Origin of the sequence: Nonomuraea helvata (genome assembly GCF_039535785.1) — a bacterium.
GTDB classification, from domain to species: Bacteria; Actinomycetota; Actinomycetes; order Streptosporangiales; family Streptosporangiaceae; genus Nonomuraea; species Nonomuraea helvata.
This window is the reverse complement of sequence record NZ_BAAAXV010000009.1, coordinates 1,180,088-1,628,463: the sequence shown is the minus strand read 5'-3', so window position 1 is coordinate 1,628,463 and position 448,376 is coordinate 1,180,088. Positions and strand designations below refer to the sequence as shown.

The window sequence follows — 448,376 nt, the reverse complement described above, 5'->3', positions numbered from 1 at the left end:
TTGGAAACTGCCGCCGTAAGTGCGGTCGTAGTACGCCTGGTTGCCGGGGTCGAGCCAGACGTCGAACCGGTCACCCACGTGGCTGAAGATCTGCCCGGCCAGGTACGCGCCGCCCACGAACAGCAGGATGCCGATCAGCACCCACGAGGTGCGCTGCGTGGCGACGTAAAGCATGACCACGAAGGCGCCGAACAGCAGCAGCGAAGAGCCCAGGTCTTTCTGCAGGACGAGCACGCCGATGGCGACGGCCCAGGTGATGAGCACCGGGCCGAGGTCGCGGGCCCTGGGCAGGTCGATGAAGAGCAGCCGCCGCCCGGCCAGCGCCAGCACGTCTCGCTTGGCCACCAGGTAACCGGCGAAGAAGATGACCAGCGCGATCTTGGCGAACTCGGCCGGCTGGATGGAGGCGGCGCCGAACCCGATCCAGATGCGCGCGCCGTTGATCTCCTTGCCCAGCCCGGGCACCATCGGAGAGATGAGCAGGACCACGCCGACCAGCCCCGCCGTGTAGGTCAGCCGCTGCAGCGCGCGATGGTCACGCAGCACCAGCAATGTCACGGCGAAAAGCACGACGCCCGCGGCAGTCATGATGATCTGGGTGTTGGTGGAGGCGCCTGCCTGCATTTTCGAGCCGGAGTTCTCCAGCCGGTAGATCATCACCAAGCCGAGCCCGTTGACCAACGTCACCAGCGGCAGGATCAGGGGATCCGCCCAAGGGGCGAACTTGGCCAGCACGAGGTAGGCGGCCAGCATCAGCCCGCCCAGGCCCAGCCCGTACGTCAGCATGCCCGTGGGAACCTTGCCGGTCATCGCCAGGCCCACGTTGGCGTAGGCGCCCATGATGATCAGCACCGCGATGGCCAGCATGACGAGCTGGGCCAGGCGGCGCTTGGCCGGCATCGGGACGGAGGAGGCTGCGACTTCGCTCATTTACCGTTGCTTCGTCTTGGTCGCGCTCGCGGATGGCGTGGGCGACGAGCTGGCGGTCGTGGAGGGGGTGTCGCTGCTCTTCTGGTCCGCGCTCTTCTGGTCTGCGGAGAACTTCAAAGCATTGATCCTCGTCATGCCTTCGTCGACGTCGGTGACCGGAATGCCGCTCCTGATCAGTGCCTGGTCGGCCTCGGACAGCTGGGAGAGCTGCCGTCCCGTGGCCTTGGAGACCTGGAAGAGCTGGAACGGCCCCAGCTCCCTCTTGACCCCTTGAAAAACGACCACCTCGTCGCCCCTAGCGCCGACGAAGAACTGGTCCTGGGTCCACTGGTATCCGAAGTAGCCGCCGACACTGACGGCGACCACGCCTACGCCGAGCACGGTGACCAGCACGGGCCACAGACGACGACGCTTGCGCCGGGGCGCCTCGGCGACCGGCTCGTCGAAGTCGTCGTCGGTGAACACCGGCTGGGGTGCGGTCACCGCGCCGGCTCGCCCCGGCTGGGTCTCCTGCGGACTGCCGTGCAGCCGGGTCATGCCCGCGGCCCCGACCATGGCGGCCTCCGTGGGCACCTGCTGCCCGTCGGTGAGCTCCAGCACGTCGGCCAGCACGCAGGTGATGTTGTCGGGCCCGCCACCCCGGTTGGCCAGGTCGATGAGCTGGCGCACGACCTCTTCGGGGTCGTCGATGTTGGTGAGCGTGGCGTGCAGCGTCTCCGCGCTCACCACGCCCGACAGGCCGTCGGAACAGAGCAGGTAGCGGTCGCCCACCTGCGCCTCGCGGAGTGTGAGGTCGGGATCGACCTCACCGCTGCCGTCGAGCGCGCGCAGCAGGATCGAGCGCTGCGGATGGGTGGCCGCCTCTTCCGGCGTGATGCGCCCGTCGTCGACGAGCTGCTGCACCAGCGTGTGGTCATGGGTGATCTGGTACAGCTCCCCGCGCCGGAGCAGGTAGGCGCGCGAGTCGCCCACATGCACCAGGGCGACCTGGGTGCCGTGCCAGAGCATGGCTGTGAGAGTCGTGCCCATGCCTTTGAGGCTGGGATCCCGCCCCACCATCTCGTGCAGCCTGCGGTTGGCGTCGCGTACCGCTGCCTCGATGGTGTTGAGCAGGTCACCCCCCTGTTGGGCCTCTTCCAGAGAGGCCATGGCGGCGATGGCGACTGAGCTCGCCACCTCGCCGTGTGCGTGCCCGCCCATGCCGTCTGCGACGGCGAGCAGGCGGCCGCTAGCGTACGCCGAGTCCTCGTTCCCTTCGCGGAGGAGGCCGACGTCCGAGCGGGCGGCGTAGCGGAGTGCGATGGTCATTTGCGCAATTCAATGACTGTCTTGCCGACGCGGATCGGAACACCGAGCGGCACCGGGGTCGGACGGGTGACTTTCGAGCGGTCGAGATACGTGCCGTTGGTCGAACCGAGATCTTCCACGATCCACTGACCGTCCTGGGGGAAGAGCCGGGCGTGCCGGCTGGAAGCGTAGTCGTCCGTGACTACCAGCGTGGCGTCATTGGCCCGGCCAATGGTGATGGGCGTCTCCGTGAGGTTAATGGTGGTGCCTTGCAGCGGGCCACCCGTAACGATGAGCTGGCGTGGCTCGCCCTTTTTGCTCTTGGGCTTCGCCACGGGTTTGGCGGGTTTCACGTTACGTGGGCCCGCGGGAGCCGTGCGTGAACCGAACAAGTCAGTCCGGATCACGCCGACTGCGGCAATGACGAAGAACCACAGCACCGCCAGGAAAGCGAGCCGGATCAGCAGCAGCGTGAGCTCGGACATGGACCGTTTGTCTACCCCTAATCGCGCCGGAACACCAGGGTCGTGCGCCCCAACGTCACTCGCGTGCCGTTCTGGAGCTCGATCCTGCGTACCGGCTGGCCGTTGACGAAAGTGCCGTTGGTGGACCCGAGGTCGACGAGGGCCACCGTCTGGCCCTCTACCCGCAACTCCGCATGGTGTCGCGAGACGCCCGGATCGACCAGACGAAGATCGCAGTCGGTGCCCCTGCCGAGCAAGGTCACCGGAGTGGTGAGCTCGTAGGAACGGTCGCCCTGCGGGTCGTCCTGGGTGGAGACGAGCAGCCTCGGCCGCCCGTTGAACGCGTTCGGCCTCGACGGAGGCAGGTCGCTCGCCGGCTGGCGAATCTCGTCCTGCTCGACCGTCGCGCCGCGGATGACGCCCGACCTGATGCGGAACAGCCCCACAGCCAGGTCGCCGGCGGTCTCGAAGCGGACCCGGACCGGTCCCACAAAGGAGTAGCCCTGCTCCTTGGCGTACTCCCTGGCGAGGTTGGCCAGCTCGTGGCTGATGCTGTCGGCGTAGACCTCAAGCCGCTCGCTGTCGGTCGTGGACAGCTCAACCACGAAGTCGTTGGGTACGAGCGTGCGACCTTGAGCGACGATCGCCGCACGCTCATCCATCTCCCGCTGAACCGCGCTGGCGACCTCGACCGGCTGAAGGTCAGATTTGAACGCCCGCGCAAAGGCCCCCTCAACCAAGCCTTCGAGCCTTCGCTCGAAGCGCTGAAGGACTCCCACCGGGTACCTCCCTTCCTCCGTGCATATGATCGCGGCCCCCAGACGCGTCGGCGCCCGGTTTCCGCTCGTTCCCACGTCACGGCGTCCCTGGCGCTCGTCGGCTGTCGCGCCCAGCTCCTCCGCTCCCGTGTCTTATGCGATCGTATCCGGGTTCAGTACCACTGGCTGTTCCGTGCTAGTGTTCTTTCCGCACCCACAAGGGCGGGTGGCGGAACGGCAGACGCGCACGGTTCAGGTCCGTGTGTCCGAAAGGACGTGAGGGTTCAAATCCCTCCTCGCCCACTCAGGGTCACCGATGAAATCGGCAGACCCACACTGACGAAACTAGCCCCGGTTGGCAAGAGCCGGGGCTACTTCTTTGTTACGGATTGGTCGGTGCGGCTGCGCTCCGCATGGAGGACGGTAAATGCGTCCGCATGCAGGTCACCTTCGGCTGCCCTGCATGATTTAGCTCACATTTTAGGTTGATGTGCCTGCTGGATCAGGGTGCCCAAGTGGCCAGCGGTTTGGTGGGGCGTCGTCGTGCCTTGCTGGGCACGTATGCGCCGAGGATCACGTTGCAGGCGGGCGGCGGCCTTGTCGGGCGAGCACCCGACGACGCCGGTCAGCTCGATCGGCGCAGGGATTCGACGTACTGGCGGTGAACTTCGACGATCTTCCACATGGGAGCCAGGTGAGGGAGCCACCGGACTCAGACCTGCAACGACGGCTCGCGATGGATTAAGACGCTTGCGCAGGTAGAAAGCTCCCCGCCCGACTTCCCCAGCCCTCCCCGGTCTCTCCTTCCTTGCCGTCGCGTCAAGGTCAACGCAGCCGCGCCCAGGCGCGCGCCAGCGCCGCCACGGCCTGGTCGGCCACCGCAGGTGGTGGGGCGAAGCTGAGGCGCAGGTGGTCGCGGTGCCGGCAGTCCGGTGAGAACAGCGAGCCGGGCGCGACCGCCACGCCCTCCTCGCGGGCCAGCGCCGCGAACCGGTCGCCGTCGGCTCCGGGCAGCCGCACCCACACCGACAGCCCCCCGCACGGGCGGGCCCAGGACCACTCGGGCAGCCGGTCGGCCAGGGCGGCGACGAAGCGGTCGCGGCGGCGCGCCAGCTCGGTCACCCACGGCCCGGCAGGATTGTGCTCCAGCAGTTCGGCGGCCAGCCGTTGCGCCACGGCGCTGGTGGCCAGATCGGAGTCGAGCTTGACCTCGGTGATCCGGGCCAGTAGCGCCTCGGGTGCCGTCAGCCAGCCGACCCGCAGCCCGCCCCACAGCACCTTGGACAGCGAACCGACCGTCACCGTGCCGCGCGGATGCAGCCGGGACAGCGGCTCGGGCGGCGAGGCTCCGTCGTAGACGAGGGGCGCCAGGGTGCGGTCCTCGACCAGCGGCACTCCGGCGGCCGCGGCCAGCTCGGCGACGTGCCGCAGCACCGATAGAGCGCCGGTGGGGTTGTCGACGCCGACCACGTAGACGGCGGCCGGGCGGTGGCGGGCGAAGGCGGCCTCGACGGCGCCGGGATCGGCGAGGTCCACGGGCACGGCGTGGGCTCCGGCCCGGCGGAACGCGGCGAGCGCTCCGACATACGTGGGATCGCCGACGAGCACTTGCTCCCCCGCTCGCAGCAGCGTGCGCGCGGCCAGGTCGATGCTCTGCTGCGCTCCGCCGGTGATCAGCACGGACCCGGCGGCGGCCGCGGCGTCGCCGGAGCCCAGCAGGGCGCGCAGCCGCGGGTCGCCCATGGCGTCGTAGCCGTGGCCGCTCGGGCTGCGCAGCAGCGTGGCCGGGTCGAGCGGCGGCATCGCCAGGTGGGAGGGGTCGGGCACCACGGAGGTCGACAGGTCGGCGGGCAGGACGGCGCCGGTGATCAGGCCGGCCATGGACCGGGTGGGCGTGACGTAGGTGCCGCTGCCGTGGCGGCGCTCGCAGAGCCCTTCCTCGCACAGCGCGTTGAACGCGGCCGCCACGGTGCCCCGGCTCATGCCGAGGGCCTGGGCCAGCTCCCGCTCCGACGGCAGCCGGTCGCCCGGGGTGAGGGCGCCGGTCTGGGCGAGGTCGGCCACGGCTCCCGCGAGGCGGCGGCTGGGCGAACCCTGGTGCAACCGGAGCCGGTCGCGGAGCAGCGGGACGAGCAGTTCCATGCGGCCCATACTAGCTTGCCACTAGACCATTCAATGGCATAGCGTGCTGAGCCACTTGAGGAGGGTGATGTCCTTTGCAGACAGGCCACATTTGGATGGACGGGACGCTGGTCCCGTGGGGCGAGGCCAGGGTGCACGTGCTCTCGCACGCCCTGCACTACGGCACCGGCGTGCTGGAGGGGACACGGGCGTTCGACACCGGTGAGGGCCCGGCCGTGTTCCGGCTGCGCGAGCACCTCGAACGCCTCCATCGCAGCGCCCGGATTCTCGGGATGCGGGTGCCGTACGGCGTGGACGAGCTGGCCGAGGCTACCCTGGAGACCGTCGCCGCCAACGGTCACCGCGCCTGCTACATCCGCCACCTGGTGCACCGCGGCTACGGCGAACTGGGGCTGGCGGCGCGTGCCAACCCGGTCGTGGTGTCGATCGCGACGTGGGAGTGGGAGACGCCGGCCTCCAGCGTACGGCTGATGACCAGCTCGTGGCGGCGCAACGACCAGGCGGCCGTGCCCACGGCCGCCAAGGCGACGGGCCCCTACCTCAACTCGGTGCTGGCCAAGGCTGAGGCGGTCGAGGCCGGCTACGACGAGGCGGTGCTGCTCAACGCGGCCGGGCAGGTCAGCGAGTGCACCGCCGCCAACCTGTTCGTGGTGCGCGCGGGCCGGATCGGCACGCCGCAGGCGAGCGCCGGGGCGCTGGAGGGCATTACGCAGGACACCGTCGAGCACCTGGCCGCCGACCTGGGAATGCCGGTGACCAGGCGCGACGTGATGCGCTCCGACCTCTACGGCGCCGACGAGGTGTTCCTGTGCGGCACCGCCGCAGGAGTGGTGCCGGTGCGATCGGTCGACGGGCGCGACCTGGCCCCGCCGGGCCCGGTGACGAGCGCGCTGGCCGCCGCCTACACCGAGGCCGTGCACGGCCGCGACGCGCGCTACCGGCACTGGCTGACCCCGCTGCGACCACGCCTGGCGGCCGGCCTGCACCCGTGAGCGATCAGGGGACCGCGCAGCGGCTCACCGGTTATCGCCCCGGTGGACGGTGAGGACGCCGTAGCCCGACAGACGGGTGGCGAGGTCCGCCCGCCTGCCGCGCAGGGTGATGTCCAGGAAGATGGCGGTTGCCTCGGCCGTGAGACGCGGTCCACCGTCGCGGCCCAGGGAGCCGACGAGCGAGGGCAGAGGCGGCAGGAAGAGCGGCGCCGCGCCAGACGCTGGCCACGGACGGGTGCCAGCCCTTGTTCTTGCCGGTGGGGATGACCAGCTTGCGGGCGAAGGCGAACAGCGCTGCCCCGTGCCCCGACGGGTTGTAGACGCCCTGCAACGGCCCGGTCAGCAACTCCAGTTCAATGTCGTGACGGCGCAGCTCCTCGACGATCGCCAGGAGGTCCGCGGCGACTGTCCAGTTCCTGCTGGGCCGTGCTGCAACGGGCGTAACCGACCCGGGTCGGCAGGGCCGCGCTCGCCGGAGCCATCGCGTCTACGGCCGGGCCCGCCTGCCAGAGGCGACCGGGCCGCGCTCGGCGGGAGTGCGTACCTCCAATTCCGCGCGCCGCTCCGCGCCGAGCGCGGCGGCGGCGGTCAAAACCGCGGCGGCGAGGACCACGAGCCAGGCCCGGTCGAAGGCCGTCGGATCCGCACTCGGGCCGGTACCCAGCGCGGCCACCAGGATCGCCACCCCCAGAGCCGAGCCGAGCTGGCGGGCCATCGACAACAACGCGGACCCCGACGCCAGCTCGGCGGGCGGCGCGGTGTCGGCCGCGGCGAACAACGACGGCTGAATGAGTCCGTTTGCCAGGCCCCAGAGCACCATGGCCGGCAGCACCACGGACAGGTAGGCGGGCACCGGGCCCACGCCGGCCAGGAGCCAGAGGGCCGCCGCGGCGAAGAGCGCCGCACCGGCCAGGATAGTGCCGCGCCGCCCGAAGCGGGCGGCCACCCGGCCCGAGAAGGGGGCGAGCAGGCCGGCGGCCACAGGCCCCGGCGCGATGCCGGCCGCGGCCGCGACGGCCGGGACGCGCCATGGCCCGGTCAGCAGCAGCGTGGTACCGAGAAGGAGTGCGGCGAAGCCGACGTAGTACGCGACCAGCCCGGCCACCCCGGCTCGGAACGCGCGGGAGGTGAACAACTGGGGCGAAACCACGGGATTCGCCGAGCGCGCGACGTGCACCGCGAACCCGGCCGCCAGGATCAGCCCGGCCGCCAGCACCCCCTCCGTACGCACCGGTGGCCAGGCGGGCAGCTCGGTCAGCGCCGTGCACACCAGCCCGACGGCCCCGAACACCAGAAGCGCTCCTACGGCCCCGACACGCCGCCCGGATCGCCTGGCGCCGTCCCGTGGCAGGATCGACGGCCCCGCCGCCACGGTGACGGCGACCAGGGGCACGTTGATGAGGAAGATCCAGCGCCAGTTCCACTCAACGAGCAGCCCGCCGAGTACGGGCCCGGCACCGGCCGCCGCCGCCCCGACGGCCGCCCACACCCCGACCGCGGTGCCCCGCTCCCGTTCGGGGAAGGCCGACAGCGCCAGTCCGAGCGAGGTCGGCATCAGCACGGCGGCGCCCACGGCCTGCGCCATCCGTCCGGCGATCAGCACGGGCAGCGTGGGCGCCAGTGCGCAGCCGAGTGACGCCGCACCGAATACGACGAGACCGGCCAGGAAGCAGGTGCGCCGTCCGGCGGAGTCGGCCACTCGCCCGGCGGGGATGAGCAGGGCCGCGACGACGATGGCGTAGACGTCCAGGATCCACGAGACGTCCGCCAGCGTCGCGGGGGCGAAGTCGCGTCGCAACGTCGGGAGGGCGATGTTGGCCACCCACAGGTCCAGCACGGTGAGGAACTGGGCGGCCGACACTACCGCTAGGACCAGCCAGCGCCGCCCGTTGAAGTTTTCCGGCATGCCGTCAACCCTGCCGGGGCTGACGGGTCGCCACCAGCGGCAAGAATGACGCCATTAGCTAAGATATTGACATGACTGTGCGAAGCGTCGCCCTGGCTCTCACCGACGACGTGCCGATCTTTGAGGTTGCCATTCCGTGCGAGGTCTTCGGCCGGGCCCGTCTCGACCTGGCCGACCCGTGGCCCTACGACTTCACGGTGTGCGCGGCCGAACCTGGCCGCACCACGATCGGGGCGGGCTTCGTAGCCGGCACCGTGCACGGCCTGGAGGAGCTGGCCACGGCGCACACCGTGATCGTTCCCGCGTGCGCTGACGTTCACGATGCCCAGCCGCCCGGCCTAGTGGCGGCCGTGCGGGCGGCCCACGAGGCCGGGGCGCGGGTCGTTTCGCTCTGCTCGGGCGCGTTCGTGCTGGCCGCCGCGGGCCTGCTCAACGGGCGCCGTGCGACCGTCCACTGGTTGTACGCCGACCTGCTCGCGCGGCGCTTCCCCGAGGTGGACGTCGATCCCGGCGTCCTGTACGTGGACGACGGCGACGTGTTGACCAGCGCGGGCACCGCCGCCGGTTTGGACCTGTGTCTGCACCTGGTGCGCCGCGACTTGGGCGCCGGGTTTGCCAATCTGCTCGCCCGGCGGCTGGTCGTTCCCCCGCACCGGTCCGGCGGGCAGGCCCAGTATGTAGAGACACCGCTGGCCGAGCGGGTGGACGAAAGCCTGGCGCCGCTGCTCCAGTGGGCGGTGGAGCACCTCGACCAACCCCTCACCATCGCCGACTTGGCCCGCCGCCAGCACGTCACGCCGCGCACGCTGATTCGCCGCTTCCACGCGGCGACGGGCACCTCCCCGCTGCGGTGGCTGCTGGCCCAGCGGGTGCGGCGGGCGCGCGAGCTGCTGGAGTCGACGGGGGAGCCGCTCAGCCGCATCGCCGGTCTCACCGGCCTGGGCACCGAGGCCAACCTACGCCACCACTTCACCCGCGCTGTGGGCGTGGCGCCGGCACACTACCGCCGCACGTTCAGCGACCGGTCCCCAACCTCGACACGCGCCTGACGGCCCGGTTCCCACCTCGGCACCGCCGCAGATCCCCCGCCGCAGATCCCACGATTGCTGTATCCATACTGGCTGGGCCTTGATCCAATACAGGGTGCCGGGTTGGGGCGGACCGGGGCGCCCTGCCGCTGGAAGAGCTTCGCCCACGGCCGCGTCAGGCCCGCTCGGCGACGAGCTCCGTGAAACGGGAGTCGTCTTCCACCTGTCGTCTCCGCCCTCTCCCTGGTCTGTCATCGCACAGACGGGGATGGGGTGCTTTTTGTTGAAGAACATCCGCACCTCCAAGAGAAACCGCGACTCCGGCCCGGATCCTGACGGCCTTGCAGGCGTTGGCAGATACGGCCGGGCGCATCACCTGGGACGTCAGCGTGGACTCCACCATCGCCCGAGCGCATCAGCACGCCGCAGGTGCGCGGAAAGGGGGATCTCCAGGCCGAGCGGCCGGGTGGCCGGTGTAGCGAGGAGCCGGCCGATCACGGGCAGGGGTGTTCACACGGCGGCCTGACCACCAAACCGCATCTGGCCTTGCGAGGAACGACCAGCCGGGCTTCGGCCTCGGATGCTGGATGGCCTGTGAAGTGACACAGATCACGCCTCATAACGTGAACTCGTATCGGTCGTCCGGGCGAAAGCTGGCGAATCGATACGTAGGGACGGGAGCAGCATGTGATCGCCGACGAATCCGGCAGGGCCGATGACGCCGAGCTGATACGGCGCTCGGAGAGCGATCCGGAGGCCTTCGCTGACCTGTTCAACAGGCACGCACCCGCGTTGCGGCGCTATGTTGCCCGGCGGCTGGGTCCTTCCCTGGCCGACGACATCGTCTCCGACGCGTTTTTGGCCGCCTTCCGGCGTCGCGGCCGCTACGACCTGAGCCATTCTGACGCGCGGCCTTGGCTGTACGGCATCGCCGCCCGGCTCGTCAGCCGGCATCGGCGGGTGGAGGTCCGGTTCTACCGGGCGCTGGTCCGCAGCGGCATCGACGAGATCGTCGAGCCGTACGTCGAACGCGTCGACGACCGGGTGGCCGCGCAGCAGGCCGGACTGGCGGCGGCTCTGATGGAGCTGTCACCCCGGGACCGGGAGGTGTTGTTACTCGTAGCCTGGGCCGACATGTCGTATGAAGACGTGGCCCGCGCGCTGGACATTCCGGTCGGCACCGTCAGATCCCGCCTGAACCGGGCCCGGGCCAGGACACGCCAGGCGCTCGGCGAATCCGACCCCGCGATGATGCGAAAGGAGCCTTCGGATGGATGAGCTGCGATGGGTGCGCGAGTGGCGCACCGAGGTGCCCGAGCCCGGCGAGAAGTGGATCATCCCGGAGCGGCGGCGGCTGCTGATGCGGATGCGGGGGCGCAGGCGGACATTGGGGCGTCGTCTGCTCGTGGTCGGGGCGTTGGGGGCCGCCGCCGCGATCGCCGTGGCGACTTTTCGGCCGCAATCTCCCACTCAAGGGCTGGCGGCTACCCCCTCGGTCGTCCAACTTGACTCCGGTGTGGTGCTGGCCCGCGCCGCCGAGGTGGCGAGCAGGCGCGAGAGCGCCCCGGTGCCGCTGCCGACGCAGTGGCGTTACACCAAGACCCTGGACAAGCAGCCGAACTCGGACACGATCGAGACCAGTGAGCACTGGATGCGCTATGACGGCATGCAGGCCGCCGACTTCGGTGAGGACGGAAGACTGCACGTCGGCTCCGAGGGTAATCCCCTGGATCCGGGCGACGACGACCTGTCGCCGCAGCAGTACGACGCCAAGCTCCGCACACTGCCGACCGACCCGAGGAAGCTGCTGGCCGAGGTCACGGGTGACCGCCACTGGATCGAGGGAGCCCGTGAGGAGGGGGTGCCCAAGGCCGTCGTGTCCGACGACGTTCGGGCGTATAACGTGATCATGCTCTACCTGAGCGAGTACGGCTCGATGCCACCGCGACTGGAGGCTGCCATGTTCCGTGCTCTCGCGCTCATCCCAGGCGTCCAGATCGAGCAGGGTGTAAGCGACGCCGCCGGCCGCAGCGGGCTGGGCGTCTGGCGGGAGCAACCCGGCGATGCACGGCCCTACCGCAAATACGAGATTCTGGATCCTGCCACCTACCGCTACCTGGGCAGCCGGAAAGTCTGGCTACAGGATGAGATGCAGCCTGGCGTGACGGAACCCATCGCCCGCAAGGGAGCGGTGTTGAGCACGGCCCTACTGGCATCGATGATCGTGGACCGTCCCGGCCAGCGGGGCTGAGCCGCTCATCGCATGGGCGCAAAGTCCGACGACGCCGCGTCCTTGAACAAGTCGACAAACCCCGCGGGCGATTGCCTGGAATCAGTCCGGGACCTCACCAGACCACGCTGATCCAGCCCCAGCACGCGAGCGGATCCCCGCTCCGTCCGTTCAGGTGAAGGCCTGCATATTCCGCGCACAGAGTGGTCGCTGCCCGCTCGCGTCCTAGCTGCTCCACTCGGGATCTGCGCGAGGAACTGCGCGCGCCGCCAGGGGAACCGTCGCTTGACCAGCCCCTACTCACGCGGTGCGCCAGGCTCACGGGTGAGGCTGTAGCGACCTTCTCCGCACTGGTCAGCAGACTCGAGCCGGTGGTGTTATCCGAGGAAGAGCGGCGGACACTGACGGGCTGGGCCAGACGTCGCTCGACCGCTCAAGGGCTGGCGGATGAGGGCCCGGATCGTGCTGGCCTGTGCCGAGGGTGGCGGGAACGTGGCGGCGGCGGCTCGGCTGCGGTTGGACCGTAAGACAGTGGCCCGCGTCGGCCGTTGCCAAACCCGCCGATTCATAGCGAACGGGGATAGATCGCTAAGATTTACCGTGCATCGACGTAAGTTCCTCACAGTCGCAGCCCTGTCCAGCCTGGCAGCGGCCTGTAGCTCCGATTCCGACGCCAGTTCGCCGTCTCAGGCGGCCGCACTCGATTTCGGCAATCCCCTGCGGGTGCCCCCGCTGCTTCACCCCAAGCCGGGCAAGGACGGCGTACGGCGCTTCGAACTGTCCATGCAGGCGGGCCAGACGCAGATCCTGGCCGGCAAACAGACACCCACCTGGGGCTTCAACGGAACCTTCCTCGGTCCGACACTGCGCGCCAGCCGCGGCGACAAGGTCCAGATGGCCGTACGCAATCAGCTACCCGAGGTCAGCACCGTGCACTGGCACGGTATGCGCCTGCCGGCCCGAATGGACGGCGGCCCGCACCAGCCCATCGAGCCAGGCACTGTCTGGACGCCGCACTGGACGATCGACCAGCCTGCTGCCACCTCGTGGTATCACCCACATCCCCACGGCACCACTGCTCAGCACGTCTACCGCGGCCTGGCCGGAATGTTCATCCTCGACGACGACCTCGATCTCGATCTGCCCGCCGACTACGGTGTCAACGACTTCCCGCTGATCCTGCAGGACAAGAAGTTCGCCGCCGACGGCTCCTTCGACGGCGACCCGCTCAAGGGCACCTTCGGCATCCTGGGCGACCACATCCTCGTCAACGGTACCTTCAACCCTCACCTGACCGTCACCACCGAGCGCGTACGTTTCCGCGTGCTCAACGGGTCCAACGCCCGGATGTACACCCTGGCTTTCGCCGACAAGCGCCGCTTCCACGTCGTCGCCAACGACGGCGGCCTGCTCAGTACCCCGGTCGAGGTTGAGGCGTTCTCACTCACCCCCGGCGAGCGCGCGGAGATCATCGTGGCCTTCGCGCCACGCGAGCAGGTGGTACTGCGCACCACCGACAACGGCGTCGACATCGGCAAGGGCGACTTCGACCTGCTGAAGCTCATCGCCGCCGACGAGCTCAAGCCGACCCCTGACATCCCCGCCCGCCTGGTCCCTCTGACTCCCATCACCGCACCCGCCGGCGCCAAGGTACGGCGCTTCAAGCTCAGCGGTCACGACGCCATCAACGGCAAGGAGATGAACATGGCGCGCATCGACGAGGTCGTGCCCGCCGGCGCCACCGAAATCTGGGAGATTGAGAACAATGTCTACTCCCACAACTTCCACATTCACGAGGTCGCCTTCCAGGTGCTGGAGATCGACGGCTCCGCGCCGCCCGCCTACGCCGTCGGCTACAAGGACACCGTCTACGTGCCGTCCAAGAGCGTCGTACGGCTCGCGGTCCAGTTCGGCAGCTTCACCGACGCTGCCTCACCGTACATGTACCACTGCCACATCCTCCGCCACGAGGACTCCGGCATGATGGGGCAATTCGTGATCGTCAAACCCGGTACCGAGAGTCAGGTGAACCTCACCATCCCCACCCACACAGGACATTGAGCAATCCGGATCACGGATATCCGGTCCACGCGGGCGGTGACCGCGATCAGGTGCCACAGATGTGTCCAGGAGTCAGTGGCTCTGTCGCAGATTCGGTGGTGACGGAAGGTGCCGTAACGTCACGCTAAGTTGTACTCGGTGTGGACGATCTTGTGCGTACGGTGTTTTCGGGGTTATCGCCGCTGATCGAAGAAGATGTGGCGGACGAGGGCGAGCAGATTCGGCTACGTGCGCGAACCCTGGACGGCTCGGTCGCCCTACCAACGCCGCACCCCTCGCCGTCCCGAAAGCCGGTCCATGGACGGGGGTGGCGGTCGCGGCCCAAGCCGCGCCCGCCGCCTGCGGTCCGGCCCGCCGAGCGGGTGGATCCAGCTGAGGCTGTTCGAAGCACGCCGGGACTTCATTCGGTTCGACGAGAGCGCCGATGTCGATCTCGCCAATCCGTGGCTGATCTCGGCGCTCTGTCTCTCCTATGGGCGGCCGAGGCGTGCGGGTGGCGACGTGGTGTTCGCCAGCACGCGCCGCTGCTGGGCCGTGGTCGGACCCAACGCCCGTCCGTTCAGGAGGACCTCGACTGGCCCAAGCAGCCGAAACTCAATCGAGGCCATACGGGTTGCATCCCTCCAACTTCGCCTCGCTTCCACTGAGCTTCACTTACGCTCTCCCATCGCCGAGGTTCGGGAGTTTCTCCATGTAAGAGACGGCCCGGCGAAGGAGCGGAATGGTGACCGACCCGCCTCCTATGAGGGCGATCTGCAGCGCCTCGACCACCTGATCACGAGCGACCCGCTCTTCGTCACATCGTTCGAGGTGGTAGTAGACGCATTCCTCGCAGTCCTTCATCACGGACACCACGAGGCCGAGCAGTTCCTTGACCGAGACGGGCAGGGCGCCGGGCGCGTACGCTGCTCCGTCCAATGCGAAGAAGGATTCGAACAACGAGCCGCTGCCGCGCAGGCGCTCATTTCCGTCGGCTCTGGCCCGGCGGAACGCTTCCGGAGAAGGCGTCACAGTCAGATGTTCGCGGGGATGACGTGTGGCATCGGCCTGAGGGCCTGTGGAACCAGACATGTGGGCATTCTGTTCTGTCGATGAGTTAAAGCACCAATGATGATTTCTGCACGGTCTATCAGCGATGCTTATGCTGCCCGCAGCGCCGGTGCCATCGTTATCCGGCCCTCGGATGGCAGTCCGCGCACCTGGCCGGCATCTCGCTGGGCGGGATGATCGCCCAGACCCTTGCCATCATCATGCCCAAGATCACCACCCTCAAATCGATTATGAAACTCTCCACCATGCCGGTTACCAGCCCGCACCCGACGGCAGTTCACCTACCGCCCACTCAGCCTCTATGCCGTGAAGAAGTCAACGAGTGCGCGTGCGATCTGGCCGGGCGCGTTTTCCGTGGGGATGTGTCCTGCATCCGGGATGCGTATAAGTTGGGTATGCGGGATCTCCGAGGCGAACCGCTCAGCGTACTCCACCTTCTGGAAGCCGTCGTCCTCGCCCCAGATCAGCAGCTTGGGTGTCGCGTTCTGTCGCAGGGCGGGGACGAGATCCCGGGTGTAGCGGTTGTCGGCTGCGCCCACCATGGCCATCCAGGAGCGGCGAACCCGCGCATCGGTCCACGGGTCCAGATAGTCCGTGATCCGCTGCTCCGTGGCGGCACCGGCCAGCGCTTGTGTCACGGCTTGTCGGCGGGCGGTGAGAATCTCGTCGGCGGTGGTCGCGGCGACGACCACCGGGTCTCGGAATCGGGCCACGCTGGACACCGGCCAGGAGTCGTAGGTGACCGAGTTGACCAATGCCAACCGAGACACCTCCAGCCGGTCGTGGACGAGGAGGTGCTGAGCGACGGCGCCGCCGATGTCATGACCCGCTACGGCGATCGGCCCGGAGAGCTTCAGCGCGGAGGCGAAGCGCGCCACCCAGTCCGCGAGGGCTGGGACTGTGCCCGTTTCCAGGGTGAGTTCGCCTCCCGAGCGCCCAAGTCCGGGGAGGTCAACCGCTATGGGCCGCAGCCCCGCCGTGCCCAGGTGGTCCATCACCGGGAGCCAGACCCGGCTCCAGTAGGTTCCGTGCAGCAGGAGCACGGCGGGGCCGTCCTGCTCCACGGTCAGGTAGCTGGCCGGCTCGCCGTCGATCTGGATCTCGGTCCGCAGCAACGTCGATTCGATGATTTCGCTCATGGGCCCACTGTGGCCGAGGCCGGTCTCCCCGGCCGAGAGTCTGGAATGACACTCTTAGGTACATTCTTGCCATGTCGCTTCATCGCGTGGTGGCCCTGGTCACCCCGCCGCAGTCGCCCTTCGAGCTGGCCTGTGCCTTCGAGGTCTTCGGTATCGCCCCGCCGGACGCGCCGCCCCGCTACAGCTTCCGGGTCTGCGCCGAGCATCCCGGACTCCTATCGACCGGCGCCGGCTACACGATGCTCGTCGAGGCGGGGCTGTCCGCTTTAGGGGAGGCGGACACCGTGGTCGTCCCCGGCCGGCAGCCTCCCGACGCCCCTGTGTTGCCGGACGTCATCGAGGCGCTGCGAGGCGCCCACCGGCGCGGGGCGAGGATCGTTGCGATCTGCACGGGAGCGTTCGTCCTCGCACAAGCCGGACTGCTCGACGGCCGCCGCGCCACCACCCACTGGCGCAGCGCCGACCGGTTCGCCGCCGCCTTCCCTGAGGTGCACGTGGATCCGGACGTGCTCTTCGTCGACCACGGCGACGTGGCGACCAGTGCCGGGACCGGCGCGGGCATCGACCTATGCCTGCACCTGGTGCGCTCCGACCACGGGGCGGCGTACGCCTCCCAGATCGCCCGGCGCATGGTCCTGCCGCCGCACCGGGAGGGCAGCCAGCTCCAGTACGCCGCACAGCCCGCACCGGCCAAGACGGACGAGTCGTTGGCGCCACTGCTGGAGTGGGCCACCTCCCACCTCGACAGCAGACTGACCCTCGACCACCTCGCCGAACGCGCCGGCCTGTCCAGCCGAACCCTCGCCCGGAGGTTCACCGAACAGCTCGGCACCAGCCCGGGACAGTGGCTGCTCGGCCAGCGCCTTGATGCTGCACGGATACTGCTGGAACAGACCGACCTTCCGGTGGAAGCCATCGCCACCCGGGTCGGACTCGCCTCGGCGGCCAACCTGCGCCGCCGGTTCCGGGCGCATCTCGGCACCACACCCGGCGCTTACCGGCGGACCTTCAGCCAAACCTGAAGGCGCAGTTAGGCGTTTCATGCACGCGCGGACAGTTGCGCAGGCGGGCCGCGTCCAGATCGCGGGATTCGAACAGTAGCTGCGCCGGGTTGGGGCTGCCGGGCCGCCAGCCGTACTCGGCGAGCTGCCGACGTCCCTTCATGCGCGTCTGGGTGGCCCCCGGGTCGAGCGCGTCGCCCAGCACCCCGTACAGCAGGTGCTCGGGCCCGACGCCGGCCAGCGTTGGAAGATGATCTTAGTTAGCGCGGAACACGCTTTGGTTTCGAGTGTGCTTTGCTCGAGGTCAAAGGGGTTTCGTCGGTGCCCACTCGGTGACTGGGGGCTCTTGGTCGCCTTCCCTTCGGGAAAGGGGGGGAGTCCCCAGACCCCCTGTCCGGGAGGTCTCCCTCCCGGGCCCTCCATCCTTGTGGTCGGGTTTGGTTCGTCGCAAGGATTATGCTGCGGCTTTGGTGTCCAGGAGTTCGCTCAAGAGGTCTGTGAGGCTGACCATGCCGATCACCTCGCCTGGTTGGTTGGTGACCAGGGCCAGGTGGGCTCTTGCCTCTTGGAGGGCCGTTACCGCCTCTGGGACCTGGGTCACGCAGGGCAGTTTCGGCAGGGGGCGGCAGAGGGCCTCTGCGCTGCTTGATGGCTGTAGGAGGGCGTCTCGGGCGTGTAGGGCGCCTTTTACGTCTCCTGGGGTGCCTACCAGGAGGCGGAGGTGGCCGCTGGTTGCTGCTGCTGCTCGGATCTGGGACGCGGTTGCCGATGGGTGGACCATTACCGCTTGGTCTATGGGGACCATCAGGCGTTCTATGCCCTCGTCGTCCAGTCTCAGGGCTCTGGTCAGGAGGTCGTGTTCCTCTCTGTCCAGGAGGCCCATTCTGCCGGACTCGCCTACCAGCATGGCTAGTTGGCGGGGGGTTCTGGTTGTTGCGAGCTCGTCTCTTGGTTTTACGCCGAACAGGCGGAGTATGGCGTTCGTCAGGCCGTTCAGGGCTGACAGGAGGGGGCGCATCAGCCAGGTGAAGGCTCGGAACGGGAGGGTCAGGAGGAGGACCGAGCGTTCCGGGTGGGTCAGGGCCCAGGATTTGGGGGCCATTTCGCCTACCACCATGTGGAGGAAGGTCACCAGGGCCAGGGCGATGGTGAGGGCTATGGGGAGGCGTAGGGACTCCGGGATGCCTACGGCGGCGAAGACCGGCTCCAGGGTGTGTTCTATGGCCGGCTCCGTTACCTGGCCCAGGCCCAGGGTGCACAGGGTGATGCCCAGCTGGGCGCCGGCGAGCATGAGGGACAGTTGTTTGCCGCCGCCGATCGCCGATCTTGCCGTCAGTCTGATCAGGCGGTTGTTGTTGCGGGAGGCTATCTCCTCCAGGCGGTGGCGCCTCGAGGAGACGAAGGCGAACTCCGCCGCCACGAACAGCGCGTTGAAGGCCAGCAGCGCCAGGCTGAGGATGAGCAGGGTCATCGTGCCGCCTCCGCGTGCGTGACCGGGGACAGGCGGACCCATTCGGGCACCCTGCGGTTGAGGGAGATCACTGTCAGCTCTGCCAGGTGTTCCTGTTCGTCTTCCGAGAACGGGTCGGGGTCCTGCTCGATCGGGACCGTCACTGTGTCGCCCTCGTCGGGCATTCTTCCGAGCTTCGCGAGGATCAGGCCCGCGAGTGTGTCGTAGTCGTCGCTCTCCGGGAGTGCCACGCCGGTTGCCCGCTCCACCTCGTCGAGTCTCAGGGTGCCGGGCACCTCCCAGACGCCGTCCGGCTGCTCCACCGCGCCGACCGGTTCGGGGTCGTTCTCGTCGACGAGTTCGCCGACCAGTTCCTCCGCCAGGTCCTCCACCGTGATGACGCCGGCCAGGCCGCCGTACTCGTCGATGACGCAGGCGATGTCGTCCTTGGCCGCGCGCATCTTGTCCAGGACCGCCGGGATCGGCACTGAATCGGGGACGAGCAGGGCAGGCCGTGAGATCTCCGCGATCTCGCCCTCCTCGAGGCCCGAGGAGAGGAGTTCGCGTACGCCTGTCACGCCCGCTACGTCGCCGTCCTCGTTGAGTACCGGATAGCGGGAGTGGCCGCACCTGCGCATGATCTCGATGAGGTCGCTGATCGGCTGGTCGGCGCGGAGCACGACCACGCGGGGGCGGGGGACCATGATTTCCTCCGCGGTTCTGTCGCCGAACTCCAGGGCCCTTTCCAGGAGGTCCGAGAGCCTCGCCGGCAGTTCGCCGGCCCTCGTCGACTCCTCGATGATGCGGGAGAGCTCCTCCGGCGTCGCGCCGTGCTCGACCTCCTCGACCGGCTCGATGCCCAGACGCCTGAGCAGGCCGGTCGCCGCGGAGTCGAACAGCTTGACCACCGGCCCCACCACGGCCAGATAGACCAGCGTCGAGCTCGCCAGGAACTTGGCCACCGGCTCAGGCCTGGCGATGCCCAGGTTCTTGGGGGCGAGCTCGCCCAGGACCATCTGGACGACGGTCGCCACGAAGACGCCGATGGCGACCGAGAGGCCGGTGATCACGGTGTCGGGCATGGCGGTGTCCGCCAGCCACGGCCGGACGATCGTGGCGATGGCCGGCTCGGCCAGGAAACCGACCAGCAGCGCTGTGACGGTGATGCCGAGCTGGGCGCCCGAGAGCATGAAGGAGAGGCGGGAAGTGACCTGGAGCGCCTTGTCGGCGGCTTGGTCGCCCGCCGCGGCCTGCTCGCGCAGGAGTGCGCGGTCTGCGGCTACGAAGGCGAACTCCTGGGCGACGAAGTAGCCGGTCGCCGCCGTGAGGAGGAAGAGGGCCAGTAGGCCCAGATAAGCGCTCACCATGGTGAGCCCTCAGAGGAACCCGTGCCAGAGCACGGGCGAAGACTCCACGGGTCCGGAGCGGACACGATCATCCCTTCGATAGAGGTCGTCCATAACCGTAACGATGCGGTTGGCGTCTATGTTTCCGAAGTGACTCTTCACTGGTTCCGCGTACTTTTACGTGGGAAAACCTTGGCCGAGAGTCTTCACTGCTGCGGGGTTCGACGTAGCGTTTATGACAACCGAAGGAAGAGGGCACAGTGTCTGAGGACGACCGGACGCGGGCCATGCGGTCACCAGGCGACGGCCGCCCGCTGCCACCGAAGCCCGGCGACGGGCGGCTGCGTTCAGGGGGTGCGCCTGCCCACGAGAGTCCGTTCGGAGGTCCGGGCGCGCCTACGCACAAGCTTCCGGCAGCTCCGCCCCCATCGGATGCGCCGCCCAAGGCCGGGCGCGTGTACGGCAAGGCCCGCTCCGGCGACGGTCCGGTCCGGCCGCTGCGCTCCAAGGGCGATGAGCCGTCCGGCCCCGCGGGGCCCCGCTTGCGGCTGTCCGGCAGGACGATACTGAAGATCGTGGCTGGGGTGCTGGTCGTCCTGCTTGTGGGGGCCGTGGGCCTGTTCTTCTGGATCAACTCCAGGATCACCGGCATCGAGGGTGTGCTGGATGATTATCAGGGCCGTATCGCCGATACTCCGGGCACCAACTGGCTGCTCGTCGGCTCCGACAGCCGCAAAGGCCTGTCGGCCGCGGAGCGGAAGAAGCTGGCCACCGGTAAGGCCGTCGGGCAGCGTACGGACTCGATGATGCTGCTGCACATTCCCGACACCGGCGACAAGCCGACGCTGGTGAGCCTGCCGCGCGACTCGGCGGTCACCATCCCCGGCAAGGGGCGCGACAAGCTCAACGCCGCCTACAACGGCGGGCCGCAACTGCTGGTCCGCACCGTGGAGTCGGTCACCGGCGTGCACGTCGACCATTACATGGAGATCGGGTTCGCCGGGTTCGTGAACATCGTGGACGCCATCGGCGGGGTCGAGATCAACGTACGGGCCGCCGTGGACGACCCGAAGGCGGGGCTCAAGCTGAAGAAGGGCACCCAGGTGCTCAACGGCGCCCAGGCCCTGGGATACGTACGGACCCGCAAGGGCGGCGCGCTGCCCGACTTCGAGCGGACCAAACGGCAGCGGCAGTTCCTGGGCGCGGTCGTGAAGAAGGCGGCCAGTCCCGGGGTGCTGATCAACCCGTTCACCTCGATCCCGCTGGCGATGAGCGCCACTGACGCGGTCGCCGTCGACTCGGGGACGGGCGCGTTCGACATGCTGTCGCTGGGGCTGGCGATGGGCGACAGCCCGGTGACGACGGTGGTGCCGTTCGGCGGGAACGAGACCGTCCCGAGCGGCGGCACGGCGGTCAAGTGGGACCGCGCCAAGGCCCTGGCCCTCTTCGACGCTCTCAAGACCGACAAGCCGGTCCCCCAGAGCATCATCGACAGCAACTGAGCACTAACCTGCCGGCCATGGCCATCTCGGAGAAGCTGCACACCATCGGCCGGCCGCTGCTCCAGGCGCAGCTGGAGCATCCCACCGTGGCCGGCATCGGGCGGGGCGACCTGCCCGAGCCGGTGTTCAGGTCGTGGCTGGAGCAGGACTACCTGTTCCTGCTCGACTACGTACGGGTCTTCGCCCGGCTGGCCTGGCAGGCTCCGGCCGGGCACCTGGGTGACCTGGTGGACCTGGCGCACACCACGTACCACGACGAGCTGAGCCTGCACAGGTCGCTGTCGGCGGAGTTCGGGGCCGATCTGGAGGGGGCGGTGAAGGGGCCGGCGTGCGCGGCGTACACGGCGTTCCTGCTGGAGTCCGCGGCGTCGTATGGGGAGGGGTTGGCTGCGCTTTATCCGTGCATGTGGGGTTATTCGAGCCTTGGGCGGATATTGGCGGAGAACCCGCCCGCGGAGCCGAGATATCGGGCCTGGGTGAACACGTACGCGGATTCGGGGTTCGCGGCGCTGACCGTGCGGATCGCGCAGATGATCGACGAGGCGGAGCCGGACCCGGCGCGGGCGGAGGCGCTGTTCACCGAGGGGATGGCGCACGAGCTGGCCTTCTGGAACGTCCCGTAGCCGCCGTACGCTGGTGGCATGCCGGAACTTCCTGAAGTGGAGTCTCTCACCCACTTCCTGCGCGAGCGGGCCGTGGGACGTACGGTTCTCGGGGTCGACGTCGTGGCCATCCAGGCGCTCAAGACGTTCGACCCGCCTGTGACCGCGCTCGGCGGGCTGACCGTCACCGGCGTGTCGCGGCACGGCAAGTTCCTCGACCTCGACTGCGACGGCCTCCACCTGGTCATCCACCTGGCCAGGGCGGGGTGGCTGCGCTGGCGCGACGACCTCTCGGGCGCGAAGCCGGTGCGTCCTGGCAAGGGGCCGCTGGCGGTACGGGTCCGGCTGGCGCCCGACGACGAGGGGCTGGCGCCCGGGTTCGAGCTGACGGAGGCGGGGACGCAGAAGCGCCTCGCCGTCTATGTCACGAAAAATCCGCAGGAAATCCCCGGCATCGCCTCTCTCGGCCCCGACCCCCTCCACGAGTCCTTCACCGTCGACGCGCTCAAGCGCATCGTGAGCGGCAACCGCACCCAGATCAAGGGGCTGCTGCGCGACCAGAAGGTCATCGCGGGCATCGGGAACGCGTACTCGGACGAGGTGCTGCACGCGGCCAGGATGTCCCCGTTCAAGATCGCGTCGTCGTTGACGGACGCGCAGATCGCCGACCTGCACGAGGCCATCGTCACCACGTTGGGCGAGGCGGTGGAGCGGGCGCACGGGCTGGCGGCCAAGGACCTCAAGGCGGAGAAGAAGTCCGGGCTGCGCGTCCACAACCGTGCGGGGCAGCCGTGCGACGTGTGCGGTGACACGATCCGCGAGGTCTCCTTCGCCGACTCGTCCCTGCAGTACTGCCCCACCTGCCAGACCGGAGGCAAGCCGCTCGCGGACCGGCGCCTGTCCCGCCTGCTGAAATGAGCCGCGTTCCGGTTACTGCTCAGGAGGTCGGTTCTCTCTTGTAACCGGGACATGTTTTCGGCGAGCATGGGCACCGTGGAATCACACGATCACTGCGACAGCACGATGGACGACGACTACGACGTGCGTCAGTGGGACACGCGCGAGGACTGCGAGGTCCGTCAGATACTCGACCGCATCGCGGACAAGTGGTCGCTGCTCGTGATCGCGCTGCTCGACTGCCAGAGCCTGCGCTTCACCCAGCTCCGCCGCGAGATCGACGGCGTCAGCCAGCGCATGCTCAGCGTGACGCTGCGCCAGCTCGAGCGCGACGGCCTGGTCACCCGCACGGTCCACCCCGTCGTGCCGCCGAGGGTCGACTACGCGCTGACGCCGCTCGGCCGTACGCTCCACCAGACCATCAAGACGCTGGTCACCTGGACGGAGGAGCACCAGCAGGAGATCGCCGCCGCGCGTGCCGCTTATGACTCGAGGCGCGAGATGATGGAAGCATGACCGTTCCTGAGATCGAGGCCAGTGCAGTTCCCGACGATGCCTACCTGCTCGACGTCCGAGAGCAGGACGAGTGGGTCGCGGGGCACGCGCCTGAGGCAGTCCACATCCCCATGACCCAGATCCAGGGGCGGGTGGACGAGGTGCCCGGCGACCGCACGGTCTACGTCGTCTGCCGGGTGGGTGGCCGGTCCCTGCAGGTGGCGGCCTGGCTCAACCAGCTCGGGCGCGACGCGGTCAACGTCGGCGGCGGCATGCAGTCGTGGGAGTTCGCGCGCCGCCCGATGGTGAGCGAGACCGGGCAAACGCCCTTCGTGGCGTAAAAAGCTCAAAAAGCGGGCGTAAAGCCTCCCTGTGGCATTTCCGCCGCCACTGAGGCATGATGAGGGCGCCAACTTCAGATCGTCGCGGGAGCTCGGGGTTCGCCGGGCTGAGAGGGCAGCAGAGATCCGCTGCCGACCGCCTGAACCTGTCCGGGTAATGCCGGCGTAGGGAGTGTGCGATGACGCATGTCGCCGACGAAGTTCCCCTGACCCTCGAGGGCAGGCCGCCGAAGACCCTGGGCGTGCTCGACCAGGGTGCGCTCTGGGCGAACCTCGGCGTCAGCCTTCTGGGCTTCTCCGGGGCGCTGCTCCTGCTCGACCCGCTCGGCGGCGCCCCGCTCAGCCTGACCGCCGCGCTGGTGGCCGTCGTGGTGGGCAGCCTCGTCGGCACGGCCATGGTGGGCCTGTCCGCCGTCCCGGGCACGCGGACGGGGCAGCCCGCGATGGTGCTGCTGCGGGGGCTGTTCGGGGCGCGGATCTCGTACGTGCCCACGGTGCTGAACATCGTGCAGATGATCGGCTGGGGCGCGTTCGAGCTGTGGGTGATCGCCAAGGCCGCCGGCGCGATCTTCGGCGCGGTGCCGTACCAGGTGTGGGTGATCGCGGCAGGGGCGCTGACCACCGCGCTCACCATCTGGCCGCTCGGGTCGGTGCGGATCCTGCGGCGGTACGTCACCATCGGCGTGATCGTGTCGATGGTGTGGTTCGCCTGGTTCTTCCTGACCCGGGCGCCCGTGCACACCGGCGGGTCCTGGGCGGCGTTCGCCCCGGCCGTGGACTACGTGATCGCGCTGTCGGTGTCGTGGGTGCCGATGGCGGCGGACTTCGCCCGGCACTCCCGGTCGAGCGGGGCCGCGTTCACCGGCGTGGTCGGCGGGTACACGCTGGCGCAGGTGGCCTGCCTGGGGCTCGGCGTGTACGCGGTGGCCCTGGCGGGGGCGGACGCGGTGCAGGCCGACGGGACGTCGGTGTTCGGCCCGTTCGTCGCGGTGCCGTTGGGCGCGCTGTTCTTCGCGATCCTGGTGCTGCGCGAGACCGACCAGTCGTTCGCCAACGTCTACTCCACCACGCTCTCGCTGCAGAACCTGATGCCGCGCGTGGACCGGCGCATCTTCTCCACCGCCATCGGCGTGCTGACCGTCGCGATCGCCCTGTTCGTGGACGTCAACTCGTACGGGGCGTTCCTGGGCGTGATCGGGGCGGTGTTCGTGCCGATGTTCGCGGTGCTGGCCGTGGACTACTTCGTGCTCGGCGGCTCGCACAGCTGGAACACCGAGGAGCACGCGCCGTCGCGCTGGTCGAGGCTGGTGCCGTGGGCACTCGGCTTCGTGGCGTACTGGCTGACGACCTCCACGCCCACGCTCCCGCAGTGGGACGCCTACTGGCAGTCGGTCCGCGAGGCCATCGGCTTCACCCGGCAGTCGTGGATGAACGGGGCGCTCGGCGCGGCCGTCGTGGCCGCGCTGGTCACCCTGCTCATCGGCGTGTTGACGCGCGCTGCTCGACGTTGAGCAGGTGCTGCTTGGCCGCCGGGCCGCCCGCGTAGTCGCCGATCCCGCCGTCCTCGCGCACCACCCGGTGGCACGGCACGATCACGCACACGGGGTTGGAGGCCAGCGCGTTGCCGATCGCCCGCAGCGCGCGCGGTCTGCCGATGCTCGCGCCGATCTCCTCCAAGGTCGTCGTCGTGCCGTACGGGATCGCCATCGTCTTCTGCAGCACCGTGCGGGCGAACGGCGTGGCCAGCGTCAGGTTCACCGGTGTGGCGAACGCGCGCAGGCGGCCGGAGAAGTACGCGTCGAGCTCCCTGCGCACCGGGTCGAGCCGGCGGGCGTCCTGCCCGATGAAGCTGCCCACATGCCTGGTGAGCAGCTCGAACACATTGTTCTCCGGCTCGAAGCTGCACGCCACGATGCCCTTGGCCGTCACCGCGAGCACCAGCCTGCCGACGGCGCCGTCATAGGTGCCGAACGCGATGTCAGGGGGCGTCTCACCTCGATAGGTGCTGGAGGTCACGCGCAACAGGGCCTCAAGATCGCCACTCGACATGCGCCCACCCGTCCCCACCCACCGAGAATCACCGTGACCGCAGCGTATCGGACGGATCGCCCGACGGACCCACCTTGCCACGTGCACTATGGAGGAGTGGGGGACGAATGGGCCGGGAGTGACGACGAGATAGCTCGTGCTGCCCTCGCCAGTTCGCCCAACGCCGTCGTGGTCGTCGACCGGGACCAGAGCGTGCTGGTCTGGAACGAGGCTGCCGAGCGGCTGTTCGGGTGGACGGCGGAGGAGATGCTCGGGCGCCGGGCGCCGATCGTGCCCGGCGAGCTCACCGCCGAGCACAACGCCGTCCTGGAGCGCGTACGCACCGGCGGCCAGGTCTCGGTCCGGACCAAACGCCTGCGCGGCGACGGGACCGTTCTGGACGTCCGGGTCGACATCAGCGCGCTGCGCCTGGGCAGCGCCGTGGCCGGGTACGTCTGCGTCCACCATCTCGCGCGCGCCGACGAGCTGGCCAGGAACCGCATGGCCCGCAGGGCGCGGCTGGTGCGCAGGCTGACCGACGTGGTCGGCGACATCAACTCCGAACTTGAGCTCTCCGCCGTGCTCGACCGGATCTCGGCCAGCCTCACCGAGCTCACGGGGGCGGACGCGGGCGGGTTCGTGCTGATCGAGGGCGACCGGTTACGCCTGGTCAGCACGTACCAGCTGCCGGCCGCCATCAGGGGCACCACCACGGACCTTCGTACGAGTCTCGTGGACAAGCTCTTACGCACCGGCAAGACCGTCCTGCTGCAGTCGGACGAGCTGGACGACCTGGTGTGGGCCCGGCTGAAGGGCCTGCACACGATCGCGCTCGGCCTGGCCGCCGTCGGCGGGCGCCCCTACGGGGCCCTGTACGCGTTGTTCGCCGAGAGCACGCCAGGACACCTCGAGCTGGAGCTGCTGGAGCTGCTGGCCGGACACGCCGGCATCGCCGTCGGCAACGCGGTGGCCTACCAGGAGGCGGTGCGGCAGCGGGCGCACGAGCAGGCCGTCTTCGACGCCAGCGCCGACGGCATCGCGGTGCTCGACGAGGCCGGCCGCGTGGTGCGGTGGAACCCGGCCGCCGTCGAGCTCACCGCGTTCCCCGCCGAGGCCGTCATCGGCGGGCCACCGCCGTTCCCGCTGCCCAAGCCGGGCGAGAAGGTCACGTTCCAGATGGAGACCGGGCGGTGGCTGGACGTCGTGAGCGCGCGGATCGAGGAGACCGGCGAAGTGGTCATCGACTTCCGCGACGTGACCACGGCCAAGGAGCTCGAGGAGGCCAAGGACCTGTTCCTGGCCACGACCAGCCACGAGCTGCGTACGCCCATCACGATCGTGCGCGGGTTCGCCAGCACGCTCGACAGGCGCTGGGACAAGATGAGCGACCCCGAGCGCCGCTCGGCCGTCCACACGATCGCCGAGCGCGCCAGGTCGCTGGGTGAGCTCATGGACCACCTGCTGCTCGGCGCCAGGGCGGGGGCGGACGAGCTGAAGGTGCGCATCGAGGAGTTCGACCTGGCGGAACGGATCGACGCGGCCACCCTGGGGCTGCCCGCGCTGTCGGACAAGCACCGGGTCGAGGTGGACATCCACGACGGGCTGCCGTACGTGCTGGGTGACGCGCTGGCCACGGACATCGTCCTGGGGCAGCTGCTGGAGAACGCGTTCAAGTACTCGCCCGAGGGCGGACTGATCAGCGTGGCGGCCTGGCCGGAGGACGACAACGTCGTCGTGGTCGTGGATGACGAAGGCGTGGGTATCGCGCCGACTGACCGCGAGCGGATCTTTGAGAGGTTTGTCCAGGTGGACAGCGGGGACCGGAGAAGGTTTGGTGGAGTAGGGCTCGGTCTTTACATCGTCCGCAGCCTTGCGAGAGCCCAGGGCGGAGATGTGAGCGCCCATCCGCGACCGGAAGGGGGGACGAGAATGCGGCTCTTACTACGAGCTGTTTCCCCTATCCGATCCGACACACCGATGCGGTAACGAGGTGGTCACAGTTCCGCTGATCTATCGTCCAATGTGCACAAGCTGTGATCGAGATGCGGTTTCTGGGATCGAGTAACGGGGCATTTCGGTCGTACCGGGGAGTGTTCCCGCGGGGGGCACAGGGAACGGGGAGGTGGGTGTGTCAAGCGTGGTGCTGCTGCCGTACGCGCCGTCCAGCGTCGCCGTCGCCCGCCAGCGTCTGAGCAATGAGCTGCAGGACAGCGGGGTTTTTTTCCGCGGCGATCGACGATGCCGTGCTGGTGGTGAGCGAGCTGCTGAGCAACGCGCTTAGGCATGCGCACCCCCTGCCGTCGGGCATGGTCAGAGTGGCCTGGCTGCGGAGTGACGATCACCTCGAGGTGGCGGTGAGCGACGGGGGCGCGGCGACCGAGCCGCGGGCCGGCCGCCCGACCCTCTCATCGCTCGGGGGCCGGGGGCTCGGCATCGTGGAGTACGTGGCGGAGAGCTGGGGGGTCCGGCACGACGGCGACACGACGACGGTGTGGGCCATCCTGCCCGCTCCTCGAGCGTCGCTGAACGGGCAGGTCAAGGCCCTTAAAGAGGCCGGCTAGCGAGCACTGCCCGCTCGCCCGCGGCCCACGCCGTGGAGACCAGCAGGTAGAGCGCGCCCGCGAGCGGGAGCACCAGCGTGGCGAGCACGGAGCCGTACGGCATCCACGGCAGAAGCCTCCTCAGCCACTGCGGTTGATCTTCTGCAACTTTGATGTTTCGGGCGGAAAGCCACGCCACCGCTGCGACCAGCGCGATGACCATAACAAAGACCAAAACCGGCATGCTGACCAGACCGTAATTAGCTACCACGCCCGCCACCTGCTGCCCCAGGGGAGCCCCGAACAGGTCATGGCCCACCAGTGCGGTCGGATGCGTGGCCACCCGGTACATCAGCCACATGAACGGCAGCTGCGCCAGCATGGGCAGGTATCCGGCGAAGGGCGAGGTGCCTTCCTTGGCGAAGAGCGCGGACATCTCCCCGGACAGGCGCTCAGGGTTGCGCGCGTGGCGTTTCTGCAGCTCGCGCAGCTTGGGGGCGAGCCGTTCGCGGATCTTCATCGCGCGGTCCCTGCGTACGTTGAGCGGCAGCAGCATGAGCCGTACGGCCAGGGTGAACAGCACGATCCCGAGCGCGGCGCTGCCCCCGGACATGTTGACGACGAACGTGACAAGAGAATCGATCATGAGCCCTACTTCGAGTGTTCGAAAGGATCAGGGCTCACCCGTCGCGTTCGAGGAGCCCCGCTTGACGTCGAAGCGGGGCATGCTCAAGGAGCTCGTGGACGCGAGCGGCCTGCCGCGTCCGGGTCGCGCTGGCGCTGGAAGGCCGTGCGGCGCGCGTACGTCAGCGGAAAGCTCGCCGGCTCCCCACTGAGAACGGGCAGCAACATGGCTGCCCACGTGGCCAGCAGCAGGATCGCCATCATGGTGATCCCGATCAGCCACGGGTCGAAGAGGAAAGACGTCAACTCGACCGGGAGGACTTGCCCATCACGGTCACCACGAGGAAGACCAGGAAGGCGACCACACCGATGATCAGGGCGATTTTGAGCAGGCCCATCACCATCGGCAGCAAGAAGTTGAAGAGCACGAAGAGGCCCAGCAGGGTCCCTATGACGAGCATCACGACTCTACTCATGCAGCCACCGTACGTCCTCGGACCATGATCCGCGAGGCTTACGAACCAATGACGTCCATGACACTTCCCCGGGCCCTGGCCGTACCGTGAAGGCGTGAACACGCGCATCCTGGTCGTCGATGATGATCCGACCGTCTCCGAGGTCGTCGCGCGCTATCTGGAGCGTGACGGGCACGACGTCGAATGCGTCGGCGACGGCGTGGAGGCGCTGCGCAGGGCGCTGGCCGACCCGCCCGATCTCATGGTGCTCGACCTGATGCTGCCCAAGATCGACGGGCTGCAGGTGTGCAGGAAGCTCCGGGAGCGCTGGCCCGTACCCGTGATCATGCTGACCGCGCTCGGCGAGGAGATCGACCGGGTGGTGGGGCTGGAGACGGGGGCCGACGACTACGTGGTCAAGCCGTTCAGCCCGCGCGAGCTGGCGCTGCGCGTGCAGTCCGTGCTGCGGCGGGCCCGCGGGGCCTCCGTCACCGGTGGCACCGGCGTGCTGCGGGACGGGGACCTGGTGGTGGACGTGGGGGCTCATGAGGTACGCCTGCGGGGTGACGAGGTGATGCTGACGGCCCGGGAGTTCGATCTGCTCACCTACCTCATGCGCAATCCGCGGCAGGCCTTCAGCCGCTCCGCGCTGCTGAACCAGGTGTGGGGGTGGTCGTTCGGCGACTCATCCACCGTGACCGTGCACGTCCGGCGGCTGCGGGAGAAGATCGAGCAGGATCCGACCGAGCCGCAGAGGATCGTCACGGTGTGGGGGGTCGGCTACCGGTACGAGCCGACGGAGGGCGGCACCTGATGGTGCGCTCCGGCGAGCTGCTCATGGTCGTGGCCGTCACCGCGGGGCTCGGCCTGGTGATCGCGCTGCTCGGCATCGGGGTGATGTGGCGCCTGCGCACCCGGTCCATCGGGGTGATGCTGGCCGTGGTCGTGGTGGTCGCCGTGGCGGCGACGCTGGCCGGGGTCGTGGCCATCATCATGAAGATGATCATCGGCGGGGGCGTCAAGGACTTCGTGCTGAGCGTGGTGGCCGTGGGTGGGCTGGTCGGGCTCGGAGTCGCGTTCGTGCTGGCCAGGCGGGTGGTCGGGGAGAGCAGGAGGCTGGTGTCCGCCGTGCGGGCCGTGCCGTTCGAGGCGCCGCGGGGGCTGCCGGCCGAGCTCCAGACCATCGCCAACACCCTGGAGGAGGCGTACGCGCGGGAGCGGGCGCTGGAAGGGGCGCGGCGGGAGCTCGTCGCCTGGGTGAGCCACGACCTGCGTACGCCGCTGGCCGGGATGCGGGCGATGGTCGAGGCGCTGCAGGACGGGGTGGTGTCGGACCCGCCGACGGTCGCGCGCTACCACGCGCAGATCAAGCTGGAGGTGGAGCGGCTCTCGGCGATGGTGGACGACCTGTTCGAGCTGTCGCGGATCCACGCGGGGGCGCTGCGGCTCTCCCGGTCGCGCATCGGGCTGGCCGACCTCGTGGCCGACACGCTCGCCGGGGCCGAGCCGCTCGCCAGGGCCAAGGGCGTGGTGCTCACGGCAGAGGCGTCGGAGTCCGTGCCGGTGGAGGCCGACGCGGGGGCGCTGGGCCGTGCGCTGGGGAATCTCGTGGTCAACGCCATCCGGCACACGCCGTCGGACCGGACCGTGGTGCTGCGGGCCGGGGTGGATGACGAGGGGATGGCCTGTCTGTCGGTCGCTGATTGCTGTGGGGGGATTCCTGAGGAGGACCTGACTCGGGTGTTCGAGGTGGCCTTCCGGGGGGAGGCGGCCCGTAGTCCTGCCGCCGGCGGCGGGGCGGGGCTGGGGCTGGCCATCGCGCAAGGGATCGTGGAGGCGCACGACGGGGTGATCGGGGTGGTCAACGACGGGCCGGGCTGCCGGTTCGAGATCCGGCTCCCGCCGGTCGTCGGTTGACCTCCTGGATCGCCCCGTCTCAGGCGCTTTCGGGAAGTGTCGTTCCGGGTGGTGGTGGCGCGTCCGCCGAGTCCCTGGGGACGCCGAACGACTCCAACATCGCTCGAAATGTCGGGCAAGGCCAGCGCCACATGCAGCTCCGGCACCGCAGGATCGGGTTGGCGGTGTCGCTGGTGATGCCCCCCGCGTCCCTCGGCTGATGGAGATCCAGCAGCCTCAGCCCGAGCTCCGAGAACCTGAGCAGATCACTGCGGGCGCCCGACAGGAAGTCGAGGTCCTCGACCGCGAGCCGGGTGCGGATGGGGACGTAGCCTTCGCGGTTGACCAGGCCGCGGAGGCGTTCCGCTTCTTCATGCCATGACGTGGCCTTCTCCGTGCGGATGAGGATGGCCTCCAGGCTCTCCCGGAGCCCTTGGCGCTGGGGGTCTTCAGGTTTGTCTGTTTTCATCGATGCGGGGCCCGTCTGTCCTGCCCCAGCCCCTCCCTCTCCATGAGGCTGTGCTGGTTCTGGTATCACGCTGTCAAGCTTCGCGTACTCTCCGTTTCCATGGAGCCCAAACGGAGGACAAAAACCTGTGGTTCCCCTATCGGCGTGAGAACGTGACCGGAAGCCTCCGCGCCGCTAGCCTGCCCATGTGGAGCTCAAGGTCTCGACTCGATCACATGCCGGGTCAGCACTCGTTGCCATCACCGGAGAAATCGACCTGTACACGGCGCCTCACCTGCAGACCGAGTTCACTCGGCTGTTGAAGGAGGGGCCCAGCCGGGTGGTCATCGACATGTCCGCCGTGGATTTCTGCGACTCCACGGGGATGAACGTGCTGCTGTCGGCGCTCAAACGGATGAAGGAGCAGGGAGGGACGCTCGAGGTGGCCGCCCCGCGTCCTGCCGTACGCAAGATTCTGCAGGTCACCGGGCTCGACTCGGTGTTCACCGTGCATGACGAGGTGCCGCAGGAGTTCCTCATCACCGAGGGATCGTGACGGTATCCGTGCGCGGGCGGCGCGTCGTCGCGCCTCCCGGCCGGTGGCGTGCCGCGCAGGGGCACGGATGTCGGCTACGGTGGCGATGGTGACCTGGCCAGGGCCGCCGGTGCTCATCGCCCCGCGCGCGGGGCGATGGCAGCGGTGCTCGGGCAGGGCCGTGTTCGGGGTCGGCCATGGTGCCAGGCCATGGTGCTCGGCTTCGGGAGGGTGTGGTGTGCGGAGGTGATGCTCGGTGAGCAGTGGCGGTGACACAGCGGTGATCATCCCGGCCGTCAACGAAGCCGACCGCATCGCGGCCACCGTCGCGGCCGCCGCGGATCTGCCCGGCGTGGATCTGGTCGTGGTCGTGGACGACGGCTCGACCGACCAGACCGGCAGGGTGGCGCGCGCGGCAGGAGCCCGGGTGGTGCGTCACAGCCGCAACAAGGGCAAGGCCGCCGCGATGGAGACAGGAGCGGAGGCGGTCCGCCTCCTCGACGAGGACCGCAGCCCTCGCCACCTGCTCTTCCTGGACGCCGACCTGGGCGCGACGGCCGGCGCCGCCGCGCCTCTCATCGAGCCCGTACGCGCGTCCAAGGCCGACATGACCGTCGCGGTCTTCACGACGAGGGTGAAGCTGGGCGGCCACGGCTTAGTCGTACGCCTGTCGAAGGAGGGCATCCGCCGCGCCACCGGCTTCGATCCGGCGCAGCCCCTCAACGGTCAGCGCTGCCTCACCAGAGCCGCCTTCGAGGCGGCGCGCCCGCTGGCGCACGGGTTCGGGGTGGAGACGGCCATGACGATCGACCTGCTGCGCAAGAGGTTCCGGGTGGTCGAGGTCGAGGTCGAGATGGCGCACCGCGCCACGGGGACGGACTGGCGCGCACAGCTCCATCGAGCCAGACAACTTCGGGACGTGGCGCTCGCCCTGGCCACCAGAGACCCGCTTGTCGTCCAAAATCTCGACAAACTCCGCCTCAATCGCTGACCATCTCCACACCTTTCAACCGTCGATCTGATCATCCGGGCTGTGCGGCGCGGGGCCGCGGCGTTATCCACAGCCACGCCTCGCCCGTCCAAGGCCGCCCTGCGAGTGTGCTGGAATTTGCCGGTGACTTCGGAGAAGCGGCACGACAAGGCACGAGGCCGGCTCGCGGGGGCGGCCACGGCGGCGATCGGCGCCTCGATCCTGCTGACGATCACCATAGGCCTGCTGGGCCCCTCGCCGATGGTTCCCGCGTTGACCGGCCCGGACCGGCACCCGCCGTTCTCTCTGGACGTCCACCCCGAGCCCCACCTGGTGATCGCCCTCGCCGCGAGCGCGCTCATCCTGGGCGGCCTCGGTCTTCTGACCGCCCTCGCCTTGATCCGCACCCCTGACCCAGGGCTTCTCGGCTCAAGGAGCGGCGTGTGGAGTCATCGGCTGGTGCCCAGCGCCCGCATCCTCGTGCTCACGGGCTGCGTGACCGCCGCGATCCTCGCGTTCCTGCCTCCCTCCGGCTCCGGCGACCACCTCAACTACGCCGCCTACGGGCGCATGGTGACGCTCGGCCTGAGCCCGTACACCCATGGGGCGGTCGACCTGCCGGGCGACCCCATCGCCGACGCGGTCGAGGATCCGTGGCGTGAGGAGCCGAGCGTGTACGGCCCCGTGGCAACGGCTCTGCAAGCCATGGCGAGCTGGATCGGCGGCGACTCGCTCCGCCTGACGATATTCGTGCTGGCCCTGTTCAACGCCGCCGCGTTCATCGTGACGGGCCTCCTCATAGATCGCTTCACCCGAGACGACTCGATCAGGCGGCTGCGGGGCGCTCTCCTGTGGACAGCCAACCCGCTCCTGCTCTACCAGCTGGTGGCGGGCATGCATGTCGACACCCTCGCCATCGCCTGCATGGTCGCCGCCCTCCTGGCCAGAAGCCGCCCCATGGGCTCCGGTCTCCTGCTGGGGCTAGGCGTGGCGATCAAGGTCAACGCCGGCCTGGTGGCGCTCGGCCCGGCCTGGGAGCTACGACGACGACCCGGCCGCCTGGCTCTCATGGCGGCGTGCGCGCTCGTGGTGGTGGTCGCCGGGTACGCGATCGTCGGCCCGGAGGCGATCGCCCCGGTGACCCGCACCAGCAAGTCGATCTCCCACGTCTCGTTCTGGAAGCTGGTCCAGGGCTGGTTCCAGGCCGTCGTGGGCACCGGCAGCGCTTACCGGGCGGAGATCCAGATCGGTTCCCTCCTTGTTCTCATACTCGTCGCCTGGTCCCTGCTCCGCCTGGCCTCACGACGCCCGGACGGGCTCGCGGCGAGCGCGCCGGGAATCGAGTCGGCCGGGGAGGGCAGCCACACTGCTCCAACGCTGGGACGCGCCGCCGCGGCGGGGCGCGGTCCTGGCGATGCCGTGCAGGGCGAGGTGGATCACCATGCAGCGGGCGGGGGAGGCGGCTCCCGGAGGACCGGTGGGCTTGCGGCGCCGGTTGTCGCGGTGGGGCTGGTGGTGGCCTACCTGTTCGCCACGCCGTACATCCTGCCCTGGTACGACGGCCTGGCGCTCGGCCTGCTGGCGCTGGTGGGGGCCTCCGCGCTGGACGGGTTCGTGGTCGCGCACCTGCTGGTCCTGTCGCTCGCGTACCTCCCGGCGAGGGTGGTGGGGCCGCCACAGGACCTCGACTGGCTCAGGACCGTGCTCAGGCCTCAGCTCGCGTGGGCGCTGCTTGCTCTGACGGCGGGGCTGATCCTGTGGGCCTGGCGAGCTGCAGGGCACGGACGCAGGCCGCCAGCGTCAGAGGCACGGCCACCGTCAGGGCCATAGCGGGGATGGCGATGCCGGAGTCGTTCATCAGGAAGCCGACGAAGGCACATGTGAGAGCGCCGAAAAGGCCCGCGCGGAGCGTCGGGGCCAGGTGGTACGCCTGGCTGAGGGCCGAGACGCCCCAGCGCGACGGACGGGCGAGCACCAGGAAGAGGAAGGCCAGCGCGACCAGCGAGAGGAGGGTCAGTGACCAGTTCCCGACGGTTACGCCGATCATGGCACTGAACTTGCGCCAGACGACGGTCCACGCCTGGCCGTCGATGATCTGCTGGACGAAGTTGCCCAGGTGGGTCCGCTGGTCATCGGGACGCAGCCAGTCGACGACGGAGAGCGTGCCCACGAGCCCGGCCCCCACCAGGCCGACGAGCAGCAGCCTCAGCACCGACACGCGCCTGCCGGAGAGCAGTATGAGGAAGACCGCCAGGCCGATCACGAACGCCGGGACACCGCCGAAGTCCGCCCCCCACGAAGGCCATCCATCAGCGAAGACCGCGATCCCTCCGTACACGGCGCACACCCCGACGACCACGGTCCTGGACACGCCCCGGCCGAGCAGCCACTGCGACACCCCGGCCAGCCCGAGGATGGTGCCGGTGGCGTAGACGGCGAAGGCGATGTTGCTGAAGCCGTAGAACCGTCCTCCGGTCACGGGCTCGTAGCCGGTCACGGCGTTCACCTGGAGCTTGGAGCCGGTCATGACGTCGATGAGGAGGGCCAGGGAGGTCACGGCGGCGACCACGGTGAGCGGGCCCAGCACGTGAGCCCGCCAGGGGCCGGCGAAGGCCAGGGCGGTGAACAGACCGGCGATGGCCACGATCGTCACGATCACCGACAGCATCGGCACCGGCAGCGTCCACCACGGCACCAGCTGGGCCAGGAATGTGGAGATGGCGATGGAGCCGCTGATCACCGCCACGATCTGGACGGCTTTGAGAAGCTTGGAGGTCTCCGCGAAGTCGGCGGGCAGAGTCGCTCCAGTGCTGGTGCCAGGGGAGGTGGCACGGGACGCCGAGTCGGCCGTTTCCGGGCGGTTCGGGGAGCGGCGGCGGCGGAGGGCCAGGGCGGCGAGAGCGTAGAAGAGGAGCTGGACCGTCACCAGGACGGTGAAGAACGGTCCGCGGACCTCCCGCAGCACCTGGCTGGCGAGGTCGCCGTCCGCCAGCCCCGACACCGTGTCGCCCGGTGTGGCGGAGGCGGTGCCGTCGGGTTGCCAGGGACGGCCGACCACCTGGCGCGGGACGGGAAGGCCGAGGAGCTGGATGGTGGTGGCGGTGAGGTCGGTGATCGTGACCAGAGCGTCCTGGCGGGTGGAGGTGGCGGTCAGATAGCCGTGGCCGTACGGCCGGCCGTTCGGGGACTTGGCGATCGCCACGTGGAGGTGGGCGTTCGGGGTCACGTCAGAGACGCCTGCCACCAGGACGGTGGTGTCGGAAGGCAGCTTGGCGAGCAGGGCGCCGACCTGCTGGTCCGCTCGGGCTGCGGCTGCCTGGCGGTCGGCGGTCGGCAGCGGGGTGGGGACGCCGTACTCGTCCAGGGGCTGCCTGGCCCAGGCGGTGGCCAGGTCGGCGGCCTCCATGATGATCAGGTTGTACGGGTCCAGGGCGCCGATGGAGTCGACAGCGTCGACGGCGGGGACGTATTTGGCAATATTTCCGGACTTGTCGGCGGCAGCGATCGCGGCGCCCGGGCCTACGGCGGCGACCTTGCCCCCGTTGTCCGCCACCGACTGGCCCAGGGTGCCGAGCTGGGCGTCGTAGCCGGTTTCGGCTTGGTACGCGGTCAGGGCCTGCCAGTTCGGGATCCTGGCGCCCTCTCCCGTGGGTTGTGGGACCGGGGGCTGAGGGCAGCCCTTGCCTGCGGCGCCCGCTCGCTGGCCTGCTGAGATGGTCAGCCAGCCCGCTGTGGGGCAGGTGGTGCCGCGGTCCGGGGGCGGCACGGCACGCGTCGAGAGAGAGCCTGAGGCGCCCTGGCCGACGAGGGCCCACAGGTGGGGGGTTCGTGACGCGTCCAGGTCGCTCCATTCGAGACCGGGTACGCCGATGAGGGCGACCCGAGCCGCCTGGGCGACCGGCTCTTTCCTGGCGATTCGGAGGGCCGCGGGGGCTGGTGCGCGTGTGTGGAGATCAGTGCTGGTGGCCCTGGTGAGAGGGGCGGCGGCGGCCGTCGAGGAGAGGAGGCAGGTCGCCGCGGCCATGCTGAGGATGAGCGCGGCGAAGGTCCGTCGGCTCGTCCGGGCGGCGAGGGCGCGCCTGATTGCCCGGGTCGCGAGAGCCCGTGCGCGCGTCAGAACGTCGAGGACGTGCTTCGGCGTTGGCGCATGTGGCATGGACGGAACCCCCAGTGATTGCCCCTCGATCAATAACAGCCACGGTAACGTGCCACATCGTGACAAGTGGCGAGGTACGCGTGATGCGGCGGCAGTGGTGGGCGTGGGCGGTCGCGGGGCTCGTGGTCGCCGCGGCCGCCGTGCCCCTGGTGCACATGTGGCTCACCAATCCCGACGATCAACGCCTGGTCGACCTCGACGTTTACCGTACCGGCGGGCAGATGCTGCTCGAGGGCCGGCCGGTGTACGAGTACGTCACGCCGGCCCCGCAGCTGCTGCCGTTCACCTATCCTCCCATCGCGGCGATGATGGCCGTGGCGCTGGCCGAGATGTCCTGGGGGACGGCCCAGTGGGTGTGGACGGCCGGGATCTTCGTGGCGCTGGCCGTGACCGTGGGGTTCTCGTTCAGGGAGGTCCTGCGAGGAGAGGCGCTGCGGAAGTACGTGCCGTGGGCGTTCGCGGCGCTCATGGTGGCCTGCACCTACCTGATGCCGATCAGGGACCAGGTGCGGTTCGGGCAGGTGGACATCCTGCTGGTCGCGCTCTGCGCGGCCGACTGCCTGGCGAAGAAGCCTTGGTGGCCGCGGGGGTTCCTGATCGGTCTCGCCACGGCCGTGAAGCTCACGCCGGGCGTCTTCCTGATCTACCTGCTGCTCACGCGGCAGTGGCGGACGTTCTCCATGGCGGCTTTCACGGCGGCGCTGCTGACGTTGCTGCCGTTCGCGGTCATCCCGCGGGACGCGGCCGACTTCTGGTTCTGGGCGCTGCTCGATCCCGGCCGCGTCGGCGCGAACGAGGCCACCACGAACCAGTCCATCCGCGGCATGCTGCTCCGCCTCTACCTGCCCGATCCGGCGACGTCCCTGATCTGGATCGTGGTGGTGGCCGCGGTCGCGTGGTACGGGTTCCGCGGCGCGCGGGACGCGTACAGGGCGAACGACCAGTTGACCGCGGTCGCGCTGACGGGGCTGATGGCCGTGCTGCTCTCGCCGGTCGCCTGGATCCACCATCTGGCCTGGGTGGTCGTGGTGCTCGCCGCGATCGTCGGGGACGGGCGGGACCCGGTCAGGCTGCGGGTGGCGGCGGGCGTGTGGCTCTTCTACGTCGTCCCCGTCCCTTGGTGGGGGGTCTCGTTGAAGGCGGCCGACATCCCGGGGGTCAGCCTGGTGCTGGGGAAGATCGTCCAGAACGGGTTCGGGCTGGGGGCGCTGGCTCTCGTGTGGTTGTTGGCGACCTGGTTGCCGAAACGGCGCGAGATCGCATGACCGAACCATTACCCTCTGTGCCGTGCTCGTTACCACATGGGTGATCGTGGGCGTCATCGCCGGGGTCAGCGGCGTGTTCATCGGGTATAGGGCGCTCCGGCAGGCCAGAGCGGCCGTGGAGGACTGCCAGCGGATGCTCGCCCGGCAGATCAGCGAGGGCATGGGCGACCTCAAGGCCATCAGGGACGTGGCCGTCTGCCGGTACGACGCGCTCTCCGAGATGACGGGGCGGCTGTCGTTCTCCGTGGCGATGATCAACGGCCTCGGCGACGGCATCGTGCTGACCTCGATCAACGGGCGGAGCGAGACCCGTACGTACATCCGCCCTGTGGTCGGCGGGAAAGGGCGGGAGCCGCTGTCGCCCGAGGAGGAAGAGGCGGTGCGGGCGGCCAGGCTGGGGCTCGGGCCGATGATCGCGTCACGGGCCTCAGAGGTGCTGTAGACACACCCCGAAGGGGCGCATGGGCGGTCCACCTGCGGATACTCTTGATGCATGCCCAGACTCGCCTATCTCGGACCGGAAGGCACCTTCACCGAAGAGGCCCTGCGGCTCCTCGACCCGACGGCCGAGCGTCTGCCCTGCGCGTCCGTGAGCGCCGTGCTCAACGCCGCGCGCGCCGGCGACGCCGACGGCGCCGTCGTCCCGCTGGAGAACTCCATCGAGGGCGCGATCACCTCGACGCTCGACGAGTTCGCCTGGGGCGAGCCGTTGCTGATCACGGCCGAGCTGCTGCTGCCGGTGCAGTTCTCGCTGCTGGCCCGGCCCGGCACCGGGATCCCCCACATCAAGCGGGTCTACACGCATCCCGCGGCCATCACGCAGTGCCGCGCCTACGTCGCGCGCGAGCTGCCCGAAGCCGTCGTGGTGGCCGCCCCTTCGACCGCGGCGGCGGCGCAGGAGGTGTCGCTGCCCGGCTCGCCGTACGACGCCGCCATCGCCGCCCGCATCGCGGGGGAGCACTACGGGCTGGTGCAGCTGGCCGCCGACATCGGCGACAGGTCCGACACCGTGACCAGGTTCATCAAGGTGAGCCGGCCGGGTGGTCCGCTGCCCGAGCCGACCGGCTCCGACCGCACCACGCTGGTCGTCTTCCTCGCCGACGACCACCCGGGCGCGCTGCTGGAGATGCTGACGGAGTTCTCCGTGCGCGGGGTCAACCTGACGCGCATCGAGTCGCGGCCCACCGGTGACGGCATCGGGCGCTACTTCTTCCACTTCGACTTCGAGGGCCACATCGCCGACGCCCGGGTCGGTGAGGCCATCGCCGGGCTGCACCGCATCTGCGGCGAGGTGCGCTTCCTCGGCAGTTACCCGCGGGCCGACGGGATCGCGCCGCAGATCAAGCGGGGCACGTCCGACCCCGAGTTCGCCGAGGCGGGCGACTGGCTCGCGCGTATCCGGGCAGGCCAGGTCTGAGAGCCGGGCAAGCATCCGCGTGTACGCGGTAATCCGGGGGCGAGGAGCCACCGCGCGCCGGTAGCCTTTGGCTTGTGATTGACCTGCGTACCCTTCGTGAGGATCCCGACCGGCTACGGGCGTCGCAGCGTGCCCGCGGTGAGGACGACTCCGTCGTCGACACGCTGCTCGACCTCGACGAGCGCCGCCGATCCGCGCTGACCGCGTTCGAGTCCATGCGCGCCGAGCAGAAGAGCATGGGCAAGTCGGTCTCCAAGGCGCAGGGCGAGGAGAAGGCCGCGCTGCTCCAGCGCGCCAAGGACCTCGCGAGCCAGGTCAAGGCCGCGGAGGCGGAGGCGGAGAAGCTCGGGACCGAGCTCGACGAGCTCCTGCAGACGGTGCCCAACATCGTCGAGGAGGGCGCGCCGGAGGGCGGCGAGGACGACTACGTCGTGCTCGAGACCCACGGTGAGCCGAGGACGTTCGACTTCGAGCCCAAGGACCACCTGGAGCTGGGCGAGGCGCTCGGCGCCATCGACATGGAGCGGGGCGCCAAGGTGTCCGGCTCGCGGTTCTTCTTCCTCAAGGGCGTCGGCGCCCGCCTGCAGCTCGGCCTGCTCAACATGGCCATGCAGCAGGCGATCGAGGCCGGGTTCACGCCGATGATCACGCCGGTGCTCGTCAAGCCGGAGACCATGCAGGGCACCGGCTTCCACGTGGCCCACGACAAGGAGATCTACCGCCTCCCCGAGGACGACCTCTACCTCGTCGGCACGTCGGAGGTGGCGCTGGCCGGATACCACGCCCAGGAGATCCTGGACGGCGGTGACCTGCCGCTGCGCTACGCGGGCTGGTCGTCCTGCTTCCGCCGCGAGGCCGGCTCGTACGGCAAGGACACCAGGGGCATCATCCGGGTCCACCAGTTCGACAAGGTCGAGATGTTCTCCTACGTGCGCCCCGAGGACGCCCACGAGGAGCACCTGCGCCTGCTCGCCTGGGAGAAGGAGATGCTGGCCAAGATCGAGGTCCCGTACCGGATCATCGACACGGCGGCGGGCGACCTCGGCATGTCGGCCGCCCGCAAGTTCGACTGCGAGGCGTGGATCCCCACCCAGGGCCGCTACCGCGAGCTGACCTCGACCTCCAACTGCACGGAGTTCCAGGCGCGCCGGCTCGCCGTCCGCTACCGCGACAAGGACGGCAAGCCGCAGCACCTGGCCACGCTCAATGGCACCCTGGCCACGACCCGCTGGATCGTCGCGATCCTGGAGAACCACCAGCAGGCCGACGGCTCCGTGGTGGTTCCCGAGGCGCTGCGACCCTACGTGGGCCTCGACGTGCTGGAGCCGTCCAAGTAGGCGCGGCGGGCGTCGTTCCTGATGAGGACGGCGCCCCCCGCCAGCACCAGGGCGGTCAGCACCACGGCCAGGACGACGGCCGCCCAGTACGGGCCCGGGGTGCCCTCCGACCAGCCGTAGAAGGGCGTGTAGACGGTCGCGAACACGAGCGGCGCGGCCAGCACCCCGACGGCGGCGGGCACGGGCCGGACCTGGCCGACGATCGCCAGCACGAGGCAGACCACGCTGCCCGCCAGGGTCGCCAGCCCGCCGATGAGCGTCAGGACGGGCGCCATGTTCGTGCTCATCGACCACGTCCCCGACCAGCCTGTGAGAACGGCGAGCACGCCCAGGGAGGCGGCCACCGCGAAGCCGAGATAGGCGCGGGTGAACTGCCGCAGCCCCGCTCCGGCGCCGCCGAACAGCATGCAGGCGGCCAGGAAGAGCGCGACGTTGCGCTCCGGGGACAGGTCCACCGCGTCGATCTCGAAATCGCCCGGCCAGCCGACCCGGCGCCACTCACCGGACACGTCGCGGACCAGGATGCCGTCGAGGCCGTTCGCGACGACCACGACGTGTCCGCCCGGGCGGGCCTGCACGGCCAGCGCCATCGAGGCTCGCGCGTCCTTGCGGGAGTAGCGCCTGTCGAGTCGGTCGCGGTCGTCGCCGGTCAGCGCCCACGACGGTGCCCACGTCTTGCCGCCGTCGTCGGACTGCTCGACGGCCATCCGGCCGGCCACCACCCGGTAGCACCGTGTCGCCTGCATGGGCACGCAGGCGGCGCTCTGGAGCGGATGTCGCTCCTTCTCGTTCCAGGTGTTCCCCTCCGACCAGGTGACCCCGCCGTCCTCGGAGATCCGCGCGTCGCCGTCCCGTACATGGACGACGATCCGGGCACCGTCCACCTCGACGGAGCGGGCGGTGGGCGAGGGCGCGGCCGAGGTGGCGGTCACCGCCAGCACGGCCAGCGGCATCGTGACGATCAGCCGCCACCGCGCGGAGGGCGCCCGCAGGCTGCGGTGGCGGACCCACCAGGCCAGGGCGAGCGCGGGAAGGGCGAGGAGGTCCGTAGGATCGGCCAGGACGCGCGATGGGCCCGAGACGAGGGTCCAGACATGGGAGGCGAGCTCAGCGCCCGTCTCCGTGCTTTTCACGAGCGCGAAGAGCACTCCGGTCAGTACGGTGGCCGCCAGGTCGGCCCGCCGCCCGAAGAGCAGCGCCACCAGCGCGGGTGCCACGACAAGGCCCGCGACGTCACTGAGCTTGCCCGTGAGGAACCCGGGCCAGGCCTGCTTGAGCAGGTGGTCGTTGACCAAGAGCACGAAAACCCCGGCAACGGTCACGGGGTGACATAACCAGGCGTACCTCATGTAGAGGTGGATGGCCGGGAAGCGGAGAAGGTTCGCGGCCGTGACCAACCTGGAACAAGCAAAAGACCGAGGCCCGCTGGAAGCGAACCCCGGCCTCTCTAGCTGCTACAGGTCAGATGGCTCGGACCTGAGAGGCCTGCGGCCCCTTCTGGCCCTGCGTGATCTCGAACTCGACCCGCTGGCCGTCTTCAAGGCTGCGGTAGCCGTTGCCGACGATCTCAGAGAAGTGCACGAACACGTCCGGCGCACCGCCGTCCGGGGCGATGAAGCCGAAGCCCTTCTCAGCGTTGAACCACTTGACGGTTCCCTGAGCCATAAAAGCTCTCCCTCAGGATGTGAATCTATGGGACCCACACCTCGTGGGTCCCGGTGTGTCGTACAGCAAGCACCCGGGGTGGCTCAGACAAAGTCATGCTGGTTTTCACTACGGGATCAGCTAATACAACGCCATCACATCTAACACCATTCTGGAGCGTTGGTGTTCCCGTACCTACAAAGATTTCTGTCAGACGGCATCACCGGGCAAACTGGAACCTGTTATGCAGAGCCTTCCCACACCCCGCCTAGTGGCCACCGACCTCGACGGGACCGCGTTGCGCACCGACGGAACCGTGTCTCCCCGCACGGCTGCTGCCTTCGGCAAAGTCGAGGAATCGGGAGCCATGCTCGTGTTCGTGACGGGGCGGCCGCCCCGGTGGATGGGTGAGGTCGCGGGTGCCGTACGTCACCGTGGGCTCGCAATCTGTGCGAACGGGGCGCTGATCTACGATCTTCATACCGAACGGATAGTGGAATCTCACCTGATCACGGTGGACGTGCTCCAGGAAGTCGTGGATCAGCTAAGAGCGAACGTGTCCGATCTCGCATTTTCGGTCGAGTATGAAGTGGGTTTTGCGCATGAGTCCGATTTCCTGCTCGGCGGCCTGGACAAGGAGGCCCGAGCGGTACGTGTCGACTCCGTGACCATGCGTCCATGCGTGAAGCTGCTCGCCCTGCACCCCGTCATGGGCCCGGACGAGTTGCAGGCCGCCGTGCACGAGCTGGTCGGCCATCTGGTGACCGCGACCCACTCCAGCCGCAGGGGCCTGATCGAGATGAGCGCTCAGGGCGTGACGAAGGCGTCGGCCCTGGCGGCCTTCGCCGGGCAGCACGAGATCAAGCCCTCGGAGTCGATCGCGTTCGGTGACATGCCGAACGACCTGCCCATGCTGAGCTGGGCAGGCACGTCGTACGCGGTCGCGAACGCGCATCCCGACGTGCTGGCGGCGGTCGACCATGTGACCGCGGCCAACGACGAGGACGGCGTCGCCCAGGTGATCGAGCGGCTCTATCGGTAGCTGCGTTCAGCAGCTACCGATAGCAGGCGCTTGCGCCGCTACCGGTAGCCCGGCTCCCCCTACAGGTAGGGGCCTGACCCGCCGGGCGGCCGGTGCTGGTCATCGCCCTGCGGCACGCCGGGCAGCGCTCTGCGCATCTGCTCCAACTGGGCACGGGCGGCCATCTGCTGCGCGAACAGCGTGGTCTGGATGCCGTGGAACAACCCTTCGAGCCAACCGACCAGCTGGGCATGCGCGATGCGCAGCTCCGCCTCGCTCGGTGGCGCGCCGTTCTCCTCCGTGAACGGCAGCGACAGGCGCTCCAGCTCGTCGACCAACTCCGGTGCCAGGCCGTCCTCGAGCTCCTTGATGGAGGACTCGTGGATCTCCTTCAACCGCTTGCGGCTGGCCTCGTCGAGGGGAGCCGCACGGACCTCGTCGAGGAGCTGCCTGATCATGCTGCCGATGCGCATCACCTTGGCGGGCTGCTCGACCAGGTTCGTGACCGATCGATCATCTTCACCGCTATCGCCCTGACCTTGGAAGTCAGGGCCCACCACCACGATGTGGGGGGTGTTGTTGTCCTCAGCATTCATAACACTCACCGTACTAGCAGGATCTTGCCGACGTGCTCCCCCGAATCCAACATTCGGTGCGCTTGAGCGGCATCCCGCATCGGCACTTCCGCGTGCACCACAGGGCGCACCGCTCCCGCGCCGACCAGGGGCCAGACATTCTCCACGACACTACGGACGATGGCGCCCTTCTCGTCTGCGGAACGCGAGCGGAGCGTCGTGCCGTGGACGGCGGCGCGCTTGGCGAGCAGCGTCCCCAGGTCGAGCTCGGCCTTGCGGCCGCCCTGCAGCCCGATGATCACCAGCCGGCCGCCGGTGCGCAGCGCGCGGACGTTTCCCGCCAGGTATTTCGCCCCCATGATGTCGAGGATCACGTCGGCCTGCACCTTGTCGGCGAAGTCCTCCTCGCGGTAGTTGACGACCTCGTCCGCGCCGAGCTCCCTGACCCGCTCTCCCTTGGCCGCGCTGCCGACGGTCGCGACGACGTACGAGCCGAGCGCCTTGGCCAGCTGCACCGCGAACGTGCCGATCCCGCTGGCGCCGCCGTGCACGAGGAGCGTCTCGCCCCTGCGCAGCCGCCCGACCATGAAGACGTTGGACCACACCGTGCACGCCACCTCCGGCAGCCCGGCGGCCTCCACCAGCGGCACCCCGTCAGGCACCGGCATGACCTGCTGCCAGGGCACGGCTACGCGCTCAGCGTAACCGCCGCCTCCGAGCAGGGCGCACACCTCGTCACCCGGCTTGAAGTGCTCGACGTCCGAGCCGACCTCGGCCACCACGCCGGAGACCTCCAGCCCGGGGTAGGGCGGCGCGCCGGGGGGCGGATCGTAAAATCCTTGCCTCTGTATGACATCGGCCCGGTTGACCGCCGAGGCGGCCACGTCGATGAGCACGTCGCCGGGCTCGACACGCGGCTCCGGCACCTCGCGCCACTCCAGCACCTCGGGTCCGCCCGGCTCGGCGATCTCAATGGCTCGCATGCGAACTACGGTAGCCGGGCAAAGAAGTTGTGGGTTGCCGAGCTCCGCGGTGGCCTATGGCGTTAACCTGCAAGGTATTTGCTGCCCCTTTAGACCCACCCGAGGGGGAACACGGTGGCAAGACACGATCGAGAGGAATCGCTAGAGGAACAGCTGGCCTGGCTCGACGCGATCAAGGAGACGGAGGAGTCTCCCGTTTCTGTCAGCGCCTCGACGGCTGTTCCTGACGAGCCGATCGCCTCGCCGTACCCCCAGGACCCGTGGCGGCTGGTCCCGGCACAGCAGGACACGCCGACGCCACCGCTGTTCCGCGCGGCCGTCGACTCCGTGTACGGCGCCGAGGCGGCCGAGGACCTCCCCGAGGGAGAGACCGAGGCGGCCGAGTGGCTCGGCACGGCCCGCGCGGCGACGAAGGAGCCGGCGGCGCCGAGCGTGGAGGACGACCCGTTCCACGCTCCGCTGAAGCCGTTGCCGCGCCCTGACGACACCGACACGTACACGCTGTCGTTCACCCCGCCCGAGGTCCCCAAGCAGGTCGCCGGCGAGGAGGAGGACACGTCCTGGTCGACGGTGCCCGAGTGGGCGCGCGCCCCCGAGCCCGCCCCCGAGGAGCCGGAGGCGTCCGCCGCCGAAGCCGAGGAGGAGCCCGCCGAGGAGGACGACGATGAGGAAGAGGCCGCCTGGGCCGACACCTCGCCGAAGAACGAGCGCCCGCAGTGGACGGAGCCGTCCGACACCCTCCCGACGATCCAGCCTCCTCAGTGGCGGGACAGCTCCGCGCAGGACGAGCGTCCCCAGCACGCCGAGCCCGAGGAACGGCACTCGTGGGCGGAGCCGACCAAGCCGTCGTGGACGGAGCCCCTCCAACGGGAGGAACGGGAGGAGCCGGCCCACGAGCCCGAACGTCCTCAGCAGCACGAGTGGCGACCCGCCGAGCGCGAGATCCCGCCGCCTCCCCAGCGGCACCGCCGCCCGGCCCCGATCCCGGTGTTCACCGCCTCGCCGCGGCCCCCGGTCACCGGGCGTCCCACCGCGGACAGCCTGGACCCGGAGTCCCTGATACGCGGACGGCGTAATGCCCCCTCCAAGGGCTGGCGCCGCCTCGTCTACAAGGCGTCGGGAGGCTGGATCAAGCCCGGCGAGCCCCCGGAGGTACGCCGCCGCCGCGAGCTGCTGACCAGGGCCCGCACGCCGGTCACCGCCGGCCACCACCGTGTGGCCGTGCTGAGCCTGAAGGGCGGCGTGGGCAAGACCACGACCACGGTCGGGCTCGGCGCCACCCTGGCCTCGATCCGCGGCGACCGCGTCATCGCCGTGGACGCCAACCCCGACAGGGGCACCCTGTCCGACAAGCTGGTCCTGGAGACCTCGGCCACCGTGCGCGACCTGCTCAACGAGCGCGACCAGGTCAAGCGCTACGTCGACATCAGGGCGTTCACCTCGCAGGCGCCCTCACGCCTCGAGGTGCTCGCCTCCGACCGCGACCCGTCGGTCTCCGAGGCGTTCAGCGGCGCCGACTACCAGGCCGTCTCCCAGGTGCTGGAGAACTTCTACTCGATCTGCATCACCGACTGCGGCACCGGCCTGCTCCACTCGGCGATGGGCGGTGTGCTCGGGCTGGCCGACCAGATCGTGCTGGTCAGCTCCCCGTCCGTGGACGGCGCCAGGGCCGCCTCGGCGACGCTCGACTGGCTGGAGGCGCACCACTACGCCGACCTGGTGAAGAACGCGACCGTGGTGCTGTGCAGCGTCCGGCCGCGCTCGAAGTCGGCGGTCGACGTCAAAAAGCTGGAGGCCCACTTCGCCGCCAGGTGCCGCGCGGTGATCCGGGTGCCGTACGACCCGCATCTGGAGGAGGGCGCGGAGATCGACCTCGACCGGCTAGAGGAGCCGACCAGGGAGGCCTTCCTGCAGCTCGCCGCCTATGTGGGCGACGGCTTCGCACCCAAGTGAGCGGAGGGTGTGGGATTCGAACCCACGAGGCCATCGCTGACCTGGCCGCTTTCAAGGCGGCTGCACTCGTCCACTATGCGAACCCTCCTGTGCGGAAACCACGATAGCGGCTGCGGTGACAGCGGTGTACGTTCAGGAGGTGGCGGATCTCAACGTTGAGGTGGAGCGCGGCGACGCGGCGACGCTCGTCCGCCTCGACGGTGACCTGGACAAGCTCACCGCGCCGCAGCTCAAGGACTGCCTGGTCAAGCTGCTCGCCGAGGGGCGGGTGAGGGTCGTCATCGACGCCGGGGAGCTGGAGTTCTGCGATTCGAGCGGCCTGTGGGCGCTGGTGGAGCACCAGCGCCGGGTCGCCGCGCGCGCCGGCTCCTTATGCCTGGTCGGCGTGCACGGGGTGCTGCAGCGGGTGCTCGACGTGACGGGCCTCAAGGCCGCCTTCGACGACGTGCTCCGCGCGGAGCGGTGAAGGGCCTGCGGGGGTCACCCGCCGAGCTGTGACAGCAGCCACTTCGGGCCGACGATCTCGGCGCCCAGCTCGTGCACGCGATCCCGCAGCCCGCGATCCGCGGTGACGACGAGCACGCGTTCCCACGGTTTGGCCTGCCGCACCACGTCCACGATCGCGTCGTCCCCGCTCCCCGTGGCCCCGACCACCTGGATCCCCGGCACGGCCGGCGCGCTCCTGGCCGCGCCCTCCACGACGGCGACGACGCGCGGGTACCACTGCGCCAGCACGGGATGCGTCAGGCGCAGCCTCGACACGTCCTCGAGCAGCCGCGTCGCCGCCCCGAGCCGGTCCCGCCACCAGCCGTGCTCGGCCCGCGCGCCCACGATGTTGGCCACGTCGAGCACGATGGTCTCCGGCCTGATCTCCCCTTGGATCTCGTCCCAGGTGGCGGCGAAGCCGGGATGCAGCCGCCGGTCGGAGATCTCCGGCAGCGGCAGCCAGCGCAGCTCGCTGCTCTCACTGTTGGCGGGCACCGCGGCCAGCAGTTCGGCCGACTCGGCGATCACCGTCTCGAACGCCCACCCGCCGTGATCGTCTAGATAGACGCCCTGCACGCGCAGCCCGTCGCCGGCGAGCGCGGCCTCTTCACGGGCCTCGCGCAGCGCCGTGGTGACAGCGTCCTCGTGGCTGTCGCGCGCCCCTCCCGGAAGCCCCCACGTGCCGCCGTGATGGCTCCACCAGGAGCGCTTCTGCATGAGCACGTACGGCACGCCGCGGTCGTCATGGTGGACGACGAGGAGCCCGGAGGCGCCGTGCAGGCCCCAGTGCCGGTGGCCCTGGGAGCACTCGGTCCAGCCGTCGCCGTCCTTAGCCGCCATGGAGTGATTCTCTCAGCCTCCACCCTTGCTGAAATGCTGCAGATCCTTGGCGCCCGACCAATAGCCGCCCCACTCCCAGCCGACCTGAGAGAAGGCCTTTACCACCTTGTCGCCAGGATTTATTACGCCCTTCCCCTTCATGGGGCGCTTTGTGAACTTCTTGGACGCTTTGTGCGCTGTTTCGCCACTTGCAGTGATGTATGGGTTAATGAGCGGGTTGACGTCTATCGCTTCCCCGTACGCGTGCTTCGACCAGTGACTTGACCCGGTCGCCTGGCGGCAGTTGAACGCCGATGTGTTGTTGGCCTCGATGGAGGCGAAGTCGTCGGCCTTGAACGCGTCCACCAGCTTCATCTGCTGGATCGGCCAGCGCCAGCCGTACAGCTTCCTGAAGACCGTCACGATGTCGTCGGTGACCGTCTTCCGCACCACCAGCTCGCCGGTGTGCGGCTTGTCGTCGAAGCCCCAGTACGTCATCGTGATCAGCCGCAGGTCGCGGTAGCTGACCGGGCAGCCGGGACGCCACGAGTACGGCAGGCGGTCGCGGGAGACCTGCGTGACCTTGGCCCTGAACGCCGGCGGGGCCGTCGAGCTGGGCGTGGGTGTGGGCGTGGCCGACTCGGCAGGCTGTTGCGCGGGCGCGGGCGCGGGCACCGTCGATGAGGAGCCGGTGACGGCAGGCGCCCGCGTCCCGCACGAAACGGAGGCGAGCACCACGAACGCCATGGCGGCAGCACGTTTCATCTCGCCACAATATGCGACGTTCAAGCAGCTCAAGGTACTATCAGCACGGTATGGCGAGCCCTTTTCGCCAGCCCGACCGCCACCGAGCCGTTCCACCTGGAGCGCGAGCGCCCCACCACGATGGCGTCGGCCATGTACGCGCCGGCCAGCGTCTCCAGCTCGCGCGCCGCGTCACCGCGCAGGCTGACGAACTGCCACGGCACGCCCGAGCCCTTCAGCTCGTCCCGCAGGTCCTCGCTCAGGTCGCCCGCCGGGTCGGGGATGATCGGCGACCCGGCGAAGAACCACAGGGCGGCGCTGTTGAGCGATTCCACGAAGGCGACGAGCAGGGCGGCGTGGTCCCTCCGGGCGAGCCCGGCCGCGTACGCGAGCGCGTTGCGGCTCGGGCCCGATCCGTCGAAGCCCACCACGAGCAGGCCGGCGCCGTCCTTGCCGATCTCGAACTCCCCTGCGGGGAGCCTGCCGGTCAGAGGCTCCCGCGCGGGGTCGGTGTCACCGCCGAACACGGCATGTCCCGCGTCAGGCGTCGGAGTGCCGTGCTGGACCCGCAGCGAAGCGGGGACGTCCATCACGGCTTTCCGAGCGCTGCTCGGCAACAAGCACGTCGCGGCGGGCCAGCTCGCGCAGGGCGTCGGCCGCGTAGATCACCAGGGTCACGAACGAGATCCCGGCGAGCGCGCCGCCGAGCCACAGGTCGTTGATCGTCGCGTCCACGTAGGGGGCGCCCCTGTCCTGATAACCGACCGCGAACGGCGCGGCGACCAGCCACAGGCCGGCCAGGAACAGCAGGACGAGGGCGGAGACGCCCAGCTTTGCCTTCATCGGTTCTCCTCCACTCCGACCAGGGGAGCCTTGCCGTTGCGGCGGTGCTCACCCGAGTTGTTGAGGTCCTCGCGCAGCGCCTCGACGAGCGGCGCCAGCAGGGTCGCCAGCTCGGCGGACGACGCCTGGGGCGCCGCCGGCACGGGCTCGGGCTCCGGCTCGGGCCGGCGCTGACGTACGACCACCAGGCCCCGCGCCACGAGCTCCTCGTAGATCGCCGCCACGAAGCAGATCGCGCCGATCAGCCCCACGACGGCCACGCCCAGGCCGCTGAAGAACTCGGACTGGGTGGCGTTCGTCCAGTCGGCGTCCTCCGGCTGGGTGCCGAGCACGAAGGGGGCGATCATCAGCCACAGCCCGGCCAGCACGGCCAGGGCAGCCGCGACGGTGCCCACAAACTTGCGAATCATTGTGAGATTCCTCCTGTTACGAGGTCTTTCTGCGGGGGCGCGGCCTGGGCGATCAGGGCGCGCGAGGTGGGTCGCAGCACGCTGTTCGCGACCGACCTGGCCCGCTCACGTTCGGTTCGGCCGTCCGGCGGCGCCATCTTGGCGACCGCGCTGAGCAGCGCGGAGCGTTCGCCGTTGGTGCGCTCGACGCGCTGGGCGATGAGCTCGAGCAGCAGTCCGGCGAGGACGAGGTCGTCCTTGCTGAGCGGCTTCGGCGCCGGGGGCGGCGTCGAGGAGCCGCGCAGCGGCAGTTCCTTGAGGAAGACCGTGGCCACGAACCCGATCAGGGCGATGGGCACGCCCACCAGGAACACCGTCTCCAGGCCCCGGGTGAACGCCTCCAGCACGATGTTCTTGATCGGCTCGGGCAGGTGCTGGATGGCTCCAGGGCTGCCGAGCTTGACGTTCCCGCCGCCGGGCAGCGCGATGTGCGCGGCCCTGAGCATGTCGGCCATCTCGTCCTTGAGGCGGTTCGTCAGGATCGCGCCGAACGCCGCCACACCGACGGCGCCACCCAGCGAGCGGAAGAACGACACGCCGGACGTGGTCGAGGCCATGTCACGCAGCTCCGAGCCGTTCTGGGCGGCCAGGATGAGCATCTGCATGGACAGGCCGAGCCCGATGCCCAGCACCGCCACGTCGAAGCCGATGAGCCACTCGCTGGAGTCGACGTGGAGCTTGGAGAGCAGGAACAGCCCGACGGCCACGATCAGCAGGCCCGCGACCGGGAAGATCTTCCACTTGCCCGTCTGTGTGACGATCTTCCCGGAGATCACGCCCGCCAGGAACAGCGCCACCACCATGGGCAGCGTCATCAGGCCGGACTTGGTCGGGCTGAGCCCCTTGACGATCTGCAGGTACTGCGGCAGGTAGATCATCGCGCCGAACATCGCCATGCCGACGAACAGCGAGGCGAGGCTGGTGAGCACGAACGTGCGGTTGCGGAACAGGCGCGGCGGCAGGATCGGGTTACGCGCCGTCCGCTCCGACACCACCGCCAGGGCCAGCATGAGCAGGCAGAGCGCCGCCAGGAAGTACGTCCAGAACGAGTTCCACTCGAACTCCACGCCGCCCAGCGTCAGCAGCAGCATGAGCGAGCTCGCGCTGGCCGTGATCGTGGTCGCGCCCCAGATGTCGATGGAGGTGCTCCGCTTGACCTTCGGCAGCTTCAGCACCTTCTGGATCACGATGAAGGCCACCACCGCGAAGGGCACCACGACGTAGAAGCACGAGCGCCAGCCCAGCCAGTCGGTGTCCACCAGGAACCCGCCGAGCAGCGGACCCGCGACCGTGGAGATCCCGAAGACCGCACCCATGTAGCCCGAGTAACGGCCGCGCTCGCGGGGCGAGACGATGTCCCCCAGGATCACCTGCGCGAGTGCCGACAAACCACCCACGCCAAGACCCTGCACGGCCCGCGCCGCGATGAGCTGACCGATGTCCTGGGAGAGACCGGCCACCAGCGAGGCCGCCACGAACAGCCCCAGGGCCGTCTGGAAGAGGAGCTTGCGCCCGAACAGGTCGGACAGCTTGCCCCACAACGGCGTGGAGACCGTCATCGTCAGCATGGTCGCCGAGGCGACCCATGAGTACTGATCCTGACCGCCGAGTTCCCCCACGATCGTCGGCAGCGCCGTGCCCACCACCGAAGTCGAGATCATCGACGTGAGCATCGCGAGCATGAGCCCGGACATGACCTCGAGGATTTCGCGGTGGGTGTACTGCCGCCTCGCGGGGGGTGCGGCCTGAGCCTGCGCAACCACTACACCACATCCCTTACTACAGCTTTACTCCACGTGAGTATACGCGCGTTTACTAGCCGCGCGGCAAGTGGGGGTCCGTTGAGTAGAGTGCGAGCATGGACGCCCAGGTGACGGACGCCCGGCCACGCGGCCGCGAGGCCACCCGCGAAAGGATCTTGCGTGCGGCCCGCACGCTGTTCGGGGAGCACGGATACGAGCGGGTGACCGTTCGGATGATCGCGGCGGCCGCGGACGCCAACATCGCCCTGGTGGGGCGCTACTTCGGCTCCAAGGCCGGACTCTTCGGCGCGGTTCTCGACGGCGAGCCGGCCTTCAGCGACCTGTTCGGCGGCGACCCCGAGAGCCTGCCGCGGCGGCTGGCCGAATACGCGGCCGAGCGCATGGAGCACCCGCCGGAGAGCCCGATCCTGCGCACGCTGGAGCGCTCGGCGGGCCACCCCGAGGTTCAGGCGGTGGCCCGGGAACGCCTGCTCACTGCCGTGCTCCACCCGTTGGAGGAGCGTCTGGAAGGCCCGGACGCACACGCCAGGGCCCGCATGGCCACGGCGGTCTTCCTCGGCGTCGGCGCCATGCGCCGCCGCATCGGCCCCGAGACGCCCACCCCGGCCGACGTCGACCGCCTGACCGCGGTCTTCGAGGCGTGCTTGAAAGTTTCACCTTCCTAGGCGGCCCTGGCCTGGGGGATGCCGCGCGCAGCCGTCGGATGTCTTTCGGCGGACTGGGACGGCTACCTACCATCCAAATGCGGTGGGAGCGCTCCCACAGCTTTCCGCATGACGGATGGAGTGAATTTCATGTCTCGCAGAAGGCCCGTGCTGGCGGTGCTCCTCGCGACGGCCGCCATGGCCGTGGCGGGCTCGGTTGTCCTCTCCTCGACCACCACCGCCGCGGCCGCCGACTCCGCTTTCTACGTGGATCCACAGACCAACGCGGCCAAGTGGGTCGCCGCGAACCCCAACGACAGCCGTACCCCGGTGATCAGGGACCGGATCGCCGCCGTGCCCCAGGGCAGGTGGTTCGCGTCGTACAACCCCTCCACCGTGCGCGGCGAGGTCAACGCGTACGTCGGCGCGGCCGCCGCGGCAGGCAAGATCCCCATCATGGTCGTGTACGACATGCCGAACCGCGACTGCGGCGGCGCGAGCGCGGGCGGCGCGCCGGACCACGCGTCGTACCGGGCCTGGATCGACCAGATCGCGGCCGGTCTCGGCGGCCGGCCCGCCACGATCGTGCTGGAGCCCGACGCGCTGGCCATCATGACGAACTGCATGAGCTCCGCGCAGCAGGCCGAGGTCAAGGCGTCCATGGCCTACGCCGGCAAGAAGTTTAGGGGAACGTCGTCCCAGGTCAAGGTGTACTTCGACATCGGCCACGACGCGTGGCTGTCCCCCTCGGAGGCCGCCTCCAGGCTGGGCGGGGCCGACGTGGCCAACAGCGCCGACGGCATCGCGGTCAACACCTCCAACTACCGCTCCACGCCCGGACTGGCGTCGTACGCCAAGAGCGTCATCGCGGCGACCGGCGTGTCCAGGCTGAAGGCGGTCATCGACACCAGCCGCAACGGCAACGGGCCGCAGGGCAGCGAGTGGTGCGACCCGGCGGGCCGCGCGACGGGCACCTGGAGCACCACCAACACGGGTGACCCGGCGATCGCCGCCTTCCTCTGGGTCAAGCCGCCGGGCGAGTCCGACGGGTGCATCGCGCCGGCCGGGCAGTTCGTGCCGCAGCGGGCGTACGACCTGGCCATGGCCGCGCCCCAGCCCACTGTGACCCCCACCGTGACGCCGACGGTCACCCCCACCGTGACCCCCACCCCGGGTCCCGGAGGCTGCACGGCCACCTACAAGGTGACGGGCCAGTGGCAGGGAGGCTTCCAGGGTGAGGTCACGGTGAAGGCCGGCTCGTCTGCCATCTCCGGCTGGAAGGTCGGCTGGACGTTCCCCAACGGGCAGACGATCACTCAGCTCTGGAACGGCACCCTGGCCGGCAGCAACCCCGTCACCGTCACGAACGCCGGCCACAACGGCAGCCTGGCTGCCGGCGCCACCACCACATTCGGCTTCCTGGGCAACTGGAACGGCCAGAACGGCACCCCCGCTCCGGTGACCTGCACGGCCTCCTGAGAACCCGGTGGGCCCCGGTCAAGGGGCCCACCGGCGAAATAACGGCGCCTTCGCGGCTGTTGCAGAGTGCCAGGTCGACACCCTCGGGGAAAGGCGCGTACTCATGGCACTGCCGCTGTCCATCCTTGATCTGGCGGTCATCGGTGAGGAGGAGACGGCAGCCGACAGTCTCGCCGCCAGCGTGGCCCTCGCCCAGCGAGCGGAGGAGCTGGGCTACCGGCGGGTCTGGTACGCCGAGCACCACAACATGCCGAGCATCGCCTCCTCGGCGACCAGCGTGCTCATCGCCCACATCGCCGCCCACACCCGGACGATCCGCCTCGGGTCGGGCGGCGTCATGCTCCCGAACCACTCCCCGCTCACCATCGCCGAGCAGTTCGGCACCCTCGAAACCCTGCACCCCGGACGCATCGACCTCGGCCTCGGCCGGGCGCCGGGCAGCGACCAGCAGACCCTGCGCGCCCTGCGGCGCACCCCGTCGTCCGCGGACTCGTTCCCGGAGGACGTTCTGGAGCTGCAGGGCTACCTCAGGGGCGAGTCCCGCATCCCCGGTGTGGACGCCACGCCGGGCAAGGGCACGGACGTGCCGCTGTACATCCTCGGCTCCTCGCTGTTCGGGGCCCAGCTCGCCGCCGCGCTGGGGCTCCCGTACGCGTTCGCCTCCCACTTCGCGCCCACCGCGCTGGAGGAGGCCGTGGCGCTCTACCGGCGCGACTTCAAGCCGTCCGTGCAGCTCGACCGGCCGTACGTCATCGCCGCGCTCAACGTGATCGCGGCGGAGACGTCGGAGGAGGCGCAGGAGCAGTTCCTGGCCTCGAAGCGGCTGCGGGTGAGCAGGTTCCTGGGGCGGGGGCGCACGTTCACGCCGGAGGAGGCGGACATGATCCTCGAGTCTCCGGCGGGGCGGCAGATCGTGCAGATGGCAAAATACTCGGCGGTCGGCGATCCGGCCGAGGTCAAGGACTATGTCGACCGGTTCGCCGAGCACGCCGGGGCCGACGAGCTGATCGTGGCCTTCTCCGCGCCTGACAGGAAGGCGGCGCTGCGCTCGGCCGAGCTGCTGGCGGAGGCGCACGGGCTCTGATCGGCCCGCTCGGTCCGCTCAGCCCGCTCAGTCCGCCACGAGGCGGCTCCGGTGGCCCTCGTGCTCGCGCTGCCGCCGCACGACGTACGTGCCCGGCGCGCAGCCCGTACCTCCATGCTCGGGATGCAGCAGGTAGACGGCGGACGACGCCTCGAACATGCCGATCGCCAGCCCGTCCGAGTCGGACACCTGGGTCGTCCAGACGCAGGTGCCCGGGTCGGCGACGAGCGTGTGGGGGTTGCCGCCGGCCGCGCCGCGCAGGAGTTCGACGCCCTCCGGGGGGACGGGCTGCCAGCGGGCGTCGCGCCAGGTCCCTACCGATGCGGCGACGATCGCGTGGGGGATCACGATGAGGTCGCCCTGGGCCTGGAGGCCGTCGACGACGGGGATGCGTGCCGACTGCTCGAGATGGTCGAGCACGGCGAGTCCGGTCTGCTGGGTCAGGGTGGCGAGAGTCACAGTCATGGCGTTCACCTCAGGTTCGGCGGAGAAGTCGGGAGTACTGCGCGGCGGACAGCCCGTAGGTCCAGCCGGCGGCGTCGATCGGGTCGTCGAGGAAGGCCGGCACGGTCAGCCCGTACCGCCGGCGGCGTCCGTCGCGTTCGACGGACCCGTTGACCGCGAGGAGCACTCTGGTGCCCCTGCGCATGTCGTAGAGGCGCAGCTCGGAGCCGGGATTGCCGGGGTCGGGCGCGGAGGCCACGAGCCGGAGCCCGGCCCGCTCGATGTAGGTGGTCCAGCCGAGGCGCTCGATCGCGCACCGCCTGACCTCCACGTTGGCCTCGTCCGCGATGCGCCGGACGTCCGGGTCCGTGATCACCCAGGGCGGCACCTGCGTACCGTGCCAGGAGTGCAGGTCCCAGCCGTCCGCGTAGCGCACCGCCGGTCCGTCGGTGCGGTGCAGCCGCACCTCGCCGGCGTCGCCCCACACCTCGGTGTGCACGGCGACCGGCCGCTCGGAGACGACGCAGACGCTCTCCCTGGGCCACCACCAGCCGCACGACACGGCGGCGGCCGCCCAGAGCCCGAGCCGCTCCAGCTGAGGGCCGGTGAAAGCGACACCGGCCACCTGTCGCAGGGCGTCGTAGCGGGCGATCCAGGCAATGTGCTGGTGCCAGTACAAGCTCTCATGGAACGGCCCGTTGTGCGCCGCCCGCAGCGGCGGGACGAGGGTGGCGGAGATCGAGCGGTTCAGCGGAAACTGAACCTGGTGGTGGATGAGCCGGTCGATGGGCTGTCGCGCCGGCCGGATCCGCGCGTCGAGCTCCCTGAACAGCTCACGCACCAGCGCCTCGAGCCGGCCGCGCGCCGGCCACGCGGCCATGCGCTCCACTGATTCGCGGGCTCGCGCCCCTGGCGGGACGGTCGTCAGGGCCGCGGCGGGTGACGCGACCCAGCGGAAGCGGGGTGGAGGGAGCCCGATCAGGCGGTACAGGGCCGAGATGGCGGCCTCTGCGGCCGGACGGTCGGCGGGCAGCGTCGAAAGCGCCTGGCCCAGCCATTGCTCGCGGATGGTGGCAGCTTCCCGCTGCACCGGATCGCTCACCGGATCAGGGTGGCGTCGTCCTTTCTCACGATCATGTGAAAGATGGTGACAGAACGGCGCCGCGGATGTCCACCCGTTACCTCGACGCAAGGCACTTCACGGCACCCGTGCCGACACGGAGGCCATGCTCCAGAGCAGGCCTCTCGACAAGGACTACTGGCGCACGCCGCTCGGGGAGCTCGGCGTGCTCTAGGAGAGCTCGGCCGGGAGGCCGTGCGGATCGACCTTCGCGACGATCAGGGCCGGGGCGCCGGACGCCTTCGCCGTGGCGAGGGCCTGATCGAAGGCCGCCGCGGTGTTGACCGACTGGGCGGACTGCACGCCGAGCCCGTTGGCGAATGTGACGAAGTCCCACCGATTGAGCACCACGTACGGCCTCGGCTGCGCGCTCGGATTGCCGAAGTACGCGTCGTCGATGAGGAACTGTTCGAAGGCGTAGATGCCGTTGTCGATGACCACGACGACCGGGTCGCGGGCGTACCGCGCGAGAGTGGAGAGCGCCTGCGCGGTCATGTGGAAACCGCCGTCGCCGCAGATGACCAGGGGCCGCCTGCTCGACCCGAACGACGCGCCGACCGCGGCGGCCACGGAATGCCCGATCGAGGCCCACACGGCGCCGCACATGAACGAGTCGCGCCCCTTCACCGGCAGGTTCGCGGCCGAGGCGACGCCCAGGAACGTATCGGGAACCACGAGCCAGGAGTCGTCCAGCGCGGCGCCTATGCGCTCGAAAACCTGGCGGTAGGTCAGCGGGCCTGTGGGCGGCGCGGGAGCGGGCGGATCCACCGCGGCGGGCACCGGCTTCGGTGGCGCTTTCGCCGCCTCGGTGACGAGCGCCGACACAAGAGCGCCGATCTCCGCGTTCTGCTTGGGACCGCCCTTGATCTTCACCTTGCCGTCATAGGCCGAGACGATGCGGTTGCCGCCGGTCGTCACCAGCGTCGCGTAGTTGCTGGGGAACACGCAGCCGAGCATCACGAGCAGATCCGCGTGCTCGACGGCGTTCCTGGCGGCAGGGGTGGAATGCGGCGGGGCATAGACCCCGACCCAGCCGTTGCCCTGCTCGGGCAGCACCGACTTGGCGAGCAGCGCGGTCGACCAGCGGACGCCCAGCTTGGCGATCAATTCGGCCACCTTGCCGGCGAGCCCGTAACGCTGGATCTCGGTGCCGACGAGAATGACCGGCGACATCGCGGCGCGGATCAGCCCGACGATCGTGGCCGCGAGCTGCTGCTCCGTGCCCGCCGCCGGAATGGCGAGCGGCAGCGGCCCGGCCGGCATCGGGCAGGCCTGAGTCCAGATGTCCCTGTTGATCTCGACATAGACCGGCCGCTTCTTCCTGATCGCGGTCGCGATCGCGCTGTCCACCACGGCCGGCACTTCCGAGGCCTTTCCGGCACGCGCGGCGCTCGCGGTGACGAGCCTGTACGCGGCCAGGTCCGTGTCGGGCTGCCCGGTCGAATGCGAGAACAGGACGTCGAAGTCCGTCAAGTTGTTGAGGTTGCCGGCGTTCGGGCCGCCATTGAGGACGACGACCGGGCTGCGCTCGACAAAGGCGCCGGCAATCGCGTTGATCATGCTCAACATGCCGACCCCGTTGGCGACCGCCACGGCCCCCAGGCCCTTCGTCCGCGCGTATCCGTCGGCCGCGTAACCGGCCTCCAGATCGCTCGCGGTGACGACCGATTTGATGCCATGGGGGCCGACCGCGTCGAACAGCGGCGCGCAGAAGGCGGCCGGCACGCCGAAAAGCGTGTTGACCTGCTGCTGGCTCAGTCGCGTCAGGATGTAGTCGGCGACGGTGAAGGCCATTTCCACGGACCCGGATCAGACGCGGGCCGGCATCGCCGGATCGACCATTGCCGTGTTGCGCGGGTGGTGGATGTGGATTTCCGGCATCGGCCTGGGCGCCGCCTTGCCGAAGAGCGCGGCAATGTGCTTGACCAGGTCCTTGCACACCGTTTTGCTGGCCACCTCGTTGTTCACGCCCTCTTCGAAGGTGCCGCCGATGACGACATGGTCCGCGCGGGGGAACATGTAGCCGTCCTGGCCGTACAGATATTGCAGGTCGGGCTGCGCCGGCAGCATCGCGAGCTGCCCCTTGACGGGAACCATCTTCGAGTCGTTCCACAGCACCTTCGCGCCGAGTCCTGTGCAGTTGACGATGAGCTTCTGCGTCAGCGACGTGAACACGTGCTGCTTGCTCGTGAAGTTCCGATGCACGAACATGACGCCGCGCGCCTTCAGGTCGCTTTCCAGTCGCGGGAGGAAGATCGGCGGCTCCACCAGCAACGTCTGATACTTGAACCCCGGCTTGGTGTGTCCTTCGAACGGCAGGCGCGTCAGCGGGACGCGAGCCGGCAGCAGCCCCGGCACGAGCTGCTCCACGACGTCGAGATTGGGCGACGGCTTGGGCGTGAAGTTGGGGCGCTCGGATACGCCGAACCCATGGCCGATGCTGTTCTTGAAGGTCGTGTAGGACGTTCTCAGGATGTCCTTGAGCTCGTTCTCCTTGCCCTCGTACTTGACGACGGACACGGCCCAGTGGCCGCCCGCCTTGAACGACGTGGTCTGGGCCGGGTCGCGGTCCGAATAGATCGTGACCCTGAGGCCGAGCTCGAGCAGCAAAGTGGCGGCGGTCATCCCCATGACCCCGGCGCCGAGCACCGCGACCTCCGTGTCATGCGCCACGGCGATGCGCTTCTGCACCATCTCCTTGACCTTGGCGGCACACCCCCAGCTCAACGTGATGCCGCAGCCGCCGTGGCCGTAATTGTGCACGACGAACCTGCCGGAATCCAGCTGGGCGTCGAGCCGGAACGAACCGGTACGGTACGGCCTGACCCCGGCGAGACACGCCCCGGGCGCATTCGGGTCGAAGGTGAAGTCAGGCGTCGGCAGATCGGCGGATGCCATTGTCCACCCCTCAGATCAGGTCGCGGCTCGGGAGAAGCTGTCCACCCGCATGCTTACCCATGGTCATTGATGGTGAACACATTGTAGTCGCCCGTACGGCGGGCGCCTTTGGGGCAGGCGCCCACCGTACGGGCCGACGGGATCAGACTCCGAAGGCGGCCGGATAGCGGATCGTGCCGGACGGCACAGGCCGGGTGCGGTCGAAGACGAGCGCCATCATGTACTTGTCCTCGACGTCGAACGGCGGCCGGATGGCGTGGCGCGAGGCCGGCGTGAAGCCGAAGCGCGGGTAGTACTCGGCGTGGCCGAGCACGAGGACGAGGTTCTCACCCTGCTGCCGGGCGGCGTCCAGGGCGGCGCGGATGGCCGCTGAACCGGCGCCACGGCGCTGGTGCTCGGGCCGTACGGCGCAGGGGCCCAGGGTGAGGGCGGGGAGGCCGTCGACGTGGCAGCGCGTGAGCAGCGCGAACCCGGCGACGGCGCCGTCGGGCTCCTGCGTGATCCACGACAGGCCGGGCAGCCAGGCCGCCGGGTCGGCGCGCAGCGCCTCCACCAGGTCGGCCTCGTGCGAGGTGGGGAAGGCGGCGAGGTTGACCTCCCGGATCTGGTCACGGTCGGCGTCGGTCTCGGTACGGGTGATCCAAGGGGTGGTCATGACGGTGCTGGAGTCCTTTTCTATGGTGGTGTCCGGGTCGTGGTGCGCGTTCACAGCTGCCGGTCCCGGAACCTGTAGGTGGCGCGGAGGTGGCTGGTGATGGATTTCTGCCGGTTCACGCGCTCGTCGCGCAGCCGGGCGTCGGTGCGCGAAGCCTGCCAGGCGCTCTCGCGCTGGAGCTTGCGGTAGCTGTCCAGGCGGCGTCCGGCCAGGTCACCTGCCTGGATGGCGGCCTGTACGGCGCAGCCGGGCTCGGTGTCGTGAGCGCAGTCGCCGAAGCGGCAGCCTTCGGCGAGCTGTTCGATCTCGGCGAAGACCTGCTCCAGGCTGTCTGCGGCGTCATGGAGGCTGATCGCGCGCAGACCCGGAGTGTCGATGAGCACACCGCCGCCGGGCAGGCGGACCAGTTCGCGGCGGACCGTGGTGTGCCGGCCCTTGCCGTCCTGCTCCCGCACCGTGCCGGTGCCCAGCAGTTCCGCACCGAGCAGGGCGTTGCCGAGCGTGGACTTGCCCGCGCCGGACGGTCCGAGCAGGACCGTGGTGCCATCGCCCAGCAGCGCCGTCAGGACGTCGATGTTGTGGCCGGTGGCGGCACTGGTGGCCACGATGCCGACGCCGGGCGCGAGCGCGCCGACCTCGGCGTGCGTGGCGTCTACATCGGTGTGCGCAGCGGCGGTGTGCGCGGCGGCGGTGTGCGCGGCGGCGGTGTGCGCGGCGTCGGCCGCCAGATCGGCCTTGGTCAGGACGATCAGCGGCTGCGCGCCGCTGCTCCAGGCGAGCGCGATGAAGCGCTCCAGGCGGGCGGCGTTCAGAGGGGCGGTCAGGGAGACCGCGATGACGACCGTGTCGATGTTGGCGGCCAGCACCTGCCCGTGGGAGGTACGTGACGCCGACGAGCGCACGATCGCGCTGTGCCGGGGGAGCACGGCCGCCAACTCGGGCTCTCGGCCGGGGCGCAGCGCCGCCCAGTCGCCGGTGCACGGCGCGGCCAGGGGATCGGCGGCCTGCGGCACCGGCACGGAGGCCCGGACCGGGCCGTGCTCGGTGATCGCATCACACGAGCCTCGGTGCACGCGCATGATGCGGGCGGGTACCAGGCCGGCCCTGCGGTGGTCGGCGAAGACGTCGTCGAGTGCCGGCGTCCACCCGTACGGGGACAGATTTGAGGAATCCGTAAAGGAAGGGTTCAACGTGAGACACCTTGCGGGAAGGGACCCCGGCAGGACTCAGGCGTCATCCACTCCGTGAGCCGAACAGCTCATGACAGGAGGGCAGAAGTCGGTCAGACCGGGGCCCGGGACGTGAGGATTGTCCGGGCGCTGCGCAGGGCAGCGGTCTTCACCGCGGTCATCAAACCTCACCTCCCTTCATCCCATGTCCAACATCAACATTCGGCACTTTAGCACTGTATGGCCTTGGTCGTTCACGGTTCCCGCGCAGTAACTCGGTGCCTTTGAAGTGCCGTCTTCCCTGGTCGTCCACGGTCACGCAAGATTCCTCTGTTACCAAAAAGAACTATGGGAGAGGTTTCCTGTGTCCACCACCGTTCAATCACCGCCGCCGTCCTTGCGCCTGACGCCGCGGGCCTGGGGAATGCTGCTCGTCCTGTGCGGAGCGATCTTCCTGGAAGGCATCAACGTCGCCATGCTCAACGTGGCGCTGCCCGCCATCCGGGCCGACCTCGGCCTGTCCACCGGGGAGCTGCAGTGGGTGATCAGTGCCTACGTCCTGGGCTATGGCGGGTTCATGCTGGTCGGGGGCAGAGCCGCTGACCTGTTCGGCCGCCGTCGCATGTTCCTGATCTGGCTGGCGATCTTCCTCGTCGTCTCCGCACTGGGTGGGATGGCCGACGAGGGCTGGATGCTCATCGCCGCCCGCTTCGTGGCGGGCGTCGCCGCCGCGGTCATGACGCCGGCCGGGCTGTCGATCATCACCACCAGTTTCGAGGAGGGGCCGCAGCGCAACCAGGCACTGCTGGTCTACTCCGGCACCGCGGCGGGCGGCTTCTCGCTCGGCCTGGTGCTGGGCGGCCTGCTGGCGGCCGCGAACTGGCGGCTGGTGCTGTTCGCGCCCGCCGTACTGGCCCTGATCATCCTGCTCCTGGCGCTGCCGCTGATCCCCGCCACCCCGATGGAACGTTCTGGCGATCGGCGGGTGGACGCGCTCGGAGCGGTCACCATCACCGCCGCCATCATGCTGCTGGTGCTCGGCGTCGAGCGGGCCGCCCATGCGGATGCGGGATGGACCGCCGCCATCATCGCCGCGGGGCTCGTCCTCGTCGCCCTGTTCGTCGTGATCGAGCGCAGGTCCGCCGCTCCGCTCGTACGGCTGGGCATCCTGCGCTCCGGGCCGCTGGTGCGGGCCAATCTGGCGGGCCTGCTGTTCTCCGGCGCCTTTTTCGGGTTCCAGTTCATCGCAGTGCTGTATCTGCAGGAGCTGCGCGGCTGGAGCTCGCTGCAGACCAGCCTGGCCATGCTGGCCATCGGCGCGGACGCCGTCCTCGCCCCCACCCTCACGCCCCGGCTGGTCAACCGCTACGGCAACCCGAAGGTCATCCTGGCCGGACTGCTGTTTGCCGTACTGTCCTATGTCCTGTTCCTGCCGATCGGTCTGGACACCGTCTACCTCGCCATGTTCCCCACCATGATCATTCTTGGGGTGGCGTTCGCCCTCGCGTACGGGCCGCTGACCATCGTCGCCACCGACGGCGTGGAGGAGAGCGAGCAGGGACTGGCCGGTGGGCTGCTGTACACCTCCTTCCAGTTCGGCGCCGCGCTCGGGCTCGCCGCCAGCACCGCCGTCATCGTCGCCACCACAGCGGACGGCAGCGTGGGCGACGTGCTCGACGGCTATCGCGCCGCCCTGGCCGTCCCCATCGCCGCCGCGGCCCTGGCCGCCGTGGTCAGCGCCTTCGGCCTGAGGAGGGGGCGATGACCCTGACGGTGACCTCCTTCGCGGAGATCGAGAGCGAGTTCAACGCCTTCGTCGGCGCCATCGCGTACGCCACCATGGTCACCGTCGACGCAGAGCACCGCCCCCGCACCCGCGTCCTCATCCCTGTCTGGGAAGCCGTGGACGGGCAGCCGCGCGGCTGGCTGGCCACGTACAAGACCCCGGTCAAGACGGCCCACCTCGCGGTCAACCCGCACACGTCCTTCGCCTCGACCCCTGGCGCATCCAGGCGATCCGCGGCATGGACCTGCGCGGCCGCATCTGGACAGCGCCAGAGGCGTGACGTCGGGCCCACGGGGCGAACGGCCCTGCCAGCCACCGGCAGGGTCCGCTGCCCGCTCGCGAAGGCACGCATGGGGACCAGGTCACCAAGATTTCGGACCTCGAGCGCGCAAGACCTGTCCCGCCGGAGGCTCCCCGGCAACTCTTGGTTCATGACACAGATTTCCGCGCCTTCGGGCGTACTGCCGGCTGTCGCCCAGCGCTGGCCCACCCTGCTCGGGCTGGCCTTCGCCGCCTTGAGCCTCTTCGACATGGAGAACGGCCGCAGCCTGGCGTTCGTCGTCTTCCTGGCAGCGCTCATCTACCTCGGTACGGCGGTGCTCGGCAAGCCTGGCACGGTCTGGGCCCTCTTCATCATCAGCACCGTGGCGTGGGTGGTGCTGGACAGGCTCGAGATCGACGCCTGGCCCGGTCTGGTCGGCGGCGCGATCTCGCTCATCGTCATCGGCCTGATGGGCGGGCTGCTACGCCGGCCGGTGCTGACGGCGGCACAGGTGCCGGCCATGGTGGTCTTCGGCGGGGCGGCGCTGCTGGCGCTCACCCTCTCGCCCCAGGCCGGCGGCTTCCTGGTGGCGGCGGCGCTGATCGGCCACGCCGTGCAGGACGTGCTTGTCTGGCGGGCCAAGCAGGTGGTGGCGCGATCGATGGCCGAGTTCTGCATGGTCCTCGACCTCATCCTCGGCGTGGGCATCGTGGTGCTGAGCTGATGGCCCGGTCAGGCCACGGGGTGCGGTGTGACGCGGGACCGGGCGGCCATCAGGTGGTCGATGAGCGCCAGCAGCACATCGCGGCCCGCCGCCCGGTCACGGGCGTCACAGAGCACAAGCGGCACTTGCGGATCGAGATCGAGCGCCCTGCGGATCTCCTCCTGCGTCCGGTCCCTGACACCGTGGAAGCAGTTGACGCCGACGACGAAGGGGATGCCGCGGCTCTCGAAGAAGTCGATCGACGCGAAGCTCACATCCAGCCGTCGGGTGTCGACCAGGACGACCGCGCCCATCGCTCCTTGGACGAGGTCGTTCCACATGAACCAGAAGCGTTCCTGCCCGGGGGTGCCGAACAGGTAAAGCACGAGCTCGCTGTTGATGGTGATGCGTCCGAAGTCCAGCGCGACGGTGGTGGTGGACTTGCCGCTCAGCCCTTCCAGATCATCGACGCCGACGCTGGCATGGGTCAGGTACTCCTCCGTACGCAGTGGGGCGACCTCGCTCACCGCACCCACCAGGGTGGTCTTCCCGACTCCGAAACCACCGGCGATAAGGATCTTCACTGCCAAGGGAGCAGTGTCCCCGTGGTCAGAGCTTGCGTAATCCATCCCTCACCGCCTCAAGGATTGACATATCAGGAAAGCCGCCGGCCTGAGCGAAGGCCAACGGTGGGCGGGCCCGCAGCTGACCGATCTCGATCAGATCGCCGATGAGGATCTTGGTCACTGACACCGGGAGGTCCAGTGCGGAGGCGACTTCGGCCACTGCCAGTGGCCGCTTGCACAGAGCGACGATGCTGCGGTGCTCCGGCTGCATCCTCCTCAGATCGCGTCCGGTTGCCGAAGAGACCTCGGAGATCGCCGTCACCAGGGTGATCAGGGTGAGGTCGTCCCGCTCGGAGGTGGTTCGTCCGCCGGTGATCGTATAGGGACGGACAAGAGGCTCATCGGCGTCATCGTCGTCGAAGCCCTCCGTCCAGTGTTTCATTCGTGTCTCCCCGCATCATCGGCCTGCGGCGAACGCGCATCGGTGCCCAGCTTCTGGCCGACCTGCTGGATCAGGGTGTCCATCGCGACGGCCATCAGTTCGGCGTCAACCTCCTGGGACGCGACCACGGCCAGATGGGTGCCGCGGCCCGCAGCCGTGACGAACAGCCACAGGTCGGCCATTTCGATGATGACTTGCTGGACCGGTCCGCCGCTGAAGAGCTGTCCGACGCCGCGAGCCAGACTCTGCTGGCCGGTGGCGATCGCGGCGAGGCGTTCGGCGTCCGAGCGTTCGATGGTCTGGGACCGGCTGATCACCAGGCCGTCGTCGGACAGCACGATGGCGTGCCGGGCGCCCGCGACCTGATCGACCAGACCGTCCAGGAGCCAGTCCAGGTCTCTGTTGGTGGCGGTGGTTCGCTGCGTCATCATCGATCTTCCGTCGTAGGGGAGCTGGAGTCTGAGGATCCGTTCGGCCGGGCCTGCACGGCGTCGTCACCGGTCCGGCGCCTGCGAGACTGCCTCTGGAACGCGCCGATCGTGGCACTGGATCGGCTGGGCTGATCACGTACGACCCGGGTCTCCTGGTCGGTGCGTTCATCCCTGGCCGCCGGGACCTTGAGCTCGGTGACCAGGTTGGCCTGGCGTACCCGCTGGGGCAACGGTCGGCGGCTGGACGACGGGGGTGCGTCGCCCCGATTCCGTGCCCCGCCGGGTGCTGTCATGTCTGCCGGCACGCGTCCCCTGGAGCGGGTCGGCAACTGCGCGTCCTCGTGGAGCGGGTGGCTTTCCTGCGCGTGAGGCCGTGGATCGGCGGCATCCTGGGGGACCTCATCGGGGAGTGCGGCCGGCTCCGGTACCGCTTGGGGGTGGTCGACCACCAGCGGTTCCGGGAGCAGGACGATGACACGGGTGCCACCGAAGGCCGACGACCGCAGTTCCACCTGGAGGCCCAGGCTCGCGGAGAGCCGGGCGACCACGTACAGGCCGAGCCGTACATCGTCGGCGTGTGTCATCACATCGAGCTGCGGCGGCGACTGCATCAGGGCGTTGGCGGCGGCGTACTGCTCGGGTTCCATGCCCAGGCCGCGGTCCTCGATCTCCACGGCGACGCCCCGGCTGACCTGTGCGGCCCGCACCTCGACGGGGGTCAGCGGCTTGGAGAAGGTCGTGGCGTTCTCCATGAGCTCCGCCAGAACGTGGACCAGCGGTCCCACCGCGCGCTCGGCTATCCAGGATTCGCCCTCGACGTCGATCGTGATCCGCCGGTAGTCCTGGACCTCGCCTTGCGCGGCGCGCAGTACGTCGAGCAGGTGTACCGGCTTCCGCCAGCGGCGCTGCGGCTGCCCGCCGCCGAGGATCACCAGGTTCTCCTCGTAGCGGCGCAGCCGGGCCGTGAGGTGGTCCAGGTCGAACAGGCCCTCCAGCACCTCCGGGTCCTCGTGCTTGCGTTCCAGTTCGTCCAGTTTCTTCAGCTGAAGGCCGATGAGAATCTGGGTACGGCGCGCGATGCGCTGGAGCATGCGCTGGAAGCCACGGTGCTGTTCGGCCTGCCGCACGGCGGTGAGGACAGCGCTGCGGCTGGCCAGGTTGAGGGCCTGCCCGAGCTCGCCGAGCTCGTCGGGGGTGGGCTCGACCATGTGCACTTCCGCGTCCACGTCGACGTCCTCGCCGCGCTCCAGGCGGGCGACCACCGTGGGCAGCCGCTCCTGAAGCTCCTGGGCGTCTTCGCGCAGGTGGAGGATGCGCCGGCGGAGAATGGCGGTGAGGCGCCAGCTGGTGAAGAACACCAGGCCCAAGGCGAGCAGGCCCACGGTGGTGACGCTGATGAAGATCGTGAAGAGCATGCCGGCGTGGCTGTAGCCGATCTTGCTGACGTTCTCCAGCCGGAGGCGGAGCAGCTGCAGCACTTGCCCGGAGACCGCGTCCACCGAGGAGCGCCACACGGTGCCGGCCTCGGGGAGCAGCGTCACCTGGCTGCTCTCGGAGGTGACCAGCCGCCCTTCCAGAGCGGTCATGGTCTCCCACGCCTTGCTGGTCGTCAGCGTCCTGTACTTGGTCTCGTCGTCTGTGAGGCTGGGGACCACCCGGGACCGCAGGAGGTGCTCCCTGGTGCCGATGGCGTCGGTGACGAGGCCGTACTCGTCCCTTGTCAGGCGCCCCGTCTCCCAGCCACGGGCCAGAACGGCGTCTTCGCGGCCGATCATGTCGACGACCCAGAAAAGGTCGACCAGGGTCTGTGCCTTGGTGTTCACCTCACCGTGCTCGGTGTGGCTGAGGGCGGTCAACACGCCGAGGTCTGACTCAAGGACGCCGCTGTAGTAGTCGAACGCCTTCTGCGGGTTGGACCAACCGGCGTCCACCGCTCCGCGCTGCTGATCGAGGAGGCCGAGGCCGCGTTCGGTCCGGGCGATGGCGTCGGTGAGCCCCTCCTGTCCGTTGGTGACGTCCAGGGCAACCAGGGGACGGAAGGCGCCCACGGCCTGGTCGGTCACCGCGCGCTGCTTGGCAAGCTTGTCGCGGGAGGTGCCGCGGGGGTCTGCCTGTACCTCCGCGGTGAGCCGTCGCTCCTGGTCAAGGCTGAAGAACAGGTTGGCCGCAGGTCTGCCGACAGTATTGGTGGCCAGATCCATCTGGGCCTTCTCCGACCGCCACTGGGTGGCCAGCTGGTACATGCCCGAAGCCAGCAGCGGCGTGAAGGTCACGCTCGGCACGAACACGACAATGAGCAGCACGGTACGCAAGGGCAGCCGGCGGACACCGGCCGGTCGCCGCGGCTCGCCGCTGGTTGACCCCGATAACCCGTTCCCGTCGCCCACGGTGCCCGTTCGTCGTCGCCCGAACCTGCCCAATCCAGCCACGCGCGGGACACTCTCCTCACCGATTGGTGCGTCCATGACGACAATCACCCAAGTAGGCGATTGGTGCCCGATAGTAGCCATACAGCAGATGAGTCGAAAGCCCCCACTCCGCCGGCCCGGCTGCGAGCCGCTTCGGCACGTCGCGGTCCAGCGGACGTTCCCGGCGGAGCTCTGTCTGTTCTCAGCTGCTCGATCTTGTGAGACTGGCGGGCATGACAGTCGTCCGGCCAGGCCGCAACCGGTGGAAAAAGGGCGAGACGGGTCCCGGACGTCCGTGTCAGCATGCTCGACCATGCTGGAGTACGAGACGAACGACGAGACATTGGCCGCCATCGCCGGCCTGCACGGGATCACCGCCGATCAGGTGCGGCCCCTCCCGCAGGGAGTGGCCAACCACGTCTTCCTTCTCGGAGACGACCTGGTCCTGCGCATCCCACGGACCAAGCAGTTCCTCCCCGACCTGGTCAAGGAGGCTGAAGTCATCCCCGCCGCCCTGCGCGCAGGCGTGCGGACGCCGGAAGTCGTCGCCTTCGATGACAGCTGTTCGGTGGTGGACGTGCCGTACATGCTGCTCGCCCGAGCACCCGGGGTAGATCTCACAAGCCTCGACCTGCCTTCCGCCACCGCCGGCCGCGTCTTCCGCCAGGTGGGGCGGGAACTGGCCGAACTGCACCGGCTGACCCCGGCCACCGCACCTGACCTTCGTGCCGTCCCCGTGGAGGACGGCACCGCAGACCCCTGGGCACTCACCGACCACCTTCTCGTGGCGGGCTGGATCGACACCGAGGCCGCCCGCTGGCTCACCGGCTGGTTCGACCGGCTCTCGGCGCACCTGCCTGCGGATCCGCCCTTGGTCCTGGTGCACGGCGATCTCGCTCCGCAGAACCTCCTGGTCTCCCCGGAAACAGGCCGGCTCAACGGGATCGTGGACTGGGGCGATGCCCAATGGGCCGACCCTGCTGTCGACTTCGCCAAGGTGCCCCTGACCGGCATCCCGGCCATGCTCGACGGCTACCGGCAGGAAACCGGCGAGGAAACCCCGACGAGCTGGGAAGCCCGCGTCTTGTGGTTCCACCTCACCTGGGCACTCGGACGTCTGGCGGATCCCGTCCCGCACCCGGGCGAACGCCACTGGACCGCCCCTCCAGCCAGCCGACTCCTGGGCCTGCTCCGCTTCTTCGCCTCAACCCCACCGACCCCCTGGGCCGAGCTGGCCTGAATCCGCGGTGTCGGTTCTCGCCGGGGCAACCGGTGAAACTCGGCCGAGGGCGCCGTGAAACCGGCACCGCCGAGAGTGAAGCCATGAGCATCACAGAACTCGGACGTACCGGGGGCGGCCCGGCCCCCGACGGGGGCGCAGATCTGGCCGTACGTGCGGAAGGGCTGGTGAAGACGTTCGGCGAGCACCGTGCCGTCGACGGGATCGACCTGCACGTACGCCCCGGTGAGATCTTCGGCGTCCTCGGCCCGAACGGCGCCGGCAAGACCACCACACTACGGATGCTGGCCACCCTGTTGACGATCGACGCGGGCCGTGCCGAGATCTTCGGGGTCGACGTGGCCGGCAACCCGCACGTGATCCGCCAGCTGGTCGGCGTCACCGGACAGTACGCGTCGGTCGACGAGAACCTGACTGCCCGCGAGAACCTCTGGCTCTTCGGCCGCCTGCAGGGCATCGCCGGGCCGCGTGCCCGGCGCATCGCCGGCGAGCTGCTGGGCCAGTTCGGCCTGGAGGAGGCCGCCTACAAACCGATCGCGCAGTTCTCCGGCGGCATGCGCCGGCGCCTCGACCTGGCGGCCAGCCTGATCACCAGGCCGCCGCTGATCTTCCTCGACGAGCCGACCACCGGTCTCGACCCGCGCACGCGCGGCCAGATGTGGGAAACCATCCGCGGTCTGGTCGCCGACGGCTGCACGGTGCTGCTGACCACGCAATATCTGGACGAGGCCGACCAGCTCGCCGATCGCGTCGCCGTCATCGACCACGGCCGCAAAGTCGCCGAGGGCACCCCCGACGAGCTGAAGAGCGCGGTCGGCAACTCCGCCCTCCAGTTGCTGCTCGCCGAGCCGGGCGAGGTGCCCGCCGCCGTGGAGGTCGTGCGGCGCGTCCTCGGCTCCGACCCGGTACTCAGTCCAGAGCAGGGCCGCCTCAACGTCGCCCTCGACCAGGCCGACCTGGCCGCCGACGTACTGATCGCGCTGCGCAACGCCGGGGTGTCGATCTCCTCGGTGAGCGTGGCCAAGCCCAGCCTGGACGAGGTGTTCCTCGCCCTCACCGGCCACGAGACGGACAAGAACAAGACGGACGGGGACGCCGAGACCGGCAAGGAGGAGAACCGATGAGCACCGTGATCGCACCCGCCCGCGAGGCGGTCCGGGCCGCCGACCGCGTGGCGGCCGCCAGGCGGCGCGTCTCCATGGGGGAGACGCTCGGCCAGACCCTGACGATGGCGTGGCGGGCGCTCAAGAAGATGCGTCGTAACCCGGAGCAGTTCTTCGACGTGGCGCTGCAGCCCATTCTGTTCACCGCGATGTTCGCCTTCATCTTCGGCGGCGCCATCGCCGGCGACGTGGAGAGCTACCTTCCCCTGATGATCCCCGGAATCCTCGCCCAGACCGTGTTGACGACGTGCATGGCCACGGGCACGCAACTGCGCGAGGACATGGAGAAGGGCGTTTTCGACCGGTTCAAGTCGTTGCCGATCGCCCGGATCGCGCCGCTCGCCGGCCCGATGGTGGCCGACCTGGTGCGCTACACGATCGCGGCTACTCTGACCTTCGGCATGGGCCTGGTGATGGGCTACCGCCCGGGCGGCGGAGCGGGCGGCGTGCTCGCCGCGATCCTGCTGGCGATCTTCACGGGCTGGTCGCTGGCGTGGGTCTTCACCTGGGTCGGCACGATCGCCCGGAGTGCCCAGGCCGTGCAGGGCATCTCCATGATGATCTTGTTTCCGCTGACGTTCCTGTCGAACGCGTTCGTCCCCGTCGAGACCCTGCCCGGCTGGCTGGCCGCGTTCGTACGGATCAACCCGGTCTCACACCTGGTCACGGCCGCCCGCGACCTCGCCAACAGCGCCCTCGTCAGCGGAGAGGTGGCCTGGACGCTCCTGGCATGCCTGATAGTCATCGCGATCTTCGCGCCGCTGTCGGTACGCAGCTACAAGCGGCACATGTGACCTCTGCCCGTCACGGCCGGAGACCTGCTCGATGAGACTGCGCGCCTCGTCCAGCAGGTCTGGGCCGCGTCGATCGCCGTACTCGGTCCGCAGGGCGGCGATCATGCCTGGCGCGGCCCGCTCCGCGTACGGCTCGATCCGCTCGAAGGCCATGCTGGGCATGGTCCTGTTGTACGCGAACCGCTCGGCCAGCACCAGCAGCCCGATCGCGTCGCGGGGGGCCATGGCTCTCCGTAGCAGTCCCCAGGCGCCGAGCGCGAAGAGCATCGAGCCGCACATGGGGTAGTCCAGGATGGGGTTACCCCAGGTCAGCAGGTCGTAGCCCCGGGCGGTGGAGAACAGCTCCGCGCCGTACCGGACGTCTTCCGGCGGGGCGTGGTACGCGTAGGCCGTCAGGGTGACCGACTCCGCGATGATCGTCCACGGCGTGAACTCCGTGCGCGGCACCCCGGGCAGGCGCAGGTCGCGCGCCCGCTGGACGGCCAGGCGGTACTCCGCGAGTGCGGCGGCCGTCTCGCCGCGGGCGAGGGCGAGCTCGGCCGCGCACAACGAGACGATCGCCACGCCGCCGAGCACCGCCTCATCGTCGTTGATCCGGGTGATCTCGGCGAGCTCGGTCTCCGCGGTGTCGAGGTCGCCGTCGGCGAGTGCGGCGATCAGCAGGACCGCACGGAGCTGGGTCTCGTCGTCGATGGCGCCGAGCCGGCTCAGCACCGGGATGGCGGTCCGCGCGTGTCCGACCGCCCGACGGCGGTCGCCGAGCTGCATGACCAGATGGGCCAGCACAGCGTGCATGATCGCGGCGAACCACGGTCCCTCGTCCTCGCGGAGCATCGTCAGGGTCCGCTCGGCGGCCTCGATCGCACCGGCCGCGTCTCCCTCGTTCTCCAAGACGTGGACGCTCATCCGCATCGCGGCCAAGGCCACGTCATGGTCGGCGCTGCGGCACAGCTCCGCCAGCCGGCGGCGCAGCTCGCCCTCGTCCGCGTCGCACGCGAGCGCCACCGTGGCCATCGCCGCTACGCGGGAATCCGTCGCGTCACTGGTGGGGAGCATACGGAGGAGGTCCCGCAGCGGATCGACGCTGCGGTCGTTGACGATCATGATGTTCATGAGGGTGACCAGCATGGCGGCCCTGGTCACCTCGACGAGATGCGGCGGCGGCACCCAGCCGGTGGTCGCCTGGGCGATCGCGTGCCGGTGCACGAAGACCCGGGCGTGGTCGCCGCGGATCAACCACAGCGCGCCGACGCCCGCCAGCAACTGGACCGTCGTGACGGGATCGGGCTCGCCGAGAGCCTGGCGGAGCAGATCGGCGAGGTTGCTCTCCTCGGCGTGCAACGCGTCGGCCGCCGCGAACTGCGCCGGGCTGAACAGCTGGGTGCCGTGTTCGAGGACGTATGCCGTCGCCCAGTCCCGCTGCGCCGCCCGAGCGGGCGCCTCCTCGCCGGCCTCCCTCAGCCGCATCCGCCCGAATTCCCTGACGGTCTCCAGCATCCGGTAGCGGAGGCCGTACGTCGTCTCGCGGACGCTCAGCATCGACTGCTCGGTCAGCGCGTCCACGGCGTGCAGGGCGTCCGGGCCGAGTACGTGCTCGGCCGCGGTCAGCGTGAAACCGTCGCCGAACAGCGACAACCACCGCAACGCCTGCCGTTCCGGCTCGTCCAGGAGATTCCACGACCAGTCGATGACCGCGAGCAGCGTCTGGTGCCGGTCGGGAGCCGTCCGGTTCCCGCCGCGCAGCAGGGCGAACCGGTCCGCCAGGCGCCGCGCGATCTCCTCCACTGACATCACCCGCACCTTGGCCGCGGCCAGCTCGATCGCGAGCGGCAGCCCGTCGAGGCGGGCGACGATCTCCTCGACCGCTCCCTCGTCGATCCGCACCCCCGGGCGGGCGGCCGTGGCGCGCTGGCGGAACAACTCCACCGCGTCGCCTGTGGGCAGCTCGCCGAGCAGGTAGACCCGTTCGGCGGGGATCGACAAGGGGGCGCGCGAGGTGATGAGCACCCGCAGGTCGCGGGTCGTCACGGTCAGGAACGCCACCAGGTCGGCGACGGCCTCGATCACTTGCTCGCAGTTGTCCAGGATCAGCAGCGCCGGAGCCTGGTCGAGATGCTGGGCGATCCGGGCGCGTACGTCGGAGCGCTGCTCGGCGGTCAGGGCACGACGCCCGCTGACCGAGTCCCGAACCCCGAGCGCCGAGCCCACCTCGCTCACCACGCCCTCCGGGGAGGACACTCCGACGAGCTCGATGAAGTGAGCGACAGGCTGCGCGGCGTTCCTGCCGATGACATGACCCAGCCGCGTCTTGCCCAGGCCGCCAGGGCCGATGATGGAGACCACCCGGTTGGTCTGCAACAGGGCGTGCACCGCACGGATGTCGCCGTCGCGGCCGAGCAGCGAGGAACCGTCGAACAGGATGCCCTCACGCACCGGCCGATCCGCGACGAGGAGTTCGGCGTACACGCGGGCGAGCTCAGGCCCTGGTTCGGTGCCGAGCCGCGCGGCCAGGCGGGCGCGATACCGCTCATAGCGCTCCAGAGCGGCGGCGGCACCTCGTACGGCGGCCTCGCTGCGCAGCAGGCAGGCGAGCAGCTCCTCGTCGTGCGGCCGATCGGCCGCGGCCTCCTCCAGCAGCGGCAGCGCGCTCTCGTGAGCGCCGCTCCGGCCCCGCGCGATCGCCGCCACACGTCGCGCCTCGGCCGCCCACTCCGCTGCGAGGCCCCTCAGCTCGGCGAGTGCGCCCGTGGCGCCGTCCAAGCCCCCGGCCACGAGCCCCATGGCCTCTTCGGCGCGGTGACGCGCGAGCACCATGTCGTCCTCGCCCAGTGCGGCCCGCGCCTGCTCCACCAGCGCGCCGAGCAGCAGCGCGTCCACCTGACCAGCGGGCAGCCCGAGCCGATAACCATGCGGGATCCGCACCGCGACGTCGGCGCAGGTCGCCGCCCTGGTCCGCGAGACGACCACCTGCAGCGCCTTCGTCGGATTGGCGGGCGCTTCGTCCGGCCACAACTCCTCGACCAGGCGCTCGTCACTGACCCCTGCACGCCCATGCATGGCGAGCACGGCCAGCAGGGTCTGCGCGCGATCGCCGACCACGCGCACACCCCGCCAGTGGACGCCGTCGAGCAGGACCAGTGCGGGGGACACACCCTCAGCTTACGGACGAGTCACATGGCAGGAGCATGACCGCGACGAGTATCTCGCGAGTGGATCTCGGCGCTGCCTTGTATGCGATCATGAATGGATGACAACGAGAAAGGCGCATGGTCGCTGACCGCCGGCTCGCGCTGCACGCGACCCTTCCCGACCGCTACGCCCGTCATGAGGTCCTGACCTCGACCATCGACCACCGTGGCCGACTCGTCGCCCTGGTCGCCGACCCCGGCCAAGACTTCACCCCCATCCCCGGCTTCTCCGAGCTCTGGCCGCCCCCGCGCTACGACGCGATCGCCGTCATCTGCGACGGAGCCGAGATCCGCGAGATCCCACTGACGGATCTCGGCCTGTGGTTCAACCGCATCGACACCCTCGGCGAGGGCATCGTGCTGGCCGCCGCCCGCTGTGAGCCTGTGGGCGTCGACCGTGAGCGCCACTGGGAGCCGGTGCCCGAGGGGGAACTCCACCTCACCGACAACGTCCGGGTGATCGACGGAGACGGGCAGACTCGGTCGGCTTTCTACGTCGGTGACGGCATCGAGCAGCTCATGACGGATGCTCGGGGCAGCATCTGGATCAGCTACTTCGACGAGTCGAACTACTGGTTCCCCAACCAGGACGGCACTCGCTCCTACGGGTTGATGATCGGTCTGGCGCGCTGGGACAGCGACGGAGGCCCGCCCTGGATGGCGCCGTCCTACACTCCTGACGTCGTCTGGTGCGACTGCTATGCGCTCAATGTCGGCTCTGATCTGGTCCACGCGTACCCCTACACCGACTTCCCGCTGATCGAGATCGACGCTGACGGCGTCCGGAGCGTCACACCGAACCCCGTCACGGGATGCCGCGGCCTTGCCGTCTCCGGCGCTGAACTTGCTTTCCTCGACCAGCGGCGAGCGGGCGGCGGCTTCCGCTGGGAGATCCGCAGAGCCCGCCGTCAGGGCGGAGCCGTCACCAAGGCGAACCGTGAGCGCCTGCTGCTACCGGAGGGCCGGCACCCGACCGGCTGGGCCCGGGGGAAGATCGGCAGAGACGGGACGCTGTGGCTGCACGAGGATGGGAACCCGCGGCGGTGGTACCGCTATGAGCTATGAAATGGACACCTGAACCCATCCATGCACCGACCTGCCCATCCACACCCGCGAGCGGCTCGGCGTGGACGAGAGCGGCGCTGGGCATGGTGGGTAGGGGCTCTCTCCACGAGTGACGTCGTACGACCTATGGATGGCCCTATCAGCACAGGGAGGCTGTCCCGACCCGTGTTCCTCCTGCTCGCCGCAGGGACACAGCAGCGAGCACATGATCCACTGGTTGCCCTCCAACGAGAAGGGAAACGGGAGATGGAGCAGTGTGACCGGCGGGCTGCGATCGGAACGGCGGCCGCCCTGTTGGCGAGTGGCGCGACCGTGATGGCGGGCAGCGCACCCGCCCGAGCGGAGTCCTCCGGTGAGCAGGCCCGGGAGTCGTTCCGGGTAGTCGACCGCCGAGGCCGGCAGCGTTTCCTGGCGAGCTCGAGCAAACCTCCGGTGATCATTGGGGGCAGGACGTACCCCGCCGACCAACGCCAGGGGCCCGAAGGCACCTATCTGATCTTCAATGATGGGGACGGCAACGAGAAGGGCGGAATCGTTGCCTCCTCTGTCGGGGCCAGCCTCTCGCTCGACTACACCAACGCGCAGGCGATCACGATGGCCACCCGCTGGGAGGGCGTCCACGGCGCGGCGCTGCTGGAGATGAAGCACATGCCTGATCCGGCGCTCCCGATCGACCAAGTGCCCGCCATGCCGCCTCGCGTCCAGCTCGGCTACAGCACTGCGGAAGGAGCTTTCCTGGTGCTCAGCGACTCGCGAGGACGCCCGAGGATTGTGCTGGAGATCGATGGCGACGACCAGCCGGTGATCAAGGTGCTGGACTCCGAGGGCCAGGTGGTCGGGCGGCTTCCCGAAACGCCAGCCGAGCGTCTTGCTACGCTGCCCCCAGTCATTAACTGATCACTGTGTTGCGATGCCCCTCGAATTCGCCCACGCAGATTTCCGCCGGAGGATGCACGCCTGGCGATCTACCAGGCGGGGCTCGACACCGGGCAGGCCAGCTTCGAGACCACGGCGCCTAGCTGGGAGGATTTCACCGCCGGCAAGCTGCCGCATCTGCGCTACGTGGCCGCCGACGCCGAGACCGGCGAGGTCGTCGGCTGGATCGCCGCCTCACCGGTCCCCACCAGGCCCGTCTACGCCGGAGTCGTGGAGCGCAGCGTCTACGTTCACCCCGGCTGCCAGGCGCACGGCATCGGGCGCGCTCTGCTGACCGCGTTCATTGCCGCCGCCGAGGCCTGCGGCGTCTGGACCATCCAGTCCGGCGTCTTCCCGGAGAACGCCGCCAGCCTGTCGCTGCACCAGGCGCTGGGCTTTCGGGTGGTCGGCACCCGCGAGCGTGTCGGACGCCACCACGGCGTCTGGCGCGACGTTCTGCTGATCGAACGGCGCAGCACAGCGGTGGGGCGCTGACGAGCGGTCCGTCCGGCTGGCCATCTGCCGTTCATCATGGGGTGTCCCTGCCTCAGGCGGCGGGATTGGCGCGGGCGTTCAAGGCGTTGGGCGATCCGGTACCCGCAGAGGCGGCTGCCGAGGCGGGCGGGTGAAGCGCCGGTTGCTGGCCGAGTTCATCGGCACCGCACTGCTGGTGACGGTGGTGGTCGGGTCGGGGATCATGGCCCAGACCTTGTCCCGGTGCTGGGGGCGCGCCGCGGACCAGGCCACGGGCCAGGAAGAACGGTGCGACCATGGGCCCGACCGAGCCGACCAGAGCCGAGCCGAAGCCGGAGGCGGCGCCGACGGCGGCGAACGCAGCGTAGTCGAGCCGCGCCGAGTGGGGTCGCCGGCGCCGCCACACGACTATGACCAGCAGGAAGACGCCGATGGCACGGGTGAGGGCGGGCAGCGGTGCTGTGGCGAACAGCCACGCCCCCACCGCGGCAGCGGGCACGGCGCCCAGGGCGAAGACGCCGACCAGTCGGTGCTCGACCTCGACGCGGTTGAGCCACACCCGGCTGCACCTGGCCCCCGCCGTTGCGGCCCGGCTCATCCGGCGAGCGCCCGGGCCAGGGCCATGCCGAACCAGCCCGCGCCGCAGAACCCAGTTCCGGCCGGCGTCATCACCGGCGTGCCGGCCGGCTTCGGAGGCTTACGGCCCACGGTAGCGATCGTTCGCCCGCCGCTGAGATCACGCGGAGACGGGCTCGGACAGCGGGGTGAACAGGGCGCCGAGCTTGCTCACCGCCTCGGGGAGGATCCGGTAGTAGACCCAGGTGCCGCGCCGCTCGCCGTCGATCAGGCCGGCGGTGCGCAGGCCATCGGAGGCGGCGACGGCGGCCGGCAGGAGCGGCGTGGACAGCAGTCCGCCGCTGATGCCGGTGGCCAGTCCGGCGCGCTGCTCCTGTGCCTCGGCCAGGCCGGCGGAGGCGGTTAGAGGTCCTCTGGTGCCCTAGCGTTCCAGCCGGCGCAGTCGCCGGTTGAGGTAGCGCTGCTCCGGCAGGCTCGTCGTCAGCTGGGCGGCCCGCCGGTAATGTTCGGCCGCGGCCTCCACATCGCCGCTCAGCTCCAGCAGATGGGCGCGTACGGCGTACAGCCGGTGATGCCGCTGCATCGCGGGATCGGTCAGCAGCGGATCGAGCAGGGCCAAGCCGATCGCCGGGTCGTGGGCCATGGCAACCGCGACGGCATGGTTGAGCGTCACAGTCGGGGCGGGAGCAACCCGGCTCAGCATGTCGTACAGAACGCTGATCTGCATCCAATCGGTGGCCTGGTAGGTCGATGCCTCCGCGTGGACCGCGGCGATCGCCGCCTGGATCTGGTAACGGCCGACGTGCCCCCGCGGCAGCGTCTGCTCCAGCAGTGCGACGCCCTCGGCGATCAGATCGCGCCGCCAGCGGGAGCGGTCCTGCTCGGCCAGCGGCACCAGATCACCGGCAGAGTCGGTCCGCGCCGGCAGCCGTGCGTGCGTGAGCAGCATCAGTGCCAACGCGCCGGTCACCTCGTCATGGTCGGGCAGTGCGGCGTGCACCTGACGGGTGAGCCGGATCGCCTCCTCGGCGAGCTCGACGTCGACCAGGGTCTCGCCGGAGGTGCGCGTGTAGCCCTCGGTGAACACCAGGTGGCAGACGTCGAGCACGGCTGCGACCCGGGCCGGCAGTTCCTCGTCCGACGGCATCGCGAACCGTGCGCCCGCGCCACGCAGCGTCGCGCGGGCGCGGCTGAGGCGCTGGGTCATTGTGCGGACCGGCACCAGGTACGCGGCCGCGATCTGCTCCACGCTCAACCCGGCCACCGCCCGCAGGCTGAGCGACACCTGCGACGGCCTGCTCAGCGCAGGATGACAGCACAGGAAGAGCAAGCGGAGCGTGTCGTCGACCTCGGTGCCGGGAGCCTCGTCCGCTCCAGGCGCCACGCCGACGTCATCCGGCCGTTGTGCCACGTCCAGCGCCTCGCGGCGGGCCCGGGCCGAGTCGGCCCGGGCCCGGTCGATCAGGCGCCGCGACGCGACCCGGATCAGCCACGCCCTCGGATTGTCGGGAACCCCGCCGACGGGCCACTGAGAGGTAGCGGCCTCCGCAGCTTCCTGGGCCGCGTCCTCGCAGTCGGCGAGGTCGCCGTACCTGCGCAGAAGCGCGCCGAGGACGTGTGGCGCCTCCCGACGCCACACGTCCGCGAGTATCCGTTGCACCATACGATCTGCGTGCGATCGCTATTGGTCGTCGCCGCCTGGCCACATCGTCGGCCGCAGCTCCACCGTCTCTCCTGGGCCGGCGAACTTCGCGGCGACCTCTTCCGCGCGGGCCTGGCTCTCGACATCGATGAGGAAGAACCCGGCTAGATGCTCCTTGGCCTCCGAGTATGGGCCGTCGCTCGTCAGCGGGGAGCCGTCCTGCCACCGGTACAGTCGTGCGGCCGCGGGATCGCCGAGCGCCTCTCCGCCGACCAGTTCGCCGTTGGCCTGCAGGTCGGACATCACCTGCTCGAACTCGGCGTTCAGCCGCTTGCGCACGTCGTCGGGCAGCTCCTGGTGGGCAGCAAGGTAGTCGCTGGTGGGGTGCCCCCACGGCTGCGGATTGGAGTGGATCAGGATCACGTACTTCATGGCTGTCAGCTTTCGTCTCGTGCGACGGCGGCTCCGTCGCTCGACTGGGACGTCGGTGCGGACTTGCCGATGTCGACATCATCGACGAGGAGTTCGATGACGTGCTGGGGGTCGCCCGACGCGCGTCCCCGATGTGCGCTGGTCACGGGGCGCGAACATGCTCAGGGTACGGGCGAAGTCCCCGGCGAACAGCGGAGTCACCCTGTTGGCAAAGGTGTTAGCAAGATCCTGAGATTGTCCTGGCAAACACTAAGGCCCGCTCCCAGACTCTCTCTGGTGGCGGGCCTTTCGTGCTGTGCGCGGCCGGAGGTACTCGAAACCCCAACCTTCTGATCCGTAGTCAGATGCTCTATCCATTGAGCTACGGCCGCTCGCTGCGTAAGCAAGCATAGCGGGTTCTGGGGAGTGCCTCGACCCAGATAAGCCAATCATGGGCTCATCCGCCCCTCGCCCGCGTGGCCGAAGGTCCGGGTACCAGCGGTCAGGGGCGTCCTGGGCAGGTCGGATGTGGAGTCGGCGGAGGATGTGGGTGCTGGTGTGAGGGAGAGCGCAGGGCGTGGCGGGTCCGGAGCCGGTGGCCTGTGGATACATCGAAGGGTGTATCCACAGGCCGGTCCCTCGCAGGAGGGAAGTGGCCGCGCGGGGTGGTGAGATGGGGGGCATGAAGCAGGAGGCGCTGGGAGCCGGGGCCGCCTTCGCGGTGGGCGTGGTGCTCATCGCGGGCGGGACGGCTCTGGAACGTGGGGTGCCCACCTGGGTCCTGTGTGTGCCGCTGGCGATCTCCTGTGCCGGGATCCTGGTGCGGCAGCGGGTGCCGCTGGCCTCGCTGGCGCTGGGGGTTGTCGCGGTCGCCATCGACGCCGTCGTGGGGCCGTCCTTGGCGACGGTCCTGGTTTTCACTGACAACCTTTACGCCGCCGCGCTTTACGGGCCGGCGCGGTTCGCCCGGTGGTTGCTCTTCATCGCCGCTGCGCTCGCGGTGGGGGCCGGGGCCGTGGCCGTGTTCCTGGCCGAGAACTGGTGGATGCTCGCCGTCATGGGAGTGCAGGCGGGGCTGGTGCTGGTCACTCCTGTCACCACCGCGATCGTGCTGCGGGAGCAGCGGGATCGGGCGGCGGCCGAGCGGGTACGCGCCGAGCAGGTGGCTCATCTGGCCGAGCTCGATCGGCAGGCGGCGGTCGCGGCCGAGCGCACGCGGATGGCGCGGGAGTTGCACGACATGATCGCCAACCATTTCAGCGCCATCGCCATTCAGTCCACCGCCGCGCTTTCCCGTAAGGACCTGGATTCGGCCACGGTCCGGAGAGTCATGGAGTCCGTACGGGAGAACAGCGTGAAGGGGCTGGCCGAGATGCGAGCCATGATCGGGCTGCTGCGTCAGGACGGGGACGATTTCGCGGAAGCCACTCGGCCGCGGCTGGCCGATGCGGGAACACTGGTGGAGAGGGTGGCGCGGGCCGGGTTGGTCGTCGGATTGCGGGTTCAGGGGGAGGTTCGGGAACTGCCGGCCCCTGTTGATCTGGCCGGATACCGGATCGTGCAGGAGGCTCTCACCAACGCGCTCAAGCATGGCGGCTCGCCTGTTCAGGCCCTCATCTCGTACGAGGCGGGGCGGGTCCTGGTGAGTGTCGAGAACGCGGTCGGCCGGCGTGGGGAGCGGTTGCCCGGTGCCGGGGCCGGGGTGATCGGGATGCGGGAGCGGGCCTTGCTGGTCGGCGGTTCTTTCGAGGCTGGGTTGTCGGGGGAGGGCGATGTGTGGCGGGTGGAGGCAGCCCTCCCCCTTGTCGACGATCAAGGTTCACCCGCTGTCGACGAACTGGCCGTGCTGTTCCGATTCGGTGCGGGTTCTCATGGGGAACCCGTCCCATCCGTTCTGGAAGTACGGGCGGAGGAGGCGTGAGGTGATGACCATCAAGGTGTTGGTGGCTGACGATCATGCGGCTGTCCGCGCGGGGATCGTGCTGATTCTGGACGGCGTCCGCGATGTCGAGGTGGTCGGCGAGGCCGGGGATGGAGAGCAGGCCGTGGCCATGGCCCGGGAGATGCGACCCGACGTGGTGTTGATGGATGTACGCATGCCACGGCTCGACGGCATCTCCGCCACCCGGGAGCTGGCGGGCATCAGTGATGTGCTGATCCTCACCACGTTCGACCTCGATGAATATGTTTTCGGAGCGCTCCGGGCGGGAGCCGCCGGATTCTTGTTGAAGAACACGGACGCCGACTCGCTGGTCGAGGCCGTGCGGTTGGTGGCGCGCGGCGACGGGCTGATCTCTCCCGGGGTCACCCGGAAATTGATCTCGGCCTTCGCCGGTCAGGAGCCGCGCAGGGAGCCTGCGGCCGATCCAGGGAGCTTGACGCCCCGGGAACGGGAGGTGCTGGCGTGCATCGGGAGAGGGCTGTCCAACGCTGAAATCGCCAGAGAGCTGGATATGGCGGAGGCCACCACGAAGACGCATGTCAGTCGGGTGCTGAACAAGCTGGGGTTGAAGAGCCGGGTGCAGGCGGCGATTTACTACTCGGGCGAAAGGGGCCTGGAGGCTTAGTCTGGGCGTTGTGAGCACACCGCCGCCCCCGCCGCCAGAAGAGCCCACACCGCCTCAGGAAGGCTCGTCTGAAGGGCAGGCGGGGCAGCCGGGTTGGGTGCCGCCATCTCAGATGCCGCGACCTCAGATGCCGCCATCTCAAGTGCCGCCGCCTCAGGTGCCGCTGTCTGAGATGCCGCCGCCTCAGGGCCCACCATCCCAAGGCCCACCGCCTCAGATGCCGCCCCAGCACGGCCAGCAGCCCCAGTACGGCCAGCCGCCCTACGGCCCGCCGCCTCCGTCCACGGGCACTTCCACCGGCGTGCTGATCGCGTTGATCTTCGCCGGCCTGGCCATCTACAGCGTCCTCAACGTCGTCATCGGCTTCCTCGTGTTCATCACCGCGTTCTCCGAGGGCGCCGGCTCCACCCCTTATCTGATCACCGGCACGGTCCTGCTCGCCCTCATCGGCCTCGGCGCGGGCAGCGGCCTGCTCTTCGTACGCAGGCAGCCGTGGACCAAGGGCATCGGCCTCGGCCTCATGATCGGGTGGGCACTCTGGTCCATCGTGTCCGCCGGCTACTGCACAGGGCTCAACCCGGGTCTGTATGGCTGACATGCCCTACCACGAGATCTTCGTCGGTCTCGGCGTGCTCGTGGCCTCCGTCGTCTTCGTACGGGAGGCGAGGACGAGAGGCGCGCTCAACGAGCAGTCGCTGACGGCGGTCGCCGGCGCCCTGGTCGGGGGAGCGATCGGGATGCGGCTGGCGGGCTGGCTCGAGACGCTCGACCCGCAGGACCTCTGGCTGTACGGCTCCCGCAGCATCCTCGGCGGCCTGACCGGCGCGTACGTGGGCGTGCTGATAGCCAAGAGGATCATCGGCTACAAGGAGCGGACCGGCGACCTGTTCGCCCCGGCCGTGGCGCTCGGCATGGCGGTCGGCCGGATCGGCTGCCACCTGACGGAGGCGCCGGGCAGGCCGACCGATCTGCCGTGGGGAGTGCACGCGCCCCCGACCACCCCCGAGTGCCCCGGCTGCCTCACCGGCCAGGCCATGCACCCGTCGTTCGTCTACGAGATCATCTTCCAGCTGGCGGCGTTCGCCGCGCTCCTGTGGGCGCGCAAGCGGCTGACCCAGCCGGGCGAGCTGTTCACGCTCTACCTGGCCGCGTACGCCGCCTTCCGCTTCCTCGTCGAGTTCACCAGGGCGAACGAGACGGTCTGGCTCGACCTGACCAGGCCCCAGTGGTTCCTGATCCCGAGCCTGCTGCTGCTCGCCCTCAGGCTCGGGTACGGCTGGCGGCGCGGCTACTACGATCCCCTTTTCGAGCGAAAGGTCATGACATGAGCGCAGGCATGGGTCTGCGGGGCGACCGCATCCACAGGTACGTCAACGCGTTCTGCCCGCACTGCCACGGCCAGGACCTCGACAAGGTCGAACGGCTGAGCGGCTATCTGGCCGAGCGCGACGGCAAGGTGTGGTTGGAGCGCGGCTGCCGCGAGCACGGCCTGATCAGCACGTTGTACGACGAAGACCCAGAAATTCTGAAATATCTCGAAGAGTGGACCGCCCCGACGAAGCAGCACGTACCCGATATTTCCGGGAACTTCCGTCCGATTCCCTCCGCCTACCTCCACGGCCTCCCCGAGATGCAGACCCAGCACACCTGCATCCTCCTGGAGGACATCGCCGAAGCCTGCAACCTACGCTGCCCCACCTGCTTCGCCGACAGCTCCCCTGACCTGACCGGCATCGTCCCCGTACGCGACGTCCTCGCGAACGTCGACCAGCGCCTCGAAAGGGAGAACGGCAAGCTCGACGTCCTCATGCTGAGCGGCGGCGAGCCCACGCTCCACCCCGAGCTCAAGGCCCTCCTCACCGAGCTCGAAGCACGGCCGATCACCCGCATCCTGATCAATACCAACGGCGTGCTCATAGCCAGGGACGACTCCCTCCTCGACCTCCTCACGGAGCACAGGGAGCGAGTGGAGATCTACCTCCAGTACGACGGCCCGTCGGCCGAGGCCTCGAAGCACCACCGAGGAGGCGACCTCACCCGTATCAAGGCCGAGGCGATCAGCAGGCTGTCCGAGCGTGAGATCTTCACGACGCTGGTCATGACCGTCGCGCTGGGGGTCAACGACGGTGAGATCGGCGAGGTCGTACGGCTCGCCCTCGACACCCCGTACGTCGGAGGAGTGTCGATCCAGCCCCAGTTCGCGTCGGGCAGATCGGCTGCCATCGACCCCATGGACAGGCTCACCCACACCGGCGTGCTCAAGCGCCTCGGCCCCCAGACCGAAGGCCTGGTGACCTGGCGCGACCTGACCGCCCTGCCCTGCTCCCACCCGCACTGCTGCTCGGTCGGCTACCTCCTCCGCGACGACTCCAGCAGGTGGCGCTCGCTCACGGCGCTGATCGGGCACGACCGGCTCAAGGAGAACCTCGGCCTGGTCTCCAACCGCATCGCCGACACCGAGCTCCCGCGCGAGCTGCGCCTGGCCGTACAGGAGTCCCTGCTCGGCCTGCTGTCGGAGCAGTCGTCGCTGTCGCATCCCCAGATCGGCGACGTGTGGCGGACCATCTGCGAGAACTGCGACCTCGGCATGTCCACCCTGCTCGCCCTGACGGTCAGGCGGAAGAAGCTGCGCAGGATGCTGGGGGAGCGGGTGGTGCGCATCACGGTCAAGCCGTTCATGGACATCTCGACCATGATCGAGGAGCGGCTCACGCAGTGCTGCGTGCACGTGGGGACGCGGGCCGAACAGGACCAGTGCGCGCCGTTCTGCGCCGTGCAGGCCTGGCCGCAGCTCTCCAGGCAGCGGCTGTCGGTGGTGGCGTCGTGACGGCGCCACGATCCACTCCGGCCACCGGCGGCCCGCCGTACGATCCGCTCCGGTTGTGCGTGTACGCGACCGTCGCGCTGCTGGCCTGGCTGCTCGGGCCGTGGGCGGTGCTGGGGTTCGCGGCGTTGGGGTTCGCCGGTTACTGGAAGGCGCGGCGAGCCGGGCTGACCCGGAGCAAGTGCCTGCTCAGGGACACCCGGCTCGTCCTGGCCTACCTCGGGCTCATCGCCGTCGTGGCGGTCGTGGCGATCATCGTCTGACGGCAAGGAGGTTCAGGACGGTCCACTCCTTGGCGTCCCAGGGTGACTTCCCGCTCTCGCGCGGTGGCGCGTCCTGATTCCAGAAGAGGGTCGTGGAGGGGGCAGATGTCAGGAGGCCGTCCGTCACGGGCGTGACCTGCGTGCCGGGAAGTCGCTCGCCGAGCCCTGCCATCGCCCCGGTGGACATGTCGTACAGCACGTCGAGTGGGGCCCTGTCCTCGCCCAGCCAGGCGAGCGCATACCGGTCTCCCACCAGCAGGCGCGGCGAATACGGCTTCAGCTCGGCCGGCAGGATCTTCCGCCCGGCCCCGTCCGCGCGCTGCACGAACATTCGGCCCTTCAGCTCACCGGTGCACCACTGGGACGTGCACTGCGTGAGCCGGGCCTTCTTCGGCACTCGCACGTCGAAGGACTGTCTGGTTTCCAGATTGACAATCCGGTTGTGGTTTCTGGTCGGCGCATCGCTGTCGTAGCCGGCCGCCCAGGGCCAGGCGATCAGGTGGAGCCCGTCGCTGCCGGTCAGCCGCGACGGAGCTCCGCCGGTCAGCGGAACCCGGTAGACGCCGCCACTGTCCTGGAGCGACCAGACGAGGGAGTCCTCCGTGAGGCCGACGCTGTCCACGTTCGCGGTGGTCTGCGCGACATGCACGGCCGTGCCGCCCGAGCGCGGCATGATCCAGAAGTGCGTGGGCTTGCCGAACCTGGGGCCGTACCAGGCGAAGTACCGAGAGCCCACCGCCAGGCCCGCCGGGGCGGTCATCTTCTTGATCCCGGGGACCTGGCCGAGCACGCGAGTCGTCTTGCGCGCCATGTCGTAGACCTCCAGCCGCGAGGGCTGGCCCAGGGCCTGTGCGGGCGCGAGCATCAGCACCTCGGTGGCGCTCAGCGCGGTCACCGGGTGGATCTTCCACCCCTCGGCGGTTCTCGCCGGCACTTTGGCGACGGCGTTCGGCCACAGCGCGGCGGCGGACGTGTACCGCGGCGCCGAAGGCGTCACGGCCGGTTGTGCCCTCTGGTTCTCGCCGGACAGCGCCGCCGTCGTCCCGCCCGCCACCGCCACCACCGCAGCCGCCGCGAGCAGCACCCGCATCCGCTGCCTGGTACGGCGTACGCGCCGCCGCGCGGCCACTCCCGCCACGAGATCGAGCCGCTCCACCCGGTCCGCGGCCGTCCGCAGGGTCCGGATCAGGTCCTGTTCGCCTCTCATCGTGCCTCCTGCAGCACTCGCTTGATGCGGAGCTTGTCCAGGGCACGGGCCGCCTGGCTGCGTACGGTTCCACGGGAGATGCCGAGGATGTCGGCGATCTCCTGGTCCGACAGGTCCTCGTAGTAACGCAGCACGAGTACGGCCCGCTGCTTGCGGGGCAACCCCTGGAGTTCGGACCACAGGTCGGCGTCGCCGTACCGGTCGGGCTCGCCGTGCTCCGGGACGTCGGCGACCAGGTTCTCCCTGCGCCGCCTGCGCCACGACTTGATGTGCAGCCTGACCATGGTCGTGCGAACGTACCCCTCGGGGTCGTCCTTGTTGCGCACGCGGGACCAGGCGTCGCCGAGGCGGGCCAGCGCCTCCTGTACGAGATCGGCCGCGTCCTCGGAATCACCGGACAGCACGTAGCCGTACCGGAGGAGCGCGTCGCCCCGGGCTCGGACGAACTCGTCGAAGTCTTCCACGAACCCAGGGATCGATGAGGGCGCGTTACTGTTGCACGTGAAACCTAATTATTCGGCGGGGACGTACAGGCTGAGCGTCTCGGCGATGCAGGCCGGCCGCTTCTCGCCCTCCACCTCGATCGACATCTTCAGGTTGGACAGGTAGCCGGCCGGCGTGCCCTTGACGTCGAGCAGCTCGCCCACGGCCCTGATCCGGGCGCCGACGGGGATCGGCCTGGGGAAGCGGACCTTGTTGAGGCCGTAGTTGATCCCCATCGAGATGCCCTCGACCTCGACTATCTCGTCCATGAACGACGGCAGCAGCGACAGGCTCAGGTAGCCGTGGGCGATCGTGCCCCCGAACGGCCCCTCCTTGGCCCGCTCCACATCAACGTGGATCCACTGGTGGTCGTCCGTGGCGTCGGCGAAGAGGTTGACCTGTTCCTGGGTGACGGTGCGCCACTCTGTCGGGCCGAACTTCTCGCCGACGGCCGCCTTGAGTTCCTGAACATTCGCGAAGGTCCGCATGGTTCCGAACGCTATTGCGCCGGTGGGACGGCTGCCAAGTTCGGCGCCATCGCGCCGCGCGAGTGGACGGGCTCCTCGAACTCCGCAACGCCGGGTCGCGCGACACTCCTGGCCCTGTTGCGAAGATCTTTACTCGAAACCATCGCATAGGTGTTCGAGTCCGCGCTACAGTTCTAGGTATCGCAATCGAACAAGGGTTCGGCCTGGTGAGAGGGGGTGTGTCCGATGACGGTGCTCGCGCCCGCCCGCGCTCGGACACGCCGTAGCACTTTCTTCCCAAATCTAAGACGGCCGCTATATCCGGCAATAAAGTCCGAGAGCGTGGACCCTGTGCGAAACCCCTACGCCCCCGGCGCCGGGCAACGTCCGCCGGAGCTCGCCGGGCGCGACCGTGAGCTGCAGCAGTTCGAGGTCGTGCTGGAGCGGGTGGCCCGTGGCCGTCCCGAGCGCAGCATGGTCGTCACCGGCCTGCGGGGCGTCGGCAAGACCGTCCTGCTCAACACGTTCAAGTCCATGGCCATGCAGCGGCTGTGGGGCACGGGCAAGATCGAGGCCCGGCCCGACCAGTCGATCAGGCGTCCCGTGGCGGCCGCGCTGCACATGGCCATCCGCGAGCTGGCCCCACGCCACCGCGCTCCCGAGCGCATCGAGGAGTTCCTGGGGGTGCTGAAGGCGTTCGCCATGCGCGATCCGGCGGCGGCCAAGGGCGCCTCGCACTGGTCGCCCGGCATCGAGGTGCCCGCCAGCCGCGGGCGCGCCGACTCCGGCGACCTGGAGATCGACCTCACCGAGCTTTTCGTCGACGCGGCGGGCGTGGCCACCGACCTGGCGGTGGGCATCGCCCTGTTCATCGACGAGATGCAGGACGTGCAGCCCGCCGACGTCTCCGCGCTCTGCGCCGCCTGTCACGAGCTGTCACAGTCGGGCGGGCCGCTGATCGTCGTGGGCGCCGGGCTGCCGCACCTGCCGAGCGTGCTGTCGGCCAGCAAGAGCTATTCCGAACGGCTCTTCCGCTACGCGCGCATCGACAAGCTGGACCGGGAGGCGGCCGATCTCGCGCTGATCCTTCCGGCGCGCGAGGAAGAGGTGGAGTTCACCCAGGAGGCCCTCGACGCCCTCTACGAGGCGGCCGACGGCTATCCCTACTTCGTGCAGGCGTACGGCAAGGTCGCCTGGGACCTCGCCCCGCGCAGTCCGATCACCCTCGACGACGTCAAGGTCTCCGCGCCGGAGGCCGAGGAGGAGCTCGCAGTCGGGTTCTTCGGCAGCCGCTACGAGCGGGCCACCCCGGCGGAGCGCGACTACATGCACGCCATGGCCCAGATCGGCGACGAGCCGGTCGCCACCGCGGAGGTGGCCGACGCCCTCGGGCGAAAGCCGTCCAGCCTCTCGCCCGCCCGTGACAGCCTCATCAAGAAAGGGCTCATCTACAGCGCCGAGCGCGGCCTGATCGCGTTCACGGTGCCGCACTTCGGGAAGTTCCTGCGCGCTCAGCCGGTCTGAGCGGCGCCCCTAGACCTCTATTGGGCTGTCTAGTGGGGAAGCTAGACAGCCCGATAGAGCAATATCGCCATGCCTGTCGAGCGGAATCTAACGCTCTATAGCGTCAGGCCGATACTGGCGTATATTCCGGCAGAGATCCGCTGCCCTCGCTGCTGACCACGGCCATCCGCACCGCCGGGCGCCGGCCGCTGAGGTAGACGGCGAAGACGACGTCGTCCTGGTCATGGTTCTGGAAGGCGAAGAAGCGCCAGCACAGCTCCCGCCAGGTGTCGTACGGCTCGGCCGAGCTGAGCTCGCCCTCGTGGGCCCGCCACGTGCCGCTCGCCTTGAGGCGCGCGAGGGTGGCCGACTCGGCGGGGCCCCGGCGTTGCTCGCAGGGGGCGCGGAACCGTACGCGGTCGATCAGCTCCTCGATCTCGGGGGAGAGGACCGCGAGCACGACGACCCCCGCGGCCGTCAGCCAGGACGGGTGCGTCACGGCCAGCCAGCCCGGCACCGGCGCCCATACTGACAACCCCGCCATTCCGGTCAGCGCGAGTGTCCTGCCGATCGAGCGCAGTCCGACCGGTGCGGCGCTCACCTCGCCGAAGCAGCCGCAGCCCGCGTCCGGCCGCCGCCTGCGCAGCTCCAGCAGCACGTACGTGGACAGGGCGAAGAAGGCGACGGTACCCCACCGGAAGATCGGATGCGTGGTGACCAGCAGCCCCACGGCCAGCACCAGTTCGCCGCCCGCGCAGATCAGCAGCGCGGCGGCCTGCATGCGGCCCGGCACGAGGACCGCGGGCCCCAGCCTGGACAGCGCGCCGGGCTCACCTCCGGAGCGCACGGTGCTCACCTTGGCCACCATGCCCGCGAGAAGCAGCACGATCAGAAGCGGCAGCTGCGATCCGAGCACGCCCGTGTCACCCCAATCCGATCTGAGCGTTGAAGCACCCTTTGACCAAGTCGCCGCCGAGCTCCACGTAGGAGAACGGCGACAGTTCCACGATCCTCCCGCGCGGCGAGGTGTCACATTCGACGCAGCGGTCGCAGAAACGCCCGGCCACGCATCCGCACGCCACCACGGCCACGTTGGCGTTCCGCTGTGAGCACAAGTTCCTGACCTGCAGCAACGACCCCACCGCGAGGTACGGCAGACCGGTGCACGACACCCCGGCCTCCGGGCAGCCGGTGTCCTGCCGCTCCAGCATCGGGTACGCGGCGCCGCGCTCTTCCTGGTCGAACGTGTCCGACCAGGTGGCGGGACCCGAGATGCGGGACTGCAGCCCGGCGTAGGCGGGCGGCGGGGCGGGCACGGCGCGGGCCGGATAGGGCGGCTGCGAGGTTGCCGGCAGCAGGGCCAGGCTCGCCCCGTGCTGCCTGATGCCGATCGCGTCGAACAGGTACCCGGGCTCGAACATGGGATGCCGCACCTGCAGCCGCCCCGACGCCCGGTAGGGGATGGTGATCGTCCGATGGCCGCGGTGCGGGCCGCAGTCCAGCTCGACCGTCAGGTCCCTGCGTCCGCTGATCGACTGGATCGTCCCGGTGATGCGGGTGGTGTCGGCCCAGATCCGCTCGACGACGCGTCCGGCGCGGGTCCGCATCGTGACCATGGAGCCCGCGGCGAGGTCGGCGGGCGCGACGTCCTGCCCGTGCCAGGCGGTGGCCCAGGGGGCGATCACGAGCCGCTCCTCGGCGCCCGCGGGGGTCTCGATGATGATCAGGTGCGGGCTGATGTCCATGATCTCTCCGGCGACCGCCCGGATGGGCTCTCCGTCGTCCGGATCGGGGCCGGGGACTCCGGACTCGCGGCCGAGCGCGGCCGCGGCGAGCACTCTGCGGCGATCAACGCTCGGATACCCCATCGGCCCCTCCCTCGTCGGGTACTAGATTCACACGACTTGGGGGTGGCTCACACCGTACCGGCGCAGACGGGAGCAAAATACGCATCCCCGGGGAAGTGAGTTGACATCCGGCGACGAACAAACCGCCACCGACCTTGACCGACCTTTATCGTTGGCAGACCGAAACCTGAATTCTGGTTCAGGCTTAATAGGGCATCAGGCTGCGATTCTGGCGACGATGCAGACCACCGGGTGGGAAGACGAGTTCCGCGAGTACGTGAGGGCGCGCGGTCCCGCCCTGCTGCGCGCCGCCCATCAGCTCACCGGGCATCCGCTGGACGCGGAGGACCTGCTGCAGAACGCGCTGACCAAGACGTACCTGGCCTGGAACCGGATCGAGGACCGGGGGGCGCTCGACGGCTATGTGCGGCGGGCCATGGTGAACATCAACATCTCGCAGTGGCGGCGGCGCAAGCTGGAGGAGTACCCGTCGGACGAGCTGCCCGAGACGTGCACCTCTTCGGAGGCGCCGCACGGGGATGTTCACGAGCAGCTGGAGCAGGCCCTGGACGAGCTGCCGGAGCGGATGAGGGCGGCGATCGTGCTGCGGTACTACGAGGACATGACGGAGCCGGAGATCGCCAGGACGCTGGGGATCAGCGTGGGCACGGTCAAGAGCACGGTGTCGCGGGCCATGGCCAAGCTCAGGAACGCGCTGGGGCGCCGTACCTCCTGAGAGGGTTTATGCGTCTTCTGTCTCGTACGTGTCATGCGCGCCGGCCGTGGCGCATGGCCGTACGACGTCCCTGATCTTTCTCAGCGTGGTCAGGAACACCTCCAGCTCGCCCTCGGCCAGCAGGCCGGTGAACCACTCTTCGATGTCCTTCAGGTGCTGCGGCAGCACGGACTCCAGCCGCGTCCGCCCGGCGTCGGTGAGCACGGCGTAGGAGGCCCGCCGGTCACTGGAGCACGCCGCCCTGGCCACCAGCCCTTCCCGCTCGAGCCGGTCGACGACCCTGGTCACCCCGCTCGTCGACAACTCGGTCTGCGCGGCCAGATCGCTCATCCGCAGTCGCTGCCCCGGCGAGCGGGCCAGCCTGATGACGGTCTCGAAATCGACCTCCGACAGCCTCGCGGCGCTGAGCGCCGGCTGGAGCCTGGCCATCAGCCCGGTGTGCGCCTCCGCCAGAAGTCCAATGGCCGTCAAGCGTGGGTCGTCAAAATCCATCACGTCCATAGAGTATCGGACGATAGTTGACGCAAGGAATATTCCTCGTGTAGAAATTTGTTGCCGCAGACATCCGCACCGCAACTACCCCTCTGAGGAGAACCCCATGACCACCCGCACCTGGGAGTCCCTGACCGTTCCCGCCGCCGGGACCTACAACCTGGACGTTGCCCACACCCGCATCGGTTTCGTGGTCAAGCACATGATGGTCAGCAAGGTCCGCGGCCACTTCGGCACCTTCAACGGCTCGGTCACGATCGCCGAGAACCCGCTCGAGTCCACCGCCGAGCTCACCATCGACGCCGGCAGCATCGACACGGGCATGCCCGACCGCGACGGTCACCTGCGCAGCGACGACTTCCTGGCCGCCGAGAAGTTCCCGCAGATCACCTTCAGGAACGCCCGCGTGGTCAGCCACTCGGACGACGAGTTCACCGTCGTCGGCGACCTGACCATCCGCGACGTGACCAAGGAGGTCGAGCTCAAGGTCGAGTACGGAGGCGCCGGCACCAACCCGTGGGGTGGCGCCGTATGGGGCTACTCGATCAGCGCGGAGTTCGACCGCGAGGACTTCGGCCTGACCTGGAACCAGGCTCTGGAGACCGGTGGCGTCCTGGTGGGCAAGAAGATCAAGATCGAGATCGAGGGCGAGGCCAACCCGGCCGCGTAGCCTGGTGCCATCGCGCTTCGATGTACGTTATCCACAGCCTTGAAGCCCGTCCACGCTCTGGGCGGGCTTCATCCACAGGCAGTTACCCACAGGCTGTTGATAACTCTTGGTGAAAGGCGCGGGAGCAATCACTTTGCCGCCTTGCCAGAAGGCCGGTACGCTGTGCTGAGCCGCGATGGCTTCCGGGAGGATTCGCCTAGTCAGGTCTATGGCGCCGCACTGCTAATGCGGTTTGGGTTTACCGCCCATCCGGGGTTCAAATCCCCGATCCTCCGCAGGTGAGAGGCCCTCTCCCCAAGATTGGGGAGAGGGCCTCTTTGATCTTCAGGGGCGTCATAGTTGCAGTCTTAGTTGCAACAGCTAGGGACTTCCCCAGAGAGCGGAGGCGAGCCGCTCCCCTGCATCACGCATCAAGGGTGTGGATACGTGGGTGTAGCGCTCAGTGGTGGTCACTCGGGTGTGACCGAGGACCTGCTGTACCACCCGGATGTTCACACCCTGCTCTATGAGGAGCGTCGCGGCAGTGTGCCGGGCGTCGTGGACTCGGACGTCCCGGACGCCGGCCTGCTTGAGGATGGCCTTCCAGACCTTCCAGTCCTCAGTGCGCTCGACGGGAGTGCCGTACTTTGTGGGGAACACCAGGTCGTGATCTTCCCATCGTTCTCCCGCCTTCTCCCGGTCAGCGTCCTGTCTCTCACGGTGTGCCTTGAGCTGGGCGAGAAGTTCGGGCGGGCACTGGAGGGTGAGCTTGCTCTTGCCCTTGCGCTGCCGAAAGATCAGCCCGCCGCCGGTGCGCTTGGGGCACTTGTCCGCGTGTCCGGTGCAGTCCTTGAGGCAGGGCCGCTTGTAGCAGACATGGCCAGATTGGGTGCAGCCCGGCTTGCAGGTCGGCCGGTGCCCGTGGATCTTGCATCTCTTGTGGCAAGGTCGGCGGTGCCACTTCTCGCCACACGCGTGCGGGTCGTTGCAGCCGTGTCGCCATTCCTGGCGCTGTACTTGGAACCAGGCGCGGATCTCGCCCGTATCCATGTCGATGTACGACCAGCGGAGCCCGAGGGCCTCACCCTGCCGGATGCCGAGCGCGAGCGCCACTGACCAGCGGGCGCCGTTCCTCCTGGACCTGGCCACGTCGAGGATGCGGCGCGCCTCCTCTTGCGTCAGCGGCTCGATCTCGGTTTCTGCTGCTGTGGGAGCCTCTACGAGGGTGGCCACGTTCCGCGTGACCTTGTCGCGTCTGACAGCCACCTTGAGAGCCCGGGAGATGATCCGGTGCACCTTGAGGACCGTGCTTGTGGACAGGCCCTTGTCGAGCATCGTCGTGTACGCGGTGTCGAGGTGTTCAGGGGCGAGCCGGTTCAGTCGATGTCGGCCTAGGAGAGGGATGATCCAGTGGCGCGTCTTGGAGCGGTAGTCCGCCAGCGTGCGCGGAGCCATCTTGCCCGACGCCACCAGGCGTTCACAGATCACGTCGAGGTACTCGGTCATCCACTCGGCGACGGTGGGGACGCGGCCCGGCTTCGTGACCTGTCCGGTCTCGCGGTTGTTTTCCAGTTGGGCGACCTTGCGGGTCACCTCGGCCTCGGTTTTGGCCATCCGGTGACGACGATCAGGAGATCCGTCGGGCTTGATGCCCACGGTGACCCAGCCGTGCCAATACCCGTCGTTGCCGAGGTAGATGGAGGAGCGGCCATTCGGCTTCTTCGCCATTACGCCACATCCTCCGTCCGTATCAACCCCGCTCTGGCCTCCAGGGCGCGAGCGAAATCGTTGAGCGCCCAGTGCGGAACCAAGCGGTAGCCGTCTTCCTTGATTGACTTGAGCTCGCCCGTCTTGATGAGTCGGAAGACAGCCGTACGGCTCATGCCGAGAAGCGTGGCTGCGTCCTTGGGACGGTAGAACAAGGGCTCCATCAAGCTGCCTCCCCTCGAATTGCCGAAAGTTCTTGTCCGGCTGCTCTGGCCTCCAGCTCTCTGAGGTGGGCTCGCCAGCGTTGGCGTTCATGGACTGACCGGAGGAGTCGTACGGCCAGGGGTGGCACGTTGGCGTCTCCGGCCGGGAGGGGCCGCCAGATGTAGCGGTGTGGGTCGGTGGGTTCGTTGGCCGCCTGACCGAGAGCTTCCAGGACCCAGGTGCGGCGATCTTGTTTGTGTTCGGCGAGGGTCTTGTTGGACCACTTGCGGGAGACCAGGACGCGGCGGCCTGCGTAGCCGAGGTGTTCTGGCTTGTGCGCCTTGGAGCGGCACCGGCCGGGAGCCATCCCCGCCTTGGCGTTCTTGGGCTGGACACCATAGCGCAGCCAGTTCGGGCACGTGGGCGAGCAGGGCTCGTAGCGCAGGGCGTCGACCATGCGCGCGGCGTGCTCACGCTGGGTCTGGCCGCCGTCGAGGGTCTCGCCGATGGACTTGGTCAGGTACTTGGACAGATACCGGATGCACTGGTCAGCGTCCGGCGTACCGGCGAGAACGCCTTGCACGTCCACCTGATCGCCAAAGCGCAGCACGTGGAGGGGCTCGGCATCCTCGTCCAGGGCGTCGAGGGCCTCGTCCCAGGTGGGCAGGACCTCGCCGGTAGCCGGGTCGAGGTAGCCGGATTCCTCGTCCCAGACGGGCAGGTGGTCACCGTCGAAGCGCGCTTCGTCAGCGGCAGGCCACCACACCTGGTGATAGGTGGCCGCCGCGATCTGCTTGATCTTCGTGCGCGGCAGGGTGCCCCGGATGGCCATGTGCAGGTGCGGGGCGAGCCGCTTCTGAGGTTCGACAGCTGCGAAGTACTGCACGTCGTAGCCCGCGACCCGGCGTAGGTTCTGCACGAAGCGATCGACGAGCTTGGAGAAGTGCAGCGCGTCCCGAGCCGCGCGCCGGTAGTCGTAGGTGTCGGGATCGATCGGGACGCCGTCGCGGACCTTGCCGTAGCTGGGCAGGGTGAGCGTGACGAACAGCGACGGCCGGTAGGTCTTGCCGTCGGAGCTGGTGAAGGTGCGTCCAAGGGTGGTGTTGGTCATCTTGCGCTTGGGCAGGTCGGGTGCGTCCTGCCGTCGCCGGGTGGATCGGGTGCGCTTGGGCACCGCGGATCCGGTGATGCTGCCCCGCATGCCAGCGGCGTTGATCTCGTCATCGAGGCCGGACAGGACGGCGTCCAGGTCGGTGGTGTCGTCGCCGGCCTGCTCGGCGGCGTCACGCTTGGCCTGCATGTCGGCGCGGAACTCGACCAGCCAGCGCTGTTCCTCGTTCGGCTCGTCGGGTGTGATGGTCGGTTCGGTGTCGAGGTGCCAGCCCTCGCGGCATTGGGCCATGCGGAGCTGCCGGTTGCGCTTGGCGCAGGGCGGGCACTTGCTGTCGAGGGTGGAGCCGCACGGCACGTCGATGATCTCGGACTTGCCGGTGACGATGTCGAGCCGCCGCAGCGCGATGGGCCTGATGCAGACGCCGTGCTGCTTGGCGACCTCTATGAGCACGTCGCGGGCCATCGGCATGGCTTGGCGGACGGCCCGGGGGAGGGCGCGGTCGTGCGGATGGGTCATGCGGTCCTCCCTTCGTCGGTCGTCTCGGTCATGAGGGCGCAGAGCCGGTAGTGCTCCAGTCGCGGGTGAGCGTGGATGCGGGGGTGATAGAGCTCGAAGACCCGCATGCGGGGCAGGTCTCGGGCGGTCAGCAGGAGCAGCAGCGGACGGCCTGCGACCAGGCTGATTTCGTCGGCGGTGCCGTGGAAACAGATCTTCATGCCGCACCGCCGTGCGGCGCGTAGGCGTCGACCATGGCGCGGATGTCGTGGTCGGAGACGTAGGTGGCGCGGACCCGGAGGGGTTCGGGGTTGGCTTCCAGCCGGACGTAGCCGACGCCCGCGCCGATCTCCGGAACTGGCGAGATGTGGTCAGCGAGAGCGCCACGGTCGCGTGCGCCGTCGCCGAGGACCATGTCTACCTGTTCGGATTCGTCGAGTCGGAGGGCGATCTTGTCGGGGAAGAGGTTGCGGATGTTCATGACCTCTTTGCGCGGGTCCTGAAGTGCAGCCAGGACGCCGACGCCGACGGCGCGCCCTTGGGTGGTCAGGGTGGCTAGTGCTGCGGAGATGCGCTGCCTGAGTTGCCGATCGGACTGGTAGGCGGTCAGGAACGCCACCTCATCGACCACGACCAGGACGAACGGATCATCGACGGTGGGCGTGTGGGAGCGCTGGAGTCCGGCGAACCGGGCAGCCCGTTTCTGCATGACGCAGACAGCCTCGTCCAGTAGGTCGGCGCACTCCTCGGGAGTGGCCGCGTACCGATCGCCGAACAGGTCGCGCCCGTAGGACAGCTCCATGAGTTTGGGGTCCAGCGCCCACAACTCGACCAGGTGCGCACGGGCGGCGGGGAGCAGAGAGCGGATGACGGACCAGATGATCGATCCCTTGCCGGCCCCGGTCGCGCCCGCGACGAGGACATGGGTGCCGTGCACCTTGAGCCGCCACGGCCGCCCATCTTCGCCTTTGCCGATCTCGACTGGCCCCACGGTTGGCTTCTCCGGTATGGCGAGCGCTGGCAGGGGCGAGGCGAGTGGATCGCTGCGTGGGAAGGTCACCGTCAACCGACCGGCCCGGGAGAGGGCCACGCGGCACGACTTCGCGCCGAAGCCTTGGGCCAGGTGGTCGGTGCGATCCGCCCAGTCCTTGACTGCCTGGCCTTTGAGCATGCGCACGGTGACCAGGTCGGCCCACGAGGTGCAGGTGACCTTGCCGAGCCGGGGGAGGTAGTCGCGGCCCCGGATGTGACGGCCGAGACCGGAGACGATCATGACGGGTTGCCAGTGCCGCCGGTAGATCCAGAAGAGTCGCCACCAGGCCAGCAGCCGGTGACCGACGAGACGGGCGAACGACGGCCGGTCGATAAACGCCCAGGAGGCCAGGGCCAAGACGACCGTTCCGGACAGGGACGCCGCCATGGGCCAGCCGTAGAAGTACCAGACGGCACCAATGGCCACTGGGATGACGGTCGCGATGGGGTGGCGCCAGATCGTACGGACGAGCCTGGCGACCATGCGACCGATGAGGATGACGATGGTGATGATGGCGGGTGTCTTGACGACGGCCGGCCGAAAGACGACGGCCGTGTCGGGCGTGGTGGAGACGAGGTTGCGCGCCTCGTCGCCAGGCAGCCGCTTGAACATAAGCTAGGAACCTCTCGTGATGTGGAAGTCAGGGGAGAACCGAGGGGCCGCCGGAAGTTGCCGCTTCCAGCGGCCCCGCCTCATGTCAGGCCGCCGGGTCGGTGGCGTCCTTGGTGCTGGCCGACTGTTCGGCGCGCAGCTGCTCGCAGTCGGCCAGGTAGCGAGCCGCAGCGGTAAAGATCTCGCGGGCGATGGTCAGGTCGGTGTCGGTGACCGGCCCGGCTCCAGTGGTGGAGATGTGCACGTCGGCCTCGTGAGAGTTGAACTCCAGGTACGGCCGCGAACAACTGAGCAGGAGTCCGGCGCGGACCTTGAGGTCGGGCGTGTGGAAGGAAACGCCGACGTGCGGCGTGGACTCCGGTCGCAGGGACAGGGTGACGTAGGTGTACGGGCCGAGACTCACGCCGCGACCCCCTTGCCGTCGGGCAGCCCGTAGAAGCTGCGCTCGATGGAGCGGGCGAAGCGGTGGGCCTCGCGGGCGAGCTGGCGCGCGAACTTCAGGTCTTCCACGGTCACGGGTCCGCTGGTGGTGACCAGGACGGAGGTGGCACCGAAGTCGAGCGCCAGGACGGGCTCCCGGTGGGCGTACGGGTGGTTGAGGGTGTGGGCGGCGTGCCCGGTGGTCAGCCGGATTACGCTGTTGCGCGGGGTACGGCGACGGGTCATTTAGGCGGCGTCCTTTCCGGCCGAAGCCTTGTTCTGGGCGGGCTGGGTGGTCTGGCGGGGTGCGTGCATCTCGCGGACTTTGATCGAGTACGCGAGGCGACCGGCGGCGTTGACGTACGGCGTAATGGACATGCCGTCGAACTCGACCGGCGTGAACGGCAGGCCCGGCATCGGCTGCGGCGGTATCGGCTGGACCGGCGCGAGGATCTTGACCGCCACCGTCTTCTGGGCGGGCTTGAGGGTCGGGTCACCGTCCATGACCGCGACCTGCCAGACCAGCTCTGCGGTCTGCTTGTCGCGTGCCTGCACGAACCTGCCGTTGGACGAGGCGTCGAAGTCCTTGACGGGCTCGACCTCGCCGACGATGTAGCAGCCGTGCGGGAAGACCATGGTGTAGGTGACGGGGATGGGTCCCTGGATTGCCATGTTGTTCCTCTCGATAGCGGTGGAGAGCCCCTCATTCGCTCGTCCACTTGTCCGCATGAGTTGAGAATAGGTGATGGCAACTCGTCCGCACAAGTGGATGACTGGTAAGTGGCGGGTAAGAGTTAGCTCACCTTAAAGACATCTTCGAGTTCGTGCAGGCTGCCGGGCAGAGCCAGGCTCACCACCATCAGCACGTTGCCGGCCGGATCATGCACGGTGGCCAGCACGGCGAGGACCGGGTTGGATGACCCGAGCAGCTCGGCTTCCTCCTGAGTGGGGATGCGCGCGCTGACTCGCTCGGTGATGTGGTCGAAGCGCAGGTGCTTGATGGCCTGGAGGTGCTGGCGGATGCCGCGCCGCAGGGGCTCGGGCTTGTCCAGGTCGGTGCCGATGGCATGCTCCAGCGGCACCCAGACCGTCTCTACCGCCGAGATCACGTCCGCCTGCCGAGCCACCCGCTTACGCATGATCACGGGGGTTTGCTCGGCGACACCCAGCAGACGCGCTACATGCCGGGGGACTGGTACGCGCCCGGCTTCCACCACCGCATCGGCGCTCTCGCCCTGCTCGGTCGTCGCCTGGCTGGGCCGTACCTGCTCGGCCGCACTCTCCGGACGACCCTTCACAAAGGAGCCGCGCCCGTGCTCGCGCTCGATCCAACCTTGCATGGCCAACGTCTGAAGGGCACGCACTACCGTGGTTCGGCCGACGCCCAATTCGCGCACGAGCTGAGTTTCGGACGGCAGCATGTCGCCCGGGGCGTACTCGCCCGACTCGATACGCTCTTGAATAGCCCTCATCACCTGGGCGTATTTCGGTGGGGCGAAGTCCATGCTCATCTCAACCGCCCGTTCGCTCTTGCACTTATGCGCACAAGCACAGTACCGGCTAAGGATGTGCTTGTCAGGCCCCATCAGGGTGCGGGCATAGTGACCATACTGCCGTCTCGATCAAGGGCATCGAGGAGCGTGAGGCACGTCGCGCACGCCTGTGGGGCATTGGGGGAGAAGGTCAGCGACCAACCGCAGAAGGGCAGCGGTTTGACCGGCGAAGAACAGATGGCGACCTTCGTTCCAGGCACGACGGCGTGCTGCTTCAGGACGCGGCCCTCTCTCGTGAAGCCGGCCACGTACGTCTGGACAGCGACCTCAGACTCGCCCGCCGGCTCATGAATCGCGAGGTCATCCCACGCGACAGCCCAACGCTGCACACCTTCCGGAAGGTCGTACCACTCACCGTCGAGCTTCAGGAGAGCGACCTTGCCATTGCGCAGCACCGCCACCACCAGTCCTTCGCGCCCGATCAACATCGATCGGTAGGCCCGCGTGGAGGCGGGGCTGTGCTCCATGGTCACGATCGTTGCGCGATTCCCGACGCGTTCCCACGCCCCGCTCACTGAGGCTCCGCTGAGGACGCCTCGTGTCGGCCCACCTCGGCGCATTGCTGGGTACGCAATTCCTCGTACCGCATAGCGATACGTCGAGCCGCCCGAAATGGATCAGTCGCCGGATGCCATGCATATATGACCCGCCGACGACCGGCATTCCACCCGGTACGCCACCAAAAGCGCCCACCGTCGCACCACACGACCAGGCCCACCCAGACCGAAACCAACGCCAGCCCATAACCGTCATGGACATCGGCCTTGATTCCGTCGTGGTGCAAAGCCTCTTGAAGAAGCTCGGCCGACCGGCAGGGATCCGTACTGATCATCATGGGGGCGATCATTTGGCGACCCGCACAAATAGCACGGAACCCGCCGGGTCGAGATATGCCCGGAAGATATGACGGCTTGACCAGCCGTCCGCACCCGCACCGAAGTCGAAGACCTTGTGCACGATGCTGCCCCGAATAGAGGCGTCACCCGGCATGCTCCGCATCGCCTTGCGCAGCTCGTCCATCGCGGTGGCCTGGAAGGCAGAGGACCCGCATGGCCCCAGGGCGTTGCCCTGCTCCGAGGTGATGCGGACTTCCCACTCGAACCGCTCCCGCGGCGTCTCGGCCGGCCCTGGGCAGTACAGGCAGTCCTCTTGGGCGGAAGCCGCCAGACCCAGCCCCGAAGCCGCCACGTGGCCGCGCCGGGTGACGATCTTCCAGCCCCGTCCCTCGCACTCTGTGCATCTGACTGGCGTTGTCATGCCGGACAGCATGGTTGCCGATACTTTTCTTACCTATCCCACGCTGATATACGACGATGGGATATAGGCTCCGCCACACGGCAATGCATCATCCGGGCATGACAAAGCCGGAGGTCAGCAATGCAGAATGGCGCGTTCGACCCAATTGAACTACCCGCCGTTGTCTGGGAACAGGAACAGACCCGGGAAATTCTTAGAGAGCGCGACATTGCCGGACTTTTCGGTCTTGCGGTCAAATACGGCGCCAGTCAGGTCCGCATCGGCACCGCCACCGGACTCGGTCAGCCCCGCGTCAACGCCATCTTGCGTGGCAACGGAACGATCAAAGAACTCGCCGTCATCGAGCGCATCGCTTCCGGCCTACGCTTGCCCGACCACGCCCGCATGCTCCTCGGCCTGGCCCCGCTCGACATCGCCTCACCCACCGGCGACCATGACGACGAACACGAAGAACAAACCACCGAACTCATCAACCGCCTGGACGCCGCCGCCGCAGTCGACCCCACGACAGTCATGATCCTTCGCACCGACACCAACAATCTGCGCCTGCTGGACCGCCGTCTCGGAGGCCCTGCCATCGCCGACAAGATGCACGCCCAGATGGCCCAGATCCAGCGCGCCCACCGCCACGCCATCCGCCCCGGCCTCCGCGCCCAACTGGCCCACCTCCTCGCCGAGACCGCCTCACTCGCGGGATGGCAGGCCATCAACACCCTGGCACTCAACGACGCCTGGACGCACTACGAGCGCGCCAAGGCCGCCGCATACGAGGCTGACGACGCGGCCCTGCTGGCCTATGTCTCTGGCGAACAGGCGTACGTCCTGATGGAGCTCGGCCGCCCCGCCGAAGCCACCGAACTCCTGCAGCATGTTCACGAGCAGCACGGCGCCCACGTACCGGCCCGGCTCCGCACCTGGCTCTCAGCAGCCGAAGCGGAAGCCGCTGCCATCCTCGGCGACGAGACCACCTGCCGCGCTGCCCTCCACCAGGCCGCCGCCCTTCTCCCCGAAGGCGACGGCGACCCGGACATGCCATACCTGTCCATCAACGCCCACCACATAGCCCGCTGGCGCGGCAACTGTCTCGTCCGCTTCGGCGACCCGGCCACCGCCGAAGACCTCCGCTCAGCCCTGGCTGGCATGGACGGCACCTACAACAGAGCCGAATCCGGCGTCCGCTGCGACCTCGGACACGCCCTCCTGGCAGCCGGCGACCCGGAGGCCGCCCAGCCCCACATTCAACGCGCACAGCAACTGGCCACCATGACCGGCAGCCGCCGACAACGCCGCCGCATCGACGACCTGTCGAAAGCCGTCAACCGCGCCCTCGGCCGTTGAGCCATACCTGAGCCTGAAGCAACCCGATCAACGTCCCCGACGTCCAGATGTCCCCGCGGGCGATCATGCCCGGGACCTCACTCATGGGGACCCATTCAAGCCGGTCGGCCTCCACCTCACCCTCAGGCGTACCCACCAGCTCGGCCCCACGCCCCACGAACAAGATGTGCTCGGAGTCGACCATCCCCGCCATCGGCTGATACGAGACCAGCTGCTCAAGACCCGCCGGCCGATACCCGGTCTCCTCTTCTACCTCCCGCAGAGCCGTTACCAACGGGTCCTCACCGGCCTCGATCAGCCCGCCCGGAAGCTCCCATCCCCACCGATCGAACACGAACCGATGCCGCCACATCATCAGCACCCGGTCCTGCTCATCCAGCACGACGGCGATCGCAGCCCGATCCAGATGCACGACGTGATGCTCGAACCGCTCTCCGCCTGGGATCTCAACGTCAGCCAGCCCCAACCGGATCCACCGGTTGTCATAGACCAACCGCTCCCCATGCACAACCCAGCGCGTAAGTTCAGCGTCATTACCCACAACGCGACGCTATCGTCTCGTGAATCCGAGGTACATGGCTTCTCGCTTGAGAGCCAGCTTGACGAGTGTGCAAACGCTTCGTCGCAGGTCAGTTAGTTTGCGGGGATCTGCACTTCTTCATTCGAACAAAGTTGCAGAAATCACATGTCACAGCAAACCCTGATGTAACATCGCGCAGGAACGGGCACGCGTTACACAACTGGGCGGTTGCAGTGGACCTGGCTCTGGCTCGTGCTGTGAAAGCAGAAACTAGTGGTCTTTAGATCTAGACACCCCCCAAGGCACGGGTTTACGTTGCCAAAGTGGATGATGTCGAGCCTCCGCTTGAGGGCCCACTAGCTCAACGCCCAAGCGAGGACCGTGGTCACGAGACGGCGAGATGGTTCGCGTACCAATATGCGTGTACCGTTCAGGACTGCCTTCGCATGTTGATCGAGCCAATTCCATGGGTGCTATGCGAATGGCATACAGACTTCATCTGCTCAGGTGTGGACGGAATTGGCCCGCATTGGCTTGTATCCGTTAAACATCGACGTCCCGATCAAGGCGACTGGCCGATCACGGAGCTATGTGGTCGAGGTGGCCTTGGAACGCTCTATAAGCGATGGGTCGCGAGTGGCAGTGAACACAAGTGTCATCTCGTCACAAATGCTGCCCTGAAGCCGGGTAAGGGGCAAGCGGGTGCGTTGAAAAAGCTTCTAGACAGCGACCTCAATTTGCCTGATAACGACCAGAAATTCGCCTACTATGCAGGCGTTCTGGCGACCGGCCTCGGCGCTCAAGACCTTTCCTCGGCGTCTCGGTTCTTGCAGTCGCTGAGGATATCAGTAACATCGGGTGACGAGATCGGACTGCGGGCTTTCGTAATCGAAGAAGTTGCCCGTCCAATCCTCGTTCGTCTCGGGCTTCAGCCAGCAGCTGCTCGAAAAGTCTACAATGCTGCATTCTCTTTAGTGGTGGAAGCTGTGAATGGGCTCGATGTAGACGCTCCAAACGGCGTCTGGGCCAGCAGAGAAAGTCTTGTCGAGGAGGAGCGGAGTCGAAGAACTATAACTCGTAGCCGCCTCGTAGCAGCACTTGTAGCAGCCGGAATCCCAATAACTAGCGATAGTCACATAGGGGGAGAGTTTGCGATAAGTGCTATGAGCCGAAAGCTAAGGGCAGGTCGCGTTGGGCCTACAGTGCTGAGAAGCGCTCCACGTCTGCGGCGCGATTGGTTCGAAGTGGAGGCAGCATACAGATCCGACGTGCCCACTCGCTTCGGTGATGAAGTGCGACGCATCAGATCTGAAGTGGCGAATCGTGCGGGTATGGCTGAAAGTGCTACAAGGGTTCCTGGGCGAGCCTATGGCATGGAGATGCACAGAGAACTCAGCAAACTACTTGGCGACTCTACCATCAAGCCAAATCTTCCCGTCGGCCCTCCCGAACTGATGGGATGTGTTTATCAGCTAACTGATGAGTGCGAAGTCTGGTGGTCTGACGAATTCAACGCAAACGGTGAGGCGCCTTGGACCCTCGCTCCGCCTGCACCCGAACAACTCGCGTTGATACCTAAGGATTACGAAAAGCTTTCTGACCAGGATGATGTGCGATGACCACAGATAATACTGGCAGAGCGAAGGAGTTGGATTACCACGTAGCGCGCGTACTGCTACTAGTAGTTAGCTTCACGAAGCCGCGAGGCGGAGGTATTGATGGCCTAACAAAGCTTGCTAAGCTGGATTTCTTGATACGCTACCCCGTCATGCTAGAGCGGCTCGCATTCGAGTTGGACCCTACCATGGATCTTCGGGGTTCGAGTCCAACGGACGCCGAAAGGCTTGCAGTTGAGAGTCGCATGGTCAGATATAAGTTCGGCCCATGGGATGACAACTACTATCCAATAGTTGGAGCCCTCATCGGAATGGGGCTAATACAGACCGTGCCCGGTCGAGGGCGAATAGCAGTAAGGGCAACACCGGCAGGTGCAAAGCTCTCGGAGAGTCTAGCGCGTGATAAAAACTGGCGAATAGTCGCTCTGCGATGTCGGCTGACTGCACGGCACTTCGACATGAGCGGAAATAGTCTTAAAGAACTGATCTATGCAAGTTTGCCCGAGGCGATAAATCGTCCGCATCGGAGTATGATCTGAGGCATTAGAGAGCGACGGGCCATGAGTATACATTTGCAGTTCCATAGCATCGAGCTCAATACCGACGTGGACGCCAGTACATACTCCTTTGCGTCGGGTCTTAACGCGGTGATCGGAAGTTACGGGACTGGCAAAAGTAGCCTTTTCGAGCTCATCAAATTCGCTCTTGGCGCACGGAAGGCCAAGATCATGCCGACCGTAAGACAACGTCTGCGGTCGGTAGTGCTTGATGTAACTTTGGGCCAGAATCGGGTGCTGCTCACAAGGAACATTGGTGAAAATCGCATCTCAGTCCACCATGAAAACGGCACATCCGAGCGCTGGAGTGCCGCAGGGGGAAATCTGCCGCCGGCTGGCGGTCGGCTGCTTGAGATGTTGGGGCTACCAATGGTTCGGCTTAGCAAGAAAGGGTTGGAGAAGGGGGAGCCGCTGACCTTCTTTGATCTTTACCGGTTCATTTATCTGCCGCAATCAGACGTCAACTTGTCCGTCGCGGGGCATGCTGAAACAATGTTGCTTCGTAAAAGGAAGGCTATCTTCGAACTAGCCTACGGCCTTTCGTCTGAGCAGATTCGCGAACTTTTGCTTGAGATAAGCGCTCTGGAAGCCAAGCGTGATGATATGCGTTCAGCGGCCAATGCAGTCGAGAGATTCCTAGGAGAGATCGGAGCACCACAAGAGTCAGAGCTGCATGCGGCGGAGATCGAGGCGAGGGCGGCTCTTGCAGAAGCAGAGACGCGACTCCAAGCTGTTAAAGCGGGAGCGTATGCGGCCTTGCCGGGAGATCAAGAGGCCTTACGGTCCCGGATATCAACACTGCGTATCGCGGCTGCCGACACAGAAGCAGCTCGCTCAGTTACTGTTGCAGCTGTTCGGCGTGGAGAATCGCTGATTGCGCAACTAGATGTGGACATTAATCGGGAAGTGAGAGCGGACGCTGCCTCTACTGCTCTGTCAGGACTAGAGTTCGTGACGTGCCCACGCTGTCTACAAAGTATTAGCGACCGTGATGTACCCGCAGGTCACTGCTTGCTATGTACACAAATTCAATCTTCGTCGACTACGGTTGGGCACCAGCGTGAGATCGAGAGATTGACTGCACAACGTGACGAGGCCGTTGCGTTGCTCTAGCAAGATCAGGACCAATTGAATGTACTTAGTAGCGAGCTAGATCGTATAAGGGCGGAACTAAATAGCGCTGCTTCAGAGCTAGAGCGACAGGCTGACCCAGCGCACCTCATGCCTAGTATTGATCTGGCGAGTGATGCCGCAACAGAGCGAGAACTTGCGCGGGCCCGTATCCGAGACATAGAACGGTTCCACACACTCTGGGATCAACTAGGTCGCCATAGGTCAGCAATCGCTGAAGTCCAGCGGGATATTGACTCGAAGCGTCGCTTGCATGCTGAGCTGGTTTCGACTCTAGAAGCGCGCCGCGTTCGTATACGCGAGCTGGGGGAAATCTATGATGCAGAGATAGGGGCGCTACAGTTCGCTGGCTACGAAAGAGCGAGTATTGATCCTGACACGTATCTGCCTGTGATCAACGGTGATGTGTTCGATGAGCTAAGTGTCAGTGGCGCACGGAAGACGCTAGCGAACGTGGCTTTTTATATAGCGAATCTAGGTTATGCCCTAAGCAACAATGAGATTAGAATGCCAAGTGTCATAATCATTGATAGCCCGCGCACAAGCCTAGGAAACACGCCGGAGGATGTAGCGGCAGGCAAGCGTATCTACTACAGAATGCACATGCTGTCCATGGCTTATCCTCAGTGTCAAATTATTGTGGCCGATAACGGGCTGCCGCCGTTCAACATGCGTGACAACTTGGAGCGGGGAGTTAGTCGATCTATCAGGCTAACGGAGCTTACTTATGAACGGCCGCTCCTGCAGGGAGTACCGCATCCAGGCTTGGAAAACCTTGAAACAATCAGATGAGAGCGGCTCTGAGCAACGTCGGTTGCACACGGCTCTGAGCAACGACACTGCCGAGTTGCTCTTGTAGGAGTCAAGCGGCGGCGCGGCGCGCCGCCGTACCCCCGGCCCTCCGCCCGCCCGCCGTCCGGGCGTGCGGCCTAATGAGAGCTACCGGGTCGGCTTCGAGCTGGGGCAGACTCGGTGACAGTAGCCGTCGGCAGGTGAGCACTCGTGCGGCCGGGACCTTTCGGGAGTTCTACCCCCAGATCGTGCCCCTGTCGGTGGTCGGGAGGGTTGATCGCTGATGGGATGTCGTGCCAGGCAGTCGGTCTTGAGCACTAGATCATTAGGTTGGGACAGTCCTCCCGCGAGCTGCTGAACCAGGTTGCCGTCCATGGGTAGGAGGAACTGAGGTGCTGTTCGTCGGGGATGACTGGGCTGAGGAGCACCATGATGTCGAGTTGCAAGACGAGACGGGGCGACGGCTGGGCAAGGCGCGGTTGGAGGAAGGCGTTGCCGGGATCGCGAAACTGCATGAGTTGATCGGCCGGCATGTGGCTGAGGGCGTAGAGGCGGATCAGGTGGTGATCGGCATTGAAACCGATCGAGGTCCGTGGGTGCAGGCGTTGATCGCGGCGGGCTACCGGGTGTATGCGGTGAATCCGTTGTCGGTGGCACGTTACCGCGAGCGGCACAGCGTATCGGGGGCCAAGAGTGATGCCGCGGACGCGCGCACACTGGCCGACATGGTGCGAACCGATCGGCACCAGCATCGCGTGATCGCCGGTGATACTCCTCAGGGGGAGGCGATCAAGGTGGTGGCCCGGGCGCATAAGACGCTGGTCTGGGAGCGCACCCGCCACGTGCAGCGGCTACGCCATGCACTGCGAGAGTACTTTCCCGCAGCTCTGGCCGCCTTCGATGATCTGTCCAGGGCAGACACCCTGGAACTGCTGGTTACGGCACCAGATCCGGCTTCGGCGGCCGAACTGACCTTTGAGCAGATCAGCGCGGCACTCAGGCGAGCCCGGCGGCGTAACGTGGCCGACAAGGCAGCGGCGATACAGGTGGCTCTGCAGGCTCGCCATCTGAGCCAGCCTGAGGTCGTCACTGCCGCATACGCCGCCTCGGTGCGCGCCCAAGCAGCGATCCTGGCTACCTTGAACGAGCAGATCAAGACCATGGAAGACCAGGTCGAGGCACATTTTGGCCGGCACCCGGACGCTGAGATCTACCTCAGCCAACCTGGGCTGGGACACCTACTCGGTGCCCGGGTGTTGGGTGAGTTCGGCGACGACCCCGACCGGTACGACAACGCCAAATCCCGCAGGAACTATGCCGGGACCAGCCCGATCACCAGGGCCTCCGGCAAGAAGAAGGTCGTGCTGGCACGATTCGTGCACAACGACAGGCTCATCGATGCCCTGGGGGCTCAGGCATTCGCCGCGCTGAGCGCCTCACCAGGTGCCCGCGCCTACTATGACGAGCTGCGAACACGCGACGTAGGTCATCACGCAGCTCTGCGCCAACTCGCCAACCGGCTCGTGGGGATCCTCCACGGATGCCTGAAAACACGCACCAAATACGACGAAGCAACCGCCTGGTCGCATCGCACGGAAGGCGAGCCCCGGCAGAGATCGGAAAAGACATCCAAGATCGCGGCTTGACATCTAAGCGCATGGGATGTCTGGGGGCCGGTCCCGAACGGCGGCGGGACACCGGGCCGGGCACCGCACGCCCGCCGCGCCGTACGGGCCGAACGCTCCCACCGGGGTTGCCGCACCGCCGCACTACTGGAGCCCTTACGATCGCCACGGCGTTGCTGGCCACCGTACGTGCTTGGGGGCGATCGACGATCCAGGGTTCGTTCCTCACCCTGGCTCACCGGATGGCGTGGCTGACCAGCATCACTGAGTTGATGCGGGCACTACCGCGGCTCAAAAGGGGCGCAGCCGCATCATCGCGATCGTCTTTCCTCCCAGCCTCAGATGATCGCCGGATGCGAGGCGGAGTACGTCTTGGCAGCCACCGACGCCGCCCGGATGGGAGGCTTCCACGTTACTACTGGTTAACCAGGCGCTATAGGTGTGGAGCTACTGGCGAAAATGATCTTTTGTCAAACGGTTGACAAAAGATCCACAATACGGCGGCCGCGGGCGTTCTTACGGCATTTGCTCACCTTCGGCGTGTCGCGCGGCTCTCAACACGCCTCAGTCGGCAGGATTGGTCCCATGAGAGCGCCGACCATCCGTGAAGGCGAACGGCCCCCCTGCTGCAACAGAGGAGCCGCTCTCATGTCCGAACTGCTCGTTCTTGAAAGGACATCTGGTCGTGAGTTTAGTCCGACGATCTCCAGCACCCAAGGACATCCCCCAGCGAGAGGAGCCCTCACGACTTCTCCCTCTTCGCTGGGCTGTGATCCTCTTCACGAGCGCCGCCGTCGGTGTCTGGCTGGGCAGCACAACCAGCAATGTGGCGGCCGGTCTGGGGACAGCCCTGGTGATGGTGGGGCTCCTTCACACGATCCTTAGCTAAGTTCGGTCGACTCCGATGGTTCTTGCGTGCCGAAACGGTCACGCGCTGTAAACCGTCGCCAGTGGGCGTGTGCCCATTGCGTGCCCACTGAGGCGGTGATCGAGGGGGAAATCACTGGGAGGCCCCTACCCGATCCCTCAGGGCGCGATCTTCACCCGCATGGAATCCTGGCAGCTCAAGTGATCGGGGAACGGTTCGACACGCCCCTGCGACACAATGATCTCGTGCAGCGATTTGACGCCGCAGGAGCCGGCCTGGTCCCTGGTCAACGGGTCCGGGTCCGAGTGACCCAGCAGCACCGGTGGGGTGTCATGGTGGAGATCCTCGGTCACGAGGGCATCGGTGCATCGATCGATGGCGCGGCGATCGACAGTCCCTCCGGCGCCGGCCGGGCGTGGCTTGGGGAGCATCCGGCTGTCGGGACGGAGATGGACGCTGTGGTGCAAGAGATCCGTCGATGGAGTCCACCGGCGTGGGTGCGTCTGACGATTCGATCTCAGGACCTTCACAGCTTTCAGTGGCTGTGCGACTTCTGCGGTACGCCCACCGTCCTCAGCCCGGAAGGGGACGGCGTGGTCATGGATGTCAGGAGCGCCGACGGCCCTGGCAGCCATGCCATCGTCACGCACCGAGAATGTCTGAGAAGCCGTCTCCATGAGTCGAGCAGCGAGCACGCACGTGTCGACTCGGTGGGTCGGCGATGAGCGATGGCTGCATTGATGGCCGTCACTCCGCGCTTGGCGATCAGGCGGCAGTGGGGGCTGGTCTAGTTGCAGTTCTAGTTGCAATCCCGTCTCGTACATAGCCGTCCCATGGAGACCAGCGCGGCCAGGTGGTCCAGGTGGAACCGATAGGGACACACAAGATCCGAGCTGCTAATGCGGTTTGGGTTTACCGCCCATCCGGGGTTCAAATCCCCGATCCTCCGCAGGTGAGAGGCCCTCTCCCCAGTTTTGGGGAGAGGGCCTTTTTGATCTCTGTGGGCGTCAGGGTTGCAGTTTGAGTTGCAGTTGCCCTTCAGGGAGAGCCCGGAGGGCGGCGTCCATGCGGTCGCTGGCATCCTTCATCTGGAGGGTTGCTACGTGGGTGTAGCGCTCAGTGGTGGTGACGCGGGTGTGGCCGAGGAATCTCCTGCACGACACGGATGTGGACGCCTTGCTCTATCAACAGGGTCGCCGCAGTGTGCCTTGCGTCGTGGACCCGGGCGTCCCGGACGCCGGCCTGCTTGAGGATGGACTTCCACTGCTTCCAGTCCTCCGTACGCTCGATCGGTCCGCCGAGCTTCGTCGTGAAGACCAGATCGTGATCGGTCCACCTGTTCCCCAGCCTTCAGCCGTTCTGCAGCCTGGGCCTTCTTGTGGGCACGGAGGAGAGCCAAGAGCGCACCTCACGATCGCCATGGAGTGGCCGCGCACGCGCTTGGGGACGATCCCCGATCTATGAGCGTTTCCTCACCGCAGCTCACTGGAGAAGCTGAAGGGGTGTTTCACTCTTCCTCGACAATCATCACGTGATCGATCACTACCGCAATCTTTTCAACCAGCAGCAGTGGTTTGAGGACGGGCTCTGCTGGACCGTAGTGCAACCCCTCAACGAAGAGATCACAGTGGGTGATCTCCTGTGGCGGCTGAATGGAGGCCGTGATCCCGAGGAACGCATCATGGAGTACCCCAGAGAAGAGGCCGGCGAAGAGCTCATGCCCGTGCTCTTCGTTTACGAGGGCGAAGGAGCCTGGGGTTTCCTCGAGTTCGCCTACGGCTTCGCCACGCCGGACCACATCCTCACCGAACTCAGCAAGGAGTCACGTGTGTGGATGACGACCTGGCACTTCAACGGGGGATACACGATCCTCTACGCGGCCGACGGCAAGATCAGGGCACGGATGCGCAACTTCATCTTCGCCGAGCACACAATCCAGGAGGGCGATCCGAGCATCCTGGCCGAATTCCGTGCCATGCTCGACCGCCTTGACCCCGAGGATTACCGCGGCAAGCGCAGCGCGGCGTTCGCCTTCATCGAGGCGTCCACTGGCATGGGTATCGAAGCCGAATGGCTGGACATAGAAGAGGCGTCCGTCATCATCCTCGACAACTGGAACGAGGCCTGAACCGTAGCGCTCCACGCTAGCGCTCGGGATGGTCAGGCAGGGCAGGATGCGCGCGGTGCGCCTCGACATGCACAATGCCGCTCGTGGAAATCATTCGCACCACCGCCGATGTGATCACCGTGAACCTGGGGCCGAAAGACGCCCTCGCGATCAAGAACGCACTCAATGAGGTCTGCAATGGCATCCACCTCGACGACTGGGATTTTCGGCTTCGCATGGGCGTTGACCGTGATCAAGCTCAGGTCATGCTGCGCACCATCTACGACTCCATCACCGTGATGGAGGAGCAACGCTTGGGGAAAGGCAAGCAGCGGTAGAGCGGCAGGTCGGGGCCGGTTCATCGTGCCATTGAAAGGGGTGGCGAGGGATCAACCACGGTCACTCAGGGCCGACCTGCAGCCGCAGGTCAAGGCCCTACGAGCCGCGATCCCTGCAATTCCAAGCTGACAGCGCGGCATTCGATTCCTGACCCGCTTCACGGTCAGATACTCCGTCAGGCAACCTCACGACCACTGGGCGACGCTCCCGATGGGCCGATCAGGGCACTCCATACAGACGAAGAGATAAGCCGCGCCGGCATCGCCGATCACGAGTCCGGAGGGACCCATCTGCCCTGGGTCGAAGTCCGACCTGAGGAGGTGCCGCTCCTCAAGTGGTACCCATCTCGTCGCGGATCCGGGATCGTGCTCCCAGCTGGCAATCGTCAGCAGATGCGCCATCTCATGGCCCTGGCCGCATGTGACGGTCTCGGGCGATTGGATCCAGTCGATCCATCCGCCGATCTTCGTGCCTGGAGCAACCGACAGGTGGTAGTGGTAACTCCAATCTTCGGAGTCATTCAGGGACGATTCCCATTCCTTGATCTTCTCGGCCAGTTCTGCCGACGTCTCCCAGGCCGGATACTCCTTGACCCGCTCAGGGGAGAGCACGCACGGTCGGGGGAGAAGTCCTTCCTCGCTGGCCACGGGCTCCGGAACCTCGGTGAGGAGGTTTGCGACGAGGCTCGCCTTCCGCCAGAGCACGCGTACCACTGGCCGAAAGTCGGACTCGTGCACGAAGGGACACCACAGTATCTGGCACACGTCCGTGTCCGGTGGGAACGGCAGCTCGGGTACGTCCCGGGCGTGGAGTTGGAGGATCGGCACCATCGCGATCGACTGTGCTCCTGTGAAGTCTTCGTGGTCAGGAGACGTGCAGAACGGCCAAGGGTCGCCGATGGGCCAGAGCAGCGGACCGCCCATAGAGCTTTCCGTAGTCGAAGGCGTTCCGGGACGCGGGTGTAGCCGAACAGCGATTTTGCTCTGGCTGGCCAGTTCGGGAAAGAGCTTCGCCACGTCGAACGGTGCCGGGGGCGTGGTCAGACCCACGTCTTCTTCTCCGATCATCACGGATACCGTCAGGCAGCAGACCATAAGCCAGTGCACCGACAGAATGAGGGTTCGATCGTCCATGGCGCAGTTCGAGGTGTCAGTCCTCGATGAGGTGGCGCAACCCGCAGGACGTGCGCGTGGCACCGTGCAATATGCGCGCAATGATCACGGCGGCACAAGCGCTGTAACATCCAAGCGCCGCAGGTCAGATGCCGTGTGAGCGCAGGAACGGTGACGCGCTGTAAAACCGTCGCCAGCTTGTACCGCAATGGCAATCGCCCCGTCCTCGGTTACCCGGGTTTCCGCACGTGAGGTTGTTCGAAGAGCGCCGGCCTGTTGTGGTGATCGTCGTCGTGGGAGCTGGTGGATATGCCTGCCCGGTGCGCTAGCGCGGAGTTGACCCATGGGCGGCTGATCGAGGTGCTGGCGGCCAGCCGGCTGACCGGCCCAGGAGTCGTCCGGACCGTGAGCCAAAATTTGTCGGATGGGTCCGGCAGGATGGCTGCCATGGTTTCTTATCAGCTGGTCATTGACTGTGCGGCACCCGAGCGGATGGCCCGGTTCTGGGCGGGCGCGCTGCGGTACAGGGTGGAGCCACCGCCGGGTGGATTCGACACGTGGCGGGATTACTGGCGCAGTATCGGAGTGCCGGAGGACGAGCTGGGCGAGGGGGACGGCAGCGACAGCATCGTCGATCCCGAGGGGTACGGGCCGAGGATCTGGTTTCAGCAGGTGCCTGAGGGCAAGGTGGTAAAGAACCGGTTCCACCTGGATGTGAAGGTGGGTGGCAAGCGGGAGGACGTACCGCTGGAGACCCGGAAAGCGCGAGTGGATGCCGAGGTGGAGCGGCTTGCCCAGGCGGGGGCGACCATTGTACGGCTGCTGTCGCAGCCCGGCGTTGATCACTATGCGGTGGCGATGGCGGATCCCGAGGGGAACGAGTTCGACGTGGTCTAGCGTCGTTGTCCGCCCACATCAGCTAGCGCTAGCCATGGTGGGTGGCTGAGAGTGATCGATGGGCGCGGTGGCTGGCCTTCGTAGTTGCAGTTCTAGTTGCAATCGGCACTGTCCACGGCCGTTCCACGCGGACGTCCTCCGCAGGCGGAGGGCCCTCTCCTTTGATCTTCTCTTCGAGTGGTCGTCGCAACACCCCAGTTGAGGGGATTGCGATGGACTTCGAGATTCGGGAGGGCCGGGAACGCAGTCGAGGTCGCAGGGCTCTTTCCCGTGAGCGAGCGGCATACTTGCGGCTCGTGCAGCAGGGCTTGAGCAACAAGGAGGCATGCCGGATCGTCGGCATCAACCTCCGGACCGGTCGGCGACGGCGTAACGGACGCAATCCGACCGGCAAGCACGTGGGGGCGCTACCGATCACATCGGCGGCGCCCTCAGACGTGCGTGGGCGCTACCTCAACGACCGGGTGCGGGAGAAGGCGTCGATCCGGGAGATCGCGCGCGAGCTGGGCCGTGCGCCCTCGACCATCAGCCGAGAGATCCGCCGTAACCGGCACCCCACCAATGGCCAGTACCGCCCGCACGCGGCGCAGGCCCGAGCCGACGCGCGCCGGCCCCGCCCCAAGCCCAGCAAGCTCGGGCAGAAGCCGGAGTTACGGGCATACATTCAAGAGCACCTGCATCTGCACCAGCGCTGGAGCCCGGAACAGATCGTTCAGAGCCTGCGCAAGACCTTCCCCGAGCGGGCGGAGATGCACGTGTGCCACGAAACCATCTACCAGGCGCTCTACGTTCAGGGCCGCGGCGAGCTGCGCCGCGAGCTGACCCGGGCGCTATGCACCGGCCGCGCGATGCGCAAGCCCCGTCGCCAGGCCCAGCAGCGCCAGCCCCGCTACAGCACCCCCATGGTGATGATCAGCGAGCGACCCGCCGAGGCTGATGACCGGGCCGTGCCCGGCCACTGGGAAGGTGACTGCGAACATCATCGGCAAGAACGGCACCTCGGCGATCGTCACCTTGACTTCTGCGACCCGGCCAGCCCTTGGCAGCGCGGCTCAAACGAGAACACGAACGGCCTGCTGCGTCAGTACTTCCCCAAAGGCACCGACCTGTCCGTTCACACCCGCCACCAGCTCGCCGCCGTCGCCGCCGAGCTCATGACGGCGTGCCTCTGACCAGTAAGAGCAGCAGGACTGCCAGTGCTCCTGGTGGGCTAATCAGCCGCAGTGTCCCCGGTTCTGCCCGTCGCGCTGCCGGACTCCAGCTCCTCGGACAGGAGCTGCAACAGACCGGGCAGATGACGCTCGATGTCCTGCCTGGGCAGTGAGACGGCGCTGCCGTTGCCGTGGTCACGCTGCATGATCAGCCCCGCCTCGCGCAGCACCCGGAAGTGATACGTGCGCGCGGCCTTCTTCACCGGCAGGTCGAACGAGCCGCAGGCACGCTCCCGGTCTTCGGGATCGGCCGCGAGTTCGGCCACGACCTGGCGGCGGGAGTCGTCGGCCAGCGCGCGGAACACCTTGCCCAAATCCATGGCTCACTCCTAGGTACGATTTGCATCATACCTGGTCTGATGGCTAGCGTTGGCAGGTATGGAAATTGTCGTACCTGAAGGAGGCGGGGCAGTCGGTATCTACGGCTTCGCCCGGCCGAAGCCTGAGCGCGCCGATGAACTGGAGCGACTGCTGCTGTCATTCGTGGAGCCGACCAGGGCCGAGCCTGGCTCGATGCAGTACCAGGTCCACCGCGACGTGGCGGACCCCAGCACGTTCGTGTTCTACGAATTGTGGCGGTCGGCCGACGACCTGCGCGCGCATCTCGCGCGTCCCGAACTCGCACACTTCCAGCAGCACCGCATGGAGTACCTACGAGAAGACCTGGAGATCCACTGGCTGACGCCCCTCAGCGTGAACCCCTGACCCCATTGTCAGCGTATCCACGCCGATACGCTGGACAGAGTGACCGACCTTGGCCAGGCGCCCACCACATGCGTCGGTACCCGAAGAACGTCGCCGCCATCCGCATCGCATGAGCAGGCAAGACGAACGGCCGCCCACTCCCCGCTATCGAGGGAGCGGGCGGCCATCGCCGCGACGCTCGGGGTCAGCGCGGAATTTCGTGCGGCTATGCTGACCGCTGACAGCAATTGATCAATTGTGTTGCGACGGCCCCTCGAATCCGCCGATCGGGGAGAGGGCCTTTTTCATCTTCAAGGGTGTCGTAGTTTCAGGGCCGACCGGGGTTGCCGCCCCCGCCGCACAGATGCAGCCCTGACGATCGCCACAACGTGGCCGGTCGCCGTACGCGGTCGGGGACGATCGACGATCCAGGGTTCGTTCCTCACCCTGGTCCACTGAGCAACGCGGTTGCGGTCTGCCGCCTCAAAGACACGTCCTTCTGGGCTCCGGCGGAGGTTACCCCCTAGCTGTGGTGTCTCAGGAGGTTGGTTCCACGACGTCCTCGAACGTCAGTTGCTGCGGGACAGTGTCGAGCGGTTCCGGCAGCGGCGCGACAGCCCGGCCTCGGCAGCGACGTGCGCGATCGGCCGGCCGGCGTCGATCCGCAGGCACAACCGCAGCCGTCCCTCCGAGGTAAGCGGTGTCCCCCTGCCGGTGGCGCTCCTGGACTCGGCGGCCGCGTTCATCGGGTGCCCTGGGATTTCAGGGCTCCGCGTGAGCGGCTGTGCGTGGTGTCAGCGTGCGAACTTCTCGATGGCCGCCGGGGTGACGGGGGTGAAGAAGTTGACGAGGTTGCCGTCGGGGTCGCGGAACAGCAGCGACCGGTTGCCCCAGGGCATCGTGGTGGGCTCGGTGACGAAGTCGGTGACGAAGCCGGTCAGGTTCTGGTGAACGCGGTCCACGTCGTCGACGCGGAACTCGATGATCACGCTGCGGTTGTCCGCCGGATGGGCAGAGCCCGGGGCGAACAGCGGGACGGTGCGGGTGCTGGCGATCGCGAGGGCGGCCTTGGGGGTCTTGAGTTCGGCGAAGTCCTCGGTGGCCCACATCGCCCGCACCCCTGTGGCTCGCTCGTAGAACTCGACGAGGCGCGCGACGTCGCTGGTGATGATGCGGATCGAGACGAAGTCCATGGGGATCTCCTTGGCTGTGATGAAGGCGTGCACGTCGCAGACTAGGAGAAATAGTGGACAGAATCGGTCCACTATTCGCGTTAGGCTGCGGACATGCCCCGACCCACCGGCCGCGTGCTGACACTCCTGGAGCTGCTGCAGTCGGGCGGCACCCGGACAGTGGCCGAACTCGCCGACCGGCTCGGCGTCGAAGGGCGCACCGTGCGGCGGTATGTGGACCAACTGATCGACCTGGACGTGCCCGTGGAATCGGTACGCGGCCGCTACGGCGGGTACCGGCTCGCCCCCGGCTACCGTCTGCCTCCGCTCATGCTCAGCGACGACGAGGCGCTGGCCGTGCTGCTCGGCCTGGTCGCCGGCCGCCGAGCAGGGCTGACGACGACGCAGCACACGGCAAGCGAGACGGCCTCGGCCAAGATCCGGCGGGTGCTGCCCAAGCACGTCGCCCGCCGGCTGGACACGCTCCTGGAAGCTCTCGCCTTCACGGATCAGCCCGGTGAGTTCGCCACCCCGGACGCCGGGGTCCTGTGGCGGTCATCCGTCCGGGGCACATCACGGGCCCCGGACGGGTGCCGGTCGGCCCGGCCCTCGTCCTTGGTGCGAGGGGCCGCCGGGCGCAGGGCGGATGATGACCACCGCCAGGAACTCAGCCAGGGATCACGTGCTCCCTGAGGAAGCGGCTGACGCGGGGACATTCGCCCGTCCCCTGCCAGCGGACTCCGGCGTCTTGTGCGCCGGCCTGCTTGAGGATGGGCTACCGTGCGGTCGCTGCGAACGCCCCTACTTAACGACAGGCGTTGCAATCGTCGCACAAAGTTTTGATCCAGAAGCGTTCCCTGGCCTGACCGGGATTGCCGCAGTACTCACAGATCGTGGCCGACTCCTGTTCGGCGGCGTGTACGAGGAGTTTCGCCGCGTCGTCCTCCTGCTTGTAGCGGTCCGCCTCGTGTGGTTCGGGCCACATGTCCCCACCCTCGTGCAGGTGCCGCAGCAGGCCGGTGAGGAGGTAGATGCGCAAGGTGCCGTACTTCTCCTTGACCTGCTGGACACTGTAGCCGGGGCTTACGGTCAGCAGTTCCTCATGGAGGCGCAGCAGCAGCGGATGCCAGCCCGGGCCGACGCCGTGGAGGTGGCAGATCCGCTTCGAAGCCTGAGATTGTCCAACCATGTCTGACGGCACTTCAGGCCGGTATCGAGCAGGCGAGACAGCGTTACTGGCCGTGGTCAAGGAAGCCGAGCCATCGGTCGGGCGCTGGCGGCGGCGTTTCGACTCCTCTGCCTCGGCCGGGGTTCCCGCACACGTGACGGTGCTTGTGCCGTTCCTGGACATCGATCGCATCGACGCTGCGGTGATCGACGAGCTCAGGGAACTGTTCGGCGAGCACAGCCCGTTCACCGTCCGGTTCGACAGCTGCCGGCGTTTCCCTGACGTGCTCTACCTCGCGCCGACACCCGACCAGCCGTTTCGGGCGCTGACGGAGGCCGTCGCGGCGCGCTGGCCCGAAGCACCGCCCTACGGTGGACAGTTCACGGAGGTCATCCCGCACCTGACTGTTGCTCACGGTCAGCAGGCGCACGTGCTCGACGAGGCGGAAGCTGCGTTGACCGTGCTGCTCCCCATCACGGCCGACGTTGCGTCGGTCAGCCTCTTCGTCAGTGACGGCGATCGCTGGCACCAACGCGCTGAGTTCCCGCTACACGGATGATCTTCGCTGTGCAGAGGGCCGCGCCGATCATGGTGTCCCGGTCTGGCGCTGATGCGCGTGCAGGCACAATCGGGTCGTCGGCGACGTTCAGGCCGGCCGCGCCGTAGTTTGCCGTGCTGATGATCGGCACCTCCATGCGCGTGTCGAACGCCAAGGCCAAGGCCGAGCTCGGCAGGTACACCCAGCCTGCCCGACTACCGGGAGGGCATCCGTCACGACGTCACCGCCTGAAGGACGGTGCCGCCTCGGCAGCGGTAGGGCTGTCCCTACCACGCACAGGCCCGTACGCAGGGTCGATGGCGGCGGGCCCCGGCTCGTAGCGTTCTTCCCATGAGAGCCCTCCAGCGCCGTCTCGCCACCGACACCCGCTACACGTTGCTCGGCCTCCCGCTGGCCGTCGCCTCCTTCGCCGTCACCACCGTCGGGGTCTCGGCGGGACTCGGCAGCGCCGCCGCCTTCGTCGGACTGCCCGTGCTCGCCGCGACCGCCGCCGCCTCCCGCCACCTCGCCGACCTCGAGCGCGTCGCGCTCCCCGGCGTGCTCGGCCACCCGGTCGCCCGCCCGCCGTACGCGCCCGCCCCCGAGGGAGCGGGCTGGTTCCGCCGCGCGATGAACCCGCTGACCAGCGGCCAGGCGTGGATGGACCTGCTGTACGGGATCATCGCGCTCCCGTTCTCGCTGGTCGCCTTCGTGCTCACCACGGTGTGGTGGGCCGGGGCCGTCGCCGGTCTCACCTTTCCCATCTACGGCTGGGTCATCGCCCGGATCCCCGGCGCCGAGCACGGGGTGGTTCTCCAGTGGCTGGGCCTGCCTGACACCCCCACGATGTACGTGGTCGCCACCACGGCCGTGGGCGTCCTGTTCGCGCTGACCCTGGTGCCGGTGGTCCGGATGGCCGCCCTGCTCAAGGCGGGCGTGGCGCAGGTGCTGCTCACCCGCGCCGTCCACCAGGAGAGGCCCGCCATGACCCGGGAACCGGCGTGGCTGGCCGGCTGACGATCCGTCCCTTTTCCATGGCCGCCTCTGTCCCGCGTGAGCCGGACAAGGCGGCCATGGCCACAGGCGTCTCTGTCAGTCGAGGATGTGGGAGGTGGCGCGGGCGTAGCGGTCGCGGATCGAGGGGATCGCGTCCCCCTCGTACGTCTCCGTCTCCTCCGACCGCCAGTCCGGCGAAGTGACCAGGGTGGCGGCCTGGTGGGCGGCGCCGTTGGCGACGTACTCGGCCGGCGGCGGCACCGTGATCGGGACACCGAAGACCGTGGGGGCGATGCGGCGGACCGCCTCGGAACGGGCCGCGCCGCCGATCAGCAGCACCCGCTCGGGCTTCATGCCCAGCGCGTCGAGGGCGTCGGCGAGGCCGCACAGCATGCCTTCGATGGCCGCCCGAGCGAGGTGGGCGGGCGTGGAGGTGGCCAGGGTCAGCCCGTGGATGGAGCCCGTCGCGGTGGGGCGGTTGGGGGTGCGCTCGCCCTCCAGGTACGGCACGAGCGTCAGCCCGTCGGACCCCGGCGGCGCCTGGAGCGCGAGATCGCTCAGCTCGTCCAGGCTCACCCCCGCGATGCGGGCGGCGGCATCCATGACGCGGGCGGCGTTGAGCGTGCACACAAGGGGGAGGAAGCGGCCCGTGGCGTCGGCGAAGCCGGCGACCGCGCCGGTGGGGTCGGCGCTGGGCGACTCCGCGACCGCGAACGCGGTGCCGGAGGTGCCCAGCGACACCACGACATCACCTGGCCGGGCGCCCACGCCGAGCGCGGCCGCCATGTTGTCGCCCGTCCCCGGTGCGATCATGACCGAGCCGCCCTCGAAGGCGGCCTCCGTCGGACCCAGCACCCGGGGGAGCGCCGGGACCGCCCCGAACGCCAGCTTCAGCAGGTCCGTGCGGTACGTCCCCGTCGCCGGTGACCAGTAGCCCGTCCCCGAGGCGTCCCCCCGGTCCGTGGTGAGCTGGTCGATCGGCGGCACAGGGGCGTCAAGGGAGAAGTCGCCCGAGGCGAGCGCGCCGGCCAGGCGCCACGTGAGCCAGTCGTGCGGCAGGCAGACGGCGGAGGTACGGGCGGCACTGTCGGGCTCGTTCTCGGCCAGCCAGCGCAGCTTGGTCACCGTGAACGAGGCGACCGGCACCGACCCCACCGCGGTGGCCCACGCCTCCGGACCGCCCAGCTCCGCGACCAGGTCGGTGGCGGACCGGGCGGAGCGGGTGTCGTTCCACAGCAGGGCGTCGCGTACGACATTTCCGGACTCGTCCAGGCAGACCATGCCGTGCTGCTGCCCCGCCACGCTGATGGCCCGCACGTCGGAGAGCCCACCGGCCTCCTCGATGGCCCGCAGCAACGCGGCCCACCAGTGCGACGGATGCACCTCCGTGCCGTCGGGATGCGGCGCGCGGCCCTGCCGCACCAGCGCGCCCGTCTCCGCGTCACGAATGACGACCTTGCAACTTTGTGTCGAGGAATCGACCCCAGCGACCAGCGTCACCCACGAACTCCTAACAAGTGCTCCAGCGAAAGCTGGTTGACATGCGTGAAATGGTATCCGCGCGCGCCGGCCAGCTCCGGATCGAAGTCGCCGGAGGTCAGATCGGCCGGCGTCCCGCCGCGCAGCCCGGTCTCGGCAAGCGCTTTCCTGAAGGCCGCGATCGCCCGGTCGCGATGGGGCTGGACGGCGAGGACCGTCCACAGACCGAACGTGAATCGATCTTCAGGGGTTGGCTCGTACATGTCTCGATGCTCCCCCGGCGATCAGTTGTTCACAAGCCCGAGGGGTCGCGCCCGACGCTGATCTCCTCGGCGATCTTGCGGATCTCCGCCACCTCGAGGCCGGGCGCCTTGGGGAGGTGGCGCATCAGCGCCTCCATCACCACGGGCACGGGCTGGCCGGCGAACCGCCCGGCAATGCCGTGGACCGCCCTGAACAGCGCCTCTTCGGTGTCGCGCATCGGCCTCTCCTTCGTCGGGTACCCGGAGAACGGTACGGCCTCCACCCGACAGATTTCTCGCTCCCCCACCCCGCGTGTCCCGCGGAAGATCACGCCTCCAGGGTCCTGCGGACCGCGACGCAGATCTCGTCGAGCTGTCGTACCTGCTCGGGCGTCAGCGCGTCGAACAGGCTCCGCCGTACCTCCTCCACATGCCCCGGCGCGGCGGCGGCCAGCGCGGCGAACCCGTCGTCCGTGAGCACCGCGAGATTGCCGCGCCGGTCGGCGGGGCAGCGCTCGCGGCGGATCCACCCGCGCTCCTCCAGGCGGGCTACGGCGTGCGAGAGACGGCTCTGGGAGCTCTGCGCCCTGGCGGCCAGCTCGCTCATCCGCATCGAGCGTCCTGGCGTCTCGGAGAGCGCCACGAGGATCATGTAGTACGTGTGCGGCATGCTCGCGTCCCGCTGGAGCTGGCGGTCGAGTGCCTCGTCGATGAGCTGGGTCGCCGCCAGGAAGTTGCGCCAGGTGTGCTGTTCGTCCGCATCCAGCCATCTCGTCATGGGGCCAATTTACTTGAACTCTCATATACTTGACCTGGACTCGGCAGAAAGGGGAAAAGCCATGCCTGTCCAGCGGCTCAACCACGCGGTCCTCTACGTCCGTGACGTGGAACGCAGCGTCGCCTTCTACCGCGAGGCCCTCGGCTTCGAGGTGGTGATGGGCATGCGGGGCGCGGCCTTCCTGCAGGCTGCCGGCTCGACGAACGATCACGACCTGGGCCTGTTCGAGATCGGCGCGAACGCGAGCCCCTCGCCGGCCGGGCGCACGTCGGTCGGCCTCTACCACCTGGCGTGGGAGGTCGACACCCTCGACGAGCTGGAGCGCGTCGCGCTCAAGCTCGCCGAGCTGGGCGCGCTGGTGGGCGCATCCGACCACGGCACGACGAAGGCGCTGTACGCCAAGGACCCGGACGGGCTGGAGTTCGAGGTGTCGTGGCTGGTGCCGGCCTCGCTGCTCACCGAGGAGATCCTCGCCTCGCGTGCCGGCATCCGCCCGCTCGACCTGGACGCCGACAAGGAGAGGTTCGGTGGGCAGACCCGTGGCGGGGTGGGGGTCTCGATCCCGGTCTGAAGTACCGTGGGTGATATACGGCCCTCCTTCCACGGAGAACGGTCATGCCAAGCGATCCTGACCACGTGCTCGACGCCATCGACGGCGTCGTCGACGAGTGGGAGACGCTGAGCGCGGACGCCATGCGCTGGGCGCCTCCCGAGACCAAGAGTCCCGACTTCATGGCCGAGATGACGGAGATCTTCGGCCCGCTGGTCAACGCCTTCGCGCAGGCGTTGCGGCCCGTCAGCGACGCGTTCGAGCGGGTGCTGCACACCTTCGACGAGGACGACTAGCCGGTGGTGCGGCGCCCACCGCTACGCCGACCTCAAGTCGGCCATTCCCGGCATCAACGACACGATGCTGGCCCGCCGGCTGCGCTAGCTGGAGGCCGCCGGCCTCGTCGAGCGCCGCGTGCTGGCCACGTCACCCGTCCGGGTCGAATACCACCTGACCGAGATGGGGCAGGAGCTGCGGCCCGTGCTGGACGAGCTGGTGACGTGGGCGCACAAGTGGATCCCGTTGCCAGAGGCGAAATCAGCCTAGACGGGACGGCTGATTCCGCTCCGCCAGCCTGCCGACCACGGCCACGAGCGTCTCGCCCAGCCCCGGGCCGTGGCCGGCGCCGTCGAGCACGATCAGCTCGCAGCCGGGCCACGCCCGTGACAGCCGCCACGCCGTCTCCAGCGGTGTGCTCACGTCCAGCCGCCCGTGCACCAGCACCCCGGGCACGTGGCCCAGCCCCGCCACGCCCCGCAGCAACTCGTCGTCCCCCAGCCAGGCGGCGTGCCGCCAGTAGTGGGTGACCAGGCGGGCGAACGTCACGCGGAAGTCCCGGTCGTCATAGCTCGGGTCGCGCTCGAGTCCCGGGAGCAGCCGTACGTGCCGGTCCTCCCACTCGCACCAGGCGGCGGCCGCCTTCTCCCGGACCGCGAGGTCCGGATGCTCCATCAGCCTGGCGTACGCGTCGGCCAGGTTCCCGTCCCTGTCCTGCTCGGGCACGCCGTCCCTGAACCGCGCCCACTCCTCGGGGAAGACCCGGCCCATCTCGCGGGTGATCCACTCCACCTCGCGCCTGGTGGTGGTGCCGACCCCGAACAGCACGACCTCGGAGACCCGGTCCGGGTGTCGCACTGCGTACGCGAGCCCCAGCGTCGCCCCCCACGACCCGCCGAACACCATCCACTTGCCGATCCCGAGATGCTCCCGCAGCAGCTCCATGTCCGCGACCAGGTGATGTGTGGTGTTGGCGTCGAGGCTCACCGCCCAGTCGCTGACGCTCGGCGTGCTCCTGCCGCATCCGCGCTGGTCGAAGAGGACCACCTGGTACGCGTCGAGGTCGAACTTCCGGTACCAGCCCGGCCCCGCGCCTGAGCCGGGCCCGCCGTGCACGACCACGGCCGGCTTGCCCTCCGGATTGCCCGCCACCTCCCAGTACACGAGGTTGCCGTCGCCGACATCAAGCATCCCCTTGTCGTACGCATGCATGTGCTCGCCCTTCCGATCTAACAGCACTGTTACATTAGCCGCTGTGATCGTTCCGCGCGGCGGGAAGGGATCCGCTTGGGCAGGGGCGGCGGCTTCGGGGCCTCCTGCGGCTCGGGCGGCGGCGGGTCGGCCTTCCTGGCGCTCCGCCAGCGCGAGGGGAAGACGGAGGCGGCGAGCAGGATGCACCCCGTGGGGAGCGACCAGGTGTAGAGCAGGGACATGTAGCCCTCGAGGAACTCGCTCGGCACCTGGTCGAAGCCCATCCGGTGGTCACCGCCCAGGGCGATGCGCACCAGAGCCGCCCCGATGAAGCCGGTGAAGGCGAGGCCCGGCAGCAGGGAGGCGAGCGGCGAGATCCTCGACCCCGCGAGGGTGCCGATCAGGATCAAGGTGCCGACGAACACGGCCATCACGACCCAGTCGACGGTCATGCGCGCCGTGTCGCCGAAGCGCTCGAACCCGACGATGAAACCGGCCGCGATCAGTGGAGTGGCCAGCAGTCCCGCGCCGGCGCCGAGCAGGTGACGAACACCATTACGCACAGAGAACACCTCCAGCCACGCGACCCTACCGACCCACCCCGCCGATCACCTTTTAGGCGGTAAATCAGCGGTCCGATCCATGCCCGAAAAGCCCACATAACACCGAAATAGGGGCTCTTTGGCATGCTGGCAGAAGCCGTACCAAACGTTAGCTTGACAGCACCCCCACCCGAGGAGTGCACATGTTGAGTAAACGCTGTGCGCTGGTGAGCGGCGTCATCCTCGCCGCCTGCCTGGCCACCCCCATCAGCCCCGCAGCAGCTGACCAGGCATCTCAATCCGCCTCCCCAACCCCGCCCCCTTCCGTGGTCGACGCGCTGGAGCGCGACCTCGGCCTCTCCGAGCAGCAGGCACTCACCCGGCTGGCCAACGAGGAACGCGCCGCGGCCACGGACGCCACGCTGACCGCCCAGCTCGGCGCGTCGTACGGCGGCGCCTGGCTGAACGACGACGCCTCCAAGCTCCTGGTCGCCACCACCGACCCCGGCACCACCGCCACGATCGAGTCGCACGGCGCGCAGCCGGTCGTGGTCGCGCGGTCGCTCGCCCAGCTCAACGCGATCATGCAGCAGGTCGACCGGGCCCCGAGGCGCGTCCAGGCCGCGGCCGCGCTCTGGTACGTGGACGTGAAGACCAACAGCGTCTCCATCCAGGCGCCCACCGTCGAGGCCGCCGAGGCCCTGGCCGCGGCCGCGGGCGTGGACCGCAGCGCGGTCAGCGTGTCGGCGACCGCCGAGCGGCCCGTGCCGCTCATCAACATCATCGGCGGCGCCCCGTACTACATCGGCTCCAGCCGCTGCAGCGTCGGCTTCTCCGTCACCAAGGGCAGCACACCGGGCTTCGTCACCGCCGGGCACTGCCGCCTGGCCGGCAGCACGACCAGCAACCCGACGGGCACCTTCCAGGGCGCGTCCTTCCCGGGCAACGACTACGCCTGGGTCGCCGCCCCCGGCAACACCCCGCAGCCGTGGGTACGCGGCTCCGGCGGCGCGAACGTGATCGTCCGCGGCTCCACCCAGGCCGCCGTCGGCTCGTCCATCTGCCGCTCCGGTTCGACCACCGGCTGGCACTGCGGCACCATCCAGCAGCACAACGCCACCGTCAGGTACTCGCAGGGCACCGTCACCGGCCTGACCCGCACCAACGTGTGCGCCGAGCCGGGCGACTCGGGCGGCTCCTTCATCTCGGGCAGCCAGGCCCAGGGCATGACCTCGGGCGGCTCGGGCAACTGCACCAGCGGCGGTACGACGTACCACCAGCCCGTCAATGAGGCCCTGAGCGCGTACGGCCTCACGCTCAAGACCGGCTGAGCCCCCCGTCGGCTCCGCTGACCGAAACCCCGCGCCGCGTGCCCAGGACGAACTGGGCACGCGGCGCGGCTGTTCTCTGCCCCGCTCGCCGATGAGTTTTCGCGCCTCGCCCGGTCTGCCCCTGTGGAAGAGATTCGGACCCACTGGTGAGGAATCATGTTCGAGAACACGAAGGCGTTCAGCGGGTTCGCGGTGAACGACATCGCGGCGGCGAAGCAGTTCTACGGCGAGACGCTGGGACTGCGCGTCTCGGAAGAGCACGGGATGCTCACTCTGCACATCGCGGGCGGCAGGGACATCCTCGTCTACCCGAAGGAGCAGCACACCCCGGCCACGTTCACGATCCTCAACTTCCCGGTCGAGGACATCGACAAGGCCGTGGACGAGCTGACGGCCCGAGGAGTGCGCTTCGAGCGCTACGAGGGCTTCCCGCAGGACTCCAGGGGCGTTCTCCGCGAGGGACCGCCCATCGCCTGGTTCACGGACCCGGCGGGAAACGTCCTGTCGGTCATCCAGCAATAGTCAGGGTCGGCTCAGGGGCGCCTCGGGGATGGCGCCCGATGTGAGGCGAGGGTCACGGGCGGGAGAGTGGGCCCATGACCGCAGTGCAGAGGCTCTACCCCCTGATCGCCTGTGCCTCCATCCTCATCTCGGTGGTCGCCGTGGTGGTCGGGCAGTTCGGGCCCGACCCCTACCTCGACCCCCTCAATGTCACCGTCAGCGAATACGCCGTGTCCGACCGCGGGGGCGTCACGGAGGTCGCGATGGCGGTGCTGGGGATCGGGTCGCTGGCGCTCCTGGCGGGGCTGCGGTCGGCGGGAGCGCCGGTGCGGGGGATGCCGGAGTGGTTGCTCGGGGTGTGGTCGGGAGCGCTCGTGGTGGCGGCCCTGGTCCCGACCACACCCCTCGGGGCGGATCTCGATCTGGCGGCGCAGGTTCACCGGTACGTGTCCGTCGCGGCGTTCGTCAGCCTGCCTGCCGCCGGCGCCCTGCTGGTGCCCAGGCTCGGCTCAGACGGCCGCTGGCGGCCCGTGGCGCGGGTGGTGGAGTGGGTGGCCCTGGCCGGGGGGTTCGGGCTGCTGGCGATCACCTACGTGGCCATGCCGGGGGACCGGGTGCTGATCGGGCTCGTCGAGCGGTTGCTGCTCGGGGCCGAGGTGAGCCTGCTGGCGGTGCTCGCCGTCTGGCTGACCCGGCTGGCGTGGCGTCCGGGCGGCGATCCGACCAGCGCACGAAGCAGGAATTTCCCCGCATATCACGAAATTATCGCGAGTCGATCTTAAAACCATCCGTTTCGGTGCTATTCTCTCCCGCGATCTTCTATCCGGGAGCAGGTGTCATGGCATCGGGCAGATCCATCAGATTCAAGATCTCGACGCTGCTCGTCATCCCCTTGATCTCCCTGATCGCGCTCTGGGGCTTCGCCGCGAGCACCACGTGGGGAGAGGCGCTCAGCCTGCTCAAGGTCGAGACGATCTGGACGGGCGTCATCAACAACGCCGACGGCCTGACCGGCAACCTCCAGACCGAGCGACTGGCCTCCGCCGAACAGTTGGCGGGCACGGTCACGGCCCCCGACGCGCTGAGCAAGGCCAGGGCCAAGGTCGACAACAACAGGAAGAAGCTGCGCGAGCAGGCGATGAGCGAGGACGTGCAGTCGGCGCTCACGCAGGACATGAAGACGCAGCTGCAGGCGGTGTTCGAGGCGGTCGACCGGATTCCGGACATCCGCCGCAAGGTGGACGACCGCAAGTTGGCCCCCGGCGCCCTCGTCACCGAGTACGCGAAGGTCTCCGACGAGATCCACCTGCTCTACTCCCGGCTGACTGTCAGCACCGACCTCGAGCTGGCGCTCCAGGCGCAGGGCCTGATCGCCGCCGACGAGGTGCGCGAGCTCCTGAGCCGCGAGCACGCGCTGATCGTGGCCTCGAACGGCCGGCTGACCATGATGTCCGACCTCCACCTGCTGGCGGGTCTCGACAGCACCAGGACGTACCTGTTCCCCAAGGCGCTGGCCAACCTCGACACCGACCTGCGGGCCCCGTTCGAGAAGCTCTACTACTCCCCGCGCTACAACACCATGGAGAACCTGCTGGAGAGCTACATCTCCGGCCAGCCGGTGGACGTCGAGCTCTGGCGGGGCGTGGCGGACGCGGTGCAGAAGGAGTACAGAGAGGCCGTCTGGCGCACCGGCGACAAGCTGCTGGCCAGGATGGAGCCCGCGGGCGTGGGCATCATGGTGCGGGCCGCCGTCGCGGGCGCGCTCGGCCTGATCGCGGTCGTGTTCTCCATCTTCATCTCGATCAGGGTCGGCCGCAGGCTCACCAGGGAGCTGGGAGGACTGCGCCGTACCGCGTTGGACCTGGCCGAGATCAGGCTGCCCAACGTCGTGGCGAAGCTGCGCAAGGGCGAGAGCGTGGACATCGCGACCGAGGCGCCGCCCATCACGGTCGCCAAGGACGCGACCAGCGAGGTCAGCGACCTGGCCGCGGCCTTCGACAGCGTGCAGGGCACGGCCGTGGACGCGGCCGTCGAGCAGGCCAGGCTGCGCGAGGGCGTGTCCGAGGCGCTGCGTAACCTCGCCAGGCGCAGCCAGTCGCTGCTCCAGCGCCAGCTCAAGATGCTGGACGAGATGCAGCGCCAGACGGAGGAGCCGGAGGCGCTGGAGCGGCTGTTCCGGCTCGACCACCTGACCACGCGTATGCGCCGCCACGCCGAGGGCCTGGTGCTGCTGTCGGGCGGCTCCGCGGGCCGCAGGTGGCGCGGCGTCATCCCGGTCGAGGACGTGCTGAGCGGCGCGGCGGCCCAGGTCGAGGAGTACACCCGGGTACGCGTCTACCCGATGTCCGAGTGCGGTGTCTCGGGCGCGGCGGTGGCCGACCTGATGCACCTGTTCGCCGAGCTGATCGAGAACGCCGCCTCCTTCTCCTCGCCCAGCAACGAGGTCTCCGTACGCGGCGAGATCGTCGGCAGAGGCTTCGCGGTCGAGATCGAGGACCGCGGCCTCGGCATGGACGAGGCCACTCGCAGGGCCATCAACGACCGCCTGGCCAGCCCGCCGGACTTCGACCCCTCGCAGACGGAGCGGCTCGGCTTCGCGGTGGTCGCCATGCTCGCGGCCAGGCACGGCGTCCGGGTGACGCTCAAGCCCTCACCGTACGGCGGCACCACCGCCATCGTGCTCCTGCCGGGCTCGCTGGTCGAGCCCATGCCGAGCCAGGTCCCGGTACAGCCGATCGAGTTCGAGTCCGTCTCCGTGTCGGTCGTACGGTCCGAGCCCACGGGGCCCCACGAGCTGCCGCGCCGCGTCCGTACCAGCAAGCGCGGCGGCGGCCAGGCGCCGGGCGGGCTGCCGCAGCCGGCCCAGCAGGAGCCGCAGCAACTGCCGCAGCAGCTGCGCCAGGAGCAGGAGGAGTCGGGGCTGCCCCGCCGCCAGCGGCAGCGGGAGACGGGCCTGCCGCAGCGCGATCGGCAGACCGGCCTGCCGCAGCGCGACCGGCCGGTCGGCCTGCCGCAGCGGCTCAAGCAGGCGCCGCCCCCCGCGTCGCCGGCCCCGGAGCGCTCGCCGGAGGAGGCCAGGGCGCTGCTCTCCTCGCTCCAGTCAGGCTGGCAGCGCGGGCGGCAGGACAGTGAGCAGGATGGGGGATCTCAGTCGTGAGCGAGCACGAGTGGGTCGACGAGGAGGCAGGGCCAGTCGTACGGCCGTACGCGGTCGCCCGCGGGCGCACCAAGCCCACCTCCTCCTCGGAGCTCGACCTGCTGGCGACCGTCGTCTCGACGGGGTCGCCCGTCCCGGCCAAGGCCGAGCTCACCGCCCAGCACCGGCGGCTGCTGAGCGCCGTGAGCGGCCAGACCAGGCCTGTCGCCGAGGTGGCCTCGGACCTGGGCCTGCCGGTCGCCGTCGCGCGGGTGCTCATGGGGGACCTGCTCGAGCACGGCCTGATCACGGTACGCCCGCCGCGCGACGAGGCCACCACCGCCACGGAGAGCCTTCTCCGAGAGGTGATCAACGGCCTGAGGGCGCTCTAGGCGGCCGCCCGGTTCACCGAGGTGGCCGCTAGTTCGCCGAGGTCAGCGTGCGCAGGGAGTGCTCGACCAGGGTGATCATGACTTCCTTGGCGGAGGCGCGCCGCCGAACGTCGCACAGCATGATCGGCACGTCGTCGTCCAGGTCCAGCGCGACGCGCACGTCCTCCACGCTGTGGCTGGCGGCCCCGTCGAAGCAGTTGACCGCGACCACGAACGGCGTGCCGCGCTGCTCGAAGTAGTCGAGGGACGGGAAGCAGTCGGTCAGCCGCCGCGTGTCCGCGATCACGACCGCGCCCAGCGCGCCGTGGGACAGCTCGTCCCACATGAACCAGAACCGCTCCTGGCCGGGCGTGCCGAACAGGTACACGACCAGCCCGTCGCGGATGGTGATGCGACCGAAGTCCATCGCCACGGTCGTGGTGTTCTTGGCCTCCACGCCATCGAGGTCGTCGACCCCGATACCGCGGTCGGAGAGCACCTCCTCCGTGCGCAGCGGCTTGATCTCGCTGATCGACCCGACCAGGGTGGTCTTGCCGACGCCGAACCCTCCCGCGATGAGAATCTTCAGCGCGACGGGGTCCTCAGAGAGCACGGAGTCCATTGATCACTTCCTTGAGAATGCGCTCATTCGACCGCGACCCTCCGGCGGAGGGCGACGTCACCGAGATGAGGCCGTGGTCACGCAGGTCGCCCAGCAGGACCCGGACGACACCGACGGGCAGGTCGAGCTCGACGGCCAGGTCGGCCACCGAGATCGGGTTACGGGCTGCCCGCAGGATCAGTTGTTGCTCAGGACCGAGCTCGCCGGGCGGGTCGCCGATGGCGCGCACGGATGCCACGAGGTCGAACGCGTCTCCTGAAGAGCGCGTGCGACCCCGGATGAGAGCATAGGGCCGGACGACGGGCCCCGCCTCCTCATCGAACCACTGCGGGCCATGGCTCATGACGCTCCAGCGCGCGGATTGGTGGTGATGTGCTGGCCTACCCGCTTGACCAGCATCGCCATCTCGTAGGCGATGTGGCCGACGTCCACGTTCGCATCGGCGATCACGGCCAGACACGTGCCCTGTCCCGCAGCGGTGACGAACAGGAACGCCGTCTCCATCTCCACAATGGTCTGGCGCACGTCGCCGCCGCCGAAATGGCGTCCGGTGCCACGGGCCAGGCTCTGGAACCCGGCCGCCACAGCCGACAGATGCTCGGCGTCCTCGCGGGACAATCCCTGGGAGTAACCCACAGCCAGACCGTCGGTCGACAAGAGGACAGCCTGGCGCACGGCGGCGACCCGGGTGGTCAGGTCGTCCAGCAGCCAGTTCAGTTCACCGGTATTGGTGCTCGGCGCAGTCATGTATCCCCCTTACTCATGGCCCCTCCTCAGAGGCTTCTTCTCGGGCGCGTTGGGTTCCTCGCTGGAAGGCGGAGAACAAGTCCCTGACCTCGTCGGGAGAGCGTTCGGGCCGCGGCTCCTGCTCGGCGGGCCGCTCCTGCCCAAGCGACTCCGGCTCGCCGGGCTGCTCCTTGAGCTGAGGCGCCAGGTTGGCCTGGCGCACCCGCCTGGGCAGCCCCGCGTGGGTGCCCGAGGTCACCACGGCGAGCGCCTTCCTGCGCGTACGGCTCGGCAGGTCGGCCTTGCCGTCACCCGCGCCCAGCGCCGCCTGCTCGGTCACCATCGAACGCGGCACGAGCACGACGGCCGCGGTGCCGCCGAAGGGCGAACGCCGCAGCAGCACCTTGATCCCGTGCCGCTCCGACAGCGCGGCCACCACGAACAGGCCGAGCCGGTCGCTGTCGGCCAGGTCGAACTCCGGCGGCGCGGCGAGCAGCGCGTTGAACGCGGCGTACTCGCCGGTCGACAGCCCCAGCCCTCTGTCCTCGATCTCGATGACGAACCCGTTGCTCACCAGGTCGCCGCGCACCTGGACCGTGGTGTCGGGCGGCGAGTAGATGGTGGCGTTCTCGACGAGCTCGGCCAGCAGGTGGGTGATGTCGGCCGCGGCCGTGCCGTCGACCGCGCCGGCCGGGATGTCGTCGACGTTCACCCTGGTGTAGTCCTCGACCTCCGCGACGGAGGCCCGGACGATGTCGATCATGGGCACCGGCTTGCGCCACGCCCGCCCTGGCGCGGCCCCGGAGAGGATCATCAGGCTCTCGGCGTGCCGGCGCATGCGGGTGGTCAGGTGGTCGAGCCGGAAGAGCTCCTCCAGCCGGTCAGGGTCGTGCGTACGCCGCTGCATGCCGTCCAGCAGCGCGAGCTGGCGGTGCAGCAGGCCCTGCTTGCGCCGGGCGAGATTGAGGAAGACCTGGCCGACCCCGTGGCGCAGGGCGGCCTGGCCGACCGCCGCCGTCACGGCGGTGCGCTGCACGGAGCCGAAGGCCCTGGCCACGTCGGTGATCTCAGCGGAACCGCTCACCTTGATCGCCTTGGCCTCCTTCTTCACGTCGACGTCCTCGCCCCGGCGCAGCCGCTCCACGATGTCGGGCAGGCGTGCCTGCGACAGCTCGACGGCGGCGGAACGGAGCCCGGCCAGCTCTCCGGCCAGGCGACGACCGAACCGTACAGAGATGATGATCGACGCGAGCACCGCGATCAAGCCGAGGCCGCCCGCGATGGAGATCTCGACGATGGTGCCGGTGGCGGCGGCGGACGCGCGTGCGGCCAGGATGTCCGCCGAGGAGGAGCTGAGCCGGTCGAGCCGGGTCGTGAGCCTGTCGATCGTCTGGTTCCAGCCGTCGGAGCTCATCGGCGGGGCGCCGGTCCTCGTGATCCGCGCCTCCATGGTGGCGAAGGTGAGGAACGGCTCGGTGGCGAAGACCTCCTCGTACGGCTTGCGCAGCTGCACGTCGAGCCCGGCGAGGCCGCGCGCGTGCAGGAACTTCCTGGAGGCCGCGTACTCGGTGAAGGCGGTCACCTCCGGCTGGGTGAGCCGGTGGTCGGCCGTCGCGCCGACGATGAGCGCGCGCTCTCTGGCGATGTACTCGCTGGCCATGCCCATGGCCTGCAGCGAGGAGGCCTGCTGGAAGATCGCCAGGTCGGAGACGGAGACGAGGTGGTCGTAGAGGGTGAAGATCGCATCGAGGATGCGGTTGTACTCGTCGAGGCCGGCGAGGCGGGAGCCGAGGCCGCCGTCGATGTCGGCCCTGATCGGTCCGAGCCGGTCGAGGGCGGAGTCAAGGGAGTCGATGGGCTGGCGCAGCTCGTCGCTGACCGCGCTGCCGGCCTCCATGACCGCCAGCTTGAAGTCGGTGACGGACCTGTCGGTGTGGGCGCGCTGAGCGCCGAGGGCCGTGGTGAGCTTACGCGTAGTGAGCGTCTCGGCGGAGCGCACGCGCTCGGCCTGCAGCTGTAGTCCCAGGTCGGTGGAGGTGAGGCCGATCGTCCGGTAGAGGGTGTTGGCGCGGAGCAGTGACTGGGCGTCGCCCATGGTGAGGTTGAGGACGAAACCCCAGAGCGCGCTCAGAGACAGGAGCGGTAGCAGCAGCAATAAGAAGATCTTGAACCGAATAGACCGGTTTCGCGAGCTCATGTCCCAACCTCAAGTCCGGGGCATTTCCACACCTTGTGTAAATACACCTCCGGAAGATCGCATAGGAGACTAGCATCGTTTATGGTTCCGGCGCAGTGGGAGGAACGCGTTCATTACCGTGATTATTGGGACAAGATCGCGCAGTCCGGACGATCCACGCCATAGCACAAGTGGCGCTACCAGCGAGATCGCGCTCTCACGGCCTCACCCGGCCAGCTCCTCCACGGCGCGCACGGCAGCCGTGACGGCGCCGCCCGGTCCGGGCTCCGAGTCGGAGCCCGCGATGGCGATCCGCCCGAACCGCCTGCGCGCCGCGTCCGCCGGGAACGGCCCGTCCGGATAGAACGCGTGCCAGGGCCGGCAGTACTCGGGCGCCCTCCCGTGTCCCCAGCGGTCGACCGTGATCGCCTCGATGTCCCTGGCCGGGTCGAAGCCGCCGGGGCCCAGCAGCCGGCCGAGCTGGTCGCGTACGGTCTGCTCCAGACGGCTGAACGGAGTCCTGAACAGCTCCTGCCTGCCCGCCACCGACCCCCGGTCGGGCCCCAGCTCCGAGTGGCAGGGCGTGGCCAGCAGGTGCACCTCGGACGGCGGCTCCAGCTCGGACAGACACCAGTACGCACCGGTCCAGCGGACCCGGCGGACGCCGACCCGCCGCCAGGCCCCGGGGTCGCGCACGCGTACCGTGGCGTGCAGCAGCGGCACCCTGACGGCCAGGCTCAGCGCCCGCCGCTGGTCACGGGGCAAGTCGGGCACGAGGTACGGGACGACCGCGCTCCAGCAGGCCAGGATCACCGCCCGGGCCTCGACGGTCATGACCCGGTGGCCGTCGAAGTAGCCCACGGTCGCCGAGGAGGCGCCGTCGCGTACGGACACGACCGGGCTGGACGGGCGGAGCTGCACGCGGCCGTCCAGCGGCAGGGGGACGGCCTCGGCCGGACCCTCCTTCACGGTGGGTGAGTTGAAGCGCGACGGCTTGTCCCGGTCGAGCCCCAGCCCGCCGAACCCGGGAAAGCCGGTGCCCCAGGCATCGATCGCCCCGAACGCCCGGGTGTCGTACCCCCACGCCCGGCACGACATGGTCCGGCAGAGCCGCTCCACGTCGGGGTGCGCCCCGCAGACCTCCAAGAGGAACCGCGAATAGGTCAGTCCGGCCAGCCGCTCGTGTTTCTCCTCCGCCGAGAGGCCGGGGAACCAGTCGGGCGGATCACGCTGGAGCATGAGCAGGTCCTGCCGGGCCCGTTCGGCGAGCGGCAGCCGGGCGATCCAGCCGGGGGTGAGCCTGACCAGCGTGTCGGATCCGAAGGTCTCCCGGTCGCACATCACGCCGTCCTCCTGCGGCCCGAAGCGGGCCGGGCGGGAGAGCGAGATCCCGTCGTGGTTGTCGAGGACGAGGACGCTGTCGTGCGGACGCCGCCGCAGCCATTCGCGCGCCGCGCTCGCCCCGCTCGCGCCGCCGCCGACCACGGCCAGGTCGTAGCTCTCGCCGGTCGGCTCCGGCGGGCCCGCGTGCTGCCAGAAACGCCCGTCCCGCAGTGCGTGCGGCACGCTGAGCGCCCCGGCCGCACCGGCGCGCACGGTGAACGGCCCGGGTGGGTACGCGGTCCCGCGAGGGCTCTCGGTCGCCACGAGCCCCAGGGCCATCCCGTCGAAGAAGTCGCGGCGGGAAATGGGATGGTTCATCACGAGGTCTCGCGGGGTGGAGCTCATGGCGCGATCATCAGCAGACCCGCGAAAAGCCGGGTGAGCGACGCGCAGCGCTCCAGGAAACATTTTGCGCGGGCTATTACCGCGAATGCCCGTTTGGAGTAGCGTCCGGAATATCGCGAGCGGGGGGAGTCCAGTGGTCGGCAAGCAGGGCAGGGTCACGGGGAGGATCGGCCCAGGGCTTGTCGGCGAGGTCATGATCCCGGTCAGGGGCGGGGTGGAGGCGTTCTACGCCCACCCCAGCGTGCCTGACGAGGAGTTCGGCCTCGGGTCCATCGTGGTCGTCGTCGAGTACTTCCCCCCGCGCACGGTCTACGTGGCCAGAGCACTCGTCTGAGGGAGGCCCTCCGATGTCCCCCGAGCTCTACATCGCCGCCGGCGGCGTCGCCGTCGCGGCCGTCGTCATCATCCTGCTGTTCAAGGCCGTGTGGCGGGTCGCGGAGCCCAACGAGGCCCTGATCATCTCCGGGCTGGGCGCCCGCCGCCGGGGCGAGGGTGTGGACAGCCTGGGCTTCAAGATCATTACTGGCAAGGGCGCGGCGGTGCTGCCGGGGTTCCAGGCGGCCAGGCGCCTGCGGCTGGACACCAGGGCCGCCAACCTCCAGGTCTCGTGCGTCACCCAGCAGGGCATCCCCGTGCACATCCGCGGTGTGGTGATCTACAAGGTCGGCGACGACCTGTCCTCCATCGCCAACGCCGCCCGCCGCTTCCTCGACCAGCAGGACTTCATGACCAGCGCGATCCACGAGCTGTTCACCGGCCACCTGCGCTCGATCATCGGCAACCTCACCATCGAGGACCTCATACTCAACCGCGAGCGCCTGACCAGCGAGACCAGGGCGTCGGCCGCCGACGAGATGAGCAAGCTCGGCCTGATCGTGGACTCGCTGCAGATCCAGGAGATCGACGACGAGACCGGCTACATCGACAACCTCGGCAAGCCGCACGCCGCCAAGGTCGCCGCCACCGCCCGCATCGCCCAGGCACAGCGCGACCAGGAGGCCACCGAGGCCGAGCAGATCGCCGCCGCGAACATGGCCGCCGCCCGCCGGGACTCCCGCATCAAGGAGGCCGCCTACCAGGCCGAGATCGACCGGGCCATGGCCACCGCCCGCCAGGCGGGGCCGCTGTCGGAGGCGACCGCCCGCCAGGAGGTGGTCGTCCAGGAGACCAAGGCCGCCGAACTGGAGGCCAAGCTCGCCGAGCAGCGGCTCCAGTCTCAGGTGCGCAAGCCCGCCGACGCCAAGGCGTACGAGACCGTCACGCTCTCCCAGGCCGAGCGGGACGCCCGCATCGCGCAGGCGGAGGCCGAGGCGAAGGAGACCGAGCTGCGCGCCGCCGCGCAGGCCTCCCAGGTCAAGCTGGCCGCCGCGGCCGACGCCGAGTCGGTACGGCTGCGCGGAGAGGCCGCGGGAGCCGCCACGAAGATCGCCGGTGAGGCGGAGGCCCAGGCCGCGCAGGCCCGCGGTCTGGCCCAGGCGGAGGCGGCCAAGGCGCTGGGCCTGGCCGAGGCGGAGGCGTCGCAGGCCAAGGGCCTGGCGGAGGCCCAGGCGATCAGGGCGCGCGCCCAGGCGCTGAAGGAGAACCAGGAGGCGGTCATCGCCCAGCAGCTCGCCGAGCGCTGGCCGGAGGTCGTGGAGGCGGGCGCGAAGGCGTTCGGGAACGTGGACCACATGGTGGTGCTGAACGGCGCCCAGGGCGTCGAGGAGCTGCTGGCCAAGGCCCTCACGCTCGGTGGCGCCGGCATGGGCCTGGCCAGGGCGCTGCTCAACGGCGGCACTCCGAACGGCGCCACCTCCAACGGGTCCGAGCCGGAGATCTCTGGCAAAGCGCCCTGAGCGGGAGTACCGTCAGATCGGGGCGAGCCGGGAAGTCTGGTCGGCAACGGATACGACCACGTCTTCCCTCGGAGTAGGTCATGGACTTAGTGCTCGCAGGCGTCATCGCCGCAATCGCCCTCGTCTGCGTCGTGGCGTTCAAGCTGGTCTGGCGGGTCGCGGAACCCAACGAGGCGATCCTCATCTCGGGCCTCGGCGCGCGGGGCAGGGAGACGCTCGGCTTCAAGATCGTCACGGGCAAGGGCGCGCTCGTCGTCCCGGGGTTCCAGACCGCGCGCCGCATGTCGCTGGACAGCCGCGTCTCGCAGCTGGAGGTCCACTGCGTGACCAAGCAGGGCATCCCGGTGCACGTACGGGGTGTGGTGATCTACAAGGTGGGCGACGACTTCGTCTCCATCGCCAACGCCGCCCGCCGCTTCCTCGACCAGCAGAAGACCGTGGACGAGAAGACGCACCAGCTCTTCTCCGGCCACCTGCGCTCGATCATCGGCAACCTCACGGTCGAGGACCTGATCGTCAACCGCGACGCGCTCACCAACGAGATCCGCACGTCGTCGGCCGACGAGATGAGCAAGCTCGGCCTGAACGTGGACTCCCTGCAGATCCAGGAGATCGAGGACGCCACCGGCTACATCACCAACCTCGGCCGCCCGCACGCGGCCGCCGTGGCCTCGCAGGCCAGGATCGCCGAGGCGCACAGCGACCAGGAGGCCAACGCCGCCGAGCAGCAGGCCGCCATCAAGAAGGCCGCCGCGATCCGCGAGGCCCGCATCCAGCAGGCCGGGTACCAGGCCGAGGTCGATCGGGCGGCGGCCGCGGCCAAGCAGGCGGGCCCGCTGGCCGAGGCCACCGCCCGGCAGGAGGTCGTGGTCCAGCAGACGACCGCCGCCGAGCGGGAGGCCGTGCTCGCGGAGAAGCGGCTGGAGGGCGAGGTGCGCAGGCCCGCGGACGCCAAGGCGTACGAGCAGGTCACGCTGGCGGAGGCGGCGCGGCGCGCGGCGGTGGCCCAGGCGCAGGCCGAGGCCGAGAGCATCAGGCTGCGCGGCGAGGCGGAGTCTGAGGCGACCAGGCTGCGCGGCATGGCCGAGGCGGACGCGGCCAGGGCCAAGGGACTGGCGCAGGCGGAGGCCATCAAGGCCCGCGCGGAGGCGCTGGCGAGCAACCAGGAGGCGGTCGTCGCGCAGCAACTCGCCGAGCGCTGGCCGGAAATCGTCGAGGCGGGCTCGAAGGCGTTCGGAAACGTCGATCACATGGTGGTGCTGAACGGCGCGCAGGGCGTCGAGGAAATGCTCGCCAAGGCGCTCACGCTCGGCGGCACCGGGTTGGGCCTGGCCAGGGCCCTGCTCAACGGCGGCACGCCGAGCGGGACGCCAAACGGCGCGGAACCGGAAATCGTTCGTAAAACCACTGAATCCCGCGAATAGCGACGTTACCCGTTTCCTTACTCTTCACTTCCTCTAGCGTTTTTGGAAATGCCGTTAGAGCGATTTGGAGAGCCCATGCTGAAGGCCATTTCCGGCATATTCCTGAGTATGGTGGCAATTGCCGGATGTTCCGGCGGCGACACGACCCCGTCGGCCGTCCCGACGGGGGCGCAGCTGCCCGGCCCGCAGGCGTCCGCCGACACGGCCAGGCTCCGCGACGCCCTGCTGCCGGTGCCCAAGGGCATGCACGTCGCGTACGGTCCCGAGCTGGGCGCGTTCGGCTCGCTCAAGGCCACCCAACTGGGCCTGCAGGCGATGCGCCAGGCGAAGCTGCAGCGGCCCGAGTGCGCGGGGGCGGCGCAGCTCGACGCCGCCAAGCCCGACGTCGCCCAGGCACCCGCGGCGGTGATCTCCTTCGCCGCCGACCGCGGCTCCATCACGCAGGCCGTCGTGTCGCTGCCGTCCGCGGCCTTCCCCGCGCCGCTGCCGACGCAGTGCGCCTCGTACACGGCCGAGGTCGAGGGCACGAAAGTGGCCTACAGGACCCGCACGCTGGCCATGCCGGCCAGGGGCGACCAGTCGCGGGCCTACCTCACCACGGCGGCGGGCGGCAAGAAGAACGCGCAGATCGGGTCCGTCATGATCAGGCGGGGGACGTTGATCATGAGCATGCTCGTGGTCGGGCAGCGGGTGAAGCCGCAGGGGCTGTTCGAGCTGGCCCGCCTCGCCGACCAGAACCTCGCACAGGTCACCCACTGACCCCGGCCGCACGTCGGTGGCGGTCCTTGAGGGGCACTGCGCGTTTCGCGAAGGGCCACCGGACGGGGCGGGGCCGTCAGATGAGGACGTGGTCGTCGGGGCGGCCGACGAAGGAGAACTGCGCGTTGCGGGTCAGCTTGATGTGGTCCGCCTGCCAGGTGTGCATCGACGTGTCCGCACTGCGCCAGTAGACGAAGTTGAACCGGTCCGCCGAGTAGATCTTGACGGAGTCCTCCTTCAGCCGCCGTACCAGATGGGTGTCCTCGCCGCGGGTGATGTCGGCGAAGCCGTACGAGCGGAACATGTCGGCCTTGCCGAGGAACGTGCCGCCCTGGACCAGGAACGAGTAGCGGTGCTCCAGCCCGGGCAGCCGCAGCATCGTGGTGTTGCGGCCCTCGAAGTACGCGTAGTGCGCCCCCTTGCCGACCAGCTCCGCGTCCGAGTAGTCGAACGCGCGCACCAGGTCCGACAGGTAATGGTCGCCGTACAGGTTGTCGTCGTCCATCTTCGCGATCAGGTCGCCCTCGGCGGCGGCGATGCCCATGTTCATGCACGCGCCGAGCGACTGCGACGCGTCGGCGGGCAGGACCACGACGTCGGTGATCCCCGCCATGCGGGCCTTGTCCGCGACCACCACCGGGTCGATGTCCAACCCGTGCAGCACCATGACGAGCTGGAGCGGCCGGTGGATCTGGCGGGCCACCGAGGAGATGGCGTGCTCGATCTGGGAGGCGCGGTTGGTGGGCAGGACGACCGAGATCGAGCGCGACCGGGGCGTCGCGCGCTGCCCGAGGTTCTGCAGGATCTGGTCCACCCGGTGCGAGAACAGGTGCTTGTCGAAGACCTCGCGCATCGCCAGGTGACCCATCCTGGCCCGCAGCTCGGGGCTGTTGATCAGGTGCAGCACCTGGTTGTACGACTCGACCGGCTCCCGCGCGATGGGGATGAGGTCGCCGAAGGTCTCCTCGACGGCCCGCGACCACCCCGACACGACCGGCGTGGCGCAGGCGGACAGCTCGAAGACCCGGCGGGCGCACATGGTCGGCGAGTCGAGCACCGAGTTGACGTTGAGGAAGACCTTGTACATCCGGTACGCGGCCAGCATCTGGTCGTACGGGAGCTCGCCCACGATGTGCGGCCGGTACTTCTCCGGCCAGGCGTACTTCTCGTCCACCTCGCCGTTGCGCGCGAAGATGTGCAGGCCGAGCTCCCTGACGGGGTCGAGCACGGTCTCCATCTGCTCGCGCCGCTCGGGATGCTTGTCGCGGAAGTACATCCCGGCGAAGACCACGTCGTGCAGGCGGCCCTGCCGCTGCTGGATCGGGTTGTGCACGCGGGGCTGGGCCGCGAACTGCAGCACATCAACCCGATCGTGTCCCAAAATTTCCCGATATTTCGGCAGCATGTCACCGTCGCAGGTGAACACGTAGTCGAACAGCTTGGCCGTGTCGATGAAGAAGTCGAAGTTCGGCGGGTCCTCCTTGTTCCAGAAGACCGTCGGGATGCCCTCCTGCCTGCACCAGGCCACCAGGTCGCGCAGCGGCTCCTTGGGCGCGTTGGTGCCGGTCATCTGGTAGCGCCAGCGCCCCTGGTTCCCGTGCCAGGCCGACTCGCAGAACAGCAGGTCGGGCCGCTTCTCGGCGAAGATCTCCGGCCAGTCCTTGAGCCCGAACTCGATCTGGTCCCACTCGTACTTGAAGGCCATCCTGGAGAAGTCGTCCAGGATCACCGCGACCTTCAGGTCCGGCCTGTTGACCGGCCCCTTCGGCCACTTCACCGCCGGCACCTCGACCAGCGGCGGCCGATGGTTGGCCGTCTCGATCGCCTCGGTGACCGGGGTGGGCGGCTTGGGCGCCTTCTCCTTCGACCGGACCGCCTGGACGATCTTCCCCGGGCTCTTCGAGCCCAGGGCCTCGCCGAGCTTGAACGTCCGCTTCGCCTGCGTGGCCTCCAGCTTCCAGGTCGCGTACGCGGCCTTCGCCTCGGCGATCTCCAGCCGCCTCCGGAGCTCCCTGACCTCGGCCTCGAACCGCTCGACGAGCTTGCGCTCCTCGGGCAGCCAGTTGACGGGGCCGAGCCGCTGGTACGTGGGCTCTTCGGGGGTTTCGGCCATGGTGATACGCCTATCGCTTAGCGGAGGTTTGTCATATTACGGCGGACAAGGCCGCTATTCGGGGCGTTTGGCCTGAGACGCAGGGGCGAGGTTGTCGCCCTTCAGCCAGGCGGAGATCACCTTCGCGATCCGCGGGCCGGCCTGGCCGTCCCAGAGCACCGGCAGCTCGCCGGCCGGCGTGGCGGCGCCGTCCGCCAGCGCCTTCTCCGCGGCGGCAGGCAGGAGAGCGGGCGTGACCAGCCGGTTCGTGCCGTGCGTGATCGTGATCGGCCGCTCGGTGTTGGGGCGCAGGGTCAGGCAGGGGACGCCCAGCACGGTCGTCTCCTCCTGGACGCCGCCGGAGTCCGTGACGACCAGCGCGGCGCCGCGTACGAGTGAGAGAAAGTCCACATAGCCCAGCGGGTCGACCACCTTGATCGTCTCGCTGTCGACCAGACCCGCGGCGGCCAGGCGCGCCTTGCCGCGCGGGTGGATCGGCACCACGACCGGGATCTGCCGCGAGACCTCCAGCACGGCGTCGACCAGCTCCTTGGCGGCCTCCGGAGTGTCCACGTTCGCGGGCCTGTGCAGGGTCGCGACGGCGTAACGGGCCGGTATGCCCAGCCGCTCGACCACGGGGGCCGGGTCCAGCGACGGCAGCGCCGCGTACAGGCTGTCGATCATGGGGTTGCCCACCAGGTGCACCTTGGACGCGGGCACGCCCTCGTTGGCCAGGTAGGACAGCGCCTCGGGCGAGGTGGCGAAGAGCAGGTCGGCCAGCGCGTCGGTGACGACCCGGTTGACCTCCTCCGGCATGCCCCGGTCGAACGAGCGCAGCCCGGCCTCCACGTGCGCGGTCCTGACGCCCAGCTTGGCGCAGACCAGGATCGCGGCCAGCGTCGAGTTCACGTCGCCGTAGACCACGACCAGGTCGGGGTCCTGCTCCTGGACGACCTCCTCCAGGCCGACGAGCAGCGCCGCGGTCTGCTTGGCGTGCGTGCCCGAGCCGACCCCCAGGTTCGCCACGGGCTCGGGCAGACCGAGATCGGCGAAGAAGACGTCCGACATCAACGCGTCATAGTGCTGACCAGTGTGGATGATGCCCTGCCGCACGCCGAGTTCACCGAGTGCCCGCACCACCGGAGCCGCTTTCACGAAATTGGGACGAGCACCCAATACGTGCAGGACCAGGGGGTTCTCCCTCATTGACCTCGCCTTTCATAGCGGAAGGGGAAAAACGTTGCCTATGGTACGGTCACGGCGTGGCATCCGACGCCAGTCGTCAAGACTCCTCAAAGGTTTCCGCGAAGTCCGCCCGTGCCGGCGTCGGTGGACTTCTCAAAGGCTTCGTTCAGCACCCGATCATCGTCTCCCGCGTCGTCGTGACGAAGGTCAAATCCGACCCGGTCCGTGTGGCACAGGCCGCGGCCGACGCGCTTCCGCCCCGGCTGCGCCCCGTCGTGGGCAGCGTGGCCTGGCCGGCCGCGCGGCGGGCCCGGCGCGCGGTGCGCAAGTTCGGCATGCGGGTGGTCAAGGGCCCGTGGAACGAGGCCAAGGAGCTGTGGAACGCCGGCCGGGTGAGCGAGGCCGCCGCGGTGCTCGAAGCCCACACCAAGTACCCGTTCGTCAAACGCAGGGCGGCCTACTACCGGGGTGAGCTGGCCGCGATCAGCCCCGACCCCATCCCGCCCGGGCCCAAGGTGGCCATCACGGAGCGCGTCAAGGGGCGGGTGCTGCACCTGGTCACGAACGCGCTGCCGTACACGCAGGCCGGGTACACCGTCCGCACCCACCGCATCGTCACCTCGCAGCAGGCCGCCGGGCTCGACCCGCACGTGGCCTCGAGCTGGGGCTGGCCGATGTTCCAGGGGCACGCCGACGCGTCGCCGTTCGAGGAGATCGACGGCATCCCCTACTACCGGCTGCTGCCGGACGGGCACGGCGAGATGCCGTTCGAGATGCGCGGGCGCATGGTCAAGGGTGCCGACGCCGTCACCAAGCTCGTCGAACAGCTCAAGCCGCAGGTCCTGCACGCCGCCACCGACCACCGCAACGGCTCCGTGGCGCACGCCGTGCGCGACAGGACGGGCACGCCGTTCGTCTACGAGGTACGCGGCTTCCTGGAGGAGACCTGGGCCTCCCGCGACCCGATCCGCGTGGGCAGCGAGCGGCACGTGCTCCAGCGCGAGCGCGAGGCGTTCCTCATGCGCGAGGCCGACGCCGTGGTCACGCTGGCCGAGACCATGGCCACGGAGATCGTCGAGCGTGGGGTGCCCCGGGAGCGGATCCACCTGGCGCCCAACGCCGTGGACGACTCGCTGCTGACCGCGCACTACGACGGGGCGTCGTTCAGGGACGCGTACGGCATCGCGCCGAACGAGATCGTCGTCGGCTCCGTGTCCAGCATCGTGGCCTACGAGGGGTTCGCCACCCTGCTGCGGGCCGCCGCGCTGCTGCGTGACGACCGCACGCCCGTGCGGGTGCTCATCGTGGGTGACGGCGCCGAGCGCGACAACCTCCTGGAGCTGGTCGAGGAGCTGGGCCTCGAGGACGCCGTCCTCCCGGGCCGGGTCGGCCCCGATGAGGCGCTGCAGGCGCAGGACGCGATCGACATCTTCGCCTGCCCGCGCGAGGATCTGCGGGTATGCCGACTTGTTACGCCATTGAAACCCGTCGAGGCGATGGCGCTCGGCAAGCCGGTCGTGCTCAGTGATCTGCCCGCCCTGTCCGAGCTCGTCGGCTCCGACGGCGCCGGTCTTCTCGTGGCGCCGGGCGACCCGGCCGCGCTCGCCAAGGCCATCGCCGGGCTCCGGGAGGACCCGTCCCGGCGTGCCGAGATGGGTGAGGCAGGACGGGAGGAAGTGGCGGCGAAGCGAACTTGGGGGCGCGTTGCCGAGACTTACCGTGCTCTATACCGCTCTCTTACCGAATGATGACCTTCATGTTCGCTGTCACTTACGACGGGTTCGGTCGCATTAGGCGTGAGCTAGGTGGACTTGAGATAACCTTTGCGACCATGAAGTGTTGTTTCCGGCTCTCTAAGGCACTGCTGTGACAGAAATCGACTTGGCTGTCATCGGCCTCGGCTACGTCGGCATGCCCCTCGCCAAGGAGGCAGTCAACGCCGGCCTGCGGGTCGTCGGCGTGGACGTCGACCCCGCCAAGGTCGACGCGCTCAACGCCGGGCAGTCCTACATCGATGACCTGACCGACGCCGACCTCGAGCACATGCTGGCCAACGGGTTCAGCGCCACGCTCGACGAGACCGTGCTGGCCAGAAGCAACACGATCGTCATCTGCGTGCCGACCCCGCTGGACGAGGACCACCGCCCGGACCTGTCCGCGGTGGAGGGCGCCACCAGGACCGTCGCCCGCAACCTGAGCAAGGGCACGCTCGTCGTGCTCGAGTCGACCACCTGGCCCGGCACCACCGACGAGGTGGCCAGGCCGCTGCTGGAGACCTCGGGGCTCGTCGCGGGCGAGGACTTCCACCTCGCCTTCTCGCCCGAGCGCATCGACCCGGGCAACGCCAAGTTCGGGCTGCGGAACACGCCCAAGGTCGTGGGCGGCTACACGGCGACCTGCCGCGACCGCGCCACGGGGTTCTACGGGCAGTTCATCGAGCAGGTGGTGCCGGTCAGCGGCACCCGTGAGGCCGAGATGGCCAAGCTGCTCGAGAACACCTACCGGCACGTCAACATCGCACTCGTCAACGAGATGGCGATCTTCTGCGACGAGCTCGGGATCGACCTGTGGGAGTCGATCGAGGCCGCGGCGACCAAGCCGTTCGGCTTCCAGAAGTTCCTGCCCGGTCCCGGCGTCGGCGGGCACTGCATCCCCGTCGACCCGTCGTACCTGTCGTACACGGTGCGCAAGCTCGGCTACCCGTTCAGGTTCGTGGAGCTGGCGCAGGAGATCAACGAGCGGATGCCGTCGTACGTGGTGGCCCGCGTCCAGCGTCTGCTCAACAGGCATAAGAAGGCCGTGAACGGCGCCAGAGTCGTTATGCTCGGCGTCACCTACAAACCGGACATCGCCGACGAGCGTGAGACCCCGGCGCTCCCTGTGGCGCGTGCGCTGCTGGAGCTGGGCGCCGAGCTGTCGTTCGCGGACCCGTACGTCAAGGAGTGGGCGGTAGACGGCACCCCGGTGCCGCGTGAGGAGGATCTGGCCGAGGCCGTGATCAACGCGGACGTGACGCTGCTCCTGCAGCAGCACGCCGCATTCGACCTCGACATGGTCGAGGCGAAGGCCAAGCTCGTGCTCGACACCCGCGGTGTGCTCACCGAGGGTGAACGCGTCGAGCGGCTGTAGCGACGGAGGGCTGCGCGCAGTGCACGTGCTCGTCATGACGGTGGTGCATAACCCCGAGGACGCTCGAATCCTGCACAGGCAGATTCGTGCCCTTGTGGATGCCGGTCATGAGGTCACGTATGCCGCCTCATTCACCGCGCACGGCGTCGTACCGCGACCCTGGGTAACCGGCGTGGACCTCCCTCGCGCCGCGCAGCGCAAGCGGATGGCGGCCGTGTGGGCCGCCCGGCGCCTGTTCAAGCGCATGCGCGACAAGGTCGACCTCGTCCTCATCCACGACCCCGAGCTGCTGTTCGCCGTCTGGGGCGTGCGCAACAGGCCGCCCGTGGTGTGGGACGTGCACGAGGACACCCCGGCCACGCTCTCGCTCAAGCCGTGGCTGCCCGCACCGTTACGGCCTCCCGTGCGCTTCTTCGCCCGCATGCTGGAGGGCACCGCGGAGCGCCGCATGCACCTGCTGCTGGCCGAGACCGCGTACGCGGGCCGGTTCAAGGACGCCCACCTGATCGTCCCCAACGAGACGTGGGTGCCCGACACCGTGACGCCTCCGGGCGACGACCGGGTGGTCTACCTCGGCTGGCTGTCCAGGGCCCGTGGCGTGTTCGAGGCCATCGAGGTGGCGCGGCTGCTGCAGCCGTACCACGTGGCCGTGGAGCTGATCGGGTACGCCGACCCGCAGAGCCGTCCCCTGCTCAACCAGGCCGTCACCGAAGGCGTGCTGGAGTGGCGCGACTTCATGCCCAACGACGAGGCGCTCAAGCGGCTCGACGGGGCGCTGGCCGGGCTGTCGCTGCTGCACGACGAGCCCAACTACCGCCACTCGATGCCCACGAAGATCGTGGAGTACATGGCGCACGGCATCCCCGTCATCACGACCCCGTCGCCGCGCGCCGTCGAGCTGGTGGAGCGCTATGACAGCGGCGTCGTGGTGCCCTGGGAGGACCCCAAGGCCGTCGCCCAGGCGGTGCTGACCCTGCGCGACGACGTACGCGAGCGGCGGGCCCAGGGCGCGCGCGGCTACGCGGCCGCCCGCGCGAACCACCACTGGCCCAACTCGGCCAAGCGCTTCGTGGCCCAGCTGGAGTCCTGGGCCGGGGTCAAGCAGTAATCCATCGAGGGCGGTCTGAACGTGCGCTGGCTCTTCGTGGTCGCTGGCCTGGCCATCCTGGCCGTGGTCGCCACGGTGATCATCATTCTGCCGTCCTCTTCTGACAGGCCGCCGGTCGCGGCTTCGCAGAAGCCCAAGCCGTCGCACACGGTGCCGACGCCGAAGGTGTCGAAGTTCACCGACCCCTGTGGAACGTTCGAGACCAAGGAGCGGGCCCCGTACGCCGTGACCGGCTACTGGATCATGCCCAAGTCGAACCCCTGCACCTGGCGCACCCAGCTGAAGGAGATCCACGACGTCGGCGGCGACACGGTCATCAGGATCGGCTACGGCCTGCAGTTCCGCACCGTCTCGGAGTCAGGCGAGATCCTGACCAGGGACGGGGAGGTCGACTCGCTCTACAAGGCGTGCCAGGAGGACGGGCTGCCCTGCCGCGACGCGGCCGAGCGCGACCTGCGCGCGGCCAACCCGGGCAACAGGGTCGGCCGCACGTACGTCTACCGCACGGACGAGTCGTTCGGCCCCAACCTGTTCCGCTGCCCCCAGATGGAGCACTCCGTCAAGGCGGGCAACCGGATCTACTACCGGCTCCTCACGCAGCCGGACGGCTCCGACGACGCCACGTGCGACTTCTCCGGCAAGGCCACCTCGTACGACCTGATCCTCGTGGCCGGATCCGACAAGGACAGCCTGAACGAGCTGCTCGACCTGGGCGATCAGTTCGGCATCCAGATCTATCCGGCGCTGCCGCTGGCGCCGCGTGACCCGAACATGCCGACCAGGGCGTACAAGAAGCACCTCGGCACGCTGACCACGCTGACGCGGCGCATCCTGCAGGACTACGGCGCGCGCTTCGCCGACCGGCCGTCGCTGGGGGGCGTCTACCAGCCGTTCGAGGTGCAGATGGCCGACACCCTGGCCACCAACCCGACGCTGGAGGTCTACGCCGACCAGCACACGATCGTCGAGCAGGAGCTCCGGGGCAAGCCCATCCTGATCAGCCCCTACATGGACGCGCGCAAGCGGGTGCCCTTCGGGCAGACGCCCAGCCAGGTGGCCGAGGCGTTCAAGGCGCTGGCCAAGACGGGGGTCGGCATCATCGCGCCGCAGGACAGCCGGGGGACCGGCAAGGTGGGGCTGTTCTGGCCGGACCAGCGCGACGACGAGGTGGACGAGCGGCTGCGGTCGATGGTGGGGGAGTCGACGTACGGGACGGCGTACCACGGCTCCACGCGCGACTACTATCGCGAGATGTCGGTGGCCCGCGAGGAGATGGTCAACGCCGGGTACAAGGTGGACCTGTGGGCGAACGTGGAGGCGTTCGAGCCGTCGGGCAAGGAGCCGTGCGCCGCACAGGGCACCCGGGGCAAGACGGACAAGAAGCGCCTGGACCAGGCCGTCACGATGGCCGGCCGTTATGTACAGAAAGTCGTCTCCTACATGTGGAGCGACTTCATGACGTGCGGCACCCCCTCCCTCGAGAAGGAGATCACCGCCGACTGGCGGCGTCCGATCGCCGTGGACGCCATCAGGCGCGGGCGTGACATCCAGGACGGGGTGGAGGTGCGCGGCTACAACCTCAAGGACGGCACCGTCACCATCACGTGGTCCGGGGGCACCAAGGACCTGGTGGTGTCCGCGGTGGGCTGGCTGGACGAGCAGCGGCTCGAGGATCTTCCCGAGGGGATGGTCACGGCCTGGGTGCCGTTCGACTGGACGCAGGTGCCCTCGGGCGAGTGGGTCAAGATCTCCGTGAAGGGCCCGACGGGTCAGGAGACGACGGAGCCGTTACACGTACGCGTCCTCACGTGACGGCTCGCGTACATGGGCGCCCAAAACTGCGTGTAACGTGCCGTGCATGGTCCCGAGCGTCCCGGTCAGCGTCGACCTGGTCGTGCTCACCGTCAGAAACCAGGCACTGAGCGCTCTGGTGTGGCGACGTGACAACCCGCCGTTCCTCCGCCGCTGGTCCCTGCCGGGCGGCTTCATCCAGCTGGACGAGGACCTCCCCGCCGCCGCCCAGCGCATCCTCGCGGAGCGAGCCGGCCTCCCGGGCGCGCCGGTCCACCTGGAGCAGCTCCAGACGTACGGCTACCCGGACCGCGACCCCCGCCAGCGCGTCCTGAGCGTGGCCTACCTGGGCCTGGCCCCCGACCTCCCGGCTTCGGAGAAGGCCCACATGAGCTGGCAGCCGGTCGACTCCCTCGCGGTCATGGCCTTCGACCACCGGCGCATCATGCAGGACGGCGTGGAGCGGGCCAGGGCCAAGCTGGAGTACACCTCGCTGGGGGCGGCCTTCTGCCCGCCGGCGTTCACGGTGGCGGACCTGCGGCGCGTCTACGAGATCGTCTGGGGGCGCCCGCTGGACCCGCGTAACTTCCACAGGAAGGTCACCAAGGCGGAGGGCTTCCTGGTGGAGACGGGCGGCACGACGACCCGTGACGGCGGCCGCCCGGCCAAGCTCTTCCGCCGCGGCCCCGCCGAGCTCCTCCACCCCCCGATGCTCCGCAGCCTCAAGGAATAGCCCCAGTCGTCCGCCGGCCCTTCATAGGGACTTCAGGACGGCGGCGGTCATCGGGGTGTGCAGCGTCCAGCCGAGGGTCTCGTAGAGCGCCTGGCCCTCCGCCGTGGCCACCAGCACGCCCGTGCGGGCCCCCATCGAGGCGGCCGTGGACGCCAGGGTCTGCATGACCACCGTGCCGAGCCCGCGGCGGCGGTGGTTGCCCGCCGTCTCCACCTTGTCCACGACGGCCGTGCGGCCCGCCAGCGCGAACTGGCCCCTGGCCGCGATCTCGCCCGCCGCCGTCAGCAGGCGGGCCGCCGTGACGCCCGCACGGGTGGTGACGGCCAGCGTGTAGCCGGAGGGGACCTGGGGCGTCCTGCGGGTCAGTGACACCGTCATCATGAACTCCGGGTCCTGCACCACCCACCGCTCCGGCAGGAGCGGGGCGACGGCGCAGGCGGCGGTGCAGAGCTTCAGCCACGTGCCCGGCGTGGTGATGGTGCCGGTCAGATGGTGGAGGATCCCGGGGGTCGGGGCGGTGACGATATGGCGGGAGACGTGGCCGGGGAGGCCCACGTCCACCCGCAGGCCCCACGGCTCGACCACGGGACGAGGGGTGTTGCGGGAGATCACCCAGCCGTCCACCCAGGCCCGGACTATGGCGGGATGGGCAGTTTTGAGAACCTCCGTCATGGAGCCAAGCTTATGGTCTGCCTCTGACAGAGTACCGGGGCGTAGCAGGATAAAAAGGACACGGCGTGGCATCGCCTAGTCGTGACCCGCGCCAGGTAGGGTCCCCGTTGTGCGCGTTGAAATACATGGTCACCGGGGAGCTCGGGGCCTCTGGCCGGAGAACACCCTGCCGGGAATGAGCCGCACGATGGAGCTCGGCGTTCACGCGCTCGAGCTCGACGTCGCCCTCACCGCCGATCGCCGCCTCGTGCTCACGCACGATCTGACGGTCTCCGCCGTGACGAGCGCCGACCGGCGGCCGCTCAAGGCGGACGATCCGCTCTTCCCGTACGTCGGCAAGCCGATCAACGCTCTCACGCTGGCGCAGCTGCGCACGCTCGACGTGGGCGTACGGCTGCCGCGCCACCCCGACGACCCGTTCGCGCTGACCCAGGTCCCCATGCCGGAGACCAGGATGCCGACGCTCGGCGCCGTGCTGGGGCTGGTGAACGCCTACGAGGCGGAGGGCGTGCGGCTGCACGTCGAGCTGAAGTCCGACCCCACCAGGCCGGAGCTGACACCCGATCCCGAGCTCTTCACCGAACTGGTCGTCGAGGAGCTCGACCGGCACGGCAGGCTCGGCAACGCGGCCATCCTCAGCTTCGACTGGCGGATCATCTCCCATGCCGCCCGGCTCGCCCCGGACACGCGGCGGTTCGCGCTGATCGAGCTGGACACCCTGCACTGGCACGACGATCTGGGCGACGACATACCGGCCGCCGCCCGCGACGCCGGGGCCACCACGCTCTCGCCCGAGCACATCATGGTGGACGAGGCGTTGATGGCCCAGGTGAACGCCGCCGGGCTCGACGTGGCGGTCTGGACCGTCAACGAGACGGCCCTGGCGGCGCGGATGCTGGACCTGGGGGTGGCCGGGATCGTCACCGACTACCCCGACCGGATGCGGGAGCTCTGGCGGGAGCGGGGGCTGGAGCTGCCCGAGCCCGTGGGCCCGCTCAGGCCGGTGGGGGTCTAGGTCGCTGGTGTTAAGCGGTCGATCCCGGCCGGTTGAATCTCGATCGCGATCTGCTGAGCCGGGCCTGTGATCGAGCTTGGGTGGCCCGGCCTTTGCGGGGTTCGGGTCAGCCCTGCTCTGCCGAGTTATCCACAGGGGTTCCGAAGGGTGTCCGCTGGCCTTCCGTAACCGTGGCGTGCGGTTGTTCTCCCTGGTCAGGCCATTGTCGCTGCCCATCGCCCGGTTGAGGTGGAAGTAACGCCGAGCACCGCCAGGCGTGCCAGGTTGACAGCGGCGGCCAGCAAAGAAAAGTCCGCGTCGACTTTGGCGGTGCCGCGCATGCGGGCGCGGCGTCCGCCATGCCGTCGCCGCATCAGATGCGCGATCTTGCGTTCGACCTTGGGCCGGGTGGCGCGGTATCGGGCCAGCCAGCCGGGATCGGCACTGTTGGCCCGGCCCCGGGCCAAGTGTGCCTCGTGCGGGCTGAGGTTGATGTCGCGGCCGTCCTTGGCGGTGGTGCACCGCTCCCGGAGCGGGCATCCCGCGCATGCGGAGCCGAAGGCCGCCACGCCACTGCCATTGCGATGCCAGCGGATCTCCTTGACGATCTGGTTCGGGCAGATCACCCGCCCGGCCTCCAGATCGACGGTGAAGGCATCCTTGGTGAAGCGACCTCCGGGCGCGCTGGAGGGCTGCGTCTTGACCATCGCCTCGATTTGCGCCCGGTCGAGCTTGGCAAGCATCGGCCCGGTGCCGTAGGCGGCATCACCATAAACCTCGGCCTGCTCGGCCTGCTCGGCCTGCTCGGCCTGCTCGGCCTGCTCGGCCTGCTCGGACAGGAGGTCAGCCAGGAGTTCGGCGGCCGGTTCGGCATCGCCCACGTTGCCTGCCGTCACCCGGGTGGCAGTGATGATCTCGCTGTCGGGGTCTTCGGCGATGTGGCCTTTGTATCCGTCGAACGAGCGCTCCACCGTCTTGCGGCCGTGTCGCGCCTCGGCATCGACGGTGGAGATGACACGGTCCTTGGCCACCTTGCGGGCGATCCGAAACACCCCGTCCTCGCCGTGCTGCAGGTCCTGGCCGAGCACGGTGGCCAGCAATCGTGCCGCCTGATCGACCTCCTCAGCCACCTTCCGTCCGTCCAGCACGGCTAGCAGCGCGAACCCATCGCGGGCCCGCGAGTCGATCAGCGCCTCCCGCTCCGCTTGTTCGGTCCAGTCGATGACCGGCTTACCGAGATCGGTGTAGGCGTCCCCGCTGGAGATCACCGCCCGCAGCGCGACCCGCAACTCCCGGTCGGAGGCGCGCAGCACGCCCCGGATCGCCGAGCGGATCAGCGTGATGGTGTCCTGGGTGGCCACCGCGTCATAGATCGGTGCCGAATCCAGCACCCGCTTGCGGCCGATCAGCCCGGCCCGGGCGGCCACCTCCACGGTCCGCTCGAAGATCCGGTCTGGCCGGTCGGAGGCGGCCAGCCGGGCCCGCATGTCCACCAGCACGGTGTGCACGAACCCTGGATGGTCGAAGTCCAGCCCGCCGGCGGCGTACTTCCACCGCACATCGAAGGCGAACCGATCCACCGCCTCGCGATCCGACAGCCCCTCCAGCCGCTGCAGCACCATCACCACCGCCACGATCATCGGCGGCACCGACCGGCGCCCATCCTCAGCGAACAGGTCGGCGAACATCTCGTCCGGAAACAGATTCCGGCACTCACGGTGCAGCACCGTGTAGATCGAGTTCGGCGCCAGCCGACCCTCGACAAAACTCACCGTGGAAGACAGCAACCCCGGCTGCATCGGAGTCTGGCCCACTGCCATCGCTCGGTCTCTCCCCGCTCCCGGTGACCAACACCGATCACCATGGCACAACAGGCGAGACCGGCGCGAGATAGATCAAAAAACACCAGTCACCTAGAGCCAGCCGTTCCTGCGGAAGCCACGGTGCAGGAGCACGCAGGCGGCGACCATGACGGCCAGCACCGCGGGGTAGCCCCAGACCTGGTGGATCTCCGGCATGAAGTCGAAGTTCATGCCGTAGATCCCGGCGATCATCGTGGGCACGGCCAGGATGGCGACCCAGGACGAGATCTTGCGCATGTCCTCGTTGGCGAGCGCGTTGGAACGGGCGAGTGCGGCCTGCAGGATCGAGCTGCACAGCTCGTTCGAGGACTCGACCTGCTCGCACACCCGGGAGAGGTGGTCGCCGACGTCGCGGAAGTATTCACGCATGTCGTTGGGGATGACGCGGCGCTGCGGCAGTGCGGCCAGGGGGGAGAGCAGCGGCATGACGGCCCGCTTCATCTCCAGCATCTCCCGCTTGAGCTGGTAGATCCGGTTGATGTCGCGGGAGCTGACGTCGGCGAACACCGTCGCCTCGACCTCTTCCAGCTCGAGCTGCATGAGGTCGGCGACCTGGAGGTACTGGTCGACGACGTGGTCGGCGATGGCGTGCAGGACGCCGGCGGGGCCGCGGTTCATCAGCTTGGGCTTGTCCTCGAGGCGCTCGCGGACCACCGTGAGGGGGCAGTGCTCGCCGTGGCGCACCGTCACCACGAAGTCCACGCCCAGGAACACCATGATCTCGCCGGTGGCGATGATCTCGCTGTTGCCGGTCAGCTCGTCGTGGTCGAGGTAGGAGACGGTCTTGAGCACCATGAACAGCGACTCGCCGTACCGCTCCACCTTGGGGCGCTGGTGCGCCTTGACGGCGTCCTCGACGGCCAGCGGGTGCAGCCCGAACACCTCGGAGAGCCACTCCACCTCGGGGGCCTCGGGCTCGTGCAGTCCCACCCAGACGAACGCGTTGGCGCCGTCGGAGCTCTTGTTGTGCTCGCGTACGAGGTCGAGCGCCTCGACGATGCCGGAGGCGGCGACCTTCTTGCCCTGGATGTAGGCGCCGTACTCGACGAGGGAGTCCACGGGGGGCACGCAGACCTCACGCACCGACTCGGCGAGCGCGAGCCCGGTGTGCGGACGAACAGGGTGACGGTTGATGCGACGGAAAAGCGTGGACGAGCGCATGGCAGTCCCTTTCCGCCCGACCTGGCACGCTCCACGCGCGATGAAAAGTCACCTCACAGAATGCGCGGAGGCACGATCAGGCTGCCGGATTGGAGTGGTCGGGGGTATACGGGGTGTACGTGAACGAGCACGTACTGCTGGGATCACCAGGTTTCATCCCGGACCACCTCCAATCGCATTGGGACGCCGCGAAGCCGCCCTAACTTACCACAGGCGGGTGAACCTACTTGACGATACTCGCAAGGACGGCCTGGACTCAGGTAGAACTCGACAAAGTTCCGGTGCTATTCGGGCGAATGGTGTGGCGGAGCACCCTCGCGTGCGCGGGGCGGCGGGCCTGCGACAATGGACCGCGTGCGCGTTCTAGTCATTGGTTCCGGAGGGCGTGAGCACGCCCTGTGCCGTTCACTCAAGCTCGATCCCCAGGTCGGCGAGCTCCACTGTGCCCCGGGCAACGCGGGCATCGAGGAGGTGGCGACCGTCCATCCCGTCGACCCGCTCGACCCCGAGCAGGTGGCCGAGCTGGCCCTGCGGCTACGGGTCGATCTCGTGGTGGTGGGGCCGGAGGCGCCGCTCGTGGCGGGGGTGTCCGACGCCGTACGCGAGGCGGGCATCGCGTGCTTCGGGCCGTCGAGAGAGGCCGCCATGATCGAGGGCTCCAAGACGTTCGCCAAGGAGATCATGACGGCGGCCGACGTGCCGACCGCGCGGGCCAGGAGCTGCGTCACGGAGGAGGAGGCGGCCGCCGCTCTCGACGAGTTCGGCGCTCCCTACGTGGTCAAGGACGACGGGCTGGCCGCCGGCAAGGGCGTGGTCGTCACCGACGACAGGGAGAAGGCGCTGGCGCACGCGCAGGCGTGCGAGCGGGTGGTGATCGAGGAGTTCCTCGACGGGCCCGAGGTGTCGATGTTCGCGCTGTGCGACGGGAGCACCGCCGTGCCGCTGCAGCTCTCCCAGGACTTCAAGCGCGCCTACGACGGCGACGAGGGCCCCAACACCGGCGGCATGGGTGCCTACACGCCCCTGCCGTGGGCGCCCGACGGGCTGACCGAGCAGGTCATGCGGGAGGTCGTGCACCCGACGATCGGCGAGCTGACCCGGCGCGGGCTGCCCTACCAGGGCGTGCTCTACGTGGGGCTGGCCCTGACCTCGAAGGGGCCGAAGGTCGTCGAGTTCAACGCGCGTTTCGGCGATCCGGAGACAGAGGTGCTGCTCGATCGGCTGGAGACGCCGCTGGGCGGGCTGCTGATGGCGTGCGCGACCGGCGAGCTGGGGCTCGACCCGGTGTTCAAGGACGGCTCGGCCGTGACCGTGGTGATCGCCTCGGAGAACTACCCCGAGGCGCCGGTCAAGGGCGACGTGATCAACGGGCTGCAGGAGACGGACAACGCGTACGTCCTCCACGCCGGCACCAAGCGGCAGGGTGACGAGGTGGTCTCCAACGGCGGCCGGGTACTCAACGTGGTCGGCCACGGACCCGACCAGGAGAGCGCGCGCCAGGCGGCCTACGACCTCGTCGGCCGGATCGAGCTGCGCGGCTCCTTCCACAGGACGGACATCGCCCGATGAAACTCGTGCACTCCGGCAAAGTCCGCGACCTCTACGAGACCGGCGAGGGCCTGCTCCTGATGGTCGCCTCCGATCGGATCTCGGCCTTCGACTACGTGCTGGAGCCCGACATCCCCGACAAGGGGGCCATCCTCACGCAGATGTCGCTGTGGTGGTTCGACCAGCTCAAGGACGTCGTGCCCAACCACGTCGTGGCGCCCGGCGACGACGCCCGCAGCGTGCTGTGCCGGCCGCTGCGGATGGTGCAGGTCGAGTGTGTGGCGCGGGGCTACCTCACGGGCGGCGGGCTGAACGAGTACCGCGCCGACGGCACGGTCTCGGGCGTCCGCCTGCCCGAGGGGCTCGAGGACGGCTCCCGGCTCCCTGAGCCGATCTTCACCCCGTCCACGAAGGCGCCTGTGGGGCAGCACGACGAGCCGATCTCGTACGAGCGGGTCGTCCAGGAGGTCGGCGCGGAGACCGCCGAGGAGTTGCGGCGGATCACCCTGGCCGTCTACACGCGCGGCGCGGAGATCGCCCGCGAGCGCGGCATCATCGTGGCCGACACCAAGATCGAGCTCGGCTGGGACGCCGACGGGGTGCTGACGATGGGTGACGAGGTGCTTACGCCCGACTCGTCGCGATTCTGGCCGGCCGACCAATGGCAACCCGGCCGTGCGCAGCCCTCTTTTGACAAGCAATTTGTGCGTGATTGGTTGCTATCGCCCGAATCAGGATGGGACAAATCCTCCGGAAACCCCCCACCTCGCCTTCCTGACCACGTGGTCGAGCGCACAAGGCAGCGATACCTAGAAGCATATGAGCGCGTCACGGGGGCTTCCTTTAGCGGATGATTCGGCTGGGTCATGTGGTGTAAGCGACTACTGTTGGCCCGATCGAGCCTCACCGTTGATTTCAAGGAGCCGCACGAAATGGTCCGTTACCGCGTGCGCGGTGGCAACGCACTGCGTGGAACCGCGTTCATCCAGGGCGCGAAGAACGCCGTGCTACCCATGATCGGTGCGGCTCTGCTCGCCGCAAAGGGCCGCACCGTCCTGCGCAACGTGCCGATCATCGAAGACGTCCGCCGCGCGATCGAGCTGGCCGAGTCGGTCGGCGCGTACGTCGAGCTGCACGAGTCCGAGCGCACGCTGGTCATCGACGCCTCCAGGGTGGACAGCCCCGTGCTGCCCGCCGCGATCGCCAGGCGCTTCCGCGGCTCGGTGCTGTTCACCCCCGCCCTGCTCCACCGGCTGGGCGAGGCGATCGTGGAGGGCGTCGGCGGCTGCAACCTCGGCAGCCGCAACCTCGACTTCCACTACCTCGGCTACAAGCGGCTGGGCGCCATCGTGGACGAGGGCGACACCGTCATCCACGTCAAGGCGTCCGGCCTGACCGGGGCGACCCTCTACCTCGACACCCCCTCCCACACCGGCACCGAGAACCTCATCATGGCCGCCGCCCTGGCCAAGGGCACGACGGTGATCGAGAACGCGGCGCTGGAGCCCGAGGTGCTCGACGTCATCGACATGCTCACCAAAATGGGCGCGCGGATCAGCGGCGGCGGCACGGGGTTCATCACCGTGGAGGGCGTGGAAGAGCTGCACGCCGTCGAGCACACGGTGATGCCCGACCGGCTCGACGCCGGTGTGTTCGCGATGGCCGCGGCCATCACCGGGGGCGAGCTGAGCCTCGTGGGCACGGGCCTCGACCTCGGCGTCGTCCGCTACAAGCTGGAGCAGATGGGCGTCGAGTTCGCCCGCCAGGGCGCCGTCCTGCACGTGCGGTGCGAGGGCCCGCTGCGGCCGATCAACATCATCACCGACACCTACCCCGGCTTCGCCACCGACCTGCAGTCCCCGATGATGACCGTCGCGGCGCTCGCCGACGGCACCAGCTACATCCACGAGCGCATCTTCGACGGCAGGTTCGCCCTGGCCGGAGAGCTGAACAAGATGGGCGCGAACGTCGAGGTCGAGGGCAGCCGGGCCGTGGTGCGCGGCAGGACGCCGCTGATCGGCACCCAGGTGACGGCCCACGACCTGCGTTCGGGCATCGCGCTGGTGCTCGCCGGGCTCGCCGCCGAGGGCGAGACCGTGATCGACTCCGGATACCTGATCGACCGCGGCCACGCGCATCTCGCCGCCCGAATGCGCGCGCTCGGCGCGGACATTACACGAGAGATTTCAGAGCGCTAAAAAACGCTGGAAAAACCTCGTTGAGCTGCTAGGACATCTTGTCGGGCGGTCAACCTCTACGGCTTTCCGGAAAAGTCGGGCGTGACATTACGGCCCCCGCGAGCGATCGTTCCAAAAGAGAGCACTGCAACGGACGGCAGGATGGGACGAACATTGGTCGATAGGGCCGAAGAAACTCCCCGAGTGTCACGCCCGGGCGCTATGACACCGGACCTGACCATTGGCGTAGTCGGACCTCACGACTTGGTCGAGAGAGTCATGCTGATGGGTCATGCCGCGGCACCATTGCCGTGTCGCCTTGTCGCGGCTGCGTACCGCGACGAACAGGAGGCACCGGACAAGGTGACGCGGCTCGGTCCCGGAGTCGACGCATGCCTGTTCGCCAGCCCGGTCCCCTATGACCTGGCCAGGCGTTCCGGCGTGCTGACGATGCCCGCGACGTACGTCCAACTCGGCGGAGCAGCATTGGTGGCGGCGTTGGCCAAGGCCGCGCTCGACCCCCGCATCGACCCGCAACGGGTCAGCATCGACGTGGTGAGCAGGGCAGATGTCGAGGAGGCCTACACGGACCTCGGCATCCCCGCCGCCGACGTGCACAGCCGCGACGAGCCGGGTGCCACCGGCACGATCGCGGCCTACCATGAACGCCTGGTCAGGCAGGGGGCGACCTCCGGGGCGCTGACGTGCCTGCCCGCGGTGGGCGAGCGCCTGCACGCGGCAGGCGTGCCGGTCATCAGGATCAGGCCGACCTCGGGCGCGGTCCGCACGGCGCTGCACACAGCGGCGCTGCTGGGGGCGCATCACCGGTTGGAGGAGTCGCAGCTGACGGTGGTCCTGGTGGAGGTGCCGACGCTGCGCGAGCCCGTACGCCGCGCCGCGCCGCGCTACTGGCGCGACGAGCTGCGACTGTCGCTCCACCGGCTCCTGGTCCAGGAGGCGAACCGGATGAACGCCACCGTCTGGCCCATAGACGATCACAGCTATCTGGTTACCGCTACCAGAGGCTCGATCGTCGCGGCGACGGACGGGTTCAGGGTGCTGCCGTTCGCCGGCAGGATCAGGGACGAGCTGGGTCTGGCGGTCGAGGTCGGCGTGGGCATGGGACGCACGACGCACGACGCGGAGTCGCACGCCCGGGCGGCACTGGCCCGCACGCAGGCGGGCAAACAGGCGCAGGGGTTCGCGGTGGACCGCGAAGGGCGAGCGCTCATCCCCGCTCCCCGCATGCCGCCCGCCGGATCGGCCGCACTCAAGCCGAAGGGCGTGGAGGTGCTGGCCCGGCTGGCGGCCAAGCTCGAGGGTGGAGACACCGTGGTCGACGCCGAGGGGGCGGGCAAGATGCTGGGCGTCACGCCCCGCACGGCCCGGCGGTTGCTGCGCACGTTGGTTGACGAGGGACTCGCGTGGCCGCTCCCGCCGAACCGCACACCCCAGCCTGGCCGTCCGCGCCAGCTGTACCGGCTGATCGTGGAGAAACTCGGTCCCCGATGAGGCCCCGGTGCCTGGGGAGTGCCGTGCTTGAGCCCGTCGCCTGATGGCGGCGGGCTCTCGTCCGCCCGCAAAGAGCTGAGTGGTTCCGGGGCGTTTGGGTACTTTGTCGTGACCTGTGGCAGACGATGCCATTGACAACCAGTGTCATCTCTGCGAACTCCCACATTGACCCCGGTGAAGTTATTGGTTGACCCGTGTAGATGCGGGTATGTTCTCGGACGCCCCCGATCGACGAGATTCGGACGGGGGCGCCAAATTCTTTCCGGCGCCCGCCCTGCCGCTCGGTGAGTCGAGTCGCGCGATCCCCGTGTGCGTTTCTGGTCGGGGCGCCGTGCTTTCGCCCAACATCACGTGCACAGCCCGGAGCCGTGGTAGCGATGTGACCGGTTTCGGGCCGGTCTGCCCGGCGTTGCGGGTCGCCGTCGTTCTGGGGCCGATACCCGCCGGAGCGTGTCAGAGCCGACCTGTATGGTCATGAGTCATGAAGTTAGACGCCACTGACAGCCGCACTCCGCTCATGGTCTGGGGTGCCTTGGCCATCGTCTACGTGGTGTGGGGTTCGACGTATCTCGGGATCGGCATCGCCGTCGAGTCGATGCCGCCCATGCTCAGCGGAGCCATGCGGTTCATCGCCGCCGCCGTCCTGCTCGCCGGCTTCCTGCTGGTGCGGTCGGGGCCGGCGGCCTTCAGGATGTCGCGCAGGCAGTTCCTCGGCGCGGCCCTCGTGGGCGTGCTGCTGCTGACCCTGGGCAACGGAATGCTGGCGGTGGCCGAGCAGTACATCTCCACGGGCCTGGCGGCGCTTCTGGTGGCCTCGGTGCCGCTGTGGCTGGTCGTGTTCAGGTTCGCCGTCCGCGACCGTCCTAAGGCGCTCACGCTCGTGGGCGTGCTGATCGGGCTCGGCGGGGTCGCGGCACTCTCGCTGACCGGCGCCCAGGGCGGCAGCGGCACCGGGATCGTGGCGGTGCTGCTCGGCTCGGTGTCCTGGTCCGTGGGCTCGTTCCTGTCGGGCAGGATCCAGATGCCCGCCAACCCGCTCGCCACCAGCGCCGTCGAGATGATCGTGGGCGGCGCCGGACTGCTGGTGCTCGGCCCCGGGATCGGCGAGCGGCTCGACCTGTCGGCCGTCACCACCAGGTCCTGGGTGGCGCTGGCCTACCTGGTCCTGGTGGGGTCCCTGATCGGGTTCACCGCGTTCTCGTGGCTGCTCGGCAACGCCCCCATCTCGCTGGTGTCCACCTACGCGTACGTCAACCCGGCCGTGGCCGTCGCGCTGGGCGCGCTCGTGCTGCACGAGCCGATCACGACGCAGGTGCTCGTCGGCGGCCTGGTCATCCTGGTCGGCGTGGCACTGGTGATCTCAAACGAGGGGAAGAGACCGAAGCGCGTCCTCGAAGGCCTCGACGGTGACGGTGACGGTGACGGTGACGTCGGCCTCGGTGGGCGCGGTGGACAGGAACCACAGGCCGCGCGGCACCATGTTGACCCCTCGGTCGAGCAGCGCGGCGTGTAGGCGGGCCGGCCCTGGCGAAGACCGCGGAGGGGCCGGCGTCGTGGATCAGCCGTGGAAGGCGCTCGCTGCGGCGAGGAAGGCGTCGTTGGCCTCCGGGTCGCCGATCGACACGCGGGCGCCTTCCCCCGCGAACGGCCGCACGGCCACCCCCTCGACCGCACATGCCGCGGCGAAGTCCATGGTGCGCTCGCCGAGCCTGAGCCAGACGAAGTTGGCCTCGGTGGGCGGCACCGTCCAGCCCTGGGCGATCAGCGACTCGCGGACCCGCGTGCGCTCCTTGACCACCCGCTCGACCCGCTCCAGCAGCTCGTCCTCGGCCTGGAGCGAGGCGATGGCCGCCACCTGGGCGAGGTGGTTGACCGCGAACGGGATGATCGTCTTGCGTACGGCCGTCGCCACCGGCTCGTGCGCGACCAGGTAGCCGACCCGCAGGCCCGCAAGCCCGTATGCCTTGGAGAACGTACGCAGGACGCAGACGTTCGGCCGGTCGCGGTAGAGGGTCAGGCCGTCGGGGACGTCCTCGTCACGCACGTACTCGCGGTAGGCCTCGTCCAGCACCACCAGCACGTGCTCCGGCACCCGGTCCAGGAACGCCTCCAGCGGGCCGCGGCGGACGGTGGTGCCGGTGGGGTTGTTCGGGTTGCACACGAACACCATGCGGGTGTCGTCGTTGATCGCCGCCGCCATGGCGTCCAGGTCGTGGTCCTCGCCGGCCAGCGGCACCCGGACCGACGTGACCCCGGCCAGGTCGGCCAGCAGCGGGTACGCCTCGAACGACCGCCACGCGTACACGACCTCGGCCCCGGGCTCCCCGACCGTCTCGAACAACTGCTGCGCCACCGTGACGGACCCCGCGCCGAGCGCGATGTGGTCGACCGGCACGCCGAACCGCTCGGCGATGGCCTCGGTCAGCTTGACCGCGCCGGGGTCGGGATAGCGGTTGATCTGCCGCGCCCCCTCGGCGATGGCCTCGACCACGGACGGCAGCGGGTCGTACGGGGACTCGTTCGACGACAGCTTGTACGACCGGCCGTCGGGGGTCACAACGGCCTTGCCCGGCTTGTAGGCGGCCATGGTGTCCAGGATGTGGCGGAAACGAGGCATGACCTAACCTTATGAGGCCCGGCGGTCCGAGGCATCAACCAGGGCGCGCTAGCGATACTTCTCGAGGGCCGCCGCGACGAGCTTGGCCGCCCGGTCACCGGTGGCGAACCCGGGCCGCCGGCTGTGGTGATAGATCAGCACCCAGACGTTCGACACGCAGAAGGAGATCTGCGTCCGGTAGAGCGTCAGCCCGCCGAGCGTCGACTTCTGGGTGAAGCTGTACGCCTCGTCGCCCACGTCCGGCCCCTTGCGGAGCCTGGTCCCCGGGACGCGCTTCGGCTCCTCCTTCATGTTCTTGACTGTCATCTCATGGGCGGCGCTGGCGCTCCAGGCGGACTTGCTGGCGCTGAGGTTCAGCGCGGTGCCGTCCCCCTTGTTCCACATGCAGTTGCCGGCGGTCAGGTACTGGCGCTTGGCCGTACCGCCCAGCAACGAGCGCACCTGGGCGTTGGTCAGCAGGTCGCACGCCTCGAAGTCGCGTTTGATGCCCTGTGTGGTCGCCGTCGGCAGGCCGAATTTCGGCACCGAGTAGGTCGGCACCGAGTAGGTGACCGGGGGCGAGAGCGCGAAGCCGAGTATGCGGACGACGTTGGGGAACAGGCGCGGCACGACCACGACCGTGGCCGTCACGACCAGCACCACCGCCAGCACGGCACCCACGGCGAGCTTGGTCCGGCCGCGTCGAGGCGGGCGTACCGGCCTGGTGCGCCTCTGCCGCAGGGCCGGGGCGGTCGAGGGGTTCCCCTGGTGGACGGCCTGCAGTGAGCGGGCCGCCTCGTCCGGCAGGCAGCGCTGCGCCGGGTCCTTCTCCAGGATCGCGGCCAGCACGGGCGCGAGCGGTCCTGCCAGCCGGAAGGGGGCGGGCTCCTGCATCAGCACGGCCGCCAGCACGGCGGCGGTGTTCGGGCCGGCGAACGGCGGGCCGCCCTCCACGGCCGTGAAGAGCGTGGCGCCGAGCGACCACAGGTCGGCGGGCGGGCCGTCCGTCTCGCCCCTCAGACGTTCGGGCGCGATGTAGCCGGGCGAGCCGGTCAGGAAGCCGGACTGGGTGAGCGCGGGGTCTCCGGCGATGGTCGCGATGCCGAAGTCGGTCAGCAGCACCCGTCCGTCGTCGGTGAGCATGACGTTGGCGGGCTTGACGTCCCGGTGCATGACGCCCGACGCGTGCGCGGCCGCGAGGGCGTCGAGCACCCGCAGGCCGATCCCGGCGACCTGCTGCGGCGGCAGCGGGCCGTTGTCACGTACGGTCTGGTCGAGGGAGCGGCCGCGGATCAGTTCCATGACGATCCACGGCCGCCCGCCGTCGAGGACGACGTCGTGCACGGTGACGATGGACGGGTGGGAACGCAGCCGCGCCGCGGCCCGCGCCTCGCGGAGCGTGCGTTCGGTCAGCTCGGTCCGCGAGGCCGCGTCGAGGTCGGGCGGTAACTTGACCTCCTTGACGGCCACCTCCTGCTGGAGCAGCTCGTCCGTCGCCCGCCAGACCGTGCCCATGCCGCCTTCGCCGAGCTGCGACTGCAGCCGGTAGCGGCCCCCGAGCAACGTCACCGCGCCCCCTCTCCTGATCGTCCGTGGCCTTCTGTCAATATCACGGCCGACGGGCGCAAATCAGTCGGAAAGGGGAACGAGCCGATCGCGGGATCAGACGAGCGAGCGCACCACCACGGTCTGGTCGCGGCCGGGGCCGACGCCGATGGCCGAGATCGGGGCGCCGCTCATCTCCTCCAGCGCCCGCACGTACGCCTGCGCGGTGGGCGGCAGGTCGTCGAACGACTTGGCGCTGGTGATGTCCTCCTGCCACCCCGGCAGTTCCTCGTAGACCGGAACGGCGTGGTGGAAGTCCGTCTGCGTCATCGGGATCTCGTCGTGCCGCACGCCGTCCACCTCGTAGGCGACGCACACCGGGATCTTCTCCAGGCCGGACAGCACGTCCAGCTTGGTGAGGAAGTAGTCGGTGATGCCGTTGATCCGGGTCGCGTAGCGGGCGATGACCGCGTCGAACCACCCGCAGCGCCGGTTGCGGCCGGTGGTGACGCCGTACTCGCCGCCCGTCTGCCGCAGCCATTCGCCCACCTCGTCGGTCAGCTCGGTCGGGAAGGGACCGGAGCCGACGCGGGTGGTGTACGCCTTGAGGATGCCGATGATCTTGGTGAGGCGGTTCGGCGGGATGCCGGCGCCGGCGCAGGCCCCGCCCGAGGTGGGCGAGGAGGACGTGACGAAGGGGTACGTGCCGTGGTCGATGTCCAGCAGCGTGCCCTGGCCGCCCTCCAGCAGCACGAACTTGCCCTCGTCCAGCGCCTTGGAGAGCACCAGCGAGGTGTCGGCGATGTGCGGCTTGAGGCGCTCGGCGTAGGCGAGGTACTCCTCCAGGACGGCGGAGGGTTCGATGCCGCGCCGGTTGTAGACCTTGGTCAGCACCTGGTTCTTCTCGGTCAGGGCGACCTCGATCTTCTTCGCCAGGATGCCGGGGTCGAGCAGGTCCTGCACGCGCACGCCCATGCGAGCGATCTTGTCGCCGTACGCCGGCCCGATGCCGCGCCCCGTGGTGCCGATCTTGGCCTTGCCGAGGTAGCGCTCGGTGACCTTGTCGAGGGCCTTGTGGTGGGGCATGATCAGGTGCGCGTTGGACGAGATCAGCAGCCGCTCGGCGGAGATGCCGCGCGCGGCCAGCCCGTCGATCTCGCTCAGCAGCACCCCGGGGTCGATGACCACGCCGTTGCCGATCACCGGCACGACGTCAGGCGACAGGATTCCCGTGGGTAGGAGGTGGAGCGCGTATTTCTGGTCCCCGATGACCACGGTGTGTCCCGCGTTGTTGCCACCCTGATAGCGGACGACGTAGTCGACGTCGCCACCGAGCAGGTCGGTGGCCTTGCCCTTGCCCTCATCGCCCCACTGGGCGCCAACGAGAACGGCAGCCGGCATGGTTGTTTCTCCCGTGCACAAATCGAAACCCCTGGCGCAAGCGCGACAGGGGCTCTTGCGTAGAGAGACTACCCGAACGTGCCCATACGTCCCAAGACAGCGATTGCTAGCCCTTGGTGAGCACGTCGTAACCGGTCTCCGTGCTGTCCTTGAGGAACTGCAGGCACCGCTCGGCCTCGTCCTTCTCGCCGATCGCCTGGGCGGCCCTGGACAGGGCGTACAGGCAGCGCAGGAAGCCGCGGTTGGGCTCGTGCTCCCAAGGGATGGGCCCGTGCCCCTTCCAGCCGTTGCGACGCAGCTGGTCGAGCCCGCGGTGATAGCCCGTGCGGGCGAAGGCGTAGGAGGTGACGGCATGGCCCTGCGCGAAGTACTCCTCCGCGAGCGACGCCCATGCCGCCGGATGGGCGGGGAAGCGGGCGGCCACGTCGGCGGCCTTGGCGCCCGATTCGAGCGCCTCCCTGGCCTCGGGCAGATCCGGCAGTTGAGTCGGGGGCGGCCCGGCGAGAAGGTTATCCATACGACAAGTCATACCCGCCGGGCCGCGAAAGGCGCTACGAGATCTTCGTCCCACTCGACTTGAGGTTCTCGCACGCCTCGACGACGCGCGCCGCCATCCCGGCCTCGGCGGCCTTGCCGTACGAACGCGGGTCGTACGCCTTCTTGTTGCCCACTTCGCCGTCCACCTTCAGCACGCCGTCGTAGTTGCGGAACATGTGGTCCGCGACCGGCCTGGTGAAGGCGTACTGGGTGTCGGTGTCGATGTTCATCTTGACGACGCCGTACGAGATGGCCTCGTGGATCTCCTCGAGCGACGAGCCGGAGCCGCCGTGGAAGACCAGGTCGAACGCCTTCTCCTTGCCGTACTTGGCCCCGACCGCGTCCTGGAGCTCCTTCAGCACGCTCGGCCGCAGCTTGACGTGGCCCGGCTTGTAGACGCCGTGCACGTTGCCGAACGTCGCCGCCAGGATGTAGCGGCCCTTCTCACCGAGGCCCACGGCCTCGGCGGTGGCCAGCGCGTCCTCGGGCGTCGTGTAGAGCTTCTCGTTGATCTCGCCGACGACGCCGTCCTCCTCGCCGCCGACGACGCCGATCTCCATCTCCATGATGATCCGCGCCCTGGCGCACTTCTCCAGGAGCTCCTTGGCGATCTCCAGGTTCTCGTCGAGCGGCACGGCCGAGCCGTCCCACATGTGCGACTGGAAGAGCGGGTCGAGGCCCTTGGAGACCCGCTCAAGGGAGATGTCGATCAGCGGCCGCATGAAGCCGTCGAGCTTGTCCTTGGGGCAGTGGTCGGTGTGCAGCGCCACCGTGACGGGATATTTCGCGGCCACGACCCGCGCGTACTCCGCCAGCGCCGTCGCGCCCGTGACCATGTCTTTTACGGTGGCTCCCGAGAGGAATTCGGCGCCGCCCGTGGAGACCTGGACGATGCCGTCGCTCTCCGCCTCCGCGAAGCCGCGCAGGGCGGCGTTCAACGTCTGCGACGACGTCACGTTGATCGCCGGGTAGGCGAATCCGCCGGCCTTGGCCCGGTCGAGCATCTCAGCGTAGACCTCTGGAGTTGCAATAGGCATGATTCATCTCCCTGAGAAGTTACGGCTTCGCGCCAGGCCCAGTATTCCGGGTCACTACCCCATGTGGTAGACACAACGCGATTGTGCCCGCTACGGGTAGGCTCTCGGCGTGGACTGGCTCTGGAATCTCCTCGACCCGACGTGGTGGCTGACCGTGTTGGGGGCTTTCGCGACGATCGGCGTTCTCGCGATCATCTTCGCCGAAACCGGTTTGCTGCTCGGGTTCTTCCTGCCTGGCGACTCACTCCTGGTGGCCGCGGGGATTTTCAGCTCGGCCGCGGTGGCTGACGGAATGAACATCGAGCCTCTCTCCATGCCGGTCCTGCTGATCGGCACGCCGCTGTGCGCCATTGCGGGCGCTCAACTGGGGCATTTCCTGGGGGCCAGATTCGGCCGCAAACTCTTCGACAAACCTGATTCGCGGTTGTTCAAGAGGGAGCACGTCCTCAGGGCCGAGGAGTTCTTCGAGAAGTTCGGTCCGGCCAGAGCGGTGATCCTGGCCAGGTTCGTGCCGATCGTGCGCACGTTCATGAATCCCGTCGCGGGCGTGCTGGAGATGCCGGCCAAGCGCTTCTTCCTGTGGAACGTCATCGGCGGCGTGGTCTGGGTCGAGGGCCTGCTCCTGCTCGGCCATTTCCTCGGCAGCAAGGTCGACCCCAAGCAGATCGACAGGTACATCCTGCCGGGCGTCTTCGTCATCGTGCTCATCTCGCTGATCCCGATCATCATCGAGGTGATCAAGAAGCGCCGGGAGCGTAAGAACGTCCCCACGCCCAACGGCAAGCACCACCGCGTGCACTGACCCCGAAAACCGGGGTTACCCGGGGTACGCTGCCGACTGTGGGACGCCACAGGTCAGATCCGATGGGCCTTGTCCGTTTGGCGCTCGCCCTCCTCGCCGCGGGCGCCGTGGTGACGCTCCTCGTCATCGGCGCTCGCGCGCTGCTCGGCTCGTCCGGCGCGACGCAGGAGCGAGAGCGTGCCGTTGCCGCCACGACCGGCCCGGTCACGGCGGCCACCGCGCGGGAGCCGACCGTGCGCATCGAGTGCGTCGCCGAGACCTGCCCCATCGTCACGGTACGCGTGCCGGGCGGCGACGTGCTGCAGTACCGCGAGATGAGCAGGGGCGAAGAGGTCAGCTACTTCGAGCCCGAGCTCGACGTCGTGCTCAGTGACGCGGGCACGGTCCGCGTCACCGAGAACGGCAAATCCAGGGAGCAGGGCAAGGACGGCAAGCGCGAGGCGTTCACCGTCCGAGCGCCCGGCTAGAGTCCCAGGTCTTCCATCGTGAAGGCGGTGCGATAGTCGAGGCCCTCGGCGGCGATCCGCTCGCTCGCGCCCCGTTCCACGATCGTGGCTACGGCCACCACCTCGGCACCGGCCTCCCGCAGTGCCTCCACGGCGGTCAGCACCGAGCCGCCGGTCGTGGAGGTGTCCTCGACGGCCAGCACGCGCCGACCTTTCACGTCGGGGCCCTCGATCCTGCGCTGCAGGCCGTGCTGCTTCTGCGCCTTGCGGACCACGAACGCGTCGAGCGTGCGCCCGCGCGCCGCCGCCGCGTGCAGCATCGCGACCGCCACCGGGTCGGCCCCCAGCGTGAGCCCGCCCACCGCGTCGAACTCGAGGTCCGCCGTCAGGTCGAGCATCACCCTGCCGACGAGGGGCGCGGCCACGCCGTCGAGCGTGATGCGGCGCAGGTCGAGGTAGAAGTCGGCCTCCATGCCGGAGGAGAGGATGACCTTGCCGTGGACGACGGCCTTGCTCTTGATCTCGGCCAGCAGGTTGTCGCGATCCGTCATGCGTCCAAGCTTATGGGGCCGCCCGAAGGTCTCGACTCGGAGGCAAAGGCAGGGACGCGGTTTAGTCATCGCCGATAGTGCGGAATGAATGCGCGGGCAACCCCGTGTAATCGTGAGGTCACTATGGGTGTCGAATCGGCGCAAAGCGATGCAGAGCTCCTTCAGGCGGTCAGAGAGGGCAACGCCGCCGCCTACGGGCTGCTCTACGAGCGCCACGTCGCCGCCGCCCGCGCGCTGGCCAGGCAGCTCGTCTCGCGCGTCGAGGTGGAGGACGTGGTCGCGGAGTCGTTCACGAAGATCCTCGATCTGGTCGGCAGGGGCGGCGGCCCCGAGTTCGCCTTCCGCAGCTACCTGCTGACCGTGGTGCGGCACACGGTCCACGACCGCTCCAGGATCGAGGGCGGCGAGATGACCACGGGGGAGTACGACCCGGGGGTGCCGTTCGTCGATCCGTCGCTCGTCGGGCTGGAGAGGTCGCTGATCGCCAGGGCGTTCCTGTCGCTGCCCGAGCGGTGGCGGGCGGTGCTCTGGCACACCGAGGTGGAGAGGTCCAGGCCCGCCGAGGTGGCCCCACTGCTGGGTCTGTCCGTCAACGGTGTGGCGGCGCTCGCGTACCGGGCGCGGGAGGGGCTGCGGCAGGCGTACCTGCAGATCCACCTGGGCTCGCCGCCGCGGCACGACTGCCGCCCCGTGCTCGGCAAGATGGGCGCGTACGTGCGGGGCGGGCTGACCAGGCGCGACGCCAAAGAGGTCGACGAGCATGTGAGCGGCTGCGAGGAGTGCCACGGGGTTCTGCTGGAGCTGGCCGACGTCGACCGCGGGCTGCGCGTCATGGTCGGGCCGTTGATCGCGGGGCCGGTCTTCGGCGGGTACGCGGCGGCGCAGGCCAGGTCGGTCGTGGCGGTCGGGGGCGCGCGCGGGCTGCTGCGGGTGCTCGGCCGCGCGCGACGGGCGCCCAGACACCAGCAGGCCGCGATGGCCGGCGGCATGGCGGTGACGATGGCCGTGGCGACCGTGCTGCTGCTCTCCGACGGCAGGCCGGGCAGGAAGCCCGTCGCCGCGCCGGTCGCCGTGCCGCCGGCCTCCGTGCAGCCGGTGCCGGTGCCGGTGCCGCTGCAGAGCGAGGAGCCCGCCCGGGTGCCCCCACCGCCGCCGCTCAGGAGCGGGTCGCCGGCCCAGGCGCGGCTGCGCGCCACGATCGACGCGCTCGGCTCGCTCGTACGGGCCCGGCCCGGCATCGTCGGCATGCGGCTGCGCAACTACGGCGGGGCCGCCAGCGAGAGGCTGACGGCGTTCGTCTACCTGCCGGCCGGCGTGGCGCTCATCCCGCCCACGCGGCGCACCCGCCACGACGCCGCCGGCACCGTGGACGGCTGGTCGTGCCGAGCGGCGGGACGCGGCGCGCGGTGTGCCAGGGCCCCGCTCGCGGCCGGTCAGGGCACGGCGCTGTTCCTGCGGGTGCGGGTGTCAGGTGAGGCGCAGGAGGGCGCGGTGCCCGCCGTCCGGGTCGACTCGGGCTCCTTGCACGTCACGGCGCAGGCCGAAGAGGGCGTACGGCGGGTGGGCGCGCCGGCCAGGTTCGCCACCGACGGCAGGGTGGCCGTCAGGGCGATCGGCAACTCACTGCTGAGCTGTCCCGAGGAGCGCGCGGGCTGCCTGGAGGCCCGACAGCGCCGGCGCGGCCAGCGCGACAACGACCTCTGGCCGATGACCGCGCTCGACCGGGACGACGACCCCGGCACCCACGCCTCCAGCGGAGCCGAGCTGGCCCTGCCGAAGGCCAGCAGGGTCGTGTGGGCCGGGCTCTACTGGTCCGCGAGCACCGCGGAGGCCGGGCCCATCAAGCTCCGGCCGCCGGGGCGGCGCGACTACGTGACGGTCCAGCCCGGCGACGTGGCCGTCCGCGAGCTGCCGCTCGGGCCCGTCTACCAGGCGTACGCGGACGTCAGCGAGCTGGTCGCCGCCTCCCGCAGGAACGGCACGTGGTGGGCGGCCGACGCGCCGCTGGAGGAGGGCGTGTCCAGGCATGCCGGGTGGAGCCTGGTGGTGATCGTCACGGACCCGGCGGAGCCGTACAGCCAGGCCGTGGTGCTCGACGCGGCCACCGTGGTCGGGGGCACGGCGCGTCGGGTGCGTCTCCCGCTGGGCGGGCTGAGCCCGGCCGCCTCGCCCGCCAGGGTCGAGCTGGTGACGTGGGAGGGGGACGCCGATCTCCAGGGCGACAAGGTCTCGCTCGGGTCCGGCGCGCTGGCCCCCGCGAACGGTGACCGCGATCCCGCGAACGTCTTCGACGAGTCGTCGAGCGGCGCGGCGGAGATGACGTTCGGCGTCGACGTCGACACGATCAGCGCCGAGCTCGGCGTGGACCCGGGGCTGACGGTCGCCACGGACAAGGACGTCGTTCTGCTCGGAGCGGCCGCGTTGAGCGTGCGTGCGCGACAGTGACCCTAATCTGGACAAACTGGTACGGTCTTCCTGGCCGATCTGGTGTGTTAGCGGGCGAGTGCCGAATCGTCTGGATTAACCCTCGCGCGATCACCTGCTTTCATTACCCTGAGAGAGGGCCGCCAAGTCCGGTCTCTGACGGTGCAGAGCCAGCAAGGTCGGACCACCAGGAAAGGGGCGGTGCTAGTGGATCGCTGTGCGCTGTTCGTGGACGCTGGCTATCTGCTGGCCGACGGAGCGATGGCCGTGCACGGCACGCGTCATCGCGAAGCGGTCGCCTGGGACTACCCCGGGCTGCTCCAGCTGATGACCGGCCTGTCGCGCGAGCGCACCGGCCTGCCGCTGCTTCGATGCTACTGGTACGAGGCGACAGTCGAAGGCCGGCGCACTCCGGAGCACGACGCGTTGGCCGACATACCCGGCCTCAAGCTCAGGCTGTCGCGCATCCGCCCGGGCCGGCGCGAGGGCGTCGACGCGCAGGTCCATCGCGACCTGATGACACTCGCCCGCAACAACGCCATCTGCGACGCGGTGGTGGTGAGCGGCGACGAGGATCTCGCGCAGGTCGTGTGCGACGCGCAGGACCTCGGCATCAGGGTGAGCGTGATCCACGTCGCGGCCGAGGGCGGCTGGGCCGTGTCCCGCTCGCTGCGGCAGGAGTGCGACGACCTGGTCGAGCTCGGGGCCGTACACCTGCGCCCCTATGTCAACCTGGTCTCGGGGACGGCCGAGTCGTCCAACGGCCACCAGCCGGTCAGCAACGGGCAGGCCGCACACTCGCTGCCGCCCGCCCAGCCTTCGCTGCCGCCGTCGCTGCCCCCGATCCCGCCCTCCAGCGGCAGCCACGCCGCCGGCTCGTCATCCGCCGCGCCGTCCCAGCCCTCGTCCAACGGATCGTCGTCCGGGCGTGGGCAGTCGTCCACGCCGCCCGCGCTGCCGACGTACTCCAACTACCAGCCCGAGCAGCCGCCGCCGGCCACGCCGCCGTCGTCGGCTCCCGTCACCGGGCCCGTCCAGTCGCAGTCGCCCAGCACCGGGCAGTTCGCCTCGCCGTCCTCCGGCGGGACCTACCAGCCTTCGCAGCTGGGGCCGTACACGGGGCCGCAGCCCGCCCCCGTCAGCCCGCCCTCGGCCGCCACCGCCGGCGCCACGACGTTGGCGGACGCGGTCAAGTCCGCCCATCGGGAGGGGCACGACTTCGGCGAGTCCGTCGCCCGTGACGCGCCCGCGCTGTGGCTGGAGGCCGTGCTGGCGCGCAAGCCGCGCATGCCCTCCGATCTGGAGGCACGGCTGTTGCAGGGGTCTTCTCTGCCTATCGACTTCCTGCTGCACGACGAGGTACGGCACGCGCTGCGGCGCGGCTTCTGGGACGCCTTGGAACGCGCCCGCCACTGACCCTGCCTCCGTACCCCTGCCCTGCGGCCTTTGACAAGGGCGCTTCCTGGTTACGACTCCCCCTTGCGCCGCCCGGCACGCCGCCTCCCCCGGCCCAAGCCCGAGAGTGCGGGGCAGGTCCCACGAGACAGCCAGGGGTGCCACCCCTGGCCGGTCAGGACAGGGCGTCGAAGCCGGCGCGGAGGTGGGTGAGGCGGTCCGTCAGGTCGGACAGGGGTGCGGCGAGTGCCGGGTCCTGGGTCTTGCGGGCCAGCTCACGCACCCGGGCCAGCTCGTCCTCCACCGCCGTCAGCCGTCGCGACAGCTCGGGCAGCACCGCCGCGTGGTCCCCGACCCCGGGCGGCAGCTCGCCGGTCAGGCGGTCGCGGAGCATGGACGCCTGCTCGGCCAGCCGTTTGTTCATGTTGTACAGCTCGGCGAACACCGACACCTTGGCCCGCAGCACCCAGGGGTCGAACGGCTTGGTCAGGTAGTCGACCGCGCCGGCCGCGTAGCCGCGGAAGGCGTAGTCGGGCGCGCTGTCCACCACGGTCAGGAAGATGATCGGGATGTTCCTGGTGCGCTCCCGCCGCTTGATGTGCGCGGCCGTCTCGAACCCATCCATGCCGGGCATCCGCACATCCAGCAGGATGAGCGCGAACTCGGTGTTGAGCAGCGCCTTGAGCGCCTCCTCACCCGACCTGGCGCGCACCGGCACCAGGTCGAGAGAGCTGAGGATGGCTTCGAGAGCGATCAGATTCTCCTCGCGGTCGTCGACGAGGAGGATCTTGGCTCGATCCGGCATCGATCACGACCCTTCGGCTGTTGAGGCTGATGAGTCGGACGTGGAGCCACGCCCGCGGCTGAGCCAGCCGCGCAGGCGTTCGAGCAGGCGGTCCACGTCGACCGGCTTGGGTACGTAGTCGGAGGCGCCGGAGGCGATGCTCTTCTCGCGGTCGCCCCGCATGACCTTGGCGGTCAGCGCGATGATCGGCAGATCGGCGAACTGCGGCATGCGCCGGATGGCCGAGGTGGTGGCCCAGCCGTCCATCTCCGGCATCATGATGTCCATCAGCACGAGCGCGACGTCCTCGTTCCGTTCGAGCTGCTCGATCCCCTCCCGACCGTTTTCAGCGTAGACGACGGTGGAACCGTGTCGCTCCAAGACGCTGGTCAACGCGAAGACGTTTCGGATGTCGTCGTCCACGATGAGGATCTTGGCGCCGCTGAGCGGGTCGTCGCCCTGCCACTGGACCGGCGTCTCCACCGGCGGCTCGACCAGCTCCGGCATCGGCAGGTCGAGCGGCATCGGGGGCTCCGGCACGGCCGCCGCCTGTTCCTCCGTCGGCGCTGTCATCAGCTGCCGCCGCGTCCCGCCGGTCTCGGTCACGGCCAGCGGGCCGGTGTACGAGGCCGGCAGGTAGAGCGTGAACGTGCTGCCCTGGCCGAGCTCGCTGTCGACGTGGATCTCGCCGCCGAGCAGCCTGGCGATGTCGCGGCAGATCGCGAGGCCGAGGCCCGTGCCGCCGTACTTGCGGCTCGTGGTGCCGTCGGCCTGCCTGAACGCCTCGAAGATGACGTCCCGCTTGTCGGGTGCGATGCCGATGCCGGTGTCGATCACCTGGAAGGCCAGCAGGTCGTCGGCATTGTGCAGGCTGTCGTCGTCGTAGTCGACACCGGGGGGCGCCATCGAGACGCGCAGCTTGACCTCGCCGCGCGGGGTGAACTTCACCGCGTTGGAGAGCAGGTTACGCAGCACCTGCTGCAGGCGCTGCTCGTCGGCGCGCAGCTCCTGCGGCACGTCGGATTCGACATCGACGCTGAACGACAGCCCCTTGTCCTGCGCCAGCGGCGCGAACGCGGCTTCGAGCAGGTCGACCATCTTCGGCAGCGCCACCTTGATCGGGTGGATGTCCATCCGGCCCGCCTCGACCTTGGACAGGTCGAGCATGTCGTTGATGAGCTGGAGCAGCGACGAGCCCGCGCTGTGGATCGTGCGGGCGAACTCCACCTGCTGCGAGGTCAGGTTGCCCTCGGCGTTCTCGGTCAGCAGCTTGGCCAGCACCAGCAGGCTGTTGAGCGGCGTGCGCAGCTCGTGGGACATGTTCGCGAGGAACTCGGACTTGTAGCGCGAGGACACCGCGAGCTGCTCCGCGCGCTCCTCCAGCGTGCGGCGGGCCTGCTCGATCTGGAAGTTCTGGATCTCGATCGCGCGGTTCTGCTTGGCCAGCAGCGCCGCCTTGTCCTCCAGCTCGGCATTGGACCTGCGCAGCTCCTCCTGCTGGCGCTGCAGCTCGTCGGAGCGCTCCTGCAGCTCCCTGGTGAGCCGCTGCGACTCGGTCAGCAGGTCCTCGGTGCGGGAGTTGGCGATGATCGTGTTCATCGTGACGCCGATGGTCTCGACGAGCTGGCGCAGGAAGTCGAGGTGCACCTCGCCGAACGGCGTGAACGAGGCCAGCTCCAGCACGCCGAGCACGCGGCTCTCGAACAGGATCGGCAGCACCACGATCTGCGCGGGCGTGGACTGGCTGAGCCCGCTGTCGATGGTGATGAACTCCGGCGGCACGTCGTCGAGCATGATGTGCCGGCCCTCGGCCGCCGCCTGCCCCACGATGCCCTCGCCGATCGCGAAGCGCTGGCGCGGCCCCCTGCCGGGGCGCACGCCGTACCCGCCGATCAGCAGCAGCTCGTGGTCGCCCTCGGGGTCGATGCTGTAGAAGGCGCCGTAGCGGGCCGAGACCAGCGGCGTCAGCTCGCTCATCGTCAGCTTGGCCACCTCGAGCAGGTCGCGGTGACCCTGCATCAGCCGGGAGATGCGGGCCAGGTTGGACTTGAGCCAGTCCTGCTCCTGGTTGGCCTGCGTGGTCTCGCGGAGGTTGGCCACCATCGAGTTGATGTTGTCCTTGAGCTCCGCCAGCTCGCCCTTCGCCTCGACGGCGATCGAGCGGGTCAGGTCGCCGCGGGCCACCGCGCTGGTCACGGTGGCGATGGCGCGCACCTGGGTGGTGAGGTTTCCGGCCAGCTCGTTGACGCTCTCGGTGAGCCGCTTCCACGTGCCCTCGACGCCTTCGACCCGAGCCTGGCCGCCGAGCTGTCCTTCGGAGCCCACCTCTCGGGCGACTCGGGTCACCTCGGAGGCGAACGACGACAGCTGGTCCACCATGCGGTTGATGGTGGTCTTCAGCGCCAGGATCTCGCCCTGGGCGTCCACGTCGATCTTGCGGGTGAGGTCGCCGTTGGCCACGGCCGTGGTGACCTCGGCGATGTTACGCACCTGCGAGGTCAGGTTGTTGGCCATGAAGTTGACGTTGTCGGTGAGATCCTTCCAGACCCCGGACACGCCGGTCACCCGGGCCTGGCCGCCGAGCTGTCCTTGCGTGCCCACCTCGCGGGCCACTCGGGTGACCTCGTCGGCGAAGGAGGACAGCTGGTCAACCATGGTGTTCAGGGTGTCCTTGAGCTGCAGGATCTCGCCCTGCGCGTCAACGGTGATCTTCTTCGACAGGTCGCCCTGGGCCACCGCGGACGACACGGTCGCGATCTGGCGCACCTGTGAGGTCAGGTTGTTGGCCATGAAGTTGACGTTGTCGGTGAGGTCCTTCCAGACCCCGGACACGCCGCGCACCTGCGCCTGCCCGCCCAGCTGGCCCTCCGTGCCCACCTCGCGGGCCACCCGGGTCACCTCGGAGGCGAACGACGACAGCTGCTCGACCATCGTGTTCATGGTCGACTTGAGCTCGAGGATCTCGCCCTGGGCGTCCACGTCGATCTTGCGGGTGAGGTCGCCGTTGGCCACGGCCGTGGTCACCTGGGCGATGTTGCGCACCTGGTACGTCAGGTTGTTGGCCATCGAGTTGACGTTGTCCGTCAGGTCCTTCCAGACCCCGGACACGCCCTTCACCTCGGCCCGGCCGCCCAGCTTGCCCTCGGTGCCCACCTCGCGGGCGACTCGGGTGACCTCGTCGGCGAAGGAGGACAGCTGGTCCACCATCGTGTTGAGGGTGTCCTTGAGCTGCAGGATCTCGCCCTGCGCGTCAACGGTGATCTTCTTCGACAGGTTGCCCTGGGCCACCGCCGTCGCCACGGTCGCGATGCTCCGCACCTGTGAGGTCAGGTTGTTGGCCATGAAGTTGACGTTGTCGGTGAGGTCCTTCCAGACGCCCGACACGCCGGTCACCTGCGCCTGCCCGCCCAGCTGGCCCTCCGTGCCCACCTCGCGGGCCACCCTGGTGACCTCCTCGGCGAAGCCGGACAGCTGGTCCACCATCGTGTTGACGGTGTTCTTCAGCTCGAACATCTCGCCCACGGCGTCGACCGTCACCTTGCGGCTCAGGTCGCCCTTGGCCACGGCGGTGGTCACCACGGCGATGTCGCGCACCTGCGCGGCCACGCGGGAGGACATCGTGTTGACGGCCTCGGTGAGGTCGCGCCAGCTCCCCGACATGCCGCGCAGGTTGGCGCTGCCGCCCAGGCGCCCCTCCGTGCCGGCCTCGCGCGCCACCCTGGTCACCTCGGAGTTGAACAGGGCGAGCTGGTCGACCATGCCGTTGATGGCCTTGCCCAGGCGCCGCACCTCGCCTCTGGCCGTCCGGTCGAGGTCGATCCGGCGCGACAGGTCGCCCTTGGCGACGGCGTCGATCACGTCGGCCGCGCCGCTCACCGGGCTCACCAGGGCGTCGATCAGCTGGTTGACCGACTCGACGCCCTCCGCCCACGCGCCGACGCCGGGGCCGGGGCTCAGCCGCTCGCCGAACCGGCCCTCCTTGACGATCTCTTTGCGCACGCGGACCAGTTCGTTGGCGAGATGCTCCCGCCGGTCGGCCACCTCGTTGAGCAGCAGCCGGACCTCGCTCAGGATCCCAGGGGGCGCATGAGGAACACGACGCCGGAAATCGCCGTCACGCCAAGAGAACAGCGTCTCAAGGATGGGCACGAGATCCGACTCGGTATAGGTCCTCTCCTCCGCGGTTGGCATGGCCTTGGCCGTGGTCATGGGGCCTCCTTCACTCGCGGCGGGCTCCGGCGAGTGATTCAAGTCTGTCACGATGAGTAGCTCGTAGTCCTGCCCTTGGATTTACCCCAAGTCAGTAGGAAGTGTGGTAGGCACGTGGGGATGACTGCTTCTCCCCATGCGGTGCTGGCTGCGACGTTCGCGCCCGGCGAGACCGCTGTGACGGCTGCGATGAGGTTCACGCGCGAGGTGATGACCGCGTGGGCCACCGGCGGCGTGCTCCATACCGCCGAGCAGGTCGCGGGGGACCTGGCAGAGCAGGTGATTGATGAGCCGTTTGAGGTGATTTGGAAGCATTTTGGGGATGCTGTCCAGGTTGAGTTGAGGCAGCGGCACCTCTCCCAGGGTGATCCAAAAGCTCCTTCCTCGAACGTCGAAGAGTGGGGAGTCACCTTCACGGGCGATTCTCGTGTCCATTGGGCCAGACTCACGCTACCTGGCTCCGCGGACCGGTTGACCGCCGAATGGCTGGAGGAGAGCTCCCGAGGGCCGCACTGGCTGGGATTTCTGGCCGACGCCAGCGACCTGCTCGCGGGCACCCTCGACCCCGACATGGTCCCGGCGATCATCGCGCAGGTCGTGGTGCCCCGGCTGTCGAGCTGGTGCGCCGTCTACACAGCCGACAGCTCCGCCGGGCCGCTGCGGCTGGTCTATCTCTGGCACGCCGACGAGGCCAGGATAGACGGGCTGCGCGAGCAGCTCGACGAGATGGACATCGCCGCCGCGGACACCAGCGTGACCTCGGCCCTCCATCTGGCCGACGCGCAGGTGCTGGCCGTGCCGCTCATGGCACGCGGACGCGGCCTCGGCATGATGTGCCTGGGCCGGCCCGACCGCTTTCCCGACGAGGTCATCCAGTTCGCCGAGGACATCGGCAGGCGTGCCGCGCTGGCCATGGACAACGCCAGGCTCTACGCCCAGCAGGCCGCCGCCAACCGGGCGCTCCAGCGCAGCCTGCTGCCCCCCAACGAGCCCGAGGTCCCCGGGCTCGACTACGGCGTCATCTATGAGCCGGCCGGTGAGACCAACGAGGTCGGCGGCGACTTCTACGACCTGTTCAAGGCGGGCGACGACTCCTGGCGGTTCGCGATCGGCGACGTCTGCGGCACCGGCCCCGAGGCCGCCGCCGTGACCGGGCTGGCCCGCCACACGCTGCGGCTGCTGGCCCGCGAGGGGTACGGCGTCGCGGCGGTGCTCGGGCGGCTCAACCAGGCGATCCTGGAGGAGGGCGAGCGCGCCAGGTTCCTCACGCTGCTGCACGGCGACATCACCCCCATGAAGACCGGCCTCGAGGTGCGCCTGGTCTCGGCGGGGCACCCCGAGGCGCTGCGGCTCAGGCCGAACGGCAAGGTCGAGGCGGTCACCACGCCGCAGTCGTTGCTGGGGGTCTTCCACGAGGTCGTGTTCGAGGCCGACACCGTGCATCTGGACCATGGCGACGTGCTGCTGGCCGTCACCGACGGGGTGACGGAGCGGCGCTCGGGCGGACGGCTGCTCGACGACGACGGCGGCCTGGCCAAGCTGCTGGCCGAGTGCGCGGGGCTGTCGGCGCGAGCGGTCGCGGAGCGCATCCGCAGGGGCGCGGCCGACTTCGCCTCGGAGCCGAGCCAGGACGACCTGGCCATCCTGGTGCTGCGCGCCCGATAGCTCCCAGCTCAATTGACGCCTCCCTGTGACAGCGTGGGCGCATGCTGTCACCGGAATCGGCTGACGATCAAGCCAAGGAGTCAGCCAGCTTCTTACAGGGTGTCAAGTACGTGCTTTCTGGCGAAATCGAGCTGGAGCGTGAGCTGCGCGATCCGCTGGGCGACCACGAGCGAGCCACGGATGGCGTCGTAGGTGTAGACCTCGTGGTCGCGCCCGTGATCGGCGAGCTTGGCCACGTACTTCTCGATCTGGCGCAGCGGGCAGCGCGTGTCGTCCTCGCCCGCGAGGATCAGCAGCGGGCTCTTGACCTGGTCGGCGTAGGTGATGGGGGAGCTGCCCGCATACCGTGCGGGCTGCTCGTCGGGCGAGCCGCCGAGCAGCGCGCGGTGGTAGGCGCGCAGGCTCTCCGCCTCGTCCTCGTACGCGGTCTGGTGGCAGGCGATCGGCGCCGCCGCGATGCCGGCCGCCCACAGGTCCGGCTGCGTGCCGAGGCCGAGCAGCGTGAGATAGCCGCCCCACCCCGAGCCGGCCAGCACGATCCGGTGCTCGTCGGCGATGCCACGATCGACCACGCATCGGCGTACGGCGGCCACGTCGGCCAGCTCGATGTGCCCGACGTCGCCGTGCAGCGCGTCGCGCCAGGCGGAGCCATAGCCCGTCGAGCCCCGGTAGTTGACGCGCACCACCGCGAACCCCGCGTCCACCCAGGCGGCGACCTCGGGCGAGAACACGTCGCGGTCGTGCGCCGTCGGCCCGCCGTGCAGCAGGAAGACCGTGGGGTACGGGGCGCTGCCCACCTCGGGCTTGGAGATCAGCGCGTGAATGCGACCGCCCTCGCCGTCGACGTCGATGTCCTCGACCGGGACGCTCGGCGGAGCGGGCGGACCGCTGTGATTGACCACGACCTGGCCGTTGGTGGAGCGGATGATCGGCGGGCGCGAGGCGCTGGACCAGGAGTACTCGACGTGCCCGCCGGGCCGGGGGACCGCCTCGTCGATCACACCGTGCGGCGTCTCGAGGAGGGCCAGGCCGCCGCCCGCGAGGTCGTAGCGGTGCAGGTAGCTACGGGCGCGGTGGTCGCGCAGGATGAGCAGGCCGCGGCCGTCGTCGTACCACTCGGCGTCGAGGTCGCCGGAGTCCTTCAGCCAGATCTCGCGCTGCTCGCCGGTCACCGGGTCCCAGACCAGGGGCTCGTGGCGCTCGCGGCGCTCGTGCAGGGCGAGCAGGCGGCGGTCGCCGACGACCGGGGCGAACTTGAGGCCGGTGACGCCCTTGGTGGGGCCGTCGTAGAGCTCGCCCACCGTGTGGCCGTTCGGGCGGATGACGCGGAGTGCGGGGTGACGGAAGTCGCCGTACTCGCCATGATTGATCGCGATAAGGGAGCCGTCGAGGGTCATGTCGGCCACCCAGGCGGCCTCGCCGTGCTCGTACAGGAGCTTGGTCGGCTCGCCGTCGCGTACGAGGTAGACCTTGAACGTGCCCTCGCTGGCCATGGTGATCGCCGCGACGCCCGTCGTGGACAGGGCGATGCCGCCGGGCTGGCCCGGGGGCAGGTCGGGGGCCACCGGCTCGTTGGGGCCGCCGTTGAAGGGCTGACGCCACCACACGCCGAACTCGTCGCCCTCGGTGTCGGCGAACCAGTAGATCCACTGGCCGGTGGGGTCGACGGCCGCGTACGCGGTGCCCCTGGGCCGGTCGGTGACCTGGCGGGTGGCGCCGGTCACGCGGTCCCAGGCGTAGACCTCCCAGGTGCCGGTGGCGTTGGAGCGGTAGATGGAGCGGTTCGGGGCCAGGCGCGCCCAGGACGGCAGCGTCATGCGCGACGCCCGGAACCTGGCCTGCCAGCGTTCCTCCGCCTTCATCCGGTGCGCCCCCTCCCTTGGCTGCCCCACGCCTCCGGGCGAGGGATGTCGTCCAGTATTGCGCCTGTTCCGGAGAAATACTTAGGGAATGTGGGGGAATTTCGGACTAAATGCCCCATCAGTAACACCAGTCCCAGGCGTCCGTCAAGGAACGGCCCTTGATCGGGTCGCGGGCTCGAAGATAGACAGGTGAAACGACGCTTGCGTTCGCACTTTTTGCTGCCTTTTCGCGACATTATGGGAGATAAATCCCGTGATTCGCTGGTTCAGCTCATCCGGGTCGGTATGCCACGCGCTCGGGCCCATCCCGACCACCTGGGCGATGTCGTCATGTCCAAGCTCCATCTCGAACTCGATCGAGCGCCGCTCTGACTCGACGAAGCCCTCCAGGCTCCGCGCCAGCCTGCGCTCCTTCTCCTCGTCCACGGAGAGCAGGCACAGCTCCTCGACGAGCGGGCTCAGGTGCCGCCTGGCCGGGGTCACGACCACCGCGACGCCTCCGGGACGGAGGATCCTCCTGAATTCGGGCCCGTTCCTGGGCGCGAACACGTCGATCACCACATCGGCCACCCCGTCCCTGATGGGGAGCGGGCGCCACACGTCGGCCACGAACGCCCCTGCCCTGGGATGCACCCGCGCCGCCCGGCGTACAGCGTGCTTCGACACATCGAACGCCATCCCGATGCCATCGTCCACCGCGTTGAGCACGGCCGCCAGGTAGTGCCCGGTGCCCGTGCCCGCATCGACGATCAACGGCGCGGCCCATCCTTCCGCGCGACGCCGACCGCCGGTTATTTCCGGCTCGTACGCAAGACGTTGTGGCCCCGCGCCGTAACCGGCCTCCACTTCCGCCCCACGGTACGCCCTCAACTCCGCGCCGTCATTCGTTTCGGTGGAGTACTCACGTTTTGCTGGACCGTTCTCGCCGCGCGCGTACTTTCGCACGGTTTCTGCCACTGCGTCTTGCAGCGGTGCATAGTGACCCGCATCGAGAAATCGCGCCCTCGCGGTCACCATCTCGGGACTGTCGGCCGTTCCCGGGGGTTTGCTGCCTATGAGCAGGCTTACGTAGCCCTGCTTGGCGACGTCGTACGCATGTCCGTCGGCGCACCGCAGCGCATCGGCGTCGAGCCGCACGCCGGCACGGCAGACGGGGCAGACGAGGTATTCGACGATGTCGGCCAGCATGCCGCCCATTCTCGTCCACCGCCCAGGGACCCTTCCCGACGGGGCTCCACGCCGCCGCCGCGCGGGCCGTAAGGGAAGGAGAGGCACAGGAGTCAGGCGGCGGTGGCCTCGAGGAGGAAGGCGGCGTTGGAGGGGGTGGTGCGGAGCTTGCCGATGAGGACCTCGAGCCCTTGCTGCTTCTCCAGCCCCGTCAGCATCCGCCGCAGCCGCCACACCACCTGCCGCTCCTCCGTGTGCAACAGGATCTCCTCGCGCCGGGTCCCGGAGGCGTCCAGGTCCACGGCCGGGAACAGCCGGCGCTCGGCCAGCTCGCGGACGAGGTGCAGCTCCATGTTCCCCGTCCCCTTGAACTCCTCGTACAGGTTGTTGTCCATCCGCGACCCCGTGTCGATCAGCGCGGTGGCGAGGATGGTGAGGGAGCCGCCGCCCTCGACGTTGCGGGCGGCGCCGAAGAAGCGCTTGGGCGGGTACAGCGCCCCGGCGTCGATGCCGCCGGTGAGCACCCGGCCGCCGCCGGGCGCCAGGTTGTTGTACGCCCGCCCCAGCCGCGTCAGCGAGTCGAGCAGCAGCACGACGTCCTGGCCGGACTCCACGAGCCGCTTGGCCCGTTCGATGGCCAGCTCGGCGACGGCGGCGTGGTCGCGGTCGGGGTGGTCGAAGGTCGAGGAGAAGATCTCGCCGGAGATCGTGGCGCGCATCTCGGTGACCTCCTCGGGCCGCTCGCCCACGAGGACCACCATGAGGTGCACCTCGGGGTGGTTGCGGCTGATCCCGGCGGCCAGCGCCTGCAGGACCATGGTCTTGCCGGCCTTGGGCGGCGCGACGATGAGGCCGCGCTGTCCCTTGCCGATGGGCGCGAACAGGTCGACGACGCGCGTGCTGAGCGACTCGGTCTCGATGTGGAGCCGCTCGGTCGGATGTACGGGTGTCAGCTCGGCGAACCGCGGCCGATCGCGCCACTGCGTGGCGCCGTTGACCGACGTGATGCCGACGAGCTTGTTGCCGGCGAACGACGCGACGACGTGGTCGCCGGGCCGCAGGTCGAACTGCCGTACCTTGTCGGGCTGAAGGCGGACGTCGCCGGGGCCGGGCAGCTGGCCGGCCCGGATGAACGCGGACTTGTCGCGTAGGTCCAGGAGGCCCTCGACCTGGCGGACGGGTACGTCCGCACGCTGTTCAGGAATGTGTACAGACATGGTGAACCCCTTTGGGGGAGACGCGCCTGACCAGAGCAAGGCGCGGTGGCGAAAGAAGGAAGTCGGGCCCAGGGGGCCAAGACTCAGATGAAGAACCAGCGGAGCGGAAGCTCAACGCTTGGTGGCAAGATACCACACCATCTGGCCCAGTAAACGCCTAGCCCTCTTGGGCTATTCCCGGGCCGTTCTCGGAGTTTCTCCCACCGGCGCGGGACGGGGCGCGTGACAATGTTCTTCTCGGCACCGTACTGCGAGGAAAATTACCGCGCCCGGTGTACCGGAGGGCACAGAACCCCCATCGAAGCAGCGTCATCGTGTCAAGTGGCATGCAGGACCCCTGCAACTCGGTGAAGGTTCCATAGAACGAACAGAACTCCTTGGGGGAGCATCATGAAGACCGTCAACCGCTGCCCGCAGTGCCGCCACGAGCTCGACGAAGGCCCGATCATGTACAGGTGCGCGCACTGCTGCCGCGCCGTCTACGCCGCTGACCTGGAGAACGAGTTCGTTCCCGCGGAGCCGGTGGCCGCCTAATCTGGGCGAGTGCCACATACACCTATAACCGTCTCCGGCGTCGAGGTGACACCGCTCTGCGACGCCGTGGGCCCCATGGGAGCGGCGATCCGCCGCCCGCTCGCCGAGATGTTCCTCGGTTCGGAGCTTCAGGATGGGCCGTGGGACCTGCACTTCCACTGCTATCTGATCCGCGACGCGGCCGGTCGCCTGACCCTCGTCGACACGGGCATCGGTGGCGCGGACTCACCGGCCGCGAGCTGGGCGCCGGTCCCGGGAACGCTGGCCGGTGAGCTGGCCGCCGCGGGCGTCACGCCCGCCGAGATCGGCACGGTCGTCCTCACGCACCTCCACAGTGACCATGCCGGCGGCGTGGTCGTGGACGGCAGGCCGGCGTTCGAGAACGCGCGATACGTGCTCCAGCAGGCCGAGTTGGACGCCGCGGGCGGCCCGGTGTTCGACCGGCTGCTCACCCCGATCAAGGATCAGCTGCACGCCGTCGAGGGCGAGGCCGAGGTCTCGCCGGGCGTCCACGTGCACCTCGCGCCCGGCCACACCCCGGGCCACCAGATCGCCAGGGTCGGCGACGTGGCCATCACCGGAGACCTCGTGCTCCACCCCGTCCAGCTCGACGACCCGTCCATCCGGTACGTCTACGACGACGACCAGGAGACGGCCGCGCGCACCCGTGCGGAGGTGCTCGGCGCGTTGAGGGCCGAGCGGGCGATTCTCGCCACCGCTCATTTCGGCGAGCCGTTCCTACGTCTCTGAGCGACTTGCGGGCACGATGTGTAGCCATGAAGACACACATTGTGACCGGCGTCGCTCTTGGCGCCGTTCTGGTGTTCTCGCCGGCAGCGTCGGCGGCGCCCACGCCTGACCTCTCGGGCGCCGTCTACGCCGGATTCGGAAATCAGCTCACACGGTACGCCGACGGCGAGTGGAGCACGCTCGCCAAGGTCGGCGCCACACCGCAGTTCGCCGCGTCGCCCGACGGCACGAAGGCGGCCTGGGTGACCGAGAACGGCGACCTCCAGGTCATGGAGGGCGGCAAGGCCACCACGCTCGTGAACGGGCTCCAGGGCGGCGCGCCGTGCCTGACCCCGGTCTGGTCCGCCGACTCGAGCAGGGTGGCCTACCCGGCCCAGGGCGACGAGATCATGGTCGCCAAGGCGGACGGCAGCGCCGCCCCGGAGAAGGTGGGCACGTCCCCGGGCGTCTGCCACCTCGCCTGGTCGGCCGACGGCCGCTACCTCGCGGGCTACAACACCCAGGGCGACTCCCTCTACCGGCTCAACGTCAAGACCGGCAAGAGCCTTCCGGCCAAGGGGGTCAAGTACATCAACCACGTGCAGAGCCTGTCGCCCGACGGCAGCAAGGCGGTCGTCTCGATCCCGGAGAGCCCGGAGACGCTCGGCGACGGTACCTGGCCGGCCTCGTTCAAGCCGGTCGTGCTCGACATCAGGACGGGCAAGAAGGAGCGGCCGGCGGTCAAGGGCAAGCAGATCGGCGCCTTCTACCTGCCGGACGGCCGCCTCGTGGTGCGTACGGCCGGCACGCGCGGCCAGTCCGGGTCCGGAAGCCCCGCACACAACTCGCTGGTCGTGCTCGACAGCGCGGGGCAGCCGGTCGAGCGGATCGCCGAACCGGCCAAGGCCAGGAACCGGGCGCTGCTCCAGGTCCTGGCCTAGCGGCTAACGTCCGCTCATGGCCGGCTGTTCGGCCAGGAGCGCCGCGGGCAGGGCGATCATCGCGGTCAGGCCGCCGTACGGGGAGGACGCCAGAGTCACCTTGATGCCGTGCCTGGCCGCGAGCCTGCCCACCACGAACAGGCCGAGCCGGTCGCTCTGCGCCAGGTCGAACTCCGGCATCTTGGCCAGCCGCTCGTTGAGCTCGTCCAGCTCGACGCGCGGCAGGCCGAGGCCGCGGTCCTCGATCTCGATCATGACGCCGTGCGCGGTGGTCGCGCTGCGTACGTCCACCCTGGTCTTCGGCGGCGAGAAGAGCGTGGCGTTCTCGATCAGCTCGGCCGTCAGGTGGGCCACGTCCGTGACCACCGCGCCGAGCAGCGCGACCTGCGGCGGCTGGAGGATCTCGATCCGCTCGTACTCCTCCACCTCCGCCACGGCCGCGCGCAGCACGTCGAGGAGGGGCACCGGGTTGCGCCAGCCGCGTCCCGGAGTCTGGTCCGACAGGATGATGAGGCTCTCGGCGTGCCTGCGCATGCGGGTGGTCAGGTGGTCGAGCTTGAACAGGTCAGCCAGCTCCTCAGGCTGCTCCGTGGCCCGCTCCATGCTGTCGAGCTGGAGCAGCTGCCGGTGGAGCAGCGACTGGTTGCGCCTGGCCAGGTTCACGAAGACCTGGCTGACGCCGTGCCGGAGCCTGGCCTGGCTCACCGCGGCCTCGACCGCCGTGGACTGGACGTCGTTGAACGCCTGGACGATGTCGCCGATCTCGGAGGTGTTGGTCCTGACCTCGATCGGGGCCACCTCGTCGGCGGTGGGCGGGGCCGTGTTCGTGCGCAGCCGCTTGACCAGGCCGGTCAGGCGCACCTCGGCCAGCTCCGTGGCGGCGTCGCGGAGCCCGGCCAGCTCGCGCACCAGCCGCTTGCGGAAGCGCAGCGAGACCATGATCGAGGCGATGACGGCGATCAGGCCCACGCCGCCCGCAATGCCGACCTTGACGAGCATGCCGATGGCCGTCGGCGTCACCCGCCGCACGAGGCTCTGCACGGCCACGGCCTGGTTGCGCTCGACCGCCGCCCACAGGTTCTGGCCGTCGACCGGCCAGGTGGCGGCGGTGGCGGGCAGGCCGTTCGTGACCGCCTGGCCCCGGATGGCGTCCTCGGCCGCCTGGAACTCCTTGTAGACCGGCGAGGCCGCCAGCCGCTCGTACGGCCCGCGCAGGCCGGCGTCCAGGTGCGAGAGCGCCTGGGAGAACAGCAGCCGCCTGGTGGCCACCATGCCCGTGAACGCCTCGTGCTCCCGCTGCTCCACCCTGCCCTTGGCCAGCACGATGGAGACCATGGCGCGCTCCCTGGAGAGCACGTCCTTGGCCTCGCCCAGCATGGAGACGGCCCTGGCCTGCTTGTAGAGGGCCATGTCGGGCACCAGGACCATGGAGTCGTACATGCGGAAGGACGCGTCCACGATCTGGCTGTAGGCGTCGATCACGTCCAGCGGCGCGACGGTGGTGGCGTCCACGTCGCGGCGGACGCCCGCGAGGTGGTCGAGCTGGGTGTTGAGCGCGGCGAGCTGTGCGGTCATCTCGGGTGAGAGGTCGCGCAGGGTCTTGGAGAGCCCGCGGAACGTGGCCACGGCCTTGTCCGTGTCCTCGCGCTGCTTGGCCACCTTGTTCGCGCCCTGGCCGTTGACCAGGAAGTCCACGGACGCGAGCCGCTCCTCCTGGAGCTCGATGTTGACCCGCTCGGACGGGTCGGCCAGCTTGGTCGCCAGGTCGTTGATGGCCAGCAGGCGCATGCCGTCGCCGCCTGTCAGGCCCGCGGCGAACGCCCACAGGCCCACCAGGGAGACCAGAGGGACGAGGAGAAGGACAAGGAGTTTCACTGCGATGGGACGGCCACGCGTGGGGGGCATGCGACCTCCGGGTGCATGATGAGATCGCCTCGCAGATTACACCCCCTTTTGGAAGGATTTCTGTGCGTCTTCCGCGTTCTTTCTCCGGCTGGACCATGGCGGTCTTCGGCCTCATCTCCTTCGCACTCGGCCTGCTCGGGCTGATCTCGCCCGACACCATGCTGGCCATGCTGGGGTTCGAGGCGCTCGATGCGCGGGCCACCGGGGACTACACGCTGGTCTATATGGCCGCCTCGTCGATGGCGGCAGTGAATATGGGCGTTTATTACGTTTTCGCGGCATCCGCGAACTACACGCCGTTCTTCCGCTGGACGGTCCCGTTCAGGCTGGTGACGTTCACGGTCTTCACCACGCTGGTGCTGACGGGGGCGGCGCCGGGCAAGTTCATCGGCATCGGCCTCTGGGAGGGGCTCGGCGCGCTCATCACGGGGTTCGCGCTCTGGCGCGAGGGCAACCTGCTGCCCTCGCGCCAGGAATCACGGTCTCGTGTCCTGGGAGCCACGCGAGACTAGGCGGTCGCCGGGTTCGGGGCTGTGCTCCAGCCGCCGTTCCAGCTCTCGTTTCTCGTCCTCCAGCCGGGCCACCCGGTTGGAGGCCTCGGCCCTGGCTCCGCGTAGCGCACGGCGGCGCTTCGCGGACCTGCGCGAGCCCGAGCCGATCAGCCAGAGGCCCAGCAGCAGGACGGCCGCGGCGGCCGCACCCGCGAGGAACATCTCCACCTGATTGAGCTCGAAGGTGTATCCGAACAGGATGTACCTGGCGCTCTCCTCGGTCAGGACCAAGGCGAGGGCGCCGCCGGCGAGCAGGACCAGGATCAGTCCTAACAGGATCATCCAACTCACCCCTTGTCGTCAGAGCCCGCTCCCACTGCCCCGGGATCGCCGGTATATGCGCCATGATTGCGTTCATGCGGCCAGAACCCGGGCAAGTGCTCCACTTCTCCGAGGACCCGACGATCAAGCGGTTCGTCCCGCACGTGGCGCCGACGTCCAGCCGGAAGGAGCCGTACGTGTGGGCGGTCGATCATGACCGCTGCCCCGACTACTGGTTCCCGCGTGCCTGCCCGCGGGCCATGGCCTGGGTGGGGCCGCGCACCACCGAGCAGGACGCGGACCGGATCATCGGCGCGGGGTGCGGCGATCGGGTGCACGCCGTCGAGTACCGCTGGCTGCAGGCGCTCAGGGAGGCGCGGCTGTACGCGTACCGGCTGCCCTCGGAGCACTTCAAGCCCATCGGGGACCCGCCGCACGCCGTGGTGTCCACGGTCGCCGTCGAGCCGCTCGGCCCGCCCGAGCGGGTCGGCGACCTGTTCGAACTCCACGAGGAGGCGGGGATCCAGCTCAGGGTGCTGCCCAGCCTCTGGCCGTTCTGGGACGAGGTGATCGCCAGCACGCTGGAGTTCAGCGGGATCAGGCTGCGGAACGCCCGTCGATGAGCGCCAGCAGGGTCTCCAGCGGCATCGAGCCCGGCGCCCGCTTCTCCTTGGCGAACCCGTTGGCCTCGCGCCGCAGCACCTCGTTGACCGGGGTGGGCATGCCGAGCAGGCGGCCGAGCAGCACGATCTCGCCGTTGAGGTAGTCGGCCTCGATGGAGCCGCTGCTCCTCGCCAGGCTCTGCCACGACGAGCCGCCGCCGCGCGCGACGCCGTCGATGGGCCGCACGTCCGCCTTGCGGCCGCGCACCACGGCCTCCTCCTCGGGCGTCGAGTACGCGATCCCGGCCTTGTCCAGCACGGCCCTGGCCTCGGCCCTGGCGCGCTCGACCACCTTCTCCATGCCGGGGACGTGGCCGACGAGCGCCTCCACGGCGTTGCCCAGGTTGCCGAGCAGCTTGCCGTGCTTCCAGCGCATCACGTCGGGCCGGGCCAGGCCCACGAGGCCGCGCTTGCCCAGGTCGTCGGCGATCCGCCGGGCGAGCTCGTCCACACCCTGGGGATAGCGGCCGACGTGCAGGATGCCGGAGTACGGATGCGCGTGGGCGGCCACGACGCCGGGCTCCATGTGCTGCGCGGGCAGCCACACGCACATGCCGTAAACACGCTCGAAGCGCCGCAGGACGGTGCGCTCGTTGTCCACACCGTTCTGGGCGCACACCACCGGCAGATCGGACGGCCAGCCGTCGAGTGCGGCGATGGTGTCCTGCGACTTGGTGGCCACGATCAGCACGTCGTCGTCGCGCGCCGGCACGGGGCCGTCGGCGGCGGGGATGTCGAGGGTCTCGGATGACTCGGGGGTGATCAGACGCAGGCCGTCGCGCTTGATCGCCTCGTAATGGGCGCCTCGCGCGATGAGGAGGACATCGTGCCCGCCCTGGTGGAGACGGGCACCGATGGTTCCGCCGACTGCTCCTGCTCCGATCACTATGTAACGCATTGTCCAAGGATGTCACTTGGCGAGCGCAACTTGCGTCTGCCCCGTCACGGCAGACCCTCGCGCACGCTCGCGCATGATCGTCTTGAGCACGCGCCAGCCGTCACGCACCGCGTGCAGGTTGCTCGCGCCGTGGATGCGCGAACGCTCGTGGCTGGGGACCTCGCGGATGATGAGGCCGGCCTGGGCGGCGCGGACGTTCATCAGGGTCTCGATCTCGAAGCCGTCGCAGTCGAGCTCGAGGGCGTCGAGGTGGCACGCCCAGAAGGCGTTGTAGCCGTAGCAGAGGTCGGTGTAGCGGGTGCCGTAGAGGAGATTCGTCAGCCCGGTGAGGAACTTGTTGCCGAACGAGCGGATCGGGCTGATGTCGTCCGAGCCGCCACCAGGGGCGTACCTGGAGCCCTTGGCGAAGTCGGCGCCGTTCACGAGCGTGGTGACGAAGGAGTGGATCTCCCGGCCGTCGGTCGAGCCGTCGGCGTCGATCATGACGATGATGTCGCCCCGGGCGGCCTGGAAGCCCTCGATGAGGGCGTTGCCCTTGCCGCGCCGGGTCTGCACGACGACCCGGAGGTCGGGGCGCAGCCTGCGCGCGACGGCAACGGTGTCGTCGGTCGAGTTGCCGTCGACGAGGATGACCTCGTCGATCCAGTTGGGCAGCGTCGCGAAGACATGGGGGAGGTTCTCGGCCTCGTTCATCGCCGGGACGATGACACTGACGCTGGCGGCGAAAGGCTGCTTGTTCATGTGCTAAAGGTCACCCCGGACACATGCAAGTCGCTTGACGCTTCCTTGCATTGGTCTGTTAATTCAAGATCTCCGCTTCCGCGGCCCTCCTAATGATCTCGTCGACGGTCTCCTGAGGCGTTTGCCGGGTGGTGTCGAGCCATAGTCCGATGCGCGGTGTTTCTGTGCGCAGAACCGCATCTAGCTGGGCAATCGTCCATCTTCCGCTATATCCGATCTTTGCTCTGGATCTTTCTCGATGATCGATTTCATCCGCGTCCGGAGCCAGGACGATTACATGGAGGGGGCGAGTGTGAATAACTTTCGTAAACCGTTCCAAGTCCCCGCCGATAATGATGTCCTGGACTATTGGTGTGAATCCGGCATCGAAATACATGTCAGCCGTATTGGCCGCTATGCGGTAACGGAGATCGAGTTGGCGGACGGCCTCGTCGGTGGGTTCGGGGGTCATCTCGGCGCGGCCGCCGACGACCATGCGACGGAACGTGTCACCGCGCACGTGGGCGGAGCGCGGCAGCCGCTCGGCCAGGGCCTGCGCCACGGTGGACTTGCCGGCGGCCATGATGCCGGTGATCAGGACGGCGCCGTTCACGCGCCCACCAGGGCGCCGTTCACGCGCCCACCAGGGCGCCGTTCACGCGCCCACCAGCTTCCGCACCCGGTCGGCGCCCACGGCCAGCAGCAGCGTGGGGAGTCTCGGACCGGTGTCGCGGCCGACCAGGAGCTTGTAGAGGAGGGCGAAGAAGGCCCGCTGCGCCGCCTTCAGCTCGGGCGTCGCCTCGGCGTCCGCCGGCAGCCCGGCCTGGATCTTCGGTACGCCGTACACCAGCGCGGTCAGGCCGGCCGGCGACCAGTCGTCCAGGCCGTCGGCCAGCAGCCGCAGGGCCTCCCGCTCGCTCGGGCCGAGCGAGTCGAGCAGCTCCTCGTCGGGCTCGTCGCGCACGCGCGTGCGCTGGTCGGCGGGCACGTGGCCGTCGACCCAGCGCTGGGCCCTGTCGAGGCGGGGGCGAGCCTCGTCGAGCGTCCCGATCGCGTCGAGGTCGCGCAGGATGCGCAGGGTCTGGTCGGCATCGCCGGTCGTGATGTCCACCACGGAGGCCAGCGTGCGGTAGGGGACCGGGTGCGGCGTCGCAGGCAGCGGGCCCGCGGCCGTGCTCACGGCCCGGTTGTACGCGGCCAGCTCGGCGGGCTGGGCCCGGCCTTCCGCGACCTTGCGGCCCAGGGCGTCCCACTCGTCGTAGAGCCGCTGGATCTCCTGGTCGAAGGCGATCTTGAAGGACTGGGCCGGCTTGCGGCGGGCGTACAGCCAGCGCAGCACCGGCGCCTCCATGATCTCCAGGGCGTCGGCGGCGGTCGGCACGTCACCCTTGGAGCTGCTCATCTTGGCCATGCCGGTGATGCCGACGAACGCGTACATGGGGCCGATCGGCCGCTGCCCGCCGAACACCTCGCCCACGATCTCGCCGCCGACGATCCACGCCGACCCCGGGGAGTGATGGTCGACCCCGGACGGCTCGAAGGCCACGCCCTCGTACGCCCAGCGCATCGGCCAGTCGACCTTCCACACCAGCTTGCCGCGGTCGTGCTCGGCCAGCCGCACGGTCTCGCCGAAGCCGCACTCGCAGGTGTAGGCCAGCTCGGTGGTCACGTCGTCGTAGGCGGTGACCGTGGTCAGGTCGCGCTCGCACAGCTCGCAGTACGGCTTGTACGGGAAATAGTCCTCCACCTGCTTCGCCTGCTTCGTGCGGTAGCGCGACAGCACGGCGTCGATCCTGGCGCGCTCGCGCACGGCCAGCAGGATCTGCTCGCGGTAGGCGCCGTTCGTGTACTGCTCGGTCTGGCTGATGCCGTGGTATTCGACGCCCAGCTGCCGTAGTGCCTCGATCATGGGCGCCTTGAAGTGCTCGGCCCAGTTTCCGTACGCGCTGCCCGGAGGCGCGGGGACGGAGGTCAGCGGCTTGCCGATGTGCTCGGCCCAGGACGGGTCGACGCCCGCGGGCACCCTGCGGAAGCGGTCGTAGTCGTCCCAGGACAGCAGGTGCACGCACTCGACGCCGCGCCGCCGGATCTCGTCGGCGACCAGGTGAGGGGTCATCACCTCGCGCAGGTTGCCCAGATGGATCGGGCCCGACGGGCTCAGGCCCGAGGCGCACACGACCGGTTTGCCGGGCGCGCGACGCTCCGCCTCGGAGATGACCTCGTCCGCGAACCTGGAGACCCAGTCGGTCTCGCCACTCTCCACCATCGTGCCATTCTCGCGGCTCGCTCCTGCCCAAGCCAACGAGTTACCTTTCCTCGCGCTCCGTGGCCAGGCCCACCCAGGGTAACGGCGTCTCGCCGTTGACGGTTGGAGGTGCGGCGACGCGGCGCAGAGGGTGCGGCGCCCGGCCGCCGAGGGGCGGTGGGCGCCGCGGGTCAGCGTGGGAGCCCCCGTCAAAGGGTCGAGGCGTACGGGTCCCAGTCCGACGGGAGAGGCTCCGGTGAGGTGGTGGTGGACGTGATGGGCCGGAACTCGGAGCGCTCGCCCGACTCCGAGATGGCCGACATGAGCTCCAGCACGTGGAAGGCCAGATCGCCCGAGGCCCGGTGGGGCGTGCCCGACCGCAGGGATCTGGCCAGGTCGAGCACGCCGATGCCGCGCCCGGCCGTGGTGCCCGAGACCGGCCGCTCGTGCCAGTCCGTGTCGTGCAGCCCCCGCGCCAGCAGAGGCCCCTCGAACGTGTTGGGATCGGGCAACGAGAGGGCGCCCTCGGAGCCGATGATCTCGATGGTCCGGCGGTTGATCGGTGAGTCGAAGCTGAAGGTGGCCGCGGCGGTGGCCGCCCCCGGGAAGTCGAGCAACGCGTTGACATGCGTCGGGACGTCCACGGGGAAGACCTTGCCCTCCTTCGGCCCCGAGCCGACTACGCGGTGCAGGCGCGCCCTGCGCGTGCCGGCCGCCACCCGGGTGACGGGGCCGAGCAGGGACACCAGGGCGGTCAGGTAGTACGGGCCGAGGTCGAAGAGCGGACCGCCGCCCGGCTGGTAGAAGAACTCGGGGTTGGGATGCCAGGACTCGGGGCCGAGGCTCTGCGTGGCCGCCGTGACGGCCACCGGCTCGCCGATGAGGCCGGAGCGCAGGGCGTGCAGGGCCGACTGGAGCCCGGCTCCTAAGAAGGTGTCGGGTGCGCCGCCGACCCGCAGGCCCAGGTTGGCGGCCTCGGTCACGATCTTGGTGGCCTCGTCCACGTCCATGGCCATCGGCTTCTCGCCGTACACGTGCTTGCCGGCGCGCAGCGACTCCAGCGCGACGGCCGCGTGCGCGGACGGGACGGTGAGGTTGACGACGATCTCGACCTCGGGCACCGCCAGGACGGTGGCGAGGGCGCCCGACACGGGCACGCCGTGCTCGGCCGCGACCGCGGCGGCCCGCTCGGTGTCGATGTCCGCGACGCCGATCACGCGCACGTCGGGGAAGGCTGTGAGGTTGCGGAGGTACTGGCCACTGATGTTCCCGGCGCCGACCAGGGCGACGCCGACGGGGCCGTTGCTCAAGAGCCCTCCAAAGAGGTGAGGTAGGCGTGGCTGTCCGCGAGGGCGGCGAAGACGTCGGTCGCGCATTCGTCGAGCTCGACGATGCGCCAGGCGTCGGGGGCGGCGGCGAGGATCTCGGGCACGGGCATGACGCCCCTGCCCACCGCGGTGTGCGGCTCGCCCTTGACCACCGGCCCGTCCTTGACGTGCAGCGCCAGGATGCGCTCCGCCAGGCTGCCGAGCAGGGCGGGCACGTCGGCGCCGCCCACGGCCGCCCAGTACGTGTCGATCTCCAGGAACACCTCGGGGACGAGCAGGTCGGCCAGCGCCTCGATGGCGTGCCGGCCGTCGATCCGCGGCTCGATCTCCCACCAGTGGTTGTGGTACCCGATCCGCATCCCGCACCGCGCCGCCTGCTCGGCCAGCCCGTTCAGCAGGTCGGCCGTGCGCGAGAGCCCGTCGCGCGTGGTGAACTCCTCGTGCGCGATGCCGCCAGGAATGATCACCAGGTCGGTGCCGATCGTGGCGATGGCGTCGAAGACCTCGGCGGGCTCCTTGCTCAGCAGCGCGTACGCGTGCGTGCCCGACACGCTCAACCCCAGATCGTCGACCACCTCGCGGAAGCCCTTGGGATCGGTCGTGGGGTCGTAGGGCTCCACGGACCGGTAGCCGATCTCCGCGATCCGGCTCAGCACCGTGTCGCGGTCGGCCGCCAGCGCGTCCCTGACGGTGTAGAGCTGGACACTGATGGGTTTCGTCATCCGCGTACCCCCAGGAGGTGCTCGAGCGCGAGCTGGTTGAGCCGGGTGAAGTGGAAGCCGCGGGCGGCCGCCACCTCGGGGTCGAAGTCGTCCTTGGCCAGGTCGGCCCAGGTCTCGCCCGGCGCCAGCGTAGGCTGCGCCAGCTCGTCCACGCGGGAGGCGCGCAGGGCCTCCTGCACCTCGGGGTCGGCGCGGAAGGCCCGCGACTTCTCCTTGAGGATCAGGTACGTACGCATGTTCGCCGCGGCCGAGTCCCACACGTCCTGGGCGTCCTCGGTGCGCAGCGGCTTGTAGTCGAAGTGGCGCGGCCCGTCGTAGCCGCCGTTCTCCAGCAGGTCGACCAGGAAGAAGGCGCTCTTGAGGTCGCCGTGGCCGAAGATCAGGTCCTGGTCGTACTTCGGCCCGTGCTGGCCGTTGAGGTCGATGTGGAAGAGCTTGCCGTGCCAGAGCGCCTGGGCGATGCCGTGCACGAAGTTGAGCCCGGCCATCTGCTCGTGGCCGACCTCGGGGTTGAGGCCCACCATCTCGGGGTGCTCCAGGTCGTTGATCAGTGCCAGGGCGTGGCCGATCGTGGGCAGGAGGATGTCGCCGCGGGGCTCGTTGGGCTTGGGCTCAAGGGCGAAGCGGATGTCGTAGCCGCGCTCGCGTACGTACGAGCAGAGCAGGTCGAGGCCCTCCTTGTAGCGGTCGAGCGCGGCCTTGACGTCCTTGGCCGCGTCCGACTCGGCGCCCTCGCGACCGCCCCAGCACACGTACGTCTTGGCGCCCAGGGAGGCGGCCAGGTCGATGTTCCTGATCACCTTGCGCAGCGCGTACCGGCGGACGTCGCGGTCGTTGCTGGTGAACGCGCCGTCCTTGAACACCGGGTGCGTGAAGAGGTTCGTGGTCGCCATCGGCACCTTCATGCCGGTCTCGTCCAGGGCCTTCCTGAACGCCGCGATGGCCTTGTCCCTGTCGGGCTCGACGGCGAGCAGGTCGTCGTCGTGGAAGGTGACGCCGTACGCGCCGAGCTCGGAGAGCCGGTGGACGGTCTCCACCGGGTCGAGCGGCGCCCGGGAGGCGTCGCCGAACGGGTCGCGCGCCTGCCAGCCGACCGTCCAGAGGCCGAAGGTGAACTGGTCGGTCGGGGTCGGGATGAAATTGGCCATTCGAGTGCGCTCCTCGTGATTAGTCCATAATCTGTACATAATCCTGAGGAGGTGAGCATGGCGGCGTCAAGAGGGGTCCGGCATGATTCCATGCGTGCCCGTAACCTGGCCGTAGTACTCGGCGCCATTCACCGATCAGGACCTCACACCAGGGCGGCGCTCGCCGAGATGACGGGGCTCACCAAGACCACCGTGTCCAGCCTGGTCTCCGACCTCCTGGACGCCGGGGTGGTGACCGAGAGCGGGGCCGTGCGGGGCGGCGAGCGAGGGCGGCCGGGAGTGGCGGTGAGCCTGAGCGGGCACCGGGTGGCCACGCTGGGGCTGGAGATCAACATCGACTATCTGGCCGCGTGCGTCGTCGATCTGACTCGGGAGGTGCGGCTGCGCCGTACGCGCCGGGCCGACAACCGCAACTCGGACCCGGCGGACATCCTGGAGAGCCTGCGCGACCTCGTCAAGGAGACGACGGCCGAGGCGGAGCAGGCCGGGCTGCGGATCATCGGCGCGGCGCTCGCCGTGCCCGGCACGGTCGAGGGCGAGGTGCTGCGTAGCGCGCCACACCTCGGCTGGCGGGACGTACGCGTGCCGGACCTGGTCGACCTGCCGTTCGCGATCGACAACGAGGCGAACCTGGCGGCGCTCGGCGAGCTGTGGTTCGGCTCGCAGGCGGCGGACTTCCTCTACGTGTCCGGCGAGATCGGCATCGGTGCCGGGCTCGTGGTGGGCGGGACGGTGTTCAGGGGGACGTTCGGGCTGGCGGGCGAGCTGGGCCACGTCGTCGTCGTGCCCGACGGGCCGGCGTGCCGGTGCGGTGGCCGGGGCTGCCTGGAGGTGTATGCCGGGCAGGACGCCCTGCTCGGCGCGCTGGCCTCGGTCACCTCGCTGGTCGCGCGGCTGGAGTCGGGCGACCGGCCGGCGCTGGAGGCGTGCGAGCGGGCCGGGCACGCCCTCGGCGTGGCGCTCACCTCGGCCGTCCACCTCCTCGACCCCGGCCGGATCGTGCTGGGCGGAATCTACGCGCCGCTGTTCCCCTGGCTGGAAGGGCCGGTGTCGGAGGGGCTGGGGGCCCGTCTGGGGCAGATGCGCGGCAGGCCCCCCGCCCTCGTGGTGTCGGAGACCGGCCCGGACGCGGCCGTGCTGGGCGCGGCAGGCCTGATCATCCAGCAGGTCATCGCCGAGCCCGCCCAGGTGCTCGGCCTCTGACCCGTACGTCCTGCGATCCGACACGCGTCTCTAGCCGTCGGCGGCCGTCTCCAGGGCCAGGAGGTCGATCTTCTGCATGCCGAGCATGGCCTTCATGGCCCGCTGGGCCCTGGCCGGGTCAGGGTCGCTGAGCAGTTCCTGAAGCCGACGCGGGATGATCTGCCAGGACAGGCCGTACTTGTCCTTGAGCCAGCCGCACTGCGACTCCTCGCCGCCCTCGGTGAACCTCGCCCACAGCTCGTCCACCTCCTCCTGCGAGTCGCAGTCGACGTAGAGCGAGACGGCCTCGGTGAACGTGAACTGCGGGCCGCCGTTCAGCGCGATGAACCGCTGCCCGGCCAGCTCGAACGTCACGATCATGGCCGTCCCGGCGGGACCGGGCCCGGCGTCGCCGTAGCGGTGGACGTCCAGGACGCGCGAGTCCTTGAAGAGCGAGGTGTAGAAGGTCGCGGCCTCCTCGGCCTGGTTGTCGAACCAGAGGTACGTGGTGATCTTCTGCATGGTGGTTCCTCCCTACGAGTTCTCTCACCAACGCGTCGAACTCGCCCGGGCCGGATCGACAGACGAATCTCGAATTTTCTTGAGAACGTGGCTCGCTTACTCCAGCTCCGCGATGAAGGCCGTGAGCTGCCCGGCTTCGGGCACGCCGAGACCGGTGTACAGCTCCAGTGCCTGCTTGGCATGATCGCGGGCCGAGTCGAGGCGGCCGCGATCGCGGTGGATGCGCGCCAGGCCCTCGTGGGCGCGGGCCTCCTCGGGCCGGTTGCCCAGCTCGCGCGCGATGGCGAGGGCCTGGTCGTGGTACGCCGCGGCCTGTTCGGGATCGCCGGCGAGCCGGGCGGTCTCTCCCAGGCCGTTGAGCGGTGCGGCCTCGTCGCCGCGGTTGCCCAGCTCGCGATAGAGCTCCAGCGCCTGCCGGTGGTGGTCACCGGCCTGCTCGTGCTGCCCCTGGCGCTGGTGCACCTGGCCGAGGAGGTCCAGCGTCTGGGCCTCGCCGTTGCGGTTGCGGAACTCGCGATGCAGCCGCAGCGCCCGGCGGAGATGGTCGAGGGCCTCCGGGTACCGTCCCTGCCGCTCGTGGCCGATGCCGAGATTGCTCAGCGTGTAGGCCTCCCCGACCCGGTTGCCGATCTCGCGGCTCAGGTCGAGCGCCTGCGTCAGATGGCGCTCCGCCTCCTCGTACGAGTGCTGCCGCAGGCGTACGTTCCCCAGCGTGTTGTGCGCCCGCGACGCCCCGAGCCGGTCGCCGCTCTCGAGACACAGCTCCAGGGCCGGCCGGCAGGTCTCGTACGACTTCTCGTAGAGCCCCTGCCGCCAGTAGACCCATGCCAGGTCGAGCAGGGCCCGCGCCTCGGCCGCCGTGTCACCCTGGCGGCGCGCGGCGTCGAGCGCCTTCGTGTGCAAGGTGATCGCGTCGGCATGATGGGCGTGCCCGTCGAGATAGGGGTGCACGATGGTCGCCAGCTGACCGGCATGGAGTGGCCAGTCGCCGTCGGCCGCGCGGCTGCCCGCGGCGACCAGGTTGGCGCGCTCGGCGGCCAGCCACGCGCCCGCCTCGGCGGCGTCCAGCAACGGCACGGCCTGCGACCCCGTCTCCGGGATCACCGGCCTGCGGAGCCTGCCGAACGGATAGACCAGGGCCATCGCCGCGGCCGCGGTGCTCCGGTAATGGTCGAGTAGCCGGGTCAGGGCGTCATGCCGGGCGTCGTCGCTCTCCTCGGCCGCCGCGGTGGCGCGCGCGTGCTCGCGCAGCAGGTCGTGGAAGGTGTAGCGGCCGGGCTGGTGCTGGGCGAGGACGTGGGCGTCCAGCAGGTCCTCCAGCAGTGTCTCGGCGTCGTCGGCCGGCACATCGGCCAGCGCCGCGGCGGCGTGGGCGTCGATGTCGCGCCCCGGGTGCACGCCCAGCAGCCGGAACATGCGCTGCTGCGCGGCGTCCAGCTGCTCGTACGACAGCGTGAACGCGGCCGCCACCCCCCGGTCGGGCGTGGACAGCTCGGCCAGCCGCCTGCGCTTGTCACGCAGCCGGTCGGCCAGGTACGTGACGGTCCAGCGGGGGCGATGGTGCAACCTCGCGGCGGCGATCCGCACGGCCAGCGGCAGGAACCCGCAGAGCTGCAGCACGTCGAGCACCGCGTTCGGCTCGGCCTGCGCCCGCTCTCCCACGATCGAGGTGAACAGCGCCTCGCCGTCCCTGGCCGTCAGCACCTCCACCGACAGCGCGTGGGCGCCGTCGAGATCGATCAGCCGGCGGCGGCTGGTGACGAGGACGAGGCTGTCGGAGGCGCCCGGCAGCAGGGGGCGTACATGATCGGTGTCGGCGGCGTTGTCCAGCACGATCACGGCACGGCGCGCGGCGAGCTCGGCCCGCCACAGCGCGGACCGCGCGGTGTCCGAGGCCGGGATGCGTTCGGCCGGCACCCCGAGCTGGCGCAGCAGCGTCTCGAGCGCGGCGCCGGCTTCGACCGGCTCGTGCCCCGCCGTGTGCGCCTGCAGGTCGACGAAGAGCTGCCCGTCGGGGTAGCGCTCGGCGAGCCGATGCGCGGCGTGGATCGCCAGCGCCGTCTTGCCGATGCCGGCCATCCCGTCGATGGCCACGATCGTCATGCCGGAGCGGAGCCCGGCGATCCGCTCGAGTTCGGTGGCCCGGCCGGCGAAGTCGGGGATGTCGTACGGCAGGAAGTTCGCCGGCCGTTCGGGTTCGCGTACGGGCTCTTCCTGCGCCTGGACCTGCAGGCTCGGATCGTCACGGAGGATGGCCTGTTCGAGCGCCACGAAGGTGCGGCCCGGATCCAGCCCCTGCTGCTCGATCAGTGACTCGCGCAGCGAGCGGGCCACCGACAGCGCATCGGCCTGCCGCCCCGCGCGGTGCAGGGCGAGCATCAGCTGACCCGCCAGCCGCTCCCGCAGCGGATGCGCCGCCACGTGCGCGGACAGCTCGTCGATCAGCTCCTCGTGCCGGCCCAGCGACAGCTCGATGTCCGCCAGGCGCTCGACGGCCGCCAGGCGGCGCTGCTCCAGCCGGGCGCGGGCGCTCTCGACGTAGTCCGCGGTCACGTCCGCCAGCGGCTGCCCCCGCCACAGCCGCAACGCCTCACGTATCCGCCGGGCGGCGTCGGGGCCCTCGGCGGCCTTGGGGACGGCCGCCACCTGGCTGGTGAACTCCTCCAGATCGAGCCGCTCAGGCTCGATCACGTATCCGCCCGACCGGGTCGCGAGCTGCTGCGCCGCCCCCGCCTCGCGGAGCACCCGGCGGATCGCGGTGATGGCGGCCTGGATCTGCGAACGCGCCGTGTCCGGCGGCGTCAGACCCCACACCGCGTCGATCAGCTGGTCGGCGGTGAGGACGGCGCGGGCGTGCAGCAGCAGGTACGCCAGGACCGCCCGGTGACGTGGCGCCAGGCCGGTCAGCTCCTGGTCGGCATCCCTCACCTGCACGGGCCCCAGGACAGCGAACCGAACGCCCAACCCACCCTCCCGAACGGGACATATAGGCCGCCCATAGCGGACGTATCGCGAATGTATCAGCTCGGCTTCGCATGATGAATGCACAGGTCAACCAGCCGAGAAAGGAAACATCGATCATGGAAGCACGGATGAAGAACCCGGCGTACGTCCTCTCCGACAGCCTGAAGGGCATCCAGACGATCTACAAGGCCATCTACCAGGGCGGCGCGCCCCAGGAGCTGCTGGAGATCGTCGCCCTGCGCGCCAGCCAGATCAACGGGTGCAGCGCCTGCGTCCACGCGCACGTCCAGAACCTCAAGAAGTCCGGCGAGTCCGACGAGCGCGTGGGCAACGTCGCAGCCTGGCGGGAGGCGCCCTACTACAGCGATGTCGAGCGGGCCGCGCTGCAGCTCACCGAGGCCGTCACCCGGATCGCCGACCGGTCGGGGGACGCCGTGCCGGACGAGCTCTGGGACGAGGTCGCGGACCACTTCGACGAGCAGCAGCTCTCCGCGATCATCCTGACGATCTCCATGACCAACTTCTTCAACCGCATCAACGCCACGATCAAGGAGCCCGCCGGTCAGAACTGGGGCTGAGGCGTGCCGCGCTCATGCCGGACGGCGGTGTCGAGAGCCGGGTCGGCCGCGAGGATCCTCCCGTGGAGCTCCCGCACCGCCCGCCCCGGCTCCAGGCCCTGCTCGCCGATCAGCGTCGCCCGCAGCCCGGCGTAGGCGGACAGGGCCTCGGCCTGGCGTCCCGACCGGTACAGGGCGATCATGAGCAGCGCGTGCAGGGATTCGCGCATCGGATGCGCGGCGGTGAGCTCGCGCAGCGCGGGGATCACCGTCGCCTGCCGGCCGAGCTCGACATCGGCCTCCAGCACGGCCTCGACGGCCAGCAGCCGGGCCTCCTCCAGCCGGTCGGCGTGCGCCCGGACCATCGGGCCGCTCGGCACGTCGGCGAGCGCGGGCCCGCGCCACAGAGCCAGCGCCGCATCCAGCCGCCTGCGGGCCAGGGCCGGGTCACGGGTCCGCAGCGCCAGCTGGCCGTCGGCCAGCAGCCGCTCGAAGCGGGCGGCGTCCGTCTCGTGCCGGGTGCCGCGCAGTTCGTAGCAGCCGCCTCGCGTGAGCAGGTCCTCACCGAGGACATGGCGCAGCCGCCAGACGTATCCCTGCAGCGTCTTGCGGGCGAACTTGGGCTCGGAGCCCTGCCAGAGCTCCTCGATGATCCGGTCCGCCAGGACGGGGCGGCCGGAGTTGATCGCGAGGACGGCGAGGACGGCGCGGTGCTTGGGCGCCGGGATCGGGACCACGCCGCCGCCGTGGACGACCTGGAGCGGGCCGAGCAGATCGATCTGGGGTCTACGGGACGTCGGGAGCACGACCACCTCCTCAATCTGGACAGGCTGAATCCGCGTTAGCGGACCGCGCCAATCTCGATCTACACTGCCAGACCTGGCTTGCGTGGGGCTTGCGCGCTCAAGGGGGCGGCGTGGAATTCCGGATCCTCGGGGCTCTGGAGCTCTGGCAGGACGGTTCTCGGGTGCCGCTGACCGCGCCCAAACAACGGGCGCTGATGGCGATCCTGCTGATCAGAGCGGGGCGTACCGTTTCCGTCGAACGCCTGGTCGACGAGCTGTGGGGCACGGCGCCGCCGGCGAGCGTCGAGAGCACCCTGCACTCGCTGATCTCGCGGCTGCGGGGAAAGGGCGTCGCCGGGCTGGTCAGGGAGCCGGGCGGCTACCGGCTGGGACTCGAGGGCACCACGCTGGACGCCCAGGACTTCGAGCGGCTCGCCTCCCTGGCACGCAAGCTGGCGGAGGCCGGTCACCTTGAGCATGCCGTGCGGGGCTTCCAGGAGGCCCTCGGCCTGTGGCGGGCGGGGGCGCTGGCGGACATGCCGGAGTCGCCGCTGATCGCGGCGGAGCGGCTCCGGCTCGACGGGCTCCGGCTGGCCGTCTTCGAGGAGTACGCCGACACTCTGGGCAGACTCGGCCGGCACGCCCTGATCGCGGGGGAGGTCCGCGGGCTGCTGGCGGAACATCCGCTCCGCGAGTCCCTGTGGAGCAGGTTGATCAGTGCTCTGGACCGCTCGGGACAGCCCAGGGAGGCGCTGGCCGCGTACGACGAGGCGCGGCGGGTGCTCGCCGAGGAGCTCGGCCTGGATCCGGGACCGGAGCTGCGCCGCCTGCAGGCCGGCATCCTCCAGCGGGAGGAGGAACGCGGGAACACGCCCGTACCCCGGCAGCTTCCGCCCGACCTGGCCGGATTCGCCGGGCGCGGCGCCGCTCTCCGGGAGCTGACCGCGCTGGCGGAGACCCGCACGGATGTGGTGGCCGTCATCAGCGGCATGCCCGGCGTCGGCAAGTCGGCCTTCGCGGTGCATTGGGCCCACCGGATGGCCGAGTGCTTCCCCGACGGGCAGCTCTTCATCGACCTGCGTGGGCACCGGCCGGATGGGGCGATCACGTCGCGGGAGGCGCTGGACCGGTTCGTCCGCGCCCTGGGGCTGCCCCCTGACCAGGTGCCCACCGGGCAGGACGAGCTCGCCGCCGCCTATCGGCGGCTGCTCGCCGACCGGCGCGTGCTGGTGCTGCTGGACAACGCCGCCGACTCCGCCCAGGTGCAGCCGCTGCTACCGGGCACCGAGGGCTGTCTGGCGCTGGTCACCAGTCGCAGCCGGCTCTCCGGCCTGGCCCTCCACCACGCGACGCGTACCGTCGATCTCGACATCATGACCGCCGCCGAGGCGGCCGCCCTGCTGTCCGCCGTCATCGGCCCCCGCTGCGAGTCCGAATCCGGCGCCGTGGCCGAGCTCGCCCGCCAGTGCGGGCACCTGCCGCTGGCCCTGCGGATCGCCGCCGCCCACCTGGCCGATCACCCGCATCGCCGGATCGGCACGTACGTGGCCGATCTCACCGAACGCGGGAGGCTCGGCGCGCTGCATCTCGGCGACGCCCCGTCCGCCGCCGTCAGCGCCACCTTCGACCTGTCCTACCGGGCGCTGGCCGAGGCCGACCGGATCGCCTTCCGCCGCCTCGGCCTGATCCCCGGCGGCGGCGGCTTCACGGCCAGGGCGCTGGCCGCGATGCTCGACGTCTCCGCCGCCGAGGCCCGTGCCCGCCTGGACGCGCTGCGGGCGGGCAGCCTGATCCACACCCGTGGCAGCCAGTCGTACGAGGAGCGCCACCACCTGCACGATCTCCTCTTCGACTACGCCCGCCACCGGGCCGAGACCGAGGACGACGGGGCGGTCCGCGAGCAGGCCGTACGCCGGCTGCTGGAGTGGTACCGCACCATCGACGACCCGCTCGTGCTGCAGGACGAGTACGAGAACGTGCTGGCCGCCACCCGTCACGCCGCCGCGCACGACCTGGACGCGGCCTGGCGGCTGCCCGCGGCCCTGGCACCGCTGCTGCGGCTACGCCACTGCCTGGACGGCACCGCGGAGCTGCACGCCCTGGCGGCGGGCGCCGCCGAGCGGGCCGGCGAGCACCTGCAGGCCGCCGTGGCCCACAACAACCTCGGCGCGACCCTGGCGTACCTGGGCCGCTACCCCGAGGCCCTGACCGAGCACCGCAGCGCACTGGAGATCTACCGGCGCCTGGCGGACCCGGTCGGGACGGGCACCGCGCTGCGCAGCATCGGCACGGTCTCCTGGCTGCTCGGCCGGTATGACGCGGCCCTCACCGAGCTGCGCGAGGCACGGCACATCCTCGAGGACGCGGGCGAGGACGCCGCCGTGGGGCAGACGCTGAACCTGCTCGGCATCGTGCTGCGGTACCTGGGCCGGACGGACGAGGCCGTCGCCCACTACGAACGCGCGCTGGCCATCCACCGGCGCACGAACGACGCCCACGGCGAAGCCAACACGCTCAACAACCTGGGCGTGGTGCTGGACATCCGCGGCCGCCACGCCGAGGCGCTGGAGCATTACCACCGGGCGCTCGAGCTGCGCCGGTCCACGGGCAGCCGCAAGGGCGAAGCGCGCGCGCTGAACAACATCGGCCTGACCGAGATCAAGCTCGGCCGGCACGAATCCGCGCTCGGGCACCTCCTGAGCGCGCTGGCCATCCATCGCGAGACCGGCGACGCGAGGGGCGAGGGCCAGGTGGTCAACGACCTTGCCGGTCTCTATCACCTTCTCGGACGGGAGCAGGACGCGCTCGCGCACTACGCCATGGCGCTGCGCATCCGATCCGGCATCGGCGACCGCAGGGGCCTCGCCGACACTCACAAGGAGCTCGGCGAGGCCTACAACGACCTGGGCGACGGCGCCGCCGCCGCCCACCACCTGGCCGCCGCGGAACAGATCTTCAAGGAACTGGGGGTGACCGGGTAGCCGAGGGCCTCAGGAACCCACGGGCACGATGAGCCCGGCAGAGAGCAGGTCGGCCACCCCCGGGACCAGGCGGTCCTCGGTGCCGGGTCCCGCCGCCTGGGAGTACCGGTCACGCAGCGACGACAGGTCCCCGCCGTCGCACAGCGCGTAGATCAGCCAGGCGTGGTCGTTCAGCCAGCGGAAGCTCGGCGGGGCCGGAGAGAACGCCACCAGCTGCCCCTGTTCGGGGATCGGGCACACCTGCACCGGCTCCGCCCGGCGGTAACCTCGCGCTCCCAACGCCACTTCCGGGGCCGGTCGCCCGGCCGCTACGGGCGCCTGGCCGGGCACGATTCCGGGAGCGATGGGGGCCACGTTGCCGATCAGCCAGTCGACGAACTGCCTGCCGGTAGGGGTCAGCAGGTGGCCGTACACCTGGGAGGCCTGCTGGGCGAGATAGGTGGCCCGTTCCAGGCTGGTGGTGTATCCGCCGTTCTCGCCCGCCTGGCTGCCGGGGGTGGCCAGGTCGACGAACTCGGCCGCGGGCTCGCCGTACCGGGCCCGCAGATCGGAGGATGCCTGGGAGGCAGCCGCGTGGAACAGCAGCAGGTGGACGTAGACGTGCATGGCGAACAGCACCCGCGTCAGCGTCCACGGTTCCACACGCCACGGGATCGGGATCAGCTCGCCGGTCTCGGCGGCCAGGGAGCCGGTCCGCAGCACGTCGAACAGCTTCAGGTGCAGCCCCTCGTGGAAGAGCGTCTCAGCGGCGGTCCAGGGATCGGACAGCCGTTCAGGGGCCAGGAAGAGGGCCGAAGGCAGCGGGTCGCCGCCGGAGACGGAGTTGAGGGTTCCGTCGGCCAGTTCGTCCCGGATGAACCCGGCCAGGGAGACATGCGGCAGCACTCCGGCGCCCGAGTGGGGCAGCAGTTCGGCGAGGAGTTCGGCGGCGTGGCTCAGCGCGGTGATCAGGCCGGCATCGGGACGCACCCGGGTGCCGGAGCCGTCCTTGGACAGCGTCCCCGCCAGCAGCTCCTCCAGCCGGGCGCTCAGTGCCAGGTCCGGTCCGGAGTCCGTTTCGAGATCCGTCCAGACCCATGAGACGGCGCGATCCGGCCACGGACGCACCCTCGGACGGGAAAGACGTTCACAGGGCCCGACACCGTCGAGCGTGTCCGCCACGCCCCGCTCCAGATGAGCGACCAGATCGGCGGCTTCACCGGTCTGGAGCTCCAGCGCGGTCATGTCGTTCTCGAACGCGTTGCGCAGGACCGGGTCGTACATCAGCGGGCGGAGGTCGGCGTCACCCGCCAGGGACAGCCGCGTCAGCCTGTCGGCGGCGCGGGGGTGGTACCGGGCCAGCACCTGAAGGCCCAGCCGGTAGCGGGCCAGGTTCCTGGCCTCGATCGCCTCGGCGGAGCCGAACCGGCGGTCCGAGCCGAGTGCCAGATCGATGTCGGATGTCAGTGCGACACCTGGTTCGGGAGCCAATGACGTCACCTCGATTTCACCGGTGTGGACCGGCGACGGGGACGTCCCGCCGCCGGTCATTTCGTTCTCTCCGCTACTTGGAGCTGGGAGAGGAGAACCTCGGCCGCCACGCGCGCTCGTGCGGGGCGTCGGTCGTCACGCTCGGCGTGGCGTCTCCCCTCAGCGGGAACTTCGGCAGTTCGACGGTCTGAGTCGGCATGCGTCTTCCTCCGTTCGCCATGGATCACTTGGCAGGTCGAATCTAGGAAGCCCGGGTGTGGTCCCGGTGTGGTGGCGATCTCTTCTAGGCTGGAAGAGAGGGCACCCACCCGTTCGCGCTCTTGGGGGTGAGCCCGATGAGGCTGCACGACCTGTGTTCCGCGGCCACCGCGACGGCCGCGATGACGACCGCGCTGGTCGCCGGCGCACCGGCGGCCGAGTGGCGGCAATGCACCCCTCCGCCGCTGCCGGGCAAGGTGGTGGACGTGACGCTGACCGACTCGGCCTCGGGGCCGATGCGCGTGACGGCGACCCCGGCCGGGGTCCCGGCGGGCACCGTGTCGTTCCGGGCGGCCAACACGGGCACAGTGGCGCACGAACTGGTCGTGTTGCCACTCCCGAAGGGCCAGGCCGTCGGGAAGCGGCCGATAGGATCCGACGCCCGCGTGAGTGAGACGGGCAGCCTCGGCGAGGCGTCGAGCAACTGCGGACAAGGCGAGGGCGAGGGCATCGCGCCCGGCTCCATGGGCTGGGTGACGCTGAAGCTGTACCCCGGACAGTACGAGCTGGTGTGCAACTTCCCCGGACATTACGCCTCGGGTATGCACGCGGAGTTCGACGTCACCAAGTGATGCTCCGCGTGTTAGGTTCCGTCCCGGACGTTCCGCTTCCGGATTGCGGGGATGTGGTGAAGCCCGACGCGAGCCCCACGGCACGGGCCCTGCTGGCCCTCGAACTGGTCCAAGGCAGTCCGGGCATCACCGCGGACCGGCTCGCCGGCAAGCTCGGCGTCTCCGAGCGGGCCGCCCGCCGGTATGTCGCGATCCTCCGCGAGGCCGGCATCCCGATCGAGTCCCTGCGCGGACCCTACGGCGGCTACCGCATCGGCCGCGGCCTGCGGCTCCCGCCCTTGATGTTCAGCGCCGCCGAGGCACTCGGCCTGGTCATGGCCGTGCTCGACGGCCATCACGACGCCGGCGACGCCGCCGACCCGGTCGGCAGCGCGCTCGGCAAGATCGTGCGGGCGCTCCCCGAGCCGGTGGCCGCCCAGGTCCAGGCCGTACGCCGGACCACGGCGCCGGCCCCCGACCGCGCCGCCGCCCGGCCGGACCCGGACACCGCGACCGCCCTCGTGCAGGCCTGCTCCAACCGCCGCCGGGTACGCCTCCGCTACCGCGCCGAGGCCGGGCCGGAGCGGGTCATCGAGGCCGACCCGTGGGCCGTCGTCGTACGCCACGGCCGGTGGTATCTGCTGTGCCGGTCCCACACCGCGGGCGCCCGCCGGGCGTACCGGATCGACCGGGTACGCGGGGTCGAGGTCCTCGACGACACCTTCACCCCGCCCACCGGCCTCGACCCGGTCGCCACGCTCGAGGAGCATCTCGCCGTCGGATGGGAGTACGACGTCGAGGTCGTCATCGACGCCCCTGCCGAGACCGTGGGCCGCTGCCTTTCCCGCGCACTCGGACGGCTCGAGCCGCTCGACGCCGGGACGTCCCGCCTGGTCGGCAGCACCAGCAATCCGATGTGGTACGCCGAACAACTCGCCGCGGTCCCGGCGCCGTACCGGATCGTGCGGTGTCCCGAGCTCCAGCAGGCCGCCCGCGTCCTCGGGCGGCGGCTGCTGGCGGCGGCCGGGAGCGACGACGACGCGACCGTCACCTGAAGCCGCGGAACAGCATGGTCACTGGCACTTTCCCTCAAGCCAGGCGTTGAACTGCGGCGTGTAGTCGGTGGCCACCCGCTTGGCGCCGCTCGCGAGCGCGCCCTTCCACGCGTTCTCGTTCAGCGTCCACGAGGGGGGCGGCTCCTCCCACTTGGTGACCTCGGGCCAGATGGGCCCGCCGCTCAGCACCTGGGTCATGCCGGCGTCGGTCACCCGCTTCTTGAGCTCGGCGGCGAGCGCGCTGTCGTGGGAGTACAGGATGATCTCCTGCGACCGGTAGTTCTCCTTGACGGGGTCGAGCACCTCGGCCCAGCCCCGCGTCTTGATGGAGGCGGTGGAGCTGAGCAGCGACTGCCGGGCCTCCGGCTTGATCTCGACCAGCCCGACCATGCCGGCGGTCTTCATCGCGGACAGCCACTCACGGAAGGTGTGGACGGTCTCGCCCTGGAACGGGCCGCGGGTGATGGTCCGGCCCTGGAGCGCGGTGTCGCCCGCTGCCCACCAGATCTCGGTGATGTTCTTCTTGGTGCCCGTCAGCCCCCACGTGGAGGTGTTGTGCCACATGACGGCCTTGGTGCCGTCCTTGGTGAGCTGAAGGTCGGCCTCGACGCCTGACGCACCCCATGACTTGTATTTCTGGATGGCCGTGGGATTGTTCGGCTGGCGTACCTGATCCCTCTCCCAGGCATTGGCGCCGGTGGGGTAGCCGCCGTGCCCGAAGATCTGCGGGCACGCGGGGAGGGCGACGGCGGACGGAGCGGTGAGTAACGAGGCCAGCAACAACGCGGCGAGGGGGACTGCCAAGACTCGCACCTTTCGATCTTGTGGTGCCCCGCACTCTGCCACATCCGGCGGCGGTCAGTGGCCGTGCTCCGCCGGCTCGGCCGCGTTGAACGCGCGCCGGTATGCCGAGGGCGATGTGCGCATGGCCTTCACGAAATGGGATCGGTAGGTGATCGGGCTCCTGAAGCCCACGGTGCGGGCGATCTCCTCCACCGGTGCCGCGGTCTTCTCCAGCAGCGGCAGGCTGGCCTGGACCCGCTGGGCGATCAGCCACCGGGTAGGGCTGGTCCCGGTGCACCGGGCGAAGTGGCGCAGGTACGTACGGGTGGACATGTGCGCACGGCGTGCCAGGGTCTCGATGCTGATCTCCTGCCGCAGGTTGGCCAGGGCCCACGTCATGGTCCGGGAGATCTGGTCGTCGTCGAGGTCGTGGGGCACCGGCGCCTCGATGAACTGCGCCTGTCCGCCGTCGCGGTGCGGCGGGATGACGAGCCGCCTGGCCACCGTGTTGGCCACGCTCGGCCCGTGGTCGCGACGTACGAGGTGGAGGCAGAGGTCCAGCCCCGCCGCGCTGCCGGCGCTGGTGAGCACGTCGCCGTCGTCGATGTAGAGCACGTCGGGGTTCACGCGTACGAGCGGGAATCGGCGGCGTAGCAGGTCGGCGTACTGCCAGTGGGTGGTCGCCGGGCGGTGGTCCAGCAGCCCGGCGGCGGCCAGCGCGAACGCGCCCGAGCAGATGGAGACGACGCGGGCGCCTCGGTCGTGGGCCAGCCGCAGGGCGGCGACCAGCTCGGGGGAGCACGTGCCCCGCACGTCGGGGACGCCGGGCACGATCACCGTCTGCGCCGAGGCGAAGACCTCCAGGTCGTACGGGGTGTCCACGGTCGCGCCGCCGACGATGCGCAGCGGACCGGGGCGCTCGGCGCACACCTTCAGGTCGTACCAGGGCACGTCCAGCTCCGGTCTCGGCAGACCGAAGACCTCGGTGACGATGCCGGTCTCGAAGGGCGACATGCCCTCGTACGCGAGCACCGCGACCGTCCGGCCGCTGTTCGCGACGGTGTGCATGGCGGGATCCTATCGATAGGCGTCATCCATGCCACTGTCGCGCGACGGGTTCGCGCCGCGACCATGGGCGTCATGTCAGCTGTTCTCTTCACCGCTCCCGCGCGGCCCGACGAGGCCGTCGCACACTTCGCCGCACGTCTGGCCTTCGAGACCGACGTGTCCGACGTACACGCCGACCTGGAGTCGGGCGTGCCGGGACTGATCGTGGTCGACTCCCGCAGCGTCGAGTCCTGGGAACAGGGCCACCTGCCCGGCGCCGTCCACCTGCCGACCGCGCAGATCGCCGAGCGGGCGCACCTCGTCGTCCCGCGTGACGCGGTCGTCGTCACCTACTGCTGGGGGCCGGGCTGCAACGGCGCGACGAGGGCCGCGCTGGCCTTCGCGCGGCTGGGATACCAGGTCAAGGAGATGATCGGCGGTTATGAGTACTGGGTACGTGAGGGCTTCGCGGTGCAGACCGCGGCCGGGCGCCTCGTGCGGGCGGCCGACCCGCTGACCGCCCCGGTCTCGGGAGCGGCCTGCGGCTGCTGACGCCGGATCTTCAGGGCTGACGGCGTAGTGGAGAGAGCAGGATCGGGATCCAGCTCACGGACATGATGAGGGCCCCCAGCCACAGCGCGGAGCGCACTCCCCAGAGCTCGCCGAGCCCGCCTGCCAGCAGTCCGCCCACGCCGACCGCGCCCATCAGGAGAAGCCGCATCGTGGCCGTCATCCGGCCGAGCATGGTGTCAGGCGTGACCCGCTGCCGCAGGCTGACCAGGAGCACGTTGTTGACGCCCGTACGGAAGGTCATCACGAACCACGCCGCCGCGGCCACCCAGATCCATGGCCCCCGATCCAGGAACGGGATCAGGAGCGCGGCGGGAGCGGCGGCCAGCCCGGTCCACCCATGCTCCGGCGGGCAGCCCGAGCAGCAGCACCGTGAGCGTGCCGAGCGCCGACAGCAGCCCGACCTCTCCCGCCCCTGCTCCCAGGGTGGTCACGGCAAGCAGGGGCAGCGCGACGTAGCTGATCTGGCTGCCGAACTGGCTGACCGCACCGGCCACGAAGAGGTTGCGGAATCCACGAGACCGCAGCAGCGGCTCTTCCATCACAGTTGCTGACATGTCCACCACAGTGCTGAGGTGGGGTCCAAAGCTCTATCGATTAAGTGAGACGCGAATCAAATGACCCTGGACCTGGCGTTCACGGCCCACGACATCGCCAACATCCGGTTCGCCATCTCGCCTTTCGGTGAGGTGGTGTCCAGCGTCCGGGTGGTGAAGGACCCGTCGGCGCACCCGCTCCTGCGCCCCTGGGCCGAGCAGGTACGCCGACGTCTCCGGGACGTCGACTGGCGCCTGCTGTCCGACCTCGTACCGGTGCCGACGATCAAGATCGCGGGCTTCACCTGCACCCCGCCGTCGACGTCCATGCCGGATCTGGAGCTGGAACTCGCCACCATGCGGGGCGCGGCCGCCCGGGTCCGCTCGGACCTGGACGAGATCCCCGGTCCACGCACGAAGCGGGTCCAGGCGCTCCACGACGACCCGGAGAAGGGGCTCGAACGGCTCGCGGTGGAGGTCGAGAGCTACTGGCAGGCCGTGATGGCGCCGTTCTGGCCGAGGATCAGGTCACTGCTGGAGGGGGAGATCCTCTACCGGGCCAAGCTGCTCGCCGAGGGCGGTGCCCAGCGCATGCTGGCGGACCTCGACGACGCCATCACCTGGGAGGACGGCCTCCTGCGCGTCCGGCACCGCCACGCTTCGGGGGCCCGCCCGCTGCGCGGTCTCGGGCTGCTGCTGGTGCCGTGCGTGTTCGTCTCGCCTCGGGTCGCCTCCGTCACCACGCCGCCGTACCAGCCCACCGTCCGCTACGCGCCGCGCGGCATCGCCACGCTCTGGGAGCGCCGCGAGCTGGAGCCGCCTGAGGCGCTGGCCGCCGTGCTCGGCAGGACCCGCGCCCGGCTGCTGGCCGAGCTCGACCGCCCCGCCTCGACCCGCGAGCTGGCCCACCGCGCCGGGCTCTCCGAGCCCGGCGTCAACCAGCACCTCACCGCGCTGCGCCGGGCAGGGCTGTGCTCGGCACACCGTACGGGGCGATACGTCCTGTACGCCCGCACGGCCATCGCCGAGGCCCTCCTGGAGAGCCACCTCCCTGGTGCCCACGGTTGATCGAAAGTGTCGGCGGGGCTGGTTACTGTCCCCGCCATGGATCACTGGAGCGGGACCAGGAAACTGATCGAGGCGCGGCAGGCCGATCGACTCGCCGAGGAGCTCAAGGCGCTGGACGACGAGGGCCGCAAAGAGATCGCGGCCCGATTACCGGCACTGCTGAAGGAGCTGCGCGGCCGGTTCGACCAGTGGGACGACGGCCTGGTGGACTACGCGCCCGTGCTGCGGGTGGCCGGCGCGGCCACGTTCGGCGGGGCGGCGGCCGTGGCGTCCTGGCTGTACCGGCGTGATTTCGCCCCGCGGTGGGCCGGCCCCGACAACGACGTGGACCTCGTCCTGGCGGTGCTCTCCGGTCGGCCCGCCGCCTGGCGCGCCGACCTGGCCGAGCGGCTGGTGCTGCGCATGCGCACCGCCGACGACCGTGGCATGGACCTCGCCCTGGCGCTGCTCCGCGAGACCGGCATCGAGCCGCCACCGCACGACCCGCTCGTGGCCGGCTGGTTGAGCCGGCCGCCCTCGGGCCTCGGCGACGACCCACTGCTCGACCACCTGCTGCCGCGCCTGTTCGAGGCGGAGGGCGCGGGCCGGGTGCTCCAGTGGGAGAGGGAGCCGCACGCGGGCTGGCTGGGGGCGCTGCTGCGGCTGGCGCGGGAGGGCCGGGTGCGGCGGCAGGCGTTGATCGAAGGTTGCCTGCGGCGCTTCGTCCGTGGTGGCTCGGCCATCGACCTGCGCTTCTTCGTACGCCTGCACGAGGCGCTGGAGGTCTCGCCCGCCGAGGCGGCCCCCCACGCTCGCGACTACCTGTGCCTGCTCCCTTCGTCTCCAGGCCCGGTCGCCGAAGTGGCCATGAAATGCCTGCGCGCCTGCGACGACCTGGCCGCCGACGACCTCGCTGAGGCGTGGGACGCGCTGCTGTTCCGGCCCGAACGCAAGTTCGTGCGCGCCGGGCTGTCGTGGCTCGACCGTTCCGTACGGCACAGGCCCGCCTTGGCCGGCGCCGTCGCCGCGCCGCTGGCCCGCGCGTTCGCCGCCGACTCCACCGAGCTTCAGGAGAAGGCCGTCGAGCTGGCCCTGGCTCACGCGGGCGGCATGAGCGAGGAGGGGCGCGCCACCGTACGGGAGGCGATCGAGCTGCTCCCTCCCCATCTCGGCCGGCGCGCCGTCAAGGTCTTCTCGGGCGGCACGGTGGCTGAGGCCGGGCTCGTTTTCGTACCGCCGCCACTGCCGGCCGCCCCCGAACGCGTCCACGACCTCGCGCCCCCGATCGAGTCCGCCGAGGAGATCGCCCGGCTCATGGGCCAGTGGGCGCGCTCCTGGGACGAGTCGGAACGGCTGCTCGCCGGATTCGTCGCACTCGTCAGTCGAGAGCGGAAGGGCGCGGCGGCTGCGCTGCGGCCGTCGCTGCCCGACAGGGACCGGTTCTCCTGGGAATACCGCCAGGACTCCTGGGATCAGGCCGATCACTGGCTCCAGGGCGCCGTCCGCTCCCTGACCGGCACCGCACCCACCCAGCAGGCCTGGCGACGCCTCATGCCGCGGGGTGGCCTGGCCGCTCCGCACCGGCTCCTGCTGCACCGTACGGCCGAGATCCTGCGGGCGGTCGAAGAGGGCACCCTCCCGCCGCTGCTGCTGGCCACCCCCACGCACAGCACGGGGCACGTGGCGGCGGCCGAGCTGGTCAGGCGGCTGGAGGTGATCGAGGCGGCCGGCACCAAGCCGCTGGCCGCCGACTTCCAGCAGGCGCTGCTGCGCCTGCCGCGCATCTGGGACCCCGAGGCGGCGGAGCGGGCGGGGCGGCTGACGTCCGCCGCGGGCAGGATCCTCGCCGAGTGGACCTGCCCGGCGGCCGCTGCCGAGCTGGCGTGGACCTGTACGAGCTGGGACTGCACGCACAAGGGCGGCGAACACGACTGGCACGCCCACGGCAACAGCCACGGTGTACGCCTCGTGCCGACGGCCACGGCCGTGCCCACCGGGCTCCCGCTGGTCGACCTGATGCTCAGCAGCCCCTCATACGGGTCCGACGCCGCGAACCTCGAATGGTGGCCGTCCATGCTGCCGTCACACCGCGAGGTCGCCGCCGCGCACCTGATGCCGTACGTGCTCAGGCGTTACTACGGCGAGACGCCCGTAGGACCGGAGCAGGCCCGCGCTTTAGCCCGCGCGGAAGGGCCGGCCGGAGCGGCGTTCGCGGTGGTGCTCGCCCGCGTCCTGGGCGATCCGAAGATGCCCGAGTCGGTCGACGTGCTGCTGGAGGTCGCCGCGCGGGACGAGCTGCCCGCAGCGGAGATCGGCCGCCAGGCCGGGCTGCTCGCGGTCAGCGGCGAGGCGCGGCTGATCGACCTGGTCGCCGCGCTCGACGCCGCGGCCAGGCGGGGCGCCCATGCGCACGTGTGGCGGATCGCCGCCGCGGCGCTGCCCGAGCTGCTGCCCCCGCCGGGCGGGCGACCGCGCCACGGCCTGGCCGGGTTCGTCACGCTCGCCATCACGGCCGCGGAGTGGTGCGGCGCGCGCGGCGAGATCCCCGAGGTACGCGACATGGCCGCGCGCAAGGGAAACAGCGGCCTGCTCCGAGAGGTCCGCCGGCTGCACGACCTGCTCGTCAGCGCCCCCGGCGTCACCGGCGTCACCCGCGTCACCGGCGTCACCGGCGTCACCGGCAAGGAAGGATGATCATGGCGTCCAAGCGATCAACGCGGAGTCTGCGGCGCGATGAGGGCCACGCCCTGCGGATGGAGATCGGTGACCTCGCCCGCGCGGCCGCCGGCTCCGGCTGGTCGCGGCTCGCCGTCCGCCGTACCCAGGTAGGCGGGCACGCGCTGACCAGCGTCACCCGCGACGGCCACGAGATTACCGCCGAGGGCATGGACGAGCCGTTCCAACGCCTGCGCGAGATGTCCTACCGGGCCGACGCCGGCACCTGGTTCACCTACGAGTTGGCGTTCTCCCCCGGCACCCGTGGCTACACCGGCCGGGTCGACTCCTCCGCGCCGCCGTTCGAGGACGTGCCGCCGTCGGCGGCGCTGGCGGAGCTGACCACGTTCCCCCGTGAGGAGCCGCCGCCCGGCTGGTTGCTGTCCGCGCTGCCCACCGCCGAGCCCTTCCCGCTGCCCACCTCGCACCGCGACTTCGACCGGTTGTACGGGCTCCCCGACTATCTCCAACCGCCGCCTCCACCGATCAACGGGGAGCTGGCGTACGTCCCGGCCACGACCATGACCGCTCGCGTGTTCGCGCACAGCCAGGAGAGCGGCAGCCACACGGTCTACCTGGAGGAGGAGGCGGATCCTGAGGCCGAGCACCTTCTGGTGACGTGCTACCAGGAGGGCTACTGGATCGCGCGCGAAGGCATGCACGGCACGAACGAGGGCGTGCGCTCCATCACCCTGGACGGCGCGGCGCTCCGGCTGGAGCTGACCCCCGAGGGCGCCGACGGTCTGGAGTCCGAGACCGTCTTCGAGGTCCGCCTCGACCTGCCGCCTGAGACGATCGGCGAGCTGCGCGCGGTGCTGCCCGGCACGCTGCGGCGCGCCGCCGGAGCACCGGAGCTGATCGGCTTCTGACCGGCGATGCCACCTCCGGGAGGTTTCGGGTACGGGGGTCAAACCCGCATCACGCAAGAGCCTCCCGGATCAGCGCCGCGTCCTGGTCGAGTAGCTCCCGCGAGCGCCTCTTCCAGTCAGCGGTCACCACGACGCCGTCCCCCGGATAACGCGGCACCACGTGCAGGTGGAGGTGGAACACATCCTGCCCGGCGGCCTCCCCGTCGGTCAGTGACAGCCGCACCCCCTCACAAGGGAGCCCCGACGCCCGCAACGCGGCCGACACCTGCCGTGCCGTCCGCCAGATCGCCGTGCCGACCGCGTCGTCGGCGTCCGCCAGCCCGGCCATGTGCATGCGCGGGATCACCAGGACGTGACCGACGGTGGCGGGCTTGTGATCCAGGCCACCTGCCGGTGATCAGCCCCAGCACCTAGCTCAGGCAGGCCAGCCAGCGGCCGTGTGCCGTCCAGCGCTCCACCTCCGGGAACCCGGAGGCGTGGGCGAGGCGCTCGATGTCACTCATCGACACGGTCGCCCAGCCGAACCAGTCTTCGGCGCGAGAGCCGATACGCAGCCGCACCCGGTCCACCCGGCTTCTCGTGTCCGGCGACGCGACCTCGGCCAGGACCGTGCCGCCCGGCCGGACGAGCTGCCTGACCCGGCGCAGCAGCGCCTCAGGATGGCCGCCGATGCCGATGTTGCCGTCGGCCAGCAGCGCCGTCGTCCATTGGCCGCTGCCCGGCACCTCGTCGAAGACGTCCCGGAGCAGGGCGAACCCGCCCGCCCTGCGGGTCAGGGCGACGGCGCGAGGAGTGATGTCGATGCCGAGCGCTCGCACGCCGCGACGGGTCAGCGCGACCGTGAGCCGGCCCGGTCCGGAGCCGATGTCGAGCGTGGGGCTGGCGCACCGCTCCAGCAGCGCCTCGTCGCCGTCGATCAGGTCGAACCAGCGCGCGGCCTCCAGCGCGACGCGCCTGCCGTCCACGTATTCGAGCTCGGTGATCGCTCCGCCGAGCGCGTCGGCGTACAGCTGCCCCATCATCGGCCCAGCCTCGCCAGCGTGGCGGCGAAGTGGGAGCCCGGTGCCTGGCCCGCCACGGTGGCGGCGTCGGCCGCGGTGTCGACGTCGGTCAGTTCGGGCAGCACATGGACACTCAGGCCCGCCCGGTCCAGCCGGTCGAGCTGGAGCTTGCCGGTCTCCGGATGCGACATCGGCACGCCCAGCAGCAGCGCCGGGTCCGGCCGGCGCAGGCCGAGCAGCCAGAAGCCGCCGTCGGTCGCCGGGCCGTAGACCGCATCGTGCCGCCCCAGCGCAGCGACCGCCTCGCCGAGCAGGGCGGGAGTCACCTGCGGGGTGTCCATGCCGATCAGCACGACGGGGCCCGGCCGGAGCCGGTAGGCGTCCGAGAAGGCGGCCGCGAGGCGTTCGTCCAGGCTGGAGCCGCGCTGGGGGATCACCGCGAATCCGGCGGGCAGCCAGCTGCCCGGCAGCCCGTCCAGAGCGAGCAGCCGCTGAGCGGCGGGCGTGGCGGACACGGCGCGCAGGCTGTCGCGGAGGGCTGCCTCGGCGAGTGCGGCGGCCTGCTCGGCGCTGAACGGCGGGGTCAACCGGGTCTTGACCCGCCCGGCCACCGGTTCCTTGGCGATGATCATGATTTGCGCCGTACGGCTGGGGGACATGCGTGGTCCTTACGAGATGGAGGCGGACAAGGAGGATCACCGGCGTACGGCGGCTGTCTCCCGAGAACGGCGTACGGCCCAGCCGACCAGCACGGCCAGCGCCGCCGCGGTGTAGAAGGCGGTCGCGGGGCCGGCACGCGCCGTCGGGCCGGCGACATAGGCGACACCGCCCGCCAGGGCCACCCCCAACCACTCCCACCGGCCGTCCATCGCGGCCAGCGCGACGACCAGCAGCGCGTACCAGGAGTAGCCCGGCGTGAGGAGCAGCAGCAGCGACCCGCTGACGACGAGCGCGCCGCGCCACGGCCGTTCGGGCTCGCCGTACCGCAGGAAGTAGAGAGCGATCAGGACGAGCAGCACGATCATGGCGTAGGGCGCCCAGGAGTCCGGCATCACCAGCCGTAAGAGGGCATAGCGGTTGCCGTCGGCGGGGCTCCCGTAGCGCTCCTCCTGGAGGTAGCCCGGCAGGTAACCCACGACGGACGCCCGGGACACCAGCACGTACGGCAGATAGGCGAGCGCCACGACCAGCGCGGCTGGCACAAGGACCTTGAAGGCGCGCCGCCATTCCACGCCGTTCGCCAGGACTCCCGACAGCGCGCCGGGCAGCGCCGCGGCGGGCAGCAGCTTGGCCGCCACGGCCGCGCCGAGCAGCGCCCCGCGGGCTTGTGCGGAGCGCATGGCGAGTACGACCAGCAGCACGGCGAGCATGTCGACATGCGCGTTGTTCACGGCCTCGATGGGGACGGCGGGGCACCATGCCCAGCAGGCGGCCGTCCGGACGTTCCACCTGCACAGGACGAGCAGCACGACGATGGCCATCACCCAGCCGCCGAGCTGCAGGACCTTGTGCCGGGCGCCGTCCGGCGAGAGCCAGTGGACCAGGAGGAAGTAGCCCTGGGCGACCGGCGGGTAGATGGTGGGCACGGTGGGGCGGTTGATCCTGGTACACCCTCCGTCCGGGAGCGGCCAGAGGTCACGTGCCTCGCACCCCGAGGGGAAGAGCCAGCCTTCGCGCAGGCCGGCGAGTGCCGGGTCGGCCGGCGGGTGGTCGTACGGGGAGATGCCCGCGGCCTGGACCCGGCCGTCCCAGGCGTACCGGAAAGAGTCGGTGCTGCTGCTCGGCGGCGCCGACAGCCCGGTCGTGACCATCACGATGCCGCCGACGACGACCAGGACGGCCAGCTGCCTGTCCGGCGTCCGCCGCGCCAGCCACACCGCCACCGCGAACAGCGCCCAGGCGAGCAGGTACCAGCCTATACCGGGCGCTCCGGCCACCGTCCGTGTCAGGACGACGGCCAGGCCCACGAGCACGACGATCACCTTCACGTCGGCAGCCTCACATCCCGGAGGCGGTTCGTGGCCGCAGGAGTGCCAGACGTTCGCATTCCATAAGAACCCTTACGAAGTGCGAACGTCGCTACAGTCCGGCCGCGGGCGGGGGCTAGCGTCGGCCGGGTGAACGTGATGGTCACCGGCTCGGCCGGATTCATCGGCAGTCATGTGGTCGAGGCACTCGAGGCCGACGGGCACGAGGTCGTCGGCCTCGACCTGCGCACCGGCGTCGACGTGCGCGACGACGCGGCGCTGGACCGGCTGCTGCCCGGCGTGGATCTCGTGGTGCACCAGGCCGCCAAGGTCGGTCTCGGCGTGGACGTCTCGGACCTGCCGGACTACGCCTCGGTCAACATGTACGGGACGGCCGTGCTGCTGGCGGCCATGGCGCGTCATCGGGTCGAGAGGCTGGTGCTGGCCTCCTCGATGGTGGTCTACGGCGAGGGCTCGTACGAGTGTCCCGGCCACGGCCGGGTACGTCCGGGGCCGCGCAGGAGAGAGGACCTGGAGCAGGGGCGGTTCGACCCGGCGTGCCCCGACTGCGGCCTGCCGGTCCGCTGCGTCACCATCGCCGAGGACGCGCCGCTCGATCCGCGCAACGCCTACGCCACCAGCAAGCTCGCCCAGGAGCACCTGGCCGCGAACTGGGCGAGGGAGACCGGCGGCAGCGTCGTCGCACTCCGATACCACAACGTGTACGGCCCGCGCATGCCCCGCGACACCCCCTACGCCGGCGTCGCCGCGATCTTCCGTTCCGAGCTGGAGGCGGGGCGGCCGCCGAAGGTCTTCGAGGACGGCGGCCAGCTCCGCGACTTCGTACATGTACGCGACGTCGCCCGGGCGAACCTGGTGGCCGCCCTGGCGCCCGCGCGTCCCGGGGAGCCGCGCGCGTACAACATCGCCAGCGGCACCCCGCACACCGTCGGCGAGATGGCCGCCGCGCTGGCTGCCGAACGGGGCGGGCCGGCCCCGCAGACCACCGGCGGCTACCGGCTCGGGGACGTCCGCCACATCGTCGCCTCTCCCGAACGGGCCGGCCGCGAGCTGGGCTTTCATGCCGAGATCGGGTTCGAGGCGGGTATGAAGGAGTTCGCTCGGTCATGACCGTCGAAGTGATCCTGCCCTGCCTGAACGAGGAGGCCGCGCTCGGCTGGGTGCTCAGCCGCATGCCCGACGGCTACCGTGCCCTGGTGGTGGACAACGGCTCCACCGACCGCTCGGCCGAGGTCGCCCGCGACCTCGGCGCCCGGGTGGTGCACGAGCCGAACCGTGGCTTCGGCGCCGCCTGCCACGCGGGGCTGCTGGCCGCGAGCGCGGAGGTGGTCTGCATCATGGACGCCGACGCCTCCCTCGACCCCCGCCAGCTCCCGAGAGTCACGGAACCGGTCATCGGCGGCGACGCCGACCTGGTCCTGGGCGCCCGCCGGCCGCGTGCGGCAGGCGCGTGGCCCTGGCATGCCCGGCTCGGCAACGCCGTCATCGCCCGCGGCCTGCGTCGCCGCACGGGGGCGCCGCTGCACGACCTCGGCCCCATGCGGGCCGCCGTACGGTCCCGGTTGCTGGCGCTCGGGCTGAGCGACCGCCGGTTCGGTTACCCGCTCGAAATGGTGCTGCGCGCGGCCGACTCCGGCTGGCGGATCGCGGAGGTGGAGGTGGACTACCTGCGCAGAGCGGGCCGTTCCAAGGTGACCGGCACCGTCCGCGGCACGCTGCGGGCTGCTTCCGACATGCGGCGGGTCATGGCCGATCACGTGAGGTGACGCGGGTGCCGTCCGGTGATGATCCGGCAGCGGTGGCGAGGCGGGCGGAAAGGGCCCGGATGCGGTCGATGAGCTCGGGCGGCTCGTGCACCTCGAAGTCGATGTCCATCAGCGCGACCCAGACGGCGAGCTCGTCAAGGTGGTTCGCGCCGCTGGACAGCGTGCAGGACCGCTCGTCGATCGGCTCGATCGTCCCGGTCGTGGCCGGCATGTGCTGGGCGACGACCTCGGCCGGAGCGTGCATCGTGAAGCGGCCCTGGTACCGGTAGGGCGCGCTGGAGATCGACCGGGACATGTAGGCCGCCAGGTCGGAGTCCGGAGGGTCGCGGGGGACGAACCGCGGCCCGTTCGGCGTCCGCAGGCTCAGACGGTCGATCCGGTACGTGCGCCAGTCGGCCCGGCCGGTGTCCCAGCCCAGCAGGTACCAGTGCCGTCCCGAATGGACGAGCCGGTAGGGCTCGGCGGCGCGGACGCTCTCCTGCCCGTCGTGCGTCCGGTAGTCGAACCGCAGGGTCTCGTGGTCGCGGCAGGCGGCGGCGATCGCGCTCAGCGACGCCGGGTCCACCGCCGAACCCGCCCGTCCCATCGCCACGGTCATCGACTGCAGCGCGTGCACGCGCTGCCGGAGCCGGGACGGCAGCACCCGCTCCAGCTTGGCCAGCGCCCGTACGGAGGTCTCCTCTATCCCTGACACCGAGCCCCCGGCCGCCGTCCGGAGCCCCACCGCGACCGCCACCGCCTCATCGTCGTCCAGCAGCAGCGGCGGCAGGTCCGAGCCTGCGCCGAGCCGGTAGCCGGGCGCGCCCGGGGTGGCGTGCACGGGATAGCCGAGCTCGCGCAGCCGCCCGACGTCACGGCGGACGGTACGCGCGGTCACGCCGAGCCGCTCCGCCAGTTCCACGCCCGACCACTCGCGGTGCGTCTGCAGGAGCGAGAGCAGTCTGAGCAACCGGGCCGATGTCTCCAACATGCGTTCCAGATTGCCCTATTCCTAGGACCGGATCTGTCCTAACCCGTCCCTAGCCTGTTCTTCATGACCTTCACCACGGAGATCCGTCCGTTCCACATCGACATCCCGCAGTCCGCGCTCGAGGACCTGAACGACCGGCTGGCGCGCACCCTCTGGCCCGACGAGCTGCCCGGTGTCGGCTGGTCGTACGGCATCCCGGTCTCGTACGTGCAGCGGCTGGCCGAGTACTGGCGCAGCGGCTACGACTGGCGCAAGCACGAGGCGGCGCTCAACGAGCACCCCCAGTTCACCACCGAGATCGACGGCCAGAACATCCACTTCCTGCACGTGCGCTCCCCCGAGCCGGACGCGCTGCCTCTGGTCCTCACCCACGGCTGGCCCGGCTCGATCGTCGAGTTCATGAAGGTCATCGGCCCGCTCACCGACCCCCGCGCCCACGGCGGCGACCCCGCCGACGCCTTCCACGTCGTCGCCCCGTCCATCCCCGGCTTCGGTTTCTCCGGCCCCACCCGCGAGGCCGGCTGGGACCTGCGCCGGGTCGCCCGCGCGTGGGCCGAGCTGATGAGCCGCCTCGGCTACGAGCGCTACGGCGCCCACGGCGGCGACAGCGGCTCGGTCATCTCCCCCGAACTCGGCCGCGTCGCCCCCGACCGGGTGGTCGGCGTGCACGTCAACGGCGCACTCGGCTTCCCGACCTTCGACCCGGCCGAGATGGACGGCCTCACCGAGGCCGAGCAGGCCCGCATGCAGATCTACGCCGACAACGACCGCTCCGGCTACGCGATCATCCAGGCCACCCGGCCGCAGACTGTCGCCTTCGGCCTGCACGACTCCCCGGCCGCCCAGCTGGCCTGGATCGTGGAGAAGTTCAAGGAGTGGACCGACCCCGCGCACGACCTCCCCGAGGACGCGGTCGACCTTGACCAGATGCTCACCGACGTGACGGTCTACTGGCTGACCCGCACCGCCGCCTCGTCCGCCCGGCTCTACAAGGAGGGCTCGGCGCAGTGGGGGATGCCGGTCGAGCGCTCGGAGGTGCCGCACGGGGTCGCGGTCTTCCCCGGCGACGGCGGGGTCCGGCGGGTCGCCGAGCGTGAGCACAACGTGATCCACTGGTCGGAGTTCGACCGGGGCGGCCACTTCGCCGCCATGGAGGCCCCCGACCTGCTGGTCGAGGACGTCCGGGCGTTCTTCCGCAAGGTCCGCTGACCAGCTCGGGGCCACCTGTCAGCGTGGGACAGGGCTGACGGCAAACCAGCGCGCCGACGGGCAGCGCCAAGCCCGCCGTGATGCGCGCGACCGGCTTCGGGCTTGGTGCGGTGCAAGCCCTGCGGCGCGGGTTTGATCAAGGCGCGATGCCCGCTGGAGGGATCATCAAGCGGCGTCGAGGGCTTTGGTGATCTTGCGGGTCATGTCGGCCATGGTGGGGCTGGGCCGGCCCTGGTGGGTGCGGGCGGCCGCGTCGACGGCGACGAGGACGGTGCGGCGGAAGTTGTCGGCCTCTGCCGGATCCTGCTTGTCGAGCAGGCTGACGGCTGCGGTCAGGGCAGGCAGCACGTGGTCGGCGAGTTCGGCCACGGACTTGCCGTTCAGGTTGATGTCCTTGGTCTTCGCGGCAAGCACGTGCCCGACCAGGCCGGTGGCGGAGGCCAGGGCGATGGAGCCTTCAGTGGCGGTCTTGTGCGGCTTGCCGGCGGCATCGGCGGCGGCCAGCAGCGAGACGGCGCCGTAGGCGGCGGTGCGCAGGGTGGCCTTGTCCTGGTCGGTAAGGGTGATGGACATGGTGATGTGCTCCCTTGGAATCTGTTGCGGGCGTGGCGGGGCGTGCGTTCGGTGTCAGTTGTCGATGGCCTGGTAGAGCGTGGTCCAGAAGTCGTGCATCAGCTGGATCGGGTTCGGGACGGACGCCCCGACCTGGGTGAGCAGGATGCCGGTGAGCTGGTTGGACGGGTCGGCGTAGGTCGAGGTGCCACTTCCGCCGTCCCAGCCGAACTGGCCGATGGGGGCGTAGTCGCCGCGGTAGGTGCGCACCGCCATCCCGAAGCCCCAACCGCCGTGCTGCCCCTGGCCGAAGGAGATGTGGACGCTGTCGCGCGCCAGGGCGCTGCGGGCGGCGTTCTGCTCGGGCGTGAGCTGGTTGGTGGTCATCAACTCGACCGCGGGCCGGGACAGGATCCGCTGATTGCCGTGCATCCCGCCGTTGAGGAGCATCCGGAAGTAGGCGTGGTAGTCGTCGGCGGTGGAGACCAGCCCGCCGCCGCTGCCCTGGAACGCCGGAGGCCGGCTCCACCGTCCCCCTTCGGCCTCGTCCCACACGAGGAACTCGCCGGTCTGCGGGTCGGGGGCGTACAGGGTCGGCAGCCGGTCGATCTGGTCGGCGGGCACGTGGAAACCCGTGTCCTTCATCCCCAGCGGACCGAAGATGCGCTCCCGCAGGAACGTCTCGAACGACTGGCCCGTGACCCTGGCGACCAGCACGCTGATGACATCGTGGCTGATCTGGTACTGCCACCGCTCTCCGGGCTGGTACATCAGCGGAAGCGTGCCCAGGCGGCGCATCCACTCATCCGGCCCGGGCATCGGCTCCGGCAGGTTGGGCGTGAGCCCCTGCTCGAAGACCGCGTTCATGATCGGAGTGCCCAGCGAGGTGAAGTCCATGCCGAGGCCGAAGGTGGAGGTCAGCAGGTCCCGTACGGTGATCGGCCGCCGCGCCGGCACGGTGTCGTCCAGCGGGCTGTCGATCCGCTTCAGCACCTGCCGGTCGGCGAGTTCGGGCAGCCACTCCTGTACCGGGTCATCCAGCCGCAGCCGGCACTCGTCCAGCAGGACCATCGCCGCCGCCATCGCCACCGGCTTGGACGTCGAGGCCATCCGGAAGATCGTGTCCCGGCGCATCGGCGCGCCACCGTCATGCCGCATCGTCCCGAGCGTTTCGACGTGTGTCTCATCGCCCCGGCTGACCAGGGCCACGAGCCCGGGAATCTTCTTGGACTCGACATGCCGCGCCAGCACGTCGTGCAGCATGCGCAGCCCCGCCTCAGAGAAGCCGCTGTTGCCCTGTCCCATGATGAATCTCCTTTGCGCACCGTGTTCAACCTGCGAGACCGGCCTCGAGGCCGCCATCGCTGAACCGTTCATGGGCTCCACCATCGCCGACCGCTCTGATACCGGGCCGACGCCGTACTGACACGGTCGCTGACACGGCACAGCAGCAGACCTGATCGCGATGACGATGTCTGTCGCGACCTCAGCTGAGCGCAGAACGTGGCGGCGTCGATGGCCGGAGTCCGGTCGAGGTCTTCTGCCGGGCCGACCTCGACCAAGATGGGCACGTCAGTCGTCGATCGCCTGGTAGAGGGTGGTCCAGAAGTCGTGGATGGCCCGCGCCGAGTCCGGGGTGGACATCCCGGTCTGGGTGAGCAGGATGCCGACGAGCTGGTTGTGCGGGTCGGCGTATGTGGTGGTGCCGGCTCCGCCGAACTGGCCGATGGGGGCGTAGTCGCCGCGGTAGGTGCGCACCGCCATGCCGAAGCCCCAGCCGCCGTGCTGCCCCAGGCCGTACCCCCGATGGACGGAGTCGCGGGCCCAGGCCTCTCGGGCGGCCAACTGCTCGGGGGTGAGGCGGTTGGTGGTCATCAGCTCGACGGCGGACCGGGACAGGATGCGCCGGCCGCTGTGCGTGTCGCCGTTGAGCAGCATCCGGAAGTAGGCGTGGTAGTCGTCGGCGGTGGAGTCGAGTCCGCCGCCGCCTGACTGGAACACCGGGGGCGTGCTGTGGTGTCCCCCTTGGGCCGGGTCCTCCACGATGAACTCTCCGGTCTGCCAGTCAAGCGCGCCCTGCAACGGTGGCGATGAGGTGCCCGCCGGCCCGGGGGGATGTGCTCGCCGCTTGCTGGGCAAGGGACCACTACTCTGTGATACTTTGTAGCGGTATTCGGTGCCACCGAGTACCAGGAGCAAGGGAAGAGGATCAACGATGGACGGCCTGACGGAGATGCTGAAGGGCACGCTCGAGGGCTGCGTGCTGGAGATCATCGGCAACGAGGAGACCTACGGGTACGCCATCACGCGTCGGCTGAACGAACTCGGCTTCGCCGACGTCGTCGAGGGGACGGTTTACACCATCCTGCTGCGGCTGGAGAAGAACGGGCTCGTCCAGGTGACGAAACGACCGTCCGGGCAGGGTCCGCCGCGCAAGTTCTATGCGCTCAACGACGCGGGGCGCGAAGAACTCGCGACGTTCTGGGCGAAATGGGAGTACGTCTCATCACGGATCCACAAGCTCAAGGAGGGCGGGAGATGAACTTCTGGGAGACCATCACAGGCAGCGATCTCACCAGGGAATGGAAGGCGTGACCGACTCGCGTTCTGTCACTTCGAGCACGTTCTCGGCGTCGCGCGGCTCAGCACTCGACAGGTTCCAGGACACCACAGCTCGCCGCCGAAAGGATGAGTTCGGCGCCGAGCCGCTGCGAAGGCGTCATGGGGTGAAGCGGTAGCCCATGCCCGGCTCAGTGATCAGATGGACCGGACGAGCCGGGTCGCGTTCGAACTTCTTGCGCAATTGGGCCATGTACTGGCGCAGATAGTGGGTCTCCTTGACGTGCTTGTTGCCCCACACCTCGGTCAGTAGATAACGCTGGGGTACGAGCCGGCCGGGGTTGCGGAGCAGGATCTCCAGGATGTGCCACTCGGTAGGGGTCAGACGCACGCCGCCGGAAATGGTCTTGCCCACGAGGTCGACCGTGTGGTCGCCGAGCTGGATGCTCGCCAGTTCGGCCTCGTGGATGGCGGCGCGGCGGGAGACGGCGCGGATGCGGGCGAGGAACTCCTCGATGCCGAACGGCTTCGTCACATAGTCGTCGGCACCGGCGTCCAGAGCGTCGATCTTGTCCTGGCTTCCCGCCCGGCCGGACAGCACGACGATGGGGATCCGGGTCCAGCCACGCAACCCGTGGATGACGTCCACGCCGTCGATGTCGGGCAGGCCGAGATCGAGGACGACCAGGTCGGGGTGCCACTCGGCGGCTTCCCGCAGCGCGGAGGAGCCGTCCTCGGCGACCGCGACCTCGTAGTGGCGGGCGGCCAGGTTGATGCGCAGCGCGCGCAGGATCTGTGGTTCGTCGTCGACGACGAGGATCTTGGTCATGCTGTCACCGCCTGGGATGAGATGGGCATCTGGACAGTCATGGTGAGACCTCCCCCTGGTGTCTCTTCGGGTACGAGGGTGCCTCCCATGGCCTCGGTCAGGCCGCGGGAGAGTGCGAGCCCGAGACCCACCCCCGTGCCGTTGTCGCGGTCGCCGAGCCGCTGGAACGGCTGGAAGACGCGGTCGTAGTATTCGCGTGGAATTCCGGGCCCCCGGTCGATGACGCGGATCTCGACCTGGTCGTCGTGCCAGCTGGCGGTGATGAGCACCCTCTGGCCGGCGGGGCTGTGGCGGACGGCGTTGGTCATCAGGTTGACCAGGACGCGCTCCAGCAGCGCGGGGTCGGCGACGATCTCGGGCAGGTCGATGGAGACGTCGCCCTCGACACGGTCGCGCAGCGATCCGAGGTCGTCGATCGCCCGGGGCACGACCTCTTCCAGGGCGACGGGCTGGAGTGCCAGGCCGAGCGCGCCGGCCTGCAGCCGGCTCATGTCGAGCAGGTTCTCCACCAGCCGGTCGAGCCGGGCCAGCGATTCGTGGGCGGTGTCGAGCAGTTCGTCGTGGTCCTGGGGCGACCAGTCGATGTCAGGGCTGCGCAGACTGTCCACGGAGGCCTTGGCGGCTGCCAGCGGGGTGCGCAGGTCGTGGCTGACGGCGGCGAGCAGGGCGGTGCGCATCCTGTCGGCCTCGGCCAGGGGTTTGGCCTGTTCGGCCTCCTCCTCCAGGCGTTCCTGGCGCAGCGCGACGGCGGCTTCGGCGGCGAACGCCTCCAGCACGCGCCGGTCACTGGCGTCCAGCAGCCGGCCGCGTGCGGCGAGCACCAGCCGGTCGCTGATCTGCACATCTGTGTCGGCTGCCGCGGGGGCGGTGCACGGAGTCTGGCCGGAGGTGGCGATGATGCGCCATGCGGCCGGCTCCGACTGGTCGTCCGGGGTGGGCTCGCTGCGACGTTCGAGCAGGGTGACCGAGTCCAGCCCGAACGTCTCGCGCAGGCGGCCGAGCAGCGACGGCAGCGCCGCCTCGCCACGCAGCACGTGCCCGGCCAGCGTGGACAGCGCCTCGGCGTCCGCACGGGCGCGGGCCGCTTCTCTGGTACGGCGGGCCGCCAGGTCGACGATCGTGCTGACGGCGGCGGCGACCAGCACGAAGACGATCAGCGCGAGCAGGTTCTCTGGATCGGAGATCGTGAGTTCCCCGACCGGAGGCGTGAAGTACCAGTTGAGCAGCAGGGACCCGCCGACGGCGGCGGTGAAGGCGGGCCAGGTGCCGCCGATGAGGGCGACGCCGACGACCAGGCAGAGGAAGAGCAGGATCTCGCTCGGCAGCGAGAGCACGTCGCGGAAGGGCAGCAGAGCGGCGGTCAGCAGCGGCAGGCCGACGATGGCGACAGCCCAGCCGATGATGCGGCGCTTGCGGTCCAGCGCCGCGCGGGAGCGGTCTGGTTGGCGGCGGCCCTTCTTGGCCTCCTCGTGGGTGACGAGGTGGACGTCGATGGAGCCGGACAGGGCCGTGGTCTCCACGCCGACGCCGCGGGAGAAGATCTGCGCGAAGCGGCCTCTTCTCGATGCGCCGAGGACGAGCTGGGTGGCGTTGACGCCGCGGGCGAAGTCGAGCAGGGCGCGGGGGATGTCGTCGCCGACGACCTGGTGGTAGGTGCCGCCCATGCTCTCGACCAGGGTGCGCTGGCGGGCCAGGTTGGCCGGGTCGCCGCCGGCCAGCCCGTCGGAGCTGGTCACGTGAACGGCCAGGAGGTCCGCGCCCTTGGTGCGGGCGGCGATGCGGGCGGCCCGCCGTACCAGGGTGTCGCCTTCGGGGCCGCCGGTCAGCGCGACCACCACGCGTTCGCGGGTCTCCCAGGTGCCCGCGATGCCGTGCTCGGCGCGGTAACTGTCGAGCTGGTCGTCGACCTTGCCCGCGACCCAGAGCAGGGCCAGCTCGCGCAGCGCGGTCAGGTTGCCGACGCGGAAGTAGTTCGACAGGGCCGCGTCGACCTTCTCGGGGGCGTACACGTTGCCGTGGGCCATGCGGCGGCGCAGGGCTTCGGGCGACATGTCGACCAGCTCGACCTGGTCGGCCCGCCGGACCACCTCGTCGGGGACCGTCTCCCGCTGCGGGATGCCGGTGATCTCCTGGACGACGTCGTTGACCGATTCCAGATGCTGGATGTTGACCGTGGAGACGACGTCGATGCCGGCGTCGAGGATCTCGTCGATGTCCTGCCAGCGCTTGGCGTTCTTGGAGCCGGGCACGTTGGTGTGAGCCAGCTCGTCGATCAGCGCCACCGTCGGCTTACGCTCGATGACGGCGTCCACATCCAGCTCGGCGAAGGTCGCCCCGCGATAGACCAGCGTCTTGCGCGGGATCACCTCCATGCCCTCCAGCAGGGCGGCGGTACGGGGACGGTCGTGGGTCTCGACGAAGCCCACGACCACGTCACGGCCGCGTTCGAGCCCGCGGCGGCCCTCGCCGAGCATCGCGTACGTCTTGCCGACCCCGGGCGCGGCGCCCAGGTAGACCCTCAGCCGCCCGCGCATGTCACCTCCCGTCGAGTGCCAGGTTGAGTTCGAGCACGTTGACGGCGGGCTCGCCCATGAAGCCGAGCGCCCGGCCGGTGGTGTGCTCGTCGATCAGCGCCTTGACCCGCTCCAGGGGCAGGCCCCGCTCCTTGGCCACGCGGGGCGCCTGGAGTTCGGCGTAGGCGAGGGAGATGTGCGGGTCCAGGCCCGAGCCGCTCGCCGTCACGGCGTCCGCGGGCACGGCCGGAGTCCCGGCGCTGCCTCTGATCGGGACGGTCCGGCCGGCCGCGTAGTCCTCGCCCGGCTTGGCGCACTCCACCTTGAGCCCTTGGTAGGTGGCGCTGAAGGGGGTGGCGGGGCAGGTCTGGTTGACGCTGACCGCCCGGTCGGGGAAGACCTTGAGTACCGCGCCCACCCCGTCCGGCGTGCAGTACGGGCGGGCGCCGCTGACGCCTTCCAGTTCGCCGGCGGCCTTGGAGCGGGAGCATACCTGGGTGAGCAGCGACTTCCGGTCCTGCGTGTCGATGACGTCCTCAGGGCCGAGGTTGCTGGCGCTGGTGGAGGTCGGGTCGTAGCCGTCGCCGGCGGCCGACGGGCGGGACTGGAAGTACTTCTTGACCGGGTTGCCGTCGGTGTCGGTGAAGGACTGGCCGATGATCGCGCTGCCCACGGTCCTGCCGTCCTTTTCGATCGGCGAGCCGTTGGCCTTGTCGGTGAACAGCGCCTGGGCCACGCCGGTGGCGACCAGGGGGTAGATGATGCCGGTGACCACCGTGAGCACGAGCAGCGCGCGGAGCGCGGCGATGTGCTGGCGGATCCAGCTGGGCATGCGGTCCATTTATGACATCCCCGGAAGGAACTGAATCAGCAGGTCGATGAGCTTGATGCCGATGAACGGGACGATGATCCCGCCCAGGCCGTAGACGTACAGGTTGCGCGACAGCAGCTTGGAAGCGCTGGACGGCCGATATCTGACCCCTCGCAGGGCGAGCGGGATCAACGCGATGATGACGAGGGCGTTGAAGATCACCGCGGCCAGGATCGCTGACTGCGCGCTGGCCAGGCGCATGATGTTCAGGGCGTCCAGGCCCGGGTAGACCGCCGCGAACATGGCCGGGATGATCGCGAAGTACTTGGCGATGTCGTTGGCGATGGAGAACGTGGTCAGCGCGCCCCGCGTGATGAGCAGCTGCTTGCCGATCTCGACGATCTCGATGAGTTTGGTCGGGTTGGAGTCCAGGTCGACCATGTTCCCGGCCTCCTTGGCGGCGCTGGTGCCGGTGTTCATGGCGACGCCGACGTCGGACTGGGCCAGGGCGGGGGCGTCGTTGGTGCCGTCGCCGGTCATCGCGACCAGTCGTCCGCCTTCCTGCTCCTTCCTGATCAGCGCCAGCTTGTCCTCAGGCGTCGCCTCCGCAAGGAAGTCGTCCACGCCTGCCTCGTCCGCGATGGCCTTGGCGGTCAGCGGGTTGTCGCCGGTGATCATGACGGTGCGGATGCCCATCCGGCGCATCTCGTCGAAACGCTCGCGCATGCCCTCTTTGACCACGTCCTTGAGGTGGATGACCCCGAGCACGCGGCCCTTCTCGGCCACGACCAGAGGGGTGCCGCCGGAGGCGGAGATGCCGTCCACGAGGTGGCCGACCTCGTCGGTGGGGTGGCCGCCGTGGTCGCGTACCCACTTCATGACCGCCGTGGCGGCCCCCTTGCGGACCTCCCGCCCGTCCAGGTCGACCCCGGACATGCGGGTCTGTGCGGTGAACGGCACCCATGCGGCGTGCGCCAGCTCGCCCGGCTGGCGTTCCCGCAGTCCGTAGGCCTTCTTCGCGAACACGACGATCGAGCGGCCCTCGGGTGTTTCGTCGGCCAGGCTGGACAGCTGCGCCGCTTCAGCGAGTTCCTTCTCGCTCACCCCGGGCACGGGGACGAACTCGGCCGCCTGCCGGTTGCCCAGGGTGATCGTGCCGGTCTTGTCCAGCAGCAGTGTGGACACGTCCCCGGCGGCCTCGACCGCGCGCCCGGACATGGCCAGGACGTTGCGTTGGACGAGTCGGTCCATGCCCGCGATGCCGATGGCCGACAGCAGGGCGCCGATCGTGGTGGGGATGAGGCAGACGATCAGCGACACCAGCACGATGCCGGTGACGCCGTCGTTCGTCAGCGCGAGCGAGTTGGGCACACCCGGGTTGATGGACTTGGAGAAGATCGCCAGCGGCTGCATCGTGGCCGTGGCGACCAGGAAGATGATCGTGAGCGCCGCGAGCAGGATGTTGAGGGCGATCTCGTTCGGTGTCTTCTGCCGGTTGGCGCCCTCGACCAGGGCGATCATGCGGTCCACGAAGCTCTCGCCGGGCTTCTGCGTGATCTGGACGATGATCTGGTCGGACAGCACCTTGGTGCCGCCGGTGACGGCCGAGCGGTCGCCTCCCGACTCGCGGATGACGGGGGCGGACTCGCCGGTGATGGCCGACTCGTCCACCGAGGCGATGCCGTCGATCACGTCGCCGTCACCGGGGATGATCTCGCCGGCCTCGACGATGACGATGTCGCCCTGCTGGAGCTCGGGTGCGCCGACCACGTCCCACTGGCTGTGGTCGTCGGGGCTCTTCAGACGGCGGGCGGTGGTGTCGCGCTTGGCCGCGCGCAGGGTGGCGGCCTGGGCCTTGCCGCGGCCCTCGGCGACGGCCTCGGCCAGATTGGCGAAGACCACGGTCAGCCAGAGCCACACCACGATGGCCCAGGCGAAGATCGACGGGTCGAGGACGGCGAGCACGGTGGTGAAGACCGCGCCGATCTCGACGATGAACATGACGGGGTTGCGCCACATGTTCGCCGGGTTGAGCTTCTTCAGCGCGTCCGGCAGTGACTTGATCATCTGCTTGGGGTCGAGCAGGCCGCCGCCGACCTTCCCGCCCTTCGGGGCGGGAGAGTGGCCCGGCGCGTGCAATGTCTGCGTGGACATGTTCTAGCGAAGTCCTTCTGCGAGGGGGCCGAGCGCCAGTGCCGGGAGGAAGGTGAGGGCGACCAGGATGATCGTCACGCCGACGACCATGCCGACGAACTGCGGCCGGTAGGTGGGCAGTGTGCCCGCGCTCGCGGGGACGGGCGCCTGCTGGGCCAGCGATCCGGCAAGGGCCAGCGCCAGCACGATCGGCAGGAAGCGGCCGAAAGCCATGCACAGGCCGAGCGTGGTGTTGTGGAAGGGGGTGTTCACGCTGACGCCGGCGAAGGCCGAGCCGTTGTTGTTGGACGCAGAGGTGTAGGCGTACAGGATCTCCGAAAGGCCGTGCGGGCCGCTGTTCAGCATGGCCGAGCGGCCGGTCTCGGTGGCCATCGCCACGGCGGTGCCGATCAGCACCAGCATCGGGGTGGCCAGGAAGTACAGTGAGGCCAGCTTGATCTCGCGGGCGCCGATCTTCTTGCCCAGGTACTCGGGGGTCCGGCCGACCATCAGGCCGGCCACGAACACCGTGATCACGGCCAGGATCAGGATGCCGTACAGACCCGCGCCGACGCCGCCGGGCGCCACCTCGCCCAGCAGCATGTTGAAGATCAGCATGCCGCCGCCGATGGCGGTGTAGGAGTCGTGGAAGGAGTCCACCGAGCCTGTGGAAGTCAGGGTGGTGGCGGTGGCGAACATGCCGGAGTTGGACACGCCGAAGCGCACGTCCCGGCCCTCCATCGCCTGGCCGATGGCCTGCGGCACGGTGCCGCCGGCGCTCAGTTCGGCCCAGTTCGTCACGCCGATGCTGATGATCGCGATGATCGCCATCACGCTCACGATGGCGTAGCCCTGCCGGTTGTCACCCACCATGCGCCCGAACGTGCGCGGCAGGCACGTCGCGATGACGAGCAGCAGGAAGATGGTCAGCCAGTTCGTCCACGACGTGGGGTTCTCGAACGGGTGGGCCGAGTTGACGTTGAAGATGCCGCCGCCGTTCGTGCCCAGGTCCTTGATGGCCTCCTGTGAGGCGGCCGCGGCCGGGGTGAAGGTCTGCTCGCCGCCGGTCAGCGTCGTCCACGTGCTGTGATCGGCGAACGTCTGGATGGCGCCGCCCGCCACCAGCACCAGCGCGGCCACGAACGCGATGGGCAGCAGGATGCGCAGGGTGCCGCGGACCAGGTCCACCCAGAAGTTGCCGAGCGTGTCGGCCTTCTTGCGGGCGAACCCGCGTACCAGGGCGATGGCCACCGCCATGCCGACCGCCGCGGAGACGAAGTTCTGCACGGCCAGGCCCGCGGTCTGCACCACGTGGCCCATGGCCGACTCGCCGGAGTAGGCCTGCCAGTTGGTGTTGGTGACGAAGCTGACCGCGGTGTTCCAGGCCAGCGCCGGCTCGACCGGCTTCATCCCCAGGGACAGGAACAGGTGGTTCTGCAGCCGCTGCAGGCCGTACAGGAACAGGATCGACAGCACCGAGAATGCCAGCACGCTGCGCGCGTAGACGCCCCAGCGCTGCTCGCCGTCCGGCTGGACGCCGAGCAGCCGGTAGATCCAGCGTTCCACGACGTTGTGCCTGGTGCTGGCGTAGACGCGGTACATGTAGTCGCCCAGCGGCTTGTAACAGAGGGCGAGGGCGAGCAGGAGGGAGGCGATGAACAGGATGCCCGCCAGGGTCGGCGACATCAGAACCGCTCCGGGAACAGCAGGGCCGCGACCATGAAGATCACCAGGCCGGCGACCACGACGAGACCCGCGGCGTTGACGGCATTCACAGCCGCTCCACCGCCTTGACGACCAGCCCGAGAATCGCGAAGACCGCGATCGTCAGGGCGACGAAGATGACGTCAGCCATCCCCACTCCTCAATCTGGATATGTTGGTTCGGCCGCGCCTACCTCGCGCGGCACCAAGGCAAGCAAATCTCGGGATTTGTGCCGTTTTGCCGGTCTTGACGGCTTCCATACGGCCAAAGCCGGAATATTGACGCCATCTCTACGGGGCGCCGCTTCCGTGGCGTGGCACGGTTGCTGGTGGCCCGGTTTGCTTCCCGGTCGGGGCCCAGCCGCCCGTAATGCCCCTTAACGGGCTTACTACGCGTGCTGTCCTTCGGGTACGGTTTGCCCTGGTGCGCCGGGAAGTCTGGTCGGCATTCGTCATGGGTAGCCGAGGAGACGTGGTGCAGAGCGTACAGGTGGTGCTTTTTCTGGTTGCGCTGGCGACCGTGGTGGCCACCTTCGCTGACCGGATCAGCGTGCCGGCGCCGTCGTTGCTGGTCGTGGCCGGCATCGGTGTCGGGCTGCTGCCCTTCTCGGAGCAGATCCACGTCACGCCCGAGATCGTCAGCCTGGTGGTGCTGCCGCCGCTGCTGTACGCGGCCGGCGAGGAGCTGTCCTGGCCGGACCTCAAACGCCTGTGGCGGCCGGTGTCCCTCCTCGCGGTGGGGCTCGTGCTCGCCTCCGCCGCCGCGGTCGGCTTCCTGACGGCGTGGCTGACGCCGCTGCCGCTGGCTCTGGGGTTCGTGCTCGGCGCGGTGCTGTCGAGCACCGACCCGGTCGCCGTCACCGCGCTGGGCCGCAGGCTGGCGCTGCCGCCCCGGCTGCAGACGCTCGTGCAGGCCGAGAGCCTGTTCAACGACGCCACCAGCCTGATCCTGTTCCGCATCGCGGTCGCGGCGGCGGTGGCCGGGGGCGTCGCGGGCTGGAGTGGTGTGACGGCGGAGTTCCTGCGCCTGGCCGGGGGCGGTGCAGCGGTCGGCGCCGTGGTGGCCGCGGGTGTTTCTTTCGTACGGCGGCGCACGGAGGACCCCGTCTTGGAGAGCGTGATCGCGCTCGTGACTCCGTACCTGGCCTATGTCCTGGCCGAGGCCGTTCACGGGTCGGGCGTGACCGCGGTGGTGGTGGCGTCGGTGATTCTCGGCATCAAGGCCCACCAGCTCACCAACTCCGGGATCCGGCTGCAGCTGACCGCCGTCTACGGGACGGTGATCTTCGTGCTGGAGAGCGTGGTCTTCAGCCTCATCGGGCTGCAGCTGCCCAGCCAGATCCGCCAGCTCACCGGTGTCGAGCAACCATGGGTGGTGGCGGTGCCGGCCATCGTGGTCGTCCTGGTCCTCGTTCGGGTGGCGTGGGTGTTCCCGCTGGCCGCGTTGCAGCAGTGGCGCAGAGAACGGCGGCTCCGGCCGACCTGGCAGGTGCCTGCCGTGATCTCCTGGGCCGGCGCGCGTGGCGTCGTGCCGCTGGCCGCGGCCCTGTCCATCCCGCTCACCACGACCACCGGGCAGCCGCTGCCGCACCGCAGCCTGCTGATGGTCCTGGCCACCGGCGTCATCGTGGTCTCCCTCATCGTCCAGGGCTTCACCCTGGCGCCGCTGGTCAGGCTGTCGGGTCTGGCCGTCGCCCCCGATCACTCCCGCTCGGAGTACCTCAAGGTGTGGCACCGGCTCGCGGAGCGTGCGGGCGAGTACGTGGACGAACTGGAGGACCTGGAGGTGGTCTCGCCCGCGGTGCTCCACCACGTGCGCCGTTCCTTGCAGTTGGAGCTGGACCAGGAGTCCGAGCCGATGCCCGGCGGCTACAACCAGGTCCGGCGGCAGGTGCTCTCCGTGCAGAGCACGGAGCTCAGCCGCATGTACGCGGCAGGCGAGGTCAGCGAGCACACCCGCCGCCGCCTGCAGCGCTACCTGGACCGGCAGGACCTGCGCTTCACCAAGGAATAGAACGCCCGTAAAAATGCCATATATCGGCGTCAAAACGGCGTCCAGGTTCCGTAGAGACGGGCGTCAAGCGGCTCCTCCCCGGCGAACATGAGGAGAAATCCCCACGTAGGAGCCGTGTTGATGTTCAGCGTCGTCACGCCCGCGACCGTCGCCCGCTCGTACCGGTTCGGGCCGTGCGCCATCATGGCCGTCATCGCGCTCGTGGCCGGATGCGCTGCCGGTGTCCTGGTCGCCGCCTCGGTCGCCGACGCGATGCGCGACTATCGCGCCACGCACCATCAGGTAGCCGCTCAGGTGGTCGAGGAGAAAGCCATCGTCGCCCAGGTGAGCTGGCAGGACGAGGCCGGTGTGGAGCACACCGGCCAGGTACGCGCGCCGCTCGACCGCGTCTCCGGCACGCGGGTCCGGATCTGGCTCGACCGCCAGGGCCGGCCGGCGCCGCGTCCTTTCGGACCGGTTGAGATCGTGTTCGGCTTCCTGATAGCCGGCACCGTGGCGGGCGGAGTGACCTGGTCGGCGTTGTGGCAGGTCCGCTCCCTGGCGCACTGGTGGGTGGCCAGGAAAGCGGTCAAGGACCTGGACGCGCGCTGGCGCGACTACGCCCGCAGCTAGGCGCAGTGTGACCTATGCGACTGGGCGAGTTGTAGCGCCCTCGAAGCGATCTTTGTGGGCCGGCCAATTTATACGTTTTCTTGACGCCCTCACCTCGGCAATCGCCCTTTCGGCACAGGTAGTGTCCGATGCGTCTTTGCGGGGTTTTGACGAGGAGTGACCGTTATGGTGCTGGCGAAACGGCCGGCCGCTACGGAAGGGACACTGCGTTCCTGGCTGCTGGAGGGACTGCAGACCGACCGTAAGCAGATCGAGCACGGTCCCCACGTCAAGCACCCGTGGTGGCGGGTGATGTGCCTGACCGGCGTGGACTACTTCTCCACGCTCGGCTACCAGCCGGGCATCGCCGCGCTGGCGGCCGGACTGCTCTCTCCGCTCGCCACCCTGTTCCTGGTGGCGCTCACGCTGCTGGGCGCGCTGCCGGTCTACCGTCGCGTCGCCGCCGAGAGCCCGTACGGGCAGGGCTCGATCGCGATGCTGGAGAAGCTCGCGCCTCAGTGGTGGGGCAAGATCTTCGTGCTGGCACTGCTCGGCTTCGCCGCCACCGACTTCGTGATCACGATGACGCTGTCGGCGGCGGACGCGACCGCGCACATCCTGGAGAACCCGTTCGTGCCCGACGCCCTGGCCGGACAGCGGGTGCTCGTGACGCTGGTGCTGCTGGCGGCGCTGGGCGGGGTGTTCATGCTGGGCTTCACCGAGGCCATCGGCATCGCCGTCATCCTCGTCTTCATCTACCTCGGGCTGAACGCCGTGGTGGTCTCGAGTGCCATCGTGCACGTGCTGGAGTCGCCGCAGGTGGTGGTGGACTGGCAGCGCGCGCTGAGCCTGGACTTCAGCAGCCCGTTCGTCATGATCGGGTTGTCGCTCCTGGTGATGCCGAAGCTGGCCTTGGGCATGTCCGGGTTCGAGACCGGTGTCGCGGTGATGCCCGTGGTCAAGGGCGACATGGAGCAACGGGTAAAGGGCACTCGGCGCTTGCTGACCACCGCCGCGCTGATCATGAGCGTGTTCCTGGTCTTCTCCAGCTTCGTGACGACCGTGCTGATCCCGCATCAGGAGTTCGAGGAGGGTGGCAAGGCGAACGGCCGTGCCCTGGCCTACCTCGCGCACGAATATCTGGGCAACTGGTTCGGCACCGCCTACGACATCTCCACGATCGCCATCCTGTGGTTCGCGGGGGCCTCGGCGATGGCCGGGCTGATCAACCTGGTGCCGCGGTACCTTCCGCGCTATGGCATGGCGCCGGAGTGGACGGGCGCGGTGCGACCCCTGGTGATCGTGTTCTCGCTGATCGGGTTCGGCATCACGGTCATCTTCGACGCGGACGTGGACGCCCAGGGCGGCGCGTACGCCACCGGCGTTCTGGTGCTCATGCTGTCAGCTGCGGTGGCGGTGACGCTGTCGGCGTGGAAGAAGCGTCAGCAGGTGGCGACGGCGGGGTTCGCGCTGATCTCGGCGGTGCTGGGCTACACCCTGGTGGACAACGTGATCGAACGACCGGACGGCGTCAAGATCGCCTCGTTCTTCATCGCGGCGATCATCGTCACCTCCCTGATCTCCCGGGCCACCCGCTCCACCGAGCTCCGGGTGACCGAGGTGCGTCTGGACGGGCTGGCCGAGGAGTTCGTCAACGACGCGTGCGGCGAGATCCACGTGATCGCCAACGAGCCGAACGCCCGCGACCAGGCCGAATACAACGACAAACTCCGCGAGACCTGGCAGACCCATCGGCTGCGCAGCTCGGAGCCGGTACTGTTCGTCGAGGTGACGGTGCCGGACGCCTCGGAGTTCGAGACCGAGCTGCACGTCAAGGGCGAGGAGCGGTACGGCCACAAGATCCTCACCATCGAGAGCTCGGCCGTCCCGAACTCGCTGGCCGCGCTCCTGCTCTACCTGCGCGAACGGACCGGGGGAGTGCCGCACATCTACTTCCACTGGACCGAGGGCAACCCGGTCGTGGCCATGCTGCGCTACCTGGTCTTCGGCGGCGGCGACGTACCGCCGCTGACCAGGGAGGTGCTGCGCCAGGCCGAGCCGGATCAGGAACGCAGACCGCACGTCCACGTCGGCTGACCAGCCTCGTAGGTTCACACGGGTACAAGCGGCCGTTGAGGCCATGGGCGGTCAGGTCGCGTTCGACCCGCTTGGCCGTGCCCCGGATGAGCATCTTCCCGACGAACGGCCACCCGGCCGGCACGCCCAGCGCCGACAGCGACAGGGCCGCGCCCGTGCCGACCTCCAGGCCCCGCCGGGCCAGTTGGGCGAGGTCGTGTGGGCTCGCCGGCTCTGTCCATGGGCTGGGATGTGTTGGCATGTGTCGCTTTCGCTGGGTCTTGTGGTCTTCCCAGCTTGTGCTGGGGGGCTTTTGTCCATGCCGCAAATCAGTGGGCAAGCGATTTGACCTTTCCTTAGCGCGTAAATAATGCGTCAACGGCCGTATCGGGCGCGTAGCAATGGCGTAGAAAATGTCGTTCCCGGGGGCTTGAGCCGGTTTCATGTGACTGGCTCTCGCTGAAAGGAACGGTCGATGCGCAGGCATCCTCTGGAAGTGCTGCTTCCGGTCGGGTTCGGATGTGCGGTGGCCACCTGCGCCCTTGCCTCGCTGACCCTCTTCGAGACCACGGCTCGTGTCGCCTTGATGGGCGTGGCAGTCGGCGTGTTCGGGCTCTGGGCGAGGCGCTACCTGGCCGCACTGGCGACAGGAGTGATGGCCTGGTGCTTCGCCACGGGCTTCCTCGTGCACACCGAAGCCGAACTGGCCTTTGGGCACAACGACCTCGTCAGGCTGGCCGCGTTCACCGTCATAGCGTTGGTGGGGTGCGTCTGGGCACGTGCGCGCTGGCTGCGCCGCCGCTACCGCTTGATGCGCACGGATCGGCGTCGAGCTCCTGTCCTTCTCGGACAGCTACATGGGCGTGCCAAGGGTGTCGCACACAAAGGAATTGAAAGCCCTTAATGCGAGGATCAGGGCATGCGGATGCATTGTGTTAAATCGTTGCCCCGCTGTCAGTGAGTGCGACTATCGATGGTTATGTTGGGAATCAGTATCGCCCGGCATAGCAGCCCGCACGGAGGAGAAGCGTCGTGCCCCATCGACGGCACGAGCCCGCGTTGGACGGTGGATCCGCATCGCGGGCGTCAGGGGAGCCATCGGCGGCTCGTAGTGTGACCGCGCACGACTCGGTGCGGCTCGCATTGGTGATCGGTGCTCTCGGTGTGGTGTTCGGCGACATCGGGACCAGCCCCATCTACACCCTCCAGACGGTGTTCAACCCGAGCGACCCGCATCCTGTCCCGGTCAGCACGGAGAACGTGTTCGGGGTGGTGTCGCTGGTGTTCTGGTCAGTGATGATCATCGTCACGGTCACCTACGTGCTGCTGGCGATGCGCGCCGACAATGACGGCGAGGGTGGCATCATGGCGCTGATCACACTGTTGCGACGGTGGGGCGCACAGCGTGACCGGCGGGCAGCCGTTGTGCTGGCGGCGCTCGGCATCTTCGGGGCTTCGCTGTTCTTCGGGGACAGCATGATCACGCCGGCGATCTCGGTGCTGTCGGCGGTCGAGGGGCTCAAGGTCGTCGAGTCGTCGCTGGAAGAGCTGGTCGTGCCGATCACCGCAGTGATCATCGTGCTGCTCTTCCTGGCGCAGCGCCGAGGAACCGCGGCAGTCGGCCGGGTGTTCGGACCTGTGATGATCGCCTGGTTCATGACCATCGGCGCGTGCGGGGTGGCCGGCATCGTCGACCACCCGGAGATCCTCAAGGCGTTGTCGCCGACCTACGCGATGGACTTCCTGGTCGGACATTTCGGCACCGCGTTCTTCGCCTTGGCCGCGGTCGTGCTCGCGGTCACCGGCGCCGAGGCGTTGTACGCGGACATGGGGCACTTCGGTCGCCGGTCGATCAACCGGGCCTGGCTGGTCCTCGTGTTTCCCGCGTGCGTTCTCAGCTACCTGGGCCAGGGAGCCCTGATCCTCGCCGATCCGGCCAACATCAGCAGCCCGTTCTTCCTGCTCGTGCCAGACTGGGGACGACTGCCGATGGTCCTGCTGGCCACGGCGGCGACTGTGATCGCGTCCCAGGCGGTGATCACGGGCGCGTACTCGGTCGCCTCCCAGGCCGCACAGCTCGGCTACCTGCCGAGGCTGCGGATCGCGCACACCTCAGAGTCCACGATGGGCCAGATCTACGTCCCATGGATCAACTGGCTGCTGATGGTCTCAGTGCTCACCCTGGTCTTCGCATTCCGCAGCTCCACGGCGCTGGCCTTCGCTTTCGGCATGGCGGTGACCGGGACGATCACCATCACCACGCTGCTGTTCTTCTACGTGGCCCGCGCGAAATGGGGCACACCGCTGTGGATCGTCGGCCTCGGCGCCACCGTGCTGCTGGCAGTGGATCTGCTGTTCGTCGCGGCCAACCTGACCAAACTCGTTCACGGTGCGTGGTTGCCGCTGCTGATCGGCCTCACCGCGTTCACCGTCATGACGACCTGGCGGCGGGGGCGCGAGATCGTCACCGCTGAGCGGAGACTGCGCGAAGGGGCGCTGCCCGAGTTCATCGACCGGCTACGCACCGGCAAGGCAGCGACCCGACGCGTCCCCGGCACGGCCGTCTTCCTCAACCGCGGTAAGGAAACCACGCCGCTGGCCATGCGGGCCAATGTCGAGCACAATCACGTTCGGCACGAGCACGTCCTGATCATGTCGATCGAGACCGAGCCCGTGCCCCGGGTTCCGGCCGGCCGACGCATCGTCGTCGACGACCTCGGCCACGCCGACGACGGGATCATCCACGTCACCGCTCGGTTCGGCTACATGGAGACACCCGACGTGCCCGGTGCGCTCGCGATGCTCGACCCGGCAACGACCGAGGGGCGGCTGGAGCTCGACCAGGCGTCCTACTTCCTGTCGAAGATCGAGCTTCGGCGCGGGGAGGATCCGACGATGGCGCCCTGGCGGAAGCGGTTGTTCATCGCGACCTCCTACATCACCGCCGACGCCGCCGAGTACTTCGGCCTGCCCCGCGACCGCACAGTCATCATGGGCTCGCATATCGAGGTGTAGAGGGCCGACCGACAGGGTGGACGACCTTCTTCGCGTGCCAGGTCAGGAAACAGCCAGTAAGAGAAGGATGACCAGCGAGCCCGCGGTCGTGAGGAGAAAGCGCGTCACGATAAGTGGGCGGAACCAGTCGGGAAACACCGCGTCAGCTGCCCCAAGCAGCGCCCTGGTGTCGATGTCCGTGGTGCCGGACTTGTGGAGCGCGGCCTCCACGTACCGGATGACGAAAACCTGAGCGGTGGTGATGAAGCCGCCGGCGATCAGCAGGATGGGCTGGAGAATCCAGGTGGGCAGCCGCTGACCACCGAGGTTCAGTACGGCAAGTGTCGCCAGACCCACAGCGATTGCCATGGACACCACCACGCTGGCGGTGCTGGCCGTGAAGTCGAGGCCGTGCTTGACCAGTACGGCGGGATCATGGCCCTGGCGTCGAATCTCGGCATCGGCTGCTTGCTGGGCGGCGGCGCCGTACCGGTGACCGACAAGCGGGACGATCGAGTACGTCAGAGCCAGCAGGACTTGAAGGGCAGCGACGGTAAGCATGGAAGGCCTTCCCGAGAGGACGTGTTGAACTTAGTTCAGCACCGTAGCTCAGTGTTTGAACTAAGTTCAACAGTGGCTAGGCTGAGCGGCATGCTGACCAAGGAGCAGATTGTGCGAGCCGCCGTCGAGGTGCTCGACGCCGAAGGGGTGAACGGGCTGAACATGCGCCGTTTGGGCGCACACCTGGGGTCGGCTGCATCGGCGATGTATCACCACGTGAAGAGCAAGGACAAGCTGGTGGTTCTCGCCGCCGACCACGTGTTCGGCGAGATAGTGCTGCCGGACGCGGCCATGGTCGGGTGGCGGGAGGCTGCCGCCTCGCTGGCGCGCGGCGCGTATGCGATGGTCGTACGGCACTTCTGGCTGATTCCGGCGATGAGCACGCACCTGATCTACGGGCCCAACAAGGCTCGCTTCGATGAGCAGTCCCTGACGGTTTACGAGTCGGCCGGCTTCACCGAAGGCGAGGCCGATCAGGCGGCGGCGACCGTGCTCATGTTCGTGATCGGCGCCGCGCAGGGCGAGGCCGCGGAGGCGGCCTGGCGGGCACGCCTGCGACGGAGCGGCGCCGATACCGACAAGGAACTCCGGGACGTCACCGCCGAGGTGTTCGAGATCGCCAAGGCATTCCCACGCTTGCGAGCCCGCATCGAGCCCGCCACCGCTTCCCCGCCCGGAGACCCTTTCGAGTTCGGACTCCACACTCTCCTTGCCGGGTTGGAGTCGCGCCTTTCTCCTCGACATGGTGGCCGTCACGACTACGGTGAGGGAGCCTGAGGGATGTCTCTGAACTGGTGCAACGATCTTCGGTCCTGGGAATCTGCGCGGTCAGATGATCCGCTGACCAGAGGCCCGAGTTCGTTGAAAGAGTCGGCCCTTTCCTCGACGGCTGTTCCAGCACGTCGGGAAGGGCCATGGGGCGTATGAACGGGGCTTCTGCTGTTCGGCCTGCGCATGGACCAACCCGATGGCTCCCGTCCGGTCCGCACCCGCCGTAACCTGCGCCTTTCACGGTGGCTCGAAGCCGTATCAGAGTGATGTCAGCTCCGTGTCGGGTCGCGGGGCCACGATTCTCGGCATGGACACAGCAATGCGGCCCCCGGCCGACACCCAAGGCGCCCAGCCGAAAGGCTTCGTCGCGAAGCTCCTCGCCGACCGTCACTCCGTCCCGTTCTCCATCGCGCTGCACCTGGTGCCCGGCGCGGCCATCGTCGCCGTGTACGCGTTCATCGGCGCCCCCATGGTCCGGGCGATGAACTTCCCGATCTTCCTGGCCTGGGCCATCGCCCTCGCGGTTGTGCTCTTCCCACTCCAGCTGTTCCTGCTGTGGCTGGGCAAGAAGCAGACCGGCCGCTTCACGATGAAGGGCGTCGTCCACTACCGCGACAAACCGGTCTCGCGCCGCAAGGTCCTCTGGCTCGGGGCCGCGTGCCTCGTGTGGATGACCGTGGTCTCGCTCTCGCTGACCCCGCTGGACAACATCGTCTACGACTGGTTCTTCACCTGGGTGGACTACCAGGGCGCCGGCCCCGCCGGCACCGCCTACCTCCAGGGCTACCCGCAGGAGCTCGTGCTCACCACGCTGCTCATCTGCGCGCCGTTCACCGGCTTCACCCTGCCCCTGCTCGAGGAGTACTACTTCCGCGGCTTCCTGCTGCCCCGCCTCCCGCAACTCGGCAAGTGGGCCCCGTTCTTCAACACCTTCTTCTTCTCGGTGTACCACTTCTGGGCCCCTTGGACGGTCCTGTCGAAGCTCGTCTTCCTCTACCCGGGCGTCTGGCTCGCCTGGAAGAAGCAGGACATCCGCATCTCGATCGCCATGCACCCCGGCTCGGCGCTGCTGATGACCGTGGTCGGCGTCATCGCCCTCGCCTCCGGCGCCACCTCCCTGTAAGACCGCCCGAAACGAGGGGTGCCGCGGGTGGAGCCGGTCACTCGGGGCGATCCGGAGTCGCCGCTGCGCTGGACGGCGTGATCGTTGAACACGCTCGCCACCGGGTTGCCCCAGGGTTGAGTAGGCCCCCACCGCCGTAGCGTCTGCCTTTCAACAGCGTCCGAGTCCTGTAGGGGGCGACCATGGGCAGACCGATGCGGCGTAACGTCGCTCATCTCAGCCGGGCCGAGCGCGACGCTTTCGTCGCCGCGGAGGGGTATGGAGCCGCAGGAGTTCCTACGGGCGCGCGGGCATGCGTTCGCGGTGAGCAGCACCCTCGGCCTGGTCGCGGGCGGGGTGCTGTTGCTGCTGGCTGGGCGTGCTCCTGATCGTCGGCTTGGCGGTGCTCGCGACCACGGCTGCCGCGCATTTCGGCGATCGGCCCGACACGGCGGCGCTCACCGACGGATACGGCCTCGCCTTCATCATCTCCGCGGCCCTGATGGCACTGTGCGCCGCAATCGCGATGGGATTCTTCAGAGGAGACAAGCATGACAGCGAAACGAGCGATCATCATTGGTGCGGGCATCGCGGGCCTGGCCGCTGCGCTGCGGCTGAGCCAGATCGGTTGGGAACCTCTCATCGTCGAACGAGCCCCGTCGCGTAGGGAAGGCGGCTACGCGGTCGTCTTCTCCGGCCTCGGGTACGCCGCCGCGGAACGCATGGGCATCCTGCCGGCTCTCCAGGAACGTCAGGTCGGCGCCTTCGACCTCGCCTACCTCCGAGCTGACGGCCGTCCGCGCTTCACGGTCCCGCACACCACAGTGCGTCGGCTGCTCGGCGACAGCGGCATGGCCCTGCTGCGCGGCGACATCGAGGAAGTGCTCCACGAGGCGATGGCCGATCAAGCCGAGATCAGGTTCGGCGCCACCGTCACGGCTGTGACACAGGATGACGAGGGAGTTGATGTCACGCTCAGCGACGGCTTGACGGAGCGGGCGGATCTGCTCGTGGGCGCTGACGGCCTGCATTCGTCGGTACGTGCGCTTGTCTTCGGGCCCGAAGAACGCTACCGGCGCGACCTCGGCCATGTGGTGGCCGCGTTGACCCCGGACAAGCTGCCCGGCGGGGCGCCGGAGCGGGCGTTCACCACGGTCACGGCGGTCGGCAGGACGTTCACGGTCGCCGACCTCGGGCGTGGCCGGGTCGCCGCGTTCTTCACCTACAGCACTCAAGATGCCGACGCCGAACTGGCCAAGGGGTCGCGCCATGCCCTCCAGCAGGCATACCCGGGCCAGCACTGGGCCATCCCCAAGCTGCTCGACGACTTGCGCGAGGAGGCGGTCTACTTCGACAGCGTCAGCCAGATCGTCATGGACCGGTGGAGCCAGGGCCGCGTCGTGCTGCTCGGCGACGCCGCCTGGTGCGTCACGCTGTTCGCCGGGTACGGCTCCTCCCTCGCCGTGGGCGGCGCCGACCTGCTCGGCACCGAGCTCGGCCGCCATCCGAAGGACATCCCCGCCGCGCTGCGAGCATGGGAGAACGCCCTCCGGCCGGAAGTGCTCGAACGGCAGCGCAAGGGGCGCGCCAACACGGGCGTGCACGCGCCCCGCAACCGGCTCGAGCTGGCCGTGCGCGACCTGCCCCTACGTCTGGCCACCGTTCCTCCGGTGACCCGCCTGCTCAGCCGCCACCTCAGCTTCCACAGCCAGTGAAGGTGCGGCCCGTACAGGGGATGCGGGCCGTACCCGAGGTCATCGGACGTAGGCGACCATGATTCCCATGGCGCCGTCTGTGCCGGTGGGATGGTTGTGCGACGGCCCAGGCCGACAGCGGGCCCACCGTGGTGGGCACGTTCCCCGTCTCCAGGAACTGCAGGAAACCGGGCTCGGTCTCGGCGACGAAGTCCAGGTAGACGTCCAGCGCGCGGGCGAGCGGTTCGGGCGAGGCGTAGGCCTTCCGCAATCGGGCCTGGAGCCGTTCGGTGAACGTGACGACAAGGCTGACGAACAAGTCGTCCTTGCCCTCGAAGTACAGATAGAAGGTGCCAACCGATAACCCGGCCCGGCGCGCGAGGTCTTCTACGCGCAAGGCGGCCCAGCCGTCCTGCTGGATGATCTCGACGACAGCGCGCAGCAGGCGGCGGCGCACCTCGGGATTGGCCACACCGAGGCGTCTGCGTTCTGCTCGCTTCGAGCGGATGGGCTTGATCTCCATGGCAACCTCGCTGAATGAAGTTTGATTCATCAGGAGGGGTTGTCAAGGGTCTTCTACGACATTTCCTAGTAGAGATCGTAGTGCCTTTGACCAGCGTATTGAGGCCCGCTCGGAGGCATTCGGCGCGAGTGATCATTGGCATACCGTAGTATCTGCCGCATGACACGAGCGTGCCGGACGGCCCAGCGCCTGCTGCTGCTCGTGCTTCTCGCTACGGGTGTCGCGGCAATGCACACGGTGGGACACCTCGACGGGCATCTCTCCTCCCCTAGCCATCTGGTTCACCTGGCGCATGCTGCAGAGACGTCCCTCAGTGTCGGCGCTGAGTCGGGGCACGCCCCGAGTGAACCCGGCACGTCGGGTTGGATGTGCCTGGCCGTCCTGGGCCTGGGCATGGTCTGGCTGCTGCATCTCCGCTCCGTCGCCGTCTTCGACTTCCTGATCGCTACCGGCTCGCGTGTGCGCCTCTGGGCGCAACTGCTGCGCGGGCCGCCGCTGCCTCTGCTCACGCGCATGGTCGTGCTCCGGATCTAGAGCGACTCCCGGCCCTACTGGCCCGGGTTCGCAGCCATCCCTGCACGACCTATCAAGCGAGGCATCAACCATGGACATCGATCGACGTACCCTGCTCAAGGCTGGGGTCGGCTTGCTCGGCGGAGCGGCGCTCACCGCTTGTGGCGGGAACGCATCGCCTGCTTTCGTCAGCCCGAGCGGCGCAGAAGTGCGTGCCGCCGAGCAGGCTCGGCGGCCGGGCGCAATACGTAGCTTCCGGCTGGTTGCGGCGGAAGACCAGGTAGACCTCGGAGGCCCGGTGGTCCGTACGTGGGCTTACGACGGTCGCATCCCCGGCGCCCCCATCCGGGTCAGCCTGGGAGAGAGGGTACGGGCAACGCTCACCAACCGGTTGCCCGTCGACACCTCCGTCCACTGGCACGGGCTGGCGCTGCGCAACGACGCCGACGGCGTGCCGGGCGTCACCCAGCAGCCGATCAAGCCGGGATCGGAATTCGCCTACGAGTTCACCGCGGCGCATCCCGGGACGTACTGGTTCCACCCGCACTCCGGAACTCAGCTGGACCGAGGGCTGTACGCGCCGCTCATCGTGGATGATCCGCTCGAGCGACTGGACTACGACGAGGAGTGGGTCGTGGTCCTGGACGACTGGCTCGACGGCGTCACGGGCACCCCGGAAGAGGTGCTTGCCGAGCTCTCACGCGGCATGGGCATGGGCCACGCAGGCATGGGCCGGCACATGCTGATGGGGGCGACGAGTCCCTTGCTGGGCGGCGACGCGGGCGACGTGCAGTATCCGCATTACCTCCTCAATGGACGCATCCCTTCCCAGCCGCAAACGTTTCGTGCCAAGCCGGGCGCTCGCCTGCGCATCCGCCTCATCAACGCCGGGGGCGACACCGCCTTCCGCGTCGCTCTGGCCGAGCACCGGCTGACGGTCACGCACACCGATGGCTTCTCTGTACAGGCCGTCGAATCCGACGCGGTGTTGATCGGCATGGGGGAGCGTTACGACGTGCTGGTCACGCTGAAGGACGGAGTCTTTCCGCTGGTCGCACTGGCTGAGGGGAAGAAGACGGTGGCCCGGGGACTGATCCGCACCAGCGACCGGATGGCCGCTCCTGGCCCTGGCCTCCGGCCCCGGGAACTGGACGGCGAGGTCATCGGTTACGACCAGCTTGTGCCTCGGGAGGCGCTACGGCTCGCACCCAAGCGACCGGATCGCACCATCAAGCTCGAGCTCTCCGGCAGCATGATGGCCTACGACTGGGCCATCAACGGTAAGAAGTACGATCCCGCCACCATTTACCCGGTGCGTTCCGGGGAGCGGGTGCGGCTGTCGTTCGTCAACCGCACGATGATGTGGCATCCCATGCATCTGCACGGCCACACCCTCGCCCTGCCGAGCGGTGCCCGTAAGGACACCGCCATCGTGCTGCCCAACGAGACGTTGGAGGTCGACTTCGATGCCGACAACCCGGGCATCTGGATGATCCACTGCCACAACATCTATCACGCCGAATCGGGGATGATGACGCTGCTCGGCTACCAGCAGCTCTGACAGAGCAAGGCGGTCATGACGCGTTCGGCGCATGAAGAGGCCGGCCAGCACAGGGAAGAACCGGCCGGGGGCGCGTTCCTGCCAAGCCTGTCCGAGTTCCGGAAACGGCGGACCGCCTCGATGGTTGAAATACGGTGGGGGGGTATAGTATGTTGAGAGGGTCGGAAGGGGGAGACATGGTGGGATACAGCGACAGCAAGCAGGACCAGTTGCGCCGGTTGCGCCGCGTCGAGGGTCAGGTGCGGGGGTTGCAGCGGATGGTGGAGGGCGACAAGTACTGCATCGATGTTCTGACGCAGGTGTCGGCGGCTACCAGTGCTCTGCAGTCGGTCGCCATCTCTCTGCTGGAGGATCATCTGGCTCACTGTGTGGCGGAGGCCGCCGCCAAGGGGGGTCCTGAGGCTCAGGCCAAGGTGAAAGAGGCTTCCGACGCGATTGCGCGGCTTGTCCGCTCCTGACAGCACCGAACACACCGGAAAGGGTTGATCGATATGGCTACCGCTACTTACACCGTCACGGGCATGACGTGCGGCCACTGCGTGAGTTCGGTGAAGGAGGAGGTCGGTGAGGTTGCCGGGGTCACCTCGGTGGAGGTTGATCTGGCCAGTGGCCTGCTGACCGTTGCGAGCGACGGTCCTGTGGAGGCGGCGGCGATTGTTGCGGCCGTGGAGGAAGCGGGCTACGAGGTGGCGAATCCGGCATGAACGCGGCGACCAAGCTGGGTGCGTACGTGCTGGGGTTGGCCGTCGTCTTCGGCGGCGCCCTGGGTGTGGGGAACGCGGTGGGAGAGGTTGGCCCGGCACCCGCCAAGTCGGAACACGGGACCACCCATTCGACGTCCGCCGCCGTGGGCCATGGCGGCCATGAGCAGAGCACCGCGACAGCGCAGAACGATACCCCTGGGGGGCTCCAGGTGTCCCAGAACGGCTACACGCTCAACCCGTTGACGACGATCAAGGCCGGTGAGCCGACGGATTTCCGTTTCACGGTGACGGGTCCCGATGGCAGGCCGGTGACCGATTATCAGGTTCAGCATGACAAGAAGCTGCACTTCATCGTGGTCTCGCGGGATCTGGCGACGTTCCAGCATGTGCATCCGGAGATGGCCGGCGATGGTGTGTGGTCGGTGAAGCTGACGCTGGCCGATCCGGGCGCCTACCGGGCTTTCGCGGATTTCGCTCCCGCCGGTGGTAGCGGTCTGACTCTTGGTGCGGATCTGCTGGTCGCGGGCGACTACAAGCCGCAGCCCCTGCCGCAGGCGGTGCGGACGGTTGAGGTGGACGGCTACACGGTCGCTCTGGCGGGTGATCTGGTGCCGGGCCGGGCCAGTAAGCTCACGCTGAGGGTGAGCAAGGACGGTAAGCCGGTCACGGATTTGCAGCCGTATCTGGGTGCGTATGGGCATCTGGTCGCGTTGCGGGCCGGTGACCTGGCCTACCTGCACGTTCACCCGGACGGTGAGCCGGGTGACGGCAAGACGGCGGCCGGACCGCAGATCACCTTCTATGCCGAGGTTCCCAGCGGCGGCGAGTATCGGTTGTTCCTGGACTTCCAGCACGACGGGAAGGTCCGCACCGCGGATTTCACCGTCCGGGCCGGGACCGGCCAGAGTGAGCCGGCGGTAGAGCCGAGTTCTAGCCCGTCTCATGGCGAGCACGCGCACTGAGCGCAGGACACCGACGAAGGAAGGAGACGTGATGTCGTCCCTGACGGAAAGCAGGGCTGTCGAGCTGTCGATCGGCGGCATGACCTGCGCGTCCTGCGCCAACCGGATCGAACGCAAGCTGAACAAGCTGGATGGTGTGAGCGCGACGGTCAATTATGCGACGGAGAAGGCGAAGGTCACCTTCCCTGAGGGGGTGGATCCGGGGCAGTTGATCGCCGAGGTGGAGAAGGCCGGCTACACCGCCGCGCTGCCCAGCCCGCCAGAAACCAAAGCGCAGGAAGAGCCGCAGGATGAACTGCGGCCGCTGCGGCAGCGGTTGACCACCGCCGTGGTGCTGAGTGTGCCGGTGGTGGCGATGGCGATGGTTCCGGCGTTGCAGTTCACCAACTGGCAGTGGTTGTCGCTGGTGCTGGCCGCGCCGGTGGTGGTGTATGCGGGCTGGCCGTTCCACAAGGCGGCCTGGACGAACCTGCGGCACGGCGCTGCCACGATGGACACGTTGATCTCGGTCGGCACGCTGGCCGCGCTCGGCTGGTCGTTGTGGGCGCTGTTCTTCGGCACCGCGGGCGCCCCCGGGATGACGCACCCGTTCGCGTTCTCCATCGAGCGTAGCGACGGTTCGGGCAACATCTATCTGGAGACGGCGGCGGCGGTGACCGCGTTCATCCTGGCCGGGCGTTATTTCGAGTCCCGCTCCAAGCGGCGTGCGGGTGCGGCGTTGCGGGCGTTGCTGGAGCTGGGCGCCAAGGACGTGGAGCTGGCCGACGGGCGCCGCGTCCCCATCGAGCGGTTGCAGGTCGGTGACACCTTCGTGGTGCGGCCGGGAGAGAAGATCGCCACCGACGGTGTGATCGTCGAGGGCACCTCCGCGGTGGATGCCTCCATGCTGACCGGCGAATCGGTGCCGGTCGAGGTGAAGCCGGGTGATGCGGTGACCGGGGCGACGGTGAACGCGGGCGGCCGCCTGATCGTCCGCGCGACCCGGGTCGGCGCGGACACCCAGCTCGCCCAGATGGCCACGCTGGTGGAGGAGGCGCAGACCGGCAAGGCCGCCGTGCAGCGGCTGGCCGACCGGATCTCCGGGGTGTTCGTGCCGGTCGTGATCGCGCTCGCGGTCGCGACGCTCGGGTTCTGGCTGGGGACCGGCAACGGGGTGGGGGCCGCGTTCACCGCCGCGGTCGCCGTGTTGATCATCGCGTGCCCGTGCGCGCTGGGTCTGGCCACCCCGACGGCGCTGCTGGTCGGCACCGGCCGGGGCGCTCAGCTCGGCATTCTGATCAAGGGTCCGGAGGTGCTGGAGTCCACCCGCCGCATCGACACGATCGTGCTGGACAAGACCGGCACGGTCACCGAAGGCAAGATGACCCTGGTCGCCGTGCACCTGGCCGAGGGCGAGAGCCGGGAGGAGGTGCTGCGGTTGGCGGGCGCGCTGGAACACGCCTCCGAGCACCCGATCGCCCAGGCCATCGCCCGCGCAGCCGCCTCCGAGGCGAGCGTGGAGGATTTCGCCAACGTCGAAGGGCTCGGCGTGCAGGGCATCGTGGACGGGCACGCGGTGCTGGTCGGCCGGCCCCGGCTGCTGGCCGAATGGTCGCAGCACCTGCCCGTCGACCTGGAACGCAAGCTGGGCGAGGAGCACGCGGCGGGCCGCACCGCGGTGGCGGTCGGCTGGGACGGCCAAGCGCGCGCGGTGCTGGTGGTGGCCGACGTGGTCAAGGCGACCAGCAGGCAGGCGATCGCCGAGTTGCGGGCGCTGGGTCTGACCCCGGTGCTGCTGACCGGCGACAACGAGGCGGTCGCCACGACGGTGGCGGCCGAGGTGGGCATCGACGAGGTGATCGCCGAGGTGCTGCCCGCCGACAAGGTGGACGTGGTCAAGAAGCTGCAGGGCCAGGGCAAGGTCGTGGCCATGGTGGGCGACGGCGTCAACGACGCCGCCGCGCTGGCCCAGGCCGACCTGGGGCTGGCGATGGGCACCGGCACCGACGCCGCCATCGAGGCCTCCGACCTCACCCTGGTCCGCGGCGACCTGCGGGTGGCAGCCGACGCGCTGCGGCTCTCACGCCGCACGCTGTCGACGATCAAGGGCAACCTGTTCTGGGCGTTCGCCTACAACGTGGCCGCGCTGCCGCTGGCGGCACTCGGACTGCTCAACCCGATGATCGCCGGAGCCGCGATGGCGTTCTCCAGCGTCTTCGTGGTCAGCAACAGCCTGCGCCTCCGCCGCTTCAACTAGGAAACCGCTCCCTGTGGCCGAAGGCGACCAACGCCTTCGGCCACATTGCGTGCAATTATCAGGATATCTACGAACTTGCATAGTTCTTGTCGTTAGCCCTCCCAGGTCCCGGGTAGCTCGGGTTCGTCCATCGGCCGTCGAGGAAACAAGGACCGACATGACCCTGCAAGTAGCCGAGATGCTTTCCACCTACCCAAAGGATCTAGGCCGCGTCGATCAGGCGCGCCTCACCAGCTGTATCGAAGCATGCCTGCGCTGCGCCCAGGCATGTACGGCCTGTGCGGACGCCTGCCTCAGCGAGGACATGGTCGCCGAGCTGACCAAGTGCGTTCGCACCGACCTCGACTGCGCTGACATCTGCGACACCACAGCTCGAGTTCTCTCCCGGCACACCGGATACGACGCCAACATGACGCGGGCCATCCTGGAAGCCTGTGCGCAGGCATGCAAGGCGTGCGGTGACGAGTGCGCGCAGCACACCCAGCACCGGCACTGCGCCGTCTGCGCCGAGGCATGCCGCGCCTGCGAACGCGCCTGCCGCGACCTCTTGGGCGCGCTTGGCTGAATGCCTCACCTAGCCGTGGCAGCGCTTCTCGAGAACGGTCAGATTCTTGAGTTCATGGCGCTGCGTCGGCTCGCCCAGGGCGTGAGCGATCCGCGCCAGCTTCTCCTCAGGGAGGGCGTTCTTCCTGGCGATGGGGGAGCGACCGGTGGCGCTGTGCCAGGCGATGAGCAGCCTGCCGTCTGGCCGGGTCACCCGGCACAACTCGTGGACGCCTGCCTCCAGATCCGGCCACATAGCCACGTTGTTCACCGAGACCACGACGTCGAAGCTGTCATCGGGACAGCCCGTGTCCGCTGCGGTGCCAAGCCGCAGCTCGACACCGCGCCCCCGGTTGTGCCGCGCCGCCTGACGCAGCATGTCAGGCGACGGGTCCATGCCGCAGACCCGTCCGGCCTCGATGTGCCGCAGCAGACCGCCTGGCCCGCACCCGACCTCCAGCACGCTGTCCTGTTTCCCGATGAGCGGCACGAGTTCGCTCGGATCGTTGAGCCACAGCATGAGCCGCCCTGCCAAACGTCCGAGTACTCCTCGCGGAAGGGCGAACGGAGAGCTGATCGGCTCCTCGTACGCCCAGGACTGGATCTCCTTGGCCATGCCTCCAGGTTGGCGGTTCAAGTCGGCTTGAAGTCAAATGGACGTATGGAGCTCATCCCGATCGGTGAGGCCGCCCGCCGCCTTCACCTCAACTCCTCCGCCCTGCGGTACTACGAGGAACGAGGCTTGGTACGGCCGGCGACGCGTCACGCCGGCACGCGGATGTACGGCCAGAACGAACTTCGCCGCCTCGCACTGGTCGCCCTGATGCAGCGGCTTGGAGTCCGGCTCGATACCGCCGCCGCCATCATGGACGAGTCGGGCGAGCAATGGCGGTCGGTAGTGCGGGACCAGATCGACGAACTGGACGCTCTGATCGAGCGAGCCCAGGGGGCCCGGAAGTTCCTCTCAGCAGCGCTGACCTGCCCCGCCGACCATCCCACGAGCGAGTGCCCGCACCTGGTCGGAGTCCTGGACCGGCTGTTCACTGGCGGAACGTTCGAAGAGCTGGCCGAAGAGCATCTGGGCGACCAGGACGTCCCGGTTACTCGTCCGTGACTCCGTGTTGATGTCGTCGCTCCGGCGCGGATGGCGGCCGGGTCTTCAGGACCTTGAGCCGGAGGGATGGCCAGAAGCATGGCCAGGCCGGTATCGGCCAGCGGAGGGGTGGGTCGGCGTCCTAGGGTGCCCGCATGGTGAAGACCGCGGCACGGCAGCCCGCACCCGCCCGGCGGGCGGACGCCGAATGCAACATCGCCGCGATTCTCGCGGCAGGGATCCGGCTGCTCAGCGCCCATCTCGCTGCCAGCGTGGCCGACATTGCCAAGGCCGCCGGGGTGGGCAGGGTCACCCCGTACGGTCACTTCCCGTCGCGGGAGGCGCTGGTACGTGTGGCGCGGGGTACAGAGAGATCCGCTCCGCGACCATGGACTGGAAATGAGGGCAACTGGCCAAGTCCTCATGATCGCAGTCCAGTGCGCAGTCGATGAGTTCAAGAGACGCCTGTGCCTCGGCGATGCGCCGGGTCAGTTCCTCCTTGCGGCGCAGCAGGACAGCGCGCCGTTCCGCCGCATCCGACGTGGCCGTCATCTCCCGGATCTCATCCAAACTGAACCCGGCTTCCTTGCCGCGCAGGATCACGGCGACCCGGTAGAGGTCGTCAGGCCCGTAGCGGCGGCGCTCGCCTCCGATGCGGGCCGGAGCGAGCAGGCCCATCGCCTCCCAGTGCCGCAGGACGTGCGTGGCCAGACCGAACCGTTCGGCGATCTCACCAATGCTCATGGTCACGTTTGACTTCATGTCGACATTAAGTCGCATGCTGGCCTACATGTCCAAGACCAAGGAATCCATGGAATCGCTCATCCGGCTGCTCGACGTCGCCGACGCGTTGCCCGGAGCCGTTGCGTTGCGCGCACGATCGTACGACCTGCTTACTCTCCCCGACGGCGCGGCGGTGGTGGACGTCGGCTGCGGTGCCGGGCGTGCGGTCGACGAGCTTTCGGAGCGCGGGATGAGAGCGATCGGCGTGGACGTCAGCGAAGAGATGATCGCGGCGGCCCGCCATCGCTGGCCGCAGGCGGACTTCCGGATCGGCGACGCCTTCGACCTGCCGCTGGAGGACGGGGAGGTCGCCGGGTATCGGGCCGACAAGGTCTATCACGAGCTCGCCGACGCGGCCAAGGCGCTGGAGGAGGCCAAGCGGGTGCTCGCTCCGGGCGGGCGTATCGTGCTCATCGGGCAGGACTGGGACACCTTCATCATCGACTCTGATGACCCGGCGCTCACTCGGACCATCGTGCACGCGCGCGCCGACCTGATCCCGAACCCACGGGCGGCCCGACGTTACCGCAACCTGCTTCTCGACGCCGGCTTCCAGGACGTCAAGGCCGAGGCGCACATGGGCGTCTTCACCGACGCGGCCATGCTCCCGATGCTCACCGGCATCGCGGAGGGAGCGCGTGCCGCCGGAGCCATCACTCCCGAGCAGGAAGCGGCGTGGGCAAGCGATCAGAGGACGCGTGCCCAGGAAGGACGCATGTTCCTCGCGCTGCCCATCTTCGTGGCGTCAGCCTCGAAACCAGGGGAATAGCGCATACGACGGCGGTTTGGGCGGGCATGAACAGGCAGAGGTACGGCGGCGGCGCGGCATGGCTGCGCCGGCGGCCATCCCGATCTTCCTCACGCTCACCAGGAGCCAGGACACGGTGGCGCGCCGCCGTACGGCCAGGATCTCCGTGCTGGTCGCGGCCGGCATTGTCGCGGCTGCTGGCCGCCGCGATGGCGGTGCAGCTCGTCGCGGCTGCTGGCCGCCGCGATGGCGGTGCAGCTCGTCGCGGGTGCTGTCCAGCACCGGATGCGCTGGGGCGTCGCATGACCACTGTGAATCAGCCGCTGGTGGGGCGGAAGACGAGAGTGAAGTCCGTGCCGCCGTTCTTCGATTCGTACACGGTGCCGTCCTCGGTTGCGGCGAGGAGGCGTTGCCGGTCGACGGCGGTGAACGCGGCCGCCGGGGCCGGGAGCCGACCGCTCTTTCGCCACGTTCTGCCGTCGTCGGAGCTCAGGTGCACCTGGCCGTCCGTGTCATGCCCGATCAAGAGGTCGGCTGTGGGAGCCTCGATCTGGCTGAGCAAGGGTGCGTTCTTCACCGGCTCGAAGTCCATGCCGCCGTTCTCGCTGACTTGCACGCCGCTGGTCGTGGCCGCGTGGACGCGTTCTGGTCGCGCGGCGTTGGCGGCGAGGTCGACGATCTCGCCCTCCGCGCCCAGTCGCCAGGTCGCGCCCCCGTCCACGCTCGCCCGGACACGACTGCTCTGGCTGTCGTAGGCGTAGAGGGTGCTCCCGGCCGGCTGCAGTGAGTGGAAGTCGGCGGCGCCGCGCTCGGAGACGCTTTCCCAGGTTGTGCCGGCATCGGTGGTACGGATCAGGCCCAGGTGGGGCGGGGAGTCGGTGTCGGCCTCGCCGGGGTGTCCGCTGGCGAGGAAGGTCTTGGGGCCGATCACGGTGAATCCCATGTGGTCCTGTACGCGTCCGGCCACACGCTGAGCGCTGTCGGCGGACGTGACCTTGAACAAGCCGTAGTGCCCGGCAAGGTAGAGGGCCCCATCGGCGGGATCGACGCCGATGCCGTGAATGTGCCCCATGCCTGGATCGTCGGTCTGCGTCGGCTCGCCGGACTGCCCGCAGGCCCCTAGCACCAGCACCAGGAGCGCCAGCGCGGCAGTGTGTATTCCTCGCATGGCCGTGAGTCTACTATCGGGCTTCGTAGGTAAGAGTGAGGAGCGAATGGCACCGCCTGGGCCAGTCCGAGCAGGCCGAAGCCCACCGTCCGCAGCGTCAGCCCAGCGAGGATCATCGGCTTGTATCCCACCCTGTCGGCGAGGCTGCCGCCCGTCAGGAACATGCCCTGCTGGCTGAGGTTGCGTACGCCGAGGACGAGGCGTCCCTCTCATAGGACCGCCTCGGCCGGCACGGTCACCGTGGTGCAGCGGGTCCAGCTTCGCGCCTCCCCCTCTGCCGGGTGGGCGAGCACAGCCGGGTGAGGCGGCGGTTCGCGGTCGAGGAGATCGTGGCGGGCGCAGTAGGCGTCGTTGTAGATGGTGTCGAAGTAGCGATGCGGTCCGTCAGGGAAGACGGCGACGATCCTGGTGTCGGGGCGTTGGGTTCTGGCGAGCCAGGAGGCGACCAGGGCGACGGCGCCGACGCTCCAGCCGCCGGTGGCGTAGCGTCCGGAGCCGAGGCGGCGACAGGCCCATACCGCCTCGGCGGGTGCCACCCAGTGGACCTCGCTGAAATCCTGGTATCGGACGTTACGCGGGTAGATGCTGCTGCCCAGGCCGCGCATCAGCCGGGGACGGGCGGGCTGGCCGAAGATGGTGGAGCCGATCGTGTCCACGCCGACCAGCCGCACGCCGGGGCTGAGCCGGCGGAGCGTTCGATAGATGCCCGCGCTGTGCCCGCCGGTGCCGACGCTGCACACCAGTACGTCGATGCGGCCGAGCTGCTCAGCCAGTTCCCGCGCGAGCTGGTCGTAGGAGCCGACATTGTCGGGGTTGTGGTACTGGTCCGGGCAGTAGGAGCCGGGACGCTCCTCCAGGAGGGCGCGTACGCGTTCTCGCCTGGCTGCCTGCCACCCGCCGGTGGGCAGCGGGTCGATGACCATCTCGACATGGGCGCCGTACGCGCTGAGCAGCCGGTGCATGATCGGCTCCATGCCGGGGTCGCTGACCAGGGTGACCGGATGCCCGTACGCGATTCCGGCCAGGGCGAGCCCGAGGCCGAGCGTGCCGCTGGTGGATTCGATGATCGGTGCGCCGGGGCGCAGCTCGCCGCGGCAGCGGGCCTGGCCGATCATGTGCAGCGCCGGTCGGTCCTTGATGCCGCCGGGGTTGTGGCCTTCGAGCTTGGCCCAGAAGCCGGGCCCGTGCTCGCCCCACAGCTCGGGGATCCACAGCACGGGCGTACCGCCGACGAGGGCGGCAAGAGAAGAGCGGCCGGCCCACATGCGGGCAGGCTGACGCCGATAGATGGTGTTCATGGTGATGAGTCCTCGCCACAGTCACGGATGCCTGGAAGTACGGCAGGCGCGGCCGAACCGGCGCACGCCGGGCGCGGCTATACCCGTGACACGCAGACCACTGTGAGCAGGGCGGCTCCCGAGCGCAGTGCGCCACTGGAGAGCACCGGAACCGGGGAGTCATCCGAACCCTGCGGCGCGGCGATAACGGGCTTCGTGCCCGGAAGCAGGGCTATCGCCGGAGCAGGCGGAGTGGCGGGGTCCTCGCACGACACCCCGTGGTGGTCATCGTCCCCTCCCTGGTCAAGCGGCGCCTCGGCCCCTTGGGAAGTGCGCTGGTGATGGCCGCCATGGGCGTGCGGTCCGAAACCGCAGAGCAGGAGATGGAACGTGGCAGTGATCGCGACCATCATGAGGAGCGCGCTGCGCGCGCGGCCGCTCCGGAGCATGACGACGATCACGTGCAGCAGCCTATCTAGCGCTCCGTATACGTGGAGTTGGCGCTAAGTAATCACTTTTTGCAAGTGAGACGGGGTTCGGGGTCGTAGACGGTGTGGAAGCGCTGCTTCCGCACGACCTTCCCGTTCTGCTTGAAGATGCGCCACACGTCGATGGCGAACCCTTCCGCGCCGTCCATGGGGATGCACTCGGCGCCGGAGTCGGTGAGGGTGGGGACGGACTTGACGTTGTACCGTTCGGAGCTCTGCGATTCGATGTCGTAGCGCTTGGTGCTCCAGAACTGCACGGTGACCGACGTGGCCGTGTACGAGGTCTTGATCAGCACGCCGTAAGGCGAGTCGTTGCGCCAGTGGAAGTCCGGCTGGGGATAGGACACTGTGGACTCCCGTCCGGCGGGATAGCGGGTGATGTAGTACTGGTGCGCCCGATGCTGGACGTCCTGGAAGCCGCCGAAGAAGACCGCGTTGAACATCGTGGTGGCGAACTGCGACACTCCTCCGCCGATGTCGTTCACGAACCGGTTGTTGAGAATCATGGGTGCCTCGACGAAACCACGCGCCTTGTCACGCTTGCCGACCACATCGTTGAGCGAGAACGTCTCCTCAGGCTGAACCACGTATCCGTCGACGATGTCGGCGATGCGATGGATGTTGGTCACGCGGGGGGGCACAGCACGGGTATCGGCTGGTGAACGAGCTGACCTTCTCTTTGACACCGAGCTTCTTCGCCTCGGCCGTGGTCACCCGGGGCTGCCGTTCGGTGGCAGGTAGATCGACGCGGCGGCTGCCTGTCGCCACGGCCTTGGAGATCGCCGGGCCGAGCGCCTTGATGTCGACGCCATGGCCTGCTCGGGAGGGCACGAGCCGCGGCCTATTATTGACGATCTTGAAGGAGGCGTCTTTCGGCGGGGTGATCAGCAGCGCCTTGGCCACGCCTGCGGAGATCTTGGAGGCATCGTAGGACGCGCGGAGGCTTCCCTGCCGGTCGGAGACGAACCGGAGGCCGGTGGCCAGCTGTTCCCGGGACACGGTGGCCTTCTTGCCGCCGCCGGCCAGCGTGAGCGGAGCTTCGACCGCCGTGCGTGCCGTGCTCGCGACGACGCGACGGACCTCATCGGCGGTGATACTCGGACGCGTCACCTGGACATCCAGCTCGACGGAGGTGCGAGCGGCCGTAAAGGCCGTTCTCACGATCTGTGCCGCAACGTCGCGGTCCAGTGTGCGTCCAGGCTTCGGCAGCGCCGCTCGAGGTAGCGTCCCTCCGCTTGCCTGCTGCGATCATCGTCAACGGCTGATGCACCCGCTTTCCCAGCTCCGCTTCGAGGCGGGAGCGAGCAGCTTCCGGCGACAGACCGCCGATGTTCACGCCGCCCACCTTTGTGCCCGGCGGAACCTTCCCGGCCAGCGCGATCGAGGGCACGGCATAGGCCAGCACCGCCACGAGCACGACGGCGACCGGAATGAGCATGCGCCGCGAACGCAGCACGCTGACGGCGCCGCGAGACGGAGCACGCCGACGGTTAAGCTGGCGGACGCTCACGAGGCCGCAGGGCGGAACACAACGGTGATCTTCATTGGCCCCACAGTGTTTGACGGCAATTACTACAAAGCATAGTGAGAACCTCCTTGGAGTTGCGAGGCAGAGTCCTGTCTAGGTCTTTTAGAGAAAGCAGTCGGCACGCGGCTGCCGGCCAAGGCGGTGACGCCACCGTCACGCACGCCTGGGCAACCTCCGGCCCTGAACGGGACCTCACCGCGCCGGCGCCGGGGAGCACGTGAACCGCGTACGGGGATGCACCACGGCGTCGGGCTGGTCGTCCTTGCCGTCGCGCTCGTACGCCGCCATTGCGACGGCGACGATCAGCGCCGGGCCGTCTGGTGCAGGGCGACGTCGAGTGCGGCATGCTCCTCAGGGCTGAGCCGTTCCAAGAAATGGACCAGGGCCATCGCCTGATTCCCACCTTGCGCCAGCGCCTCCCGTATGAGCTGGGCGCTGTAGGCCTCGTGGCTCATCAGGGGTTCGTACAGATAGGCCCGGCGGGCCTGGGAGCGCCGGAGGAGGCCCTTCTTGTGGAGCTTGTCCATGACGGTCATGACCGTGGTGTAGGCAAGGACCTTGTCGTGTTGCAGCCCATGAAGTACGTCGCGGACCGAGACAGATGCGTCACAAGACCAGATGTGCTCCATGATCGCAGACTCCAGCTCGCCGAGATGGCGCATCACATGCTCCCTTGTCCACGTATCTGCTACCTATCGTAGTAGGTGGAGCGAAGGAGCTGGTGGCAGCGCATCGGTGCGCCGACTCCGCCCCGGGGGTTTCAGCCGCAGGGGGCAGGCGTTCCTGTGGCCGACTCCCTATGCCGTCTTGTCGGCCGGCTCCAGGCCGGCCAGGAGGTTGAAGGAGCCGGTCAGCAAGTTAAGGGCAACCAGGCCGGGGATCTCCGCAATGATCCGATCGCTCCAGCCATGAGCCCTTAGCTCGGCGACATCCTCGTCTGTCAGTGATGACGGTTCCGCAAGCACACGGGTGGCCACCGCGATCAGCGCTGCTTCCCGGGCGTCAGTGGAGGTGCCCTGGCGGGCGAGGGTGATGTCGGCCTCGCTCAACCCTGCCGCGCGACCTGCCGCGGCATGTGCGTCGAGGCAGAGCCCGCAACCGATCCATTCCTGCAGGGCGAGCGAGATCTTCTCGCTGAGGGCGCGTGGCAGCTTGCTGCGCTTCATGGCCCGCGACAGCTCCAGGTAGCCCTGGAGCAGGGCCGGCGAGTGCGCCATGGTGGAAACCATCTCGCCGACTGCGCCGCTGCGGCTGATGATGTCGTTCAGCAGTTCCCGGGACTTGTCCGGCGCTTCGGTCGGTTCGAGTGCGTTCAGTCGGCGCATTTCACCTCTCCTCTTCAGCCTATACAGGAGAATACTATACCCCCGCATGGTATTGGGAGGGCTGTCGGGCCAAGCACTTCGGCCGCGGCACGGCCGGCGGCCGCTGGGCCGCGTCCTGGCTGGGAGGTCCCCAGCCCGGACGTAACCCGCTCGGCTCCTGTGCGTCTTGTTCTCGACAGAGGAGGCCTACCCGTCGCGCAAAACCATGCAGAGCTGGGCGACCTCCTCCTCCGTGTTGTAGTAGTGCACCGAGGCACGTACCAGCTCTTCAAGCCCGCGATCCGTCATGTCGAGCCGCGTGGACGGCACGCGCGAAACGCTGACGTTGATCGACCGAGTCGCCAGCCGCGCCTTGACCTCCTCGGCAGGCGTTCCGTCCAGGGTGAAGGTGACGATGCCGCACCGCTCGGCTCCCTGGTCGCGCACCTGACAGCCAGGCAGTTCCATCAGCCGCTCTCGCAGGTGATCGGCCAGCGCGTAGACCCGGTCCCGGACGTTCTCGAGCCCCCAGCCGAGCGCCTCGTCGATGGCCGCGCCCAGGCCGAGCCGGGCGGCGACGCTGTACTCCCAGTTCTCGAAGCGGCGCGCGCCCGGCTGCACCTCGTAGCGCGAGGGCGTCACCCAGCGAGCGCCGTGCAGGTCCAGGAAGGGCGGGTCGAGCCGGTCGAGTGCCGCCCGGCGTACGTAGAGCAGGCCCGTACCGCGGGGGGCGCGCAGATACTTGCGGCCGGTGGTGGACAGCAGGTCGCAGCCGATCAGCTCGACGTCGATCGGGAGCTGGCCGACGGACTGGCAGGCGTCCAGCAGGAAAAGCGCGCCGACCTCCGCGGCCACCTTGCCCACCTCGGCCGCCGGATTGACCAGGCCGCCGTTGGTCGGGATGTGTGTGAGCGAGATGAGCCGTACGCGCTCATCAGCCATCCGGCGGAGCTCGTCGACGGAGATCTGGCCGAGCCCGTCGTTGGGCACCACCTCGACCTGAACCCCGAAACGCTCGGCGACCTGGAGGTAGGCGATGAAGTTGCTGGCGTACTCGGCCTTGCTGGTGAGGATGCGGTCGCCGGCCCGCCACGGCACCGCGTAGAAAGCCAGGTCCCACGCGCGGGTCGCGCTGTCGACGAGCGCGATCTCGTCCGGCGCGCAGTTCAGCAGGCGGGCCGCCGAGGCATAGACCTCGGCGAGCCGATCGGCGGCCTTCGCCGCCGCCTCGTATCCGCCGGTTTCCGCTTCCAGTCGCAAGTGGTCGATGACGGTGGACAGCACACCGCTCGAGGGCAATGCGGATCCCGCGTTGTTGAAATGAGCGACATTTCCGACGCCGGGCGTCAGGGCCCGGGCCACAGCGACGTCGATCATGAAGCCACCAACCGCAGGAAAGCCCGGACCCGCGGGTGGTCGGGCGCGGTGAAGAACCGCGACGGCGGTCCTTGCTCGATCACCGTGCCGCCGTCCATGAAGACGACCCTGTCTGCCACCTCCCGTGCGAACGCGGTCTCGTGCGTCACCACCACCATGGTCATTCCCTCCCGCGCGAGCTCGCGCATCACCTGGAGCACCTCCGCGTGCAGCTCGGGGTCGAGTGCCGAGGTGGGCTCGTCGAAAAGGATCACCTCGGGCTCCATGGCCAGCGCCCGCGCGATGGCGACCCGCTGCTTCTGCCCGCCCGACAGCTTCGCCGGGTAGCAGTCGCACTTGTCCGCCAGCCCCACCCGGGCCAGGAGTTCCCGCCCTCGGGCCGCCGCCTGGGCGCGGGGGACCCGCCGTACGGAAACCGGTCCTTCCATGACGTTCTGCAAGGCAGTCAGGTGCGGGAACAGGTTGAACTGCTGGAAGACCATGGCGGTACGGCGGCGCAGATCTCGAACCTGCCTGACCGGGCGCCGCACGCCGCAGGCCAGCTCGGTGCCACAGACGCTGACCGTGCCGGACTCGGGCTCCTCGAGCAGGTTCAGGCAGCGGATGAGCGTGGTCTTGCCCGAGCCGGACGGCCCCATCACCACGACCACCTCGCCCCGCGCCACGTCGAGGTCGACGCCCTTGAGTACCTCCAGGTCCCCGAAGCGCTTGTGCAAGCCGCGAACACTGACGATCATGCGTATGCCCTCCGCATCCGCCGTTCCAGCACCTGCTGGCCGATCTGCAGCAGCGTGTTGACCAGCCAGTACAGGAGCCCGACCAGCAACAGCGCCTCCATGTAGCGGAAGGTCGATGTGCCGATGCCTTCGGCCACCCGGGTCAGCTCGACGACGGTGACCGCCGAGGCGAGCGAGGTGTCCTTCATCAGCGCGACAAAGCGGCTCCCCACGGCCGGGGTCGCGATCCTGATCGCCTGCGGGAAGATGATCCGGCGCAGGGTCCTCCAGTACGGCATGGCCATCGAGGCCGCCGCCTCCCACTGGCCGCGGTCCACGCCGAGAATCCCGGCGCGGAAGTTCTCGCTCAGGTAGGCGCCACTGAACAGGGTGAAGGCGATGATCGCGGACGGGATGGGCGGGATCTCGAGCCCGAGTTGCGGCAGCCCGTAGTAGACGATCATGATCTGGATGAGCAGCGGCGTTCCGCGGAACACCGACACGTAGGCGGCAGCCAGCGCCCGCAGCACACGGCTGGAGGAAATGCGGGCAAGCGTCACCAGGCCCCCCACCGCGCTGCCGAGGACGAACGAGACCACACCCAGCACGATCGTGACGCCGAGACCGGTGAGCAGATCGGGCAGGAAGTCGATCAGGAGGTCCATCAGACCCCCTTGAGCTGTTCGGCCATGTCGAGGCCGCCGAGCCACTTCTTCGAGATCGCGCTGAGCGTCCCGTCGGAGATCATGTCGCCCAGGGCCTGGTCCACGGCCTGCTTGAAGGTCGCCGAACCCTTGGCGAAGGAGATGCCGTTGACCTCCGACTCCAGCAGCGGACCCGCCGGCTTGACCGCCAGGCCGTTCTTCTGGGCCAGGAAGGCGCCCTGGAAGCGGGAGACCAGGGCGGCGTCGGCCCGGCTTCGGGCCACCTCGGTCATGCCCAGTGTGGCGTTGTCGTAGGTCTTGATGTCGGCGCCCGGGATCGACTTCTTGGCAAACGCGGCCTGGGTCGTGCCCGCGGTGACCGCGACCTTCTTGCCTTTCAGATCGGCCAGGCCGCTGATGGCCGACCCGGCGGCCACGAAGATCGAGATGCCGTTGACCTCGTAAGGGCGGGAGAAATCGACCTGCTTCTTCCGCTCGTCGGTGATGGTCTGGCCCGAGATCACCATGTCGAACCTGCCCGCCTGGACTCCGGCGATGAAGCTCTGGAAGTTCGACGGGACGAATTCGACCTGGGCGACCTTGAGCCGTTTGGCCAGCTCGTTGGCAACGTCCACGTCGTAGCCTGCGGGCTTGCCGTTCTCGAGGAAGTTCCACGGCGGATTGGCCTGGGTCTGCGCCACCCGGATGACGCCTGCGGTCTTGACTCGTTGGAGGAGATCACCCTGGCTCTGGCCGGACCCGCATCCGGCGATAGCGGCGATCAGGATGGTGGGGATGATGGGAGCGATGAGGAGTGAGGAGCGGATCATGGCATGGCCCTATATACCTCTGGGGGGTAGGTCTGTCCGGTCTACGGTCTCTCTGACCCGCGCATTTCGTCAAGTACCCCCAAGGGGTAATTTTCGGACAAACCGAAGTGTGCTATTTGTGTCGGTGCCCGCATGGGGGGCAACGTTCGCGCCGGGACCGCCGAGGCCAGCGGCACGTGACGAGAGCCGGGAATGTGCGCGGCCTCGAACTCGCTGGGCGTCCGCACGTCGATCAGCCATGGCGCGTCGCCTGATTTCAGCAGGAGGCCCAGCTCGGCGGTGTCGATGGTGGTGAAAAGGTCTCCCCGTTAGAGGTCGTGATGGGCAGGCCGGCGTCGGCGGCTCGGGCGTAGGCGTCGTCGATGTGCACCACGCGGCGGCCGGCGCGAGCCAGCAGGCTCGCCGCCGCCGCGGCCCGGTAGCCGGTGCCGCAGTGCACCCACACCGTTCCTTCTGGCACCTCGCCCAAGCGTTCTGGCAGCTCTGGCAGTGGGATGTGTACGGCATCGTCCACGTGTCCGGCACGCCATTCGTAGCCCATTCGCACGTCCAGCACCACACCGGGCGCGGGCAGGCCACCTGCCGGGCGGCCCGCACGGGTGGCGGCCAGGCCATCAGGGCGGCGTCAATGGCGGGATCGAACAGATGGCTCTGGTCCCAGCCCAGGACGCCGACCAACTGCCCGTCCCTGCTCCAGTGGACGTTGGAGCCGCACAGATCGCCGTGGACGAGCGCATCCGGCACGGGATCCAGGTCGCGCGCCGCTTCGAGACAGCTGCGGCATTCGTCACGCCACCTGTCCGGCAGGCGCGGAATGACCTGTTCGGCCAGGAGCTCGGCCCAGCCCTTGTCCCTCGGGGCGTACAGCAGTTCCCTCGTCGTCGAGGGGGTGGCCCGGCCCGCCCCGCGGGGACGGACCGGCCTCGAGTGTCTACGGGGTCACGGTCAGCGCGGGCGCCATCTCGGCGTTCCCGTTGGTGAGCTTCCCGGAGCCGGTGGCGCCTTCGGAGCTGACGAAGCGCAGCTCGTGGTTGGTGCCCCCCGCGTTACCGACGGCGAGCAGCAGCGTGGACTGATTGGCCGCGTAGGCGTTCTGGACGAAGGAGGTGATGTCGACGGTGATGTCGCGGCCGTCGATGGCGTTGCCCTGGTGGGTCCCGCCGCCCTCGGGGATGATGGTCGAACCGAGGGTGAAGGTGGCCGACTTCGCGACGGAGGAGCTCGTGGCGGTGAAGCTCGGCCGGTTCTGCCAGGTCATCGTGTTGATCGGACAGGACGTGCCGCCGCCGGTGCACGTGGTGTCGCTGACGGGTTGCACGAGGAGTTGGTCGGTGTCGGTCGACGGGACCGACGAATAGCGGTGGCCGACGTAGGTGAGATGGAGTGTCGCCTGGCTCGGTGCCTTGGTGAGGCTGCTGAGGGGGAACTGGATGTAGGAGAGCTTTCCGTCTCCGGATCCTGTGGTGTACTGCTCGCCCATCAGGCCGACCCCGGTGTTGCGGGTGATGAGGGTCAGGTCCGAGGAGTTGTTCTTGGTCTGGTCGCCCCACCACGCACCCACCCAGGTGTCGCCCTCGGTGAGGGCGCCGGCCTTGACGTTCTGGGTCTGGCCGTTCGCGTCCGTGTACGCGGTGCCCGACCCGTCGGGGTTGGGGGCGAACCCGTAACTCGCCTGCTCGTCGGCGGTGATGGTCTGGGTGGATCCGTTGCCGCCGTTGAGTCTGATCGGTCCCGACGTGTACCGGGAGGTATCGAACGAGCTGTTCTTCACCACGATGCTCTGGATGCGCGGGTACGGTTTGGGGCTGTTCTGCGTGAAGATGCCGCCGGCCGGCGCCGACACGGAGTTGAAGTTGTCGAACGTGTAGTTGTTGAGCCGGTATCCGTACGAATTCCATCCGATTCGGATCGAGTTGCCGGCACCGACGGACCAGTTCAGCGTGTTGCTGACCGAGATGTTCTTCGAGTCCTGGTTGTCCAGTGGTAGGAGTCGAACCCGAGCTCGCCGGCGACGGTGTCGTGGGCGCCTACCGCGTTGACATAGCCCTGGACGTCGGGGGTGGAGGTGCCGAGCTGGAAGTTGGTCCACACGCCGGGGACCAGCGGGGTGAATCCGTCGCCGTCCGGTGCGCTCGTGGTGTTCGGGCGCCGCGCCGGGTCTTCCAGAGGGTCGTTGATGACCGCCAGGTAGGGCTGTCCCGTGGCGTTGGTCGAGTCGCCGTTGACCATCACGATCGCTTGGTTCAACCCGGAGTCGGCTGACATCTGGAACGTCAGGGTGTGCTTGTCCGCGCTCACCGAGACGCTGCTGGACGGGTAGTAGCGGGCCGGATAGATGTTCACCGTGTCGATCGTGGTGCTGGGCAGCGTGATCGTGATCGTCGGTGTTCGGGAGTCCGACGCGAAGCGCGCGATGTCGAAGTTGTGGCCGTTCTGGGTGTACTTGACAGCCTGGACGGGCGTGTCGGCGACTTGCACCTGGTACTTGGTGGACGCCGCGTCCGGGGACGTCGTCGTACCGCCTCCCACTCCCGTCGGTGCGTACGTGTGGACGGTGGTGGCGGCGTATGCGGGGACGGTGCCGGTGAGCATGAGGCTCGCCACCGCAATGGTGGCGCCGGCAGCGGCCGCGATGAAGCGCTTCACGCGCGAGCTGCGTCGCGCTGGGGCGGTGTTCGGGTCGGCGGCGTCGCCGGCCGGTCTGATCATGCCCTTCTCTCCTCAGGACGAGACCTTTGCAGGTCTGTTCAGGCGCTCGCGGTCTGCTGGAGACGGCGCGGACCATTCGCGATGCCGCGGCCGGACCGCGGCCGCCGGGGCCGTCGCGGTCGAGGGGACCACCACGACGCACCGAGCGGGGTGACGCGGGTGAGGTCGAGTGTTGTTTCGCGCGGTGGGCCAGGGTGGCTCACCGCGTTGACCGATCCATGGGGTCGGCGTGGTGGGGACGTTACTGCCGTATTTCCGGGACCGTCAATGCTCCGTGCACTTCAAGTCGCGGAAACAGCCGTGACCTGCCTGCGACGCCCTCACCGTGCTCCGTAACGGCTGAATCACGGCCGCCGCACGAAGCCTTGCCCTGTTGCGACAGTCGCCCTACGCTGACGCCACATCCGTGGATCGATAAATGTTTCGGGGGGCGTACGTGGTGACAATGGCGGAGGTGGCAGCTCGGGCGGGAGTCACCAAGCAGACCGTCTCCAACGTGGTGTCCGGCAAGAAGGTGCGGCCGGAGACCCTGGAGAAGGTGAACAAGGCGATCGCCGAACTCGGCTACAAGCCGAACCTGGTGGCGCGCTCGCTGCGCACCGGCAGCACGTCGACGGTGGGGCTGTTCGTGCCGTCGGTGGCCAACCCGTTCTATTCGGAGATGGTCGAAGAGGTGGAGAACCTCCTGGTCGGCCACGGATACAACCTGCTGCTCGCCACGACGCGCGACGATCCCGACTACACCCGGGCCCACCTGGAGAACCTCGCCGCGCGCTCGGTGGACGCACTGCTGGCCGCCGGGGACAACGGCGTCGATCAGCAGCTGCCGATGCTCGCCGCGGCCAACTTCCCGGTCGCGCTGTTCGCCTGGGAGGGGGACCCGCCGACCACGCTCCCGGTGGTGTCCATCGACTACCAGCACGCCGGGTTCCTGGCCGGGTGCCACCTGCGGGATCTCGGCCACCGGAACGTCGCGGTGGTCGCCGACCTCCCCGCGCACACGCCGCGCGTCGTGGGGTTGCGCCGGGCGTTCGCTGCCGACGGGCTGGACGACCGCAAGGTGTTCGCCTGCACCAGCGACGACGCCGCCGGCGGGTTCGCCGCGGCCTGCGCGGCCCTGGACGCGGATCCGGAGCTGACGGCGATCTTCGCCACCCACGACATCCTGGCCATCGGTGCCATCGAGGCGGTGGTCCGGTCCGGGCGGCGGGTCCCCGACGACGTCAGCGTCGTCGGCTTCGACGACATCGCCCAAGTCGGGCGGATCCGACCGGCGCTGACCACGGTCACCTTCCCCAAGCGCGAGATGGCCCAGCAGGCCGTGGAACTACTGCTACGAGCCGTCGACTCCGGCCAGCCGCCGACCAACGTCGTATCGCTGCTGCGCCCGACCCTGACCGTAAGGGACAGCAGCGGCCCCGCCCGGCGCGACCGCTTAGCGCCTGGCACCGCTTGACCCTGCCACGGCACACCCCATGAGCCGCCAGCGCAGTCCTTCCCAGCCGTTTCCCGCTACCACTGGGCATTCCGAGAGGAAACACCTTTACTGATGAACGGCCTCGACCCCAACGCCTACGTCGAAGACCGGTCGCCGGGCACCGGACGGCTGCGCCCGCGCGCCGCGTTCGCCTCCGACCTGCCCACGATCGCGCTCGACGGCGACTGGAGATTCCGACTGGCGTCAGGGCTGGACGACCTCACCGGGGACTTCGCCGCGCCGGACTTCGACGACACCGCCTGGGACCTGCTCGCCGTGCCGTCCTGCTGGCAGATGACCGGCCTGCCCGGCGAGCCGCGCTATGGTGCCCCGGCCTACACCAACGTCCTGTACCCGTTCCCGGTCGACCCGCCGCGGGTGCCCCGGCAGAACCCGACCGGCGAGTACCGCCGCGAGTTCGACGTTCCGGACGGGTTCCCGGCATCGGCTGCGGTGCTCCGGTTCGAGGGCGTCGACTCCGCGTTCGCTGTGTGGCTCAACGGGATCCGGCTCGGCGACGGCAAGGGCAGCCGGCTGACGACCGAGTTCGACGTCTCCGCCGGTCTGCGGCCCGGCCGGAACGTACTCGCGGTCCGCGTGCATCAGTGGTCGTCCGGCAGCTACCTGGAAGACCAGGACATGTGGTGGCTGTCCGGGATCTTCCGGTCGGTGTCCGTGGCCGCCCGCGGTGTCGAGGACTTCTTCGTCCACACCGCCTACGACCACACGACAGGCCGGGGCACCCTGTCCGTAGACGTCAACGCCCCGACCCGCGTGTCCCTGTCGGTGCCCGAGCTCGGCATATCCGCCGCCGATCCGGCCGGCCCGCACGTGATCGACCGCATCGAGCCCTGGTCGGACGAGCGGCCGCGCCTGTACTCGGGGGAACTGGTTTCCGAGGCCGGGGAGCGGATTCCGCTGCGCATCGGCTTCCGCACGGTGGCCGTCGTGGACGGCGTGCTGACCGCCAACGGCCGGCCGATCTCGCTACGGGGCGTCAACCGCCACGAATGGCACCCCCTGACGGGACGTACCCTGACCGAGGACGCCATGGTGACCGACGTGCTGCTCATGAAGCAGTACAACATCAACGCGGTGCGCACCAGCCACTACCCACCCGACCACCGTTTCCTGGATCTGTGTGACGAGCACGGGCTGTGGGTGTTCTGCGAGGGCGACCTCGAGACGCACGGCTTCGAGCCGGGCGGCTGGCAGCGCAATCCCAGCGACGACCCCGCGTGGCGCGAGGCGTACCTGGACCGGGCCGCCCGGCTGGTGGAACGCGACAAGAACCACCCTTCGGTCATCGTCTGGTCGCTGGGGAACGAGTCCGGCACCGGATCGAACCTGGCGGCCGCGGCCGCGTGGGTCCGGCACCGCGACGACAGTCGTCTGATCCACTACGAGGGCGACCACGAGAGCTGCGCGTACGTCGACCTGTACTCCCGCATGTACATCGGTGTGGACGAGCTGGCCGCGGTGGGGCGCGGCCAGGAACCTCCGACAGCTGATCCGATTGACGACGCGCACCGCCGGGCCCTTCCGGCCGTGCTGTGCGAGTACGGGCACGCCATGGGCACCGGCCCCGGCGGCTTGTCCGAGTACCAGCAGGTCATCGACGCGCACCCGCGCCTGGCCGGCGGATTCATCTGGGAGTGGATCGACCACGGGATCCTCCGGCGCACCGAACAGGACGCCCCCCACTCGTTCTACGCCTACGGCGGCGACTTCGGCGAGGAGGTCCACGACGGCAATTTCGTCGCCGACGGGCTGCTCTTCCCCGACCGCACGCCGTCGCCGGGCCTGGTCGAGTACAAGAAGGTCATCGAACCGGTCCGGATCCACATCGACCCGGTGACTCGGCAGGTCAGCGTGCACAACCTGCACCACGTCCGCGACAGCGGCTACCTGGACTTCCAGTGGACCGTCGAGGACGGCGGCGAGCCGGCCGGCTCCGGCGGCCTGACCGTGCCCGCGACCGCACCGGGCACGACGACAGTCCTCGATTGGCCCGCCGACCTCGCCGCCGCCTTCGATTCGGTGCGCAAGATCGGCTCTGGCAACGAGGTGTGGCTGACCGTGACCGCGGTGCTCGCCGCCGACGAGACCTGGGCCCGGGCCGGCCACGAGATCGCCTGGGCGCAGGGGCTGGTCGTGGCTCCCGCCGCCTCGCCGGTCCCCTCCATGCCGGCGCCGGCGATCGCCCACGACGGGGACATCACACTGGGCGCCGCACGGTTCGACGCCCGCAGCGGGGTGCTGATCCGGCTCGGCGACCTGGAGCTCGACGGGCCCAGGCTGGACATCTGGCGTGCCCCGATCGACAACGACCTGCTCAACGCCTTCGGCGAGCCGCAGATCACCGCCTGGCTCGCCGCCGGACTGAACCGGATGCGCCATGAGGTCCTGAGCGTCGAGCCCGACGCACAAGGACTCACGGTCACCGCCCGGCTCGCCGCCGTCGGGTCCTCCTCCGCGCTCGGCATGGTCTACCGCTGGACGGCCTGCGACGGACCGGACGCGGGCCAGGCCCCGCTCCGGCTGGAATGCACCGTCACCCCTGACGGTGCATGGTCGGTGCCACTGCCCCGGCTGGGGATCGCGATGTCGCTGCCCGGCACCGACGCCGAGGTCGAGTGGTTCGGCCTCGGTCCCGGCGAGGCGTACCGCGACTCCCGTACCGCCGCTCGCGTAGGCCGCCACCGGTCGACTGTCTCGGCGATGCAGACCCCCTATGTCCGCCCGCAGGAGAACGGCAACCGCCACCAAGTCCGCCGCACCCGGATCACGACCCCAGACGGCACCACCCTGCTCATCACGGGCGACCCGGTCATCGACCTGACCGTGCGTCCATGGAGCACCGCAGCCCTGGCCGCCGCGGCCCACCAGCACGACCTGGTCGGCGACGGCCGACTCCATCTCCACCTCGACCACGCGCACCACGGCCTCGGCAGCGCGTCCTGCGGTCCGGGCCCGTCAGCATCGGACGTCCTGGCCGCGGTCCCGACGGTGTTCCGCGTGGAGTTCAGCACCGGTCGGTAGGCGGGCCTGGCCGCCCGCCCACCGACAGTCCAGCAAGTAAGTCCCCGTCACGAAGGGTTTCCTCACATGGACAGCACCACCATACGCACCCGCAGACTCCTGGCGCTCGCCACCGCGGCGGTCATGGCATTCGGCGTCGGCGCGTGCAGCAGTGACCAGAACACCTCCGCCGCGGAATCGGGCCAGAGCGGGCCGGTGAACATGGAGTTCTGGGGCTGGGCCCCCTACGAGAAGATCGTCGACCAGTGGAACGCCTCCCACCCGATCATCAAGGTCACCTTCAAGAAGATCCCATCGGGCGGCAAGGGCGGCTACACCCAGATCACCAACGCGATCACCGCCGGCCAGGGCCCGTGCCTGGCCCAGATCGAGTACCAAGCCATCCCGTCGATGCTCGTGAAGAACACGGTCATGGACATCACGAAGGACGCGAGCGCCGACATCGCCAAGTACCTCCCGTCGGCCGTCTCCGCCTCCAGCATCGGCGGCAAGATCTACGGCATCCCGGTGGACGTGGGCCCGATGGTCCTCTTCTACCGCAAGGACCTGTTCACCAAGTACGGCATCACCGAGCCGCCGGCCACCTGGGCCGAGTACAAGGCCGACGCCGAGAAGGTCGCCGCCGCCGATCCGAGCGTGAAGTTCGGCAACGCGCCCAGCGAGGGCAACGATCTGGCGGCCTACACCCTGCAGACCGGCCAGTCCTGGTACTCGACCAGCGGAGACAGCTGGACCGTCAGCATCGACAACCCCGGCACCCGCAAGGTCGCCGCCTTCTGGCAGGACCTGAAGGACAAGGGTCTGGTGACGATTACCGGCAACGCCTGGGACCCGAAGTTCAACAAGGCCGCCACAGCCGGCAAGGTGCTGACGTTCGTCAACGCGTCCTGGGCCGCCGGCGGCCTGAAGTCGGACCTGAAGGACCTGTCCGGCAAGTGGGCGGTCGCCCCGATGCCGACCTGGGAGGCCGGCGACGGCAAGAGCTCCAGCAACGGCGGCTCGGCCACCTCGGTGATGACCGGGTGCAAGACGCCCGGCGAAGCCGTGCAGTTCGCCGATTTCCTGTCCAGCGACCCGCAGGCCGTGAAGACGGGCATCACCGAAGGGCTGTACCCGGCGTCGAAGGCCGGACAGGACGACCCATCGCTGAAGGCGGGTGACCCGTACTTCGGCGGCCAGCAGGTCGGCGACCTGTACAAGGCCTCCGCCGCGCAGGTGCCCAGCACCTGGACCAACGGCCCGACCTATCAGCAGGTCGAGTCGGACCTCTCCGGCGCCATGGGCAAGGGCACCCTGCCGGACGCGGTCACCAAGGTCCAGGCCTCGACGGTCGCCGCGATCAAGCAGCTCGGACTGTCGGTGACCGACGGCTGAGGCCGCGGGACTCCAGCCGCCCCGAAGGGTTCCCGCGGCCGCCCGTATCCGCCGCCGCGGGGACCCGCTCCCTGACGACGAACCGCCCAGCGAGGTTTCCATGAGCAGTACCAGCAGCACCCGGACCGCGTCACCGCCGCGGCCGGCGCCCGCGGTCACCCGCCGCGTCTCCCCCGCCGGTCGGCCGCGGCGCACCGGCCGCCGCAGCGCGTTGACCGCGTCGGGTTTCCTGGCGCCGTTCGCGGTCCTCTTCCTGACCATGATGGTCGCGCCGATCGGCTACGCGATCTACCAGAGCTTCTTCACCGTCCGCCGCGCCGGGCTGTTCGGCGGTACGCAGTCCACAGAGTTCACGGGACTGTCCAACTACGCCGCCGCCTTCGGCGACCACGACTTCATCGCGTCGATCATCCGAGTCATACTGCTGGGCTGCGTCCAGGTCCCGGTCATGCTCGGCCTGGCCCTCCTGCTCGCGCTCCTGCTGGACTCCCGCTCGGCCCGGCTGCGGAAGACCTACCGGCTCACGTTCTTCCTGCCCTACGCGCTGCCGGGTGCGATCGCCGCGGTGATGTGGTCCTTCCTCCTGGTGAAAGACCTCTCGCCGTTCACCGGACCGCTGTCCCACATCGGGATCGACGTCGACTTCCTGTCGCCGTCGTGGGTTCCGGTCTCGATCGGGCACATGATCACGTGGGGCTGGACCGGCTACAACATGCTGATCATCTACTCCGCGCTGCAGACGATCCCGGCCGAGGTGATGGAGGCCGCCGCGCTCGACGGCTGCACCGGATGGCGCCTGGCGTGGGCGGTGAAGATCCCGCTGGTGCGTCCCGCGCTGGTGCTGACCACGGTCTTCTCCATCATCGGGACGGCGCAGCTGTACACCGAGCCGGCGGTGCTGGTCGGCGCGCGCATTCCGGGCGTCGACCCGAAGTTCTCCCCGATCATGAACACGGCCCTGGGCATGGACATGGGCGACCAGAACCTCGCCTCCGCCCAGTCCGTCGTGCTCGCGTTGATCACCCTCGTGCTCTCGTTCGGGTTTCTCAAGTACAACCAGCGCAAGGGAGCGATGGCATGAGCGTGATTCAGGCCGGCCGACCGACCCGACCGGCCCGCCGCGGCACCGACATCGCGAGCAAGGCCGTCGTCAACGGCATTCTGGGCCTGATGGCCCTGTACACGCTGATCCCGCTGTGGTGGCTGTTCGTCTCCGCGACCAAGGCCTCGGGCTACCTCTACACCGGTGCGCCCCTGTGGTTCTCCCACTTCGACCTGGTCACCAACATCAGAGACGTGTTCAGCTTCGAAAACGGCGTCTTCTCCACCTGGCTCGCCAACAGCGCGCTGTACAGCCTCGTCGGCGCCACCGTCGGCACCCTGCTGTCCGCGATGGCCGGCTACGCGCTGTCCAAGTTCAGCTTCCGCGGCCGCGAAAGCGTGTTCAACGTCATCCTCGCCTCGGTTCTCATCCCGGCGCCGATGTTCGCCCTGCCGTTGTTCCTGCTCATGGCCAAGCTGGACATCACCAACTCCTACTGGTCGGTGCTGCTGCCCAGCTGTGTCAGCCCTTTCGGCGTCTACCTGTGCCGAATCTTCGCCGCGGCGTCCGTCCCGGACGAACTGCTGGAGGCCGCACGGCTCGACGGAGCAGGCGAACAGCGCACCTTCTTCCGGATCGCCCTGCCGCTGATGTCCCCGGCACTGGTGACCGTCTTCCTGTTCCAGTTCGTCGCCATCTGGAACAACTACCTGCTGCCCTCGCTCATGCTCAACACCCCCTCACTGCAGCCCGTCACGGTGGGCCTGGTGCAGTGGCGCTCGGAGTTCGCCAGCGGAGTGTCGCCGCTGCTGTCGATCACCGGTGCGTTCCTGTCGCTGATCCCTCTGCTCGTCGCCTTCGTCAGCCTCCAGCGGTTCTGGCGCAAGGGCCTGACCGCAGGCTCCGTCAAGTAACGCGTTCGCTGCCCCACGCCCATCCTGAACTGCAAAGGACCACTGCATTGCCCCGCGCCCACGTCATTGTCGACAAGCAGGCCGTCATCGCTCCTGTCCGACGCCGCACCTTCGGCTCGTTCGTCGAACACCTCGGCCGCTGCGTGTACACCGGGCTCTACGAGCCGGAACACCCGAGCGCGAACGAGGACGGGTTCCGTATGGACGTCGTCGAACTGGTCAGAGAGCTGGGCACCAGGACCGTCCGCTACCCGGGCGGCAATTTCGTCTCCGGCTTCCGCTGGGAGGACTCGGTCGGCCCCCGCGACAAGCGCCCGGTGCGCCGCGACCTCGCCTGGCATTCGCTGGAGTCGAACCAGGTCGGCCTGGACGAGTTCGCCCGCTGGCTCAAGCTCACCGACTCCGAGATGATGCTCGCGTTGAACCTCGGCACGCGGGGCATCCTGCCCGCCCTGGACCTGCTCGAGTACGCCAACCACCCGTCCGGTACGGCGTTGTCGGACCTGCGTGTCGCCAACGGCACGCCGGAGCCGCACAACGTGCGCATGTGGTGCCTCGGCAACGAGATGGACGGACCCTGGCAGACCGGCTTCATGACGGCCGACGACTACGGCAAGCTCGCCGCCCGTACCGCCGGCGCGATGAAGATGGCCGACAAGGACCTCGAACTCGTGGTCTGCGGCTCCTCCGGCTCCTGGATGCCGACCTTCGGCGACTGGGAGCGCACGGTGCTCGAGCACACCTACGACCACGTCGACTACGTCTCCTGCCACGCCTACTACCAGGAGCTCGACGGCGACCTCGGCTCCTTCCTCGCCTCGGCGACCGACATGGACTACTTCATCGACACCGTCGTCGCGACCGCCGACCACGTGGGCTACAAGAAACGCTCCAACAAGAAGATCAACATCTCGTTCGACGAGTGGAACGTCTGGTACCAAAAAGAGCACCACGAGTCCGACGAGGTCAACGACGAGTGGCGGCACGCCCCCCGGCAGCTGGAGGACGTCTACTCGGTGGCGGACGCCGTCGTCGTCGGCAACCTTCTGATGACGCTGCTCAAGCACAGCGACCGCGTCACCTCGGCCTCGCTCGCGCAACTGGTCAACGTGATCGCGCCGATCATGACCGAGCCCGGCGGCCCTGCCTGGCGGCAGACGACCTTCTACCCGTTCTCGATCACCAGCCGGCTTGCCGCCGGTGAGGTGATCCGGCCCGTTGTCGAGGCGCCGACCTACACGACGGCACGCCATGGGGAGGCGTCTGTCGTCGACGCCGTCGCGACCGTCGACGAGGACCGGGCCGCGGTCTTCCTCGTCAACCGCGGGCTTTCGCAGGCCACTCAGGTCACGGTCGATGTGCGCAGCCTCGGCTCCTCGCGGATTCTGGAGGCGGTCACACTGGCCGACCCGGATGCGTATGCGAAGAACACACTCACCGAGCAGAACCGCGTGACCCCGCACGCGAACCCGAGCGCGATCCTGTCCGACGGGCTGCTCAGCATCGAGCTGCCGCCGGTGTCGTGGACCGCAATTGCGCTGGGCTGAGTGACTGTCACCGCCGCCAGCATGCAAGACCGCGACGGCGCTCACCGATTGCCGGCGCTGCTGCGCGAACGGTTCTCCACGATCAGTCTCGTCTGGGCCGATGGCGGCTACGCCGGACGTCTGGTGGCCTGAGCCAAGACCGTTCTGCAACTGACCGTGACAATCGTCAAACGTACCGACAAAACCGCCGGTTTCGTTGTCCTGCCCCGCAGGTGAGTCGTCGAGACGTGTCAAGCGCAGTGCACTCATGGGGTCTGGCCCACTTTCCGTGATCAGTAGCCGTGCAGGACACGGACGCGGAGAAGGTCAGGGTCGGCTCGCCCGTACATGATCCGTTTGATCATCTTGATGCGGTTCACGTTGCCTTCCACGACCCCGGAGCTGTAGGGCAGGGTGAGCCCGGCCTTGACGGCTGCCCAGTCCCGGCGAAGGCCAGCGAGGAAGTCGCGCAGTTCCCGCGCGGGGCTGGCCTCCGCTCGCGCCGCCCAGCCTTCCGGGTCCTGCTCGCCGCGACGGTGGACGAGCATCTCGGCGAACTGGCGCGTCAACTCGGTGACCGAGGCGAGTTCCGGGCAACGGGCAGTAATCTGGTCGAGTTTGGCCAGGTCTTCGGTGGCGACCTTGCTGGGCGGCTGGACGATCCAGCCGGTGACTTCCACTGAAAGGGGACCACCATGGCCACCACCGCCAACAGGTCCGTCGTGGTAACCGGCAATCCCGCCGCACGCCGCCCCGTCGACTACGTCTGGGCCGTTGCTCGCATCTCGATCGGGTGGATCTTCCTGTGGGCGTTCCTGGACAAGACCTTCGGCTGGGGGTTCGCCACTCCTGCCAACCGCGCCTGGATCTCCGGCGGCAGCCCCACGAGCGGTTTCCTCAAGGGCACCGGCGAGAACGCGCTGGGCGGCTTCTTCTCCAGCCTGGCCGGGCAGGCCTGGGTGGACTGGCTGTTCATGGTCGGCCTGCTCGGCATCGGCCTGGCGCTGATCCTGGGCGTAGGCACCCGGATCGCCGCCGTCACCGGCAGCCTGATGCTGGTCCTCATGTGGGCGGCCGAACTGCCCCTGGACAACAACCCCTTCATGGACGATCACATCATCTACTCCATCGTCCTGGTCGGCCTCGCCCTCGCCAACGCCGGCGCCACCTTGGGGCTCGGCAACCTCGCCGTCGTTCGGAGCAACCCCTACCTCAAGTAGCCTGCAAGCCATAGCGCCCACCCTTCGAAGGGGGTGTCGCGCTGCGGCACGTAGCCTCGGCGGCGGCCAGCTCATATCAGCGGACGATCACGTCGCTGCGAGAACATCAGGTCATGGCCAAGCCCTCCTTGCCCCCGGACGGCAGGCCGTAGCGGCAGGAGGCGTTCTTGACCAGCAGCCCACGCCCGGCCATCGCCTGCAGCGCCGCGCGGATGCCGTCGGCGTCCGGCAATTCGAACGCGTCGCTGATTTGCCGCGGCCGCCACATTCGTTACGGGCCCTGCCGGATCAGGTGCGGAATCTGCTCCGGCGCGGAGCTGGCGGTGGTGAAGGATTTTCGGGTGGCGCGTGCTCCGGCAACCGCATAGGACCTGGAGGCGTTGGAGACCGACGTGCTGGCCGGGCTCGTGCTGGCTCGGGCAGCGGGGCTGTCGGACGGCACATCTCCTCGGATGTGATGCACCTGGAGCACCTGGGAGCGTTCCGTCACGCTCTGAGGCCCCGGCGGAGCCGGTCAGCCGAGTGAAGCCGTTGCCGTGCGCAGCTCCTGCAGAGCGGCCAGCGCGTGATGCGCGAGCCCTCGCGAGTCGTCACGATCGCCTTCCGACCACTGCGCGTAGCCCCGCTTGAAGGCGAGGACACCCAGCTCGGCCGCGAGGTGCGCAGTAGGGTCCGGGACGCCGCGGGCGAGGAGCGCGGCGGTCATGGCGGCAGCCAGACCGACGCTCTTGAGTGCGTCTCGCTCCTGCAGTTCTGTGCTGGCCGCTATGGCCGCCCGCAGCCGGGGGCCGAGCTCGCGGTTGGCCGGTCCCATGGCGCTGGACGCCCGCTCGAGACCGGCCGCGACCGCATCGAGCGGGCTGGCGTCCGCGGGCGCCTCGGCGATTCCTTCGGTGAGCAGCCGGCTCAGGCTTTCCTGGCCGGCGACCAGCAACTCGCGTTTGTCGGAGAAGTGCCGGAAGAAGGTGCTCTTGGTGACGCCGGCGCGCTCGGCGATCTGCGCCACCGTGGTGGCGTCGTACCCCTGCTCGGTGAACAGGTCGACGGCCGCGATGACGAGTCGCTGGGTCGTCTCCGGTTGCCATCGGGCCATGAACGACATCATAGGTGATGGGACAAGAGTCCCGTCGAGATGTATGGTGATGGGACAAAGGTCTCATCACTTCGGGAGAGTTTCATGCATGTCTTTGTCACGGGCGGCACCGGCACCATCGGCTCCGCCGTCGTCGCCGAGTTCCTCGCCGGCGGGCACACCGTCCTCGCGCTGGCCCGCTCGGACAAGTCCGCCCAGGCCCTGGCCGACGCCGGTGCCCAGGTGCTGCGCGGACAACTGGCCGACCACGACGTCCTGCGCGCCGGCGCCGCACAGGCCGACGGCGTGATCAGCCTGGCCTTCGGCAGCGACTACAGCACCGGCGAGGCCCTCGCGCGGTCGATCGCCGAAGAGGGCGCCGCACTGGCCGCCCTGGGCGAGGAATTGCTCGGCAGCGGCCGCCCGATCGTCACGGTCTCAGGTACGCCCTGGGTGCCGGGCCGCCCCTCCACCGAGGCCGATCCCGCGCCGACCGACGGGCCGGTGGGCGGCCGCGGCCGTTCGGTCAACGCGCTGCTGGACCTGGCCTCGCGCGGGGTACGCGCCACGGCCGTCCGCATGCCGCGCACGGTCCACAATCAGGGCAAGGGCGGATTCGCCGGCCTGCTGACCGACCAGGCGCGCCGCACCGGCGTGTCCGGCTACCCCGGCGATGGTGCCCAGCGCTGGCCGGCCGTCGGCCTGAGCCAGGGCGCGTATCGAGTGGTGATCAATGGGCGGGTCCGGGTGAGGGCTCCGATCCAGATCATCGAGGTGCGCAGGTGGAGGCCGGCGTCGTGGCTGATGGGCCGACCACGGCCGGTGTCAGGACCAGGGGACCTCGCCATGGCGGGAGACGAAGCGCCCGCTGCCGGCGCTGGGCTCCTCTGTGGTGAGTGCGACGGTCGCGTCGGTGCCCTCGGTGGCGGTTTGGGGGCCGCTGTGACCGTTTATGCGAAGGCGGTGAGGCCCTCGTATTCGCCTTGGCGTGCTTGGCCGGTCACCTCGTATTCCAGGAGCAGCAGGCCGTTTGGTGTGGCTTCGTGGCGGAGCAGGTGGAGGCCGGACGGGGTGCCCGCGCCGGTCAGCAGCCGCCGGCCGGTCCGGAGGACGGCGGGGGCGACCGCGAGGCGGATCATGTCGATCAGGCCCGCCGACAGCAGGGAGTCGCCGAGGCGGGCGCTGCCGTGGATCTGGAGTTCCCGGCCTGGCTGTGCCTTGAGTTCGGTGACCGCATGGACCGGGTCGCCCTTGAGGACGGTCGTGGGGTTCCAGGTTCCTTCGGTGAGGGTGTTCGTCACGATGTACTTCGGCAGGGTGTTCATGCGCTCGGTGAACGGGTCGGCCGGGTCGGTGATCTTCGGCCAATCGCGTGCGAACGCCTCGTAGGTCCGCCGTCCGAGCAGCAGGCCATCGGCGAGGTCGAGCCATTCGGAGGCGCGCTGGACGAAAGTCCGGTCCATGTGGGGGACGAGCCAGCCGCCACGGGTGAATCCGTCGCTGGTGTCCTCTCCCGGCGAGCCGGGGCCCTGACTGACCCCGTCGAGCGTGACGAACTCGGTGAGAGTGATCTTCATTGCCTGCCCTCGGTGCGTGCGGCCAGCTGGGCGGTGACCGTCCCCCAGCCGTCGGCGAAGCCGAGCTTCTCGTGATGAGCGCGGGCCTCCGGGTCGCCGTGCCGGACGACAATCCGGTAGTCCGTGCCGTCCGGATGATCGTTCAACGTGATCGTGGCGGTCATCGCGACCGGGGCGGGGCTCGCGGGACGCCACGTGCTGTCGATCGCGTTGGTGAACACGATCCGCTCAAGCTCGTCCACGGCGAGAAAGCACGCGTCCAGGTGCGGGACGAACTCGGCCCCGTCGTCGCTCAGCCGGGTCACGAACGCCCCGCCGGGCCGCAGGTCCAGGCGGTCCACCCGGCAGCGGGACGGAGCCGGGACCCACCACTGCTCAAGCCGGGACGGGTCCGTCCAGGCTCTCCATACGGTCGCGCGCGGGGCGTGGATGATCCGCTCCAGAGCAAGGTCGAGATCGGGATTCACTGCCTGTTCTCCTCTGGGTCGGTGACGAACTGTTCGAGGCGGTCGGTGCGCTCGTTCCAGATGCGGCGCTGCTCGGCGAGCCAATCGTCGACCAAGGTGAGCCGCTCGCGGTTGAGCACGCAGGTGCGCACCCGGCCGGACTTGACCGTGCGGATGAGCCCGTTCGATTCGAGTGTCCGCACATGCTTCATGAACGAGGGGAGGGTCATCGGGAACTCGCGGGCGAGGTCGCCGACGCTCGTGGGCCCGTGGCCGAGGCGCCGGACGACGGCGCGCCGGGTCGGGTCGGCGAGGGCGACGAAGACCCCGTCGAGCTGCGCCGGATACTGTGCCATGCGGCTAAGTATGGTGGCCCCGAACGGTTAGCGCAAAGGCTAAGTATTGAGCCCGCGCGGGCGATCACAAACCGTCACCGACGGTTACGGAGAAAAGCTCAGTGTCCAACCACGAGGCCGACCTCTACAAGAAGAGGAACACTGTCGAGCGCCGGATCAACAACCTGGCGACAGCTCATTCCCTCATCAGTGCAGCCTGGCCGCACCTCAGATACGGCGAGTCTGCGTTCACCGACGCTGCCTGCAGCCTAGGCTCCAAGCGCGGCCCGGACTCGGGTGGCAGATCACCCGGCCTTGGTCGCACGGGCCGCCCCGCCGCTCCACAGGACGGTCACTGCGGGAGAGATGAATGGAGTGGTTGGTCTCGCTACTGGGAGCCGCGCTCATCATGGCCGCCCTACGAGACCTGTTCCACACGCTCTGGCACCCCACCCGCCACGGAGGCCTGAGCCGACTTGTCATGGCGGCGTTGTGGAGACTGGCCCGGCATCTCCGAGCGCGCAGGCGGGTGGTGGGGCTCGTCGGTCCGCTCGCCATGGTGACGGTGGTCGGCATGTGGGCCGTCACCATCATCCTGGGCTGGGCCATCGTCTACTGGCCCCACATGCCGGAGGCGTTCGTCTTCGCACCCGGTTCCGGACTGTCGCAGGAGCCGGAACTGCTCGACTCCCTCTACCTGTCGCTCGTCATGGTCGCCACCCTCGGGCTCGGGGACATCGTGCCTGCCGCAGGCTGGCTCCGCCTGGTCTCGCCCCTGGAAGCTCTCATGGGCTTCGTCCTCCTGACGGCCACCGTCTCCTGGGTGCTGGAGATCTATCCGACGCTGACCCGCCGACGGGTGCTCGCGATCCGGTTGGCGCTGCTGGACCGCTCGGACCCGTCGGTGCGGCAGCTCGACTGCGCTGCAGGTGCGTCATTGCTGGAAAGCCTGGCCACCGAGGTGGCACATGTCCGCATCGACTTCACCCAGTACGCCGAGGCCTACTACTTCCATGACGGTGATGACCACTCGTCCCTGGCGGCCACGATCGGCTATGCCGCTCACCTCGCCCATCTCGGGCAGGCAGCCCGACGGGCAGATGTGCGACTGATGGCCACCCTGCTCGCTGGGGCGTTGGAGGACCTCGCCACCATCCTTGACCAGCGTTTCCTTCACACGGATGGAACACCTGCGGAGGTATTTGCCGCGTACGCGGCCGACCACGGTCGGGCCCTCACCGAGGCCTGAGCGTCCATTCGGCTTGCCTTCGGTGCCCCGCGAGGTAGTCAAGAGGACGAAGGTCTAGTGGCCCATCACCGGCCTCGCCCCCGCAGCGGGGATCGGCAGGTGCTCGCGGATGAGGAACCAGCTTGCGGCCAGCACCCACAGCGCCGTGAGCACGCCCAGCACGATCGCCGGGACCGGGCCGCCGGGCACCAAGGCGCCGCCCGTGCTGACGACCGTGAACGCGTTCAGGACGCCGACCACGGCCACGACTATGGCGAGCCAGGCCATCCACAGCGGGAACACATGCGTGCGCATGATGGCGGCGGCCGAGGCCCCGAAGGGCACGGCCATCGCGATCCCGGTGATGGCATCCATCACGGTCAGCGCGGTGTACGGCCCCGCGGCGATGGCCAGCAGAGGCCGATGCATGGTGACTGCGTAGGTAATCCCGGCGAACACGGATATGCCGATGAACCCGACGGCAGCCAGGACCACGTATCCCGCGAGAACCAGGGCCGGCGTGTCACTTGCCTCGTCCGCGCGGCGGAAAGCGGTGGCCAGCGCCACGCCGAACCACAGGAACAGCGCCGTCGCGACGGCGTAGAGCAACGCCGCCGTCAGCACCTGGGCCCGGCGCTCGGCCAGGTACGCGGAAATCGTCATCGCGGACTCCGTGATCTGCGGCGCGCTCCCCATCACCAGGCGGCCGATGATGGCGAACAGTATGGCGCCGACGCCGGCCAGCCCGCCCCATCGCAGCTCATGGCTCTGTTTCATCGTCAGTCACCTCCTCTTTCGATGATTCGCCGGCCCCGCCGACCTCGGCAGGGCCGAAGGTCCCGACTACGGACCACATGTAAGAGGTGACGAAGAGTGCTTGCCTGGCTTGGGCCGGTTCATCCCTGCGATCGGTGCCATGGCCCGTGGGGGCCCCGCCTGTCCCACCTTCCACAAGGCATACCCCATTCACCGAACCAGTCAGCCAGGTAGCGGCGCATCTGGAACATCTCGGCATGCTGGGTGTCGCGTACCTTGGCGGCGAATTCCGCGACTTCGGGATGCTCGGCCCGCCCGGACGCCAGCAACTGCTGGGACATCCTGATCGCCGCCATGTGGTGTGGGATCATGTCCTGCAGGAACGTCTCATCGAGCGCGTCGCCGGACAGCCTGGACAGGTCGCGCATCATCGGCCGGTAGTCGCGCGCCCCCGGATGCCCTGGATACCACTTGGCGAGCCACTCCTTCATGGTGGCGATCTCGGCGTTCTGCGTCGTGACGATCGAGGCGCCCAGGGCTCGCATCTCCGGCCGGTTCGAGCGCTGTAGCTGCCGGGCTGCGGCTACTGCTTCTTCATGGTGGGCCACCATCTGGGTCAGATAGCCGGCCTCGTCACTGACATGCATGCCGTGCATCCAGCCGCACGGCCCCATTGGACCCCAGTCGGTCGGCGGGGTGGTCGGCTGCTGCCAGGTGGCCGTCGGCGGCCGCATGGTGCCGGCTGCCGCGCCGGCGATGCCGCTCACCGCCGCCGCGCCGGCCAGCGCCGATCCCGCCGCGATCGCCGCTATTGCCGAACGTTTCATGTCGGCCCCCAGCGTCTTGCGTCGTCTGCCCTATCCCTCAAGCCTGGGTGCGGGCAGCCCGGCCGTCCAGTGCCATGCGACCCTGACGACCAGGACCAACGTCCCCGGTTTCGTGACCTTCGTCGCCCGAGCGGCACCCCATCCAGCGGATCTCTGTGGATGGTTGCCGCCATATGGGGAACGGAGATTTGTGGGTGCCTATGACCTGTCTGAGCGGGCCGTGTCTCATCGGTGAGCTGGCTCGCTCCGAATGATTCCGGCTTCGTGGCGATCCCGCCGCCGGCGTAGGCGCCGGGTATGACAGGCAGGGACGCGAGGACAGACTCATGGCAGGCAAAAGCAGGCCGCGGGCCACCCAGCACAGCGAGTTGCTGCGCCAGATGCTGCGCATCCGCCGGTTCGAGGAGCGCTGCGTCGAGCTTTACAGCAGCGAGAAGATCCGCGGGTTCATGCATCTGTACATCGGTGAGGAAGCGGTGGCCGCCGGGGTGTGCCAGGCGCTGAACTCGGACGATGCGGTCGTCTCGACGTATCGGGAGCACGGCCACGCGCTTGCCCGCGGGGTGCCGGCCACGGCGATCATGGCTGAGATGTACGGCAAGGCGGCAGGATGCAGCCGGGGCCGGGGCGGCTCCATGCACCTGTTCGACGCCCCCCGCGGTTTCTACGGTGGGAGCGCGATCGTGGGCGGCGGCCTGCCCCTCGCTGTCGGGCTCGCTCTCGCCGACAGGTTCCAGGGGCGTAATCGTGTGACCGTGTGCTTCTTCGGCGATGGCGCGATGGCTGAAGGCGAGTTCCACGAGTGCCTGAACCTCGCCGCGCTCTGGAAGCTACCGGTGTTGTTCGCGTGCGAGAACAATCTGTACGCGATGGGCACCGCGCTGGCGAGGTCGCATGCGCAGACAGAGCTGGCTCTCCGTGCTGCCGGTTACGGCGTCGTGGCCTGGCCGGTGGACGGCATGGACGCACCGGCGGTGGCCGAGGCGGCGGACAGGGCCGCGGAGTCGATCCGGGCAGGCGCGGGACCGCACTTCCTGGAGCTGCGCACCTATCGTTTCCGTGCGCACTCGATGTACGACCCAGAGCGCTATCGCGACAAGACCGAGGTCGAGCAGTGGAAGAAGCGCGATCCGATCGATGCCCTCATCGCGCGGATGACGACAGCCCAAGAGCTCTCCAGCGACGATCTCGCCCTGCTGGAGAAGGAGATAGCAGAAGAGATCGATCAGGCCGTCGCCTTCGCCGAACAGGCGCCGGTCGAGCCGCTGGAGGACCTCGGCAAGTTCGTCTACAGCGAGATCCCGCCGTCGAGTGGCACGGAGCGTACGGAGGTGCCGTAGTGACAGAGGGCACGACGACGTATCGCGAGGCCATGAGGGCGGCGATCCGCGAGGCGATGCGCCGCGATGAGCGCGTCTTCCTCATGGGCGAGGACGTCGGAGCCTACGGCGGCTGCTTCGCCGTCAGCCTGGGCCTGTTGGAGGAGTTCGGTCCCGAACGGATCCGTGACACCCCGTTGTCGGAGGCGGCGTTCGTCGGAGCCGGGATCGGGGCGGCGCTCGGCGGGATGCGGCCGATCGTGGAGGTGATGACGGTCAACTTCTCCCTGCTGGCCCTTGACCAGATTCTGAACAACGCCGCGACACTCCTGCACATGTCCGGAGGACAGCTCAACGTTCCGCTGGTGATCCGGATGACCACGGGAGCCGGCAGGCAGCTCGCCGCCCAGCACTCGCACAGCCTGGAAGGCTGGTACGCGCACATTCCCGGGCTGAAGATCCTCGCACCCGCCACCTTGGAGGATGCCCGCGGCATGCTCTGGCCGGCGCTGGAGGACCCCGACCCCGTTCTGATCTTCGAACACGGCTCGCTGTACAACCTGTCAGGGGTGCCGCATCCCGGCCCGGTGGACATCTCCCATGCGGCGCTACGGCGGTCCGGCAAGCACGTCACGGTGATCGGCTACGGCGGCACTGCGGGAAAGACGTTGTCGGCCGCCGATGTGCTCGCCGCCGAGGGCATCGAGGCAGACGTGATCGACCTGCGCATCCTGCGGCCCCTCGACGACGCCACGATCATGGAGTCGGTCAGCCGGACGCACCGCGTCGTCATCGTGGACGAGGGCTGGCGTTCGGGCGGCCTGTCGGCCGAGATCAGCGCCCGCATCGTCGAACACGCCTTCTACCAGCTCGACGCGCCGATCGCGCGGGTGTGCACGGCCGAGGTCCCCATCCCTTACGCGCGCCACCTGGAGGAGGCCGCCATTCCCCAGGTGCCCGCGATCGTCGCGGCGGCTCGAGAAGTGGTCGCCTCATGACGGGCGAACCGGCGCAGTTCCGGATGCCCTCGCTCGGCGCCGACATGGAGGCGGGCAGCGTCGCCGAGTGGCTGGTCCAGCCCGGGGACCACGTACGCAAGGGCGACGTCATCGCGGTCATCGACACCGACAAGGCCCTGATCGAGGTCGAGTCGTTTCATACGGGCGCGGTGGAGAGCTTGCTGGTGGACGTCGGTGAGAAGGTTCCGGTCGGCACGCCTCTCGCCCTCATCGGCGGAGCCGCGCCCTCGGGCGAGCCTCGTGTCCCCGCCCCGCCGCAACGGCCGACCCGGAAACGACCGCCTGCCCGGGCAGCGAAGAAGCGGCCCCAGCCAGGGCCGCCGCCGGAGCCGGTGGCCGGCCCGCCAGAACCTCCCCCGCAGCCCTCGCCCATCACATCTCCGATCGTGCGCCACCTCGCCGAGAAGCGAGGCCTCGACCTGGCGACCGTGCACGGCACCGGCCCAGGCGGCCGCGTGACCCGCGCGGACGTCGAACGGGCAGAGTCGCGGGTGAAGGCATCGCCGCTGGCCCGCAGGATTGCCCTGGACCTCGGCGTCGACCTCGCCGCCGTCCACGGCACGGGCCGCACAGGGGCGATCCGCGCGGATGACGTCCGCGAGGCCGCCGCACGCGCCGGCGAGCGCAGGGAGGCGCCGCCGGCCGAGGGCGCGCCGGCCGCACCCGCCGTAGAGGCGGCCGCCGCTGGAGAGCCCGGACCGGAAGGCCGCCGGGACGCGATGCGCCAGGCGATCGCCCGTGCGATGAGCCGGTCGAAACGGGAGATCCCGCACTACTACCTGAGCACCACCGTGGACATGAGCGCCGCGCTGGGATGGCTGCGCGCCCGCAACCGAGACTTGCCGGTGGCCAACCGGTTGCTCCCCGCTGTGCTGCTCCTCAAGGCGGCTGCGCGCGCTGCCATGGAGGTTCCGCAGCTCAACGGCTTCTGGATCGACGACGCCTTCGTGCCCGGCAAGGCGGTGAACCTGGGCGTGGCGATCTCACTCAAAGGCGGCGGCCTGATCGCGCCCGCTCTGCACGATGCCTCGAACCGCGATCTCGACGATCTCATGGCCGCCCTGAGGGACCTGGTGGCCCGGTCACGCTCCGGCCGAATGCGCGGCTCGGAGATGACCGAGGCCACCATCACTGTCACCAACCTGGGAGAACAGGGAGTGGAGGCGGTCCACGGCGTCATCTACCCCCCGCAGGTGGCCCTCGTGGGCTTCGGCAAGATCCTTGACCGTCCGTGGGCGGTCGACGGACTGCTCGGGGTCCGGCCGGTGGTCACCGTCACTCTCGCCGCCGATCACCGTGCTACCGACGGTTTCACCGGCGGCCGGTTCCTCGCCGCCGTCGACCGGCTGCTCAACCGTCCGGAGGGGCTATGAAACCGCAGCAGGCCCGGGCACTCATCGAGCAAGCGCTCGCCGAGGTGGCACCGGAGGCCGACCTGACGGCACTTCCGCCGGACGCCGACTTCCGCGACCTTCTTGAACTGGACTCGCTGGATTTCCTCAGCTTCGTCGAGACGCTCAGCGATGCCAGCGGTTTCCGCATCGAAGAAGACGACTATCCCGCGCTCACGACCGTGACAGGAGCGGCGGATTTCCTGGCCGCCCGCGCCGGATCGGGGTGACCGGCGCTCACTGGGCAGGGCGCTCCAGTGTCGAGATGTCGCCTTCGGGCAGGCCGAGTTCGCGGGCTTTGAGGAGACGGCGCATGACCTTGCCGCTGCGGGTGTGCGGCAGGTTCTGGTCGAAGGCCAGCTCTCTAGGGGCGACCGCGCCCAGCCTGCGGCGGCCGAAGGCGATCAGTTCACGCCGGAGCGCCTCGGCGGGCTCGTAGCCCGGGTTGAGGGTGACGAAAGCTTTGACCAGTTCGCCTGCCACCGGATCTGGTCTGCCTATCACTCCGGCCTCGGCGACGGCGGGATGCTCCATGAGTACCGATTCGACCTCGAACGGACCGATGAGGTGACCGGCCGACTTGATCACGTCGTCCGCCCGCGCGACGAACCAGAAGTACCCGTCCCGGTCCCTGCGCGCGATGTCGCCGGACAGGTACCAGCCTCCGGCGAACGCCTTGGCGTACCGCTCCGGCTCGCCCAGGTAGCCGCGGAACATCGAGGGCCAGCCGGGTCGCAGCGCGAGCTCCCCTTCGACGTCGGGCTCCTCGATCACGTGCACGCGTCCGTCGACGACGCGGGCGCGGCCGTCCTCGCCCCGTTCCAGCAGCGCCGCCTCGATCCCGGGCAGCGGACGTCCCATGGAACCGGGCTTGATGTCCATCGAGGCATAGTTGCTGATCATGATGGCGCCGGTCTCGGTCTGCCACCAGTTGTCATGGACCGGCAGGCCGAGCGCGTGCAGGCCCCAGACCGCCACCTCGGGGTTGAGCGGTTCGCCTACGCTGGCGATGAACCGCAGCCGGGACAGATCGTACTCACGGGGCAGCTCATCGCCGCTGCGCATGAGCATGCGCAGCGCGGTCGGGGCGGTGTACCAGGCGGTCACTCCCTGGTTCTGCAGCATGCGGTACCAGCGGCGTGCGTCGAATTCACCCGCGTCGACCACGAGCGTGAGCCCGAGGCTGAGGGGCGCGATGACGCCGTACGACATACCGGTGACCCAGCCGGGATCGGCGGTGCACCAGAAGACGTCCGACGGGCGCAGATCGAGAGCATAGAGCGCGGTCAGGTGGTGGGCGACCACGGCACGGTGCACATGCACCGCGCCCTTGGGCTTGCCGGTGGTACCGCTGGTGAAATGGAGCAGCGCCATGTCCTCGGGGTCGGTGGGCGGTATCTCGAACTCCTCGCTCGTGCCCGCCATCAACCCGCTCAAGAGCAGAGTGCCCTCAGGCGCGGGCCCGCCACCGGTCACCAGCACGTGCTTCAAGCCCAGCAAGGACTCTCGAATGGCTGCGATCTTCCGCTGGTACAGCTCAGGGGTGGTCACCAGCACGCGCCCGTCCCCGAGGCGCAGCCGCTCGCGAATCGGCTCGGGGCCGAAGGCGGAGAACAGCGGGGAGAGCACGCTGAGGTTCTTCAGCGTCCCCAGGACCGTCACGTACAGCTCGGGCATCCTGCCGAGGAGGGTGAACACCCTCTCACCCTTGCCGACCCCCAGGCCGCGCAGCACGTTGGCAAAGCGGTTCGTCACGACATGAAGATCCCGGTAGGTCAGCTCCACGACCTGATCGTCTTTGCTCACGCACCGTAGCGCCACATGGTCGCGCCGGGCTCCGTCCAGGTGACGGTCGACGGCCTCGTACGCGATGTTCAGCCCCCGGCCGCCCGGCAATCCGCGGATAGAGGACCGCTGGGCCGCCTCCCAAGAGAATGCTCGGCATTCGCTCTCATAGTCGGCCAGGTTGGGCGCGACGGCCGCTCGCCCGGTCTTGTGGATGAGATCCCATGCCATCACGGTTCCCTCCCCGTCGACAGGACTGCATCACTGACACGGCGGGCTGAGACAACCCCAGAACCCCGTCCGTGCACCGGAAACCATCACAAATGGAATTAATACCCATCGCGCTGGCGTCAAGTGCGGGCGTCCGGTACGGGTGCGTCACATGCCGTGGATGCGGCGGCCCGTGATCTGGTGCGGGACGATGCGGATGTAGAGATGGCGCTCGCCGCCCGCCCATGGCGTGACGCCCACGTCGGCCACCTCGCCCATCTCGTCCGGCGCCACATGGTGGCAAGGCCCCCGCACCAGGACGCTCCACCCTTCGCGGTTGGTCTCGTCGATCTGGTCGATCTCGAAGGCGATCTTGATGTCCACGCCTTCCAGTCCCGTACGGAGGTCGCGGTCCATCGGCCCGCCCGAGGCCGTGCGGAAGACGATCGCGCCGTGGTGCATCGTGTAGTTGACGGGCAGCACGGTCGGCCCGTAGGAGCCGTAGAACGCGACCCGCCCGATCCCGCCCGGCGCGATCAGCCGCAGGCACTCCTCCCGGCCCAGCTCCTCCAGCGTCGGGTTGGCCATGGCAGGCCCGTGCCCGGGCGGCCGGTCCCGGTCGCCGCCCAGCAGCTCGTGCACCGTGGTCTGCAGGGCGTCGGCCAGGCGGTAGAGGGCTCCGGCGTCGGCCGTGTCGGGGTTCTCCTCCAGGTACTGGAGGTAGCCCGGCGACATGCCCGCCTGCTCGGCGACCTGCTCGCGGGTCAGGCCGAGGCGCTCGCGGTAATGGATGATGCGGCGTCCGAGATCTCCCGTGCCGGTCATGATGACGTCTCCTCGCGTATAGGAACGACACGCGGTGCCGTTCACGCGTGCCTCGTCGTGGTCGGCGTCGATGAAGATCTGTTGCCCGCGGTAGCGGATCGGCATGGACAGCACGCCGAGCCGGCCGGGCAGCAGGGGATCCAGCCGGAGCCCGTCAGAGCGCAGCTCCATGCCGAGATAGCAGCGTTGGAGGAGGTCCAGTGTGCCGCCCATGGCGCCCAGATGGATGCCCTCGGCCGTGGTACCACCCTGGACGTCCTCGATGTCGCTGTAGAGGGCCTCGGTGAAGAACCTCCAGGACTGCGCACGCCTGGAACGTGCCAGCACCCAGGCGTGCACGACGGCGCTGAGGGTCGAGCCGTGGCTGGTGCGGTCCAGGTAGTAGGAGACCGTACGGGGGATCAGGTCGCGTTCGACCCGGTAGCCGAGGCGTTCCAGGATGCTGAGCAGCTCGGCGCCGGTCAGCAGATAGCAGAGCATGAGCGTGTCGGCTTGCTTGGAGGCCTTGTAGCGGTTGACGTCGTCGCCGTCGGCCTCCAGGGCCCGGTCCAGGCGCCGCGCGCCGCGGTAGCGGTCCCAGTCGAGCTCCAGCAGGTCCGCGTACCCGGTGAACTGGCTGATCACGCCGTCGTGGAAGTCCACCCGCATCCGGCGGCTGATGTCATCCCACCGGGCCAGCTCCGCGGGCGCGGGCTCCAGGCCGGGCACCAGCGCTGCGGTCTCGCGGGCGCGGATCATCAGCCACACGGTCATGACGTTCGTGTACGCGTTGTTGGCCAGCCCCGGCACGGCGGCGCCGGGGTAGCCGTCGTGGTATTCGTCGGGTCCCATGACGCCGTGGATCTCGTACCGGTCGCCGTGCCGCACGGTCAGTGAGGCGAAGAATCTGGCGATGTCGAGCAGCAGCTCGGCGCACCACGACGGCATGGAGCCGGTGGCCAGGTAGTGCTGCCACACGTTGTAGGCGATGGCCAGGCCGACGTGGCGCTGCAGCCGGGAGTGGTCGGCCAGCCAGCGTCCCGAGATGGGGTTGAGGTGGAGTGTCGGGGTCTCCTCGCGGCCGTCGCTGGCGCTCTGCCAGGGGAACATCGCGCCCTCATGGCCGGCCTCCCTGGCCGCGGCCCTCGCCTCGGGCAGCCGCCGCCAGCGGTAGCGCAGCAGGCCGAGAGAGGTCTCGGGGAAGCGCAGGCTCAGCCACGGCTGCACGAACAGCTCGTCCCAGAACACGTGTCCCCGGTACGCCTCCCCGTGCAGCCCGCGCGCCGGCACACCGACATCGAGCTCGGCGGTGTGCGGAGAGAGCGTCTGGAGCAGGTGGAAGATGTGCAGGTGGACGGAGCGGGAGAGCCTGAGGTTGCCCACGTCGAGCCGGGCGCGCCGCCACAGTTCCTCCCATGCGGCGGTGTGGTGGGCCAGCAGGTCGTCGAAGCGGGGTGCGCGGCGTACGCGCCTGAGCGCGGACGAGCGGGGGTCGTGGGTGGCGGGGTCGTGCGAGGTCGTCAGCGCCACGATCTTGGTGAGCGTCGCGGGCTCGCCCCTGGTCAGGTGCAGCATGTGGTCGGAGGAGACGTAGCCGGGACCTGGCGACGGCCGCGCGGAGACGGCGCGACCGAGCTCAGACGGCAGCTGCGCTTCGAGAGCGTGAGCCGCTGCGGCGGGGGTGGTGTCGATCCTGGCGGCGAGGGCCACGGTGGCGTGCGAGGATCGGGTGCTCGCCGTCAGCCAGGCCAGGTCGTCCTCGGCGCCGGTGGCGTGCCCGGTCAGATGGTCGCCGCGCAGCTTGCGGTAACGGGCGACGCCCCGGTTCGAGACCCGGCCGTCCAGCGTGGCGCGCACGCGCATCGGCCCCGCCCAGTTCTCGGCGGTGAACGTGGTCTCCAGGGTCGCCAGGTACGGGTCCGCCATGGACACCAGACGGCGCTGCCGCACGCGCGTGACGCGGCCCTCGCCGTCGCGCCAGCGCAGATCCCGTACCAGCACTCCGCGCCACAGGTCGAGCTCGTGCCGGTACGCGAGCAGCGCGAACCGCTCGGGCCGGAACCACTCCGACCCGGGGGTGGCGAACGTCAGCGGCAGCCAGTCGGGCAGGTTGACGATGTCCTGGTTCGTCACGGTGCGCCCGGCGACCACGGAGTCGAGCCGGTCATAGCAGCCCGCCACGTAGGTGCCCGGTGTGCGGTACTCGCCGTCGGGGGTGGCGCCCCGGGTGGCGAACCGGCCGTTGCCGAGCGTGCACAACGCCTCCCGCAGCCCTTCCCCAGCAGGGTCGAGGCCGTGGTACACGAGCGTCCAGGCGGTCCCATCGGTGGCCGACATCGCCTCGCGCACGTCCTGTCCACCCCCTCGATCAGGTCGAGTCCGCCCCCGCAAGGCCCCCGAAGCCCCGCAGCGCGTCCACCGATCCATCACCTGCGCTCATCATGAGCCCCATGTATCGTCCTGTTTCCACTGAAGCTCGTCGACCACGTCGACTACTCCGTCGACGCGTGCGGCCAGGCGTACGGCGAGCAGCGTCTCGCTACGGCGGTCCATCCGGCCGCTCAGCGTCACGACGCCCTGATGCACCGTCACCGTGACGCTCGAGGTTCCCGCCCACAGCGAGCGCTCCAGCACGTCCTCGCGGATCTCGCGGGCGATGTCGGCGTCGGCACGCACGAACACTTTGAGCAGGTCACGTCGGCTCACGACCCCCTGCAGCGTGCCGTCTTCGGCGACGACGATCAGGCATTTGACGCCGTACTCCTCCATCCGGCGAGCGGCCATCACGGCTGAGGCGGTGGCCGGCACGGTCACGGCGGGTGCGGTCATCAGCTGGGCGGCCGTATCCCCGGCGGCCTTGCGCCGGAAGTCGGGTCCTTCCTCCGGCGGGCGGTGGCGCAGCCACGTGCGCAGCGGCGCTTCGTAGCCCTCGACGCAGTAACGTTCGCGGAACTCCTCCTTGCACAGCAGGTCCGCCTCGGACACCACGCCGAGCACGTGGTTCTCGGCGTCGACCACCGGCACGGCGCTGACGCCATGCGCGATGAGCACTTCAGCGATGTCCTTGAACGGTGTGCTGCCGTTGACCGAGACGACCTCGGTGGTCATGATGTCCTGAACTTCTACTCGCATGGCGGCTCCTCCCCTCGAGCCATCCCTGCCCTCATCCAGGTCCGGGACGCTTCCCCGCAGGTAGAGGCAGCGGTCCTGGCCGATGGAGCGGTTCGTCAGCCCCCTTGGAGGGCCGCTTCTGGCACGCGGCTGCGGTGCAGCATTCCCGTATGACCGGGTCACGACAGGGCCAAAAGATCTCAAGACCGGGACTGAACGGTCCAGATTCCGGTCTGGCTCCCGAGCGTGTGCTTAACCTGAGGTGATGGGGGATCGACGGCGGCAGCCGCCCTGGATACCCGCCCTGCTTCAGCGATGATCGAGGAACGCGCGAGGTGGCAGCCATGACCATGCCGATCGTGGTCGGTGTCGACGGATCAGCGCCCTCGCTTCTGGCCGCGAGCTGGGCCGGGCGGGAAGCCGCCATCCGCGGCGCTCCGCTGCGCATCGTCCACGCCGCCGTGCGCTGGACCCACAGTGTCCCGCTCGTCCCACAGCCCCCGGCCTGGGGAGCCGGCGCGGAAGCCGCAGCTCGGGAAATGCTCCGCCAAGCGGCCGTCCACGCTCAGGCCGGTAGACCGCATCTGGCGGTCACCACCGAGATCGTCGAGGGCGGAGCGCCCGAGGAGCTCGTCAACGCCGCCGAAGGAGCACAGCTGGTCGTGGTGGGGAACCGGGGCCGCGGCGGCTGGGCTGAGCTGCTGCTGGGCTCGGTGAGCCGCCACGTCGCGACCCGAGCGCCCTGTCCGGTCGCGGTCATCCGGCAGCCGCACACCGGCGACCGCGGTGAGATCGTCGTCGGCCTGACCGGGCGTCCCGGCCAGGAGCCACTTCTGGACTTCGCCTTCCGCGAGGCCGCGTTGCGGTCCGCTGCCTTGCGCGCCGTACACGCCTGGGTGGATCCCACCCCGCGAGAGCCCGGAGACATGCAACCTCTCGTCTATGACGTCGAAGCCGTGGGCGAGGAGGAAGCGTTGTTGCTCGCGGAGGCCATCGCCGGGTGGCGCGAGAAGTATCCCGACGTCACGCTCACCCAGCACGTCGTACACGAGCATCCGGCCAAGGCGCTGATCGACGCCTCGACGGACACGGACCTGGTCGTCATCGGGGCCCACCGCGGAGCACGAGCCCTGCTCGGCCTCGGAGGCACCGCTCATGCCGTGCTCCACCATTCGCGCGCACCCGTGATCGTGGTCCATTTCTGACCGTCCGAGCTGTTGCCGGACGTACCAGCAAAGTCTCGGACGCCAACGCGGCGACCGCGCCATGACCTTGATCGGTCACCGTCCGAGGCGGGTGTCATGGTGTTCGACGTGGGCGTCCGGCCCCGGATAGACCAGGGTCTCGTGCTCTTCATCGAACCAACGGACCACGTAGGGCGGTGTGCCGTCGTCGTGGTGCAGGGCGACGATGACGCCGATGCGGCGTGGTTCGCCCTGATGGGCGCCTTCGACCACCAGCCGGTCTCCTACTGCTGCCTTCATGGCTCCTCCGTCTCTGTCAGCTCCGGCTCGTTCCGGCCGTGGCGAGTTCGGTCGTCATCGGGGTCCAGCGGCTGGCAAGCCGCTTGGTGAGGATGGTCATGGTGGTGTACTCCAGGTCCTCCAGCGGCAGCCGGTGCGGTTCGAACGGGCCGTGGCGGCGGAAGTAGTCCATGGCCTCGTTCGCCTGCTCGCGTGCCCGGTCGAAGGCGGGGTCGGCGAACAGATCGCGCGGGCCGATCAGCTTGCCGTCGTGGAGCTGGAAGCCCAACGCCACCACACGCGGTGGACCGTCGAAACGCGACGGGTGCGCGTCACCGCTGGAGACGGGCATGAGCGGTGCGTGGTGCGAGCCGCGCATGCAGCCGGCGACCCCGTAGGCGAAGGTGAAGGGCTCCAGCACCTCACCCACGGCGGGCAGTCCTGACTGGCAGCGGACGATCATCACGGGATCGTCCTTGCCGACGTACTTGCCGGCGATGAGCGACAGCCGCTGGGTGCTGGTCGCGGCCGCGGTCTCGTCGAGCGTCTTGGAACGGACGCTGTGGATGACGTAGCGGGCGGGTGCGCCGATGTACATGAGCATCTCGTACAGCTCGGCGGGGCAGTCGAAGAAGATGCGCTTCTCCTCGTAGAGGTCGTAGACCTCGAAGGTGAAGCCGGCGTGCATCTTCTGGTCGATGACCAGGCCGGCAGTGTTGAACGGGTCCGCGAACATCTTGTACAGCGGCAGGTTCCATGCTCCGGGCTCGGTCTTGTCGGCCAGGAAGCAGATCACCGGGTCGGAGGGGCGTTCCTCGAACTCAAGCTCGGCGTAGCCGGGGCCCATGCCGCGCAGGTTGCCGGAGAAGGCGTCGGACAGCAGGTCCTGGCCGGCGCCGTACAGGCCGAGTTCCTTGGCGATGTGCGTCGTGGCCTGGAAGGTGTCCCAGGCGAAGGAGTGGATGAGGTCCGCGTCCGGGCCGTAGGTGTGGGTCATGATGAGCGAGACGTCGTCGCCGCAGCTGGCCACGTGCCCGTCGATGAGCAGGCCTGATTCGATGCCGCGGGTCATCTCGCGGCGTGCCTCGGCCATCATGTCCGGATGCACGGCCGTGTGGCCGACGAATCCCCCGGTGTCGGCCTTGATGATACTGAGAGTGACCATCTTGATCGCCTCCTGATGGTGCCTCCTCTCAGTCTTGTTTTGGGGCGTTTGTCCAATTAGGGGATTTGGTCCTTTGTGGTGCGGTCTTTCGTACCGTTATGGGACCCGCTTCCTCCGGCGAGCGCTGCCTGAACCCGGGTGCGGAGCCGGATAAGCGGCGGACTGTGGTGCACCGGGATTGGTACAGGTTCGTGCAGCGCGCGGGCGCCCTCGGGAAGCTGGGCAAGGTCGGTGGCGCATCGCTTCGACGCTTCGGCCAGCGGCTCGGCAGGCGAGAGCCGATGCCCTCCCCGCATCACGGCAACGAGCGAGCAGTGGCACATGCCCCGGGGGTGCCTTCTCGGAGTCCAGGTACGGGGCATCGGCGGACGCGCCTACCTTGGTGCCCACGGCATACGCATCGATGGGGGCGTTCTGCGCGATCAGGACGGCGATGGCGTACTCGTCGAGGCCGCCGCTGACGCGGCCCACTCATCGAGGAACGCCTCGATGTAGGAGTGTGCCATGGTGCCCACGGCCTGCAGACCGTACTTACGAGCCGCCTCGACGTTGCTGGTGGCCGAGAAGCCCGCGATGGCGGTCGTTCGGGTCCCGGCCATTGGCGGCGCGGCAACCGCGCGGACCAACGACCGCCACCACTCGGGACTTCCGGCCCTATGCCCTGCCTCCGCCTGGAGCTGTGATGAAAGCAACTGAGAAAGAGGAGCGTGAGGACCACGCCGTGCAGAAGTTGGAAAGGAGCTGGTCGGCCATGCGCATGACCGTAGCGGATGTGATGACCAGCAAGGCCGTCGCCGTCACCGCTGCCACCTCGTTCAAGGAGATCGCCGAAGCGCTCATCGCCGGCGGCATCAGCGCCGTCCCGGTGCTGGACGACGACGACCATGTGATCGGCATGGTGTCCGAGGTGGACCTGCTGCGCAAGGAGGAGTTCCGCGAGGAGTTCTGCCGTGAGGGCTCCCGGCCGCCGCTGCGCGCCCGGCTGCATCACCTCAAGGGCCGCCGGAAGGCCGCCGGAGATACCGCGGCCGAGCTGATGACCAGCCCTGCGATCACCATCTTCCCGGATGCGTCGGCGGTCGCGGCCGCGCGCCTCATGGACGCCCATGACGTCAAGAGGCTGGCGGTCGTCGACTACAACGGCCGCCTGCAGGGCATCGTCAGCCGCCGTGACCTGGTCAAGCTGTTCGTGCGCGGGGATGAGGAGATCGCCGCTGAGATCCGCGACGACATCCTCGACCAGGCACTGTGGGTCGACACCGACGGTGTGCGGGTGGAGGTCCACCAGGGCGTCGTCACCCTGTCCGGCTGGATGGAGCGCCGCACCGAGGGCGCCATCGCGGCCCGCATGACCGCCAGGGTCAACGGCGTGGTCGACGTCATCAACAAGATCACCTGGAAGACCGACGACTCCGCGGGGGGAGCCCGGTAGCCATGCTCGTGCGCGAAGTCATGAGCAGCCCGGCCGTCACGGTCCGCAGTACCGACCCGGTGCGCCGGGCCATCCGGATTCTCTACAGCCACAACATCGCCGCGGCTCCCGTCCTCGACGGCAGTGACCGCCTGGTTGGCGTGGTCAGCGAGCTGGACCTGCTGCGCGGGGAGTTCGAGCCCGATCCCCGCGCCACAGTACGTCCCATGCCCCCGGCGCACGAGCCGCCGTGCCGGGTGATGGAAGTGATGACGCCCCAGGTCATCACCGTCACCGACGATCGACGTCAACACCGCCATCGACCTCATGGTGCGCAAGCACGTCAAGAGCCTGCCCGTGCTCCGCGGCAAACAGATCGTCGGCATGGTGAGCCGCCGCGACCTGATGGCGATGCTGGCCCGATCGGACGAGGACCTGCGTGAGGCGGCCGTGCGCGCTGCGCGAGCACTACCCCTCCGGCCCGGGCTGGAACGTCACCGTGCACGAGGGCGTGGCCGAGCTGTCCGGGGCACCCCACGAGCACGCCGACCGTATCGCTGACCTGCTCGCCCGCACCGTACCCGGCATCGTCCGGGTCAAGCACATCAGGAGATCCTCATGAGAACCACTGTTCAGGACGTGATGACCACCGACGTGTCCGCCGTCAACGCCGGCGCCTCCTTCCACACCGTAGCCGAGCAGCTCATCAACAGAGGCGTCAGCGGCGTTCCCGTGCTGGACGACGACAACCGCGTCGTAGGCGTGGTGTCCGAGGCCGACCTGCTGGCCAAACAGGAGTTCAAGCAGAGCTACTACGGCGACAGTTACCTCCCGCCGCTGCGTGCCCGCATCCGCCACACCGTCGGCAGCGAGGGCAGCGGCTTCTACAAGGCGCTCGGCGAGACCGCCGGCGAGCTGATGACCTCCCCCGCCCGCACCACCACCCCCGACACTCCCGTCGTGCTGGCCGCACGGCAGATGGACAAGTACGGCGTCAAGCGCCTGCCCGTGGTCGACTCCGACGGAAGGCTCGTCGGCATCGTCAGCCGCCGCGACCTGATCAAGGTATTCCTCCGACCGGACACCGACATCGACAACCAGGTCCGAGAGGCCATCCACAACGATGTCCTCAAGCTGGAGGTCACAGTGGCCGACGGCACGGTGACCCTGTCCGGAACGGTTCCTGAGCACAGCCAGGCCATCGCCGCCGTCCGCCTGGCCGAGAGCATCGACGGCGTCGTGGCCGTACACGACAAGCTCGGCTGGAAACACGACGACGTCGTCGCCAACCTCACCATGTGGGGCGGTGCCTGACCGTGGTTGCGGTGGTTCCCGACTCGGGTCTTTCGGCCCTGGTGGCGGATACCTTCAAGATCTGTACTAGAGGTGGAGGTGGGCTCGTGTTCACCCACGTCAAGGAGACGCATGCCGCGGTGGTGTTTTTGCTCGGCGAGCATGCGTACAAGCTGAAGAAGCCCGTCAGCCTTGGCTTCCTCGACTTCAGCACCGTGCGCGCGAGGCAGGCTGCCTGCCACCGTGAGGTGGAGCTGAATCGCAGGCTGGCCCCCGACGTCTACGAGGGCGTGGCCGACGTGCTCGGCCCGGACGGCACGGTCTGCGAGCATCTCGTCGTGATGCGCCGCATGCCCGACGAGCGCCGCCTGGCCACGCTCGTGCGGGTGGGCAGGCCCGTGGACGACTGTTTGCGCTTCGTGGCACGGCAGCTCGCCGGGCTGCACGCCATGGCCCGGCACGGCCCGCAGATCGACCGGGAAGGCAGTCGTGAGATGCTGCGCGGGCGCTGGACGGACAGTTTCGGGCAGGTACGCGCCCTGCCCGGCGCCACGATCGAGCCCGGCGTGCTGGACGAGATCGAGCACCTCGCGCTGCGCTTCCTGTCCGGCAGAGCGTCCCTGTTCGAGAGGCGCATCGCCGAGGGCCGCATCGTCGACGGCCACGGCGATCTGCTGGCCGACGACATCTTCTGCCTGGACGACGGGCCGCGGATTCTCGACTGCCTGGAGTTCGACGAGCGCCTGCGCTTCGTGGACGGCCTGGACGACGCCGCCTTCCTCGCCATGGACCTCGAATGGCTGGGAGCGCCGCGGCTGGCCGAGCTGTTCCTGCGCTGGTACGTCGAGTTCAGCGGCGATCCGGCGCCGACGGCGCTGTGGCACCACTACGTCGCCTACCGGGCGTTCGTCCGCGCCAAGGTCGCCTGCCTGCGCCACTGGCAAGGCGACATGGACGCCGAGTGGGAGGCGCGGCGGCTGGCCGAGCTCGCGCTACGCCATCTGCATGCGGGAGCGGTCACGCTGGTCCTGGTCGGCGGCCCACCCGCGAGCGGGAAATCGACGCTGGGCGGCGCGCTGGCCGACCGGCTCGGGTACACGTTGCTGCGCAGTGACCGCATCCGCAAGGAACTGGCCGGTCTCGATCCGGCGCAGTCCGCGAGCGCGCCGTACCGGCAGGGCATCTACGACCCCGGCCACACCGCCGGCACCTACGCCGAACTGCTGTCGCGCGCCGAACTCCTGCTCGCACAGGGCGAGCCGGTCGTCCTGGACGCCTCCTGGAGCGAAGAGCGGCATCGCACGATGGCCGCGGACGTGGCCGTCCGGACCTCCAGCGACCTGGTCGCGCTCCTGTGCACCGTCATGCCGCAGATCGCCTCTGCCCGGCTCGCCACCCGCCCGCCGGAGCTCTCCGACGCGGACGAAACCATCGGCGCCACCATGACCGCGGCCATGCCGCCGTGGCCGGGCGCGATCGAGATCGACACCAGCGCTTCCCCACAAGAGACGCTGGCACGTGCGCTGGCCGCCGTCCACCCGCCTGAGCGGAACGTGTCGTGGCGTTTCCAGAGATCTCAGATCGAACCCGACTGACCGGCGAGTCCGCAGTCGAGGCTCACCATGAACGGCTCGGGACCGGGGAACGGGCGAACTCGGTGATGTCGCGTTGCGCGACCACAGCAAGCTTCTCCGCCAGATCGGTCAGGGCACGTGAAACCGCCAGCTCGTCCCCGATCTCCGGTACCGAGGGATCCGCCGGGTTGCGGCGAGCCCGGCCGGTGCCGGCCAGCCCTGTACCGTCCCGGGTGGTGAGCACGGCTCGCGCGCAGGTGTCGTTGCCGTCCTCGTTGATGTAGATCTGCACTGTCCACTGCTTGGCTTGCATGACCGCGACCTCCTTCACGGCTCAGGCCTCCATTCCACCGGAGGTTCGCCACGCCTGGCAGGGGCGAAGGTCCGCAAGCACGCCGGACCAATGGCCCTACGTGCCAGGAGAGCAAGGCGGCCTGTGCAGAGGTGGGCAGAGAGCACGTCAATGCTCCTTGCCCAAGGTTTGGTCGTCTGCCGGGTCTCGTTCGGCGACGGCGGGAAATGCGTTCACCATGTCGGCGGAATCAGAGGCGGCGGCTGCCGTGGCCAGCGCCGGGCGGCGCTCCATTGTCGTCGGCTACGACGAGTCGCCCGGCAGCGAGCAAGCGCTGCGCTGGGCCGTGGAGGAGGCGCGACTGCGTCAGTTGCCTCTTGTGGTGTGCCATGTCTGGCATTGGCCCTATCCCCGGCGCCCCGTGGTCAGGGAGGTTCTGGCCCAGGTGGAGGGCATTGCCACCGCTGTGGTGGAAGAAGGCGTGCGCCATGCGCGAGAGCTTGCTCCGCTGGTCGACGTCCGGCCGCTGCTGGGGAGAGGCGTGGCCTCGGCGGTTCTCCTGCAGGCCGTGCGCGATGCCGAGTTGGCGGTGCTCGGATCCCGGGGGCAGGGCGGGTTCGAGGAACTTCGGGTGGGATCGGCGGCCGTACAGGTTCCGGCGCACAGTGTCCGGCCCGTCGTCATCGTCGGGCCCGATGGCGTGCCGGTGCCGGAGGGCGTCGCACAGATCGTGGTCGGCGCGGACGGGTCGCCCGCCGGACAGGCGGCGCTGGACTTCGCCTTCGAAGAGGCCGAGCTGCGTGGCGGGGCGGTGAGAGCCGTGTGCTGCTGGCAGGACGCCGGTGACCTGACCGGCCAGGACGGTCTGCCCTTCGTGGATCGCAGGCAGATGCGGGTCAACGCGGAGGCCGGCTTCAGGGAGGCCGTTTCGTCGCTGATCCGACGGCACCCGGCTGTGCCGGTTACGACCGAGTTCATCGTCGGGCGCCCCGAACGTGCTGTGATCGACGCGGCTCGGGACGCGACGCTGCTGGTGCTCGGCAGCCATGGCGTCGGCTCGACGCCCACGATGCTTGTTGGACCGGTCACTCAGACGGCGCTGTTGGAGGCCGCGTGCCCTGTCGCCGTGACACCACCGCCGGGCTGATCCAGTCGTCGCCCCAGATCGTGGGTTCGAAGCGGATGTTGACGTACACCCTGGTGGATATTCGCCTGTGCATTGACCGAGTTTTGGCCTGTTAGGGGGCATCACCCAAGGTGACGGTTTGTTGGCGGGGAGGTGAGTGATGGCCCGGTTGAGCGATTTCCTGGCGCGGTTCCGCCCTTCCGGTGTGCCTGGCGCGGCCGCCCCTTCGGGCGTCCCTGTCGACTACGTGGCCGACCAGGCTGACGAACTGGCGCCGATCTTCTCGGCTCTCGCCGACGTCCAGGCGGGCTGCGCGAGCGAGCGACAGCGCACCCACCGTATGACAGACCAGATCCGAAAGCGCGCCCACGATCAGGCAGTGGCCATCGTCTCGGCGGCCCGTGCGGAGGCTGAGGCGGAGCGCGCACGATCATCGGCCATGGCTCGCCAGCGTAATGATCAGGCTACGGCGACGCTCCTGCGGGAGGCTGCCACCGCTGCTGATGGCATCCGCAGTCGCTCCGCTGCTCGGATGCCGGAGATGGTGGCCCGGGTGACCGAGCTGGTCAGGTCCTTGGCCGACGACCGGTCATGACCGTTTCCTGGGTCGCGGGGGCGACACGTGCGAGGGCTCTCGTCCGACGGAGGGCCGGGATGGTGTATGCGCGGCGCATCGCGGAATGCGGGTCTGTCGGCGAGGCGGTGGCGCTGCTGAAGGACACGCCCTACGGGCACGATGTGCGGCGTGGACAGAGTCTGGCCGAGGCCCAGTGGGCGGTCCTGGCCACGTTGCTGTGGCATCTGCGCGTTCTGGCGGGCTGGCTGCCTCGGGAGGGGGGCCAGATGGTGCGTGTGCTGGCCCGCTGGTTCGAACTGGCCAACGCGGATGAGCTGATGTACCGGTTCGCGGGAGGCGAGGCAGAACCCGAATTCACCTTGGGCTCCCTCGGCACCGCGTGGCCACGGCTGCGGCTCTGCGGCTCACTCCCCGAACTGCGGGCGGCGCTGGCCGCGTCACCGTGGGGAGATCCGGGTGGTGCCGGCCGCCGCGAGATCCAGTTGGGCATGCGCCTGGCATGGGCCGAACGGGTGGTCGCGGCCATCCCTCAGGCGAGGTCGTGGGCTCTCGGGGCGACGGCTCTGCTTCTCGCCCGGGCACGCTTGGGAGAGGGCGACGGACTGGCCGACAAGGCGAGGGCTCGCTGCCGCGTGCTCCTCGGGGGCGGCGCGCTCGACGCTTCCTCTCCGGGCGAGATGGTCGAGCGGCTTCCTGCGGCGGCGCGCTGGGTGCTGCACGAGATTGAGGATCCGGGCGAGCTGTGGCGAGCCGAGGAGCGCTGGTGGCAGCGCGTGGAGGACGATGGGCGCGATCTCCTGACCGGGGCGGGCTTTTCTGCGGGCCCGGTCCTCGGTGCTGTCGTCGTCCTGGCGGCGGATGCCCAGCGGGTGCGCGCCGCACTGGAACTGGCCGCGCGGTCGTGACAGACATGTGCTCACACGACCTGGCCGGCTCCGGAGCGGCATCATGACCTGGCGAGAGGCGCTCTGGCCTGTCCGCATGGAGCGGGTGGCGATCGTCGCCCCTGCCCGCTCGCTGGACGAGGTGCTGAGGATCGTGGCGGATGCGGGGATCGTGGAGTTGTCCACGCCGCCTGACGCACCGCTGCAGGCGGTCTCGAAGACGGCCGTCGTCCGCAGTGAGGTGGCGGCGCTCGCCGGCTGGATGCCCGCCAGAGTCGTCCCCGAGCTGTCGGGCCAGGTAGCGCCCGCGGGCGGGGCCGTGGTGCCGCTCGCTCGCCCTCGAGGCAAGGAGGCTCCGTCTCTGCTGCGGTCCGAAGGGCTGCGTGGCAACCTGGCCTCGCTCGTCAACACCTATGGAACGACGCCGTACGCCGACATCGACCCCACCCCGCTGGCAGTCGGTGCGTACGTACTGATGTTCGGCATGATGTTCGGCGATGTCGGGCACGGGCTGTTGCTGCTCGTCGCGGCGGCTGGGCTCTATCGCAAGCGTCCGAGGTGGCTTTCCCGTTTCCACCGCGCTTGGCCGTTCGCCGTCGGCGCGGGACTGGCGAGCATGCTCTTCGGCCTGCTCTACGGCGAGTTCTTCGGGCCCACGGGCGTCGTCCCCGTGCTCTGGGTCCAGCCGCTGGCCGACCCGATCACCCTCCTCGCCGCAGCTCTCGCCGGGGGCGCGCTGCTGCTCGCGGCCGCCTACCTGCTGGGTGTCGTGAACCGGTGGCGTGAAGGTGGCTGGCCGGTCGCTCTCTACTCCCCGGCGGGGGTCGCCGGTTCGGCGCTGTTCTTCGGACTGTGGCTCATCCTGCTCGGCTGGTACTCACGGCTGGGCTGGCCGGCCGTCACCGGCGGTGTGATCGCGGTCGTGGGCCTGATGCTCTCGTTCATCGGATTCTTCGCCGATGCAGGGGGCGGCGCGAGCGGAACCGCTCAGGCGGCCATTCGGCTCTTCGACACGATCGTCCGACTGGGCGCCAACGTCGCCTCCTTCGCCAGGCTCGCCGCCTTCGGCCTCACGCACGCCGCCATCGGGTCGATCGTCTGGAGTGCCACCACCGGCCTGTGGGCCGCCACCCCCGTCGCCGCGGCGGCGGTGTTCCTGCTCGGCAACGCGCTGGCACTGACCATCGAGGGGCTCGTGGCCGGTGTCCAGGCGCTGCGGCTGGAGTACTACGAGCTCTTCTCCAGGGTCTTCCAAGCCGAGGGACGGCCCTTCCGCCCCTGGCATCTGCCATCGACGTCCAAGGAGACCGCCCCATGCTCGTCTGGGTGAAACGAGGACTGCACGCGCTCAACCTGGTCATCGCGCTCGCCGCGGTCGTCCTCCTCGTCTGTGCCGTGACGGCGGGCTCCGCTCAAGGAACGGCGACGGCCGGCCCGGCCGGCGACAACTGGGCGGCCCTGCTCGGTGCGGCCATCGCGGTAGCCAGCTCGGCGATCGGCGCGGGCATCGCCGTCGCCTACACCGGAGCCGCGGCGCTCGCCGCGATGAGCGAGCGGCCCGAGCTGTTCGGGCGTGCCATCGTCATCGTCGGCTTGGCGGAGGGGATCGCCATCTACGGGCTCGTCATCGGCATCGTCCTCATCGGACGGGCCTGACCGGCCATGGCGACCGTCGCCGTCATCGGTGAGACCGTCCGAGTGACGGGCTTCCGGCTTGCCGGAGCGGTCGTCCATCCGGCCGACACCCCCGATGCCGCTCGTGCCGCGTGGGAGGCCCTCGGCGACGACGTGGCCGTGGTGATCCTCACCCCGGAAGCGGCCGAGGCCGTCAGCGAGAGGGCCGGCGAGAGGCTGACGGTGGTGATGCCGCCGTGACTACGATGCGGGACGCTCTGGCACCGCTGATCGAAGCCCTGTTCAGGCAGGCCGGGATCGACGCCCGGGCGATCACGGCCAGAGCCGAGGAAGAGGCCGCCGAGCTGGTCGCGGCCGCCCGGCAGGAGGCTCGGACCATCCTCGCCGACGCCCGCGCCGACGGAGCCGCCCAGGCCGAGGTGCATGCGGTCACAGAACGGGTCCACGCCGAGCGCCGAGCCCGTGCCATGAAACTCGCGGCTCAACGCGAGGCGCTGGACGAACTGTGCGTACGAGCAATGGCCGAGGTCAGGACGCTGCGCGACGATCCCTGCTACCCCCGGCTGCTGGACCGGCTGAGCGCCCTGGCCCGCGAAGCCGGGGGAGCGGACATGGTCGTAAAGGAGCATCCGGACGGTGGCGTGCTGGCGGAGGGGCCAGGGCGGCGCGTCGACTGCACCCTCGACGCGCTGGCCGCACGAGCCGTGGATGCGCTCGGGGCGGAGGTGGAGCGGCTGTGGGCGCCGTGACCCGGGTCAACGGCCCTTTGGTCGAAGTCGAGGATCTCGCCGGCGCGGCCATGTTCGAACTGGTCCTGCTCGGACCCCACAAACTGCCGGGCGAGATCGTCACGCTGAGCGGCAGCCGTGCCACGGTCCAGGCATACGAGTACACCGGAGGGCTGGCCCCAGGCGATCCCGCCGACCGCGGCGGAGCCCCCATGTCGGCCCTGCTGGGGCCGCATCTGCTGGGCGGGGTGTACGACGGTCTGCTCCGGCCCCTCACCGGCGCGGGTCCCTGGCTGGATCCCGCCGCACCACCGCCCACACCCGCCGCCCGCGCATGGGGCTTCACACCGCTGGTCGAGCAGGGACGCAAGGCGGCACGGGGCACGGTGATCGGACGAGTCGACGACGCAGGCTCGTTGCCCTACCTGATCCTGTCGCCCGGAGGCGAGGTCTCCGCCATCCGGCAGGCAGGCCGCTACCCTCACGAGGTCGCGGTCGCGGTCGTCGGCGGAACCGAGGTCCGGCTGACCCGCCGTCAGCCGGTACGCCGCGCGTTGCCGTACGCGTCGCGGCTGGAGGAGACGGTGCCGCTCACCACAGGACAGCGAGTCGTTGACCTGCTCCTGCCCGTGTGCCTCGGAGGCACTGCCGCCGTGCCCGGCGGGTTCGGCACGGGCAAGACCGTACTCCTCCAGCAGATCGCCAAATGGTGCGACGCCGACGTGGTCGTCTACATCGGATGCGGGGAGCGCGGCAACGAGATGGCGGATGTCGTCGCCGAACTGGCCGAGCTGACGGACCCACGCACCGGCGGACGGCTCTCCGACCGCACCGTCGTGATCGCCAACACCTCCAACATGCCGATGATGGCCCGCGAGGCCAGCATCTACACGGGAGTGACGGTCGCCGAGCACTTCCGCGACATGGGCTACGCCGCGGTGGTCATCGCCGACTCGACCTCCCGATGGGCCGAGGCACGCCGGGAATTCGCCTCCCGCAGCGGAGCTCTGCCGGCGGAGGAGGGCTATCCTGCGGATCTCGCCTCCGCGCTCGCCGCGTTCTACGAGCGAGCCGGACGGGTGACCACGCTGGGCGGCGCCACCGGATCGGTGACGATCATCGGAGCCGTCTCGCCACCCGGGGGAGATCTGACCGAACCCGTCACGGCCCACACAGAGCGGTTCGTGCGAACGCTGTGGGCACTGGACCGCGACCTCGCCTACGCGAGGCACTACCCGGCGGTCTCCTGGCGCGAGTCGTTCTCGCGTGACACCGAAGCCCTGACGCAAGGCGCTCCCGAAGACGCCGCCCGGCGCGCGCGTGTGGGCGGCCTGCTGGCCGAGGCTGATCGGTTGACCGCGCTGGCCGAGCTGGTCGGGGCAGGAGCGCTGCCTGCCCGTGAGCGCATCGGCCTGCTGGCAGGTCGCCTGCTGCGGGAGGGCTTCCTGCAGCAGAGCGCACTGAGCAAGCAGGACGCCTATTGCCGGCCCGAACGGACCGCCCTCATCGCCGACGCGCTCTTGGCGATCGTGGCCCGCTGCCAGGACCTGGTCGAGCACGGAGTGTCCGCCGCCTCCGTCGAAGATCGCGACTTCTCTCCCATCCTGCGCGCGAAGGAGGCGCCGGGGGAGGAGGTCGTGGCACGGTGCGACATCGTGCTGAACGAACTGGAGACACTGCGGTGACGGCTTGGGCTCCCGTTGAACACACCAGCGTGGGCGAGCTGCGCGGACCGCTCATCGTCGTCCAGGGAGTCCGGAACGTCGGCTGGGACGAGTACGCCACGATCGTGCCGGAGTCCGGCGAGCGCAGGCATGGCCTCGTCCTGGACGTCGACCGGGACCTCGCCGTCGTCCAGGTCCTCGAAGGCACGGGAGGGCTCAAGGCGGAGTCGACACGGGTCGCCTTCACCGGAAGCCCGCTGCGCATCCCGGTGGGGGCAGGATGGCAGGGCCGCGTCTGCAACGGGCGCGGCCGACCTCTCGACAGCGGCCCTCCGATCTTCGGCGACGACAGCGCTCCGGTGACCGGTTTCCCCATGAATCCCACCATGCGAGAGCCTCCCGCCGAACCCGTGATCACCGGAGTCTCCGCCATCGACGCGCTGACCACCCTGGTCCGCGGCCAGAAGATCGCCATCTTCGCCGAAAGCGGCCTGCCTCACCTGGAACTCGCCGCCCAGGTGGCCGCCCAGGCCCACACCGGCGGTGCGCCGTTCAACGTCATCTTCGCCGCCATGGGACTGACCCACGCCGACGCGGCTATGGTGCGCGACACTCTGGAGAGGCGTTCGTCGGCCGCGGAGCTGACACTGCTGCTCAACCTCGCCGACGACCCCGTGATCGAGCGGCTGCTCACGCCGCGGATAGCTCTGACCGTCGCCGAGCACCTGGCGTTCGACCTGCGGCGGCATGTTCTCGTCGTGCTGGCCGACATGACGAGCTACTGCGAGGCACTGCGCGAGGTCTCCGCCGCCCGTGGCGAGATTCCCGCCCGCCGGGCCTACCCCGGCTATCTCTACAGCGACCTGGCCTCCATCTACGAGCGGTGCGGCCGCATCCGGGGACGGCCGGGCTCCATCACCGTGCTGCCCGTGCTGAGCATGCCCGCGGGCGATATCACCCATCCTGTGCCTGACCTCACCGGATACATCACCGAAGGCCAGATCCTGCTGACCCGCGAGGTCGCCACGTACCCACACATCGACCCGCTCTCCTCCCTCTCCCGCATGATGCGCGCGGGAGTCGGCGCGGGACGGACCCAGCCCGAACATCTGGACCTGGCCGCGCAGATCCAGGCAGGCCTGTCCCGTGCCCGGCAGGCCGGCGAACTCGCCGACCTGGTGGGGGAGAGCGCGCTGAGCGCAGCCGATCGCAGCTATCTGGCCATGGCGCAGGCCTTCGGTACGCGCCTGCTGGCCCAGAGGCCCGACGAGGCCCGCACCCTGCGGGAGACCTTCGAACGGGCCTGGCAAGTGGTCTCCACATTGCCCCGACGCGAACTGTCGATGCTCAGCGAGGAAGCGCTGGAAGCCCGATACCGGGGGACATCATGAGACTGCGGATCCCGCCTGGCAGGGCGGGGCGGATGTGGCTCCGGCGCCGCCTGACCGCGGTCCGGCACGGACTCGACGTGCTCGACAGGAAGCTGCGGATACTGCGGCGGGAACAGGATCGACTTTCCCAGATTTCGGCACGCACGGAAGCGGACTGGATCTCCGCATGCCGGACCGCCGACGAATGGCTCCTCCGCGTGACCCGGCTCGGCGGCCAGCGCGCCGTACGCCTTGGGGCCGGCGAGCACCGCACCGAAGTGCACGTGCACTGGGCCGACGCCGTAGGGACAAGCTATCCCGCCCGCCTCACCTGCCTGCTCCCCGAACTGGACACAGCGGTTTCCCTGCCGATCACCACTGCTCTCGTTCCCGCCAGGTATGCCTACCGCGTTGCTCTGCGTGCCGGGCTGGAACACGCGATCGCCGCGGAGGCCGCACGGATCGTGGCGGCCGAAGCAGGCTTGACGAACCGCAGGATCCGCGCCCTACAAGATCGGGTTCTACCCCTGTTGGAGGAAACGCTGGCCGCCGTCGAACTGTCGCTGGACGAGATGGAGAGAGCCGACATCGACCGCGCGCGCCGCATCTTCGGCTCCAGGCCACAGTCGCCGCGAGGCTGAGCTGCGCGTCTTCGTCAAAACGGGAACCGACTAGCAAGATCGCCCTGAAAGGGGTACTGGTCAACTGGAGATGCGGCGGCCGGACACTTGCTCGGCTTCGACCACGATGTAGTGGTATCGGGTATCAGGTCAACGCCTACCACGGCACGTTGCTCGGCGGCATCGACCTGGACAAACGCCCTGGTGTTCAGCACGACCAGCCGGGCGCGCAACGTGTCCTGGGCGGTCTACCATTTTCCGCTCCGCAGCCGGCAGCGGCGCGAGGAAGCCGGCCTTCTGGCTCATTGTCGGGTGCTGAATGCCTTCTCCAGATTGCCCATCTCCTGTCCGACCAGGTTCTTGATCAACAGGGCCAGGCCCATCGCCACTCCGGCGATGACGGCAGTGATAATCACCCATTCAACCGCTGACGCGCCTCGACTTGGGGCGGTGCGGGCACGCTGGATGCGTGCATCCAGATAGGCATGGAGATGGATCCACGGCGTCATGGCTGCAACCGTAGGTCCGCGGAGGCCGGCTGATACTCTAAGCGATTCAATCGTTACATTGAGCTATGGCATCGTGGTGGGGCCGCCAAGCCTCGTCTTGGCAGTGGCGGCTGTTGAAGGATCACGGGGCGGTGGTCGCGGCTCTTGAGCTCATACTGTGCGAGCTCAAGAGCCGCGGCATGTCAATCAGGAGTGTCGCTTAGTGACCGCCTGGCCATACTGATGCCTTGCAGTCGTCCCATGCGACCAGGTTGTGGGCGTCGAGGTGCCCGTAACAGATCTTGAAGACCTTGATCGATCCCCAGAGGGAGTCGTCCGTAGCGCAGCCGCCCTGGGGTGCTCGCACTTCGAACGGTTTCCTGGCGTCAATGGGATTGTCGTTGTGCCAGGCCGCCTTGTAGGCGCGGTTGTCCTTCTTGCTGTCGCACACCCTGATCGACGACCGGTCGTCGGGAACTGTCACGCTGCCGTCGGCGTAGTTGTCTTGCCAGCCCGATGTCTGCGCCGATGCTGGTGCAGCGGTGCCCAGTGCTAGTCCGCTGACCAGTAGCGCATCGCCTTGCTTGCTCGTGACGCCATCGCATCCTCCGTCTCTTTGCGAGCCCAGGATGATTACTTTAAGTATTTGATCAAATACGTCAAGTAGTCAACGTCGATGCAAGGCCGCCGATTGATGATGTTGCGTGCGCTTAATTCGTCTCTTATAGGGAGTAAAGGCCGCTATGCGAGCGATACGTATCAGTGTCGCAATCGCCCCTCCAGGTGCAGCCTGCTCTGTACTTGATGCCAACCTGGCCGGGCAGGTTCGTTGGGCCCTCTCCATGGAGATCGTCCCAGCAGGGGCCGCACAGGGAGGTGACGTCTTCTTCGAGTATCGCGAACATCACCGCCAGGCCGGACTGAACAGCCAGCGCGAGCAGGCCGTCCTTCATCGAGGCAGCGATCTGCTCCATCGCCACACTCACACTCGTCGGCACGGTCACCTCTTCGGCGACTTGCCGGGCGCGGCGGCGCTTGTTCTGGTAGGTCTTGCTCACGGTCCCCGTCTCCTTACTCGGAGTGATTTGGCGATTGCTCGAGACCTACCACCAGGTAGGCCTCGAGACGGGGACCGCCACCTTCAAGTTCTACGAGCTACGGGACAACCTCCGTGTACCCTCCCCATCAACTTTCGGGAGGGACGTGATGATCGTGAAGTTCGAGGACATCGCTGACGACTTGGTTGAGTGGGTCTACGAACGATCTGGGGGCAGCCCGCTCAAAGGTGTGAATATCCTGCCATTCTGCGATGAGCATGGCATGGACCTGGAGGCAACGTTCGGGCTCTTGTCGTACTGTATGTCCAGATCTCTGCTTGCCGACGATTATCGATCTCTTGCGGCGCCGACGGCGAATCTCACAGCGGAGGGCATCGATCGCACCGAGGCGCGGCGGAAGCGGCGGACGGATCCGAAGCTGCGTGTCATGGCTGCTCGAACCGGGCTTCTAAATTGGCTCTGGCTCTGCAAGCAGAACGGCATGCACATGCCCGTCGTGTCGGACTTCGCACAGACGCCGCAAGCCGCCTTCGAAGGCGATCGGTTTCGCCCTGAAGAAATAGATCGTGCAGCTGAGTACCTCCATGAGGCCGGGTTGATCACGGGTGTCTCCGTCGCCCAGGCGCGTGGTCCTGTTCGTGCCGAAACCACCAAGGAGGGCGACTACTGCGCCGAGCAGCACGGGGGAGACGTGAGTGAATATGAACAGCGAGGTAAGGCTGTTTTGGCTAGTCGGCTTGTAGCCAACGCCGGCGATGATTCGGCTGCGCCAGAGATCATCAAAATACTCTTCTTGAGCGCAAACCCGGAGGACACCGATCAGTTGCGTCTCGATGAGGAAGCACGGGCGATCGACGAGGCCCTTCGGCAGTCGGAACACCGTGACAGGTTCGATCTGCGGAGTCACTGGGCGGTCAGGATCGGCGACCTGCAGAGACTGCTGCTCAGATATCGTCCTGACATTGTGCACTTCAGTGGTCATGGAAGCTCATACAGCGAGATCCTCCTTCAGGATGATCAGGGCCGATCCTTTCCAATCGCTCCCGATGCACTGAGCGGCCTGTTCTCCCTCCTGAGCAAGAACGTTCGCTGTGTGGTGCTGAATGCTTGCTATAGCGAACGGCAGGCGGCCGGCATAGCGGCGTCTGTTGACTGTGTGGTGGGCATGAGTGACGAGGTGACCGATGAGGCCGCCATCTTGTTCGCGGGTGCCTTCTACGGTGCGCTTGGCGCAGGAGAAACGGTGCAACGGGCCTTTCACTTCGGCTGCAATCAGGTCGCCCTATACGGGCTAGCTGGGAGCGGCATTCCACAACTCGTGGGCGCGGCCGATCCATCTACGGTTCTATTCGCCAGATAGGCCTGTTCTGAAGCCTATGGCCGACCGATGGGGGCGTGACTTGTCATCGCCTATGGGGTGCCGCCAGGCGGCACCCCCTAGGCGTCGGTGCGCTCGATCATGCATGCGGTTTGGTGGATGCGTCGGCGGCACCCGCACTACCCCGGACCATCCGGGCGCACGTCGCCTCGCGAGGACATCTCCTCGCCGTCCCCACCCGCGTTGAGAGGGTACGGAGCCCAGAAGACGGGCAGTCCTGACCACGGCCAGGGGTCCCCAAGGAGGCCGGCGATGAGCGGCCCTCCATCGACGCATCGAAACGGCTGCTTCTTATGGTGGCGTAGCCTAGGCGGCGAGCTGCGCGAGGTGCGTGGCCGGTGGCGGGATCATCGGACGGTCGTGTGGTCAGCGCAGGCCGACTCGCCGCAGCCAGGGCAGGACGGCGGCGCCCGCCTGGCGGACCTCTTTGCCGCGCACGGCGAGCCCGTCCCCGACGGTGCCGCCGGGGCAGGCCGCCGCGTACTCCTCGGGTGGTCCGCAGCGAAAGCGACTTCGGCCCCGACGACTTCCGGGCGACCAACCCCCGCTTCACCGGCGAGAACTTCCAGCGCAACCTCGCGCTCGCCGATGAGGTGCAGGCCATCGCCGACGAGGCTGGCGCCACTCCCGCGTAGGTCGAGCTCGCCTGGCTGCTGAGCAAGGGCGACGACATCGCCCCCATCCCGGGCACCAAGCGGGTCTCGCGCCTGGAGGAGAACGCCGCCGCCGACGACGTCGAACTGACCGTCGAGCAGCTCGCCAAGCTCGACAGCCTGCCGCCAGCCGTTGGTGGTCACCACAACGAGGAGCAGATGCGGATGATCGAACGCTGACCGGTCATCCCTTCGCCGGCTGGTAAGTGAAGCCGAAGCCAGCGCTCACAGGGCCTTGGCGATGGCGCCAAACATGACGGTCTCGATCCGGGTGGCGAAACAGCAGGTGCTGGTGCCTGGGGTGGTCGGCGCCTGCCCCTGGGCGGTACGGAACAGCTCGTCCGCCCGTCTCCGTTGAACAGACTTCCAGGTGCTTCCCCCTGCCAAGGGGCGGATCAAGGTGCCCTCGGAAACTCATTTGAACCCGTCAGTGCCTCCTGGAGGCGTTCAGACGGACGGTCAAATGATCAAGGGCCCGGCTCTCAATCTTGAGAACCAGGCCCCTAACCTGCGGCAACTCTGTCGGGGTGGCGGGATTTGAACCCACGACCTCTTCGTCCCGAACTCCTGGCACGACGGTCGCTGAGGGTCGGTGCAGTGTTCAAGAGAGCGGTGGGAATCATGAACGGTCGCCACCGGCCGGTGAGGCTGCTGCACTTTGCTGCTGCACCGCGCCGACCTGCGAGCCGCATGTGTCCGAGGGGGACTTGAACCGTTCGCCTATCCATTAAGCAGCTTCGGCGCACCATGGCTGGACATCTCGTGCCTGGGACAGATGATCGGGTAGGTGTGTTGGGGTCTGCGAGCGGACCGAACCGTCTGTATGAAAGGCTATGGACTGTGAGCATGGATGAACGGAGCGGAGTCATCGGCCTCGGGTACGAGGGGCGTGATCTCGATGGCTTTGTTCGCGATGTAGTCGAGATGGGCTTGGCGAATTTGGTTGACGTTCGCCTCAATCCGATCTCGCGCAAACCGGGCTTCAGTAGGAGACGCTTGTCTGAGGCGCTGTCCGAGTACGACATCAGCTATGTCCACATGCCACAGCTCGGCAATCCGAAGTGGAATCGAGCAGGATTCGGCGTAGGAGGAGCAGAGCTTGCTCAGGCGGTGGCTGCGTACGCCGAGGAAATTAACTCACCAGAGGCAGACGAGGCTATCGACGACATCGTGACGATGGCGCAGAAAGGCCTGACGGGTGTGCTGTGCTTCGAGGCCAGCGAAGGCAGATGTCATCGGCAGGTAGTGCTCGACCAGGTGAATGCCCGGCTAGGCGCTCTGTCAGCCTCGCTCTAGCGGCGGGGATAGAAGGCTCCCAGAACGCTGAACACATGCTGCCGTTTTGCTTGATTGCCGACAAAGAAAACGGTGTCGCGGTCTATAGCGCAAATCTCCTCTAGCCAGCGCTTTCGTAGCTCTTGCTGGGCAGCAGTGTCGTCATGCGCTCTGAGGTGGCGCTGGTGGGCAACGAACTCCCAGTCCAGCACGCCTTGGCGATGTCCTTTACAGGCTCGTGTGTGACATCGGTAGCGATACCACGCCTTGAAACGGGGGGCTTCGAGGGCTGTGCGGGGACCGCTCTCGAAGAGAGCCTCCTGCTGAATGTAGGCGTCGATCTTCGCCTGCTCGTCCGGTGTCCACCCGGGATGCGGCTCGATGTCTAGGCCGTCTATCTGACGGGGGCGTATGGCAGCTAGTGAACGTGCCGGCGGGCTGGCCCGGACCGCGGCGAGAAGGCTACACATGGACTCTTCTACGTGGTCAGCGACCCAAGGAAGGCGCTTTGTCCAACCGTCAAGGTGGCCCACCTTTTGAAGTGTTGAGACGATCGGCCGCCAACTCTCGTGCCGAGGATCTGCGGGCGCCGGTTTGGCGTCGACACTCACTATGTCGTATTTTCGAAAGGCGTTCGGATCATCAAGAGCGCGGAAGTTGATGGGATACAGCCGCACCCATTGGCTCTTCTCGAGATCCATCCGCAGTGCTGCGACACAGACTGTTTCGCCGTACGTCTGTGACGGGTTTGGTGCCGCCTTGACCACAATCAATAGCTTTAACCGTTCTGGGCGATTTCCTCCTGGTTTGTGGGTTGCGGCGTTAGGGTCTGGTGCGAAGAGAGATTGCTGTGTCACGGGCGTGACTCCCTCGCGCGCCGGCCGGTCCGGCGCAGTCTGGACCGTTACAAGAGCACTCTGATCCATGCATAGCTCAACAAGCGGCCGTTGTCACTGGCTCTGCCATGAGAACGCACGCAGGCTCCCCTGGTGGTGTGGGGTCGCTAACGTTCGGGCGGGTTGCCGCATTCTGATACTGCACGTAGCAACACAGCTGCTACTAGATCACCTGGCCACTTCATGGGGTGTGCCGACAGTTCTTGTCGTAGCCTCCTAAGAGTGAGCAAGAAGTCTCGGAAGCGTACTAGCCGACGTACACAAGCTCTGCCGCTCAGCACTTCCAACTGGAAGCCTCGGCTGCATCCGTCGGAGACTCTCGACAGAGCTTTCTTTCGGCGTTGCCACCAAATTGAGCGAGAAATAATCAGTCGCGTTGCCTACGAAAAGGAGTTCAATGAGCAAAATTTCGATTCAGGGTGGGCAGTCGAAGAAATTATGCGACAGGTGCTACGAGAACTGCTGCCCAGGAGATATGCCGTACAAGCCGCATCGATAAGCGACAGTAAAGGGTACTCGGCCGGAGACTGTGACGTCGCAATATTCAATGACTTCTGGTTCCCGGTCGTCAAGTCTGGCCCCACTGCCGATTCCCGCAAAGTATATCTGCCAATTGAGGGAGTATATGCGGTTCTAGAAATTAAGCAGACCCTTACGCCGAGCAGTCTCAAGAGCGCAATGCAAAAGCTGGTCACCTGCCATAGGCTGTTTCGGCCTCCATCGTCCTGCGATCGACTGGTCGAAAATCACCAGCGATCCGCATGCACTCATTATGTATCTAATCCGCTGTTCTCAGCCGTCGTAGCCACGGATCTTGCAGGATGGACCCGGGACGAGGCTGTCGCGAGCTTCATTAGGATAAATCAACTGCTGCCTCGCACGGATGTCGTGCATTCGCTGTGCATACTAGGTCAAGGGGTGATCACCTGGGCATACAGGCCAGACCCGTCTGGCGATCAGGAAGGATTCGAGAACCTTGCCTCGGCAACCTTTATGAGGGAGGATAGATTTTCTGAGCTAATACCTCTATACGGGCGAACCGATGTAGATGATTCCCCGCTTTACGAATTCATGGCACGACTGATGGGGCACTTGCTTAGTTCCGTCTTAGCGCCAGAAAATATTGCGATTCACTATGGCCATGGAACTGCTATGAGCCTGCCTAAGACGCCTGGCGCGACCCTTATGCCTGACCCTAATTTGTTGAGATCGCTGGAGCAGTCTTGTATCGGGCAAGATCGTTCAACGGATTCTGCATATCATCAGCGCTCGTGAAACATCGGTCAGGCCAGCTTGACAGAAAGACGCGGTGGTCATCTCCTCGTCGGGCAGGCGTAGCCATACCGGGCCGGACGCGCCAGGGCAAGCCGCCGTTCGCGTGTACATGTGTCCCGGTGACCTTCAACGTGCGCTGGTTGTCCTGCCTATCAGTCGGTGGCTTGCCCTGGCGCGGCTGGTCTGGTGTCCCTTGTGGTGACCGGCGAGGAGATGACCGCGCCGGTTCACCTCCCCGCACATGGCTACAATCTTGGGCCATCTCCGAGGAGGGCCGGGGTTTGGGGCGGAGCCCCATATGCTCTTCTCCTCCCTCGCCTCCCTGGTGGAGATCCTTTCTCGTGCAAGCCTGCGAGTTCTCGCCCGACTGGTTGTCCGCGGACACATGGGCCGCGAGCTGGCCGCTTGTCGGCTTCTGCCGTGTGGTGGGAGATCGAGGAACATGGAGGGGCGCAACGCTTCCAACCCGTACCTGGCCCTATCCCCTCTCGGTGGTGCCGCTTGCCGGCACGCGCGCCGCCGCGGCGGGACCGGCCGAAGAGCCGCAGCCCGCCGCGAGCGAGCGCGCAGGTGCAAGGGCTTGGCTTGTCAAATGGTCACGCGCGGCGGTGTGCTGTCGGCAAAGGAGAAACAGCCGGAGGGATGGGCTTGGTGAGGCTGATGCTGACTTCGTGAAGGTTCTCGATCATCTGAACTGGCTGGGGCCGAGAGTGGTTATCGAGCTGCACTGCTGCACGCCATGGACGTCTTCCCTCAGTTTCTCCGGGCGCCCTATTGGCCGAGCGGCTTGCTGTCATGGATCTTCACCGCTCCAGGGAAGTAGAGAGTACGTCTCTCAACCCCTACCCTGCTGATCATGCAGTGCCCGCCGCAGCGCGGCGGGCTTGAAATCGCAAGGAAAGTTGTAACAGGGTAGCTGGGCATCACATCAGATGTACGCCGTCATGTTGCCGAATGACGGGTTTGCCCTCGTGTAGCGCATCCAGAATCCGAACAGCAAATGCTTCAGTAACCATCTTCGATACTTCGCCTGGCGTGGCCCAGTGAAAGGCGGTTACCTCGTCGGTCTCCTGCAGTTCGCCGCCGACGGCTTTACATCGGAACACGAGGGCGACAATCCCTCTGAGCATGTTCTTGTAGACGCCAGTCAATGCTTCTGGCTCAACCTCAAGGCCTGTCTCTTCAAGAACTTCACGGCGAAGGCCTTCGTGGATGCCTTCGTTGATCTCAAGCACTCCGCCTGGAGCTTGCCACTCTCCGTTGTCGGCGCGCTTCGTCAGCAAGACACGGCCATGAGTGTCAACGACTACGCCTGCGACGCTCACCGAGTGACGTCGGTCTTCCACGGTCATCTGCCACCTCCAGTGGATAGGGTTAAAGCTAGTAGATGTACGGACGACTTGAGGAGTTGCGCATGGGTGCTGGCGATGTCCTTGACCATCACGTTGATCCGACCAGTGATCGCGCGGTGTTCCGTCAGATTGCTGACCACCTCCGCATGGCCATCCGCACGGGGCGGTTGGAGGCAGGGCAGAAGCTCCCGTCGGAAGCAGAGATGATGGAGCACTACGGAGTTGCTCGGATGACCGTTCGCCAGGCAGTTGCGGAGTTGAAGTCTGAGGGTCTTGCTGTGGCCGAGCACGGGCGGGGCGTGTTCGTGCGCTCCCGGCCGCCGGTGAAGAGGCTGGCTTCGGATCGGTTTGCGCGTCGTCACCGGAAGGGCGGCAAGGCGGCATTTCTCGCGGAGTCCGAGACGGTTGGAGCAAAGGCCACTGTTGACAGGATCAAGATCACAGAAGTGCCGGCGCCCAGTGACGTCGCCGAACGCCTGAAGGTTCAGTCGGGCGAGATTGTGGTGGCGCGGGCGCGTCGGTACTCGCTTGATGGACACCCGGTTGAAACGGCTACTTCGTACATCCCTGTAGAGCTTGCTCGAGGCACGCGGATCATGGAGGACAATCCGGGGCCTGGCGGCATCTATGCCCGCATAGAGGAGCAAGGGCGCACTCTTGATCGCTTTGTCGAGGACGTGTCTACCAGGATGCCGACACGGGAGGAGGCGCAGCTGCTTAACCTCGGACCGGGAACGCCAGTGTTTCGCTTGATCAGGACCGCATACGACCTGGAAGGACGCCCGGTGGAGGTCTGCGACACGATCATGTCGGGCGACGCCTACCAGCTCTCGTACGAACTGCCTGCTCATTAGATGTTGACACCCTTCCTCTACTCCTCTATACATGAAGTATCTCCTCTAGACGAGTGTACGACTAGGGGAGAGTTGGAGCGAAAGGAGCGCAGCGTATGCGCAACATTCCGGTGGACACGTCGGCCATGTCGTTCACGGTCGCAGGCGAGCCCGAGCCGAAGATCGTGGATCGGGCGACGGGTGAGGTGAAGAAGGACGCGGAGGGGCGTGACTTGTACACGCTGCCGCTGCTGCCGATGCCCAACGATGACCGGCGAAACCCGGTGATCACGGTGACGTTCCCGTCTGCTGCATTCCCGCAGATCCAGCTCGGCAGCAAGGTCCGCCTGGTGGGGCTGGTCTGCTTCTTCTGGCAGATGAACGGCCGCGCGGGCATGGGCTTTCGCTGCGAGGAGGTTCGTCCCGCCGTGGAGAAGGCTGCCTGATGGCGGGTCCGAAGTGCGTCGAGTGCGGCTCGCAGCGAGATCTAGCAGAGGAGTTCGACGCTCGCCGCAACCGGATCGTGTGGTTGTGCGCGTACTGCCACTACCAGGCAGCGTCGGGGAGGTCGTGAGGGTCATCAGGTCCCGGAGCGGTCACGAGCTTGGCGGCATGGGCCGCTCCGGGGTCTCCAACCACCAACAAGACGAAAGGAGACGGTTCCAGTATGCGGGATTTCCTGCTGTGGGCTGGCCTGGCCGTGCTGGCGTCGGGCGTGGCCTTGAGGGCGTGGCGTCGGTTCGCGCCGGTGTCGTTCTGGTACGTGCTCGGCTTTCCGGTCAAGGCCATCGCGGTCTACGGGACGTGGCGGTCGGTGGCCTCGGGCTGCGGTTTGTCGAGGCGGCGTCGGCGTTGGCGCTGGACTCTGCCGGACATGTTCGGGTTCGGGGGTGGCGAGTGATGGCTACTCGCAAGCTCACCGATCGGGAGATGTCCCTGATCCTGGATTCGCTGTCGCCGGATCAGATGCGCGACATGCTCGCCTACTTCAAAGGCTGGTCTGAGGAGGGTTTCCACCTCGCCGTCAAACGATACGGGGGCGCGCGATGAGCAAAGCCCGCAAGCTCACGGATCAAGAGTTGGATGACGTGCTCAACTCGCTGTCTCGTCACCGTATCCACAACGCGCTGGCCTTCCTGGCTGGCTATGACGCTGAAGCGTTCGCCGAGGTGGCCAAGCGGATGGGCGGTGGTGCGCGGTGAGAGGGACGATGATGACTAAGCAGCGCCGTCAACTGCGGCGGGTGCAGGTCGAAAAGGCGCCCCGGTTGGGCCTGATCCGGCCGACTCCGCTCGGGTTCACGGTCACGGCACGGCTGCACGATGGGCAGACGCCCGACGATTACGAAGACGCGCTCGACAAGCTGGCGCATGCGTGGCGGGTACACAGCGTGCGGCTGGTGTCATGGCAGCCGGGCAAGGTCACGTTGGCGGCGACGTTGGTGGACCCGCTGGAGACGGTGGCCGGGCTCGAGGTGACGGCGGATGGTCTGCTGCGGGTGCGGGTGGGCCTGCTGGACAACGGCAACCCGTACGTCATCGACTTTCGGACCGTGCCGCATTGGCTGAACGTGGGAGCTACCCAGTCGGGCAAGTCGAACCTGGCCAACGCGCTGATCAAGGGGTTGGCGCCGCAACCGGTGGCGCTGGTCGGCTTCGATCTGAAGGGCGGGGTGGAGTTCACCCCATACCAGGCGCGACTGTCGGCACTGGCCACGGAACGTGCCGAGTGTGCGATGCTGCTGGCCGATCTGGTCAGCATCATCCGATCCCGGATGGAGCTGTGCCGGCAGCATCGGGTCAAGAACATCTGGCATCCGCGGCTGCCGGACGCCATCCGCCCGATCCCCATCGTGGTGCTGGTCGATGAGATGGCCGAGCTGTTCCTGATGGCCGACCCGAAAGCAGAGAAGGAGGAGGTGGCGGCGGTCGCCACTCGCTTGCTGCGGATCGCGCAGCTGGGGCGGGCGTTCGGCATCTACCTCTTCGTGTGCGGTCAGCGGGTGGGCTCGGACCTGGGACCGGGCGTGACGGCGCTTCGTGCGCAGTTGACCGGCCGGGTCTGCCACATGGTCAACGATGACGAGACGGCCAAGATGTGCCTGGGCGACATGGATCGCCGCGCGGTCGCGGCTGCCCGGCAGATCGAGCCCAACCGGCCGGGCACGGCAGTGGTGATGGGATCAGATAGCCGCTGGCATCTGGCCCGTTCGGTCCACGTGCTGGAGGAGGAGGCCGAAGCCGCCGCAGGGCGGTACGCGGACCTGGCTCCCTCCTGGTCGCTGCTGACTGGCGGCCCTGCGATCGACGTCGGCGAGTTGGACGAGTCGGAGGTCGAGGAATTCACCGAACCTGACCTTGAGGACCTGCCGGTCTAACCGGCTCGACACCCTACGGGCCAGGCGTGAGCCCTGATCACGCCAGGTCCCTACCCGAGCCATGCCGAAAACGGCGCGAGGGAGGTGGGCGATGTCGCGATGCGTGGACGTGACGCAGATGCACGAGCTGGAGCAGTCGTGCAAGGGCTGCGGTCATCAGTGGGCGGTGCACACCGGTGGTGCTCGTCCGGGTGGCTGGGCGATCTATGAGCCGACCTGGGCGAATGCAAGCGGCTGGTGCAAGCAGCCGAGCTGTTCCTGCGAAGCAAGGACCTGACTCAGGGAGGAGGTGTGAGCACATGCTGCGACGGCTACGCGCCCTGCTCGCCGACTCAGGACCGATAACGATCCTGGCGGTGATCGCGGCGGTCGGCTCATTCGACCACATCAGCCATCTGGCCGCGAAGTACGGACAACACGGCTGGCGCTCGTGGGCCGTGGCGGTGTGTATCGACCTGGTGTGCGTGATGGCCGCACGGGAGATCCAGCGCGACAAGCGCACCAACCGGCGCCGCCGCGGGCTGATGTCGTGGCCGTCGTTGGTGCTGGCGGGCGGGATTGTGCTGACACTGGCGGCGAACCTGGCCGAGGCTCCCCGTTCGCCGTGGGGATGGATTTTGGCGGCCACGCCAGCGGGTGCCTTCCTGATCGCCATGTCGATGCTGGAACGCCGCGCAGGTCATGAGCCTGACTCCACTGATGAGACGGGCCTGGTGCGGGAGGACCCGATGCCGGTCCAGCCACGTACCGAGCGGGAGTCGGCTCAGCAGGCCCACCTGGAGCGCGTCGAGGATGCCGGGCTGGCGGATCACGAAGCAACCGGCTTGCCAGAGATCGAAGCAGCTCACAGTGAGCCTGCCGGCGAACCCGCGCCCCAGCCGGGACCGCCGCCAGCGCTGCTGGCCTATGCCCGGCGTGTGGCTGCCGAGCATCGCGCCAAGCATGACCGGCCGGTCACGGCGGATGTGCTGCGGGCGCGCATGCAGATCGCGCCAGAGCTGGCCGCGAGCCTGATCGCCCACTTGGACGACTGACCTTGCATCCGGCCGCCCACCTCTTCCCCGGTGGGCGGCTCATGGAAAGCCAGTCCTTCATATCAAGACGAAAGGACAACGGATCATGATGACGACTGATTCCACCGCCCGAGCCGAGTTCATCGCCGGTCTGCGCAGCCTGGCGCGCTTCCTGGCCGACAACCCCAAGGTGCCGGTCCCGAGCTACGGCGAAACCATCCTGCTGCACGCTGTCGGCACCGACGAGGAGCAGCGTGCCCAGGTCGACCGGGTGGCCGACCTGATCGGCTCCCAGGCGAGCGGCGGCACGCACTACAAGACCAGCCGCGACTTCGGACCGCTCACCTACGAGGTGCTCGCCATCAGCGAGCAGCACATGCGCGACCACGAAGCCGCCGCCAGCTACTACGGCGCCGTCACGGCCTGAGGCAGGCCGATGTTCCGACTCCGACGCTGGCTCGGCTACGCGGTCATCGCGTTCGCCATCTTCTACCTGTTCAGCCGTCCGGCCCAGGCCGCCGCCGCGGTCAATGGCGTCTTTGAACACGTCCTGTCGGGCGCTAACCAGCTCGCGGTGTTCTTCGGCTCGGTTTTGACCTGACACATCTCGCTGAGCACATGCCGGCAGATTTCGCACACCGATTCCAACACGCGAAGGGAGATCATCATGGCACGAGGTGGACAATGCCGCACCTGCCGAGGCTTCGGCAAGATCGGCGAAATGAGGTCCAAGCTTCAGAACGGCAAGATCCTCATTATCGAGGTGCGCCGTACCTGCTTCACCTGCCAAGGGAAGGGCCGCCTTTAATGGCGCCGCTCGACCCCGGTTCAACGCTCTCGACGGATACATGCCGGACGTGCGAGGGCCGCAGACTTCTCCAGCGCACAGTGGTGAAAAGCCGCGGGTTTCTGCGGTGGAAAGTGCAGCGTTTCTCGCTGTGCCGGGCCTGCGCTGGAACCGGCACAGTCCACACAAACCACAAGGCGCCTTCGGGCAACGAGGAGGTGAACATGTCAGGCAAGCACCGCAAGGACGCTGCGACAAAGAAGAAGGAGTGTCGCTGGTGCAAGGGCAAGGGCGGATTCTCCTATGCAAACGGCGCGTATATCCGGTGCGGCCGATGCATGGGAAAGGGCTGACGGCCAAGAACTGCACCACTGATGACGGCCGCTGACTTCAATACAGAAGAGAGGAGGAAGTCATGGGAATACTCGGCAAACGTATTACTCCACCGCTGGAATGCAGCAAGTGTGCAGGACTTGGCCGCCTGGAGCACAAGGTATGGAAGATGGGCAAGGGCTACGTTCATGAAGGTCGAACGTGCAGAACCTGCAACGGCGCCGGAGTTCTTCCAACTAAGTGAGTGACTTTGCGTCCGGCCGCCCACCGAAACGGAGGGCGGCTCACGGAAAGCCACAGCCCCCAAGGGAAACGGAGGAATTTCATGTGCAGGCACGAAGACACCACGTTCTACGAAAACGGCACCGTCGAGGTGTGCGACAACTGCGGGTTCATCGTCCGGGAAGACCTGTGACAGTCATGAGAAGAAGGCGTTTCATTCCGCTGTCGTCGTATGCGTGCTGCACGTGTAACGGTACCGGCATCGATTCGGAAAGCCGCTCGTGCCGGGATTGCAACGGCACCGGAATCGACAACCACAACTGAGGACGGGGGGCCACATGAGCAGAAGAAGGCTGCCCCCGCGTCAACCTGCGCCACGGTGCTCGATATGCAAGGGCTACCTGTACGTGCGCACAAGAACATGTCCAAAGTGCGATCACTAAGAAAGTGAAGGGAGGCATGATGAAGGAGCTGATTACATACCGCACCGCTGGCGGAAGCACCGTGGTGTGGAAACTCGACAGCAAATCCGCACCCTACGGCCCGTGGGGATGCGACGGGTGCGGCGGCAAAGGTTTTAGCCTCAGCAAATATGCAAACCGGCACGCCTCTCAATGTTGGGCGTGTTGAGGTCCATCAGATGTCACGCATTGCAGAGGTAAACAACAGGCGCGTGAGCTGCCCTGACTGCCGCTACGAAACTCGACTCGCACGCTTCGACTCGCTGCTGTTGGGCGAGGGCGGCTTGCAAGTCGGCTGCCCTAACTGCCGTTACTCGTTCTGGGTCAGCTTCGACTGATCTCTCGCAACCGGAAGAGCAAGGGGAGGAACATGATTCGGAGATCTCAGGTAGAGAAACTTAAGGCCGCTACACGTGAGCTGGATAAAGCCCTGAGGACCGGCACACGGAAAGAGCAAGCGCGCTGTCACGCGGTGCTGAGCGCGGCGTACCGGAATTCGTCCAACGAAGAGGTCACCGCCGCCATTCGCGAGTCTTAGCGGCGGCTACCGAACGATTCACCTTGTCGGTGCGCGCCCACGGAACGGCTCAGCTTGACCGGCCTCGTGCCATCCCGTAGGGCGCGCTTCCTTCACCTGGCAATCAAGCAAAGGAGGTTTCCAGTATGCAGCACAACCAGCCCACCAGCATGTGCTGTACCCGCTGCGGAGGCTCGGGCCGATCTCGCGGCAAGGTCGAGGTCCGCCAGTGCCCGCGCTGCAAGGGCACTGGCCGCCTCTGCCTGGACGATCTACGCCCGGGAGAGGTAGCGGGACGGTGAACTCGACGAAGACCACACGCGAATGCGGACGCTGCTGGGGCCAGGGATGGCTCGTCTCCTCGGTCTTCGACCGGCGAGCCATCAGGGGCTACCGGCCCTGCGATGACTGCGGCGGAACCGGCCAGCTGGAGGCGCAACGGTGACCCGCTACCGGGTCGTCGTGACCGAAACCTACGCCGATGGCGTTACGGACAACCCCTGGAGTGTGGATCGCCGCGTCACGGCCGCCGACAGCGGGCCCTGTGAGAGGCCAGTCGAGGTCAAGGCCAACGGCCGCCGTCGCCTGATCGCCTGCGGGGAGCGCCTTCCCGCCGACCGGCAATGTCCGGCATGTCGGACTCACATCGAGATCGTCGAGGTAAGGAGGGACCAACGGTGAACGCTGCTTCCACGTCCCGCCGCGCATACGAAGGGAGCGGCGGGTGAGCGTCCCCGCACCGCTCGCCGAGCTGGTCGGGCCAGTCGTCCGCGATCTGGCCCGACGCTCCGGCAAAGACCTCTCGCGTTGGTTCGAGCAAGTACAGCGCGTGGGCGGCTGCGCCGAGCCGGTGCGCCTGGTCGGCGAAACCATGACCCTTGACGCCGCAACCGGCTACGTCCTGTCGAGCTACAGCACAACCGGCGAACCGCACGGCCACCTGCTGATCCGCTGCGGCAACCGGCGTGCCTCACGCTGCCCCTCGTGCGCTGAGCTGTACCGGCGTGACACCTTCCACCTGATCCGTGCCGGACTACTCGGACAGGAGAAGGGCGTGCCGGCCAGCGTGCGCGCCCACCCGCGGGTGTTCGCCACGCTGACCGCCCCCTCGTTCGGACCGGTGCACCGCGGACCGGACAAGAACGGCGTGCGGCGCGTCTGCCATCCTCGCCGCTCCGGTCCGGCGTGTTTCGAGCGGCACAAGGCCGACGACACACGGCTCGGCCAACCGCTCGACCCGAAGTCCTACGACTACATCGGACACGTGCTGTGGAACGCCCATGCGGGCGATCTGTGGCGCCGCTTCACCATCTACCTGCGCCGCCACCTGGCCGCCGCCGCAGGCCAGACCCAAACCGCGTTCAACAAGGCCGTCCGGGTCTCCTTCGCCAAGGTCGCCGAATACCAAGCCCGCGGGATCGTCCACTTCCACGCAGTGATCCGCCTGGATGGCCGCACCGATGATCCCGCCAACGTGGTCGAGCCACCATCCTGGGCAACCCTCGATCTACTTGACGGCGCGATCCGCTCGGCCGCCGCTGCCGTCGCGGTCAAGGCTCCCGATCTCGGTCAGGACACGCGAGAGCTGGTCTGGGGCCGCCAAATCGATGTCAAAGCCATCCGCACCGGGGAACTCGATGGGGAGCTGTCAGAACAGGCTGTGGCCGCCTACATCGCCAAGTACGCCACCAAAGCCGCCGAAACCTCCGGCACCCTCGACCGCCGCATCCACGCCCACGACCTGCCACGGCTGCACGAGCACGGCGCTACCGCACACGCGGCACGGCTCATCCGTACCGCCTGGACGCTCGGCAACCCTGAAACTCATCCCGAGCTGACCGGACTGAAGCTCCGCAAGTGGGCCCACATGCTCGGCTTCCGCGGCCACTTCTCCACCCGTTCCCGCGCCTACTCCACCACCCTCGGCGCCATCCGCGAAGAACGCGCCGAACACCGCCGCACTCAACAAGGCGTCCAGCACCACGAGGAAAGCACCCTGGTGCTCGCGCACTGGAGCTTCGCCGGCCAGGGCTACACCCCTGGTGAATCGCTGCTGGCTGGGTCGGTTCTCAACGACTTGTCAAGCAAGACCGCTCGAAGGGAGGTGGATCCATGAGCTTGATCGTTAAGCGCTGGCACAGCACGAAGGAGGTCGCCGAGATGCTCGGCTACGGGCTGACCAAGACCAAGTTCCTCGTGCTGTCTGGCCAGATCCGCAGCGTCAAGGACGGTCGGCATCGCCGCATCCTGCCCCAGTGGGTGGATGACTACGTAGCCAAGATCGCAGAAGGGGAGTGATAGTGAGCCGAAGAGGAAACGGAGAAGGATCGATCTACCCCGTGGCGGGTGGCTACCGGGCCTTCGTCTGGGTCACTACACCGGACGGCATCCGAAAGCGCAAGTACGTCAAGCGCAAGACCTACGAGGAGACCCGCAAAGCGTGGCAGGAGCTCAAGGCGAAGGTGGACAAGGGGCCGGTTGCGGTCAATGCGCCGACGCTGGGTGAGTTCCTGCTCTACTGGCTGCGCGAGGTCGTGGGGCCCGAGCTTGCCCCGCTGACAGTCAGCACGTACGAGACGCTGGTGCGGCTCTACATCAAGCCCTACCTGGGAGCCAAGCGTCTCGACAAGATCCAGGTCCGGGACGTACGGCTCTGGATCAACAAGCTACGCGTCACATGCCAGTGCTGCGCCCAGGGCAAGGATGCTCGACGCGGGGCGCCACGGTGCTGTGCCGCGGGTCGCTGCTGCCAGCAACTCGCCTCTGCTCGAACGATCAAAGATGCTCGCGGCGTGCTGCGGAGTGCCTTCAACACGGCGATTGCTGAAGATCTCGTGGGAAAGAACCCCGCGACAGGCGTGCGTCTGACGGCACGGCGTACCCGAAAGATCAGGCCTTGGTCGGTGGAGGAGGCTCGACAGTTCCTGGAGTCTGCGCGCAGGGACAATGACCCGCTCTACGCCGCTTACGTGCTCATCCTCGTGCTTGGGCTGCGCAAGGGCGAGCTGCTGGGCCTGACCTGGGATCGCATCAACATCGACGCTGCCGAGTTGGACGTGTCGCTCCAACTCCAGCGCGTCAAGAGGCAGCTCCATCATCGCCAGACCAAGACAGAAGCCTCGGAGGCGGTTTTGCCGCTGCCGGAGATCTGTACGGCTGCCCTGCGGCTACGCCAAAAGAGCCAGGAAGACGCTCGACGCGATGCCGGCGAAGCGTGGGTCGAAACCGGGTTCGTCTTCACGAGTGCACATGGTGCTCCCTTCGAGCCCCGCAACTTCAACCGCCGGTTCGACACGCGGTGCAAGCGCGCCAACGTCCGCAAGATCACAATCCATGACACGCGGCACACCTGCGCCTCGCTGCTGGCGGCCCTGGACGTTCACCCGCGGGTGGCCATGCAGATCCTTCGTCACAGTGACATCAAGGTCACGATGGAGATCTACACGCACATTCCGTCCGAGCAGACCAGGCAAGCCTTGAAGCGGCTCGGCGAGAGCCTAGGGCAGTGAGACTGCTGCACTTTTCTGCTGCACAAAGATCAAAAGGCCACTCCCGATCTCTCGGAAGTGGCCTTTGAACTGTGTCGGGGTGGCGGGATTTGAACCCACGACCTCTTCGTCCCGAACGAAGCGCGCTGCCAAGCTGCGCTACACCCCGGTGCACGCCGGTCTTGCGCGTGCTTGGAAAAGTCTAGCGGACTCCCAAGGTACTTGTGACCGCGTCAACGGCGCGGAACGAGGGTGAGTAGCGATGCCTCCGGGAAACAGGCGAAACGGGCCGGGGCGTACGGGGAGGTGCCGAGGCCCGCGGAGACGTGGAGCCAGGAGCTGTCGTGGCGGCTCAGGCCCTTGACCCTGGCCCGGTCGATGCCGCAGTTGGTGACCAGGGCGCCGTAGAACGGGATGCAGAGCTGGCCGCCGTGCGTGTGGCCGGCGAGCAGGAGCTGGTAGCCGTCCTCGGCGAAACGGGTCATGTTGCGGGGCTCGGGCGAGTGCATGACGCCCAGGCGGAGGTCGGCGTCCGCCGGAGCGGGGCCGGCCACGAGGTCGTAGCGGTCGCGGGAGATGTGGGAGTCGTGGATGCCCGCCACCGCCACGTCCAGGTCGCCCACCTTGATGCGGGCCGTGGTGTTGTTCATGTCGAGCCAGCCCTCGGCCGCCATGCCCGCTCCCAGCTCCTCCCAGGGCAGGGAGGGGATGTGCTGGCGGCGCTCGTTCTTGGAGGTGCGCCAGAGGTAGCGGGCCGGGTTTTTCGGCTTCGGGGCGTACAGGTCGTTGGAGCCGTAGACGAACAGGCCCGGGCGGGACAGCAGGGGCTCCAGGGCGTGCAGGAGCGAGGGGACAGCGTCCGGGTGGGCGATCGAGTCTCCGGTGTTGACCACCAGGTCCGGCTTCAGCGGGCCCAGGGAGCGGACCCAGTTGATGAGCATCGTACGGCGGGGCGTCAGATGCAGGTCGGAGAGGTGGAGAATGCGTACGGGACGCTGGCCGCGCTCCAGCACGGGCACGTCGAAGCGACGCAGGCGGAACCAGTTGCGCTCCACCACGGAGGCGTAACCCAGCCCGGCGAGGCCGAGACCAAGCATGGACAGTGGCACTGCGACGGCTTTTCTCACCTACTCATGATGCCCGACATCCGGTGGGAGGAGTCCGCGCCGGTCCGCGCAGGCGGCAAGATGGACCGCATGAGCGCATTGAAGGACAAGCTGAAGGCCGACCTGACGGCCTCCATGAAGAGCCGCGACGAGGTACGTCTCCGGACGATCCGGATGGCACTGGCCGCGGTGAACGTCGAGGAGGTCGCCGGCAAGGAGGCCAGGGAGCTGACCGACGACGAGGTCATCAAGGTGCTGACCAAGGAGGCCAAGAAGCGCCGGGAGGCGGCCGAGGCGTTCGGGAACGCGGGGCGGGCCGAGCAGGCGCAGGCCGAGCTGGACGAGCAGGCGGTGCTGGAGGAGTACCTGCCGGCGCAGCTCTCCGACGAGGAGCTGGCGGCCATCGTCGACGCCGCCCTCGCGGAGACCGGCGCTGCCGGGCCGCAGGCCATGGGGCAGGTCATGAAGGTCGTCAACCCGAAGGTCGCGGGGCGGGCCGAGGGCGGCCGCGTCGCCGCCGCCGTCCGCGCCCGGCTGGCGGGCAAGTAGCGAGCACGTCCCCCGGCGGCCTCTCGCGCCGGGGGAGGGCTTACCCTCATACCCCCCCTCACATGAGGGCTGGAGGCCGCTGAGGCGGGCGTTCCGGGCGTCCTGAGGGCCGCTGGGAGGGCATCCAGGGCGGCCGGTAGTGGCACAGGCGATGGGTCGGCCGGCGCAGGCGGGTGGGCAGGGTCGGCGGCCGGTCGTGACGACGGGGCCGGTGACCTAGCGGCCGCGTCCGTTGCCGCGCCCGTTCCCCGGCTGGTCCCCGTTCGGCGGTTCGAAGATGTTGAACGGGTCGCCGAAGTCCCCGGTCTGATCCTGCCCGTCCTTGTTGTCCTTCTTCTTGGGCGGCTTGGGCGCACAGTGCTCCGTGCAGCCACCGAACCGCGACTTGTCCACCGGCGTGAACTCCGTCGGCTCGACCCCCTTGAGCGCGGAGAGCATCGAGTCCTTCCAGATCCGCCCCGAGATGGAGGCCCCGTACACGTACGGGTAGTACTGCCCCCCGATCGTGATCCCGATCAGCTTGTGGGACGAGGTGCCTCGCGGGTCGCCCAGGCTGACGGCCGAGGCCAGGTTGGGGGTGTAGCCGGCGAACCAGGCCGACATGTAGTTGTCGGTCGTGCCCGTCTTGCCGGCCGCGTCCCGCCCGATGCCGCCCACCTCTTGCATCGTGCCCTTGGTGAACACCCCGGACAGGATGCCGCTGACCGCGTCGGCGACCTCCTCCTCCAGCACCTGCGAGCACTTCGGCTTGTACTGCTTGGCCTTGCCGTCCCGGTCCTTGATCTCCGTGATCGCCAGCGGCTTGCAGTACTGGCCGCGCGAGGCGAAGACGGCGTACGAGCTGGCGATCGTCACCGGGTCGACCTCGTTGACCCCCAGCGTGAACGTCTCCACCTCGTACAGCTTGTCGCCGTCGGCCCGCTTGACCCCGAGCTTCTTGGCCATCTTGACCACGCTGCAGAGCCCGACCTTCTGCTCCAGCTTGAGGAAGAACGTGTTCACCGAGCCCCAGGTGCCGGTCTCGAGCGTCTTGAAGCCGCCGCCGCCCTCGCTGGAGTTGCGCACGGTGTGGGACGGGTCGCCGACGTTCTCGCCCTTGCAGTTCTTGAACGTGCTGTAGGCGCCGGCCTCGTAGCCCGCGGGGGCGGGGAAGCCGTCGCCGTACTTCAGGCCCTCTTCCAACGCCGTGGCGAGCGTGTAGACCTTGGCCGTCGAGCCCTGCTGGAACCCGCGCCCGCCGCCGTGCGCCCCGTCGGCCACGATGTTGTAGCTCATCTCGTTCTTCTTCTTGCTCCCGCCGAACTTCCGCGAGGCGGCCATCGCCTTGATCTCGCCGGTGCCGGGAACGACCATGGCCTGCGAGGCCACGGGCTTGTCCTTCTTCGAGACGTACTTCTTGATCGCCTTGTCGGCGGCGGCCTGCATCTTCGGGTCGATCGTGGTCCTGATCTCCAGGCCGCCGCGCTGGAGCAGCTTCCTGCGCTCGTCCATGGTCTTGCCGAAGTCCTCGTTGTTGAGGATCTCGTACTGGACGTAGAGGCAGAAGTACGGGAACTTGCTGGCCTCGCAGCCGCCGGGCGCCTTGATGTTCTTCCAGCCGAGCTTCTTCGCCTTGGCCGCGTTGGCGTCCTGCAGTGAGATCTTGCCGATCTGGTACATCCGGTCGAGCACGGTGTTGCGCCGCTGCAGCAGCCGCTCCCGCGACTCGGGCCCGACGCTCGGGTCGGTCCTGGCGGGGTTCTGTACGGAGCCGGCCAGCGTGGCGGCCTCGGCGAGGTTGAGCTCGGAGGCGGGCTTGTCGAAGAAGCGCCTGGCCGCGGCCTGGATGCCATGGGCGCCGGCGCCGAAGTAGGCGATGTTCAGGTACTTCTCGAGGATCTGGTTCTTGCTGTACTTGCGCTCGATCGCCATCGCGTAGCGCAGCTCGGACAGCTTGCGCGAGACCGTCGGCGCGATGGCCGCCTGCTGCTCCTCGGGCGTCTCGGCCTTGTTGAGCAGCACCTGCTTGACGTACTGCTGCGTGATGGACGAGCCGCCCTGCATCACGCCGCCGCCCGACAAATTCTTGACGAGCGCTCTCGCCGTTCCCTCAACATCGATCGGCCCGTGCTGGTAGAAACGGAAGTCCTCGATCGCTATCAGGGCCGTCTGCATGATCGGGGCGACCTTGTCGAGCGGCACGATCTGGCGGTTCTCGTAGTAGAACTGCGCGAACTGCTTGCCGTTCGCATCCTTCAGGATGGTGCGTTCGGGCAGAGGGGGTTCGTCGAGGTTTTCGGGCTTGAGGTTGAGGCTTTCCACAGCGCTCTTGGTGGAGATCCCGGCCCCGCCGACCGCAGGGAGGGCCACGGCCGCGGCCAGCAGTCCGGCGGCGGATGCTGCGATGATCAGACGCAGGATGCCGAGGACGGGGTTGGGACGATCTTTGCGCTGCGCTTGCACGCTACCAAGGGTACGTCGAAAGACTGACCTTTCCGGTAGCAGGACGCCATTTCGCCTTGACTGACGGGGGTGACTAGTCATTCCCGGTCAAGACTGCCGCGAGAAATTGGTCCTCTGGGGTCTGTCGGCCCGAACGTGAAGTTGCGTACGTTCTCCTCTGCGGCAACTGAATACGGAGGCTCGGCGCCCGCGCCCGTCGGCCCCAAATGACGACTGACCACCTAAGGGGAGTGGGGTCGAACAATGTGGATCACGGATTGGACCTCCCGTGCCGCCTGTAAGGGTGCGGATCCGGATGCCCTGTTCGTGCAGGGCGCCGCGCAGAACAGAGCCAAGCTCATCTGCCGTGGCTGCCCGGTCCGTACTGAATGCCTCGCCGATGCGCTGGACAATCGCATCGAGTTCGGGGTGTGGGGCGGTATGACCGAGCGCGAACGGCGTGCGCTGCTTCGACGGCGGCCCGACGTGGACTCGTGGCGCGACCTGCTCGAGTCGGCCAAGGAAGAGTACGAACGAACCAACGAGCTGATCGCGGGCTGAGTCAGGGCCCGGCGAGCCGAGTACGGCCGGCGCCGTTCGCCGGCCGTACTTTCATGCGCTCGCCAGCAAGTCCCCGATCTGCCGCAGACCCATGAGATCGTGGACGTCCTCGGACATGGCGCGAACCTGCACCACGGGCACCGTGGGGTGGGCCGAGATGAAATGTTCCTGCTCACGGCCTTCGCGGGCCGCGAGCTGCATTCGACCGGCGTGCAGCCGCAGCACGGCGGCGGTCAGCTCGTGCTCGCCCTTCGACTCGAGATCTTCCGCGGCCGCGGCGCTACGGGCGGCTGAGAGGACCGAGGTAGGCGACACGTGCACACGGTTGACCACCAGGCCGGCCAGTGGCATGCGCTCCTCGGCGAGTCGCTCGACGAAGTAGGACGCCTCCCGCATGGCGTCCCGCTCGGGTGCGGCCACCACGAGGAAGGCCGTGCCGGGGGCCTGCAGCAGCTTGTACGTCATCTCGGCCCGCTGCCTGAACCCGCCGAAGACGGCGTCCAGGGCGGACACGAATGTCTGCAGATCCTTGATCACCTGTGCGCCGAGCAGCTTCGTCAGCGCGCCTGCCATCAGCCCGAACCCGGCGTTGAGCAGCCTGAACGCGCTGCGCCCTCCGACCTTGGCGGGCGCGGTGAGCAGCCGGATGAACCGTCCGTCGAGGAAGCGTCCGAGCCGCTCGGGAGCGTCGAGGAAGTCGAGCGCGGAGCGCGACGGCGGCGTGTCCACGATGATCAGGTCCCACTCGTCCGAGCGGCGGAGCTGGCCCAGCTTCTCCATGGCCATGTACTCCTGCGTGCCGGAGAAGCTGGACGAAAGCGACTGGTAGAAGGGGTTCGACAGGATCTGGCGGGCCCGCTCCGGATCGGCGTGCGCCTCGATGATCTCGTCGAACGTACGCTTCATGTCGAGCATCATGGCGAAGAGCTGGCCGCCGCCCTTGGGCGAGGTGACCAGGCGCGGGGTGTTGTCCAGCTCGGTCAGCCCCATCGACTGGGCCAGGCGCCGCGCCGGGTCCACGGTGAGCACGACCGCGCACCTGCCGCGCTCGGCCGCCCGCAGCCCGAGCGCCGCCGCGGTCGTGGTCTTGCCCACGCCGCCGGCGCCGCAGCAGACGATGATCCTGGTGTCCTGGTCGTCGAGAATCGCGTCGATGTCGAGCACTGCCCGCTTCTTCACGCTGCTCCTTGGGTGCGCATGCTCTCTGCCAACTCGTACAGGCCCGCCAGGTCCACGCCGTCGGCCAGCAGCGGCAGCTCGTAGCTCTTCAGCCCCGCCTCGGCCAGCGAGTCGCGCTCGGCGCGCTCCAGCTCCGTACGGCGGGCGTGCTCGACGACCTCGTCCGCGAGTGCCTCGGCGAACCTCGTGGCCTCCGCGCCGTCGGCGACCCCGGCCGCCTTGAGCCCGAGCACGAGCTCCCCGATGTCGAATCGGCCCTTGACAGCAGTGTCAAGAGCGGCCTGCGGGAGCTGGGATTCCCGGACCATATTGACGAAAATTCCACCGGCGGGGAGCCCCGCCGATCGCAATTCGGAGATGCCGTCGAGCGTCTCCTGGACGGGCATCTCCTCCAGCAACGTCACGAAGTGCACGGCCGTCTCGGGAGATTTCACGACTCCGTTGACCAGGTCGGAGTGGTTCTTGATCGGCCCGACCTTGGCCAGGCCGGCCACCTCCTGGGTGACGTTCAGGAAGCGCGTGATGCGGCCGGTCGGCGGCGCGTCGAGCACGACCGCGTCGTAGATCCTGCGGCCGTTCTTGCCCCGCCTGCGCACGGCCTCGGTCGTCTTGCCGGTGACGAGCACGTCGCGGAAGCCGGGGGCCACGGTGGTGGCGAAGTCGACGATGCCCATCTTGGTCAGCGCCTTGCCCGCCCTGCGCATCCCGTAGAACATCTCCATGTAGTCGAGCATGGCCTCTTCTGGATCGATGGCCAGCGCGTACACGTCGCCGCCTGACGGCGCGACGGCGATCTTGCGTTCCTCGTAGGGCAGTGGCGGCAGGTCGAAGATCTGCGCGATGCCCTGCCTGCCCTCGACCTCGACGAGCAGCACCTTGCGGCCGCCGGCGGCCAGGGCGAGCGCGAGCGCGGCGGCCACGGTCGTTTTGCCGGTGCCGCCCTTGCCGGTGACCACGTGCAACCGCACGCCGGCCCAATCCGTGTCCGGAGACTCCACCACTCGAGGCTACCGAAGGGTCACTTGCGGAAAGCCGACGACCACCCTTTGAGATTGCTCACACTAATCTGGCCCCATGAAGAAATGGGAGTACCTGACGGCCCCGGTGTTGATCCACAACACCAAGATGATCCTCGACAACTTCGGCTCCGACGGCTGGGAGCTGGTCCAGATCGTCCAGGGTTCCTCGCCCGAGCAGCTGGTGGCCTACTTCAAGAGGGAGAAGCAGTGACCCCGGAGCAGAAGATCGCGGAGCTCGGCCTGACCCTGCCCGAGGTGCCGGCGCCGGCCGGCGCCTATGTGCCGGCCGTGCGCACGGGCAATCTCGTCTACACCTCGGGCCAGGTGCCGTTCGTGGACGGCAAGCTGCAGCGGACCGGCAAGGTCGGGGCCGACCTGACCACCGAGGAGGGCGCGGAGCAGGCCCGCATCTGCGCGCTCAACGCGCTGGCCGTGCTGAAGGCCGAGGTGGGCGATCTGCGGAAGGTCGTGCGCGTCGTCAAGGTCGTGGTGTTCGTGGCCAGCGATCCTGCCTTCACCGAGCACCCCAAGGTCGGCAACGGCGCCAGCGAGCTGCTCGCCGAGGTGCTGGGCGAGCCAGGCAGGCACGCCCGGAGCGCGGTGGGCGTGGCCGCCCTCCCGCTGGACGCGCCCGTGGAAGTGGAGCTGATCGCCGAAGTAGCCTGAGGCACTATGACCGATGTGACCGGATTGACGCTGCCAGCCGAGCTCGCCGCGCGGGCACGGGAGATCATCGCGGGGCGGGTCGAGCCGGTCCCCACCCGGGACGCCGCCACGGTGGTGATTCTGCGACGGCTCCCCAGCGACCGAGCCCGCCTCCACGCAGTGGAGGCCATCAACACAGGGCCTGAGGTCTATCTGCTGCGCAGGAAGGCGACCATGGCCTTCGCGGCGGGCGCGTACGTCTTTCCCGGCGGCTCGGTGGACGCCCGCGACACCGACCAGGCGGTGGCCTGGGCCGGCCCGTCACCGGCCGAGTGGGGCGCGGTCTTCAACGCCGCCGAGGAGGTCGCGCGCGGGCTGGTGTGCGCGGCCGTGCGCGAGACGTTCGAGGAGTCGGGCGTGCTGCTGGCCGGTCCGGGCCCCGACTCCGTGGTCGCCGACACGACGGGGGACGACTGGGAGTCGGACCGGCTGGCGCTGATCGACAGGAGCCTGTCCTTCGCCGACTTCCTCGCCAGGCGCGGCCTGGTGCTCCGGTCCGACCTGCTCAAGCCGTGGGCCCACTGGATCACGCCGGAGATCGAGCCCAGGCGCTTCGACACGCGGTTCTTCGTCGCCGTGCTGCCGGAGGGCCAGCGCACCCGCGATGTCGGCGGCGAGGCCGACCACGTGGCATGGAAGCGGCCGGCGGAGGCGATCGAGCTGGCGCACCAGGGCGAGATCTTCTTGATGCCGCCCACGTACCGAACGCTGACCGAGCTGTCGGCCCACGAAAGCGTGGCGGGGGTCCTGGCCGAGCGCCGGGAGATCGTGCCGATCATGCCGCGGGCCGTGGAGATCGAGGGCGAGATGCGGCTGGTGACCACGTGAGCGGAGTGCACATCCCGATCGGCACGCCCGACGGCTCCCGTACGGAACACGCCGAGAACCTCCTCGCCCCCAACCCCTCCGCCATGACGCTCGACGGCACCAACACCTGGGTCATCGGCGGGCACGAGGTGGTCGTCGTCGATCCGGGGCCCGAGGACGAGTCGCACCTGCGCCGCGTACGCGACCATCTGGGGGAGCGCCGCGTCACCGAGATCCTGCTCACCCACGGGCACTTCGACCACAGCGGCGGCGCCCGGCGCTTCGCCGAGATGGTGGGCGCCCCCGTGCGGGCGCTCGACCCCCGGCACCGGCTCGGCGACGAGGGGCTCGCCGACGGCGACGTGGTCACGGTGGACGGCCTGGAGATCCACGTGTACGGCACGCCGGGCCACTCGTTCGACTCGCTCTGCTTCTGGCTGCCGCAGGACCGCGCGATGCTGACCGGCGACACCGTGCTCGGCAGGGGCACCACGATCATCGCCCGCGACGGTGGCCTGGCCGACTACCTCCGCAGCCTCGACCGGCTGAGGGCGGCCGCGGAGAGCCTGGAGGCGCGGGCCCTGCTGCCCGGCCACGGCCCGGTGCTGCCCGACCCGATCGGCGCGCTCGACGGCTACATCGCCCACAGGCGCGAACGGCTCGACCAGATCAGGGCGGCGCGCGAGCAGGGCGCGCGCACGCCGCGCGAGATCGTCAAGGTCGTGTACGCGGACGTCGACCGCTCACTCTGGCCCGCCGCCGAGATGTCCGTCGTGGCGCAGCTCGACTACCTCGACCGGTTGTAGAGCCGGTCCATGTCGAGGATGACCACGGCCTTGGCCTCGATCCGCAGCCAGCCGCGCTGGGCGAAGTCGGCCAGCGCCTTGTTGACCGTCTCGCGCGAGGCGCCGACGAGCTGGGCCAGCTCCTCCTGGGTCAGGTCGTGATGGACCCGCAGACCGTCGTCGGTCTTGGTGCCGAACCGCTCGGCGAGGTCGAGCAGCTGCTTGGCCACCCGGCCGGGGACGTCGGTGAAGACCAGGTCGGCCAGCACGTCGTTGGTGCGGCGCAGCCGCTGGGCCAGCGCGCGCAGGAGGTGGAGCGCCACCTCGGGGCGGCCGGTCAGCCAGGGCCGCAGGTCGTCGTGGCCGAGCCCGGCCAGCCGCACGTCGGTCAGCGCCGTCGCGGAGGCCGTACGCGGCCTCGGGTCGAACAGCGACAGCTCACCGAACATCTCGCTCGGCCCGAGCACGCTCAGCAGGTTTTCCCGTCCGTCGGGTGAGGTGCGGGACAGCTTGATCTTGCCTTCCAGCACGACGTAGAGCCGGTCGCCGGTCTCGTTCTCGTGGAAGAGCGTCTGTCCCTTGGAGAGCTGGACCTCTGTGATGCTCGTACGCAGCGCCGCGGCGCTCTCGCGGTCCAGCGCGGCGAACAGGGGGGCCTTGCCCAGCACGTCTTCGGTGTTCACTCTGCCTCCTCTGCTGCCATTGTGACTCACCCCACTCTGCGTGGCACTCACAGGTTATGGGAATGCTGGAGTGTTCTGCGCTTTTAGGACGAGTCGCATCCAGGGGAAAGTTACCGGATGCCCCTGTTTCAGGGGGTTTCGGCCCCCCTCGGGAGGCCGCCAGGTCCCCTCAGGAAGCCAGCAGGTCGTCGACCGAGGCCACGGCCGCCGCCACGGACTGGCCGAGCAGCACGCGGAGCACGTCCGCCGCCCGGGGGCGGGTGGTGGGGTCGGGCCGGCGGCACTGCCGTACCGCGAGGCGCAGGGCGGGAGGGAGGGCGGCGGTGTCGCCGTCCGTGCGGCCGGTGCCCGCGAAGACCACGAGGTCGGCCCAGGCCCGCATGTCGTCGGCGGCGGAGCCCGGGGTGATGCCGGGCTGCCAGCCGATCAGCACCTGCCCGTTGAGGCCGAGCGCGACGCTCTCGTGGCTGAGGCCGAGCCCCACGTTCCCCCGCGCGTGCAGCTTGGCCACGGCGGAGGCGCAGGCCAGGGCCAGGTGATGCAGCGCCTGCCCGTAGAGCGGCCCCGATGTACGTACGAAGTCCGACAGCACCGCACCCTGACCGCTCATGGCCATCGCCTCCCAAGTCGCCAGGTTGTACGCAGCGGGGCCGTCCTGGGTTCAACAGTTCGCGAGAGCTTCTAGTCTTGCGGCATGGCCACGAACGCGGCGGGGCGCAAGCCGGAGACCCAGCTCGCACTGGTACGGCGGGCGCGCAAGATGAACCGCATCCTCGCGGAGACCTACCCAGAGGCCCATTGCGAGCTCGACTTCAGCAACCCGTTAGAACTTCTGGTCGCGACCATCCTCTCCGCCCAGTGCACGGACAAGCGAGTCAACATGGTCACCCCCATCCTCTTCGCGAAATATCCGACGGTGACCGACTATGCCGCCGCGGACCCGTCCGAGATGGAGGAGATCATCCGCTCGACCGGGTTCTTCCGCGCGAAGACCAACAGCATCATCGGCATGGCCACGGCGGTGTGCGAGCGTTACGGCGGAGAGGTGCCCGGCAAGCTGAAGGATCTGGTCACCCTGCCGGGCGTGGGCCGCAAGACCGCCAACGTGGTGCTGGGCAACGCGTTCGACGTGCCGGGGCTCACCGTCGACACCCACTTCCAGCGGCTGGTGCGCCGCTTCGGCTGGACCGAGGAGACCGATCCGGTCAAGATCGAGCACATCGTGGCGGAGCTGCTGCCCAAGCGGGAGTGGACGATCTTCTCGCACCGGGTGATCTGGCACGGCCGCCGCATGTGCCACGCCCGCCGGCCCGCGTGCGGCGTGTGCCCGCTGGCCGCGCTCTGCCCCTCGTACGGCACCGGCCCCACGGCGACGGCCGAGGCCGCGAAGCTCGTCAGGTCCGGCCCCTTCTCCTGATCAGAACCTGATCAAGGTTCTGATCAAGGGAAGTCATCGGAGCCCCGGCGTGTTGGAGGAATGCGTGACCGAAGTGCCCGACTGGCTCGACCGACTGGCGACGCAGGCTCAGCGGATCAGAGTGCCCCGATACCTGCGTCCCCCGGACGGAGCCGGGCGGGCCGCCGCGGTGCTGATGCTGTTCGGCGAGGGGCCGCTGGGCCCTGACGTCCTGCTCATCCAGCGCAGCACGCGCGGGCGCAGGCACGCCGGCCAGCCCGCGTTCCCCGGCGGCGGCGTGGACCCCGACGACGGAGGACCCGTCGCGGCGGCCCTGCGCGAGGCCGAGGAGGAGACGGGTGTCGATCCCTCAGGCGTCCACGTGCTGGGCACGATGCCCGAGCTGTACCTCGACCGCAGCGACAACCGGGTCACGCCCGTGATCGCCTGGTGGCGCGAGCCGTCCGCCGTGCACGCGGCCTCGCCGCACGAGGTCGACTCCGTGGAACGGGTGCCGATCGCCGAGCTGGTCGATCCCGGCAACCGGGTCACGCTGCGGCATCCGAGCGGGTTCGCGGGGCCGGCGTTCCAGGTGCGGGGGATGCTCGTGTGGGGGTTCACGGCCATGGTCCTGGACACCGTGCTGCGCGAGGGCGGTCTCGAACGCCCGTGGGATCCCACGCGGGTGGAGGACCTCCCGCAGCACGTGATCGACCTGGCCTCGAGGGGTTAACGGATCTCTCTCAGCGCCACGCCGAGCGAGGCCCAGTCCGCCACGTCCTTGTCGCTGTCGACCGCCAGCGCGCGCAGCGTCTCCAGGCCGGCCCGGTCAGGGGGGTCGCCGAGCACGTGCTGCAGCGCGTACGCGGCGCCGTACCGCACTCTGGCGTCGTCGTGGGCGGCCAGCTCGATCACCGACGGCAGCGACCGCGGGTCGGCCAGGTGGCCGAACGCGATCAGCACCGAGTAGAGGACCATGGCGTCGTTCTCGCTGGCGGCCAGGTAGCGCAGCACCGGCAGCGTACGGTCCACGAACGGCCGCAGCATCCCCATGATGTCCACGCCGAGCAGGCGTTCGGCCACGGTGTCCGCCGCACACAGCCGGCGCGCCTCGATGAACGACTCCAGATCGCCGCGCCGGCGCAGCACAGAGATCACATGCCAGCGCAGCGGGCCGTCGGGGTCCGTGTCGCCAAGAGCTGCCTCGATGAGATCGCGCACTGTTCCCTCGGCCGGCGGCATACCGCCCAAGGTAGACATGCGGTAGCGCCGTCCTGGCCGAAGACGTGCACACTTGACCGTATCCCTGGTTACCTTTGAAACGTGCGCGGTGATCTGCTTGACCTCATCTTGATCGGCCTCGTGGTCGCCTTCGGTATTTCGGGTTACCGTCAGGGCTTCATCATCGGGGTCATGAGTTTCGTGGGGTTCGTGGGCGGTGCCGTGCTCGGCGTCTTCATCGCGCCGCCGATCTCCAAGGCCGTGGTCAGCGGCGACACGCCTCAGGCGCTGCTGGCCATCGTGATCGTCTTCCTCGCCGCCACCATCGGCCAGTTCGCCTCCTCGACCCTCGGCGCCGTCGTGCGCAGCCATGTGACCTGGGAGCCCGCCAGGGTGGCCGACGCGGTCGGGGGCACGTTCTCCAGCGCGCTGTCCGTGCTGGTCATCGCCTGGCTGATCGGCTCGCTGATCGTCTCCACGGCTTTCACCCCGCTCGTCGACCAGGTGAAGAACTCCGCGCTGCTGACCACGGTCGACGAGGCGATCCCGCAGGGCGCGCGCGACTGGCAGCAGCCGTTCAAGAAGTTCATCGACCGTTCGGAGTTCCCGCCCGTCTTCGACGCGATCGGCGCGGACCAGCTCATCGACGTGCCGCCGCCGGACCAGAGCGTGCTGCAGGGCTCCAAGCTGGAGCGGGCGAGGAAGGGCATCGTCAAGGTCCAGGGCAACGCCGAGAGCTGCAACAAGCACATCGAGGGCACCGGGTTCGTCTACGCGCCCGACCGGATCATGACCAACGCCCACGTGGTGGCGGGCGTCACCCGTGACCTGCAGGTCATCGACTCCACCAACACGCCGCACGCGGCCACCGTCGTGCGTTACAACCCGCGGCGCGACATCGCCGTCCTGTACGTGCCCGGGCTGGGCCTGCCGCAGCTCACCTTCGACGGCGACGGCGGGCGGGGCGACAACGCGATCATCGCCGGATTCCCCAAGAGCAAGGGCTTCACCGCCGAGCCGGCCAGGATCGGCCGTCAGCTCGACGCCGAGGGGCCCGACATCTACCGCGACACCACGGTCAGGCGCAAGGTCTACGCGATCCGCGGCCGGGTGCTCCCGGGCAACTCGGGCGGGCCGCTGCTCACGGTGGACGGGCGCGTCTACGGCGTGATCTTCGCCGCCGCCACCAACGAGGCGGACACGGGCTACGTCCTGACCGCCGAGGAGGTCGCCCCGGACGCGGCCCAGGGCAGGAACGACACCACGCAGGCCAGCACCCAGCAGTGCGACTGACCACCTTCGGGGGCGGGCCGCAGCACCGCGCCGGCTAGCCGGGGAGCTTGGCCAGGATCAGGGCGATGGCCTCGTCGGGGTCGCTGTCCTGGCTCAGGCCCGAGGCCGCTTTGCCGACCTCGTCGTACGCGCCGCCGTACCCTTGGGCCCTGGCGGCGCCCCGGCTGAAGAGGGTCACCGCGCCGCGGCCGTTGCCGCGCTGGAGGTGCGTCAGCCCGACGCAGATCTGCGCGAGACCCTGCCACAGCTCGCGCTCCTCCTCGGGCGCGCATTTCCAGCGGCCCTCGAACACCTCGTGCGCGTTGAACGGCAGGCCCTCGCTCAGGAAGCGGCGGCCGTCGGCCAGAGCCTGCTCCGTGGTGGGCGCGTAGTCGTCGGGGACCCGGGGCATGCCGGGCTCGCCGTAGGGGAGCGGCCGGCCGTACGCGTCGCGCGGCCTGGCGCTGCGCGGCCTGCCCTCGGGATCGCGGTCTCTCATCGGTCGGGCTCCGGATCGGCCAGCCAGCCGAGCAGCTCGGTGTCGAACACGTCGGGGATCTCCTCGTGGGGGAAGTGGCCGGCTCCTTCGAACAGCCGCCACCGGTACGGAGCCGCCACGTAGCGGCTCGAACCCTGTGCCGTACGCGGCAGGAGGCGCGGGTCGAGCGCCCCGTGCAGGTGCAGCGTGGGGGCCTCGATCTCGGTGCGCATGGCCCTGGCGTAGCGACGGCCGTCGGGGCGCAGCTGGGAGCGGCCGAACCACCGGTGGTACTCCAGCGCCGAGTGTGCCACGGCGGGGATGCGGAACGCCTCGCGGTAGATCCGCGCGGTCTCGGGATCGGGCCACCCCGGGCGCGACCACTCGTCCAGCAGCCGGCCCACCAGGGCGCCCTCGCGGCGCCTGAGGCGGTGTTCCGGCAGCAGGGGCAGCTGGTGGCCGAACGTCTGCACGCTGGCCTTGAGCTGGCCGAACGGGTCGGTGAGCAGCGCGCTGCGCAGCCTCAGCGGATGCGCGGCGGACACGGCGACCAGCCGGCGCACGCACTTGGGCTCGTGCACGGCCATCGTCCAGGCCAGCAGCCCGCCCCAGTCATGCCCGACCACGATCGCCCCGGTCTCGCCCAGCGCCCTGATCAGCCCGGTCGCGTCGGCGGCCAGCGTGGGCAGGTCGTAGCCGCGCGGCGGCTTGTCGCTGCCGCCGTAGCCGCGCAGATCGGCCGCGACCGCCCGGTAGCCGGCCTTCGGCAGTGAGACGAGCTGGTTGCGCCACGTCCACCAGAACTGCGGGAACCCGTGCAGCAGCAGCACCAGCGGCCCTTCGCCCGCCTCGACGACGTGGAAGCGGGTGCCGCCCGCGTGGACCGCGCGATGCGTCCAGGGACCCTCGATCTGTACGACCGACTCGTCAGGTGCCATCTCGGGTCACCGGCTCCCGATCGGGACGGAGCGCGGGAAGCGCCTCGTCCTCGGGCGTGGCGATCTCCTTGAGCCCCTTGATCGACCTGGCGGTCCGCTTCATCCCGGCCAGTCCCTTGAGCCGCCTGATCCCGATGAACACCAGCAGGCCCGCGACCAGCAGGTAGAACACGGTCACGATGAGGAAGGCCAGCCAGTTGGGCAGCCACTGCGCCAGCACGTACGCGATGGTGAACGAGGCGAGGATCAGGCACAGGTGCGCCGTGAAGGCGGCGGCGGCGAACAGCCCGCCGGCCATGCCGACCCGCTTGGCGTCGAACCTGAACTCGGCCTTGGCCAGCTCGATCTCCGAGCGGACGAGGTCCGAGATCTGACTGGTCGCCTGGGCGACCAGCGAGCCCAGGGATTCTTCCTCGGGAGTCTGCGGCATGAACGTCTCCTATCGAGGCCTGGCGGCCGTGTCAAACATCATCCAGCGCAATGCGGTGCTTGCGCACCCTCACGTGAAGCAGCACCGCCGCCAGGATCGACGCGACGACGCTGGCCGCGAGGATCCCGGTGGTGACAGCTTCGGCCCGCTGCCGGTCGTCACCGTACGCCAGGTCGCCGATCAGCAGTGAAACCGTGAACCCGATCCCGGCCAGCAACGACACCGCCGCCATGTCCCGCCACTGCAGCTCTTCCGACAGTTTCGCCAGGCCTAGCCGCACCGACAGCCAGGCGCCACCGAACACGCCGAGGAACTTCCCGAGTACGAGTCCCGCTATCACTCCCAGAACTACCCGATCGGACAAGATAGCGCCCAGGCTGGATCCGTCCAGCTTCACCCCCGCCGACAGGAACGCGAACACGGGCACCGCCAGACCGGCCGAGATCGGGCGGAAGTAGTGGTCGGCCGCCTCGGCCGGCGAGCGGCCCTGGTTCGCGGTCGTACGGGTCAGCAGGCCCAGCGCCACTCCCGCCACGGTCGCGTGCACGCCGCTGACCTCGAAGGCGTACCAGGCGGCCAGGCCCAGCGGCACCAGCGTGTACTTCTGGTGCGGCAGCAGGGCGTACGCGGCCAGCAGGGCGGCTCCCAGGAGCAGCATGAGAACGTCGACGTGGCTCGTGTAGAAGACGGCGATGATCGTGATCGCGCCGAGGTCGTCCACGACCGCGCAGGTCAGCAGGAACGCGCGGAGCGCGGCCGGCATCGCGCTGGCCGTCACGGCGAGCACGGCGAGCGCGAAGGCGATGTCGGTGGCCGTCGGGATCGCCCAGCCGCGGGCGGCGTCGCGCTCGCCCCAGCTGACCAGCAGGTAGACGACGGCCGGTACCACCATTCCGGCCAAAGACGCGATGATCGGAAGTGCGGCCTTGCGCACGTGCGCCAGCTCGCCGTGGACCAGTTCCGCCTTGACCTCGAGGCCCGCCACGAAGAAGAAGATCGTCAGCAGGCCGTTCTGTGCCCACTTGTCCAGCTCCATGGGGCCGAGCCGGGTCCCGCGGAGCGCCTCGTAGCTGTCGAGGGAGATGTTCGCCCAGGCCAGGGCGGCGACCGTGGCGGTGAGCATGATGACTCCGCCGATGGTCTCGGTGCGGAGGGCCTCGGCGATGGCACGAGTCTGGGTACGCAAGGGGCTCCTCTGGTCGGAATTGCTCTGCTCATGCCGACCAGACTTCCCGGCGCACCTGCGTACTAGCGTATCGATAGAGGGCGCATATCCCTATACAGGGACATACGCCCTCTATGCAGCGCCTCAGTCCTCGGACTTCGCCGACGGGAGCTTCTCCGAGATCAGGTTCATCACGGTGCTGTCGGCCAGGGTGGTGACGTCGCCGATGCTCCGGTTCTCCGCCACGTCACGCAGGAGGCGGCGCATGATCTTGCCGGAGCGGGTCTTGGGCAGCTCGGGCACGACCAGGATCTGGCGCGGCTTGGCGATCGGGCCGAGCGTCTTGGCCACGTGGTTGCGCAGCTCGGCGGCGATGTCGTCGCTCTCCTCCGCCGTGCCGCGCAGGATCACGAACGACACGATCGCCTGGCCCGTCACCGGGTCGGTCGCGCCGACCACGGCCGCCTCCGCGACCTTCGGGTGGCTGACCAGGGCGCTCTCCACCTCCGTGGTGGAGATGTTGTGGCCGGAGACGAGCATGACGTCGTCCACGCGGCCGAGCAGCCACAGGTCGCCGTCCTCGTCCTTCTTGGCGCCGTCACCGGGGAAGTACATCCCCTCGAACCTGCTCCAGTACGTGTCGATGTAGCGCTGGTCGTCGCCCCAGATCGTACGGAGCATCGACGGCCACGGCTCGCGGACCACGAGGAAGCCGCCGCCTCCGTTGGGGACGCTGTTGCCCTGGTCGTCCACCACGTCTGCGGAGATGCCCGGCAGCGGGCGCATCGCGGCGCCCGGCTTGCCCGCGGTGATGCCCGGGAGAGGGCTGATCATGATGGCGCCCGTCTCGGTCTGCCACCAGGTGTCGACGACGGGGCAGCGCTCGTGACCGATGTTCTCGCGGTACCAGACGTACGCCTCCGGGTTGATCGGCTCGCCGACGGAGCCGAGGATGCGCAGGCTGGACATGTCGTACTTCGCGGGGATGTCGTCGCCCCACTTCATGAACGTCCTGATCGCCGTGGGGGCGGTGTAGAGGATCGTGATCTTGTACTTCTGCACGATCTCCCAGAACCTGCCGCGGTGCGGGGTGTCGGGGGTGCCCTCGTAGATGACGCTGGTGGCGCCGTTGGCCAGGGGGCCGTACACGATGTAGGAGTGGCCCGTCACCCAGCCGATGTCGGCCGTGCACCAGTAGATGTCGGTGTCGGGCTTGAGGTCGAAGACGGCGTGGTGGGTCCAGGCGGTCTGGGTCAGGTAGCCGCCCGTGGTGTGCAGGATGCCCTTCGGCTTACCGGTGGTGCCGCTGGTGTAGAGGATGTACAGCGGGTCCTCGGCGTCGTGGGGCTCGGCGGTGTGCTGGTCGCTCTGGCGCTCGACCAGGTCGTGCCACCACACGTCCTTGTCGCCGAACGCGACGTCCTGGCCGGTGCGCCGTACGACGAGGACGTTCTCGACCTGGGGGCACTCGGCGACGGCCTCGTCCACCGTGGGCTTGAGCGCCGACGGGTTGCCCCTGCGGTAGCCGCCGTCGGCGGTGATGACCAGCTTGGCGTCGGCGTCGTCGATCCGGCTCTTCAGCGCCGAGGCCGAGAAGCCGCCGAACACCACCGAGTGGATCGCTCCGATGCGGGCGCAGGCCAGCATCGCGACCGGCAGCTCGGGGATCATCGGCATGTAGATGGCCACGCGGTCGCCCTTGGCGACGCCGAGCTCCTGAAGGGCGTTCGCGGCCTTGCTGACCTCGCGCTTGAGGTCGTTGTAGGTGAGGGTGCGGGTGTCCCCCTCTGGCTCGCCCTCCCAGTAGTAGGCGATCTTGTCGCCGCGGCCCTCATCGACGTGGCGGTCGACGCAGTTGTAGGCCACGTTGAGCTCGCCGCCGATGAACCACTTGGCGAAGGGGGGATTCCACTCGAGCGTCTTGTCCCACCGCTTGGCCCAGGTCAGCCGCTCGGCCGCGTGCTCCCAGAAAGCGAGACGGTCGGCGGCGGCCTCGCTATATGCGGCGGCGGTCACGTTCGCGGCCGCCGCCAGGTCAGCCGGCGGTGCGAACCGGCGGTTCTCCTGCAGCAGGTTGGACAGCGCCTGGGTCTCGTTGCCAGGGGTCTCCGGGGCCACTTCGTGCTCCTTCTATGGCCAGATTGAATACGTCGTGTCCCACTTCACCAGCTCACGGGCTCCACACACAAGAGGTCTAGACAGGTACGTACCGAGGACTCCGCGCTTATCAGGACGACTGACAAACGCTATTGAAATGTTGTCATCCTGAAATCGGGAGGGGACCCATAAAGGGTCGTGGATATTCGATCGCCGGGTTTTCCCGCCTTGCCGCGGCTCTCGGGGAGGCTGGTACGGTCGGGCCGTACCCGCCGGTAGGGTCGGTTCCCGTGAGTGACCCATTGGCTGTCATCGCGGAGTTCCCCGGCGTGGCCGAGGCCGTGGACTCGGCGCGGCAGGCCGTCGACAGGCTGTACCGCCACCGCGTCCTGCGCCGGGCCAGCCCGGCGGTGTCCGCGGAGTCGTCCCTGCGCGGCGCGCGGGCGTCGGCCAGTCTGGAAGGCGTGGACGTGTCCCTCGACGCCCTGCGCCGGGACGAGGTCCACGACCCGCTGGTGCAGGGCGCCCTGCGTGCTTCGGCGGAGATGGGCCGGATGGGCTCGACCTGGCGTACGGCGCCCCGGCAGGTGCTCGCGCGCCTGCACGCGGTGGCCGCCGCCGGCCTCGCGCCGCAGTCCGCCCTGGGCCGTCCGCGGTCGGCGTCCTCGGACGCGCCGGATCCGCTGGGCCTGGGCCCCGCGCCAGGGGCCGCTGAGGCGGCGGCGCGCATGGAAGGGCTGTTCGGCCTGCTGGAGGGGGCCGCCAAGGCGCCCGCGATCGTGCTGGCCGCCGTGGTGCACGCCGAGCTCGCGGTGCTGCGGCCCTTCGGCACGGCCGACGGGATCGTGGCGCGTTCGGCCGAGCGGCTCACCCTGGTCGAGTACGGGCTGGACCCGAAGTCCCTGGTGGCCGTGGAGGTGGGGCACCTGGAGGGGGCCTATGCCGACGGGTTGCGGGCGTACCTGAGCGGGACGCCGGAGGGCGTCGCGCAGTGGGTAGAACAGTGTGCCTCTGCGGTAACCCTCGGGGTCCGCGAGACGACCGCCATCTGCGAGGCCATGCAGAGGGGCTGAGCGCGCGGCAGGTGGGGGTGCTGACATAGCTGACGGCGTCTCAGTCAAGAGACGCCGTCTGCCGGCGCATCACGCCGGGTTACCAAGCGTGCACCTGTATTCGTCGGAACGGGTCAAGCCCGTCACGACGCGCCTCCCGCGGCTGGTCGCGCGTGGGTGCCCGGCTGATGCACCCGGACAAGGGGTCCGTGACTTCTTTCTACGTCGGATCCGCCCTGATGGGAACCCCTTGGAGCAAGACCTTTACCCGCCAATGGGGTCGGGCCGGGCATACGCCTTCACGGGCGCCTCGAGTCACCCGGTTGCCGACGCGCGACGGTCACGGAGAGTGATCTCCTTTATGTGATCGTTATGTCGCTGACAAAAAACTTGGCGAAAATGCGAGATTGCTCCTCGACGAAACTCGAGTCGATCGGGCAGCATACGTTGGTATCGCCCGAAACTGGAGCGACCGTGCACGGGGTAGCTTTGCCAGTCCCTTGCCAGGCTCTGGTGAAGTGATGAAAGCTTTCTTCTGAAACGGGACCGGCTCTACCCCCCCGGAGCCGGACCGCTCAGGCGACCCCCGCTCTCCCCCCCGGCGGGGGTCGCCCCTTTTCCGCCACCTTCGAGCATGGCTCGGTGACTCTGACCGGCGAGCGCCCGGTTATCCACAGCGGCTTCCCAGCGGGCACCCACAATCCCCAGAACCCCGTTCTGTCCCTCGCCGCCCCCGCCATCCCCAGCAACGTTGGCCTCCCAACCCCGCCCACCCGGGAGCCGGCAATGCACCGTCCGCTCGTCATCACCGAAGACCACGCCCTGCTCGACGACCTCGTTCGCATAGCGGCCGCGGCGGGCACCCAGCTCGACGTGGCGCACGCTCCCGCCCACGCCCGGCCGTTCTGGAACCTGGCGCCGCTGATCGCGGTGGGCGCCGACCAGGCGGACGCCGTGGCCGCGACCTCACCGCCCACCCGAGACCAGGTCCTCCTCGTCACCCGCGCCGCCGAAGACCCGGACACCTGGCGAAAATGCGTGGCCGTAGGCGCCCAGGCCGTCGTGGCGCTCCCCGAGGACGAGCGCCACCTGGTGGAGCGGTTCGCGGACGCCATGGAGCCCGATCCCCGCTCGGGCTCCGTGATCTGCGTGATCGGCGGCCGCGGCGGGGCGGGCGCGAGCGTCCTGTCGGCCTGCCTGGCCCTGCGCGCCTCGGGCGACCACCTCCGCACCCTTCTGGTGGACGCCGACCCGCTGGGCGGAGGCATCGACGCGCTGCTGGGCCAGGAGGAGGCGTCGGGCGCCCGCTGGGGAGACCTGGTGGCCCGCGAGGGCCGGATCAACGCCGGCGCCCTTCATGCGGCCCTGCCGTCGTTCGGTGACCTGGCGGTCCTCTCGTTCCACAGGGGCGAGGTGGCGGCGATCCCGGCCCAGGCCATGCGCTCGGTCCTGGAAGCAGGCCAACGAGGCTTCGATCTGATGGTCGTCGACCTCCCACGCCACCTGGACCCCGCCGCGATCGAGGCTCTGACCAGAGCGAAGACCACGTTGGTGGTGGCCACGGCGGACGTACGCGGCATCCTGTCGACCGTTCAGGTGCTGGGCGAAACCCGCAAGCACACCTCTGACATCCGCGCGGTGCTCAGGCCGGGGATCGTGGACGAGGACACCGCCGCGAGCTCGCTGGGCATCCCGTCCGCCGGCGCACTGCCGGACCAGCCACGGCTCACCGCCACTCTCAACCGCGGCGAGCTGCCCAAGCTCGGCCCCCGCACCGTGCTGGGCGCCCTCTGCACCACCCTCCTACGAGACCTCCTCTCGCCATGACCACCCCCTCCTCATCCCAGGGAGCCGTCTCCCCGGAGCTCGTGGAAGCGGTTCGCGTACGCCTGGCCCGGGCGGGCGTGGAGCCCAGCGCCGCCCAGGTGGCCGTGGCCTTGCGAGCCGAGAAGTCCGTGTACGGCGACGCGGAGATCCTCGCGGTGGCCAGAGCCCTCTGCGCCGATCTGATCGGCGCGGGCCCGCTGGAGCCGCTGCTGGCCCGGCCCGACGTGACAGACGTCCTGGTCAACGGCCCACGCGAGGTGTGGATCGACGACGGTGGCGGCCTACGCCGCACCCAGGTCACCTTCACGGACGACGGAGCCGTCCGCAGACTGGCCCAGCGTCTCGCGGCCGCTGCCGGCAGGAGACTGGACGACGCCTCCCCGTACGTGGATGCCCGGCTCGCGGGGGGCGTCCGCCTGCACGCCGTGCTGCCGCCGGTGGCGTTGGGCGGCACCTGCGTGTCGCTGCGCCTGCCGCCGCGCCGCACGTTCACTCTGGAAGACCTGGTGTCGGCGGGGACCGTCACGCCCTCCGCGGTTCCGGTGCTGACCGCCATGGTGACGGCCAGGCTGGCGTTCCTGGTGACAGGCGGCACCGGCACAGGCAAGACCACGCTCCTGTCGGCGTTGCTGTCGCTGGCAGATCCGGCGGAGCGCCTCCTCCTGGTGGAGGACTCCGCCGAGCTGCGCCCTGTCCACCCCCACGTGGTCCGCCTGGAAACCCGCCCGGCGAACCTGGAGGGCGCGGGCGGGGTAGGACTGCGCGACCTGGTGCGCCAGGCACTCCGCATGCGCCCTGACCGCCTGGTGGTGGGAGAGGTGAGAGGCAGCGAGGTGGTCGACCTGCTGGCCGCGCTCAACACGGGCCACGAGGGCGGCTGCGGCACCCTTCATGCCAACACCGCCGCCGACGTGCCACCCCGCCTGGAGGCGCTGGGCTGCGCGGCGGGCTTGACCAGGGAGGCCGTGCACAGCCAGCTGGCCGCGGCGCTCGACGCGGTCATCCACCTGACCCGCGGCCGCCCGGACGGCCGAAGACGTGTAGCCGAGATCTGCCTGCTCTCCCGAACCTCGACCGGTCTCGTCGAGTCGATCACCGCCCTCACCTTCGACACACACGGCAACTCCCGACCCGGCCCGGCCTACGAAGCCCTGGCACAGAGAGCACAGCCACAAAGGCCACACGCATGAAGGTGCACGCATGCGAGCCGCGGCGAGGCGGCTCGGCTGAACCGGATGCCGCCACGTCCACACCAAAGGCAGTGCGATGACCGGCGCCCTGATCGCCGCGTTGTCCACAGCCTGCGCCGTGTGGCTGTGGACAGCCCCTGATACCCCCACAACGCGCCTGGCCAGGCTGACCGCGGGCGGGCAGAAGCCCCGATGGAAGTCCTTGAGCAGGCTCCTCACCCGCCCGACTCCCGCACGCTGCGCAGAGTCCTGGCGTCGGGCGTCAACAGAGCTGTGTCAGGCACTGTCCGCTGAGCTCTCGGCCGGCCGTACCCCTGGAGAGGCCTTGACCAGGGCAATGGCAGCAGTGGACGTCCCGGGCCCGGAGACCCTGCGCCCTGTCATCGCGGCGGCAAGGGACGGCGGCGACGTCTCCGCGGCCCTGCTCTCGTCGGCCCCACCCCAAGGCGGCGAGGGTCTACGCCAACTGGCGGCCTGCTGGGAGGTGGGCGTCACGGTGGGCGCGGGCCTGGCCGCGCTGGTCGAGCGGGTCGGCAGCACGTTACGCACAGCCCAGGCCCACCGCCAGGACGTCGCGGCCCAGCTGGCCGGCCCCCGCACCACGGCCAGACTCCTGGCCGTGCTCCCGGCCCTCGGCCTCCTGATGGCCGCCGCCCTGAACATGCGCCCCCTGGACTTCCTGTTCGGCAGCCTGCCCGGCCTCATGTGCCTGACAGCAGGCATCGCACTGGACGTCTGCGGCCTGTGGTGGACCAACCGCATGGCAGCTCGGGCACAAGCCTGAACCCACAGCCGAGCCGTACACCGATCTTGACAGGACCTGGCCGATGTTCCAGCTGTTGTCCGCGTTGTTCGCCGGCATGGCCGCCTGGCTGTGGTACGCACCAAGAACCCCGGCCGAACGCCTGTCCCGACTACGCCCGCCGAGGAGACCTCAACCCGAGCATCAGCGAGCGCAGACCAGGAACGAGGAGCCGCCGCCTCACCCGGCCTGGCTGGATTCCCCTCCGTCCCGCATCACCCGAAAGACGATCATCACAGCCACGGGCACCGGACTGATCCTCGCCCTCCTGATCGGTGGCATCGCCGGAATCCTCACGGGCATCCTGATCGCTCCACCAGTCGCGATATTCCTCCACAGGAAGCAACCCCAGCAGTCACACCACGAGCGCCAACGAATCGCGGCCGACCTTCCGTTCGCCGCCGACCTGATGACGGCATGCCTCCTCGCCGGCCGCCCGGTGAGCGCCGCCACCGACATAGCCGCAGACGCGATCGGCGGCCCACTCGGCCGGCGGTTGAAATGGGTCAGCACCCAGCTACGTCTCGGCGCCGACCCCGAACCCACCTGGGGCACCCTCGCGAAGGACCCGGCCACGGCCCAGCTCGCCCGAGCCATGAGCCGAGCGGCTCAAAGCGGCGCCCCGGTGGCGGATGTCCTGACCCGCCTGGCCGACGACGCCCGCGAAGCCGCCAGAGCCGCCTCCGTGGCCGCCGCCAGGAGCGTCGGCGTGAAGGCGGTGGCCCCCTTGGGTCTGTGCTTCCTCCCGGCATTCGTCCTGCTGGGCATCGTCCCGGTGATAGCCGGCCTGGCCGCCACGATCGTCCTCCCGTAGCGCCGCAGCCGCCCCGGCCCTCGCAGCTCATCCACAGGGGTGGACCGCCGCCCACCGCTTATCCACAGAACGCCGCTCGGTCCCTCGGACGCCACCCCGCGTCGGCCAACCTAGGGATCCCGCCGGACAAGACCCCGGCTCCGAGCACCACCTGGAGGCACGATGCACAGTCCCGCCACCACGCCAGACGACATCAGCGCCGCCACGAGACAGAGCGCCCACACCACACCAGACGACACCAGGGTCGCCACGAAGCAGAGCGCCCACACCACGCCAGACCACATCAGGACCGCCACGAAGCAGAGCCCTCACACCACGCCGGGCAATCTCCCTCATAGCCGCAGCCACGCGTCCCGAACCAATCCGATAGCGCCACCCGAAACCGCCGGAACCGCCGAAACCGCCGGAACCGACAGGCCCGCAAGCGCAATCGCCGAGCCGCCAGGGGACACCCCCACACCACCGACCGCACGCGCCGGGTCACCGCTGGCCGACCCATCCGGGCAGGCCCAGCGCGCGGACCTTCCCGACCAACCACGCGGAAACCGATGGCTCCACTACGCGGCCGTCAACCGGCAGCGAGGCATGTCCACGGCCGAATACGCGGTGGGCACCATCGCGGCGTGTGCTTTCGCCGCCCTGCTGTTCAAGGTGGTGAGCAGCCCAGAGGTCCAGGAAATGCTGAGCTCACTCATCGACCGAGCTCTCAACACCGCCAACGGATGACCCTCCGCCAAGCGCGGACCTCCATGAGCGGGACGCGGTCGGCATCGCGGGGGTCGGTCACGGCCGAGACCGCCGCGATGCTGCCCGCGCTCATGGTCGTCCTGGCGGCCGCACTGTGGGCCGTCCAAGCCGTCGGTGCTCAGTTCGAATGCGTGGACGCGGCCCGCGCGGCAGCGCGAGCAGCGGCCAGAGGCGAGCCGTTGGAGCAGGTCAGCGCCCGAGCCCGGTCAGCCAGCCGGGCGGACGCGCAGGTGACGGTATCCCGCGAAAAGGAGACCACAAGGGTCGAGATCACGGTAGAGGTACGCCCGCCCTGGGCCCAGTCCCTGCCGGCGGTCCATATATCCGCCACAGCCACGGCCGACACAGAGCCCGGCAGCATCCCCTGACCCGGCGAGCAAGCGGGAGCCGGCAGATGAGCACGCCAAAACAGAAACCAGACCCTGCGGAGAGGGAGGCACCGATCAACACCAAAGAAAGAGGCTCAGCCACACTCTGGGGGGTGGCCCTCATGGGCCTCCTGATGACAGTGGCCACCGCGTTCACCACGGTGGGCTCGGCACGCGTGGCACTCCACCGCGTGAACAGCGCCGCCGACCTCAGCGCCCTGGCAGCGGCCAAACTGGCGATAACCAACCCGGAAGCCGCCTGCGCGCGAGCCGCCGCCCTCGCCGTACAGAACGGCGTCGAGCTCACCCGCTGCGAGATCACCCAAGAGATCGCCGACGTCTGGACCTCATTGCCGGTCTCGCTCCCGTTATTAGGCACGCGCACGCTGACCGGCAGAGCCCGCGCTGGCCCAGCAGTCACACCGCCATGATCGAGCGGCCGAGTAGGGCGTCGCCGCCTCCTAGGCCAAGAGCAATCACGGGTGTGGAGTGGCGGCCTCGAAGGAAGAGCAATCGCGGTGTGGCGTGACGGCCTCCGAAGCGAAGAGCAGCCACGGGCTTCTTACGGAAAGAGCGATCATGGTTGCGGTGTCGCGGCCTCCGAGGCAAAGCGGGCATTTCCGAGGCCGGGCAGAAGGCGTGGACTCATCCGATACGCGTGCCGGCAAGCAGCAGGAAGAGCGGAACACGACGCCGACGCTCCAGCTCGGCGACATCGCCGTTGAAGAGATCCTCGCTGGGGGCGCACTCCCGTAGAGACGAAAGGGAAAAACCGGCCTTCATCAGGGCGACCACATAATCCTCAACGGTCCGGTGAAACCACGTGACGGTGCCACCCATCCAACTCCTCTCCCGCGGCCCCTTGACGAAGTAGTCGTCGACAACCCACGAGGTGCGCTTCCCCTGCGTCCCGGAGTCGTGCGAACTCAGCACGGGATGAGCGACGGTGAAAACGATGCGTCCCCCTGGTGAGAGGCACGCATGGCAGGCGTCCAGCACGGGCTGGAGGTCATCGACATAGTGAAAGGCCAACCGTGAAACGATCAGATCGAAAGACGACGGTGGAGCGGAGAAGTCCTCGATGTCGGCCAGCTCCACCCGGCCGGGAGTTCCTCGCAGGGCCGCGTTGCCCGCCTCGACCATCGCCGCTGAGCCGTCCAGCCCCAGGTAGCTATGGCAACCGGCGTTCAGCAGAGTTTGTCCGATGGCCGCGTCCCCGCAGCCGAGATCCAGCACCCGGAGTCCCCCGACCGTGCCCAGCTCCTCCAGGAGAGCCGGTTCCTCCATCACCTGGTTCGGGCTCGACACGCCGCTGTGCCGATGATCGAGATACCGCTCGAAGACATGAGGCACGTCATAGAAGGAACCACCGCGTCCACTTACAGTCACGGCCAGGAGCATAGATGGACAAATGGGCAAAAAGCTCTTGCTTTGTAAATCGGGACAACGTCTGACTCGCGACATTACTCGACCCGAATGACTCGCGAAATGCCAAGTTGCGCTTGAGGTCAACGGGGTTAGGTCGCAATCAAGTCACGACTACTTAGACGTGGTGTCCAAGAGTTGTGTATGTCCCGTAAGGTTCCGCTTACCCTCGGTCCATGCCGTATGCGACAGGACGTCTGGGAGAGCCGGGACGAAGTCGCTAAGGTGCGGGTCCGGGGGCGGTCGGTGACCGTATCGGCCGGGCGGACTGCACTTCCGGTCGTCGCGTGAACGCCCCCAGGCGGTCAGGCGGCGCGAGGCTCTCGATGGAGGGAAGCGTCGTGACGGTAGTCGGCAGAGTGGTGGCCGCAGGAGTGATCGTGGCGGGATCCATCGCGCTCGGCGGATCCGCCCAGGCCTCCGCGGCGACGGTGCGGGCCGACGGGCAGATCACCTCGCCCTCCGACGGTCAGGTGATCTCCAACTCGTCTGTGACAGTCTCCGCCCGTACGGGCGTGATGCAGCTGAACGTGGGCCTGTACGTCCAAGGTCCCTCCACGCCCAGCCAGAAGGTCACCGGAGGCGGAGCGAACCAGTCGATCTCCGGCACGTTCGACGCCGGGGGCGCCCCCAACGGCACTTTCACGGTGACCCTCAAAGGAGAGATCACCGGCACCGCGTACGCGACGAGCACGTTCAAGCTCCAGCGGCCGCCCGAGGCGCCGGGCAACGTGAACGCGGCCAGGCAGGGCACATCAAAGGTCCTCGTGACCTGGAGCAAGGGCGCGGAGCCCGACCTGCAGTCGTACGAGGTCTCCAACAGCCAGTCCGGCATCGTGGGAAGGCTGCCCGTCGACAGCGTGTGCTCCGGATCCTCGTGCCGGGCGGCACTGGCCGTGCCGACCAAGGCCGAGGGGGAGAAGGTGGGGTTCACGGTCAAGGCGTTCAGGGGCGACGGTGACGGCGGCTCGATCGGCTCGGGCAGTTCGGCCGCCGCGTACGTCGCCTTCCCCGCGGCGTCCAAGCCCAAGAAGACCGCCGACGCCCGGACGCCCAAGACCAAGGACACCAAGAACGTCGATCCGCTGCCCACTCTCCCGGCCAAGAAGCAGACGCTGCCGACGAGCAGGCCGACGACTCACAAGCGGCCGGCCGCCAAGCTGCCGGCCATACCTGACACCGACCCCAAGGGCAATCTCCCGATCCCGACCGCCGATGAGACGGGCGGCCTCACCCCGACCGACACGAAGAACGGCTCGCAGTCGGCTCCCGCGCAGTCCGTCGACGCGAAGGCGCAGTCGGGCGAGTCGCCCATCGGGAACATCGGCCAGTACGGCGTCTACGTCGCCGCAGGCATCCTCCTGTTGCTGGTCGGCGCCCACGCCGGCGCCTGGGCCCGTCGGCGCGCCCTCGCCGCGGTCGCGGCGGGCGTCCCCGCGTCCGGCACGACCGCCGCAGCAGCGGCCATGCCGTCGGCCGGTGGGACGCAGGCCAAGCCGGGGAGCGACAGCGTTCCCGCCGCCGTCACGCCGCCGCGGCGACGGCCTGCTGTGATCCTGGCGGTCGCCAAGACTCGAGTGCCCGCGCCCGATCGGTCACAGGCCCAGCAGCCGTCATCGGCGCAGCGTCCTGACGCGGCGGATCCCGCCCGCACGTCGTCGCCCACGCTCGATCAGTCGCCCACGTCGTCGCCCGTGCTCGACCAGAAGCGCACCTCATCGCCTGTCCTCGATCAGTCGCCCACGTCGTCGCCCGCGCTCGACCAGAAGCGCACCTCATCGCCCGTGCTCGACCAGACGCGCACGCCGTCGCCCGTGCTCGACCAGAGGCGCAAGGAAGTGCCCGCCGTGCTGCCGCTCTCGGCTGAGGGGGAGGAGGCGCGAGGCGTTGCGGAGACCCGTAAGGAGCCGGTTCGTATCGCCTTGCCCAGCTCCGCGGTCACGGACGTTCGCGACTCGGATGCCTCCCCCGTCCGGCCCGCCGTACGGATCGAGGATCGCTGGGACGACTACCTGCCGCCGTCGCCCAGGTCCATGGAGGACAGTGGGTTCTGGGAGCGCCCGCAGCCTGGGTCCGCCGATTTCTGGGCGGCCGACGAGGACAACAAGGAATCGGACGAGGAACGCGCTTACGCCGGCCGCCGACACACGGACGACGAGAGCTAGAAGATTCATTCCGATGAATGGCTGTGGATGTTCGCGGAGTCCTTGTCTCCAGGGTTCTGGCACAGGCGTGGACCGTGGCCGTTGCGTGTCGTCCTGAGTCTGTGGCGAGCGGGGTGCGTAGCCTCGGATGATCTTGTGACGTCGCAGGTAGAGCAGCTCTTGGGGCGTTGGTCGGCCGTGGTGCGGGGTGGCGTTCCTGGATGAAGAGAAAAGAATTCAGCGGTTCATGGCGCGGATGGCAGACGTATCGCGGCGGCTCTCATCGAGGGCTCAGTAGCGTGTTGAGGAGGCGGACGGCGCCTCGTTTGTGCAGGGGTTCGTTGCCGTTACCGCATTTCGGGGACTGGATGCAGGACGGGCAGCCTCGTTCGCATTCGCAGGACGTTATGGCTTCACGTGTCGCGGTCAGCCAGTCGGCCGCGCGGGCGAAGCCGCGTTCGGCGAACCCCGCCCCGCCCTCGTGGCCGTCGTACACGAAGACCGTGAGCAGGCCCGTGTCGGCGTGGAGCTCGGTGGAGACGCCGCCGATGTCCCAGCGGTCGCAGGTGGCGAAGAGGGGGAGCAGGCCGATGGAGGCGTGCTCGGCCGCGTGGGCGGCTCCGCCGAGGTCGATGCCGGACTCCGCGAGCGGTGCCAGGGCCGAGGCGGGGAGCGTCCACCAGACGGCGCGGGTGCGGAGGGTGCGCGGCGGCAGGTCGAGGGGCTCGTCGCCGAGCATTTCGCCTGATTGGAGGCGCCTCTTGAGGTACGAGACCACTTGCCGGGTCACCTCCACCTCGCCGAAGTGCAGGGTGCCGGAGCCCAGCGGCTGTGAGCGCTGGGTGGCGAGGATGGAGATGTCGGTTATGTCGCGAGCGAACGTGGTGAAGTCCGGGTTGGCGCCGGAGACCAGGGCCACTCCGGCCTCCAGGTCGAGGAGCTCCACCAGGAAGGTCTCGCCCTGGTGGAGGTAGACCGCGCCTGTGTGCACCGTGGTGTGGGCGGACGGCTCGTCCACGCTGCCCAGGAGGCGGCCGGTGGACGACTCCACGACCTGGATGGGGGCGCCTCCGCCGCCTCGGATGTCGGCGAGGTCAGTGGCACGCTCCCGCCTGGTCCAGAACCAGCCCGCGGGGCGCCTTCTGAGCAGCGCCTGGGCGACCAGGTCATCGAGGACGGTTGAGGTGGTGTCGCCGAAGATGGGCAGATCGTCCTCGGTCAGCGGGATCTCGGCGGCCGCGGCGCAGAGGTGGGGGCCCAGCACGTACGGGTTGTCGGGATCGAGGACGATCGCCTCCACGGGCTGGCCGAACAGGGCCTGGGGGTGGTGCACGAGGTAGGTGTCCAAGGGGTCGTCCCTGGCGATCAGCACGGCGAGCGCGTCTTGGCCGTCGCGACCCGCCCGGCCCGCCTGCTGCCAGAGCGAGGCGCGGGTGCCCGGCCAGCCTGCGATCAGCACGGCGTCCAGGCCCGAGACGTCCACACCGAGCTCGAGGGCGTTCGTGGTGGCCAGGCCCATCAGCGTGCCCGCGCGGAGGGCCTTCTCCAGGAGCCTGCGGTCCTCCGCCAGGTAGCCGGCCCGGTAGGCGGCGATCTTGTTGGGGAGCTCGGACCAGTCAGGGTTGGGGGAGGAGTCCGGGAGAGCCCAGTTGAGAGAGCTCTCCGGGACCTGCCCGCTTGCTCCGCCGCCCTGGCCGGTGGCAGGCCTGCCCGGGCCGGTGGCGGCCCCGTCCTGCCCCGTTGCGGGGCTGTCCTGGCTGGTTGGGGTGCCCGCTCGGTGGATGACGGGACTGCTCTGGCCGGTTGTGAGCCCGTCTTGGTGGGCGGCAGGAGTCGGGGGGGGCCGGAGGGCTCGGGAAGTGGCCTGAGAGGGAGAAGGCTACGTCGGCGAGTTTGGCGCGGGCCGTCAGCGCGACCGTCTCGGCGCCTCGCCGGGAGCGGACGAAGGCGAGCGTGCGGACGTCCGCCAGGACGAGGTCCGCGAGCAGATCCGCGGCCTCCGCCGTGGCCGTACGCCGCACAGGAGCCCCTCCCTCGCCCCGTAGCTCCGTCAGAGGCGGCTCCCACAGCGCGATGGTGGTCGCACCCTTGGGTGAGGCGTCCACGGTCACCTCGTCCATCTCAAGCCCCGTCAGCCTCATCGCGAACGCCCCCGGCTCGCTGGCCGTCGCCGACGCCAGGAGGAACGTGGGGCGCGAGCCGTACCGGGCGCAGACGCGGCGCAGGCGGCGCAGGATCTGGGCGACGTGGGAGCCGAAGACGCCGCGGTAACCGTGGCACTCGTCCACGACGATCATGCGCAACCGGCGGAAGAACGACGACCATTGGGAGTGACGAGGGAGGATGCTCCGGTGGAGCATGTCCGGGTTCGTCAGGACGTAGTTGGCGTGCTGGCGCACCCACGTACGTTCCTCGAACGGCGTGTCGCCGTCGAAAGAGGCGGCGCGCAGCTGGGTGATGCGCAGTTCGCGCAGGCTGCGCAGCTGGTCGGCGGCCAGGGCCTTGGTCGGCGTCAGGTACAGGATCGTGCCGCCGTCGAGGCAGGCGGCGACCGCCGGGGTCAGGTACGCCAGGGACTTCCCCGAGGCCGTGCCGGTCGAGATGATCACGTTTCGGCCACGGAATGCCAGGTCGGCGGCCTCGTACTGGTGGTGCCAGAGTCCGGTGATCCCTCGGTTCGCCAAGCGCGTAACAAGCACTTCTGGCGTCCATTTGGGCCATTGGGCTTGACCGGCCTGACGTGCTGGAACATGCTCCACATGGGTGACACGCTCATGACGTGCGGGAACACCAAGCAGGTGCCGGAGGAGTGGACCCGCCTGTTGTGGGGAGGATGCGGTGGAAGTCACTGTTTCCAGTCTTGCATCTGTGGGCAAAGTCGCCGGGAATCGTGATTTCGTATAGACACAAGCCAGACGCGTGGTTGAATGCCGCGCGTCAGGGTCGGACAATCTGGGGCCACGCTCCAGATTGCCAGGCCCAAGAGAGTAGTTTCGCAGGCGAGGCGCTGGAGGATCTGTGGATCTGAAGTTGGATCACCGCACCGAAGACCGACTCACCATCGTGGAGGTCGAGGGTGAGATCGATGTCTACACGGCGCCGAGATTGCGTGAGCTCCTCATTGACCTGGTCAACAAGGGCAACTTCCACCTTCTCGTCAACATGGAGAAGGTGGACTTCCTCGACTCCACGGGCCTCGGTGTCCTGGTCGGGGGGCTCAAGCGGGTTCGTGCACACGACGGCTCGCTCGAGCTGGTGTGCACGCAGGAGCGCATCCTGAAGATCTTCCGGATCACCGGACTGACCAAGGTCTTCGGGATCTACGCTTCGGTCGACGAGGCCAAGGAAGCTCACGGCAAAGACAAGTAGCATGGCTACCGTCGAGCTGACGTTCAGCGCTCTCCCCGCGCACGTGCGGACCGCACGGCTGGTGGCGACGGCGATAGCCCGCCGCACCGGCGTGCAGGAGTCGCTGCTGGACGAGGTCAGGCTCGCCGTGGGTGAGGCGTGTTCCCGGGCAGTCGAGGCGCACCGCGTCCACTGTCCGGGCGAGCCCATCCGCATCGAGCTGCGTGACGATTCCGGGCGTTTCGAAGTCACGGTCAGCGATCAGGCCCCCAGCGATGAGATCAAGCAGGAGCAGCCCCTCGATCTGGGCATGCTCTCTGACTCGTTCATGTCAGGCTTCGGCATCGCGGTCATCGCGGGCTTGGCCGACGACGTCGAGGTCGTCCCCAGTCCGAAGGGCACGAACATCCGTATGAGCTGGCCCGCCGCCAAGGGGACCTGAGCTCATATCCCGCCTCGCTCGCCGCGCTGGGCGCCGCCGCTGCTCACCGGCGCCCAGCCCTTCACCACGCACGCCTTCGAGCTGCTGGTACGGGGGGCGGGCTCGGCGCTGTCCGCGATATGTGGGGCTGAGGCCGGCAGGGCGTCGCCGCTGACCTGTACAAGTGGTCAGCTGCCGTGGCTCCCGTTTCAGCTGCCCGGAAACGCTTCCGGTTGCTTGGCGATCCAGGGGCGGCGTCGGCAAGGGGCTGATGGACGCCACCATGCGGTGAGGGCGAACCCGTGTGCCGGGGCGTGAACGAGCGTTGCCTGCGCGGATGAGACGCAGATGGCGTGGCCTCAGGTGCCGATGGCGTCTCCCAGCAGTCGATGGCAGGCCGGCCTCCTGGGGTCCTCTGGTGCGGCCCCCGACGGCCGGAGTTTCGGTCTGGCCATATCGATAGGTTTTCATAACCTTAAACCCGGGGAAATTTCCCCTGTCAGGCCGCAAACCGGGTCGCCGTCAGGGGATTACTAGACGCGAGCACAATTAGCCGCCTCGAGAGCCTTCATATCCGTTGGGTGCCTGCGTAGACTCCCGGCACCGGCCAAGGTGATCCGGCGGAACGCGGATTCAACCGGAAGCGGCACCCACAACCCGGATGGTGCCGCAACACCCGCCGAGGAAAACTGCAGCACCGCCCGGGCAGGACGACCGGTCTTGCCGAGGAGAACGATGAGCAGGCACATGCTGGCAGCGGAGCCAGCGTCCAATCTGGCCCTGAGTGGAAACAATCTCACCATCGTGATCGTGGTCGCCGCGGTCGCACTGATCGCACTAGCCGTCGCAGGCGGCCTGGTGCGCGAAGTGCTGTCCGCCGGCCAGGGCACTGAGCGCATGCAGAACATCGCGCGCGCCGTACAAGAAGGCGCCGCCGCCTACCTCACCCGTCAGTTCCGCACGTTGGCGATCTTCGTCGTCGTGATTCCTTTCCTGTTGCTCCTTCTACCTGCGGAAACGACGGAACTTCGCATAGGACGTTCGATCTTCTTCGTGGTCGGGGCGGTGTTCTCCGCGCTGACCGGGTTCATGGGCATGTGGCTGGCCGTGCGCGGGAACGTCCGCGTCGCCGCCGCGGCCAACGAAGCGGGCGAGAAGCGCGCCATGCGCATCGCGTTCCGTACCGGCGGTGTGGCCGGGATGTTCACCGTGGGCCTCGGCCTGCTCGGCGCGGCCGTGGTCGTGTTCATCTACCAGGGGAACGCGCCGGGCGTGCTCGAAGGCTTCGGGTTCGGGGCGGCGCTGCTGGCGATGTTCATGCGAGTCGGGGGCGGCATCTTCACCAAGGCCGCCGACGTCGGCGGCGACCTGGTCGGCAAGGTCGAGCAGGGCATCCCGGAGGACGACCCGCGTAACGCCGCGACCATCGCCGACAACGTGGGCGACAACGTCGGTGACTGCGCGGGCATGGCGGCCGACCTGTTCGAGTCGTACGCGGTCATGCTGGTCGCCAGCCTCATCCTGGGCAAGGTGGCCTTCGGTGAGCAGGGGCTGGTCTTCCCCCTGATCGTCCCGATGATCGGGGTGATCACGGCGATCATCGGCATCTTCGTCACCAGGGTGCGCGACAGCGACCGCAGCGGCATGGCGGCGATCAACCGCAGCTTCTTCATCTCGGCCGCGATCTCCGCGATCCTCGTCGCGGGCGCCGCGTACCTGTACCTGCCCAGCAGCTTCGGCGGCCTGACCGGCGGCACCGTGAGGTCCGACGCCGACCCGCGGCTCATCGCCATCGGCGCGGTGCTCATCGGCCTGGTGCTGGCCAGCGCCATCCAGCTGCTGACCGGCTACTTCACCGAGACCAACCGCCGTCCCGTACGCGAGATCGGCGAGAGCTCGGCCACCGGCCCGGCCACCGTCATCCTGGCCGGCATCAGCGTCGGACTGGAGTCGGCCGTCTACTCGGCCCTGGTCATCGGCGGCGCGGTCTACGGCGCGTTCCTGCTCGGGTTCGGGAACGTGACGATCGCGCTGTTCGCGGTGGCCCTGGCCGGCACCGGCCTGCTGACCACGGTCGGCGTCATCGTGTCCATGGACACGTTCGGCCCGGTCTCCGACAACGCCCAGGGCATCGCGGAGATGTCGGGCGACGTCGAGGGCGACGGCGCCCGCGTGCTCACCAGCCTGGACGCCGTCGGCAACACCACCAAGGCCATCACCAAGGGCATCGCCATCGCCACGGCCGTGCTGGCGGCGACCGCGCTGTTCGGCGCGTTCCGCACCGCGGTGGAGGGCGAGCTGGCCAAGGCGACCGCGGACATCAAGTCCGCGCTCGGCGGCTTCTCCACCTTCACGCTCGGCGTGGACCAGCCGAACGTCCTGGTGGGTCTGATCGTCGGTGCGGCGGTCGTGTTCCTCTTCGCGGGGCTCGCGATCATGGCGGTCGGACGCGCCGCGATGCGCGTGGTGTTCGAGGTACGCGACCAGTTCCGCAACAAGCCGGGCATCATGGACGGCTCGGAGACGCCGGAGTACGGCCGCGTCGTGGACATCTGCACCCGCGACTCGCTCCGCGAGCTGGCCACGCCCGGCCTGCTGGCGGTCATGACGCCGATCGCGGTCGGGTTCGCGCTCGGGTACGCGCCGCTGGGCGCCTACCTCGCGGGCGCCATCGCGTGCGGCACGCTCATGGCCGTCTTCCTGGCGAACTCGGGCGGCGCCTGGGACAACGCCAAGAAGCTGGTGGAGGACGGCCACCACGGCGGCAAGGGCTCGGAGGCGCACGCCGCCACGGTCATCGGCGACACGGTCGGCGACCCGTTCAAGGACACGGCAGGTCCGGCCATCAACCCGCTGATCAAGGTGATGAACCTGGTGGCGCTCCTGGTCGCGCCGGCCGTGGTGCTGTACGCGGGCAACCCGGTCATCCGCATCGTCGTCACGGTGGTGGCGGTGGGCGTGGTGGTCGGGGCCATCGTGGTGTCGAAGCGGCGCTCGGTGACCACCGAGCCGGCCAACAACGACAACCGGGAGCACGCCCCGGTCGCCTCATGACCCGATGACACCCTCGGGACGCCCGCCCCGCTGCGTAGGGGCGGGCGTCTCGCGTTCCAGGCTGCAGAACCCCGCAGTCGAAGGCGGGAGTGGAAGCGAGACCCCTGGATGGGAAACTGGGCGCGTGAACGGTGACAAGCAGCCCAGCGGCGGGAAGACCCTGGGCCTCATTCTGCTGGCGATGCTCGTCATCCTGGCCGTGATAGTCGCGCTGGCCGTCTGGGCCTCGAGGACGGGGTGATCCGGTGCGGACCTTGATTGTGCTGCGGCACGCGAAAGCCGACCACATCCTGGGCCTGGCCGATCGGGAGCGGCCGCTGACCGGGCGGGGCGAGCGGGACGCCAAGCGGGCGGGCGACGAGATCAGGGCGGCCGGACTCGCCCCGGACGTCGTGCTCTGCTCGCCGGCGGTCAGGACCAGGCGCACCGCCGAGATCGCCTTCCCCGAGGTGGAGATCAGCTACGAGCGGGACATCTACGAGGCGTACCCGGAGGACCTGTTCGAGGTGGTCCGGCGGGCCGATCCCGAGTTGGGCACCGTGGTGCTGTGCGGGCACAACCCGGGCGTGCACGAGCTGGCCCTGGCGCTGGCCGGCGGCGACTACGTCTTCCGGCCGGGGGCGTTCGCGGTGATCGAGCTGGAGCCCGCCTGGGAGGACCTCTGGCCGGGCCAGGGACGCCTGGTCACGCACTGGGACCCCAAGGAGAGCTGAGAGAGGGTCACCTCGTCAGTACGCCGTCCTCCGCGTCCGCCGCCTCGACCTCGTCCCGCGAGATCCCCAGCAGGTAGAGGATCGAGTCCAGGTACGGCGTGTTGACCGCCGTGTCGGCCGCCTGACGCACGACGGGCTTGGCGTTGAAGGCCACGCCCAGCCCGGCGGCCGCGATCATGTCCAGGTCGTTGGCCCCGTCTCCGATGGCCACCGTCTGAGAGATCGGCAGGCCGGCCTCGCGCGCGAACCTCTCCAGCGCCCGCGCCTTCCCGGGCCGGTCCACGATCTCGCCCACGACCTTGCCGGTCAGCCGCCCGTCGATGACCTCGAGGACGTTGGCCGCGGAGTAGTCGATCCCGAGCTCCTCCACCAGCCCGTCGGTGATCTGCGTGAACCCCCCGCTGACGATGGCGAAGCGGTAGTCGAGCCGCTTCAGCGTGCGCACCAGCGTACGGGCGCCGGGCGTGAGGACGACCTCCTTGCGCACGTGCTCGAACACCTCGGCGGGCAGCCCTTCGAGCAGCGCCACCCGGCGCCGCAGCGACTCGGCGAAGTCCAGCTCGCCGCGCATGGCCTGCTCCGTGACCCTGGCCACCTCGTCCAGGCACCCGGCGTGGGCGGCCAGCAGCTCGATGACCTCGCCCTGGATGAGCGTCGAGTCGACGTCCATGACGATCAGCCGCTTGGCCCGCCGCGACAGGCCGGTGCGCTGCACGGCCACGTCCACCTCCTGGATCGCCGCCTCGGCCGCCAGCTCGACCCGCAAGGAGGCGGGGTCGGCGCCGGAGACGGAGAGCTCGATGCAGGTGACGGGCCACTGGGCGAGGCGTTCGATGCGGTCGATGTTCGCGCCGGCGGCGGCGATGCGTCCGGCGATGCCCGCGATGGCGGCGGGCTGGAGCGTGGCGCCCAGCACGCTGACCGACAGACGGCCGCGGCGGCGCTGCTCCTTGGCCTGGGAGCCGGTGGAGAGCTCCACCTCCATGCCGAGGTCCTCGGCCACCCGCTCGACGGCGGTCCACATGGCGCCGAGGGTGGTGCCGGTGCCCGTCGAGGGGCCGCCCGCGTACGCGACGAGCACGCCGAGCGTGAGCCGGCCACGGATGACGACCTGCTCGATATCCGCCACGGTCACCGGAAAAGCGGACAGAACGGAGAAAAGTCGCGAAGTCACACCTGGCCGGTCGGGGCCGTTCAGGGTGATGAGGAGGGTGCGCTGGTCCACATCGAGCCACGGTACTGCGCCCGGCCCGATGCTCGTGAAGCAGGTCGGGCATTCGGGCGCAGATGTGGCGGTGAACATTCCGTTAACGGCCGAAGCCGCGACGTCCCAGATGAACGCCTGATGAACGCAGTGGACCGCGTCCCTGCGGACGCGGCCCGAAACGTTCCAGAGCTAGCGGACGACCTTGGTCTTGACCGTCTTCCCGTAGCCGTGCTCGGGGATGCCGAGCCGCTCCAGCTCTTCCTTGCTCATGTTGTCCATGCCGGTCTGGACGTCGTAGGAGACCACACCGAGCGTGGCCTCCTGCGTGGCCGTGGTGCCCTTCTTCACCTTGGCCTCGAAGGTCATCTCGATGGAGTCGCCCTTCTCCAGGACCACCGGCAGGAAGCACCAGAACGCACGGCCTTCGAGGCCGCACTCGGTCTTCTTGACGCTCGTGGTGTACGAGATCCGCTTGAGATCGACACCCTTGGGGAACTGGCCGCCGACGAACCAGGCGTCAGCCTCGTAGGGCCCCTTGTTGGTGGCGACGATCGAGTACTTGATCTTGCCGCCGGCCTTGACCGTCTTCGACGCCTTCACCTTGACGTCGAAGACCGAGAACGGCTGGCTGGCGACAGTCGTGGCGGAAGCAGGCACAGCCGGGGCGAGCAGGGCGCCGGCCAGCAATGCCAGCGACACCGCCTTGGTCAGGTTACGCATTAAACGTCTCCGTTGAGGAAGTGGGCACGGGGACGCACACAGACAAAGCCCCCGTTAAATGCCCGCTGTTCCTATCATAACGGCAAAATCTGTGTAAAGACTATTTCTGCAGAATCAGGTGAGTGTCGCCGAACTCATGCCACAGATATCCGTTCCGTAGTGCCTCCTCGTATGCCCGTGCCAGTGGTTTCTCGCCCGCTATCGCGGTCAGCATGAGCAGGTGGCTGGATCGCGGCTCGTGCAGCCCGGTGATAAGTCCCGTGACGACCCGTACGCCGCTTTGCGGCGTGACGACGTGCCGGGTCCACCCGGCCGCGGGAGCCACCCGCCCGTCCTCGCCCGCGGCCGTCTCCAGAGCCCGTACGGCGGTCGTCCCCGCGGCCACCACCCGGTTGCCGCTCTCGAGCGCCAGGTTGACCAGCCGCGCCGTGGCCGCGGGCACCTCGTACCGCTCGGCGTAGGGTGGCTCGTCCTTCTCCGGCGAGGCCACCCCCGTGTGCAGGGTGATCGGCGCGATCCCGACCCCGCGCGACACGAGCGCCGTCACCAGCTCCGTGGTGAACGGCCGCGCCGCGCTCGGCATCTCCGCGCTCCCCGGCACGGTCGCGAACACGGTCTGATACGCCTCGATCGGCCAGTCCCCGCTCACGTACGAGTAGCGGATCGGCGCCCCGTGCGCCCGCAGGTACGACTCGACGTCCCGGTCGAGCGAGGCCCGCCACAGCCGCGGCGTCTCCCGCTCGATCAGCCGCAGCGTCGCCCGCCCCGGAAGCGGCAGCCACTCGCCCGGCTCGCCCCCGCCGTAGGGCTCCGAGGCCGTGGCGGTACGTCGGCGCAGTTCGACCAGCCAGGTGCCGTCCTCCCTGGAGGTGGAGAAGTGCACGGCCAGCCGGTCGAGCCGGACGGCCGCGGGCAGGGTCGCCGAGTTGTTCACCACGATCAGGTCTCCGGGGTCGAGCAGCCCCGGCAGGTCGCTGAAGTGGTGGTGCGAGGGGTCGCGGTCGCCGCGCGAGACCATCAGGCGTACCGCGTCCCTGGACATCCCCCTCGCCTCGGGAGGCTCGCCCGCCGACAGGCCGGGCGGCAGCGCGAAGTCGAGCGCGAGCGTCATTGCAGGCTCACTTTCCCGCCGGCCGGACGGGCCTTGACCAGGTCGTGCAGCGCCTCGGCCACCTTGGCCGGGTCGGTGGCGGCGGCCGCCTCCTCGGCGCCCACGGCGTCGGCGAGCATGCGGGTGTTCATCTCACCCGGATCGACCCACCAGACCCGCACCTCGGGCTCCTCCGCCGACAGCACGTTGGAGAGCTGCTCCAGGGCGGCCTTGGTGGCGCCGTAGCCGCCCCAGCCCTCGTACGCGCCCGTGGCGGCGTCCGAGGTGATGTTGACGACGGCCCCGCGCGCCGCGCGCAGAGCGGGCAGTGTGGCCTGGATGAGGGCGAGCGGAGCGGTCACGTTGGTCTCCAGCAGCACCCTGAACGCCTCCAGCGGGTAGCCCGCCAGCGGCGGCAGCGGGGTGACGCCGAGATCGCCGGCGTTGTTCACCAGCAGGTCCAGCTCGGGCACCGCCTGAGCCAGCCGCCGAACGTGCTCGGGCTCGGTCACGTCGCCGGGGATCGCGGTGGCGCCCAGCTCGGCCGCGGCCCGCTCGAGGTCGTCCGCGCCGCGGGCGGTGAGTACGAGGTTCCAGCCCGCGCCTGCCAGCGACCTTGCCAGGGCGAGGCCGAGGCCGCGGGAAGCGCCGGTGATGAGTGCGGTGTTCGTCATGGTGCCGACGCTAGGAACGCGGCGGGCGGCGCACATCGGGCTGAGGGCCCGCCGCCGCATGGGCACATCGTCCTAGGACCATAAGCTGGGGACCGTGTCCCCCGACCGAGACGAGATACTGCAGGCGGTGAGCTCCGCGGTGCTCGCCGTCACCCGCCACCTGTCGGTCCGCGAGGTGCTGCAGGTCATCGTACGCTCGGCGCAGCGGCTCCTGGACGCCCGGTACGCCGCGCTCGGCGTGCCCGACGACGAGGGGACGTTCGCCGAGTTCGTCGCAGAGGGCATCACCGACAAGCAGTGGGACGCGATCGGCCCGCTGCCCAGACAGCACGGCATGCTCGGCGCGATGCTCCGCGACGGCGCCCCCGTCAGGCTGCCCGACCTGCGCAAGGACCCGAGGTTCGAGTGGTGGCCGAAGGCGCATCCGGTCATGAAGGACTTCCTCGGGGTGCCGATCCGCGACGGCGAGCAGGTGCTCGGCATCATCTTCCTGGCCAACAAGCGCACGGCCGGCGGCTTCACGCAGGCCGACCAGGACCTGCTCACGCTCTTCGCCGCGCACGCCGCCATCGCGCTCACCAACGCCAGGCTGTACGAGCGCGGTCGCGAGCTGGCCATGCTGGAGGAGCGCAACCGGATGGCCCGCGAGCTGCACGACGCGGTGACGCAGAAGCTGTTCTCGCTCAGGCTCACCGCGCAGGCCGCCTCCGCGATGCTCGACCGGGCCCCCCAGAGGGCGGCTCAGGAGCTCGAACGCGTCCAGCGCCTGGCAGGGGAGGCCCTGTCCGAGCTGCGGGCCGTGATCGTCGAGCTGCGGCCGGCCGAGCTCGACCGGCACGGCCTGGCGGAGACGCTCCGCAAGCACGTGCGCATGCTCGACCGGCTCCATCCGTCGCTGGTCACGTTCGAGTGCGAGGAGCTGCCGGGGGTCGACTCCGCGGTCGAGGTGGCGGTGCTGAGGGTGGCCCAGGAGGCGCTGCACAACGCGCTGAGGCACTCGGAGGCCGTGAGCGTGTCCGTGCGGCTGGCGTACGAGGACGGCAAGCTGGCATTGACCGTACGCGACGACGGGACGGGCTTCGAACAGGTGGAGTCGCGCGGCCTGGGCCTGGTGTCGATGCGCGACAGGGCGGAGTCCGTGGGCGGGCTCATGACCGTCGAGTCGGCCCGCGGCAGCGGGACCACGGTACGCATGGAGGTGGGCGTTTGATCCGGGTGCTGATCGCCGATGATCATCCGGTGGTGCGGCAGGGGCTGCGGACGTTCCTCGACCTCCAGGACGACCTCACGGTCGTCGGGGAGGCGGGCGACGGGGCGCAGGCCGTCGAGCTGGTCGCGGAGCTGGCGCCCGACGTGCTGCTGCTGGATCTGAAGATGCCGGTGCTCGACGGGCTCGGCGCGCTCGAGCGGCTGGCCGGGTCGGCGACCAGGGTGATCGTGCTGACCTCGGTGAGTGACCGGTCCGACGTGGGGCCGGCGATGCGGGCGGGGGCGTCGGGGTTCCTCTACAAGGACGTCGATCCGCCCGCGCTGGTCCAGGCTGTGCGCGCCGTACACGGGGGGCAGGTGCTGCTGGCCCCCGAGGCGGCCGAGGCGATGCTGTCGCCGCAGAACGACCCGCCGGGGCCCGTGCCGCTGACCGAGCGCGAGCGTGAGGTGCTCGCGCTCATCGCGGCCGGCCGGTCCAACAGGGAGATCGCCAGGAGCCTCGCGGTCGCCGAGAAGACGGTCAAGACCCACGTCTCCAACGTGCTGATGAAGCTGGGCGTACAGGACCGGACCCAGGCCGCGCTCTATGCGGTACGGCACGGCCTGGGGTGATTCAGGTCACGTGTCCTTCTTCTTGTTCGTCTCCTCGTGGCTGGCGGGCGGGTTGTACGTCTTGACCGGGGGAGGCGGCGTCCACGTCCGGCCCGGCCGCCGCGGCGGGGTGACGATCTGGGTCCTGACCTTCTTGAGCCACAGGTAGCTCTTGATGCCGAGGCGCTTGAGCTCTTCCTCGTTCATGTTCTCCATGCCCTGCTGCACGTCGAACGACATGACGCCGACGCGCGCCGCGACCGAGCCCCTGGTGCCCGGCTTCAGGGTCAGCTGGAAGTTGAGCCAGTCGGTCTTGCCCTTCTCGAGCCGCAACGGGCCCCAGCACCAGAACCACTGGCCCTTCCAGGTGCATTTGGTGCCCTTCGGGCCGCCCCAGCGCAGGGTGGTCCGGACGCCCTTGGGCAGCTGGCCGCCCATCCAGTAGTAGTCGGCGTAGTAGGGGCCCAGGTTCTTGGCCCGGACGTAGTATGTGATCTTTCCGCCGCGCTTGGTCCGTGTGGTGTGCCTGACGGAGATCTTGAATTTCGAGTACGGCTTCAACTGCGCGACCGCGGTGGTGGGCACAGTGGTGCGCACGGTGGTCGCGGCGGCGCTCGCCTGGGCGGGCACGGCCAGTGGCGCGACGGCCAGACCGCCGGCTAAGAACAGACTGACGCTTCTGCGCATGGGATGGCTCCCCGTGTGGTGCTGGAAATCCCCGATCAACTCCATGATTATTGCGAAGGGGCAATTTTTCGCAAAGAGCGATGATCTTTCGTGACCTGGGATTGCTTGCGGGGGTTCGCCGGGGTCTATCACGCTTGTGATCGGGGGTCTAGCACAACGGGGAGGGCCAGGTGCCGGAAACGCACCCCTTACAGCCGACCGATCCTCGGACACTGGGCGAATACCGGCTGATCGGCCGCTTGGGCAAGGGGGCGCAGGGGACCGTTTACGAAGCCGAGTCCCCTGACGGGCGGCGGGTGGCGGTCAAATTGCTGCACACCCGGCTGGACAGGCCCGGCCTCGATTCTGAGCGGTTCATGCGCGAGGTGGCGGCCGCGCGCCGGGTCGCCCAGTTCTGCACGGCGCAGGTTCTCGGGGCTCACATGGACGGCGAGCATCCGTACATCGTCAGCGAGCTGGTGGACGGGATCTCGCTGCAGGCGGTGGTGCGGCGGACGGGGCCGCGTACGGGCGGCGCGCTCTACCGTCTGGCCGTCGGCACGGTCACCGCCCTGGCCGCCATCCACCGCGCCGGCGTCGTGCACAGGGACTTCAAGCCCAGCAACGTGCTGCTCGGGGCCGACGGCCCGCGGGTGATCGACTTCGGCATCGCGCGGGCGCCGGACTCGGCCATGACGGTCAGCAGCGGGATCGTGGGGACGCCCGCGTACATGTCGCCCGAGCAGATCTCCGGCGAGCGGGTGGGCCCGGCCGCCGACATGTTCGGCTGGGCCCTGACCATGGTGTTCGCGGCCACGGGACGGCCCGCGTTCGGCGAGGACAGCCTGCCCGCGGTCGCCTACCGGGTCATGCACGAAGACCCCGACCTCTCCACGCTCCCCGACGAGCTGCGGCCGATCGTGCAGGCGTGCCTCCGCAAGCGGGCCGACGAGCGGCCCACGGCGGCCGACGCGCTGTTCGCGCTGCTGGCGAACCGGGGCGAGTCCCCGGGGGTCGACGACGAGATCGCGCTCAACACGGGGTCCCAGCTCGCCGCCGAACGCACCCCGCACGCTCACGGGCCGGCCCCCGCCGGCCCTTCCACAGGGAACGGCTGGGCGAGTCCCGATGGCCGGACGCCCGCCGTCGGCGCTGGTGGGTGGGCCGATCCGTCCGGGAGGGTGTCCGCGTCTCCTCGACCGGGGCAGTGGCAGACACCGCCGCCGTACCCGATGAACGCCGCGCCCTCTGCGGCGGCGCCGCGGGTGGACAACGACGCGTTCTTCAAGCACGCGCCGGTCCAGGAGCGGCCGGACGAGGCCAAGGCCAGGCGCAGGCGGGCGGCCATGGTGTCGGGCTCGCTCGTCGTGGCGCTCGCCCTGGCCGGAGGGGTGCTGTACTTCGGGCCGAAGATGTTCGGCCCCGGCCGGCAGACCGGCGGGATCGGGGCGCAGGCGACCACCTCCGTCAGCATGAGCCCCGTACCGACTCCGACCCACACCCGGAGCGCGACACCGACACCCACCCCGACCGTCGTTCCCACGCAGGCGGTCGTGCCCGTGCTCGGCAAGCAGGACGGGAAGGCGTTCAAAGGTCACACCAAGGGCGTGCAGACGCTCTCCGCCCTGTCGGCGGGCGGCAGGACGTGGCTGGTCACCGGTGGCCAGGACGGCCGGGTGCGCCTGTGGGACCTCGCCAGGCACAGGTCGCTGGCCACGATGAGGGGCCACAGCGAGGAGGTGTACGCGGTCGCGTGCGTGATGGTGGGCAGCACCCCCATGGCCGTGTCCGGCGGCTACGACGGCAGCGTGCGCCTGTGGAACCTCAAGACCCACAAGGGCACGGTCCTCGGCCGGCACGGCGACGCCGTCTACGCGGTCGCGGTGACCAAGGTGAAGGGCAAGTACGTCGCGGTCACCGGCGACGCCGACGGCTACCTGAGGTTCTGGGACCTGAAGAAGCGCAAGGCCACGGGGAAGATCATCAGGGCTCACCGCGAGCCGGTGAACTGGCTCAGCGCCACCCACCTCGGCGGCCGCGCCGTCGCCATCTCGGCCAGCGAGGACAAGACGGTCCGGGTGTGGGACATGGCCAAGCGCAAGGCGTACGGGAAGGCGTACAAGGGCCATTCCAAGGGTGTCTACTCGGTCGCCGTCGGCAACGTGGGCGGGAAGACGGTCATAGCGTCGGGCGGTAAAGACGGAAAAATCAGGATCTGGGATCCGGGGAGCCGCGAGACCATCGCCACCCTGTCCGGCCACAAGAAGATCGTTTACTCGCTCTCCTTCGGCGCCCTGGACGGCCGTACGGTGCTGCTGTCCGGCGGCACCGACGGCACGATCAGGCTCTGGGACCCCGAGACCCGCAAGACGCTCGGCAGGCCGGTCAAGGCGCACAAGAAGGGCGTGTACGCCGTGGGCATCGTCCCACTCGACGAGGGCGCGGCCATCGTGTCCGCGGGCAAGGACAAGGTGGTCAGGTTGTGGAAGCTCAGTTCCTGAGCGGTTCGAAGATCGCGTGATGGGCGGCCACGAGCGCACGGCGTACCGCACGGTCGAGCTCGCGCAGGGCCACGGCGCGGGCGGCGATCTGCCCCGACGTGAGACCGCGTTCGTCCGCGAGCCGCAGCGCCGTGGTCAGCCGGGCGGCCAGGGTGGCGACGCGGTGCGCCCGCGCGGGATAGCCGGGCGCCAGCTCCCCGCCCTGACGCTCCACGGCCGAGGGCCGGGCCTGCATGGGCCCTTCGACGGAGGACAGCGCGTCGGTGGCCGAGCGCATGGCCTCCGACAGCTCCCGCTCGGCCTCCGAGAGCGTCGGCAGGTCATGGCGTACGGGCCCGGAGTCATACACCTCCAGGCGTACCCCGACATAGGAGGACCCGCGAAGATCAGGCGTGGGCACCAGGCCTAGGTTGCGGTCCCCGAGCACCGCGATGGCGGCCTGGCCGGCGTCCACCGCGGCCGAGTTGAGCGGCGCCGGCCCGGACAGCCCCAGCGGATCGCCGGGGGCGGGCAGGGCGAGCCGGAGCTCCCGGAGGCCGTCGGCACGCAGGTTTGCGAGGTATTTACGCAACGGGAGGTCGCCCGCGACGGCGGGGCCGCCGGCGGCTTCCACGTGGTCAGCCGCCTCGTCGAGGCCGACGTGACCGGCGAGCCACGCGTTGCCCCAGGCGACCAGGGAGGGACAGACAGTCGATTCAGGGCGCACCGATCCACGATAAGCGCTCGCCCTGCAATAGGTTTGTCCCGAGCGTGACTCCTAAGGAGGTATCGGGGATGGGTGGTCAGGTGCTGCGGCTACAGGACGTCGCCGTCAGGCGCGACGGAGCCGCCCTGCTGCGCGGCATCGACTGGACGGTCAACGCGGACGAACGATGGGTCGTCGTCGGGCCCAACGGCGCGGGTAAGACCACGTTGCTGCAGGTCGCCAGCACGTTGCTCTATCCGAGCGAGGGCGTGGTCGAGGTTCTCGGGGAGCGGCTGGGGCAGGCGGACGTGTTCGACCTGCGGCCGCGGATCGGGCTGGCGAGCGCCGCGCTGGCCGAGCGCATCCCGCCCGAGGAGAAGGTCATCGACCTGGTGCTGACGGCCTCGTACGGCATCATGGGCCGCTGGACGGAGGAGTACGACTCCAACGACGTGACCAGGGCAGTCGAGCTGATCGACATGATGGGCGCGGCCCACCTGATCAGGCGGCGGTTCGGGACGCTGTCGGAGGGGGAGCGCAAGCGGGTGCAGATCGCCCGCGCTCTCATGCCGGACCCCGAGATGCTCCTGCTCGACGAGCCCGCGGCGGGGCTCGACCTGGGCGGTCGCGAAGACCTGGTGCGCCGGCTGTCGGTGCTGGCGGGCGACTACCGCTCGCCGACGCTCGTGCTGGTGACGCACCATGTCGAGGAGGTGCCGAGCGGGTTCACGCACGGGCTGCTGCTGCGGCACGGCTCGGTGGTGGCCCAGGGGCCGCTCGAGCACGTGATGACGCCCGAGAACCTGTCGCAGACGTTCGGGGTGCCGCTCTCGCTGGAGCGCAGCGCCGAAGGACGTTGGTACGCCCGCGCCTACTAGATCACCATTTATGCATATAAAAGCCGCCCCGGGCTGAAAGGAAATAGGATCCACGGAGTCGGTCCCCTCGGCTTCGGAGCGTCGCCATGTCCGTCGAGCAGCTCATCGTCGCCCTGGTCGTGGTCGCGGTGGTGGGCTTCGGGGTGGCCCGCACGGTCCGCATCATCCCGCAGGCCACGGCCGCCATCATCGAGCGCCTCGGCCGCTATCACAGGACGCTGACCCCGGGGCTCAACCTCGTGGTGCCGTTCATCGACCGCATCAAGGACATGATCGACCTGCGGGAGCAGGTGGTGTCGTTCCCGCCGCAGCCGGTCATCACCTCCGACAACCTCGTCGTGTCCATCGACACCGTCATCTACTTCCAGGTGACCAATCCGAAGGCGGCCACGTACGAGATCGCGAACTTCTTGATCGGCGTCGAGCAGCTCACGGTCACCACGCTGCGCAACGTGGTCGGCGGCATGGACCTGGAACGCACGCTGACCTCGCGCGAGGACATCAACACCGCGCTGCGCGGCGTGCTCGACGAGGCGACCGGCAAGTGGGGCATCCGCGTCAACCGGGTCGAGCTCAAGGCCATCGACCCGCCCGCCTCCATCCAGGACTCGATGGAGAAGCAGATGCGCGCCGACCGCGACAAGCGCGCCGCCGTGCTGACCGCCGAGGGGCAGCGCCAGGCGGCCATCCTGCAGGCGGAGGGCGAGAAGCAGGCGTCGGTGCTGCGGGCCCGCGGCGAGGCGGAGGCGGCCGTGCTCCGCGCGCAGGCGGAGGCCGAGGCGCAGGCCATGCGCGCCAAGGGGCAGGCGGACGCGATCGGCATGGTGTTCAGGGCCATCCACGAGGGCAGGCCGGACCAGCACCTCCTCGCCTACCAGTACCTGCAGACCCTGCCCGAGATCGCCAAGGGCGACGCCAATAAGATCTGGATCGTCCCGTCGGAGATGGGCAAGGTCCTGGAGAACCTCGGCGGCCTCTTCACACCCCCCAAGAGCTCGGAGTAGCAGAGGGAGGGTTCGTGACGGGGTGGGAGCTGGTCGCGGTCTGCGCGGCCGGTGTGCTGGCGGGTGCGGTCAACGCCGTCGTCGGGTCCGGCTCGCTGATCACGTTCCCCACGCTGATCGCCGTGGGCGTCGATCCCGTCACCGCCAACGTCTCCAACACCATCGGCCTCGTGCCCGGCTCGTTCACGGCCGCGCACGGCTACCGTCCCGAGCTCCAGGGGCAGCGCGAGCGCCTGCTGCGGCTGGGTCTGGCCTCGGCGCTGGGGGCGCTGATCGGCGGGATCCTGCTGCTGTTCCTGGACCCCGGCGTGTTCCATGTGGTCGTCGTCGCGCTGATCGCGCTGGCCTGCGTGCTGGTCCTGGTGCAGCCCATGCTCAACCGGTGGCTGGCCGGGCGGCGTGGGCACGCGCACCCGCACGGCGGCGTGGCGCTCTGGCTCTGGGTGCTGGCCGCGGGCGTCTACGGCGGGTACTTCGGGGCGGCCCAGGGCGTGCTGCTGATCGGGCTGCTCGGCAGCTTCCTCGACGAGGACCTGCAGCGGGTGAACGCCGCCAAGAACGTGCTCGCGCTCATCGTGAACGCCGTGGCCGCGGTGCTGTTCGTGCTGGTCGCGCACGTGGACTGGCTCGCCGTGGCAGGGGTCGCGCTGGGGGCGGTGGCGGGCGGGTTCCTGGGCGCCAGGCTGGGCCGGCGCATCCCGGCGCCCGTGCTGCGGGGGGTGATCGTGTGTGTGGGAATTGCGGCCATTTTCGTACTGGTGTACGGATAATTCTCAACCCATATGGGTATGAATACGTACATGAAGGGTGATCGGGTGGAGATCGTCATCGATGCCGGGGGAACGCCGCGTACTTACGAGATCAGGGCCACCCGCGCCGGCCGGAGGGTCGAGGTGACCACCCGGCGGGGGCTCGTCGAGGTGAGCGAGGTCACCCGCGGCGGCACGGCGGTGCGCACGGCGCGGTTCATGTCCAACCGCATCCTCGCCCTCGTGGAGCATCCGGCCGGCGAGGTCAACTGAAGTCCGAGGCGTGGTCGCGGGCCCACTCGCCGAGCGTCAGCGCCGGCCTGCCGAGCAGCCGCTCCACCGTGTCGGTGACCGGCTCCGGGGCCGTCACGAGGCTCGCCCACGCCTTCAGCGCGCCGTCGACGAAGCCGGGGTCGCCCCAGGCCGCCATGAGCTGCTCGCGGGCCACGTCCGCCGGCAGCTCCTCCCAGCGCACCTCGCGACCGACCGCCTCGCCGATCACGCGTGCCTGCTCGGCCTGGGTCAGCTGCTCCGGGCCGCTGAGCACGTACGTGGCGCCGTTGTGGCCCGCCGAGGTGAGCACGTGCACGGCCACCGCCGCGATGTCCCTCTCGTGGATCAAGGCCCTCACGGCCTGCCCGTACGGCCAGCGCACCACGCCCTGCCTGACCTGGTCCGCCCAGCCCAGCGTGTTGGCCGCGAAGCCGCCGGGCCGCAGGAACGTCCAGCCCAGTCCCGAGTGCCGGATCAGCCGTTCGATCTCGTGGTAGTGCGTCGGCGGCTCGTCCGGCACGTTCGCCGACAGGTACACCACGCGCCGCGCGTGCTCCGCGACGGCCGTGACCACCTGCGCCGCATGGTCGGCCGTGAACGCGGGCCAGAGCAGGAACATGCTCTCCACGTCTTTCAGCGCGGGCTCGAGCGTCCCGGGATCGGTCAGGTCGCCGCGTACCACCTCGACCCGTTCCGGCAACCGCGCGCGCTCGGGGTCCCTGACGAGCGCCCGCACCTCCAATCCGGCCTCCGCGAGCTGGGACGTCACATGCCTGCCGACATTGCCGGTCGCGCCGGTCACAAGAATCGTGCTCATGGGGCCGACGGTAAGACCTCAAGCGAACTTCAGGTCAAGCCGGGCCGTACCTGGATCGTGCCGTCACGCCGGATCCGCGTCTCGAACATGGGCGCGGGCGCGGTCGCGGGCCCGTGCCGCACGGAGCCGTCGTCCAGCCTGAACGTGCTGCCGTGCCACGGGCAGACCACGCAGGCCTCCCCGTTCTCGATGACCAGCCTGCCCTGGTGCAGCGGGCCGGCCAGGTGCGGGCACCGGTCGGCGAGCACGGTCACGGCCTCGCCCTGGCGCAGCACGAAGAGCTGGATGTAGCCGAGGCGCCGCGCCACGGGTCGGCCGTCCGGCAGGTCCCTGAGCAGGCACAGGTCGTGCCAGCCCAGCGGCACGAGGTGGGCGATCTGCGGGGCGTGGTTGGCCCCGGCCGCCTGCCGGTAGGCCATGTGGCCGCCGAGATAGCCGCCGAGCCCGGCCATCCCGAGCCCGGCCATGGTCAGTGTGCGGCCCACCCGCTCGCGTCCCCGCAGCCGGGCCAGCAGGGAGGCGGTGAACAGGCCGAGCGCGGTCACGTTGGACACCATGTGGACGAAGCCCACCCGCTGCTGCTCACGGTGAAGAGAGGACCAGTCCGTCAGCCCGGCCGCGGCCGTCGGCAGCGCGTTGGCGATGCCGGTGGCCAGCAGCATGCGAGTGGCCTTGGGGTCGCCCTCGGTCAGGTCGAGCAGGCCCGCGGACAGCCAGCAGCCCAGGCTGATCGTGGCCAGCGGCGGGTGCAGCGGTTTGCCCGTGGGGACGCCATGCAGCACGTCGCGGAGCAGGCCCGGACGGATGCGCTGGCGTACCGCCTTGGCCAGCACCCTGACCGGCGTGTCGAAGACCTTGGATTTCTCGAGCCGATCGGCGAGAGCGACCGGCCCGGCGAGAGCCCGCAACTGCCGACGTTTAGCTCGCACTTCCTCTTTCACGACAAGTCCCCTACCCCACCCATGTGGGGATCACTCGGACAGGTGGCCCCTGGCCACGGAGAGTTCGACCAGCTCCAGAGCATACGCGCCGAGCGACGGTGAGCCCTCCTCGATGATCCGCACCTTCTCCCTGACCTGGGCGGCCTTGACCTTGAACAGCGGCCACGTGCCGCCCTCGGTGTGGTGGTTGGCCAGGATCGGGGCGAAACGGTCGAGCGCCTTGGCGAATCTGGCCTCCGGCGTCTTCCTGGCCTCGAACTCGTCCCAGAGCTCACGCATCCAGCTGCCCTGGTCGGGAGGGAGCAGGCCGAAAATGCGGTCCGCGGCGACGCGCTCGGCGTCCGGCTGCGCTGCCACCTCCACCGGGTCGTAGATGAACGTGTCACCGGCGTCGATCTCGACCAGGTCGTGCACCAGCAGCATGGCGACAACCCGCTGGAGGTCGGTCCCCGGCGGGGCATGCTCGCCGAGGACCATCGCCAGCGTGCCCACGTACCAGGAGTGCTCTGCGGTGTTCTCCCGCCGCGAGCCGTCTATCAGGTGGTTGCGGCGGATGATCCGCTTCAGCTTGTCGATCTCGATGGCGAAGGCGATCTGGGTGTTCAGCCGGTCCTCTTCTGGCGCGATAGTCACGCGCGACACCTTAATGTGCGATGATCACCCCAGTTGGTGAAATCGTGACCGGAACTCCGTTGAACACCGCGTTACCACTCAGAACGTCAATGGCGGATTCGTCCGTGAGCGTGTTGACGCTGACCCCGGCGTGCTCGGCGGCCACGCTCTGTGCACTGCCCCGATGCCCCCATCCGTGCGGCAGGCTGACCACGCCCGGCATGATCGTGTCGGTGGGTTCGATCGGCACCGTGACCTCTCCGGTCGCGGAGCGGACCACCGCCTCGCCGTCCAGCCCGAGCCTGGCCACGTCGGCCGGGTTGATCTGCAGCGTGCAGGTGTTGCTGCCGCCGACCAGCGGGCCGACGTTGTGCAGCCAGCTGTTGTTGGAGCGCAGGTGGCGCCGCCCGATCAGGACGATCTCCGGCGGCTCCTCGTCCAGCCTGCCGCGCAGCCGCTCCACGTCCTCGACGATCTGCGGCGGTGCCAGCTCGACCAACCCCGAGTGGGTCTTCAGCACCTCGTCCAGCCTCGGCTCCAGCGGCCCGAGGTCCAGGCCGTGCGGGTTGTCGAGCAGCTTGCGCAGCGACAGGTCGCCCTTGCCGGCCCACTCGCCGTAGGGGCCGAGCCTGAGCATGAGGTCGAGCCGGCGCTCGCTGCCCGTCTCGCCGTGCAGCTCGGCACGCAGCTCCGCCACGTCCCGCCCCTCGACGCCCGAACCGGGTGTCTCGGTGGCCTTGCGCAGCGTCTCGCCGATGACGAACTCGTCCAGGTCCCCTTCCAGCCCAGAGGCGATCATGGCCAGCCTGGCCAGGATCTCGGCCTCGGACGGCTGCCCGTCCAGTGGCAGCAGGGGCGGTGAGTACCGCGCGTAGTTCCGTACCGCGAGCCCGAGCAGCGCGAAGTCGTAGTGGCCCGACTGCAGCATGCGCGGGGGCGGCAGGATGACGTTCGCGTGCCTGGTGGTCTCGTTGAGGTACGGGTCCACGCTCACCATGAAGTCGAGCCGGGCGAAGGCCGAGTCCAGCCTGTCCCCGTGGGGCGCCGACAGCACGGGGTTGCCCGCCACCGTGACCAGGAACGTGACCTGCCCTTCGCCGGGCGTCTCGATCTCGTCGGCCAGCGTGGCAACGGGCAGCTCGCCGTTGGTCTCGGGCAGCCCCCTGACGCGGCTCTTCCACCTTCCGACCGTGTACGGCCTGCGCGTGTTCATGGCCTCACTCCGTGAGGCGGGCTCGGTCGCCCGGATGCCGTCGCCTTCCCCCACTCTGGTCGCTTCGCTCCCGCCGCTCCTCCAGGCGACGGCGCTCCCTCGCCGGGCCCCGAACTCGGTGGCGGGCTTGGGGAACATGGCGCCGCCCGGTCGGTCGAGGTTGCCGGTGAGCACGTTCAGCACGTCCACGAGCCACTGGGCCAGCGTGCCGAACTCGGCCGTGCAGGTGCCGATCCTGGCGTAGACGGCGGCCGTACGCGCTCCCGCCAGCTCCCTGGCCAGCCGCACGATCATCTCGGCGGGCACTCCGGTGCGCCGGGAGACCGACTCGGGCGGGAAGTGCTTGGCCGCCTCGCGGACCTCGTCCAGCCCGTTGACTGCGTAGTCTGGCCGAGCTCCGCTCGGAGTGCTGTGACGGATGTCCTCGCTTCGCTGCGGATCTATCACAGCGGACAGCGTGACCAGGTCCTCGGCGAACAGCACGTGGACGATGCCGAACAGCAGGTACGCGTCCGTCCCCGGGCGCACGAAGACATGCTCGTCGGCCAGGGCGGCCGTCCGGGTGCGGCGCGGGTCCACCACCACGAGCCGCCCACCGCGCCGGCGCAGTGCCTTCAGCCGTCCGGGGAAGTCGGGCGCGGTGCACACCGAGCCGTTGGACTCCACCGGGTTGGCCCCCAGCATCAGCAGGTAGTCGGTCCTGTCCAGGTCGGGGACCGCGATGGCCAGCGGATGCCCGAACATGAGCCCGCTCGCCACATGCTTGGGCATCTGGTCGGCGGTGCTGGCGGTGTAGACGTTGCGGGTGCCGAGCGACTTGATCAGCGGCGCGCTGTACAGGGCGCCCGCCATGGTGTGCGCGTTCGGGTTGCCGAGGTAGACCGCGACCGAACGGCGGTCGGCGACCCGGTCGAGGGCCGCTTTCACGGCGGCGAACGCCTCCTCCCAGCCGGCCTCGCGCCAGAGGTCGCCCTCCCTGATCAGCGGCTTGCGCAGCCGGTCGGGGTCCTCGTCGAGCCGGCCGAGGCTGGCGCCCTTCGGGCAGATGAACCCCTTGCTGAACGGATCGTCCTTGTCGCCGCGGACGCTGGTCACGTGCCCGCCCTCGTCAAGGGTGAGCGTCAGGCCGCAGACGGCCTCGCAGAGGGGACAGGTCCGGTGGACGGTCGACGTCATCACGACTCCTGAGTTCGCCCGATGAACTCATCTTGGCCCGTCCCCGGCGCATGGGGAAGCCCCGGAGCCCCCGCGGTCTCCGGGGCTTCCCGCCCAGGGGAATGTCCCGGATTCCCCTAGCTCCCTAGCCCGCCTGCGCCAGCGCGACCTTTCTCGGCAGATCAGGCGGCTCCTCGAGATCGGGTCTGACCGAGACCCAGGCTCGTCTGCCGTACAGCCGGTCCAGGCCGGGAGAGGCCGCTCCGGGGACCTCGTCGCGCCTGACGATCTCCACGATCACGAACTGGGCCCGCCGGCGGTGCCGGTAGACGTTCACGCTCCTGGCCCAGCAGGCCGCCGCGATCTCCTCGCTGTACGCCTCGAACTCCTCGGCGCAGATGCCGGCCCTGGTCATGATCAGCGCCTTCTCGCCCGTGGTCGTCGGCGTGATCCAGAGCACTAGCGGGATCCGCCCCGCCCTGGTGTGCATCGTCGTCTCCAGGCACACCCGCTGCAGGCGGTGCCTGGAGACCACGCACCAGAAGTGGGCCACCACCCAGTTGCGTCCCGTCCTGGTGGCGACCGGCACGGAGACGGCGCTGGTCAACAGGACGTACGGCCACCACCTGCCCTCCTGCGTGGCGCCGTGCAGGGTCAGCGTGAGCAGCGCCAGCGCGGAGAGCAGTATCAGCTCGGTACGGATGCGCCAGAGCCTGGCCGGCAGCCCGCCGCGCCCGGGGGCTGGAAGGTCCTCGTTGGCCGGGTAGATCTGGTTACGCGGGTTCCTCGGCACGTCAGGACACCTCCTCCGTCACGCGGTGCGGCACGCTGAGCTGGTCGAAACGTGGGTCGCGGTAGCGACGCGAACCGAACCCCGTCCTGCTCACGGTCCAGCCGATGTGGTGCGCGAATTCGTCCGGCTCCATGCAGATTTCGCGATCGGCCCATGCCATGAGTTCCTGGATCCGGGACTTGATTCGAGCGAGTCCCTTGGTACCTTGTGAGTACATGAGAAGACCCCTTTCGCGGCATTTTCAGAGGTGGCTTCTTTGCCGGGCCGACGGCTGACGACCGGTCTCGCCGCAGGGTGGCAGCCCAAATGCGGCGCGCTGGTGATCAGTCGCGGTCCGGCTTTTTTCATGCTCGAACGAGCGGAGTGTCGCTGAGTTCTTCAGGCGATTCCGAGATCCTTCCGGCAAGTGGCCTCCCTGGCACAGAGTTTCGTTTCCGGGACGGCGACGTTGCCGGCGAGGCGGCCCGCACGGGGCCGCGCGATCATCGAGGGAAGGCCCGACGCGTACGGCCGTGTCGTCATGCGCGGCCTCCTCACATCCAAGAGCCTTCCTGTAACCGATCGTCCCCCTGGGTGAGCAATGCTGCAATACGTGGAGCAAGGGAAGATTTAAGTTTCTTCACACTTGCCGTGCAACTTGCACGACAAGTGTCGCCCCGAGCCTTCGGCGGGAGAAGTTCCGCCCTTGACCCACCCCTACATGGAGTTTGTCTTGCCCCTAGGCTCCCCTCATGAAAGCCTTCTGGCAAGGCTGTGCGACACGCCACGTGCAACTTGCAGTGTAAGATTGAGCGCGAACGGCCCAGAAAGCCGGGCCCTAAACGACCCCTTCCCGCCACACCTTCATTCCCGACAAGGAGAGTGGACGGTGCCATCGCAGCAGGGCAGTCCGACAGTGCGCAGGCTCCGGCTGGGTCAGGAGCTGCGGCTTCTCCGGGAGCGGAGATCGCTCACGGGGGCCAGAGCGGCCAGGGAGCTCGGCTGGTCAGCGAGCAAGGTCAGCCGGATCGAGGCGGCCAAGACGATGCCGAGCGCCGACGACATCAAGGCCATGGCGGAGCTCTATCACCTCGACGGGCCGAAACTTGACGAACTCTTCGGCCTGTTGCGAGATGCGGAGCAGCGGGGGTGGTGGGAAGATTACGAAGACGCCCTGCCTGGGGAGTACACAAGATTCCTCGGGCTGGAGGCAGAGGCCACTCATCAGCGCAACTGGGAACCCCAGGTCGTGCCGGGCCTTCTGCAGACGGAGGACTATGCCAGAGAAGTGATCCTGGCGACTCGCGGCATCTCGCGCATCACGCACAGCGGCGTCAGGAGCCGGGTCGAGGCCCGGCTCGACAGGCAGCAACGTGTGCTCCACAGGGCTCACGCGTGCGTTCTCAATGTGGTGCTCGACGAGTCGGCGCTGATGCGCAGGTTCGGCGAACCCGCGGTGATGCGTGAGCAGATGGAGCATCTTCTGGAGATCTCACTTCTGCCGCACGTCAGCGTCCAAGTCCTCACCCTGGACGCACTTCATCCGGTCAACACCGGTGCATTTATTCACCTGAAGTTTTCCGCATTTGATGATGTTGTGTACCTGGAACAGCTGTATAGTGCCAACTTCGTCGAAGATCTCGAACGAGTAGCCGGCTACGAGACGGCTTTCGACAACATCCGGTCGGAGGCCTTGGATGAGGACGAATCACGAGTCCTTATACAGCGTAAAGCCATGCTATGGCGACGTTGACGACGAAACCTCAAAAGAGGCAATGGGGCCTCTTTGCGCATTTGGGGAGAAAATGTACGACCACACTACGACGGCGGCCTGGCGGAAGAGCACCTTCTGCAACGGCGCATCGACGTGCGTTGAGGTTGCCCCCCTGGCCGACGGCAATGTCGCGCTAAGGGATAGCAAGGTCCAGGACGGACCTGTCCTGGTCTTCACCCAGGCCGAGTGGGCCGCCTTCACAGCCGGGGTGCGCGAGGGCGAATTCGATCCGGACACACTGGCTGTCAACGCGTGATGAACGGCCCTGGTGTCCTTGTGCCAGCAAGTCGGCCAGGGCCGTTACCGAAGAGGCAGTGGACGCGCCCCATCACTCACATCGCCTACCGTGGCAGGCGCAGAAACCTGCACATCATGGCAAGCCGAGCCAGGATGTGCAAGCTCGGTCCGCCTTTGATCAAGGCCGCACCGGATCCGCTTTTCCGAGGAGTGCGGGTCACCCACAGCTTGTCATGAACGCGCGTCCCCATGCCGTCACATTTCCCTTTTTACTCTCCGGTTTCTGCCAGGGAGATGGCATGGAAAAATGGACTCTCCCCGACCGTGGATCGCAAAATCGCTGCCTGCTCCAGATCGCGCGGTTTTTGAACACGGTGCCAGACACGTCGTATGACGTGGAAATCGAGATCGATGGCCCACGGGTTATTCCGTGCGCGAATCTGACCGACGCTCTCGCCGACCATCAGGCGCGAAACGTCGTGCTGATCTTAGGGCCGACGAACAATGGCCGGCCAGTTGGGGACTGGCAACTCCAGATCTGCGGAGTTCGTGACACGCGGACGGTGGAGGTCGAGGTCTGCGCGTACCACCAGGTGCCGCAGGACTTGCGAAACGGGGTGGCGCAGGTGATCCACCCCTACTGCACGACGCTCAAGAAACGATTCCGGCGGCTCCGGCGCTTAGGCAACTGGATCCACTCCCACGTGTGGACCAAGTTCGTGCTCCCGGTCATGGTCATCGTGGTAGCAGCCGGGCTGATGGTGTGGATGGGCTGGAAGGGCTGATGATCAGGTTGTGGCGCGTCGCTCTTTGGAGGGAGGACGCGCCACCCTGGTTCAGGAGATGTCCAGGTCCTGGGCGGCTGCCGGTACGCGGCGCCGTACGAGGAAGATCGAGCTCAACCCCGCCACCACGGCCAGGCCGGCCATGGCGATGGCGGACATCAGGGCGGCGGAGACGGTCCCGTGGCCCTGGCTCAGCGTGATGAACAGCGTTCCCACCGTGGAGACGCCGATGACCTGCCCGAGCTGCATCACGGTGAGCAGCGCGCCGCTCGCGTCCGCCGCGTACTGGCCGTCCACCTGCTCGGTCGCCATGTTGGTCACCGCGACCTGCACGCCGAGGCCGGCGCCGACGAGGGCGCTCATGATCGCGTACGGGACACCGCCGCCGGCGGCGAGCCCGAGGCCCAGGTAGGCGGGGGCGGCCACCACGTAGCCGAAGGGCACCAGCGGGCGCTGCAGGCGTACGGGCAGCTTCGGCCAGCCCAGCCCGACGAGGCCGAAGGCCAGCGCGCACGGCACCAGCATCATGCCCGAGGCCAGCGGCGTCAGGTGCAGCTCTCCCTGCAGGTGCAGGGCCGAGGTGAACAGGAACGCGCCCCAGGTCGCCGGGCCGAACAGCAGGACCGCCAGCCCCGGCCGCATGCCGGGCGCGCGCAGCACCTGGGCGTTCACCAGCGGACGGCCGCCGCTCGCGGTCACCCACCGTTCGATGCGGACGAACGCCGCGAACATCACCACGCTCAGCCCCATGGAGATCCAGCCCCACAGCGGCCACCCGAGTTCGCGGCCCAGCACCATCGGCACCACGAGCAGGAGCACGGCGGCCGACAGGGACACCAGGCCCCACGGGTCGAGGCCGGTCTTGCCGCCGCCGCGGTCGGCCGGCAGCACCTTCAGGCCGGCCGCGAGCAGCAGCGCGCCGACGGGGACCAGCACCAGGAACACGATGCGCCAGCCCGCGCCCATGCCCAGCAGGATCCCGCCGAGCGCCTGGCCGATCACGATGCCGCCGCTGACCGTCAGGGACCACAGGCCGATCGCCCGGCCCCTGGCCGCGCCCTGGTAGTTACGCTGGATCAAGGTCAGCACCTGCGGCATCATCAACGCCGCCCCGGAGCCCTGGAGCAGGCGGAAGGCGACCAGCCAGCCGGTGGAGGGCGCCAGGCCCGCGCCCAGCGTGGTGAGGGTGAACAGCGTGAGCCCGCCCAGGAACGCGTTGCGGTAGCCGAACAGGTCGCCGACCCTGGCTCCGGTGATCAGTAAGACGGCATAGACAATGGTGTATCCGGCGACGATCATCTGCAGCCCCGCGCCTGAGGAGTGCAGGTCGGCCTCGATGGTCGGGGTGGCCACGTTGACGATGTTGACGTTCAGGATGGCCAGGAACTGCCCCACGAGGATGATCGCAAGGAGCAGGCCGCTGGCTCGTGCCTCTCGCTGCGGCTTGGTCTCCACAGGAGGGGTGATAGCGGCAGTTTGGGTCATGTAGTTCAGTTTGCCGGGCAGCCAGTACCAGTAACGAGAGCCCCTTTATACTGGTATTGGCAGTAACTGGTTAAGCGCTGCCGCTTCGCTCCATAGTGGAGGTATGAGCGTGACAGAAGCAAGGCGTACCGATCTGTCGGCTTTCCTGCGGACCCGTCGCGAGCGGATCACGCCGGAGATGGTCGACTTCGCCCCGGGCCCGCGCAGGCGCACTCCCGGCCTGCGGCGCGAGGAGGTCGCCCAGCTCGCCGGCGTGGGCGTGACCTGGTACACGTGGCTGGAGCAGGGCCGCCCGATCAACGCGAGCACCCAGGTGCTGGACGCCATCTCCCGCACGCTCCGGCTCGACAGCGCCGAGCGCCTGCACCTCTACCGGCTGGCCGGGCACGCGGAGCCGATCGGCCAGGCCCCGGGCCACGTGACGCCCGAGATGCAGGAGATCCTCGACCGGCTCGGTGACATGCCCGCGTGCGTGGCCAACAGCCGGTGCGACGCCCTGGCCTGGAACGCCGCGTACGCCACGCTCTGGCCCGAGCTGGTCAACGCGCCCGAGGGCGAGCGGAACTCGCTCTGGCACACCTGCCTGAACCTCGAGCCCACGACCCGGCTGCTCAACCGCGACCAGGAGCTCTCGCGGGCCGTCGCGGTCTTCAGGGGCGCCTACAGCCGTCACGCGGACGACCCGTGCTGGCAGGACTTCGTCCGCCGGCTCGCCTCCGAGAGCCCCGAGTTCGCGCGGATGTGGGCCAGGCAGGACGTGGCCGAGCCGGGGCCGAGGGAGAAGGCGTTCAAGCACGTGGAGATGGGGGAGCTGCGCTTCAGGACGACCAGTCTCACGGCCGTCCTCGAGATCCGGCTCATCGTCTACACGCCGATGGACGACCACACACGGGATGCAATGCGTAGATTGATGGAGAAGTAACCGCCTGAGCGGTAGTTCGCCCCTTCATGGGATGCTCGAGACCTGAATGACAGGATTCGAGCGGAAGTGGCGGCAGATGAGATTCCCCCGTGCCCTCCCGTTGTTCGCTGTCGCCGTGTCTCTGATGGCCTGCTCCTCGGCACCCGAGAAGGAGCCGCAGAGCAAGCAGGTGGACGAGCAGGCGGCCGTGTCCCCGACGCCGAAGCCGAAGCCGAAGCGGCGGCCGTACACGATCTCCTTCGGTGGGGACGTGCACTTCGAGGGAGGGCTGCGGACGCGCCTCGCCAGCCCGGCCACGGCGCTCGGGCCGATCGCGAGCGTGCTGCGCAGGGCCGACTTAGCCATGGTGAACCTCGAGACGGCGATCACCACAGGGGGGACGCCCGCGCCGGGGAAGCAGTTCACGTTCAGGGCGCCGCCGACCGCGTTCGGCGCGCTGAAGGCGGCCGGGGTCGACGTCGCCTCCATGGCGAACAACCACGGCATGGACTACATGGAGACCGGGCTGGCCGACTCGCTGGCGGCCATCAGGTCGAGCAAGTTCCCCGTGGTGGGGATCGGGAAGGACGCGGCGCAGGCGTACAAGCCGTTCCGCAAGGTCGTGAACGGCAACAGGGTGTCGATCATCGGGGCCACTCAGGTGCTCGACGCGGAGTTCATCCAGGCGTGGACGGCCACCCCGGACAAGGGCGGGCTCGCCTCCGCCAAGGACGAGGCCGGCCTGCTGCGGGCCGTACGGCAGGCGCGCAAGAACTCCGACACCGTGATCGTCCACCTGCACTGGGGCACCGAGATGCAGAAGTGCCCGAACCAGGCACAGCTCTCGCTGGCTCCCAAGCTGGTCCAGGCGGGCGCCGACGTGGTGGTCGGCGGACACGCGCACATCCTGCTCGGGTCCGGATATCTCGACAACGCGTACGTCAACTACGGCATGGGCAACTTCGTCTTCTACAACTCCACCCCCGGCACCACCGGCAGGACCGGCGTGCTGACGCTGACCATCAACGGGCGGAAGGTGCTGAAGGACAGCTGGACCCCGGCCACCATCCAGGGAGGCATCCCCATTCCGATGACGGGGCCCGCGCGCACCCAGGCCATCACGGACTGGAAGGCGCTGCGTACCTGCGCCGGGCTGGCCGCGCGGCCCTGATCGATCTATGCTCCTGGACGAGGCGTCCAATAGGAGGTCGAGATGCGGCGCGTGGAACCAGGTGCGGTCTTCGAGGGGCGGCGGGTGGTCGTCACGGGGGCGGGGTCCGGGATAGGGCTGGCGACCGCGCGGGCGTTCGCCGCCCATGGGGCCGAGGTGGTGTGCGCGGACATCGACGCCGCCGCCGCGTCGCGGGCCGCCGACGCCCTTGCCAAGGACCTCGGGGGTACGGGGCACGCGGCGCAGGTTGACGTCTCCGACGCCGCTCAAATGGAAGATTTTTCGCGAAATATCATCTCTCAATATGGCGTGCCGGACATTGTGGTGAACAATGCCGGGATCGCCGTCGCCGGGCCTTTTCTTGATCATACGGTGGACGACTGGCGCAGGACCATCGACGTCAATCTGTGGGGCGTCATCCACGGGTGCCGGCTGTTCGGCGCCGCCATGGTCGAGCGCGGCGAGGGCGGTCACATCGTCAACATCGCCTCCCTGGCCGCGTTCGCGCCGTCGCGGCTGCTGCCCGCGTACTCGACCTCCAAGGCGGCCGTGAAGATGCTCAGCGACTGCCTCAGGGCCGAGCTGGCCGGGCACGGGATCGGGGTCACCGCCGTCTGCCCGGGGTTCGTCTCCACGCCGATCGCGCGCAACGCCACGTACGTGGGGCCTGACGTGCGCGAACAGGCCGTGCGGGACCTGGCGCGGCGCGGGTATCCGGCCGAGCGGGTGGCCGCCCACGTTCTGCGGGCCGTACACAGAAATCAGGCCGTTGTGCCGGTCAACCTGGAAGGGCAAATCGGATATGCCCTGTCCAGGGTTTCGCCGGCCGCGATGCGTGGACTCGCGCGATGGAGCGGGATCATGAGAAATCGAGGAAATCGGCGGTAAGGATCGTTCCCAAGGGAGAAGATGAATCCGTGTCCTCGCCGCAAATGGATGATGATTGCGCCCAGCCCAAGGCACTCAGGCGGCAGCCGGCGCAGCGCCGCAGCGCACGGCGCGTGGAGCGGATGCTCGACGCGTGCGCGCAGCTGCTCGACGAGACCGGATACGACGCGCTGTCCACCACCCGCATAGCCGAGCGGGCCGGCGTGGCGATCGGGTCGATCTACCAGTTCTTCCCCGACAAGCGGGCCGTCACCCAGGAGCTCACCCGGCGCAACGTCGAGGAGTTCGTCCGCAGGGTGGACCGCAGGTTCCTGGCGGAGGAATATCGCGGCTGGTGGGAGGCCATCGACGCGATCATCGACGAGTACGTCGACATGCACAGGACCGTTCCAGGCTTCAAGAGCCTCCACTTCGGCGACGTCGTGGACCTCAACCTGCTCGACTCCGACTCCGACAACAACACGGTGATCGCGGGACGGCTGCGCGGGCTGCTGCTCAAGGAGTTCGGGCTGGCCGACAGCCCCGAGCTCGACCTGGCCGTGCTGGTGGCGGTCGAGGCGGGCGACGCCGTACTGAAGCTGGCCTTCCGCCGCGACCCCGACGGCTCGCCGGAGATCATCGCGGCGGCCAAGCAGCTGATCTGCGGCTTCCTGGCCCGGCAGCTGGAGTCCTGGTCCGCCGCTAGTCCCGCGCGGAGCGTCCGACTTCCCTGAGCAGCCCGGCCAGCCAGTCCGGCAGGCGCTTCCCGTACCCGCCGAGGGCGATCGCGGGCACCTGCTGGAAGCGCGGGGTGGCCGGCGTTCGCAGGCATGGCCCGCCGGGGAACGAGACCGGGCGGGTGTCTCTCGCCTCGCGCACATGGAGTCTGGCCTCCAGGGCCTGGAGGTTCCGCTCGGCTGCTTCGAGGGCCTCGAGGCGGGCCGACAGATAGCCCGCCACGCCGGGAAGAAGGGCCGACAACACCACGACACAGGCCAGGGTGAAGGTCGTCTGCTTGGACATGCCCATCACAGCCCCCTTGCTCGCGTAGCAGCAAAGCGACTCGTATATGCCCTGCCACCTGCATAGACACGCTCAATGTGAACACTGATGGACGGGGGGTTACCGAATTTGTGTCTGACCGGCGATGCGCATTGACCGGGCAAAGGGCCGAGCGGCTCGGTAGTCTCGCGGTGTGGCGCATGTGACCCGTGAGCACCTTGATCGTCTGCTTGAGCAGGCCCTACTGGCCGACGACCACAGTTCCCTGGCCAGTCGGCTATACGACGTCGCGCTGGGCTATTCGTCCGGCGACGTCTCCCGGGCGTCCATCCTGGTCCTCGCCGCCGAGGAATGGCGAGCGGCCGGCCAGCCGGCGCGGGCTATGGAGTGTTTCCAGCTCGCGGTCGAGGACGGCGGCGAGGCGGGCTTCGACCCGCGTGCCGGCATCGCAGACACGCTCTTCGAGCTCGACCAGCCCGATGAGGCCAGGGAGGTCATCGAGACGATACGCGCGGAGGGCGGCGTCTCCACGGCGACCGCTCACACGATCGCCGAGACGCTGGTCGCCTACGGGGACCTCCAGGGAGGGCTCGAATGGGCCACCCAGGCGGCCCTGGGATGCGACGAGAACGACCCTGAGCAGGTGGCGGTCCTCCGTACCCGCTACCGCATCCGGGTCGATCTCGGGCTGCCTGAGGACGAACTGGACGAGCTCGTCCACTGAGCCCGGCCGACGCCGGGACTCGGCGCCGTCGCCGACGGCACTGCCTTCTGACCTGAGGGCTACGTCGCACGGCGGGGCCAGGTCCCGGGACAAGCCTGCCTCGGGGCGGCTCGACCGCTGACTGCCGTGGCCCGCCACCGCGAGGCAGCAGGGGCGAAGAGGCCGCGGCCGCGGGTGGCCGCGGCCTCTTCGGTTAGGGGATGCCGGGCGCGGCAGGCACGATCAGCGCCCGGACAAGGTGGCTCAGCGCAGCCCCAGCTGCGGCGCCAGCCCGGAGAAGCCCGCCACCGCGGTCTGGCCGCCCGCCAGCACCGAGGCCTCTTGGAGGTTCTCCACCGTCTCGGGCAGCAGGCCGTCGACCACCTCGGCCCTGACCTCCTGCACGGGCCTGGCCAGGTTCGTCGGCGGCTTGGTGCCGGAGCCCGCGAAACGGTTGTGGGAGGGGCCGTTGCCGAGCGACAGCTCGGGCAGCTTGACCTCCAGCGGCTTCGACGGCACCTCGGGCAGGGCGGGCAGCGCGGGGACCCGCGCCATGGTGGCCAGATCCCGCATCTCCAGCGATTCGGGCACCTCGGGGAGCAGCGCGGGGGAGGGCATGCCCCAGGTCGCCGCCAGCCCGCCCATGTCGGCCGCGCCCAGCGCCTCGCGCGCGGTCGCGAGCCCGGTCAGGCCGAGCTGCGCGGCCATCGCCCCGGCCGCCATGGCCAGCTTCTCGCTCTCGTCGGCGGCCGTGCTGCCGCCGCCGAGGGTGTCGTCGGCCGCGATGTGCGTGCCGCAGTACGAGGCGGTCGTCCGGGCCGTCACCCGGGTGCCCTTGCAGGTGTCCGCCGTCGAGGGGGCCGCAGCCAGCCAGGTGACGCCCGCGGTCAGCGTGGCCACCGCGATGATGCTCCGGATCTTCTGAGATGACACTTCAGGTCCCCTGATCGAGTTCGGTGATCTGACGAACGCTGAACGTAGTCACACATCCGGCCGCGGGAGTGCGGCTTGTCCGAAGAGTGGACCGGACCTTACCGAAGGTAAGAGGGGATGACCGAGCCATGACACGCGAGGAGCCCGTAGACCGCGAGGGTCCCGGGCTCCCGCAAGGTGGTCAGGCGCGCTGGATGAGGAGCTCGTCGTCCCCCAGCTCGACCTTGACCTTGTCGCCGTCCATGACCTCTCCCGACAGCACCGCCTTGGCCAGCTTGTCGCCGATGGCCGACTGGACCAGGCGCCGCAGCGGGCGGGCGCCGTACAGCGGGTCGTAGCCCGTCAACGCCAGCCACTCGCGGGCCGCGGGCGTGACCTCCAGCGTCAGCCGGCGCTCGGCCAGGCGTCGCGCCAGCCGCTCGACCTGCAGGTCGACGATCTGTGCCAGCTCCTCCGTGCCCAGCGCGTCGAAGAGGATCACGTCGTCGAGCCGGTTGAGGAACTCCGGCTTGAACGAGCTCCGCACCGCCGTCATGACAGCGTCACGCTTGGCGCCGTTCTCCAGCTTGGGGTCGATGAGGAACTGCGACCCGATGTTGGAGGTGAGGATCAGGATCGTGTTGCGGAAGTCGACCGTGCGCCCCTGCCCGTCGGTCAGCCGCCCGTCGTCGAGCACCTGGAGGAGGATGTCGAAGACCTCGGGGTGGGCCTTCTCCACCTCGTCCAGCAGCACGACGGTGTACGGGCGCCGCCTGACGGCCTCGGTGAGCTGGCCGCCCTCCTCGTAGCCGACGTAGCCGGGAGGCGCGCCGACCAGCCTGGCCACGCTGTGCTTCTCGGAGTATTCGCTCATGTCGATCCGGGTCATCGCCCGCTCGTCGTCGAACAGGAACTCCGCCAGCGCCTTGGCCAGCTCGGTCTTGCCCACGCCGGTGGGGCCGAGGAAGAGGAACGAGCCAGTCGGCCGGTCGATGTCGGCGATGCCGGCCCGGCTCCGGCGTACGGCGTCGGAAACGGCCTGTACGGCCTGCTGCTGCCCGATCAGCCGCTTGCCCAGCTCGTCCTCCATGCGCAGCAGCTTGGCCGTCTCAGCCTCCAGGAGGCGCCCGGCGGGGATGCCGGTCCACGACGAGATCACCTCGGCGATGTCGTCGGCGCCGACCTCCTCCTTGACCATGGCGTTGTCCGGCGGCGCGGCGTCGGAGGCGGCCTTCAGCGCCTGCTCCAGCCGGGGCACCTCGGCGTACATGAGCCTGGACGCGGTCTCGAAGTCGCCGTCGCGCTGTGCCCGCTCGGCGGCGCCGCGCGCCTCGTCGAGCTGCTTCTTCAGCTCGCCGACCTTGTTGAGTCCGGACTTCTCGTGCTCCCAGCGGCCGACGAGGGCGTTGAGCTCCTCCTGGCGGTCGGCCAGCTCCTGGCGGAGGCGTTCGAGCCGCTGCACGGAGGCGTCGTCGGTCTCCTTGGACAGGGCCAGCTCCTCCATCTTCAGCCGGTCGACGCCGCGCTGGAGCTGGTCGATCTCCACGGGACGGGAGTCGATCTCCATGCGCAGCCGTGAGGCGGCCTCGTCGACCAGGTCGATGGCCTTGTCGGGGAGGAAGCGGCTGGTGATGTAGCGGTCGGACAGCGCGGCGGCGGCCACCAGCGCGCTGTCGGCGATCTGCACCTGGTGATGGGCCTCGTAGCGGCCCTTCAGCCCACGCAGGATCGCGATGGTGTCCTCGACCGTGGGCTCGCCCACGTAGACCTGCTGGAAGCGCCGCTCGAGCGCCGGGTCCTTCTCGATGCGCTCGCGGTACTCGTCGAGCGTGGTCGCGCCGATCATGCGCAGCTCGCCGCGGGCCAGCATCGGCTTGAGCATGTTGCCCGCGTCCATCGCGCCCTCGGCGGCGCCCGCGCCGACCACGGTGTGCAGCTCGTCGATGAACGTCACGATCTGCCCGTCGCTCTCCTTGATCTCGGAGAGCACGGCCTTGAGCCGCTCCTCGAACTCGCCGCGGTATTTCGCGCCGGCCACCATCGCGCCCAGGTCGAGCGAGATCAGCCGCTTGTTGCGCAGCGACTCGGGCACGTCGCCGGCCACGATGCGCTGGGCCAGGCCCTCGACCACCGCGGTCTTGCCGACGCCGGGCTCGCCGATGAGCACGGGGTTGTTCTTGGTGCGCCGGCTGAGCACCTGGACGACGCGGCGGATCTCGGAGTCGCGGCCGATGACCGGGTCGAGCCTGCCGGAGCGGGCCTGCTCGGTCAGGTCGACGCCGTACTTCTCCAGCGCCTGGTAGGTGTCCTCGGGGGTCTCGCTGGTGACGCGCGCGTGCCCGCGTACCTTCTCGAACGCGTCGAGCAGCGCCTGCGGCGTCGCGCCCTGCGACTTGAGCAGCTCGGCTGCCTGGCCGCCGTCGGCGGCCAGACCGACCAGCAGGTGCTCGGTCGAGACGTAGAGGTCCTCGAGCTGGTTGGCGCGCTGGGCGGCGGTGTTGAGCACCGTGAGCAGCTGGCGCGAGCTCGACGGCGCCCCCACCGTCGCGCCCTGCGCCTTGGGGAGCGCCGCGAGGAGCTCCTCAGCGCGGGCCCGCAGCGTGCGCCAGTCGGCGCCGACGGCCTCGAGCAGCGGCACGGCGGTGCCGCCCGTCTGGGAGAGCAGGGTGGTCAGCAGGTGAGCCGGGGCGATCTCGGGGTTGCCCTCCGCGGCGGCACGCCGCATGGCACCCGAGAGCGCTTCCTGGCTCTTCTGGGTGAGCTTGTAGTCCATTCTTTCTAGGCCCCCGGTGGCAGCTCGTAGCGGATCAGCGCTCTGACCATGCGCATCTCGGCGCGCAGGCGGTGAACCTCCTCACGCAGCCGCAGAGCTTCGTTCTCGAGCTCGAGTATCCGCTTGATGCCCGCGAGGTTGATGCCCTCCTCCTGGGAGAGCCGCTGCACCTCGCGGAGCTGGATGATGTCTCTTGTGGAGTAGAGGCGGCCGCGCCCCGCCGTGCGGCCTGGGCTGACCAGGCCGAGCCGGTCGTACTGGCGCAGGGTCTGCGGGTGCAGCCCCGACAGCTGCGCGGCCACCGAGATCACATAGACGGGTGTGTCGTCTGACAGGTCGAAGTAGTTGGCGTCCATCGGCTACTCGCTTCTGGCTCGCTGAATCAGCTCAGCGCGCGGGTCCTCACCCGCGGTCGCGGTGTTGAACTCGCTGAGGAGCTCGCGTGACTTGTCGTCGAGCGTCTTCGGTACCACGACCTCGACGGTGGCGAGCAGGTCGCCCTTGGTGCCGTCTTTACGGGTGACGCCCCTGCCGCGCACGCGGAACGTGCGCCCGTTGGGCGTGCCCGCGGGGATGCGCAGCGTGACAGGCATGCCCTTGAGGATCGGCACCTTGATCTCCGCGCCGAGCGCGGCCTCGGTGAACGTCACCGGCACCGTGATCGTCAGGTTCTCGCCCGACCTGCCGAAGACGGCGTGCGGCTTGACGTGCGTCAGGATGTAGAGGTCGCCCGCGGGGCCGCCGTTCTCGCCCGGCGCCCCCTTGGCCTTGAGCTTGACCCGCTGACCGTCGGCGACGCCGGCGGGGATGCGGGCCTGGATGGTGCGGGTGCTCTTGGCCCGGCCGCTGCCCTCGCACACGGGGCAGGGGTCGTCCACGATCAGCCCGCGGCCCTTGCAGTCGCGGCAGGGCTCGGAGAAGGCGAAGTTGCCCAGGTTGCGGCTGGCCGCGCCGGTGCCGTCACAGGTGGGGCAGACCCTGGGGGTCGTGCCCGCCCTGGCGCCGGTGCCGGTGCACGCGGCGCAGGCGGCCGAGCTGGTCAGCCTGAGCGACACCGTGCTGCCCTCGGCCGCTTCGGTGAACGTCAGCGTGACCTCGGACTCGACGTCCTGGCCGCGCCTCGGCCTGGTCGTGGTGGTGGTGCGGCCGGCGCCGCCGCCCCGGTTGAACAGCCCGCCGAACAGGTCGCCGAGCCGCTCGCCCGCACCGCCGCCGCCGGTGCCCTGCCCGGTGCCGCCGAACAGGTCGCCGAAGTCGAACGAGAAACCGCCGGCACCGGGACGCTGGCCGCCCACCCCGGACCCGAACAACGTCCGCGCCTCGTCGTACTCCTTGCGGCGCTTGGTGTCGGACAGGACGTCGTACGCCTCGGAGACCTCCTTGAACTTGGCCTCTTTGGTCGGGTCGCCCTGGTTGCTGTCGGGGTGGTACTGCCTGGCCAGCTTCCGATAAGCCTTCTTGATCTCATCGGCGGTGGCGGTCTTGGGCACACCAAGGACGGCGTAGTAGTCCTTCTCCAGGTAGTCCTTGGTGCTCATCTACGGCCCTTCGTCCTCGTGTCAGTTTTCGTCGTCGTCATTGGACGCGGGAGTGGCGTCCCCGGGCTCCGCGACCGCCACCCGCGCCGGACGCAGCACCCTGTCACCCAAGCGGTATCCGGGCTGCAGCACCTCGACCGCGGTCGGCTCCGTCACGTCGGACGAGTAGCTGTGCATCAGCGCCTCGTGGACGGTCGGGTCGAACGGCTCGCCCTTCTGCCCGAAGGAGCTGAGGCCCAGCTTGGTGAGCGCCGACTCCAGCGACTCCGCCACCTTCGCGAAGCCACCGGTCAGCTCGCCGTGGTCGCGGGCCCTGCCGATGTCGTCGAGTACGGGCAGCAGATCCGCCAGCGCGCCCGCGACCGCCTGCTCCCTGACCGCGGCACGGTCGCGCTCGACCCGCCTGCGGTAGTTCACATATTCGGCCTGGAGTCGCTGCAGGTCGGCGGTCCGCTCGGCGAGCTGGGCCTCCAGCTCGCCGTTGGCGGCGGCCGGCGCGGGCGGCTGCTCTGCCGCCTGCTCGGCGGCGGAGGCGTCCCTGACCTGCCCCGTCTCCGGGTCGATCTTGCGGCTGTCGCGGATCACCGGCTGCTCTTGCCCGTTTTCACGCGGCGGCATCACTGGTCCTTCTTCGGCTGGTCTTCGTCGACGATCTCGGCCTCGACCACGTCGTCATCGGCCTTCTGGCCCTGACCGGCCGCGGCGTCCTGCGGGGCGCCCTCGCCGCCGGCCTGCTGGCCCTGGCTCGCGGCGTAGATCGCCGAACCCATCTTCTGGCTGACGGTGGCGAGCTTCTCCGCCGAGGTGCGGATGACGTCGGTGTCGGTGCCCTCCAGAGCCTTCTTCAGCTCGGACAGGGCGTCGTTGACCTCGGTCTTGATGTCGCCGGGGACCTTGTCGTCGTTCTCGCGGAGGAACTTCTCCGTCTGGTAGGCGAGCCCGTCCGCGTTGTTGCGGACCTCGGCCTCCTCGCGGCGCTTCTTGTCCTCCTCGGCGTACGACTCGGCCTCGCGCATCATGCGCTCGATGTCGTCCTTCGGCAGCGCGGAGCCGCCGGTGATCGTCATCGACTGCTCCTTGCCCGTGCCCAGGTCCTTGGCGGAGACGTTGACGATGCCGTTGGCGTCGATGTCGAAGGTGACCTCGATCTGCGGGATGCCGCGCGGGGCCGGCGCGATGCCGGTCAGCTCGAAGGTCGCCAGCTTCTTGTTGTACGAGGCGATCTCGCGCTCACCCTGGAAGACCTGGATCTGCACCGACGGCTGGTTGTCCTCGGCCGTGGTGAAGACCTCGGAGCGCTTGGTCGGGATCGTCGTGTTGCGCTCGATGATCTTGGTGAAGATGCCGCCCTTGGTCTCGATGCCCAGCGACAGCGGGGTCACGTCGAGCAGCAGGACGTCCTTGACCTCGCCCTTGAGCACACCGGCCTGCAGGGCGGCGCCGATGGCGACGACCTCGTCCGGGTTGACGCCCTTGTTGGGCTCCTTGCCGCCGGTCAGCTCCCTGACCAGCTCGGTCACGGCGGGCATACGGGTCGAGCCGCCGACGAGCACCACGTGGGCGATGTCGGAGACCTTGATGCCGGCGTCCTTGATGACCTGGTGGAACGGGCCCTTGGTCCGCTCGAGCAGGTCGGCCGTCAGCCGCTGGAACTCGGAGCGGGTCAGCTTCTCGTCGAGGTGCAGCGGGCCCTCGGACGAGGCCGTGATGTAGGGCAGGTTGATGTTGGTCTCGGACTGGCTGGACAGCTCGATCTTGGCCTTCTCGGCCGCCTCGCGCAGACGCTGGAGCGCCATCTTGTCCTTGGACAGGTCGACGCCGTGCGCGTTCTGGAAGCGCTTGACGAGCTCGTCGACGATGCGCTGGTCCCAGTCGTCACCACCGAGGTGGTTGTCGCCGGAGGTCGCCTTGACCTCGACGAAGCCGTGGCCGTCCTCCTGGCCGACGTCGAGCAGCGACACGTCGAAGGTGCCGCCACCGAGGTCGAAGACCAGGATGGTCTGGTCCTGCTCCTTGTCGAGCCCGTAGGCGAGGGCCGCCGCGGTCGGCTCGTTGATGATGCGGAGCACGTTGAGGCCCGCCACCGTGCCGGCCTCCTTGGTGGCCTGCCGCTGGGCGTCGTTGAAGTAGGCGGGAACGGTGACCACCGCGTCGGTGATCTTCTCGCCGAGGTAGGCCTCCGCGTCCTGCTTGAGCTTCTGCAGGACGAAGGCGCTGATCTGCTGGGGCGAGAACTTCTTGCCGTCGATCTCCTGGGACCAGTTGGTGCCCATCTCTCGCTTGACCGATCGGATCGTCCGGTCCACATTGGTGACGGCCTGCCGCTTGGCGACCTCACCGACGAGGACCTCGCCGTTCTTCGCGAAGGCGACCACGGACGGCGTGGTCCGCGAGCCCTGCGCGTTGGCGATGACGGTGGGCTCACCGCCCTCGAGGATCGAGACGACGGAGTTGGTCGTCCCCAGGTCGATACCTACCGCACGTGCCATGAGTACGTCCTTGTAGTCAAAGTTGAGTCTGCTGGACTCAAGCTACGAATGCCAGGCGGCTTTGTCAAACGACTTGAGCCTACTCGACTCAACCCTCGTGAGCGCGCCGGCATTCCCTCCAACGGCGGCGACTTCCGGGAAGGTTCCTGGCACAGGAGTGGACCCCGGCGCGGTGGGCGCGCGCCGGGGTCCACGCGGGCGGGCGGGCTCTCAGCTGACGGGCGCGTTCATGTCGCTCTGGATCTCGGCGGGGTGAGTGCGCGGTTGTAGATGCGGACGTCGTCGATGAGGCCGTTGCAGTATTCGCCCCACAGGCTGCTGCCGCCGATGCGGAGGGGGTTGAGCGGCAGGCTCGCGGTGCCGAGGAGTCCTTGGTCGGTGCCGGTGACGATCTCGGTGTAGGGGTGGTTGTCGTCGGCGTTGGCCCACAATGCGGACCCCCCCAGCGGTGCGCAGCGTCACCCTCGAGGCCCCCGCGCCCTTGGTGCTTGATCGATGTATCGCTCCAAATCGATCATTTGTCACCGGGGATGTTCAGTTTTGGACACGCTATTTTGCGCCGTCCACAATCTTGCGTTTGCCGATCGGCTGCTTGAGCTTGACCGTCGTGGTCTTCTGGATCGCGATCATGATGCAGGACACGTTCCTGGCCTTGGGCGAGGTGCCCTCGTACAGGGTGATCGTGACGCGCTTGGCCGTCTCCTTCACCTTGACCCGGTCGAGTACCGTGCACGGGGCGACGCCGGACCACCAGGTGAGCTGGATCTGCCTGCCCTTGGCCACCGGCTTGGCCTTGGTCCATCGGACCTTGTGGACGTTGATCGCGTTGCCGGTCGGTTTGGTGACCTCCGGTCCCTTCGTGGGGGTGGTGGTGACCGGGTTCGTCACGACGGGTGGCTGCTGCGGGACGGTGGAGGCGCCTTGCCGGGCGGGCGGGGCCGCGCCGCAGCCCGCCGCGAGCACGAGACATCCGGCCAGTGCAGTCGCTGTCATTGCACGCATACCTATTCGACGGATAGGGCGGGTCCCCGGTTCATCCGGCGGAGATTAGTGTGGTTCGCGTGCTCCGTCAGGCTCTCCTCGCAGTCTCCAAGAGCGAACGCGCCGAGCGCGTCATCTCCACCTCCCGGCTGACCGCCGACGTGGTCAGGCGCTATGTCGCGGACGACGTAGGCGCCGTGATCGGCGAGCTGACCCGCAAGGGGCTGCTCGTCACCGTGGACCATCTCGGCGAGGAGGTGACGGAACAGGCGCAGGCCGAGGCGGCGGTCGCCGAATACCTGCGGCTGCTCGGCCTGCTGCCCGCGGGCGCCGACGTGTCGGTCAAGCTCACCGCGCTCGGCCTGCGGCTGTCGGAGGGGCTCGCGCTCGACCACGCCGCCGCGATCTGCCGGGCCGCCGCGGCCAGGGACGTCACGGTGACGCTCGACGCCGAGGAGCACGACACGATCAGCGGCCTCCACTCCGTGCACACCGCCCTGCGCGGTGACCATCCCGACGTGGGGGTGGTGGTCCAGGCGTACCTGCCGGAGGCGCTGGAGCGCTGCGAGAGCCTCGCCGGGGCCCGCGTGCGCCTGTGCAAGGGCGCGTACACCGCTCCGGGGGCCTACACCAGGCCCGCCGACATCGACCGCTCGTTCGTACGGTGCCTGCGGATCCTGATGGCGGGCACCGCCTACCCCATGGTCGCCACCCACGACCCCAGGATGGTCCGCATCGCCTCCACGCTGGCCGTGCTCGAGGGCCGCGACGTGACCGGCTACGAGCACCAGATGCTGTACGGCGTGCGCCCCGACGAGCAGCTACGCCTCGCGGGGCAAGGCGCGAGGATGCGCGTCTACGTCCCCTACGGCTCCGACTGGTACGCCTACCTCATGCGCCGCCTGGCCGAGCGCCCCCGCAACCTGGCCTTCTTCCTCAGGTCACTGCTGTCGCGACGATAGGCTGCTGACGTGATTGCGATTCTGGGCACGGGAAAGATGGGCGAGGCCCTGCTGTCCGGGCTGCTGCGCGCCGGGTTCAAGCCGGACGACATCATGGCGACCACCCGCAGGGCCGAGCGGGCGCAGGCGCTGCGCGAGACGTACGGCGTGCGCACCGTCTCCAACTCCGAGGCCGCCAAGGTCGCGGACACGCTCGTCCTGGCCGTCAAGCCGCAGGACATGGCCACACTGCTGGCCGAGATCGCTCCGTACGTGCCCGCCGACCGCCTGGTGATCACGGCCGCGGCCGGCATCACGACGTCGTTCGTGGAGCAGCGGCTCGGCGTGGACGTGCCCGTGGTGCGGGTGATGTCCAACACGCCGATCAGGTTCGACGAGGCGATGAGCGTGATCTCGGCGGGCGCCCACGCGGGCGAGGAGCACCTCGAGCTCACCGAGGGCCTGCTCAGCCCGGTCGGCAAGGTGCTGCGCATCCCCGAGTCCCAGCAGGACGCCGCCACCGCGCTCTCCGGCAGCGGCCCCGCCTACTTCTTCTACCTGGTCGAGGCCATGGTCGACGCGGGCATCCTGCTCGGCATGCCGCGGGCCGCCGCGCTCGACATGGTCATCCAGTCCATCGTCGGGGCCGCCGTGATGCTGCGCGACTCGGGTGAGCACCCGGTGATCCTGCGCGAGGCCGTCACCTCGCCGGGCGGCACGACGATCGCCGCCATCGCCGAGCTCGAACGGCACAGCGTGCGGGCCGCGTTCCTGGCCGCCATCGAGGCCGCCCGAGACCGGGGGCGCCAGCTCGCCTCCGGCTGAGAGGCCGGACGGCCCCGCTCCTACGATGGGTCGGGTGACGTTACGTCGCGGCATCGCGCCGCTGCTCGTCTTTTTCGCACTGACCGGCTGCACCTCGGAGCAACCGCCGAACGTCCAGGTCGGCGAGGTCAGGCGGGGCCCGGTCACCGAGGTCGTCGAGGCCCCCGCCACGATCGGCGCGCGTGCCTCCGCGACCCTGCGCTCGCCCGCCCAGGGCACGATCGCCAAGCTGTACGTCCGCGAGGGCGACCACGTGCGCAAGGGCGAGATCCTGGCCAGGATCAGTTCGCCCGAGGCCCAGAGCCGGCTCAAGCAGGCCCGCCAGGCCTCCAAGGCGGCCACGCCCGTGGGCTTCGCCACCCCCGCCGTGCGGCTGCCGGCGTTCGACACCGGCTCGTTCGACCGCAAGGTGACCGCCCACTTCGCCAAGGCCCGCAAGGAGGCCAGGAAGGTCGCGGACGCCGGGGTGCGCAGGCAGCTCCTGAACGCCATCGACCTGGCGCAGGCCCAGCACAAGGCGCAGACCAGGGCACTGGCCTCGATCACCGCGCAGCTCAACCGCTCGATCAGCGGGATGCTGTCCGGCGTGACCAGCGGCCTGGCCGGCTCGATGGCCTCGCTGCAGGCCGCGTCGAAGTCGCAGGCCAAGGCCGCGCTCAAGGCGGCGGAGAGCACGGTCAAGTCGCTCACGATCAAGGCGCCGTTCGCCGGCGTCGTCACGCTCGGTCGCGCCTCGGGCGGTGGCGGGATGCCGAGCGGCGTGGAAGGGCTGCTCAGCCAGCTCCCCGGCGGCGGTCAGCAGCTGCCGTCCCTGCCCTCGACGGGCTCGGCGTCCGGCAGCCCGGTCGCGACGGGCGTCCCCGTCTCGGCGGGCGACTCGCTCGTCACCGTCACCGACGTCTCCAGGCTCACCCTGGACGCCGACGTGGACGAGACGGACGTCCTGCTGGTCAAGAAGGGGGTGCGGGCCGCCGTGGAGCTGGACGCGGTGCCCGGCGCCACGTACACGGCCGTGGTGACCGGCATCGGCGTCACCCCCATGGAGGGCACCACGGGCGGGGTCAGCTACCCGGTGCGGCTCACGCTCGGCCCCGGCGCCTTCGACGACGGCTCCAAGGCGCCCACGCCCAAGCCGGGCATGAGCGCCGTCACACGGCTGACCGTGCGCGAGTCGCCGTCCGCCGTCTCGGCGCCCGCGTCGGCCATCGTCTCCAGCGGGCGCGAGAGCGTCGTCTGGGCGATCAGGAACGGCGTGGCCGAGCGGCGCGTGGTCAAGCTGGGGGCCCAGGGCGACGCCGTGGTGGAGGTGCTGAGCGGGCTGTCCGTGGGTGACCGGATCGTGGTCAAGGGGGCGGACTCCGTACGGCAAGGGCAGCGGCTGCCATGACGCCCGCGATCGAGGCCGTGGGCCTCACCCGGCGCTACCAGCTCGACGGCGTCGCCGTGGAGGCGCTGCGTGGCGTGTCGCTCCGGATCGACCAGGGCGAGTTCGCCGCCATCGTCGGCCCGTCGGGGTCCGGGAAATCGACGCTCATGCACCTGCTCGGCTGCCTCGACCGGCCCAGCTCGGGCGTGCTCAGGGTCAACGGCGTGGAGATATCCGGATTGTCCGACACCGAGCTGGCCGAGCTGCGCAACAAGACGATCGGCTTCGTCTTCCAGTCGTTCCACCTGCTGGCCAGGACCTCGGCGCTGGACAACGTGGCGCTGCCGCTGGTCTACCGGGGCATCGGCCGGGCCGAGCGGCGCTCCAGGGCCCGCGCGGCGCTGGAGGCGGTCGGGCTGGGCCATCGCATGGAGCACCGGCCGTCCCAGATGTCCGGCGGGGAGCAGCAGCGCGTGGCCATCGCCAGGGCCCTGGTCGGCGAGCCCAAGATGCTGCTGGCCGACGAGCCCACGGGCAACCTCGACACCGCCAACGGGACCGAGGTCATGGCCATACTCGACCGGCTCAACGGCGAGGGCGGGGTGGCCGTGGTGCTCGTGACGCACGAGCCCGAGATCGCCGCCCACGCGCGGCGCCAGATCCACGTACGGGACGGGCTGATCGAGAAGGACATCTCGTGAGACCGCGAGGGAAGGCGGCGGCTCCCCAGCGACCGAGCGCGCCGAACGGAGTGAGGCCATGAACACAGCCGAGGCGCTGACGATGGCGCTGGAAGCGCTGCGCGTGAACCGGCTGCGCAGTGCGCTGACCATGCTCGGTGTGATCATCGGCGTGCTCGCCGTGGTGATCCTGGTGGCCATCGGCACGGGCGCGAAGGACGAGATCGAGAAGCAGATCTCGGGCCTCGGCACGAACATCATCCTCGTCGTACCCGGCCGCATCAGCCTGGGCGCGGCCCCCACGCAGAGCAAGCTCGGCCTGGCCGACGTCGCCTACGTCCGGCGGGTGGTGGGCGACCCGTCGAAGGTGACGGTCTCGCTGCAGTCGGGCGAGACCGTACGCGTGGGCAGGGTGGAGGCGTTCGTCACGGTGATCGGCACCGACCAGAACCTCGTCAACATCTTCGACCGCCCCCTGGACAAGGGGCGCCCGCTGAGCGAGACCGACGTGGACACCCGGCGCCGGGTGGCGGTGCTGGGGTCGCAGGTGGCCGACCGGCTGTTCGGCGACCTGGACCCGATCGGGCGGCAGGTGACGGTGGCCGGGGCCAGGTTCCGGGTGGTGGGCGTGTACGCCGAGGTCGGGCAGACGTTCGGGCTCTCGCGCGACCAGGAGATCCACATCCCGGTGACGACGGCTCAGCGGCTGCTCGGGATCGAGCGGATCAACGGGCTCGCGGTCGGCGCGTCCGGGCCCGACGAGATCGACCCGCTCTCGGACAAGGTGACGGCGGCGCTGCGGGCGCGGTATCCGGGCGAGCAGTTCTCGGCGGTCACGCAGACCGCGCTGCTCGGCACGATCGGCAGCGTGCTCGGCATGCTCACCGGCGTGCTGGCCGCCATCGCGGGCATCTCGCTGCTGGTGGGCGGCGTCGGGGTGTCGAACATCATGCTGGTCAGCGTGCGCGAGCGCACCCGCGAGATCGGGCTGCGCAAGGCGCTGGGTGCCAGGCAGCGCGACATCCTCGCCCAGTTCCTCATCGAGGCGGTGCTGCTGACCACGATCGGCGGGTTCGTCGGGATCGCGCTCGGGGTGGGCGGGTCGGTGGCCATCGCGGCGTTCACGGAGGTGCCCGCGTCGATCACGTGGTGGTCGATCGCGCTGGCGTTCGGGGTGTCGGCGGCCGTCGGGGTGTTCTTCGGCGTGGCCCCGGCGCGGAGGGCGGGCAGACTGGACCCCGTCATCGCCCTCCGCGCCGAGTGACCTCAGGCGTCCCGCTTCTGCATCAGGACGGCCCCCGCGATCATGGCGACCGCGACCCAGGCGAGGTAGACCGCGAACCCGCTCCACGGGCCCAGGGAGCCGTTGCTTCTGCCGGAGACCACCAGCATGCCCGCGTTGGTGGTGAAGTACTCGGCCACCGTCTTGCCCCACTGCCCCGGCAGTTGGCCCGCCACCGTGGGCAGCACCAGTATCAGCGCGATGGCCGACACGATCGCGCCCGGCGTGTGCCTGACGAGTGTGCCGAGGCCGAGCCCGAACACGCCGCACGCGGTCAGGTAGAGGGTGGCTCCGAGCACGGACCGCGCCACATGGCCCATCTCGACCGAAGGCGACCCGCAGATGGCCAGTGCGAGGCCGATCGTGGCGGCCGACGCGACCGCGCAGACGATCAGTGAGGTCGCCGTGAACACCACGATCTTGCCCGTCAACAGGCTCATGCGCCTGGGCACGGCCATGAGCGACGTGCGGATGCCGCCGGTGCGGTACTCGCTGGAGATCACCAGCACGCCGAGCGTGGCCATGGCCAGCTGCGCGAACAGCGCTCCGCTGAGGCCCATCCTGATCGCCTGGTCAGCGGGGATCGGCCCGTCGGCCATGCCTCTGGCGGAGGCGCTGATGAGCACGCCGAAGCCGATCATCATCACGACCGTGGCGGCCAGTGTCCACACCGTGGAGCGGACGGAGCGGATCTTGGTCCATTCGGACCTGAGGATGTCGATCATGACGAGAACTCCAGGCTGTCCTTGGTCAGCTCCATGTAGGCCGCTTCGAGCGACGGCTGCACGAACGTCAGCTCCTCCAGCGGGATCCCGGCGCGAGCGGTGAGCGTGCCGATCTCGAGCGTGCTCATCGCGGTCACGCGCAGGTGGTCGGGGTGGAGCTCGCCCACCTTGACCAGCTCCGCCACCTCGGCCAGCCGGGGCGAGCGCACCCGTACGTACCCCTGCGAGCTGCGCCCGATGAACTCCTGCACGCTCGTGTCGGCGATGAGCCGCCCCTTGCCGATCACGATCAGGTGGTCGGCGGTCTGCGCCATCTCGCTCATCAGGTGGCTGGAGACGAACACCGTCCGGCCCTCGGCGGCCAGCTCGCGCATGAACGTGCGGATCCACAGGATGCCGTCGGGGTCGAGCCCGTTGACGGGCTCGTCGAAGATCAGGATCTCGGGGTCACCCAGCAGCGCGGCGGCGATGCCCAGCCGCTGCGACATGCCCAGCGAGAAGCCGCCGACCCGCCGCTTGCGCACCTCGCTCAGGCCCACGGTCTCCAGCACCTCGTCCACGCGGCTCGCGGGGATTCCGTTGCTCTGCGCGATGGCCAGCAGGTGGTTGTACGCGCTGCGCCCGCCGTGCACGGCCTTGGCGTCCAGCAGCGCGCCGACCTTGCGCAGGGGATGCGGCAGCTCCGCGTACGGCCGCCCGTCCACGAGCACGGAGCCGCCGGACGGCCGGTCGAGGCCGAGGATCATGCGCATGGTCGTGGACTTGCCGGCTCCGTTCGGGCCCAGGAAGCCGGTCACCTGACCGGCTTCGACGTCGAACGACAGGTCCGACACGGCGGCGGCGGCGCCGTAGCGTTTGCTCAGGTTCGTTGCGCGGATCGCGGTCATGATCTGAGCGTGCCGTCGGCCGTGCCCGGTTTCTTCCTGCGCGGGGACCGTTTTCCGCGAGGTGATCTAGGAGCCTGGTCCTACTCTCCTGGGCGGATCAGCCCGGCCTCGTAGGCCGCGATCACCGCCTGCGCCCGGTCCCTGGCGTCTATCTTGGCGAACAGGCTGGTCACGTGGTTCTTGACGGTCGAGGGGGAGACGGACAGCTCCACGGCGATCTCGGTGTTCGAGCGGCCGCGGGCGATGAGCACGAGGATCTCCCGCTCGCGCTCGGTCAGCCCGCCCAGCTCGGCGGGCACGGGTCTCGCAGGTGATGCCCGTACGAACGTGCCGATCAGCCGGCTCAGCAGGCGCGGCGCGACGGCGGACTCACCCCGATGCACGACTCGTACGCCCTCGATCAGCTCCTCGGGGGAGACGTCCTTGGGCAGGAACCCGCCCGCGCCCGCCCTGAGCGCCGCGACCACGTTCTCGTCCAGGTCGAACGTGCTCAGCGCCAGCACCCGCACCTCCGGCAGCTCCGCGGTGATCAGCTCGGTCGCCCGCACCCCGTCGAGGCCCGGCATGTGCAGGTCCATCAGCACCACATCGGGCCGCAGCCGCCTGCTCAGCTCCACCGCCTCCGCGCCGTCCGCGGCCTCGCCGACCACCCCGAGGTCAGGCTGCGCGTCGAGCATCAGCTTGAATCCCTTGCGGACCAGCCCATGGTCGTCCACCAACACAATTCTGATCATCTGGTCTCCAGGGGGATGCGGGCGTGCACGCGGAAACCGCCTTCTGGGCGCGGCCCGGTCGAGAGCCGGCCGCCGCATAATGCCACCCGCTCGGCCATGCCTCCCAGCCCGAACCCCGGCGCGCCGCCGCCCCCCGCCGCCAGTCCGTCGTCCACCACCTCGACCTCCACGGCCGAGGGCCCGTACGTCAGCCGCACGCTCGCCCTCGCGCTGACCGCGTGCTTGCGGGTGTTCGTGAGTGCCTCCTGAACGATCCGGTAGACGGCGTGGTCCACGGCCGCAGGCAGCTCGACGGGCTCTCCCGTCACGGTCAGGCCGGCCGGCTGCCCCGCCTTCCTCGCCTCCTTGATCAGCGAGGGCAGCCGGTCGGCGCCCACTCCTGTCGCGGCGTCGGGCCCCTCGCCGCCGTCGGCCCTGAGCACGTCGAGCAGGTGCCGCATCTCCGACATGGCCTGGCGGGCGGTCTGCTCGGCGCTCTCCAGCGCGTCCCTGGTGACCTCCTGCCCGGGAGGCAGCGTGGCGCGCGCGCCGCCGACCAGGGCGTTGATGACGGTGATGTGGTGGGCGACCACATCGTGCAGCTCCCTGGCGATGCGCCGCCGCTCGGCACGCACGGCTTCGTCGGCGGCCTCCCGCCTGCCGCGCTCGGCGAGCTCGGCCCTCAGCCGGACGATCAGCCCGATCCCCACGGGCACGCCGACGAAGAACAGGGCAGTCACCCAGCCGCCCGTGACCGGTCTGACCGCCTCCAGCGTCGTCGCGTACGCGGCGAACACCCCGGCCGCCGTGATCGCGGTCGTGCGGCCCGTGGTGTAGCGGCCCACGCTGTAGAGAGCGATGGCCATGGGCGGGTTGACGGACTGCACGATCCCCGTCGCGATGCCGACGACGTCGATCGCGGCCACCAGCGCGGCAGCCACGATCGGCCGGCGGCGGCGCATGAGCAGGGCCGCCATGCCCGCCAGGTAGGACACCGCGCCCAGGATCGGGTTCGCCTCGCCCCGGTCGATCATGAAGGGGAGCAGTACCAGAGCGGGAGAGGAGAACACGACCACGAGCGTCGTGTCGAAGACCCGAGGGCGTCTGAAGAAGCGCACGATCTTGAGGAAGGTTCGCCGCACGCCCAAGACACTAAGTCACGAAATTTGCGGATCACCGCCTACAGCGCGGCGCCTGCGCTGCGGTAACGTCGGCCCCAAGGCGAGGGCACACGGAGGAGACGGGATGAGCAGGTCGGCACGGGTGATCTGGGACGACGCTCTCACCTCCTACAACTTCGGCCCGAGCCATCCGCTCGCCCCCGTGCGGGTGGAGCTGACCATGGCGCTCGCCCGCGCGCTCGGCGTGCTCGACAAGGTCGAGGTGGCCGGCTGCGCGCCCGCGACCGACGCCGAGCTGTCCATGGTCCACCGCCCCGCCTACATCGAGGCCGTCAAACGCGTGTCCGCCTCGGGGCAGCCCGACCTCGGCGCCGGGCTGGGCACCGCGGACAACCCCGCGTTCAAGGGCGTGCACGAGGCCTCCGCGCTGATCGCCGGCGCGTCGCTGGCCGCCGCCCGCTCCGTCTGGGAGGGGACGGCCGAGCACGCGGTCAACGTGGCGGGCGGGCTGCACCACGCGATGTCCGCCACGGCCAGCGGCTTCTGCGTCTACAACGATCCCGCGCTGGCCATCGCGTGGCTGCTGAGGCAGGGGGCGGGCCGCATCGCGTACGTGGACGTGGACGTCCACCACGGCGACGGCGTGCAGGCCGCCTTCTTCGACGACCCGAGGGTCCTGACGATCAGCCTGCACGAGAGCCCGCGCACGCTGTTCCCCGGCACCGGGTTCCCCGAGGAGACCGGCGCGGAGGGCACGGCCGTCAACGTCGCGCTCCCGGCGGGGACGGGCGACGCGGGGTGGCTGCGGGCCTTCCACGCGGTCGTGCCGCCGCTGCTGCACGAGTTCAGCCCGGAGATCCTGGTCACCCAGCACGGCTGTGACAGCCACGCGCTCGACCCCCTGGCCAACCTGATGCTCAGCGTCGACGGCCAGCGGGCCGCGTACGCCGCCCTGCACCGCCTGGCCCACGAGACGGCCGGCGGCCGGTGGATCGCCACCGGCGGCGGCGGTTACGAGCTGGTGCAGGTGGTGCCGCGGGCGTGGACCCATCTCATCGCCGAGCTGGCGGGCCACCCGATCGACCCGGACACCCCCACGAGTCAGAGCTGGCGCCAGTTCGTCAGGGAGCGTACGGGCGAGACACCGCCGCTGACGATGACGGACGGTCGCAATCCGGAATTTCGCGACCTGTCCGGTGGTTATGACCCAGCGGACCCCATTGACCGTGCGATCATGGCGACCCGACTTGCGGTCTTCCCCCTGCACGGCCTCGATCCAATGCCCTGACGAGGAAGAAGCTGTGCTGAGCCGCGACCAACTTAGAGAGCATCTTGTCCACACGCGGATAGCCGGCGACGTCGCGACTCCCCGCGAGAACAACCTCGACCACTACAGCTCGCTCGCCAACGGCGACCCGTACTACAAGCTGGGCCTGACCTTCGACCAGCCGTGGTCGTACCGCGACGTCCTGGCGCTCATGGCCAAGTCCGCGGGCGTGGTCTCCGATCCCGACCACCGCTGGGGCCAGGACACCATCGACCCTGACCTGACGATCGATGCGCTCGACGACATGGCCGAGGCCATCGCCGCCGTGCTGTCGCGGGAGCGCCCGCGCGTCCTGTTCGCCACCGGCCACCCGACCGGGCTGCTCGCCGTGCACCTGCCGCTGGCGCGCCTGTGCGCCGAGCGCGGGGCCGAGCTGCTCACTCCTGCCGAGGGGTGGACCTACTCCGGATCCAATTTCGGACGCCGGCGCAAGATCCGTTATCTGCAGGACATCGCCATGCTCGACGACAGGGGCGCGTTCGTGCACACCCACGACGCCGCTCCCATGCGCCACATGATCGAGGAGCTCGGCGGGGAGCTTCCCGACCTCGTGATCGCCGACCACGGCTGGGCGGGAGCGGCGGGAGAGGCGGGTGCGCACACGGTGGCGTTCGCCGACTGCAACGACCCGGGTCTGTTCCTCGGCGAGGCCGAGGGAAAGATCGACGTGGTCGTGCCGCTTGATGACAATGTGCTACCACGTTTTTACGCTCCGCTGACAGAGCGGCTCGTCACTCAGGTCTCAGGAGCCCTTTGAGTCGAAATCGGTCCTCCCGATACGGTCTTTTCGCGCCCGCATTCCAAGAGGCTCGCTGTCCCTTTGCCAACTTTTGATGGCGCTCCGGCGACTCTTATGTGTGGCAACTTGGACAGTTCCAACGTCCAAGTGAGGTGCTCGGCCCGGCTGCTGGCCAGCGATTTCGCTGGTTCCGCTGACGAGTGGCTCCGGCGACTGAGAAACTAGGGGGTTTGCGCACCCGGAGTCCCGACTTACGCTGACGGCAGTACACGTGCGTGAGCAATGGCACCAGTGGGGATAACCCGGAAACCACGTGCGGAAGAGGCGTCCGATGGGTGCAGGCGAAAGACCTCTCAGTGAGGTGAAGTTCCTGACTGTGGCGGAAGTCGCGACGGTCATGAGGGTGTCCAAGATGACGGTGTACCGGCTCGTCCACTCTGGCGAGTTGCCGGCCATCCGTGTCGGCCGGTCGTTCAGAGTGCCTGAGCAGGCGGTACACGACTATCTGCGGGAGGCCTACATCGAGGCAGGTTGAAGTAGCGACGTGACCCGTCACGTCGTGAATGCTGTCGCGGGCGAGGCCCGGCCGTCGTAAGACGCGACCGGGCTCTCACCCCCCGGTGGGGCGATCTACCGCCCATCGCCGGTAGTCTGTGAGCCGGTGTGCGCTCGCACTCCGTGAAGACTTGCTACCAGCACCTGGGGGTCCCGTGGGCTCTGTGATCAAGAAGCGCCGCAAGCGGATGGCTAAGAAGAAGCACCGCAAGCTGTTGAAGAAGACGCGCATCCAGCGGCGTAACAAGAAGTAACTTACGCAGCTGCGAGGCGCTGATGACCCACACCGTGCTTGTCACCGGGGTCTCGCGCCACATAGGCGCCCGGGTGGCGAGCGTTCTGGCTTCCGACCCGGACATCAGCCGCGTCATAGGAGTTGACACCGTGCCGCCCCCCTCGCTCACGCGGGACGGCGGCATCTCTCTCGGCCGGACTGAGTTCGTCCGGGTGGATCTGCGCAGCCCTGACATCGCTCAGGTGATCGCGGCTGCGGACATCGACACCGTTGTGCACATGAGCCTGGTCAGCGCTCCGTCGAGGAGCAGTGGCAGGGCCGCGATGAAGGAGCACAACGTCATCGGCACCATGCAGTTGCTCGGTGCCTGCCAGCGGTCGGCGACCGTGCGGCGCGTGGTGGTGCGCTCCACCACCGCCGTCTACGGCTCGTCGCCGCGCGACCCCGCGGTGTTCACCGAGGACCTGGAGCCGCCGGACGGCCCCACCCACGGCTACGCCAAGGACGCGGCCGAGGTGGAGGGCTACGTCCGGGGCTTCGCGCGCCGCCGGCCCGACGTGACGGTGTCGATGCTGCGCTTCGCCAACTTCATGGGACCCGGCGTCGACTCGCCGTTGACGCGTTACTTCGTCCAGCCGGTGCTGCCGACCGTGTTCGGCTTCGATCCGCGGCTGCAGTTCGTCCACGAGGACGACGCGGTCGAGGTGCTGCGCCGGATGGCGACCGAAGACCACCCCGGCACGTTCAACGTGGCCGGGGCAGGCGTGTTGCTGCTGTCGCAGTGCGCCAGGCGGGCGGGGCGGTTCTCCATGCCGCTGTTCTCGCCCGCTTTCAAGGCGCTGGGCGACACCGCACGCAGGATCGGGCTGGTCGAATACTCGCCCGAGCAGGTCAGGCTGCTGTGCCATGGCCGCGCGGTCGACACCTCCGCGCTGGAGGCGGAGCTCGGCTGGAAGCCCAAGTTCACGACCGGGGCGGCGTTCGACGACTTCCTGCGCTCGCGCGGCCTCCATCCGTTCGGAGGTGTGCGCAGTTGAGTGTTGCGCATGAGGGTGCCCGCGTGATCCCGATCAGCGCGGCGCCGTCGTTCGAGAAGCCCGATCGCGTGGCCAGCATGCTCGCCTTCCTGCGCCGGCGGGTCGAGGGCGACTACGAGGTCGACGAGTTCGGCTACGACGCCGAGCTGACCGACAAGGTGATCCTCGAGCTGATCAGGCCGCTCTACAACGAATGGTTCAGGGTCGAGACGGTCGAGCTGAAGAACGTGCCCGAGGAGAGCGGGGCGCTGGTCGTCGCCAACCACTCGGGCACGCTGCCGCTCGACGCGCTGATGCTGCAGGTGGCCATGCACGACGAGGCCGGCAGGCCGCTGCGGCTGCTCGGCGCGGACCTGGTCTACCAGCTTCCGGTGCTCAGCCACCTGGCCCGCAAGACCGGCCACACGCTGGCCTGCCCCGAGGACGCCGACCGGCTGATGCGCAAGGGCGAGCTGGTCGGGGTGTTCCCCGAGGGGTTCAAGGGCGTGGGCAAGCCGTTCTCCGAGCGCTACAAGCTGCAGCGGTTCGGTCGTGGCGGCTTCGTGGCCTCGGCGATCCGCGCCGGGGTGCCGATCGTGCCCACCGCGATCGTGGGGGCCGAGGAGATCTATCCCAAGATCGGCGATCTGAAGTCCCTGGCCAGGCTGCTCGGGCTGCCCTACCTGCCGATCACGCCGTTCTTCCCGCTGCTGGGGCCGCTCGGGCTGGTGCCGCTGCCGTCCAAGTGGATGATCGAGTTCGGTGAGCCGATCCGCACCGACGAGTACGAGCCGTCGGCGGCCGACGACCCCATGCTGGTGTTCAACCTCACCGACCACGTACGCGAGGTCATCCAGCAGATGCTGAACGAGCTGCGGCTGCGAAGAGGTCACGCTTTTCCGCCTCTGCTGTGAAACCGGCGAGGGCCTTTCGGTGTTCAAAGGGGACGATCCGCTCTACTGACCACCGAAAGGAACCCTCATGGATCTTCAGCTTTCCGGCCGTGTCGCCGTCGTCACCGGCGCGTCCAAGGGCATCGGCCTGGCCATCACGCGCACCCTGGCCGAAGAGGGCGCGCACGTCGTGGCCGTCTCGCGGACCCGTTCGGACGAATGGCCCGACAAGGTCGTGCACGTGGCCGCCGACCTGATGGACCCCGAGGCGCCCGCACGGGTCGTGGCGCGGGCCGTGGAGGAGTTCGGCGGGGTCGACATCCTGGTCAACAACGCCGGCGGCCCGCCGCCCGGGGTGACGCTGCCGCGGATGGGGTTCATGACCCCCGACGACGACGACTGGCGCGCGATGTTCGAGTTCAACCTGTTCTCGGCCGTACGCATGATCCGCGCCGCCGTGCCTGTCATGGTCGAGCGGGGCGGCGGCTCGATCGTCAACGTCTCCTCCACCCTGAGCAAGCAGCCCGGCGCCACGAACGTCGACTACGGAGCCGCGAAGGCGGCACTGAGCCACGTCGGCAAGGCCGTCTCCGAGGAGTACGGCCCCCAGGGCGTCAGGGTCAACACGGTCACGCCCGGCGCGGTGCTCACCGACTGGTGGACCAAGGAGGGTGGCGCGGCCGAAGTCTTCGCGGGCCTGGCCGGCTCCGACAAGGAGAGCGTGATCTCCGAGGTCGCCCCTGCCATGATGAAGCTCGCCACCGGGCGGCTCATCTACCCGCAGGAGATCGCCGACGCGGTCGCGCTGCTCGTGTCGCCCCGCTCGGGCAGCACGACCGGCGCCGAGTTCGTGATCGACGGAGGTCAGCTCAAGGAGCTCTGACGTCTCCCGCGTGAACCCTCCCGGCGGGTTGTGGCGAGACATCCGTGACCGATCCCCCACAGAAGGGCGGAGATGATCACGCAACCCGCCACCAGGGGTGCGGACTCGGAGCTCGTGAGCGCCTCGTGGACAGAACCCGAGGCGTTCGCCGAGCTCTTCGACCGCTACTCCGCCATGCTCTACAGGTACGTCTCCAAACGCCTCGGCCCCGAGCCCGCCGAGGACCTCGTCGGAGAGACGTTCCTGATCGCCTTCTCGCGCAGGAAGAGCTACGACCTGGCCTACCCGGACGCCCGGCCGTGGCTCTTCGGCATTCTCACCAAGCTCATCTCCCGGCACCACCGCAAGGAGGCCGCGCGCTACCGCGCCTTCCTGCGTGCCCCTGTGGACTCCGACGTCGAGTCGCCCGCCGACCGGGTGGCGGCCGGGGTCACCGCGCAGGCCGTCCGCGCAGAGCTGGCCGGGGCCCTCGCGGCGCTGCCCGCCAAGGACCGCGACGTGCTGCTGCTGATCGCCTGGGGCGATCTCACGTACGAGGAGGTCGGGCGGGCGCTCGGCATCCCCGTCGGTACCGTGCGCTCCCGCCTCAACAGGGGCAGGCGGAAGGTGCGGGCCGCGCTCGGCGACACCAATCCCATGGAGGAGGAGTGACGATGGACGACCTGAAGCTGCTCCGGGACCTCGGAGGGGAGCTGGGGCACGAGCCGCCCGCGACGCTCGTCCGCCAGCGCGAGCGCCTGCTGCACGCCCGTCCACGGCGCCGCTGGGCGGGCTGGTGGGCGGCCGGGCTCGTGGCCGTCGCCACGGCCACCGCCGTCGCCGTGCCCACCGTCCTGATCGCCGACCGCCACACGGCCGCGCCGCCCGCCGGGTCGCAGGCCGTGGACATGAGCGGCGCGCGGAACATCCTGGTGATCGGCTCCGACACCAGGGAAGGCGAGGGGAACGCCAAGTACGGGCCCATGCTGGCCAGGCAGGGACTGGGGAAGCGCTCCGACACCATCATGATCGTCCACGTCCCCGCCGACCGCGGGCAGGCCACGGCGGTCAGCGTCCCGCGCGACTCCATGGTCACGATCCCGCGCTGCGGCTCGTCGCCCGCCAGGACCGACATGGTCAACTCGGCGTACGACACCGGCGGGGCCGACTGTCTCAAGCGGACCCTGGAGTCCCTGACCGGGCTGCGGATCCAGCACTCGGTGGAGGTGGACTTCACCGGCTTCAAGGGCATGGTGGACGCGCTCGGGGGCGTGCAGGTCACGCTGCCCACGGCCGTGGATGACAAGAAGTCCAAGCTCAAGCTGCCCGCGGGGAAGAGCATGCTGAACGGGGAGGCCGCGCTCGGGTATGTGCGGCTGCGGTACTACAACGACGGATCCGACATCCAGCGGATCAAGCGGCAGCAGGGGCTTGTGATGGCGATGTTCAAGAAGGCCCGGTCGGGGTTGAAGTCGCCTGACCAGCTCAAGTCCTTCCTGGGGGCGGTGCGCAAGTCGGTCAAGACCGACTTGAGCGTGGAGTCCATGTACGAGCTGGCCACCGAGCTGTCCCGGACCAAGCTGTCCTTGGTGACGGTGCCGTGGGAGCCGCACCCGGAGGACAAGAACCGGGTGCAGTGGAAGCAACCGGAGGCCGAGCAGCTGTTCAAGCAACTTCGCTGATGGGTCACGACTGGCCGCGATAGTGGCGGCGCAGGGCGATGCCGGCCGCGACGCCCCCCGCGACCGCGCCCACGCCGGCGGCGATGGGCAGGGCCGTGAGGGTGGCCTTGCGGCCGGTGCGGAAGTCCTTGATCGGCCAGTCGTGCTTCCTGGCGTGCTCCCGCAGCTCGCTGTCGGGATTGATGGCCACGGCCTGGCCCACCAGCGAGAGCATGGGCAGGTCGTTGGCCGAGTCGCTGTAGGCCGTGCAGCGGGTCAGGTCGAGGCCCTCGCGGCGGGCCAGCGCGCGCACCGCCTCGGCCTTGGCCGGCCCGTGCAGCAGGTCGCCCACCAGGCGCCCCGTGTAGACCCCGTCGCTGGTCTCCGCGACCGTCCCGAGCGCGCCCGTCAGGCCGAGCCGTTGCGCGATGACCCGGGCCAGCTCCACGGGCGTGGCGGTGACGAGCCAGACGCGCTGGCCGGTGTCCAGGTGGCTCTGGGCGAGCGCCCTGGTGCCGCCCCAGATGCGGTCGGCCATGACCTCGTCGTAGATCTCCTCGCCGAGGCGTACGACGTCGTCGACCTTGGCCCCCGCGACGAACGCCAGCGCCGTCTCCCTGGCCACCGCGATGTGCTCGGGGTTCTCGTTGCCGCGCAGCCGGAACACGGCCTGCCCGACGGCGAACTTCAGCAGGTCGGACGTCGTGAACATGCCACGGGTGGCCAGCCCGCGGGCGAAGTGGTAGATCGAGGCCCCGCGCATCATCGTGTTGTCGACGTCGAAGAAGGCCGCCGCCTGGAGGTCGCGCTCGACCGGGGCGACCGTGACCGCCGCCCGAGCCGCGGCCTCGCCGGCGGCCTCTGGCTCCACCTGGTGTCGTCGAAATAGCCGCCTCATGGGCCTAAAGCTTACTTACCTAGTGAGGCGCGGCCAGACCGTCGATGTAGTCAAGGTATCCCTCTGCTTGGGCCAGCTGAGAGTCGTCGAGCTGCTTGAGTATGGGCCCGACCACCTTCTTCTGGTCCCGCGCGAACTTCTTGATCTTGCCCGAGCGTGGCTCCGCCCGCTCGAGGCGGCTGATGCCCGAGCGCGTGGACGCCTCCATGTCCTTCAGCGTCTTGCTGACCAGCGGGCCGTCCTCGGACGAGCCGAGCAGGGTGGCGACCTCCCTGGCCCGGGTCTTGGCTGAGTCGAGCTCGCGCTCGCCGCGTTCGGCGTCGTCGCTGCTGAGGCGTACGAGCGTGGTCTCCGCGGCGCGCTTGAGCGGGTAGAGGGAGTCTCCCGGCACCGACTGGTACGTGGCGAACGAGGAGACCATCATGGCCGCCGCCAGCCCCACCGTGGCCAGCTGCGGCAGCAGCGGCCGGCGGCGGGCCGCACGGCGACGCGGGCGCTCGGCCGCCTCCGGCTCCTCCGACGGGAGCTCGCCGGTGAGGAGCTGCTCCCGCAGGCGCTCGCGGAAGGCGGGCTCGGGGGCGCCGCCGAGAGGCAGGCCGCGCAGCTCCGTGAGGTGCTCGAGCACGCGCTCCCGCCGAATGCGCGCCCTACCCATGACAGCTCCCTGACGGATCCGGTAGTGACATCTGCCTAACGAGGTGCGAATGGAGGAGGTTACGCCAGGTCGTGCTTGAGTGCCCTGGCCAGTGCCCGGATGGCGCGGAACTGCAGCGCTTTGATCGCTCCACTCTTCTTCCCCATGATCAGCGCGGTTTCCGCGAGCGAGAGGCCGTGCAGGAAGCGCAGGACCACGCATTCCTGCTGTTCGGGATTGAGATCTCGTACGGCACGCAGCACTCGGTCGTTGATGATGGCGTTGACCACGGCGTTCTCCGGAATGTGCGAGCCGTCGAGCGGGACGTCGATGATCTCGCCTGTCGGGATCTCCAGCCGGTAGCGCCCCGACTTGAAGTGGTCGGTGACCAGATTTCTCGCGATGGTCACGAGCCAGGCGCCGAAATCGCGCCCCTGCCACGTGAAGTCGCCGATCCTGCGCAGCGCGCGCAGAAAGGTCTCACTGGTGAGGTCCTCGGCTAATTGGTGCGACCCCACCCGGAAGTAGATGTAGCGATAGACGAGGTCCACGTACCGGTCGTAGAGCGTGCCAAAGGAATCCGTGCATCCGCTCTTGGCATCCAGCACCAGCGTACGGATGTCGTCGGGCACTTCTTCGCGCACGGCGGGCTCGCCCGTCCGGGCAGGCGCAGCGACCGCTGGCGCAAGCAGCCCGGCGAACGGTGACGAGTCAGGCATCCGGTATCCCTACGGGTAAGGGGTGCGGCGTGCTCGAACACTCTAGAAATCAACCGGAAATTCCACAATCCACAGCTTGCTGGCATGACTAGGCGTAATCGCCGGATACGGTGTCATCCGGCCCCTTCCCTCTTCGGCTACCGGCTTGGAGGCATAGTCCGGCAGCATTGGAGTCACCATGGAGATCCTCGTTGCTGTCATAGCTTTCGCCGGTGCGCTCATGGCCGCCGTCGCCGCCGGCGCCCTGATCCAACGGCTTCGCGACGAGTCCGAGGGGTGGTTGATCGCCTGGACCGTTGCAGTCGCGTCGCTGTGTGTCTCACTGGGCGTGATCGGCGTCGGCTACATCTTCGGGTTCGGAGAGGTGACGTTCCGCCTCTACCAGGTGACCGGGTCGATGCTGGTGCCGCTCTGGCTGGCGGTCGGGCTGATCCAGCTGCTGGTGGAGCAGGTGCCGCCGAGGTTCCTGTCGTGGCTGTTCGGCATCGCGCTGACCGTCGTCTCCGGCACGATCATGATCTTCGACCCGCTCAAGGCCGAGGTGGCGGGCAAGGTGCTGCCCGCGGGCTCGAACTTCTGGGGGATCTTCCCTGGCTACCTGCTGATCGGCGTGCACGCCATCGCCGCACTGATCATGCTGGCCATGCTCGTGGTGGCCGGGCTCAAGTGGCGCCAGGGCGACGAGTACGACACCGACAACATGCACGCGGTCGCGGTCATCGTCCCCTCGGGGCTGGCGCTCGTGGGCGCGATGAGGTTCACGGTGGCCCCGCTGTTCACCACCGTGCTGCTCGTCGTCGCCGGGGCGGCTGTCTGGTACACCGTGCTGCGGCCCCTGGCGCCGTACGAGGACGACGACGAGGACGACTTCGACTCCGACCGCGACCCGAGGTCCGCACGCCGGGACGATCGCTCTCAGCGCCGCGAGGAGCGTGCGCAGCCCCGCCAGGAGCGGCCCGCGCAGCCCCAGGCAAGCCACATGGGCATGTCCGAGCCCGTGCCGGGCGGTCCCGGGGGCCCTGGCGGTTCCGGCGGTCCCGGGCTGCCTCCCTCGCCGCCGCGCAGGGCGACGGGGCTGGGCGACCTGGTGGCCGAATATCGCGCGGGCGACCAGGAGGTCGACTACGCCGCGCGCATGACGCCGCCGCCCGACGCGGGACCCGCGACCGGCTACATCATGAACGGCGGCGCGCCCGCCGGACAGGCGCCGGCCCCCCAGCGCCCCGACTACGCCATGCCGGCGACGGGGGCGGTCTATCCGGGCGCCGAGATGTTCTCGCCCGCGCAGCAGCAGCAGCCGGGCTCCGGCAAGCCCTCGCCGAACATCTACGGCCTGCTCACCGTCTTCACGATCATGGACGGCGCAGGGGACGCGTTCGACCGGCTGGCCGAGGCGACCGTCGAGGCCGTGCGGCGCGGCGAGCCCGACACCCTCGTGTACGCCTGCCACGCCGTCAAGTCGGCCCCCCTGCAGCGCATCGTCTACGAGCTCTACCGCGACGAGGTCGCCTACCGCGACCACCAGCGCCAGCCGCACGTCGAGAGGTTCGTCAACGAGCGGCAGTCGATGGTGCTGGCCACCAACGTCATCGAGCTGAACGTCAACGCCGCCAAGGTGGTGCCGCTGCCCACGGCTATGTACTGAGGGCCTCCCTCAGCCGGGCCTCGTCCACCCGCCAGAAGTCGTGCTGCACGCCGTCGATCAGCGTGACCGGGATCATCTCCCAGTACTTCTCCTGGAGCTCCTCGGAGGACTCGATGCTGATCTCCTCCCAGGGCACGCCGAGCTCGCCCGCCACCCTGGCGATGACCTCACGCGCGTCCTCACACAGGTGACAGCCGGGCTTGCCGAGCAAGGTGATGCGATGCATACCGCACAAGCTACCCCTGCATGGGCGCACGGGACCCCTACGACTTTGTGCATCGGTTCACAAAGGGATTAACCTGAAAGACGGTTCGATTCCGTTCACGCGGCCCCCACGCCGCCCGTCCCCTGGAGCTCCGGCCCGTGAAGAGCCCGTCCCAATCCCGTGACCGCGGTATCCCCGAGGCGACGGTCGCCAGGCTTCCGTTGTACCTCCGGGCGCTGCACGGGATGGCCGAGCGGGGCATCGCGACCGTCAGCTCCGAGGACCTCGCCCTGGCGGCGGGGGTCAATTCCGCCAAATTGCGCAAAGACCTCTCACACCTGGGCTCATACGGCACCCGGGGCGTAGGCTATGACGTCGAGTACCTCGTGTACCAGATCTCCCGTGAGCTGGGCCTGACACAAGACTGGGCGGTGGCGATCGTCGGAGTCGGTAACCTCGGCCGAGCGCTGGCCAACTACGGCGGTTTCGTCTCCCGAGGCTTCCGGGTGGCAGCGCTTGTGGACGCCGACCCCGAAGTCGTGGGCGACACCATCGCGGGGTTGAATGTTGAACACATCGACGAACTTGAGGCCGTCATCAAGCGGCGCGGAGTCTCGATCGTGGTTCTGGCGACACCGGCGGCAGCGGCGCAGGAAGTATGCGATCGCGTGATCTCCGTGGGCGTGACCAGCATCCTGAACTTCGCCCCGGTTGTACTTTCTGTGCCGGAAAGCGTCGATGTCCGTAAAGTCGATCTATCTATAGAACTGCAGATTCTCGCGTTCCACGAGCAACGCAAGGCTGGGGGGCCACTCATGGCGATGGACAGTCAATGAGTGTTCTGGCTGTCGGACTCAGCCACCGGACCGCTCCGGTGGCCCTGCTGGAGCGCGTCTCGGTGTCGGGCGACGCGCTCGTCAAGCTGCTGCACGACGTGCAGCAGGATCCCTCTGTCGCGGAGGCCATGGTGGTCTCGACCTGCAACAGGGTCGAGGTCTACGTCACGGTCGACCGCTTCCACGCCGCGGTCACCGCCGTCAGCGGCCTGCTGGGCGTCCACTCGGGCGTCCCGGTCGAGGAGCTGACGCGGCACCTCTACGTGCACTACGAGGAGCGGGCCGTCGAGCACCTGTTCTCCATGGTGTGCGGGCTCGACGCCATGGTCGTGGGCGAGGGCCAGATCCTCGGCCAGGTCCGCCAGGCGCTCAAGCTGGCGCAGCGCCACGGCACCGTCGGCACCACCCTCAACGAGCTGGTCCAGCAGGCGCTGCGGATCGGCAAGCGGGCGCACCACGAGACCGGCATCGACAAGGCCGGCCCCTCCCTCGTCTCCGCCGGGCTGGCCCTGGCGGGCGACCTGACCGGCCGGCGGGCGCTGGTGGTCGGGGCGGGCTCCATGAGCTCGCTGGCCGCCGTCACGCTGGCACGCGCCGGGGTCACCGACATCGTGGTGGCCAACCGTACGTTCGAGCGCGGCGCCCGGCTCGCCGAGTCGGTCGGCGGCAGGGCCGTGCCCTTCTCCGCGATGGCCGACGAGCTCCCCGGCGCCGACATCGTCATCACCTGCACCGGCGCGGGCCGCCACATCGTCACCCCTGACATGCTGAACGGGCCGACGTTCCTCCTGGACCTGGCGCTGCCCCACGACATCGACCCGGCGGTGCGCGCCGTGCCGGGCGTCACGCTGGTGGACCTGGAGACGATCAAGGAGTCCGGCATCGGCTCCCGCGAGGGCGACTCGGTGGCCTCCGTACGCGGGCTCGTCGCCGAGGAGCTGCGCGCCTACCTCAACGCCGAGCGGGCCGCCAAGGTCACCCCGACCGTGGTGGCGCTGCGCAGCAAGGCGGCGAGCGTGGTCGAGTCCGAGCTCGGGCGCCTCCTCATGCGCGTGCCGAGCCTCGACGAGCGGGCCAAAGACGAGGTCGCCATGACCGTGCAGCGGATCGTCGACAAACTGCTCCACGAGCCCACCGTGCGTGTCAAGCAGCTGGCCGCCTCCCCAGGAGGCGATCATTATGCGGAAGCGCTGCGTGAGCTGTTCGATCTCGATCCCAAGATGCCCGAGGCCGTGAGGGAGGTGGAGCTGTGACGTCGGGAGCTCTGCGGCTGGGGACCCGCCGCAGCCTGATGGCGACCACGCAGTCGCAGATGGTGGCCGACGCCTACACCCGGCTCACCGGACGCGCGGTCGAGCTGGTCGGGGTCACGACGTTCGGCGACGTCACCAAGACCCACCTCGCGCAGCTCGGCGGCACGGGCGTGTTCGTCACCGCCCTGCGCGACAAGCTCGCCGAGGGCGAGGTCGACTTCGCCGTCCACTCGCTGAAGGACCTGCCGACCACGCAGGACCCCCGGTTCACGCTGGCCGCCATCCCCGCCCGTCACGACCACCGCGACGCGCTGGTCGGCCCGCACAAGTTCGCCGACCTGGCACCGGGCGCCAGGGTCGGCACCGGCTCGCCGCGCCGGATCGCCATGCTCAGCGCGCTCCGCCCCGACCTGGAGTACGTCCCGATCAGGGGCAACGCCGACACCCGTATCGGCAAGGTAACCTCAGGTGAGCTCGACGCGGTCGTGCTGGCCTCGGCCGGCCTGACCAGGATCGGCCGCGAGGCCGACATCGCACAGATCTTCGAGGTGGAGGAGCTGCTGCCTGCTCCCGGTCAGGGGGCACTGGCCGTGGAGTGCAGGTCCGACCGGACCGACCTCATCGAGTTCCTGAGTGTGCTCGACGACCCGCGGACGCGCTCCGCGGTGACCGCCGAGCGAGCCGTGCTGTCGGCTCTCGAGGCCGGTTGCTCCGCTCCGGTGGGTGCTTTCGCGGTCGATGACGGGCACACTCTGAACCTGACCGCCGTGGTCGTCTCCATCGACGGCCGCGAGGCGGTCCGCAAGTCCGCCGCCGGCTCTCCTTCGGAGGCTGTGAACCTGGGCCGCCGCCTCGCGGCCGAGATGATCGCCGAAGGGGCCGACAGATTGATGGGGGAGCAATCCCATTGAGCTCCGATAGTCCAACCTCCGGTTTCGTCGCGTTCGTGGGCGCGGGACCCGGCGATCCCAACCTGCTCACCCTTCGTGCCGCCGAGCTGCTCTCCAAGGCCGACGCCGTGGTGCTCGGCGACGAAACGCACCGCCCACTGCTGCGCCACTGCCGTGCAGGCGTCGAGGTCATCGAGGACGACGACTTCAAGGACGACCTGGTGAAACGCGCCAAGCGGGGGCAACTCGTGGTGCGCCTGTGCGAGGGCGACCCCATGCTGTTCTCCTCGATCACCGAGGAGGTCGCGGCCTGCGCCGCGGCGGAGGTGGACTTCGAGATCGTGCCCGGCGTGCCGCCCGCGACCGCCGTGCTCACGTACGCGGGCATCCCTCCGGCGACCTCCGTGCCCGAGTTCCGCGTCGTGGACGCCGCGCAGGAGCAGGACTGGTCCGTCCACGCCGCCTGCCGCGGCACGCTGGTGATCTACAACGGCCTGTCCGACGCGGTGGCCATCGGCAAGGCCCTCATCGCGGGCGGCAAGCCCGACACCACGCCCGTCGCGGTCAGCAGCGGCGGCACCACCACCGAGCAGTACACCGTGGTGTCCTCGCTCGGCAGGCTGCAGGCCGACCTCAAGCACGCCGGGTTCACCGAGCCGGCGCTCATCGTCGTCGGCGAGGCCGTGGGCCTGCGTGACAAGCTGTCGTGGTTCGAGACCAAGCCGCTGTTCGGGTGGCGGGTGCTGGTGCCCCGTACCAAGGAGCAGTCGCGCAGCCTGTCCGAGCAGCTCGTCGCGTACGGCGCCGTGCCGGAGGAGGTGCCGACCATCTCGGTCGAGCCGCCCCGCACGCCGCAGCAGATGGACCGCGCCATCAAGGGGCTCGTCACCGGCCGCTACGAGTGGGTGGCCTTCACCAGCGCCAACGCGGTCAAGGCCGTGCGCGAGAAGTTCGAGGAGTACGGGCTCGACGCGCGGGCCTTCGCCGGGCTCAAGGTGGCGGCCGTGGGTGACGCGACCGCGCAGGCCCTGGTCGAGTTCGGGGTCAAGCCCGACCTGCTGCCGTCGGGGGAGCAGTCCTCCGAGGGGCTGGTGGCCGAGTGGCCGCCGTACGACTCGATGCTCGACCCGATCAACCGCGTGCTGCTGCCGCGGGCCGACATCTCCACGGACACGCTGGTGGCCGGGCTCACCGAGCTGGGCTGGGAGTGCGACGACGTCACCGCGTACCGCACCGTGCGGGCCGCGCCGCCGCCCGCGCCCATCCGCGAGGCGATCAAGGGCGGCGGCTTCGACGCCGTGCTCTTCACGTCCTCGTCCACCGTCCGCAACCTGGTGGGCATCGCCGGCAAGCCGCACAACGTCACGGTGATCGCGGTCATCGGGCCGCAGACGGCCAAGACGGCCGAGGAGTTCGGGCTCCGCGTGGACGTGATGGCCGACAAGCCGTCGGCGTCCGCGCTGGCGGCCGCGGTGGCCGAGTACGGTGCCAAGCAGCGGCAGGCGGCCCTGGCCGCGGGCGACACCCCGCGCAAGCCCTCGCAGAACCGCAGAGGTGCCAGAAGGAGAGGCAAATGAGCGCCGAATACCCCATCGCGCGACCGCGGCGGCTGCGGCGCAGCCCCGTTCTGCGGCGGATGGTTGCAGGCACCAGGCTGCACGCCGCCGACCTGATCATGCCCATGTTCATCAAGGAAGGCATCACCGAGCCGCAGCCCGTGGCCTCGATGCCGGGCGTGGTCCAGCACACCCGCGACTCGCTGCGCAAGGCCGCCCGCGAGGCGGCCGAGGCGGGCGTGGGCGGCCTCATCCTGTTCGGCATCCCCGCGGTGAAGGACGCCAGGGGCTCGGCCGCCGACGATCCCGACGGGATCCTGCAGGTGGCGCTCCGTGACGTGAACGCCGAGGTCGGCGACGCGATCGTGGTCATGGCCGACACGTGCCTCGACGAGTTCACCGACCACGGGCACTGCGGGATCCTCACGCCGTCCGGCGATGTGGACAACGACGCCACGCTGGAGCGGTACGCCTCGATCGCGGTGGCCCAGGCGGCTGCCGGGTCGCAGATGGTGGCGCCGAGCGGGATGATGGACGGCCAGGTCGGGGCGATCCGGGCGGCTCTGGACGGGGCCGGCTATGGAAATGTCCCGATTCTGTCCTACTCGGTGAAGTACGCGTCCGCCTTCTTCGGGCCCTTCCGCGAAGCCGCCGAGTGCGCGCCGCAGTTCGGCGACCGCAGCACCCACCAGCAGGACCCGGCCGGGCCGCTGAACGAGGCGCTGCGCGAGGTCCGGCTCGACCTCGCCGAGGGCGCCGACGCCGTCATGGTCAAGCCCGCGCTGGCCTACCTCGACGTCATCACCCGCGTCCGTGACGAAGTGGACGTGCCGGTGGCGGCGTACCAGGTGAGCGGCGAGTACGCCATGATCGAGGCGGCCGCGGCCAACGGCTGGGTCGACCGGGATCGAATGATCATGGAATCGCTGGTCGCGATCAAGCGCGCCGGGGCCGATCTGATCCTCACGTACTGGGCAACGGAAGTGGCACGACGCATCTGAATGACGAGCTTCCGCTCGTGTGCCGCGATGAATGTCCTCGCTACGCTGCGGATTCATCGCGGCTAACCTCGGGGTTTCCCGTCGCCTCGTGAGGCGTGTGCGTTAGAGTGCGATAACAAGTGCTGGTGTGTCCCGCGTGGTGCGTACTGCTGCCCTGGAGCCGGGAACTCCTCAGGCGCTGGACTCGACGGGAGACACCATGGTGGGGGTACCACTGGCTCGGCGTACCAGAAAACGGGCGCGGCCGACACGCATCGGCGCGGTGCTCGAATACGCCGCCATGGGCTGGCCTGTCGTGCCGGGCGCCTACCCGCTGCGGCACGGGCCGCGCGCCTGCTCCTGTGACCGCCTCGGCTGTCCCGACCCTGGCGCCCATCCGCTCTCACCCGCCTGGCACATGCAGGCCACGACGGACACCGCCCAGCTGACGCGCTGGTGGCGGGCCGAGCCCGAGGCCAACGTGATTCTGCCCACCGGACGTGTGTTCGACGTCTTCGACGTACCGCTCGCCCTCGGCCTGTCGGCCCTCACCCGGATCGACAACGCCGGAGCGGACCCCGGCCCGGTCGCCGCCAACGGCGACCGGGTCTTGTTTTACGTGGCCACGCGCGGCAATCCCGAGGACGAGGACGAGTGGTGGTCGTGCCACCTCGACTGCGACCCGGGAACGATCGAGGACACGCCAGGGCTGCGGTGGCACTGCCGCGACAGCTACGTCCTGGCACCGCCCTCGAACCTGCCCACCGGGCAGCCCGTCTCCTGGCTCCGGCCCCCGAACGGCCGGCCTCTGCCCGATCCGCTGCGCATCCTGGAGTGGCTGGCCGACTGAGGTCAGAGCCGGCGGATGTCGCGCTGGTCCACCTCTGTCATGATCTTCGCTACTGTGGCGAAGTCGTCATCAACGTGCAGCACCGTGAGTCCGTGATGGACAGCCGTGGCGCACAGCAGCAGATCGACCACTCCGGCAGAACGGTGCTGTCCCCTCTGCGTCAGCTTGTACTGTGCATTCTCCACCCATCGCCAGGCGGATTTGGGGACGGGTGAGAGTTCGCAAAGAGTGTTGAGTTCGTCCTCTAGTTCGTCCCTGTGAGCAGGACCCGTGGCCGAATAGAGGAACTCCGTCCTTGTCGGCTCGCAAATCCGCAGTGGTTGCGCGGTGATCCGCTCACTCCACGTCTCGAGCACATCGGTATTCCGCAGGAGGTGCCACAGTGCGGAGGCGTCGATGAGGTAGGTCATCAGGAGATGGCCTGTTTCCAAGCGGCTCTCGCTGCCTGGCGTGCGGCAGAGGCTTCGTCGAACTCGCCCCGCCGGGCCCGGGCGGCCAGCTTCTCCAGCGCCTCGATCCGCTTGACTCGCGCAACGTACTCCCGAAGGGCGAGGTTGACTGTCTCCTTCTTCGTTGTCGTCCCCATCATGCGCATGGCCTCTTTCAGGGCGTCGTCGTCAATGTCGATCTGAGTGACTGCCACTTTTCCTCCTGATGTTGGTAATCACTAAAGGTTGCATACATCACCACTATAGCTCTCGATGTGCCCGCTCTGAGGGCCGATGGTTGATCCGGCTAACCTGGGTCGGGTGAGCCGTACACAGAACTCCGAGGACCTGTTCGCCCGCGCCCGCCAGATCGTGCCCGGAGGCGTCAACTCTCCGGTGCGCGCGTTCGGCGCGGTCGGCGGGACGCCGCGCTTCATGGTCTCCGGCCAGGGGCCCTACATCACCGACGCGGACGGCAACCGGTACGTCGACCTGGTGTGCTCATGGGGGCCCATGATCCTCGGGCACCGTCACCCCGCGGTCGTCGAGGCCGTGTCGGGGGCGCTCGCCGACGGGTTCTCCTACGGCACCGCCACGCCGGGCGAGGTGGAGCTGGCCGAGGAGATCGTCGCCAGGGTGGCGCCGGTCGAGAAGGTGCGGCTGGTCAGCTCGGGCACCGAGGCGACGATGAGCGCCGTGCGCCTGGCCAGGGGGTTCACCGGGCGGTCCAAGGTGATCAAGTTCGCGGGGTGCTACCACGGGCACGTGGACGCGCTGCTGGCCTCGGCCGGGTCCGGGGTGGCGACGTTCGGGCTGCCCGACACGCCGGGGGTGACGGGGGCGTCGGCGGCGGACACGATCGTGCTGCCGTACAACTCCATCGAGGCCGTCGAGGCGGCCTTCGCGGAGGCCGAGGTCGCGTGCGTGATCACCGAGGCCTGCCCCGCGAACATGGGGATCGTCCCGCCGCGGGACGGGTTCAACGCGCGGCTGCGCGAGCTGTGCACGGCCAACGGCGCGCTGCTCATCGTCGACGAGGTGCTGACGGGCTTCCGCGTCTCGTCCGCGGGCTGGTACGGCCTGGACCCGGTGGAGGCCGACCTGATGACGTTCGGGAAGGTCATGGGCGGCGGCCTGCCTGCCGCGGCCTTCGGCGGACGGGCCGACGTCATGGCGCAGCTCGCGCCCGAAGGGCCGGTCTACCAGGCGGGGACGCTCTCCGGTAACCCGCTGGCCTGCGCCGCCGGGCTGGCCACGCTGCGTGCTCTTGACGCGGAGGCCTATGAGCGCGTGGACGCCGCCGCACTCGCGGTCGGCGACGCCGCCTCCGAGGCGCTCTCGGCGGCGGGGGTGCCGCACCGGCTGCAGCGGGCGGGCAACCTGTTCTCGATCTTCTTCACGGACGCGGAGGTGACGAACTTCGCCGAGGCCAAGACGCAGAACACGGCCGCGTTCACCGCCTTCTTCCACGCCATGCTGGACCAGGGCGTCTACCTGCCGCCCTCGGCGTACGAGGCCTGGTTCCTGTCGTCCGCCCACGACGACGAGGCGCTCAGCCGCGTCGCCGACGCTCTTCCTGCCGCGGCGAAGGCGGCCGCCGCCGTTCTCTAACGCGAATGGGCGGCGGCGAGCGCCCGGCGGGGCTTGGTGCCCGCGTACAGGACGCCTGCGACGATCAGGGCCGCCGCCAGCAGTTTCAGCCAGGAGATGGGCTCGCCGGTCATCAGCGCGGCCGACGACATGCCGAAGACCGGCACCAGCAGCGTGTACGGCGCCACCGTCGAGGCGTCGTACCGGCGCAGGAGCCAGCCCCAGACGCCGAAGCCGCCGAGCGTGGAGACGAACGCCACGTACACCAGCGACAGCCAGCCCTCCACGGACGGGCTCAGGGCAGGCACGCCCTCCAGCCAGAGCGACAGGAGCAGGAGCGGGGGCGCGGAGAAGGCGCTGACCCAGACCATGAAGCGGAGCGAGTCAGGCGGCGCGGCCCTGCGCTGGACCACGTTGCCGAGGCCCCAGGCGGCCGCTGCGGCCAGGCAGAGGGCGAAGGCGCCGAGCGGGCCCGACACCCCGAAGTCGAGGGCGACCAGGGCCAGTCCGCCGAAGGCGACGGCCAGCCCGAGCACGCGGCGGGCGGTGAGCCGCTCCTTGAGCAGCGTCACCGCGAACAACACGGTGAACAGTGCCTGCGTCTGCAGGACGAGAGAGGTCAGCCCGGCCGGCATGCCCGCGCGCATGCCCACGAGCAGGAAACCGAACTGGCCGACCCCGATGGTCGCCGCCACCCCGGCAACCCAGCGCCACGGGACTCCTGGACGCCCCACGAACAGCAGGGCGGGGAACGCGGCCATCGTGAACCGGATTCCCGCATACAGGAGGGGCGGGAAGTGCCGCAGGCCCACCTGCATGACCACGAAGTTGAAGCCCCAGACAGCGGCGAGGCCGACGGCGAGGGCGAGGTGGCGGGGGCGCACTCAGCGAGCGGGCTTCTGGTAGCGGATGCGCTGCTCGCGGGCCTGCTCGGCCAGCACCTTGAGGTACGAAACGGAGCCGGACTGCTGCTTCTTCGTCTTAAGGATTCTCATGCATCTATTTTCAACCGCTACAGATTCAAGGACAAGCGAGACTTTCTACGCTAAACCATTTAGGCTGGCTTACATGTTGGACTTGAACCGGCTCAAGGCCCTTCACGCAGTGCACGTCTATGGGTCGGTCGGAGCGGCAGCCGACGCCCTCATGGTCACCCCGTCGGCGGTGTCCCAGCAGATCGCCAAGCTGGAGCGCGAGACCGGCGCCAGGCTCATGGAGCGCAACGGTCGCGGCGTGCGCCTGACCGACGCGGCCGGCCTGCTCGCCGAGCACGCCGAGCGCATCCTCGCCCTGGTCGAGACCGCCGAGGCGGACTTCGAGGCGCTGCGCGGCGAGGTCGTCGGCCGCCTGAACATCGGCGCGTTCCCCACCGCCGTGCGCGGCCTCATGCCCACCGCGCTCACCTCGCTCAGGGAGCGCCATCCCGACCTGTGGATCCAGCTCAACGAGCGCGAGCCAGAACGGGTGGTGCGCGAGGTGGCCAGGGGCGAGCTGGACCTCGGCGTGATCCAGGACTGGCTCAACCGGCCCATGGCCCTGCCGGACGGCCTGTCCAGAGCCACGCTGCTCGACGACGTGGCCGACATCGCGCTGCCCGCCGACCACCCGCTGGCCGACAGCAAGGAGCTGGAGCTGGCCCAGTTGCGCGGCGAGCGGTGGATCAGCGGGAGCCCCGGCACCGTCTGCTACGACTGGCTGGTCTACACGTTGCGCAACGCCTCGGTGGAGCCCGTGATCGCGTGCATGGCCGACGAGTACCCGACCCAGCTCGCGCTGGTGGCGGGCGGGCTGGGCTGCGCGATCGTGCCGCGACTCGGCCGGGACTGCGTGCCGGACGGCGTGCGGCTCGTGCCGACCAGGCCGCGCCAGACGCGGCGCATCTACGCGGTGTGGCGTACGGACGCGGCCCGCCGCCCCGCGATCAGGGCCATGGTGGACGCGCTGGCCGAGTCGAGCAGGACCCAGGAGAACTCCTGGGCCGTGAATTGAGGGGCCCGTGGGGTCCCAGCCGGATGGTGAAACGGAGCGGATAGGCTGTGCCCACCATGGCTGAAACCACCGTCGTCCACCTGCTGCGCCACGGAGAGGTGCACAACCCCGCCGGCGTCCTGTACGGCCGGCTGCCCGGCTACCACCTGTCCGAGACAGGGCAGCTCATGGCCGAGACGGTCGCCAAGGCCGTGGGCGGCCGTGACATCGTCGCCCTCTACAGCTCGCCGCTGGAGCGCGCCCTTGAGACCGCGGCCCCCCTCGCCGACAAGCTCGGCCTCGGCATCGTCCAGGACGAGCGCCTGATCGAGGCGGGCAACATGCTTCAGGGCCGGCCCGTGGGCCAGGGCCTGGCGATCCTGCGAAACCCGCGCAACTACCGCTATTTCTGGAATCCGCTGCGCCCATCCTGGGGCGAGCCGTACCCGTCCATCGTCCGGCGCATGAAGTCGATGATCGACGACGCCAGGGCCGAGGCACGCGGGCACGAGGCGGTGCTCGTCAGCCACCAGCTCCCGATCTGGACGATCAGGTCGGCCGCCGAGGGGCGCAGGCTCTGGCACGACCCGCGGCGCAGGCAGTGCGCGCTGGCCAGCATCACCACGTTCACCTTCGACGGCGACCGTCTGGTCAGCGTCGGCTACAGCGAGCCCGCGGGATCGCTCGAGACGGGTCCGTCCCTCCCAGGGGCCTGATGTCCGGAGCGCGGGGCCTCACCGGTAGAGTTGCAAGCTCTACCGGTTGTAGTACAAGGAGATCTTCCTCCGTGCGCGCCAAATCCATCTTCCTCGTTCTCCTGGGCCTGCTGGTCGCGGGCTGCGCCGGCAACCAGGGTGGTCAGCCGCAGGCGGGCGACACCCGGTTCGTCGCGGGCGACGGGAAGATGCAGGTGTTCGGCGCGGGCGAGCGCAAGCCGGCCCCGGCCGTCCAGGGGCCGACCCTCGACGGGGCCACCGCCTCGCTCGCCGCGCACAAGGGCAAGGTCGTGGTGCTCAACTTCTGGGCGTCGTGGTGCGGCCCGTGCCGCGCGGAGGCGCCGGTGCTCAAGGAGGTCGCGGCCCAGACCAAGAGCAGCGGCGTGGAGTTCATCGGCGTCGACTTCAAGGACCGCCAGGCCGACGCGCTGGCGTTCGAGCGCACCGAGAAGACCGGCTACCCGCACATCTTCGACCAGCCGGGAAAGGTGGCGCTGGCCTTCCAGGGCACGGTGCCGCCCGCGGCCATCCCGTCCACGCTGATCATCGACAAGCAGGGCAGGGTCGCCGCCAGGGCGCTCGGCGCGGTCAAATACACCGACCTGCTCAACACCGTGACCAAGGTGCGCGATGAGTGACGTCGTCGCCTCGGGCTCGCTGCTGCTCGCCGTGCCGATCGCGGTGCTGGCCGGGGTGGTGTCGTTCCTGTCGCCGTGCGTGCTTCCGCTGGTGCCCGGCTACCTGTCGTACGTGACCGGCATGAGCACCGACGCCGGGCGGGGGCGGCTGGTGCTGGGCACGGTGCTGTTCGTGAGCGGGTTCGGGCTGGTGTTCGTGCTCAGCGGTGCGCTGTTCGGCGGGCTCGGCTCGGTCATGCTGGGCCATGCCGAGCTCATCACGCGGGTGCTCGGCGTGCTGACCATCCTGCTGGGGCTGGCGTTCCTGGGCGTCATCCCCGGGCTGATGCGTGACGTGCGCATCCACCGGGTGCCGTCCGCGGGCCTGGCGGGCGCGCCGCTGCTCGGGGTGGTGTTCGGGCTGGGGTGGACGCCGTGCATCGGGCCCACGCTCGCCGTCGTGCTGGCGCTCGGCCTCAACGAGGGCAGCGCCGCGCGGGGCGCTCTCCTGGCCGTCGCGTACGCCCTGGGCCTCGGGCTGCCGTTCGTGGGCGCGGCACTCGCGTACAGCAAGGCCCTGCGCACCTTCCGGGCCATCCGCAAGCACTCGCGCCTGATCACCAGGATCGGCGGCGGCATGATGGTGGCCGTCGGAGTGCTCCTCGTGACGGGGCTGTGGGGACAGATGATCGCTGCCATGCAGGGTCTGATCGGCGCCTTCGAGCCGGTGATCTGATGAGCGTCGACGAGTTGGAGAAGGAGCAGGCGCCCAAGCACGTCAATCTCGGGCTGGTCGGCTGGCTGCGGTGGGGCTGGCGCACGCTCACCTCGATGAAGACGGCGCTGATCCTGCTGTTCCTGCTGGCGCTCGCCGCGGTGCCCGGCTCGCTCGTCCCGCAGCGCGGCGTCGACCCGGACAAGGTGGCGCGGCTCTACCAGCAGAGTCCGACGCTGGCCGAGTGGTACGACAGATTCCAGCTCTTCGAGGTGTTCACCTCGGTCTGGTTCGCGGCGATCTACCTGCTGCTGTTCACCTCGCTGATCGGCTGCGTCGTCCCGCGTGCCGCGACATATGCCCGCGAGCTGCGCCGCAGGCCGCCGGACGCGCCCAGGCGCCTGTCGCGCCTGCCCCACTCCACCTCCTTCGAGGCCGACCTCGACGTCGAGGAGGCCGCGCGGCGGCTGCGCGGGCTGCGCTTCCGCGTCGTGACGGGCGACGGCTGGGTCTCCGCCGAGAAGGGCTACCTGCGCGAGACCGGCAACCTGTTGTTCCACGTCGCCCTGCTGGGGATCCTGCTCGCGGTCGGCTTCGGCTCCCTGTTCGGCTACCGCGGCAACGTCCTGGTCGTGGAGGGCGACGGGTTCGCCAACACGGTGGCCGCCTACGACCGGTTCATCCCCGGCAGCCAGGTCTCGGCCGAGTCACTGCAGCCGTTCTCCTTCCAGCTCACCGACTTCAAGGCCTCCTACCAGGTCACGGGCGACAAGAAGGGCCAGGCGCTCGACTACACCGCCCACCTGAAGGTCAACGACACGCCCGGTTCGCCCACCCGCGACTACGCCCTCAAGGTCAACGACCCGCTGGAGATCGACGGCACGCAGACATACCTGATCGGCAACGGCTACGCCCCCGTCTTCAAGGTCACCGACGGCAAGGGGCAGGTGGCCTTCGAGGGGCCCGTGCCGTGTCTGATCGAGTCCAAGGCCACGATGATCTCGGAATGCGCGGTCAAGGCGCCCGACGCGCAACCGTCCCAGCTAGGGTTCCTGCTGAGGTTCCTGCCCACCAGCGTGCCGTTGACCAACGGCGCCTATACCTCGGCCTTCCCCGGCGATCTCCAGCCGGAGGTGCAGCTCTTCGGTGGTTACGCGGGTGACCTGGGGATGCGGTCGGGCACGCCGCAGTCCGTCTACGAAATCGTGCCGCCCGAGCTCAAGAACAAGATCGTGCCAGTGGTCCGGGGCACGGAGGCATCCAAGCCGCTGGCCGTCGGGCAGTCGGTGGAGTTGCCCAACGGGGCCGGGAAGCTGGAGTACACCGGAGTCAAGCACTGGATCACGATCCAGACCGCCTACGACCCCGGCCGCGTGCCCGCGCTGATCGCCGCTGGCGCGGCGATCCTCGGCATCGCGCTGTCGTTGCAGATCCGCCGGCGCCGGGTGTTCGTACGGACCGGCAAGGGCGTGGTCGAGGTGGGCGGCCTGACCCGCACAGAGGGCTCCGCGGCGGGCTTCGCCGAGGAGTTCGCCGACATCGTCAAGCTTCTATCAGCAGGAGAAAAGGATGTCCGCTGAGCAACTCGCCGGGCTGAGCGACCTTTTCGTCGTCGCCGCCGTCCTCCTCTACGTCTTCGCGATGGTCGCCTTCGCGATCGAGCTCGCCTTCGGCAAGGGCGTTCCCGACAAGGCGGCCGCCGTCGAGCGGGCTGAAGCCAAGCAGACCGTGGCGGTCGGCGCCGGCGGCACGGCCGGGACGCTTCCCGTCGAAGACACCGCGGAAGCCGAGACACCCGCGGCCAAGGGCTTCGGTGCGGTCCGGGCCGGGCAGCTGGCTCTGGTGCTCGCCTGGGTGGGCTGGGCGGCCCACATCACCGCCATCGTCACCCGCGGCCTGGCCGTGGACCGGTGGCCGTGGGGCAACATGTACGAGTTCGTGGTGGCGATCTGCTTCGCCGCCGTGACGGCGTTCCTCGGCACCCAGCTCCGCTACAACGTGCGCTTCCTCGGCGCCTTCGTGATGGTCGCGGCCGCCCTCGGCCTCGGCATGGCGGTCAAGTTCTTCTACACGGCCGCGGGGCCCGTGGTGCCCGCGCTGAACTCGTACTGGATCGCCATCCACGTCACCGCCGCGATCGTCGCAAGCGGTCTGTTCACGATGGCCGGGGTGTCCGGCATCCTCTACCTGGTGCGCGGCGACGGGGTGTCCCGCCTGCCGTCACGCGCCGACCTGGAGCGGGTGGCGCACCGGGCGATCGTGTTCGCGTTCCCGGTGTGGACGTTCGCGGTGATCGCGGGCGCGCTCTGGGCGGACCGGGCGTGGGGCCGCTACTGGGGCTGGGACCCCAAGGAGGTCTGGTCGTTCATCACCTGGGTGGCCTACGCCGCCTACCTGCACGCGAAGGTGACGGCCGGATGGCGGGGCAGGGCCGCGACGATCGTGCAGCTCGTGGCGTTCGCCTGCCTGCTGTTCAACCTGGTCGGCGTCAACATCTTCATCAGCGGGCTGCACAGCTACGCGGACGTCTGATCGGCTCAGGAGTCGTCGCCGCGCATGCGGCGGTCGAGGTCGCGCAGGAAGTCGGGGTCGTCGTCCGGGCCCTTCGGCACGCCCGGACCCGGGGGCACGGGCCACGCGGCGCGCGGGGTACGCGGGCGGCCGCGGGCCATCCAGACCAGGCCGCCGAGGAGCGGGATCAGGACCACGATCAGGATCCACAGTGCTTTTGGTACGTTCCGGACCTCATCCTCCGGTGTGGTGACCACGTCGAACAGCGAGAAGAGCCAGAAGGCCAGCAGCGCCAGGCCGATCAGTACACCTGCCATGCCCGAACTGTAAGCCATCCGCGACGTGATCGTGCTTCCCGTTGTCCCATTTCGGGTGACTAGGGGAAGATCGGCGTCGTACCGTGGAAGCCGATGCGGCGGTCTCGCCGGACTCCACGGGCGTTGAGAGGTGCGATGGCCTTCATTAACGACAAGGGCCGGCACCGGCGCGGTCGTTGGTGGCGACGAGGGTCGTACCTCTTCTCGCGCCGGGAAGAGGCGCCCCCCGAGGCCGAGCGCTCCTTCTGGTCCAACGCCCGCGAGAAGCCTCAGGAGGCCCGCGCAGACGCCAAGCCCCGCAAGGGTCGCGAGGCGGGCTCCGACGCGCGTAGCAGGCAGCCTGAGCGGATGGCATGGCCGGGAGAGCCGGAGCGCCGCACGCCGGAGTCGATCTGGGACGGGTTCGCGTTACGCGAACGCCGCGAGCGGCTGCCCGCCGCCGTGGTCGAGCGCCCCCGCTACACCTGGTACGACTTCGAGCTCGACGACCAGCCCAGGGCCCAGCCCAATCGGCCCGGCACGCCGTCCATGGGCGACGGCCTGCGCCACTGCGGCAAGCTGGAGAGCATCCTGCACCGCCAGTGGGACGCCAGGCTGGGGCCGCCCTCCGCCGACGTCGTACGCGCCGTGGAGAGCCTCGCCAGGCTCCCCGACCGACTCAAGGAGAAGCTCGCGGCCGGTCTGGAGGGCATCTACGTCGGCCGCGGCGGCGTCCCCGACCTCGACGACATGGGCTACTTACGCGGCGCCCCGCTCCCGTCGGGCCGCGCCACGTGGGACATCTGCGCCGGCGCGTACGGCGACCGCAAGATCGTCGTGGGCGACCGCCCCTCGCCCACCCCCGACGTGATGATGCACGAGGTCGGCCATGCCATCGACGACGTCGACTCGCCCTACGGGGACTGGGTCTCCGACTCTCCGGAGTTCGTCCGCCTCTACGACACGGCACTGCCGCTGCTGGCCTCCACCTTCCACCGCCAGGGAGGCGGGCTGGGCCGCAAGGAGTTCTTCGCCGACGCCTTCGCCGCCATCGCCTCCCGTCAGCGTCCGGCCCTCGTGGACATGCTCGGGGGAGACACGCGGATGGCGCTCGACATCATGCTCTTCTTCAACCGGCGCTACGGAATCTAGGTGATCGGACATGTACGTCATCCGGCTCGCGGACGGGACCCTGCGCGTGCCGCAGAGCCTGACCAGCGAAGACGGGCGTCTGATCGGCAACGCGTACGTGGAGGTGCAGCCGGGTGACCCGGACTACGAGCAGTGGCTGCCCGAGGCGCTGACGGAGGAGGAGGCGGCCGAGCGCCGCAAGCGCTGGGAGGCGGAGAACGACGACCTCGAGCGGGAGTTCCTGGCGTTCAAGGCGGCGCAGGAAGAGACCTGATCGGGAAACCGGACAGGCGCCATCCACGATCGGCGGTTGGCGCCGCCCCATGCTTGCCGTACGGAAGTGCGGCCGGGAAGCACTCGAACAGTGGTTGCGCCGGCGGTGATCCTGCCGTCGCAGGACCACCGTCTGCACGGTCAGACGCGCGGGGACTCACCTGCCGGCCTGTCGGCCGTCAGAACGTCCTCGCCACGAAGAAGGGCGTGGACTTCCGACTCGCGGAAGCGCCTGTGCCCTCCGGGGGTGCGGATACTGCTGATGCGGCCTGCCGCAGCCCAGCGCGTAACCGTCTTTGGGTCTACCCGGAAGAGGGCGGCAACCTCTCCTGGGGTCAGCAGACGCTCGCTGCTACTCTCCACCAATCTCTCCCCCTCGCATCCCGCTTCCTGCCAGCGGGCGGACAGGTAACCAGTGTGTCGAGCGAAGCCTGATTTATCCGTGGTTTTCTACAAAGATCACGGGTTGTTATCAGCTGACTGCCCGATTGTTATATGATAGAGCCTCTTTGGGGCTCTCGTGGGTGTTTCTTTACGAAACTCCCTGACTGGGAACAGTAGCAGCGCTCGCGTCCGATGCGAAGAGCGACCGGTCCACGGGTCCGAGTAACCTCGAACCTGTGCGTCCCGTTCTCGTTTACACCTTGTCGCGGATCGGCCTGTTTCTGGTGGCCCTCGGCGTGCTCTGGCTGCTCGGCCTGCAAAACCCGCTGGTGCTGATCGCCGCGTCTTTCTTGATCAGCGGCATAGCCAGCTACGTCCTGCTCAACAAGCAGCGCGACGCCATGAGCGAACGTATCAGCAACAAGATCGACCGACCGAAGCCAGAGGACGACTAGGGCTGAGGGAACATGCCAATCCGGGCATGGTACTCCCGTCCGAGTCGAGTTGTGTCACTACCGACAAGTAGTCCGCTGGGATGCGCGTAAAACGCCTTCACGCCGATGCCGCGCTCCCGCGTCGGATTCCAACTCAGGGCCTTACCCGTAGTCGGATGAATGGCTCCGATCCCGGGGCGTGACACCGCCCCGGGGCCGGCGGAGTCGCGGCCCTGCGGATTGTCCAGCCAGCGCTGATGCCCGCCGACGTAGACCGCCGCGCCCGTCACGCAAACCGCGTAGAGCGAGTCGCCTCCCGTGGCGTTGACCCACGTGGGCTTGACGCGCGTGCCCGTAGCGTACGTCTCGAATCTGGCGGTCGTGTCGCACATGCCGCCCTTGGGGCCTCCCGTGGTGACGACGGCGAAATAGTGTCCGTCGGGCGAGAAATCCAGACCGCGGACGTATGAGGGGAACGCCGCCATGCACCGGGCCGCGTACGCGTCGGTCCGCCAGGGGGCGACCTTGGCCGTGGGGCCGCTGATGTCGATCAGCCCGAGCTGCGGCCTGGAGTGGCCGTCGAGCGTGGTGAACGAGCCGTCCACGGCGAGGCGGTAGCGGGTGGCGGCGATCGCGTAGACCTTGACGCTGTCGGCCAGCGGGCCGCCCGGCGTGATGCCGAAGGCCGGGTCGGCCGCGCCCGTGGTCGCGTCGAGCCTGGCCAGCGCGGTGCGCGGGCTGATGAAGTCGCCGCCGACGTAGAGCTTCGAGCCCTGTCTGACCACGGTGTTCACCATGCCCCCGGCGATGCGGGGCGCGAAGCCGGTCACGAGCGCGCCGTCGGAGAGCCTGAGCCTGGCCAGCGACGTGGAGCGCGTGTCGTTGACGCCGGTGAACTCGCCGCCGACGTACACGGTGCCGCCGTCGCCGGCGGCCAGGCCGTACACCGCGCCGGGGACGATCGGCGCGAAGTCCTGCAGGATGCGGCCTGTGGTCAGGTCGTAGGCGAAGAGGTTGGCGCGTGGGTAGGTGGTGGTGCGGGCGGCGTCGCTCACTTCGCTGAACGAGCCGCCGACCACGACGGTCCGGCCGACGACGGTGATGGCGTTGACAATGCCGTCGAGTACGTGCGGGGTGCTGTCGACCGGGTCGGCGGAGACCACGCGGGCGTGCGGCGTGGGGGCCGAGGCGAGGATCGCCGCAAGGGCGACACGGGCAAGCATTCGCCAATTGTTAGCAGACGTTGGGTAGTCATGTTGCTACTTTCCGTTGCAGTGATGCTCCCTCTGTGCTTACGGCCTCCACTCCGTGGAGGCAGCTCGGTCGCTGGGAGTCGTCGCCTGGTAAGTGAGGCGCCCCAATAGGCTTTGGGTATGACGCGCGCTCAATTGGACAAACAGCCGGGCGAGGTCGCCGCGATGTTCGATCGCACCGCCCGGCGCTACGACCTGGTCAACGACGTGATCTCCCTCGGGCAGGTCAGGCTCTGGCGCAAGGCGGTGGCCGCGGCCGTTGACGCGGGGCCCGGCGAGCTCGTGCTCGACCTGGGGGCGGGCACCGGCACGTCCACCGACGCGTTCACCACGCTGGGCGCGCGGGCCATCGCGTCCGACTTCTCGCTGGGCATGCTCCGCACCGGCGTGCGGCGGCACGGCGGCAACGCCCTGTCGGGCGACGGGGTGCCGTTCATCGCGGGCGACGCGCTGCGGCTGCCGTTCGCCGACGACTCCTTCGACGCCGTGACGATCTCGGTGGCGCTGCGCAACGTGCACGACACCTCGCAGGCGCTGCGGGAGATGCTGCGCGTGACCAAGCCCGGCGGCCGGCTGGCGGTGCTGGAGTTCTCGCACGTCACCTTCGGGCCGTTCGATCTCGTCTATCGCGAATATCTGATGAGGCTGCTGCCAAAAGTGGCCAAGGTGTTCGGGTCCAATGACGATTCCTACGAATATCTGGCTGAGTCCATCAGGGATTGGCCCGACCAGCGCACTCTGGCCCGCACCATTCAGCAGGCCGGCTGGGAGCGGGTGGCGTGGCGCAATCTCACGATGGGGATCGTGGCACTGCACAGAGGGTTCAAGCCGGCGTGAGACCACACGCGACACGCCGTTCCACTTGGATCACGGAACGGCACCCCGACTGCCACTATGTACTGGAAAAGCAGTAGACTGCAGGCCGACAAGTTTGTGAAGGGGTTCACAAAGGAACGAAGGCAGCACACCCCCGAGGCCTTCGAAGGACAGGACAGTCCCGTGACGGTGCCAACAGCCAAGCAGGTCGACGCCGACGTCATCGTCGTCGGCGCCGGACCCGCAGGTTCCGCGACCGCCTTTTACCTCGCTCGATCCGGGCTCGACGTGCTGCTCCTGGAGAAGACCAGGTTCCCCCGCGAGAAGGTCTGCGGCGACGGCCTCACACCGCGCGCGGTCAAGCAGCTGCTCAACATGGGCATCGACATCGACGCCCCCGGCTGGATCAGGAACAAGGGCCTGCGCGTCGTCGGCGGCGGCCACCGGTTCGACCTCGACTGGCCCCAGCTCGAGCGCTTCCCCGACTTCGGCCTCGTACGCACCCGCCAGGACTTCGACCAGATCCTCGCCGCCAACGCGGTCAAGAACGGCGTGCGGATGATGGAGGGCGTCACCGTCACGGGGCCGATCCTCGACGACCGCAGCGGCCACATCGTCGGCGTGACGACCAAGGACGGGCGCGAATACCGCAGCCGCCTGGTGGTGGCCGCCGACGGCAACAGCACCCGCCTGGCCGTGGGCATGGGGCTGCACAAGCGGGAAGACCGCCCGATGGGCGTGGCCGTGCGGACGTACTTCGAGAGCCCGCGCCACGACGACGACTACCTCGAGATCTGGCTCGAGCTGTGGGCCCAGGACAGGCTGCTGCCCGGCTACGGCTGGATCTTCGGCGTCGGCGACGGCACCGCCAACGTGGGGCTCGGGCTGCTCAACACCAGCGCCCAGTTCAAGAACATCGACTACCGCGACCTGCTGCGGACCTGGTGCAAGGCCATGCCCCCCGAGTGGGAGTTCACCGAGGAGAACATGACGGCCCCCGTCCGCGGCGCCGCGCTCCCCATGGCCTTCAACCGGCAGCCGCACTACACGCGCGGCCTGGTGCTCGTGGGCGACTCCGGTGGGTCGATCAACCCCTTCAACGGTGAGGGCATCGCGTACGCGATGGAGACCGGCGATATCGCCGCCGAGGTCATCGTGAAGGCGCTCAAGGCCGGCACCCCCGCGGAGCGCGAACGCACTCTGCGCACCTATCCTCAGGTGTTGAAGGACGCCTACGGCGGATATTTCACGCTCGGCAGGTTGTTCGTCGAGGCAATTGGGAAGCCGGGTGTGATGAGCTTCGGCACCAGGCATGGGCTCCCTCACCCGAGGCTGATGCGCTTCGCCATCAAGCTCCTTGGTAATCTCACCGACCGGCGAGGCGATGCGTCCGACATGATCATTAACGCACTCTCAAAGGTCGCCCCACCAGCATGAACCTCAGAACTAACAGATCCGGCTGCGCGCCCGCGCGCGCGGCGACTCCAGAGGAGGCGTAGCGATGGACCTTTACGTGCCCATCCTGGTGCTCGCCGTTCTCGCGGGGGGCTTCGCGATCTTCTCGGTCGCCATCGCTCCCTTCACCGGTCCCAAGCGCTGGAACCGCGCCAAGCTCGACGCCTATGAATGCGGCATCGAGCCGACGCCCCAGCCTGTCGGTGGTGGACGGTTCCCGCTCAAATACATGATCACCGCGATGCTCTTCATCGTGTTCGACATCGAGATCATCTTCCTTTACCCGTGGGCGGTCTCGTTCGCGCCGCAGACGAACGACGCGGGCCAGACTCTCTCCCCGGGTCTCGGGCTGTTCGCGCTCGTGGAGATGCTGCTGTTCATCGTCACCGTGCTCGTGGCCTACGCGTACGTGTGGCGCCGCAAGGGTCTGGACTGGGACTGAAAATGGGACTTGAAGAGAAACTCCCCAGCGGGTTCATCCTCAGCACGGTCGAGGCGGCCGCCGGATGGGCGCGTAAGAACTCCGTGTGGCCGGCCACGTTCGGTCTCGCCTGTTGCGCCATCGAGCTGATGGCCACCGGTGGCCCCCACTACGACCTCGCGCGCTTCGGCATGGAGCGCGCTTCGGCGTCTCCACGGCAGGCCGACCTGATGATCGTCGCCGGGCGTGTCTCGCAGAAGATGGCCCCCGTGCTGCGGCAGATCTACGACCAGATGGCCGAGCCCAAGTGGGTCATCTCCATGGGCGTGTGCGCCTCCAGCGGCGGCATGTTCAACAACTACGCGATCGTGCAGGGCGTCGACCACGTCGTGCCCGTCGACATCTACCTGCCGGGCTGCCCGCCGCGGCCCGAGATGCTGATCGACGCGATCGTGAAGCTGCACGACAAGATCCAGAACATGAAGTTCGGCGCGCACCGGGCCAAGCAGATCGAGGAGCTCGAGCTCCAGGCGCTGCGCCCGCTGCCGCTGATCGACCAGGGGGCAGTGAAGTGACCTCGCCCGACAACCTCCCCGGCAGCCCGGACAGCGGGGAAACCCCCGAGGTCCCGGTTCCCGCGGTGCCTGAGTCGCCGATCGCCCGGCGCGGCATGTTCGGCGCCCAGGACACCGGCGACACCTCCGGCTACGGCGGCCTCGTCGTGCGCCGGGCGCCGCAGCTGTCCACGCCCCGCCCGTACGGCGGCTACTTCGACGAGCTCGTCGACGCCCTCGGGCTCGACGACGCCATCGAGCGCGTGGTGGTCGACCGCGGCGAGCTGACCCTGCACGTCAAGCGCGAGCGGCTGGTCGAGGTCTGCCAGAAGCTGCGCGACGACCCGGCGCTCCGTTTCGAGCTCTCGCTCGGCGTGTCCGGCGTGCACTACCCGCACCTGGGGGGCGAGGAGCTGCACTCGGTCATCCACCTGTGCTCGATCACCTACAACCGGCGTGTACGCGTCGAGGCGAGCGCACCGGACTCCGACCCGCACATTCCATCGACTGTCAGCGTTTACCCTGGTCACGACTGGCATGAGCGCGAGACGTACGACTTCTTCGGGATCGTTTACGACGGTCACCCCGCGCTCACGCGGATCATGATGCCGGACGACTGGGAGGGACACCCCCAGCGGAAGGACTACCCGCTCGGCGGCATCCCGGTCGAATACCGGGGCGCCACCATCCCCTCGCCGGACCAGAGGAGGTCCTACTCGTGAGCGACCTTGTGGAGCTGAGCGTTGACGACCGCAGGGAGGAACACTCGTGAGCACCGCTTATGACGAGGCGACCGAGGGCAAGGTCTACTCGGTCAACGGCGGCGATTGGGACCAGGTCGTCACCGGGGCGCGCGACACCGAAGAAGAGCGCCTGGTCGTCAACATGGGCCCGCAGCACCCGTCCACGCACGGCGTGCTCCGCCTGGTCCTGACGCTCGACGGTGAGACGGTGACCGAGGCGCGCGGCGTCATCGGCTACCTCCACACCGGCATCGAGAAGAACATGGAGTACCGGACGTGGACCCAGGGGACCACGTTCGTGACGCGCATGGACTACCTCTCGCCGATCTTCAACGAGACGGCGTACTGCCTGGGCGTGGAGAAGCTGCTCGGCATCGAGGACCGCATCCCGGACCGGGCGCAGGCCATCCGCGTGATGATGATGGAGCTCAACCGCATCTCCTCGCACCTGGTCGCGATGGGCACGTTCGGCATGGAGCTGGGCGCGACCACGCCGTTCCTGTTCGGCTACCGCGACCGCGAAATGATCATGGACCTGTTCGAGTACATCACAGGTCTGCGCATGAACCACGCCTACATCCGGCCGGGCGGCGTCAGCGTCGACCTGCCCGCGGGCGCGGTCGACAAGGTCGGTGAGTTCCTCAAGGAGATGCCCAAGCGGATCAAGGACATCCGCAAGCTTCTCGACGAGAACCCGGTCTACGTGCGCCGCACCAAGGACGTGGCCTACCTCGACCTGACCGGCTGCATGGCCCTGGGCATCACCGGGCCGATCCTGCGCGCCGCCGGTCTGCCGTGGGACCTGCGCAAGTCGCAGCCGTACTGCGGCTACGAGACGTACGAGTTCGACGTCGCCACCGAGCGCGGCTGTGACGTCTACTCGCGCTACCTCGTGCGCATGAGGGAGATGGAAGAGTCTCTCAAGATCGTCGAGCAGGCCCTTGACCGCATCGCCGGTCCGCTCAAGGGTGACCCGGTGATGATCGAGGACAAGAAGATCGGCTGGCCCGCGCAGCTCGCGCTCGGCCCCGACGGGTTCGGCAACTCGCCCGACCACATCGCCCACATCATGGGCACCTCGATGGAGGCGCTCATCCACCACTTCAAGCTGGTGACCGAGGGCTTCCGGGTCCCGGCCGGGCAGGCGTACGCCAGCATCGAGTCGCCCAAGGGCGAGCTCGGCGCCCACGTGGTCAGCGACGGCGGCACCCGCCCCTACCGCGTGCACTTCCGCGAGCCGTCCTTCTGCAACCTGCAGGGCTTCCCTGCGATGGCGGAGGGCGGCCAGGTCGCCGACGTGATCGCCGCGGTGGCTTCTATCGACCCCGTCATGGGAGGTGTGGACCGGTGACCTACTCACCGGAGATCCGTGAGCGTCTTGAGAGGGACGCCAAGGAGATCATCGGGCGTTACCCGAAGACGCGCTCCGCCCTGCTGCCGCTGCTCCACCTCGTGCAGTCGGAGGACGGCTACGTCTCCGACGACGGGCAGGAGTTCTGCGCGGAGATGCTCGGCATCAGCAAGGCCGAGGTCACGGGCGTCGCGACCTTCTACACCATGTACAAGCGCAAGCCCGCCGGCGACTATCACGTCGGCGTGTGCATCAACGCGCTGTGCGCGGTCATGGGCGGCGACCAGATCTGGGAGGAGCTGTCGGAGCACGTCGGCGTCGGCCACGACGAGGCGACCTCGGACGGCAAGATCTCGCTGGAGCGCCTCGAGTGCAACGCGGCCTGCGACTTCGCCCCGGTCATGATGGTCAACTGGGAGTTCTTCGACAACCAGACCCCCGAGTCGGCCAAGCAGCTCGTCGACGACCTGCGTGACGGCAAGGAGGTGCGGCCGACCCGCGGGCCGAAGAGGCTGTGCACCTTCAAGGAGGCCTCGCGCGTGCTCTCCGGCCTGCCCGACGACCTGGCGGGCGACGGCCCGTCGGCCGCCGGCGCCTCACTCGAGGGCCTGAAGGTCGCCAAGGCCAATGGATGGAAGGCCCCCGAGGCATGAGCACGACTTTGACTCCGGTCCTGACAGCGAACTGGGACCAGCCCAACTCCTTCACCCTCGACGTCTACGGCGAGTACGAGGCGGCGAAGAAGGCGCTGGGCATGGACCCCGACGCCGTCATCCAGGCCGTCAAGGACTCCGGCCTGCGCGGCCGCGGCGGTGCGGGCTTCCCGACCGGCATGAAGTGGGGCTTCATCCCGCAGGGTGACGGCAAGCCGCACTATCTCGTCGTCAACGCCGACGAGTCGGAGCCGGGCACCTGCAAGGACATCCCGCTGATGATGGCCAACCCGCACGCGCTGGTCGAGGGCATCATCATCACGTCGTACGCGATCCGGGCCAACCACGCCTTCATCTACGTGCGCGGCGAGGTGCTCCACGTCATCCGGCGGCTGCACGCGGCCGTGCGGGAGGCGTACGAGAAGGGCTACCTCGGCACCGACATCTTCGGCTCCGGCTTCGACCTCGAGCTGGTCGTGCACAGCGGCGCGGGCGCTTACATCTGCGGCGAGGAGACGGCGCTGCTCGACTCGCTGGAAGGCTTCAGAGGTCAACCGCGACTCAAGCCCCCGTTCCCCGCCGTGGCGGGCCTGTACGCCTCACCTACTGTGGTGAACAACGTCGAGTCGATCGCCAGTGTTCCCTCCATCATCGACAACGGCGCCGACTGGTTCGCCGGGATGGGCACGGAGAAGTCCAAGGGCTTCGGCATCTTCTCGCTGAGCGGCCACGTCACAAGGCCCGGCCAGTACGAGGCGCCGCTCGGCATCACGCTGCGCGAGCTCCTCGACATGGCGGGCGGCATCAGGGCCGGCCACCAGATCAAGTTCTGGACGCCGGGCGGATCGTCCACGCCGATCTTCACCGACGAGCACCTCGACGTGCCGCTCGACTTCGAGGCGGTCGGCGCCAAGGGCTCCATGCTCGGCACCCGCGCCCTGCAGATCTTCGACGAGACCACCTGTGTGGTCCGCACGGTGCTGCGCTGGACCGAGTTCTACGCCCACGAGTCCTGCGGCAAGTGCACACCCTGCCGCGAGGGCACGTACTGGCTCAAGCAGGTGCTCAAGCGCCTGGAGAAGGGCCAGGGCTCCGAGGACGACCTGGCCACGATCACCGACATCGCGGACAACATCCTGGGCCGCTCGTTCTGCGCCCTGGGCGACGGCGCGACCAGCCCGATCCACTCCTCCGTGAAGTACTTCCGCGACGAGTACCTCAAGCACTTCGAGATCGGCGGCTGCCCGTTCGACCCGAAGAAGTCCACTCTCTGGGGTGAGCAGTGACAGTCGTAGAGACCGAGACGAACCTGGTGACCCTGACCATCGACGGGTTCCAGGTCAGTGTCCCCAAGGGCACGTTGATCATCAGGGCAGCCGAGCTGCTGGGCATCCAGATCCCCAGGTTCTGCGACCACCCGCTGCTCGACCCGGCGGCCAACTGCCGCCAGTGCCTCGTCGACATCCCCGACGCGGGCAACGGCCGCGGCTTCCCCAAGCCGCAGCCGTCGTGCGCGATCGAGGTGGCCGAGGGCATGGTCGTGCAGACGCAGCTCACCTCGCCGGTCGCCGAGAAGGCGCAGCGGTCGGCGATGGAGTTCCTGCTGCTGAACCACCCGCTCGACTGCCCGGTCTGCGACAAGGGCGGCGAGTGCCCCCTGCAGAACCAGGCCATGTCCAACGGCCGCGGCGAGTCCAGGTTCCAGGAGCAGAAGCGGACCTTCCCCAAGCCGCTGCCGCTGTCCACGCAGGTGCTGCTCGACCGCGAGCGCTGCGTCCAGTGCGCCCGGTGCATCCGCTTCTCCGACCAGATCGCCGGTGACCCGCTCATCGAGTTCTTCGAGCGCGGGGCCAAGGAGCAGGTGCGGACGGCCGACGGCAAGCCGTTCAACTCCTACTTCTCCGGCAACACGGTGCAGATCTGCCCGGTCGGCGCGCTGACCGGCGCCGCCTACCGGTTCCGGGCCCGCCCGTTCGACCTGGTCTCCACGCCGAGCGCGTGCGAGCACTGCGCCTCCGGCTGCGCCCAGCGCACCGACCACCGGCGCGGCCGCGTCACCCGCCGCCTGGCGGGCAACGACCCGCAGGTCAACGAGGAGTGGAACTGCGACAAGGGCCGCTGGGCCTTCACCTACGCCCAGCAGCCCGACCGGCTCAAGACACCGCTGATCCGCAACGAGGAGGGCGTGCTGGTGCCGGCCTCGTGGCCGGAGGCGCTCGCGGTGGCCGCCGAGGGCCTGGCCAAGGCGCGCGGCAAGGCCGGCGTGCTGGTCGGCGGCCGGGTCACGGTCGAGGACGCGTACGCGTACGCGAAGTTCGCCCGGATCGCCCTGCACAGCAACGACGTCGACTTCCGCGCCAGGCCGCACTCCGTCGAGGAGACGCAGTTCCTGGCCCACGCGGTGGCCGGCAAGGGCATCGAGATCAGCTACACCGAGCTCGAGAACGCGCCCCACGTGCTGCTCGTCGGGTTCGAGCCCGAGGACGAGTCGCCGATCGTCTTCCTGCGCCTGCGCAAGGCGTGGATGAAGAAGGGACTCAAGGTCACCTCGATCGCCCCGTTCGCCTCGCTCGGGCTGGAGAAGATGGGCGGCACGCTCATCCGCACCGCGCCGGGCGGCGAGGCCGACGCCATCGGCGAGCTGGTCGGCAAGCTGGCCGAGGGCACGATCGTGCTCGCGGGCGAGCGCCTCGCCACCGTGCCGGGCGCCCTGTCCGCCCTCGTACGGCTCGCCAACGCCTCCGACGCCCGGATCGCCTGGATCCCGCGCAGGGCCGGTGAGCGCGGCGCCATCGAGGCCGGCGCGCTGCCCAACCTGCTGCCGATCGGCCGCCCGGTCGACGACGAGAGCGCCAGGGCCGAGGTCGCCAGGGCGTGGGACGTCACCTCGCTGCCCGCCACGCCGGGCCGCGACACCTCCGCCATCCTCGCGGCAGCGCGCTCCGGCGAGCTGGACGCCCTGGTCGTGGGCGGCGTCGACCCCTACGACCTGGCCGACCCGGCCGCGGCGCTCGACGCGCTCGAGCACACGCCGTTCATCGTCAGCCTGGAGATCCGCGCCAGCGCCGTCACCGACCGCGCCGACGTGGTGCTGCCCGTCGCCGCCGTCCAGGAGAAGAGCGGCACGTTCGTCAACTGGGAGGGCCGGGGCCGCTCGTTCGAGGCGCCGCTCAAGGTGCCGGGGCTGCTCTCCGACCTCGCCGTGATCGGCAACCTGGCCGACCGGATGGACGTCCACCTGGGCCTGCCGGACGCCAAGGCCGTCCGACGCGAGCTGTCCAGCCTGGGGGCGTGGCGCGGCACCCGCGTCGCCGCGCCGTACACCGCCACCCGCGCCCAGGCCGCCCCGGCGGCCGGCGAGGCGCTGCTGGCGACCTGGCACCTGCTGCTCGACGAGGGCAGGCTGCAGGACGG

Annotated in this window: 456 protein-coding genes, 5 tRNA genes, 10 pseudogenes and 1 riboswitch (2 of these 472 running past the window's edge); of the genes and pseudogenes, 251 read left to right on the top strand and 220 right to left on the bottom strand. The window is 69.0% G+C overall.

Going from position 1 to position 448,376, the window contains the following annotated elements; genetic code table 11:
* The 4 genes in view from ABD830_RS40660 to ABD830_RS40645 are tightly spaced (at most 17 nt apart) and all read right to left on the bottom strand, a layout consistent with a single transcriptional unit that may run on beyond the window.
* On the bottom strand, positions 1-930 hold the 5' portion of the coding sequence (locus ABD830_RS40660; RefSeq protein ID WP_344999430.1) for an FtsW/RodA/SpoVE family cell cycle protein. It extends 459 nt beyond the left edge of the window; only the first 930 of its 1,389 coding nucleotides appear in the window; it begins with the start codon at positions 928-930; the stop codon falls past the left edge of the window.
* Positions 931-2,238: a Stp1/IreP family PP2C-type Ser/Thr phosphatase gene (locus ABD830_RS40655; RefSeq protein ID WP_344999428.1), complete on the bottom strand. Its 1,308-nt coding sequence runs from the start codon at positions 2,236-2,238 to the stop codon at positions 931-933.
* Positions 2,235-2,702, bottom strand: a complete 468-nt coding sequence (locus ABD830_RS40650; protein WP_344999426.1) for an FHA domain-containing protein FhaB/FipA — start codon at positions 2,700-2,702, stop codon at positions 2,235-2,237. The genes ABD830_RS40655 and ABD830_RS40650 overlap by 4 nt, the downstream gene beginning before the upstream one ends.
* A gap of 17 nt (positions 2,703-2,719) precedes the next feature.
* Positions 2,720-3,460, bottom strand: coding sequence for an FHA domain-containing protein (locus ABD830_RS40645; RefSeq protein ID WP_091081864.1), 741 nt, complete (start codon positions 3,458-3,460; stop codon positions 2,720-2,722).
* Positions 3,461-3,659: 199 nt separating this feature from the next.
* Here ABD830_RS40645 and ABD830_RS40640 point away from each other — a divergent pair.
* Positions 3,660-3,742 (top strand) — tRNA-Leu (locus ABD830_RS40640).
* 522 nt (positions 3,743-4,264) lie between these two features.
* Here the strand turns inward: ABD830_RS40640 and ABD830_RS40635 are convergent.
* Complete coding sequence (locus ABD830_RS40635; RefSeq protein WP_344999424.1) at positions 4,265-5,581, bottom strand: aminotransferase-like domain-containing protein; 1,317 nt, start codon at positions 5,579-5,581, stop codon at positions 4,265-4,267.
* Positions 5,582-5,655: 74 nt separating this feature from the next.
* Between ABD830_RS40635 and ABD830_RS40630 the strand changes: the two genes are divergently transcribed.
* The gene (locus ABD830_RS40630) at positions 5,656-6,573 is read left to right on the top strand and encodes a branched-chain amino acid transaminase (RefSeq protein WP_344999422.1); all 918 of its coding nucleotides are present in this window, start codon (positions 5,656-5,658) and stop codon (positions 6,571-6,573) included.
* Positions 6,574-7,060: 487 nt separating this feature from the next.
* Here ABD830_RS40630 and ABD830_RS40625 read toward each other — a convergent pair whose 3' ends face one another.
* Positions 7,061-8,479, bottom strand: coding sequence for an MFS transporter (locus ABD830_RS40625; RefSeq protein ID WP_344999420.1), 1,419 nt, complete (start codon positions 8,477-8,479; stop codon positions 7,061-7,063).
* Positions 8,480-8,550: 71 nt separating this feature from the next.
* Here ABD830_RS40625 and ABD830_RS40620 point away from each other — a divergent pair, with 71 nt between their 5' ends.
* The 5 genes and pseudogenes from ABD830_RS40620 to ABD830_RS40600 all read left to right on the top strand — a co-directional run bounded on the left by ABD830_RS40620 (position 8,551) and on the right by ABD830_RS40600 (position 13,798).
* Positions 8,551-9,528 carry a helix-turn-helix domain-containing protein gene (locus tag ABD830_RS40620; RefSeq protein ID WP_344999418.1) on the top strand — a complete coding sequence of 326 codons (978 nt, stop codon included), beginning with the start codon at positions 8,551-8,553 and terminating at the stop codon, positions 9,526-9,528.
* A 368-nt stretch (positions 9,529-9,896) separates the two neighbouring features.
* A pseudogene (locus ABD830_RS40615) lies at positions 9,897-10,062 on the top strand (IS5-like element ISMra2 family transposase); the annotation flags it as partial.
* A gap of 132 nt (positions 10,063-10,194) precedes the next feature.
* On the top strand, positions 10,195-10,785 hold the full coding sequence (locus ABD830_RS40610; RefSeq protein ID WP_344999416.1) for an RNA polymerase sigma factor: 591 nt from the start codon (positions 10,195-10,197) through the stop codon (positions 10,783-10,785).
* Complete coding sequence (locus ABD830_RS40605) at positions 10,778-11,758, top strand: CU044_5270 family protein (protein ID WP_344999414.1); 981 nt, start codon at positions 10,778-10,780, stop codon at positions 11,756-11,758. Before ABD830_RS40610 ends, ABD830_RS40605 begins: the two co-directional genes overlap by 8 nt.
* Positions 11,759-12,460: 702 nt before the next feature.
* Entirely contained in the window at positions 12,461-13,798 is a 1,338-nt protein-coding gene (locus tag ABD830_RS40600) for a multicopper oxidase family protein (protein ID WP_344999412.1), read from the top strand.
* Between the two features lie 654 nt (positions 13,799-14,452).
* Here the strand turns inward: ABD830_RS40600 and ABD830_RS40595 are convergent.
* The gene (locus ABD830_RS40595) at positions 14,453-14,809 is read right to left on the bottom strand and encodes a carboxymuconolactone decarboxylase family protein (RefSeq protein WP_344999410.1); all 357 of its coding nucleotides are present in this window, start codon (positions 14,807-14,809) and stop codon (positions 14,453-14,455) included.
* Positions 14,810-15,147: 338 nt separating this feature from the next.
* Positions 15,148-15,987 (bottom strand): alpha/beta fold hydrolase, encoded by an 840-nt coding sequence (locus ABD830_RS40590; protein ID WP_344999408.1) that lies wholly within the window; start codon positions 15,985-15,987, stop codon positions 15,148-15,150.
* A 71-nt stretch (positions 15,988-16,058) separates the two neighbouring features.
* Between ABD830_RS40590 and ABD830_RS40585 the strand changes: the two genes are divergently transcribed.
* Positions 16,059-17,009: a GlxA family transcriptional regulator gene (locus tag ABD830_RS40585; RefSeq protein ID WP_344999406.1), complete on the top strand. Its 951-nt coding sequence runs from the start codon at positions 16,059-16,061 to the stop codon at positions 17,007-17,009.
* Here the strand turns inward: ABD830_RS40585 and ABD830_RS40580 are convergent.
* From ABD830_RS40580 to ABD830_RS40570, 3 genes are all read right to left on the bottom strand, one after another.
* Positions 16,996-17,193 (bottom strand): hypothetical protein, encoded by a 198-nt coding sequence (locus ABD830_RS40580; RefSeq protein ID WP_344999404.1) that lies wholly within the window; start codon positions 17,191-17,193, stop codon positions 16,996-16,998. The two genes, ABD830_RS40585 and ABD830_RS40580, sit on opposite strands and share 14 nt — an antisense overlap.
* Before the next feature lie 249 nt (positions 17,194-17,442).
* Positions 17,443-18,459 (bottom strand): hemolysin family protein, encoded by a 1,017-nt coding sequence (locus ABD830_RS40575; RefSeq protein WP_344999402.1) that lies wholly within the window; start codon positions 18,457-18,459, stop codon positions 17,443-17,445.
* On the bottom strand, positions 18,456-19,805 hold the full coding sequence (locus ABD830_RS40570) for a hemolysin family protein (RefSeq protein ID WP_344999400.1): 1,350 nt from the start codon (positions 19,803-19,805) through the stop codon (positions 18,456-18,458). Before ABD830_RS40570 ends, ABD830_RS40575 begins: the two co-directional genes overlap by 4 nt.
* A gap of 434 nt (positions 19,806-20,239) precedes the next feature.
* Between ABD830_RS40570 and ABD830_RS40565 the strand changes: the two genes are divergently transcribed.
* The 6 genes from ABD830_RS40565 (at position 20,240) to ABD830_RS40540 (ending at position 25,132) form a co-directional block, all read left to right on the top strand.
* Positions 20,240-21,286, top strand: a complete 1,047-nt coding sequence (locus tag ABD830_RS40565) for an LCP family protein (RefSeq protein ID WP_344999397.1) — start codon at positions 20,240-20,242, stop codon at positions 21,284-21,286.
* A 17-nt stretch (positions 21,287-21,303) separates the two neighbouring features.
* Positions 21,304-21,909, top strand: a complete 606-nt coding sequence (locus ABD830_RS40560; RefSeq protein WP_344999395.1) for a TenA family protein — start codon at positions 21,304-21,306, stop codon at positions 21,907-21,909.
* Between the two features lie 18 nt (positions 21,910-21,927).
* Complete coding sequence (locus ABD830_RS40555) at positions 21,928-22,806, top strand: Fpg/Nei family DNA glycosylase (RefSeq protein WP_344999393.1); 879 nt, start codon at positions 21,928-21,930, stop codon at positions 22,804-22,806.
* Positions 22,807-22,911: 105 nt separating this feature from the next.
* The gene (locus ABD830_RS40550; RefSeq protein WP_345002231.1) at positions 22,912-23,301 is read left to right on the top strand and encodes a winged helix-turn-helix transcriptional regulator; all 390 of its coding nucleotides are present in this window, start codon (positions 22,912-22,914) and stop codon (positions 23,299-23,301) included.
* A complete protein-coding gene (locus tag ABD830_RS40545) occupies positions 23,298-23,621 on the top strand; it encodes a rhodanese-like domain-containing protein (RefSeq protein WP_344999391.1) in 324 nt (107 codons plus the stop codon). The genes ABD830_RS40550 and ABD830_RS40545 overlap by 4 nt, the downstream gene beginning before the upstream one ends.
* 74 nt (positions 23,622-23,695) lie before the next feature.
* Positions 23,696-23,810: riboswitch (TPP riboswitch) on the top strand.
* Positions 23,801-25,132 (top strand): purine-cytosine permease family protein, encoded by a 1,332-nt coding sequence (locus tag ABD830_RS40540; protein ID WP_344999389.1) that lies wholly within the window; start codon positions 23,801-23,803, stop codon positions 25,130-25,132. Its footprint overlaps the riboswitch before it by 10 nt.
* Here the strand turns inward: ABD830_RS40540 and ABD830_RS40535 are convergent.
* Positions 25,098-25,670, bottom strand: coding sequence for a methylated-DNA--[protein]-cysteine S-methyltransferase (locus tag ABD830_RS40535; RefSeq protein ID WP_344999387.1), 573 nt, complete (start codon positions 25,668-25,670; stop codon positions 25,098-25,100). The two genes, ABD830_RS40540 and ABD830_RS40535, sit on opposite strands and share 35 nt — an antisense overlap.
* A 96-nt stretch (positions 25,671-25,766) precedes the next feature.
* Here ABD830_RS40535 and ABD830_RS40530 point away from each other — a divergent pair, with 96 nt between their 5' ends.
* Together ABD830_RS40530 and ABD830_RS40525 are read left to right on the top strand one after the other, a co-directional pair.
* Positions 25,767-27,635 (top strand): sensor histidine kinase, encoded by a 1,869-nt coding sequence (locus tag ABD830_RS40530; RefSeq protein ID WP_344999385.1) that lies wholly within the window; start codon positions 25,767-25,769, stop codon positions 27,633-27,635.
* 209 nt (positions 27,636-27,844) lie between these two features.
* A complete protein-coding gene (locus ABD830_RS40525) occupies positions 27,845-28,210 on the top strand; it encodes an ATP-binding protein (RefSeq protein WP_344999383.1) in 366 nt (121 codons plus the stop codon).
* Here ABD830_RS40525 and ABD830_RS40520 read toward each other — a convergent pair.
* The 3 genes from ABD830_RS40520 to ABD830_RS40510 all read right to left on the bottom strand — a co-directional run bounded on the left by ABD830_RS40520 (position 28,194) and on the right by ABD830_RS40510 (position 29,289).
* The gene (locus tag ABD830_RS40520; RefSeq protein ID WP_344999381.1) at positions 28,194-28,835 is read right to left on the bottom strand and encodes a YidC/Oxa1 family membrane protein insertase; all 642 of its coding nucleotides are present in this window, start codon (positions 28,833-28,835) and stop codon (positions 28,194-28,196) included. The two genes, ABD830_RS40525 and ABD830_RS40520, sit on opposite strands and share 17 nt — an antisense overlap.
* Before the next feature lie 83 nt (positions 28,836-28,918).
* Positions 28,919-29,119 (bottom strand): DUF6412 domain-containing protein, encoded by a 201-nt coding sequence (locus tag ABD830_RS40515; protein ID WP_344999379.1) that lies wholly within the window; start codon positions 29,117-29,119, stop codon positions 28,919-28,921.
* On the bottom strand, positions 29,116-29,289 hold the full coding sequence (locus ABD830_RS40510; protein WP_344999377.1) for a hypothetical protein: 174 nt from the start codon (positions 29,287-29,289) through the stop codon (positions 29,116-29,118). The genes ABD830_RS40515 and ABD830_RS40510 overlap by 4 nt, the downstream gene beginning before the upstream one ends.
* Positions 29,290-29,383: 94 nt before the next feature.
* On the opposite strand from ABD830_RS40510, the gene ABD830_RS40505 reads away from it, so the two are divergent.
* Both ABD830_RS40505 and ABD830_RS40500 read left to right on the top strand, forming a co-directional pair.
* On the top strand, positions 29,384-30,082 hold the full coding sequence (locus ABD830_RS40505; protein WP_344999375.1) for a response regulator transcription factor: 699 nt from the start codon (positions 29,384-29,386) through the stop codon (positions 30,080-30,082).
* Complete coding sequence (locus tag ABD830_RS40500; RefSeq protein ID WP_344999373.1) at positions 30,082-31,185, top strand: sensor histidine kinase; 1,104 nt, start codon at positions 30,082-30,084, stop codon at positions 31,183-31,185. Before ABD830_RS40505 ends, ABD830_RS40500 begins: the two co-directional genes overlap by 1 nt.
* 19 nt (positions 31,186-31,204) lie before the next feature.
* Here the strand turns inward: ABD830_RS40500 and ABD830_RS40495 are convergent, their stop codons facing one another.
* On the bottom strand, positions 31,205-31,633 hold the full coding sequence (locus ABD830_RS40495; RefSeq protein WP_344999371.1) for a hypothetical protein: 429 nt from the start codon (positions 31,631-31,633) through the stop codon (positions 31,205-31,207).
* Between the two features lie 187 nt (positions 31,634-31,820).
* Here ABD830_RS40495 and ABD830_RS40490 point away from each other — a divergent pair, with 187 nt between their 5' ends.
* The 3 genes and pseudogenes from ABD830_RS40490 to mptB all read left to right on the top strand — a co-directional run.
* A complete protein-coding gene (locus ABD830_RS40490; RefSeq protein ID WP_344999369.1) occupies positions 31,821-32,168 on the top strand; it encodes an STAS domain-containing protein in 348 nt (115 codons plus the stop codon).
* A 235-nt stretch (positions 32,169-32,403) separates the two neighbouring features.
* Positions 32,404-33,138, top strand: coding sequence for a glycosyltransferase family 2 protein (locus tag ABD830_RS40485; protein ID WP_344999367.1), 735 nt, complete (start codon positions 32,404-32,406; stop codon positions 33,136-33,138).
* Between the two features lie 240 nt (positions 33,139-33,378).
* Positions 33,379-34,428: pseudogene (gene mptB, locus ABD830_RS40480) on the top strand (polyprenol phosphomannose-dependent alpha 1,6 mannosyltransferase MptB); the annotation flags it as partial.
* A gap of 394 nt (positions 34,429-34,822) precedes the next feature.
* Here the strand turns inward: mptB and ABD830_RS40475 are convergent.
* Positions 34,823-37,141, bottom strand: a complete 2,319-nt coding sequence (locus ABD830_RS40475; RefSeq protein WP_344999365.1) for a hypothetical protein — start codon at positions 37,139-37,141, stop codon at positions 34,823-34,825.
* Positions 37,142-37,332: 191 nt separating this feature from the next.
* On the opposite strand from ABD830_RS40475, the gene ABD830_RS40470 reads away from it, so the two are divergent.
* The 4 genes from ABD830_RS40470 to serS all read left to right on the top strand — a co-directional run bounded on the left by ABD830_RS40470 (position 37,333) and on the right by serS (position 41,292).
* Positions 37,333-38,538 (top strand): glycosyltransferase 87 family protein, encoded by a 1,206-nt coding sequence (locus ABD830_RS40470; protein ID WP_344999363.1) that lies wholly within the window; start codon positions 37,333-37,335, stop codon positions 38,536-38,538.
* 22 nt (positions 38,539-38,560) lie between these two features.
* Positions 38,561-38,980 (top strand): DUF4446 family protein, encoded by a 420-nt coding sequence (locus ABD830_RS40465; RefSeq protein WP_344999361.1) that lies wholly within the window; start codon positions 38,561-38,563, stop codon positions 38,978-38,980.
* A gap of 51 nt (positions 38,981-39,031) precedes the next feature.
* On the top strand, positions 39,032-39,955 hold the full coding sequence (gene pheA, locus ABD830_RS40460; protein WP_344999359.1) for a prephenate dehydratase: 924 nt from the start codon (positions 39,032-39,034) through the stop codon (positions 39,953-39,955).
* 74 nt (positions 39,956-40,029) lie between these two features.
* The gene (gene serS / locus ABD830_RS40455; protein ID WP_344999357.1) at positions 40,030-41,292 is read left to right on the top strand and encodes a serine--tRNA ligase; all 1,263 of its coding nucleotides are present in this window, start codon (positions 40,030-40,032) and stop codon (positions 41,290-41,292) included.
* Here the strand turns inward: serS and ABD830_RS40450 are convergent.
* Both ABD830_RS40450 and ABD830_RS40445 read right to left on the bottom strand, forming a co-directional pair.
* The gene (locus tag ABD830_RS40450; protein WP_344999355.1) at positions 41,256-42,614 is read right to left on the bottom strand and encodes a hypothetical protein; all 1,359 of its coding nucleotides are present in this window, start codon (positions 42,612-42,614) and stop codon (positions 41,256-41,258) included. The genes serS and ABD830_RS40450 overlap by 37 nt on opposite strands.
* A 139-nt stretch (positions 42,615-42,753) precedes the next feature.
* Positions 42,754-42,957 carry a cold-shock protein gene (locus ABD830_RS40445; RefSeq protein ID WP_043619750.1) on the bottom strand — a complete coding sequence of 68 codons (204 nt, stop codon included), beginning with the start codon at positions 42,955-42,957 and terminating at the stop codon, positions 42,754-42,756.
* A 250-nt stretch (positions 42,958-43,207) separates the two neighbouring features.
* On the opposite strand from ABD830_RS40445, the gene ABD830_RS40440 reads away from it, so the two are divergent.
* Positions 43,208-43,978, top strand: a complete 771-nt coding sequence (locus ABD830_RS40440; RefSeq protein ID WP_344999353.1) for an HAD family hydrolase — start codon at positions 43,208-43,210, stop codon at positions 43,976-43,978.
* 59 nt (positions 43,979-44,037) lie between these two features.
* Here ABD830_RS40440 and ABD830_RS40435 read toward each other — a convergent pair whose 3' ends face one another.
* Both ABD830_RS40435 and ABD830_RS40430 read right to left on the bottom strand, forming a co-directional pair.
* Entirely contained in the window at positions 44,038-44,553 is a 516-nt protein-coding gene (locus tag ABD830_RS40435) for a bacterial proteasome activator family protein (RefSeq protein ID WP_344999351.1), read from the bottom strand.
* A 5-nt stretch (positions 44,554-44,558) separates the two neighbouring features.
* The gene (locus ABD830_RS40430) at positions 44,559-45,515 is read right to left on the bottom strand and encodes an NAD(P)H-quinone oxidoreductase (protein WP_344999349.1); all 957 of its coding nucleotides are present in this window, start codon (positions 45,513-45,515) and stop codon (positions 44,559-44,561) included.
* 114 nt (positions 45,516-45,629) lie between these two features.
* Between ABD830_RS40430 and ABD830_RS40425 the strand changes: the two genes are divergently transcribed.
* Positions 45,630-47,468: a MinD/ParA family ATP-binding protein gene (locus ABD830_RS40425; protein WP_344999347.1), complete on the top strand. Its 1,839-nt coding sequence runs from the start codon at positions 45,630-45,632 to the stop codon at positions 47,466-47,468.
* 1 nt (position 47,469) lies between these two features.
* Here ABD830_RS40425 and ABD830_RS40420 read toward each other — a convergent pair.
* Positions 47,470-47,556: transfer RNA gene (locus ABD830_RS40420), tRNA-Ser, on the bottom strand.
* Positions 47,557-47,607: 51 nt separating this feature from the next.
* Between ABD830_RS40420 and ABD830_RS40415 the strand changes: the two genes are divergently transcribed.
* Positions 47,608-47,934 carry an STAS domain-containing protein gene (locus ABD830_RS40415; RefSeq protein WP_344999345.1) on the top strand — a complete coding sequence of 109 codons (327 nt, stop codon included), beginning with the start codon at positions 47,608-47,610 and terminating at the stop codon, positions 47,932-47,934.
* 14 nt (positions 47,935-47,948) lie between these two features.
* Here ABD830_RS40415 and ABD830_RS40410 read toward each other — a convergent pair whose 3' ends face one another.
* The 6 genes from ABD830_RS40410 to ABD830_RS40385 are packed head-to-tail and all read right to left on the bottom strand — an operon-like array spanning position 47,949 to position 52,572.
* Complete coding sequence (locus ABD830_RS40410; protein WP_344999343.1) at positions 47,949-48,794, bottom strand: NUDIX hydrolase; 846 nt, start codon at positions 48,792-48,794, stop codon at positions 47,949-47,951.
* A gap of 12 nt (positions 48,795-48,806) precedes the next feature.
* Positions 48,807-49,538 carry a M15 family metallopeptidase gene (locus tag ABD830_RS40405; protein WP_344999341.1) on the bottom strand — a complete coding sequence of 244 codons (732 nt, stop codon included), beginning with the start codon at positions 49,536-49,538 and terminating at the stop codon, positions 48,807-48,809.
* A 29-nt stretch (positions 49,539-49,567) separates the two neighbouring features.
* Positions 49,568-50,107, bottom strand: a complete 540-nt coding sequence (locus ABD830_RS40400) for a universal stress protein (protein ID WP_344999339.1) — start codon at positions 50,105-50,107, stop codon at positions 49,568-49,570.
* Positions 50,058-50,360 (bottom strand): hypothetical protein, encoded by a 303-nt coding sequence (locus tag ABD830_RS40395; protein WP_344999337.1) that lies wholly within the window; start codon positions 50,358-50,360, stop codon positions 50,058-50,060. Before ABD830_RS40395 ends, ABD830_RS40400 begins: the two co-directional genes overlap by 50 nt.
* Positions 50,357-50,770: a hypothetical protein gene (locus tag ABD830_RS40390; protein WP_344999335.1), complete on the bottom strand. Its 414-nt coding sequence runs from the start codon at positions 50,768-50,770 to the stop codon at positions 50,357-50,359. The genes ABD830_RS40395 and ABD830_RS40390 overlap by 4 nt, the downstream gene beginning before the upstream one ends.
* Positions 50,767-52,572 (bottom strand): MDR family MFS transporter, encoded by a 1,806-nt coding sequence (locus ABD830_RS40385; protein WP_344999333.1) that lies wholly within the window; start codon positions 52,570-52,572, stop codon positions 50,767-50,769. Before ABD830_RS40385 ends, ABD830_RS40390 begins: the two co-directional genes overlap by 4 nt.
* Positions 52,573-52,667: 95 nt before the next feature.
* On the opposite strand from ABD830_RS40385, the gene ABD830_RS40380 reads away from it, so the two are divergent.
* The 3 genes from ABD830_RS40380 (at position 52,668) to ABD830_RS40370 (ending at position 55,779) form a co-directional block, all read left to right on the top strand.
* Positions 52,668-53,237: a TetR/AcrR family transcriptional regulator gene (locus ABD830_RS40380; RefSeq protein WP_344999331.1), complete on the top strand. Its 570-nt coding sequence runs from the start codon at positions 52,668-52,670 to the stop codon at positions 53,235-53,237.
* A 129-nt stretch (positions 53,238-53,366) separates the two neighbouring features.
* Positions 53,367-54,695 carry a glycoside hydrolase family 6 protein gene (locus tag ABD830_RS40375; RefSeq protein ID WP_344999329.1) on the top strand — a complete coding sequence of 443 codons (1,329 nt, stop codon included), beginning with the start codon at positions 53,367-53,369 and terminating at the stop codon, positions 54,693-54,695.
* Positions 54,696-54,798: 103 nt separating this feature from the next.
* On the top strand, positions 54,799-55,779 hold the full coding sequence (locus ABD830_RS40370) for an LLM class flavin-dependent oxidoreductase (protein WP_344999327.1): 981 nt from the start codon (positions 54,799-54,801) through the stop codon (positions 55,777-55,779).
* A 27-nt stretch (positions 55,780-55,806) separates the two neighbouring features.
* Here ABD830_RS40370 and ABD830_RS40365 read toward each other — a convergent pair whose 3' ends face one another.
* The 6 genes from ABD830_RS40365 to rsgA all read right to left on the bottom strand — a co-directional run bounded on the left by ABD830_RS40365 (position 55,807) and on the right by rsgA (position 62,086).
* Positions 55,807-56,244: a hypothetical protein gene (locus ABD830_RS40365; protein WP_344999325.1), complete on the bottom strand. Its 438-nt coding sequence runs from the start codon at positions 56,242-56,244 to the stop codon at positions 55,807-55,809.
* A gap of 10 nt (positions 56,245-56,254) precedes the next feature.
* Positions 56,255-57,325, bottom strand: a complete 1,071-nt coding sequence (locus ABD830_RS40360) for a DUF6745 domain-containing protein (protein WP_344999323.1) — start codon at positions 57,323-57,325, stop codon at positions 56,255-56,257.
* A gap of 189 nt (positions 57,326-57,514) precedes the next feature.
* Complete coding sequence (locus ABD830_RS40355) at positions 57,515-59,137, bottom strand: thiamine pyrophosphate-binding protein (protein ID WP_345002230.1); 1,623 nt, start codon at positions 59,135-59,137, stop codon at positions 57,515-57,517.
* A gap of 15 nt (positions 59,138-59,152) precedes the next feature.
* Complete coding sequence (locus ABD830_RS40350) at positions 59,153-60,241, bottom strand: FAD-dependent oxidoreductase (RefSeq protein ID WP_344999321.1); 1,089 nt, start codon at positions 60,239-60,241, stop codon at positions 59,153-59,155.
* Between the two features lie 142 nt (positions 60,242-60,383).
* Positions 60,384-60,896, bottom strand: coding sequence for a GNAT family N-acetyltransferase (locus ABD830_RS40345; RefSeq protein WP_345002229.1), 513 nt, complete (start codon positions 60,894-60,896; stop codon positions 60,384-60,386).
* Positions 60,897-60,946: 50 nt separating this feature from the next.
* The gene (gene rsgA, locus ABD830_RS40340; RefSeq protein ID WP_344999319.1) at positions 60,947-62,086 is read right to left on the bottom strand and encodes a ribosome small subunit-dependent GTPase A; all 1,140 of its coding nucleotides are present in this window, start codon (positions 62,084-62,086) and stop codon (positions 60,947-60,949) included.
* 343 nt (positions 62,087-62,429) lie between these two features.
* On the opposite strand from rsgA, the gene ABD830_RS40335 reads away from it, so the two are divergent.
* Positions 62,430-63,830 carry an MFS transporter gene (locus ABD830_RS40335; protein ID WP_344999317.1) on the top strand — a complete coding sequence of 467 codons (1,401 nt, stop codon included), beginning with the start codon at positions 62,430-62,432 and terminating at the stop codon, positions 63,828-63,830.
* Positions 63,827-64,837: a pyridoxamine 5'-phosphate oxidase family protein gene (locus ABD830_RS40330; protein ID WP_344999315.1), complete on the top strand. Its 1,011-nt coding sequence runs from the start codon at positions 63,827-63,829 to the stop codon at positions 64,835-64,837. Before ABD830_RS40335 ends, ABD830_RS40330 begins: the two co-directional genes overlap by 4 nt.
* Before the next feature lie 8 nt (positions 64,838-64,845).
* Here ABD830_RS40330 and ABD830_RS40325 read toward each other — a convergent pair whose 3' ends face one another.
* The 4 genes from ABD830_RS40325 to ABD830_RS40310 are packed head-to-tail and all read right to left on the bottom strand — an operon-like array spanning position 64,846 to position 68,558.
* Positions 64,846-65,445: a GTP-binding protein gene (locus ABD830_RS40325; protein WP_344999313.1), complete on the bottom strand. Its 600-nt coding sequence runs from the start codon at positions 65,443-65,445 to the stop codon at positions 64,846-64,848.
* Positions 65,426-65,824 carry a DUF742 domain-containing protein gene (locus ABD830_RS40320; RefSeq protein WP_344999311.1) on the bottom strand — a complete coding sequence of 133 codons (399 nt, stop codon included), beginning with the start codon at positions 65,822-65,824 and terminating at the stop codon, positions 65,426-65,428. Before ABD830_RS40320 ends, ABD830_RS40325 begins: the two co-directional genes overlap by 20 nt.
* The gene (locus tag ABD830_RS40315) at positions 65,821-66,252 is read right to left on the bottom strand and encodes a roadblock/LC7 domain-containing protein (protein WP_345002228.1); all 432 of its coding nucleotides are present in this window, start codon (positions 66,250-66,252) and stop codon (positions 65,821-65,823) included. The genes ABD830_RS40320 and ABD830_RS40315 overlap by 4 nt, the downstream gene beginning before the upstream one ends.
* Positions 66,252-68,558, bottom strand: a complete 2,307-nt coding sequence (locus ABD830_RS40310) for a sensor histidine kinase (protein ID WP_344999308.1) — start codon at positions 68,556-68,558, stop codon at positions 66,252-66,254. Before ABD830_RS40310 ends, ABD830_RS40315 begins: the two co-directional genes overlap by 1 nt.
* A 418-nt stretch (positions 68,559-68,976) precedes the next feature.
* Between ABD830_RS40310 and ABD830_RS40305 the strand changes: the two genes are divergently transcribed.
* The 3 genes from ABD830_RS40305 (at position 68,977) to ABD830_RS40295 (ending at position 71,860) form a co-directional block, all read left to right on the top strand.
* Positions 68,977-69,903, top strand: a complete 927-nt coding sequence (locus ABD830_RS40305; protein ID WP_344999306.1) for a phosphotransferase family protein — start codon at positions 68,977-68,979, stop codon at positions 69,901-69,903.
* 83 nt (positions 69,904-69,986) lie between these two features.
* Entirely contained in the window at positions 69,987-71,027 is a 1,041-nt protein-coding gene (locus tag ABD830_RS40300) for an ATP-binding cassette domain-containing protein (RefSeq protein ID WP_344999304.1), read from the top strand.
* Positions 71,024-71,860, top strand: coding sequence for an ABC transporter permease (locus ABD830_RS40295; RefSeq protein ID WP_344999302.1), 837 nt, complete (start codon positions 71,024-71,026; stop codon positions 71,858-71,860). Before ABD830_RS40300 ends, ABD830_RS40295 begins: the two co-directional genes overlap by 4 nt.
* 2,040 nt (positions 71,861-73,900) lie before the next feature.
* Here the strand turns inward: ABD830_RS40295 and ABD830_RS40290 are convergent.
* Positions 73,901-74,917 (bottom strand): annotated as a pseudogene (locus ABD830_RS40290) (AfsR/SARP family transcriptional regulator); the annotation flags it as partial.
* A 209-nt stretch (positions 74,918-75,126) separates the two neighbouring features.
* Between ABD830_RS40290 and ABD830_RS40285 the strand changes: the two are divergent.
* The 3 genes from ABD830_RS40285 to ABD830_RS40275 all read left to right on the top strand — a co-directional run bounded on the left by ABD830_RS40285 (position 75,127) and on the right by ABD830_RS40275 (position 77,523).
* Complete coding sequence (locus ABD830_RS40285; RefSeq protein WP_344999300.1) at positions 75,127-76,113, top strand: hypothetical protein; 987 nt, start codon at positions 75,127-75,129, stop codon at positions 76,111-76,113.
* A gap of 246 nt (positions 76,114-76,359) precedes the next feature.
* On the top strand, positions 76,360-77,010 hold the full coding sequence (locus ABD830_RS40280) for a hypothetical protein (RefSeq protein ID WP_344999298.1): 651 nt from the start codon (positions 76,360-76,362) through the stop codon (positions 77,008-77,010).
* Between the two features lie 3 nt (positions 77,011-77,013).
* Positions 77,014-77,523, top strand: coding sequence for a GNAT family N-acetyltransferase (locus ABD830_RS40275; RefSeq protein ID WP_345002227.1), 510 nt, complete (start codon positions 77,014-77,016; stop codon positions 77,521-77,523).
* A 52-nt stretch (positions 77,524-77,575) separates the two neighbouring features.
* On the opposite strand, the gene ABD830_RS40270 is transcribed toward ABD830_RS40275, so the two are convergent.
* From ABD830_RS40270 to ABD830_RS40245, 5 genes are all read right to left on the bottom strand, one after another.
* A complete protein-coding gene (locus tag ABD830_RS40270) occupies positions 77,576-78,100 on the bottom strand; it encodes a TSUP family transporter (RefSeq protein ID WP_344999296.1) in 525 nt (174 codons plus the stop codon).
* A 399-nt stretch (positions 78,101-78,499) separates the two neighbouring features.
* Positions 78,500-79,717 carry an RNA polymerase sigma factor gene (locus ABD830_RS40260; protein WP_344999294.1) on the bottom strand — a complete coding sequence of 406 codons (1,218 nt, stop codon included), beginning with the start codon at positions 79,715-79,717 and terminating at the stop codon, positions 78,500-78,502.
* 42 nt (positions 79,718-79,759) lie between these two features.
* Positions 79,760-80,152, bottom strand: coding sequence for a YciI family protein (locus ABD830_RS40255; RefSeq protein WP_344999292.1), 393 nt, complete (start codon positions 80,150-80,152; stop codon positions 79,760-79,762).
* A gap of 5 nt (positions 80,153-80,157) precedes the next feature.
* Complete coding sequence (locus ABD830_RS40250) at positions 80,158-80,298, bottom strand: hypothetical protein (protein WP_344999290.1); 141 nt, start codon at positions 80,296-80,298, stop codon at positions 80,158-80,160.
* 152 nt (positions 80,299-80,450) lie between these two features.
* A tRNA-Arg gene (locus ABD830_RS40245) sits at positions 80,451-80,523 on the bottom strand.
* Between the two features lie 281 nt (positions 80,524-80,804).
* Between ABD830_RS40245 and ABD830_RS40240 the strand changes: the two genes are divergently transcribed.
* The 6 genes from ABD830_RS40240 to ABD830_RS40215 all read left to right on the top strand — a co-directional run bounded on the left by ABD830_RS40240 (position 80,805) and on the right by ABD830_RS40215 (position 85,785).
* Positions 80,805-82,052, top strand: a complete 1,248-nt coding sequence (locus ABD830_RS40240) for a sensor histidine kinase (protein ID WP_344999288.1) — start codon at positions 80,805-80,807, stop codon at positions 82,050-82,052.
* 4 nt (positions 82,053-82,056) lie between these two features.
* Entirely contained in the window at positions 82,057-82,698 is a 642-nt protein-coding gene (locus tag ABD830_RS40235) for a response regulator (protein ID WP_344999286.1), read from the top strand.
* A gap of 217 nt (positions 82,699-82,915) precedes the next feature.
* The gene (locus ABD830_RS40230) at positions 82,916-83,293 is read left to right on the top strand and encodes a hypothetical protein (protein ID WP_344999284.1); all 378 of its coding nucleotides are present in this window, start codon (positions 82,916-82,918) and stop codon (positions 83,291-83,293) included.
* Positions 83,286-84,026 carry a prolipoprotein diacylglyceryl transferase gene (locus tag ABD830_RS40225; RefSeq protein ID WP_344999282.1) on the top strand — a complete coding sequence of 247 codons (741 nt, stop codon included), beginning with the start codon at positions 83,286-83,288 and terminating at the stop codon, positions 84,024-84,026. Before ABD830_RS40230 ends, ABD830_RS40225 begins: the two co-directional genes overlap by 8 nt.
* Positions 84,023-85,525 (top strand): radical SAM protein, encoded by a 1,503-nt coding sequence (locus ABD830_RS40220; protein WP_344999280.1) that lies wholly within the window; start codon positions 84,023-84,025, stop codon positions 85,523-85,525. Before ABD830_RS40225 ends, ABD830_RS40220 begins: the two co-directional genes overlap by 4 nt.
* Complete coding sequence (locus ABD830_RS40215; protein WP_344999278.1) at positions 85,522-85,785, top strand: hypothetical protein; 264 nt, start codon at positions 85,522-85,524, stop codon at positions 85,783-85,785. Before ABD830_RS40220 ends, ABD830_RS40215 begins: the two co-directional genes overlap by 4 nt.
* Here the strand turns inward: ABD830_RS40215 and ABD830_RS40210 are convergent.
* Genes ABD830_RS40210 through ABD830_RS40200 form a run of 3 tightly spaced genes read right to left on the bottom strand, consistent with a single transcriptional unit; the run spans position 85,775 to position 87,963 of the window.
* Entirely contained in the window at positions 85,775-86,992 is a 1,218-nt protein-coding gene (locus ABD830_RS40210) for a hypothetical protein (protein WP_344999276.1), read from the bottom strand. The two genes, ABD830_RS40215 and ABD830_RS40210, sit on opposite strands and share 11 nt — an antisense overlap.
* Positions 86,989-87,456, bottom strand: a complete 468-nt coding sequence (locus ABD830_RS40205) for a SigE family RNA polymerase sigma factor (protein WP_344999274.1) — start codon at positions 87,454-87,456, stop codon at positions 86,989-86,991. The genes ABD830_RS40210 and ABD830_RS40205 overlap by 4 nt, the downstream gene beginning before the upstream one ends.
* 48 nt (positions 87,457-87,504) lie before the next feature.
* Positions 87,505-87,963: a MaoC family dehydratase gene (locus tag ABD830_RS40200; protein WP_344999272.1), complete on the bottom strand. Its 459-nt coding sequence runs from the start codon at positions 87,961-87,963 to the stop codon at positions 87,505-87,507.
* A gap of 321 nt (positions 87,964-88,284) precedes the next feature.
* On the opposite strand from ABD830_RS40200, the gene ABD830_RS40195 reads away from it, so the two are divergent.
* A complete protein-coding gene (locus tag ABD830_RS40195; RefSeq protein WP_344999271.1) occupies positions 88,285-89,466 on the top strand; it encodes an AAA family ATPase in 1,182 nt (393 codons plus the stop codon).
* Positions 89,467-89,569: 103 nt separating this feature from the next.
* Here the strand turns inward: ABD830_RS40195 and ABD830_RS40190 are convergent, their stop codons facing one another.
* A complete protein-coding gene (locus ABD830_RS40190) occupies positions 89,570-90,361 on the bottom strand; it encodes a MauE/DoxX family redox-associated membrane protein (protein WP_344999269.1) in 792 nt (263 codons plus the stop codon).
* Between the two features lie 7 nt (positions 90,362-90,368).
* Positions 90,369-91,313, bottom strand: coding sequence for a hypothetical protein (locus ABD830_RS40185; protein ID WP_344999267.1), 945 nt, complete (start codon positions 91,311-91,313; stop codon positions 90,369-90,371).
* A gap of 217 nt (positions 91,314-91,530) precedes the next feature.
* Here ABD830_RS40185 and ABD830_RS40180 point away from each other — a divergent pair, with 217 nt between their 5' ends.
* Entirely contained in the window at positions 91,531-92,028 is a 498-nt protein-coding gene (locus tag ABD830_RS40180; RefSeq protein ID WP_344999265.1) for a SigE family RNA polymerase sigma factor, read from the top strand.
* A gap of 6 nt (positions 92,029-92,034) precedes the next feature.
* Here ABD830_RS40180 and ABD830_RS40175 read toward each other — a convergent pair whose 3' ends face one another.
* Positions 92,035-92,520, bottom strand: a complete 486-nt coding sequence (locus tag ABD830_RS40175; RefSeq protein ID WP_345002226.1) for a MarR family winged helix-turn-helix transcriptional regulator — start codon at positions 92,518-92,520, stop codon at positions 92,035-92,037.
* A 106-nt stretch (positions 92,521-92,626) separates the two neighbouring features.
* On the opposite strand from ABD830_RS40175, the gene ABD830_RS40170 reads away from it, so the two are divergent.
* Together ABD830_RS40170 and ABD830_RS40165 are read left to right on the top strand one after the other, a co-directional pair.
* Positions 92,627-93,190 (top strand): YceI family protein, encoded by a 564-nt coding sequence (locus ABD830_RS40170; protein WP_344999263.1) that lies wholly within the window; start codon positions 92,627-92,629, stop codon positions 93,188-93,190.
* 185 nt (positions 93,191-93,375) lie between these two features.
* A tRNA-Ser gene (locus ABD830_RS40165) sits at positions 93,376-93,465 on the top strand.
* An 85-nt stretch (positions 93,466-93,550) separates the two neighbouring features.
* On the opposite strand, the gene ABD830_RS40160 is transcribed toward ABD830_RS40165, so the two are convergent.
* From ABD830_RS40160 to ABD830_RS40110, 11 genes are all read right to left on the bottom strand, one after another.
* Positions 93,551-94,897, bottom strand: a complete 1,347-nt coding sequence (locus ABD830_RS40160; protein WP_344999261.1) for a tyrosine-type recombinase/integrase — start codon at positions 94,895-94,897, stop codon at positions 93,551-93,553.
* A complete protein-coding gene (locus ABD830_RS40155) occupies positions 94,897-95,100 on the bottom strand; it encodes a helix-turn-helix domain-containing protein (protein ID WP_344999259.1) in 204 nt (67 codons plus the stop codon). The genes ABD830_RS40160 and ABD830_RS40155 overlap by 1 nt, the downstream gene beginning before the upstream one ends.
* Positions 95,100-96,710 (bottom strand): replication initiator, encoded by a 1,611-nt coding sequence (locus tag ABD830_RS40150; protein ID WP_344999257.1) that lies wholly within the window; start codon positions 96,708-96,710, stop codon positions 95,100-95,102. The genes ABD830_RS40155 and ABD830_RS40150 overlap by 1 nt, the downstream gene beginning before the upstream one ends.
* Positions 96,707-96,910, bottom strand: a complete 204-nt coding sequence (locus ABD830_RS40145) for a hypothetical protein (RefSeq protein WP_344999255.1) — start codon at positions 96,908-96,910, stop codon at positions 96,707-96,709. The genes ABD830_RS40150 and ABD830_RS40145 overlap by 4 nt, the downstream gene beginning before the upstream one ends.
* Positions 96,907-98,334, bottom strand: coding sequence for an FtsK/SpoIIIE domain-containing protein (locus ABD830_RS40140; RefSeq protein WP_344999253.1), 1,428 nt, complete (start codon positions 98,332-98,334; stop codon positions 96,907-96,909). Before ABD830_RS40140 ends, ABD830_RS40145 begins: the two co-directional genes overlap by 4 nt.
* A gap of 85 nt (positions 98,335-98,419) precedes the next feature.
* A complete protein-coding gene (locus ABD830_RS40135; RefSeq protein ID WP_344999251.1) occupies positions 98,420-98,737 on the bottom strand; it encodes a hypothetical protein in 318 nt (105 codons plus the stop codon).
* Positions 98,734-99,000 (bottom strand): hypothetical protein, encoded by a 267-nt coding sequence (locus ABD830_RS40130; protein ID WP_344999249.1) that lies wholly within the window; start codon positions 98,998-99,000, stop codon positions 98,734-98,736. Before ABD830_RS40130 ends, ABD830_RS40135 begins: the two co-directional genes overlap by 4 nt.
* Positions 99,001-99,426 carry a plasmid replication, integration and excision activator gene (locus ABD830_RS40125; protein ID WP_344999247.1) on the bottom strand — a complete coding sequence of 142 codons (426 nt, stop codon included), beginning with the start codon at positions 99,424-99,426 and terminating at the stop codon, positions 99,001-99,003.
* 122 nt (positions 99,427-99,548) lie between these two features.
* A complete protein-coding gene (locus ABD830_RS40120; protein WP_344999246.1) occupies positions 99,549-100,259 on the bottom strand; it encodes a GntR family transcriptional regulator in 711 nt (236 codons plus the stop codon).
* 80 nt (positions 100,260-100,339) lie between these two features.
* Positions 100,340-100,774 (bottom strand): hypothetical protein, encoded by a 435-nt coding sequence (locus ABD830_RS40115; protein WP_344999244.1) that lies wholly within the window; start codon positions 100,772-100,774, stop codon positions 100,340-100,342.
* 376 nt (positions 100,775-101,150) lie between these two features.
* Positions 101,151-101,564 carry a hypothetical protein gene (locus tag ABD830_RS40110; RefSeq protein WP_344999242.1) on the bottom strand — a complete coding sequence of 138 codons (414 nt, stop codon included), beginning with the start codon at positions 101,562-101,564 and terminating at the stop codon, positions 101,151-101,153.
* 120 nt (positions 101,565-101,684) lie between these two features.
* On the opposite strand from ABD830_RS40110, the gene ABD830_RS40105 reads away from it, so the two are divergent.
* Positions 101,685-102,902, top strand: coding sequence for an NsdA family TPR-like regulatory protein (locus tag ABD830_RS40105; protein ID WP_344999240.1), 1,218 nt, complete (start codon positions 101,685-101,687; stop codon positions 102,900-102,902).
* On the opposite strand, the gene ABD830_RS40100 is transcribed toward ABD830_RS40105, so the two are convergent.
* Complete coding sequence (locus tag ABD830_RS40100) at positions 102,880-103,443, bottom strand: NUDIX hydrolase (protein WP_344999238.1); 564 nt, start codon at positions 103,441-103,443, stop codon at positions 102,880-102,882. The two genes, ABD830_RS40105 and ABD830_RS40100, sit on opposite strands and share 23 nt — an antisense overlap.
* Positions 103,444-104,129: 686 nt before the next feature.
* Here ABD830_RS40100 and ABD830_RS40095 point away from each other — a divergent pair.
* From ABD830_RS40095 to ABD830_RS40080, 4 genes are all read left to right on the top strand, one after another.
* Positions 104,130-105,041 (top strand): hypothetical protein, encoded by a 912-nt coding sequence (locus ABD830_RS40095; RefSeq protein WP_344999236.1) that lies wholly within the window; start codon positions 104,130-104,132, stop codon positions 105,039-105,041.
* Between the two features lie 557 nt (positions 105,042-105,598).
* Positions 105,599-106,708 (top strand): AAA family ATPase, encoded by a 1,110-nt coding sequence (locus tag ABD830_RS40090; protein ID WP_344999234.1) that lies wholly within the window; start codon positions 105,599-105,601, stop codon positions 106,706-106,708.
* Between the two features lie 267 nt (positions 106,709-106,975).
* The gene (locus ABD830_RS40085; protein WP_344999232.1) at positions 106,976-107,518 is read left to right on the top strand and encodes a hypothetical protein; all 543 of its coding nucleotides are present in this window, start codon (positions 106,976-106,978) and stop codon (positions 107,516-107,518) included.
* 392 nt (positions 107,519-107,910) lie between these two features.
* Positions 107,911-109,164, top strand: coding sequence for an IS110 family RNA-guided transposase (locus ABD830_RS40080; RefSeq protein WP_344998072.1), 1,254 nt, complete (start codon positions 107,911-107,913; stop codon positions 109,162-109,164).
* A 1,005-nt stretch (positions 109,165-110,169) separates the two neighbouring features.
* On the opposite strand, the gene ABD830_RS40075 is transcribed toward ABD830_RS40080, so the two are convergent.
* Positions 110,170-110,364: a hypothetical protein gene (locus ABD830_RS40075; RefSeq protein ID WP_344999230.1), complete on the bottom strand. Its 195-nt coding sequence runs from the start codon at positions 110,362-110,364 to the stop codon at positions 110,170-110,172.
* Between the two features lie 763 nt (positions 110,365-111,127).
* Positions 111,128-111,331: a tyrosine-type recombinase/integrase gene (locus tag ABD830_RS54470; RefSeq protein ID WP_378521042.1), complete on the bottom strand. Its 204-nt coding sequence runs from the start codon at positions 111,329-111,331 to the stop codon at positions 111,128-111,130.
* A gap of 211 nt (positions 111,332-111,542) precedes the next feature.
* Here ABD830_RS54470 and ABD830_RS40070 point away from each other — a divergent pair, with 211 nt between their 5' ends.
* Positions 111,543-112,139, top strand: a complete 597-nt coding sequence (locus tag ABD830_RS40070; RefSeq protein WP_344999228.1) for a hypothetical protein — start codon at positions 111,543-111,545, stop codon at positions 112,137-112,139.
* A gap of 83 nt (positions 112,140-112,222) precedes the next feature.
* Entirely contained in the window at positions 112,223-112,456 is a 234-nt protein-coding gene (locus ABD830_RS40065) for a hypothetical protein (protein WP_344999226.1), read from the top strand.
* Positions 112,457-112,642: 186 nt separating this feature from the next.
* Here the strand turns inward: ABD830_RS40065 and ABD830_RS40060 are convergent, their stop codons facing one another.
* Positions 112,643-113,590, bottom strand: a complete 948-nt coding sequence (locus ABD830_RS40060; RefSeq protein WP_344999224.1) for a hypothetical protein — start codon at positions 113,588-113,590, stop codon at positions 112,643-112,645.
* A 417-nt stretch (positions 113,591-114,007) separates the two neighbouring features.
* Between ABD830_RS40060 and ABD830_RS40055 the strand changes: the two genes are divergently transcribed.
* Both ABD830_RS40055 and ABD830_RS40050 read left to right on the top strand, forming a co-directional pair.
* Positions 114,008-114,466 (top strand): VOC family protein, encoded by a 459-nt coding sequence (locus ABD830_RS40055; protein WP_344999223.1) that lies wholly within the window; start codon positions 114,008-114,010, stop codon positions 114,464-114,466.
* Positions 114,467-114,678: 212 nt separating this feature from the next.
* Positions 114,679-115,626: pseudogene (locus ABD830_RS40050) on the top strand (IS30 family transposase); the annotation flags it as partial.
* Positions 115,627-115,676: 50 nt separating this feature from the next.
* On the opposite strand, the gene ABD830_RS40045 reads toward ABD830_RS40050, so the two are convergent.
* Positions 115,677-115,997, bottom strand: a complete 321-nt coding sequence (locus ABD830_RS40045; protein WP_344999219.1) for an ArsR/SmtB family transcription factor — start codon at positions 115,995-115,997, stop codon at positions 115,677-115,679.
* 58 nt (positions 115,998-116,055) lie between these two features.
* Here ABD830_RS40045 and ABD830_RS40040 point away from each other — a divergent pair, with 58 nt between their 5' ends.
* Complete coding sequence (locus ABD830_RS40040; protein WP_344999217.1) at positions 116,056-116,382, top strand: putative quinol monooxygenase; 327 nt, start codon at positions 116,056-116,058, stop codon at positions 116,380-116,382.
* Positions 116,383-116,930: 548 nt separating this feature from the next.
* Here the strand turns inward: ABD830_RS40040 and ABD830_RS40035 are convergent.
* Positions 116,931-117,107 (bottom strand): hypothetical protein, encoded by a 177-nt coding sequence (locus ABD830_RS40035; RefSeq protein ID WP_345002269.1) that lies wholly within the window; start codon positions 117,105-117,107, stop codon positions 116,931-116,933.
* Positions 117,108-117,155: 48 nt separating this feature from the next.
* Positions 117,156-117,554, bottom strand: a complete 399-nt coding sequence (locus tag ABD830_RS40030; protein ID WP_344999216.1) for a VOC family protein — start codon at positions 117,552-117,554, stop codon at positions 117,156-117,158.
* A gap of 93 nt (positions 117,555-117,647) precedes the next feature.
* Here ABD830_RS40030 and ABD830_RS40025 point away from each other — a divergent pair, with 93 nt between their 5' ends.
* A complete protein-coding gene (locus ABD830_RS40025; RefSeq protein WP_344999214.1) occupies positions 117,648-118,226 on the top strand; it encodes a helix-turn-helix transcriptional regulator in 579 nt (192 codons plus the stop codon).
* A gap of 112 nt (positions 118,227-118,338) precedes the next feature.
* Here the strand turns inward: ABD830_RS40025 and ABD830_RS40020 are convergent, their stop codons facing one another.
* Positions 118,339-118,722 (bottom strand): hypothetical protein, encoded by a 384-nt coding sequence (locus tag ABD830_RS40020; protein ID WP_344999213.1) that lies wholly within the window; start codon positions 118,720-118,722, stop codon positions 118,339-118,341.
* Between ABD830_RS40020 and ABD830_RS40015 the strand changes: the two genes are divergently transcribed.
* The gene (locus tag ABD830_RS40015) at positions 118,721-119,260 is read left to right on the top strand and encodes a 2'-5' RNA ligase family protein (protein WP_344999211.1); all 540 of its coding nucleotides are present in this window, start codon (positions 118,721-118,723) and stop codon (positions 119,258-119,260) included. The two genes, ABD830_RS40020 and ABD830_RS40015, sit on opposite strands and share 2 nt — an antisense overlap.
* Positions 119,261-119,590: 330 nt before the next feature.
* Positions 119,591-120,256 (top strand): sensor domain-containing protein, encoded by a 666-nt coding sequence (locus ABD830_RS40010; RefSeq protein WP_344999209.1) that lies wholly within the window; start codon positions 119,591-119,593, stop codon positions 120,254-120,256.
* Positions 120,257-120,331: 75 nt separating this feature from the next.
* Here ABD830_RS40010 and xylB read toward each other — a convergent pair whose 3' ends face one another.
* The 4 genes from xylB to ABD830_RS39990 all read right to left on the bottom strand — a co-directional run bounded on the left by xylB (position 120,332) and on the right by ABD830_RS39990 (position 122,734).
* A complete protein-coding gene (xylB, locus tag ABD830_RS40005) occupies positions 120,332-121,735 on the bottom strand; it encodes a xylulokinase (protein ID WP_344999207.1) in 1,404 nt (467 codons plus the stop codon).
* The gene (locus tag ABD830_RS40000; RefSeq protein ID WP_344999205.1) at positions 121,732-121,977 is read right to left on the bottom strand and encodes a hypothetical protein; all 246 of its coding nucleotides are present in this window, start codon (positions 121,975-121,977) and stop codon (positions 121,732-121,734) included. Before ABD830_RS40000 ends, xylB begins: the two co-directional genes overlap by 4 nt.
* A 29-nt stretch (positions 121,978-122,006) precedes the next feature.
* A complete protein-coding gene (locus ABD830_RS39995; protein ID WP_344999203.1) occupies positions 122,007-122,195 on the bottom strand; it encodes a hypothetical protein in 189 nt (62 codons plus the stop codon).
* A gap of 89 nt (positions 122,196-122,284) precedes the next feature.
* Positions 122,285-122,734, bottom strand: coding sequence for a MarR family winged helix-turn-helix transcriptional regulator (locus ABD830_RS39990; protein ID WP_344999201.1), 450 nt, complete (start codon positions 122,732-122,734; stop codon positions 122,285-122,287).
* A gap of 61 nt (positions 122,735-122,795) precedes the next feature.
* Here ABD830_RS39990 and ABD830_RS39985 point away from each other — a divergent pair, with 61 nt between their 5' ends.
* The 3 genes from ABD830_RS39985 (at position 122,796) to ABD830_RS39975 (ending at position 123,830) form a co-directional block, all read left to right on the top strand.
* Positions 122,796-123,305: a VOC family protein gene (locus tag ABD830_RS39985; RefSeq protein ID WP_344999199.1), complete on the top strand. Its 510-nt coding sequence runs from the start codon at positions 122,796-122,798 to the stop codon at positions 123,303-123,305.
* Between the two features lie 44 nt (positions 123,306-123,349).
* Positions 123,350-123,580 carry a hypothetical protein gene (locus ABD830_RS39980; RefSeq protein WP_344999197.1) on the top strand — a complete coding sequence of 77 codons (231 nt, stop codon included), beginning with the start codon at positions 123,350-123,352 and terminating at the stop codon, positions 123,578-123,580.
* An 88-nt stretch (positions 123,581-123,668) separates the two neighbouring features.
* Entirely contained in the window at positions 123,669-123,830 is a 162-nt protein-coding gene (locus ABD830_RS39975; RefSeq protein ID WP_345002225.1) for a winged helix-turn-helix transcriptional regulator, read from the top strand.
* On the opposite strand, the gene pip is transcribed toward ABD830_RS39975, so the two are convergent.
* Positions 123,822-124,799, bottom strand: a complete 978-nt coding sequence (gene pip / locus ABD830_RS39970) for a prolyl aminopeptidase (protein ID WP_344999195.1) — start codon at positions 124,797-124,799, stop codon at positions 123,822-123,824. The genes ABD830_RS39975 and pip overlap by 9 nt on opposite strands.
* Before the next feature lie 2 nt (positions 124,800-124,801).
* Positions 124,802-125,314, bottom strand: a complete 513-nt coding sequence (locus ABD830_RS39965) for a hypothetical protein (RefSeq protein ID WP_344999193.1) — start codon at positions 125,312-125,314, stop codon at positions 124,802-124,804.
* Between the two features lie 182 nt (positions 125,315-125,496).
* Here ABD830_RS39965 and ABD830_RS39960 point away from each other — a divergent pair, with 182 nt between their 5' ends.
* The 5 genes from ABD830_RS39960 (at position 125,497) to ABD830_RS39940 (ending at position 130,653) form a co-directional block, all read left to right on the top strand.
* Positions 125,497-126,624 carry a S1 family peptidase gene (locus tag ABD830_RS39960; RefSeq protein ID WP_344999191.1) on the top strand — a complete coding sequence of 376 codons (1,128 nt, stop codon included), beginning with the start codon at positions 125,497-125,499 and terminating at the stop codon, positions 126,622-126,624.
* 156 nt (positions 126,625-126,780) lie between these two features.
* The gene (locus ABD830_RS39955) at positions 126,781-127,146 is read left to right on the top strand and encodes a VOC family protein (RefSeq protein ID WP_344999189.1); all 366 of its coding nucleotides are present in this window, start codon (positions 126,781-126,783) and stop codon (positions 127,144-127,146) included.
* Between the two features lie 74 nt (positions 127,147-127,220).
* Positions 127,221-127,907, top strand: coding sequence for a DUF998 domain-containing protein (locus ABD830_RS39950; protein WP_344999187.1), 687 nt, complete (start codon positions 127,221-127,223; stop codon positions 127,905-127,907).
* A 56-nt stretch (positions 127,908-127,963) separates the two neighbouring features.
* On the top strand, positions 127,964-130,282 hold the full coding sequence (locus ABD830_RS39945) for a sensor histidine kinase (protein WP_344999186.1): 2,319 nt from the start codon (positions 127,964-127,966) through the stop codon (positions 130,280-130,282).
* On the top strand, positions 130,279-130,653 hold the full coding sequence (locus tag ABD830_RS39940; protein WP_344999184.1) for a DUF742 domain-containing protein: 375 nt from the start codon (positions 130,279-130,281) through the stop codon (positions 130,651-130,653). Before ABD830_RS39945 ends, ABD830_RS39940 begins: the two co-directional genes overlap by 4 nt.
* A 28-nt stretch (positions 130,654-130,681) precedes the next feature.
* On the opposite strand, the gene ABD830_RS39935 is transcribed toward ABD830_RS39940, so the two are convergent.
* The 5 genes from ABD830_RS39935 to ABD830_RS39915 all read right to left on the bottom strand — a co-directional run bounded on the left by ABD830_RS39935 (position 130,682) and on the right by ABD830_RS39915 (position 135,884).
* Positions 130,682-131,254: a GTP-binding protein gene (locus ABD830_RS39935; protein ID WP_344999182.1), complete on the bottom strand. Its 573-nt coding sequence runs from the start codon at positions 131,252-131,254 to the stop codon at positions 130,682-130,684.
* Positions 131,235-131,597, bottom strand: a complete 363-nt coding sequence (locus tag ABD830_RS39930; protein WP_344999180.1) for a DUF742 domain-containing protein — start codon at positions 131,595-131,597, stop codon at positions 131,235-131,237. The genes ABD830_RS39935 and ABD830_RS39930 overlap by 20 nt, the downstream gene beginning before the upstream one ends.
* Positions 131,594-132,001, bottom strand: a complete 408-nt coding sequence (locus tag ABD830_RS39925) for a roadblock/LC7 domain-containing protein (protein WP_344999178.1) — start codon at positions 131,999-132,001, stop codon at positions 131,594-131,596. Before ABD830_RS39925 ends, ABD830_RS39930 begins: the two co-directional genes overlap by 4 nt.
* Before the next feature lie 13 nt (positions 132,002-132,014).
* Entirely contained in the window at positions 132,015-134,135 is a 2,121-nt protein-coding gene (locus tag ABD830_RS39920; RefSeq protein ID WP_344999176.1) for a sensor histidine kinase, read from the bottom strand.
* A gap of 246 nt (positions 134,136-134,381) precedes the next feature.
* Positions 134,382-135,884: an NAD(P)-binding protein gene (locus ABD830_RS39915; RefSeq protein ID WP_344999174.1), complete on the bottom strand. Its 1,503-nt coding sequence runs from the start codon at positions 135,882-135,884 to the stop codon at positions 134,382-134,384.
* Between the two features lie 133 nt (positions 135,885-136,017).
* Between ABD830_RS39915 and ABD830_RS39910 the strand changes: the two genes are divergently transcribed.
* The 4 genes from ABD830_RS39910 to ABD830_RS39895 all read left to right on the top strand — a co-directional run bounded on the left by ABD830_RS39910 (position 136,018) and on the right by ABD830_RS39895 (position 139,902).
* Positions 136,018-136,218 carry a hypothetical protein gene (locus tag ABD830_RS39910; protein ID WP_344999172.1) on the top strand — a complete coding sequence of 67 codons (201 nt, stop codon included), beginning with the start codon at positions 136,018-136,020 and terminating at the stop codon, positions 136,216-136,218.
* Positions 136,219-136,231: 13 nt separating this feature from the next.
* Positions 136,232-137,719 (top strand): SPFH domain-containing protein, encoded by a 1,488-nt coding sequence (locus ABD830_RS39905; protein WP_344999170.1) that lies wholly within the window; start codon positions 136,232-136,234, stop codon positions 137,717-137,719.
* Positions 137,720-137,799: 80 nt separating this feature from the next.
* Positions 137,800-139,143, top strand: coding sequence for a flotillin family protein (locus ABD830_RS39900; RefSeq protein WP_344999168.1), 1,344 nt, complete (start codon positions 137,800-137,802; stop codon positions 139,141-139,143).
* 108 nt (positions 139,144-139,251) lie between these two features.
* Positions 139,252-139,902 carry a hypothetical protein gene (locus ABD830_RS39895; protein WP_344999166.1) on the top strand — a complete coding sequence of 217 codons (651 nt, stop codon included), beginning with the start codon at positions 139,252-139,254 and terminating at the stop codon, positions 139,900-139,902.
* A 76-nt stretch (positions 139,903-139,978) separates the two neighbouring features.
* Here ABD830_RS39895 and ABD830_RS39890 read toward each other — a convergent pair whose 3' ends face one another.
* Together ABD830_RS39890 and wecB are read right to left on the bottom strand one after the other, a co-directional pair.
* The gene (locus tag ABD830_RS39890; RefSeq protein WP_344999164.1) at positions 139,979-142,015 is read right to left on the bottom strand and encodes a glycosyltransferase family protein; all 2,037 of its coding nucleotides are present in this window, start codon (positions 142,013-142,015) and stop codon (positions 139,979-139,981) included.
* A 54-nt stretch (positions 142,016-142,069) separates the two neighbouring features.
* Entirely contained in the window at positions 142,070-143,200 is a 1,131-nt protein-coding gene (wecB, locus tag ABD830_RS39885) for a non-hydrolyzing UDP-N-acetylglucosamine 2-epimerase (RefSeq protein ID WP_344999162.1), read from the bottom strand.
* A gap of 176 nt (positions 143,201-143,376) precedes the next feature.
* Between wecB and ABD830_RS39880 the strand changes: the two genes are divergently transcribed.
* From ABD830_RS39880 to ABD830_RS39860, 5 genes are all read left to right on the top strand, one after another.
* Positions 143,377-144,927 (top strand): glycosyltransferase family 4 protein, encoded by a 1,551-nt coding sequence (locus tag ABD830_RS39880; RefSeq protein WP_344999160.1) that lies wholly within the window; start codon positions 143,377-143,379, stop codon positions 144,925-144,927.
* A 118-nt stretch (positions 144,928-145,045) separates the two neighbouring features.
* Positions 145,046-146,308: a nucleotide sugar dehydrogenase gene (locus tag ABD830_RS39875; RefSeq protein WP_344999158.1), complete on the top strand. Its 1,263-nt coding sequence runs from the start codon at positions 145,046-145,048 to the stop codon at positions 146,306-146,308.
* A 19-nt stretch (positions 146,309-146,327) separates the two neighbouring features.
* Positions 146,328-147,416 (top strand): glycosyltransferase, encoded by a 1,089-nt coding sequence (locus ABD830_RS39870; protein WP_344999156.1) that lies wholly within the window; start codon positions 146,328-146,330, stop codon positions 147,414-147,416.
* Positions 147,417-147,437: 21 nt separating this feature from the next.
* On the top strand, positions 147,438-149,228 hold the full coding sequence (locus tag ABD830_RS39865) for a DUF4434 domain-containing protein (RefSeq protein ID WP_344999154.1): 1,791 nt from the start codon (positions 147,438-147,440) through the stop codon (positions 149,226-149,228).
* Positions 149,229-149,274: 46 nt separating this feature from the next.
* A complete protein-coding gene (locus ABD830_RS39860) occupies positions 149,275-149,940 on the top strand; it encodes an NUDIX hydrolase (RefSeq protein WP_344999152.1) in 666 nt (221 codons plus the stop codon).
* 21 nt (positions 149,941-149,961) lie between these two features.
* Here ABD830_RS39860 and ABD830_RS39855 read toward each other — a convergent pair whose 3' ends face one another.
* Complete coding sequence (locus ABD830_RS39855; protein WP_344999150.1) at positions 149,962-150,612, bottom strand: GNAT family N-acetyltransferase; 651 nt, start codon at positions 150,610-150,612, stop codon at positions 149,962-149,964.
* 109 nt (positions 150,613-150,721) lie between these two features.
* On the opposite strand from ABD830_RS39855, the gene ABD830_RS39850 reads away from it, so the two are divergent.
* The gene (locus tag ABD830_RS39850) at positions 150,722-151,627 is read left to right on the top strand and encodes a glycerophosphodiester phosphodiesterase family protein (RefSeq protein WP_344999148.1); all 906 of its coding nucleotides are present in this window, start codon (positions 150,722-150,724) and stop codon (positions 151,625-151,627) included.
* 194 nt (positions 151,628-151,821) lie between these two features.
* Here the strand turns inward: ABD830_RS39850 and ABD830_RS39845 are convergent, their stop codons facing one another.
* Entirely contained in the window at positions 151,822-153,378 is a 1,557-nt protein-coding gene (locus ABD830_RS39845) for an IS1182 family transposase (RefSeq protein ID WP_344999146.1), read from the bottom strand.
* A 141-nt stretch (positions 153,379-153,519) separates the two neighbouring features.
* On the bottom strand, positions 153,520-154,629 hold the full coding sequence (gene corA, locus ABD830_RS39840) for a magnesium/cobalt transporter CorA (RefSeq protein ID WP_344999144.1): 1,110 nt from the start codon (positions 154,627-154,629) through the stop codon (positions 153,520-153,522).
* A 354-nt stretch (positions 154,630-154,983) separates the two neighbouring features.
* On the opposite strand from corA, the gene purD reads away from it, so the two are divergent.
* The 5 genes from purD (at position 154,984) to ABD830_RS39815 (ending at position 161,379) form a co-directional block, all read left to right on the top strand.
* Entirely contained in the window at positions 154,984-156,198 is a 1,215-nt protein-coding gene (purD, locus tag ABD830_RS39835; protein ID WP_344999142.1) for a phosphoribosylamine--glycine ligase, read from the top strand.
* Complete coding sequence (locus ABD830_RS39830; RefSeq protein WP_344999140.1) at positions 156,195-157,031, top strand: phosphoribosylaminoimidazolesuccinocarboxamide synthase; 837 nt, start codon at positions 156,195-156,197, stop codon at positions 157,029-157,031. Before purD ends, ABD830_RS39830 begins: the two co-directional genes overlap by 4 nt.
* Positions 157,032-157,109: 78 nt before the next feature.
* Positions 157,110-158,375, top strand: a complete 1,266-nt coding sequence (murA, locus tag ABD830_RS39825) for a UDP-N-acetylglucosamine 1-carboxyvinyltransferase (RefSeq protein ID WP_344999138.1) — start codon at positions 157,110-157,112, stop codon at positions 158,373-158,375.
* A 201-nt stretch (positions 158,376-158,576) separates the two neighbouring features.
* Positions 158,577-159,866, top strand: coding sequence for a transcriptional regulator (locus ABD830_RS39820; RefSeq protein WP_344999136.1), 1,290 nt, complete (start codon positions 158,577-158,579; stop codon positions 159,864-159,866).
* A 481-nt stretch (positions 159,867-160,347) separates the two neighbouring features.
* A complete protein-coding gene (locus tag ABD830_RS39815) occupies positions 160,348-161,379 on the top strand; it encodes an EamA family transporter (RefSeq protein WP_344999134.1) in 1,032 nt (343 codons plus the stop codon).
* A gap of 45 nt (positions 161,380-161,424) precedes the next feature.
* Here the strand turns inward: ABD830_RS39815 and hisC are convergent, their stop codons facing one another.
* The 5 genes from hisC to fbaA form a co-directional block, all read right to left on the bottom strand.
* The gene (gene hisC, locus ABD830_RS39810; protein ID WP_344999132.1) at positions 161,425-162,483 is read right to left on the bottom strand and encodes a histidinol-phosphate transaminase; all 1,059 of its coding nucleotides are present in this window, start codon (positions 162,481-162,483) and stop codon (positions 161,425-161,427) included.
* Between the two features lie 48 nt (positions 162,484-162,531).
* A complete protein-coding gene (locus ABD830_RS39805) occupies positions 162,532-164,031 on the bottom strand; it encodes a serine/threonine-protein kinase (protein WP_344999130.1) in 1,500 nt (499 codons plus the stop codon).
* A gap of 93 nt (positions 164,032-164,124) precedes the next feature.
* Positions 164,125-165,408, bottom strand: coding sequence for an adenylosuccinate synthase (locus ABD830_RS39800; RefSeq protein WP_344999128.1), 1,284 nt, complete (start codon positions 165,406-165,408; stop codon positions 164,125-164,127).
* 106 nt (positions 165,409-165,514) lie between these two features.
* Positions 165,515-165,925, bottom strand: a complete 411-nt coding sequence (locus ABD830_RS39795) for a DUF3151 domain-containing protein (protein ID WP_344999126.1) — start codon at positions 165,923-165,925, stop codon at positions 165,515-165,517.
* A 34-nt stretch (positions 165,926-165,959) separates the two neighbouring features.
* On the bottom strand, positions 165,960-166,982 hold the full coding sequence (fbaA, locus tag ABD830_RS39790; RefSeq protein ID WP_344999124.1) for a class II fructose-bisphosphate aldolase: 1,023 nt from the start codon (positions 166,980-166,982) through the stop codon (positions 165,960-165,962).
* A 109-nt stretch (positions 166,983-167,091) separates the two neighbouring features.
* On the opposite strand from fbaA, the gene ABD830_RS39785 reads away from it, so the two are divergent.
* Both ABD830_RS39785 and ABD830_RS39780 read left to right on the top strand, forming a co-directional pair.
* Complete coding sequence (locus tag ABD830_RS39785; RefSeq protein WP_344999122.1) at positions 167,092-167,784, top strand: DedA family protein; 693 nt, start codon at positions 167,092-167,094, stop codon at positions 167,782-167,784.
* Between the two features lie 62 nt (positions 167,785-167,846).
* Positions 167,847-168,251 (top strand): hypothetical protein, encoded by a 405-nt coding sequence (locus ABD830_RS39780; RefSeq protein ID WP_344999120.1) that lies wholly within the window; start codon positions 167,847-167,849, stop codon positions 168,249-168,251.
* Here ABD830_RS39780 and pyrE read toward each other — a convergent pair.
* The gene (gene pyrE, locus ABD830_RS39775) at positions 168,248-168,781 is read right to left on the bottom strand and encodes an orotate phosphoribosyltransferase (RefSeq protein WP_344999117.1); all 534 of its coding nucleotides are present in this window, start codon (positions 168,779-168,781) and stop codon (positions 168,248-168,250) included. The two genes, ABD830_RS39780 and pyrE, sit on opposite strands and share 4 nt — an antisense overlap.
* A gap of 123 nt (positions 168,782-168,904) precedes the next feature.
* On the opposite strand from pyrE, the gene ABD830_RS39770 reads away from it, so the two are divergent.
* Both ABD830_RS39770 and ABD830_RS39765 read left to right on the top strand, forming a co-directional pair.
* Positions 168,905-171,226, top strand: a complete 2,322-nt coding sequence (locus ABD830_RS39770) for a zf-HC2 domain-containing protein (RefSeq protein WP_344999115.1) — start codon at positions 168,905-168,907, stop codon at positions 171,224-171,226.
* Positions 171,227-171,412: 186 nt separating this feature from the next.
* On the top strand, positions 171,413-172,621 hold the full coding sequence (locus ABD830_RS39765; RefSeq protein ID WP_344999114.1) for an NYN domain-containing protein: 1,209 nt from the start codon (positions 171,413-171,415) through the stop codon (positions 172,619-172,621).
* A 154-nt stretch (positions 172,622-172,775) separates the two neighbouring features.
* Here the strand turns inward: ABD830_RS39765 and ABD830_RS39760 are convergent, their stop codons facing one another.
* Both ABD830_RS39760 and ABD830_RS39755 read right to left on the bottom strand, forming a co-directional pair.
* Positions 172,776-173,405 carry a response regulator gene (locus tag ABD830_RS39760; protein ID WP_344999111.1) on the bottom strand — a complete coding sequence of 210 codons (630 nt, stop codon included), beginning with the start codon at positions 173,403-173,405 and terminating at the stop codon, positions 172,776-172,778.
* Positions 173,406-173,408: 3 nt separating this feature from the next.
* Positions 173,409-177,593, bottom strand: a complete 4,185-nt coding sequence (locus ABD830_RS39755; protein ID WP_344999108.1) for a HAMP domain-containing protein — start codon at positions 177,591-177,593, stop codon at positions 173,409-173,411.
* A gap of 471 nt (positions 177,594-178,064) precedes the next feature.
* Between ABD830_RS39755 and ABD830_RS39750 the strand changes: the two genes are divergently transcribed.
* Positions 178,065-179,258 (top strand): PP2C family protein-serine/threonine phosphatase, encoded by a 1,194-nt coding sequence (locus tag ABD830_RS39750; protein WP_344999106.1) that lies wholly within the window; start codon positions 178,065-178,067, stop codon positions 179,256-179,258.
* Between the two features lie 92 nt (positions 179,259-179,350).
* Here ABD830_RS39750 and ABD830_RS39745 read toward each other — a convergent pair whose 3' ends face one another.
* The 3 genes and pseudogenes from ABD830_RS39745 to rho form a co-directional block, all read right to left on the bottom strand.
* Positions 179,351-181,120, bottom strand: a complete 1,770-nt coding sequence (locus ABD830_RS39745) for a S9 family peptidase (protein WP_344999104.1) — start codon at positions 181,118-181,120, stop codon at positions 179,351-179,353.
* A 144-nt stretch (positions 181,121-181,264) separates the two neighbouring features.
* On the bottom strand, positions 181,265-182,308 hold the full coding sequence (locus ABD830_RS39740) for a putative RNA methyltransferase (RefSeq protein WP_344999102.1): 1,044 nt from the start codon (positions 182,306-182,308) through the stop codon (positions 181,265-181,267).
* A gap of 92 nt (positions 182,309-182,400) precedes the next feature.
* A pseudogene (gene rho, locus ABD830_RS39735) lies at positions 182,401-183,456 on the bottom strand (transcription termination factor Rho); the annotation flags it as partial.
* A 438-nt stretch (positions 183,457-183,894) separates the two neighbouring features.
* Here rho and ABD830_RS39730 point away from each other — a divergent pair.
* Genes ABD830_RS39730 through ABD830_RS39720 form a run of 3 tightly spaced genes read left to right on the top strand, consistent with a single transcriptional unit; the run spans position 183,895 to position 185,708 of the window.
* Positions 183,895-184,038 carry a hypothetical protein gene (locus ABD830_RS39730; protein ID WP_344999100.1) on the top strand — a complete coding sequence of 48 codons (144 nt, stop codon included), beginning with the start codon at positions 183,895-183,897 and terminating at the stop codon, positions 184,036-184,038.
* A 9-nt stretch (positions 184,039-184,047) separates the two neighbouring features.
* On the top strand, positions 184,048-184,788 hold the full coding sequence (locus tag ABD830_RS39725) for an MBL fold metallo-hydrolase (RefSeq protein ID WP_344999098.1): 741 nt from the start codon (positions 184,048-184,050) through the stop codon (positions 184,786-184,788).
* A 26-nt stretch (positions 184,789-184,814) separates the two neighbouring features.
* On the top strand, positions 184,815-185,708 hold the full coding sequence (locus ABD830_RS39720) for a TolB-like translocation protein (RefSeq protein ID WP_344999096.1): 894 nt from the start codon (positions 184,815-184,817) through the stop codon (positions 185,706-185,708).
* 3 nt (positions 185,709-185,711) lie between these two features.
* On the opposite strand, the gene ABD830_RS39715 is transcribed toward ABD830_RS39720, so the two are convergent.
* Positions 185,712-187,613: a sensor histidine kinase gene (locus ABD830_RS39715; RefSeq protein WP_344999094.1), complete on the bottom strand. Its 1,902-nt coding sequence runs from the start codon at positions 187,611-187,613 to the stop codon at positions 185,712-185,714.
* 62 nt (positions 187,614-187,675) lie between these two features.
* On the opposite strand from ABD830_RS39715, the gene ABD830_RS39710 reads away from it, so the two are divergent.
* A complete protein-coding gene (locus tag ABD830_RS39710; RefSeq protein WP_344999092.1) occupies positions 187,676-188,125 on the top strand; it encodes a hypothetical protein in 450 nt (149 codons plus the stop codon).
* On the opposite strand, the gene ABD830_RS39705 is transcribed toward ABD830_RS39710, so the two are convergent.
* Positions 188,090-188,446, bottom strand: coding sequence for a hypothetical protein (locus ABD830_RS39705; RefSeq protein WP_344999090.1), 357 nt, complete (start codon positions 188,444-188,446; stop codon positions 188,090-188,092). The genes ABD830_RS39710 and ABD830_RS39705 overlap by 36 nt on opposite strands.
* 74 nt (positions 188,447-188,520) lie before the next feature.
* Here ABD830_RS39705 and ABD830_RS39700 point away from each other — a divergent pair, with 74 nt between their 5' ends.
* Positions 188,521-189,048: a DUF6886 family protein gene (locus ABD830_RS39700; RefSeq protein ID WP_344999088.1), complete on the top strand. Its 528-nt coding sequence runs from the start codon at positions 188,521-188,523 to the stop codon at positions 189,046-189,048.
* Here the strand turns inward: ABD830_RS39700 and ABD830_RS39695 are convergent.
* From ABD830_RS39695 to xylA, 7 genes are all read right to left on the bottom strand, one after another.
* Positions 189,023-189,985: a ketopantoate reductase family protein gene (locus ABD830_RS39695; RefSeq protein WP_344999086.1), complete on the bottom strand. Its 963-nt coding sequence runs from the start codon at positions 189,983-189,985 to the stop codon at positions 189,023-189,025. The genes ABD830_RS39700 and ABD830_RS39695 overlap by 26 nt on opposite strands.
* Before the next feature lie 12 nt (positions 189,986-189,997).
* Positions 189,998-190,726: a glycosyltransferase family 2 protein gene (locus ABD830_RS39690; RefSeq protein ID WP_344999084.1), complete on the bottom strand. Its 729-nt coding sequence runs from the start codon at positions 190,724-190,726 to the stop codon at positions 189,998-190,000.
* Positions 190,727-190,784: 58 nt separating this feature from the next.
* The gene (locus tag ABD830_RS39685) at positions 190,785-191,318 is read right to left on the bottom strand and encodes an AAA family ATPase (protein WP_344999082.1); all 534 of its coding nucleotides are present in this window, start codon (positions 191,316-191,318) and stop codon (positions 190,785-190,787) included.
* Between the two features lie 42 nt (positions 191,319-191,360).
* Positions 191,361-192,971 (bottom strand): lysine--tRNA ligase, encoded by a 1,611-nt coding sequence (gene lysS, locus ABD830_RS39680; RefSeq protein WP_344999080.1) that lies wholly within the window; start codon positions 192,969-192,971, stop codon positions 191,361-191,363.
* A gap of 188 nt (positions 192,972-193,159) precedes the next feature.
* On the bottom strand, positions 193,160-194,260 hold the full coding sequence (locus ABD830_RS39675) for a Gfo/Idh/MocA family protein (protein ID WP_344999078.1): 1,101 nt from the start codon (positions 194,258-194,260) through the stop codon (positions 193,160-193,162).
* Entirely contained in the window at positions 194,257-195,000 is a 744-nt protein-coding gene (locus ABD830_RS39670) for a sugar phosphate isomerase/epimerase family protein (RefSeq protein WP_344999076.1), read from the bottom strand. Before ABD830_RS39670 ends, ABD830_RS39675 begins: the two co-directional genes overlap by 4 nt.
* A complete protein-coding gene (gene xylA / locus ABD830_RS39665) occupies positions 194,997-196,148 on the bottom strand; it encodes a xylose isomerase (protein ID WP_344999074.1) in 1,152 nt (383 codons plus the stop codon). The genes ABD830_RS39670 and xylA overlap by 4 nt, the downstream gene beginning before the upstream one ends.
* A gap of 90 nt (positions 196,149-196,238) precedes the next feature.
* Between xylA and ABD830_RS39660 the strand changes: the two genes are divergently transcribed.
* On the top strand, positions 196,239-197,351 hold the full coding sequence (locus ABD830_RS39660) for an ROK family protein (protein WP_344999072.1): 1,113 nt from the start codon (positions 196,239-196,241) through the stop codon (positions 197,349-197,351).
* 30 nt (positions 197,352-197,381) lie between these two features.
* Here the strand turns inward: ABD830_RS39660 and ABD830_RS39655 are convergent, their stop codons facing one another.
* Positions 197,382-197,852, bottom strand: a complete 471-nt coding sequence (locus ABD830_RS39655) for a VOC family protein (RefSeq protein ID WP_344999070.1) — start codon at positions 197,850-197,852, stop codon at positions 197,382-197,384.
* Positions 197,853-197,948: 96 nt separating this feature from the next.
* Entirely contained in the window at positions 197,949-200,786 is a 2,838-nt protein-coding gene (locus ABD830_RS39650) for an AfsR/SARP family transcriptional regulator (RefSeq protein WP_344999068.1), read from the bottom strand.
* A gap of 146 nt (positions 200,787-200,932) precedes the next feature.
* Between ABD830_RS39650 and ABD830_RS39645 the strand changes: the two genes are divergently transcribed.
* A complete protein-coding gene (locus tag ABD830_RS39645; RefSeq protein ID WP_344999066.1) occupies positions 200,933-201,394 on the top strand; it encodes a carboxymuconolactone decarboxylase family protein in 462 nt (153 codons plus the stop codon).
* Here the strand turns inward: ABD830_RS39645 and ABD830_RS39640 are convergent.
* Positions 201,379-202,179, bottom strand: a complete 801-nt coding sequence (locus ABD830_RS39640; protein WP_344999064.1) for an AfsR/SARP family transcriptional regulator — start codon at positions 202,177-202,179, stop codon at positions 201,379-201,381. The genes ABD830_RS39645 and ABD830_RS39640 overlap by 16 nt on opposite strands.
* A gap of 110 nt (positions 202,180-202,289) precedes the next feature.
* Between ABD830_RS39640 and ABD830_RS39635 the strand changes: the two genes are divergently transcribed.
* Positions 202,290-205,139, top strand: a complete 2,850-nt coding sequence (locus ABD830_RS39635) for an AfsR/SARP family transcriptional regulator (protein ID WP_344999062.1) — start codon at positions 202,290-202,292, stop codon at positions 205,137-205,139.
* A gap of 9 nt (positions 205,140-205,148) precedes the next feature.
* On the opposite strand, the gene ABD830_RS39630 is transcribed toward ABD830_RS39635, so the two are convergent.
* Positions 205,149-206,609: an aKG-HExxH-type peptide beta-hydroxylase gene (locus ABD830_RS39630; protein WP_344999060.1), complete on the bottom strand. Its 1,461-nt coding sequence runs from the start codon at positions 206,607-206,609 to the stop codon at positions 205,149-205,151.
* Between the two features lie 73 nt (positions 206,610-206,682).
* Entirely contained in the window at positions 206,683-206,808 is a 126-nt protein-coding gene (locus tag ABD830_RS39625; protein ID WP_344999058.1) for a hypothetical protein, read from the bottom strand.
* 136 nt (positions 206,809-206,944) lie between these two features.
* Here ABD830_RS39625 and ABD830_RS39620 point away from each other — a divergent pair, with 136 nt between their 5' ends.
* The gene (locus ABD830_RS39620; protein ID WP_344999056.1) at positions 206,945-207,439 is read left to right on the top strand and encodes a sulfocyanin-like copper-binding protein; all 495 of its coding nucleotides are present in this window, start codon (positions 206,945-206,947) and stop codon (positions 207,437-207,439) included.
* 56 nt (positions 207,440-207,495) lie between these two features.
* Entirely contained in the window at positions 207,496-208,473 is a 978-nt protein-coding gene (locus tag ABD830_RS39615; RefSeq protein ID WP_344999054.1) for a helix-turn-helix transcriptional regulator, read from the top strand.
* Between the two features lie 18 nt (positions 208,474-208,491).
* Here ABD830_RS39615 and ABD830_RS39610 read toward each other — a convergent pair whose 3' ends face one another.
* Together ABD830_RS39610 and ABD830_RS39605 are read right to left on the bottom strand one after the other, a co-directional pair.
* Positions 208,492-209,277, bottom strand: a complete 786-nt coding sequence (locus tag ABD830_RS39610) for a glycerophosphodiester phosphodiesterase (protein WP_344999053.1) — start codon at positions 209,275-209,277, stop codon at positions 208,492-208,494.
* A 54-nt stretch (positions 209,278-209,331) separates the two neighbouring features.
* The gene (locus ABD830_RS39605; protein WP_344999051.1) at positions 209,332-210,324 is read right to left on the bottom strand and encodes a helix-turn-helix domain-containing protein; all 993 of its coding nucleotides are present in this window, start codon (positions 210,322-210,324) and stop codon (positions 209,332-209,334) included.
* Positions 210,325-210,396: 72 nt separating this feature from the next.
* On the opposite strand from ABD830_RS39605, the gene ABD830_RS39600 reads away from it, so the two are divergent.
* Positions 210,397-210,855 (top strand): rhodanese-like domain-containing protein, encoded by a 459-nt coding sequence (locus tag ABD830_RS39600; RefSeq protein WP_344999049.1) that lies wholly within the window; start codon positions 210,397-210,399, stop codon positions 210,853-210,855.
* Between the two features lie 10 nt (positions 210,856-210,865).
* Here ABD830_RS39600 and ABD830_RS39595 read toward each other — a convergent pair whose 3' ends face one another.
* Positions 210,866-211,036, bottom strand: coding sequence for a hypothetical protein (locus ABD830_RS39595; RefSeq protein WP_344999047.1), 171 nt, complete (start codon positions 211,034-211,036; stop codon positions 210,866-210,868).
* A 16-nt stretch (positions 211,037-211,052) separates the two neighbouring features.
* On the bottom strand, positions 211,053-211,430 hold the full coding sequence (locus ABD830_RS39590) for an MFS transporter (RefSeq protein WP_344999045.1): 378 nt from the start codon (positions 211,428-211,430) through the stop codon (positions 211,053-211,055).
* 60 nt (positions 211,431-211,490) lie between these two features.
* Here ABD830_RS39590 and ABD830_RS39585 point away from each other — a divergent pair, with 60 nt between their 5' ends.
* From ABD830_RS39585 to ABD830_RS39575, 3 genes are read left to right on the top strand one after another with little or no spacing between them, the layout of a single operon-like run.
* Complete coding sequence (locus ABD830_RS39585) at positions 211,491-212,477, top strand: ArsR/SmtB family transcription factor (RefSeq protein WP_344999043.1); 987 nt, start codon at positions 211,491-211,493, stop codon at positions 212,475-212,477.
* A 36-nt stretch (positions 212,478-212,513) separates the two neighbouring features.
* The gene (locus tag ABD830_RS39580; protein WP_344999041.1) at positions 212,514-215,150 is read left to right on the top strand and encodes a DUF7824 domain-containing protein; all 2,637 of its coding nucleotides are present in this window, start codon (positions 212,514-212,516) and stop codon (positions 215,148-215,150) included.
* Between the two features lie 2 nt (positions 215,151-215,152).
* Positions 215,153-216,040, top strand: a complete 888-nt coding sequence (locus tag ABD830_RS39575) for a hypothetical protein (RefSeq protein ID WP_344999039.1) — start codon at positions 215,153-215,155, stop codon at positions 216,038-216,040.
* Positions 216,041-216,089: 49 nt separating this feature from the next.
* On the opposite strand, the gene ABD830_RS39570 is transcribed toward ABD830_RS39575, so the two are convergent.
* The 4 genes from ABD830_RS39570 to ABD830_RS39555 are packed head-to-tail and all read right to left on the bottom strand — an operon-like array spanning position 216,090 to position 219,029.
* Complete coding sequence (locus tag ABD830_RS39570; RefSeq protein WP_345002224.1) at positions 216,090-216,422, bottom strand: HIT family protein; 333 nt, start codon at positions 216,420-216,422, stop codon at positions 216,090-216,092.
* A gap of 28 nt (positions 216,423-216,450) precedes the next feature.
* The gene (locus tag ABD830_RS39565) at positions 216,451-217,062 is read right to left on the bottom strand and encodes a class I SAM-dependent methyltransferase (RefSeq protein ID WP_344999037.1); all 612 of its coding nucleotides are present in this window, start codon (positions 217,060-217,062) and stop codon (positions 216,451-216,453) included.
* Positions 217,059-217,700, bottom strand: coding sequence for a TIGR04282 family arsenosugar biosynthesis glycosyltransferase (locus tag ABD830_RS39560; RefSeq protein WP_344999035.1), 642 nt, complete (start codon positions 217,698-217,700; stop codon positions 217,059-217,061). Before ABD830_RS39560 ends, ABD830_RS39565 begins: the two co-directional genes overlap by 4 nt.
* A gap of 36 nt (positions 217,701-217,736) precedes the next feature.
* A complete protein-coding gene (locus tag ABD830_RS39555; protein WP_344999033.1) occupies positions 217,737-219,029 on the bottom strand; it encodes a glycosyltransferase 87 family protein in 1,293 nt (430 codons plus the stop codon).
* Positions 219,030-219,167: 138 nt separating this feature from the next.
* Between ABD830_RS39555 and ABD830_RS39550 the strand changes: the two genes are divergently transcribed.
* The gene (locus ABD830_RS39550) at positions 219,168-220,139 is read left to right on the top strand and encodes an NAD-dependent epimerase/dehydratase family protein (RefSeq protein ID WP_425567253.1); all 972 of its coding nucleotides are present in this window, start codon (positions 219,168-219,170) and stop codon (positions 220,137-220,139) included.
* Complete coding sequence (locus tag ABD830_RS39545) at positions 220,136-220,795, top strand: glycosyltransferase family 2 protein (protein ID WP_344999028.1); 660 nt, start codon at positions 220,136-220,138, stop codon at positions 220,793-220,795. The genes ABD830_RS39550 and ABD830_RS39545 overlap by 4 nt, the downstream gene beginning before the upstream one ends.
* On the opposite strand, the gene ABD830_RS39540 is transcribed toward ABD830_RS39545, so the two are convergent.
* Positions 220,773-221,765 carry a helix-turn-helix transcriptional regulator gene (locus ABD830_RS39540; RefSeq protein ID WP_344999026.1) on the bottom strand — a complete coding sequence of 331 codons (993 nt, stop codon included), beginning with the start codon at positions 221,763-221,765 and terminating at the stop codon, positions 220,773-220,775. The two genes, ABD830_RS39545 and ABD830_RS39540, sit on opposite strands and share 23 nt — an antisense overlap.
* A gap of 63 nt (positions 221,766-221,828) precedes the next feature.
* Between ABD830_RS39540 and ABD830_RS39535 the strand changes: the two genes are divergently transcribed.
* Positions 221,829-222,974 (top strand): epoxide hydrolase family protein, encoded by a 1,146-nt coding sequence (locus ABD830_RS39535; protein WP_344999024.1) that lies wholly within the window; start codon positions 221,829-221,831, stop codon positions 222,972-222,974.
* Positions 222,975-223,139: 165 nt separating this feature from the next.
* On the opposite strand, the gene ABD830_RS39530 is transcribed toward ABD830_RS39535, so the two are convergent.
* The 3 genes from ABD830_RS39530 to ABD830_RS39520 form a co-directional block, all read right to left on the bottom strand.
* Positions 223,140-223,547 carry a hypothetical protein gene (locus ABD830_RS39530; protein WP_344999022.1) on the bottom strand — a complete coding sequence of 136 codons (408 nt, stop codon included), beginning with the start codon at positions 223,545-223,547 and terminating at the stop codon, positions 223,140-223,142.
* A gap of 54 nt (positions 223,548-223,601) precedes the next feature.
* Complete coding sequence (locus tag ABD830_RS39525) at positions 223,602-224,831, bottom strand: serine hydrolase domain-containing protein (RefSeq protein WP_344999020.1); 1,230 nt, start codon at positions 224,829-224,831, stop codon at positions 223,602-223,604.
* Positions 224,832-225,098: 267 nt separating this feature from the next.
* Positions 225,099-225,800 carry a serine hydrolase gene (locus ABD830_RS39520; protein WP_344999018.1) on the bottom strand — a complete coding sequence of 234 codons (702 nt, stop codon included), beginning with the start codon at positions 225,798-225,800 and terminating at the stop codon, positions 225,099-225,101.
* On the opposite strand from ABD830_RS39520, the gene ABD830_RS39515 reads away from it, so the two are divergent.
* Positions 225,742-226,068, top strand: coding sequence for a PadR family transcriptional regulator (locus tag ABD830_RS39515; RefSeq protein ID WP_344999016.1), 327 nt, complete (start codon positions 225,742-225,744; stop codon positions 226,066-226,068). The two genes, ABD830_RS39520 and ABD830_RS39515, sit on opposite strands and share 59 nt — an antisense overlap.
* Positions 226,069-226,245: 177 nt before the next feature.
* On the opposite strand, the gene ABD830_RS39510 is transcribed toward ABD830_RS39515, so the two are convergent.
* From ABD830_RS39510 to kdpF, 6 genes are read right to left on the bottom strand one after another with little or no spacing between them, the layout of a single operon-like run.
* Entirely contained in the window at positions 226,246-226,914 is a 669-nt protein-coding gene (locus ABD830_RS39510) for a response regulator (RefSeq protein ID WP_344999014.1), read from the bottom strand.
* Positions 226,911-229,448, bottom strand: coding sequence for a DUF4118 domain-containing protein (locus ABD830_RS39505; protein ID WP_344999012.1), 2,538 nt, complete (start codon positions 229,446-229,448; stop codon positions 226,911-226,913). Before ABD830_RS39505 ends, ABD830_RS39510 begins: the two co-directional genes overlap by 4 nt.
* A 1-nt stretch (position 229,449) precedes the next feature.
* Positions 229,450-230,268 carry a potassium-transporting ATPase subunit C gene (locus ABD830_RS39500; protein ID WP_344999010.1) on the bottom strand — a complete coding sequence of 273 codons (819 nt, stop codon included), beginning with the start codon at positions 230,266-230,268 and terminating at the stop codon, positions 229,450-229,452.
* On the bottom strand, positions 230,269-232,392 hold the full coding sequence (kdpB, locus tag ABD830_RS39495; RefSeq protein ID WP_344999005.1) for a potassium-transporting ATPase subunit KdpB: 2,124 nt from the start codon (positions 232,390-232,392) through the stop codon (positions 230,269-230,271).
* Positions 232,393-232,395: 3 nt separating this feature from the next.
* The gene (kdpA, locus tag ABD830_RS39490; RefSeq protein ID WP_344999003.1) at positions 232,396-234,057 is read right to left on the bottom strand and encodes a potassium-transporting ATPase subunit KdpA; all 1,662 of its coding nucleotides are present in this window, start codon (positions 234,055-234,057) and stop codon (positions 232,396-232,398) included.
* Positions 234,057-234,146 carry a K(+)-transporting ATPase subunit F gene (gene kdpF / locus ABD830_RS39485; RefSeq protein ID WP_344999001.1) on the bottom strand — a complete coding sequence of 30 codons (90 nt, stop codon included), beginning with the start codon at positions 234,144-234,146 and terminating at the stop codon, positions 234,057-234,059. Before kdpF ends, kdpA begins: the two co-directional genes overlap by 1 nt.
* Before the next feature lie 421 nt (positions 234,147-234,567).
* On the opposite strand from kdpF, the gene ABD830_RS39480 reads away from it, so the two are divergent.
* From ABD830_RS39480 to ABD830_RS39460, 5 genes are all read left to right on the top strand, one after another.
* Positions 234,568-236,088, top strand: coding sequence for a Na+/H+ antiporter (locus ABD830_RS39480; RefSeq protein ID WP_344998999.1), 1,521 nt, complete (start codon positions 234,568-234,570; stop codon positions 236,086-236,088).
* Between the two features lie 120 nt (positions 236,089-236,208).
* A complete protein-coding gene (locus ABD830_RS39475; RefSeq protein WP_344998997.1) occupies positions 236,209-236,700 on the top strand; it encodes a hypothetical protein in 492 nt (163 codons plus the stop codon).
* Between the two features lie 165 nt (positions 236,701-236,865).
* Positions 236,866-238,776 carry an APC family permease gene (locus ABD830_RS39470; RefSeq protein ID WP_344998995.1) on the top strand — a complete coding sequence of 637 codons (1,911 nt, stop codon included), beginning with the start codon at positions 236,866-236,868 and terminating at the stop codon, positions 238,774-238,776.
* A gap of 454 nt (positions 238,777-239,230) precedes the next feature.
* Entirely contained in the window at positions 239,231-239,659 is a 429-nt protein-coding gene (locus tag ABD830_RS39465) for a hypothetical protein (protein WP_344998994.1), read from the top strand.
* A gap of 209 nt (positions 239,660-239,868) precedes the next feature.
* Positions 239,869-241,770: a potassium transporter Kup gene (locus ABD830_RS39460; RefSeq protein WP_344998992.1), complete on the top strand. Its 1,902-nt coding sequence runs from the start codon at positions 239,869-239,871 to the stop codon at positions 241,768-241,770.
* 42 nt (positions 241,771-241,812) lie between these two features.
* Here ABD830_RS39460 and ABD830_RS39455 read toward each other — a convergent pair whose 3' ends face one another.
* Positions 241,813-242,310 (bottom strand): hypothetical protein, encoded by a 498-nt coding sequence (locus ABD830_RS39455; protein ID WP_344998990.1) that lies wholly within the window; start codon positions 242,308-242,310, stop codon positions 241,813-241,815.
* 90 nt (positions 242,311-242,400) lie between these two features.
* On the opposite strand from ABD830_RS39455, the gene ABD830_RS39450 reads away from it, so the two are divergent.
* Together ABD830_RS39450 and ABD830_RS39445 are read left to right on the top strand one after the other, a co-directional pair.
* Complete coding sequence (locus ABD830_RS39450) at positions 242,401-243,087, top strand: TetR/AcrR family transcriptional regulator (protein ID WP_344998988.1); 687 nt, start codon at positions 242,401-242,403, stop codon at positions 243,085-243,087.
* A 301-nt stretch (positions 243,088-243,388) separates the two neighbouring features.
* On the top strand, positions 243,389-244,204 hold the full coding sequence (locus ABD830_RS39445) for a CPBP family glutamic-type intramembrane protease (RefSeq protein WP_344998986.1): 816 nt from the start codon (positions 243,389-243,391) through the stop codon (positions 244,202-244,204).
* Between the two features lie 276 nt (positions 244,205-244,480).
* On the opposite strand, the gene ABD830_RS39440 is transcribed toward ABD830_RS39445, so the two are convergent.
* The gene (locus ABD830_RS39440; protein ID WP_344998984.1) at positions 244,481-244,672 is read right to left on the bottom strand and encodes a hypothetical protein; all 192 of its coding nucleotides are present in this window, start codon (positions 244,670-244,672) and stop codon (positions 244,481-244,483) included.
* Between the two features lie 62 nt (positions 244,673-244,734).
* Between ABD830_RS39440 and ABD830_RS39435 the strand changes: the two genes are divergently transcribed.
* Complete coding sequence (locus ABD830_RS39435; RefSeq protein WP_344998981.1) at positions 244,735-245,898, top strand: FAD-dependent monooxygenase; 1,164 nt, start codon at positions 244,735-244,737, stop codon at positions 245,896-245,898.
* Here the strand turns inward: ABD830_RS39435 and ABD830_RS39430 are convergent.
* On the bottom strand, positions 245,879-246,400 hold the full coding sequence (locus ABD830_RS39430; RefSeq protein ID WP_344998979.1) for a TetR/AcrR family transcriptional regulator: 522 nt from the start codon (positions 246,398-246,400) through the stop codon (positions 245,879-245,881). The genes ABD830_RS39435 and ABD830_RS39430 overlap by 20 nt on opposite strands.
* 159 nt (positions 246,401-246,559) lie before the next feature.
* Here ABD830_RS39430 and ABD830_RS39425 point away from each other — a divergent pair, with 159 nt between their 5' ends.
* From ABD830_RS39425 to ABD830_RS39395, 7 genes are all read left to right on the top strand, one after another.
* Positions 246,560-246,934, top strand: coding sequence for a hypothetical protein (locus ABD830_RS39425; RefSeq protein WP_344998977.1), 375 nt, complete (start codon positions 246,560-246,562; stop codon positions 246,932-246,934).
* 70 nt (positions 246,935-247,004) lie between these two features.
* The gene (locus ABD830_RS39420) at positions 247,005-248,474 is read left to right on the top strand and encodes a multicopper oxidase family protein (protein ID WP_344998975.1); all 1,470 of its coding nucleotides are present in this window, start codon (positions 247,005-247,007) and stop codon (positions 248,472-248,474) included.
* A 176-nt stretch (positions 248,475-248,650) separates the two neighbouring features.
* A complete protein-coding gene (locus ABD830_RS39415) occupies positions 248,651-248,932 on the top strand; it encodes a metal-sensitive transcriptional regulator (RefSeq protein WP_344998973.1) in 282 nt (93 codons plus the stop codon).
* Positions 248,933-248,965: 33 nt separating this feature from the next.
* Positions 248,966-249,178, top strand: coding sequence for a heavy-metal-associated domain-containing protein (locus tag ABD830_RS39410; protein ID WP_344998971.1), 213 nt, complete (start codon positions 248,966-248,968; stop codon positions 249,176-249,178).
* Positions 249,175-250,140, top strand: a complete 966-nt coding sequence (locus tag ABD830_RS39405) for a hypothetical protein (protein WP_344998969.1) — start codon at positions 249,175-249,177, stop codon at positions 250,138-250,140. Before ABD830_RS39410 ends, ABD830_RS39405 begins: the two co-directional genes overlap by 4 nt.
* Positions 250,141-250,171: 31 nt before the next feature.
* Positions 250,172-252,376 carry a heavy metal translocating P-type ATPase gene (locus ABD830_RS39400; RefSeq protein ID WP_344998967.1) on the top strand — a complete coding sequence of 735 codons (2,205 nt, stop codon included), beginning with the start codon at positions 250,172-250,174 and terminating at the stop codon, positions 252,374-252,376.
* 163 nt (positions 252,377-252,539) lie between these two features.
* Complete coding sequence (locus ABD830_RS39395) at positions 252,540-252,941, top strand: four-helix bundle copper-binding protein (protein WP_425567252.1); 402 nt, start codon at positions 252,540-252,542, stop codon at positions 252,939-252,941.
* 9 nt (positions 252,942-252,950) lie between these two features.
* Here the strand turns inward: ABD830_RS39395 and ABD830_RS39390 are convergent, their stop codons facing one another.
* Entirely contained in the window at positions 252,951-253,535 is a 585-nt protein-coding gene (locus ABD830_RS39390; RefSeq protein ID WP_344998963.1) for a class I SAM-dependent methyltransferase, read from the bottom strand.
* 45 nt (positions 253,536-253,580) lie between these two features.
* On the opposite strand from ABD830_RS39390, the gene ABD830_RS39385 reads away from it, so the two are divergent.
* On the top strand, positions 253,581-254,033 hold the full coding sequence (locus ABD830_RS39385; protein WP_344998961.1) for a MerR family transcriptional regulator: 453 nt from the start codon (positions 253,581-253,583) through the stop codon (positions 254,031-254,033).
* A 134-nt stretch (positions 254,034-254,167) separates the two neighbouring features.
* Positions 254,168-254,305: pseudogene (locus tag ABD830_RS39380) on the top strand (hypothetical protein); the annotation flags it as partial.
* Between the two features lie 16 nt (positions 254,306-254,321).
* Here ABD830_RS39380 and ABD830_RS39375 read toward each other — a convergent pair.
* Positions 254,322-254,756 carry a MerR family transcriptional regulator gene (locus tag ABD830_RS39375; protein WP_345002223.1) on the bottom strand — a complete coding sequence of 145 codons (435 nt, stop codon included), beginning with the start codon at positions 254,754-254,756 and terminating at the stop codon, positions 254,322-254,324.
* Between the two features lie 16 nt (positions 254,757-254,772).
* Between ABD830_RS39375 and ABD830_RS39370 the strand changes: the two genes are divergently transcribed.
* Entirely contained in the window at positions 254,773-255,564 is a 792-nt protein-coding gene (locus ABD830_RS39370) for a methyltransferase domain-containing protein (protein ID WP_344998959.1), read from the top strand.
* Positions 255,565-255,859: 295 nt separating this feature from the next.
* Here ABD830_RS39370 and ABD830_RS39365 read toward each other — a convergent pair whose 3' ends face one another.
* Complete coding sequence (locus ABD830_RS39365; protein WP_344998957.1) at positions 255,860-256,711, bottom strand: F510_1955 family glycosylhydrolase; 852 nt, start codon at positions 256,709-256,711, stop codon at positions 255,860-255,862.
* Positions 256,712-256,920: 209 nt separating this feature from the next.
* A complete protein-coding gene (locus ABD830_RS39360; RefSeq protein ID WP_344998955.1) occupies positions 256,921-258,009 on the bottom strand; it encodes a PLP-dependent cysteine synthase family protein in 1,089 nt (362 codons plus the stop codon).
* A gap of 257 nt (positions 258,010-258,266) precedes the next feature.
* Between ABD830_RS39360 and ABD830_RS39355 the strand changes: the two genes are divergently transcribed.
* Positions 258,267-258,467, top strand: a complete 201-nt coding sequence (locus ABD830_RS39355) for a hypothetical protein (RefSeq protein ID WP_344998953.1) — start codon at positions 258,267-258,269, stop codon at positions 258,465-258,467.
* A 32-nt stretch (positions 258,468-258,499) separates the two neighbouring features.
* On the opposite strand, the gene ABD830_RS39350 is transcribed toward ABD830_RS39355, so the two are convergent.
* The 13 genes and pseudogenes from ABD830_RS39350 to ABD830_RS39295 form a co-directional block, all read right to left on the bottom strand.
* Positions 258,500-259,105: a VanW family protein gene (locus tag ABD830_RS39350; protein ID WP_344998951.1), complete on the bottom strand. Its 606-nt coding sequence runs from the start codon at positions 259,103-259,105 to the stop codon at positions 258,500-258,502.
* The gene (locus ABD830_RS39345; protein WP_344998949.1) at positions 259,050-259,586 is read right to left on the bottom strand and encodes a peptidoglycan binding domain-containing protein; all 537 of its coding nucleotides are present in this window, start codon (positions 259,584-259,586) and stop codon (positions 259,050-259,052) included. The genes ABD830_RS39350 and ABD830_RS39345 overlap by 56 nt, the downstream gene beginning before the upstream one ends.
* A gap of 720 nt (positions 259,587-260,306) precedes the next feature.
* On the bottom strand, positions 260,307-260,666 hold the full coding sequence (locus ABD830_RS39340) for a BlaI/MecI/CopY family transcriptional regulator (protein WP_344998948.1): 360 nt from the start codon (positions 260,664-260,666) through the stop codon (positions 260,307-260,309).
* A 135-nt stretch (positions 260,667-260,801) separates the two neighbouring features.
* Positions 260,802-261,329 (bottom strand): carboxymuconolactone decarboxylase family protein, encoded by a 528-nt coding sequence (locus ABD830_RS39335; RefSeq protein WP_344998947.1) that lies wholly within the window; start codon positions 261,327-261,329, stop codon positions 260,802-260,804.
* A 186-nt stretch (positions 261,330-261,515) separates the two neighbouring features.
* Positions 261,516-262,685 carry an aminotransferase class V-fold PLP-dependent enzyme gene (locus ABD830_RS39330; RefSeq protein WP_344998946.1) on the bottom strand — a complete coding sequence of 390 codons (1,170 nt, stop codon included), beginning with the start codon at positions 262,683-262,685 and terminating at the stop codon, positions 261,516-261,518.
* Positions 262,682-263,422 (bottom strand): amino acid ABC transporter ATP-binding protein, encoded by a 741-nt coding sequence (locus ABD830_RS39325; RefSeq protein WP_344998943.1) that lies wholly within the window; start codon positions 263,420-263,422, stop codon positions 262,682-262,684. Before ABD830_RS39325 ends, ABD830_RS39330 begins: the two co-directional genes overlap by 4 nt.
* Positions 263,419-264,066, bottom strand: a complete 648-nt coding sequence (locus ABD830_RS39320; RefSeq protein WP_344998941.1) for an amino acid ABC transporter permease — start codon at positions 264,064-264,066, stop codon at positions 263,419-263,421. The genes ABD830_RS39325 and ABD830_RS39320 overlap by 4 nt, the downstream gene beginning before the upstream one ends.
* A complete protein-coding gene (locus ABD830_RS39315) occupies positions 264,066-264,875 on the bottom strand; it encodes a transporter substrate-binding domain-containing protein (RefSeq protein ID WP_344998939.1) in 810 nt (269 codons plus the stop codon). The genes ABD830_RS39320 and ABD830_RS39315 overlap by 1 nt, the downstream gene beginning before the upstream one ends.
* A gap of 41 nt (positions 264,876-264,916) precedes the next feature.
* A complete protein-coding gene (locus tag ABD830_RS54465; protein ID WP_486348598.1) occupies positions 264,917-265,102 on the bottom strand; it encodes a rhodanese-like domain-containing protein in 186 nt (61 codons plus the stop codon).
* Between the two features lie 29 nt (positions 265,103-265,131).
* A complete protein-coding gene (locus tag ABD830_RS39310) occupies positions 265,132-265,422 on the bottom strand; it encodes a rhodanese-like domain-containing protein (RefSeq protein WP_344998937.1) in 291 nt (96 codons plus the stop codon).
* A gap of 116 nt (positions 265,423-265,538) precedes the next feature.
* Positions 265,539-265,742, bottom strand: a pseudogene (locus tag ABD830_RS54460) (phosphotransferase); the annotation flags it as partial.
* Between the two features lie 64 nt (positions 265,743-265,806).
* Positions 265,807-266,718, bottom strand: coding sequence for a DNRLRE domain-containing protein (locus ABD830_RS39300; RefSeq protein ID WP_344998935.1), 912 nt, complete (start codon positions 266,716-266,718; stop codon positions 265,807-265,809).
* Between the two features lie 92 nt (positions 266,719-266,810).
* Positions 266,811-267,584 (bottom strand): hypothetical protein, encoded by a 774-nt coding sequence (locus ABD830_RS39295; protein WP_344998933.1) that lies wholly within the window; start codon positions 267,582-267,584, stop codon positions 266,811-266,813.
* 454 nt (positions 267,585-268,038) lie between these two features.
* Here ABD830_RS39295 and ABD830_RS39290 point away from each other — a divergent pair, with 454 nt between their 5' ends.
* The 7 genes from ABD830_RS39290 to ABD830_RS39260 all read left to right on the top strand — a co-directional run bounded on the left by ABD830_RS39290 (position 268,039) and on the right by ABD830_RS39260 (position 277,112).
* Positions 268,039-269,040 (top strand): LacI family DNA-binding transcriptional regulator, encoded by a 1,002-nt coding sequence (locus ABD830_RS39290; protein WP_344998931.1) that lies wholly within the window; start codon positions 268,039-268,041, stop codon positions 269,038-269,040.
* Positions 269,041-269,133: 93 nt separating this feature from the next.
* Positions 269,134-272,103, top strand: a complete 2,970-nt coding sequence (locus tag ABD830_RS39285; RefSeq protein ID WP_344998929.1) for a glycoside hydrolase family 2 TIM barrel-domain containing protein — start codon at positions 269,134-269,136, stop codon at positions 272,101-272,103.
* Between the two features lie 66 nt (positions 272,104-272,169).
* Entirely contained in the window at positions 272,170-273,477 is a 1,308-nt protein-coding gene (locus tag ABD830_RS39280) for an ABC transporter substrate-binding protein (RefSeq protein ID WP_344998927.1), read from the top strand.
* 100 nt (positions 273,478-273,577) lie between these two features.
* Positions 273,578-274,558: a carbohydrate ABC transporter permease gene (locus ABD830_RS39275; protein WP_344998924.1), complete on the top strand. Its 981-nt coding sequence runs from the start codon at positions 273,578-273,580 to the stop codon at positions 274,556-274,558.
* Positions 274,555-275,433: a carbohydrate ABC transporter permease gene (locus ABD830_RS39270; RefSeq protein WP_344998922.1), complete on the top strand. Its 879-nt coding sequence runs from the start codon at positions 274,555-274,557 to the stop codon at positions 275,431-275,433. Before ABD830_RS39275 ends, ABD830_RS39270 begins: the two co-directional genes overlap by 4 nt.
* Positions 275,434-275,480: 47 nt before the next feature.
* Positions 275,481-276,980, top strand: a complete 1,500-nt coding sequence (gene arfA / locus ABD830_RS39265; protein WP_344998920.1) for an arabinosylfuranosidase ArfA — start codon at positions 275,481-275,483, stop codon at positions 276,978-276,980.
* The gene (locus tag ABD830_RS39260; protein WP_344998918.1) at positions 276,981-277,112 is read left to right on the top strand and encodes a hypothetical protein; all 132 of its coding nucleotides are present in this window, start codon (positions 276,981-276,983) and stop codon (positions 277,110-277,112) included.
* A gap of 140 nt (positions 277,113-277,252) precedes the next feature.
* On the opposite strand, the gene ABD830_RS39255 is transcribed toward ABD830_RS39260, so the two are convergent.
* Positions 277,253-277,639: a transposase gene (locus ABD830_RS39255; RefSeq protein ID WP_344998916.1), complete on the bottom strand. Its 387-nt coding sequence runs from the start codon at positions 277,637-277,639 to the stop codon at positions 277,253-277,255.
* A 15-nt stretch (positions 277,640-277,654) separates the two neighbouring features.
* Between ABD830_RS39255 and ABD830_RS39250 the strand changes: the two genes are divergently transcribed.
* The gene (locus ABD830_RS39250) at positions 277,655-278,179 is read left to right on the top strand and encodes a DoxX family membrane protein (RefSeq protein ID WP_344998914.1); all 525 of its coding nucleotides are present in this window, start codon (positions 277,655-277,657) and stop codon (positions 278,177-278,179) included.
* Between the two features lie 106 nt (positions 278,180-278,285).
* Here the strand turns inward: ABD830_RS39250 and ABD830_RS39245 are convergent, their stop codons facing one another.
* Together ABD830_RS39245 and ABD830_RS39240 are read right to left on the bottom strand one after the other, a co-directional pair.
* Positions 278,286-278,411 carry a hypothetical protein gene (locus ABD830_RS39245; RefSeq protein WP_344998912.1) on the bottom strand — a complete coding sequence of 42 codons (126 nt, stop codon included), beginning with the start codon at positions 278,409-278,411 and terminating at the stop codon, positions 278,286-278,288.
* 282 nt (positions 278,412-278,693) lie between these two features.
* Positions 278,694-279,272 carry a TetR/AcrR family transcriptional regulator gene (locus ABD830_RS39240; protein ID WP_344998910.1) on the bottom strand — a complete coding sequence of 193 codons (579 nt, stop codon included), beginning with the start codon at positions 279,270-279,272 and terminating at the stop codon, positions 278,694-278,696.
* Between the two features lie 39 nt (positions 279,273-279,311).
* Between ABD830_RS39240 and ABD830_RS39235 the strand changes: the two are divergent.
* Positions 279,312-279,569, top strand: a pseudogene (locus ABD830_RS39235) (NmrA family NAD(P)-binding protein); the annotation flags it as partial.
* Between the two features lie 14 nt (positions 279,570-279,583).
* On the opposite strand, the gene ABD830_RS39230 reads toward ABD830_RS39235, so the two are convergent.
* The 4 genes from ABD830_RS39230 to ABD830_RS39215 all read right to left on the bottom strand — a co-directional run bounded on the left by ABD830_RS39230 (position 279,584) and on the right by ABD830_RS39215 (position 281,630).
* Positions 279,584-279,832 (bottom strand): hypothetical protein, encoded by a 249-nt coding sequence (locus ABD830_RS39230; protein ID WP_344998908.1) that lies wholly within the window; start codon positions 279,830-279,832, stop codon positions 279,584-279,586.
* Between the two features lie 369 nt (positions 279,833-280,201).
* Positions 280,202-280,828, bottom strand: a complete 627-nt coding sequence (locus tag ABD830_RS39225) for a dihydrofolate reductase family protein (protein ID WP_344998906.1) — start codon at positions 280,826-280,828, stop codon at positions 280,202-280,204.
* Positions 280,825-281,295 carry an SRPBCC domain-containing protein gene (locus ABD830_RS39220; protein WP_344998904.1) on the bottom strand — a complete coding sequence of 157 codons (471 nt, stop codon included), beginning with the start codon at positions 281,293-281,295 and terminating at the stop codon, positions 280,825-280,827. Before ABD830_RS39220 ends, ABD830_RS39225 begins: the two co-directional genes overlap by 4 nt.
* Entirely contained in the window at positions 281,292-281,630 is a 339-nt protein-coding gene (locus ABD830_RS39215; protein WP_344998902.1) for an ArsR/SmtB family transcription factor, read from the bottom strand. Before ABD830_RS39215 ends, ABD830_RS39220 begins: the two co-directional genes overlap by 4 nt.
* A gap of 349 nt (positions 281,631-281,979) precedes the next feature.
* On the opposite strand from ABD830_RS39215, the gene ABD830_RS39210 reads away from it, so the two are divergent.
* On the top strand, positions 281,980-282,858 hold the full coding sequence (locus ABD830_RS39210) for a potassium channel family protein (protein ID WP_344998900.1): 879 nt from the start codon (positions 281,980-281,982) through the stop codon (positions 282,856-282,858).
* A 54-nt stretch (positions 282,859-282,912) separates the two neighbouring features.
* Here ABD830_RS39210 and ABD830_RS39205 read toward each other — a convergent pair whose 3' ends face one another.
* Positions 282,913-283,614: a hypothetical protein gene (locus ABD830_RS39205; RefSeq protein WP_344998898.1), complete on the bottom strand. Its 702-nt coding sequence runs from the start codon at positions 283,612-283,614 to the stop codon at positions 282,913-282,915.
* 119 nt (positions 283,615-283,733) lie between these two features.
* Positions 283,734-284,420: a DUF305 domain-containing protein gene (locus tag ABD830_RS39200; protein ID WP_344998896.1), complete on the bottom strand. Its 687-nt coding sequence runs from the start codon at positions 284,418-284,420 to the stop codon at positions 283,734-283,736.
* A gap of 326 nt (positions 284,421-284,746) precedes the next feature.
* Between ABD830_RS39200 and pdhA the strand changes: the two genes are divergently transcribed.
* From pdhA to ABD830_RS39180, 4 genes are read left to right on the top strand one after another with little or no spacing between them, the layout of a single operon-like run.
* Complete coding sequence (gene pdhA, locus ABD830_RS39195; protein WP_344998894.1) at positions 284,747-285,760, top strand: pyruvate dehydrogenase (acetyl-transferring) E1 component subunit alpha; 1,014 nt, start codon at positions 284,747-284,749, stop codon at positions 285,758-285,760.
* Complete coding sequence (locus ABD830_RS39190; RefSeq protein ID WP_344998892.1) at positions 285,760-286,737, top strand: alpha-ketoacid dehydrogenase subunit beta; 978 nt, start codon at positions 285,760-285,762, stop codon at positions 286,735-286,737. The genes pdhA and ABD830_RS39190 overlap by 1 nt, the downstream gene beginning before the upstream one ends.
* Entirely contained in the window at positions 286,734-288,131 is a 1,398-nt protein-coding gene (locus tag ABD830_RS39185; protein WP_344998890.1) for a dihydrolipoamide acetyltransferase family protein, read from the top strand. The genes ABD830_RS39190 and ABD830_RS39185 overlap by 4 nt, the downstream gene beginning before the upstream one ends.
* Positions 288,128-288,379 (top strand): acyl carrier protein, encoded by a 252-nt coding sequence (locus ABD830_RS39180; RefSeq protein WP_344998888.1) that lies wholly within the window; start codon positions 288,128-288,130, stop codon positions 288,377-288,379. Before ABD830_RS39185 ends, ABD830_RS39180 begins: the two co-directional genes overlap by 4 nt.
* Positions 288,380-288,386: 7 nt before the next feature.
* Here ABD830_RS39180 and acsA read toward each other — a convergent pair whose 3' ends face one another.
* The 3 genes from acsA to ABD830_RS39165 all read right to left on the bottom strand — a co-directional run bounded on the left by acsA (position 288,387) and on the right by ABD830_RS39165 (position 294,080).
* Positions 288,387-290,165, bottom strand: coding sequence for an acetate--CoA ligase (acsA, locus tag ABD830_RS39175; protein WP_344998886.1), 1,779 nt, complete (start codon positions 290,163-290,165; stop codon positions 288,387-288,389).
* A 147-nt stretch (positions 290,166-290,312) separates the two neighbouring features.
* On the bottom strand, positions 290,313-293,297 hold the full coding sequence (locus ABD830_RS39170; RefSeq protein ID WP_344998884.1) for a pyridoxamine 5'-phosphate oxidase family protein: 2,985 nt from the start codon (positions 293,295-293,297) through the stop codon (positions 290,313-290,315).
* Positions 293,298-293,387: 90 nt separating this feature from the next.
* Entirely contained in the window at positions 293,388-294,080 is a 693-nt protein-coding gene (locus ABD830_RS39165; protein ID WP_344998882.1) for a CBS domain-containing protein, read from the bottom strand.
* A 323-nt stretch (positions 294,081-294,403) separates the two neighbouring features.
* Between ABD830_RS39165 and ABD830_RS39160 the strand changes: the two genes are divergently transcribed.
* Positions 294,404-295,264, top strand: coding sequence for a universal stress protein (locus ABD830_RS39160; protein ID WP_344998880.1), 861 nt, complete (start codon positions 294,404-294,406; stop codon positions 295,262-295,264).
* Between the two features lie 75 nt (positions 295,265-295,339).
* On the opposite strand, the gene ABD830_RS39155 is transcribed toward ABD830_RS39160, so the two are convergent.
* The 3 genes from ABD830_RS39155 to ABD830_RS39145 form a co-directional block, all read right to left on the bottom strand.
* Entirely contained in the window at positions 295,340-295,543 is a 204-nt protein-coding gene (locus ABD830_RS39155) for a DUF1918 domain-containing protein (protein WP_344998878.1), read from the bottom strand.
* Between the two features lie 16 nt (positions 295,544-295,559).
* Positions 295,560-296,687, bottom strand: coding sequence for a fructose-1,6-bisphosphate aldolase/phosphatase (fbp, locus tag ABD830_RS39150; protein WP_344998876.1), 1,128 nt, complete (start codon positions 296,685-296,687; stop codon positions 295,560-295,562).
* Between the two features lie 422 nt (positions 296,688-297,109).
* Positions 297,110-297,286, bottom strand: coding sequence for a hypothetical protein (locus ABD830_RS39145; RefSeq protein ID WP_344998874.1), 177 nt, complete (start codon positions 297,284-297,286; stop codon positions 297,110-297,112).
* An 83-nt stretch (positions 297,287-297,369) separates the two neighbouring features.
* Between ABD830_RS39145 and ABD830_RS39140 the strand changes: the two genes are divergently transcribed.
* From ABD830_RS39140 to ABD830_RS39120, 5 genes are all read left to right on the top strand, one after another.
* Positions 297,370-298,119, top strand: coding sequence for a CBS domain-containing protein (locus tag ABD830_RS39140; protein ID WP_344998872.1), 750 nt, complete (start codon positions 297,370-297,372; stop codon positions 298,117-298,119).
* 2 nt (positions 298,120-298,121) lie between these two features.
* On the top strand, positions 298,122-298,541 hold the full coding sequence (locus ABD830_RS39135) for a CBS domain-containing protein (protein WP_344998870.1): 420 nt from the start codon (positions 298,122-298,124) through the stop codon (positions 298,539-298,541).
* A complete protein-coding gene (locus ABD830_RS54455; RefSeq protein WP_378521006.1) occupies positions 298,429-298,659 on the top strand; it encodes a hypothetical protein in 231 nt (76 codons plus the stop codon). Before ABD830_RS39135 ends, ABD830_RS54455 begins: the two co-directional genes overlap by 113 nt.
* A gap of 57 nt (positions 298,660-298,716) precedes the next feature.
* Positions 298,717-299,412, top strand: coding sequence for a CBS domain-containing protein (locus ABD830_RS39125; RefSeq protein ID WP_344998866.1), 696 nt, complete (start codon positions 298,717-298,719; stop codon positions 299,410-299,412).
* Between the two features lie 86 nt (positions 299,413-299,498).
* Positions 299,499-300,986: a bifunctional aminoglycoside phosphotransferase/ATP-binding protein gene (locus tag ABD830_RS39120; protein ID WP_344998864.1), complete on the top strand. Its 1,488-nt coding sequence runs from the start codon at positions 299,499-299,501 to the stop codon at positions 300,984-300,986.
* Between the two features lie 22 nt (positions 300,987-301,008).
* Here the strand turns inward: ABD830_RS39120 and ABD830_RS39115 are convergent, their stop codons facing one another.
* Positions 301,009-301,296: a DUF1876 domain-containing protein gene (locus ABD830_RS39115; RefSeq protein ID WP_344998862.1), complete on the bottom strand. Its 288-nt coding sequence runs from the start codon at positions 301,294-301,296 to the stop codon at positions 301,009-301,011.
* A 199-nt stretch (positions 301,297-301,495) separates the two neighbouring features.
* On the opposite strand from ABD830_RS39115, the gene ABD830_RS39110 reads away from it, so the two are divergent.
* The 10 genes from ABD830_RS39110 to ABD830_RS39065 all read left to right on the top strand — a co-directional run bounded on the left by ABD830_RS39110 (position 301,496) and on the right by ABD830_RS39065 (position 309,882).
* On the top strand, positions 301,496-302,404 hold the full coding sequence (locus ABD830_RS39110) for a universal stress protein (protein ID WP_344998860.1): 909 nt from the start codon (positions 301,496-301,498) through the stop codon (positions 302,402-302,404).
* 139 nt (positions 302,405-302,543) lie between these two features.
* Positions 302,544-302,978: a hypothetical protein gene (locus tag ABD830_RS39105; protein WP_344998858.1), complete on the top strand. Its 435-nt coding sequence runs from the start codon at positions 302,544-302,546 to the stop codon at positions 302,976-302,978.
* Between the two features lie 59 nt (positions 302,979-303,037).
* Positions 303,038-303,865: a hypothetical protein gene (locus ABD830_RS39100; RefSeq protein ID WP_344998857.1), complete on the top strand. Its 828-nt coding sequence runs from the start codon at positions 303,038-303,040 to the stop codon at positions 303,863-303,865.
* 43 nt (positions 303,866-303,908) lie between these two features.
* Positions 303,909-305,174, top strand: coding sequence for a V-type ATPase 116kDa subunit family protein (locus ABD830_RS39095; protein ID WP_344998855.1), 1,266 nt, complete (start codon positions 303,909-303,911; stop codon positions 305,172-305,174).
* Complete coding sequence (locus ABD830_RS39090) at positions 305,159-305,500, top strand: ATP synthase subunit C (RefSeq protein ID WP_344998853.1); 342 nt, start codon at positions 305,159-305,161, stop codon at positions 305,498-305,500. The genes ABD830_RS39095 and ABD830_RS39090 overlap by 16 nt, the downstream gene beginning before the upstream one ends.
* A 6-nt stretch (positions 305,501-305,506) precedes the next feature.
* Positions 305,507-305,719, top strand: coding sequence for a V-type ATP synthase subunit F (locus tag ABD830_RS39085; RefSeq protein WP_344998851.1), 213 nt, complete (start codon positions 305,507-305,509; stop codon positions 305,717-305,719).
* Between the two features lie 5 nt (positions 305,720-305,724).
* The gene (locus ABD830_RS39080; RefSeq protein ID WP_345002222.1) at positions 305,725-306,228 is read left to right on the top strand and encodes a V-type ATP synthase subunit E family protein; all 504 of its coding nucleotides are present in this window, start codon (positions 305,725-305,727) and stop codon (positions 306,226-306,228) included.
* Complete coding sequence (locus ABD830_RS39075; protein WP_344998849.1) at positions 306,216-307,892, top strand: V-type ATP synthase subunit A; 1,677 nt, start codon at positions 306,216-306,218, stop codon at positions 307,890-307,892. Before ABD830_RS39080 ends, ABD830_RS39075 begins: the two co-directional genes overlap by 13 nt.
* Entirely contained in the window at positions 307,889-309,262 is a 1,374-nt protein-coding gene (locus tag ABD830_RS39070; protein ID WP_344998847.1) for a V-type ATP synthase subunit B, read from the top strand. The genes ABD830_RS39075 and ABD830_RS39070 overlap by 4 nt, the downstream gene beginning before the upstream one ends.
* Positions 309,259-309,882, top strand: coding sequence for a V-type ATP synthase subunit D (locus ABD830_RS39065; RefSeq protein ID WP_344998845.1), 624 nt, complete (start codon positions 309,259-309,261; stop codon positions 309,880-309,882). Before ABD830_RS39070 ends, ABD830_RS39065 begins: the two co-directional genes overlap by 4 nt.
* Positions 309,883-310,163: 281 nt before the next feature.
* Here the strand turns inward: ABD830_RS39065 and ABD830_RS39060 are convergent, their stop codons facing one another.
* The 3 genes from ABD830_RS39060 to ABD830_RS54450 form a co-directional block, all read right to left on the bottom strand.
* On the bottom strand, positions 310,164-310,370 hold the full coding sequence (locus ABD830_RS39060; RefSeq protein WP_344998843.1) for a hypothetical protein: 207 nt from the start codon (positions 310,368-310,370) through the stop codon (positions 310,164-310,166).
* 199 nt (positions 310,371-310,569) lie between these two features.
* The gene (locus tag ABD830_RS39055) at positions 310,570-310,833 is read right to left on the bottom strand and encodes a hypothetical protein (RefSeq protein ID WP_344998841.1); all 264 of its coding nucleotides are present in this window, start codon (positions 310,831-310,833) and stop codon (positions 310,570-310,572) included.
* Positions 310,834-311,071: 238 nt separating this feature from the next.
* Positions 311,072-311,407, bottom strand: coding sequence for a hypothetical protein (locus tag ABD830_RS54450; protein WP_378521000.1), 336 nt, complete (start codon positions 311,405-311,407; stop codon positions 311,072-311,074).
* Between the two features lie 148 nt (positions 311,408-311,555).
* On the opposite strand from ABD830_RS54450, the gene ABD830_RS39045 reads away from it, so the two are divergent.
* From ABD830_RS39045 to ABD830_RS39030, 4 genes are all read left to right on the top strand, one after another.
* Positions 311,556-312,767 carry a CHAT domain-containing protein gene (locus tag ABD830_RS39045; RefSeq protein ID WP_344998839.1) on the top strand — a complete coding sequence of 404 codons (1,212 nt, stop codon included), beginning with the start codon at positions 311,556-311,558 and terminating at the stop codon, positions 312,765-312,767.
* 509 nt (positions 312,768-313,276) lie between these two features.
* Entirely contained in the window at positions 313,277-313,420 is a 144-nt protein-coding gene (locus tag ABD830_RS39040; protein ID WP_344998837.1) for a hypothetical protein, read from the top strand.
* 15 nt (positions 313,421-313,435) lie between these two features.
* Positions 313,436-313,618 (top strand): hypothetical protein, encoded by a 183-nt coding sequence (locus ABD830_RS39035; RefSeq protein WP_345002221.1) that lies wholly within the window; start codon positions 313,436-313,438, stop codon positions 313,616-313,618.
* 666 nt (positions 313,619-314,284) lie between these two features.
* The gene (locus tag ABD830_RS39030; RefSeq protein ID WP_344998835.1) at positions 314,285-314,734 is read left to right on the top strand and encodes a DUF488 domain-containing protein; all 450 of its coding nucleotides are present in this window, start codon (positions 314,285-314,287) and stop codon (positions 314,732-314,734) included.
* Here the strand turns inward: ABD830_RS39030 and ABD830_RS39025 are convergent.
* Complete coding sequence (locus tag ABD830_RS39025) at positions 314,731-315,570, bottom strand: hypothetical protein (RefSeq protein WP_344998833.1); 840 nt, start codon at positions 315,568-315,570, stop codon at positions 314,731-314,733. The genes ABD830_RS39030 and ABD830_RS39025 overlap by 4 nt on opposite strands.
* 222 nt (positions 315,571-315,792) lie before the next feature.
* Between ABD830_RS39025 and ABD830_RS54445 the strand changes: the two genes are divergently transcribed.
* A complete protein-coding gene (locus ABD830_RS54445) occupies positions 315,793-316,884 on the top strand; it encodes a DUF6602 domain-containing protein (protein WP_378520999.1) in 1,092 nt (363 codons plus the stop codon).
* A gap of 923 nt (positions 316,885-317,807) precedes the next feature.
* Here the strand turns inward: ABD830_RS54445 and ABD830_RS39020 are convergent.
* Positions 317,808-318,236 carry an NUDIX hydrolase gene (locus tag ABD830_RS39020; protein WP_344998831.1) on the bottom strand — a complete coding sequence of 143 codons (429 nt, stop codon included), beginning with the start codon at positions 318,234-318,236 and terminating at the stop codon, positions 317,808-317,810.
* Between the two features lie 62 nt (positions 318,237-318,298).
* Here ABD830_RS39020 and ABD830_RS39015 point away from each other — a divergent pair, with 62 nt between their 5' ends.
* The 12 genes from ABD830_RS39015 (at position 318,299) to ABD830_RS38960 (ending at position 328,288) form a co-directional block, all read left to right on the top strand.
* Complete coding sequence (locus ABD830_RS39015; protein WP_344998830.1) at positions 318,299-319,090, top strand: GntR family transcriptional regulator; 792 nt, start codon at positions 318,299-318,301, stop codon at positions 319,088-319,090.
* Between the two features lie 95 nt (positions 319,091-319,185).
* The gene (locus ABD830_RS39010) at positions 319,186-319,515 is read left to right on the top strand and encodes an SCO3933 family regulatory protein (RefSeq protein ID WP_344998828.1); all 330 of its coding nucleotides are present in this window, start codon (positions 319,186-319,188) and stop codon (positions 319,513-319,515) included.
* 221 nt (positions 319,516-319,736) lie between these two features.
* Positions 319,737-319,970 carry a hypothetical protein gene (locus ABD830_RS39005; RefSeq protein ID WP_344998827.1) on the top strand — a complete coding sequence of 78 codons (234 nt, stop codon included), beginning with the start codon at positions 319,737-319,739 and terminating at the stop codon, positions 319,968-319,970.
* On the top strand, positions 319,970-320,119 hold the full coding sequence (locus ABD830_RS39000) for a hypothetical protein (RefSeq protein WP_344998825.1): 150 nt from the start codon (positions 319,970-319,972) through the stop codon (positions 320,117-320,119). The genes ABD830_RS39005 and ABD830_RS39000 overlap by 1 nt, the downstream gene beginning before the upstream one ends.
* Positions 320,116-320,271, top strand: coding sequence for a hypothetical protein (locus tag ABD830_RS38995; protein ID WP_344998823.1), 156 nt, complete (start codon positions 320,116-320,118; stop codon positions 320,269-320,271). The genes ABD830_RS39000 and ABD830_RS38995 overlap by 4 nt, the downstream gene beginning before the upstream one ends.
* On the top strand, positions 320,268-321,446 hold the full coding sequence (locus ABD830_RS38990; RefSeq protein ID WP_344998821.1) for an FtsK/SpoIIIE domain-containing protein: 1,179 nt from the start codon (positions 320,268-320,270) through the stop codon (positions 321,444-321,446). Before ABD830_RS38995 ends, ABD830_RS38990 begins: the two co-directional genes overlap by 4 nt.
* Before the next feature lie 299 nt (positions 321,447-321,745).
* A complete protein-coding gene (locus tag ABD830_RS38985) occupies positions 321,746-322,480 on the top strand; it encodes a DUF2637 domain-containing protein (RefSeq protein WP_344998819.1) in 735 nt (244 codons plus the stop codon).
* Between the two features lie 85 nt (positions 322,481-322,565).
* Positions 322,566-322,886: a hypothetical protein gene (locus ABD830_RS38980; protein ID WP_344998817.1), complete on the top strand. Its 321-nt coding sequence runs from the start codon at positions 322,566-322,568 to the stop codon at positions 322,884-322,886.
* Between the two features lie 9 nt (positions 322,887-322,895).
* Positions 322,896-323,060, top strand: coding sequence for a hypothetical protein (locus tag ABD830_RS38975; RefSeq protein WP_344998815.1), 165 nt, complete (start codon positions 322,896-322,898; stop codon positions 323,058-323,060).
* Positions 323,061-325,503: 2,443 nt separating this feature from the next.
* The gene (locus tag ABD830_RS38970) at positions 325,504-326,895 is read left to right on the top strand and encodes a replication initiator (protein ID WP_344998813.1); all 1,392 of its coding nucleotides are present in this window, start codon (positions 325,504-325,506) and stop codon (positions 326,893-326,895) included.
* A complete protein-coding gene (locus tag ABD830_RS38965) occupies positions 326,892-327,077 on the top strand; it encodes an excisionase family DNA-binding protein (RefSeq protein WP_344998811.1) in 186 nt (61 codons plus the stop codon). The genes ABD830_RS38970 and ABD830_RS38965 overlap by 4 nt, the downstream gene beginning before the upstream one ends.
* A 41-nt stretch (positions 327,078-327,118) precedes the next feature.
* A complete protein-coding gene (locus ABD830_RS38960) occupies positions 327,119-328,288 on the top strand; it encodes a site-specific integrase (protein WP_344998809.1) in 1,170 nt (389 codons plus the stop codon).
* Positions 328,289-328,362: 74 nt separating this feature from the next.
* Here ABD830_RS38960 and ABD830_RS38955 read toward each other — a convergent pair.
* Positions 328,363-328,436: transfer RNA gene (locus tag ABD830_RS38955), tRNA-Pro, on the bottom strand.
* Positions 328,437-328,500: 64 nt separating this feature from the next.
* Positions 328,501-329,364, bottom strand: coding sequence for a metallophosphoesterase (locus ABD830_RS38950; RefSeq protein WP_345002220.1), 864 nt, complete (start codon positions 329,362-329,364; stop codon positions 328,501-328,503).
* A gap of 99 nt (positions 329,365-329,463) precedes the next feature.
* Between ABD830_RS38950 and ABD830_RS38945 the strand changes: the two genes are divergently transcribed.
* Positions 329,464-329,922 (top strand): GatB/YqeY domain-containing protein, encoded by a 459-nt coding sequence (locus ABD830_RS38945; RefSeq protein WP_344998807.1) that lies wholly within the window; start codon positions 329,464-329,466, stop codon positions 329,920-329,922.
* A 216-nt stretch (positions 329,923-330,138) separates the two neighbouring features.
* On the opposite strand, the gene ABD830_RS38940 is transcribed toward ABD830_RS38945, so the two are convergent.
* Positions 330,139-332,364: a transglycosylase domain-containing protein gene (locus tag ABD830_RS38940; protein ID WP_344998805.1), complete on the bottom strand. Its 2,226-nt coding sequence runs from the start codon at positions 332,362-332,364 to the stop codon at positions 330,139-330,141.
* A 243-nt stretch (positions 332,365-332,607) separates the two neighbouring features.
* Here ABD830_RS38940 and ABD830_RS38935 point away from each other — a divergent pair, with 243 nt between their 5' ends.
* Positions 332,608-332,904, top strand: a complete 297-nt coding sequence (locus ABD830_RS38935) for a WhiB family transcriptional regulator (protein ID WP_090771382.1) — start codon at positions 332,608-332,610, stop codon at positions 332,902-332,904.
* 51 nt (positions 332,905-332,955) lie between these two features.
* On the opposite strand, the gene bagB is transcribed toward ABD830_RS38935, so the two are convergent.
* Entirely contained in the window at positions 332,956-334,083 is a 1,128-nt protein-coding gene (gene bagB / locus ABD830_RS38930; protein WP_344998803.1) for an ATPase BagB, read from the bottom strand.
* The gene (bagA, locus tag ABD830_RS38925; RefSeq protein ID WP_344998801.1) at positions 334,080-335,081 is read right to left on the bottom strand and encodes an ATPase BagA; all 1,002 of its coding nucleotides are present in this window, start codon (positions 335,079-335,081) and stop codon (positions 334,080-334,082) included. Before bagA ends, bagB begins: the two co-directional genes overlap by 4 nt.
* A gap of 76 nt (positions 335,082-335,157) precedes the next feature.
* Between bagA and sp36 the strand changes: the two genes are divergently transcribed.
* From sp36 to ABD830_RS38905, 4 genes are read left to right on the top strand one after another with little or no spacing between them, the layout of a single operon-like run.
* Entirely contained in the window at positions 335,158-335,313 is a 156-nt protein-coding gene (gene sp36 / locus ABD830_RS38920; RefSeq protein WP_344998799.1) for a Sp36 family protein, read from the top strand.
* Positions 335,310-335,768, top strand: a complete 459-nt coding sequence (locus ABD830_RS38915) for a RidA family protein (RefSeq protein ID WP_344998797.1) — start codon at positions 335,310-335,312, stop codon at positions 335,766-335,768. The genes sp36 and ABD830_RS38915 overlap by 4 nt, the downstream gene beginning before the upstream one ends.
* Positions 335,769-335,774: 6 nt before the next feature.
* Positions 335,775-336,635 (top strand): NUDIX hydrolase, encoded by an 861-nt coding sequence (locus ABD830_RS38910; RefSeq protein WP_344998795.1) that lies wholly within the window; start codon positions 335,775-335,777, stop codon positions 336,633-336,635.
* Positions 336,632-337,420 carry an MBL fold metallo-hydrolase gene (locus ABD830_RS38905; protein ID WP_344998793.1) on the top strand — a complete coding sequence of 263 codons (789 nt, stop codon included), beginning with the start codon at positions 336,632-336,634 and terminating at the stop codon, positions 337,418-337,420. Before ABD830_RS38910 ends, ABD830_RS38905 begins: the two co-directional genes overlap by 4 nt.
* Here ABD830_RS38905 and ABD830_RS38900 read toward each other — a convergent pair.
* Both ABD830_RS38900 and ABD830_RS38895 read right to left on the bottom strand, forming a co-directional pair.
* Positions 337,402-338,082 (bottom strand): Crp/Fnr family transcriptional regulator, encoded by a 681-nt coding sequence (locus tag ABD830_RS38900; protein WP_185069893.1) that lies wholly within the window; start codon positions 338,080-338,082, stop codon positions 337,402-337,404. The genes ABD830_RS38905 and ABD830_RS38900 overlap by 19 nt on opposite strands.
* A gap of 169 nt (positions 338,083-338,251) precedes the next feature.
* A complete protein-coding gene (locus ABD830_RS38895; protein WP_344998791.1) occupies positions 338,252-338,692 on the bottom strand; it encodes a hypothetical protein in 441 nt (146 codons plus the stop codon).
* 84 nt (positions 338,693-338,776) lie between these two features.
* Between ABD830_RS38895 and nth the strand changes: the two genes are divergently transcribed.
* Together nth and ABD830_RS38885 are read left to right on the top strand one after the other, a co-directional pair.
* Positions 338,777-339,499 (top strand): endonuclease III, encoded by a 723-nt coding sequence (gene nth, locus ABD830_RS38890; protein ID WP_344998789.1) that lies wholly within the window; start codon positions 338,777-338,779, stop codon positions 339,497-339,499.
* A 64-nt stretch (positions 339,500-339,563) separates the two neighbouring features.
* A complete protein-coding gene (locus ABD830_RS38885) occupies positions 339,564-340,211 on the top strand; it encodes an NUDIX hydrolase (protein ID WP_344998787.1) in 648 nt (215 codons plus the stop codon).
* Here the strand turns inward: ABD830_RS38885 and ABD830_RS38880 are convergent.
* Complete coding sequence (locus ABD830_RS38880; RefSeq protein WP_344998784.1) at positions 340,208-340,720, bottom strand: HEAT repeat domain-containing protein; 513 nt, start codon at positions 340,718-340,720, stop codon at positions 340,208-340,210. The genes ABD830_RS38885 and ABD830_RS38880 overlap by 4 nt on opposite strands.
* An 81-nt stretch (positions 340,721-340,801) precedes the next feature.
* Here ABD830_RS38880 and ABD830_RS38875 point away from each other — a divergent pair, with 81 nt between their 5' ends.
* On the top strand, positions 340,802-341,992 hold the full coding sequence (locus ABD830_RS38875) for a MarP family serine protease (protein ID WP_344998782.1): 1,191 nt from the start codon (positions 340,802-340,804) through the stop codon (positions 341,990-341,992).
* A 34-nt stretch (positions 341,993-342,026) separates the two neighbouring features.
* Here the strand turns inward: ABD830_RS38875 and ABD830_RS38870 are convergent, their stop codons facing one another.
* The 5 genes from ABD830_RS38870 to acs all read right to left on the bottom strand — a co-directional run bounded on the left by ABD830_RS38870 (position 342,027) and on the right by acs (position 347,100).
* Positions 342,027-342,470, bottom strand: a complete 444-nt coding sequence (locus ABD830_RS38870) for a DUF309 domain-containing protein (protein ID WP_344998780.1) — start codon at positions 342,468-342,470, stop codon at positions 342,027-342,029.
* A complete protein-coding gene (locus tag ABD830_RS38865) occupies positions 342,467-343,387 on the bottom strand; it encodes an alpha/beta fold hydrolase (protein WP_344998778.1) in 921 nt (306 codons plus the stop codon). The genes ABD830_RS38870 and ABD830_RS38865 overlap by 4 nt, the downstream gene beginning before the upstream one ends.
* Positions 343,377-343,817, bottom strand: coding sequence for a phage holin family protein (locus ABD830_RS38860; RefSeq protein WP_344998776.1), 441 nt, complete (start codon positions 343,815-343,817; stop codon positions 343,377-343,379). Before ABD830_RS38860 ends, ABD830_RS38865 begins: the two co-directional genes overlap by 11 nt.
* 31 nt (positions 343,818-343,848) lie before the next feature.
* On the bottom strand, positions 343,849-345,003 hold the full coding sequence (nhaA, locus tag ABD830_RS38855; protein WP_344998774.1) for a Na+/H+ antiporter NhaA: 1,155 nt from the start codon (positions 345,001-345,003) through the stop codon (positions 343,849-343,851).
* A gap of 123 nt (positions 345,004-345,126) precedes the next feature.
* The gene (acs, locus tag ABD830_RS38850) at positions 345,127-347,100 is read right to left on the bottom strand and encodes an acetate--CoA ligase (protein ID WP_344998772.1); all 1,974 of its coding nucleotides are present in this window, start codon (positions 347,098-347,100) and stop codon (positions 345,127-345,129) included.
* A gap of 269 nt (positions 347,101-347,369) precedes the next feature.
* Here acs and ABD830_RS38845 point away from each other — a divergent pair, with 269 nt between their 5' ends.
* The 8 genes from ABD830_RS38845 to ABD830_RS38810 all read left to right on the top strand — a co-directional run bounded on the left by ABD830_RS38845 (position 347,370) and on the right by ABD830_RS38810 (position 354,310).
* The gene (locus tag ABD830_RS38845; RefSeq protein ID WP_344998771.1) at positions 347,370-348,152 is read left to right on the top strand and encodes a Fic family protein; all 783 of its coding nucleotides are present in this window, start codon (positions 347,370-347,372) and stop codon (positions 348,150-348,152) included.
* A 765-nt stretch (positions 348,153-348,917) separates the two neighbouring features.
* Entirely contained in the window at positions 348,918-349,958 is a 1,041-nt protein-coding gene (gene ssd, locus ABD830_RS38840; protein ID WP_344998769.1) for a septum site-determining protein Ssd, read from the top strand.
* On the top strand, positions 349,955-351,148 hold the full coding sequence (locus ABD830_RS38835; RefSeq protein WP_344998767.1) for a TadA family conjugal transfer-associated ATPase: 1,194 nt from the start codon (positions 349,955-349,957) through the stop codon (positions 351,146-351,148). Before ssd ends, ABD830_RS38835 begins: the two co-directional genes overlap by 4 nt.
* A gap of 76 nt (positions 351,149-351,224) precedes the next feature.
* Positions 351,225-351,932: a type II secretion system F family protein gene (locus ABD830_RS38830; RefSeq protein ID WP_344998765.1), complete on the top strand. Its 708-nt coding sequence runs from the start codon at positions 351,225-351,227 to the stop codon at positions 351,930-351,932.
* 43 nt (positions 351,933-351,975) lie between these two features.
* Positions 351,976-352,764 (top strand): type II secretion system F family protein, encoded by a 789-nt coding sequence (locus ABD830_RS38825; protein ID WP_344998763.1) that lies wholly within the window; start codon positions 351,976-351,978, stop codon positions 352,762-352,764.
* A gap of 585 nt (positions 352,765-353,349) precedes the next feature.
* Positions 353,350-353,490, top strand: coding sequence for a DUF4244 domain-containing protein (locus ABD830_RS54440; RefSeq protein ID WP_378520997.1), 141 nt, complete (start codon positions 353,350-353,352; stop codon positions 353,488-353,490).
* 23 nt (positions 353,491-353,513) lie between these two features.
* Positions 353,514-353,879: a TadE family type IV pilus minor pilin gene (locus ABD830_RS38815; protein ID WP_344998759.1), complete on the top strand. Its 366-nt coding sequence runs from the start codon at positions 353,514-353,516 to the stop codon at positions 353,877-353,879.
* A gap of 26 nt (positions 353,880-353,905) precedes the next feature.
* A complete protein-coding gene (locus ABD830_RS38810; RefSeq protein ID WP_344998757.1) occupies positions 353,906-354,310 on the top strand; it encodes an Rv3654c family TadE-like protein in 405 nt (134 codons plus the stop codon).
* 214 nt (positions 354,311-354,524) lie between these two features.
* On the opposite strand, the gene ABD830_RS38805 is transcribed toward ABD830_RS38810, so the two are convergent.
* A complete protein-coding gene (locus ABD830_RS38805) occupies positions 354,525-355,268 on the bottom strand; it encodes a class I SAM-dependent DNA methyltransferase (RefSeq protein ID WP_344998755.1) in 744 nt (247 codons plus the stop codon).
* Positions 355,269-355,645: 377 nt separating this feature from the next.
* Here ABD830_RS38805 and ABD830_RS38800 point away from each other — a divergent pair, with 377 nt between their 5' ends.
* Positions 355,646-357,469, top strand: coding sequence for a hypothetical protein (locus ABD830_RS38800; RefSeq protein ID WP_344998753.1), 1,824 nt, complete (start codon positions 355,646-355,648; stop codon positions 357,467-357,469).
* A gap of 259 nt (positions 357,470-357,728) precedes the next feature.
* Here the strand turns inward: ABD830_RS38800 and ABD830_RS38795 are convergent.
* Positions 357,729-360,057, bottom strand: a pseudogene (locus tag ABD830_RS38795) (DEAD/DEAH box helicase).
* 409 nt (positions 360,058-360,466) lie between these two features.
* On the opposite strand from ABD830_RS38795, the gene ABD830_RS38790 reads away from it, so the two are divergent.
* The 4 genes from ABD830_RS38790 (at position 360,467) to ABD830_RS38775 (ending at position 364,984) form a co-directional block, all read left to right on the top strand.
* Positions 360,467-360,817, top strand: coding sequence for an STAS domain-containing protein (locus tag ABD830_RS38790; RefSeq protein WP_043629845.1), 351 nt, complete (start codon positions 360,467-360,469; stop codon positions 360,815-360,817).
* Position 360,818: 1 nt separating this feature from the next.
* The gene (locus ABD830_RS38785; RefSeq protein WP_344998751.1) at positions 360,819-361,238 is read left to right on the top strand and encodes an ATP-binding protein; all 420 of its coding nucleotides are present in this window, start codon (positions 360,819-360,821) and stop codon (positions 361,236-361,238) included.
* Positions 361,239-361,952: 714 nt separating this feature from the next.
* Positions 361,953-364,271: a sodium-translocating pyrophosphatase gene (locus ABD830_RS38780; protein ID WP_344998749.1), complete on the top strand. Its 2,319-nt coding sequence runs from the start codon at positions 361,953-361,955 to the stop codon at positions 364,269-364,271.
* Positions 364,272-364,516: 245 nt separating this feature from the next.
* Positions 364,517-364,984: a SixA phosphatase family protein gene (locus ABD830_RS38775; protein ID WP_344998747.1), complete on the top strand. Its 468-nt coding sequence runs from the start codon at positions 364,517-364,519 to the stop codon at positions 364,982-364,984.
* Between the two features lie 7 nt (positions 364,985-364,991).
* Here ABD830_RS38775 and serB read toward each other — a convergent pair whose 3' ends face one another.
* From serB to ABD830_RS38755, 4 genes are all read right to left on the bottom strand, one after another.
* Positions 364,992-366,209 carry a phosphoserine phosphatase SerB gene (gene serB, locus ABD830_RS38770; RefSeq protein ID WP_344998745.1) on the bottom strand — a complete coding sequence of 406 codons (1,218 nt, stop codon included), beginning with the start codon at positions 366,207-366,209 and terminating at the stop codon, positions 364,992-364,994.
* A 171-nt stretch (positions 366,210-366,380) separates the two neighbouring features.
* On the bottom strand, positions 366,381-366,911 hold the full coding sequence (locus ABD830_RS38765; protein ID WP_344998743.1) for a hypothetical protein: 531 nt from the start codon (positions 366,909-366,911) through the stop codon (positions 366,381-366,383).
* 100 nt (positions 366,912-367,011) lie between these two features.
* A complete protein-coding gene (locus ABD830_RS38760; RefSeq protein ID WP_344998741.1) occupies positions 367,012-368,022 on the bottom strand; it encodes an S-adenosylmethionine:tRNA ribosyltransferase-isomerase in 1,011 nt (336 codons plus the stop codon).
* Positions 368,019-368,675: an SDR family oxidoreductase gene (locus ABD830_RS38755; protein WP_344998739.1), complete on the bottom strand. Its 657-nt coding sequence runs from the start codon at positions 368,673-368,675 to the stop codon at positions 368,019-368,021. The genes ABD830_RS38760 and ABD830_RS38755 overlap by 4 nt, the downstream gene beginning before the upstream one ends.
* 94 nt (positions 368,676-368,769) lie before the next feature.
* Between ABD830_RS38755 and ABD830_RS38750 the strand changes: the two genes are divergently transcribed.
* Both ABD830_RS38750 and ABD830_RS38745 read left to right on the top strand, forming a co-directional pair.
* Positions 368,770-369,885: a GAF domain-containing sensor histidine kinase gene (locus ABD830_RS38750; RefSeq protein WP_344998737.1), complete on the top strand. Its 1,116-nt coding sequence runs from the start codon at positions 368,770-368,772 to the stop codon at positions 369,883-369,885.
* Positions 369,882-370,496, top strand: coding sequence for a response regulator (locus ABD830_RS38745; protein WP_344998735.1), 615 nt, complete (start codon positions 369,882-369,884; stop codon positions 370,494-370,496). Before ABD830_RS38750 ends, ABD830_RS38745 begins: the two co-directional genes overlap by 4 nt.
* Before the next feature lie 6 nt (positions 370,497-370,502).
* Here ABD830_RS38745 and ABD830_RS38740 read toward each other — a convergent pair whose 3' ends face one another.
* Positions 370,503-371,162, bottom strand: coding sequence for a hypothetical protein (locus ABD830_RS38740; RefSeq protein ID WP_344998733.1), 660 nt, complete (start codon positions 371,160-371,162; stop codon positions 370,503-370,505).
* A 170-nt stretch (positions 371,163-371,332) separates the two neighbouring features.
* Here ABD830_RS38740 and ABD830_RS38735 point away from each other — a divergent pair, with 170 nt between their 5' ends.
* Positions 371,333-373,642 (top strand): WD40 repeat domain-containing serine/threonine protein kinase, encoded by a 2,310-nt coding sequence (locus ABD830_RS38735; protein WP_344998731.1) that lies wholly within the window; start codon positions 371,333-371,335, stop codon positions 373,640-373,642.
* On the opposite strand, the gene ABD830_RS38730 is transcribed toward ABD830_RS38735, so the two are convergent.
* Positions 373,632-374,348 carry a hypothetical protein gene (locus tag ABD830_RS38730; protein ID WP_344998729.1) on the bottom strand — a complete coding sequence of 239 codons (717 nt, stop codon included), beginning with the start codon at positions 374,346-374,348 and terminating at the stop codon, positions 373,632-373,634. The two genes, ABD830_RS38735 and ABD830_RS38730, sit on opposite strands and share 11 nt — an antisense overlap.
* 68 nt (positions 374,349-374,416) lie before the next feature.
* On the opposite strand from ABD830_RS38730, the gene ABD830_RS38725 reads away from it, so the two are divergent.
* The 4 genes from ABD830_RS38725 to ABD830_RS38710 all read left to right on the top strand — a co-directional run bounded on the left by ABD830_RS38725 (position 374,417) and on the right by ABD830_RS38710 (position 377,231).
* Positions 374,417-375,205, top strand: coding sequence for an ABC transporter ATP-binding protein (locus ABD830_RS38725; RefSeq protein WP_344998727.1), 789 nt, complete (start codon positions 374,417-374,419; stop codon positions 375,203-375,205).
* 86 nt (positions 375,206-375,291) lie between these two features.
* Entirely contained in the window at positions 375,292-376,209 is a 918-nt protein-coding gene (locus tag ABD830_RS38720; RefSeq protein WP_344998725.1) for an SPFH domain-containing protein, read from the top strand.
* Between the two features lie 14 nt (positions 376,210-376,223).
* Positions 376,224-376,979 carry a sulfite exporter TauE/SafE family protein gene (locus tag ABD830_RS38715; RefSeq protein WP_344998723.1) on the top strand — a complete coding sequence of 252 codons (756 nt, stop codon included), beginning with the start codon at positions 376,224-376,226 and terminating at the stop codon, positions 376,977-376,979.
* Between the two features lie 30 nt (positions 376,980-377,009).
* Positions 377,010-377,231 carry a hypothetical protein gene (locus ABD830_RS38710; protein ID WP_344998721.1) on the top strand — a complete coding sequence of 74 codons (222 nt, stop codon included), beginning with the start codon at positions 377,010-377,012 and terminating at the stop codon, positions 377,229-377,231.
* Here ABD830_RS38710 and ABD830_RS38705 read toward each other — a convergent pair.
* From ABD830_RS38705 to ABD830_RS38680, 6 genes are all read right to left on the bottom strand, one after another.
* Complete coding sequence (locus ABD830_RS38705; RefSeq protein ID WP_344998719.1) at positions 377,224-378,048, bottom strand: NAD(P)H-binding protein; 825 nt, start codon at positions 378,046-378,048, stop codon at positions 377,224-377,226. The two genes, ABD830_RS38710 and ABD830_RS38705, sit on opposite strands and share 8 nt — an antisense overlap.
* A gap of 29 nt (positions 378,049-378,077) precedes the next feature.
* A complete protein-coding gene (locus ABD830_RS38700; protein WP_344998717.1) occupies positions 378,078-378,977 on the bottom strand; it encodes a Rieske (2Fe-2S) protein in 900 nt (299 codons plus the stop codon).
* Between the two features lie 42 nt (positions 378,978-379,019).
* Entirely contained in the window at positions 379,020-379,631 is a 612-nt protein-coding gene (locus ABD830_RS38695; RefSeq protein ID WP_344998715.1) for an HD domain-containing protein, read from the bottom strand.
* A 1-nt stretch (position 379,632) separates the two neighbouring features.
* On the bottom strand, positions 379,633-381,990 hold the full coding sequence (locus tag ABD830_RS38690) for a molybdopterin-dependent oxidoreductase (protein WP_344998713.1): 2,358 nt from the start codon (positions 381,988-381,990) through the stop codon (positions 379,633-379,635).
* Between the two features lie 124 nt (positions 381,991-382,114).
* Positions 382,115-382,762, bottom strand: coding sequence for a hypothetical protein (locus ABD830_RS38685; RefSeq protein ID WP_344998711.1), 648 nt, complete (start codon positions 382,760-382,762; stop codon positions 382,115-382,117).
* A gap of 1 nt (position 382,763) precedes the next feature.
* A complete protein-coding gene (locus ABD830_RS38680; protein WP_344998709.1) occupies positions 382,764-382,922 on the bottom strand; it encodes a hypothetical protein in 159 nt (52 codons plus the stop codon).
* A 708-nt stretch (positions 382,923-383,630) separates the two neighbouring features.
* On the opposite strand from ABD830_RS38680, the gene ABD830_RS38675 reads away from it, so the two are divergent.
* From ABD830_RS38675 to ABD830_RS38665, 3 genes are all read left to right on the top strand, one after another.
* Complete coding sequence (locus tag ABD830_RS38675) at positions 383,631-384,494, top strand: helix-turn-helix domain-containing protein (RefSeq protein ID WP_344998707.1); 864 nt, start codon at positions 383,631-383,633, stop codon at positions 384,492-384,494.
* Positions 384,495-384,546: 52 nt separating this feature from the next.
* Positions 384,547-384,771: a DUF397 domain-containing protein gene (locus ABD830_RS38670; protein ID WP_344998705.1), complete on the top strand. Its 225-nt coding sequence runs from the start codon at positions 384,547-384,549 to the stop codon at positions 384,769-384,771.
* A 280-nt stretch (positions 384,772-385,051) separates the two neighbouring features.
* Positions 385,052-385,537 carry a hypothetical protein gene (locus tag ABD830_RS38665; protein ID WP_344998703.1) on the top strand — a complete coding sequence of 162 codons (486 nt, stop codon included), beginning with the start codon at positions 385,052-385,054 and terminating at the stop codon, positions 385,535-385,537.
* Positions 385,538-385,588: 51 nt separating this feature from the next.
* Here ABD830_RS38665 and ABD830_RS38660 read toward each other — a convergent pair whose 3' ends face one another.
* Positions 385,589-387,022 (bottom strand): MFS transporter, encoded by a 1,434-nt coding sequence (locus tag ABD830_RS38660; protein WP_344998701.1) that lies wholly within the window; start codon positions 387,020-387,022, stop codon positions 385,589-385,591.
* Between the two features lie 109 nt (positions 387,023-387,131).
* Between ABD830_RS38660 and ABD830_RS38655 the strand changes: the two genes are divergently transcribed.
* The 4 genes from ABD830_RS38655 to ABD830_RS38640 all read left to right on the top strand — a co-directional run bounded on the left by ABD830_RS38655 (position 387,132) and on the right by ABD830_RS38640 (position 390,695).
* Positions 387,132-387,944, top strand: coding sequence for a helix-turn-helix transcriptional regulator (locus ABD830_RS38655; RefSeq protein ID WP_344998700.1), 813 nt, complete (start codon positions 387,132-387,134; stop codon positions 387,942-387,944).
* A 76-nt stretch (positions 387,945-388,020) separates the two neighbouring features.
* Positions 388,021-389,094, top strand: a complete 1,074-nt coding sequence (locus tag ABD830_RS38650; RefSeq protein WP_344998698.1) for a CapA family protein — start codon at positions 388,021-388,023, stop codon at positions 389,092-389,094.
* A gap of 42 nt (positions 389,095-389,136) precedes the next feature.
* On the top strand, positions 389,137-389,982 hold the full coding sequence (locus tag ABD830_RS38645; protein WP_344998695.1) for an SDR family NAD(P)-dependent oxidoreductase: 846 nt from the start codon (positions 389,137-389,139) through the stop codon (positions 389,980-389,982).
* Positions 389,983-390,026: 44 nt separating this feature from the next.
* On the top strand, positions 390,027-390,695 hold the full coding sequence (locus ABD830_RS38640) for a TetR/AcrR family transcriptional regulator (RefSeq protein ID WP_344998693.1): 669 nt from the start codon (positions 390,027-390,029) through the stop codon (positions 390,693-390,695).
* On the opposite strand, the gene ABD830_RS38635 is transcribed toward ABD830_RS38640, so the two are convergent.
* Entirely contained in the window at positions 390,664-390,984 is a 321-nt protein-coding gene (locus ABD830_RS38635; RefSeq protein ID WP_344998691.1) for a hypothetical protein, read from the bottom strand. The genes ABD830_RS38640 and ABD830_RS38635 overlap by 32 nt on opposite strands.
* A gap of 172 nt (positions 390,985-391,156) precedes the next feature.
* On the opposite strand from ABD830_RS38635, the gene ABD830_RS38630 reads away from it, so the two are divergent.
* A complete protein-coding gene (locus ABD830_RS38630; RefSeq protein WP_344998688.1) occupies positions 391,157-391,687 on the top strand; it encodes a hypothetical protein in 531 nt (176 codons plus the stop codon).
* 243 nt (positions 391,688-391,930) lie between these two features.
* On the opposite strand, the gene ABD830_RS38625 is transcribed toward ABD830_RS38630, so the two are convergent.
* The 8 genes and pseudogenes from ABD830_RS38625 to ABD830_RS38590 all read right to left on the bottom strand — a co-directional run bounded on the left by ABD830_RS38625 (position 391,931) and on the right by ABD830_RS38590 (position 400,371).
* Positions 391,931-392,599 (bottom strand): hypothetical protein, encoded by a 669-nt coding sequence (locus ABD830_RS38625; RefSeq protein WP_344998686.1) that lies wholly within the window; start codon positions 392,597-392,599, stop codon positions 391,931-391,933.
* 181 nt (positions 392,600-392,780) lie between these two features.
* The gene (clpB, locus tag ABD830_RS38620; RefSeq protein ID WP_344998684.1) at positions 392,781-395,351 is read right to left on the bottom strand and encodes an ATP-dependent chaperone ClpB; all 2,571 of its coding nucleotides are present in this window, start codon (positions 395,349-395,351) and stop codon (positions 392,781-392,783) included.
* A gap of 32 nt (positions 395,352-395,383) precedes the next feature.
* Positions 395,384-395,707 (bottom strand): annotated as a pseudogene (locus ABD830_RS38615) (heat shock protein transcriptional repressor HspR); the annotation flags it as partial.
* Between the two features lie 3 nt (positions 395,708-395,710).
* Complete coding sequence (dnaJ, locus tag ABD830_RS38610; RefSeq protein ID WP_344998682.1) at positions 395,711-396,889, bottom strand: molecular chaperone DnaJ; 1,179 nt, start codon at positions 396,887-396,889, stop codon at positions 395,711-395,713.
* Between the two features lie 21 nt (positions 396,890-396,910).
* A complete protein-coding gene (gene grpE, locus ABD830_RS38605) occupies positions 396,911-397,507 on the bottom strand; it encodes a nucleotide exchange factor GrpE (protein WP_344998680.1) in 597 nt (198 codons plus the stop codon).
* Positions 397,507-399,378 (bottom strand): molecular chaperone DnaK, encoded by a 1,872-nt coding sequence (gene dnaK / locus ABD830_RS38600; protein ID WP_344998678.1) that lies wholly within the window; start codon positions 399,376-399,378, stop codon positions 397,507-397,509. Before dnaK ends, grpE begins: the two co-directional genes overlap by 1 nt.
* 227 nt (positions 399,379-399,605) lie before the next feature.
* The gene (locus ABD830_RS38595) at positions 399,606-399,809 is read right to left on the bottom strand and encodes a LamG-like jellyroll fold domain-containing protein (RefSeq protein WP_344998676.1); all 204 of its coding nucleotides are present in this window, start codon (positions 399,807-399,809) and stop codon (positions 399,606-399,608) included.
* A 118-nt stretch (positions 399,810-399,927) separates the two neighbouring features.
* Positions 399,928-400,371, bottom strand: coding sequence for a hypothetical protein (locus ABD830_RS38590; protein WP_344998674.1), 444 nt, complete (start codon positions 400,369-400,371; stop codon positions 399,928-399,930).
* 68 nt (positions 400,372-400,439) lie between these two features.
* Between ABD830_RS38590 and ABD830_RS38585 the strand changes: the two genes are divergently transcribed.
* The 5 genes from ABD830_RS38585 to ABD830_RS38565 are packed head-to-tail and all read left to right on the top strand — an operon-like array spanning position 400,440 to position 405,435.
* Positions 400,440-401,321: a proline dehydrogenase family protein gene (locus ABD830_RS38585; RefSeq protein ID WP_344998672.1), complete on the top strand. Its 882-nt coding sequence runs from the start codon at positions 400,440-400,442 to the stop codon at positions 401,319-401,321.
* A 9-nt stretch (positions 401,322-401,330) separates the two neighbouring features.
* A complete protein-coding gene (gene proC / locus ABD830_RS38580; protein WP_344998670.1) occupies positions 401,331-402,125 on the top strand; it encodes a pyrroline-5-carboxylate reductase in 795 nt (264 codons plus the stop codon).
* A 34-nt stretch (positions 402,126-402,159) separates the two neighbouring features.
* Complete coding sequence (locus tag ABD830_RS38575; protein ID WP_344998668.1) at positions 402,160-403,512, top strand: efflux RND transporter periplasmic adaptor subunit; 1,353 nt, start codon at positions 402,160-402,162, stop codon at positions 403,510-403,512.
* Positions 403,509-404,192 (top strand): ABC transporter ATP-binding protein, encoded by a 684-nt coding sequence (locus tag ABD830_RS38570; RefSeq protein ID WP_344998666.1) that lies wholly within the window; start codon positions 403,509-403,511, stop codon positions 404,190-404,192. Before ABD830_RS38575 ends, ABD830_RS38570 begins: the two co-directional genes overlap by 4 nt.
* Positions 404,193-404,250: 58 nt before the next feature.
* The gene (locus ABD830_RS38565) at positions 404,251-405,435 is read left to right on the top strand and encodes an ABC transporter permease (RefSeq protein WP_344998664.1); all 1,185 of its coding nucleotides are present in this window, start codon (positions 404,251-404,253) and stop codon (positions 405,433-405,435) included.
* A 2-nt stretch (positions 405,436-405,437) separates the two neighbouring features.
* On the opposite strand, the gene ABD830_RS38560 is transcribed toward ABD830_RS38565, so the two are convergent.
* The 4 genes from ABD830_RS38560 to ABD830_RS38545 form a co-directional block, all read right to left on the bottom strand.
* Positions 405,438-406,178, bottom strand: a complete 741-nt coding sequence (locus tag ABD830_RS38560) for an ABC transporter permease (RefSeq protein WP_344998661.1) — start codon at positions 406,176-406,178, stop codon at positions 405,438-405,440.
* Positions 406,175-407,065 (bottom strand): ABC transporter ATP-binding protein, encoded by an 891-nt coding sequence (locus ABD830_RS38555; protein ID WP_344998659.1) that lies wholly within the window; start codon positions 407,063-407,065, stop codon positions 406,175-406,177. The genes ABD830_RS38560 and ABD830_RS38555 overlap by 4 nt, the downstream gene beginning before the upstream one ends.
* A gap of 80 nt (positions 407,066-407,145) precedes the next feature.
* The gene (locus ABD830_RS38550; RefSeq protein WP_344998657.1) at positions 407,146-407,799 is read right to left on the bottom strand and encodes a response regulator; all 654 of its coding nucleotides are present in this window, start codon (positions 407,797-407,799) and stop codon (positions 407,146-407,148) included.
* Positions 407,796-408,920, bottom strand: coding sequence for a sensor histidine kinase (locus ABD830_RS38545; protein ID WP_344998655.1), 1,125 nt, complete (start codon positions 408,918-408,920; stop codon positions 407,796-407,798). Before ABD830_RS38545 ends, ABD830_RS38550 begins: the two co-directional genes overlap by 4 nt.
* A 103-nt stretch (positions 408,921-409,023) precedes the next feature.
* Here ABD830_RS38545 and ABD830_RS38540 point away from each other — a divergent pair, with 103 nt between their 5' ends.
* The 9 genes from ABD830_RS38540 (at position 409,024) to ABD830_RS38500 (ending at position 416,208) form a co-directional block, all read left to right on the top strand.
* Complete coding sequence (locus tag ABD830_RS38540; RefSeq protein ID WP_344998653.1) at positions 409,024-410,187, top strand: acetoin utilization protein AcuC; 1,164 nt, start codon at positions 409,024-409,026, stop codon at positions 410,185-410,187.
* 13 nt (positions 410,188-410,200) lie between these two features.
* Entirely contained in the window at positions 410,201-410,983 is a 783-nt protein-coding gene (locus ABD830_RS38535; protein ID WP_344998652.1) for a phosphatase, read from the top strand.
* A 313-nt stretch (positions 410,984-411,296) separates the two neighbouring features.
* Entirely contained in the window at positions 411,297-411,500 is a 204-nt protein-coding gene (locus ABD830_RS38530) for a helix-turn-helix domain-containing protein (protein ID WP_026214222.1), read from the top strand.
* 175 nt (positions 411,501-411,675) lie between these two features.
* Positions 411,676-411,774 (top strand): 30S ribosomal protein bS22, encoded by a 99-nt coding sequence (locus ABD830_RS38525; RefSeq protein ID WP_018654693.1) that lies wholly within the window; start codon positions 411,676-411,678, stop codon positions 411,772-411,774.
* A gap of 22 nt (positions 411,775-411,796) precedes the next feature.
* Positions 411,797-412,792: an NAD-dependent epimerase/dehydratase family protein gene (locus ABD830_RS38520; protein WP_344998650.1), complete on the top strand. Its 996-nt coding sequence runs from the start codon at positions 411,797-411,799 to the stop codon at positions 412,790-412,792.
* A gap of 23 nt (positions 412,793-412,815) precedes the next feature.
* Positions 412,816-413,685 carry a lysophospholipid acyltransferase family protein gene (locus ABD830_RS38515; protein ID WP_344998648.1) on the top strand — a complete coding sequence of 290 codons (870 nt, stop codon included), beginning with the start codon at positions 412,816-412,818 and terminating at the stop codon, positions 413,683-413,685.
* Positions 413,686-413,752: 67 nt separating this feature from the next.
* Positions 413,753-414,547 (top strand): SDR family NAD(P)-dependent oxidoreductase, encoded by a 795-nt coding sequence (locus tag ABD830_RS38510; protein ID WP_344998646.1) that lies wholly within the window; start codon positions 413,753-413,755, stop codon positions 414,545-414,547.
* A gap of 72 nt (positions 414,548-414,619) precedes the next feature.
* A complete protein-coding gene (locus tag ABD830_RS38505) occupies positions 414,620-415,198 on the top strand; it encodes an RNA polymerase sigma factor (RefSeq protein WP_344998644.1) in 579 nt (192 codons plus the stop codon).
* A gap of 2 nt (positions 415,199-415,200) precedes the next feature.
* Complete coding sequence (locus tag ABD830_RS38500; protein ID WP_344998642.1) at positions 415,201-416,208, top strand: LCP family protein; 1,008 nt, start codon at positions 415,201-415,203, stop codon at positions 416,206-416,208.
* A 4-nt stretch (positions 416,209-416,212) separates the two neighbouring features.
* Here the strand turns inward: ABD830_RS38500 and ABD830_RS38495 are convergent, their stop codons facing one another.
* The 3 genes from ABD830_RS38495 to ABD830_RS38485 are packed head-to-tail and all read right to left on the bottom strand — an operon-like array spanning position 416,213 to position 418,438.
* Positions 416,213-417,085 carry an HAD family hydrolase gene (locus ABD830_RS38495; protein ID WP_344998640.1) on the bottom strand — a complete coding sequence of 291 codons (873 nt, stop codon included), beginning with the start codon at positions 417,083-417,085 and terminating at the stop codon, positions 416,213-416,215.
* Positions 417,086-417,104: 19 nt separating this feature from the next.
* The gene (locus tag ABD830_RS38490; RefSeq protein WP_344998638.1) at positions 417,105-417,740 is read right to left on the bottom strand and encodes a DUF5667 domain-containing protein; all 636 of its coding nucleotides are present in this window, start codon (positions 417,738-417,740) and stop codon (positions 417,105-417,107) included.
* Between the two features lie 59 nt (positions 417,741-417,799).
* Complete coding sequence (locus ABD830_RS38485; protein ID WP_344998636.1) at positions 417,800-418,438, bottom strand: sigma-70 family RNA polymerase sigma factor; 639 nt, start codon at positions 418,436-418,438, stop codon at positions 417,800-417,802.
* 178 nt (positions 418,439-418,616) lie between these two features.
* Between ABD830_RS38485 and ABD830_RS38480 the strand changes: the two genes are divergently transcribed.
* A complete protein-coding gene (locus ABD830_RS38480) occupies positions 418,617-420,083 on the top strand; it encodes an antibiotic biosynthesis monooxygenase (protein ID WP_344998634.1) in 1,467 nt (488 codons plus the stop codon).
* On the opposite strand, the gene ABD830_RS38475 is transcribed toward ABD830_RS38480, so the two are convergent.
* Positions 420,073-420,309, bottom strand: a complete 237-nt coding sequence (locus ABD830_RS38475) for a glutaredoxin family protein (RefSeq protein ID WP_344998632.1) — start codon at positions 420,307-420,309, stop codon at positions 420,073-420,075. The two genes, ABD830_RS38480 and ABD830_RS38475, sit on opposite strands and share 11 nt — an antisense overlap.
* A gap of 137 nt (positions 420,310-420,446) precedes the next feature.
* Between ABD830_RS38475 and ABD830_RS38470 the strand changes: the two genes are divergently transcribed.
* The 6 genes from ABD830_RS38470 to ABD830_RS38445 all read left to right on the top strand — a co-directional run bounded on the left by ABD830_RS38470 (position 420,447) and on the right by ABD830_RS38445 (position 426,653).
* On the top strand, positions 420,447-421,124 hold the full coding sequence (locus ABD830_RS38470; protein WP_344998630.1) for a redox-sensing transcriptional repressor Rex: 678 nt from the start codon (positions 420,447-420,449) through the stop codon (positions 421,122-421,124).
* A complete protein-coding gene (locus ABD830_RS38465) occupies positions 421,121-422,377 on the top strand; it encodes a glutamyl-tRNA reductase (protein WP_344998628.1) in 1,257 nt (418 codons plus the stop codon). Before ABD830_RS38470 ends, ABD830_RS38465 begins: the two co-directional genes overlap by 4 nt.
* Entirely contained in the window at positions 422,374-423,288 is a 915-nt protein-coding gene (hemC, locus tag ABD830_RS38460; protein WP_344998626.1) for a hydroxymethylbilane synthase, read from the top strand. The genes ABD830_RS38465 and hemC overlap by 4 nt, the downstream gene beginning before the upstream one ends.
* On the top strand, positions 423,279-424,844 hold the full coding sequence (locus tag ABD830_RS38455) for a bifunctional uroporphyrinogen-III C-methyltransferase/uroporphyrinogen-III synthase (RefSeq protein WP_425567251.1): 1,566 nt from the start codon (positions 423,279-423,281) through the stop codon (positions 424,842-424,844). Before hemC ends, ABD830_RS38455 begins: the two co-directional genes overlap by 10 nt.
* On the top strand, positions 424,841-425,824 hold the full coding sequence (gene hemB, locus ABD830_RS38450; protein ID WP_344998622.1) for a porphobilinogen synthase: 984 nt from the start codon (positions 424,841-424,843) through the stop codon (positions 425,822-425,824). Before ABD830_RS38455 ends, hemB begins: the two co-directional genes overlap by 4 nt.
* Before the next feature lie 199 nt (positions 425,825-426,023).
* A complete protein-coding gene (locus ABD830_RS38445) occupies positions 426,024-426,653 on the top strand; it encodes a bifunctional DNA primase/polymerase (RefSeq protein WP_344998620.1) in 630 nt (209 codons plus the stop codon).
* 2 nt (positions 426,654-426,655) lie between these two features.
* Here the strand turns inward: ABD830_RS38445 and ABD830_RS38440 are convergent, their stop codons facing one another.
* Together ABD830_RS38440 and ABD830_RS38435 are read right to left on the bottom strand one after the other, a co-directional pair.
* A complete protein-coding gene (locus tag ABD830_RS38440) occupies positions 426,656-427,063 on the bottom strand; it encodes a PIN domain nuclease (RefSeq protein ID WP_344998618.1) in 408 nt (135 codons plus the stop codon).
* A complete protein-coding gene (locus tag ABD830_RS38435) occupies positions 427,063-427,296 on the bottom strand; it encodes a type II toxin-antitoxin system VapB family antitoxin (RefSeq protein ID WP_344998616.1) in 234 nt (77 codons plus the stop codon). The genes ABD830_RS38440 and ABD830_RS38435 overlap by 1 nt, the downstream gene beginning before the upstream one ends.
* Positions 427,297-427,402: 106 nt before the next feature.
* Between ABD830_RS38435 and hemL the strand changes: the two genes are divergently transcribed.
* Complete coding sequence (gene hemL / locus ABD830_RS38430) at positions 427,403-428,692, top strand: glutamate-1-semialdehyde 2,1-aminomutase (protein ID WP_344998614.1); 1,290 nt, start codon at positions 427,403-427,405, stop codon at positions 428,690-428,692.
* On the opposite strand, the gene ABD830_RS38425 is transcribed toward hemL, so the two are convergent.
* Positions 428,689-429,555 carry an EamA family transporter gene (locus ABD830_RS38425; protein ID WP_344998612.1) on the bottom strand — a complete coding sequence of 289 codons (867 nt, stop codon included), beginning with the start codon at positions 429,553-429,555 and terminating at the stop codon, positions 428,689-428,691. The genes hemL and ABD830_RS38425 overlap by 4 nt on opposite strands.
* A 184-nt stretch (positions 429,556-429,739) precedes the next feature.
* On the opposite strand from ABD830_RS38425, the gene ABD830_RS38420 reads away from it, so the two are divergent.
* The 6 genes from ABD830_RS38420 to ccsB all read left to right on the top strand — a co-directional run bounded on the left by ABD830_RS38420 (position 429,740) and on the right by ccsB (position 435,219).
* Positions 429,740-430,660 carry a LysR family transcriptional regulator gene (locus ABD830_RS38420; protein ID WP_344998610.1) on the top strand — a complete coding sequence of 307 codons (921 nt, stop codon included), beginning with the start codon at positions 429,740-429,742 and terminating at the stop codon, positions 430,658-430,660.
* Between the two features lie 56 nt (positions 430,661-430,716).
* On the top strand, positions 430,717-431,355 hold the full coding sequence (locus ABD830_RS38415) for a histidine phosphatase family protein (RefSeq protein WP_344998608.1): 639 nt from the start codon (positions 430,717-430,719) through the stop codon (positions 431,353-431,355).
* Positions 431,356-431,426: 71 nt separating this feature from the next.
* Positions 431,427-431,993, top strand: coding sequence for a TlpA family protein disulfide reductase (locus ABD830_RS38410; protein WP_344998606.1), 567 nt, complete (start codon positions 431,427-431,429; stop codon positions 431,991-431,993).
* Positions 431,986-432,708, top strand: a complete 723-nt coding sequence (locus tag ABD830_RS38405; protein WP_344998604.1) for a cytochrome c biogenesis CcdA family protein — start codon at positions 431,986-431,988, stop codon at positions 432,706-432,708. Before ABD830_RS38410 ends, ABD830_RS38405 begins: the two co-directional genes overlap by 8 nt.
* Positions 432,708-434,267, top strand: coding sequence for a cytochrome c biogenesis protein ResB (resB, locus tag ABD830_RS38400; protein ID WP_344998602.1), 1,560 nt, complete (start codon positions 432,708-432,710; stop codon positions 434,265-434,267). Before ABD830_RS38405 ends, resB begins: the two co-directional genes overlap by 1 nt.
* Complete coding sequence (gene ccsB, locus ABD830_RS38395) at positions 434,257-435,219, top strand: c-type cytochrome biogenesis protein CcsB (protein ID WP_344998600.1); 963 nt, start codon at positions 434,257-434,259, stop codon at positions 435,217-435,219. Before resB ends, ccsB begins: the two co-directional genes overlap by 11 nt.
* A gap of 5 nt (positions 435,220-435,224) precedes the next feature.
* Here the strand turns inward: ccsB and ABD830_RS38390 are convergent, their stop codons facing one another.
* Positions 435,225-435,515 carry a PLD nuclease N-terminal domain-containing protein gene (locus ABD830_RS38390; RefSeq protein ID WP_344998598.1) on the bottom strand — a complete coding sequence of 97 codons (291 nt, stop codon included), beginning with the start codon at positions 435,513-435,515 and terminating at the stop codon, positions 435,225-435,227.
* A gap of 135 nt (positions 435,516-435,650) precedes the next feature.
* Between ABD830_RS38390 and ABD830_RS38385 the strand changes: the two genes are divergently transcribed.
* Positions 435,651-436,646 carry a hypothetical protein gene (locus ABD830_RS38385; RefSeq protein WP_344998596.1) on the top strand — a complete coding sequence of 332 codons (996 nt, stop codon included), beginning with the start codon at positions 435,651-435,653 and terminating at the stop codon, positions 436,644-436,646.
* A gap of 10 nt (positions 436,647-436,656) precedes the next feature.
* Complete coding sequence (locus ABD830_RS38380; protein ID WP_344998594.1) at positions 436,657-436,899, top strand: hypothetical protein; 243 nt, start codon at positions 436,657-436,659, stop codon at positions 436,897-436,899.
* A gap of 140 nt (positions 436,900-437,039) precedes the next feature.
* On the opposite strand, the gene ABD830_RS38375 is transcribed toward ABD830_RS38380, so the two are convergent.
* Complete coding sequence (locus ABD830_RS38375; RefSeq protein WP_026214226.1) at positions 437,040-437,261, bottom strand: BldC family transcriptional regulator; 222 nt, start codon at positions 437,259-437,261, stop codon at positions 437,040-437,042.
* A 257-nt stretch (positions 437,262-437,518) separates the two neighbouring features.
* Here ABD830_RS38375 and ABD830_RS38370 point away from each other — a divergent pair, with 257 nt between their 5' ends.
* Positions 437,519-437,737, top strand: a complete 219-nt coding sequence (locus ABD830_RS38370; RefSeq protein WP_344998592.1) for a DUF4229 domain-containing protein — start codon at positions 437,519-437,521, stop codon at positions 437,735-437,737.
* On the opposite strand, the gene ABD830_RS38365 is transcribed toward ABD830_RS38370, so the two are convergent.
* Positions 437,734-438,939 carry a hypothetical protein gene (locus tag ABD830_RS38365; RefSeq protein WP_344998590.1) on the bottom strand — a complete coding sequence of 402 codons (1,206 nt, stop codon included), beginning with the start codon at positions 438,937-438,939 and terminating at the stop codon, positions 437,734-437,736. The two genes, ABD830_RS38370 and ABD830_RS38365, sit on opposite strands and share 4 nt — an antisense overlap.
* Positions 438,940-439,089: 150 nt before the next feature.
* Between ABD830_RS38365 and ABD830_RS38360 the strand changes: the two genes are divergently transcribed.
* From ABD830_RS38360 to ABD830_RS38320, 9 genes are all read left to right on the top strand, one after another.
* Positions 439,090-439,806 carry a demethylmenaquinone methyltransferase gene (locus ABD830_RS38360; RefSeq protein ID WP_344998588.1) on the top strand — a complete coding sequence of 239 codons (717 nt, stop codon included), beginning with the start codon at positions 439,090-439,092 and terminating at the stop codon, positions 439,804-439,806.
* A 162-nt stretch (positions 439,807-439,968) separates the two neighbouring features.
* The gene (locus ABD830_RS38355; protein WP_344998586.1) at positions 439,969-441,222 is read left to right on the top strand and encodes a geranylgeranyl reductase family protein; all 1,254 of its coding nucleotides are present in this window, start codon (positions 439,969-439,971) and stop codon (positions 441,220-441,222) included.
* Between the two features lie 64 nt (positions 441,223-441,286).
* Positions 441,287-441,682 (top strand): NADH-quinone oxidoreductase subunit A, encoded by a 396-nt coding sequence (locus ABD830_RS38350; protein WP_344998584.1) that lies wholly within the window; start codon positions 441,287-441,289, stop codon positions 441,680-441,682.
* A 2-nt stretch (positions 441,683-441,684) separates the two neighbouring features.
* Positions 441,685-442,236 (top strand): NuoB/complex I 20 kDa subunit family protein, encoded by a 552-nt coding sequence (locus ABD830_RS38345; protein ID WP_344998582.1) that lies wholly within the window; start codon positions 441,685-441,687, stop codon positions 442,234-442,236.
* Complete coding sequence (locus ABD830_RS38340) at positions 442,233-442,937, top strand: NADH-quinone oxidoreductase subunit C (RefSeq protein ID WP_378520993.1); 705 nt, start codon at positions 442,233-442,235, stop codon at positions 442,935-442,937. The genes ABD830_RS38345 and ABD830_RS38340 overlap by 4 nt, the downstream gene beginning before the upstream one ends.
* 46 nt (positions 442,938-442,983) lie before the next feature.
* Positions 442,984-444,309, top strand: a complete 1,326-nt coding sequence (locus ABD830_RS38335) for an NADH-quinone oxidoreductase subunit D (RefSeq protein WP_344998579.1) — start codon at positions 442,984-442,986, stop codon at positions 444,307-444,309.
* Positions 444,306-444,962, top strand: a complete 657-nt coding sequence (gene nuoE / locus ABD830_RS38330) for an NADH-quinone oxidoreductase subunit NuoE (protein ID WP_344998577.1) — start codon at positions 444,306-444,308, stop codon at positions 444,960-444,962. The genes ABD830_RS38335 and nuoE overlap by 4 nt, the downstream gene beginning before the upstream one ends.
* Positions 444,959-446,248 (top strand): NADH-quinone oxidoreductase subunit NuoF, encoded by a 1,290-nt coding sequence (nuoF, locus tag ABD830_RS38325; protein WP_344998575.1) that lies wholly within the window; start codon positions 444,959-444,961, stop codon positions 446,246-446,248. Before nuoE ends, nuoF begins: the two co-directional genes overlap by 4 nt.
* Positions 446,245-448,376, top strand: partial view of an NADH-quinone oxidoreductase subunit G gene (locus ABD830_RS38320; protein ID WP_344998573.1) — the 5' portion only. It continues 256 nt past the right edge of the window; only the first 2,132 of its 2,388 coding nucleotides appear in the window; its start codon is at positions 446,245-446,247; its stop codon lies off the right edge, out of view. The genes nuoF and ABD830_RS38320 overlap by 4 nt, the downstream gene beginning before the upstream one ends.

Bases quoted from the DNA above. Each gene is read 5' to 3' on its own strand.
- ABD830_RS39060 (WP_344998843.1), bottom strand. From the start codon at position 310,370: ATGACGCCGTGGATCCATCTCCATGCCTATCTGGATGCACGCATCCAG.
- ABD830_RS40370 (WP_344999327.1), top strand. From the start codon at position 54,799: ATGGCACTGCCGCTGTCCATCCTTGATCTGGCGGTCATCGGTGAGGAG.
- ABD830_RS39180 (WP_344998888.1), top strand. From the start codon at position 288,128: ATGAAACCGCAGCAGGCCCGGGCACTCATCGAGCAAGCGCTCGCCGAG.
- ABD830_RS39340 (WP_344998948.1), bottom strand. From the start codon at position 260,666: ATGCGCCATCTCGGCGAGCTGGAGTCTGCGATCATGGAGCACATCTGG.
- ABD830_RS39550 (WP_425567253.1), top strand. From the start codon at position 219,168: ATGGTCACCGGCTCGGCCGGATTCATCGGCAGTCATGTGGTCGAGGCA.
- ABD830_RS54440 (WP_378520997.1), top strand. From the start codon at position 353,350: ATGTCCACGGCCGAATACGCGGTGGGCACCATCGCGGCGTGTGCTTTC.
- ABD830_RS39430 (WP_344998979.1), bottom strand. From the start codon at position 246,400: ATGGAGATCAAGCCCATCCGCTCGAAGCGAGCAGAACGCAGACGCCTC.
- ABD830_RS38835 (WP_344998767.1), top strand. From the start codon at position 349,955: ATGACCACCCCCTCCTCATCCCAGGGAGCCGTCTCCCCGGAGCTCGTG.
- ABD830_RS39500 (WP_344999010.1), bottom strand. From the start codon at position 230,268: ATGGACCGCATGCCCAGCTGGATCCGCCAGCACATCGCCGCGCTCCGC.
- ABD830_RS40330 (WP_344999315.1), top strand. From the start codon at position 63,827: ATGACCCTGACGGTGACCTCCTTCGCGGAGATCGAGAGCGAGTTCAAC.
- ABD830_RS40575 (WP_344999402.1), bottom strand. From the start codon at position 18,459: ATGACCCTGCTCATCCTCAGCCTGGCGCTGCTGGCCTTCAACGCGCTG.
- ABD830_RS39530 (WP_344999022.1), bottom strand. From the start codon at position 223,547: ATGTCCATCACCCTTACCGACCAGGACAAGGCCACCCTGCGCACCGCC.
- ABD830_RS39105 (WP_344998858.1), top strand. From the start codon at position 302,544: ATGGCCCGGTTGAGCGATTTCCTGGCGCGGTTCCGCCCTTCCGGTGTG.
- ABD830_RS39925 (WP_344999178.1), bottom strand. From the start codon at position 132,001: ATGACTGCGCCGAGCACCAATACCGGTGAACTGAACTGGCTGCTGGAC.
- ABD830_RS38780 (WP_344998749.1), top strand. From the start codon at position 361,953: ATGAGCAGGCACATGCTGGCAGCGGAGCCAGCGTCCAATCTGGCCCTG.
- ABD830_RS39655 (WP_344999070.1), bottom strand. From the start codon at position 197,852: ATGCAGAAGATCACCACGTACCTCTGGTTCGACAACCAGGCCGAGGAG.
- ABD830_RS40585 (WP_344999406.1), top strand. From the start codon at position 16,059: ATGTCGCTTCATCGCGTGGTGGCCCTGGTCACCCCGCCGCAGTCGCCC.
- ABD830_RS40040 (WP_344999217.1), top strand. From the start codon at position 116,056: ATGGAAATTGTCGTACCTGAAGGAGGCGGGGCAGTCGGTATCTACGGC.
- murA (WP_344999138.1), top strand. From the start codon at position 157,110: ATGGTCCGTTACCGCGTGCGCGGTGGCAACGCACTGCGTGGAACCGCG.
- ABD830_RS40020 (WP_344999213.1), bottom strand. From the start codon at position 118,722: ATGGTTGGACAATCTCAGGCTTCGAAGCGGATCTGCCACCTCCACGGC.
- ABD830_RS39315 (WP_344998939.1), bottom strand. From the start codon at position 264,875: ATGATCCGCTCCTCACTCCTCATCGCTCCCATCATCCCCACCATCCTG.
- ABD830_RS39005 (WP_344998827.1), top strand. From the start codon at position 319,737: ATGCGGGATTTCCTGCTGTGGGCTGGCCTGGCCGTGCTGGCGTCGGGC.
- ABD830_RS39695 (WP_344999086.1), bottom strand. From the start codon at position 189,985: ATGCGTTACATAGTGATCGGAGCAGGAGCAGTCGGCGGAACCATCGGT.
- corA (WP_344999144.1), bottom strand. From the start codon at position 154,629: ATGCGCTCGTCCACGCTTTTCCGTCGCATCAACCGTCACCCTGTTCGT.
- ABD830_RS38935 (WP_090771382.1), top strand. From the start codon at position 332,608: ATGTGGATCACGGATTGGACCTCCCGTGCCGCCTGTAAGGGTGCGGAT.
- ABD830_RS39980 (WP_344999197.1), top strand. From the start codon at position 123,350: ATGCCAAGCGATCCTGACCACGTGCTCGACGCCATCGACGGCGTCGTC.
- ccsB (WP_344998600.1), top strand. From the start codon at position 434,257: ATGTCCGCTGAGCAACTCGCCGGGCTGAGCGACCTTTTCGTCGTCGCC.
- ABD830_RS39830 (WP_344999140.1), top strand. From the start codon at position 156,195: ATGAAACTCGTGCACTCCGGCAAAGTCCGCGACCTCTACGAGACCGGC.
- ABD830_RS38860 (WP_344998776.1), bottom strand. From the start codon at position 343,817: ATGCCGCAGACTCCCGAGGAAGAATCCCTGGGCTCGCTGGTCGCCCAG.
- ABD830_RS39860 (WP_344999152.1), top strand. From the start codon at position 149,275: ATGGTCCCGAGCGTCCCGGTCAGCGTCGACCTGGTCGTGCTCACCGTC.
- wecB (WP_344999162.1), bottom strand. From the start codon at position 143,200: ATGAGGGAGAACCCCCTGGTCCTGCACGTATTGGGTGCTCGTCCCAAT.
- ABD830_RS40230 (WP_344999284.1), top strand. From the start codon at position 82,916: ATGCCGCCCCAGCACGGCCAGCAGCCCCAGTACGGCCAGCCGCCCTAC.
- ABD830_RS40125 (WP_344999247.1), bottom strand. From the start codon at position 99,426: ATGGCAATCCAGGGACCCATCCCCGTCACCTACACCATGGTCTTCCCG.
- ABD830_RS39360 (WP_344998955.1), bottom strand. From the start codon at position 258,009: ATGAACACCATCTATCGGCGTCAGCCTGCCCGCATGTGGGCCGGCCGC.
- ABD830_RS39140 (WP_344998872.1), top strand. From the start codon at position 297,370: ATGAAAGCAACTGAGAAAGAGGAGCGTGAGGACCACGCCGTGCAGAAG.
- ABD830_RS39230 (WP_344998908.1), bottom strand. From the start codon at position 279,832: ATGCGGACGGCCGTGGCGCGTACCCCGCGCGAGGCCAGGTCCAGCAGC.
- ABD830_RS38985 (WP_344998819.1), top strand. From the start codon at position 321,746: ATGCTGCGACGGCTACGCGCCCTGCTCGCCGACTCAGGACCGATAACG.
- ABD830_RS39625 (WP_344999058.1), bottom strand. From the start codon at position 206,808: ATGCCGACTCAGACCGTCGAACTGCCGAAGTTCCCGCTGAGGGGAGAC.
- ABD830_RS39800 (WP_344999128.1), bottom strand. From the start codon at position 165,408: ATGCCGGCTGCCGTTCTCGTTGGCGCCCAGTGGGGCGATGAGGGCAAG.
- ABD830_RS40390 (WP_344999335.1), bottom strand. From the start codon at position 50,770: ATGATTCGCAAGTTTGTGGGCACCGTCGCGGCTGCCCTGGCCGTGCTG.
- ABD830_RS39760 (WP_344999111.1), bottom strand. From the start codon at position 173,405: ATGCCGGATCGAGCCAAGATCCTCCTCGTCGACGACCGCGAGGAGAAT.
- ABD830_RS39660 (WP_344999072.1), top strand. From the start codon at position 196,239: ATGCGTGCCCGTAACCTGGCCGTAGTACTCGGCGCCATTCACCGATCA.
- ABD830_RS38540 (WP_344998653.1), top strand. From the start codon at position 409,024: ATGAGCAGGTCGGCACGGGTGATCTGGGACGACGCTCTCACCTCCTAC.
- ABD830_RS38505 (WP_344998644.1), top strand. From the start codon at position 414,620: ATGATCACGCAACCCGCCACCAGGGGTGCGGACTCGGAGCTCGTGAGC.
- ABD830_RS38945 (WP_344998807.1), top strand. From the start codon at position 329,464: ATGAGCGCATTGAAGGACAAGCTGAAGGCCGACCTGACGGCCTCCATG.
- ABD830_RS40240 (WP_344999288.1), top strand. From the start codon at position 80,805: ATGGGGGGCATGAAGCAGGAGGCGCTGGGAGCCGGGGCCGCCTTCGCG.
- ABD830_RS39045 (WP_344998839.1), top strand. From the start codon at position 311,556: ATGATCGTGAAGTTCGAGGACATCGCTGACGACTTGGTTGAGTGGGTC.
- ABD830_RS39400 (WP_344998967.1), top strand. From the start codon at position 250,172: ATGTCGTCCCTGACGGAAAGCAGGGCTGTCGAGCTGTCGATCGGCGGC.
- ABD830_RS39990 (WP_344999201.1), bottom strand. From the start codon at position 122,734: ATGACGAGATGGCTGGATGCGGACGAACAGCACACCTGGCGCAACTTC.
- ABD830_RS38420 (WP_344998610.1), top strand. From the start codon at position 429,740: ATGTTGGACTTGAACCGGCTCAAGGCCCTTCACGCAGTGCACGTCTAT.
- ABD830_RS40300 (WP_344999304.1), top strand. From the start codon at position 69,987: ATGAGCATCACAGAACTCGGACGTACCGGGGGCGGCCCGGCCCCCGAC.
- ABD830_RS38510 (WP_344998646.1), top strand. From the start codon at position 413,753: ATGGATCTTCAGCTTTCCGGCCGTGTCGCCGTCGTCACCGGCGCGTCC.
- ABD830_RS38645 (WP_344998695.1), top strand. From the start codon at position 389,137: ATGCGGCGCGTGGAACCAGGTGCGGTCTTCGAGGGGCGGCGGGTGGTC.
- kdpA (WP_344999003.1), bottom strand. From the start codon at position 234,057: ATGTCGCCGACCCTGGCGGGCATCCTGTTCATCGCCTCCCTCCTGCTC.
- ABD830_RS39645 (WP_344999066.1), top strand. From the start codon at position 200,933: ATGGAAGCACGGATGAAGAACCCGGCGTACGTCCTCTCCGACAGCCTG.
- ABD830_RS40570 (WP_344999400.1), bottom strand. From the start codon at position 19,805: ATGGTGAGCGCTTATCTGGGCCTACTGGCCCTCTTCCTCCTCACGGCG.
- ABD830_RS39215 (WP_344998902.1), bottom strand. From the start codon at position 281,630: ATGGCACAGTATCCGGCGCAGCTCGACGGGGTCTTCGTCGCCCTCGCC.
- ABD830_RS39780 (WP_344999120.1), top strand. From the start codon at position 167,847: ATGGGCCTTGTCCGTTTGGCGCTCGCCCTCCTCGCCGCGGGCGCCGTG.
- ABD830_RS39435 (WP_344998981.1), top strand. From the start codon at position 244,735: ATGACAGCGAAACGAGCGATCATCATTGGTGCGGGCATCGCGGGCCTG.
- ABD830_RS38490 (WP_344998638.1), bottom strand. From the start codon at position 417,740: ATGGGTAGGGCGCGCATTCGGCGGGAGCGCGTGCTCGAGCACCTCACG.
- ABD830_RS39390 (WP_344998963.1), bottom strand. From the start codon at position 253,535: ATGGCCAAGGAGATCCAGTCCTGGGCGTACGAGGAGCCGATCAGCTCT.
- ABD830_RS39320 (WP_344998941.1), bottom strand. From the start codon at position 264,066: ATGGACCTCCTGATCGACTTCCTGCCCGATCTGCTCACCGGTCTCGGC.
- ABD830_RS38405 (WP_344998604.1), top strand. From the start codon at position 431,986: ATGAGTGACGTCGTCGCCTCGGGCTCGCTGCTGCTCGCCGTGCCGATC.
- ABD830_RS39905 (WP_344999170.1), top strand. From the start codon at position 136,232: ATGTCCCCCGAGCTCTACATCGCCGCCGGCGGCGTCGCCGTCGCGGCC.
- resB (WP_344998602.1), top strand. From the start codon at position 432,708: ATGAGCGTCGACGAGTTGGAGAAGGAGCAGGCGCCCAAGCACGTCAAT.
- ABD830_RS38705 (WP_344998719.1), bottom strand. From the start codon at position 378,048: ATGAGCACGATTCTTGTGACCGGCGCGACCGGCAATGTCGGCAGGCAT.
- ABD830_RS39515 (WP_344999016.1), top strand. From the start codon at position 225,742: ATGGACGGCCTGACGGAGATGCTGAAGGGCACGCTCGAGGGCTGCGTG.
- ABD830_RS40395 (WP_344999337.1), bottom strand. From the start codon at position 50,360: ATGAAGGCAAAGCTGGGCGTCTCCGCCCTCGTCCTGCTGTTCCTGGCC.
- ABD830_RS39995 (WP_344999203.1), bottom strand. From the start codon at position 122,195: ATGCGCGACACCGAAGAGGCGCTGTTCAGGGCGGTCCACGGCATTGCC.
- ABD830_RS40655 (WP_344999428.1), bottom strand. From the start codon at position 2,238: ATGACCATCGCACTCCGCTACGCCGCCCGCTCGGACGTCGGCCTCCTC.
- ABD830_RS39815 (WP_344999134.1), top strand. From the start codon at position 160,348: ATGAAGTTAGACGCCACTGACAGCCGCACTCCGCTCATGGTCTGGGGT.
- ABD830_RS40280 (WP_344999298.1), top strand. From the start codon at position 76,360: ATGGAGCAGTGTGACCGGCGGGCTGCGATCGGAACGGCGGCCGCCCTG.
- ABD830_RS38350 (WP_344998584.1), top strand. From the start codon at position 441,287: ATGGACCTTTACGTGCCCATCCTGGTGCTCGCCGTTCTCGCGGGGGGC.
- ABD830_RS39620 (WP_344999056.1), top strand. From the start codon at position 206,945: ATGAGGCTGCACGACCTGTGTTCCGCGGCCACCGCGACGGCCGCGATG.
- ABD830_RS40315 (WP_345002228.1), bottom strand. From the start codon at position 66,252: ATGACGCAGCGAACCACCGCCACCAACAGAGACCTGGACTGGCTCCTG.
- ABD830_RS40590 (WP_344999408.1), bottom strand. From the start codon at position 15,987: ATGAGCGAAATCATCGAATCGACGTTGCTGCGGACCGAGATCCAGATC.
- sp36 (WP_344998799.1), top strand. From the start codon at position 335,158: ATGAAGAAATGGGAGTACCTGACGGCCCCGGTGTTGATCCACAACACC.
- ABD830_RS40115 (WP_344999244.1), bottom strand. From the start codon at position 100,774: ATGGAGCACAGCCCCGCCTCCACGCGGGCCTACCGATCGATGTTGATC.
- ABD830_RS39285 (WP_344998929.1), top strand. From the start codon at position 269,134: ATGAACGGCCTCGACCCCAACGCCTACGTCGAAGACCGGTCGCCGGGC.
- ABD830_RS38500 (WP_344998642.1), top strand. From the start codon at position 415,201: ATGGACGACCTGAAGCTGCTCCGGGACCTCGGAGGGGAGCTGGGGCAC.
- ABD830_RS38975 (WP_344998815.1), top strand. From the start codon at position 322,896: ATGTTCCGACTCCGACGCTGGCTCGGCTACGCGGTCATCGCGTTCGCC.
- ABD830_RS40345 (WP_345002229.1), bottom strand. From the start codon at position 60,896: ATGACCACCCCTTGGATCACCCGTACCGAGACCGACGCCGACCGTGAC.
- ABD830_RS39385 (WP_344998961.1), top strand. From the start codon at position 253,581: ATGGAGCTCATCCCGATCGGTGAGGCCGCCCGCCGCCTTCACCTCAAC.
- ABD830_RS38880 (WP_344998784.1), bottom strand. From the start codon at position 340,720: ATGCCGCCGGCCGAGGGAACAGTGCGCGATCTCATCGAGGCAGCTCTT.
- ABD830_RS40405 (WP_344999341.1), bottom strand. From the start codon at position 49,538: ATGAAACGTGCTGCCGCCATGGCGTTCGTGGTGCTCGCCTCCGTTTCG.
- ABD830_RS40500 (WP_344999373.1), top strand. From the start codon at position 30,082: ATGGTGCGCTCCGGCGAGCTGCTCATGGTCGTGGCCGTCACCGCGGGG.
- ABD830_RS40605 (WP_344999414.1), top strand. From the start codon at position 10,778: ATGGATGAGCTGCGATGGGTGCGCGAGTGGCGCACCGAGGTGCCCGAG.
- ABD830_RS39085 (WP_344998851.1), top strand. From the start codon at position 305,507: ATGGCGACCGTCGCCGTCATCGGTGAGACCGTCCGAGTGACGGGCTTC.
- ABD830_RS38670 (WP_344998705.1), top strand. From the start codon at position 384,547: ATGTACGACCACACTACGACGGCGGCCTGGCGGAAGAGCACCTTCTGC.
- ABD830_RS38440 (WP_344998618.1), bottom strand. From the start codon at position 427,063: ATGACCTACCTCATCGACGCCTCCGCACTGTGGCACCTCCTGCGGAAT.
- ABD830_RS38465 (WP_344998628.1), top strand. From the start codon at position 421,121: ATGAGTGTTCTGGCTGTCGGACTCAGCCACCGGACCGCTCCGGTGGCC.
- ABD830_RS39200 (WP_344998896.1), bottom strand. From the start codon at position 284,420: ATGAAACGTTCGGCAATAGCGGCGATCGCGGCGGGATCGGCGCTGGCC.
- ABD830_RS38415 (WP_344998608.1), top strand. From the start codon at position 430,717: ATGGCTGAAACCACCGTCGTCCACCTGCTGCGCCACGGAGAGGTGCAC.
- ABD830_RS40400 (WP_344999339.1), bottom strand. From the start codon at position 50,107: ATGGACGTCCCCGCTTCGCTGCGGGTCCAGCACGGCACTCCGACGCCT.
- ABD830_RS39535 (WP_344999024.1), top strand. From the start codon at position 221,829: ATGACCTTCACCACGGAGATCCGTCCGTTCCACATCGACATCCCGCAG.
- ABD830_RS39930 (WP_344999180.1), bottom strand. From the start codon at position 131,597: ATGAGCCATGGCCCGCAGTGGTTCGATGAGGAGGCGGGGCCCGTCGTC.
- ABD830_RS40305 (WP_344999306.1), top strand. From the start codon at position 68,977: ATGCTGGAGTACGAGACGAACGACGAGACATTGGCCGCCATCGCCGGC.
- ABD830_RS39445 (WP_344998986.1), top strand. From the start codon at position 243,389: ATGGACACAGCAATGCGGCCCCCGGCCGACACCCAAGGCGCCCAGCCG.
- acsA (WP_344998886.1), bottom strand. From the start codon at position 290,165: ATGGCATGGGATCTCATCCACAAGACCGGGCGAGCGGCCGTCGCGCCC.
- ABD830_RS40140 (WP_344999253.1), bottom strand. From the start codon at position 98,334: ATGTTCAAGCGGCTGCCTGGCGACGAGGCGCGCAACCTCGTCTCCACC.
- ABD830_RS40105 (WP_344999240.1), top strand. From the start codon at position 101,685: ATGCAGAATGGCGCGTTCGACCCAATTGAACTACCCGCCGTTGTCTGG.
- ABD830_RS40550 (WP_345002231.1), top strand. From the start codon at position 22,912: ATGGACGACGACTACGACGTGCGTCAGTGGGACACGCGCGAGGACTGC.
- nth (WP_344998789.1), top strand. From the start codon at position 338,777: ATGGCCACGAACGCGGCGGGGCGCAAGCCGGAGACCCAGCTCGCACTG.
- ABD830_RS40625 (WP_344999420.1), bottom strand. From the start codon at position 8,479: ATGCCGGAAAACTTCAACGGGCGGCGCTGGCTGGTCCTAGCGGTAGTG.
- ABD830_RS39325 (WP_344998943.1), bottom strand. From the start codon at position 263,422: ATGATCGTCAGTGTTCGCGGCTTGCACAAGCGCTTCGGGGACCTGGAG.
- hisC (WP_344999132.1), bottom strand. From the start codon at position 162,483: ATGCCTCGTTTCCGCCACATCCTGGACACCATGGCCGCCTACAAGCCG.
- ABD830_RS39000 (WP_344998825.1), top strand. From the start codon at position 319,970: ATGGCTACTCGCAAGCTCACCGATCGGGAGATGTCCCTGATCCTGGAT.
- ABD830_RS40435 (WP_344999351.1), bottom strand. From the start codon at position 44,553: ATGAATGCTGAGGACAACAACACCCCCCACATCGTGGTGGTGGGCCCT.
- ABD830_RS39225 (WP_344998906.1), bottom strand. From the start codon at position 280,828: ATGAAGATCACTCTCACCGAGTTCGTCACGCTCGACGGGGTCAGTCAG.
- ABD830_RS40030 (WP_344999216.1), bottom strand. From the start codon at position 117,554: ATGGACTTCGTCTCGATCCGCATCATCACCAGCGACGTCGCGCGCCTC.
- ABD830_RS39895 (WP_344999166.1), top strand. From the start codon at position 139,252: ATGGTGGCAATTGCCGGATGTTCCGGCGGCGACACGACCCCGTCGGCC.
- ABD830_RS39160 (WP_344998880.1), top strand. From the start codon at position 294,404: ATGACCATGCCGATCGTGGTCGGTGTCGACGGATCAGCGCCCTCGCTT.
- ABD830_RS38995 (WP_344998823.1), top strand. From the start codon at position 320,116: ATGAGCAAAGCCCGCAAGCTCACGGATCAAGAGTTGGATGACGTGCTC.
- ABD830_RS40635 (WP_344999424.1), bottom strand. From the start codon at position 5,581: ATGGAACTGCTCGTCCCGCTGCTCCGCGACCGGCTCCGGTTGCACCAG.
- ABD830_RS39950 (WP_344999187.1), top strand. From the start codon at position 127,221: ATGACCGCAGTGCAGAGGCTCTACCCCCTGATCGCCTGTGCCTCCATC.
- lysS (WP_344999080.1), bottom strand. From the start codon at position 192,971: ATGGTGGAGAGTGGCGAGACCGACTGGGTCTCCAGGTTCGCGGACGAG.
- ABD830_RS39275 (WP_344998924.1), top strand. From the start codon at position 273,578: ATGAGCAGTACCAGCAGCACCCGGACCGCGTCACCGCCGCGGCCGGCG.
- ABD830_RS40510 (WP_344999377.1), bottom strand. From the start codon at position 29,289: ATGAGTAGAGTCGTGATGCTCGTCATAGGGACCCTGCTGGGCCTCTTC.
- ABD830_RS39575 (WP_344999039.1), top strand. From the start codon at position 215,153: ATGGCGTCCAAGCGATCAACGCGGAGTCTGCGGCGCGATGAGGGCCAC.
- ABD830_RS38765 (WP_344998743.1), bottom strand. From the start codon at position 366,911: ATGCGTAACCTGACCAAGGCGGTGTCGCTGGCATTGCTGGCCGGCGCC.
- ABD830_RS39165 (WP_344998882.1), bottom strand. From the start codon at position 294,080: ATGCGAGTAGAAGTTCAGGACATCATGACCACCGAGGTCGTCTCGGTC.
- ABD830_RS39590 (WP_344999045.1), bottom strand. From the start codon at position 211,430: ATGTCAGCAACTGTGATGGAAGAGCCGCTGCTGCGGTCTCGTGGATTC.
- ABD830_RS40650 (WP_344999426.1), bottom strand. From the start codon at position 2,702: ATGTCCGAGCTCACGCTGCTGCTGATCCGGCTCGCTTTCCTGGCGGTG.
- ABD830_RS39095 (WP_344998855.1), top strand. From the start codon at position 303,909: ATGACCTGGCGAGAGGCGCTCTGGCCTGTCCGCATGGAGCGGGTGGCG.
- ABD830_RS39605 (WP_344999051.1), bottom strand. From the start codon at position 210,324: ATGCACACCGTCGCGAACAGCGGCCGGACGGTCGCGGTGCTCGCGTAC.
- ABD830_RS38480 (WP_344998634.1), top strand. From the start codon at position 418,617: ATGGAGATCCTCGTTGCTGTCATAGCTTTCGCCGGTGCGCTCATGGCC.
- ABD830_RS40180 (WP_344999265.1), top strand. From the start codon at position 91,531: ATGCAGACCACCGGGTGGGAAGACGAGTTCCGCGAGTACGTGAGGGCG.
- ABD830_RS38445 (WP_344998620.1), top strand. From the start codon at position 426,024: ATGGTGGGGGTACCACTGGCTCGGCGTACCAGAAAACGGGCGCGGCCG.
- ABD830_RS38570 (WP_344998666.1), top strand. From the start codon at position 403,509: ATGACGCCCGCGATCGAGGCCGTGGGCCTCACCCGGCGCTACCAGCTC.
- ABD830_RS39900 (WP_344999168.1), top strand. From the start codon at position 137,800: ATGGACTTAGTGCTCGCAGGCGTCATCGCCGCAATCGCCCTCGTCTGC.
- ABD830_RS40175 (WP_345002226.1), bottom strand. From the start codon at position 92,520: ATGGATTTTGACGACCCACGCTTGACGGCCATTGGACTTCTGGCGGAG.
- ABD830_RS38635 (WP_344998691.1), bottom strand. From the start codon at position 390,984: ATGTCCAAGCAGACGACCTTCACCCTGGCCTGTGTCGTGGTGTTGTCG.
- ABD830_RS38550 (WP_344998657.1), bottom strand. From the start codon at position 407,799: ATGATCAGAATTGTGTTGGTGGACGACCATGGGCTGGTCCGCAAGGGA.
- ABD830_RS38640 (WP_344998693.1), top strand. From the start codon at position 390,027: ATGGATGATGATTGCGCCCAGCCCAAGGCACTCAGGCGGCAGCCGGCG.
- ABD830_RS40035 (WP_345002269.1), bottom strand. From the start codon at position 117,107: ATGAACGCGGCCGCCGAGTCCAGGAGCGCCACCGGCAGGGGGACACCG.
- ABD830_RS40160 (WP_344999261.1), bottom strand. From the start codon at position 94,897: ATGGCGAAGAAGCCGAATGGCCGCTCCTCCATCTACCTCGGCAACGAC.
- ABD830_RS39145 (WP_344998874.1), bottom strand. From the start codon at position 297,286: ATGGCCGGGACCCGAACGACCGCCATCGCGGGCTTCTCGGCCACCAGC.
- ABD830_RS40365 (WP_344999325.1), bottom strand. From the start codon at position 56,244: ATGACTGTGACTCTCGCCACCCTGACCCAGCAGACCGGACTCGCCGTG.
- ABD830_RS39475 (WP_344998997.1), top strand. From the start codon at position 236,209: ATGTTCAGCGTCGTCACGCCCGCGACCGTCGCCCGCTCGTACCGGTTC.
- ABD830_RS39545 (WP_344999028.1), top strand. From the start codon at position 220,136: ATGACCGTCGAAGTGATCCTGCCCTGCCTGAACGAGGAGGCCGCGCTC.
- ABD830_RS38660 (WP_344998701.1), bottom strand. From the start codon at position 387,022: ATGACCCAAACTGCCGCTATCACCCCTCCTGTGGAGACCAAGCCGCAG.
- ABD830_RS39410 (WP_344998971.1), top strand. From the start codon at position 248,966: ATGGCTACCGCTACTTACACCGTCACGGGCATGACGTGCGGCCACTGC.
- ABD830_RS39370 (WP_344998959.1), top strand. From the start codon at position 254,773: ATGTCGACATTAAGTCGCATGCTGGCCTACATGTCCAAGACCAAGGAA.
- ABD830_RS40270 (WP_344999296.1), bottom strand. From the start codon at position 78,100: ATGAGCCGGGCCGCAACGGCGGGGGCCAGGTGCAGCCGGGTGTGGCTC.
- ABD830_RS40430 (WP_344999349.1), bottom strand. From the start codon at position 45,515: ATGCGAGCCATTGAGATCGCCGAGCCGGGCGGACCCGAGGTGCTGGAG.
- ABD830_RS39745 (WP_344999104.1), bottom strand. From the start codon at position 181,120: ATGAAGGCGGAGGAACGCTGGCAGGCCAGGTTCCGGGCGTCGCGCATG.
- ABD830_RS39280 (WP_344998927.1), top strand. From the start codon at position 272,170: ATGGACAGCACCACCATACGCACCCGCAGACTCCTGGCGCTCGCCACC.
- dnaK (WP_344998678.1), bottom strand. From the start codon at position 399,378: ATGGCACGTGCGGTAGGTATCGACCTGGGGACGACCAACTCCGTCGTC.
- ABD830_RS40200 (WP_344999272.1), bottom strand. From the start codon at position 87,963: ATGCGGACCTTCGCGAATGTTCAGGAACTCAAGGCGGCCGTCGGCGAG.
- ABD830_RS40560 (WP_344999395.1), top strand. From the start codon at position 21,304: ATGGCCATCTCGGAGAAGCTGCACACCATCGGCCGGCCGCTGCTCCAG.
- ABD830_RS39365 (WP_344998957.1), bottom strand. From the start codon at position 256,711: ATGCGAGGAATACACACTGCCGCGCTGGCGCTCCTGGTGCTGGTGCTA.
- ABD830_RS38755 (WP_344998739.1), bottom strand. From the start codon at position 368,675: ATGACGAACACCGCACTCATCACCGGCGCTTCCCGCGGCCTCGGCCTC.
- ABD830_RS39820 (WP_344999136.1), top strand. From the start codon at position 158,577: ATGACACCGGACCTGACCATTGGCGTAGTCGGACCTCACGACTTGGTC.
- ABD830_RS40410 (WP_344999343.1), bottom strand. From the start codon at position 48,794: ATGGCGGCTAAGGACGGCGACGGCTGGACCGAGTGCTCCCAGGGCCAC.
- ABD830_RS39405 (WP_344998969.1), top strand. From the start codon at position 249,175: ATGAACGCGGCGACCAAGCTGGGTGCGTACGTGCTGGGGTTGGCCGTC.
- ABD830_RS38725 (WP_344998727.1), top strand. From the start codon at position 374,417: ATGGGTGGTCAGGTGCTGCGGCTACAGGACGTCGCCGTCAGGCGCGAC.
- ABD830_RS39770 (WP_344999115.1), top strand. From the start codon at position 168,905: ATGGGTGTCGAATCGGCGCAAAGCGATGCAGAGCTCCTTCAGGCGGTC.
- pheA (WP_344999359.1), top strand. From the start codon at position 39,032: ATGCCCAGACTCGCCTATCTCGGACCGGAAGGCACCTTCACCGAAGAG.
- ABD830_RS40210 (WP_344999276.1), bottom strand. From the start codon at position 86,992: ATGAGAGGCGAACAGGACCTGATCCGGACCCTGCGGACGGCCGCGGAC.
- ABD830_RS39670 (WP_344999076.1), bottom strand. From the start codon at position 195,000: ATGACGAAACCCATCAGTGTCCAGCTCTACACCGTCAGGGACGCGCTG.
- ABD830_RS40620 (WP_344999418.1), top strand. From the start codon at position 8,551: ATGACTGTGCGAAGCGTCGCCCTGGCTCTCACCGACGACGTGCCGATC.
- ABD830_RS38910 (WP_344998795.1), top strand. From the start codon at position 335,775: ATGACCGATGTGACCGGATTGACGCTGCCAGCCGAGCTCGCCGCGCGG.
- ABD830_RS39690 (WP_344999084.1), bottom strand. From the start codon at position 190,726: ATGAACAAGCAGCCTTTCGCCGCCAGCGTCAGTGTCATCGTCCCGGCG.
- ABD830_RS39915 (WP_344999174.1), bottom strand. From the start codon at position 135,884: ATGAGCTCCACCCCGCGAGACCTCGTGATGAACCATCCCATTTCCCGC.
- ABD830_RS38555 (WP_344998659.1), bottom strand. From the start codon at position 407,065: ATGACCGCGATCCGCGCAACGAACCTGAGCAAACGCTACGGCGCCGCC.
- ABD830_RS39740 (WP_344999102.1), bottom strand. From the start codon at position 182,308: ATGCTGGCCGACATCGTCGAATACCTCGTCTGCCCCGTCTGCCGTGCC.
- ABD830_RS40060 (WP_344999224.1), bottom strand. From the start codon at position 113,590: ATGGACGATCGAACCCTCATTCTGTCGGTGCACTGGCTTATGGTCTGC.
- ABD830_RS40170 (WP_344999263.1), top strand. From the start codon at position 92,627: ATGACCACCCGCACCTGGGAGTCCCTGACCGTTCCCGCCGCCGGGACC.
- ABD830_RS40090 (WP_344999234.1), top strand. From the start codon at position 105,599: ATGAGTATACATTTGCAGTTCCATAGCATCGAGCTCAATACCGACGTG.
- ABD830_RS39705 (WP_344999090.1), bottom strand. From the start codon at position 188,446: ATGATCCTGTTAGGACTGATCCTGGTCCTGCTCGCCGGCGGCGCCCTC.
- ABD830_RS39540 (WP_344999026.1), bottom strand. From the start codon at position 221,765: ATGTTGGAGACATCGGCCCGGTTGCTCAGACTGCTCTCGCTCCTGCAG.
- ABD830_RS40520 (WP_344999381.1), bottom strand. From the start codon at position 28,835: ATGATCGATTCTCTTGTCACGTTCGTCGTCAACATGTCCGGGGGCAGC.
- ABD830_RS38360 (WP_344998588.1), top strand. From the start codon at position 439,090: ATGACGCGCGCTCAATTGGACAAACAGCCGGGCGAGGTCGCCGCGATG.
- ABD830_RS39335 (WP_344998947.1), bottom strand. From the start codon at position 261,329: ATGCGCCGACTGAACGCACTCGAACCGACCGAAGCGCCGGACAAGTCC.
- ABD830_RS38965 (WP_344998811.1), top strand. From the start codon at position 326,892: ATGAGCTTGATCGTTAAGCGCTGGCACAGCACGAAGGAGGTCGCCGAG.
- ABD830_RS39985 (WP_344999199.1), top strand. From the start codon at position 122,796: ATGCCTGTCCAGCGGCTCAACCACGCGGTCCTCTACGTCCGTGACGTG.
- ABD830_RS38810 (WP_344998757.1), top strand. From the start codon at position 353,906: ATGAGCACGCCAAAACAGAAACCAGACCCTGCGGAGAGGGAGGCACCG.
- ABD830_RS39505 (WP_344999012.1), bottom strand. From the start codon at position 229,448: ATGCGCGGGCGGCTGAGGGTCTACCTGGGCGCCGCGCCCGGGGTCGGC.
- ABD830_RS38365 (WP_344998590.1), bottom strand. From the start codon at position 438,939: ATGCTTGCCCGTGTCGCCCTTGCGGCGATCCTCGCCTCGGCCCCCACG.
- ABD830_RS38485 (WP_344998636.1), bottom strand. From the start codon at position 418,438: ATGCCTGACTCGTCACCGTTCGCCGGGCTGCTTGCGCCAGCGGTCGCT.
- ABD830_RS38950 (WP_345002220.1), bottom strand. From the start codon at position 329,364: ATGCTTGGTCTCGGCCTCGCCGGGCTGGGTTACGCCTCCGTGGTGGAG.
- ABD830_RS38895 (WP_344998791.1), bottom strand. From the start codon at position 338,692: ATGAGCGGTCAGGGTGCGGTGCTGTCGGACTTCGTACGTACATCGGGG.
- ABD830_RS54445 (WP_378520999.1), top strand. From the start codon at position 315,793: ATGGGGTGTGCCGACAGTTCTTGTCGTAGCCTCCTAAGAGTGAGCAAG.
- ABD830_RS39600 (WP_344999049.1), top strand. From the start codon at position 210,397: ATGTCAGCTGTTCTCTTCACCGCTCCCGCGCGGCCCGACGAGGCCGTC.
- ABD830_RS40380 (WP_344999331.1), top strand. From the start codon at position 52,668: ATGGACGCCCAGGTGACGGACGCCCGGCCACGCGGCCGCGAGGCCACC.
- ABD830_RS39935 (WP_344999182.1), bottom strand. From the start codon at position 131,254: ATGGACTCCGTGCTCTCTGAGGACCCCGTCGCGCTGAAGATTCTCATC.
- ABD830_RS40555 (WP_344999393.1), top strand. From the start codon at position 21,928: ATGCCGGAACTTCCTGAAGTGGAGTCTCTCACCCACTTCCTGCGCGAG.
- pyrE (WP_344999117.1), bottom strand. From the start codon at position 168,781: ATGACGGATCGCGACAACCTGCTGGCCGAGATCAAGAGCAAGGCCGTC.
- ABD830_RS40255 (WP_344999292.1), bottom strand. From the start codon at position 80,152: ATGAAGTACGTGATCCTGATCCACTCCAATCCGCAGCCGTGGGGGCAC.
- ABD830_RS38760 (WP_344998741.1), bottom strand. From the start codon at position 368,022: ATGACGCTCGCGCTCGACTTCGCGCTGCCGCCCGGCCTGTCGGCGGGC.
- xylA (WP_344999074.1), bottom strand. From the start codon at position 196,148: ATGGCCAATTTCATCCCGACCCCGACCGACCAGTTCACCTTCGGCCTC.
- ABD830_RS38980 (WP_344998817.1), top strand. From the start codon at position 322,566: ATGATGACGACTGATTCCACCGCCCGAGCCGAGTTCATCGCCGGTCTG.
- ABD830_RS40495 (WP_344999371.1), bottom strand. From the start codon at position 31,633: ATGAAAACAGACAAACCTGAAGACCCCCAGCGCCAAGGGCTCCGGGAG.
- ABD830_RS39565 (WP_344999037.1), bottom strand. From the start codon at position 217,062: ATGATGGGGCAGCTGTACGCCGACGCGCTCGGCGGAGCGATCACCGAG.
- ABD830_RS39030 (WP_344998835.1), top strand. From the start codon at position 314,285: ATGGATGAACGGAGCGGAGTCATCGGCCTCGGGTACGAGGGGCGTGAT.
- ABD830_RS40120 (WP_344999246.1), bottom strand. From the start codon at position 100,259: ATGGACTTCGCCCCACCGAAATACGCCCAGGTGATGAGGGCTATTCAA.
- ABD830_RS39755 (WP_344999108.1), bottom strand. From the start codon at position 177,593: ATGACCACGGCCAAGGCCATGCCAACCGCGGAGGAGAGGACCTATACC.
- ABD830_RS40375 (WP_344999329.1), top strand. From the start codon at position 53,367: ATGTCTCGCAGAAGGCCCGTGCTGGCGGTGCTCCTCGCGACGGCCGCC.
- ABD830_RS38665 (WP_344998703.1), top strand. From the start codon at position 385,052: ATGGAAAAATGGACTCTCCCCGACCGTGGATCGCAAAATCGCTGCCTG.
- ABD830_RS39185 (WP_344998890.1), top strand. From the start codon at position 286,734: ATGACGGGCGAACCGGCGCAGTTCCGGATGCCCTCGCTCGGCGCCGAC.
- ABD830_RS40045 (WP_344999219.1), bottom strand. From the start codon at position 115,997: ATGGATTTGGGCAAGGTGTTCCGCGCGCTGGCCGACGACTCCCGCCGC.
- ABD830_RS39270 (WP_344998922.1), top strand. From the start codon at position 274,555: ATGAGCGTGATTCAGGCCGGCCGACCGACCCGACCGGCCCGCCGCGGC.
- ABD830_RS40185 (WP_344999267.1), bottom strand. From the start codon at position 91,313: ATGGGGTATCCGAGCGTTGATCGCCGCAGAGTGCTCGCCGCGGCCGCG.
- ABD830_RS40055 (WP_344999223.1), top strand. From the start codon at position 114,008: ATGGCTGCCATGGTTTCTTATCAGCTGGTCATTGACTGTGCGGCACCC.
- ABD830_RS39440 (WP_344998984.1), bottom strand. From the start codon at position 244,672: ATGATGAAGGCGAGGCCGTATCCGTCGGTGAGCGCCGCCGTGTCGGGC.
- ABD830_RS40220 (WP_344999280.1), top strand. From the start codon at position 84,023: ATGAGCGCAGGCATGGGTCTGCGGGGCGACCGCATCCACAGGTACGTC.
- fbp (WP_344998876.1), bottom strand. From the start codon at position 296,687: ATGGTCACTCTCAGTATCATCAAGGCCGACACCGGGGGATTCGTCGGC.
- ABD830_RS39080 (WP_345002222.1), top strand. From the start codon at position 305,725: ATGCGGGACGCTCTGGCACCGCTGATCGAAGCCCTGTTCAGGCAGGCC.
- ABD830_RS39720 (WP_344999096.1), top strand. From the start codon at position 184,815: ATGAAGACACACATTGTGACCGGCGTCGCTCTTGGCGCCGTTCTGGTG.
- dnaJ (WP_344998682.1), bottom strand. From the start codon at position 396,889: ATGAGCACCAAGGACTACCTGGAGAAGGACTACTACGCCGTCCTTGGT.
- ABD830_RS38495 (WP_344998640.1), bottom strand. From the start codon at position 417,085: ATGAGGCGGCTATTTCGACGACACCAGGTGGAGCCAGAGGCCGCCGGC.
- ssd (WP_344998769.1), top strand. From the start codon at position 348,918: ATGCACCGTCCGCTCGTCATCACCGAAGACCACGCCCTGCTCGACGAC.
- ABD830_RS39700 (WP_344999088.1), top strand. From the start codon at position 188,521: ATGCGGCCAGAACCCGGGCAAGTGCTCCACTTCTCCGAGGACCCGACG.
- ABD830_RS38830 (WP_344998765.1), top strand. From the start codon at position 351,225: ATGACCGGCGCCCTGATCGCCGCGTTGTCCACAGCCTGCGCCGTGTGG.
- ABD830_RS40015 (WP_344999211.1), top strand. From the start codon at position 118,721: ATGTCTGACGGCACTTCAGGCCGGTATCGAGCAGGCGAGACAGCGTTA.
- ABD830_RS39795 (WP_344999126.1), bottom strand. From the start codon at position 165,925: ATGGATAACCTTCTCGCCGGGCCGCCCCCGACTCAACTGCCGGATCTG.
- ABD830_RS40350 (WP_344999321.1), bottom strand. From the start codon at position 60,241: ATGGCATCCGCCGATCTGCCGACGCCTGACTTCACCTTCGACCCGAAT.
- ABD830_RS40540 (WP_344999389.1), top strand. From the start codon at position 23,801: ATGACGCATGTCGCCGACGAAGTTCCCCTGACCCTCGAGGGCAGGCCG.
- ABD830_RS38870 (WP_344998780.1), bottom strand. From the start codon at position 342,470: ATGAGAGACCGCGATCCCGAGGGCAGGCCGCGCAGCGCCAGGCCGCGC.
- ABD830_RS39450 (WP_344998988.1), top strand. From the start codon at position 242,401: ATGCTGACCAAGGAGCAGATTGTGCGAGCCGCCGTCGAGGTGCTCGAC.
- ABD830_RS39580 (WP_344999041.1), top strand. From the start codon at position 212,514: ATGGATCACTGGAGCGGGACCAGGAAACTGATCGAGGCGCGGCAGGCC.
- ABD830_RS40545 (WP_344999391.1), top strand. From the start codon at position 23,298: ATGACCGTTCCTGAGATCGAGGCCAGTGCAGTTCCCGACGATGCCTAC.
- ABD830_RS38785 (WP_344998751.1), top strand. From the start codon at position 360,819: ATGGCTACCGTCGAGCTGACGTTCAGCGCTCTCCCCGCGCACGTGCGG.
- ABD830_RS38345 (WP_344998582.1), top strand. From the start codon at position 441,685: ATGGGACTTGAAGAGAAACTCCCCAGCGGGTTCATCCTCAGCACGGTC.
- ABD830_RS40285 (WP_344999300.1), top strand. From the start codon at position 75,127: ATGGTCGCTGACCGCCGGCTCGCGCTGCACGCGACCCTTCCCGACCGC.
- ABD830_RS39125 (WP_344998866.1), top strand. From the start codon at position 298,717: ATGAGAACCACTGTTCAGGACGTGATGACCACCGACGTGTCCGCCGTC.
- ABD830_RS40355 (WP_345002230.1), bottom strand. From the start codon at position 59,137: ATGGCCTTCACCGTCGCCGACTACATCCTGACGCGACTGAGCCAGCAG.
- ABD830_RS39470 (WP_344998995.1), top strand. From the start codon at position 236,866: ATGGTGCTGGCGAAACGGCCGGCCGCTACGGAAGGGACACTGCGTTCC.
- ABD830_RS39465 (WP_344998994.1), top strand. From the start codon at position 239,231: ATGCGCAGGCATCCTCTGGAAGTGCTGCTTCCGGTCGGGTTCGGATGT.
- ABD830_RS39250 (WP_344998914.1), top strand. From the start codon at position 277,655: ATGGCCACCACCGCCAACAGGTCCGTCGTGGTAACCGGCAATCCCGCC.
- ABD830_RS40010 (WP_344999209.1), top strand. From the start codon at position 119,591: ATGAGAGCCCTCCAGCGCCGTCTCGCCACCGACACCCGCTACACGTTG.
- ABD830_RS38720 (WP_344998725.1), top strand. From the start codon at position 375,292: ATGTCCGTCGAGCAGCTCATCGTCGCCCTGGTCGTGGTCGCGGTGGTG.
- nuoF (WP_344998575.1), top strand. From the start codon at position 444,959: ATGAGCACGACTTTGACTCCGGTCCTGACAGCGAACTGGGACCAGCCC.
- ABD830_RS39585 (WP_344999043.1), top strand. From the start codon at position 211,491: ATGACCCTGGACCTGGCGTTCACGGCCCACGACATCGCCAACATCCGG.
- ABD830_RS39100 (WP_344998857.1), top strand. From the start codon at position 303,038: ATGGTGTATGCGCGGCGCATCGCGGAATGCGGGTCTGTCGGCGAGGCG.
- ABD830_RS39330 (WP_344998946.1), bottom strand. From the start codon at position 262,685: ATGATCGACGTCGCTGTGGCCCGGGCCCTGACGCCCGGCGTCGGAAAT.
- ABD830_RS39960 (WP_344999191.1), top strand. From the start codon at position 125,497: ATGTTGAGTAAACGCTGTGCGCTGGTGAGCGGCGTCATCCTCGCCGCC.
- ABD830_RS40235 (WP_344999286.1), top strand. From the start codon at position 82,057: ATGACCATCAAGGTGTTGGTGGCTGACGATCATGCGGCTGTCCGCGCG.
- clpB (WP_344998684.1), bottom strand. From the start codon at position 395,351: ATGGACTACAAGCTCACCCAGAAGAGCCAGGAAGCGCTCTCGGGTGCC.
- ABD830_RS40445 (WP_043619750.1), bottom strand. From the start codon at position 42,957: ATGGCTCAGGGAACCGTCAAGTGGTTCAACGCTGAGAAGGGCTTCGGC.
- ABD830_RS38825 (WP_344998763.1), top strand. From the start codon at position 351,976: ATGTTCCAGCTGTTGTCCGCGTTGTTCGCCGGCATGGCCGCCTGGCTG.
- ABD830_RS39510 (WP_344999014.1), bottom strand. From the start codon at position 226,914: ATGACCAAGATCCTCGTCGTCGACGACGAACCACAGATCCTGCGCGCG.
- ABD830_RS38385 (WP_344998596.1), top strand. From the start codon at position 435,651: ATGGCCTTCATTAACGACAAGGGCCGGCACCGGCGCGGTCGTTGGTGG.
- ABD830_RS39730 (WP_344999100.1), top strand. From the start codon at position 183,895: ATGAAGACCGTCAACCGCTGCCCGCAGTGCCGCCACGAGCTCGACGAA.
- ABD830_RS40225 (WP_344999282.1), top strand. From the start codon at position 83,286: ATGGCTGACATGCCCTACCACGAGATCTTCGTCGGTCTCGGCGTGCTC.
- ABD830_RS39020 (WP_344998831.1), bottom strand. From the start codon at position 318,236: ATGACCGTGGAAGACCGACGTCACTCGGTGAGCGTCGCAGGCGTAGTC.
- ABD830_RS39295 (WP_344998933.1), bottom strand. From the start codon at position 267,584: ATGATCAGACCGGCCGGCGACGCCGCCGACCCGAACACCGCCCCAGCG.
- fbaA (WP_344999124.1), bottom strand. From the start codon at position 166,982: ATGCCTATTGCAACTCCAGAGGTCTACGCTGAGATGCTCGACCGGGCC.
- ABD830_RS39595 (WP_344999047.1), bottom strand. From the start codon at position 211,036: ATGACGGCCACGATGCGGCTTCTCCTGATGGGCGCGGTCGGCGTGGGC.
- ABD830_RS39955 (WP_344999189.1), top strand. From the start codon at position 126,781: ATGTTCGAGAACACGAAGGCGTTCAGCGGGTTCGCGGTGAACGACATC.
- ABD830_RS38590 (WP_344998674.1), bottom strand. From the start codon at position 400,371: ATGACAGCGACTGCACTGGCCGGATGTCTCGTGCTCGCGGCGGGCTGC.
- ABD830_RS38530 (WP_026214222.1), top strand. From the start codon at position 411,297: ATGGGTGCAGGCGAAAGACCTCTCAGTGAGGTGAAGTTCCTGACTGTG.
- ABD830_RS38380 (WP_344998594.1), top strand. From the start codon at position 436,657: ATGTACGTCATCCGGCTCGCGGACGGGACCCTGCGCGTGCCGCAGAGC.
- ABD830_RS39090 (WP_344998853.1), top strand. From the start codon at position 305,159: ATGCTCGTCTGGGTGAAACGAGGACTGCACGCGCTCAACCTGGTCATC.
- ABD830_RS38390 (WP_344998598.1), bottom strand. From the start codon at position 435,515: ATGGCAGGTGTACTGATCGGCCTGGCGCTGCTGGCCTTCTGGCTCTTC.
- ABD830_RS39155 (WP_344998878.1), bottom strand. From the start codon at position 295,543: ATGAAGGCAGCAGTAGGAGACCGGCTGGTGGTCGAAGGCGCCCATCAG.
- ABD830_RS39455 (WP_344998990.1), bottom strand. From the start codon at position 242,310: ATGCTTACCGTCGCTGCCCTTCAAGTCCTGCTGGCTCTGACGTACTCG.
- ABD830_RS39420 (WP_344998975.1), top strand. From the start codon at position 247,005: ATGGACATCGATCGACGTACCCTGCTCAAGGCTGGGGTCGGCTTGCTC.
- ABD830_RS40295 (WP_344999302.1), top strand. From the start codon at position 71,024: ATGAGCACCGTGATCGCACCCGCCCGCGAGGCGGTCCGGGCCGCCGAC.
- ABD830_RS39240 (WP_344998910.1), bottom strand. From the start codon at position 279,272: ATGGCCCGATGGCAACCGGAGACGACCCAGCGACTCGTCATCGCGGCC.
- ABD830_RS39110 (WP_344998860.1), top strand. From the start codon at position 301,496: ATGTCGGCGGAATCAGAGGCGGCGGCTGCCGTGGCCAGCGCCGGGCGG.
- ABD830_RS39015 (WP_344998830.1), top strand. From the start codon at position 318,299: ATGGGTGCTGGCGATGTCCTTGACCATCACGTTGATCCGACCAGTGAT.
- ABD830_RS39375 (WP_345002223.1), bottom strand. From the start codon at position 254,756: ATGAGCATTGGTGAGATCGCCGAACGGTTCGGTCTGGCCACGCACGTC.
- pdhA (WP_344998894.1), top strand. From the start codon at position 284,747: ATGGCAGGCAAAAGCAGGCCGCGGGCCACCCAGCACAGCGAGTTGCTG.
- ABD830_RS39210 (WP_344998900.1), top strand. From the start codon at position 281,980: ATGGAGTGGTTGGTCTCGCTACTGGGAGCCGCGCTCATCATGGCCGCC.
- ABD830_RS38865 (WP_344998778.1), bottom strand. From the start codon at position 343,387: ATGGCACCTGACGAGTCGGTCGTACAGATCGAGGGTCCCTGGACGCAT.
- ABD830_RS40130 (WP_344999249.1), bottom strand. From the start codon at position 99,000: ATGACCCGTCGCCGTACCCCGCGCAACAGCGTAATCCGGCTGACCACC.
- ABD830_RS38650 (WP_344998698.1), top strand. From the start codon at position 388,021: ATGAGATTCCCCCGTGCCCTCCCGTTGTTCGCTGTCGCCGTGTCTCTG.
- ABD830_RS38690 (WP_344998713.1), bottom strand. From the start codon at position 381,990: ATGACGTCGACCGTCCACCGGACCTGTCCCCTCTGCGAGGCCGTCTGC.
- ABD830_RS39945 (WP_344999186.1), top strand. From the start codon at position 127,964: ATGGCATCGGGCAGATCCATCAGATTCAAGATCTCGACGCTGCTCGTC.
- ABD830_RS40155 (WP_344999259.1), bottom strand. From the start codon at position 95,100: ATGGAGCCCTTGTTCTACCGTCCCAAGGACGCAGCCACGCTTCTCGGC.
- ABD830_RS38565 (WP_344998664.1), top strand. From the start codon at position 404,251: ATGAACACAGCCGAGGCGCTGACGATGGCGCTGGAAGCGCTGCGCGTG.
- ABD830_RS38475 (WP_344998632.1), bottom strand. From the start codon at position 420,309: ATGCATCGCATCACCTTGCTCGGCAAGCCCGGCTGTCACCTGTGTGAG.
- ABD830_RS40000 (WP_344999205.1), bottom strand. From the start codon at position 121,977: ATGTACGAGCCAACCCCTGAAGATCGATTCACGTTCGGTCTGTGGACG.
- ABD830_RS39205 (WP_344998898.1), bottom strand. From the start codon at position 283,614: ATGAAACAGAGCCATGAGCTGCGATGGGGCGGGCTGGCCGGCGTCGGC.
- ABD830_RS38740 (WP_344998733.1), bottom strand. From the start codon at position 371,162: ATGCGCAGAAGCGTCAGTCTGTTCTTAGCCGGCGGTCTGGCCGTCGCG.
- ABD830_RS39135 (WP_344998870.1), top strand. From the start codon at position 298,122: ATGCTCGTGCGCGAAGTCATGAGCAGCCCGGCCGTCACGGTCCGCAGT.
- kdpB (WP_344999005.1), bottom strand. From the start codon at position 232,392: ATGTCCACGCAGACATTGCACGCGCCGGGCCACTCTCCCGCCCCGAAG.
- ABD830_RS39525 (WP_344999020.1), bottom strand. From the start codon at position 224,831: ATGGGACAGGGCAACAGCGGCTTCTCTGAGGCGGGGCTGCGCATGCTG.
- ABD830_RS40525 (WP_344999383.1), top strand. From the start codon at position 27,845: ATGAGCTGCAGGACAGCGGGGTTTTTTTCCGCGGCGATCGACGATGCC.
- ABD830_RS40535 (WP_344999387.1), bottom strand. From the start codon at position 25,670: ATGTCGAGTGGCGATCTTGAGGCCCTGTTGCGCGTGACCTCCAGCACC.
- ABD830_RS39560 (WP_344999035.1), bottom strand. From the start codon at position 217,700: ATGTCCCCCAGCCGTACGGCGCAAATCATGATCATCGCCAAGGAACCG.
- ABD830_RS39010 (WP_344998828.1), top strand. From the start codon at position 319,186: ATGCGCAACATTCCGGTGGACACGTCGGCCATGTCGTTCACGGTCGCA.
- ABD830_RS40320 (WP_344999311.1), bottom strand. From the start codon at position 65,824: ATGAAACACTGGACGGAGGGCTTCGACGACGATGACGCCGATGAGCCT.
- hemB (WP_344998622.1), top strand. From the start codon at position 424,841: ATGAGCGCCGAATACCCCATCGCGCGACCGCGGCGGCTGCGGCGCAGC.
- ABD830_RS38680 (WP_344998709.1), bottom strand. From the start codon at position 382,922: ATGGCATGGGCCGATCGCGAAATCTGCATGGAGCCGGACGAATTCGCG.
- ABD830_RS39065 (WP_344998845.1), top strand. From the start codon at position 309,259: ATGAGACTGCGGATCCCGCCTGGCAGGGCGGGGCGGATGTGGCTCCGG.
- ABD830_RS39715 (WP_344999094.1), bottom strand. From the start codon at position 187,613: ATGCCCCCCACGCGTGGCCGTCCCATCGCAGTGAAACTCCTTGTCCTT.
- ABD830_RS40110 (WP_344999242.1), bottom strand. From the start codon at position 101,564: ATGACAACGCCAGTCAGATGCACAGAGTGCGAGGGACGGGGCTGGAAG.
- ABD830_RS39855 (WP_344999150.1), bottom strand. From the start codon at position 150,612: ATGACGGAGGTTCTCAAAACTGCCCATCCCGCCATAGTCCGGGCCTGG.
- ABD830_RS38710 (WP_344998721.1), top strand. From the start codon at position 377,010: ATGAAGGGTGATCGGGTGGAGATCGTCATCGATGCCGGGGGAACGCCG.
- ABD830_RS39520 (WP_344999018.1), bottom strand. From the start codon at position 225,800: ATGATCTCCAGCACGCAGCCCTCGAGCGTGCCCTTCAGCATCTCCGTC.
- ABD830_RS39425 (WP_344998977.1), top strand. From the start codon at position 246,560: ATGACACGAGCGTGCCGGACGGCCCAGCGCCTGCTGCTGCTCGTGCTT.
- grpE (WP_344998680.1), bottom strand. From the start codon at position 397,507: ATGCCGCCGCGTGAAAACGGGCAAGAGCAGCCGGTGATCCGCGACAGC.
- ABD830_RS38520 (WP_344998650.1), top strand. From the start codon at position 411,797: ATGACCCACACCGTGCTTGTCACCGGGGTCTCGCGCCACATAGGCGCC.
- ABD830_RS38815 (WP_344998759.1), top strand. From the start codon at position 353,514: ATGAGCGGGACGCGGTCGGCATCGCGGGGGTCGGTCACGGCCGAGACC.
- ABD830_RS38560 (WP_344998661.1), bottom strand. From the start codon at position 406,178: ATGATCGACATCCTCAGGTCCGAATGGACCAAGATCCGCTCCGTCCGC.
- ABD830_RS39890 (WP_344999164.1), bottom strand. From the start codon at position 142,015: ATGGCCGAAACCCCCGAAGAGCCCACGTACCAGCGGCTCGGCCCCGTC.
- ABD830_RS40145 (WP_344999255.1), bottom strand. From the start codon at position 96,910: ATGAAGATCTGTTTCCACGGCACCGCCGACGAAATCAGCCTGGTCGCA.
- ABD830_RS40150 (WP_344999257.1), bottom strand. From the start codon at position 96,710: ATGACCCATCCGCACGACCGCGCCCTCCCCCGGGCCGTCCGCCAAGCC.
- ABD830_RS40325 (WP_344999313.1), bottom strand. From the start codon at position 65,445: ATGGATTACGCAAGCTCTGACCACGGGGACACTGCTCCCTTGGCAGTG.
- ABD830_RS39415 (WP_344998973.1), top strand. From the start codon at position 248,651: ATGGTGGGATACAGCGACAGCAAGCAGGACCAGTTGCGCCGGTTGCGC.
- ABD830_RS40025 (WP_344999214.1), top strand. From the start codon at position 117,648: ATGCCCCGACCCACCGGCCGCGTGCTGACACTCCTGGAGCTGCTGCAG.
- ABD830_RS40475 (WP_344999365.1), bottom strand. From the start codon at position 37,141: ATGGCCGCGGCGACCTGCCTCCTCTCCTCGACGGCCGCCGCCGCCCCT.